At 65.5% G+C, this 403,902-nt stretch carries 331 protein-coding genes, 19 pseudogenes and 1 riboswitch (1 of these 351 running past the window's edge); of the genes and pseudogenes, 190 read left to right on the forward strand and 160 right to left on the reverse strand.

Going from position 1 to position 403,902, the window contains the following annotated elements; all coding sequences use genetic code 11:
- Window positions 1–474, reverse strand: the 5' end (the start) of a protein-coding gene (locus ACQ5DX_RS27975) for an ABC transporter substrate-binding protein (protein WP_430336012.1). 534 nt of this gene lie to the left of the window's left edge; 474 of the gene's 1,008 nt are visible here — the first part of the coding sequence; its start codon is at window positions 472–474; the stop codon falls past the left edge of the window.
- 34 nt (window positions 475–508) lie between these two features.
- Window positions 509–1,117, reverse strand: a complete 609-nt coding sequence (locus tag ACQ5DX_RS27980; protein WP_430336013.1) for a TetR/AcrR family transcriptional regulator — start codon at window positions 1,115–1,117, stop codon at window positions 509–511.
- 66 nt (window positions 1,118–1,183) lie between these two features.
- Between ACQ5DX_RS27980 and ACQ5DX_RS27985 the strand changes: the two genes are divergently transcribed.
- A complete protein-coding gene (locus ACQ5DX_RS27985) occupies window positions 1,184–2,767 on the forward strand; it encodes an ATP-binding cassette domain-containing protein (RefSeq protein ID WP_430336014.1) in 1,584 nt (527 codons plus the stop codon).
- Window positions 2,764–4,386, forward strand: a complete 1,623-nt coding sequence (locus tag ACQ5DX_RS27990) for an ABC transporter ATP-binding protein (protein WP_430336015.1) — start codon at window positions 2,764–2,766, stop codon at window positions 4,384–4,386. The genes ACQ5DX_RS27985 and ACQ5DX_RS27990 overlap by 4 nt, the downstream gene beginning before the upstream one ends.
- A 116-nt stretch (window positions 4,387–4,502) precedes the next feature.
- On the opposite strand, the gene ACQ5DX_RS27995 is transcribed toward ACQ5DX_RS27990, so the two are convergent.
- On the reverse strand, window positions 4,503–4,652 hold the full coding sequence (locus ACQ5DX_RS27995) for a hypothetical protein (RefSeq protein ID WP_430336016.1): 150 nt from the start codon (window positions 4,650–4,652) through the stop codon (window positions 4,503–4,505).
- A 331-nt stretch (window positions 4,653–4,983) separates the two neighbouring features.
- Between ACQ5DX_RS27995 and ACQ5DX_RS28000 the strand changes: the two genes are divergently transcribed.
- Together ACQ5DX_RS28000 and ACQ5DX_RS28005 are read left to right on the forward strand one after the other, a co-directional pair.
- Entirely contained in the window at window positions 4,984–5,187 is a 204-nt protein-coding gene (locus ACQ5DX_RS28000; protein ID WP_430336017.1) for a hypothetical protein, read from the forward strand.
- Window positions 5,188–5,784: 597 nt separating this feature from the next.
- Window positions 5,785–5,928, forward strand: a pseudogene (locus ACQ5DX_RS28005) (response regulator transcription factor); the annotation flags it as partial.
- Between the two features lie 93 nt (window positions 5,929–6,021).
- Here the strand turns inward: ACQ5DX_RS28005 and ACQ5DX_RS28010 are convergent.
- Window positions 6,022–7,470 carry an amidase gene (locus ACQ5DX_RS28010; protein WP_430336018.1) on the reverse strand — a complete coding sequence of 483 codons (1,449 nt, stop codon included), beginning with the start codon at window positions 7,468–7,470 and terminating at the stop codon, window positions 6,022–6,024.
- Window positions 7,471–8,225: 755 nt separating this feature from the next.
- Here ACQ5DX_RS28010 and ACQ5DX_RS28015 point away from each other — a divergent pair.
- Together ACQ5DX_RS28015 and ACQ5DX_RS28020 are read left to right on the forward strand one after the other, a co-directional pair.
- On the forward strand, window positions 8,226–8,516 hold the full coding sequence (locus tag ACQ5DX_RS28015) for a hypothetical protein (RefSeq protein ID WP_430336019.1): 291 nt from the start codon (window positions 8,226–8,228) through the stop codon (window positions 8,514–8,516).
- Window positions 8,517–9,246: 730 nt separating this feature from the next.
- A complete protein-coding gene (locus ACQ5DX_RS28020; protein ID WP_430336348.1) occupies window positions 9,247–9,414 on the forward strand; it encodes a hypothetical protein in 168 nt (55 codons plus the stop codon).
- Here the strand turns inward: ACQ5DX_RS28020 and ACQ5DX_RS28025 are convergent.
- Window positions 9,378–9,569 (reverse strand): DUF4236 domain-containing protein, encoded by a 192-nt coding sequence (locus tag ACQ5DX_RS28025; protein WP_430336020.1) that lies wholly within the window; start codon window positions 9,567–9,569, stop codon window positions 9,378–9,380. The two genes, ACQ5DX_RS28020 and ACQ5DX_RS28025, sit on opposite strands and share 37 nt — an antisense overlap.
- 12 nt (window positions 9,570–9,581) lie before the next feature.
- Window positions 9,582–9,944 (reverse strand): excalibur calcium-binding domain-containing protein, encoded by a 363-nt coding sequence (locus ACQ5DX_RS28030; RefSeq protein ID WP_430336021.1) that lies wholly within the window; start codon window positions 9,942–9,944, stop codon window positions 9,582–9,584.
- Here ACQ5DX_RS28030 and ACQ5DX_RS28035 point away from each other — a divergent pair.
- On the forward strand, window positions 9,886–10,071 hold the full coding sequence (locus ACQ5DX_RS28035; RefSeq protein WP_430336349.1) for a hypothetical protein: 186 nt from the start codon (window positions 9,886–9,888) through the stop codon (window positions 10,069–10,071). The two genes, ACQ5DX_RS28030 and ACQ5DX_RS28035, sit on opposite strands and share 59 nt — an antisense overlap.
- Window positions 10,072–10,158: 87 nt before the next feature.
- Here the strand turns inward: ACQ5DX_RS28035 and ACQ5DX_RS28040 are convergent, their stop codons facing one another.
- Window positions 10,159–10,641, reverse strand: coding sequence for a hypothetical protein (locus ACQ5DX_RS28040; RefSeq protein ID WP_430336022.1), 483 nt, complete (start codon window positions 10,639–10,641; stop codon window positions 10,159–10,161).
- Between the two features lie 613 nt (window positions 10,642–11,254).
- Between ACQ5DX_RS28040 and ACQ5DX_RS28045 the strand changes: the two genes are divergently transcribed.
- The 3 genes from ACQ5DX_RS28045 to ACQ5DX_RS28055 all read left to right on the forward strand — a co-directional run bounded on the left by ACQ5DX_RS28045 (window position 11,255) and on the right by ACQ5DX_RS28055 (window position 12,670).
- Complete coding sequence (locus tag ACQ5DX_RS28045) at window positions 11,255–11,479, forward strand: hypothetical protein (protein ID WP_430336023.1); 225 nt, start codon at window positions 11,255–11,257, stop codon at window positions 11,477–11,479.
- Window positions 11,480–11,908: 429 nt separating this feature from the next.
- A complete protein-coding gene (locus ACQ5DX_RS28050; RefSeq protein ID WP_430336024.1) occupies window positions 11,909–12,085 on the forward strand; it encodes a hypothetical protein in 177 nt (58 codons plus the stop codon).
- A 219-nt stretch (window positions 12,086–12,304) separates the two neighbouring features.
- Window positions 12,305–12,670 carry a hypothetical protein gene (locus ACQ5DX_RS28055; protein ID WP_430336025.1) on the forward strand — a complete coding sequence of 122 codons (366 nt, stop codon included), beginning with the start codon at window positions 12,305–12,307 and terminating at the stop codon, window positions 12,668–12,670.
- A 49-nt stretch (window positions 12,671–12,719) separates the two neighbouring features.
- On the opposite strand, the gene ACQ5DX_RS28060 is transcribed toward ACQ5DX_RS28055, so the two are convergent.
- The 5 genes and pseudogenes from ACQ5DX_RS28060 to ACQ5DX_RS28080 all read right to left on the reverse strand — a co-directional run bounded on the left by ACQ5DX_RS28060 (window position 12,720) and on the right by ACQ5DX_RS28080 (window position 17,851).
- Complete coding sequence (locus tag ACQ5DX_RS28060; protein WP_430336026.1) at window positions 12,720–13,100, reverse strand: hypothetical protein; 381 nt, start codon at window positions 13,098–13,100, stop codon at window positions 12,720–12,722.
- 538 nt (window positions 13,101–13,638) lie between these two features.
- Window positions 13,639–14,301 (reverse strand): hypothetical protein, encoded by a 663-nt coding sequence (locus tag ACQ5DX_RS28065; protein WP_430336027.1) that lies wholly within the window; start codon window positions 14,299–14,301, stop codon window positions 13,639–13,641.
- A gap of 103 nt (window positions 14,302–14,404) precedes the next feature.
- Window positions 14,405–14,578, reverse strand: a complete 174-nt coding sequence (locus tag ACQ5DX_RS28070) for a hypothetical protein (RefSeq protein WP_430336028.1) — start codon at window positions 14,576–14,578, stop codon at window positions 14,405–14,407.
- 932 nt (window positions 14,579–15,510) lie between these two features.
- Window positions 15,511–17,001, reverse strand: a pseudogene (glpK, locus tag ACQ5DX_RS28075) (glycerol kinase GlpK); the annotation flags it as partial.
- Window positions 17,002–17,044: 43 nt separating this feature from the next.
- On the reverse strand, window positions 17,045–17,851 hold the full coding sequence (locus ACQ5DX_RS28080) for an IclR family transcriptional regulator (RefSeq protein WP_430336029.1): 807 nt from the start codon (window positions 17,849–17,851) through the stop codon (window positions 17,045–17,047).
- Window positions 17,852–17,977: 126 nt separating this feature from the next.
- Between ACQ5DX_RS28080 and glpK (ACQ5DX_RS28085) the strand changes: the two genes are divergently transcribed.
- Together glpK (ACQ5DX_RS28085) and ACQ5DX_RS28090 are read left to right on the forward strand one after the other, a co-directional pair.
- Window positions 17,978–19,495, forward strand: a complete 1,518-nt coding sequence (gene glpK / locus ACQ5DX_RS28085; protein WP_430336030.1) for a glycerol kinase GlpK — start codon at window positions 17,978–17,980, stop codon at window positions 19,493–19,495.
- A gap of 55 nt (window positions 19,496–19,550) precedes the next feature.
- Window positions 19,551–21,278 (forward strand): glycerol-3-phosphate dehydrogenase/oxidase, encoded by a 1,728-nt coding sequence (locus tag ACQ5DX_RS28090; protein ID WP_430336031.1) that lies wholly within the window; start codon window positions 19,551–19,553, stop codon window positions 21,276–21,278.
- Between the two features lie 472 nt (window positions 21,279–21,750).
- Here ACQ5DX_RS28090 and ACQ5DX_RS28095 read toward each other — a convergent pair whose 3' ends face one another.
- On the reverse strand, window positions 21,751–23,517 hold the full coding sequence (locus tag ACQ5DX_RS28095; protein ID WP_430336032.1) for an Ig-like domain-containing protein: 1,767 nt from the start codon (window positions 23,515–23,517) through the stop codon (window positions 21,751–21,753).
- Window positions 23,518–23,607: 90 nt separating this feature from the next.
- Window positions 23,608–25,524, reverse strand: a complete 1,917-nt coding sequence (locus ACQ5DX_RS28100; RefSeq protein ID WP_430336033.1) for an Ig-like domain-containing protein — start codon at window positions 25,522–25,524, stop codon at window positions 23,608–23,610.
- 829 nt (window positions 25,525–26,353) lie between these two features.
- On the opposite strand from ACQ5DX_RS28100, the gene ACQ5DX_RS28105 reads away from it, so the two are divergent.
- On the forward strand, window positions 26,354–26,740 hold the full coding sequence (locus ACQ5DX_RS28105; RefSeq protein ID WP_430336328.1) for an N-acetyltransferase family protein: 387 nt from the start codon (window positions 26,354–26,356) through the stop codon (window positions 26,738–26,740).
- Window positions 26,737–27,339, forward strand: a complete 603-nt coding sequence (locus tag ACQ5DX_RS28110) for an Rv1733c family protein (protein WP_430336034.1) — start codon at window positions 26,737–26,739, stop codon at window positions 27,337–27,339. The genes ACQ5DX_RS28105 and ACQ5DX_RS28110 overlap by 4 nt, the downstream gene beginning before the upstream one ends.
- Window positions 27,340–27,904: 565 nt before the next feature.
- On the opposite strand, the gene ACQ5DX_RS28115 is transcribed toward ACQ5DX_RS28110, so the two are convergent.
- Together ACQ5DX_RS28115 and pip are read right to left on the reverse strand one after the other, a co-directional pair.
- Complete coding sequence (locus tag ACQ5DX_RS28115) at window positions 27,905–28,285, reverse strand: 6-carboxytetrahydropterin synthase (protein WP_430336035.1); 381 nt, start codon at window positions 28,283–28,285, stop codon at window positions 27,905–27,907.
- Between the two features lie 59 nt (window positions 28,286–28,344).
- A complete protein-coding gene (pip, locus tag ACQ5DX_RS28120; protein ID WP_430336329.1) occupies window positions 28,345–29,385 on the reverse strand; it encodes a prolyl aminopeptidase in 1,041 nt (346 codons plus the stop codon).
- Window positions 29,386–29,486: 101 nt separating this feature from the next.
- Between pip and ACQ5DX_RS28125 the strand changes: the two genes are divergently transcribed.
- The gene (locus ACQ5DX_RS28125; RefSeq protein ID WP_430336036.1) at window positions 29,487–29,630 is read left to right on the forward strand and encodes a hypothetical protein; all 144 of its coding nucleotides are present in this window, start codon (window positions 29,487–29,489) and stop codon (window positions 29,628–29,630) included.
- A 234-nt stretch (window positions 29,631–29,864) separates the two neighbouring features.
- On the opposite strand, the gene ACQ5DX_RS28130 is transcribed toward ACQ5DX_RS28125, so the two are convergent.
- On the reverse strand, window positions 29,865–30,272 hold the full coding sequence (locus ACQ5DX_RS28130; protein WP_430336037.1) for a GNAT family N-acetyltransferase: 408 nt from the start codon (window positions 30,270–30,272) through the stop codon (window positions 29,865–29,867).
- Between the two features lie 11 nt (window positions 30,273–30,283).
- On the opposite strand from ACQ5DX_RS28130, the gene ACQ5DX_RS28135 reads away from it, so the two are divergent.
- Both ACQ5DX_RS28135 and ACQ5DX_RS28140 read left to right on the forward strand, forming a co-directional pair.
- A complete protein-coding gene (locus tag ACQ5DX_RS28135; RefSeq protein ID WP_430336330.1) occupies window positions 30,284–30,601 on the forward strand; it encodes an acyl-CoA dehydrogenase family protein in 318 nt (105 codons plus the stop codon).
- Window positions 30,602–30,637: 36 nt separating this feature from the next.
- On the forward strand, window positions 30,638–32,569 hold the full coding sequence (locus ACQ5DX_RS28140) for a cutinase family protein (protein WP_430336038.1): 1,932 nt from the start codon (window positions 30,638–30,640) through the stop codon (window positions 32,567–32,569).
- A gap of 556 nt (window positions 32,570–33,125) precedes the next feature.
- On the opposite strand, the gene ACQ5DX_RS28145 is transcribed toward ACQ5DX_RS28140, so the two are convergent.
- Window positions 33,126–33,890: an SDR family oxidoreductase gene (locus ACQ5DX_RS28145; RefSeq protein ID WP_430336039.1), complete on the reverse strand. Its 765-nt coding sequence runs from the start codon at window positions 33,888–33,890 to the stop codon at window positions 33,126–33,128.
- Entirely contained in the window at window positions 33,887–35,014 is a 1,128-nt protein-coding gene (locus ACQ5DX_RS28150) for an isochorismate synthase (RefSeq protein WP_430336331.1), read from the reverse strand. The genes ACQ5DX_RS28145 and ACQ5DX_RS28150 overlap by 4 nt, the downstream gene beginning before the upstream one ends.
- Window positions 35,015–35,337: 323 nt before the next feature.
- On the opposite strand from ACQ5DX_RS28150, the gene ACQ5DX_RS28155 reads away from it, so the two are divergent.
- The 8 genes from ACQ5DX_RS28155 to ACQ5DX_RS28190 all read left to right on the forward strand — a co-directional run bounded on the left by ACQ5DX_RS28155 (window position 35,338) and on the right by ACQ5DX_RS28190 (window position 57,765).
- A complete protein-coding gene (locus ACQ5DX_RS28155; protein ID WP_430336040.1) occupies window positions 35,338–37,092 on the forward strand; it encodes an ABC transporter ATP-binding protein in 1,755 nt (584 codons plus the stop codon).
- On the forward strand, window positions 37,089–38,867 hold the full coding sequence (locus ACQ5DX_RS28160) for an ABC transporter ATP-binding protein (protein ID WP_430336041.1): 1,779 nt from the start codon (window positions 37,089–37,091) through the stop codon (window positions 38,865–38,867). The genes ACQ5DX_RS28155 and ACQ5DX_RS28160 overlap by 4 nt, the downstream gene beginning before the upstream one ends.
- Window positions 38,868–38,959: 92 nt before the next feature.
- The gene (locus tag ACQ5DX_RS28165; protein WP_430336042.1) at window positions 38,960–39,622 is read left to right on the forward strand and encodes an isochorismatase family protein; all 663 of its coding nucleotides are present in this window, start codon (window positions 38,960–38,962) and stop codon (window positions 39,620–39,622) included.
- Window positions 39,619–41,244: a (2,3-dihydroxybenzoyl)adenylate synthase gene (locus tag ACQ5DX_RS28170; protein WP_430336043.1), complete on the forward strand. Its 1,626-nt coding sequence runs from the start codon at window positions 39,619–39,621 to the stop codon at window positions 41,242–41,244. The genes ACQ5DX_RS28165 and ACQ5DX_RS28170 overlap by 4 nt, the downstream gene beginning before the upstream one ends.
- On the forward strand, window positions 41,241–54,521 hold the full coding sequence (locus ACQ5DX_RS28175) for an amino acid adenylation domain-containing protein (protein WP_430336044.1): 13,281 nt from the start codon (window positions 41,241–41,243) through the stop codon (window positions 54,519–54,521). The genes ACQ5DX_RS28170 and ACQ5DX_RS28175 overlap by 4 nt, the downstream gene beginning before the upstream one ends.
- Before the next feature lie 94 nt (window positions 54,522–54,615).
- Window positions 54,616–55,623 (forward strand): Fe2+-enterobactin ABC transporter substrate-binding protein, encoded by a 1,008-nt coding sequence (locus ACQ5DX_RS28180; protein ID WP_430336045.1) that lies wholly within the window; start codon window positions 54,616–54,618, stop codon window positions 55,621–55,623.
- A 62-nt stretch (window positions 55,624–55,685) separates the two neighbouring features.
- On the forward strand, window positions 55,686–55,913 hold the full coding sequence (locus tag ACQ5DX_RS28185; protein ID WP_430336046.1) for a phosphopantetheine-binding protein: 228 nt from the start codon (window positions 55,686–55,688) through the stop codon (window positions 55,911–55,913).
- Between the two features lie 22 nt (window positions 55,914–55,935).
- On the forward strand, window positions 55,936–57,765 hold the full coding sequence (locus tag ACQ5DX_RS28190; protein WP_430336047.1) for an SIP domain-containing protein: 1,830 nt from the start codon (window positions 55,936–55,938) through the stop codon (window positions 57,763–57,765).
- Window positions 57,766–58,317: 552 nt separating this feature from the next.
- Here the strand turns inward: ACQ5DX_RS28190 and ACQ5DX_RS28195 are convergent.
- Window positions 58,318–58,812: a hypothetical protein gene (locus ACQ5DX_RS28195; RefSeq protein WP_430336048.1), complete on the reverse strand. Its 495-nt coding sequence runs from the start codon at window positions 58,810–58,812 to the stop codon at window positions 58,318–58,320.
- Between the two features lie 832 nt (window positions 58,813–59,644).
- On the opposite strand from ACQ5DX_RS28195, the gene ACQ5DX_RS28200 reads away from it, so the two are divergent.
- Window positions 59,645–59,815, forward strand: a complete 171-nt coding sequence (locus ACQ5DX_RS28200; RefSeq protein ID WP_430336049.1) for a hypothetical protein — start codon at window positions 59,645–59,647, stop codon at window positions 59,813–59,815.
- A gap of 1,446 nt (window positions 59,816–61,261) precedes the next feature.
- Here ACQ5DX_RS28200 and ACQ5DX_RS28205 read toward each other — a convergent pair.
- The 3 genes from ACQ5DX_RS28205 to lhgO form a co-directional block, all read right to left on the reverse strand.
- Window positions 61,262–62,599: an MFS transporter gene (locus ACQ5DX_RS28205; protein WP_430336050.1), complete on the reverse strand. Its 1,338-nt coding sequence runs from the start codon at window positions 62,597–62,599 to the stop codon at window positions 61,262–61,264.
- Between the two features lie 179 nt (window positions 62,600–62,778).
- Window positions 62,779–63,498: a GntR family transcriptional regulator gene (locus tag ACQ5DX_RS28210; protein WP_430336051.1), complete on the reverse strand. Its 720-nt coding sequence runs from the start codon at window positions 63,496–63,498 to the stop codon at window positions 62,779–62,781.
- Window positions 63,499–63,602: 104 nt separating this feature from the next.
- The gene (lhgO, locus tag ACQ5DX_RS28215; RefSeq protein ID WP_430336052.1) at window positions 63,603–64,838 is read right to left on the reverse strand and encodes an L-2-hydroxyglutarate oxidase; all 1,236 of its coding nucleotides are present in this window, start codon (window positions 64,836–64,838) and stop codon (window positions 63,603–63,605) included.
- A 722-nt stretch (window positions 64,839–65,560) separates the two neighbouring features.
- On the opposite strand from lhgO, the pseudogene ACQ5DX_RS28220 reads away from it, so the two are divergent.
- Window positions 65,561–65,939, forward strand: a pseudogene (locus ACQ5DX_RS28220) (carboxymuconolactone decarboxylase family protein).
- A 925-nt stretch (window positions 65,940–66,864) separates the two neighbouring features.
- On the opposite strand, the gene ACQ5DX_RS28225 reads toward ACQ5DX_RS28220, so the two are convergent.
- The 4 genes from ACQ5DX_RS28225 to ACQ5DX_RS28240 all read right to left on the reverse strand — a co-directional run bounded on the left by ACQ5DX_RS28225 (window position 66,865) and on the right by ACQ5DX_RS28240 (window position 72,058).
- Window positions 66,865–68,091, reverse strand: a complete 1,227-nt coding sequence (locus ACQ5DX_RS28225) for an acyl-CoA dehydrogenase family protein (RefSeq protein ID WP_430336053.1) — start codon at window positions 68,089–68,091, stop codon at window positions 66,865–66,867.
- Window positions 68,092–68,341: 250 nt separating this feature from the next.
- Window positions 68,342–69,400, reverse strand: coding sequence for a phosphotransferase family protein (locus ACQ5DX_RS28230; RefSeq protein ID WP_430336054.1), 1,059 nt, complete (start codon window positions 69,398–69,400; stop codon window positions 68,342–68,344).
- Window positions 69,401–69,645: 245 nt separating this feature from the next.
- Window positions 69,646–71,196, reverse strand: a complete 1,551-nt coding sequence (locus tag ACQ5DX_RS28235) for a class I adenylate-forming enzyme family protein (RefSeq protein WP_430336055.1) — start codon at window positions 71,194–71,196, stop codon at window positions 69,646–69,648.
- A 40-nt stretch (window positions 71,197–71,236) separates the two neighbouring features.
- Window positions 71,237–72,058 (reverse strand): crotonase/enoyl-CoA hydratase family protein, encoded by an 822-nt coding sequence (locus ACQ5DX_RS28240; protein ID WP_430336332.1) that lies wholly within the window; start codon window positions 72,056–72,058, stop codon window positions 71,237–71,239.
- 85 nt (window positions 72,059–72,143) lie between these two features.
- On the opposite strand from ACQ5DX_RS28240, the gene ACQ5DX_RS28245 reads away from it, so the two are divergent.
- On the forward strand, window positions 72,144–72,950 hold the full coding sequence (locus tag ACQ5DX_RS28245; protein ID WP_430336056.1) for a hypothetical protein: 807 nt from the start codon (window positions 72,144–72,146) through the stop codon (window positions 72,948–72,950).
- Between the two features lie 1,305 nt (window positions 72,951–74,255).
- On the opposite strand, the gene ACQ5DX_RS28250 is transcribed toward ACQ5DX_RS28245, so the two are convergent.
- A complete protein-coding gene (locus tag ACQ5DX_RS28250; RefSeq protein WP_430336057.1) occupies window positions 74,256–75,131 on the reverse strand; it encodes a LysR family transcriptional regulator in 876 nt (291 codons plus the stop codon).
- A 121-nt stretch (window positions 75,132–75,252) separates the two neighbouring features.
- Between ACQ5DX_RS28250 and ACQ5DX_RS28255 the strand changes: the two genes are divergently transcribed.
- From ACQ5DX_RS28255 to ACQ5DX_RS28270, 4 genes are read left to right on the forward strand one after another with little or no spacing between them, the layout of a single operon-like run.
- Window positions 75,253–76,164, forward strand: coding sequence for a dioxygenase (locus ACQ5DX_RS28255; protein WP_430336058.1), 912 nt, complete (start codon window positions 75,253–75,255; stop codon window positions 76,162–76,164).
- Window positions 76,136–76,669, forward strand: coding sequence for a carboxymuconolactone decarboxylase family protein (locus tag ACQ5DX_RS28260; RefSeq protein ID WP_430336059.1), 534 nt, complete (start codon window positions 76,136–76,138; stop codon window positions 76,667–76,669). Before ACQ5DX_RS28255 ends, ACQ5DX_RS28260 begins: the two co-directional genes overlap by 29 nt.
- Complete coding sequence (locus ACQ5DX_RS28265) at window positions 76,666–77,223, forward strand: carboxymuconolactone decarboxylase family protein (protein ID WP_430336060.1); 558 nt, start codon at window positions 76,666–76,668, stop codon at window positions 77,221–77,223. Before ACQ5DX_RS28260 ends, ACQ5DX_RS28265 begins: the two co-directional genes overlap by 4 nt.
- 31 nt (window positions 77,224–77,254) lie before the next feature.
- A complete protein-coding gene (locus ACQ5DX_RS28270; RefSeq protein WP_430336061.1) occupies window positions 77,255–78,238 on the forward strand; it encodes a quinone oxidoreductase family protein in 984 nt (327 codons plus the stop codon).
- 101 nt (window positions 78,239–78,339) lie between these two features.
- Here ACQ5DX_RS28270 and ACQ5DX_RS28275 read toward each other — a convergent pair whose 3' ends face one another.
- Window positions 78,340–78,636, reverse strand: coding sequence for a hypothetical protein (locus ACQ5DX_RS28275; protein WP_430336062.1), 297 nt, complete (start codon window positions 78,634–78,636; stop codon window positions 78,340–78,342).
- 807 nt (window positions 78,637–79,443) lie between these two features.
- Between ACQ5DX_RS28275 and ACQ5DX_RS28280 the strand changes: the two genes are divergently transcribed.
- Window positions 79,444–79,773, forward strand: a complete 330-nt coding sequence (locus ACQ5DX_RS28280; protein ID WP_430336063.1) for a transposase — start codon at window positions 79,444–79,446, stop codon at window positions 79,771–79,773.
- Window positions 79,770–80,600 carry an IS3 family transposase gene (locus ACQ5DX_RS28285; protein ID WP_430336064.1) on the forward strand — a complete coding sequence of 277 codons (831 nt, stop codon included), beginning with the start codon at window positions 79,770–79,772 and terminating at the stop codon, window positions 80,598–80,600. Before ACQ5DX_RS28280 ends, ACQ5DX_RS28285 begins: the two co-directional genes overlap by 4 nt.
- Before the next feature lie 1,626 nt (window positions 80,601–82,226).
- Here the strand turns inward: ACQ5DX_RS28285 and ACQ5DX_RS28290 are convergent.
- Window positions 82,227–82,698, reverse strand: a pseudogene (locus ACQ5DX_RS28290) (PAS and ANTAR domain-containing protein); the annotation flags it as partial.
- Between the two features lie 675 nt (window positions 82,699–83,373).
- A complete protein-coding gene (locus ACQ5DX_RS28295) occupies window positions 83,374–84,945 on the reverse strand; it encodes an FAD-dependent monooxygenase (protein WP_430336065.1) in 1,572 nt (523 codons plus the stop codon).
- Between the two features lie 100 nt (window positions 84,946–85,045).
- Here ACQ5DX_RS28295 and ACQ5DX_RS28300 point away from each other — a divergent pair, with 100 nt between their 5' ends.
- Window positions 85,046–85,660: a TetR/AcrR family transcriptional regulator gene (locus ACQ5DX_RS28300; protein ID WP_430336066.1), complete on the forward strand. Its 615-nt coding sequence runs from the start codon at window positions 85,046–85,048 to the stop codon at window positions 85,658–85,660.
- 473 nt (window positions 85,661–86,133) lie between these two features.
- Here ACQ5DX_RS28300 and ACQ5DX_RS28305 read toward each other — a convergent pair whose 3' ends face one another.
- Complete coding sequence (locus ACQ5DX_RS28305; protein WP_430336067.1) at window positions 86,134–87,042, reverse strand: SDR family NAD(P)-dependent oxidoreductase; 909 nt, start codon at window positions 87,040–87,042, stop codon at window positions 86,134–86,136.
- Between the two features lie 109 nt (window positions 87,043–87,151).
- Here ACQ5DX_RS28305 and ACQ5DX_RS28310 point away from each other — a divergent pair, with 109 nt between their 5' ends.
- From ACQ5DX_RS28310 to ACQ5DX_RS28350, 9 genes are all read left to right on the forward strand, one after another.
- A complete protein-coding gene (locus ACQ5DX_RS28310) occupies window positions 87,152–87,727 on the forward strand; it encodes a TetR/AcrR family transcriptional regulator (RefSeq protein ID WP_430336068.1) in 576 nt (191 codons plus the stop codon).
- A 499-nt stretch (window positions 87,728–88,226) separates the two neighbouring features.
- On the forward strand, window positions 88,227–91,016 hold the full coding sequence (locus ACQ5DX_RS28315) for a helix-turn-helix transcriptional regulator (protein WP_430336069.1): 2,790 nt from the start codon (window positions 88,227–88,229) through the stop codon (window positions 91,014–91,016).
- A 194-nt stretch (window positions 91,017–91,210) separates the two neighbouring features.
- Window positions 91,211–92,830: a benzoylformate decarboxylase gene (gene mdlC / locus ACQ5DX_RS28320; protein ID WP_430336070.1), complete on the forward strand. Its 1,620-nt coding sequence runs from the start codon at window positions 91,211–91,213 to the stop codon at window positions 92,828–92,830.
- Window positions 92,831–92,858: 28 nt separating this feature from the next.
- Window positions 92,859–93,263 (forward strand): tautomerase family protein, encoded by a 405-nt coding sequence (locus ACQ5DX_RS28325; protein WP_430336071.1) that lies wholly within the window; start codon window positions 92,859–92,861, stop codon window positions 93,261–93,263.
- A 9-nt stretch (window positions 93,264–93,272) separates the two neighbouring features.
- Window positions 93,273–95,135 (forward strand): FAD-binding oxidoreductase, encoded by a 1,863-nt coding sequence (locus tag ACQ5DX_RS28330; RefSeq protein WP_430336072.1) that lies wholly within the window; start codon window positions 93,273–93,275, stop codon window positions 95,133–95,135.
- Window positions 95,119–96,927 (forward strand): dihydroxy-acid dehydratase, encoded by a 1,809-nt coding sequence (locus tag ACQ5DX_RS28335; RefSeq protein WP_430336073.1) that lies wholly within the window; start codon window positions 95,119–95,121, stop codon window positions 96,925–96,927. The genes ACQ5DX_RS28330 and ACQ5DX_RS28335 overlap by 17 nt, the downstream gene beginning before the upstream one ends.
- Window positions 96,924–97,652 carry a haloacid dehalogenase type II gene (locus ACQ5DX_RS28340; RefSeq protein WP_430336074.1) on the forward strand — a complete coding sequence of 243 codons (729 nt, stop codon included), beginning with the start codon at window positions 96,924–96,926 and terminating at the stop codon, window positions 97,650–97,652. Before ACQ5DX_RS28335 ends, ACQ5DX_RS28340 begins: the two co-directional genes overlap by 4 nt.
- Before the next feature lie 28 nt (window positions 97,653–97,680).
- On the forward strand, window positions 97,681–98,859 hold the full coding sequence (locus ACQ5DX_RS28345) for an alpha-hydroxy-acid oxidizing protein (RefSeq protein WP_430336075.1): 1,179 nt from the start codon (window positions 97,681–97,683) through the stop codon (window positions 98,857–98,859).
- A gap of 23 nt (window positions 98,860–98,882) precedes the next feature.
- Window positions 98,883–100,532, forward strand: a complete 1,650-nt coding sequence (locus ACQ5DX_RS28350) for an alpha-keto acid decarboxylase family protein (RefSeq protein ID WP_430336076.1) — start codon at window positions 98,883–98,885, stop codon at window positions 100,530–100,532.
- A 70-nt stretch (window positions 100,533–100,602) separates the two neighbouring features.
- Here ACQ5DX_RS28350 and ACQ5DX_RS28355 read toward each other — a convergent pair whose 3' ends face one another.
- Both ACQ5DX_RS28355 and ACQ5DX_RS28360 read right to left on the reverse strand, forming a co-directional pair.
- On the reverse strand, window positions 100,603–100,842 hold the full coding sequence (locus tag ACQ5DX_RS28355; protein WP_430336333.1) for a tyrosine-type recombinase/integrase: 240 nt from the start codon (window positions 100,840–100,842) through the stop codon (window positions 100,603–100,605).
- A 321-nt stretch (window positions 100,843–101,163) separates the two neighbouring features.
- Complete coding sequence (locus tag ACQ5DX_RS28360; protein WP_430336077.1) at window positions 101,164–101,979, reverse strand: alpha/beta fold hydrolase; 816 nt, start codon at window positions 101,977–101,979, stop codon at window positions 101,164–101,166.
- Window positions 101,980–102,286: 307 nt separating this feature from the next.
- Here ACQ5DX_RS28360 and ACQ5DX_RS28365 point away from each other — a divergent pair.
- A pseudogene (locus tag ACQ5DX_RS28365) lies at window positions 102,287–102,694 on the forward strand (alpha/beta-hydrolase family protein); the annotation flags it as partial.
- Window positions 102,695–102,735: 41 nt separating this feature from the next.
- Here the strand turns inward: ACQ5DX_RS28365 and ACQ5DX_RS28370 are convergent.
- The 4 genes and pseudogenes from ACQ5DX_RS28370 to ACQ5DX_RS28385 form a co-directional block, all read right to left on the reverse strand.
- Entirely contained in the window at window positions 102,736–103,299 is a 564-nt protein-coding gene (locus ACQ5DX_RS28370; RefSeq protein ID WP_430336334.1) for an HdeD family acid-resistance protein, read from the reverse strand.
- Window positions 103,300–104,024: 725 nt separating this feature from the next.
- Window positions 104,025–105,413: an NADP-dependent succinic semialdehyde dehydrogenase gene (locus tag ACQ5DX_RS28375; RefSeq protein WP_430336078.1), complete on the reverse strand. Its 1,389-nt coding sequence runs from the start codon at window positions 105,411–105,413 to the stop codon at window positions 104,025–104,027.
- 2,561 nt (window positions 105,414–107,974) lie between these two features.
- The gene (locus ACQ5DX_RS28380) at window positions 107,975–108,460 is read right to left on the reverse strand and encodes a TetR/AcrR family transcriptional regulator (protein ID WP_430336079.1); all 486 of its coding nucleotides are present in this window, start codon (window positions 108,458–108,460) and stop codon (window positions 107,975–107,977) included.
- Window positions 108,461–108,572: 112 nt separating this feature from the next.
- Window positions 108,573–109,020, reverse strand: a pseudogene (locus tag ACQ5DX_RS28385) (hypothetical protein).
- On the opposite strand from ACQ5DX_RS28385, the gene ACQ5DX_RS28390 reads away from it, so the two are divergent.
- Window positions 108,922–109,236, forward strand: a complete 315-nt coding sequence (locus ACQ5DX_RS28390; protein WP_430336350.1) for a hypothetical protein — start codon at window positions 108,922–108,924, stop codon at window positions 109,234–109,236. The pseudogene ACQ5DX_RS28385 and the gene ACQ5DX_RS28390 sit on opposite strands and share 99 nt — an antisense overlap.
- 236 nt (window positions 109,237–109,472) lie before the next feature.
- Here ACQ5DX_RS28390 and ACQ5DX_RS28395 read toward each other — a convergent pair whose 3' ends face one another.
- Both ACQ5DX_RS28395 and ACQ5DX_RS28400 read right to left on the reverse strand, forming a co-directional pair.
- Window positions 109,473–110,021, reverse strand: coding sequence for a DUF302 domain-containing protein (locus tag ACQ5DX_RS28395; RefSeq protein WP_430336335.1), 549 nt, complete (start codon window positions 110,019–110,021; stop codon window positions 109,473–109,475).
- Window positions 110,022–110,030: 9 nt separating this feature from the next.
- Window positions 110,031–110,966, reverse strand: a pseudogene (locus tag ACQ5DX_RS28400) (nitrilase-related carbon-nitrogen hydrolase); the annotation flags it as partial.
- Between the two features lie 325 nt (window positions 110,967–111,291).
- Here ACQ5DX_RS28400 and ACQ5DX_RS28405 point away from each other — a divergent pair.
- Together ACQ5DX_RS28405 and ACQ5DX_RS28410 are read left to right on the forward strand one after the other, a co-directional pair.
- Window positions 111,292–111,678 (forward strand): hypothetical protein, encoded by a 387-nt coding sequence (locus ACQ5DX_RS28405; RefSeq protein WP_430336080.1) that lies wholly within the window; start codon window positions 111,292–111,294, stop codon window positions 111,676–111,678.
- A 185-nt stretch (window positions 111,679–111,863) separates the two neighbouring features.
- Window positions 111,864–112,250 (forward strand): hypothetical protein, encoded by a 387-nt coding sequence (locus ACQ5DX_RS28410; RefSeq protein ID WP_430336081.1) that lies wholly within the window; start codon window positions 111,864–111,866, stop codon window positions 112,248–112,250.
- An 84-nt stretch (window positions 112,251–112,334) separates the two neighbouring features.
- On the opposite strand, the gene ACQ5DX_RS28415 is transcribed toward ACQ5DX_RS28410, so the two are convergent.
- The 13 genes from ACQ5DX_RS28415 to ACQ5DX_RS28475 form a co-directional block, all read right to left on the reverse strand.
- Window positions 112,335–113,345, reverse strand: a complete 1,011-nt coding sequence (locus ACQ5DX_RS28415; RefSeq protein ID WP_430336082.1) for a zinc-dependent alcohol dehydrogenase family protein — start codon at window positions 113,343–113,345, stop codon at window positions 112,335–112,337.
- A 622-nt stretch (window positions 113,346–113,967) separates the two neighbouring features.
- A complete protein-coding gene (locus tag ACQ5DX_RS28420; protein ID WP_430336083.1) occupies window positions 113,968–114,669 on the reverse strand; it encodes a type 1 glutamine amidotransferase domain-containing protein in 702 nt (233 codons plus the stop codon).
- Window positions 114,670–116,799: 2,130 nt separating this feature from the next.
- On the reverse strand, window positions 116,800–117,534 hold the full coding sequence (locus tag ACQ5DX_RS28425; protein ID WP_430336084.1) for an ATP-binding protein: 735 nt from the start codon (window positions 117,532–117,534) through the stop codon (window positions 116,800–116,802).
- A gap of 183 nt (window positions 117,535–117,717) precedes the next feature.
- Window positions 117,718–119,556, reverse strand: a complete 1,839-nt coding sequence (locus ACQ5DX_RS28430) for a hypothetical protein (RefSeq protein WP_430336085.1) — start codon at window positions 119,554–119,556, stop codon at window positions 117,718–117,720.
- Between the two features lie 31 nt (window positions 119,557–119,587).
- Window positions 119,588–120,295, reverse strand: a complete 708-nt coding sequence (locus ACQ5DX_RS28435) for a TnsA-like heteromeric transposase endonuclease subunit (RefSeq protein WP_430336086.1) — start codon at window positions 120,293–120,295, stop codon at window positions 119,588–119,590.
- Between the two features lie 1,218 nt (window positions 120,296–121,513).
- A complete protein-coding gene (locus ACQ5DX_RS28440; protein ID WP_430336087.1) occupies window positions 121,514–121,654 on the reverse strand; it encodes a hypothetical protein in 141 nt (46 codons plus the stop codon).
- Window positions 121,655–122,898: 1,244 nt separating this feature from the next.
- On the reverse strand, window positions 122,899–123,645 hold the full coding sequence (locus ACQ5DX_RS28445) for an enoyl-CoA hydratase/isomerase family protein (protein WP_430336088.1): 747 nt from the start codon (window positions 123,643–123,645) through the stop codon (window positions 122,899–122,901).
- A 70-nt stretch (window positions 123,646–123,715) separates the two neighbouring features.
- On the reverse strand, window positions 123,716–124,540 hold the full coding sequence (locus tag ACQ5DX_RS28450) for an enoyl-CoA hydratase/isomerase family protein (protein ID WP_430336089.1): 825 nt from the start codon (window positions 124,538–124,540) through the stop codon (window positions 123,716–123,718).
- Between the two features lie 15 nt (window positions 124,541–124,555).
- On the reverse strand, window positions 124,556–125,659 hold the full coding sequence (locus tag ACQ5DX_RS28455) for a CaiB/BaiF CoA transferase family protein (protein WP_430336090.1): 1,104 nt from the start codon (window positions 125,657–125,659) through the stop codon (window positions 124,556–124,558).
- Complete coding sequence (locus ACQ5DX_RS28460) at window positions 125,649–126,440, reverse strand: SDR family NAD(P)-dependent oxidoreductase (protein ID WP_430336091.1); 792 nt, start codon at window positions 126,438–126,440, stop codon at window positions 125,649–125,651. Before ACQ5DX_RS28460 ends, ACQ5DX_RS28455 begins: the two co-directional genes overlap by 11 nt.
- Before the next feature lie 3 nt (window positions 126,441–126,443).
- Window positions 126,444–127,640 carry a thiolase family protein gene (locus ACQ5DX_RS28465; protein ID WP_430336092.1) on the reverse strand — a complete coding sequence of 399 codons (1,197 nt, stop codon included), beginning with the start codon at window positions 127,638–127,640 and terminating at the stop codon, window positions 126,444–126,446.
- Window positions 127,641–127,727: 87 nt separating this feature from the next.
- Window positions 127,728–129,308, reverse strand: coding sequence for an AMP-binding protein (locus ACQ5DX_RS28470; protein ID WP_430336093.1), 1,581 nt, complete (start codon window positions 129,306–129,308; stop codon window positions 127,728–127,730).
- A gap of 97 nt (window positions 129,309–129,405) precedes the next feature.
- On the reverse strand, window positions 129,406–130,653 hold the full coding sequence (locus ACQ5DX_RS28475) for an MFS transporter (protein ID WP_430336094.1): 1,248 nt from the start codon (window positions 130,651–130,653) through the stop codon (window positions 129,406–129,408).
- 566 nt (window positions 130,654–131,219) lie between these two features.
- Here ACQ5DX_RS28475 and ACQ5DX_RS28480 point away from each other — a divergent pair.
- From ACQ5DX_RS28480 to ACQ5DX_RS28490, 3 genes are read left to right on the forward strand one after another with little or no spacing between them, the layout of a single operon-like run.
- Window positions 131,220–132,413 (forward strand): acyl-CoA dehydrogenase family protein, encoded by a 1,194-nt coding sequence (locus tag ACQ5DX_RS28480; RefSeq protein WP_430336095.1) that lies wholly within the window; start codon window positions 131,220–131,222, stop codon window positions 132,411–132,413.
- Window positions 132,414–132,472: 59 nt separating this feature from the next.
- Window positions 132,473–133,612 (forward strand): acyl-CoA dehydrogenase family protein, encoded by a 1,140-nt coding sequence (locus tag ACQ5DX_RS28485; RefSeq protein WP_430336096.1) that lies wholly within the window; start codon window positions 132,473–132,475, stop codon window positions 133,610–133,612.
- Window positions 133,613–133,670: 58 nt separating this feature from the next.
- On the forward strand, window positions 133,671–134,516 hold the full coding sequence (locus ACQ5DX_RS28490; RefSeq protein WP_430336097.1) for an alpha/beta fold hydrolase: 846 nt from the start codon (window positions 133,671–133,673) through the stop codon (window positions 134,514–134,516).
- A 285-nt stretch (window positions 134,517–134,801) separates the two neighbouring features.
- Here ACQ5DX_RS28490 and ACQ5DX_RS28495 read toward each other — a convergent pair whose 3' ends face one another.
- From ACQ5DX_RS28495 to ACQ5DX_RS28525, 7 genes are all read right to left on the reverse strand, one after another.
- Window positions 134,802–135,926 carry an NDMA-dependent alcohol dehydrogenase gene (locus ACQ5DX_RS28495; RefSeq protein ID WP_430336098.1) on the reverse strand — a complete coding sequence of 375 codons (1,125 nt, stop codon included), beginning with the start codon at window positions 135,924–135,926 and terminating at the stop codon, window positions 134,802–134,804.
- 110 nt (window positions 135,927–136,036) lie between these two features.
- On the reverse strand, window positions 136,037–137,488 hold the full coding sequence (locus tag ACQ5DX_RS28500; protein WP_430336099.1) for an aldehyde dehydrogenase: 1,452 nt from the start codon (window positions 137,486–137,488) through the stop codon (window positions 136,037–136,039).
- A gap of 293 nt (window positions 137,489–137,781) precedes the next feature.
- Window positions 137,782–138,888, reverse strand: coding sequence for an NAD(P)-dependent alcohol dehydrogenase (locus ACQ5DX_RS28505; protein WP_430336100.1), 1,107 nt, complete (start codon window positions 138,886–138,888; stop codon window positions 137,782–137,784).
- A gap of 36 nt (window positions 138,889–138,924) precedes the next feature.
- Window positions 138,925–140,394 (reverse strand): aldehyde dehydrogenase, encoded by a 1,470-nt coding sequence (locus ACQ5DX_RS28510; RefSeq protein WP_430336101.1) that lies wholly within the window; start codon window positions 140,392–140,394, stop codon window positions 138,925–138,927.
- On the reverse strand, window positions 140,391–142,877 hold the full coding sequence (locus tag ACQ5DX_RS28515; RefSeq protein WP_430336102.1) for a CoA transferase: 2,487 nt from the start codon (window positions 142,875–142,877) through the stop codon (window positions 140,391–140,393). The genes ACQ5DX_RS28510 and ACQ5DX_RS28515 overlap by 4 nt, the downstream gene beginning before the upstream one ends.
- Before the next feature lie 36 nt (window positions 142,878–142,913).
- The gene (locus tag ACQ5DX_RS28520; RefSeq protein ID WP_430336103.1) at window positions 142,914–144,122 is read right to left on the reverse strand and encodes an acyl-CoA dehydrogenase family protein; all 1,209 of its coding nucleotides are present in this window, start codon (window positions 144,120–144,122) and stop codon (window positions 142,914–142,916) included.
- Window positions 144,123–144,124: 2 nt separating this feature from the next.
- The gene (locus tag ACQ5DX_RS28525; protein WP_430336104.1) at window positions 144,125–145,219 is read right to left on the reverse strand and encodes an acyl-CoA dehydrogenase family protein; all 1,095 of its coding nucleotides are present in this window, start codon (window positions 145,217–145,219) and stop codon (window positions 144,125–144,127) included.
- Window positions 145,220–145,600: 381 nt separating this feature from the next.
- On the opposite strand from ACQ5DX_RS28525, the gene ACQ5DX_RS28530 reads away from it, so the two are divergent.
- The 9 genes from ACQ5DX_RS28530 (at window position 145,601) to ACQ5DX_RS28570 (ending at window position 153,653) form a co-directional block, all read left to right on the forward strand.
- The gene (locus ACQ5DX_RS28530; RefSeq protein ID WP_430336105.1) at window positions 145,601–146,719 is read left to right on the forward strand and encodes an NAD(P)H-dependent flavin oxidoreductase; all 1,119 of its coding nucleotides are present in this window, start codon (window positions 145,601–145,603) and stop codon (window positions 146,717–146,719) included.
- 57 nt (window positions 146,720–146,776) lie between these two features.
- Window positions 146,777–147,592 (forward strand): enoyl-CoA hydratase-related protein, encoded by an 816-nt coding sequence (locus ACQ5DX_RS28535; RefSeq protein WP_430336106.1) that lies wholly within the window; start codon window positions 146,777–146,779, stop codon window positions 147,590–147,592.
- A 128-nt stretch (window positions 147,593–147,720) separates the two neighbouring features.
- Window positions 147,721–148,914 carry a thiolase family protein gene (locus ACQ5DX_RS28540; protein ID WP_430336107.1) on the forward strand — a complete coding sequence of 398 codons (1,194 nt, stop codon included), beginning with the start codon at window positions 147,721–147,723 and terminating at the stop codon, window positions 148,912–148,914.
- Between the two features lie 28 nt (window positions 148,915–148,942).
- Window positions 148,943–149,704 carry a 3-hydroxyacyl-CoA dehydrogenase gene (locus ACQ5DX_RS28545; RefSeq protein WP_430336108.1) on the forward strand — a complete coding sequence of 254 codons (762 nt, stop codon included), beginning with the start codon at window positions 148,943–148,945 and terminating at the stop codon, window positions 149,702–149,704.
- Window positions 149,705–149,748: 44 nt separating this feature from the next.
- Window positions 149,749–150,408 (forward strand): FAS1-like dehydratase domain-containing protein, encoded by a 660-nt coding sequence (locus ACQ5DX_RS28550; RefSeq protein ID WP_430336109.1) that lies wholly within the window; start codon window positions 149,749–149,751, stop codon window positions 150,406–150,408.
- Between the two features lie 85 nt (window positions 150,409–150,493).
- Window positions 150,494–150,850 (forward strand): acyl dehydratase, encoded by a 357-nt coding sequence (locus ACQ5DX_RS28555; RefSeq protein ID WP_430336110.1) that lies wholly within the window; start codon window positions 150,494–150,496, stop codon window positions 150,848–150,850.
- Entirely contained in the window at window positions 150,847–152,016 is a 1,170-nt protein-coding gene (locus ACQ5DX_RS28560) for a thiolase family protein (RefSeq protein ID WP_430336111.1), read from the forward strand. The genes ACQ5DX_RS28555 and ACQ5DX_RS28560 overlap by 4 nt, the downstream gene beginning before the upstream one ends.
- Window positions 152,017–152,028: 12 nt before the next feature.
- Entirely contained in the window at window positions 152,029–152,433 is a 405-nt protein-coding gene (locus ACQ5DX_RS28565) for a Zn-ribbon domain-containing OB-fold protein (protein WP_430336112.1), read from the forward strand.
- A 47-nt stretch (window positions 152,434–152,480) separates the two neighbouring features.
- On the forward strand, window positions 152,481–153,653 hold the full coding sequence (locus ACQ5DX_RS28570; RefSeq protein ID WP_430336336.1) for a CaiB/BaiF CoA transferase family protein: 1,173 nt from the start codon (window positions 152,481–152,483) through the stop codon (window positions 153,651–153,653).
- 307 nt (window positions 153,654–153,960) lie between these two features.
- Here the strand turns inward: ACQ5DX_RS28570 and ACQ5DX_RS28575 are convergent, their stop codons facing one another.
- On the reverse strand, window positions 153,961–154,623 hold the full coding sequence (locus ACQ5DX_RS28575; RefSeq protein ID WP_430336113.1) for a TetR/AcrR family transcriptional regulator: 663 nt from the start codon (window positions 154,621–154,623) through the stop codon (window positions 153,961–153,963).
- A 289-nt stretch (window positions 154,624–154,912) separates the two neighbouring features.
- Here ACQ5DX_RS28575 and ACQ5DX_RS28580 point away from each other — a divergent pair.
- A pseudogene (locus tag ACQ5DX_RS28580) lies at window positions 154,913–156,176 on the forward strand (acyclic terpene utilization AtuA family protein); the annotation flags it as partial.
- Between the two features lie 105 nt (window positions 156,177–156,281).
- Window positions 156,282–156,680 carry an AtuA-related protein gene (locus ACQ5DX_RS28585; RefSeq protein WP_430336337.1) on the forward strand — a complete coding sequence of 133 codons (399 nt, stop codon included), beginning with the start codon at window positions 156,282–156,284 and terminating at the stop codon, window positions 156,678–156,680.
- A 620-nt stretch (window positions 156,681–157,300) separates the two neighbouring features.
- Here the strand turns inward: ACQ5DX_RS28585 and ACQ5DX_RS28590 are convergent.
- From ACQ5DX_RS28590 to ACQ5DX_RS28610, 5 genes are all read right to left on the reverse strand, one after another.
- Complete coding sequence (locus tag ACQ5DX_RS28590) at window positions 157,301–158,758, reverse strand: amidohydrolase family protein (RefSeq protein WP_430336114.1); 1,458 nt, start codon at window positions 158,756–158,758, stop codon at window positions 157,301–157,303.
- On the reverse strand, window positions 158,755–159,969 hold the full coding sequence (locus tag ACQ5DX_RS28595; protein ID WP_430336115.1) for an NAD(P)/FAD-dependent oxidoreductase: 1,215 nt from the start codon (window positions 159,967–159,969) through the stop codon (window positions 158,755–158,757). Before ACQ5DX_RS28595 ends, ACQ5DX_RS28590 begins: the two co-directional genes overlap by 4 nt.
- Complete coding sequence (locus ACQ5DX_RS28600; protein WP_430336116.1) at window positions 159,936–160,133, reverse strand: ferredoxin; 198 nt, start codon at window positions 160,131–160,133, stop codon at window positions 159,936–159,938. The genes ACQ5DX_RS28595 and ACQ5DX_RS28600 overlap by 34 nt, the downstream gene beginning before the upstream one ends.
- Before the next feature lie 53 nt (window positions 160,134–160,186).
- Window positions 160,187–161,263 carry a cytochrome P450 gene (locus ACQ5DX_RS28605; RefSeq protein WP_430336117.1) on the reverse strand — a complete coding sequence of 359 codons (1,077 nt, stop codon included), beginning with the start codon at window positions 161,261–161,263 and terminating at the stop codon, window positions 160,187–160,189.
- Between the two features lie 267 nt (window positions 161,264–161,530).
- A complete protein-coding gene (locus ACQ5DX_RS28610; protein WP_430336118.1) occupies window positions 161,531–162,463 on the reverse strand; it encodes a LysR substrate-binding domain-containing protein in 933 nt (310 codons plus the stop codon).
- A 200-nt stretch (window positions 162,464–162,663) separates the two neighbouring features.
- On the opposite strand from ACQ5DX_RS28610, the gene ACQ5DX_RS28615 reads away from it, so the two are divergent.
- Window positions 162,664–164,106: an amidohydrolase family protein gene (locus ACQ5DX_RS28615; RefSeq protein ID WP_430336119.1), complete on the forward strand. Its 1,443-nt coding sequence runs from the start codon at window positions 162,664–162,666 to the stop codon at window positions 164,104–164,106.
- Window positions 164,107–164,281: 175 nt separating this feature from the next.
- Here the strand turns inward: ACQ5DX_RS28615 and ACQ5DX_RS28620 are convergent, their stop codons facing one another.
- Window positions 164,282–165,475: a TetR/AcrR family transcriptional regulator gene (locus ACQ5DX_RS28620; protein WP_430336120.1), complete on the reverse strand. Its 1,194-nt coding sequence runs from the start codon at window positions 165,473–165,475 to the stop codon at window positions 164,282–164,284.
- Between the two features lie 534 nt (window positions 165,476–166,009).
- Here ACQ5DX_RS28620 and ACQ5DX_RS28625 point away from each other — a divergent pair.
- The 10 genes from ACQ5DX_RS28625 (at window position 166,010) to ACQ5DX_RS28670 (ending at window position 175,402) form a co-directional block, all read left to right on the forward strand.
- The gene (locus tag ACQ5DX_RS28625; protein ID WP_430336121.1) at window positions 166,010–167,197 is read left to right on the forward strand and encodes a lipid-transfer protein; all 1,188 of its coding nucleotides are present in this window, start codon (window positions 166,010–166,012) and stop codon (window positions 167,195–167,197) included.
- A 3-nt stretch (window positions 167,198–167,200) separates the two neighbouring features.
- Window positions 167,201–167,656, forward strand: coding sequence for a MaoC family dehydratase N-terminal domain-containing protein (locus tag ACQ5DX_RS28630; RefSeq protein ID WP_430336122.1), 456 nt, complete (start codon window positions 167,201–167,203; stop codon window positions 167,654–167,656).
- Entirely contained in the window at window positions 167,653–168,093 is a 441-nt protein-coding gene (locus ACQ5DX_RS28635) for a MaoC/PaaZ C-terminal domain-containing protein (protein WP_430336123.1), read from the forward strand. The genes ACQ5DX_RS28630 and ACQ5DX_RS28635 overlap by 4 nt, the downstream gene beginning before the upstream one ends.
- A 40-nt stretch (window positions 168,094–168,133) precedes the next feature.
- Window positions 168,134–168,964 (forward strand): SDR family NAD(P)-dependent oxidoreductase, encoded by an 831-nt coding sequence (locus ACQ5DX_RS28640; protein WP_430336124.1) that lies wholly within the window; start codon window positions 168,134–168,136, stop codon window positions 168,962–168,964.
- Between the two features lie 17 nt (window positions 168,965–168,981).
- Window positions 168,982–170,139 (forward strand): acyl-CoA dehydrogenase family protein, encoded by a 1,158-nt coding sequence (locus ACQ5DX_RS28645; protein WP_430336125.1) that lies wholly within the window; start codon window positions 168,982–168,984, stop codon window positions 170,137–170,139.
- A 26-nt stretch (window positions 170,140–170,165) separates the two neighbouring features.
- Window positions 170,166–170,402 carry a hypothetical protein gene (locus tag ACQ5DX_RS28650; protein ID WP_430336126.1) on the forward strand — a complete coding sequence of 79 codons (237 nt, stop codon included), beginning with the start codon at window positions 170,166–170,168 and terminating at the stop codon, window positions 170,400–170,402.
- Window positions 170,393–171,940, forward strand: coding sequence for a long-chain-fatty-acid--CoA ligase (locus ACQ5DX_RS28655; protein WP_430336127.1), 1,548 nt, complete (start codon window positions 170,393–170,395; stop codon window positions 171,938–171,940). Before ACQ5DX_RS28650 ends, ACQ5DX_RS28655 begins: the two co-directional genes overlap by 10 nt.
- Window positions 171,941–171,997: 57 nt before the next feature.
- Entirely contained in the window at window positions 171,998–173,269 is a 1,272-nt protein-coding gene (locus tag ACQ5DX_RS28660) for a lipase family protein (RefSeq protein ID WP_430336128.1), read from the forward strand.
- Window positions 173,270–173,295: 26 nt separating this feature from the next.
- Window positions 173,296–174,816, forward strand: a complete 1,521-nt coding sequence (locus ACQ5DX_RS28665) for a class I adenylate-forming enzyme family protein (RefSeq protein ID WP_430336129.1) — start codon at window positions 173,296–173,298, stop codon at window positions 174,814–174,816.
- A gap of 88 nt (window positions 174,817–174,904) precedes the next feature.
- A complete protein-coding gene (locus ACQ5DX_RS28670) occupies window positions 174,905–175,402 on the forward strand; it encodes a YiiD C-terminal domain-containing protein (RefSeq protein WP_430336130.1) in 498 nt (165 codons plus the stop codon).
- A gap of 156 nt (window positions 175,403–175,558) precedes the next feature.
- Here the strand turns inward: ACQ5DX_RS28670 and ACQ5DX_RS28675 are convergent, their stop codons facing one another.
- Genes ACQ5DX_RS28675 through ACQ5DX_RS28700 form a run of 6 tightly spaced genes read right to left on the reverse strand, consistent with a single transcriptional unit; the run spans window position 175,559 to window position 180,995 of the window.
- Window positions 175,559–176,725, reverse strand: coding sequence for an MBL fold metallo-hydrolase (locus ACQ5DX_RS28675; protein WP_430336131.1), 1,167 nt, complete (start codon window positions 176,723–176,725; stop codon window positions 175,559–175,561).
- Window positions 176,726–176,735: 10 nt separating this feature from the next.
- Complete coding sequence (locus ACQ5DX_RS28680) at window positions 176,736–177,740, reverse strand: amidohydrolase family protein (RefSeq protein ID WP_430336132.1); 1,005 nt, start codon at window positions 177,738–177,740, stop codon at window positions 176,736–176,738.
- Between the two features lies 1 nt (window position 177,741).
- Window positions 177,742–178,263, reverse strand: coding sequence for a 3-hydroxyanthranilate 3,4-dioxygenase (locus ACQ5DX_RS28685; protein WP_430335464.1), 522 nt, complete (start codon window positions 178,261–178,263; stop codon window positions 177,742–177,744).
- Entirely contained in the window at window positions 178,260–178,718 is a 459-nt protein-coding gene (locus ACQ5DX_RS28690) for a RidA family protein (RefSeq protein ID WP_430335463.1), read from the reverse strand. The genes ACQ5DX_RS28685 and ACQ5DX_RS28690 overlap by 4 nt, the downstream gene beginning before the upstream one ends.
- Window positions 178,715–179,485, reverse strand: coding sequence for a 2-keto-4-pentenoate hydratase (locus ACQ5DX_RS28695; protein ID WP_430335462.1), 771 nt, complete (start codon window positions 179,483–179,485; stop codon window positions 178,715–178,717). The genes ACQ5DX_RS28690 and ACQ5DX_RS28695 overlap by 4 nt, the downstream gene beginning before the upstream one ends.
- 34 nt (window positions 179,486–179,519) lie before the next feature.
- The gene (locus tag ACQ5DX_RS28700) at window positions 179,520–180,995 is read right to left on the reverse strand and encodes a 2-hydroxymuconic semialdehyde dehydrogenase (RefSeq protein ID WP_430335461.1); all 1,476 of its coding nucleotides are present in this window, start codon (window positions 180,993–180,995) and stop codon (window positions 179,520–179,522) included.
- Between the two features lie 255 nt (window positions 180,996–181,250).
- Between ACQ5DX_RS28700 and ACQ5DX_RS28705 the strand changes: the two genes are divergently transcribed.
- The 6 genes from ACQ5DX_RS28705 to ACQ5DX_RS28730 all read left to right on the forward strand — a co-directional run bounded on the left by ACQ5DX_RS28705 (window position 181,251) and on the right by ACQ5DX_RS28730 (window position 186,413).
- The gene (locus ACQ5DX_RS28705; RefSeq protein WP_430336133.1) at window positions 181,251–182,429 is read left to right on the forward strand and encodes an FAD-dependent oxidoreductase; all 1,179 of its coding nucleotides are present in this window, start codon (window positions 181,251–181,253) and stop codon (window positions 182,427–182,429) included.
- On the forward strand, window positions 182,426–183,238 hold the full coding sequence (locus ACQ5DX_RS28710) for an alpha/beta fold hydrolase (RefSeq protein WP_430336134.1): 813 nt from the start codon (window positions 182,426–182,428) through the stop codon (window positions 183,236–183,238). Before ACQ5DX_RS28705 ends, ACQ5DX_RS28710 begins: the two co-directional genes overlap by 4 nt.
- Window positions 183,239–183,446: 208 nt before the next feature.
- The gene (locus ACQ5DX_RS28715; RefSeq protein ID WP_430336135.1) at window positions 183,447–184,103 is read left to right on the forward strand and encodes an alpha/beta hydrolase; all 657 of its coding nucleotides are present in this window, start codon (window positions 183,447–183,449) and stop codon (window positions 184,101–184,103) included.
- Window positions 184,104–184,139: 36 nt separating this feature from the next.
- Window positions 184,140–185,393 carry an MFS transporter gene (locus ACQ5DX_RS28720; protein WP_430336136.1) on the forward strand — a complete coding sequence of 418 codons (1,254 nt, stop codon included), beginning with the start codon at window positions 184,140–184,142 and terminating at the stop codon, window positions 185,391–185,393.
- Between the two features lie 152 nt (window positions 185,394–185,545).
- Window positions 185,546–185,911, forward strand: a complete 366-nt coding sequence (locus ACQ5DX_RS28725) for an IS5 family transposase (protein WP_430336338.1) — start codon at window positions 185,546–185,548, stop codon at window positions 185,909–185,911.
- Complete coding sequence (locus ACQ5DX_RS28730) at window positions 185,841–186,413, forward strand: IS5 family transposase (protein ID WP_430336137.1); 573 nt, start codon at window positions 185,841–185,843, stop codon at window positions 186,411–186,413. Before ACQ5DX_RS28725 ends, ACQ5DX_RS28730 begins: the two co-directional genes overlap by 71 nt.
- A 2-nt stretch (window positions 186,414–186,415) precedes the next feature.
- On the opposite strand, the gene ACQ5DX_RS28735 is transcribed toward ACQ5DX_RS28730, so the two are convergent.
- A complete protein-coding gene (locus tag ACQ5DX_RS28735) occupies window positions 186,416–186,847 on the reverse strand; it encodes a MepB family protein (RefSeq protein WP_430336138.1) in 432 nt (143 codons plus the stop codon).
- A gap of 83 nt (window positions 186,848–186,930) precedes the next feature.
- On the opposite strand from ACQ5DX_RS28735, the gene ACQ5DX_RS28740 reads away from it, so the two are divergent.
- The 3 genes from ACQ5DX_RS28740 to ACQ5DX_RS28750 all read left to right on the forward strand — a co-directional run bounded on the left by ACQ5DX_RS28740 (window position 186,931) and on the right by ACQ5DX_RS28750 (window position 188,804).
- Window positions 186,931–187,311, forward strand: a complete 381-nt coding sequence (locus tag ACQ5DX_RS28740) for an RNA polymerase sigma factor (RefSeq protein WP_430336139.1) — start codon at window positions 186,931–186,933, stop codon at window positions 187,309–187,311.
- A 207-nt stretch (window positions 187,312–187,518) separates the two neighbouring features.
- A complete protein-coding gene (locus tag ACQ5DX_RS28745) occupies window positions 187,519–188,103 on the forward strand; it encodes a hypothetical protein (protein ID WP_430336140.1) in 585 nt (194 codons plus the stop codon).
- Window positions 188,100–188,804: a DUF6891 domain-containing protein gene (locus ACQ5DX_RS28750; RefSeq protein ID WP_430336141.1), complete on the forward strand. Its 705-nt coding sequence runs from the start codon at window positions 188,100–188,102 to the stop codon at window positions 188,802–188,804. The genes ACQ5DX_RS28745 and ACQ5DX_RS28750 overlap by 4 nt, the downstream gene beginning before the upstream one ends.
- 87 nt (window positions 188,805–188,891) lie before the next feature.
- On the opposite strand, the gene ACQ5DX_RS28755 is transcribed toward ACQ5DX_RS28750, so the two are convergent.
- From ACQ5DX_RS28755 to ACQ5DX_RS28775, 5 genes are all read right to left on the reverse strand, one after another.
- Window positions 188,892–189,176: a hypothetical protein gene (locus ACQ5DX_RS28755; protein ID WP_430336142.1), complete on the reverse strand. Its 285-nt coding sequence runs from the start codon at window positions 189,174–189,176 to the stop codon at window positions 188,892–188,894.
- Between the two features lie 50 nt (window positions 189,177–189,226).
- Window positions 189,227–190,255, reverse strand: a complete 1,029-nt coding sequence (locus tag ACQ5DX_RS28760) for a GmrSD restriction endonuclease domain-containing protein (RefSeq protein ID WP_430336143.1) — start codon at window positions 190,253–190,255, stop codon at window positions 189,227–189,229.
- 147 nt (window positions 190,256–190,402) lie between these two features.
- Window positions 190,403–190,963: a ribbon-helix-helix domain-containing protein gene (locus ACQ5DX_RS28765; RefSeq protein ID WP_430336144.1), complete on the reverse strand. Its 561-nt coding sequence runs from the start codon at window positions 190,961–190,963 to the stop codon at window positions 190,403–190,405.
- Window positions 190,960–191,154, reverse strand: a complete 195-nt coding sequence (locus tag ACQ5DX_RS28770; protein WP_430336145.1) for a hypothetical protein — start codon at window positions 191,152–191,154, stop codon at window positions 190,960–190,962. Before ACQ5DX_RS28770 ends, ACQ5DX_RS28765 begins: the two co-directional genes overlap by 4 nt.
- Window positions 191,151–191,693 (reverse strand): RNA polymerase sigma factor, encoded by a 543-nt coding sequence (locus ACQ5DX_RS28775; protein ID WP_430336146.1) that lies wholly within the window; start codon window positions 191,691–191,693, stop codon window positions 191,151–191,153. The genes ACQ5DX_RS28770 and ACQ5DX_RS28775 overlap by 4 nt, the downstream gene beginning before the upstream one ends.
- 228 nt (window positions 191,694–191,921) lie before the next feature.
- Here ACQ5DX_RS28775 and ACQ5DX_RS28780 point away from each other — a divergent pair, with 228 nt between their 5' ends.
- Together ACQ5DX_RS28780 and ACQ5DX_RS28785 are read left to right on the forward strand one after the other, a co-directional pair.
- Complete coding sequence (locus tag ACQ5DX_RS28780) at window positions 191,922–192,410, forward strand: hypothetical protein (protein WP_430336147.1); 489 nt, start codon at window positions 191,922–191,924, stop codon at window positions 192,408–192,410.
- Window positions 192,411–192,599: 189 nt separating this feature from the next.
- Window positions 192,600–193,592, forward strand: a complete 993-nt coding sequence (locus tag ACQ5DX_RS28785; protein ID WP_430336148.1) for a helicase associated domain-containing protein — start codon at window positions 192,600–192,602, stop codon at window positions 193,590–193,592.
- A gap of 1,479 nt (window positions 193,593–195,071) precedes the next feature.
- Here ACQ5DX_RS28785 and ACQ5DX_RS28790 read toward each other — a convergent pair.
- Window positions 195,072–195,404, reverse strand: a complete 333-nt coding sequence (locus tag ACQ5DX_RS28790) for a histone-like nucleoid-structuring protein Lsr2 (RefSeq protein ID WP_430336149.1) — start codon at window positions 195,402–195,404, stop codon at window positions 195,072–195,074.
- A 329-nt stretch (window positions 195,405–195,733) separates the two neighbouring features.
- Window positions 195,734–196,162: a hypothetical protein gene (locus ACQ5DX_RS28795; RefSeq protein ID WP_430336150.1), complete on the reverse strand. Its 429-nt coding sequence runs from the start codon at window positions 196,160–196,162 to the stop codon at window positions 195,734–195,736.
- A gap of 877 nt (window positions 196,163–197,039) precedes the next feature.
- Here ACQ5DX_RS28795 and ACQ5DX_RS28800 point away from each other — a divergent pair.
- The 16 genes from ACQ5DX_RS28800 to ACQ5DX_RS28875 all read left to right on the forward strand — a co-directional run bounded on the left by ACQ5DX_RS28800 (window position 197,040) and on the right by ACQ5DX_RS28875 (window position 213,748).
- Window positions 197,040–198,272, forward strand: coding sequence for a hypothetical protein (locus ACQ5DX_RS28800; protein WP_430336151.1), 1,233 nt, complete (start codon window positions 197,040–197,042; stop codon window positions 198,270–198,272).
- A 44-nt stretch (window positions 198,273–198,316) separates the two neighbouring features.
- A complete protein-coding gene (locus ACQ5DX_RS28805) occupies window positions 198,317–199,255 on the forward strand; it encodes a hypothetical protein (protein ID WP_430336152.1) in 939 nt (312 codons plus the stop codon).
- Window positions 199,252–200,919: a cutinase family protein gene (locus tag ACQ5DX_RS28810; RefSeq protein ID WP_430336153.1), complete on the forward strand. Its 1,668-nt coding sequence runs from the start codon at window positions 199,252–199,254 to the stop codon at window positions 200,917–200,919. The genes ACQ5DX_RS28805 and ACQ5DX_RS28810 overlap by 4 nt, the downstream gene beginning before the upstream one ends.
- A 67-nt stretch (window positions 200,920–200,986) precedes the next feature.
- Complete coding sequence (locus ACQ5DX_RS28815; protein ID WP_430336154.1) at window positions 200,987–201,643, forward strand: DUF6668 family protein; 657 nt, start codon at window positions 200,987–200,989, stop codon at window positions 201,641–201,643.
- A gap of 76 nt (window positions 201,644–201,719) precedes the next feature.
- Window positions 201,720–202,019, forward strand: a complete 300-nt coding sequence (locus ACQ5DX_RS28820; protein ID WP_430336155.1) for a hypothetical protein — start codon at window positions 201,720–201,722, stop codon at window positions 202,017–202,019.
- A 1-nt stretch (window position 202,020) separates the two neighbouring features.
- Window positions 202,021–202,323 (forward strand): hypothetical protein, encoded by a 303-nt coding sequence (locus tag ACQ5DX_RS28825; RefSeq protein WP_430336156.1) that lies wholly within the window; start codon window positions 202,021–202,023, stop codon window positions 202,321–202,323.
- A gap of 13 nt (window positions 202,324–202,336) precedes the next feature.
- Entirely contained in the window at window positions 202,337–202,972 is a 636-nt protein-coding gene (locus ACQ5DX_RS28830) for a hypothetical protein (RefSeq protein WP_430336157.1), read from the forward strand.
- On the forward strand, window positions 202,969–203,781 hold the full coding sequence (locus ACQ5DX_RS28835) for a hypothetical protein (protein ID WP_430336158.1): 813 nt from the start codon (window positions 202,969–202,971) through the stop codon (window positions 203,779–203,781). The genes ACQ5DX_RS28830 and ACQ5DX_RS28835 overlap by 4 nt, the downstream gene beginning before the upstream one ends.
- Window positions 203,769–205,343, forward strand: coding sequence for a hypothetical protein (locus ACQ5DX_RS28840; protein WP_430336159.1), 1,575 nt, complete (start codon window positions 203,769–203,771; stop codon window positions 205,341–205,343). The genes ACQ5DX_RS28835 and ACQ5DX_RS28840 overlap by 13 nt, the downstream gene beginning before the upstream one ends.
- Window positions 205,340–206,839 (forward strand): SCO6880 family protein, encoded by a 1,500-nt coding sequence (locus tag ACQ5DX_RS28845; protein ID WP_430336160.1) that lies wholly within the window; start codon window positions 205,340–205,342, stop codon window positions 206,837–206,839. Before ACQ5DX_RS28840 ends, ACQ5DX_RS28845 begins: the two co-directional genes overlap by 4 nt.
- A 13-nt stretch (window positions 206,840–206,852) precedes the next feature.
- Entirely contained in the window at window positions 206,853–208,583 is a 1,731-nt protein-coding gene (locus ACQ5DX_RS28850) for an ATP/GTP-binding protein (protein ID WP_430336161.1), read from the forward strand.
- On the forward strand, window positions 208,580–208,870 hold the full coding sequence (locus ACQ5DX_RS28855; protein ID WP_430336162.1) for a transposase: 291 nt from the start codon (window positions 208,580–208,582) through the stop codon (window positions 208,868–208,870). Before ACQ5DX_RS28850 ends, ACQ5DX_RS28855 begins: the two co-directional genes overlap by 4 nt.
- Window positions 208,871–210,514, forward strand: coding sequence for a peptidoglycan DD-metalloendopeptidase family protein (locus ACQ5DX_RS28860; RefSeq protein ID WP_430336163.1), 1,644 nt, complete (start codon window positions 208,871–208,873; stop codon window positions 210,512–210,514).
- Window positions 210,511–211,080: a hypothetical protein gene (locus tag ACQ5DX_RS28865; RefSeq protein ID WP_430336164.1), complete on the forward strand. Its 570-nt coding sequence runs from the start codon at window positions 210,511–210,513 to the stop codon at window positions 211,078–211,080. Before ACQ5DX_RS28860 ends, ACQ5DX_RS28865 begins: the two co-directional genes overlap by 4 nt.
- On the forward strand, window positions 211,077–213,059 hold the full coding sequence (locus tag ACQ5DX_RS28870; protein ID WP_430336165.1) for a type IV secretory system conjugative DNA transfer family protein: 1,983 nt from the start codon (window positions 211,077–211,079) through the stop codon (window positions 213,057–213,059). Before ACQ5DX_RS28865 ends, ACQ5DX_RS28870 begins: the two co-directional genes overlap by 4 nt.
- Window positions 213,056–213,748 carry a DUF4913 domain-containing protein gene (locus tag ACQ5DX_RS28875; RefSeq protein ID WP_430336166.1) on the forward strand — a complete coding sequence of 231 codons (693 nt, stop codon included), beginning with the start codon at window positions 213,056–213,058 and terminating at the stop codon, window positions 213,746–213,748. The genes ACQ5DX_RS28870 and ACQ5DX_RS28875 overlap by 4 nt, the downstream gene beginning before the upstream one ends.
- A 515-nt stretch (window positions 213,749–214,263) precedes the next feature.
- On the opposite strand, the gene ACQ5DX_RS28880 is transcribed toward ACQ5DX_RS28875, so the two are convergent.
- Both ACQ5DX_RS28880 and mobF read right to left on the reverse strand, forming a co-directional pair.
- A complete protein-coding gene (locus tag ACQ5DX_RS28880; RefSeq protein WP_430336167.1) occupies window positions 214,264–215,001 on the reverse strand; it encodes a hypothetical protein in 738 nt (245 codons plus the stop codon).
- A gap of 26 nt (window positions 215,002–215,027) precedes the next feature.
- Window positions 215,028–219,284 (reverse strand): MobF family relaxase, encoded by a 4,257-nt coding sequence (gene mobF, locus ACQ5DX_RS28885; RefSeq protein WP_430336339.1) that lies wholly within the window; start codon window positions 219,282–219,284, stop codon window positions 215,028–215,030.
- Window positions 219,285–219,463: 179 nt separating this feature from the next.
- On the opposite strand from mobF, the gene ACQ5DX_RS28890 reads away from it, so the two are divergent.
- Together ACQ5DX_RS28890 and ACQ5DX_RS28895 are read left to right on the forward strand one after the other, a co-directional pair.
- Window positions 219,464–219,976, forward strand: a complete 513-nt coding sequence (locus tag ACQ5DX_RS28890) for a hypothetical protein (protein ID WP_430336168.1) — start codon at window positions 219,464–219,466, stop codon at window positions 219,974–219,976.
- An 84-nt stretch (window positions 219,977–220,060) separates the two neighbouring features.
- Complete coding sequence (locus ACQ5DX_RS28895; protein ID WP_430336169.1) at window positions 220,061–220,549, forward strand: HNH endonuclease; 489 nt, start codon at window positions 220,061–220,063, stop codon at window positions 220,547–220,549.
- A 561-nt stretch (window positions 220,550–221,110) separates the two neighbouring features.
- Here ACQ5DX_RS28895 and ACQ5DX_RS28900 read toward each other — a convergent pair.
- From ACQ5DX_RS28900 to ACQ5DX_RS28920, 5 genes are all read right to left on the reverse strand, one after another.
- Window positions 221,111–223,087: an acetoacetate--CoA ligase gene (locus ACQ5DX_RS28900; RefSeq protein WP_430336170.1), complete on the reverse strand. Its 1,977-nt coding sequence runs from the start codon at window positions 223,085–223,087 to the stop codon at window positions 221,111–221,113.
- A 41-nt stretch (window positions 223,088–223,128) separates the two neighbouring features.
- Entirely contained in the window at window positions 223,129–224,298 is a 1,170-nt protein-coding gene (locus tag ACQ5DX_RS28905; RefSeq protein ID WP_430336171.1) for an alpha/beta hydrolase family protein, read from the reverse strand.
- A 17-nt stretch (window positions 224,299–224,315) separates the two neighbouring features.
- A complete protein-coding gene (locus ACQ5DX_RS28910; RefSeq protein WP_430336340.1) occupies window positions 224,316–225,272 on the reverse strand; it encodes a cyclase family protein in 957 nt (318 codons plus the stop codon).
- 53 nt (window positions 225,273–225,325) lie between these two features.
- Complete coding sequence (locus ACQ5DX_RS28915; RefSeq protein WP_430336172.1) at window positions 225,326–226,441, reverse strand: FAD-dependent monooxygenase; 1,116 nt, start codon at window positions 226,439–226,441, stop codon at window positions 225,326–225,328.
- Window positions 226,442–226,533: 92 nt separating this feature from the next.
- Window positions 226,534–227,616, reverse strand: coding sequence for a VOC family protein (locus ACQ5DX_RS28920; protein ID WP_430336173.1), 1,083 nt, complete (start codon window positions 227,614–227,616; stop codon window positions 226,534–226,536).
- A gap of 131 nt (window positions 227,617–227,747) precedes the next feature.
- Between ACQ5DX_RS28920 and ACQ5DX_RS28925 the strand changes: the two genes are divergently transcribed.
- Window positions 227,748–228,653, forward strand: coding sequence for a LysR family transcriptional regulator (locus tag ACQ5DX_RS28925; protein WP_430336174.1), 906 nt, complete (start codon window positions 227,748–227,750; stop codon window positions 228,651–228,653).
- 235 nt (window positions 228,654–228,888) lie between these two features.
- Here ACQ5DX_RS28925 and ACQ5DX_RS28930 read toward each other — a convergent pair whose 3' ends face one another.
- The 5 genes from ACQ5DX_RS28930 to ACQ5DX_RS28950 form a co-directional block, all read right to left on the reverse strand.
- Window positions 228,889–229,833 (reverse strand): Fic/DOC family protein, encoded by a 945-nt coding sequence (locus ACQ5DX_RS28930; protein WP_430336175.1) that lies wholly within the window; start codon window positions 229,831–229,833, stop codon window positions 228,889–228,891.
- Window positions 229,830–230,030, reverse strand: a complete 201-nt coding sequence (locus tag ACQ5DX_RS28935; protein WP_430336176.1) for an antitoxin VbhA family protein — start codon at window positions 230,028–230,030, stop codon at window positions 229,830–229,832. Before ACQ5DX_RS28935 ends, ACQ5DX_RS28930 begins: the two co-directional genes overlap by 4 nt.
- A gap of 92 nt (window positions 230,031–230,122) precedes the next feature.
- Window positions 230,123–238,867 (reverse strand): DEAD/DEAH box helicase family protein, encoded by an 8,745-nt coding sequence (locus tag ACQ5DX_RS28940; protein ID WP_430336177.1) that lies wholly within the window; start codon window positions 238,865–238,867, stop codon window positions 230,123–230,125.
- Window positions 238,868–239,010: 143 nt separating this feature from the next.
- A complete protein-coding gene (locus ACQ5DX_RS28945; protein ID WP_430336178.1) occupies window positions 239,011–239,658 on the reverse strand; it encodes a hypothetical protein in 648 nt (215 codons plus the stop codon).
- A gap of 234 nt (window positions 239,659–239,892) precedes the next feature.
- Window positions 239,893–240,495, reverse strand: coding sequence for a hypothetical protein (locus tag ACQ5DX_RS28950; RefSeq protein WP_430336179.1), 603 nt, complete (start codon window positions 240,493–240,495; stop codon window positions 239,893–239,895).
- A gap of 510 nt (window positions 240,496–241,005) precedes the next feature.
- On the opposite strand from ACQ5DX_RS28950, the gene ACQ5DX_RS28955 reads away from it, so the two are divergent.
- Window positions 241,006–241,866 (forward strand): Abi family protein, encoded by an 861-nt coding sequence (locus ACQ5DX_RS28955; RefSeq protein ID WP_430336180.1) that lies wholly within the window; start codon window positions 241,006–241,008, stop codon window positions 241,864–241,866.
- A 199-nt stretch (window positions 241,867–242,065) separates the two neighbouring features.
- On the opposite strand, the gene ACQ5DX_RS28960 is transcribed toward ACQ5DX_RS28955, so the two are convergent.
- Together ACQ5DX_RS28960 and ACQ5DX_RS28965 are read right to left on the reverse strand one after the other, a co-directional pair.
- Window positions 242,066–243,352 (reverse strand): hypothetical protein, encoded by a 1,287-nt coding sequence (locus ACQ5DX_RS28960; protein ID WP_430336181.1) that lies wholly within the window; start codon window positions 243,350–243,352, stop codon window positions 242,066–242,068.
- 109 nt (window positions 243,353–243,461) lie between these two features.
- Window positions 243,462–243,809, reverse strand: a complete 348-nt coding sequence (locus tag ACQ5DX_RS28965; RefSeq protein WP_430336182.1) for a DUF3024 domain-containing protein — start codon at window positions 243,807–243,809, stop codon at window positions 243,462–243,464.
- Window positions 243,810–243,965: 156 nt separating this feature from the next.
- Between ACQ5DX_RS28965 and ACQ5DX_RS28970 the strand changes: the two are divergent.
- Window positions 243,966–244,971, forward strand: a pseudogene (locus tag ACQ5DX_RS28970) (IS481 family transposase).
- On the opposite strand, the gene ACQ5DX_RS28975 reads toward ACQ5DX_RS28970, so the two are convergent.
- Entirely contained in the window at window positions 244,968–246,131 is a 1,164-nt protein-coding gene (locus ACQ5DX_RS28975) for an IS30 family transposase (protein ID WP_430336341.1), read from the reverse strand. The pseudogene ACQ5DX_RS28970 and the gene ACQ5DX_RS28975 overlap by 4 nt on opposite strands.
- Before the next feature lie 861 nt (window positions 246,132–246,992).
- Window positions 246,993–248,258 carry an RCC1 domain-containing protein gene (locus ACQ5DX_RS28980; protein WP_430336183.1) on the reverse strand — a complete coding sequence of 422 codons (1,266 nt, stop codon included), beginning with the start codon at window positions 248,256–248,258 and terminating at the stop codon, window positions 246,993–246,995.
- Between the two features lie 455 nt (window positions 248,259–248,713).
- Between ACQ5DX_RS28980 and ACQ5DX_RS28985 the strand changes: the two genes are divergently transcribed.
- A complete protein-coding gene (locus tag ACQ5DX_RS28985) occupies window positions 248,714–249,877 on the forward strand; it encodes an IS30 family transposase (protein WP_430336341.1) in 1,164 nt (387 codons plus the stop codon).
- On the opposite strand, the pseudogene ACQ5DX_RS28990 reads toward ACQ5DX_RS28985, so the two are convergent.
- Window positions 249,874–250,879, reverse strand: a pseudogene (locus ACQ5DX_RS28990) (IS481 family transposase). The gene ACQ5DX_RS28985 and the pseudogene ACQ5DX_RS28990 sit on opposite strands and share 4 nt — an antisense overlap.
- A 156-nt stretch (window positions 250,880–251,035) precedes the next feature.
- Here ACQ5DX_RS28990 and ACQ5DX_RS28995 point away from each other — a divergent pair.
- Entirely contained in the window at window positions 251,036–251,383 is a 348-nt protein-coding gene (locus ACQ5DX_RS28995) for a DUF3024 domain-containing protein (RefSeq protein WP_430336182.1), read from the forward strand.
- 831 nt (window positions 251,384–252,214) lie between these two features.
- Here ACQ5DX_RS28995 and ACQ5DX_RS29000 read toward each other — a convergent pair.
- From ACQ5DX_RS29000 to ACQ5DX_RS29035, 8 genes and pseudogenes are all read right to left on the reverse strand, one after another.
- Window positions 252,215–253,132: a hypothetical protein gene (locus ACQ5DX_RS29000; protein ID WP_430336184.1), complete on the reverse strand. Its 918-nt coding sequence runs from the start codon at window positions 253,130–253,132 to the stop codon at window positions 252,215–252,217.
- Between the two features lie 85 nt (window positions 253,133–253,217).
- Complete coding sequence (locus ACQ5DX_RS29005) at window positions 253,218–254,255, reverse strand: Tn3 family transposase (protein WP_430336342.1); 1,038 nt, start codon at window positions 254,253–254,255, stop codon at window positions 253,218–253,220.
- A gap of 23 nt (window positions 254,256–254,278) precedes the next feature.
- Window positions 254,279–254,521: pseudogene (locus ACQ5DX_RS29010) on the reverse strand (Tn3 family transposase); the annotation flags it as partial.
- A gap of 518 nt (window positions 254,522–255,039) precedes the next feature.
- On the reverse strand, window positions 255,040–255,276 hold the full coding sequence (locus tag ACQ5DX_RS29015; RefSeq protein ID WP_430336185.1) for a hypothetical protein: 237 nt from the start codon (window positions 255,274–255,276) through the stop codon (window positions 255,040–255,042).
- Window positions 255,273–256,043 carry a hypothetical protein gene (locus ACQ5DX_RS29020; RefSeq protein WP_430336186.1) on the reverse strand — a complete coding sequence of 257 codons (771 nt, stop codon included), beginning with the start codon at window positions 256,041–256,043 and terminating at the stop codon, window positions 255,273–255,275. The genes ACQ5DX_RS29015 and ACQ5DX_RS29020 overlap by 4 nt, the downstream gene beginning before the upstream one ends.
- Before the next feature lie 149 nt (window positions 256,044–256,192).
- Window positions 256,193–257,275: a hypothetical protein gene (locus tag ACQ5DX_RS29025; RefSeq protein ID WP_430336187.1), complete on the reverse strand. Its 1,083-nt coding sequence runs from the start codon at window positions 257,273–257,275 to the stop codon at window positions 256,193–256,195.
- 150 nt (window positions 257,276–257,425) lie between these two features.
- A complete protein-coding gene (locus ACQ5DX_RS29030) occupies window positions 257,426–257,803 on the reverse strand; it encodes a DUF2255 family protein (RefSeq protein WP_430336188.1) in 378 nt (125 codons plus the stop codon).
- Entirely contained in the window at window positions 257,800–258,525 is a 726-nt protein-coding gene (locus ACQ5DX_RS29035) for a TetR/AcrR family transcriptional regulator (protein ID WP_430336189.1), read from the reverse strand. The genes ACQ5DX_RS29030 and ACQ5DX_RS29035 overlap by 4 nt, the downstream gene beginning before the upstream one ends.
- A 103-nt stretch (window positions 258,526–258,628) precedes the next feature.
- Between ACQ5DX_RS29035 and ACQ5DX_RS29040 the strand changes: the two genes are divergently transcribed.
- The 4 genes from ACQ5DX_RS29040 to ACQ5DX_RS29055 are packed head-to-tail and all read left to right on the forward strand — an operon-like array spanning window position 258,629 to window position 262,770.
- A complete protein-coding gene (locus tag ACQ5DX_RS29040) occupies window positions 258,629–259,858 on the forward strand; it encodes an MFS transporter (protein WP_430336190.1) in 1,230 nt (409 codons plus the stop codon).
- Window positions 259,855–260,640, forward strand: coding sequence for an NADPH-dependent F420 reductase (locus tag ACQ5DX_RS29045; RefSeq protein ID WP_430336191.1), 786 nt, complete (start codon window positions 259,855–259,857; stop codon window positions 260,638–260,640). The genes ACQ5DX_RS29040 and ACQ5DX_RS29045 overlap by 4 nt, the downstream gene beginning before the upstream one ends.
- A 28-nt stretch (window positions 260,641–260,668) precedes the next feature.
- The gene (locus tag ACQ5DX_RS29050; RefSeq protein ID WP_430336192.1) at window positions 260,669–261,754 is read left to right on the forward strand and encodes an aldo/keto reductase; all 1,086 of its coding nucleotides are present in this window, start codon (window positions 260,669–260,671) and stop codon (window positions 261,752–261,754) included.
- Window positions 261,755–261,798: 44 nt separating this feature from the next.
- Window positions 261,799–262,770 carry an aldo/keto reductase gene (locus tag ACQ5DX_RS29055; protein ID WP_430336193.1) on the forward strand — a complete coding sequence of 324 codons (972 nt, stop codon included), beginning with the start codon at window positions 261,799–261,801 and terminating at the stop codon, window positions 262,768–262,770.
- A gap of 191 nt (window positions 262,771–262,961) precedes the next feature.
- Here ACQ5DX_RS29055 and ACQ5DX_RS29060 read toward each other — a convergent pair whose 3' ends face one another.
- Window positions 262,962–263,321, reverse strand: coding sequence for a hypothetical protein (locus ACQ5DX_RS29060; protein ID WP_430336194.1), 360 nt, complete (start codon window positions 263,319–263,321; stop codon window positions 262,962–262,964).
- 366 nt (window positions 263,322–263,687) lie between these two features.
- On the opposite strand from ACQ5DX_RS29060, the gene ACQ5DX_RS29065 reads away from it, so the two are divergent.
- From ACQ5DX_RS29065 to ACQ5DX_RS29120, 12 genes are all read left to right on the forward strand, one after another.
- The gene (locus tag ACQ5DX_RS29065) at window positions 263,688–264,185 is read left to right on the forward strand and encodes a DinB family protein (protein WP_430336343.1); all 498 of its coding nucleotides are present in this window, start codon (window positions 263,688–263,690) and stop codon (window positions 264,183–264,185) included.
- 261 nt (window positions 264,186–264,446) lie between these two features.
- Window positions 264,447–264,863 carry a hypothetical protein gene (locus ACQ5DX_RS29070; protein WP_430336195.1) on the forward strand — a complete coding sequence of 139 codons (417 nt, stop codon included), beginning with the start codon at window positions 264,447–264,449 and terminating at the stop codon, window positions 264,861–264,863.
- Between the two features lie 586 nt (window positions 264,864–265,449).
- Window positions 265,450–265,968, forward strand: coding sequence for a hypothetical protein (locus ACQ5DX_RS29075; protein ID WP_430336196.1), 519 nt, complete (start codon window positions 265,450–265,452; stop codon window positions 265,966–265,968).
- A 574-nt stretch (window positions 265,969–266,542) separates the two neighbouring features.
- Window positions 266,543–267,724: a competence protein CoiA family protein gene (locus ACQ5DX_RS29080; RefSeq protein WP_430336197.1), complete on the forward strand. Its 1,182-nt coding sequence runs from the start codon at window positions 266,543–266,545 to the stop codon at window positions 267,722–267,724.
- A 105-nt stretch (window positions 267,725–267,829) separates the two neighbouring features.
- Complete coding sequence (locus ACQ5DX_RS29085) at window positions 267,830–268,600, forward strand: FadR/GntR family transcriptional regulator (RefSeq protein WP_430336198.1); 771 nt, start codon at window positions 267,830–267,832, stop codon at window positions 268,598–268,600.
- A gap of 8 nt (window positions 268,601–268,608) precedes the next feature.
- Window positions 268,609–269,451, forward strand: coding sequence for a sterol desaturase family protein (locus tag ACQ5DX_RS29090; protein ID WP_430336199.1), 843 nt, complete (start codon window positions 268,609–268,611; stop codon window positions 269,449–269,451).
- A 118-nt stretch (window positions 269,452–269,569) separates the two neighbouring features.
- Window positions 269,570–270,463, forward strand: coding sequence for an NADP-dependent oxidoreductase (locus ACQ5DX_RS29095; protein WP_430336200.1), 894 nt, complete (start codon window positions 269,570–269,572; stop codon window positions 270,461–270,463).
- Window positions 270,464–270,508: 45 nt separating this feature from the next.
- Window positions 270,509–272,512 (forward strand): YhgE/Pip family protein, encoded by a 2,004-nt coding sequence (locus ACQ5DX_RS29100; protein ID WP_430336201.1) that lies wholly within the window; start codon window positions 270,509–270,511, stop codon window positions 272,510–272,512.
- Between the two features lie 5 nt (window positions 272,513–272,517).
- Complete coding sequence (locus ACQ5DX_RS29105; protein WP_430336202.1) at window positions 272,518–272,964, forward strand: DUF4345 family protein; 447 nt, start codon at window positions 272,518–272,520, stop codon at window positions 272,962–272,964.
- 448 nt (window positions 272,965–273,412) lie between these two features.
- Window positions 273,413–274,249 (forward strand): alpha/beta hydrolase, encoded by an 837-nt coding sequence (locus ACQ5DX_RS29110; RefSeq protein ID WP_430336203.1) that lies wholly within the window; start codon window positions 273,413–273,415, stop codon window positions 274,247–274,249.
- A 182-nt stretch (window positions 274,250–274,431) separates the two neighbouring features.
- Entirely contained in the window at window positions 274,432–274,617 is a 186-nt protein-coding gene (locus ACQ5DX_RS29115) for a hypothetical protein (RefSeq protein WP_430336204.1), read from the forward strand.
- 76 nt (window positions 274,618–274,693) lie between these two features.
- Window positions 274,694–275,701, forward strand: a complete 1,008-nt coding sequence (locus tag ACQ5DX_RS29120; protein ID WP_430336205.1) for an Abi family protein — start codon at window positions 274,694–274,696, stop codon at window positions 275,699–275,701.
- Window positions 275,702–275,747: 46 nt separating this feature from the next.
- Here the strand turns inward: ACQ5DX_RS29120 and ACQ5DX_RS29125 are convergent, their stop codons facing one another.
- Window positions 275,748–276,098, reverse strand: a complete 351-nt coding sequence (locus ACQ5DX_RS29125; protein ID WP_430336206.1) for a hypothetical protein — start codon at window positions 276,096–276,098, stop codon at window positions 275,748–275,750.
- 7 nt (window positions 276,099–276,105) lie between these two features.
- Here ACQ5DX_RS29125 and ACQ5DX_RS29130 point away from each other — a divergent pair.
- Window positions 276,106–276,786, forward strand: a pseudogene (locus ACQ5DX_RS29130) (IS30 family transposase); the annotation flags it as partial.
- A 24-nt stretch (window positions 276,787–276,810) separates the two neighbouring features.
- Here the strand turns inward: ACQ5DX_RS29130 and ACQ5DX_RS29135 are convergent.
- On the reverse strand, window positions 276,811–277,890 hold the full coding sequence (locus tag ACQ5DX_RS29135; protein WP_430336207.1) for an NAD(P)H-dependent flavin oxidoreductase: 1,080 nt from the start codon (window positions 277,888–277,890) through the stop codon (window positions 276,811–276,813).
- 302 nt (window positions 277,891–278,192) lie between these two features.
- Here ACQ5DX_RS29135 and ACQ5DX_RS29140 point away from each other — a divergent pair, with 302 nt between their 5' ends.
- Window positions 278,193–279,113, forward strand: coding sequence for a toll/interleukin-1 receptor domain-containing protein (locus ACQ5DX_RS29140; protein WP_430336208.1), 921 nt, complete (start codon window positions 278,193–278,195; stop codon window positions 279,111–279,113).
- Window positions 279,114–279,489: 376 nt separating this feature from the next.
- On the opposite strand, the gene ACQ5DX_RS29145 is transcribed toward ACQ5DX_RS29140, so the two are convergent.
- The 3 genes and pseudogenes from ACQ5DX_RS29145 to ACQ5DX_RS29155 all read right to left on the reverse strand — a co-directional run.
- On the reverse strand, window positions 279,490–279,978 hold the full coding sequence (locus tag ACQ5DX_RS29145) for a hypothetical protein (protein WP_430336209.1): 489 nt from the start codon (window positions 279,976–279,978) through the stop codon (window positions 279,490–279,492).
- Between the two features lie 528 nt (window positions 279,979–280,506).
- Window positions 280,507–281,013, reverse strand: a complete 507-nt coding sequence (locus tag ACQ5DX_RS29150) for a hypothetical protein (RefSeq protein ID WP_280763744.1) — start codon at window positions 281,011–281,013, stop codon at window positions 280,507–280,509.
- A gap of 382 nt (window positions 281,014–281,395) precedes the next feature.
- Window positions 281,396–281,788 (reverse strand): annotated as a pseudogene (locus ACQ5DX_RS29155) (recombinase family protein); the annotation flags it as partial.
- Between the two features lie 643 nt (window positions 281,789–282,431).
- Here ACQ5DX_RS29155 and ACQ5DX_RS29160 point away from each other — a divergent pair.
- Entirely contained in the window at window positions 282,432–283,028 is a 597-nt protein-coding gene (locus ACQ5DX_RS29160) for a recombinase family protein (RefSeq protein WP_430336210.1), read from the forward strand.
- Between the two features lie 54 nt (window positions 283,029–283,082).
- Here the strand turns inward: ACQ5DX_RS29160 and ACQ5DX_RS29165 are convergent, their stop codons facing one another.
- The 4 genes and pseudogenes from ACQ5DX_RS29165 to ACQ5DX_RS29180 all read right to left on the reverse strand — a co-directional run bounded on the left by ACQ5DX_RS29165 (window position 283,083) and on the right by ACQ5DX_RS29180 (window position 284,772).
- Entirely contained in the window at window positions 283,083–283,607 is a 525-nt protein-coding gene (locus tag ACQ5DX_RS29165; protein WP_430336351.1) for a hypothetical protein, read from the reverse strand.
- A gap of 150 nt (window positions 283,608–283,757) precedes the next feature.
- A pseudogene (locus ACQ5DX_RS29170) lies at window positions 283,758–283,862 on the reverse strand (DUF2510 domain-containing protein); the annotation flags it as partial.
- A gap of 139 nt (window positions 283,863–284,001) precedes the next feature.
- Complete coding sequence (locus ACQ5DX_RS29175) at window positions 284,002–284,196, reverse strand: hypothetical protein (protein ID WP_430336211.1); 195 nt, start codon at window positions 284,194–284,196, stop codon at window positions 284,002–284,004.
- Between the two features lie 30 nt (window positions 284,197–284,226).
- Complete coding sequence (locus ACQ5DX_RS29180) at window positions 284,227–284,772, reverse strand: DnaB-like helicase N-terminal domain-containing protein (protein WP_430336212.1); 546 nt, start codon at window positions 284,770–284,772, stop codon at window positions 284,227–284,229.
- Between the two features lie 319 nt (window positions 284,773–285,091).
- On the opposite strand from ACQ5DX_RS29180, the gene ACQ5DX_RS29185 reads away from it, so the two are divergent.
- On the forward strand, window positions 285,092–285,436 hold the full coding sequence (locus ACQ5DX_RS29185; RefSeq protein ID WP_430336213.1) for a transposase: 345 nt from the start codon (window positions 285,092–285,094) through the stop codon (window positions 285,434–285,436).
- A gap of 157 nt (window positions 285,437–285,593) precedes the next feature.
- Entirely contained in the window at window positions 285,594–286,322 is a 729-nt protein-coding gene (locus tag ACQ5DX_RS29190) for a transposase (protein WP_430336214.1), read from the forward strand.
- Window positions 286,323–286,511: 189 nt separating this feature from the next.
- Here the strand turns inward: ACQ5DX_RS29190 and ACQ5DX_RS29195 are convergent, their stop codons facing one another.
- The 4 genes from ACQ5DX_RS29195 to ACQ5DX_RS29210 form a co-directional block, all read right to left on the reverse strand.
- Window positions 286,512–287,822 (reverse strand): hypothetical protein, encoded by a 1,311-nt coding sequence (locus ACQ5DX_RS29195; RefSeq protein WP_430336215.1) that lies wholly within the window; start codon window positions 287,820–287,822, stop codon window positions 286,512–286,514.
- 49 nt (window positions 287,823–287,871) lie between these two features.
- Window positions 287,872–288,048 carry a hypothetical protein gene (locus tag ACQ5DX_RS29200; protein ID WP_430336216.1) on the reverse strand — a complete coding sequence of 59 codons (177 nt, stop codon included), beginning with the start codon at window positions 288,046–288,048 and terminating at the stop codon, window positions 287,872–287,874.
- A gap of 30 nt (window positions 288,049–288,078) precedes the next feature.
- A complete protein-coding gene (locus ACQ5DX_RS29205; RefSeq protein ID WP_430336217.1) occupies window positions 288,079–288,213 on the reverse strand; it encodes a hypothetical protein in 135 nt (44 codons plus the stop codon).
- Between the two features lie 563 nt (window positions 288,214–288,776).
- A complete protein-coding gene (locus ACQ5DX_RS29210) occupies window positions 288,777–288,965 on the reverse strand; it encodes a hypothetical protein (RefSeq protein ID WP_430336218.1) in 189 nt (62 codons plus the stop codon).
- A gap of 58 nt (window positions 288,966–289,023) precedes the next feature.
- Between ACQ5DX_RS29210 and ACQ5DX_RS29215 the strand changes: the two genes are divergently transcribed.
- The 3 genes from ACQ5DX_RS29215 to ACQ5DX_RS29225 all read left to right on the forward strand — a co-directional run bounded on the left by ACQ5DX_RS29215 (window position 289,024) and on the right by ACQ5DX_RS29225 (window position 291,064).
- Complete coding sequence (locus ACQ5DX_RS29215) at window positions 289,024–289,164, forward strand: hypothetical protein (RefSeq protein WP_430336219.1); 141 nt, start codon at window positions 289,024–289,026, stop codon at window positions 289,162–289,164.
- A 591-nt stretch (window positions 289,165–289,755) separates the two neighbouring features.
- Window positions 289,756–289,881: a hypothetical protein gene (locus ACQ5DX_RS29220; protein WP_430336220.1), complete on the forward strand. Its 126-nt coding sequence runs from the start codon at window positions 289,756–289,758 to the stop codon at window positions 289,879–289,881.
- A 199-nt stretch (window positions 289,882–290,080) separates the two neighbouring features.
- Complete coding sequence (locus ACQ5DX_RS29225; RefSeq protein WP_430336221.1) at window positions 290,081–291,064, forward strand: hypothetical protein; 984 nt, start codon at window positions 290,081–290,083, stop codon at window positions 291,062–291,064.
- 500 nt (window positions 291,065–291,564) lie between these two features.
- Here ACQ5DX_RS29225 and ACQ5DX_RS29230 read toward each other — a convergent pair whose 3' ends face one another.
- Complete coding sequence (locus ACQ5DX_RS29230; RefSeq protein ID WP_430336222.1) at window positions 291,565–294,345, reverse strand: LuxR C-terminal-related transcriptional regulator; 2,781 nt, start codon at window positions 294,343–294,345, stop codon at window positions 291,565–291,567.
- Between the two features lie 148 nt (window positions 294,346–294,493).
- Here ACQ5DX_RS29230 and ACQ5DX_RS29235 point away from each other — a divergent pair.
- Window positions 294,494–294,580 (forward strand): annotated as a pseudogene (locus ACQ5DX_RS29235) (excalibur calcium-binding domain-containing protein); the annotation flags it as partial.
- A gap of 80 nt (window positions 294,581–294,660) precedes the next feature.
- On the forward strand, window positions 294,661–295,281 hold the full coding sequence (locus ACQ5DX_RS29240; protein ID WP_430336223.1) for a helicase associated domain-containing protein: 621 nt from the start codon (window positions 294,661–294,663) through the stop codon (window positions 295,279–295,281).
- Window positions 295,282–295,461: 180 nt separating this feature from the next.
- On the opposite strand, the gene ACQ5DX_RS29245 is transcribed toward ACQ5DX_RS29240, so the two are convergent.
- From ACQ5DX_RS29245 to ACQ5DX_RS29255, 3 genes are all read right to left on the reverse strand, one after another.
- Window positions 295,462–295,686 (reverse strand): hypothetical protein, encoded by a 225-nt coding sequence (locus tag ACQ5DX_RS29245; RefSeq protein ID WP_430336224.1) that lies wholly within the window; start codon window positions 295,684–295,686, stop codon window positions 295,462–295,464.
- A gap of 270 nt (window positions 295,687–295,956) precedes the next feature.
- Window positions 295,957–297,135, reverse strand: coding sequence for an MFS transporter (locus tag ACQ5DX_RS29250; RefSeq protein ID WP_430336225.1), 1,179 nt, complete (start codon window positions 297,133–297,135; stop codon window positions 295,957–295,959).
- Between the two features lie 9 nt (window positions 297,136–297,144).
- The gene (locus ACQ5DX_RS29255; RefSeq protein WP_430336226.1) at window positions 297,145–298,539 is read right to left on the reverse strand and encodes a flavin-containing monooxygenase; all 1,395 of its coding nucleotides are present in this window, start codon (window positions 298,537–298,539) and stop codon (window positions 297,145–297,147) included.
- A 248-nt stretch (window positions 298,540–298,787) separates the two neighbouring features.
- Between ACQ5DX_RS29255 and ACQ5DX_RS29260 the strand changes: the two genes are divergently transcribed.
- Genes ACQ5DX_RS29260 through ACQ5DX_RS29275 form a run of 4 tightly spaced genes read left to right on the forward strand, consistent with a single transcriptional unit; the run spans window position 298,788 to window position 304,715 of the window.
- Window positions 298,788–300,476: an FAD-binding dehydrogenase gene (locus tag ACQ5DX_RS29260; protein WP_430336344.1), complete on the forward strand. Its 1,689-nt coding sequence runs from the start codon at window positions 298,788–298,790 to the stop codon at window positions 300,474–300,476.
- Between the two features lie 4 nt (window positions 300,477–300,480).
- Window positions 300,481–301,932 carry an amidase gene (locus ACQ5DX_RS29265; protein ID WP_430336227.1) on the forward strand — a complete coding sequence of 484 codons (1,452 nt, stop codon included), beginning with the start codon at window positions 300,481–300,483 and terminating at the stop codon, window positions 301,930–301,932.
- Window positions 301,929–303,338, forward strand: a complete 1,410-nt coding sequence (locus tag ACQ5DX_RS29270) for a serine hydrolase domain-containing protein (protein WP_430336228.1) — start codon at window positions 301,929–301,931, stop codon at window positions 303,336–303,338. Before ACQ5DX_RS29265 ends, ACQ5DX_RS29270 begins: the two co-directional genes overlap by 4 nt.
- A gap of 48 nt (window positions 303,339–303,386) precedes the next feature.
- On the forward strand, window positions 303,387–304,715 hold the full coding sequence (locus tag ACQ5DX_RS29275) for an oxygenase MpaB family protein (RefSeq protein ID WP_430336229.1): 1,329 nt from the start codon (window positions 303,387–303,389) through the stop codon (window positions 304,713–304,715).
- 133 nt (window positions 304,716–304,848) lie between these two features.
- Here ACQ5DX_RS29275 and ACQ5DX_RS29280 read toward each other — a convergent pair.
- A pseudogene (locus ACQ5DX_RS29280) lies at window positions 304,849–305,167 on the reverse strand (transposase); the annotation flags it as partial.
- A 438-nt stretch (window positions 305,168–305,605) separates the two neighbouring features.
- Window positions 305,606–306,586, reverse strand: a complete 981-nt coding sequence (locus ACQ5DX_RS29285; RefSeq protein WP_430336230.1) for an NAD-dependent epimerase/dehydratase family protein — start codon at window positions 306,584–306,586, stop codon at window positions 305,606–305,608.
- Between the two features lie 185 nt (window positions 306,587–306,771).
- On the opposite strand from ACQ5DX_RS29285, the gene ACQ5DX_RS29290 reads away from it, so the two are divergent.
- A complete protein-coding gene (locus ACQ5DX_RS29290; RefSeq protein WP_430336231.1) occupies window positions 306,772–307,395 on the forward strand; it encodes a TetR/AcrR family transcriptional regulator in 624 nt (207 codons plus the stop codon).
- Window positions 307,396–307,736: 341 nt separating this feature from the next.
- On the opposite strand, the pseudogene ACQ5DX_RS29295 reads toward ACQ5DX_RS29290, so the two are convergent.
- Window positions 307,737–308,626 (reverse strand): annotated as a pseudogene (locus ACQ5DX_RS29295) (IS3 family transposase); the annotation flags it as partial.
- Window positions 308,627–309,007: 381 nt separating this feature from the next.
- Between ACQ5DX_RS29295 and ACQ5DX_RS29300 the strand changes: the two are divergent.
- A complete protein-coding gene (locus ACQ5DX_RS29300; protein ID WP_430336232.1) occupies window positions 309,008–309,550 on the forward strand; it encodes a zeta toxin family protein in 543 nt (180 codons plus the stop codon).
- A 708-nt stretch (window positions 309,551–310,258) separates the two neighbouring features.
- Here the strand turns inward: ACQ5DX_RS29300 and ACQ5DX_RS29305 are convergent.
- The 5 genes from ACQ5DX_RS29305 to ACQ5DX_RS29325 all read right to left on the reverse strand — a co-directional run bounded on the left by ACQ5DX_RS29305 (window position 310,259) and on the right by ACQ5DX_RS29325 (window position 314,720).
- Window positions 310,259–310,399, reverse strand: coding sequence for a hypothetical protein (locus ACQ5DX_RS29305; protein WP_430336233.1), 141 nt, complete (start codon window positions 310,397–310,399; stop codon window positions 310,259–310,261).
- A gap of 130 nt (window positions 310,400–310,529) precedes the next feature.
- Window positions 310,530–311,576, reverse strand: a complete 1,047-nt coding sequence (locus tag ACQ5DX_RS29310; RefSeq protein WP_430336234.1) for a hypothetical protein — start codon at window positions 311,574–311,576, stop codon at window positions 310,530–310,532.
- Between the two features lie 158 nt (window positions 311,577–311,734).
- A complete protein-coding gene (locus ACQ5DX_RS29315) occupies window positions 311,735–312,958 on the reverse strand; it encodes an RNA-guided endonuclease InsQ/TnpB family protein (RefSeq protein ID WP_430336235.1) in 1,224 nt (407 codons plus the stop codon).
- A 111-nt stretch (window positions 312,959–313,069) separates the two neighbouring features.
- Window positions 313,070–314,233 carry a site-specific integrase gene (locus ACQ5DX_RS29320; protein WP_430336236.1) on the reverse strand — a complete coding sequence of 388 codons (1,164 nt, stop codon included), beginning with the start codon at window positions 314,231–314,233 and terminating at the stop codon, window positions 313,070–313,072.
- Window positions 314,234–314,291: 58 nt separating this feature from the next.
- Entirely contained in the window at window positions 314,292–314,720 is a 429-nt protein-coding gene (locus tag ACQ5DX_RS29325; protein WP_430336237.1) for a hypothetical protein, read from the reverse strand.
- Window positions 314,721–314,981: 261 nt separating this feature from the next.
- Between ACQ5DX_RS29325 and ACQ5DX_RS29330 the strand changes: the two genes are divergently transcribed.
- Window positions 314,982–315,140: a hypothetical protein gene (locus ACQ5DX_RS29330; protein ID WP_430336238.1), complete on the forward strand. Its 159-nt coding sequence runs from the start codon at window positions 314,982–314,984 to the stop codon at window positions 315,138–315,140.
- Between the two features lie 101 nt (window positions 315,141–315,241).
- On the opposite strand, the gene ACQ5DX_RS29335 is transcribed toward ACQ5DX_RS29330, so the two are convergent.
- The gene (locus tag ACQ5DX_RS29335; protein ID WP_430336239.1) at window positions 315,242–315,421 is read right to left on the reverse strand and encodes a hypothetical protein; all 180 of its coding nucleotides are present in this window, start codon (window positions 315,419–315,421) and stop codon (window positions 315,242–315,244) included.
- 255 nt (window positions 315,422–315,676) lie between these two features.
- Between ACQ5DX_RS29335 and ACQ5DX_RS29340 the strand changes: the two genes are divergently transcribed.
- The 3 genes from ACQ5DX_RS29340 to ACQ5DX_RS29350 all read left to right on the forward strand — a co-directional run bounded on the left by ACQ5DX_RS29340 (window position 315,677) and on the right by ACQ5DX_RS29350 (window position 318,272).
- Window positions 315,677–316,579 carry a hypothetical protein gene (locus tag ACQ5DX_RS29340; RefSeq protein WP_430336240.1) on the forward strand — a complete coding sequence of 301 codons (903 nt, stop codon included), beginning with the start codon at window positions 315,677–315,679 and terminating at the stop codon, window positions 316,577–316,579.
- Window positions 316,580–316,827: 248 nt separating this feature from the next.
- On the forward strand, window positions 316,828–317,322 hold the full coding sequence (locus tag ACQ5DX_RS29345) for a hypothetical protein (protein ID WP_430336241.1): 495 nt from the start codon (window positions 316,828–316,830) through the stop codon (window positions 317,320–317,322).
- 248 nt (window positions 317,323–317,570) lie between these two features.
- Window positions 317,571–318,272 carry a hypothetical protein gene (locus tag ACQ5DX_RS29350; protein WP_430336242.1) on the forward strand — a complete coding sequence of 234 codons (702 nt, stop codon included), beginning with the start codon at window positions 317,571–317,573 and terminating at the stop codon, window positions 318,270–318,272.
- A 217-nt stretch (window positions 318,273–318,489) separates the two neighbouring features.
- Here the strand turns inward: ACQ5DX_RS29350 and ACQ5DX_RS29355 are convergent, their stop codons facing one another.
- Complete coding sequence (locus tag ACQ5DX_RS29355; protein ID WP_430336243.1) at window positions 318,490–318,780, reverse strand: DUF4190 domain-containing protein; 291 nt, start codon at window positions 318,778–318,780, stop codon at window positions 318,490–318,492.
- A gap of 439 nt (window positions 318,781–319,219) precedes the next feature.
- Between ACQ5DX_RS29355 and ACQ5DX_RS29360 the strand changes: the two genes are divergently transcribed.
- Entirely contained in the window at window positions 319,220–319,612 is a 393-nt protein-coding gene (locus tag ACQ5DX_RS29360) for a hypothetical protein (protein WP_430336244.1), read from the forward strand.
- Between the two features lie 177 nt (window positions 319,613–319,789).
- Here the strand turns inward: ACQ5DX_RS29360 and ACQ5DX_RS29365 are convergent, their stop codons facing one another.
- Both ACQ5DX_RS29365 and ACQ5DX_RS29370 read right to left on the reverse strand, forming a co-directional pair.
- Window positions 319,790–320,785 (reverse strand): NYN domain-containing protein, encoded by a 996-nt coding sequence (locus ACQ5DX_RS29365; protein ID WP_430336245.1) that lies wholly within the window; start codon window positions 320,783–320,785, stop codon window positions 319,790–319,792.
- A gap of 40 nt (window positions 320,786–320,825) precedes the next feature.
- Complete coding sequence (locus tag ACQ5DX_RS29370; protein WP_430336246.1) at window positions 320,826–321,158, reverse strand: histone-like nucleoid-structuring protein Lsr2; 333 nt, start codon at window positions 321,156–321,158, stop codon at window positions 320,826–320,828.
- A 263-nt stretch (window positions 321,159–321,421) separates the two neighbouring features.
- Between ACQ5DX_RS29370 and ACQ5DX_RS29375 the strand changes: the two genes are divergently transcribed.
- On the forward strand, window positions 321,422–322,108 hold the full coding sequence (locus ACQ5DX_RS29375) for a hypothetical protein (protein ID WP_430336247.1): 687 nt from the start codon (window positions 321,422–321,424) through the stop codon (window positions 322,106–322,108).
- 32 nt (window positions 322,109–322,140) lie between these two features.
- On the opposite strand, the gene ACQ5DX_RS29380 is transcribed toward ACQ5DX_RS29375, so the two are convergent.
- Window positions 322,141–322,317, reverse strand: a complete 177-nt coding sequence (locus ACQ5DX_RS29380; protein WP_430336248.1) for a hypothetical protein — start codon at window positions 322,315–322,317, stop codon at window positions 322,141–322,143.
- Between the two features lie 60 nt (window positions 322,318–322,377).
- Here ACQ5DX_RS29380 and ACQ5DX_RS29385 point away from each other — a divergent pair, with 60 nt between their 5' ends.
- Complete coding sequence (locus ACQ5DX_RS29385; RefSeq protein ID WP_430336249.1) at window positions 322,378–323,502, forward strand: ATP-binding protein; 1,125 nt, start codon at window positions 322,378–322,380, stop codon at window positions 323,500–323,502.
- A 422-nt stretch (window positions 323,503–323,924) separates the two neighbouring features.
- Here ACQ5DX_RS29385 and ACQ5DX_RS29390 read toward each other — a convergent pair.
- A pseudogene (locus tag ACQ5DX_RS29390) lies at window positions 323,925–324,386 on the reverse strand (RNA-guided endonuclease InsQ/TnpB family protein); the annotation flags it as partial.
- A 47-nt stretch (window positions 324,387–324,433) separates the two neighbouring features.
- Between ACQ5DX_RS29390 and ACQ5DX_RS29395 the strand changes: the two are divergent.
- Window positions 324,434–324,844 carry a hypothetical protein gene (locus tag ACQ5DX_RS29395; RefSeq protein WP_430336250.1) on the forward strand — a complete coding sequence of 137 codons (411 nt, stop codon included), beginning with the start codon at window positions 324,434–324,436 and terminating at the stop codon, window positions 324,842–324,844.
- A 1,013-nt stretch (window positions 324,845–325,857) separates the two neighbouring features.
- Here ACQ5DX_RS29395 and ACQ5DX_RS29400 read toward each other — a convergent pair.
- Complete coding sequence (locus ACQ5DX_RS29400) at window positions 325,858–326,874, reverse strand: hypothetical protein (RefSeq protein WP_430336251.1); 1,017 nt, start codon at window positions 326,872–326,874, stop codon at window positions 325,858–325,860.
- A 565-nt stretch (window positions 326,875–327,439) separates the two neighbouring features.
- Between ACQ5DX_RS29400 and ACQ5DX_RS29405 the strand changes: the two genes are divergently transcribed.
- The 11 genes from ACQ5DX_RS29405 to ACQ5DX_RS29455 all read left to right on the forward strand — a co-directional run bounded on the left by ACQ5DX_RS29405 (window position 327,440) and on the right by ACQ5DX_RS29455 (window position 343,152).
- Window positions 327,440–328,090, forward strand: coding sequence for a response regulator (locus tag ACQ5DX_RS29405; RefSeq protein WP_430336252.1), 651 nt, complete (start codon window positions 327,440–327,442; stop codon window positions 328,088–328,090).
- Window positions 328,066–329,271, forward strand: coding sequence for a sensor histidine kinase (locus ACQ5DX_RS29410; protein WP_430336253.1), 1,206 nt, complete (start codon window positions 328,066–328,068; stop codon window positions 329,269–329,271). Before ACQ5DX_RS29405 ends, ACQ5DX_RS29410 begins: the two co-directional genes overlap by 25 nt.
- Window positions 329,271–330,305: a hypothetical protein gene (locus ACQ5DX_RS29415; protein ID WP_430336254.1), complete on the forward strand. Its 1,035-nt coding sequence runs from the start codon at window positions 329,271–329,273 to the stop codon at window positions 330,303–330,305. The genes ACQ5DX_RS29410 and ACQ5DX_RS29415 overlap by 1 nt, the downstream gene beginning before the upstream one ends.
- Before the next feature lie 242 nt (window positions 330,306–330,547).
- Window positions 330,548–330,895, forward strand: a complete 348-nt coding sequence (locus ACQ5DX_RS29420; RefSeq protein WP_430336255.1) for a response regulator transcription factor — start codon at window positions 330,548–330,550, stop codon at window positions 330,893–330,895.
- 311 nt (window positions 330,896–331,206) lie between these two features.
- Window positions 331,207–331,677 carry a hypothetical protein gene (locus ACQ5DX_RS29425; RefSeq protein ID WP_430336256.1) on the forward strand — a complete coding sequence of 157 codons (471 nt, stop codon included), beginning with the start codon at window positions 331,207–331,209 and terminating at the stop codon, window positions 331,675–331,677.
- Window positions 331,678–331,751: 74 nt separating this feature from the next.
- Window positions 331,752–332,027 carry a hypothetical protein gene (locus ACQ5DX_RS29430; RefSeq protein WP_430336257.1) on the forward strand — a complete coding sequence of 92 codons (276 nt, stop codon included), beginning with the start codon at window positions 331,752–331,754 and terminating at the stop codon, window positions 332,025–332,027.
- A gap of 814 nt (window positions 332,028–332,841) precedes the next feature.
- Window positions 332,842–335,268, forward strand: a complete 2,427-nt coding sequence (locus ACQ5DX_RS29435) for a cutinase family protein (RefSeq protein ID WP_430336258.1) — start codon at window positions 332,842–332,844, stop codon at window positions 335,266–335,268.
- Between the two features lie 524 nt (window positions 335,269–335,792).
- Complete coding sequence (locus tag ACQ5DX_RS29440; protein ID WP_430336259.1) at window positions 335,793–338,174, forward strand: cutinase family protein; 2,382 nt, start codon at window positions 335,793–335,795, stop codon at window positions 338,172–338,174.
- A 559-nt stretch (window positions 338,175–338,733) separates the two neighbouring features.
- Window positions 338,734–339,294, forward strand: a complete 561-nt coding sequence (locus tag ACQ5DX_RS29445; RefSeq protein WP_430336260.1) for a DUF5067 domain-containing protein — start codon at window positions 338,734–338,736, stop codon at window positions 339,292–339,294.
- Between the two features lie 493 nt (window positions 339,295–339,787).
- Window positions 339,788–342,343, forward strand: a complete 2,556-nt coding sequence (locus tag ACQ5DX_RS29450) for a cutinase family protein (RefSeq protein WP_430336261.1) — start codon at window positions 339,788–339,790, stop codon at window positions 342,341–342,343.
- A 260-nt stretch (window positions 342,344–342,603) separates the two neighbouring features.
- Window positions 342,604–343,152, forward strand: coding sequence for a recombinase family protein (locus ACQ5DX_RS29455; RefSeq protein WP_430336262.1), 549 nt, complete (start codon window positions 342,604–342,606; stop codon window positions 343,150–343,152).
- Between the two features lie 42 nt (window positions 343,153–343,194).
- On the opposite strand, the gene ACQ5DX_RS29460 is transcribed toward ACQ5DX_RS29455, so the two are convergent.
- A complete protein-coding gene (locus ACQ5DX_RS29460; protein WP_430336263.1) occupies window positions 343,195–343,800 on the reverse strand; it encodes a hypothetical protein in 606 nt (201 codons plus the stop codon).
- A gap of 225 nt (window positions 343,801–344,025) precedes the next feature.
- Here ACQ5DX_RS29460 and ACQ5DX_RS29465 point away from each other — a divergent pair, with 225 nt between their 5' ends.
- Both ACQ5DX_RS29465 and ACQ5DX_RS29470 read left to right on the forward strand, forming a co-directional pair.
- Window positions 344,026–344,628 (forward strand): hypothetical protein, encoded by a 603-nt coding sequence (locus ACQ5DX_RS29465; protein WP_430336264.1) that lies wholly within the window; start codon window positions 344,026–344,028, stop codon window positions 344,626–344,628.
- A 1,698-nt stretch (window positions 344,629–346,326) separates the two neighbouring features.
- A complete protein-coding gene (locus ACQ5DX_RS29470) occupies window positions 346,327–346,920 on the forward strand; it encodes a hypothetical protein (protein ID WP_430336265.1) in 594 nt (197 codons plus the stop codon).
- A gap of 28 nt (window positions 346,921–346,948) precedes the next feature.
- Here ACQ5DX_RS29470 and ACQ5DX_RS29475 read toward each other — a convergent pair whose 3' ends face one another.
- From ACQ5DX_RS29475 to hsdR, 4 genes are all read right to left on the reverse strand, one after another.
- Window positions 346,949–347,398, reverse strand: coding sequence for a hypothetical protein (locus tag ACQ5DX_RS29475; protein WP_430336266.1), 450 nt, complete (start codon window positions 347,396–347,398; stop codon window positions 346,949–346,951).
- A gap of 331 nt (window positions 347,399–347,729) precedes the next feature.
- Window positions 347,730–349,427 (reverse strand): restriction endonuclease subunit S, encoded by a 1,698-nt coding sequence (locus tag ACQ5DX_RS29480; protein WP_430336267.1) that lies wholly within the window; start codon window positions 349,425–349,427, stop codon window positions 347,730–347,732.
- Entirely contained in the window at window positions 349,424–350,872 is a 1,449-nt protein-coding gene (locus tag ACQ5DX_RS29485; RefSeq protein ID WP_430336268.1) for a type I restriction-modification system subunit M, read from the reverse strand. The genes ACQ5DX_RS29480 and ACQ5DX_RS29485 overlap by 4 nt, the downstream gene beginning before the upstream one ends.
- A gap of 9 nt (window positions 350,873–350,881) precedes the next feature.
- Window positions 350,882–353,242 carry an EcoAI/FtnUII family type I restriction enzme subunit R gene (hsdR, locus tag ACQ5DX_RS29490; RefSeq protein WP_430336269.1) on the reverse strand — a complete coding sequence of 787 codons (2,361 nt, stop codon included), beginning with the start codon at window positions 353,240–353,242 and terminating at the stop codon, window positions 350,882–350,884.
- Window positions 353,243–353,470: 228 nt separating this feature from the next.
- Between hsdR and ACQ5DX_RS29495 the strand changes: the two genes are divergently transcribed.
- The 3 genes from ACQ5DX_RS29495 to ACQ5DX_RS29505 all read left to right on the forward strand — a co-directional run bounded on the left by ACQ5DX_RS29495 (window position 353,471) and on the right by ACQ5DX_RS29505 (window position 355,417).
- Entirely contained in the window at window positions 353,471–353,728 is a 258-nt protein-coding gene (locus tag ACQ5DX_RS29495) for a hypothetical protein (protein WP_430336270.1), read from the forward strand.
- 297 nt (window positions 353,729–354,025) lie between these two features.
- Entirely contained in the window at window positions 354,026–354,673 is a 648-nt protein-coding gene (locus tag ACQ5DX_RS29500) for a hypothetical protein (RefSeq protein WP_430336271.1), read from the forward strand.
- Between the two features lie 177 nt (window positions 354,674–354,850).
- Window positions 354,851–355,417 carry a hypothetical protein gene (locus ACQ5DX_RS29505; RefSeq protein WP_430336272.1) on the forward strand — a complete coding sequence of 189 codons (567 nt, stop codon included), beginning with the start codon at window positions 354,851–354,853 and terminating at the stop codon, window positions 355,415–355,417.
- A gap of 204 nt (window positions 355,418–355,621) precedes the next feature.
- On the opposite strand, the gene ACQ5DX_RS29510 is transcribed toward ACQ5DX_RS29505, so the two are convergent.
- Window positions 355,622–356,116, reverse strand: a complete 495-nt coding sequence (locus tag ACQ5DX_RS29510) for a DUF3293 domain-containing protein (RefSeq protein WP_430336273.1) — start codon at window positions 356,114–356,116, stop codon at window positions 355,622–355,624.
- Between the two features lie 131 nt (window positions 356,117–356,247).
- Window positions 356,248–356,364, forward strand: a riboswitch (SAM riboswitch).
- Window positions 356,365–356,398: 34 nt separating this feature from the next.
- On the opposite strand from ACQ5DX_RS29510, the gene ACQ5DX_RS29515 reads away from it, so the two are divergent.
- The 6 genes from ACQ5DX_RS29515 to ACQ5DX_RS29540 all read left to right on the forward strand — a co-directional run bounded on the left by ACQ5DX_RS29515 (window position 356,399) and on the right by ACQ5DX_RS29540 (window position 359,935).
- The gene (locus ACQ5DX_RS29515; RefSeq protein WP_430336274.1) at window positions 356,399–356,803 is read left to right on the forward strand and encodes a hypothetical protein; all 405 of its coding nucleotides are present in this window, start codon (window positions 356,399–356,401) and stop codon (window positions 356,801–356,803) included.
- Window positions 356,804–356,959: 156 nt separating this feature from the next.
- Window positions 356,960–357,241 (forward strand): hypothetical protein, encoded by a 282-nt coding sequence (locus ACQ5DX_RS29520; protein WP_430336275.1) that lies wholly within the window; start codon window positions 356,960–356,962, stop codon window positions 357,239–357,241.
- A 22-nt stretch (window positions 357,242–357,263) separates the two neighbouring features.
- A complete protein-coding gene (locus ACQ5DX_RS29525) occupies window positions 357,264–357,905 on the forward strand; it encodes a vWA domain-containing protein (protein WP_430336276.1) in 642 nt (213 codons plus the stop codon).
- A gap of 68 nt (window positions 357,906–357,973) precedes the next feature.
- Complete coding sequence (locus ACQ5DX_RS29530) at window positions 357,974–358,393, forward strand: hypothetical protein (RefSeq protein WP_430336277.1); 420 nt, start codon at window positions 357,974–357,976, stop codon at window positions 358,391–358,393.
- Window positions 358,394–358,425: 32 nt separating this feature from the next.
- Window positions 358,426–359,322, forward strand: coding sequence for a hypothetical protein (locus tag ACQ5DX_RS29535; protein WP_430336278.1), 897 nt, complete (start codon window positions 358,426–358,428; stop codon window positions 359,320–359,322).
- Window positions 359,323–359,746: 424 nt separating this feature from the next.
- Window positions 359,747–359,935 carry a hypothetical protein gene (locus tag ACQ5DX_RS29540; RefSeq protein WP_430336279.1) on the forward strand — a complete coding sequence of 63 codons (189 nt, stop codon included), beginning with the start codon at window positions 359,747–359,749 and terminating at the stop codon, window positions 359,933–359,935.
- Between the two features lie 523 nt (window positions 359,936–360,458).
- On the opposite strand, the gene ACQ5DX_RS29545 is transcribed toward ACQ5DX_RS29540, so the two are convergent.
- The 4 genes from ACQ5DX_RS29545 to ACQ5DX_RS29560 form a co-directional block, all read right to left on the reverse strand.
- Window positions 360,459–360,800, reverse strand: coding sequence for a hypothetical protein (locus ACQ5DX_RS29545; RefSeq protein WP_430336280.1), 342 nt, complete (start codon window positions 360,798–360,800; stop codon window positions 360,459–360,461).
- 2 nt (window positions 360,801–360,802) lie between these two features.
- Window positions 360,803–361,192, reverse strand: a complete 390-nt coding sequence (locus tag ACQ5DX_RS29550) for a hypothetical protein (RefSeq protein WP_430336281.1) — start codon at window positions 361,190–361,192, stop codon at window positions 360,803–360,805.
- A 257-nt stretch (window positions 361,193–361,449) separates the two neighbouring features.
- On the reverse strand, window positions 361,450–362,316 hold the full coding sequence (locus tag ACQ5DX_RS29555; protein ID WP_430336282.1) for an SMODS domain-containing nucleotidyltransferase: 867 nt from the start codon (window positions 362,314–362,316) through the stop codon (window positions 361,450–361,452).
- A gap of 9 nt (window positions 362,317–362,325) precedes the next feature.
- Entirely contained in the window at window positions 362,326–362,880 is a 555-nt protein-coding gene (locus tag ACQ5DX_RS29560; RefSeq protein WP_430336283.1) for an SLATT domain-containing protein, read from the reverse strand.
- Window positions 362,881–363,052: 172 nt separating this feature from the next.
- Here ACQ5DX_RS29560 and ACQ5DX_RS29565 point away from each other — a divergent pair, with 172 nt between their 5' ends.
- Both ACQ5DX_RS29565 and ACQ5DX_RS29570 read left to right on the forward strand, forming a co-directional pair.
- Window positions 363,053–363,430: a hypothetical protein gene (locus ACQ5DX_RS29565; RefSeq protein ID WP_430336284.1), complete on the forward strand. Its 378-nt coding sequence runs from the start codon at window positions 363,053–363,055 to the stop codon at window positions 363,428–363,430.
- The gene (locus tag ACQ5DX_RS29570; RefSeq protein ID WP_430336285.1) at window positions 363,427–363,960 is read left to right on the forward strand and encodes a hypothetical protein; all 534 of its coding nucleotides are present in this window, start codon (window positions 363,427–363,429) and stop codon (window positions 363,958–363,960) included. The genes ACQ5DX_RS29565 and ACQ5DX_RS29570 overlap by 4 nt, the downstream gene beginning before the upstream one ends.
- 60 nt (window positions 363,961–364,020) lie before the next feature.
- Here ACQ5DX_RS29570 and ACQ5DX_RS29575 read toward each other — a convergent pair whose 3' ends face one another.
- Both ACQ5DX_RS29575 and ACQ5DX_RS29580 read right to left on the reverse strand, forming a co-directional pair.
- Window positions 364,021–364,329, reverse strand: a complete 309-nt coding sequence (locus ACQ5DX_RS29575) for a hypothetical protein (protein ID WP_430336286.1) — start codon at window positions 364,327–364,329, stop codon at window positions 364,021–364,023.
- A gap of 828 nt (window positions 364,330–365,157) precedes the next feature.
- A complete protein-coding gene (locus ACQ5DX_RS29580) occupies window positions 365,158–365,310 on the reverse strand; it encodes a hypothetical protein (protein ID WP_430336287.1) in 153 nt (50 codons plus the stop codon).
- Window positions 365,311–365,597: 287 nt separating this feature from the next.
- Between ACQ5DX_RS29580 and ACQ5DX_RS29585 the strand changes: the two genes are divergently transcribed.
- From ACQ5DX_RS29585 to ACQ5DX_RS29600, 4 genes and pseudogenes are all read left to right on the forward strand, one after another.
- Window positions 365,598–365,930, forward strand: coding sequence for a hypothetical protein (locus tag ACQ5DX_RS29585; protein WP_430336288.1), 333 nt, complete (start codon window positions 365,598–365,600; stop codon window positions 365,928–365,930).
- 234 nt (window positions 365,931–366,164) lie between these two features.
- A complete protein-coding gene (locus tag ACQ5DX_RS29590) occupies window positions 366,165–366,431 on the forward strand; it encodes a hypothetical protein (protein ID WP_430336289.1) in 267 nt (88 codons plus the stop codon).
- Window positions 366,432–367,231: 800 nt separating this feature from the next.
- Window positions 367,232–368,234: pseudogene (locus ACQ5DX_RS29595) on the forward strand (site-specific integrase).
- 47 nt (window positions 368,235–368,281) lie between these two features.
- Window positions 368,282–369,238, forward strand: a complete 957-nt coding sequence (locus ACQ5DX_RS29600) for a hypothetical protein (protein ID WP_430336290.1) — start codon at window positions 368,282–368,284, stop codon at window positions 369,236–369,238.
- Window positions 369,239–369,917: 679 nt separating this feature from the next.
- On the opposite strand, the gene ACQ5DX_RS29605 is transcribed toward ACQ5DX_RS29600, so the two are convergent.
- Window positions 369,918–370,853 (reverse strand): ParB/RepB/Spo0J family partition protein, encoded by a 936-nt coding sequence (locus tag ACQ5DX_RS29605; RefSeq protein ID WP_430336291.1) that lies wholly within the window; start codon window positions 370,851–370,853, stop codon window positions 369,918–369,920.
- Complete coding sequence (locus ACQ5DX_RS29610) at window positions 370,853–371,563, reverse strand: ParA family protein (RefSeq protein ID WP_430336345.1); 711 nt, start codon at window positions 371,561–371,563, stop codon at window positions 370,853–370,855. The genes ACQ5DX_RS29605 and ACQ5DX_RS29610 overlap by 1 nt, the downstream gene beginning before the upstream one ends.
- Window positions 371,564–378,219: 6,656 nt before the next feature.
- Here ACQ5DX_RS29610 and ACQ5DX_RS29615 point away from each other — a divergent pair.
- The 3 genes from ACQ5DX_RS29615 to ACQ5DX_RS29625 are packed head-to-tail and all read left to right on the forward strand — an operon-like array spanning window position 378,220 to window position 380,853.
- Window positions 378,220–378,999: a CoA transferase gene (locus tag ACQ5DX_RS29615; protein WP_430336292.1), complete on the forward strand. Its 780-nt coding sequence runs from the start codon at window positions 378,220–378,222 to the stop codon at window positions 378,997–378,999.
- Window positions 378,996–379,850, forward strand: coding sequence for an HpcH/HpaI aldolase/citrate lyase family protein (locus ACQ5DX_RS29620; RefSeq protein ID WP_430336293.1), 855 nt, complete (start codon window positions 378,996–378,998; stop codon window positions 379,848–379,850). The genes ACQ5DX_RS29615 and ACQ5DX_RS29620 overlap by 4 nt, the downstream gene beginning before the upstream one ends.
- 4 nt (window positions 379,851–379,854) lie before the next feature.
- Window positions 379,855–380,853 carry a MaoC family dehydratase gene (locus ACQ5DX_RS29625; RefSeq protein WP_430336294.1) on the forward strand — a complete coding sequence of 333 codons (999 nt, stop codon included), beginning with the start codon at window positions 379,855–379,857 and terminating at the stop codon, window positions 380,851–380,853.
- Here ACQ5DX_RS29625 and ACQ5DX_RS29630 read toward each other — a convergent pair.
- The 3 genes from ACQ5DX_RS29630 to ACQ5DX_RS29640 all read right to left on the reverse strand — a co-directional run bounded on the left by ACQ5DX_RS29630 (window position 380,834) and on the right by ACQ5DX_RS29640 (window position 383,625).
- Window positions 380,834–381,175, reverse strand: a complete 342-nt coding sequence (locus tag ACQ5DX_RS29630; RefSeq protein ID WP_430336295.1) for a hypothetical protein — start codon at window positions 381,173–381,175, stop codon at window positions 380,834–380,836. The genes ACQ5DX_RS29625 and ACQ5DX_RS29630 overlap by 20 nt on opposite strands.
- Before the next feature lie 366 nt (window positions 381,176–381,541).
- Window positions 381,542–382,276: a sulfite exporter TauE/SafE family protein gene (locus ACQ5DX_RS29635; protein WP_430336296.1), complete on the reverse strand. Its 735-nt coding sequence runs from the start codon at window positions 382,274–382,276 to the stop codon at window positions 381,542–381,544.
- Between the two features lie 89 nt (window positions 382,277–382,365).
- Window positions 382,366–383,625 (reverse strand): benzoate/H(+) symporter BenE family transporter, encoded by a 1,260-nt coding sequence (locus tag ACQ5DX_RS29640; RefSeq protein ID WP_430336297.1) that lies wholly within the window; start codon window positions 383,623–383,625, stop codon window positions 382,366–382,368.
- Window positions 383,626–383,709: 84 nt separating this feature from the next.
- Between ACQ5DX_RS29640 and ACQ5DX_RS29645 the strand changes: the two genes are divergently transcribed.
- The 4 genes from ACQ5DX_RS29645 (at window position 383,710) to ACQ5DX_RS29660 (ending at window position 389,221) form a co-directional block, all read left to right on the forward strand.
- Entirely contained in the window at window positions 383,710–385,095 is a 1,386-nt protein-coding gene (locus tag ACQ5DX_RS29645) for a PLP-dependent aminotransferase family protein (RefSeq protein WP_430336298.1), read from the forward strand.
- Window positions 385,096–385,194: 99 nt separating this feature from the next.
- Complete coding sequence (locus ACQ5DX_RS29650; RefSeq protein ID WP_430336299.1) at window positions 385,195–386,205, forward strand: response regulator transcription factor; 1,011 nt, start codon at window positions 385,195–385,197, stop codon at window positions 386,203–386,205.
- Window positions 386,206–386,423: 218 nt separating this feature from the next.
- Complete coding sequence (locus ACQ5DX_RS29655) at window positions 386,424–387,902, forward strand: amidase (RefSeq protein ID WP_430336300.1); 1,479 nt, start codon at window positions 386,424–386,426, stop codon at window positions 387,900–387,902.
- Window positions 387,899–389,221 (forward strand): hypothetical protein, encoded by a 1,323-nt coding sequence (locus tag ACQ5DX_RS29660; RefSeq protein ID WP_430336301.1) that lies wholly within the window; start codon window positions 387,899–387,901, stop codon window positions 389,219–389,221. The genes ACQ5DX_RS29655 and ACQ5DX_RS29660 overlap by 4 nt, the downstream gene beginning before the upstream one ends.
- A gap of 37 nt (window positions 389,222–389,258) precedes the next feature.
- On the opposite strand, the gene ACQ5DX_RS29665 is transcribed toward ACQ5DX_RS29660, so the two are convergent.
- Window positions 389,259–390,671: a PLP-dependent aminotransferase family protein gene (locus tag ACQ5DX_RS29665; protein ID WP_430336302.1), complete on the reverse strand. Its 1,413-nt coding sequence runs from the start codon at window positions 390,669–390,671 to the stop codon at window positions 389,259–389,261.
- A 124-nt stretch (window positions 390,672–390,795) separates the two neighbouring features.
- Here ACQ5DX_RS29665 and ACQ5DX_RS29670 point away from each other — a divergent pair, with 124 nt between their 5' ends.
- From ACQ5DX_RS29670 to ACQ5DX_RS29705, 8 genes are all read left to right on the forward strand, one after another.
- Window positions 390,796–391,551, forward strand: coding sequence for a type 1 glutamine amidotransferase (locus tag ACQ5DX_RS29670; RefSeq protein ID WP_430336303.1), 756 nt, complete (start codon window positions 390,796–390,798; stop codon window positions 391,549–391,551).
- A gap of 36 nt (window positions 391,552–391,587) precedes the next feature.
- Window positions 391,588–392,241, forward strand: coding sequence for an AmiS/UreI family transporter (locus tag ACQ5DX_RS29675; RefSeq protein WP_430336304.1), 654 nt, complete (start codon window positions 391,588–391,590; stop codon window positions 392,239–392,241).
- Between the two features lie 134 nt (window positions 392,242–392,375).
- On the forward strand, window positions 392,376–393,716 hold the full coding sequence (locus tag ACQ5DX_RS29680) for an amidase (RefSeq protein WP_430336305.1): 1,341 nt from the start codon (window positions 392,376–392,378) through the stop codon (window positions 393,714–393,716).
- Between the two features lie 10 nt (window positions 393,717–393,726).
- The gene (locus ACQ5DX_RS29685) at window positions 393,727–395,262 is read left to right on the forward strand and encodes a glutamine synthetase family protein (RefSeq protein WP_430336306.1); all 1,536 of its coding nucleotides are present in this window, start codon (window positions 393,727–393,729) and stop codon (window positions 395,260–395,262) included.
- Between the two features lie 94 nt (window positions 395,263–395,356).
- Window positions 395,357–397,339, forward strand: a complete 1,983-nt coding sequence (gene acs, locus ACQ5DX_RS29690) for an acetate--CoA ligase (RefSeq protein WP_430336307.1) — start codon at window positions 395,357–395,359, stop codon at window positions 397,337–397,339.
- An 84-nt stretch (window positions 397,340–397,423) separates the two neighbouring features.
- Entirely contained in the window at window positions 397,424–398,023 is a 600-nt protein-coding gene (locus ACQ5DX_RS29695; RefSeq protein WP_430336308.1) for an adenylate kinase, read from the forward strand.
- Window positions 398,024–398,268: 245 nt separating this feature from the next.
- On the forward strand, window positions 398,269–398,631 hold the full coding sequence (locus tag ACQ5DX_RS29700; RefSeq protein ID WP_430336309.1) for a cupin domain-containing protein: 363 nt from the start codon (window positions 398,269–398,271) through the stop codon (window positions 398,629–398,631).
- Window positions 398,632–399,105: 474 nt separating this feature from the next.
- Window positions 399,106–400,563, forward strand: coding sequence for a PLP-dependent aminotransferase family protein (locus tag ACQ5DX_RS29705; RefSeq protein WP_430336310.1), 1,458 nt, complete (start codon window positions 399,106–399,108; stop codon window positions 400,561–400,563).
- Window positions 400,564–400,665: 102 nt separating this feature from the next.
- Here the strand turns inward: ACQ5DX_RS29705 and ACQ5DX_RS29710 are convergent, their stop codons facing one another.
- Genes ACQ5DX_RS29710 through trpB form a run of 3 tightly spaced genes read right to left on the reverse strand, consistent with a single transcriptional unit; the run spans window position 400,666 to window position 403,401 of the window.
- The gene (locus ACQ5DX_RS29710; protein WP_430336311.1) at window positions 400,666–401,445 is read right to left on the reverse strand and encodes a GntR family transcriptional regulator; all 780 of its coding nucleotides are present in this window, start codon (window positions 401,443–401,445) and stop codon (window positions 400,666–400,668) included.
- The gene (gene trpA, locus ACQ5DX_RS29715; RefSeq protein WP_430336312.1) at window positions 401,442–402,221 is read right to left on the reverse strand and encodes a tryptophan synthase subunit alpha; all 780 of its coding nucleotides are present in this window, start codon (window positions 402,219–402,221) and stop codon (window positions 401,442–401,444) included. The genes ACQ5DX_RS29710 and trpA overlap by 4 nt, the downstream gene beginning before the upstream one ends.
- On the reverse strand, window positions 402,208–403,401 hold the full coding sequence (gene trpB / locus ACQ5DX_RS29720) for a tryptophan synthase subunit beta (RefSeq protein WP_430336313.1): 1,194 nt from the start codon (window positions 403,399–403,401) through the stop codon (window positions 402,208–402,210). Before trpB ends, trpA begins: the two co-directional genes overlap by 14 nt.
- Window positions 403,402–403,902: the final 501 nt, after the last annotated feature.

Consider the following 403,902-nt stretch of genomic DNA (forward strand, 5'->3'; position numbering starts at 1 on the left):
CAGCCCTTCCTCGTACGTGACCACCGGCGCGATGCCGCTGAGCAACTGATACATCGGCTCGTCGAGGCTGAATGCCGCGTTGGCGAGGATGATGTCGGGGTCGAGGCCGGCGATCTGCTCGACGTTGATGCTGACCGGGTCGAGCCAGGTCGTGGACTCGCCCAGTGGCTCGACGTACGGAAGGTTCTTCCCGGCCGAATCGCCGCTCAGGCTGCCGTAGCTTGCGACAGCGCCGACGATGTTGGCGCCGAGTGCCCGGGCGAGTGCGGTGTCCGCATAGCCGAGAGTCACCACCCTGTCGGGTTTCTCGGTGATCGTTACTGGTCCCCATGCGTTGGTGAGGGTCACCGGAAACGACTCCGGCGCGGTGGTCGGTGTACCGGCATCGGCCCGATCGTCGGAGCCGCACGCCGCGAGTGAGAACGCTGCGATCGCTACGGTGATAAGCGTGGCGGCGCCACGACGGATCGACATATCAAGTCTCCTGTCGGTGTGGGTATTTCATTGATCATGCGGATGTGAGTAGTGCATCGACGACGCCACGCAGCACCGCTGTGGTGTCGGTGCGAGCGTCGAGTTCCGGCCAGTGTGTGCGTAGCCCGAATACGATCGGGACCAGGGAGGGGTCGGCTTCAGCGATTACGTCTCTGCGCGCGGGTGGGGCCGATGCGCGGGCTGCCGTGATGGTGGCCTGCCCGAGCGTTGCGGCGAAGACGCTGCGGTAGAAGGCGAACGCGGCGGCATCGGTCAGGCCCGCATCCTTCGCGGCGGCCAGCAGCGCCTCGGGGAACTGCAGTCCGGTGGGACTGGCGAGCCGACCGGTGGCGATGAGGCGGATCATCCATGGCCGCTCGGCTAGGAAGTCGTGAAGGGTCAGCGTCACCTCGAGTGCTCGCCCTGCGGCGGTCGGCGCTGTGGAGCCCACCGACAGTTCTGCCGACTCCTCGTCGACGATCGCCAGCAGCAGCGCGTCCCGGTCGGGGAAGTGGTGGTACAGGGCCATCGGTGTGACGTCCAGGCGCGACGCGACGCCGCGCATCGACATCGCATCGAATCCTTTGTCCGCGAGGATCTCCCGAGCCGTACAAACAATCTTCTCCGGGGTTAACCCGCTCACAACTCCTCCTAAATCAGGTCAGCCTCACCTTACTGTACGCGTAAACTTACATGTACAGTTGCGCTCATGTCGGTAGTAACCCGCATCGTCGACGACCCTGCGCTACAGCCTCAGCTGCCCCGCCTTGCCGCAGGGGCGGCGTGCGCGGCCGTGGCGGCCGGGGCCGCCCTCGTTCCACTCGTTGTCATCGTCGAGTTCGTGCGCGCTCCGGCGCCGGCATCGGTGTGGGGCGCCGCGGGTGCGCTGCTTGCCGCTGCGGTTCTCCAGGCGGCGGCGGCCTATCTGTGCCACGACGCCGAGGCCCGCTACGGGCATGCGTTGCGGCGACGATTGGCGCGGCACGTTGCCCACCTGCCAATGCCCACCCTGGCCGAACTGTCCGCCGCCGGACTGCGGGCACGCTTGGACACGGACGTGACTGCACTGCACCACCTCGTAGCCCACCTGCCGGGGGAAATCGTGGCGATGGCCGTGATCCCGGCGCTCTCGATCGCATTGCTCGTCGGCTACGTCGGCCCCTGGAGCCTGCTTGCGCTCATCCCTGCCGTGCTCGCCGCGGCGTTCCACCTCGTGGTGATCCCTCGACGCTCACGCAGGTTCTCCGCGGAACGCACGCGAGTGATCGGGCAGATCACCGCGGCCGTCGACGACGTGGTCCGCGGCATCGAGGTGACCCGAATCTACGGTGACGAATCCGGTGCCTCCGCGCGCTATGCGCACGCGACCACGGCGTTCGCTCGAGACTTTCGCGCGTGGGTGCGGCGGGCCTCGACGCCCGCCGCGATGGCAACCGCCGCCCTGCAGGCAGCCGCCACGCTCGCGGTCGCTCTCGTGGTGGGTAGCGGGAGACCGGAATGGCAGGTAGCGGCGCTTCTCGTCTTCAGCCTCGCGCTGGTGGCACCGGTCGCTCGGCTCGGGCACGGTCTCGACTATGTCGGAGAGGGGCTTTCGGCTCAGCGCCGCATCGCCGGTCTATTCGCGGAACCGCTTCTACGCGAGAGTGATTCGGCATCGAATCCCGTCCCGAACCTGCGCAGGGCCCCCGTGCTGCGCGATGTTCGAGCGAGCCTCGACGACACCATGAGCCTCGGGCCTGTCACGCTTCGTATCGAGCCGGGCACCTTCACCGCGATTACAGGCCCCAGTGGAAGCGGCAAGACAACCCTGTTGCGACTGCTGGGACGATCCGTCGACCCCAGCGCCGGCGCGATCGGTCTCGGTGAGATTCCCTACGAGGAGATCCTTCTCGAACGAATGGCGGACCACGTTGTCACCGTGCCGCAGGCGCCGGACGTGCTGCCCTTCACCGTCCGGGCCAATCTGCTGGTGGCGCGCCCCGAGGCGACTGACGGCGAGTTGCGGGACGCGCTGGCGATCGCACACCTCGACGTCCCCCTCGACGCTCCTGCCGAGCGTCTCTCGGGCGGTGAACGTCAACGACTCGCCGTTGCGCGTGCCATCCTCACCACCGCACCGGTGTTGCTGCTCGACGAGCCGACCAGCGCCCTCGACGAGGCAACGGCCGCGAAGCTCGTGGCGAGTCTCCGGGCGCTGCCGGGCCGCACCGTCGTCATGGTCACCCACAATTCCGCCCACGCCGCACTCGCGACCGTCACAGTGAGGATGGCAGACGGAAAGGTCGTCGCATGACGCGTTCTCGTTCCCCGCGTCAGGCCCCGAGCCTGCGCGTACTCGGTCCCGTCGGCCGCCGACGACTTCTTGTGGTCGGTCTCGGCTGGACGGTCGCTGCGGCAGCCGAGGCCGCCACCTACGTCCTGATCGCCGCGGCGGTTCTGCACCACACGTCCATCGGGTGGGTTCTCGCAGCGTCGGCCACCGCGATCGTGCTGGCCACTGTGGTTGCCCGCGGCGGATTCCTGGCAGGCGCGGGCCTGGCGGCGGACCTCTATCGACGCCTCGGCGAACACCTCGTTCGGCTACCACCGGGCTGGTTCCGCCACGATCGACGGGCCGACGTTGCCGACCTGGCGGGGCCCGGGATTCTCGGACTCATGGGTATACCAGCGCACGGCGTGGAGCTGATCGTGCGATCGATCGTGGTACCGGTTCTGACCACGGTAGGGATGGGGATCGTCGCGGGACCGTCCGCGGCATTGGTTCTGACACTGCTGCTGGTGGTCGCGGGAGTGGCACAGGCCGGCGCGCAGACCTCGCTCGCGAGGGCGGATGCGCAGCGCCACACTGCCCGTGGAGTCGTGACGCGAGCGCTCCTCGACTTCACCGAACACCAGGAGTTGTATCGCAGCGTCACCGGCGCCGACACCGCCACCGGCGCCCTGCGCGACGCCTGGCAGGACGAGGCCGCCGCCCTGACCAGGACCAACCGAGCGTCTGCACCCGTCACGGTCGTTTCCGCCGCCGCGACCGCACTGCCGACTGTCGGCATGCTCGGATGGCTTGCCGCCACCGGCGCCACTGGTCCCGCCCTAATCGCCGCCACTCTGGTGCTGACGTTGCGCGCCGCCGCCCCGATCGACGACCTAGCTCTGCTCGGGATCACCGTCGGAACGATCCGCGAGGGTCTGCGCGCCTACTCGGCCGTGGTCGAGTCGCCGGTGCTGTCCACATCCGAGAAGCCGCTTCCCCTACCGGAATCCACCCGTATCGAGGTGTCGTCGGTCGGGGTGGGCCCCGTCCTCCGGGACGTTTCGCTGGTTATCCCGGCCGGCAGCACAGTGGTGGTGACCGGCCCGACCGCTAGCGGCAAGAGCACGTTGCTGGGTCTGCTGATGCGTTTCGCGGACCCGGATCGAGGCACCGTCGTGATCGGTGGAGCAGACCTCCGCGATCTCTCGTATCGTGCCTTCGCCGATACCATTTCGTTCCTGCCCCAGGACCCGACCCTCTTCACCGGCACAGTGGCCGCCAACATCCGCGTCGGGCGCCCCGACGCGACGGAGACCGAGATCCTCGAAGCCGCCGAACGTGCGGGTCTCGCACCGATGCTCGCCATTCGGCCGAACTTTCTCGACACGACCGTCGGCGACCACGGTCACGCCCTGTCCGGCGGTGAGCGGCAGCGAGTCGCCCTCGCCCGGGCCCTCGTCCGGAACCCTCGCGTCCTGATCCTGGACGAGCCCACCGCGGCCCTCGATCCTGCGACCGACCGGCTCATCACCGAGACTGTGCGCGGTCTCGTCGGCGTGACACGGGTGATCGTGACGCACCGTGCGCCGGACGCCTGGTCGCCGGACCGGGTAGTGCGGCTCGTGGACGGACGCCTCGCCGAGGTGACACCAGCAGTTTGATCGCCGGCAAGGGCGCGACATACGCAGGTCGTACCCCGCGCTGATACCCGACAGCCCGCACCGACGATCAGCACGTCGTCCCGACCGACTGCTTCGATAAGCACCGTGGCCGTTGACTAGGCCGCTGTGATGGTGTCGGCTGTCCAGCCGATGAAGTGGGTGTCCGAGACGGGGAAGGCTCCGAGGCGTGGGTCGGTGAGGATGGCGTCGATGCAGGCGGTGCTACCGCCGACGTAGATCGATTTGAGGTCGACATCCGTTGCCACGCACCAAGTGTGATCGTGCGGCCACCACAGGTTCGCGCTGTAGCCGCCGCTCCGGTGGTGTGGGGTCGTGCCGAATCGAGCTTCGGCGGCGTCGATCGGTCCGTAGAGGACGACCATATGCCGACCGGTATCGAGGAGTTCGATACAGGGCGGGGGCTTGCCTTCGTCTCCGTACCCGTCCCAGATCGCGAACCAACATTTCATCCGGTGTGGCGGTGTGGTCGCGGAGGATCGACGCGAGGGCTCGGGCCTCCGGCTGCGGCAGCGAGCCTTCTTCCGGATCGTCGCCGGGCCGATGGGTCCCGGTGATGGTCTGCGAGCTCATCGCTGCGTGAGCGATCGTGCCGTGTTGTTCGCCGACCGTTCGCCAGTTGATTCGAGTCCACTCGCCGCCGCCACCACGAAGGTAGACGGGGTGGAAAACGCGGGCGTAGGCGTCGAATACCGGCGGCACCAGGCTTCCGACATCAAACGAACCGCGCCGCAACGACTCCGCGATCCATTGACCATCCTCCGGTCCGGCGGCGAGCGCTAGTTGCTCGGGCACCCGATGCCAGCGCTACTCGTTTCCGGCCGTGCGCTCACCCTAGAGATCAGCAGGCCTGTGGCCAGGAGGATCGCTAACCATGACGCTGCGGCCGTCGGCCCGCCCGGGTGGAGGGGTGATTACCGCGCCGTGGCCAGCCAGACTGTGCCGTCGGCGGTGGCGTACGGGCGCGTCGGGGGAGTGTGGAGGGCCGCGACCGTCGTCCGCCTGCCCGAGTCGGGCGCCTGGATTTGCGTCGCTGGTTGGAATACACCAGGCGTCGAATTGGGCATGCCATCGTCGTGCGCCGCATAGTCATTGGATGACCGGGGAATGTCGTGCGCCGCATAGTCATTGGATGACCGGGGAATACGGATGGATCGGCAGTGCCGCCACCGGTGCGGCGTCGTGGTTGGCGCCGTACCCGTATCCGCATCCGTACAACGCACCTTCGGGTGGGTGGTGAAGCACATTCCCGTCGACGAACTGGCCCGCGCCATCCGAGCCGTGGCCAGCCACGACGCCATCGTCTCGCCCCGCGTGACGCGCCTGCGCCTCTTCATTCACGCCACGCGACTACCGGACGTCCGCGACGGCGCCGGCGCGGTGCCGGCCGCCCTCGACCGGCTCACCGCGCGGGAAACCGAAGTGCTGCTGCACGTGGCGCCGGGGCTGTCCAACACCGAGATCACAGAGAAGTTGGTGGTCTCGGAGGTCACCGTGAAGACCCACGTCGGCAGCATCCTGGCCAAGCTGGACCTACCTACGCAACCTGGTCCACGCCGTCATCTACGACTACGAGGCCGACCTCGTCTCGTGACGACCCCGGTCCAGCGGTACTACTCAGAACCCCGGTGGACGGCGGAACCCGCCAATCACATCCGCGAGGCACCGCACGAACCTCACCGCGGTCCGGTCGTGCAGGTAGGGCGCGATCACCTGGATGCCCACCGGCAGTCCCTCCCGCGTCGTCCCGATGGGCGCGACCGCCGCCGGCAGGTGATTGAGGGAGGCCGGCGCCATCCACGTGAGCATCTCGCGATACGGCCGCTCCGCGCCGTCGACCTGCAGAGTACGAACCGACCATGCGGGATCGGGTCGTTGGTCGTGGGGGAATGCCGCCGTCGGGCTCACCGGGCAGAGGAGCACGTCCACGCCGTCGAAGAACTCCGCCCAGCAACGTCGGGAGTGTTCCCGACGCTCGTCGAGCGCATGCCAGTCACGAAAGCGCACAGTCAGGTCCGACGCGAGCCCACCGGCGGCCCCCTCCGCCGCGGCGACCTCCACCAAGAAGTCGTACGACTCGTCCGGCTCGATCAGCCCGCTCTGCGCCATCAGCAGCGGTTGATAGAGCGACATGGTCTCCTCGAGACCGACCGGTTCCTTACCCTCGATCACGACGGCGCCCGCGGCCCGCACAGCGTCGAGGGCCTGCCGCATGATCGCCACCAGTTCGCCGTCCACCGGACAGAACGGGTCGTCGAGCCAGGCCACCACTCGGAACCCACGCAGAGTCGTCGCCCGCGCGGCAGGCAACTCCAGCCGCCACGCGGTCGCGCGGTCACGATCTGCTCCTGCGAGAACATCCAGAGCGAGGTCGAGGTCTTCGGCCTGCCTCGCGAGTGGGCCGAGCACCGCCATGTCGAACTCCGCGAGCGTTCCTGGCTCGTGACCCGAGACGCTGCCGTGCCTGGGCACGATTCCGAACGACGGTCGCAGCCCGTACACGCCACAGAAATGGGCAGGTACGCGAATCGATCCCGCCGTGTCGCCGCCCAGCTCGAGGCCCGTCAGGCCCGCCGCCACGGCGGCCGCGGACCCGCCAGACGAACCACCAGGCGCCCTCGCCGCGTCCCACGGATTGTTCGTCGTCCCGTACACGTCGTTGTAGGTCTGCCAGTCCCGCGCATCCGCCGGCAGGTTGGACTTGCCGAACACGATCGCGCCCGCGTCCTTGAGCCGGGACACCGATTCCGCGTCGCTCGTCGAAACGTGATGTCCCCACCGCGCCGAGCCTCCGGTGGTCCTCATGCCCGCAACCTCAATGCTGTCCTTGATCGTCACAGGGACGCCGTGCAGGCGACCGAGCGGTTCACCCCGCGAAACAGCGCGGTCGGCTGCCGCCGCAGCTGCTCGAGCGCCCTGCTCGTCGCGCGCCACGACGGCGTTGATCCGAGGATCGAGCCGATTCACGCGGTCGAGGAAATGGTCGAGAAGCTCGACGCTCGACACCTCCTGTGCCGCGACGGCACGCGCGAGCTCGCCTGCAGAGCGAAATGCAAGATCGGTCATCCGAACCTCCAGAAGAATCCGTCGATCACGGCGATCACACGCCGCCCGGAAAGGCGTTCAGATTCGCCGACGGACCGGTCTGGTCGCCAGGGGCGCGTTCCGTCATGCGGTACATCGGTAAGTCGGGTCACAGCGCACTCCGGCCCAATTGTCATGTGACGTAAATGAGCTCACAAAGGTGGCGGGAAGGGGAAGGGTCGACCCCGCCCGAGGCGGCACGGCTTGCGACCGGAGGCAGCATCTCGAGATCGCAGCGGCGGCCGGCACGGCGGTCCACAGCTCACAGCGATGGGCGCGATGACATCGAGCGCCCCGGCAGTCCGTACGGGACTCGGCCAACGTGCACCGCGGAGTCGTCGGGATGCGCGGCAGACGGATCGGTCACGAGCAACGCCGACGCGAACGATCGAGCGAATGACGACGTCGAACGTGACTGGCCGCGGCCGATCCTGACGTTCTTGCGTCAAATGGTCGGCGACCCCGAAGCTGTGATTCCGAGCGTCCGGCCGAGCCGCCGAATTTCCCGCATCCACCGCATGAAGAACTCCGGCCACCCGCAACCGTCCTTGGCTGGTCGCCGCCGCAGCTACATCACCGTCACCGACGGGGCGGGTGTGAATCGTCATCGAAGTTGGCATTCCCGCTGGAGGAGAACCTGACGTCGACGCCCGTCACCGGGGATGCGTCAGGATCTACCCGAAGGTCCGAGCTCGCTAGTGACGAGCTCGGACCTTCGTCGTCTTCGTCTGCTCAACATGTCATTCGCCGACATCACCGCCCGGACTTCCAACACCAGCGAGAAGACAACAACCTGGATGGTCGAAGGCACAAGTAGGGCGCAGTGGGAGAAGCGTGTGAAGACAACCGTCTGGGATGATAACGGGATACCCGAGGCCCTTCCGGACGTGACGGAGAGGTTCTCTTGCGAGGTGGGGCACCGCGAAACTGATGACGCGATCGTGGTTTTCGAATACACCACCTACCATCCAACCTCCGGCGGCAGCATGGGCAAAGTACTCGTGGAACGCGAATCCGCCGGGAGCTAGCCCACCGCCCAAACCCGCTCGGCAGCAAGGGATGAGTTGTTGGGTGAAGTTCGGGTTTGTCCGGGTCGTTTGAGTTCGCGTTGCCGGCTGGTGCGGCTACCGTCCACTTTGCCGAATGCAGACGGCACTGGTAGGCGTTCACCTCCGACAGAACGCCTACCCATGCTGGGCGGCGGTAGCCGGGACGTTCCCGCCGCCCAGCACCAAACAGCGCTCTGTCGAGGAATTGAGACTCCAGAGCCCACTCTGCGCACACCCGCGAACTGGTCTAACATTCGACCAGCGAATCCCCCTCCCCCTGGGATCGCAACGGCCCACCGGCCCGACCCCCCACTGTAACGGCCGGTGGGCCACCAACATCAAACCTGCGCCAAGGCTGCGCACCACGTCTTCGCGAGATCCATCCCGTGCGCGTCCGAATCCAGGCGCAGGCAAAGCATCCGCGCGCACCCACTCTCGCTAACGGCGACAGGTCATTCCAGCGATACGGCAGCGCACACAGATGGTGCACAGACGGCTTGGATGTCACCTACGGCTGGTGGGTCGGCGTCATCGCGTTCGGCTTGACCACTCCGAGCCGGTCCAGTACCGGTCCCTGCCTGACCGATATGGGTCTGCGTACCAGCCTTCCTTTGTGGGTAGGCGCGGCTTGCCCGCCTGACTGACGTTTGAGCCGTCGAACAGCAAGCCGACACCGCCGAGAAGGAGCACCGCGGCGATCACAATCCCGATGATGAACCCGGAGTCGATCGACGGGATCCCGATCATGAGCGCGAGGGCGATCGCGCAGAGTCCGTTGGTGGTAGGCGAGTACTCCTTCTTTGGTGCCGCTGGCTTGGCCGCATTCGGTGTCGCTGCCGACTACTTCTTGGAGCCGCTGATCACTTTGGTGTCGTAGATGCCAGTGCCGGGGACGCGGACGGTTCGCCGAACTTTCCCATCGGCGCCTCTGCTGACGCGGAGTGGTCCTGCGCCGACGCTCACCCCGAGGCCCCGCTTCGATGCGGTCAGCCGGACTGGCCCGAAGCTCTTCGACTTTCGGAACTGAACCATGGTTTCCTCCCGCTACTTCTCGCAGGCGACTCCGTCACCGTCGCGGTCCAACTTGCTGCTGTAGCCGGGTTCTCCGCGGTAAATGGGTGCGGCGCCGGCTGCTCGTGCTGCTGCGCAGTTGGCGTAGTAGGTACTCGGCGCGGGGGCAGGTGCTGGTGCAACAGCAGCCGGTGCATGTGCCGGTGCTGGGGCAGGAGCAACGAGCGGTGCAGGAGCTGGGGACGGATCTTTCACGATCGGAGCTGGGGCGGGAGCTGCGGGCGGCGGTTCGACAGCGGCCGGAGCAACAGAAAGCGTCGTCGTTGTCGGCGGGACCGTGGTGGTTGTTGTGGCCCGGGCGGTGGTGGTCGCCTTCGTAGTCGAAGTCGCGGTCATCGTCGTGGTGGTGGTCTTCGATGAGCCCGAATCGTCACTGCCGCAGGCGGTGAGCGTGAACGTTGCCGAGAGGACCATGATTCCGGCGCTCGTGCGTCGGACGATAGAGCTTGAGATACGCATTTGAAACCCCGTTGTTGAATGCAGAACAGGCGCACCACAACCAATTCCGGTTGGGGCACGCCTGCCTGTGGTGAGGACCGAGTTCGCGCGTTCAGCGAGCGAAGAGCGAGCCGAGCAACCCGCCAGCCAGTGAACCAACCGAGCCGTTGTTCGCGCCACCAATGAGCGAGCCGGCGAGCGATCCGGTCAGCGATCCGGTATCGAGAGAGCCGGTCAGCGAGCCGGAGTCGAGGGAGCCGGGGCCGTCGTTTTCGCGGACCCATCCGCTGCAGCCGGAGGTGATGAAGGCGCCGTCACGGGAATCGATCGTGACGGTCGTCGGGATCTGCGTTTCGCCGTACGCGATCGGAATGACGCCGTACGGGCCGACGTTCGCTCGGGCCCAGAAGCAGTTCTGGTATCCGTTGAGTGCGCCTTGGGTGGTGTAGGTGCCGGGGCGGATGTCGTAGCCGACGCGGTAGACGCCTTCCCCTGAGGCGATCGTGTTGCTTGCCGCAGACGCGACACCCGTGCCACCGAGAACGATTCCCACCGATGCTGCCGCAACCGCACCGGCAGCGATGAACTTACGCATTCTGATTCTTCCCCCCTGGTTGGGTCGAGATTGGTCCGAAAGACCGTACCGTGCAATTCGGACTAAACCGGCCCCGCGATGGGTGAAGTTGAGGGTGAAGCGGAACCGCCAAGACCTGCCACCGCCCGGGTTCCGCGAGCGTGATAGGGGGCGCGAACCGCTAGCCGCCGCTTCGGATTTCGCCAATCAGATACTCGGTGTCGCCTCTACCTCGTTGTGCGGCTCCAGCGATGAGTTCACGGCGGGTGACGTCGACTCGCCTACGATCCGGCCACACGGCACTCACGGCCTGGTAGTCGTCACTACCGTCTTCCTGCTGCCGTTTGACGAGGACGACGTAACCAACGATCGGGTTCTTACTCACTTGCACTCCCGAGATTCGGACTAATCAGTCAGTTACGATGCCCGTTCATTTCAAGATCAGCGACCATCCGGGGGATCGATGACCGCCAGCCCGCCCCAGCCGCCACCTCATGGTGCACAGCATGGGCCGTACACATTCGACGCGACCCGCGGGCAGTGGGTATACGCCGCAGTCGCGCAGCCCCCGTACCCGCCGGTCCAGCCTCCGAAGAAGCGGAATACATGGCCGTGGGTCGTCGGCGGCGTGGTCATGGCCGGCGTGCTCTTCCTCGGGTTCCTTGTTGCCATCAGTGGTACGAGTGCGGTGATCAAGCCTGAACCTGATCACCAGGCGCAAGCGATCTACCTGTGCGAACAGCAGCTCACACGGTCATCGAGGTTCCCGGATCAGGCAACGTTCCCGGGATCGACGATCACCGATATCACCACGAACAAGTGGGTAGTTGGTGGCACGATGCAGGCTCCGAACATGTAGGGGAAACCCGCGTGACAGAGTTCCTGTGTTCGGTGTCCTACGAACCGAGCGTCGACAAATACCTCAGCGAGATCATTGAGGCCAACGAGCAGTGACGACCGTGTAAGCCCTGGTCGCCGCCAGCAGCCCTCGCGAACTTCACCTCCTTCAGGGTGATTCACGGATTCACTCACAGGTGTTGACCGGTTTGGGGATAACGTCCGGCTTGTCGCATTCACCGCTACAGCGCCTCCTTCGGGGTGGCGTTTCGCATGAGCCGGTAGGCGCCGTCGATTGCGTTGGCGGCGTTGTAAACGGTGATGGTCATGTCTGCTGCCTCCAGGGCGGGTCGAAATCGAAGGTGAAAGGCTGCGACTTCGACGACTCCAGGGGCCCATCGGCAGCTACGTTCGAGGTCAGATCGATTACGTGGCATTCGAAAGGGAAGCCATGGATGGAGATCTGCTACTCGTCATCGGGATCTTGCTGCTCGCCTGCGGGGCAGCGGGGACACTGGTCTCGATCTGGCTTGTTCTCGCGTTCGCATGGGACGTTGCGGTAGCGCTAGCGCTGATCGCTGCGTCCGTCGGCGTTGTAGGTGCGTTGCTGATCGGCAGCAACGAGTAATCGCATCGCCAGCACATGCTCGCTCCGCGTCCTCATGGAGGAGCAATCAGGGCGCGTGGAGCCGCTGCAGTCACGGTCAGTTTGGCTGCTCGTAATGCCGGCGCCCCGCCTCCGGCACTGGCGAGCGCAATCCCAGCTGGGTCGCACGTGATTGAACGAACGTCTGACGATCTTGATACCGTTCGCGCGCTTTGAAGTGGCCTCGAGAGGAGTGCTGGCGTGGTGGCATCTGATGTTGCGTTCCTGGTGAACGCGGCCAACTCGTTCATCAGCGGGACCTTGCGCGACATGGAAACTGAGCTGCTCGTTGCCCCTAGGATCAACCGTGCGATTGCAGACCTGAAGGCTGAGATTCGTGTCTTGGAGAAGAAGATCGACGACATAAACCGCGACCGCCGTATCGCCAAGCTCTCGATCGAGAAGGCGCGGGAGGCTGGGTTCGACAAGGCTGTCGAGAGGTTGAACGCACAGGTGGCGGAACACAATGCCGCTCGATCCAAGGTTGCCAAGGAGGTTCTCGAATGTCGTACCTCGATTGCGACCCTGGAGGAGTCGCTTCGGCAGTTGAGGAAGCGCGGCAAGTAGGTCGACCCCGCCCCTGGGCGGGCGACGACGCACATTCCGTCGGTGTGGCTCACTTCGCCTCCTCGGGCATCCGCAGGACAGTCGCGGGGAGGGTTATCTCGGCGAGTTCGTCTTCGCACTCGTTGCCTGCCCAGAACACGTACATCACGCCCTTCGCGTACCCGAGTTCGCCGACATTGGTGATCGCATCGCGGATGACCGCACCGGCCGGCAGCGCTCGAATGTCGGCTTCGGTCTCCGCCACACGCGGGCGGGAGTAGCCGAGTAGCCCGGCCAGGCGGTCGAAGTCGGCGAGGATGTGGTTGGCCCCGCTCTTAGCAAAGACGATCGAAGAGGCCGACCGCCTCGCCGCAGACATCGAATCCACACTCCGCGCGGGGATCGGTGAAGAACTGTTTGCAGCGTCCTCAGAATCGAGCAGATCGCCCACGACCTCTTGCGGTGACGGCCACCTCGTGGGCTCTCACCGCAGCGCGACGAACTGGTCGTGGACGCCGCGACAGCGGTCGCGATGAGGCTGGCGTTGATGACGTCGAAGGCCCTGCGGAGCGCTTCGCCCGCCCATTCGCGACTGGACCGGTGAGCCGCGGTCAGTCGACCACGCGTAGTCGCGGTCGTCGCGGCGCAGACCTCGAGCTCGGGTGGCGGGCCTGCGCCGCCCTTATCGCGGCACGGTGATCTGATTCCTGTCGTGAGGGGAATTCCAGCAGATCACCGAGTGATCGATCGTCGTGCGCTCCGTGATCGGGGCTGGCTGCGCCCGCCGCGGTCGCTCGCGTTATGCCCGTTAGGTCCATTTGTCCGAAACTAAGCCCGGAGCACGGCAGGGGGCGGTAGCCACGCCATCCGGAACGAGACATTTCATCCTGGGCTTCGCCCCGGCTCATCTCCGCCAAGATAGTTGGCAGTTGTTCACGCACCTGCTGTGCCCACCGAGCCGATGGCGCGACAGGAGGGTTCGGTAGCCGTCACGTCCCGTACGGCGGGTGGGGGTTGATGGTGTCGGCTGTCCAGCCGATGAAGTGGGTGTCCGGGATCGGGAAGGTTTCGAGGCGTGGGTCGGCGAGGATGGCGTCGATGGAGGCGGTGCTGCCGCCGACGTATGTCGTTTTGAGGTCGATATCGGTTGCTACGCACCAGGTGTGGTCGTCAGGCCACCACAGGTTCGCGCCGTAGCCGCCGCTCCTGTCGTGCGGGGTCGTGCCGAAACGAGCATCGGCTGCGTCGATCGGCCCGTGGAGGACGACCATGTTCCGGAAACCATCGAGGAGGTCAATCCCGGGTGGGGGTCTGCCTTCGTCTCCGTACCCGTCCCAGATCGCGAACCAGCACACGTCGGGTGCGGCGGTGTAGTCGCGGAGGATCGATGCGAGGGTGCGGGCTTCGGGTTGGGGCAGGGAGCCTTCTTCAGGTTCGTAGTCAGGGCGGTGGGAACCGGTGATCGTCTGCCAACTCATCGCGGCGTGAGCGATCTTGCCGTTTTCCTCCGCGATGATCTGCCACCGGATTGAAGTCTGCTGGTCGCCGATGCGGGGGAGATAGAGCGGGAGGTAGACGGGGTGGAAGACGCGGGCGTAGGCCTCGAACACCGGCGGCACCAGGGCGCCGACCTCGGCCCGGTCGCGGCGCAACGCTTCAGCGATCCAGCGGCCGGCGTCGGGACCGGCCGCGAGGATCAGTTCGTCCGGCGCCCAATCCCATCGAGTCTGGTGGTCTTCACTCATGCGGCGGCGATCATGCGTCGTGGGCGCGGGCGAGTTCGCTGCGGACGATAGCCGTGGCAGTGATCGCCCACGCCGTTCCCCACACGACGGCCCGGGTCGGGGTGTAGTTCTCCGCCAACAGCGCCCCCGCCAAACCGGTGAAGATGACCAATGGAGCAAGACGGGGTGTCATCAAACGCTTCACGAAATCTCTCCTTCGTTGCATCGCAGCCACATGCGCACTCGTCAGGATCGGACAGCTCCCGACAGTGATCCCTCCCGAACGCACCTCAATCCTACGAATGCGAAGGCGCGACTGTTCGGCCACCGAGAACCTGCATATGAACACCAACTCTGCTGGCTTGTCCGATCACCCGGTCCCATTCAGGGGTCGTTGGTCACGAACTGCGTGGCCTCGTCCTACGGTGAATCGCGACGAACTCGAACGGGCAATCAAGGCCTCCTGCACGAACATCTACGAGGGCAGGGCGAGGTCGTCGTCTTCGGTTCACAGTCGATCCTCGACAGCTACGACGAGACTCAGCTACCGGAGGTGGCGACCTTGCAGGGGGGATGGACGTGTTCCCCCGCAGTCGATTCGACAGCCAGGCTCGCCGCCGAATCGGTGGGTGAGTACAACGTCGCGCCGTGCAGACGGCGCCGCACGTCTGCACGGCGCAGCCGGCCAGCGCGATACGGCGGCGTCGCGACCGCCGCGCGTCAGTTCGGGCGACCCGGGGGCGGGGCAGGGCGATCCGGCGCCCGAGCGCGCAGGGCGGGAACCACACTCAGCTCCGCGGCGCCGATGTAGTCCGAAATCTGCCGGCCGGTCGCGGCGAGGTCGGTGTCGACGCTCGGTTCCGCCGCCACCGCGCGGGCCGACAGCTGTCGTATCCGTTCGGCGATCGCGTCCAGGCGGTCGACGAGTTCCGTGGCGGCGTCGAGCGTTGCGGCTGCCGACCGGAGCCGGGCCTGGGTGCAGTCCAGTCGGGCGCCGAGTTCGCGCAGCAGGTCCGGTCGGCCGGTCGTGGCCAGCCGTGTGCGGCGGAGGAGTGATTCGAGTTCGCGGTGGTCGTCGAGGAGGAGGTCGGCGGCGTCCCGGCCACCGTTCACGGCGGGGTCCGGACCGGGGGTGGTCCAGTTGTAGGTCAGCGTGACGGCGCGTCGCCAGTTGTCGTACTCGGTCGCGCGCCGTTCGGATGTCATCGCGGGCACCCACTCAGCCGCGCGGTGTTTGTTGCGTCGGAGCACCGACAGGTCGGCCCAGTACCCGACCGCGAGTCCCGCGGCGTAGGCAGCGCCGCGGGAGACGGACTCGGCCACCAGGGGACGGTCCACAGGGACGTTCAGTACATCCGCGACGGTCTGCATGAGCAGGTTGTTGGAGGTCATGCCACCGTCGACGTTGAGCCGCCGGAGCGGGCGGCCGAAATCGGAGTTCATGGCGTCGACCACTTCCCGGGTCTGCCACGCGGTGGACTCGAGCACGGCCCGCGCGATGTGCCCGTCGGTGACGTATGCGGTCAGACCGGCGATGACGCCCCGCGCGTCGTCGCGCCAGCGAGGCGAGAACAGGCCGGAGAACGCGGGAACGATGTAGCACCCGCCGTTGTCGTCGACCGTGCGGGCAAGCGTTTCCACCTCGGGTGCCGAGGCGATCAGCCGGATCCGGTCCCGCAGCCACTGGACCAGCGACCCGGTCACTGCGATCGACCCCTCGAGTGCGTACTGCGCGGGCTGCTCGCCGATCCGGAACGCGACGGTGGTGAGCAGGCCGTGCGTCGAGTGCACGGGAGCGGCGCCGGTGTTGAGGAGCAGAAATCCACCTGCCCCGTAGGTGCACTTGGCCTCGCCCGCAGCGAAGCAGGTCTGCCCGAACAACGCCGCCTGCTGGTCGCCGAGCGCGGCGGTGATCGGTATGCCGGACGGCTCAATTGTGGTGTGACCGAAATGTTCCGCGCTGGAACGGATGTCCGGCAACATGGCCCGGGGGATGTCGAAGAAGGTCAGCAGGTCGTCGTCCCACGCCAGGGTCTCGAGATTCATGAGCATGGTGCGGCTCGCGTTGGTGACGTCGGTGACGTGCACTCCGCCGTGCGGGCCGCCGGTGAGGTTCCAGATCAGCCAGCTCTCCATGGTCCCGAACAGGACGTCGCCCCGCTCGGCCCGGTCCCGTAGTCCGGCGGTGCGGTCGAGGATCCACCGGAGCCGTGGCGCCGCGAAGTAGCTGGTCAGGGGGAGTCCGCAGCGGGCGCGGACCAGGTCGGCGCCGGGCTGGGACCGGAGCCGTTCGACGAGGCTGTCGGTGCGCGTGTCGAGCCAGACGATCGCGCGGCCGACCGGCTGCCCGCTGCGGCGGTCCCAGACCACGATCGTCTCGCGTTGGTTGGCGATGCCGATGGCGGCGACCTGGTCGGCGGTGATCGCGGCGTCGCGGAGCACCCGCGGCACCAGACGGGTGACGCTGCGCCAGATCTCGAGGGCGTCGTGTTCGACCCGGCCGGCCGCCGGATAGTGCTGGCGGTGCTCGCGCTGGGCGAACGACACCACCCGGCCGGCGGAGTCGAACAGGACGCACCGCGTCGACGTCGTGCCCTGATCGAGGGAAAGGACATAGGTCTGTTTCATCGGTGACACCACCGGCCGGGTCGAGTCGCTCGGCGCCGCCCGGTCATCCCATCCTCGGCAGACCCCGGGAGACGGCCCGGGCGCAGTCCTGGACGAGAGCGCGCAGCGCCGGATCCGGTCCGGATCCGATCCGGTCGCCGTCGGTGGTGATGCCGATCGCGCCCACCATCCGTCCGCCGGTGTCGCGCAGTGGCGCGGCCAAACCCGCTCGGTCCGGGACGAATTCACCGACGGCCCAGGCCCACCCTTGGGCCCGGCAGTGCGTGACCTCCGCGACCAGGGTGCGCATCGAGGTCACGGTGCGGCGGGTGTATGCGGTCAGGCCCGCACCCGTTACCTGTTCAAGCAGGCCCGGGGTGTACGCCAGCAGCACCTTGCCCAGCGCCGTCGCGTGCAGGGGGAGACGGGCGTCGACATCGAGTGTCTGCGGTGAGTTGTCGGGGCGGAAGACGTGATGCGCCACCAGGGCCTCGGTGTGGTCGAGCACGGCGATGCGCACGGCCTCGCCGGACCGGGCCGCCAGGGTGTCCGCCCAGTTCATCGCGTGCGACCGGATCAGACTGGCGTCGATCCGCCGTTCGCCCAGTCGGTGTGCGGCGGCGCCGAGTCGGTACCGCGCGGTGCGGTCGTCCTGGTCGACGAAGCCCACGTGCACAAGGGTGCGGAGGATCCCATGCGTGGTGGGTTTGGCGAGGCCGAGCGCGGCCGCGAGTTCACCGACACCCACGCCGTAAGGCGCGCTCGCGACGAGGTCGAGGATCGCGGCGGCGCGCTCGATCGACTGGATGTGGCCAGGCACCACCGGCACGTTACCGAGGTTTCCACCGGCCACAAACTCGTCGTTCGACATTGTCGAACGGGGAGGCTGGCGGACCGGGCCCGGCGACCCTAGCGTCTGGGCCGGCCGCGAAACCGTCCGCGGCTCCGGTCGCCGTCGACTCCGTCGAAGCGGCCGTCGCCACCGAGAGGACCACCGATGCCCGACTTCGTGGGTGCCGTCGACCAGGGCACCACCAGCACCCGCTTCATGGTCTTCGACCACGGCGGGCACGAGATCGCGCGGCACCAACTCGAACACCAGCAATTGCTGCCCCGGCCCGGCTGGGTCGAACACAACCCGGTGGAAATCTGGGAACGCACATCGGCGGTCCTCCAGACGGTGCTGAACCGCAACGGCATCGAACCCGGTGACCTCGCCGCCCTCGGCATCACGAATCAGCGCGAGACGACGGTGGTGTGGAACCGCCGGACCGGCAGGCCGTACTACAACGCAATCGTCTGGCAAGACACCCGCACCGACCGCATCGCATCCGCACTCGACGACAGCGACGCGGGACAGGCCATCCGACGCAAGACAGGGCTCCCGCCCGCCACCTACTTCTCCGCGGGCAAGATCCAGTGGATCCTCGAGAACATCGACGGCGTCAGCGAGGCCGCGGACCGCGGTGACGCACTCTTCGGCACGATCGACACCTGGCTGCTGTGGAACCTCACCGGCGGGGTCGACGGCGGCGTCCACGTCACCGACGTCACCAACGCGAGCCGCACCATGCTCATGGACCTCGACACCCTGGACTGGGACGACGAACTGCTGTCCTTCTTCGGCGTGCCGCGGCAGATGCTGCCACGGATCCGGCCGTCATCGACGCCGGACCTGTACGGCCACACCATCACCCACGGCCCACTCGGCGGACGGGTACCACTGGCCGCCGCGGTCGGCGACCAGCAGGCGGCGATGATCGGGCAGGTCTGCCTGACCGCCGGTCAGGCCAAGAACACGTACGGAACCGGGAACTTCCTACTCCTGAACACCGGGACGACGCCGGTCCGGTCGCGCAACGGACTGCTCACCACGGTCTGCTACCAGCTCGCCGATCAGCCCGCGGTATACGCGCTCGAGGGCTCGATCGCGGTCACCGGCTCCGCCGTCCAGTGGCTCCGCGATCAACTGGGCATCATCGGGGGCGCGTCGCACAGCGAGTCGCTGGCCGCGCAGGTCGACGACAACGGCGGGGTGTACTTCGTTCCCGCCTTCTCCGGACTGTTCGCGCCGTACTGGCGATCCGACGCCCGCGGCGCCATCGTCGGCCTGTCCCGGTACAACAACAACGCGCACATCGCGCGGGCGACACTCGAGGCGATCTGCTACCAGAGCCGCGACGTGGTCGACGCCATGGTCAAGGACTCGGGAGTCCCCCTCGATGTCCTCAAGGTCGACGGGGGCATCACCCGCAACAGTCTCTGCATGCAGATCCAGGCCGACGTCCTCGGGGTGCCGGTCAGCCGCCCCGCGGTAGCCGAGACCACGGCGCTCGGGGCCGCCTACGCCGCCGGGCTGGCGGTCGGATTCTGGAGTTCACCAGACGAACTCCAGGAGAACTGGCACGAGAGCCAGCGGTGGACCCCCCACTGGAACGACACGGAACGGGAAACCAGCTACCGCGGCTGGCGGAAGGCCGTCGACCGCACGCTCGACTGGGTCGACGTCCGCTGACCGCATCCCACACATCCCGTACCCCCGCACGCCCGAATCCGGAAGGAAGCCCGTCATGTCCCTGTCGCCCCTGCCCCTGAGCCCGGACAGTCGTCGCCGCGCCCTCGCCACCATGGCCACCACCGAACTCGACGTACTCGTCGTCGGTGGCGGCGTGGTGGGTGCGGGTGTCGCCCTCGACGCGGTCACCCGTGGCCTCACCGTGGGGCTCGTCGAGGCCCGGGACTACGCATCCGGCACATCGAGCCGGTCCTCGAAGCTGGTGCACGGCGGGCTCCGCTACCTCAAGCAACTGAACTTCGCCCTGGTCTTCGAAGCGCTGCGCGAACGTTCCCTCATCCTCGACACCCTGGCCCCGCACCTGGCCCGCCCCGTCGAGTTCTTGTACCCCCTCGAACGTCGCGTCCTCGACCGGGCATGGGTCGGTGCCGGTGTCGGGGTGTACGACGTCCTCGGCGCCGGGCGTGGTGTGCCGAGCCATCATCGGCACCTGAGCCGCAAGCGCACGCTCGAGGCGTTCCCCGGGGCGAAGCGGGGAGCGGTGCACGGCGGCGTCTCGTTCTACGAGGGACAACTCGACGACGCACGACACACGATGACCCTCGCCCGGACCGCCGCCAGCCACGGTGCGCTGTGCGCGAACAGCGCACGGGTGACCGGGTTCCTGCGGGACGGCGACCGGGTCGTCGGGGCACACATCCTCGACGTCGAGACCGGCACCGAGATCGACGTTCGTGCCAAGCGGACGGTGAACGCGGCCGGCGCGTGGACCGGCGAGATCCAGGAAATGCTCGGCGACCGCCTCGATTTCCGTGTGCGTGCCTCGAAGGGTGTCCACATCGTCGTCCCCCGGGATCGGATCGACTCGCGGGTCGGCATCATCACCGAGACCGAGAAGAGCCTGCTGTTCGTCATTCCCTGCCCGTGGAGCGACGAGCACTGGGTGATCGGAACCACCGACACCGGTTGGGATTTCGACCTCGCGCATCCCGCGGCGAGCCAGGCGGACATCGACTACATCCTCGACCAGACCAACGCGTTGCTGCAGACCCCGCTGACCCGCGACGATATCGTCGGTGTCTACGCCGGACTACGTCCGCTGCTGGCCGGTGACACGGACAACACCGCCAGCCTGTCCCGTGAACACGCGGTGGCCAGCCCCGTCAAGGGACTGGTGATCGTCGCGGGCGGCAAGTACACCACCTACCGAGTGATGGCGAAAGACGCCGTCGACGAGGCGGTTCGGGGCACCGACGTGGAAGCGTCGCGGACCGATCGGCTGCTGCTGCTCGGCGCCGACAACTACCGCGAGCTTTGGGCGGCCCGAGCCCGGCTGGCCGCGGAGACTGGTCTCGACGTGGCGACGGTCGAGCACCTGCTCGGGCGATACGGCAGTGCGATCACCGAGCTGATCGCGATGATCAACGCGGATCCGTCACTGGCCGAGCCGATTCCATCGGGTGCCCGCTACCTGCGCGCGGAGGCGCGGTACGCGGCCAGCCACGAAGGCGCCTGCCACCTCGATGATGTCCTGACCCGCCGCACCCACATCGCGATCGAGACACCAGACCGGGGCATCCGAGCGGCCAGCGCGGTCGCCGAACTGGTCGCGCCGGTGCTCGGCTGGGACGAGACGACTGTCGAGCGCGAGGTCGAACGGTACCGGGCACGCGTGGAGGCCGAGTTGGCCGCGCAGTACCAGCCCGATGACCGCAGCGCGGACGCGGCGCGGCTCGGGGCGCCGGACGCGAGGGCTGCAGTCGTAGCTGCGCAGGTCGGCTGACTGGACGTCGCATTCATCGACGTGTGACGCGGATCCTGCCTCGTCGACCAGGCGCCGGGACGGCCCGTCCGCCCGCCACAGCACCCCGGTCGACACCTGCGACGACGCCCGGATCTCGACGGGCCCGCCAGGGGCGGTCTGGATCCACGTCCTCGTATCCTCACCGGGTTATTCCGCGGCTATCGGGGTGTTCGAAAGACCTCCGAGGGCTACGCGTTGATGTCCGGCGACGAGCGCGGATACGAAGGCTCAACGGTCACGTTCAGCCGGTTCGAGGACGCTGTGAAAGGCTATGCCGCGGCGGTCATCAGCTCGATTCGGTGGAAGCGCGATCGCGGCATGGTTGCGTGGATGTGGAACGGGACAGTTGGCCGCGGTGTCGCAGTCGAACCTCTCAATCCGAGTTTTCGCTCGAAACGCAAGAGTGCGCCACCGGTCTCGACCGGCGGCGCACTCTATTGCGAGCTGACGGCTACTTGGACGACCCGAACCCGAACAGGTTCTCGAGGCTGCCGAACCCGTTGCCCGGGTTGGGGCCGGTTGCGTCGGGAATAGTCAGTGTCTGCGGTGCCGCGGCGGAGTCGCTGAATCCGGTCGAGCCGACGAACTCCGCGGTGACGTGGTAGGTACCGGAGTTGACGAACGTCGTCGGCAGGGTCGCGACGCCGTCGACCACGTCGACAGGTCCGCCGATGAGCGCGTCACCAATCCTGAACTGCACCTTGCCCTTCGCGTGCGCCGGGCCGACCCTCGCCTCGAGGACGACTGGGACGTTCTTCTCGACCGTTCCGATCGGGGCCAGTGTGGTGGTGGTGTCCACGTCCGCAGGTTCGGGGACGGTGACGCTCACCGGGAAGGCGCGAGAGGTGGACGGCGCGAATCCTGCCCCGCCGGTGAACTTCGCCACCACCTTGTGGGTGCCGGTGCTGGTGAAGGTGTACGACGCGACCGCGACACCGTCGGTTCCGACCATGCTCGCAATCGGGGCACCGTCGTCGACGACGAAGTTGACCGTGCCGCCACTACCGGCAGGATCGACCTTTGCAGTGAGGTTGACGTTCTGACCGACCTTGGCGTGCGCCGGAGTCGTAACCGTGGTCGTGGTGATCTCATCCGGCGGGGCGTCGGTGGTGACCTTGACGATCTTGGCCGCGGAAGTAGAGCCGAGGTAGCCGGCGCTACCGGAGAACTCAGCGGTGATCGAGTGGTCGCCGTCGGTCGTGAAGGTTGGGTTGATGGTGGCACTGCCGCCCACGACCGTGACTGCGTCACCGAGCACTGTGTCACCGTCCCTGAACTGCACAGTGCCGCCGCCGGCGGCGGGGGAGACGTTGGCGGTCAAGGTGATCGGCGTGCCGTTCTTGGCTGCCGCGGGCCCCGCGATCGTGGTCGTGGTGGCCTTGTCCGCCTCGCGAATCGCGATCGAGGCCAGCGGTCCGGCACCGTTGTTCAAGGGGGCGCTCGCCTCCGCCGTGTCGCGCGGAGTGCACCGCGTGGGCGCCCAGACCGTGCCGACCAGGAAAGCGGAGGCCTTCGGCACGAACGATAGGAAGTTCTTGTCGTTGTCCCACTTTCCCGCGTCGCCGCCGGTCCGGATCTTCATCTCGATGGTTCCGGAGTCGGCGGCCTTGAGATGGGCCTTGACCTTCGGCAGTTGGAACTCGGTGTACCCGTCGGCATTCGTCGACCCGTCGAGGTTCTTGCCCGTCTTGGTGACGACGATGCCGCCCTCGCTACTTGCACTCGACGTCGGACTGTTGCCGACGACCTGGTTGTTTCCGGACAGCCGCAGGATCGTGCCGTTGGGGTCGACCACGCCGTTCTCGTTGACCCGCAGCACGTTCGGGGTCACGCCGCTGAGGCCGATTGATGTCCCCGGCACGATCTCTGCACCGAGGTAGGTCGAGTTGGTGGGCAGATCGACGTCGACCTTGATTCGCGAGATGTTCGAGATGGTCGCGATCGATGCTGAGCCGGGGAAGCTGATCTTGCCGGGCTGGATGGTGACGTCGAACTCCTCGCCGGCATTGACGTGGGATGGGGCGTCGACCACCACCGAGCCGGGCTGAGACTGTGCCTCGGGGCCGGCCAACGACGTGGACGGAGTTGCCAGGCAGGCAGTGCCGAAGGTTGTGGTAGCCGGGTCGGCCGAGGCGGGCACGCCGCCGAGCAGGGTGACGCTGACCACGGCGCCGACCGTGACCGGGGTGACCAACCGGCCAATTCTCTTCTTCTGCACGAACTCTCCTAGATGGGGAGGGACTGTGTGCCCGCGGTCCCGGGGCGTGATCTGCTCACGCCCCGGGACTCGGTTGTGGGTGTGGGTCGGCTACTTGCCGAACAGCGAACCGGTGTCGAGGCTTCCGAGACCGCCACCGGGGGTGCCTGCGGAGCTGACGTTGATGACGGCCGGGCCTGAGACGGAATCCTTGAACTGGTCGCCACCGACGAAATCTGCGGTCACACCGTAGGTGCCGGCCTGGTCGAAGGTGTGGGTCAGGGTGGCGACGCCGTCGACGACGGGCACCGGGGCACCGATCGCGGTGGTGCCGATCTTGAACTGAACCATGCCGTTTACGCCGGCCGGGGCGACGGTTGCCTTGAACGTCATCGTCTGCCCGACGGTGGCGTTGCCGCTGACGGTCAGCGTCGTGGCTGTGGCTGTACGCGTGTCGGGCGCGTTGACCGTAACGGTGAACTCGGCCGAGGTGGAACTGGTGAACCCGTCGGTGCCCGCGAATTCGGCCACGACCTTGGCTGCACCCGGGGTGGTGAAGGTGTGCGGCAGGATCGCGACGCCGTCACCGGTGCCGACCGGAGCCGTGCCGACCTCGACGCCGTCGACGAGGAACGTGACGTCACCTCCGGTCGGGATCGGCCCCACCGTCGCAGCGAGGTTCACCGGAACTCCGACCGTCGCGGTGACCGGCTCGATGACGGTGGTTGTCGTGTTCCAGTCGGCATCCTTGACCGTCAGCTCTGCGGGCGCGGAGGTGGAGGCGTTGTAGCCGGGCTCGCCGGTGAACACCGCGATGATTGCGGGGTGGCCCGACTCGTCGAACTTGCGAGTGAGCGTGGCGATACCGTTCACGACGTCGACCGGAGCGCCGAGGTTTGCATCGCCGTCCTTGAACTGGATCTGGCCCGTTGCGGTGGCGGGCACGACGGTCGCGGTCATGGTGACGTCGTCGCCCACTGACGCAGCCGTCGGCTGGACCTGAAGCGTCGTGGTGGTGTCGGTGGTGACGTCGACGCTCTTTACTGCCGAGGTCGAGTCGAGGAAGCCGGTTCCCGCGGTGAAGACAGCGGAAATGTCGTGCGCGCCATTGTCATTGAAGGTGTACGGCAGTGTCACGCTGCCGCCGGTCACGTCGATGGGGCTGCCGATGTTCGCGCCGCCGTCCTTGAACTGGACCTTGCCCACGGCATTGGCCGGTGTGACGGTGGCCGCCAGTTCGACCTGCGCCCCGGTCTTGGCGGTCTCCGGGGCCTGCAGTGCGGTGCTGGTGGCCACTGCTGGAGTGGCGACGAGGGTGCGCGAGAGCGGGCTGCGGCCGTTGCCGGTGGCGATGCAGTAGGCTGCGGCGTTGATCCAGCGGGACTCACCGAATGTGAAGCTGGTGTCCTTGATCTTGATGGCGACGGTCCCTGCGCCGGGACGCACCGCAGTGGTCACAGCGGAGCCCTCTGTTGCGCCCGCCTTGAGTGTCAATTCGACTGCAGGCAGGCGGAAGTCGGTGTTCGCCTTGACCTGCAGCCCCTCCAAGGGTTTGTTGTCGTTGGCGCTCGGGCCGTCGTAGATCGTCTTGTTGCTGGTGCCGGTGATGCGCAGGTACTCACCGGCGGGATTCTGGTTACCGTCCGCGCCCACCCGAAGCACCACCGGCGCCTCGCCGATGAGGTTGCTCGACGTCCCGTCCACCAGCGCGAACGAGATCAGGTCCGCGCCCTGCGGGACGGCGAAGTCGTACTTGATTCGGCCGGTGTCCGCGTCCGACGTTCGCATCTGCCCGGGCTGCAACCGCACCTTGAACTGTGTGCCGGGGCTGACGGTGTCGGGAGCGGTGACCTCGACATTGTCCGGAACCGTGTAGTCCCAGTTGTAGGAACCATTGACCTTGCACTGATGCTGGAACGAGATGGTCTGAGTGACCGGTGCCGCCGACGAGGCCGGGGTGAGTACGGCCGTAAGGCCGACCGCTAACGAGGGGATCGCCGCGATGGCGGCCAGATTACGCAACTTCATTGAGCGCCCTTCAGTGGTGTGCATGCTCGACTCTCGAAGAGTTGTCCGGCAGTCGGGGATCCGGCTGCGGGTGCCAGCTGTGGTGGGGGTGGTGTGTGTTGGGGTCGGTCAGTGCGGGTCTGTTCGGTCGGGCAGCGGTCACCTACGGCGACATGTCTGTCGATTCGGGTGGGGGTGCTTGTCGGTACTGCAGACGTCGTGATGACGGACTTGTGTCGTCAAGGCTCCAGTGGCGTCTGCATCGAAGACGCTTCCTCGGTGCGTTAAGGACAGCCCTTGAAATCACCTTCGCCATCGGTAGATGGCCGTCGGTGTCGTGTGCATGCGCTGGGATGCTCGCCACGTGACACTTACTGCGGCGGTCTGCCGCGGAACTGCGAGTCTTATCAGAGTCGGTCGATACGGACTACCTGACGATCGAGACTTCTCGTGCTGCGGTTTGCAACATCGCGCGCCCTCTCATCCGGCCTGAACGGCCGCCCAACACTTTCCGAGGGCACTGTAATACAGATCACGTACCGGTGGGTAACTTCGGCGGGGACGCGGCTCGAACTTTGCGTGTACTGCGTCTGTCCCGGGTTGCGGGACGGAGGTGTTGGCGACTCGGGAAGTGCCGCTTGATCAGCGCTGTCACACGTATCGAATCGCCTCGATCGGATCTCGTGCCCGGATTCCAGACATCCACCGAACCGCTTGTCGGGGCATATCCTTCGTGACTGGAAACGGCGCGCCCAGCGCCGGAAGGTGAGTTCGGCGAAACTACTACACCCTCGATTGCGGCGCGGCCTGCACGCGCTGGCCGTGCCCGGGTGCAGCCGATCCGGTCTGGATACGCGCCTCGGATCGTTGTCGTCGGCCCCTTACCGCGGAGTTTGCTCTGGCGGTCAGCGGGCATGAGCAGCGCCACGGCATCGGCACGATGCTGGTGAGGCGCCTGGGCGTAGCCGCGTTCGAGCGCGGAGTCGATCACCTGACCGCTGAGATTCTGGCGGAGAACACCTTGATGCTTTCGGTGATCACCGAACAGGGATGGTCGCACACTTCGACCTCGATCTCCGCCCTCCGTGACTGCTACCCGCCGTCTGTCCTGGATGAGGCCCGTTGTGATTCGACGGCGCTGACGGGAATCCAAGGTCAGGACCTATGCCCCTATTCTCCCTGTTCGGCGAGGGAGACGGTTGTGTGCGTAGTGCCCCGTTCCGGGAGTCCGCGATGACGAACACCACCATTTCTTTCACCCACTGGTGGCGGCTGAGGCCGTGGAGTGGCAACAGTCTCATGCGTCTCAGTGATCGACTCGAAGCCCTTTCGATTCTCGTGATCGCGGTTGTGCTGGCGTTGTTGGTTCCCGTCGCCGGTGCGGTGGCCACGAACACCTACAGCCACCTAAGCGGCACAGCCGAAACCGACCGCGAGCGAGACCATCAAGTCTCTGCTGTGCTCACCGACGATGCACCTCAGCCGTTGGTCTCGACCGCAGCCTCAGCTGCGAACCGCGTCGAGCATGCACATGCCCGGTGGTCGGTGAACGGAGTGACGCACACCGGCCTGGTCACTGCAGACTCGGGCGCGAAGGCCGGTCAAACCGTGCCTATCTGGATCGATCCTGTCGGCGACAACGTCAGAGCCCCGCGTTCAGGTCTGGACAATGCGCTCGCTGCAGTGGGCGCTGCGGTCGGAGTCTGGGCCGCGGGGTCCACGGGATGTGTGCTTGTCGTCCTGGGGCTTCATTGGCAGGCGAACAGACACCGTCTGCGTCAGTGGCAGCGCGAATGGGACGGCCTGGATCGGAGAACCGGATGGTCTCTTAGCTGAACATCGTCGGAGGTGAAGATGCCGATCTCGTTGTGCCCGGTGTACCGCGAACCTTGAACAAGCCGGTGAGCAGTCGGAGATGCCGGGGTGAAAAGCCACGACTGTCCGTGCCCGATCACCCCGACACGGTACGAGCGGCGGGAGAATCGACCGAGGGTCGGTTGAACGTCAAATTCGTTGTCGTCAAGTATCAGTCGGATTTGTCCACCGTCGCGAGTGCCGATCGGCACATCGCTGCGTACTGCCGTGTCACTCGTGCGGGTGATCGACGCTGTGAGTATCGAATCACCGGACACTCTCACCCGCGAGCCGTCGCGGTCTCGTTCCAGCAGAATCGGACCATAAAGGGGTCGAGCATCTCGGACGAAGGCACATCCGCGATGCTAGTTGCCTTGCCGACAAGTTGACCGAAGCACTCGGCCGAGGTCTCCCAGCCGAGCACCTCGATACCCTCACCACGGCAAGAAGCAGCAGTGGTGTTGCGACGACCGCTGGAATCCGCCAACTGGGTGCAGGGGCCGTTTCTATGTCTTGACCAGCAGAGATGCCATGTCCCGTCGTGGAGCTAGTTGGGGTCGTGGTATCTGGTGAGGACGCCGATGGTGTCGTTGTCTAGTTCGACGTAGCGGAGTTGGGGGATGTCGTCGGCGAGTGTGTCGTAGGTCCATCGGGCGACGTTTTCAAATGAGGGGCGGAACGGGAAGGTTTCGGTCCAGGGCCTGCTGGTGAGGTGGTCGACGCAGTAGTCGATGGGGTCGTCGAGGGCGTCGGTGTCGACGAACCATCCTCGGCCACCGAGCTGGTTGTCGCCGAAGGAGAGGCCGACGCGCATGGTGACCTGGAATCCATCGGTCGGCATCAGTGGTGGGAGGTTCTTGTTCTCTCGGACGGGGGCGGGGAGTCCTTGTATTGCTTTGAAGGTGCGGCGGATCTCGATGGTGAACATGAATGCCACCGTATCGGGCAAGGCTCGGGTGTCGGCGCCGGAAGCGATTCGGGCGCGGTCTAGTTGGTTGATGACTGTTGTGGGTGTTCAGCGCCGGGCGTCTGACTGCATATCTTCCTCTCAATCGCTCTCGGCTTGGTGTGCGGTGGGGGCGTCTCAGTGAAGGTGTTGATCGCTGCGACAAGGTGGTTGGTGAAGCTGCCGTCGCCGTGGCCGGCGTCGTCGATGACGACGAGGCGGCTGTTTTCCCAGCGGTGTGAGAGTTCCCAGGCTGTGTCGAGTGGGCCGGAGACGTCGTATCGGCCGTGAACGAGAATCGCGGGGATTCCCGCGAGCCGGTTCATGCCGTCGAGCAGTTGGTTCTCGGCGAGGAAGCAGTCGTGGCCCCAGTAGTGGGTGACCAGGCGCGTGAACATCATTCGGAAGGCGGGGTCCTGGTATCTGGGGGAGGGCTTCCATCCGGGAACGAGAGAGACGTGGGTGTCCTCCCACTCGCACCAGCGCAGCGCCGCATTCTCGCGAACGTCGACGTCGGGGTGGACAAGGAGACGTGCGTAAGCTGCTGCCAGGTTGCCATCCCGTTCGGCCTCCGGCACCGGTTCGACGAACCGCTCCCACTCGCGTGGAAAGATCCGCCGCATGTCGCGGGTGATCCACTCGACTTCCATGCGTCTACCCGAGGTGATCGCACCCAACGCCATCCCGATCACGCGGTCAGGATGCGCTTGCGCGTAGGCCAATCCGAGAGACACGCCCCAGGACACTCCGGCCACGACCCATCTCTGGATTCCGAGGCGTTCGCGAAGGCTCTCGATGTCGGCGATGAGCTGGTCGGTGGTGTTTGCGGAGAGGTCGGTGGCCGGATCGTCAGCGCGGGGCGTGCTGCGTCCGCAGCCACGTTGATCGAAGAGCACCGCGCGGAACACGCTCGGGTCGAAGAACCTACGCATGCCCAGAGTGCAGCCAGATCCCGGGCCTCCGTGGAGGTAGATGATGGGAAGGCCCGTCGGAGTGCCAACTGTTTCCCAGTAGAGAGAGTTGGCATCGGATACCGGGAGTTGGCCCGAGTTGTACGGTTCGATCGCCGGGAATAGATCCATTCGGGTGAGTCTGTCACGGTCGTCAGTGGCCCCTCGTGAGTACTGTCGAGCAACAGTCCTCAACAGGCGAGAGATCCTGTGCCGCGCAGTTGGAATCGAATATGCATGGGACCCTCCATAACTGGCTCAGGGTCGCCGACGGTCGGTGGCTTGCGCAGGTGTGCATTCCCGCCACCGCAGCCAACGGTCGCAGCAGCCTGGACCTGTGGCTGTGGGTCGACGCGACGTTCGTCCAGCCGCAGTGAGAATCGGCCTGCCGCAACCTGTCTGAGCCGGTCCATCGACGTGGTCAGGACGACGGCCGCCGGGTGTGAGGCAGTCGGTGCTGATGGGGCAGGTCGTGTCAGCTGCCGAACGTCGCGCAGAGGTCAACGGTGCCTGCAGCCGGCGGTGCCGGGGCGGTGTTCGGGATGGTGAGGACCGTGGATGTCTACTGGACGGTGAACGCGGGCATCTCGAATGGCGAGTCGAGCAGTGGCTCAGGCCCCGATCCGGTAGATGGCGTAGGGGTACACGTCATTGTTGATGGCGATTGCGTGCGGATTCCTCCCCGCAGGGAATGGGAGGGGCACATTCGGACGTAGGACGGTGAACCCCGCGTTGGCATAGAACCCCGCCTCCGACGGTGCACAGCTCCCGATCGTCATGTCCGCGTTGAGCACCAGAGCGAGCATGTTCAGCAAAACGGTGCCGAGCCCGCGGCCCCGCCACGCCGGCGCGACGACGACGCGAAGGAACATGACGCTCGTGCTCTCGAACTTCACTCCGGCGACGACAACGACACCAATGATCTCGCCGGACGGTAGGACCGCGACGATCCCACCCTCGTCGTCTTTGACCTGGAAGTCGGGCACGCCCACGATGTGGTCCCGCACCAGCGTGGTCACAGCGAAGTGATCTGGGATGTAACGCAGTCGCCGAGGAGCTCAACGGCACAGACCTCGTACTGTCCCAGAACGCGCCCTACGCGACGGACATGACCACCGCGACAGATCGCGGCGATCATCTCACCCTCAAGGGCAAAAAGAAGTACATCACCAACGCTCCGGCTGCACGGTACACAACTGTGATGGCCAACATCGCCGGATACCCCGGATCAACCGGCCTGACCTGGTTTGTCGTAGATCTCGAGTGGGACGGGGTCGAGCGCGGTATCACCACGACAAGATCGGATACCGCACGGCACCCGCCGGCGAGCTGGTCTTCAACGACGTGATTGTGCCGGCTGACAACGTCCTCGGCGGCTGCGACGGTGGCCGGCGGGTGTGTCGCGCTCACAGCCCCCGCGATCGCGACCGCGGTGCCGACCAGCTGCGCGGCGACGTTCAACCTGTTCATCCCCGGCACCTGGGAGACCAGCGAGCATGCCGACCCTTCGCAGCCGGTCGGCATGCTCAAACCGGTCGCGGACGCGCTGAAGGCCGAGCACGGCCGCGCGGCGGAGGTCTACACGCTGCCCTACATGGCGCGCGCGTTCGACAACGGACACACGTACGCCGACGGCAAGGCTGACGCGATCGCGCGGGCCGAGAAGGTGCTCTCGAAGGTCGCGAACTCCTGCCCGAGCACGAAGTTCACCATCAACGGTTACTCACAGGGCGCAGACGCCGCAGGGGATCTCGCCTCGGCGATCGGCAACGATAGGGGCCCGGTCGATCCGAGCAGAGTCCTGGCCGTTGGTCTGCTCGCCGATCCAGGCTCTGGCACCAACGGAGCGGTGACGGTGGGCCCGCGCACCTCGGGCACCGGTATCGCCGATCCCCGCCCGCAGGGGATGGGCAAGCTCTCGGGCCGCGTCGCCTCGATCTGCGACCCGGGGGATATGTACTGCTCGATCGAGAAGGGCTCGAGTCCGCTGCTCGGCTCGCTCGGCTCGATCCTGAGCAAGAGCCCCAGCGAGGTGACCTCGCGTGAAACCACTGCCGGCAACAGCCAACTCGCCACCGCGCTGGCCGCGGACTTCTCCGACGCTGACCTGCCTGGGCTTGGTACGAACGTCGCCGCCCTCGGTAAGCAGCTCTCCCAGCCGAACGTCGACATCAAGCAAGTTGCCTCGACCGCGACGTCGATTGCGAAGACCCTCTCGCCGCTGACGGACCTGCTCGACTCCGGAGCGGCGAACCCCGCGGCGAATGGCCAACTCGCCGCCGCCCCGGCGGGCACTGCCGAACACAACGCATCCGAAGTGCTGACCAAGGCCAGCGAATCCGACCTCCCCGGCGCACTCGACACCGCGACGAAGCTCGCGAACACCGCCAACAAGCTCTCCGGCGGCGACACCTTGCGCCTACCGTCGACATCGCCGGAAGTGCAGACCCTCGCGAAGGCCGCGGACTCGCTCGGTGGCCAGGTCGCACCTCTCGCCTCGACACCTGCCGACGCGTTCACCTCCGCTTCCAGTGTGTTGTCCGTGCTCAAGCCGACCGTGGTGGTCAACCAGGTGCTGAACGTCGCCACCGGTGTGACCTCGCTCGACATGCCCGGCATGCTCGACAATCTGAACCAGTTGCCGCAGAAGATCGCCGCGGCCGACGCCCGCGGCGCGCACCAGATCGCCGGCGAGCTGAACAACCAGTTCTCACCGCTGGTGAAGATGGCCGCCGCAGTAGACCTGAAGTGGGTCTCACAGGTGCTCGCGATCATCCCCGACCCCTCGGGCGGCACCCAGATTGCCGCGCTCGTGGCCTCGATCCTCGCGAACGTCGACATCATCCGCTTGGCGAACATCGTCGGCGAAATCCAGGAGATTGCCTGGGCCGCCGTCGAGAAGCTGGTGCCCCCGCCGGGACAGCTGCCCGACCCGCTCGGCGCCGCAGCCGAAACGGGCCGGCTGATCCCGGTCGGCGCGGACCTCGCGTCGGTGGCGGTGACCATGCTCTCGGGCAAAGCCACCAAGACCTCCCCGGAACTGCTGGGCAAGCAGACGAATTCCGTCTCGACCAGCATCACCGCACAGGCAGAAACCCTCGACCTGCCGAAGCTGTCGAACTCGCTGACCAAGCTCTCCCAATCCCTGGGCGCCAAAGACCTGACGACCCTCGTCGGTGAAGGTCTCAGCGCCGCAACATTCTTCACCTCCGGTGTTCATACCAACTACAACGCCCTCGTCGTCGACAACGCTGGCCGCAACGCCATCCATTGGCTCTCGGACTGGCTCAATCTCCAGATCGGACGTGCCGCATGACCCGCCGCACACCGCCCCGCCTCGTTCTGGACATGGTGCGACAACTGTCAGCACCGGGGCTATCACAACCGCAACGACGCGAAGACCGTCCGCAAACGCCACCACGGAGAGAAGGGGCTGGCCGTGTACGACTGCCCACACACCGCCGGCATGTTCCACGTCGGCCACCGGCCAGAAGCAGTGACCAACGGCGACATCGACCGCGAACTACGAAGCCGTGCAGGCCGAAGCGTCCCGGGAGCGGGGGATGAGCCCATGTGCCGCAAAGCTCACCGAACTGGCCGTCGTTGCCCTCGATGACGGCCTAGTGCTGGTGCGGGTCGCCGACCGCCGTGTGCGAGTGGGCGCCAGAGTGCCATACCTCGTTCGCCGGCCTCGTCGTCACAGTTCGCGATGAGACGGAAGTGGTCGATGTGGTTGTCGCGGACGATCTGGCTCCCACCGGTCCGGCCAGCAAATGGCGAATTGTGAACTCGGTCCCGAACCCGTGGGGTCAGGTACGTTTGACCGTTGGTCCACTGCACCCGCCGGGGTGTGCTCGGGATCGCCCCGGTCGTCAGGCGCGTAGGGTGGCGCCCCCGTCGACGTACATGCTCTGCATGGTGATGTGCCGGGCCCGGTCGGAGAGCAGGAACTCGACGGCCTCGGCGATGTCGGACGGTGCCGCGATGCGGCCGAGGGGGATGCCCACCTTGTAGGAGGATAGGTCGCCGTCGATTGCGCCGCGGGCACCGGCCTCGTCCTTGGGATCGGCCCACAGGGACCGCTGCATGTCGGTGTCGGTGGACCCCGGCGCGACGATGTTCGCGCGGACCCCGTACCGGGCCAGTTCCAGCCCGAGTACACGGGTGAGCATGGTCGACGCCGCCTTCGAGGAACCGTAGGCGCCCATCGACATCCGTGGCACCCCGGCCGAGTTGGAGCCGACGACCACGATGGCCCCGGATCGGCGTTCGCGCATGGCACGGCCCACCGGGCCGACGACGTTGAGCAGCCCGAAGAGGTTGACGTCGAAGATGTTCCGCCAGTCGGCCGGATCGGAGTCCAGCACCGATCCGGTCTCGAGGATCCCCGCGACGTGGGCGAGTTCGGTGATCGGGCCCGCCGACCGCTCCGTCTCGGCGACCGCCGCGGCCACGGCCTCGGGGTCGCGGATGTCGACGGTGTGGGTGAGGACGTCCCCACCGAGCTGCCGGGCCGTGTCCGAGAGGCCGGCCGCGTCGACGTCGGTCAATGCGACCGTCCGCCCGGCCCGCGCCAACGTCAGCGCCACGGCCCGCCCGATGCCGTGGCCAGCTCCTACCACCAGAGAGATTGTCACAGTTGGACTCCCAGTGCGCTCATGACGGTACCGAACTTGGTCACCGTCTCTCGTAGTTCGGCCCCCGGATCGGACTCGGCGACGATGCCGCCGCCCGCATACGTGGTGACCCGGCGTCGATCGCTGCTGATCTCGGCGCAGCGGATGGCCACCATCCATTCACCGTCGCCGTCGGCCGTGCACCAGCCCACCGCGCCCGCGTAGAACCCACGGTCGCCCTCCAGCTCGGCGATCGTGTCGAAGGCCGGACCGGTGGGGGTCCCGCAGACCGCCGGCGTCGGGTGCAGTGCCAGAGCGAGATCGAGCGCGGTGGTGCTCGGGTCCCGGAGTTCGCCCCGGATCGGTGTACCCAGGTGCCACAGCTGCGGGGTGTGGGTGAGCGTCGGTTCGTCGGGGATGTCGAGGACACGGCAGAACGGCGCCAGCGCCTCGCGGATCGCGTCGACGACGAACGCGTGTTCGCGGCGGTCCTTGGTCGATTCGGTCAGTGCGCGCCCGACCTGGCGATCGCGGTCGGCCCGCGGATCACGAGCCGCCGAGCCCGCGAGCGGGTGACAGCTGACGGCCTCGCCCCGCTTCCTCACGAGCACCTCGGGTGACGACCCGACCAACGTGCGCCCGCTGTAGGGTCCACCGGCCGCGCTCAGGTCGGCGTAGTAACCGTTGCCCTCCGGGGTTCCGGCCACCAGTGCCGCCAGCACCGTCGACGGGTCCACCGGGCCGTCGGCCGCCAACGTCAAGGTCCTGGCCAGAACCACTTTCTGTAGTTTCGACCCGTTGTCGCGCAGGACGTCGAGAGCGGTGTGGACGCGATCGGTGTGCTCACCCTCGCGTAACTCGTCGACGGTGAACGCGGGCAGATCCGGCAGTCCGTCGGGTGCCCGCCAGACCTCACCGGTGCGTACGACGTACTCGGGTTCGGTGAGGGCACAGGGGGTGTCGCGGGAGAAGGGGAGCGCGCCGACCACGAGGCTCGCGTCCCCGGATCGCAGCGCCGACGCGGCCGCGTCGGCATCGTCGAACCGTGCGCGGCAGCCGTCCGCCGTCACCGTTCCGTGCGGACGGGACAGTACGAAGCGGCCGCGGGTGCCTTCGTCGGAACCGACGATGCCCGCGGCGTCGATGACGGTGTGCGTGCGTGAACTCAACACGAGCCTCGTTTCGATCCGGGGATTGGGGTGGGCAATCGATGCCCTGACCCGGCTAGCCTAAACCGATCGGTCCTATATAGGTTAGGCTAAGATTATTCAGGCAGGGCGAGGGGTGGACTGTGTCGAGGACGTGTGGCCGGATGGCGTGCGGAAGCGTTCATTTCTGTTGTGCCGGTGTGCGATTCGCTACCTTGAAGGTATCGGTCGTGGCCGACGCCGCGCCGACCCACTGACCTTCCTTTCCACTCGGGGTCGCCGCTACGAGCGGCTCCGCCTGCGCCAGGAGATCCGAGTACATGCAACTGCCAGTCTTCTTCGAAGCGCCCGCGACACCGCTGCCCACTCGGCACATAGACGTCACCGAGTCCACCACCCCGCGACAACTGACGCTGCGGACGATGTTCGCGGCCAAGAAGTACACGGTTCCGGCCGGCGTGCTGCTGATCGTGCACCAGCTGTGCGCGGCGCTGGTGCCGGTCATCATGGGCGTGGCCATTGACCGTGCGATCAGCACGGGTGATGCCGGCGAACTGGTGTTGTGGGTGGCGGTGCTGGCAGTCGACTACGCACTCGTATCGACGACCTTCCGGTTCGGATCCCGCGTCGGCTTCCTGGGCATGCAGTCGATCCAGCACCAAGTGCGCACGCGCATCACCGACCGGATCCTCGACGCACGCGGACTGGGCGGTGCGGCGCGCCAGCCCGGAATGCTGCTGAGCATCGCCACATCCGACGCCCGGCAGCTCGCGTCGGCAGTCGCGATCGTGGTGTACCCGTTGGGTGAGTTCGCCGCCGTCGTCTTCTCGGCGCTGATCCTGCTGTACATCTCCTGGCCGCTGGGTCTGGCCATCCTGGTCGCGGCGCCGCTCATGTTGTGGCTCATGGACCGCGCGGGTTCGCCGCTGCGTCGGCGGAGCATGCAGGAGCAGCAGGCGGCGGGGGAGGCCGCGGGCACTGCGGCCGATCTGGTGGGAGGCTTCCGGATCGTCAAGGGCCTCGGTGCCGAACACGAGGCGGGGCGTCGGTATCTCGGTGCGAGCGAGCGGGCGCTGCAGGGCACGCTCAAGGCGAACGTGGCCCGCGCGGGCTATCTGGCGTCGATGGAGACCGTCTCCGGGTTGTTCATCGCCGGAGTCGCGGTCGCCGCCGGCCTGATGGCGGTCGGTGGTGCGATGACCATCGGTCAGCTCATCACCGTCGTGGCGGTCACCCAGTTCGTCATGGGCCCGCTCCAGGCCTTCGCCGCCAACTTCGGCGCCATCTGGGCGCAGGCGTTGGGGTCGGCCGAACGCGTGCTCACGGTCCTGCAGGCGCCGTTCGCGCACGAGGAGTCGCCGGCTGCGCACGCGCCGGGCGGCTTCTCGCTGCGGTTCGACGGGGCCGCGTGCGGCGCCGCGGCTGCCGTCGACCGGGACGTCCCGGAGGGCGAGTTCGTCGCCGTTGAGGCGGATGCGGTCACCACCGCGGCCCTCGCCGACGTCCTTGCCGGGCTGGCGGAACCGAGCTCGGGAGCTGTGACCGTCGGCGGGGTGGACGTACGCGACCTGCCCCACGGGACACGCAAACGCACAGTGCTCGTGGCTCCGCACGAGAGCGGCCTGTTTGAGGGAACGGTCGGGGAGAACATCGCCGCGACCGAGGACGTCGGCGCCGACGCCGTCACCCGCGCGATCTTCGCGTCGGCCTGCGACGACGTGCTGGCGACCCTGCCCGACGGGCTGGCCACCGACGTCGGCGAGGCCGGGCGGATGCTGTCGGGCGGCCAGCGACAGCGCGTCTCGCTGGCTCGCGCGCTGGCCGCGGACCCGGACGTCCTCGTCCTGCTGGATCCGACGACGGCCGTCGACTCGGTGACGGAAGCAACTGTCGCCGAGCGCATCGCGACCGCGCGGTCCGGGAAGACCACGATCGTGTTTACGTCGTCGCCGGCACTGTTGGCGGCCGCGTCGAGCGTGTGGCGCATCGACGCCGCCGACACGACGACCAGCGATCTCGCACCGACGTTGACGACCAGCGATCTCGCACCGACGTTGATGGAGACCTCACGATGACCACCGAAGTGCAGACGACGGCCGCGAAGCTGCCAGTCGCCGATGCCCGGTCCGTGCGGCACGAGGTGCGCCGGGCCCTGCACGGGCAGGGTGGGCGGCTGGCCGCGGTCGTGGCGACCATGGTCGTCGGGGCCGCGCTCGGTCTGGTCCCGCCGTGGGCGCTCGGACGCATGGTCGACGTCGTCATCGAGGGTGGCGACACGGGAAGCATCTGGCTGTTGGGCGCGGCCATGGTCGGCGCGGCACTCGCCTTCGCCGGCTTCACGGCGCTGGGCGTGGTGTTGTCGTCCAGGCTGTTCGAAACTGTGCTGGCGCGCCTGCGGGAGCGGATGTTCACGACAAGCTTGTCGCTGCCGCTCGAACGTGTGGAGCAGGCGGGCAGCGGCGATCTCGTCTCCCGCGCCACCGACGACGTCGAAGAGGTCTCCCGCGCGATCAGCACCGTGGTCCCGGCGCTGTCGACGTCGTTGTTCACAGTGGTCCTCACGGCCGTGGGACTGACGGCACTGGACTGGCGGTTCCTCGCGGTGCTCGTCGTGGCACTTCCGATCTACGTGCTCGCGGTGCGCTGGTACCTGCGGAAGGCGCCGGGAATCTACGCGGCCGAGCGCGCGGCGATGGGACTGCGGGCGCAGCAGGTTCTGGGTGCGGTGCACGGTCTGCGCACCGTGCACGCGTACGACATGTCCCCGAAGCTGGCCGGCCGCATCGGATCCCACTCGTGGGAGGTCGTGCGGTGGACGATGCGAGCGCGCATCGTGCAGAACCGCTTCTACGGACGGCTCAACACCGGACAGTTCGTCGTCATGGCTGGCCTGCTCATCGCCGGGTACTTCCTGGTGGGCGCAGACGCGCTCACCGTCGGCGCCACGACGACGGCGATGCTGTTCTTCCTCCGCCTGTTCGAGCCGATCGACGAGCTGCTGCTGGTCATCGACGAATTGCAATCCGCGCTCGCATCACTCGCCCGGATCGTCGGAGTGATCGAGACCCGCGACGAACAGCAGGGCGGAGAGAGCCGCGCGTCCTCGCTCCCGGCGCACGGCACGCTCGAGGCGGGTGGTGTCACCTTCGGGTACGTCCCGGGGCGACATGTCGTCCGCGGCATAGACCTCGAGGTGGCCCCGGGCGAAACCGTCGCCGTCGTGGGTACCTCGGGTGCCGGGAAGTCGACGTTGGCGGCACTGCTCGCCGGGGTCCGGACGCCCGACGAGGGACGCATACACTTCGGCGGTGTCGACCTCACGCAGGTTCCGGAAAGCACACGAGCGCAACGGGTCACGCTAGTGACCCAGGAGGTGCACGTCTTCGCCGGATCGCTGCGAGAGGACCTCGCGCTGGCAAACTCCGCGGCCGACGACGCCGCGATGGTCGCGGCGTTGCGGACCGTGCTGGCCGGCGACTGGTTCGAGCTGCTTCCGGAGGGGCTCGACACCGTCGTCGGGGGCGCCGGCCACCAGCTCACGCCCATGCAGGCACAGCAGCTGGCGCTCGCACGGTTGGTGCTGGCGAATCCGCCCGTGGTGATCCTCGACGAGGCCACCGCCGACGCGGGCAGTTCCGGCGCCTCACTGCTCGAGCAGGCGGCCGCCGCGGCGCTGGCCGGACGCGCCGCCGTGATCGTGGCCCACCGCCTGGGGCAAACCCGGCACGCGGACCGAATCCTGTTGATGGAGAACGGGACGATCGTCGAACAGGGCACGCACGACGAGCTGATCGCGCGGGGCGATCGCTACTGCGCCCTGTGGGACGCCTGGAGCCTGCATCGACAGTGACGAGCGGACGCCACCTCGTTCACGACCCCACCCATTTTAGATAAGTCTAGGCTAACCTCATTTCCATTCAAGATCGCAGCGAGAGGGACGCAATGGCAATTCCGAAGATCTCCGGCTACGCGATGCCCGTGCGCGACGAGATTCCTGACAACGTCGTCGACTGGGAACTCGACCCGGGTCGTGCCGCACTGCTCGTTCACGACATGCAGAACTACTTCATCGACGCGTACGTCGATGCGCCCGAACTCATTTCCCCCGTCGTCGACAACATCGCCGCGCTGCGGGAGCAGGCGTCGGAGTTGGTTATCCCCGTCGTCTACACGATGCAACCGGGCGACCAGCACCCCGCCAGGCGCGGCGTGCTCGCCGACTTCTGGGGTCCCGGCCTCGAGTCGGGCCACGACACCGAGGTCATCGACCGGCTGCGCCCGCGGCGCGGCGACATCCAGGTCACCAAGTGGCGCTACTCGGCGTTCCAACGGACGGACCTGCGCGAGCTGCTGGCACACCACGGACGGGACCAGTTGATCGTGACCGGCGTCTACACCCACATGGGCTGCCTCCTCAGTGCCGCAGAGGCATTCATGTCCGACGTTCGTCCCTTCCTGGTGCTCGACGCGACCGCCGACTTCTCGCGCGACGAGCACGTGATGGCGGCGACGTACGCCGCCAAACGCTGCGCCGCGGTCGTCACGACCGATGACGTGTCCGCCGCCCTCGCCCGCGAGTTCGTCGCGGCCGGGGCTGCCCGGTGAGTTCGACGGTCGGCACCGGGACGCCCCTCGCCCCGCTCCGGCTCGACGGTGCGGTGGAGTACCCGGCCGAGTTCGCCGCGCGGTGTCGCGAGAAGGGCTACTGGATCGGGCAGACGCATGCGGCGCTCCTGGCGGACGCGGTGGCGGCGCACCCGGACCGGCTCGCCGTGGTCGACCCCCGGCGCACGGTCACCTACGCCCGACTCGCGGAGCGGGTGCAGGTGGTCGCGGCGGAGTTCGCCGCCCGGGGCATCGGGCGGGGTGATCGCGTCGTCGTCCACCTGCCCAACACCGTCGAATACGTCGAGGTCGTGTTCGCGCTCTTCGAGATCGGCGCGTTGCCGGTGTTCGCGCTGGCGGCGCACCGCTCCGCCGAGATCCGTCAGTTCTGTACCGCGGCGTCCGCGCGCGGGTACGCCACCGTCGACACGTTCGGTCTCACGTCGTACGCGGGGACGGCGGCCGAGATCGCCGCCGAATTCCCCGACATCGCCACCGTGGTGGTCCCGCTCGGCGACGAATCCTGGGCCGCCGGTGAGCCGCTCCCGCGTGCCGAGCGTTCGCTGCCGTCGGACGTGGCGTTCCTCCAGCTGTCGGGCGGCACCACCGGTACCCCCAAACTGATCCCGCGCACGCACGACGACTACCTGTACTCGGTGCGCGAGAGTGCGCGCATCTGCGGCATCGACGCCACCTCGGTGATGCTCGCGGTGCTGCCGATCTCGCACAACTTCACGATGAGCTCGCCCGGACTGCTGGGGATGATCGCCGTCGGCGGCTGCGTCGTGATGGCTCCGGACCCCAGCCCCGACACGTGCCTGCGACTGATCGAGGAGCATGCCGTGACGCACGCGGCACTCGTGCCGCCGGTGCTGATGGCGTGGCTCAACTCGTCGGCCCGCACCGAGCGCGACATCTCCTCGCTCGTCGCGGTGTGGGTGGGCGGCGCAAAGCTTCCCGAGGAGGCCGCCCGCCGCGTCGCCCCCGAACTGGGGTGCACGCTGACCCAGGTGTTCGGCATGGCCGAGGGCCTGGTCAACTACACGCGCGCCGGCGACGACGACGAGACCGTCCACACCACGCAGGGACGGCCCATCTCGCCCGACGACGAGGTGCGGGTTGTCGACGACGCGGGTGTGCCGGTGGCCGACGGCGTCGCCGGACATCTGCAGACGCGTGGTCCGTACACGATCCGCGGCTACTACCGTGCCCCCGAACACAATCGGCGCTCGTTCACCGTCGACGGTTTCTACGCCACCGGTGACATCGTCGTCCGGGATCCGCGCGGAAACCTCACGGTCGTGGGCCGGAGCAAGGACCAGATCAACCGCGGCGGCGAGAAGATCGCACCGGCGATGGTCGAGAACCACCTGCTGGCCCACCGCGAGATCCACGACGTGTCCGTCGTGGGCGTCCCCGACGACGCCCTCGGTGAACGGATCTGTGCGTACGTGATTCGCCGTGATCCGGAGTCCGGGTCCCCGACGGCATCCCAGCTCCGCGCGTTCCTGCGCACCGAGCGGCAGGTGGCCGCGTACACGATTCCCGACCGTTTCGAGTTCGTCACCGAATTCCCCACCACGTCGGTGGGCAAGATCGACAAGAAGAGTCAGGGCGCATGACACTCACCGAAGGGCATCCCGCCGAGACCGAAGCCGGGACCGAGACGCTGCTGCCGCTCACCGGCGCGCAACTCGGAATCTGGAACGCGCAGCGCCTCGAGCCCGACTCGCCCCACTACCTCGTGGGCGAGGTGCTCGAGCTCGACGGCACGGCTCGGGACGTCGAACTCGACCTGGAGGTGCTCGTCGCGGAGATCTCGGCAACCGTCGCCGAGGCCGAGACGATGAGGCTGCGTTTCGTCGACACCGCCGACGGCCCCCGCCAGTGGATCGCGCCGAACCACCCGCTGTCGATCCCCGTCGTCGACCTGAGCGCCGAGGCGGATCCCCGGGCGGCCGCGGACGAGAAGGTCGCACAGATCCGGGCCGAGGCAGCCCGCGCCGCCTGCGACATGACCAACCGGCAACTGTTCACGTACACGCTGCTGCGCCTGTCCGCGACGCAGGTGTGGTGCGTGCAGCTCTACCACCACCTGATCGTCGACGGCTACTCCGCGGCGATGATCTCCCGCCGACTGGCCACCCGCTACACCGCCGCGGTGGCCGGTAAGCGACTGCGGCCGAACACATTCGGGTCCATCGCGGACTTGGTGGCCGAGGACGTGCAGTACCGCAACTCCGAGCAGGCGACGCTCGACCGCGACTACTGGACCACGCGTCTCGATCCACTGCCCGAACTGCACGGACGCGGCGCCACGGACCTCGGCGCGGCTGTCCGCACCCATTCCGCCCGCGCGTTCCTGAGCGCCGAGACCATGGATGGGCTGCGAGAGCTCGCCGGCGACCACGGATGCACGTGGGCGGACCTGCTCATCGGCGCCTACCTGGGGTTCATGGCCCGGCTCCGGTCGACCACCGACGTGGTGTCCGCGCTGCCGGTCATGGTTCGCACCACGCGTACCGCGCTGACGACGCCGTCGATGGCCGTCAACGTGCTCCCGCTGCGGGTCTCGGTGTCGCTGTCCGACGACCTGCCGGAACTGGGCGCGAAGGTGGCGGACGCGCTGAGCGAACTGCGCGAGCACCAGCGCTACCGGGGCGAGGACCTGGTGCGCGATCTCGCGGCGCCGGGCGCGGGAGCCGTCCTGCACGGCGTCGGAATCAATCTGAAGGCCTTCGACTTCGACCTGGACTTCGCCGGAGCGGTCGGGACCCTGCGGAACGTGGCGGGCGGCCCGCCCGAGGAACTGGGACTGACGGCCACCCCCGTCGACGGTGGACGCATGATGCTCGGGTTCGAGGTGGACGCCCGGACCGTGTCCGAGACCGAGGTGACCGCGCGGGTCCAGGGACTGGCCCGGCTGGTGCGTGCCCTGAGTTCCCCCGACCGCCCGACGCTGGGCCGGGTGAGCCTGAACGGCGCCGGCATCGACCCGGGATGGGCACCGGCGGCGCTGCCGCAGACCGGTGCGCGATCGGTTGCCGACATGTTCGCCGACATGACGACCACGTGCCCGACCGACGTGGTGCTCACCGACGCCGAGAAGTCTTTGACCGCAGCAGAACTCGCCACGCGCAGTTACCGGATCGCCCGGTTGCTCCGTGCCCGGGGGATCGGCGCGGACGACATCGTGGCGATCGCGCTGCCGCGGACCGCCGACATCTTCGCGTGCATCTTCGCGGTGTGGGAGGCGGGTGCCGCCTACGTCGTGCTCGATCCGGCGTACCCCACCGAACGCCTCGACGGGCTCGTCGCGGCGGCGCGGCCGTCGTTGCTGCTGTGCCACGGCGAGCCGCCGGTGACGACCGCCGAGTGCGAGATCGTCCGGCTCGGATCGGAGCCGATCGAGACGGAGCTGGCCTCCCTGGCCGGCGACCGGTTGCGCGCCGACGAACTCGCGACGACTCGACGCGCCGACGACATGGCCTACGTGCTGTTCACCTCGGGCTCCACAGGCACCCCGAAGGGCGTCGTCGTCCGTTCGGGTGGTCTCGCACACCTCGCGCACCGTCAGCGCACCGCGGTGTACACCGACGCCCGCGCCCGGGCCGGCGGGCGGCAGCTGCACGTGGCACACACCACCTCGTTCGCGTTCGACGCGTCGCTCGATCCGCTGCTGTGGATCCTCGACGGGCATCGGATCCACCTGTACGGCAGCGACGTCCAGCGGGACGCGGATCTGCAGATCCAGCGGTTCGCGGCCGACGCGATCGACGTGGTCGACACGACCCCGTCCATGGCGGCCTTCCTCGTGGACGCGGGACTGCTCGGACCGGCCCGCGGTGGCGCCCGCCGGCACTCGATCGGCACGATCGTCGTCGGCGGGGAAGCACTGCCCGCGGCGCTCGCCCAGCGGCTCGGTGACAGCGCGGCCCGGGTGTACAACATGTACGGCCCGACCGAGGCCACGGTGGACGCGATCGCCGCCGAGGTGAAGAGCCCCGACGTTCGCATCGGTCGGCCGCTCGAGGGCACGTCCGCGTACCTGCTCGACGGGGCGTTGCAGCCCGTCCTCGACGGGGAGACCGGTGAGCTCTATCTGGCGGGCCCGCAGCTCGCCCGCGGCTACCTCGGGCGCCCCGGCGCCACCGCCGACCGTTTCGTGGCCGATCCGTTCGACCGGTCGGGTGGCCGGATGTACCGCACCGGCGACCTGGCCCGCTGGCACCCGGAGACCGGGTTCGAGTACTGCGGCCGGGCCGACGACCAGGTCAAGATCCGCGGCCATCGGGTCGAACTTCGAGAGGTCGAAACTGCTCTGACACAATCGGGTTCGGTCTCCGCTGCCGTCGCGGTGGTGACCGGTACCGGCGCGTTCGCCAAGCTTGTCGGATACGTGGTGGCCGCGGATGGTGCGCTCTCCGGCGACGACGTCCGGCGTGAGCTGCTGACCCGGGTCCCGGACCACCTGGTGCCGTCCGTGGTGGTGGTCCTCGACGAGATGCCGGTGACGGTCAACGGCAAGATCGACAGGAAGCGGCTGCCGGATCCGACGAGTCTCGCACCGACCGCGGACGCCGCAGCCCGCAAGCCCGGCACCGCCGCCGAGTACGCGCTGTGCGCCGTCGTCGTCGAGGTGCTCGGCGCGCCCGAGGTGTCGCTCGACGCCGACCTGTTCACGCTCGGCGGCGACAGCATCGGCGCGATCAGCATCAGCAGCCGGCTGCGGGGACACGGACTCGTGCTCACCCCCAAGGAACTGCTGTCCGGTCGCGACCTCGCGACGCTCGCCGCGATGAGCCGCGAGTTGGTCGACGACACCGGACAGGACACCGACGACGACGGCATCGGGGCGGTACCGACCACACCGATCATGCGCAACGTGCTGGCCGCCGACTCCGTCACGGCCGTGGCGTCCTACGCGCAGTGGGCCGCAGTCGAAGTCGACGGCCGCCTCGACCGAGACGCGCCGGCCGTCGCCGCGCGGGTGCTGCTGGATCGGCACCCGGCGTTGCGGATAATCGTCCGTGACGCGGAATCCGTGGACATCCCCACCGCGACCGACGTGCCCCTCGAGATCGGCGAGCGCGGCCCGGTCACCGCGGATGCGTTCACGCGCGAGGTCGCGGGGTGGGCACGCGAGGACGCCGCCGGGCTGTCCCCGGCCGCCGGAGACCTGCTGCGGCTGAGCGTCGTCCGTATGTCCGACGGCAACGACCGACTGCTCGTCGTGGTCCACCACTTCGCCGTCGACGCCGTCTCCTGGTCCGTCCTGCTGGCCGACCTCGTGGCCGCCTGCCGCAGCCTGGATCTCCCGCCGACGACGGGCGAGTCGTGGCGCCACCGTGCCCTGGAACTGGCTGCGCGCGGGACGGTCCACCGGTATGTCGACGAGTTGGAGCAGTGGCACTCGGTCCTGGAGACGGGATCGCGCGTGCTCGTCGACGCCGACCCGCGGCGCGGCCTCGACACCCACGCGACGGTGGACGTGACCCGGACGGAGACGACGCCGGCGGTGACCGCGGCGATCGTCGACGCGCTGTGCTCTCGGTACCGCGCACGCCCCGACGAGGTGCTCCTTGCCGCCCTCACCGTCGCGGTGCGCGCCTACCGGGACGCCGCCACCGGCGACTTCCCGGTGCTGATGGAGGGCCACGGACGCGACGCGGATGCCGGCCTCGAGCGCGGGTCGACCGTCGGCTGGTTCACCACGGAATACCCCGTGTCGGTGCCGGCTGCGCTCCTCGACTCCGGCGATCACCTCGCCGAGGCACTGGGCGGCGGCAGCGTTCTCGCCGAGATCCTGCACGAGATCAAGGCCCGCCGACGACTGGGACGGGACCATGGGATCGGATACGGCGTCCTGCGGTTCCACGATGAGGCCGGCGAGCCGCTCACGACACTGCCCGCTCCCCAGATCGTCCTCAACTATCTCGGCAGGTCCGCCGGCCTGTCGGGGGCCGGCTGGCGCACCGTGGGAGACGACGGCTTCGGCGTCGTCGAACCGGCCACGCGGACGCTCACGGAAGTGTTGGCGGTCAACGCGTTCGTGCACGACGGCGCCGCCGGGCCCACGCTGTCGATCGAATGGACCGCGGCGGGCGAGCTGCTCGACGCGGCGTCCGTCGCCGCACTGCAACGCCAATTCGGCGCGGCACTGGACGCCTACGCCGCGCACGCCGCGCTGCACGCCGGCGGACTCAGTGCCGCCGATTGCGACGACGTCGTCGTCACGCAGAACCAGATCTCGTTCCTCGAGTCGATCACCGGCCCGCTCGCCGAGATCCTGCCGCTCTCGCCGCTGCAGGAGAGCCTGCTCGCGCACGCCGCCCGCTTCACCGAGCACGACCCGTACACGCTGACGGCGGTGGTCGACCTCGCCGGTGAGCTCGACGTGGATCGACTGCGGTCCGCCTTCTCGGCGGTGGTCACCCGGCACCGCAACCTGGCCGCCGGGTTCCATTTCGACGGCGTGGACGCGCCTGTCGCGACGATTCCCCGGATCGTCGACATTCCCTGGCGCGTCTCGGATCTCGGTCAGCTACCGCCGGCCGCGGCGGCCGCGGCCGCCGCGCAGGCGCACCGCACGGCTGCGGCGCGAGTGTTCGACGTTCGTCGTGGACCGCTCCTCGCAGCGCGCGTGCTCCGGCTGCCCGGTGGGCGGACACAACTGATCCTCAACGCGCATCATCTGGTGACCGACGGATGGTCGACCCCGATCGTGTTGCGCGAGTTGGTGCATCACTACAACCACGGCGCGACCGGGCTCCCGTCGGCGCCGGAGTACGCCGACTTCCTGCGGTGGCTGGGCCGGCTGGACCGCGACGGGCTGCGCGCGGCATGGCGCCGTCGCCTGGCCGGGCTGACGGAGCCCACGCTGGTCGCCCGCGGAGAGGGTGCCGGGGAACACCCGGTGCCGGCCGAGGTTCCGGTGGACGACACGCTCGGCCACCGGCTGGCCGAGGCTGCCCGCGAGAACGGGCTCACCGTCAACACCTTCGTGCAGGGCGCGTGGAGCGCGGTGCTGTGCGCGCTCGTCGGCACCGACGACGTCGTGTTCGGCACCACCGTGTCCGGGCGGCCCGCCGACCTCGCGCGGGTCGAGTCGATGGTGGGTCTGTTCAGCAACACCGTCCCGGTGCGCATCCGCATGGACGGCCGTTCGCTGCGGGACGTGCTGCAGGGCAGTCAGCGCGAACAGTACGACCTCGGCGACGCCGAGCACCTGCCGCTGTCCGAGATCGAGGCATGCAGCGACGCGCGCGGCGGACTGTTCGACACGCTGGTGGTGTTCGAGAACTACCCCGCGCGGTTCGGCGAGGACTCCGCCGACTCCAGAGATTCGACGCACGTCACCGGCATCGAGAACATCAGTACGACGCAGTACCCGCTCTCGCTGCTCGCGCCACCCGGCGACCGGTTCCGTCTGGTGGTCGATCACGACCCAGGCGTCGTCGAGGCGCGGACCGCCGCGATGGTCGTCGAGGCGCTACCGGGGGTGCTCGCCGACATGGTCGCGGGACTCGATCGCCCCGCCGCCGGGTTCGTGCCGCGCACCATCGACCGCCTGCCCGCGCGACGCGTCGCCGAGCGTGCGCCGGCCGTCGCCGGGGCGGCGGCGGCCCACACCGTGGACGTCGTCACCGCCCGCCTGGCCGAGGTGCTGGAGACGGCGATGCGGCCCGACGACGACTTCTTCGACCGCGGCGGGCACTCGCTGGCCGCGATGCGAGCGGTCAGCGGTCTGCGCCGTCACGGCGTCGTGGTCTCGGTCGCCGACATCTTCGCCGCCCGCACGCCCCGCGTCCTGGCATCGCGCGCCCAGGCCGTCGCGCCATCCGAGACCCCGCAGACACCCGAGGCGCCGCGGGGACCGGCGGTTGCCGACGGCCCCGACACCGTGTCGTCGGCGCAGGAGCGCCTGTGGATCGTGCAGCGGCTCGATCCGGCCTCGCGCGCCCACGACGTCCCCGTCGTGCTCGAACTATCGGCCGCATTGGACACCGACGCCCTGCGCGCGGCGTGGCGAGACCTGCTGGGACACTTCCCGATCCTGCGCACCTGCTATCCCGCCGGAGACGGCGGCGAACCCGAGGCGCGGGTGCTGTCGCCACACGCGATTGCGGACCTGCGCGAGCGGTCCACGGACCGCGACCTGGCGACCGCCGTGCGGCTCGAGCTCGCGGACGGGGGCTTCGACCTCGAGTCGGATGTCCCGGCTCGGGCCACCCAGCTGCGTGGGGACGGGTGGTCGGCGCTCGTGATCGTGATCCACCACATCGCGGTCGACGGCGCATCGGTGCCCCTGCTGCTCGACGTCCTGGCCCAGGCCTACGTGGAACGGCTGGCCGGCAGGAATCCACAACTACGGACCGGTGCACCGGCATTCGCGGAGTTCGTCGCGGCCGACCGGGCGCGCACGCGCTCGGCGGACGCCGAGCGGTCGCTGCGGTACTGGCGCGACCAGCTCGCGGCCCTGCCCACCGAACTCGAACTGCCGACCGATCGGCCGCGCCCGCGACAGGCGACGCACCGGTCCGTCGAGGCCACCCGCACACTCGACGCCGCGGTCGTGGACGCGCTGCAGCGCGCAGCGGTCCGGTCCGGGGTCTCGGCGCTGATGCTGCTCGAGGCCGCGGTGGCGTTGACGTGGCAGCGCTTCGGCGCGGGTACCGACATCCCCCTCGGCACGACCGTGTCGGACCGGGAACTGCTCGCGGACGGACGGTTCCGGAACACCGTCGGATACCTGGTGAACACCACCGTGCACCGCATCGATCTCGCCGGCAACCCCACGCCCGGCCAGGTCCTCGAGCGGGTCCGCACGGTCGGGTTGGACGCGCTCGCACACCAGCACGTGCCGTTCGACCGCATCGTCGACGCGGTCGCACCCGAACGCGCAGCCGGGCGGCACCCGTTGTTCCAGACGATGGTCGGACACGAGATCGTCGGTGCACCCGTCGCACTGGGCCCCGTCACCGGCACCCCCGTCGAACCCGTCGATCCGCCGGCCCGCATGGACGCCGCCGTCTGGCTCCGCGAGCACGGCTCGCACACCGAGATCCGGTTGGGCGCGGCGGCCGATCTGTTCGACCCGGACACCGTCGCCCATCTGGCCGACGAACTGCTGGTCTCGCTCACCGATCTCGTGCAGCACCCGGACCGGCCGATCGCGGCGCTCGGTCGCGGTCACACCCAGGACGACCCGACGCGCGAGGTCGCGCCCCCGTCCGTGGTGGCGCGATTCCTGGCGCAGGTGCGCGAGCGGCCCGAGCGGACAGCCGTCGTCGCCGGCGGCCGCGAGACGACCTACCGCGAAGCGGGAGAGCGCGTGGAGACGCTCGCCCGCCACCTGGTGGCGCACGGAGTTCGCGCCGGTTCCGTCGTCGGTGTCGCCGTCGGCCGGGACGCCGACCTCCCGGTGGCTCTGCTGGTCGTACTTCGGTGCGGTGCCGCCTATCTCCCGCTGGACGTCGACTACCCCCGGGACCGTCTGCAGTACATGCTGGACGACGCCCGACCGGTCTGTGTGCTGGTCTCGGTGGACACCGCGGACGGTGTCGCATGGATGGACGTGCCCTTGATCCGCGTCGACGCCGGGGACACCACGTCCGCACCGGAGGTGGCGCTGCCGGCGGTACCCGTCGCGGACGACGCATTGGCCTACGTCATCCACACGTCGGGAACCACCGGAAAGCCCAAGGGCGTCATGGTGACCTCCGCCAACCTCGCCGCGTTCGCAGATGCCGTGAGCACGCTAGGCTGGCTCCGCCCCGACGACCGGCTGATGGCCGTGACGACGGTGTCGTTCGACATCGCGGTGCTCGAACTGCTGTGCCCGCTGACCGTCGGCGCATCCGTCGTCGTGGCTCCGCGTGCGTCGGTGGTCGACCCGGCCAGGCTGGCGGGCCTGATCGCCGACACCGGCGCCACGGTCGTGCAGGCGACGCCGTCGCTGTGGCGGCTCCTCCTCACCGTTCCCGGCACCGGAAAGGTCCGGGCCCTGATCGGTGGGGAGGCGGTCCCGGCGGAGCTGACCGAACAGCTGACCACGGTCAGCGACGAGGTGTGGAATGTCTACGGCCCCACCGAGGCCACGGTGTGGGCGACGACCGACCGGCTCACGACGGGGGCGCCGGTCACGATCGGTGCGCCGTGGATCGATGTGCACGCACGGGTCCTCGACGACCTCCTCCGCGAGGTCCCCGAGGGCGCGTTCGGCGAATTGTATCTGGGCGGCGCGCAGATCGCCCGGGGCTACCTGAACCGACCGGCGCTGACCGCGGCCCGCTTCGTCGCGGACCCACGGCGACCGGGGGAGCGGCTGTACCGGACCGGTGACGCGGTACGCAGGCGTCGCGGCCGCATCGAGTACCTGCGGCGCACCGACGATCAGGTGAAGGTGCGGGGCTTCCGTATCGAGCTCGGTGAGGTCGAGACCGCGATGCGTGCGCTGCCGGACGTCACCGACGCGGCCGCGAAGGTCGCCGCGATCGTGGACGGATCCACGCGGCTGTTCGGGTACGTCGTCCTGCGCAGCGGGGCGTCGGCCGACCCCGCCCGGATGCGGCAGGAACTCGTCGCGGCGTTGCCGGATCAGTTCGTGCCGCAGTCGATCACGGTCGTCGAGACGCTGCCGCGCACCCTGAACGGCAAGCTCGACCGGGCCGCACTCCCGTCCCCGGTTCCGCCGCCGCCGGTGAGTCCTGCGCTCGCGGGCACGGGCGCCACGGCGCCCGCGTCCGTCGGCACGGATCTGGCCGCGGCGGCCGCGGAAGTACTGGCAACCGAGATCGACATGGCGTCGAACTTCTTCGCCCACGGCGGCGACAGCATCGCCGCCGTGCGGTTGGTCGCGGCGGCATCGCGGCGCGGTGTGAGCATCGCCGTCGAGGACGTGTTCGAGTGCGACACCCTCGCGGAGTTGGCGGAGCGGGCGGTCCGTGTGGACGCCCGGACCGGCAGGCCGAACGCGCCGACCGAGTTTGTCGAGACGGACGCGAGCGCGCGGGCCTTCGTGGACGCCGAGTACCCGGGATGGCAGCAGGTGCTGCCGCTGACACCGTTGCAGCGCGGCATGTACTTCCACTCGGTGACCGGTGGTCGGGCGGCCACGGACAACTACCACGTCCAGCATCGCTTCACGTTCGCCGAACCGGTCGAGCGTCGGGCACTGAGCGTCGCGCTCGCCGCGATCGTTCGGCGGTACCCGAATCTCGGTGCGGCGTTCACGCATTCGGGGTTCGCCGAACCGGTCGCGATCATCGCGCCGGTGTCGGTAGTGGTCGAGGAGCGGACCGTCGACTCGGCCGACGGGTTCGACGACGTCGCGGCCGCGGAATTCGCGCGGCCCTTCACGCTCGATCGCGCGCCGCTGCTGCGTGCGGTGCTCGTGACCGGACCCGAGCCGCGGGAACAGGTGGTGCTCACCCAGCACCACCTGCTGTCGGACGCGTGGTCGCAGGGTGTGCTGTTCACCGAACTGTTCGTCCTCTACGGTGTCGCGCGCATGCTCGTCGGCCTGCACCCCGCGGGCGAGGACGGTGACCGGGAGGTCGCCGACGCGCTGGCCCGGGTGCTGGCACCAGCGGCCGACTTCACCGACCATCTGCGGCACCTGGCCGACCGCGACACGGACGCCGCGACGAAGGCGTGGGCGCAGCACCTGGCCGACCTCGACGAGCCGACATTGGTGGCACCGGACGCGGACCCGAACACGATGTCGCTGCCCCACCGTGTCACCTGCCGGATCGACGACAGCGTGCGCGGCGAAATCGTCCTGCTCGCAGCCGAACACGGCATCACCGTGTCCACCGTGGTGTCGCTCGCGTGGGCGTTGACGCTGCGCCGGGTCACCGGCCGCGACGACGTCGTGTTCGGGTCCACGGTGGCGGGGCGCGACCCGCGGGTACCCGACGTCGACCGCATGGTCGGGCTGACCCTCAACACCGTGCCGGTCCGGGTGCGCCTGCGAGCGTCGTCGACGCTCGCGGACACGCTGCGCCGACTGTTCGCGGAGCAGAGCGGGCTGATCGAGCACCACCACGCCGGCCTCGGCGAGATCGCCCGGGCGGCCGGATTCGGCGTCCTGTTCGACACCCTGCTGGTGTTCCGCAACGTCGGCGGGGACGCGGAGCGCTTCGATGTGTTCGAACGCGCGGGGATCATCGCGGCGGAGGCGACGGATGCCACGCACTACGCGCTCACCGTCGATGTCGACCCACGCAGCCGCAGCGGCAGCATGGATGTCACGATCGAGAACCGGCCCGACCTCGTCGACGACGAGACCGCCGCGTCCCTCCTCGAGCTGATGGCGGGCATGCTCGCCCGGATCGCCGCGATCCGGACCGTGGACGGGACCGAGCTCACGGTGGCCCGGACCGCTCGCGCCGGCAAGTATCTCGAACGCACCGCGTTGACGGCCCCGCACGTTCCGATCCCCGCCCCCGGCGCGCCCGAAGGCAGCATCGACACCCTGCTGTCCGAACGCGCCGCCGCGACCCCCGACGCACCGGCGCTGACGTGCGGTGCCGAGACGTTCACGGCGCGTGAACTCGACGAGCGGGTGACCGCGCTGGCGCGCCACCTCGTGCGAGGCGGGGTCGGCGCGGGTGACCTCGTCGCGTTGATGCTGCCGCGAATCGCCGATCACGTCGTCGCGATCTTCGCGGTGATGCGCACCGGCGCCGCATACCTTCCGCTCGACCTCGAACACCCGGCGTCGCGGTTGCGCGAGATCGTGCTCGACAGCGGCGCCTGCACCGTCGTCACGGTGGACGCCCGAACCGACCGGGTGGCCGACGTGGTCGCGGGGCTGTCGGCGGTCTCGGTCGTCGACCTCGCCGATCCTGCCGTGGCCGACGTGCTGTCGGGCAGGCGGCCGGGACCCGAGGTGCCAGCGCACCGCATCGGCGGCCCGACCCACCCGGACCAGGCGGCGTACGTCATCTACACGTCGGGGTCGACGGGCAAGCCCAAGGGAGTGCAGATCGGTCACCGTGGCCTGACCACGATGTACCACAACCACCGCGACGAGATCTTCCGCGCCACGGAGCGGTCCGTCGACGGTCGGCAGTTGCGCATCGCGCACACGGTGTCGTTCTCGTTCGACATGTCGTGGGAAGAACTGTTCTGGTTGCTGGCGGGGCATCACGTGCACGTCATCGACGAGGCGGCCCGGGCCAATCCGCACACCCTGGTCCGGCACTACCGCACCGCCGGGATCGACGTCGTCAACGTGACGCCCTCCTATGCGCGGGAACTGATCGCCGCCGGACTGCTCGACGACCGTCGAGCGCCGAAACTGGTGATGCTCGGCGGCGAGGCCGTCCCGCAGGAGTTGTGGACGCGGCTGCGCGAACAGGACGGTGTCGACGGTTACGACCTGTACGGCCCCACCGAGTTCACCATCAACGCCATGGGATCGGCGGTCGTCGACAGCGCGACTCCGTGCCTCGGCAGACCGGTTCGCAATGCCTGTGCGCGCGTGCTCGATTCCGGGCTGCGCCCGGTCGCGGTCGGCGCGGTCGGGGAGCTGTACATGTCGGGCGACGGTGTCGCGCACGGCTACCGCGGGCGGCACGGGCAGACGGCGTCGGTGTTCGTGGCCGATCCGTTCGCCGTCGGCGAGCGGATGTACCGCACCGGCGACCTCGTGCGGTACCTTGACGGCGGCCGGCTCGAGTACCTGGGGCGGGTCGACCGGCAGGTCAAGATCCGTGGCATCCGCATCGAACTCGGGGAAGTGGAGTCGGCACTCGAGGCGCTCCCGGGGGTCTCGCGGGCGGCCGCCACGGTCCGGTCGTACGGCACCGCGCAGCGACTGATCGGTTACGTCGTGGCCGACGACTCGGCACCGGACTCGACGTCCGAAAGCGAGTTACGCGCCCGGCTCCGCGATTCGGTTCCGGCCCACCTGGTTCCGGCGCAGATCGTGTGCGTGGACGCCATCCCGCTCACCGTCAACGGCAAGCTCGACCGAGCGGCGTTGCCCGAACCGCCGCGCCGCAACGTCGCCGATTCGCTGCGAACGCCCACCCAGTGGCAGGTGGCCGCCGCGTACTGCGAGCTGCTGGGCCTGGATCAGGTGGGTGCCGACGACGGGTTCGCCGACTGCGGCGGCGATTCGCTCGCGGCGATGCGGCTGGTCTCCCGGATCGAGCGCGACACCTCCGTGCGTATCGCGGTGGGGGAGCTGCTCGACCGCCAATCTGTCGCGGCGATAGCCGAACTCGTGGATTCTCGCCGGGACGGTGACACCACCGGCGCAGCGGACGACGTGATCCGGTTCGGTCGACCCAGTGCGGCCGACCCGCTGTTCTGTGTCCACCCTGCCGGGGGCTACGCGTGGCAGTTCGCCTCGCTGGCATCGATGCTCGACCGCCCGGTCGTCGGACTGCAACTGCCCCAGGGCGATCGTCCCGGTTCCTTCGACGAGCTGGTGGCGCACCACGTGCGTACCGTGCGGCGCGAGCAGCCACACGGACCGTACCGTCTGCTGGGGTACTCGTTCGGCGGCACTCTCGCCCATGCGATGGCCGCCGCGCTGACGACCGCCGGCGAGACCGTGACGTTCGTCGGTGTGGTCGACAGTGAACCGCTGGACGGGCGCAGCGTCGACGCCCCGGCTGCGGCGCGCGAGCTGCCGGTGGAACTGGCCGACGATATCGCCGAGAACTTCGCTTACGCTTCGTCTCTGCTGAGGATCGCGACCGCGCCCGTCTACCCGGGCACGCTGACGTTGTTCGAGGCGCAGCGGTCGAAGCCGTCGGACGGTTTCGCCGCTAGGTGGGGGCAGATACACGAAGGGGAGCTCGTGGTCCACGCCGTGGACGAGGACCACGACGGCATTGCGACAGCGGGCGGCTGGCGACAGATCCTGCCCGCACTGGAGTAGCGCTTCACACCGAGAACGATTCTCGGACCACACGACCATCCCGCGACGGCAGCACCGCCGACCGGAACACGAAGATCTCGCGAAAGGACCCACCTTGTCCCATTCACATCGGCGACGGCACGGCCTTCGGCTGTTCGCCGTCGTTGCCGCAGTCACCCTCGGCCTCACCGGCTGCAGCAGCAGCGACGCGTCCGACAACGACGCGGCGGCGAGCTCGTCCACCAGGACCCGAGTGGTCCAGACGGAGAAGGGCGACGTCACCGTTCCCGCGGACCCGCAGCGGATCGCGGTACTGACTGCGGGCCTGGCCGGCTTCCTGTTCACGCTCGATGCCCCCATCACGATCACCGACACCCGACTGCTCGGCGTCACCAACCTCGACGGCGGCTTCCCTCCGCAGTGGGCCGAGAAGGCCGAGGCGCGGGGGACGAAGGAACTGCCGGCGGGTGAGTCCCTCGACATCGAGGCGATCGCGCAGGCCCAGCCGGACCTGATCATCGGTGGTGGCCAGGGTTTCACGGCGGTTCTGGCCGACCAGGCGTACGACCAGCTCACGGCGATCGCGCCGACCGTCCTCATTCCCTCGTCGGTGAACACCTGGCAGGAGCAGCTCGCGGCGGTGGCCGAGGCGGCCGGTGAGACCGACAAGGTCGACGACCTGATGAAAGCGTACGACGACAAGGTTGCCGAGGTGAAGGACTCGATCACGGTGCCGGGATCGCCTGTCTCCTACCTCCTCTCGCTGAGCACTGGCGAGCCGGCGTTCATCCCGCAGACCGCGGCGCTGCCGACCCTTCTGTCGACCGTCGGCTTCAAGCCGGACGACGTGCTCACCAAGGCGAACAACCCGGAGCTGTACGGCTCGGGTGACTCGTTCATCGTCAGCAACGAACTGCTGGCGCCGGTCGGAAACGCGTCCGTCATGTTCGTCGTCCCGGTCGCGGGCCGGAGCCTCGCGGAGCTGAAGCAGGACCCGCTGTACGCGGCACTCCCGGCGTTCGTGAACAACAAGGTGTACGAGCTGCCGGCCACCAGCTACCGCCCCGACTACGACGGAGTGATGGCGACCCTGGACCAGGTCCAGGAGATGTTCGCCAAGTAGAGGTTTGGCTCCGCACTGTCGGTGCGGGCAGAAACGTAGTCAGAGATCGGAAGGACGCCACTGTGCTTACTCGCGAGACCGTCATCGCAGATATCGCCAACGCCCTAGACCAGCCGCCCGAGTCGATCAGCGCCGAGCTGAATCTGCTGGACGAAGGATTGGACTCCATTCGGATCATGGGGCTTGTGGAACGATGGCGGTCCGCGGGTGTGCCGGACGTCGACTTCCCGACGCTCGCCGCCGATCCGACCGTGGCGCACTGGGTCGCCGTCGCGCTCGGCGAATACTGATTCACGAAAGAAGGGTCTATCGATGGCCGGGACCGTCCGTGAGGTCGAAGTGTTTCCAATCTGCATCCGGGAGGTGGACGTCCTGAAGGTCGAGGACGTCACGCCCGGTATGCGCCGGGTGACGGTGGGCGGTCCGTCGATGGACAGTCATGTTCGGGACGGAGTCCGCCTGCCGCCCGTGCGCACCAACGGTTTCGACGACGACGTCAAGCTGTTGCCGGTCGATCCCCGCACCGGCGAGCTGCCCTTCGAGGTGCCGCGGAACACCGACAATGGCACCGTCGACTGGCCGGCGGGATCGTTCCAGTACAGCCGGACGTACACGGTGCGCCACTTCGACGCGGACAAGCGCGAGATGGCGATCGACTTCGCGATGCACGAGGGTGGCCTGGCCGCGGACTGGGCTGGCAGCGTGCAACCGGGGGAGAAGATCCTCATGGCCGGGCCCAAGCACTCGTCCAGTCTTCCCCGGGATGTCGACTGGATGCTGATCGCCGGCGACGAGACGGCGCTGCCGGCGATCGCGCACTGCCTGGAACAGCTCCCACCGGAGCTGCCCGCGACGGTGTTGATCGAGGTTGCCGAGCCGGCGCATCGACAGGAGCTCGAATGTGCGGCGCCGCTGGACGTCACGTGGCTGTTCCGCTCCGAAAGCGGCGGCGAGTCGCGGTTGGTCGAGACCGTGCAGGCGGCGCAGTGGCGTCCGGGCCAACCGTACCTGTGGGTCGCGGGTGAGGCGCTGACGATCAAGCCGCTGCGGCGCTGGGCCAAGCAGGACCGGGAGATCGCGAAGCAGTACGTCGAGATCGCCGGATACTGGCGCCACCGCGAGCCCGCACAGGCGGATTCGGAGTCACCCGTCCTCGACGCGGACACCGCGGAGAGCCCGGACAAGCGCCTGCACGAGATGTCGGAGTTGCTGTCGCCCCTGGCGATCCGGACCGCGGTCACCGTCGGGTTGTTCGCGGCCATCGACGGGGGCGCCGACACGGCGGCGACCGTCGCGGCCGAGTGCCGGACCCACCCGGGAGCGACGGCGAAACTGTTGCGCCACCTCGTGCTGATGGATCTGGTTGTGGTGGAGGACGGACGTTTCGAGCTCACCGAGACGGGCTCGATCCTGGCGGACCCGGACACGTTCGCTAGCCAGGCCCTGCACTTCGGCAAGATCCACACCAGGCTCGACATGGCGTTCCTGGGACTGCTCGACTCCGTTCGGACCGGTGCCCCCGCGGCCGGGCACGGCTTCGCCGACAAGCTGGAGGAACCCGGGTTCGTGGAGGACTTCCACGAGGAGGTCGCCTTCGGTGCCGTCTACCGCGCCCCGGCGCTGCCCGATGCGGTCGACCTCGACGAGGTGCGCACCGTCGCGATCTACGGCGAAGGCGCCGGCGTATACGCCGACACTCTCGCGCGGGTCCGGCCCGACCTTGAACTCGCGCTCGTGGGACTGCCCTCCCTCAACGCCCGGAACCTGGGCGACGTCGCGGAGTCCCGCCGGGACCGGATCACACGCATCGACAGCAGCGCGTTCACGGCGCTCGCGGCGCCCGTCGACCTGGCCGTCGTGGTCGACATGATCGACTCGCACCCGGACACGGACGCACGAATGCTCCTGGCCGCCCTCGGTGCCTCGGCCCACCGCGTCGTGCTCGTCACCGACCTGCTCGATCCCGAGACCACCGACGACCACGACACCGAGGCCGACCTGCTGAAGCTGTGTCTGCACGGATCGGGCCTGCGCACCGAGGCCGAGCTGTCAGCGCTGATCGCGGAGTCGGGATGCGGAGCACCACGCTTCGGTACGCTCGGCTGGGGATCGACCGTGGTCGCGTTCGCCGGTACGTGCTGATTTCGGGCAGGCGCATTTTACGTCGTCAGCGAGGCGGCTCCGCGCATGAGTAGCGAACCTGAGGGGGCCCCGCGCGGCCGTACTCGGGCTGCTCAGTGAGCACGCTCTCGTCGGCGATGAACGTGAGTAGGTGAATTGACGCTCGCTTCGTTACAGCGGACAAGAGTGGAATAGGTCAGTCTCTTATCGGCATTCGTCACGAGAGCCGCAGCGTGGCAGTGCAATGGTCTGGCAACGGTTCTGGCATCACCCCGCCAGCCTCTCGGAACCACCGCCACCCGACCGTCTTCGACACGCCGACAGCCGCGGCCGCTGTATCAATGATCTCGCCGCGACGAATGTGCTCCCAAAACTGCCGTTGAATCTCAACCGATATCGCCGGACGCCCCATCACGAACCTCTCAAAAGGACGTGTGTCGACGAGGGAAGCGTCGACCCGCACCGTTCCTGCAGAGTTGGGGCGTCATCGACAATGAAGACCACAGCGATGCAACGAGCCCCTATCGGGTGCGTCCTGTATGACGGTCGTTCTGTCGGATCAAGTGCCGTTGGTCAGCTACTGAAGTCGAGGTTGACCGGCTCCGAATGCATTTGGGGTGTTTGGGCGGTAGTCGGTACGTCGGTTCCCACCTGCGTGAAGGTCAAGTCCGAGATGTCGATAGCTCCCGATCCGTGGAGTAGCGCGCCGAACGCGATGGCGCGGGCGTGGGGGCCGACGTCGAGCACGATCTCCGCGCGCGCCCATCCTGTCGTGCCTCGTATCGCGCGGTCGTGCATGTTGTCGAAGGCCTCCGTGCCGCTGTTGCCGTCGACTCGCAGCCACAGTCCCGCCCACCCGTCGACACTGTTGGCTCGGAGTGATCCGGCGAACCTGATCCGGTGGCCGAGGTAGTGGTCGGCGGTGACGGTTTGCATGATGGTGCCGAACCCTTGTGGGGAGTCACTGGTGCACCGCAGCCGCGCTACGGTTTTGTCGCCGAGTGATTCGGTCGTCATCTCGAACGTGTACTCATCGGGATGGCTTCCTGCCATGTGCCAGCCATTCATCTGCACGCTCCGTGGTCGTGTCGGGTGAAGCAGAACGGTCGAGAGCGTTGCCCGTGCTCGGTGCAAGGGTGCTCTCTATTCTGCCCATCGAGACACCCAGCGGAAAGCGATGCGGGCAACACTAAGGTCGCTGTCGCAGTACAGGACGAGCACCTGGACCTGTCGTGATGGCAGCCTGTCGCTGGTGTCGGCGACCGCTATATCTGGTTCCTCCCAATCACTGACTCAGCATGTCGCGAATGCCCCGCGGTCTAACCTGAGCACAGGGTCGGGGTCACTCCGCTATACCCGGAGGTGTTCGAGATGATTCATCCGGTCGATGACTTCCCGCTGATCTGGTGGCTCACGCCGAGAGTAATTGTCCCGGAGGACATTGCCGTGTGGATCCGGGACCATGCCCCGTGCTGGCTGGGTGGCTACTGCCCCTGAGAGGTGGTCGACGATGTTCGACTTGTGGTCTGTGCCGTTGGATGATCAGACGAGGGGGTGGCTGTTCACCATCTCCTACCAGCTCTGGGTGCTGGGCGTTTTTCCCGGCTACCCACCGCCGCCGTGAGCTAGTCGACAGCGCTGTTCTTGGAGGTCGCCATGATCGATTTCGTTCGCCGATCGGTCGCCTGCGCGGCCATCGTGGCCGGTTCGGTTCTGGCGCCGGCGGCCGTCGCCTCCGGTCGCCGTTCCGTTCCAGATCAACCCAGCGCCGTTCGGAAACCCGTACGGCAGCCTCGACGTTCCCTTGGTCCGCTGCGTGGCCGTGGTCGGTGAACAGCCTGGGACGGTGACGATCACGGGCCCGAAGGAGGGCTGGTGTAAGTGCATACGCCCGGGCGAAGTGCACTGGCTGAACCTGTCGAGCGGAGCCTCGGGCTCCGCCCGGATGTCGGCCGGAGTGGACGGATACCCGGAAGTGGTCCTGCCGACCGGGACCGGGCAGGTCGTCGTCGCCGCCACTTCCAATGCCGGCCCATACACGCCGGGCGTCGTAACCGTCTACGTTCCGTAGTCGACTGCCCCATAGGAGGCGATGACGATGGACTTCGCACCCATCTGGTGGACGCTCTGGTTCCTGCCCGAATCGACTCGGATCTGGCTCATGCGGAACGTCCCGTGTGAGCTTGGTGGGTACTGCTACTACTGAGACAACGCCGGGCCCTTGTGATCGCACAGGGGCCCGGCATTGGTATCGAAGGAGACGAACGTGCTCAACCTGCAGCTGTGGTGGTGGACGATGGACTGGCCCCGGCATGGCGGGAGGGGCTACGCGCAATCACACCGTGCCAGCTGTGGGGTCTGGCGACTTGTCCGTACGACTGGCCCGTCTGATTCGAGACGAAAGGCAGTGATCCCCTTGGATACATGGATCTGGTTCATCCCGTTCCTATCCGAGGACACCCCTCTGGCTGATCAGCGTGCTGCCGTGCTCTCTCGGGGGCCGGTGCTTCTCATCCTTCGCTCGACTTGGGGTGAATCATGCTGGATCTCGGCTTCTGGGGTCCGTTTGACTTCTGGGCGGCGGTCACCTGGCTCATGTCGATCGGGGTGATCCGGTGATCGACATCGTCCCTGTGCCGCCCTGGCTGTATGACGTGCTGTACCTGCTCTGGCTGTGGGGCACCCCACCGCACTGACTTTGGAGGTGAATGACGATGGGTGACACCTTCTGGTTCCTGCCGCTGCCGTTCGAGACCCTGCGGTGGCTGGCCGCGACTTATCCGTGCCTGGTTGATTTCCGACTGGCTTGTGGGTGATGGCGATGTTCGACTGGTTCTATGTGCCGTTCCTGAACGACGAGACCAGGGGATGGCTGATCACGCTGTCCTACCAACTCTGGCTACTGGGCATCCCACCGCACTGAACGAGGTGATGGGACTGCTGCACGATCGGGTGACAGATTCGGTCACGCAGCGTGGATGAGGGCAGGCACGGCGATGGTGCGGCTGGACAGCGGGTGGCCGGCCACGAGCCGAGAGAGCGCACCGACAGTGCCCGAGCCGGACCAGTGACGCCCTCGGTGCCCGGGGCTTGCTAGATGTCGGTCCGACCGGACACGTGCTGGTGTGCGCGACGGGCGTGGGCCCTGCGGCGGCGCGAGGCCACCGACGCTGGTGCGCATTGCTTCCACTGCCGAGGTCGCGGCCGGACGAACGCCGATTCGCGGCCGCACACACGGTCATCTTGATCGCGAGGTAGATCGAGGCCTGCCGCCGAGGGTAATCGGGCTTCCGCCCGCCGGCGAAAGGACATCGCTATCAGTTCAGGTGGCGGGCCGACAGGACGCATCTGTCACAATGCTGAACTTTGACTGCACATTTCGCAATCCAGCTCGTAGTCGGAACTCGGCTGGGTTGGAAATCCCGTAGCCGTCAGGTGCCCCGCTGGCACCGGCGCTCGGGTCATCGCGATCCCCTATGGACATTGCAGCACAACAACTTTCACGATCGATTGTCGGTCAGTTTCGTTCGAGGCTGTGTCGTTTTCCTTGATCGAGGATCCCGGACAGGCCTACGAGCAGGGCTCCTGCCAGGAGGATGATCGATACGCCCCAGGTGGCATGGGTGGGGCTGGCGCCAACGATTGCCAGCGCGGCGAGTGGGGCCAACCCGCCGGAGATTGCTCCGCCGAACTCGCGGCCGGTGCCGACACCGCTCACCCGAACATTTGTGGCGAATTGCTTGCTGAGAAACGCTCCCTGCGGGGCGAACAACGATGGGGCGAGGATGCCGGTGGCGATCACCAGGCCGAGGATGATGCCGACAGTCCCTGCGTGCAGAAGGGTGAAGAACGGGAAGGCGAAGAGTGCGCACGCGACCGATCCGACGAGGATGACCCTGCGACTGCCGTACCTGTCCGTGGCTCGGCCGAAGATGGGGACCGCGATGATGGCGACCGCACTCGCGATCGTGATTCCGATGGCGCCGACGGTGGCGGTCACGTCGCGGAACTTGGTCAGGTAAGCGAGAGAGAACGTCTTGAAGATGTAGCTCAGCGCGTTGTACCCCAGCGCGAGGCTTATCACCACGAGCAGCCCGCGCCAGTCAGTCCGAAGGAGCTGGATGAACGGGATCTGTGATTTCTTCCCAGCGGCGTCCTTGGCCCGCTTTTCGGCGATCTCCTCGAATTCTTCAGTTTCGGGAACGCGCCCACGTACCCACATTCCGACAGCGACCAGAGCGAAGCTGGCGATGAACGGGATTCGCCATGCCCATCCGAGCAGCACATCTTCGGGTAGCGCCGTCAGAAGGGCCACGGTCAAGGACGAGGCGAGTAGTCCAAGATTGAGTCCCAGGGCCGGCCATGCCCCCTGCCGGCCTCGGCGGTCGGCGCTGGCGTGCTCGTAGGCGACGACGGCGGCGCTGCTGTACTCCGCGCCGGAGCCGAGGCCCTGTAGCACGCGAAGGACGACGAGCATGATTGGGGCGACGAGTCCGATCTGCGAGTAGTCGGGGAGTAGACCGATCAATCCGGTCGATGTGCCCATCAAGGCGAAGGTCAACGCCATGACCTTCTTGCGGCCGATCCGGTCACCGAGGTGACCGAAGAGCACGCCACCGAAGGGACGAGCAATGAACCCGACCGCGAAGGTGGCGAATGCCGCGAGCGTTCCGGATGCCGATGCCGACTGCGCGAAGAAGATGTCACCGAAGACGAGGGCCGCCATCGAGGCGTAGAGGTAAAAGTCGTACCACTCGAGTGCGGATCCGACGATGGTCGCCGCGCCGACGCGGCGCCGAATGGCGTCGGCGGACAACGGAGTCCCCTCGGCGGCTTTCAATTGGGTCTGTGACATGTGGCGTCAATCCTTCCGCGTTGCACGTTGCATGCAACGCAATGGCGCAATCGATGGAGGGGCGGTGCCTCGACAGGGAGGCTTCTTCGAAGTGTCTTCTTCTGGCTACGCGACCGGCCGGCCGGTGAAGCACTCGGACGTGATGTGCTTCGCCCGGCCCTCGGCAGGTTGGCGTGTGGCTACGGAGTGGTGGTGCCGAACGACGCGAGTTTGGCTTCGAGGTCGTTCGGATCGATCTCCGGATGATCTTGTGCTTCGCGCCGGATCAGCAGGGTGGCGGTGTTGAGGATGTGGCGGCGCATCGCGTCGGCGGCTGCCGCCGGGTTCTTTGCGCGCATCGCCTCGAGGATGTCGCGATGATCGTCGACGACTTCCTGGCAGCTTCTCGCGTTGGGTGCCGTTGCGATGCCCCGGGTCAGGACGAGATTGCGCAGGTCCTCGAGCACGGTGACGAGTTTGCGGTTACCGGCCAGAGCGAGAAGCTCCAGGTGGAAGTCGCGGTCAGCTCGGAGGGTTGCCTCCGCGTCGTCCAGGTCAGCGGCTCGTTGCATGGCATCGAAGCGCGCCTGCACCGACTCGAACGTGAGGTCGTCGACCATCTCGGCGGCACGAGCTGCGGCGGGCGATTCGAGCATCAAGCGGACCTGGAAACAGTCGACCACCTCGTCCAGGGCGGTCGGGATGATGCGCACACCGCGGTTCTTGTCGATCCGGACCATCCCGGCTCGCTCGAGCTCGAGCAGTGCCTCTCGGACCGGAGTGCGGGACACCCCGAATTGCGCGGCGAGGCCGCTGGCACTGTACTGCTTCCCCGGGGCGAGTTCGCCGGACAGGATGGCTGCACGCAGGCGTGACAAGATCTGGTCGGTCAGCGTCTGCGCGAGTTCCACCGGCTCCATACTGGAATTATCCACAGGCAGGTGCCAGTGGATGACTCCGGTGGCACAGGCTCCGGTCGGTCTCCGAAGTAGGCCGTCGGAGCCGTGCAGTTGCCGGGCCGCCCTCATGGCAGAAGGCCCGCCCGACTGAGCGATTCGCGGACGACGTACTCGGCGATGGCCAGCGAGGACGTCGCTCCCGGCGATGGGGCGTTGCGCACGTGAATCAACCGATCCTTGCCCGAGATGACGAAATCGTCTTCCAGGCTGCCGTCACTGTTCATGGCTTGCGCGCGGATACCCCGAGGCCCGCGATGGACATCGGACATCGAGATGGCGGGGACGTACTTGCGCGCCTCCGTCACGAACGACCGGGTGCTGAGGACCGTGCGCGATTCTCGAGCCGCAGCTGGCAGATTCTGGGACGCGAAGCGCCAGAACCCACCGAATCCGATCGCGTCCGCGATGTCGCGCAGGGAGTAGTCACGGCGGCGGTACGCCTCCCTACCGAGCGACAGGAATGCGTTGGGCCCAAGCATGATCGCTCCGTCGAAGCGTTTGGTGAGGTGCACTCCGAGGAAGGGGTACTTCGGGTCGGGCACGGGGTAGATCAAGCCCTTGACCAGTGACGATTTCTCGGGCGAGAGCAGGAAGTAGTCGCCGAAGAATGGAACGATCTTCGGGAACGCGGAATCTCCGGCGCCGTGCGCTACCCGGTCGGATTGCAGTCCGGCGCAGGTGATGACGAGATCGAAGGTGTCCACGCCGTCGGCGGTCGTGACGGACACTTGTCGGTTCCCGGCGTTCGCCGACGTAGCTCCGCGAGGTGCGATGGCGGTGACCTCGCGGCCCAGGAGCACGGTGCCGCCGGCAGTTGCGATGTCTTCTGCAATGGCCTCGCTGATGCCGACGTAATCGACGATGGCGGTGTGCGGCGAATGCAGCGCCGCGACGCCGCGAGCATGCGGCTCGATGTCGGAGATCTCGTCGGCGCCGATCAAGCGGACATCGGGGACGCCGTTGGCCTGCGCGCGTTCATGAATTGCCCGCAGCCGGTCGAGTTCGCCGGCGTTCTGCGCGACGACGATCTTGCCGCACTCCTCGTAGGTGACGCCCTTGTCGGCGGCGAACTTCTCGAGCAGCCCCACGCCCCGCCGGCAGAGCCTGGCTTTGAGGCTTCCCGGCTCGTAATACAGCCCGGCATGCACGACACCGCTGTTGTGGCCGGTCTGATGGGGGCCGACGGCCGATTCCTTCTCGTAAACGATGACGTCAGCTCCCGGAAGCTCGGAGAGCAGCTCGCGGGCCACCGCGAGTCCAACAATGCCGCCACCGACGACCGCGGCTCGAATCTTGCTCATAAGAGTTTCCTTTGTGTCGAACTGGATGAAGCTCACTCGCGGCCCACGCGCGAGACCTGCGTCACAACACTATGGCAGTGTTGCATGTTGCATGCAACTCATCATCGCGCTCTTTCGCCGCCTCGGAAGTCAACGTCTCGCCTGGCGCTCGACGATGGGCCCGGCTGTTCCACGGGATGCCGCCGCACGGGCATGCCGTCACGGCCAACCGGGCGGGCGGAACTGCAGAAGATGGCGTAATTCGCCAACGGAGTTGCCATTCGGGGACACTCACCGCAAGCACCGTCGGGCGTGGCTCATCGTCTCAGAAGCGGTTGGCATGGTCTACCTGGCCATCTGACCGTGAGGCGGGCTCTTGAAGCGCCTCTTGAAATGATCACGGTTCCCGCCAGTTCGGTGGCCGTTTGGCGGCGGGGCTGCCGCGTTAGGCGGGGTCATCGACGGACTGGGGGGGAAAGCATCGCCTGCCACAGAAACGATCTTGGGCTCGACCGATACGAGGTAGTCGAACGCTTGAGGGCGAGTCTGGTGTGAGTACCGACCCTTCTGATTTGCCGACGGTGGACACGGCACCTTCGAGCGTTACGCACCCTGGTCGGCCAGACGGCGGCCAGGCCACGTCATGCCGAGCGCGCGAGACGCGCGTCGCGCCGGCGCTGTGCCAACTATCCTGTCCATTTGCCAACTACAGTGACCGCTCTGCCAACTATGTTAAGCAGCTGATGCGGCTCAACGACAGAGCCGAGGAGGCCATCGAAGCGGCAGGCCTGCATCCACGTCTGGGAGAGCTGGTCAAGATCCGCGTCTCCCAGATCAACGGATGTGCCTTCTGCATTCGCCTGCATACCCGCGAGGCCATCGCGAAGGGGGAGACGAGCGATCGACTGGCGGTTCTCGCTGCCTGGTGGGAGTCGCAGCACTTCACCGCACAGGAGCACGCCGCTCTCGCTTTGGCGGAAGAGGTCACTCGACTACCAATCCCGAACGTGGGACGACGGATCGTTGACCGACGAGCAGGCGTCGGCGGTCAGCTGGCTCGCGCTCGTGATGAACTCCTGGAACAGAGTCGCGATCATCAGCCACTACCCGGTTGCGCCCTGACCGGTGTCCGAAGTGGGCGCCACAGGTTGCTCTGCGGTAGTGACGGAACAGCACAGCTGGAATGCGTTCACGGTCGAGTGCAGAGGCTGTATCACCCAGGCCGCACTGATTGGCCGCGTAAGGGGCGGCGGATTCCAGCGGTCGCCGAAACAGCCCTGACGGGAGGCTGCATCGGTGTGGCGACACCGCTGGGCGGCGAGGGAGGAGGAAGATGTGAATCGCGATCGTAGTTGTCATATCCCGGCGCCTTGACCTGCGATGTGACAACTACCGTGACGACACGTGGTCGTGAACGTGGTCAAGATACTTGGCAATTGTTTGGGGTGCAGCGGACCTCACCGTCGTGGCGAACGGAGGCGCCGGCAACCTAGATCTGGTTGCCGTCGCGAGGGCGTGTCGTCTCGATGGTGAGGGGTGCTGCGGGGAATCGCCTGGCACAGATCGACCGCGAGCCGAGTGGGGACAAGATCCTCGGTCCGTGACTGTTTGCGAGGGCCCGGGCCAATGATCCTCAACGTGGTCGGCCCGCTGATGCTCAGCGGGCTGCACCAACTCCAGGCAGCAGGCGAGTCAAATGCAGAGATGCAGCGCGGACCCGCAAGACATCCCGCGCCACGTTGACCTCCCGGGTATGCCGGAGATGGTCACAGAAGCTGGTACCTCCGGTCCTGAAGGTACAAGAGCTCCATACAGCGGGTATGGCCCGATCAGCAGATTGAGATTTGGCCTCGTCGTGGAGGTGTCCAGAATTCGTGTCGGTGCCGCAGCAGCATTCTGAGTTTTGTGTCGCGATATCCCCGAACAACACCGTGTCCGCGAGTTGCTGGAGCATCCCTTTCGCCACTTCCCTGACGCGCGCAAGCGCCCGACAAAATCGGAACGCTTGCGCGACTGCCGGCGGCTGAGCGTGAGCCGGGGCGGTAGGTCAGAGTCCTTCCGGCCGAAGATCGCGGTAACGACGCAGTTCGCGTCGGGCGATGGCACGCTTGTGGACCTCGTCGGGCCCGTCGGCCAGACGCATAGAGCGCAGGTGCGCGTACGCCAGTGCGAGCGGGAAGTCGTCGGTGACGCCGGCGCCGCCGTGCACCTGGATGGCGCGATCGACGATCTTCAGCGCAATGGTGGGGGCTGCGACCTTGATCGCGGCGATCTCCGTCTGTGCTTCCTTGTTGCCGACGGTGTCCATCAGGTACGCGGCCTTGAGGGTGAGCAGGCGGATCATCTCGATGTCGACGCGCGCCTCCGCAATCCAGTCCTGGATGTTGGCGTTGTCGGCGATCGGCTTGCCGAACGTGACCCGCGACTGTGCACGCCGGCACATCAGTTCCAGGGCACGCTCGGCCATGCCGATCGCGCGCATGCAGTGGTGGATGCGGCCGGGGCCGAGGCGGGCCTGACTGATCGCGAAACCCTCTCCCTCGCCCTTGAGCACGTCGGTGGCCGGAACCCGCACGTTCTTGAACTCGATCTCGCCGTGACCCTCGCGGTCGTGGTATCCGAATACCGGCAGGTTGCGCAGGACCGTGACGCCGGGCGCGTCGATCGGCACCACCATCATCGATTGCTGTCGATGTGTCGGCGCGCTCGGATCGGTCTTACCCATCACGATCAGTACCTTGCAATTTCGGTGAAGGGCGTTGGATGCAAACCACTTCCGGCCGTTGAGTACGTAGTCGTCACCGTCCTTGACCATGGACAGCTCGACGTTGGTGGCGTCGGAGCTGGCGACCGCGGGTTCGGTCATCGCGAACGCCGACCGTATGGTGCCGTCGAGGAGCGGTTCGAGGTATTTCACTCGGTGCTCGTCGGTGCCGAAGAGCTCGAGTACCTCCATGTTGCCGGTGTCGGGGGCGCTGCAGTTGCAGGCTTCCGGCGCGAGGTGGCTGCGGCCCATGATCTCGGCGAGCGGGGCGTATTCGAGGTTAGTCAGTCCGGCGCCCGTACCGGGATGTGGATGGAACAGGTTCCACAGGCCGCGTTGCTTCGCCTCGGCCTTCAGGTCGTCGACGATCGGCGGGTGGAAGTGCGGGTCGCCGGCTTTCCGCATCTGCTCGTCGTACACGCCTTCGGCCGGGTAGACGTGTGAGTCCATGAAGTCCAGCAGCTTCTTTTGCAGCTGCAGGGCGTGGTCGGACAGGGCGAACAAAGACATGTGGAGCTCCTAGCGAGTAGGTGGCAGGTGATGGGACTTGCCATTGCGTCTGCGCGAGATGCGGTTCGAGGACTCGAGGAAGGTCACCGAGGACGTGGGCGGCGCACCCGGATCGCGGCGATACGTGATTGATAGACCGCTCGTTCCCAGGGGCACCGCGCAGGAGGTATGCCGGTGTGTACGCGAGCCTGAACTGTTGCATGCGGATGCGCGTTGGTCGATCGCCGGGCACGCCACCCGCTGTCGGTCGTTATCGGGACTGGAGGTAGTCGGTCATCTCGTCGATGCCTGCGCGGATGAGGGGTTCGACCACTTCGCCGATTGCTGCGTAGCCGTCTCCGACGGTGTGCCCGTTGACGAACCGGTAGTGGATGCCTTCGAGGATGACCGCGAGTTTGAAGTAGGCGAGGCCGAGGTGGAATCCGAATCCGTTCGGCGGTTCGTGCCCACCGGAGCCGATGTACACCTCGAGGGTGTCGTGGCGGTCGAGGAATCCTGCCGCGTTGGAGGCGTCGGCGACGACTTCGGAGTCGGTGATCTCGGCGAGTCTGTTGTAGACCAGCAGCAACGCCACGTCGGTGACGGGGTCGCCGAGAGTGGACATCTCCCAGTCGATTACCGCGCGGATCTCGTCGTCATCATCCACGAGCAGGTTGTCGAGACGGTAGTCGCCGTGCACGATCCCCGAAACCGACTCAGGGGGTTCGGTTCCGGTCAGCATCCGAATCAGTTCGTCGACGCCGTCGAGTTCGCGTGAGCGGGACGCCTCGAGCTGCTGGGTCCACCGGTGTACCTGGCGGACGAGGAAACCCTCGGGTCGGCCGAAGTCCTCGAGTCCCACCGCCGTGTAGTCCACCTGATGCAGTGCTGCCAGGGTCTGGACCATCTTGGTGCTGATTGCGGTGGTGCGGTCGGGGCCTAAAACGGCGAGTTCCCCGGTCGTCCGGTAGGGAGTACCGGAGACGTCACTCATGACGTAGAACGGTGCACCGAGCACGGCATCGTCGCGGCAGTCGGCGACGATTGCCGGCACCGGCACATCGGTGTTTGCGAGAGCCCGCATGACGGTGACCTCGCGACCCATGTCGTGCGCGGTGGACAGCACGTGTCCCAGTGGGGGCCGCCTGACGATCCACGTCGAATTCGAGTCGCAGACCCGGTAGGTCAGGTTCGAGCGGCCACCGGCGATCATGTGGGCGCTGAGTGGTCCGTCGACTGGCGTTACCGCGGACAGCCACGTCCGAAGTTTGTCGAGGTCGAGGCCGGGGGGAGCTGGGGCGTGTGCGGGATCGGTTGTGTTGGTGCTCATGTCGAAATATCCATTCGTGCGGGCGGCGGCACCCGGGGGAGTGGGTGCTCGTGTCGGCTGCTCGCGCCGCGTACTTGGTACGGTCTCGGGGCGGTCATACGAACACCCCGAGACCGCGTGGCATCAGTCCGGGAACCGCGTGCGGGGTGTCTAGTCGACGGGGACTGCATCTGCGCGCACGCGCCCGGGCGACGCCGTCACTTCTTGGCGGCGGCCCGAGGTGTTGCGCACCTAATTTGGTTCGGTCAGGCGGTCGTTTCGCTCTGGTCGCGCAGTTCCTGGCGGAGGGACTTCCTGTCGAGCTTGCCGACCGCCGTCTTGGGAACCGATGAGCGGAACACGAGGTTGCGGGGCTTCTTGTAGGAGGCAAGGCCTTCGGCGACGAATGCGACCAGTTCGCTGCGGAGCTGTTCGGATTCGTCGTAGCCGGGCGCGACGACGACAACGGCGGTCACGGCCTCGACCCAGACCGGGTCGGGTGCTCCGACGACGATCGTTTCGGCGACAGCCGGGTGCGCGAGCAGTCGCTCCTCGACCTCACGGGGATAGACGTTGTACCCACCGGAGACGATCATGTCGGAGAGCCGGTCCTTGAGGTAGAGGAAGCCGTGCTCGTCGAAGACGCCGACGTCGCGGGTGTGTACCCAACCGTCGTGGGTGAAGGTGGCTGCGTTGAGTTCGGGCGCGTTGAAGTAGCCAGCAACGGCGGACGGTGAGCGCACCACGATCTCGCCGGGTGTTCCTTGCTCGACGTCGTTTCCCTGTTCGTCGAGAAGCCTGATCTCGACATCGAGAGCGGGCTGCCCGCACGAGTGCAGGCGCTCGCCCTGGTGATCCTCGTGACGCAGGACCGTCAGGCATAGCGGAGCCTCGGTCTGCCCGTAGTACTGCAGGAACTGCACGTGGGGCAGAGCCGCCATCGCTTCCTTGATCGTGACGAGCGGCATGGGCGACGCACCGTAGATCAGGTACCGCAGTGACGAGACGAGATCGGGGTCGAAACTGGTCCGCTGCAACAGCATCTGGACCATCGTCGGTACCAGGATGGTCGAGGTGACCCGGTGGGTGGCGATCTGCTCTACGAAGGTGTCGGGATCGAATCCGGGGAGAACCAAGGTGGTGGCACCGCGCAGCCAGAACGGGAGGACGAACACGCCGCTGGCGTGGATCAGCGATGCCGAATGCGCCATCACGTCGTCGGGTGCAACCGGAAGGAGGTTCAGGAGCACGTTGCGTGCGATACCCGCGTACGTGCGCTGGGTGTGCTGCGCTGCTTTGAGGACTCCCGTGGTACCGGAGGTGAAGAGGGTCAAGATCACGTCGTCCGGCTCGACGGCGACGTCGGGGAGCGTGCCCGGCATGGTGGCCGCGACATCGAAGAGAGTGCGGGTGTTGTCGAACGACGACTCGAGGCCCACGCAGCGCAGCTCGGGGAACCGCTCAGCCAGCTCCTGCGCGCGCTCGGCCAGGTCCGGGCCGTAGAACAGGGCTGTGCAGCCGGTCTCGGCGATCATCCGGCTGTGTTCTTCGACGGAGAGCCTGGAATTGAGCGGGACGCGGTTGATGCCGGCCTTGACGCATGCGAAGTCGGTCGGGACGGTGTAGATGCTGTTGTTGACCAGCAGTGCGACACGCGAACGGTGTTCGCATCCTTGCTGAAGCATGGCATGTGCCAGCTGACTGCTCAGATCGTCGACCTCACGGAACGTCATCCGTCGGTCTCCGCAGATCACTGCTGTCCGCTCGCTGTGCTGGAGGGCGCCGCGAACGATCAGGTCTCTTGTCAATGGGCTCATGGTGAAAGATCCTTCTGTGTGTCTCGGAATCTCTTGTGTCTCAGTTTGTTCGAATGTGTGTGAAGCTGCCGTGACGCCCTGCCCCGGATGCGAATCGTGCAGCACCAGCGACGCCCTCGCGGTCGACGATCGGCGCGCCGTCGGTTCCTTCGGCCCTGAGTGCGGTATCGAGCGTCAGATCGAAGGACCGGTACATGGAGGTCCGGTCGACCAACATGCACTCCTGCGGGAACTGCAGCAACTGGTTCGCGATCTCTCGTGCCGCTTCCAGTGAGGTGCCCGTCTCGACCACTCGATTGACGAGCCCGAAGGACAGCGCTTCGTCGGCCCCGACGGGGCGGCCGGTGAGGATCATGTCGAGCGCGCGGCCCTGGCCGATGATGCGTGGAAGTCGGACGGTCCCGCCGTCGATGAGGGGCACCCCCCATCGACGGCAGAAGACCCCGAACGTTGAGTCCTGCTCGCAGACTCGCAGGTCGGCGAGCAGAGCCAGTTCGAGTCCGCCTGCCACGGCGTACCCGCTCACCGCGGCGATCAGAGGCTTGCTGAGCGCCATCCGACTGGGCCCCATCGGTCCGGTGCCGCCGCCGTGGGGATCGAGTTCGTGGCGGCGCGCGGGGTCTCCTACTGCTGTGAGGTCTGCGCCGGCGCAAAATGTTCCGCCGGCGCCCCACAGGATGGCCACGCGCTGGGTGTCGTCGGCTTCGAACTGCTCAAACGCCTCGCGTAGCTGCGCCGCCATCGGCCCGTCGACGGCGTTACGCCGATCGGGGCGATTGAGCACGATAGTGGTGACTCCACCGTCACGCTCGACGAGGACATCCGTCGCAGGCTGTTCAGGGCAAGGGGGGAAGAGTTGGATGACACGGCCGGCCTCCTTACGGTCGGTTGGCGGTTGCGCCGAGCGTAGCCGTTTGTAACAAGGTTGAACAGAGTAGGATCAAATTGTGTTTCAAGTTGATGGTCGACCCACTGCCGCCCGGGTCATCCTCGACCTCCTGACCGCAAGTCCAGAGGTCGAGTTCGGACTGGACATGCTCACCCTCGCCGGCGAGATCATGGGACTGACGGCGGCGAACATGAGAGTGTCTGCAGCCCGGATGTGCGCCGAGGGAAGGATCACCCGCACCACGCGCGGCTCATACACGCTTCAAGTCGAAGCGCTGCCTGCCTACACCGAGGTCAGTAGCTGGCGAAGCCGCATCGAGCGCATGGTTCAATGGGACGGCACGTGGACCGCGGTCGAACACTCCCGAGTCAAACGAAGCGACCGAGCGGTATTACGCGCACACAACAACGCGCTGTCGCTGGCCGGGATGGCCGAATGGACTCCGGCGGTAGCACTACGACCGAATAACCTCGATCACGGCACCGACGGGCTTCGTGCCACCTTGTCCAGACTCGGCGCCGCACCCGAATGCCACGTGTACCGAATCGACGAGCTGAGCACCGAAGACGTTGATGCCCTTCATCGCTTGTGGGACACCGCATCGCGGACACGACACCTGCAGGAAGCATCTCGGGCACTCGCGGACGCAGTCCGAGTCAGCGATGATCGGGCAGCCGCAGAAAACGCCCGGTCGTCGCTACTGCTCGGCAGTGCAGTGATCAGCACCATCGTGCACGATCCGCTGCTACCAGAGGAACTCGCGCCCGTGACGCCGCTCGTCGAACTGATCGAACAGATGAAAGAGTTTCAGGATCACGCGCTGACGTTGTGGCTCGAACTACTCGACGATGGACAGAGAACCTGACCTATCGTCCACACCCTTTCGGGCTGTCGGCGGCCGCGCGGTGGGGCCAGCACGCTGGCAAACCGCGAGCGCCGGGGCCCGGCCATGCCTGCAGTCGTGGAGAGATCATGATCGGCCCCACGGACTCCACTACGTCTTCGTTACGTGACTAAATAACACCCTACGGGGCCGCAGTAGCAGCGGCGCCGGTCGGACGACCCATGGTCCATGAAAGTCTAGAAGTGCCAACTGATTTGACCGTTCGTCAGCAACGGTGACGCGAATGCGGACTAGGCGCTCGTGGGCGGGTCTGGCCGATCTGAGGCATGCCGCCCATCACGTCCAACCGGGCTAGCGAGAGTGCGGGAGATGCCAACCATTTGACCAAATGGCCAACTTCGATGACGAAGATGCCAACTATCCGACGAAATACCAACGTCGATGACGAGTCACAGCCACAACGGGGACTGATAGAGGCGGAAGAGAAGACCACGACCGCAGCGGTGTGAATCGTCATCGTAGTTGTCATTTCCCGGCGCTCTGACCTGCGGTGTGACAACTAGCGTGACGACAGGGTCCAATCGTCGTCATCGGGTTGGCATTTGTTCGCGGCTGTTCGTTGACTGAACGAACTGTGACAGAGGGCCAGCCGGGACCCGGTCCGCGGTCTGACCGGCTCCTCTGAGCTTGACGAGCGCCCCGAACGAATCTGAGCCGAACGAACCGATTGAACTGGCGATAGCACCCATCGTGCGCTCTGTGTCCTCTACCGGCCCCGGGACGGTAGGTGTCATGTAGTCCGAGCGATCGTGCGCCGGGCGGTGGGTCTGGGGAAGGAGCATGGAAGAACAGCGGACCCCGACCGGTGCTGTCATGCACCGCCAGTGCAGGTGGCTCGGGCCGATCAGCGGCAGGCCGAGTCCGGTCCTCCCGCAACGGGAGGGAGCCTTCTTCTGGTGCACCTATCTGCTTGCGGGGGGGTCTTCTGGTGCACCTATCTGCTTGCGGGTCGTGGGTACCAGCAATCGTCGGCCACCTCATCGCGGGGGTACGGACTCCTCCGCCGAAGCAGCTAATGGACCTGTCTGATCGGGGTAGCCCGTTTCAAAAGGGGACGATGATGGAGGTGCCGGAGGATGAGGCCGTCCTCGCGAGGCCGAGGGCTCTGAGACGCGGATCAGCGTGGGCCTGCGGGCAACCGGCTTCCTCAAAAACTGGACATGAGCCGGCGACGTACCGCGCACGTCCGCAATACGCCTACCCTGAACTATGAGTTCAGCCCGCTACACGCATCCGGGTAGTGAACCGCGACCGCGTTGCAGAGGGTCACCCAACAATGAGTGATTCGCCCAGGGCCGCGGCGGCGGCGGTGAGCTGTCGGTCGGTGGGCGTGGCCAGGCTGAGGGTCCACACGAGTGAGGGCCGCACCGGAATCTGTACGAGGTCGCGGTAGCTTCTCGCCGGGGTGGCCGGCATCAGGGTGATTCCGAGTCCGTGGCGTACCAGTCCTGCAGCGGTGGTGTAGTCGGCAACCTCGAAGGGTGCATCCGGTTCGATTCTTGCGTCGGTGAACGCGTGGTCGGTGAGACGGCGGATTCCCCAGCCCACGGCGAACTGCACAATTGTCTCCGTACGCAGTTCTCCGATGTGGACCTGTCGGCGGCGCGCGAGCACGTGGTCCGGCCGACAGAGCATCACCAGGGGTTCGCTTGCGACCAATCTGAGGCCGACGTTCGGTCGGGGACTGATCTCGGTCGCGACCAAGGCGAGGTCGAGCGTGCCGTCGGACACTGCTTTGAGGTGGCCGGACGTGCCCTCGACGTTCTGCCGCAATCGCACGGTAACCAATGGATGCTGGGTGTGGAAGCGCCCCAGGATTGCGGGCAAGTCGAGCGATCCGGAGTTCATCAGCATCCCGAGGTCCACGGTTCCGCTGAGCTGGCTCCGACGAGCGATGGCTGCGACGCGGGCGCGGTGCGCTGCATCCAGTGTGCGGCGTGCCTCGATCAGGAGCGCCTCGCCCGCCGGGGTCAGGGCGATGTGGTGCCTGTTTCGTTCGAACAGTGAAACGTCGAGTTCGTGCTCGAGCTTGGCCACCGCGGCGGAGACCGCCGACTGGACTACATGAGCGCGTCGGGCACCGCGGGAGAAGTTCATTTCCTCGGCGACGGCGACAAAGTACTCGAGTTGCCGAAGCTCCACGGATCCATTATCGCATTCCGCGATCACCTGTATCGCAAGTCTTCGTTGGACCCGATCAGGTTCGGCTGGAATAGTTCAATGTGTTCTCCAGCAAGGAAATCCGGACGCAGAGGAGTATCTGATGTCCCTCGACCTGACCGAGACCACCATCACCGAGGCCGTGCAGAAGACGTTCACCGCGGCACACGACGATCGAATGCGCGAGGTCTTCTGCAGCCTGGTTCAGCATCTGCACGACTTCACCCGCGAGGTGCAGTTGACCGGCGACGAATGGTTCACCGCCGTCGACTTTTTGGAACGAGTAGGGCAGATGAGCACACCGACCAGACAGGAGTTCGTGCTGCTGTCGGACATCCTGGGCCTGAGTGTCCTGGTCGACCAGATTGCCCACCAGGACGGCAGCACGTCGACCACCGATTCCACGCTCCTCGGCCCCTTCTTCGTCGAGGGGAGACCGAAAGCCGAGAACGGTTCCGACATTTCGGGTGGCGTCGACGGGACGCCGCTGTTCTGCCACGGCAGTGTCGTCGACTCGGCCGGTAACCCTGTGGCGGGCGCCCACGTGGACACGTGGCACAGCGACGGCGACGGCTTCTACGACGTGCAGCAGGCGCAGAAGTTGCACGACAAGTTGGCGATGCGTGCCTTGTTGACCACTGATGAACGGGGTCGCTTCTGGTACCGCTCGATCGCTCCGCGCTACTACCCGGTGCCCACCGATGGGCCGTGTGGTGAGATCCTGCGCGCCGCCGACCGCTCGGCGATGCGTCCCGAACACATCCATTTCTGGTTCCAGGCAGAAGGTTACGAGCCCCTGATCACCATGCTGTTCCGCTACGGTGACCCCTACCTGGAGACCGACGCGGTGTTCGGAGCCAAGCGCTCGTTGGTCGTCGAGTTCGTCGACCACCAGGCCGGTGAGACAGCCCCGGACGGTACGACGATGACAGAACCGTTCCAGACCGTCGAGTGGACATTCACATTGGAGAGGAAGGACCAGGGCGATGTCACGGATCGCGCTGAGCAAACTTGACGACCTGAGCCCGACCGCGAGTGAATTCGTCACGCGCCGGGGACAATTGAATGTCTTCCGACTACTGGCAGGCGCGCCAGAGGTATTCGACGGTTGGATTCGGATGGTCGACGCGCAGCTGAACAGCACCACAATCTCAGGCCGGCTTTCTGAGCTGGTGATCCTGCGGGTGGCCCATCTGCAGCGCAGCCGCTACGAACTCGCTCAGCATGCCGACGTGGCCCGTCAGGGCGGCATCAGCGAATCCGAGATCGCCGCGGTCACATCGGACGGCCCGGTGACAGGATTCGCCCCCGCCGAGGCCACCGTGCTGTCCTTCGTCACCGAACTGGTCACCACCAGAACGGTCAGTGCCGAGTCCTTCGCGGCCGCCGACGCCCAACTCGGTACGGCGGCAGTGACCGAGCTTCTGATGCTCGTCAGCCTCTACTACGGGCTCGCGCTGGTCCTCAATGCATCCGATGTAGAGATCGACCGCACCGACAGGTTGGAGGTCCGACGATGACCAGAGTCCCATACTGCGAGACGATGTCGGACGAAGCTCGACATCTCACCGACGAGCGCGGCGATCTCAACGTCTACCACGCTCTCGCTCACGCGGGGGAGGTGTTCACGGGCTGGATGGTCGCCGGGCGCGCGACCCTGGCGAGCCCGGTCGTTCCTATCAAGCTGCGAGAACTGATCATCTTGCGTACCGCGCACCTGATGGCCTCACCGTACGAGATTGCGCAGCACACCGAGATCGCTGAACGCGCCGGAGTGAGCCCCGGCCAGCGCGCCGCACTCGAACCGCACGCCGAGCTCTCCTCCGGCGGGTTCGACGAGACGGAGTTGAGGGTGCTCGAGCTCGTCACGGACCTGATCACCACCAAAACCGCTGCGGCCGCGAGCATTCACACGCTCCACGAGTCCCTCGGCGACGAAGCACTGATCGAGGTGCTGATAGTGATCGCCCGGTGGAGTGGTCTGGCTCTGATGCTCAACGCCCTCGACGTCGACATCGACACCGATGCCCGCTTCACTCCCCCGAGCCGGGACGGCTCGAAGCGATCAGGCTGATGAACCCGAAAGCGCCAGGAAGGAATTGATCATGCGCGCATTGCGATTCGAGAGGTTCGGAGGACCAGAGGTGCTCTCGGTCGTCGAGATCGCCGATCCAGAAGCCACCCCGGACCGTGCCGTGGTCGAGGTCGAAGCCGCCTCGATCAACCCCTCCGACGTCAAGAATGTCGCCGGCGCGATGGAAGGCACAACGCTACCCCGAGTCCCGGGACGCGACTTCGCGGGCAGGGTCGTCGACGGGCCCGAGGACTGGCGCGGAGTCGACGTGTGGGGGACCGGTGGCGATGTCGGGTTCAGTATCGACGGCTCGCACGCGGAACGCATCCAGGTGCCGGTCGCGTCGCTCTCACGAAAACCGGAGAACCTCAGTTTCGAAGAGGCATCCGTGGTCGGCGTCAACTTCATCGTCGGATGGCTCGGAGTCGTGGAAACCGCGAACCTGTCGAGCGGAGAATCCATCGCAGTGTTCGGCGTCCGCGGCGGGGTCGGCAGCGCGGTGGCACAGATCGCCCGAGCTCGCGGAGCACGTGTGTTCGGCGTCGCCCGGACGGCCCCCGGCGAAGGCTCTCCCGCAGCACAGGCCATCGAGGCATTCGTCCCTCTCACCGAGGACCCGGCGGAGGTCTCCGACGAACTACGGCGACTGACCGGCGGACGGGGCGTCGACGTCGTCTACGACGCCGTCGGCGGTGTCACCACCCCGGCCGCCCTCGCCTCCTTGGCCCCCGGCGGATGCCTCGTCGTCATCAGCGCCGTCGGTCGGCGCACCGTGGAGCTAGATCTGATCGACTTCTATCGTCGTGAACTTCGGCTTCTCGGGGTGAACAGCCTCAAACTCGATCTCACCGCGTCCGCGCGGAGGCTTTCCGCGCTCGCACCGTACTTCGAGCGCAGCCAGTTCCGGCCTGTGCCCGTCGGGCACGTCTACGACCTCGACCACGGCCCCGACGCCTACAGCGCTGTGGCCGAACACTTTCCGGGACGTATCGTCATATGCCCTGGCCGAAGGTAGCGACCGGGGTGCTCTAGTGAAGGGCCGGTGTCGGCAGTGGCTCACGCGTGGTCGATGAAGCGACGTTAGCCCGATCTTGATTGATGTCGTGTGTCCGTACTTCACGCTGCTGCTACCGCGTCGCGAACCGGGGCGAGCGCATTGCTCCAGGTGATGACCTGATCGATCATTGCGTTCACGGCCTTGATTGGTGGGCGTTGGGGGGTGAAGACCGAGTAGTTCTCGAAATCGGTCGCCAGCGACAGGGTGACCTTCAGATCGCCCGGATGGAAGCCCGCGGAAGCGTTCGCCGCGCCCCGTGCGATACCGACGCCCCCGGATTCGACATCCTGCTCACCGACGAGGGCATGGCCGCAATCGAAGCGTCGGCGCCCTTGCATCTCGCCGGCGTACGGCACTGCTTCGTCGACCTGCTCACCCCGGATCCGTAGGATGACTGCCCACCGGCGCACGGCGGCGTTATCGGCAAGTCCGAATCAAGTCTCAGCACCTGCCACCTTTTGACGCAAGATATTGAGGCTCACGTCCTCGATGTAGTCGACGAAACGCTTTGCGGTGGTTCCTCTTTCCGGTGATTTTGCCCTTTAGGGTATGTGTGAAAATGGTGGCGCGCCGAGTGGAGAACGGTAACGCAGCTCTGCCCGCGCAGGCATCAGCTCGGGCTGATCGCGACGTGATCGGCTGGATGGCCTGCGGGTGCACCGACTACGGCGGGCATCGCACCTACAAGTGCAGTACTTGCAGTGGAATCGTGTACCGGCCAGCGCACCTGCTGGACCAGTCAATTTCGGGGATCGGTGGTTGCAGAAACAGCGGGTAACGCGGAGAGGCAGGGGAGCTCGGGTGTATTGGACGGCCCCGCCTGGTCAAGTGACTGCCTGGCGGGGCCGTGTGTGCACCGTCTGGGTGGTGCCGGCCAGACACTACCGGCCGATCAGACCCCTGAGAAGCCCCGGCAATAGACGAAAGGCCCCGACCCGGATCTGAACTGACCCCGGGGAGTTGGACTGAGAAATCGGTTCCGACTCCCGGGGGTCAGTCTTTTGGACAGACGAAGTTCGTTGACGCAAGAGCAGCGCATCGCAGCAGTAGCGTTGTTCGAGAAAGGTGCGGCTTCGAGGGCCGTAGCGACGTCGTTGGAGGTGTCCCGCGATCCGATTCGTAGGTTGCACCAGCGGTGGCGGGTCCGAGGCAGAGGAGTGCTGGTGTCGAAGAAGGCAACGCCTGCTGTGTATCCGTTCGAACTGAAACTGGACCTTGTACAGCGGTTCCTCGCGGGCGAGACACTCGCGGAGCTGGCGGAGGAAGGCGGGTTGTCTTCGCCTGTCCTGCTGCGTAGGTGGGTTCGGGAGTATCGCGCTCACGGCGAAGATGCGTTGCGTCCGAAGCCGAAGGGGCGACCAGCCAAGAACACAGTCACGGGCGAGGAGCCGGAGCTGGACCGTCTTCGCCGTGAGGTCGAGTATCTCCGGGCAGAGAACGCGTACCTGGGAAAATTGCGGGCCTTGATGGAGGAGAAACGACGGACAAGGTGAACGCCGTCATTGCCCTCAAGGCCGTCCATCCCCTCACCACGTTGCTGAAGATCGCCGGTCTCGCGCGGTCGACGTTCTTCTACCACCAAGCCAGGCTGTCCGAGCCGGACAAGCACGCGGAGCTCAAGACCACGATCCGGCGGATCTTCGACCGGCACGGGCGTCGCCGCATCCACCAGCGGCTGCGCCGCGAAGGCCGGGTTGTATCGAAGAAGACCGTCCTGAAGCTGATGAATACGCTCGGGCTGCGTTGCGCGATCCGTCGCAAACGCTATGTCTCGTTCAAGGGCGAGGCCGGCAAGATCGCCCCGAACTTGTTGAGGCGCGACTTCACGACCACGGGGACGAACCAGAAATGGGTCACCGACGTGACAGAGTTTCGTGTCGGCGAGCAGAAGGTCTACCTCTCGACGGTGATGGACCTGTTCGATCGGCAGATCATCGGTCACGCACACGGAACTTCCCCGAATCTCGCGTTGACGAACACGTCGCTGCGCCGGGCGTTGAAGACCAGGCACCGAGGGCAGAAGCCGATCGTCCACTCCGATCAAGGATTCCAGTATCAGCATGTTTCCTGGCGGCGACTGCTGGAGGGGCGCGCGATCCAGTCGATGTCACGCAAGGGCAACTGCCTCGACAACGCGGTCATGGAGAGCTTCTTCGGGCATCTGAAGGACGAGCTCTACTGCAACACCACGTTCCTCACTGTCGACACTCTCACCATCGCGATCGATGACTACATCGCATGGTTCAACACCGAACGAAGCCACTCAACGCTGAAGGGCCTGAGCCCGGTTGAATACCGGACTCAGGCCCTTGCTGCATAGCCCCGTTACGATCTCACTTGGCCAGTCCAACTTCCGGGGAGCAGTTCAGTCTCTGTCCGGGTCGGGGCCCTTTCGTCGTTTCTGGGGTGGGGCGGACCTATAGGTGGCTACCCTGCCGCCCCACCTGCCGCATCGTTGGCTTACGACATCGCGGCAAAGCGAACTTATCGGACAGGTGATCGAATGGGAAGAGCTTCGGGAGCGGCACCGCGGTCCACTCGTCGTGGTGCCGCTCGTCACCCACAACCCCACCGCGCACGATGCGTTTGGCGTTGCTGCGGGCCGTCGCCCAGAAGGAGGATGCGATATCGGCGGGCGGCAATGCCGACGCTACTCGCATCATCGGCCGCGTCAACGCTCGCGAACGGTGCTTACGGGGTGTGGAGGAACGGCACCGTGCAGTTCGCTTGAGACACGGATGGACACGGTGCCGGCCCCGGTCGCCTGCAGTCGCACGATCCCTGCCGCAAGATGCGTGCCCGCAGGCTGCGGCCCGCTTCGAAGAGTGCTGTGCCGCGTGCGCTGTGTGGCCGGGCCGCAGCGTCGACGCTACTCGCGTGAGTGCCGTGCGTGAACAGCATGTATCGGTCGGAATGGATCAACATAGAGCGATGAATGTCTCGACATGCGGAGACGGCGCCGCGCGCAGGGTCTCGGGCGCAGCGCCGCCCACGTCCGCAAACTGCCACCAGGCAGGCCAATACTGGTGCCGCGAACTGCGGCCGTATGCGAATCGCAGCGGCGATGTGGCCGGGCCGCATCTCGAAGCGTATGGCGGACGGCGTCGGCGCGGTTGAGACTCAGGTAACCGTTACCTTTCCTAAGCCACGAGCGCCCCGAGGATCACTCGGGGCGCTCGGGTGGCTCGAAGGACAAGCGCGCCACGAGGCGCAACCTACGCGTGAGGACCGACAGGTCAGTTCGGTGACCGATACTGCCCGTACCGGGCGATCGTGGCGTACACAGGAGGCGAACAAGAACCGGCGCGGTGTCGTTTCGGCCACCCAGGTGCGCCAGGCCGCAATCGCGCAGGAGATCACAGGCATCCGCTGATCCACAGGGTCCTGGCGTGGGGTCCTGACTTTCTCGTCCTGATACGTCGTATCTGCACGTCAGCGCGCTGTTCGTCCCGTTGCGTGATCGGTGTTTTCGCGTAGCGTCGGCTGTGGTCGCCGGTTCAGATCGGCCGTGAAGGTCGGGTGGCAAGTCCGGGTGGCAAGTTCGGGGCAACGCCACACGCTATGGCGCGGTGGGGTCGTGAGCGATCAGGGCGGCACTGGCCGCGGTGAGGGGAACACCCGACCGGTGCCGTCTCTTCACGGCAGGGGCGGTATGCACCCGTCGGCGGACGCTGAAGCGACACGGTCCACAAGACCTGCGTCGCTCTCACCCCGAAAACGGCATGCCGAATGGGAACGGGTTCCTAGGGTGAGAGAGTCGTCGTGCGTCCGATCATCGGCGGTGGCAGCCGCACCACTTCCGCCATGCTGTTGGTGTGGCGACGGCGGCACGGGTCGACGGGCGCCTCGACCGGTTCCGCTGGTTCCTCCCACGGATGGGGCGGTGAACCAGGCACCACCGTCACCTCGACCCATCTCCGAAGAAGCATGACGAAATGGGCCAGGAGACATCGAATGCGCGTTCGGCGGAGATGCCGTAGACCACCATCAGCGCGCCCTTCGCCTGTTTCGATGACAGCGCGGGACTCGATGAATGCAGAGAGGTTCTCGGTGATCGTGCGGTCGATGTCGCGGCGGACAGAGTCGGTGACATCGATGTAGAAGCCTGACGTCCCGGTGGCCTGCCCGTCGGTCATGACGCGCTGACCGACGACCACGACGTGATGGACCTTGCCAGCGGTGTCGATGATTCGATGCTTGCTGCTGAACGGCTCCCCGTCCTGCAATACCCGCCGCAGCAGATCCGCCACACTGTCCCGGTCGTCGGGGTGCTTGTGTTCGAGTAGCAGCGCGGTGGTGGGGACGACCTCACCGGGCTCGTAGCCGTGCATGCGGGCGACCGCGTCCGACCATTCCCACCGCTCGCCGTCGAAGTGGAAGCAGAAGCTCCCGACCCGCTCGAGCCGTCCGGACACCAGGACGGCCCTGAAGTCGTCGCTGGCAGTTCTGAGTTGCGCAGATGGCAGGTCCCGGGCTAGTCGTGCTGGGGAGATGTCGGTGTGAGGTCGGATTCGGTGCCGAGGGCTGCGGTGATGCTGACGATGGCGGGCGCGTAGTTGCGGGGGATTGCTCTTGGTGATCAGGTGTTCCCCGAACTTCGTGGCCCAGCTCTCTGTGTTTGCCGGCGATTCAAATACGGAGCAACACATCTCGTGCCGCCGTTGCCGTGGGCGACGAGAACGCTCATAGCGGTGCCGTCAGGCCCCGGAATGAACGTGAATCGCTCGGCGGCGGTGGCGTCCACCCCGCTGTTATCTGGGTAGCCGAGGCAGTTTACGCGGGCGTCGGTGAAGGCCTTCGGCATCAGGCGGGTGGCTGTGGGAACACAGCAACTGAGATCGCCGCGGGCGAGAACGATCGTGCCGACGTCTCGGTGCCGGGCGATCGGAACGATACGCCTTCAGAGGGGGTCATGATGCCCCAGATCGGCGCCTCGGATGTGTTCCGGCCGCAGCTTGTCAGCGCGGAGATACTACGTGGGTATTGTATCCAGGTTTGTGTGCCGATTGTGCCGCACGGATCAGGGGTTGGCGTCCGACATATTTCTCGTGAGCGAGGTGAAGCGTCCCGCGACCGCTTCTGGCGGAAACGCGTCAGCGGACCGCTCCGGGGTCCAGGGCAGGCCGCTGAACTGCGGTGGGATGCCGGGGGGAGCCCAGTGCCTCCGGCCCGTACCAGGTGCCGAGGGTGCCGCGCAGCGCATCGAGATCCAGGTTGTCGCCGGCCACCCACGCGACGTACCCGTCGGGTCGAATCAGCAGCGCTGACGGCGTCGCAATGGTTCCGGCGCCGGGTACCGCCCAGGAGTCTGCTGCGCAGTTGGCCGTGACGACGTCGACCCGCCCGGCCCAGGCAGCTGCAGCCTCCGTCAGCCCGGGCGTGTGCGACAAGTCCAGCAGCACCGGCCGTGCGTCCCTCAGTAAGTCGAAGATGCGTGTGGCCCCGCTGCCGGAAATGATGTCGGCATCGGGAACTCGGCGTCCCAGCAGGGCGTGCCCTCCGGCCGTCGGATACTGCAGGTCCAACCCGGACAGCGCGGCGGTCAGGTAGCGGTTGACGTCGTCGAAGCTGACCAGCCGTGCCATCAGCTCGAGGAGGTCGGCCAGTTTCGGTTCGGGTTCGCACAGAATTGATTGCGCCCGAATCAGTTTCAGTGTTTCGGCATCGGCGGCGTGCCGCTCGTCGTGGTACGTGTCCAGCAGCGAGTCGGGGGCGTTACCGCGGAGCACCGCCGCCAGCTTCCATCCGAGATTGAACGCGTCCTGCATTCCCATGTTCATCCCCTGCCCGCCCGCCGGCACGTGGATGTGCGCTGCATCGCCGGCGAGGAACACCCGGCCCGACCGGTAGCGATCGACCTGGCGAATGGCGTCGTTGAAGTGCGAGAGCCAACTGGCGCTGTGCATTCCGAAATCCGTGCCGGCGATCCTGCGAGTGGAGGCCTGCAGCTCCGCGAGCGTCACCGGATCCCCCGCAGCGGCCGACCGCTCGCGTTCACTGGTGACGACGCGGTACCAGCCCGGTCGGAACTGGACGACCGTGATCAGACCGGCCTCGCGTCGGTCGAGGAACATCTGGTGCTGCGGCGGCTCGTCGAGCTCGACGTCGCCGATGAGACACACCATCGTCGCATCGGTGCCCGGGAATCCCACGCCCGTCAGTTTGCGGACGATGCTGCGACCGCCGTCGCACCCGACCAGGTGGCTACCGCGCACGGTTTCCACGCCGTCCGGACCGTGCACGGTGACCTCGACGCCGCCGGCATCTTGACGCAGGCCGGTTACCTCGGTGGACCACCGCACCGATGCGCCGAGATCTGCGGCAACGCTCTCGAGGACCTGCTCGGTGTCGGCCTGCATGATGTTGTACGTGTGCGGGAACCGGCTCTCGAGCTGCGAGTAGTCGAGAATGATGCCCGCGAAATTGCCGAGGTTGAGCGGTGGACCGAGGGCCAGGAAGCGATCGACGATGCCGCGCTGGTCGAGCATCTCAACTGTGCGCGGCTGCATCCCCGCGGCGCGCGATCCGTCCACGCCGCGATCGGCCCGGCGGTCCAGCAGCAGCACGTCCGCACCGCCGCGCCGCAACTCGGTTGCGAGCGTCAATCCGGTGGGACCGGCCCCCGCGATGATCACGGGCGCTACGCCCTGGTTCTCGAGTGACATCTCCATCCTCCTACGGATTCGGCCATGTCCTCTCCAACAACGTTTGAGATTACTCGAACATTGTTAGACTTTCGAGGTGGCAGAGAAGCTCCACCGAGATGTGATCGCACGCGCCGGGCTGCGCCTTCTGGACGAGACGGGCATCGAGGGCGTCACCATGCGCGCGCTCGCCGCCGAACTCGGGGTGCATGCGTCCACGCTGTACTGGCACGTCAAGTCCAAGGACGACATCTTCCGGGCGATGGCCGTCGCCCTGAGCAGGGACGCTGCAGCACTGTTGACCGCAGCAGATCGGCGCGCGCCGTGGCGGGAGTGCATCGCACGCTGGGCGCATGCGCTGCGATGCACTCTGCTCACTCACCGTGACGCCGCGCGGGTCTTCGCCGGAACCCTGGCCGCCGAACCGGCCGGCTTCGACGTGATCGAATCGGTCTTGGACGCCTGGAGGGAAGCCGGCGTCCCGCAAGCCGAGGCTGCCCAGCGCACCTTCCTGCTGCGCCACTTCATCGTCGGCTTCTGCATCGAGGAGCAAGCACTGGCCGCGCTGTACGGGGGATCCGACCGCGACCGGATCGACGCGCTGCGCGAATCGGTCGATTCCGCGCGCTTTCCGCTCACCGCACAGGCATTACCGGCGATTCTGACCACGCCCGGCGACGACCGCTTCGAACTGGGCTTGCGACTCATGCTGTCTCCAGCAGAAGCCCGTCAGTAGATGTCCCTCGCAAACGGGGGACCGATTCCTTGGAGCCTATGCGTCTTCTACTGACTGCAGAGGCATCGCATTCGGCTCGGCCCCACACCTGACATGGCGGATTCCAGGAGTCGTCGCAACACGGCGGGTAGTTGTACGAGCATAGAGAAGCGCTTGGGACGGTGCGCCAACACCACCACCACTAGAAGCTTCGAAGTGAGTGCGAGGGTCCGTTGACGGCGCGGTGGAAGAACTCGGCGGCGTAGAGCCCAGAGCGGCGAACCTTCACCATCGGTATACCGCTCGGCGTCGCGCGGCTACTCGTTATACATACCGGTGGATGTCTCGGATGGTCTTGGGTACGGCACGTAGTCTTCCTCGTATTTCGACAGGTCTGAGGGGTGGAGATGTCGAACGGGATGATGCTGGCGGCTTCGCCGCGGAAGCTGCGTACCGGATGTATCCGAAGCACGGCCGGTGTGGTCGCGGTGGGGTCAGTCGATCGGGTAGGTGACCCCGGTCAGTTCCTCGGAGACCTGCCACAGCCGTCGAGCCAGGTCGGTGTCGTGAGACTGCTTGCTCGACGACACCGGTTCGGGGTAGCCGCGGGTGCCGGCGAATCCGTCGGGGCCGTAGTACTGCCCGCCTGCCGCGGCGGGGTCGGTGGCCGCACGCAGGGTGGGCAGCGCGCCCATGGCGGCAGGCTGGGCCACCATCTTCATCGTCGGCACCCGTATGACGGCGGGCAGATGTCGGCCGAGTTCGGTGTTCGAGCCTCCGGGGTGGGCGGCAAGGGCGATCGTGGGTTCGGCGGCGGTGGCCAGGCGGCGCTGCAGTTCGTAGGTGAACAGCAGGTTGGCCAGCTTGGATTGGCCGTAGGCGGCCACGCGGTTGTACCTGTTGTCGAAGTTCAGGTCGTCGAAATGGATGGCCGCACGGATGCGGTGCCCGATGCTGCTGACCGTTACCACGCGGGAGCCCTGCATGGGAAGAAGGTTGTCCAGTAGCAGTCCGGTGAGTGCGAAGTGGCCGAGGTGGTTGGTGCCGAACTGCAGCTCGAAGCCGTCGGCGGTGCTCTGCTTGGGTGGGTACATCACCCCGGCGTTGTTGATCAGCAGGTCGATGCGCGGATAGGCGGCTTTCAGTTCCGCGGCTGCGGTTCGGACAGAGGCCAGCGATCCCAGGTCGAGCTGCTGCAGTTCGACCGTGGCTGCCGGTTTGGCCGCCGTGATCCGGGCGACGGCGGTCTCACCCTTGTCGAGGTTGCGCACGGCCATGACGACGCGTGCACCCTTGGCGGCAAGGGCGGTAGCGGTTTCGAAGCCGAGCCCCGAGTTGGCTCCGGTCACGATCACGGTGCGGCCGGTCTGATCCGGGATATCGGCGGTTGTCCACTTCGTCATGAGAGATCCTCACTACAATCGGACTAATCGGAGTGATTCCTCCGCTTCTATCCCGACTGTACGGAATCTGCGCTCCGCTTGTAAGGGCGCAGCACAGGAGACGATCGCGGTGAGTGACAAGGTCAGGCCACTACGCGCCGACGCGGCCCGCAACCGGGCACTGGTCCTGGAAACCGCCTATCGGAGCTTTGCTACCGAGGGCCTGTCGGCGGCCGTCGACGAGATCGCCAATCGCGCGGGGGTGGGGATCGGGACCGTCTACCGGCACTTTCCGACGAAGAACGCCTTGTTCGCGGCTGCTGTCGAACACCGACTGAGACAGCTTGTGACCGCTGGCAGGGCCTTGCTCGACAGCGAAGACCCGGGCCAGGCGCTGTTCGGGTTCGTGCGTGCCATGGCTACGGAGTGGGGTGCAGCTGATCGGGGCCTGACGCAAGTGCTGGCGGGAGACGAAGTCGACGTCGACCACGTCGCCGTCGCCGAGTCCCATTTCATGGACCTGCTCGGCGAGCTGCTGGCGGCCGCGAAGCAGGCTGGCACCGTGCAGCCGGAACTCACTGTGCGCGAAGCAAAAGCGGTCATCGTCGCCTGCCAAGCCGTGGGCACCCACACCCCCGATGTCGCTGATCGAGTGATCGGCCTGCTGCTGGACGGGATCAGGCCGGTCGTGCACGATCCTTGCTGAACATGCCTCCGGGGGTTTGATCTTGAGCGTGAGGCGATCGCGGTTCGGGTCGTCGAGCACGGCGGCCCCGGGGTTCGTTCCGGTCTGATCCGGGTGGGACGGGCCCGTAGATGCCGGGCCGGTCCCACCCGTGTGATTTCTGGCGCCCGTGGCGAGCGCTCATCAGGACCTGGCCAGGAACTTCGGGCCTATTTGCCGTGCAGCAACATGTATCGCCTGCCGTGGGATCCGGCGACGTTGTGACACCTGTCCCGTTGTCGCGGAACTAGCTTGTGGGCGATCGCCATCAATCTGAGGTTGTTTGTCCGTCCGCGGCTTTGTCGACGAACGCGGGGTGGGAGACGGTGGAGCTCTCGTGGACCGAGGTCTCGCACTGTCGGACCGACATCGCTTCCCACCTCGGATCAGTAAAGGCGCGATGGCCGGGGCTGTTTGGGGGTCTCGCAGGTAGGCTTGGACGTACCGTGCGTTTTAGACGTGGAGCGGCGGTTCGGGTGCGATGAAGCTGGTTGACCGTCGAGCCGAGTGCAGCATGTTGGACCGGCTGGTTGACGCCGTGTGCGCCGGGCAGAGCCGGGCGCTGGTGCTCTGCGGCGAGCCTGGCGTGGGTAAGACGGCATTGCTGCAGCACCTAATTGGGCGCACGGCGGAGTGCCTGTTGGTGCAGACCTCGGGCGTCGAGTCTGAGATGGAGCTGGCCTTTGCCGGCCTACATCAGCTGTGCGCACCCCTGCTCGCTGGCCTGGACGATCTGCCGAAGCGCCAGGGCGATGCGCTGCGGATCGCGTTGGGGATGAGTTTGGGGCCAGCGCCGGACCGGTTTTTGGTCGGGCTGGCCACACTGGGCCTGTTGGCTCACGCCGCCGAACAGAAGCCGTTGGTGTGTGTGGTCGACGATGAGCAGTGGCTTGATCACGCCTCGGCGCAGGTGCTGGGATTTGTGGCGCGCCGGTTGGCGGCTGAGTCGGTGGGCCTGGTGTTCGCCGCGCGGGTGCCCACTTCGGATTTGGCGGGACTGTCACAGCTTCCCGTGGCGGGGTTGGGTGCTGCGGATGCGCGGGCGCTGCTGGATGCTGAAGTGACCGTCCCGCTCGATGGCTGGGTGCGCGATCAGCTGGTGTTGGAGACCGGCGGTAATCCACTGGCGTTGCTGGAGTGGCCGCGGGCGCTGACGACTCAGCAGTGGTCGGGCGGTTTCGGACTGCCCGGTGCGGTCCGGTTGCCGGGCGGTGTAGAGGAAGGCTTTCGGCGGCGGTTGGACGTGCTGCCCGAGAAGACTCGCCAGTTGTTACTTATCGCGGCGGCTGATCCGCTCGGCGATGCGGGGCTGGTGTGGCGGGCTGGAGCGCGCTTGGGAATTGACGCCGACGCGGCGGGACCTGCGGTCGAGGACGGTCTAGTGGAATTTGGTACCCGGGTGTTGTTTCGGCATCCAATGGTGCGTTCGGTGGTCTACACCACGGCCTCGGTGCGGGAGAGACAGCAGGTGCATGGCGCCTTGGCGCAGGTCACCGATGCGCGGCTGGACCCCGATCGTCATGCCTGGCACGGCGCGCATGCCGCCGCGGGACCCGATGAAGCGGTGGCCGCCGAGCTGCAAGGTTCGGCAGGCCGCGCGCAAGCCCGGGGTGGGCTGGCCGCGGCGGCGGCGTTTATGGAGCGGGCCACCATGTTGACGCTGGATCCCGAGAAGCGGGCCGAGCGGGCGCTGGGCGCCGCGTCGGCTCAGGTTCAGGCTGGTGGGTTTGAGGCGGCGCGCGACCTGCTGTCGATCGCGAAGGCGCAGGCGCCCAGTGATTTTCAGCAGGCGCGGATCGAGCTGATCCAGGCACAGCTGGCGTTTGCGACCACCCGGGGCGGTGACGCGCCGCGTCTGCTGTTGAAGGCCGCCCAGCGGCTGCAATCCATCGACGCGGGTCTTGCTCGCTCGACCTACCTACAGGCAGTGACCGCCGGGATTTTCAGCGACAGGGTGACACGCGGTGACGTGGGACAACTCGCCCGGGCCGCCGCGGAGGCGCCACCGCCCGCGGGCATTCCCACCGCAGCCGACCTGCTGCTGGATGGCATCGCGGCCCACTACGCCCAGGGATACGCGGCGGGGGCGCCGATCCTGCGCGCGGCGCTGGATCAGTTCAGCGACGGCATGTCACCCGAGATAGAGCTGCGCGGGCACGTGCTCGCAAGCATGCTGGCCGCCCAGCACCTGTGGGACTACCACCGCTGGCAGCTGCTTTCGGATCGCCACGTCGAGCTTGCCCGAAGCCTCGGTGCGCTCAGCGAGCTTCCGATGGCCCTGTCTTTCAAGGTGCTCTGCCTCGCGTATGCCGGCGACCTGCGCGACGCCGCCGCGGTAAGCCAGGAGTTGCAGGCGGTGGTCAAAGCGACCGGCAGCGGTCTTCCGCCGTATGCGGCCCTCGTTGTGGCGGGAATGCGGGGCCGACCCGGCGAAGTGGGCGACCTGATCGACGCCGCACGCAGTGATCTGAGCCAACGGGGCGAAGGGTTCGGGATGACGGTGGCTACCTGGACGAGCGCAATGGCGAACAACGGCGTTGGCGACTGCCAAGCAGCTCTGCACTCCGCGACTAATTCGGCACAGTTCAGCATGCTGACCCCGAACTCGTCTTCGGCGGATTCGCCCAGCGGTGGTGCTCAGTCATCATCGCTGCTCGCCCGGCTCTCAGTAGGTGCCTTTCGGGCTGTCGAGTTCATCGAGGCTGCCGCGCGCTGCGGGCACACCGACCTCGCCACCGACGCCGTGGCCGAGCTCGCCGAGGTGACCAGTGCTAGCGGCACCGATTGGGCATGCGGTGTGGAGGCGCGGTGCCGGGCGCTGGTCAACGAGGGCCGAGTCGTCGAGGATCTGTTCCGCGAGTCGATCGAGCGGCTGGGCCCCACCCGCCTGCGCCCGGATCTGGCTCGTGCTCACCTGCTCTACGGCGAATGGCTGCGCCGGGAACGCCGACGCACCCAGGCGCGCGCCGAGCTTCGCTGTGCCTACGACATGTTTGAGGAGATGGGGATGGAGGGGTTCGCCCAGCGGGCCCACCGCGAGCTCGACGCCACCGGTGGGACGGCGCGCAAGCGCACCGTTGTCGCCGAGCCGCAGCTGCTGACGGCGCAGGAAGGCCAAATCGCGCGGATGGCCCGCGACGGGCATTCCAACCCGGAAATCGGCGCGCGACTGTTCATCAGCACCCGCACCGTGGAGTACCACTTGCAGAAGGTCTTCACCAAGCTCAACGTCCAGTCCCGCAGGCAGCTCGACCGCGTCCTGCCTGACTGACGCGACCCTTTGGGCCTTGTCCGGCCGCGCGGCACCATCGGCCACCCAGCAAACGCCGCAACTCGCTCAGCCCGCTGACTGTGGAGTTGCACTGTGGACTCTCTGATGCCACTGCACCGTCTCGGCGCTGATGATTATCCCTACAGCGAACCGTGTGCACGGCCTTCAAGAGCATCTCGAAGGGATTCACGACTATGACGAACCAGCGCAACCAACCAACCGTCCAAGACGTGACCTACGACCTGCTTCGCACATTGGAGTTGACGACGATCTTCGGCAACCCTGGCTCCACCGAGGAGACCTTCCTCAAAAACTTCCCCGACGACTTCACCTATGTCCTCGGCTTGCAGGAGGCGTCGGTGCTGGCGATGGCCGACGGGTTCGCGCAGTCCACCGGCAAACCGGCGTTGGTCAACGTGCACACCGGCGCGGGAACCGGCAACGCGATGGGCAACCTGATCGCGGCTTACCAGGGCAACACCCCGTTGATTGTGACCGCCGGTCAGCAGACCCGGGAAATGGTCGGTGTGGACCCGTATCTGACCAACAAGGACGCGACGCTGATGCCGCTGCCGTGGGTGAAGTGGGCTTATGAGCCGGCCCGCGCCGAGGACGTACCCGCGGCGTTCATGCGGGCTTATGCGGTGGCGCTGCAGCCGCCGGCTGGCCCGGTGTATTTGTCGATCCCACTTGACGATTGGGACAAGCCCGCGCTGGGGCCGGCGGTGGTGCGCACGGTCAGCTATCGGGTAGGCCCGGATGCGGCGCGGTTGCGCGAGTTCGCCGCGCGCATCGACGCCGCGCAGAACCCGATGGTGGTGCTCGGCCCCGAGGTCGATCGGGCCGGTGCGTGGGACGCCGGGGTGGCGTTCGCGGAGAAGTTCGGTGCACCGGTGTACAACTGCCCGCTGGCCGATCGGGTGTCCTTCCCGGAAAATCACCGCCTCTACCGGGGAACGGTGCCGATGACCATCTCCGGTGCCACCGAGCTTATGCGCGGACATGATCTGGTGATTGTTATTGGGGCTCAAGTTTTCCGCTACTACCCCTACGTAGCCGGGGAGTACCTGCCCGACGGCAGCGACCTACTGCAGATGACTGCCGATCCCGAGATCTCGGGCGCGGCGCCAGTCGGCGACAGCCTGCTAGGCGATCCGCTGCTCGTGTTGGAGCAGCTCATCGACCTGATCAGCGATCACAGCGACCGCCAGCTGCCCGCCGCTCAGGTTCCGGCGGTGGAAGTGGACCGTACCGAGTCGGCGCCACTGAGCACCGACGCCGTGTGGTCGACGCTGGCCGACGTCAGGCCCGCCGATACGGCGCTGGTGATGGAGTCCACCTCGACGCTGGCCGAGCTGCGCTGGCTGCTCACCACCCGCCCGGCGTCGTTCTTTGCCACCGCCAGCGGCGGTATCGGCTGGGGGGTGCCCGGCGCGGTGGGCGTCGCGCTGGGTGATCGCGCCCGTGGAGTCAACCGTACGGTCGTGGCCACCATCGGTGACGGGTCGTTCCAGTACTCCATTCAGGCGATCTACACCGCAGCTCAACACAAGCTACCGGTCGTGTTTGTGGTGATGCGTAACGGCGAATACTCGGTGCTGAAATCGTTTGCCCTGCTGGAAAAGACACCCGGGGTGCCCGGCCTGGAGTTGCCCGGGCTGGATATCGAGTCGCTGGCGATCGGCTTCGGTTGCCACGCGGTCACCGTGGGCGATATAGACCAGTTGGCCAAGGAATTCAACGCTGCGCTCGGCGCCGACGGCCCCACGGTCATCGTGGTGCCGACCAAACCCAAGCCCGCGAATCTGGGCTGACCGCCCACCGCGCTGACAAGGGACGAATATGCCTATCTATACCTGCACCACAACCGCATCGAAGCTGACGTCTGACACCAAGGCCGCTTTGGCGGCTGAGATCGGGAATATCCATTCGGCGATCAACCACGTCCCCAGCGCCTATGTCACCGTGGTGTTTCACGAGCTGCCCCAGGACAGCATCTACAGCGGCGGTGTGCCGGCCAGTCCGGTGCTGGTGAGTTCCTGGGTGCGCGAAGGCCACCCCGCCGACGAAACCTCCCGCCTGGCCACTGAGATCGCTGCCGCGGTGACCCGGATTACAAGCGCGCCCGCCGAGCAGGTGACTGTCGTCATTCAACCCGGCCCGGCGCGCTTCGCCGTGGAATTCGGCCGTGTACTGCCCGAGCCGGGCGATGAGGCCGCCTGGGCCGCAGCAGAGCGCAACGTGTGAGGAGATGGCATGGATGACGTTGCTGTCAAGGCGTTTTCCGCCGTGCTGGCTCGGCCAGGTGCAGTGGTTACCGATGCCGACACGCTGACCGCAAAGGGTCACGACTACTGGGGCTTCGGCGGTACACCCGGACTGCTAGTGCGTCCCAACACCCGCGAGGAGGTCATCGCGGTCCTACGCATCGCCGCCGACCATGGCATTCACATGGTCACCCGCGGCGGCGGATCCAACTGTGCCGGTGCGATGATGCCCGCCCCGGACCGGGTGATGATCGACTTGTCCACCATGGACCGGGTTCTCGACATCGACCCCGCCGCCCGCACCGCCCGAATCCAGCCCGGCGTGATCAACGCCGACCTGCAACAACACCTGGACCCGCACGGACTGTGCTTCTCACCGGACCCCGTGTCGGCCCACCTGGCCACGGTCGGAGGCAACATTATCGAAAACGCGGGTGGTCCACACGCTTTGAAATACGGCGTCACCTACAACCACGTCCTGGGCGTGGAGTTAGTGCTGGCCGATGGCACCGTCATCCACCTCAACGCTGAGGACGACGGACCCGATTTGCTGGGTGTGCTCATCGGTTCGGAGGGCACACTGGGAATTCTGACCGAGGCCACCGTGGCGCTGCGCCCGATCGCGTCGGTGACGCGAAGCCTCATGGGCAGCTTCGCCACCGCACATGATGCCGCTGAGACCATCTCCGCCATCATCCGGACCGGGACGGTACCCGCCGCGGTGGAATGGCTCGACCGCGCCGGTATCGCCGGCCTGGAACAGTTCGCCGACAGCGGCTACCCCACCGATGTCGACGCGATTGCGCTCATCGACATTGACGGCACCCCTGAACAGGTCGACCGCGACACCGAAATCGTGGAACAGGTGCTGCGACGCACCGCGGTAGAGGTGCGCCGCGCCGACGACGAGGACGCCCGTGCGAAGCTGTGGTACGGCCGCCTGCATCTCTTCGACGCCGTGGTGGGCAGCGGGAAGGGCTTCTTCATCGGGGACGTCACCGTGCCTCGTCAACACATACCCGACATGCAGGACGCTATCCAGGCTGCCGCTGCCCGCCACTCCGACGCGCTGCTGTTCATCGCGGTGACTGGTCACGCCGGCGACGGTGACCTGCATCCCACCACCTTCTACGACCGCGACAACCCAAACGCACCAGCCGCGCTAGAAGCCGCCAATAGCGAAATAATCGAAGCAGCATTGGAATTGGGTGGGACCATCACCGGCGAGCATGGCGTTGGCACTGAAAAGCGCCAATTCATGACTAAGCTTTTCACGCCCGTCGAGATCGCCGCGCAACGTGCAATCAAGCGGGTCTTCGACCCCACCGGCCTGCTTAACCCCGGCATCATGTTGCCCGATGAATCACCGGATGAACCCGACATGAGTTCATTTGAGGCCGCTGTGCGTACCGCACTCCAAGGACACCCGACAGCGACCGCCGCGATCACGCGCGGCATCGAGATAGCAGTCAACACTGCGAATTTGAGCCTGGTCGTCAGGGCCGCGGTCAGGCTCGACGACCTCTCCCGGCACCTCAGCGAACACGGAGTGCGCTGTGCAGCCATCCCCGCCGAGGCGACAGAGCGCACCGTCGGCGAACTCATCGCGAACCCCAACGCCGCTGAACGACGGGACGTTCGCCATGCGTTGCTTGGCCTCGAGATCGTCCTACCTGACGGCGACGCCCCGGCCCGCTTCGGCGGCGAAACTGTGAAAGACGTTGCCGGCTATGACACCAAACGGCTGTTCATCGGAGGCCGCGGTGCCTTCGGCGCTATCACCACCGCCATCTTCAAGATCACTGTCAACGCGGGAAATCAAAAGGGAGGTGGACATGACAACAGGACCTGACGCATCGGGTATCGGTCACTCAAAGGCGCGCACCCGCCGCGATGTCACCGCCGGAGGTGGTCCCCCGATCAATGGCGATCACTTCGCCGGTGACGCGGAAGGAACGATCATGCGGGCCTTTCTGCGGGCGGGTGGTCTGAGCAAGGAAGAGGTGCGGCGGCGCCCGATCATCGGGATCTGTTCAAGCTTCAGTGAGCTCAATCCCTGCAACATGGGATTGCGGGATGTGGCCGACGCAGTGAAACGAGGAGTCACCGCGGCCGGCGGCACCGCCGTCGTGTTCCCGACGATCTCGCTGAACGAGAACATGCTCAAGCCGACCTCGATGCTGCTGCGCAACCTGATGTCCATGGACGTCGAGGAGATGATCCGATGCAGCCCGATCGACGGGGTGGTCCTGCTAGCCGGCTGCGACAAAACCGTACCGGCGCAATTGATGGGTGCGGCCAGCGCCGGCAAACCGGCCATCATGCTGACCGCTGGCCCGCGCAGCTGCGGCTATTTCCAGGGACGCTCGATCGTCACTACCGACATCTGGACTCTGGCGCCGGACCGGTTCGCGGGCCGCATTGATGACCAGGAGTGGGACGAGCTCGAAGGCACCTTCGCGCCCACCGTCGGCACCTGCAACGTGATGGGTACCGCCACCACGATGTCCATCGCCGCGGAGGTCGTCGGCATGGCGCTGCCGGGCTCAGCGGCAGTGCCGGCGGTCGACTCGCGCCGGCGCGACCTAGGCGAGCGCACCGGCGCGCGTGCAGTGGAGCTGGCCCGCGAAGGCATTCGCCCCGACGACGTGATGACTCCGGCCGCTTTCGACAACGCGATTCGCGTGCTGTCCGCTACCGGTGGCTCGACCAACGAGTTCATCCATCTCACGGCGATCGCCGGGCGGCTGGGGATCTCGTTGGGGTTGGACCGATTTGAGGATATCGGCAAACAGACGCCGCAGGTACTCGGTGTGCGCCCCTCCGGTGACTTCGCGCTCGAGGACTTCGACCATGCTGGCGGCGTCCCCGCTCTGTTGGCGGTCCTGGAGCCGCTGTTGAACCGCGACGTCGTCCTGGCTGACGGGCGGACGGTAGCCGACGTGGCCGCCGCTGTTCGCAACGCGAAGCCAAAGCCCAATCCCTGTCTGCGCTCGCTTGACGATCCGTTCCTGGACAAGAGTGGCTTGGTCGTGTTGCGCGGCTCGCTTGCTCCGCGGGGCGCGATCTTCAAGCGATCGGCGGCACCGCGCAAGTTCTGGACCCACCGTGGCCCCGCCGTCGTGTTCGACTATCACAACGCTCATGAACGGGCCAAGGATCCGAACTTGAAGGCCTCGCCGGACAGCGTCATCGTGCTACGCAATGCGGGAATAGTGGGTGCCCCCGGCATGCCCGAAATCGACTTCGTCCCAATACCGGCGGTCCTTCTCAACGCGGGCATCACCGAGCTGGTGTGCGTGACTGACGGACGCATGAGCGGAACCGAAGGAGGGCCCACGGCGTTACATGTCACCCCGGAAGCGGCCGTCGGTGGTCCTATCGGACTTGTCCGCGACGGCGATGAAATTGTGCTCGACGCCATCACCGGCAAAATCGATCTGCGGGTCGACGAAGAAGAACTGGCGCGTCGGGCCGCCGAAGCCCCACCTCGTGATTCGGCACCAGCTCGTGGCTATGAGCGCCTGCACTTCCAGCATGTGTTACAAGCCGACCAGGGTTGCGACCTGGACTTCCTGGTCGATTATGACTGGCAGCAGCAGTCTTTGGACTCGCGGCACACCGCAGAGGAGCTCCGCCAATGAGCGAGATCCGGGCATTGTTGTTCGATACCTTCGGAACACTGGTGGACTGGCGCACCGGCGTGATGAACCAACTCGAGCAGTGGGGTAGGGCGCGCAATATCGACGCTGATTGGCCCGCGCTAGCGGTGGCCTGGCGGCTCGCCCACGCCCCAGCGTTAGCCAAAGTACGCACCGGCCAACGTGACTGGGCCAACCTCGATCAGTTGCAAGCCGAAACCATGAGCGAGTTAGCTCCTCAACACGGGCTGCCCGCGCTCGGTGACGACACCCTGCTCGACCTGGCCAGAATGTGGCACGAGTTACCTGCCTGGCCTGACACGGTCGAAGGCATAGCGCGCTTGCGCACGAAATACGTTGTCGCACCTCTGTCCAACGGGCATATTGCTCTGTTGGTACACATGGTCCGAGCCACAGGCATCACGTTCGACGCTTTGTTCGGCTCTGATGTTTTCCAGCAATACAAACCTGACCCGAAAACTTACCTGGGTGCGGTCGGGCTGCTCGGATTCGAACCGGGCGAGGTGCTGTTTGTAGCGTCGCACCCCTCAGACCTCGAGGCGGCTGCGGGATGCGGACTGCACACCTGCTATGTCTCGCGACCCCTGGAATACGGCGCCGATGTCGTGGTGGAGCGGACACCGACCGAAGGAGAATTCGATCTTATGGTCGGCGATCTTCTGGAGTTGGCGACTGTCTTGGAAAGCAAAGCACTACACCATATCTGATCATCTCCGCGCGGGAGAGGACCAAGCAATGTCCAGCAACTTCGGCGACTTTCAGATGAGGGTGTACGCCGACGCAGTCAAGGGAGTTAACTCGCGGTATCCTTTCGACTTTCGGTCCATCGAGCACAAGGCTGCCGAGACCCTTCCGGACTGGGTGTATCGGTATGTGTCTGCGGCAGCGGGGGACGGGCGGACTCAGCAGGCCAAAATTGACGCGTTTTCGCATTACGGAGTCGTTCCGCGGATGATGGTCAGCCCACCGCAGCGGGACCTCTCAATTGAGTTGTTCGGCAAGCGCTTGATCTCGCCGATCTTCATGTGCCCGATCGGCATGGTGGGCCTGTGCGCGCCAGATTTTCACGGCGACATTGCTGCGGCTCGGGCTTCGGCGGCGACCGGTGTGCCATTCACACTGTCGACGTTCTCCCAGAACCCGATGGAGGAGGTAATCGAGGAGGTCGGCAACACTCCAAGCTTCTTCCAGCTGCATCTGCCCAACGACCGGGAACTGGCGGCCAGCTTCATCAATCGTGCTCAGGCCGCGGGCTATTCGGCCTTGGTGGTCACGGTGGACACTTGGGAGCTGGGCTTCAGCCCCGCTGATTTAGAGCGCGGAAACGTCCCCCAGTTTCGCGGGTTCTGCATGCAGAACTACTACTCTGACGAGAACTTCACCAAGCATCTGGCGAAGCCGCCTCACGAGGATCAGGCCGCCGCGCTGGCGCATTACGCCAAGGTCTGTGTCCAGCCGCTGACCTGGGAGGATCTGCGCTGGATCCGGTCCCAGACCACACTCCCGATCGCGGTCAAAGGCATTCAGCACGCCGATGACTCCCGCTTGGCTATCGACAACGGCGCCGACGTCGTCTACTGCACTAACCACGGTGGGCGACAGGCTAACTCGGGCATCTCCACCCTGCAGTTGCTCCCGGAAGTGGTCAAGGCCGCCGGGTCCACCCCGGTGATATTCGACTCCGGGGTGCGCGATGCTACCGACGCGGTCATCGCGCTGGCGCTGGGGGCAACCGCGGTCGGGATCGGCCGGCCGTATGCCTACGCGCTGTCCTACGGCGGCACGGAGAGCCTGACCCACTACCTAAAGTCGTTCTTGGCCCAGTTCGATCTGACCCTGTCGATCTGCGGTTTCAAGGACCTCGCCGCTCTCAAGGCCGCTGGGGTCGAACCCGCGCTCACGGCTGCCCGGTAGCAACCCCGAATGGAAGTGACATTGTGACCGAAACCGTCATTCAATATGTTTTGCGGCGGCTCAAGGAGATTGGCGTCGATGACGTCTTCGGAGTCGCCGGGGATTACGCGTTTCCGGTCAACGACGCGATCGTCGAGGACCCGGCACTGAATTGGATTACGTGCTGCAACGAGCTCAACGCCGCCTACGCCGCGGATGGGTATGCCCGGATGCGCGGCGTCGGCGCGGTGTGCACCACCTACGGGGTGGGCGAGCTGGCCGCGATGAGCGGTATCGCGGGTGCCTACGCCGAGCATCTCCCAGTGTTTCATTTGGTCGGTACGCCCAATTTGGCGACGCAGGAGGGCCGGGCGCTGGTGCACCACACGCTGGGCACCGGCGAATTCGACCTGTTCCACCGGATGGCCGAGCCGATTGTGTGTGCAAGCGCGGCCTTGACGCCGCAGAACGCAGCGGCGGAGACCGAGCGACTGATCGCGGCGGCGTTCTACAACCGCCGGCCGGTCTACCTGGCGATTCCCAGCGACGTCGCGGATACCCCCGTGCTGGCAGGCGCACCCTCGGTGAGCCCGCCGGCCAGTGATCCCGCGTCGCTGGCTGCAGCGACCGACGCGGTGGCCGCGGCACTGAACGACGCCGGGCAGGCATGTGTGCTGCCAGGAGTGCTGCTGCGACGGCTCGGGCTGCAGGGCGCCTCGGAGGCGTTCGTTGACGACGCGGGCTTGCCGTTTGCGACGATGTTTGCCGACAAGTCTGTGCTGGGCGAAGACCACCCGAACTACATCGGCATGTACGTCGGGCGGCTGGCGGGTGAGCCGGTCCGCGCCTTCGTCGAGTCGTCTGACGTGGTGGTGATGATCGGCGCCATGTTGAGCGACGGCAACGTTGCCGGTGGCACCGTCCGACTGGACCCGGCCACGGTCATCACCATCGACCATCACCGCACCACCGTCGGGTCCAGGGTGTACCGCAACGTAGAGATCGCCGGTATCCTCGCGAAACTGTCGGGCCGAATCACCAAACGTGCTCAGCGCCCGGCGATCGCGCCCGAGACGCTGGGGCCGATCGTGGGCTGTGGCGAAGACCCGATCACTGCTGATGCCCTCTACCCTCGCTGGGCGAACTTCTTCCGTCCCGATGACGTGATCATCACCGACACCGGGACGTCCTCGCTGGGTTTGGGGTTGGCGCAACTCCCTCACGGAGCGGAGTTCCACAACCAAACCCTGTGGGCGTCGATCGGATGGGCGACTCCGGCGGCTTTCGGCGCCGCGAAGGGGGCCCCGGATCGTCGGCTGATCCTCATCACTGGGGAGGGCTCGCACCAGATGACCGCTCAGGAGATCAGCCAGCTCGGCCGCCATGGGCTGCGCCCGATTATCTTCGTGCTCAACAACTCCGGCTATCTCAGCGAGCGCATGCTGTGCAAGGACATGGCCCTGGGCTACAACGACATCGCAGCCTGGAACTATGTCGAGCTGCCCCATGCCCTGGGCTGCCAGGGGTGGTTCACCGCGCGAGTCAGCAGCTGCGGCGTGCTCGACGACGCGCTGAAGACGGCCGAGCAGGCCGATGGCGCCGCCTACATCGAAGTGATCACCGACCCCGACGAGGCCCCACCGATGTACAAGAAACTGCACGAGCACGTCGAATCCTTCTACAACATCCACTAGGCCTCCGTGTGACGCCGACTTCATGCGTAACGGTGGACTCCGATCGGCTATTGAAGCCCAAGCGCCGCGCTCAACGCATCGAACGCAGCACGCGCGCCGTGTCGTCACTGGTATGCCCGTAAATGTCGCCGGTGACCGCGATCGGCGAGTACTCAAGCAGATCCGCCACCGCCTTGATGTGCACACCGGCCTCAAGCCAAGCCACCGCCGCGGAGTGCCGCAGCGTGTGCGCGCCGACGCCCTCGACCTTGGCAGCGTTAGCGGCGACCTCCGCAACGCGCAGCAGATTGCGGGGGGTCGACTGGCCGATCTAGGTCTAAGACTGATGGAGGTTGTTGACAGTTGGGACTTCCGATTGAGAGGAAGATCCCCATGTCACAATGAGAGCTCGAGCGTCGCGCGAAACACAAGCTCGCCGTCGATGTCCGCGACCACCACGTCCAGCCCCGGGCAGTGTTCGGCGTCTGCGAAGTCGCCGAGGTAGTGAATATGATCGACGAGGTGAGCCTCGCGGTGTCACCTGCACCACTCGGACGTTCTCATCGGCATCCAACCGCGATCTCAGCCCTACCCATGATTCGCACTTCCCTTCATCATCGGTGGAGAGGGAGGGTCTGGCTGCGCGACCGCTTCAGTTGGCCCGCCACCACCCGGTGATGACGTCGGCGTACTCGTCGGCGTTCTCTTCCCAGGCGAAGTGGCCGGCGTCGATGAAGTCGAGTTTGCTGTTCGGCAGACGCGCATGGAGGTACTCCGCGTTGCCCGGGGGCACGACCGCATCGTCGCGCCCGGCGAGGATCTGCACTGGCGTCTCGATGGTAGGAAGCAGCCCGCTCAGGACGGGCAGCTCGGTGGGATAGGCGCGCACGTAGGGCAATTGGTCGACGAACCGCTGACCGGTGTAGGCGGCGAGGTAGTCCTCTCGCACGACATCTGGCAACTCGTAGCCGTGGATGGTGCCGATCGCGGTGGTGATGGCCGCTTTGGGATCCATGGTCCGGTACGGGTCGAGACTTTCGGCGAGTACCCAGTCCTTCAGTGGGCTGCCAAGCTGCAGGGGGACGGCCGTACCGCCGGTGCCCACCACCAGGGTCCGGAACCTGCCGGGGTGCCGCGCGGCAGCGAACAGGGTCGCGGCCGTTCCGATGTCGGGACCCACGACGTGGGGGTTCGCCAACCCGAACACGTCAGCGATCTGCACGACGAACTCGCCCATCGCCGTGGGCGACAGCAGGTCCGGGCGAAGTTCGGAGTGCCCGAACCCTGGCAGGTCCACCACCGTCAGGCGCGCGTGCCGGGCCAGCTTCGACCACGTCGCGTCATAGGAATACAGGCTTTCCGGCCACGGACTCAGCAACAACGCTTCGCTCTCGTGCGGCTCGTCGCTCTGGGCAAATCGAATCGACAGCCCGTCGATTGTCCGAAATCGGGGCTTGATCTCATTCATCCGATAGTCCTTCCGCGTTCTCACGGACATGGCGACGCTTCTCCGGGTCGGCCAGGTCAGCCGGTTGGTGGTCGAGCAGATCGCCCAAAGGCCCTGTCTCTTAAGATGGCTGGCAATTTTTCATATTGTCAACCCATGATGGGGTGTTCACCTATAGCGGTCTGGACTGGGCGACTATGCGTTTCGGCTATATTGACCGGTGGGTAATCACACATGATGAGGTCCCTAGCCGCGGTGTTTCCAGCGGACGCCGTCGTGTAGGCGTGGCGATCCGCGTGTTGGTACCGCTGGCCCGCGGACTGCCGGTGGCCAATGTCAACGGCTGCCTGTCTATCGGCAGGGCCACACCATCCGGTTTGTCGCCCGTCCGGACGACCTGGGACGGTCGGCCGGCCCGTGGGCGATTCCGCGCGTGGTGTACCTGCAGCACGGCTCCGACCCGATCGCCTGGTGGAACCCCGATCTGCTGTTCATCAAGCCGGATTGGCTACGCGAAGCCCGCGGCCATTACGTCCCCGACGACATGGAGTGGATTCCCGTCGTCACATTCCTGCAGGTCTCGGCCGACATGGCGGTGGCGATCGACGTCCCCGACGGGCACGGCCACCGCTACGTCAAGGACGTTGCCAACGCCTGGGCCGCCATCCTCCAGCCACCCGGGTGGACGCCGGAGCAGACTGAACGGTTACGACCCCTGCTACGCGCCGACGAATGAGACGGTTCGCGTTGGGGTGTCCGACCGAGGCCACCTCGTGGTCACCTCGCGGCGGTGCCGGTGAGCTTCTGAACCTTCTTCACATCGCTGCGCATGACGAACCCGGAGATAACCTCCATCACCCCGAGAACGATCAGCCAGATACCGACCACCAGAGCCAACGTAGCGATCGATTCGAATGGGTAGGCCAACACCACGACACCGGCGATGAGGCTGACAACCCCGAAAAGGACTGTCCACCCTCGACCGGGAAACTCCGCATGGCTGATCGCCGATGTCACAGCGGCCACACCGCGGAAGATGAATCCGATCCCGATCCAGATGGCGAGCAGCAGGAGGGCGTACCCCTCGCCGAAGTGCCGAAACGCCAAGATCCCAAGAATGATCGATGCCATGCCGGCGATCAAGTTCAAAAATCTGCTGCCGGCGGAGGCAGGCAGGGCGAACGCGAGGACCACCAGCGCGACGCCGGACACTACGAGGTACACACCGAACAGCACGGCGGCCACCACGATCGAAGGTTCCGGCCACACCAGGATCACCACGCCGAGGATCACGGCCAAAACGCCGAACAGGACCGCCGATATCCAGACGCGGTGTATCAGATCTGACACAGGATGCGGGGTATCGCTCATGACAGCTCCTTGATGAAAGCAGTTCGCGACTGTCTCGGCAGGAACTCAATTATCGCTACGGTGACGGTGCTGCAGGACTGGTTCGCGATCACGGGCCGGCGGCCGGCCCAACCAGGTCGACCCGGCCCGGTACCCGATCAGCACCGCCGCAGGCGCGACGGCCGCCCCAACGAAGAGGGCTCCCGCATGGTCGTAGTGTTACACCCTTCCCGACACGCCCACAGGGGCGAACACCCCCTCTGTTGACGCGGTCGATGTCAGGACGCGAATGGACGGGCGCAGTGTGGAGTTCGAGCAAACCATGCACTTCTGCTGCTAAGGACCTGAAGCGAACCGGATGACGATGCACCGTAAGTTCTTTCGCGGGTTCGGGATCCGCCGCTACACACTTGCTCGTCGGATTCACTCTCGCCGCGTTCAACCTGTTGATCCTGAACGACTGGTTCTCCGGGCGTGAGAGCCTCGATGCCTGGGGCAGTGTTCTCGGTCAGCCGGAGCCGGAGCGCCGGCCCCGGTACCGTCCACCTCCGCGGCGCGTCGAGACCCCAGTGGCCAAGCCTGGCAGATAGCGACTTGGCGCCACCTTTCGGCGCACGAATCCGTGGCACATACCACCGTGAGGGTCTGAAAACGAGACACGCAGCGCCATCCCAGCCGCGGCAATGTCGGCCGAGCACCGCCACCGTCGACGACGGTCAGGCCCCGGCGTCATCACCGATCCACACGGTCTTGGCGTTCATGAACTCGCGCATGCCCAGGTCGGACAGTTCACGCCCGTAGCCACTGCGTTTCACACCGCCGAACGGGATTTCCGGGTAGCTGGTGGTATTCCCGTTGATGAAGGCCATGCCGGACTGGACGTCCCGCACGAACAGCTCCCGCTCGTCGTCGTCCTCACTCCACAGGTTCGAGCCGAGACCGTAGGGATGATCGTTGGCCATCAGCAACGCCTCCTCCAGGGAGGACACCCGGAACACCTGGGCAACGGGGCCGAAGACCTCCTCGTGGTACATCTTCATCTCCGGGGTCACCGCGACCAGGACAGTCGGAGGGTAGAACCAGCCCGGCCCACCCGGGCGCTCGCCGCCGACCAGCGCCTTGGCCCCCTTGCCGAGAGCGTCATTCACGTAGGCGGCCACGTCGTCACGACCCGACTCGGTGGCTAATGGGCCCACATCCGTTGTGTCGTCCATCGGGTCGCCCACGACGAGCGCCTTCATCTTGGCCGCGAACCGTTCGAGGAACGCGTCGTAGATGTCGGTGTGGATGAAGAACCGCTTGCCGTTGATGCACGACTGACCATTGTTGAGGGTGCGGGCCTTGACGGCGACGTCGGTAGCCCTTTCGAGGTTCGTCGAGGGCATGACGATGAATGGGTCCGATCCGCCGAGTTCGAGGACTACCTTCTTGATCTCGGATCCGGCAATAGTGGCTACCGACTTACCCGCGGGCTCACTGCCCGTCAGCGTGGCGGCCTTCACCCGATCGTCGCGCAGAACCTGCTCCACCCTTCCTGCGGAAATCAACAGGGTCTGAAAGACCGCGTCGGGGAAGCCGGCGTCCCGAAACAGCTGCTCTATGTACAGCGCGGTCTGCGGCACGTTGGACGCATGTTTGAGGAGCCCAACGTTGCCCGCGGTCAGCGCGGGCGCAGCGAACCGCATGGCCTGCCACAGAGGCAGATTCCACGGCATGACTGCCAGCACCGGGCCGATCGGCTGATACGTCACGAAGGTCTCTTTGGCGTCGACTCGCGATGCGTCGGACTGCGAACTCTTCAGGAATGCCGGGCCCTCGGCGGCATAGAAGCGCAGTCCACGCACGGATTTTGCGACTTCTTCCTGCGCTGAGCGATAGGTCTTGCCCATCTCGGTCGTGATCAACCTGCTGACCGAATCTGCCTCTTTCTCCAGGTTGTCGGCGGCCTGGCGGAGCCACGCGGAACGTTGTTCAATGCTCGTCAGTCGGTACGACGCGGCGGCAGCGGCCGCCCGGCCGAGCTTGTCCTCCAGTTGCTCAGCGCTGAGCTCATCGAACGTCTGGAGCACCTCTCCGGTCACAGGATTGGTAGTCGCTATCGCCATGATCGATTGGTCCTTTCACCGGGCGAGCCGTCCTGTCGTCGTGCGGCCGCTATGCGAACAGACTTCCCACGTGGAATCTGTTGTCGAACAGGATGATTAGCATCACCGCTATGGCAACCCCCATTGCATATGCAGCCGAAGGTGTTGCTACAGGCCCCTCGCCCAACTGAGGACTCCGAATATCGGCAGGGCGATCATGCTGGACACTACGCCGCGTGAGTCGAAGCGGAAGGGTCCAGCGGCCCTATTTTCCTTCGCGCACCGTGCCCTCGAATCCGTGTGGGGATGGAATCTCATGCAATGGCGTAGGAATGCGACATGCGATCGGGCCACCAGGCTGGGAACCGCGCACCGCAAGCCGCCCGATCCACCCGCAACCACACCGCGCCCGATTATATGTAGCGCCGTTGGGACTGTTGCCCTCCATCAGGATTCAATAACAACAGGGCAACGCTACCGGCGGGAACCGTACCTACGAGTGCCGCACCTGCGCGCCATCCAGAAGTAGCCGGTACCGCGGATGAGGCATGGGGGTGTCAGAGCATTGGACGGCCCCGCCGGGCAGTGACTGCCGAACGGGGCCGCGTGTGCACCGTCTGGGTGGTGCCGGACAGACACTACCGGCTGATCAGGCCCACGAAAAGACCTCGGATCGAGCTGGTATTTCATGGTGAGGTGGGGCTTGGGGATCAGCCACCCGGTCCGCCCCATTCCACCGTGCCACGTCGAACCGATTGCGGGGTCGGGTCGAACGCCACGACCTTATCGGTAGACAAACTGGTGGGGCGCCCAACTGGAGGGGCGGGAGTCGTACTCGTCGCATCGTGGACCGATCCCGCCCCACCGGTGCCGCATCCCCTGACATTGCCACCAGGCGGCAGGTCCGACGCTAGCGTAAGGCCTCCGGCGGGTTGAGTCCGGATTCTGTGTCGCGCCGAGGGTTTCACCTCAACAGTCAATCCATTTGACGTTGTCTGGTCGCGAGCGGGCGGCGCCGCGGATCGCCCGTCACGCGACGCCGCCCGACACCCACAACCTCGCCGCGCACGCTGCGGTTGGCGCTGCTGCGGGCTGCCACCCCGTCGGGGAGGTATCGGACAGCGGGGCAACAACTTTCGACGCTACTCGGAACCTGGGCTGCGTCAACGCTCGTGAACCAGACACACGGGAACGGCACCGCGGCAGGGTCAGTGCGCGGTGCCGTCCGATGCCCACCCCTCCGCCGCGATGCCGTCGGCGTTGCAATGGGCGGCGGCCCGGCGATGTTGCCTAGGCCGCACCGTCGATGATACTGATCGTCCGCGCGGTCAACGCCGCGAAGGACATGAAGATCCGATATCAACGGAACGGCACCGTGCAGTTCGCTGGGGGACACGGATAAACACGGTGCCGCCCGATCGCCAGTGGTCGAGCATCCCTACCGCAAGATACCTCCCGCTAGCTACGGCCCGATTCGAAGAGCGCTGCACCGCGGAGAATCGCGTGCATTGTGTGGCCGGGCCGCAGGGTCGACGCTACTCGGATGCGCGCGGACCCGGAAGCTCGAAAACCCCGCACGGGGGCAGGGTGGTGTCTTCGATGCGCTGGGCAAAGCTGCACGCTCAATCTATCTGCGTGCGCGCCTGCGTATCGAAATGGCGAACGTCCCTGCGGCAGCCGGGGCTTTCGTCGCAAGCTGCTGACGGCTTCCGACTTATATGTCGGGGCGGCTTCATGTTCGAACTGGCGGGTTTCTCTTGCGTCGAACTTTCTGGCAGGGTCCCAGCGTTTACGGTCTGGGCGAGGTCAGAAGGGGTGGGCGTGTGGCGAGGTCACGGCGGACGAAGATCTCGGTCCATGTGCAGATGGGGGTGGTATTGGCGGTGTTGTTCGGGAGATGTCCGGCGCCGAGGCCGCCCGTCGGCACAGAGTCTCGGACATGTCGGTGTCGAAGTGGAAGCAGCAGTTCCTCGGTGCCGGCCGACAACGGGTCGAGGAACAACCGTCAGGTTCTCGACGCCGGACAGGCGCGGCCTGCGCGTCTTCGGTCCGGTGTCACCACGACATCCGCCTGGGCGGTGTCGGTGGACTCGACGATTGCTCGCGCCCACCACCACGCTAGGAACGTCACACGCCGCACAGGGTCATGCGACCAGGCGAACTCTTCGCGGGCCAACCGGGAGTTGTCTGGTATGCGCGGGATCGGTGCGGTGATGGTCGAGCGTCCGACAGGCCCGGTATCGATGCCCCGCGGCTCACGCGGTGGCCAGCCAGCCACTGACGTGCGACGGTCGACTACCGCGGGCGGAACCTGGTCGAACGACAGGCCATACTCTGAGGCAGTCGATCGGAGGTCGACGCCATCCCGATCTCCGAACACGCAATCGACAATTCGGACGTATGCACCGGGAGAGTGTTTCCGGGCGGATCGACGGCCGACGATCACGTCGTCGGCACCTTGTGAAACATCGTCGCCGTCCATGGCCGTGTTCCGGGTACCCGGAGACCATCATCATCGCGGCCAGGGGATCGCAGATCACTCGCGTCACATCAGGGAAGGGTGCGTCCCCGTCCAACGGCGTTCAGCTACTTCCGATCCCGTCGAGGAAGAACTCGAGCCCGCGCCGCCACCAGCCGACGCCGAGTCGTTCGGCTTGGGCGTTGAGCCAGATCAACCGGTCGATGTCGGTTGCGGTGACGTCGCTGCGCAGGGAGCCGTCGCGCTGCGCTGCGATGATCAGTGCCTCGCCGTGTGCGATGGTGCGGTTGTTGACGTCCTGCAGTGCGGTTGCCTCGGGAGAGCGTCGCGCGAACATCTCGTTGAAGGCGGGGTCGGCGACTTGGGACTCGCCGAGGGCGACGACGTAGCTGGTGAACCGCTCCCAGGGTGTCGCGCCGGCGATGGCCACGGTGACAACGTCGAGCTTCTGCGCCGCGATGTCGGCGACGACGGCGTCGATTAGCCCTTCACGACTACTGCCGAACCGGTTGTAGATTGTGCCGACGCTGACGTCGGCGCGGCGCGCAATCTCCTCTAGCCGCGCGTCCAGGCCGTGCTCGTCGAACACTTCGGGCGCCGCCGAGTAGATCCGCTAGAGGTTTCGTCACGCATCAATGTTTTCACCTTGGCGTTGAGACTGATTCGGATGATGAGGGTTGGGTGGCGATGGTGCCTCCGGCTCACTCTTCCGACGTCTGCGTGTTCTTCCCACTTGTACCGTGGTTGCGGGCTTCGATGGCCTCGACGGACTTCTTGAGCTGCCGTCCCAAGACGAGGGTGCCGAAGACTCCGAGCACAGACGCGAGAAGCCGTCCCTTGAGGTTCTTGCCGTCGCGGACAACGACGACGTCCACGTCGGTCTTGCCGGTGGGCTGCTGTGTGAGGGTGTAGGTGTGGCCCGAGTTGCCACCCCACAAGTTGGAATCCGTGGTCGTCATCACCACGCGATGCGGGTCGGCCCAGTCGTAGTGCAGGCGTTCCCAGATACCGCTCGAGCCCTCCGTGACATCGGCATCATGGGGGGCCCGCATGGTGCACCTGAAGGTAGTTGTCCGCGCTGTTGCCGAAAAGTTCCTCGCGACCTGGCCCGAAGTCGGTAAGACCGGCAAGGAACTGCTCGGGTGTCACGGTGGTCGTCTGATGGAGATGGATCGTGGACATGGCGCCTTCCTTGACACTTGGATGATCCCTCCGGTCCCGGAGGCCGGGGTGGTGACCTATCCAGAACACCACGCACGCAAGCGTCGCGGAAGAGGGCTGATCGAGGCGAACACTCTCAATCCGGTCGCTTCTATGCTGGGCGTCGGGTCATTGAATTGCGCCTCTCAGCGCCGGCGGTGCTAGTTCGCCCGGATCGTACGGCTCAACTGGGCCTCCGCGTAGCGCTCGACTAGCAGGGGTGCGAAGTCTCGGGTGGGGGAGGGAGGGGCCAGGAAGTGGGTCGCGGTTCTTTCTCTTTCGGCAGCATGGGGCAGTAGCAGCGGGCAGCGGCGAACGTCGGCAGCAACCATGGGTCGACATGGGACGTACTGGGGCACAGTGACAGTCGCCTCAGCGTCGTACTAAACCGTCCGAGGCGGTCAACTGCTGCGAGCCTGGCGCGCAGTCACTGTCGCGGCCAACGCGGCGAGTTTTGCGTCGAGCGCCCGCGCGGCCGCACGCAGTGGCGGGTTCTCGTCGACGACCATGAGTGAGGACGGCTTGACGTAGGTTAGGCTGCTGCGGCCGCCGTCCTCTTCCAAGAGCAGAAGCTCGACAGGTGCGAACAGTCCCGCCGTCAGGTCGTGCCGAAGCATCGTGATCGCGATAAGCGGATTGCCGATGATGACACGGACCGCTTGGCGGTCAATCCCGGCGGTCCTGATCCATCCGCCGTGGTCGATCAGGTCCATCAGCATGAATTCGCTCGGACCGAGATGCCGTGCGACCTCCGCGGCGAATGATTCCCAGTCCTTGAAGGTCGATGATGGGAGATCCCCTATCGGTACCGGCTTTTCGCCGACATTGGCGAGCAACGCGGCGACCAGCTCTTCGTAGGTGCTATCGCTGTCGAACCGTAACCGGACCCCCTCGAACCGGATTTCCCGGGAATCACTCGACGGTAGGCCGCTCTCCGCGCCGTCGGCGATCACCGGCGAATCAGGAGAGTGCCGCTCGTGGACGGGGGCACTGGGCGTGTGATCGATGAGCAGGCTGAGTAATTCGGGTCGACTGTAGTGTCCGCTGGAGTCCATGAACGACTTGCGCCTGTCGATGAGCGCGAAGTCCAGATCCGCGATCACCTCACCTTCACCCGAGCGCAGTGGCTCACCGAGTACCTCGCCTTGCGGCGTGACGATAGCGGTAAAGCAGCCGCCCGAGATCGGTTCCACCGGGGAGCCTGTGTCGGCCATGATCTGCCGCTGCTGATCGGGATCCAGCCAGGCGGTCGCAGCAACCACGAAGGCCCCTGACTCGAGCGCGTGATTGCGCATCTGGATCTCGGTTTGTCGAGAGAACGAGTCGCCGAAGATAGATCCCGGGAACATCGCCGAATGGATCTGCTCGCCATCGGCGATCAGCGCGTATCGGGCGAGCGGGTTGTAGTGCTCCCAACAGGCCAACTGGCCGACGCGACCCACCGCGCTCTCCACCGCTCGCAGTCCACTTCCGTCGCCTTGGCCCCAAACCATGCGTTCGTGATAGGTGGGTGTGATCTTGCGTCGACGCTGGATCAACGCCCCGTCCGCATCGAAAAGTAGTTGGCTGTTGAACAGCGAGCCACGGTCACGTTCGTTCACGCCGATGGAGACCACCATTCCAGCGCGTCGCGCGGCATCGCCGATCGCCTGCGTCGTCGGTGATGGCACGGTGACCGCCTGCCCCAGCAACCGCATTTGCTCGGAGCTCATCGCGTAGGGGCGTTGCACAAACGAAAAGTACGGGTAGTACGGAACAACGGTTTCCGGAAATGTCGCGAATTGCACTCCCAGAGCGGCGAGTTCGTCGATCTTGGCGACAACCCGCTCGACGGTACCTTCACGGCTGTAAAGCACGGGACTCAGTTGAACTGCCGCAGCCCGGATAGTGGTCACGGGCGCCCATCCCCTCGTCGTAAGTCATGCGATAAAGACCGGCTTGTGCTCTTTGCTTCCACCCACGTCGGTCAATTCGGAGATCACAACGAAATCCGCGCGCCGGCTGGGCCGCGCCGATCGCCACCGCCGGTGGACCATCGACATCCGCAGTACGTTCTCGAGCGTAGTCCCGAAGGGTCTCAGACCGATTTCGTAGATGGCCCGCCATCCGAAGCGCCGGGTAGGCTTACCTGCACAGTGCGAGATCACAATTCGTGGGCAGGCGCTGGCGAGCCGACTCGCTTCCGGGCTTCCTCGCTGCCGGATTTCACGGAGGCGCCGTATGACGTACATGGACAAGCCCTATTACCCGGAGTGGCTCGACAGTCTGGCCGACGATGTCACTTTGGAGGCCGCGGCCATGGACGGCACCGCGAAAGGTGCCGAAGATGTCCGTTCCATTTTGAGCGCTGCTCGCGAACTCTATGAGCACCAGGAGTTCAACTACGCCGGTCCCTGCGGGGAAAGCAGCTTCCTCGAGGACTACACCAGTTCAGTCGGTGGCATGGCCACTCATGTGGTCGTTCTAGTCACCTTCGACGCAGCCGGGCAGACCCAGCGTGTCGTGGTGAACCACCGGCCGCGCAGCGCGATGCTGCAGTTTTCCCGCTTGATGCTCGAGAAGTTCGCCGGTACCCCGTACGCCCGATTCTGGGAAGGCACACCGTAAGCGGCGCGACGCCCGGGCCCAGCATGGCGCCAGGCGATAACACCAACTAGTTCCGGACAGGCGGTGTCGCAGGACATCTGATGGCGTGGGGTCGACGGGGCCAATCAACAGATGCAGCTGAGGGGCAGTTATGCACATCAGCCTTTGGGGCGGGACTCGCTGTTAGTTTTGAGGGGAGGCACGACATGACGTACATGGGGAAGCCGTATTACCCGGCATGGCTGGACAACCTAGCAGACGACGTCACGGGGGAGGGCGCTGCTTGGGACGGCGCCATACAGGGGGCAGAGGCCGTACACGAAGTGGTGGTCGCCGCCCGCGAGATGTATGAGTTCCAAGACTTTCACTACGCCGGCCCATGCGGCGAGAAGACCTTCCTCGAGCACTACACCTCGGCGGTTCGCGGTGCGCCTCTTAAGGTCGTCGTCCTCGTCACGTTCACCGCAGCCGGGCAGACCCAGCGTGTCGTGGTGAACCACCGGCCGCGCAGCTCTGTGCTGATTCTGTCACGTGTCATGCTCGAGAGGTTCGCTGGCACGCCCCTCGCCAAGCATTGGGAAGGCACACCGTAGGTATCGGACCACTGACGAGAAGCGCGAACAGGATTGCCCGCGGGAAGGGAGACACGGGAAGGGAGACAACGGACCATCTGCATTCTACTGTTCGAATACCAGTAGCGGTTTGCCTCCGTGCGCGGGAGCTTCGGCCAAATAGACGGCTTCGCTGAACTTTTCGATGGGGATCGGTCTTCCCTCGGGAACCCGCAACGCGCCACTGTCGGCGAGCTGGAGCGTCCGGTCGATCGCTGCGGCCATTCGATCCTTCGGGGCCTCGATGAGCCAGCGGAACAGCCAGAACCCTCGAACGGTCTTGGTTTCGTAGATCAGTGAGCGCGCGAAGATGGGGATAGTGAGTTTGTCGGGATCGGTTTGACGATGCGTGGACAGCGCACCGTAGACGACCAGATCACCGTGCGGTGCCAGCGCACGAGACACGTCCGCACCTATCTGACCGCTGACACAGTCGATGGCCTTGGACACACCCTCATGCCCTACGATCTCGGAAGTCCGTTCGCGCACGTCTTCATCCTCCGTGCAGATCACCGCGGTGCCGCCCAGCGCGAGTATGTCCTCGACAGTAGATCGGCGACGGACCACATTGAGGGTCTTGAAGCCGAAGTGCAATCCGAGTTGTATGACCAACTGCCCCACCGTTGAACCGGCCGCCGTCTGCAGAAGCCATTCACCAGGACGAACATCGATTTCATCACCGGTCAATATCACAGCGGTGAGCGGATTCGTGAGAATCTGGGCGGCCGTGGAATCGCTCATGCCGACGGGGACAGGCACGACCCTCTCGGCATCAGCAACGACATACTCCTGCCATGTGCCCTTGACTCCGATCGTGACGACGCGTTGCCCAACGGTCAGTCCGTCTGCACCGCTACCGAGTTCGTCGATCACACCGACGGATTCGATTCCGGGCACGGTTGGGAACTCGGGTGTGAATCCGTATCTGCCGCGGACGGTGTGCAGATCACTGGCATGGACCGGTGCAGCTGCCACCCGGATCCGGACCTTGCCGGGACCAACCTCCGGAATCGGGCGGGTCTGCAGGTGCAGAACCTCGGACGGTTCGCCCAACTGGTCGGCGACGAGAGACCTCATAGTTGTCATCTCCCTGGCGCTCCTTCCTTCGGGGCCAGATCTCACACGGTTCCGTGTGCGTAGCGACGGGCTCGCCTCCGACGGCCAAAATTCGAATCAGTGCGGCCCAGTTTCAGTCCTACTGGCTCTAATGCTGCCACTGTTGGTCAACGGCGCGCAGCTGCCGAAGTAGCCAGCAACCGCCGCCGAGAAGGCTGCAATGTGAAGGACACCGCACCGACAGCGAGGACCATGACGTCCGCACAGGAAGGCCACTGTTTCCGCCAGGCGTGTGTCCGTGGTCATGATCGCTCGCGTGGTAGACGCGTCGACGCTTCACGCGCCCTGGCTGGGAGTGACTACTTCTCTGGCATCAGATCCTTGGGCTTCATCGAAACAGGAAGCGGCCGGGGCCTCGTCGCCGGCTCCGATGAGGAAGCGGTCATCCGCGTCCTCGTCGGTGTCGACGATGCCGAAACGGCATGCCCTATCCGAGAGAGGGAGTAGAAGAGCGCACAATACGGCCACATTGTGCCGAACCGCAGCAAGCGTTGCGGTTCTCGTCCGACCATTGTCTCCCTGCCAAAGGCACCCTTCCGATATCACGCGTGGAGCATGCTCGTTCACTCCAACGATCTGTCTCTTAGGCGCCTTTCAGAATCTCGACCATTCGGTCGCCGAGGATCGCGGCCGAGGCCGGGTTCTGGCCGGTCGTCAGGTTGCGGTCCTCGACCATGTATGGCTCCCATATCGGCCCACGGCTGAAGTCGACGCCGATCTTCTCCTTGATGTCAGTTTCAAGCAGCCACGGTGCGATCGCGGCGACGCCTACGGCTTCCTCCTCTTCGTCGGTGAAGCAGGTGAGGCGATAGCCTGTGAATGGAGAGTTGCCGTGGATCCTCGTGGACAGGATCGACGCTGGAGCGTGACAGACGATGAAGAGCGGGTTTCCCGAGGCCAACTGTTGCGTCAGCAGGCGCCCACCGTCAGCGTCGAACGCCAGGTCTGCCATAGGGCCGTGTCCGCCCGGCATGTAGACCGCATCGAAGTCCGCGAGGCGCACATCGGACAGCTGCAGCGGCCGCCGCAGAGCCTCAGCTTCGCGGATGATCGACTCGAGCCGCAGCGCACCGTCGATGCCGCCCGCCATCTGCGGGCGCAGACTCATCAGGTCGACCGTGGGAATTACGCCGTTCGGGGTTGCGACGACCACTTGATGCCTCGCGTCGGTGAGGACGCGGTAGGGGTTGGCGAACTCTTCGGCCCAGTAGCCGGTCGCGTATCGTGACCCGTCTTTGACGACCCAGTAGCTAGCACCGCTAACGATGAAAAGCACCTTCGCCATTGCGAAAGCTCCTCTCGGGCTACGGATGCCTGTCCATCCGCGAATACCCGACAACGGCTACCGTGAAACTTCGATCTCGTGACACGGATTCACCCGGACTGCTCCTACCGAGGCGCCGTTGACCTTGGTCAACAGCGAGCCCCACGAACGCCAGCATCCGTATCAGGAGCACGCCTCAGCGAAGGTAGTGTCACGCAGCGATCAACGTTCGCGTGTGGCATGGTGGTGCAGTACAGCTGCTGGCTGCTGCCGCCGGCCCTCGTCGGCGGGTGACGGAGGGTCGCGATCGGTGCTCCGTCCGGCAGCGGGAACCAACCGAAGAAGCGACCTTCCACCAGTATGGTGCGAAACACTTCGCCGGTATCGGTGTGGAGTTCGGCGCGCACGGCGTTGCCCGCTGCGGCGTCGTAGGCGAATACGCCCAGCAGGAGACAACTGGATTCTCAACTGGACCCCCCTTCCCGCACCCATGCGGGAAGGGCTGTGGTCGCTCTCGGTACAGCTCTACGAGATGGGCATCCATTCGTGAGGAGTGAGTCGAGAGACCGACTGTGACCGGGTGATGATGTGACCGGGATTCTTCACGCAATAGCAACCGGCCGCGGCGACTTGTCGTCGCGCAGGCCTTCCAGGAGGGGTGTCGCAGGCTCCCGCCGGTGTACTCACGGTACTCGAAATCGCCCACCAGCTCAGGCTCGCGTCCCGGGCTGGTGGCGGCGCGGCGAGGGGACGCAGGTCACGAGGGGTCTTCTCTGAATTGGTCGGCGCGGTCGAGGTATAGCCGGTTCCTACTGTAGTGGACGACTTTTGCGGGCGTGGTGGGTGGATCGGGCCACGTGTCGTAATCCAGATCCAGCAGAAATGGCAGATGGAGGAGTGAGTGGAGAGCGGATATGTCGGTGCTGCTTTGGGGTGGAAGTCGCGTCGGTTGAGGAGGTTGTCGATCAGTTCGCAAGCCGGTCTGAGGTACTGGATGATGCTCCTCGCGGCGGTCCCCAGGCGGTATGTCGAGTGGACGTCTGATCGGAGTCGGTCGAGCACGAGGTTGTAGACGTTGTAGATGTTGTGCTTCGGGTGAAGTGCGGATCCGAGAAACGCGCCATCGCAGAGCAGTTCGGTGATAGTGACGACCTCGGGGTAGACGATTGCCTGCCATGCCCGTGCGAATGGCAGATTCCCCGGTGTCAGGCGGTTCCACCGATCACGGACGGGCCCCGGGAGTTCAGGTTGGCAGGCCTCATTCGCGGCCAGCCATGCCCTATCGGCCGCTTCGGCGCGCAGGTACCGTCGTTCGGCGAGTTGTCTCCAGCGCCGTTCTGCATCGATCAGTTCCCTGACGGCGCCTACGTCGAGCTGACCCTGCGGCGGCGTGTTCGGTCCGCACCATCGCCGGTGCAACAGGCACAAGTCGCTCCTGTTGTTGTTCACCAGAGTTACGGTCTGTCCTTTTGCGCATTTGAGGCACATGTACCGCGCGGGAAGGAAGCGTGCGCAGTGTCTGCACGCGCGGCCACATGTACAGGGGCTGTCCTGCCGGTATGGCTCGGTGTCGAAGCTGCCGGCAGGCAGTCCGGCCGCGATCTCGAGCTTCCGCGCGAGTGTCGAGCCCACGTCATGATCAGCGGTTGGACCACTTGGGTGTTGCCGCCAGATGCGAACTGTCTCTTGTCTATCGAGGTAGTTCACATAGCAAAGACGCGTGGCGAAGCTTTCGAGGGTCTCAAAGCGGTAGGGGCGCAGGGTGTTCGGGAGCGTACCGGTGCTCATCGGTGACGCGCTTTCCTGACTTTCGCCCGCTTCGACGGATTGACCGCTTGTGCTCGCATCTCGGCTGCAGCGGTTGAGGGAACCGTCTTGAGCAGACTCTTCGTAATTCGCTCCGGCGGTGCCATGTCACCGGTACCCGTACCTGATCTCCCTTCGTATGCGGCGTGAACGGCTGCGAGCTGAATCAGTGACGTCAGGGCTGCGATGGACCCACCCGTTCGTTCGAACAGGTACTGCGCCATTCCTGGCCGCGCCAGGGTTCCAGGTGGGTGGCTGAGCAACCTCAGGTCTGTCTCGAGGGCGGCGACGAGGTTCGCCCATCGCGCCCGCTGCTCGTCGGTACCGTCGGAGTAGGGGAGTACCTCAGTGAGGGCACCTCGGTTGAGGATCTGTGTCCCAGCGTCGCTTCTGAAGAATCCGGCCGAATCGAGGTTCATGCCGGTGAAGACGAATGTCGCGGGAACCAGGTCGTGAAACTCCTTGAGTAAATCCGAGGCGTCGATGCCGTCGGCTCGTCGGGTGTCGAGACGATGCGTCGTCGATGATGATCAATTCGGTTCTACGTTCGATGAGGGCGTGAACGACCTGTCGTTTGAGTTCGTCATGCCCGGCCCGTTCGCGATACGGGACATGCAGGAAGTCCAGAAGGGATTTGTCGATGGCTCGGCATGTGCACTTCGCCGGCACGTCGATCATCACGACGGGAATCCGGCCGCACTCCCGGTAGTTCGGTTGCTTACGTTTGATCGCCCGTTCGTGGAGTACGCCCGCGGACCGCACGATTGTGGTCTTGCCGACCCCTGATTGGCCCGAGACGATGCACACCCGTCGGTCGATGGCATGCCGGTTCATCACCAGGAGGGACCACATGTGGTTGAAGATGCGCGTCATGTCGTCGGTCTGAACCAGGACAGGGTGGCCCATATGGCCCATATGGTCCAGCCGAGCATCGAGCCATTGCCGTTGCTTGGCGGCCGCCATCCTTCGGAACCGTGCGAGCGTGAGTTCCGGTGGTGGCGCGTAGTCGTCATCGACGAGGACGCGGAACCCGTGCACCTCATATGTCTCGAGTGCGCCGTCCGGTTCTACGACTTCCATGGTGAGAACCCCTCCACTGCGGGCGGTGGACTGTGCCCTTCCGTATGGGAATCTCCCTCACCGTCGCATGGTTCGTCGTCCTCCTCAATGCTCGAGACTCCGATGAGACGTTCGGGTCGCGGCAGATCGCTCGAGGCGATCCGCCGCCCGTGATCGTCCAGCGCAGCCACCTCGCGTTCATATCTAGCTTGCGAACCGGCCGGCGCGCCGACGAATGTCGTCGAATACGACCTCCCGTGTTCGCACGATCTGCTCGTCCAATTCCGCACCTTCGGGTGGCGACCACATCGCATCAGCGAACGGGACGTCGTATTCTCGATTCCGCTTCGCGAACGCGGTGATCCACGTGTCTGTGTGTGGATCGTGCACCCACGCACAGATCGGGAAGTGCGGATTGTAGCGGATCTCCCATCGGTCGTTGTGGGCAGCCACGCCGGAGGCCTGATACCGCAGCGGATTGAGCTCGGCGCAGTCATACCGAATCGAGTTCACCTGCACCCCATAGTGCTCGACCTTCTGCCACCGGACGTAGTACAGCCGGTAAAGCATCTCGGTGGTGATCGGCAACGCGAACACGGGGGAGTAGACCAGCGACGCCTCGTACATCTGGTTCGGTGTCAGCTTCCGACGCGGCGACGCGGGATCATGCAACGCGTCATGGGGACGGTTCTGCCAATAGTGCAGGACCCATTCGTCGAACAGTTCACGGACAGTATCGAGGGTGACACGTGGAGCGATGGCCGCCGGCGTTCCTCGCTGGGTCACGTTCGGTCCCAGGTAGTTGGCGAACAACGCAGCGAACTGATCGTTGATCGTGCGGAACTGGCGCTCGACCACGCCCTTCTCCCACGCCGTTCGCGGTGAGCACCAGTTCACCGAGATGCCGAACGCACGGCACGCCTCCGCAAAGTTGCTCGACCTGAATTCGAGACCGTTGTCGATGGTGATCGTGTCGGGAACGATGTACGGGCGCGTCTGCGCTGCGGCGACGCGGTCAGACATGCTGCGCATCCCACGCCGAGGGAGCATGCTGTTGACCGTGACAAAACGCTCGATTCGGCCATCGACCAGGTGATACGGCACAAGGCTGTCCGCGAGCATGATGGTGGCGTCGAAACCGTTGATGCGTTGCGGGGTTATCAGCGATCCCATGATCGTTCGAGTGTGCTTGTCCATCAGGATCGTGAGAAATGGCCGGATCTGATCGCCGTTCCGATCGGAACACAGGACGTCCAGCCGGGTCCAGTTGACCATGACCTCGCCGCCCGGCCGTCCGGCAAACCGCGGCCTATGTTCGCTCCTCGGCGTATTCGCCTGCGACTGACGGTTCTTCGCGGTGTCGAGGAAGTGCCGGCCACAGTCCAACCGTCGAAACAGCCGGCGGAAGGTGCGCTCGGACGGAAACCGATAGAACGCTGGACTTGCCTCGTCATCGAAGTCGTACTCGGGATGCGACTCCCGGAACCGCGCCTTCACCCTTTCGATGAACACCCGTTGGGTCACGCTCGACTCCGCCCGGTACCGGTCCATCAACTCATCGACGACCGCACACAACTCTTCGTCCTGCACACCGGAAGGGTCCGAGATCCTCACGTGCCGACGATCGATCAGGCCACCGAAATCAGCCGCACGAAACGCGCGAAGCCTGCGCGCTAACGTTCGTTCGGAAACCTGCGCGCCACCACCACCCGGCAGCGTCAACGTCGCCAACTCCCGACACTTGGCGCGGATCCGATACCGCATCGACACACCCGCCGAGTAATCCCTGTTGATCGTCGTCGGATGACCGGGATGGATCCCGGATTCGATCTCCGCCAAGTGCCCCGCCCAAAACGAGACGATGGCCGCATTGTCGGACGACATCGCCGCCAACGCCCGACCCAACAGGCCCGCGCTGTCAACCGCACCATTGCCTTCGACCCGGAAGGAAGGATCGTTGAGAAGCTGGACCCGGGACAGCCACACAGTCGACCTCGAAACCACGTCGACAACACAAACCATCTCGACACCGAGACCGATCACCTCGTACTGCGTACCGAGGAAGCAGAACAAGTCACCCACTCGCAGAGCACTTCTCATCGGCCCCATCGCCTCCGAAATCGCTGGTGTAGACAGCGGTCCACATTCGGAGCGGCGCTTCCCAATCGAACCTCAGAACCCCGCTCCACATCAGGTGATAGACCCATGGAAGAACAGACTCAGGTCCGCCCTGTAGGCCCGAGATACCCTCCGACAGCGGAGCACCCCCACGGTACGCATCGCGCACATCGTCCAGCACCGCATCGCTGGGTGCGAAGCGTTTGTGCCGATACGCACCCAGCCAATACAAGTTCGCCTCGAACACCGGACCTATGCCGGTAAACACGTCGTACGACCAACCGATGTCCCCACAAGCGGCGTTCGTAAGCGCACGCTGCAAAGCGAACTCGCCACCGGACGTCCTCACTGGCGCGTGCACGTCCACCAGGCCGCTCACACCCCGACGTCGGCGGACAAACAGATCAGGAACGTGCGTGACAACCGCCGCAGACTTGGGCCACACGAACTCGACAGGCTGACAGGACAATCCAATGACAGCAGGGTCTCGATCTGCAAGCATCATCGCGGAGCGTTCCAGCTTCGACTCGTGCCGCAACAAGGTGTCGGCCGTCGCGCAGTAGTACTGCCCCTGCTCGTTCGGCGCCGACACCCGCTGATGGCCCCAGCGTTGCGCACGCGCGGACTCGAGCGGCACACGCAACGCCGCCGAATCAGCACGCATGTGCCATGTGCACCCGGACCTATCGGTCCAGTTGAGCATGACGTGGCCACAACGCGTAACGATGCGACCGGGACAGCCATTCGACTCAGAAGTCGACGCAGGCAAGCGATTTCACCATCCATGACGAGCCGGCAAGCAGGGTGAACCGCGAACCTCGACACGGACAAAGCCGCGCTGGTAGCCTTGGAAGTTACCAACTCGGTGCGCTTCGGGGGTGCCAGCCCTGAAACTCGATGTTTGATTCAGGAAATCCGCTCATCCAACAGGGGAGCGGTGTACCCGCAGCCACCGAACGCGAAGTCCTGATAACTCAGCTACGCGACGAGCGGCTACGGTCAACAACTTTCACAACACCTCCCTCGTTTTGAATCACCTGGACGACAACAGATGTGAGTACGTCGACGGTGGAGCTATCTCCGGTCTACCACCCGGCATGTCGGCAGTGAAGAGCGTTCGAGAGTATCCGGATCGGCGCGCCCCACGGAGATGACTTGCGCGCGGTGACCAGCACCCACACGAGATCACCAGCTAGCCGTCAAACGAATGATGGCCAGTTTCGTTCCCATGTGGGCGTTCATGCTCCTGCGCGTGGCGTCGGGGAGAGCAGTCGATCGCGATCTCGTTGACTTCGCCGGCCTGGGCGCATCGCCGAGGGGCTGCCGGCGGTTGTTTCAGTCGCAGTCTACGAATCTCGGCCGCTCCGTCGAGATCCGTAGACCCTCACTCACCGTTGCTCCTGATCAACGCAGGAGCAACGGACAAAGCCCTGGTTTGGAGTTTGCACAATCGGGAACTGACCACGTCCGATCATTACGTCACGGTGACTAAATGCGGTAGCAGAAGTCCAGGTGGGGGAACTATGGAGGTCAGCATCATCAACACCCATCTGTGCGAGATCGTCACCGAACTCGGATCCACAGTCGCAGCGCGCCAGGCAAGGAGGAAGAAGGAAGCTGCGACCAGCAGCTCGTCAGGTGCCTAACCGATCTCGCGGCCCTAGTTGTGCCAACTACGCTGTCCATTTGCCAACTACGGTGGCAACTGTGCCAACTATGTTGTCCATTTGCCAACTAGCCTGGCGATTCACAATGAGTGTGCGATCTACAGGCTCTCTCACGGTCCTCTTTGCTAGATAACCCATATTATCTAGCAAAACAGGTAGCCGCCTTTCCGCGCTCCCCACAGCAGCTGTGAATCGTCATCGAGGTTGGCAATTCGTCAGATAGTTGGCATCTTCGTCATCGAAGTTGGCAACTTGGTCAGATAGTTGGCATATTCTGCAGTTCCGCCGCTAGTCCGGTTGGACGTGACGAGCGGCATGCCGCTGATCAGCCAGCGCACATCGGCCAGAGCCGCCAACGAGCGCCTCGTTGGCATCTTCGTCACCGCTGCTGGCAAATGATCAGATCTACTGGCACCTCCGGGTTTTCATGGAATATGGATCGTCCGACCGTCGCCGTTGCTGTCGCACCTGCCCCTTCGCGCGCTGCCGCATCGACTGATGCCGACTCTCGCACCTACTCGCATCGAGTGGCACTCGCCCGGCAGCCCCTTCCGCCTTGGTCCCCGCGCGGTGTCATTTAGTCATATGACGAATGCCCGTGACTCGATCATGATCTCTCCACGGGTCGCAGGCATGAGTGTCGGCACGCTACAGATGCCGTGCGGCACTGCTCCCCTGATACACGAGAGTGTCTGCCGTCAAGTACGTGGCCGGCTGTGAAGCCCGGGACGGTGCGGGCAGGTTTCGCCCGCACCGGCGGCCTCGAGAAGCGCCCGGTCGGCGGTGCGGAACTGCTGCTTCCGCTTCGCCACCGACATATCCGACACCCCGTGCCAGCGGAGGCTTCGGCGCCGCGGATCTCCCCTATCTTCTGCCTTCGGTTGACTGCTCGAAACGGATTGAGATTCTGCGGCGGCAATGAGGATGAGACATGTGCAGCATTGAAGCTCGTGGCCGCGCGACCGACATGTCGGGACGATGGCGTGTATTCGACTGTGCTGTAAGCAGAGTCGGTAGTGGCGCCCCCCGATCTGCTCCCACTACGCGCCGGCGACATTCTGATAGTCAACCGCGCTGTGCCGCAGTGGGTGCGCATGTGCCCACCTCCACTACCCTGTCGTACTTCGTCAAGAATGGTGTGCGCGTGCCGTCATCGCCGAACCTGCACGCCAACGTCATCACCACGGCGAGCGGGCGGCAGTCGGATCGGCGAGCAAATCGCACAACCACGCCGATGCGGCCGTGATCATCGCTCGTGATCCTGAAGTAGTCTTGGCAGCACACGCTTTCATCAACGCAGTCGACGAGGCTACTGTCGTCGACGCGGTGTTCTCGGGGACGCCGCAGCTATCTGAAGCGGACCAGTTCCCGGGACCATTTACGGAGTGTTAGGACCTACTCTTCCCTGAATCACAACAGAATCCGCCAGTATTGCACCGGCCGGGAGAACGATCCACCCGGCATACTCGGCCGGCGGTGGCCGAGAGCCCAAACTACCCGCCTGCAACGAGTATCAACCGGCGGGATCGCGTTGGTCGAGTGGATCACCCTGCGGTTTGGTCGACGCCTGCGCACACTTCTGTGTCGCTGCCGATCGTCGTTACGCGCGAAACCGCGCCATATACGCCGTCCGGTCAAAGTCCGGGTCACCTGACTCCTGGTATGCGTGCTGCATTGTCAGATGTTCCCGGGCCCGGTGCTCAAGTCCGTCCCACAACATCCGCTTCATTGCTCTGAGTGACCAGCTCGAGTTCTCTGCGATGGCAACTGCAAGCCGTCGCGTCTCCTTCTCCAACTGATCAGCATCCACCACCCGGGTGACCAGACCCAACCGGCGAGCTTCATCCGCGGCGACCATCCGCCCTGTGTAGAGCAGTTCGGCCGCGTGGTCCACACCGATCAGCCGTGGCAGCAACCACGTTCCGGTGCCGGTGTCCGAAACCGTGCCGAGTTTCGCGAACGGCAAGGCGAACACGGCTGCGGTCGAGGCTATCCGGATGTCGGCCTGCAGTGCGAGTTCACACCCATATCCGATGGCCGGGCCGTTGACCATCGCGATCACGGGCTGCGGTAGATGCACCAGCGTCCACCGTCCGTCTGGGCCGATGGTCGAACCGCTGGCCGGCGGGAGCGGCGCACTGGGGTCGATGTTCGCGAGGTCGGCGCCGGAACAGAACCCGCGCCCGGCACCCGTGACCACCACAACTTTGACATCGGGATCGGCTGCCAGCACGGAGCAGGCTCGGTTAATCTCCTGAATTCGCTCGCCCGAGACGGGGTTCAGCCGCGCAGGTTCGTCGAGGGTCAACCATCCGATGCCGTCGTCGACGCCGATCTTCACGAACACGGATCTGTCCGCCGAATCGACGTCGAGCCCGGGCGTGGTTGCCTTGGCAGAGTCTTCTTCCACGACGCTGTCACATCCCTGCCGAGTTCGCCGACGCGGTGGCTGTTCCGCCGCGGAAGATACGCGCGTAAACCGGGTCCCGGTCGGCCGCGCGCTGCTGTTCGGCCGCCATCTGATCGGGCGTGGCCATGGTGTCGAACAGCTGGTACTCGGTGGCCAACGCGGCCGCGGTCGGCGTGCCAAGGGCGTTGGTGAAGGAGACCTTCGCGGCCTTGAGTGCGTACCCGGCGTATTGGGCTATCTCGCGGGCGTAGTCGACGGCCTCGGTCACCGCGTTGCGGGGGGCACTTAGCCGGTCGACTAGGCCCAGTTCGAGAGCCTTGTCCGCCGAGATCTGGCGTCCGGAGAATACAAGGTCGCGGGCAGCTGCGGGGCCGATCAGGCTCTGCAGCCTGGTCATCCCGCCCGCGCCTGGAAGCGAGCCGATCTTGATCTCCGGCAGACCGAACTGCGCGGCGGGATCCGCAAACCTGATATCGCAGGCCAGTGTCAATTCCGTGCCGCCGCCCAGCGCGAGTCCGTTGATCGCAGCGACGGTCGGCACGGCGAGATTGGCGAAGGCATCGTAGGCCCGGCGCGCCAGCTGAATCCATCCGGGGCCGAACTCGGGGTCCCGCAAATCCGCTCCGGCGCAGAAGAATCGGTCGCCGCTTCCGGTGATGACTACCACGCGCACCTCAGTGTCCGTCGCGCAGAGATCGGCGAGTGTTAGCAGATCCCTGCTCAGTGGTGCGCTGATGGTGTTTGCCGATCGGGCGCGGTCGATGGTGGCAAGCAGTACGCCTGGCGCCGCCCAATCCAGGTCCAGGTTGTCCAGTTTCGGCAGGTTCGTCATGGTGTCCCGCTCCTCTCATCCGTTGCGCGGGTGGTGGCCCGCGCACGACAGAAACTTCTCGTTGTCGGCCCCCAGTTGCGGGGCACGCATGTCGGCGGGCCGGGGATCGAACTGAGTCAGTGGCGTACGAACGTCCGGCAGCGTGTCCTCACGGAGTCTGATCACGCCCCGGCCGAGGAACAGTTCGTCGGAGAGCACGCTGCCTGTGTCGTTCACGCGATCCACCGGGACGCCGGCCCTGCCGAGCTCGTCGAGCCAGTAGTCGGTGCTCCGTTCCGCGATACGCTCGGCGACGGCGGCGCGCAGCTCCTCGAATCGGACGTGTCGTGCGGACCGGTCCAGGCCGGCGATTTCAGGCAGGTTCAGCCGCTCGCACAGGAGTTGCCAGAAGTGATCCTCGAATGCGATGGAAACCGACAGCCAGCCGTCCGTGGTCTGATAGAACCCATATCCGGGATTGGCATTGCCGCGGAATGGATTCCAACCGATGGACCAGTCACCCACGTTCAGTACCGAAGACCAGCCGGCCAATGCGTCGGCCATCGACAGGTCGAGGTATCTGCTCTCGTCGCCGGCTAGGGCGCTCACCGCTGTCATCATCGCCGCGTACAGCCCCGCCGTTAGGTCGGCCAAGGGCAGGCCTGTGTCGTGCGGATCGAATGCCTGGGGCATCGCCACGCCAGCGCGACCCTGGATCGACAGGTCGTGGGCGGGAAGTTGGGCCTGCGGCCCGGACTGTCCGTATCCTGAGATGGCGCAGTAGACGATGTCCTCGCGAACCGCACGCAGCGTCTCGTAGTCGACGCCCAGCCGTCGCGCGACCCCGGGGCGGAACCCTTCCAGCACGATTCGGCAGGACCTGGCGAGTTCCGTCAACTGCCGACGGTCCTGGCTGTCCTTCAGGTCGAGCGTGACGCTGAACTTGCCGCGGTTGAGTAGCTCGAACAGCGCGGGACTCTGCCGCGCGGGATCACCCTCGCACGGATGCTCGACCATCACGACCTCGGCACCCATCTCCCGCAGCAGCATCGCCGCATACGGACCCGGAAGCTGCTGCGCCAGCGAGAGCACCCGCACCCCGGCCAGCGGCGTCCCGAAGGGCGAGCGGTCAAAGGGCATTCGAGTATCCGCCGTTGACAGGCAGGGTCTGCTTGGTGATCCAGCCCGCGTCCTCACCGGCGAAGAAGCAGATCGCGGCGGCGGCGTCGGTGGCTTCGCCGAAACGCTTGACGGCGTAGCCGCTGAGGATCCGGCGGGCCGTCTTGTCGTCCATCTCGTCGATCTGCGCGGTAGCCGGCGTGCGCGTTGCCCCCAGTGCGACACAGTTAGCTGTCACCCCGTGCCGGCCGGTGGCGCTGCCGATCGCGCGGGTGAAGCCGGCCGCACCGGCCTTGGCACCCGAATAGACCACGTAGTTCGGCTCGCCCACTCGGGCGGCCTCGGAGATCACGGTGACAATGCGGCCGTATCCACGTTCAACCATGCCGCCAACGACAGCGTGCGTGCAGTTGAGGACGCCCGTGAAGTTCACGCCGATCCACGGCGTCCACTCCGCGGGATCGCTCTCCCAGAACAGCGACTGGTCCTGTGCGTGTCCGGCGGTGCCAGAGTTGCCGGCGTTATTGACGAGAATGTCGATACCGCCGAACTCCGCCGTCGCCTTCGCGACCGCCTCGCGCACCGCGGGGCCGTCGGTCACGTCGAACGGGGCGGCGATTGCCTCGGCGCCTAGTCCGCGGAGCTCGTTGGCCACCGCCTCGGCCCGCTCGGCCACGTAGTCGTTGACCACGACCCGGCCAGCGATCCCGCGCCGCACCAAGTCGATCGCGGTTTGACGACCGACTCCCTGACCGGCGCCCGTCACGAGGGCCACCCGAGTGGATGTTGCTGTCGATGCCATGGGTTAGATCCTTTCCAGGACTGTGAGAGACAGAGCCGCGGTGTCGTCGCCTATGGATCCGCCTGCGTTGTGCGCCAGCGCAAGTCGCGCTCCTGAGCGCTGGCGGTCGCCGGACCGACCTTTGAGCTGCTCGGTGAGCTCGACCAGCTGCGCACAGCCGGAAGCCCCCACTGGGTGCCCCTTCGCGAGCAGTCCACCGCTGGGGTTGACGTAGGTGGTTCCACCCAGTGCGGTCCGTCCCGAACGGATCAGCGCCGCACCCTCCCCCACCGGCGCGAGCTGCAGGGACTCACAGTGCTCGAGTTCGGCCGGCGCGGCGGCGTCGTGCAACTCGACCACGTCGAGATCGGCGGGATCGATCCCCGCCTCCCCGTACACTCGCTCCACCGCGCGCTCGACCGACAGGGGCGCGTTGTCGGTACCGGAGGTCAGCACTGACGCTCGGATCCGCACCAGTGGCCCGCCGGCAGCCAACGCCGCCGCTTTGCTGCCGAGGATCACCGACGCCGCACCGTCTCCGATGGGCGAGCACATCGGCAGGGTGAGCGGCCAGACGATCTCCCGCGCGCCGAGCACCTGTTCGACAGTCAGTTCTTCCTGCAGCTGGGCCCGCGGGTTGCGTGCGGCGAACTGCCGGGACTTGGCTACGACGGCGGCCAGGTCGGCCTGTGTTGCACCGGTCTTGTCCATGTACGCGCGGGCGTTCTCCGCGTAGATGTCCATGAACCGTGAACGACTGCCGCTTCCGACGGCTACCGCGAGGCGGTCGACGGTGTGGTCGTCACCGCCAACCTCGTCGAGGTCCACACCCGATGCGTAGGCGCGGAAGCTGACCTGTTTGTCGGAATGCGTCAGCTTCTCGGCACCGACGACCATCGTTGTCTCCGCCTGCCCGGAGGCGACGGTCATCCACGCGAGGTGGGCGGCGGAGGAGCCTGACGCGCACGCATTCTCGACGTTGATGATGGTCGAGCCGAGTAGCCCGGTGTGACGCAGCGCCACCTGACCGCGGATGGTCTCCTGGCCCGATACGAGGCCGCCTACCGCGTTCGAGAAGTACACGTATGGGATCGCATCTGGGGTCAGCCCGGCATCGTGCATCGCGTCCTCGGCCGCGGCCGTGGCCAGCGATCGGACAGTTCTGTCCCAGTGTTTACCGAAGGGCGTCATACCGACGCCGATCACGTACACATCGCGCATGTTTTCAACCTTCTGCTTGGGTCGGCCGCCGCACTGCTCAACGACGGTGGCGGCCGGGGTTGTGACTGCCCGTCCGGAAGTCGCGGCTCAGGCCGAGGCGTTCGACAGACGGAGCTTGATCATCTTCTTGTCGATCTTTCCGATCGCGGTCAAGGGGAAGTCGTCGGTGAAATGGATCCCCTTCGGGGTGTGGATGGCACCCTTCTGCTCTCGGACCAGGGCCTTCAGTTCGGTGACGTCCACATCGGTACCAGCCTTGAGCTTGACCAGTGCGTGTACCGCCTCTCCCCACTTGTCGTCCGGGATACCGACGACGGCTGCATATTCCACCGCTGGATGAGTGTGGAGTACGTCCTCGATTTCCTTGGGGTACACGTTGAATCCGCCGGAAACGATCATGTCCTTCTTGCGGTCGACGATGAAGAAGTAGCCGTCCGCGTCCTGCACGGCGATGTCACCGGTATGCAGCCAACCGTCCTTGAGGGTCGCGGCGGTTACGTCCGGTTGCTTCCAGTACCCGCTCATGACGGAGGTGCCGCGCAGGCACAGTTCACCAGCGGTGCCGATCGGGACGTCGCGGCCATTGTCGTCGAGGATCCTGGCGGTGATGCCGGCCGGTGGACGGCCGGCGGACGTGAGGAGATCCGGCCGATCCTCGCGGTGGTCCTGTTTGAGCAGCAGTGTCGCCCCGACACCGATCTCCGTCTGTCCGTATCCTTGCAACAGCACGTCGCCGAACCGCTTGTGGGTCTGGACGAGGCGCGGAATGGACATGGGGGCAGCGCCGTAGACCAATGTGGCCAGGCTGGAAAGGTTCCGGCGGTCGATATCCGGGTGGTCGAGGAGTGCGTAGATCATCGTCGGAACGAGGAACGTCACCGAGACCTTCTCACTCTCGATGATGCGAAGAGCTTCGGCCGCGTCAAACTTGTCCACCAGGACCACCCGGCCGCCCAACGCCAGTGTCGGCGCAAGCAACTGACCGGCGGCATGGGTGATCGGCGCTGCGATCATCAGGACGATGTCGTTGGGCCACTGCCAGTTCGCCTGCACCAGCAGCGCCTGGCATAGGGCCGCACGGTGTGTGTGGATGACGCCCTTCGGGCGCCCGGTCGTTCCGCCCGTGTAGAAGATCGACGAGTAGTCGTCGGCAGTGGCGACAGTGGTGACCGAAGCCGTTCCGGCGGTGTCTCTTTCCACTTCCGAGGCCAACGCGATCAGGTCCTCGCCTACGGGTCCAGGCCCAAGGGAGTACACCTTCCGCAGGCCCGGTGTCGTCGCGAGTTCGCGTGCGCGGTCCCCAAACGTGCGGGGGTCGTAGACGAAGGTGTGCGCTTCACTGTCCTCGAGGATGAAGCGGTGATCGGATTCCGATCCCAGTGGAGGCAGTCCCGTGTGACGTGCCCCCAACATCTGGGCACCGACCATTACCAGGAATGCCTCGGGCAGGTTGCCCGACAAGACGGCGATGCCCGCGCCGCGGGAGAGTCCACCGTCGGCGAGCACCCGAGACATCGCCTGGGCGAGCTCGACCGCGGCGTCGCCGGTCATGTCTCGATCGCCGTGTGTGAACGCGACCTCACGTCCACGCCGCGCCAGAGCCGAGAGGCAATACTCGACGAACGTCGACTCGGGGACCTCTCGCTCCCCGGGATTCTTGTTATTCACCTTGGATCACCACCTTTCGCTGCGGCGGAGACCTGCCGCCTGAACTTGCGCTGTATACCGCGGGAATCAATCCAACAGATCATGCTTGCCTGGTTAGTTAAGATTCTAGCACTCGTACATGCCCCCGCACGAGAGCGCTGTCACGGTCCGGGTTCGCTAATGCCAACATTGCAAGCGAAGCGACCAGTGCGATGGCTCCGATAAGCTGAAACGCAGTGGCGTAGCCAGTGGCGGCGGACGACGCGTGATCCACGATCAAGCCGGTGCCATAGGGCGCCAACAGTCCACCGATCGCCTGGATTGCCAGGAAGACGCCCATCGTCCCGGCGGTCTGTTGTGGCGGGCACAGCTCGGAGATCGCAGCGGTGACCAGCGGGAATGCTGCTGCACCGAAGCCGTATCCGATCGACACTGCCGCGACGGCGAGTGCCGGCGCGGAGATCGACGGCAGGAACAGCAGGGTGACCCCTGCGATCACGACTCCGATTGCGGGCGTGACGATTCGAGCAGCCCGCGATCGGACGCCACGTGAGACGAGCCGGTCGGTGACTACGGCCGCGCCGAGCCCAACGACCAGACCCACGATCGACGGCAGACCGAACAACGAACCGGCCTGCAGAGCACTGAAACCGAGTCCGACCTCGAAATAGGACGGAAGCCAGGTGAGTACCACCGTGGACAGCGCGTACAGCGCCATCACGAGGAACGAACACGAGACGAAGGTGCGGTTGAGGAAGATCCTTCGCCACGGCACAGATGGCTCGGATGCTTCCCCTTCGACTACCTTGCCGGCGCCGGGCCCAATGAAGGGCCCTTCCTTCCAGCCGGCGAGCCACGACATGGTCCAGATGGCACCGAGCAGCGAGAGCGTCACGATCGCGGCCCGCCAGCCCCAGGTCACGGTCACAAACGCGAGAGCGGGGGCGAGAGCGATCTTCGCGACCGACGCAGAGCTGATCAGGATCGCGCTGGGCAGGCCACGCTTGGCGGGTGGATGCCATGAGTAGATTCCTGTATGCATCAGTGCCGAGCCTGGGCCCTCCGCCAGGCCGAGCGCCATGCGGGTGACCACCAGCATCACCAGACTCGCGGAGACCACCAGCGGGAGCATCACTACCGACCATGCGATACCGAGCGCGAGTAGTGCCCAGCGGAGTGTGAGGAGTTTGTTCAGCGGCCCGGCCAGGAACCCGCCGATCGTGAAGGTGAGGAAGAACAGCGAGCCGACGAGGCCGATCTGCGAGGCGGTCAGCCCCAGTTCGCGTGCGAGCGGTTGCGCAATGATGCCCAAGACCGCCTTGTCGGCGTAGTTGACGAGGTAGAGGAACACGATCAGGCCGGTCATTCCCCAGGCTCGTTTGCCACTCACCACCGAGGGGGCGGCGGCCACGCGGGCGGCGGGGTCCACCGGTGGAGGTGCTGCTACTTCCGGGGTTTTCGAATTGTTCACCACTGGTTCCTTTTCGAGGCTCGAGGTTAGGTTCCGCCACTGCACTGGCGGTGAAGGCTGGACAGCGCGCGCCCGGATCGTCGGGTGCCGGCAGAACGGCCGCTGGCGTAGTTCCGTGTGAATCGAGTCCCTCACGCATCACGCATGTGATGCGTTTCACTCAATCGGCCCATACCGTAACCTTGCTTAACCGCACGGTCAAGCCTTCTCATGATGGATGGGATCCCAACCTTGCGACAATGCCCCGAGTTGCCTGACCACCCGAAGCGGCGAGACGCCGCGGATATCGGACGCACCATCGAAGAAGGCCCTGATGCGGAGTCCGCCAGCTCCAGTCGGACGCCATCCAGAAGCGCGGACCGGGGCCGGCCGCCACATCCGTCCGCGAGATTCATGCTTAACTTGATAGTTAAGTTCACCTTTGGTGCGAGGCACCTTTCGACGAAAGAGACCAAGCAGGGATGACAAACGAAAACCTCGGCCCAGACATCGAGATCGACTTCCTCGACGCGATCCAAGCCTTCATCGATCGCGTCGTACGCCCGGTGGAGGACCGGTACGCCGGCGAACTCGCCGAGTTCGGAACCATCGACCCCGCATCGCAACTGGACGAGCGACGGGCGCTGCGCCGACGTAGCGCAGAGGCGGGTCTATACGGGGCCGCCATGCCGGAAGAGGTCGGCGGCGAGGGACTGAACGCCGGCACCATCGCACACTCATACCGTCTGATCGGAGCCAGCGGATTGCTCCTGGCCGATCGTGGCGGCGTGCTCCCCAACGTGGAAGGGCCGCAGGCACCGATGGTGGCAATGTCGCCCGAACAGCGCGATCGGTATCTGTCACCGCTCATGCGCGCCGAGCTCGAAGGCTGCTTCGCGATCACCGAACCTGGCGCCGGTTCGGACGCCGCCAACGTCCAGACCACCGCCAAGCAGGACGGCGACCAGTGGGTCATCAATGGAATCAAGCAGTTCATCACGCACGGGGCCTACGCCGACTTTGTCCAGGTCGTTGCAGTGACCGACCCGGAGGCATCCGCGTCACGGCGCCTTACGGCGTTCCTCGTCGACATGGACACACCCGGGGTCTCCGTGGGCGCAACCCACCACACGCTCGGCGAGGACCGGCCCGTCGACCTGTACTTCGACGGTGTCCGCGTGCCGGAGAGCGCAATCGTCGGCGAACGCGGACACGCCCTGCGCTACGCGCTCGCAGGAATCGGTCGTGCCCGCATCAACATCGGGGCCCTGGCCATCGGCAAGTGCGAATACCTGCTGGAGCGGATGATCGACTACGCGTCGCAACGGACGGCGTTCGGGCGGGCGATCGGTGGTCACCAATTCGTCCAGGGCCACATCGTGGACTCGGGGATCGAGATCGAGGCCGCACGTGGACTGCTTCGGTCCGCCTGTGAGGTTGCTGACCAGGACGACGAACGTGCCCGTCGCCTGAGTGCGGCCACCAAGGTCTACGCGACCGAGGCGCTCTCCCGCGTCGCCGACCGTGCGATTCAGGTGTTCGGCGGGAACGGGGTCACTAACGCCACCGGCATCGAACGCTTCTACCGCGATGCCCGGGCCATGCGGATCTACGAGGGCACCAGCGAGGTGTTGCGTTGGAACATCGCTCGCTGGATGGGTCTGCCGTCGTCCTGACGGCACCACCCTCGCGCACCGTCGATACCCGCGCCACGACACGAAATCGAGGACCAAGGATGAAACGCGACATCTACCAACAGGACCACCACGACTTCCGCTCAATGGTCCGCAGCTTCACCGCCAAACACATCGCTCCTCACGTCGAACGCTGGGACGACGACGGTCTCATCGACAGGATCACGTGGACCTCAGCGGGCGCGACCGGACTTCTCGGAATCGGTGTACCGACCGAATACGGGGGCGGAGGCAACCCGGACTTCCGCTATCGCATGATCCTCATGGAGGAGTTCACGCGAGTCGGCGCGAACTCCTTCAATGCGGCAACCAGCGTGCAGGACGACCTCGTCATTCCCTACCTGGTCGATCTGGGCAGCGACGAGCAGAAGTCCCGCTGGCTGCCTTCTCTGTGCGACGGCACCGCGGTGGGCGCCCTTGGACTCACCGAGCCGAGCGCTGGCAGCGATCTACGTGGTATCCGGACCATCGCGACACGACGCGGCGAGGAGTGGGTCCTCAACGGCTCGAAAATCTTCATCACCAACGGATTCGGCGCGGACCTGGTGATCGTGCTTGCGAAGACCACGGACGCCATGAGCCTGTTCCTCGTACCCACCGACACGCCCGGATTCCGGCGCGGAAGCAAGCTTGACAAGCTGGGTCTGCGCGGCAGTGATACCGCCGAACTTTTCTTCGACGACCTGACGCTCCCCGCCGACAGTCTCCTCGGTACCGTCGGACGCGGATTCGTCCACGTGATGGAACGCTTACCGAGAGAACGGATGTCGATTGCGGCCACCGCGACCGCGGCGGCCCAGGCCGCCTACGACCGGACCCGGGAACATTGCTTCGTACGCAAGGCGTTTGGGCAAGCCATCGGGGACTTCCAGGCGACCCGCTTCACACTTGCGGAGATCGCCACAGATGTCGACGTCGCCGTGTCGTTCCTTGACCGAACCGCCTTGCTACTCAACGCCGGCGAACTCTCGGCGGTCGACGCCGCAAAGGCGAAGTACTGGCTGTCGGAACTCAATAGCCGCATTGTGGACCGATGCCTGCAGTTGCACGGCGGATACGGCTACATGCGGGAGTACCAGATCGCACGGGACTACGCCGATGCCCGCGTGCTGCCCATCTACGGAGGCACCAACGAGATCATGAAGGAAATCATCGGTCGCGATATTGCGGCGGACTCGTAAAACGTGCCCTCGCCGTGCGGGCCGCGGCGAGGGCCCTTTCCGAACGGAGACCTTGATAGTGACAATCACAGACACCCGCAGGACGTTCGCCGCCCACGGCCTCCAGGTTGTCGGCGACGTGGTAACCGCAGCCGGCGAGGCGGGTGTCGCGGTGATGCTCCACGGTGCCGGCCAAACCCGGCATTCGTGGTCGCGTACGGCACCCTGGCTAGGCGATCAGGGGTGGACCACGGTTGCGCTGGATGCCCGCGGCCATGGGGAATCGGATTGGGCGCCGGACGGGGACTACGCCATCGACGCCCTCGTGTACGACCTGGCGGCCGTGGTCGACGATCTCAACAGCTCCCCCGTCCTCGTCGGCGCGTCCATGGGCGGGGCAACCGCTCTTTTGGCCGTCGGCGAGTCACGGGTGCGGGCGAAAGGGCTCGTGCTCGTCGACGTGGTTCCTCGGGTCGAGCAGGCCGGCGTCTCACGGGTCAGGAACTTCATGACTGCGTGTCCGGATGGCTTCGAGTCGCTCGAGGCGGTTGCCGACGCGGTGGCTGCGTACAACCCACATCGGACGCGCCCCCGTCGACTGGACGGGCTACGCAAGAACCTCCGGATCGGCGATGACGGCCGGTGGCGCTGGCACTGGGATCCGTCCTTTCTTCGCCACGGGGGCGAACCGGCACGGACACACCTGGCAGAGCGACTCCTCGCTGCTTCCCGACGCATCGAGGTGCCCACGCTGATCATCCGAGGCGCACAGTCGGACGTCGTCACCCCGGAAGGCGTCGCGGAACTCCTCGAGGCCATCCCTCACGCCCGCGAAATCGTGGTGCCTGGCGCCGGCCACATGATCGCCGGTGACGACAACTCGATCTTCGGAGCGAGTCTGTTGGACTTCCTCGCGGGCCTGTGAGGTCGCTTCACATTCCGTCGTCCTTCGCATCGGCCCTGTCCACCGCGACCGAAGGCCCGACGCGCGGCATACGCTGCGCGTCGGGCCTTTTGGACGTCCGAGCCACCGTCAACCGAAGGTCGACCATGTCTCTATCGAGATGTCAGGTCCGCGGTCTGAACCACATCTTCGATGTCGTCGGATGGCTGTTCGAGTACGAGTCGGTCGATCGGGTAGTGGCCCACCCGCTCCAGCTCTACGAGGTGCGGGATGACAGATAGCTGCGGCGCTCGAACCTGAGCGGGGTCAGTAATCGGCGTCGGTGTACTCGATGATGCCGCGCAGATTGTGGCCGTCGAGCATGTCCGCGTAACCCTCGTTGATCTGGTCGTGGGCATAGGTTCGCGTGACCAACTCGTCGAGGTGGAGGATCCCGCTCCGGTAGAGGTTGAGCAGTTTCGGAATCTGCGTGCGCGGACTCGCGCCACCGAAAACGGTCCCTTGCAAACGCTTTTCGTACATGGCAAACATTGTTGTGTTGAGCGGGACACCCTGGGTCATCATGTTCGCGAGTCCGGTGAGCACTACAGTGCCCCCCTTGCCGGTGATGTCGAGCGCTTCCTGGATCATCTCCGGCTCAACCAGACCGGGGGTCAGGATTGTGACATCCGACAGGGTCCCCCACGTGAGTTCCGGTAGTTGCTCTGCGACATCCTGAATCGACGTGAATGCATGGGTAGCACCGAGTTTGAGTGCCTCGGTTCGCTTCTTCTCGACGGGGTCGACGGCGATGACGAACCTCGCTCCTGCATTCGCGGCGCCTTGCACGGCATTGATCCCGATTCCACCGATACCGACCACGACGACAGTGTCACCGGCCTGCACGCCTCCGGCGGATACTGCCGAGCCCCAACCTGTGGGCACACCACATCCGAGGAGTACGGCGCGGTTGAGGGGAATGTCCTTCTCGATCTTTACGATGCTTGACTGGTGCGCGGTGACATAAGGCGCAAATGTTCCCAGTCCGCTCACCCGGTTGAGCGGACTTCCCTGGCAGCTCGCACGGTAGGTCCCGTCAACGGACAGGCCGGTGCTGTTGTCCGCGCCGCGATCGCACAGATTCTGTCTGCCGCGAGAGCACATACGGCAAATGCCGCAGGACGGCACGAACGCCAGAACCACGTGGTCGCCCTCCTCGAGGCCTTCGACGCCGCGACCGAGCTTGGTCACCACCCCAGCGCCCTCATGCCCGGCGAGCAAGGGGAAGAATGCCGGGACCAGGTCTCCGGTTCGGAAGTGGTAATCCGAATGGCATAACCCACTGGCAGCCAGCCGGACTTGCACCTCTCCGGAAACCGGATCGCCGAGTTCGAACTCCTCGACCTTCCACTCCTGACCGACACCGTGCAGGATTGCACCCTTGGTCTTCATGACTTGATCTGCTCCCTCTCTGTGGCGAAATACGTTGTTCGGCTTCCGGTGCCCACACCGCCGGATTGGAGTCGAGTGCCAGCAATCTCCGCGTTGTGAGAAGAAACCGGCTAGCCGGCGATCGCGATGGTCTTGGCTTCCAAGTACGAACGCAGGCCCTCGTCACCCAGTTCGCGCCCGATTCCGGAGTTCTTGTAGCCGCCGAACGGAGCAGTCGGCTCGGTGGAGAACCCGTTGACCGTGATGGTGCCGGTACGAACGTGGCGTGCAACCTCGATGCCGCGTTCGGTGTCTGCCGTGAAGACCGCGCCGGACAGGCCGTATTCGGACTCGTTGGCGATTCTCAGCGCGTCCGCATCGTCCTCATACGGAATCAGGCACACCACAGGACCGAAGATCTCCTCCTGCGCTATCCGCATCGAGTTGTCGACGTCGCCGAACAGTGTCGGACTCACATAGCAGCCTCGTTCCAGGTCTTCCGGGATGCCGCCACCCGCGAGTAGGGTGGCACCTTCCTCGCACCCGATGCGGATGTAGTCGAGCACGCGCTGCTGCTGCCGGGCGGACACCAGTGGACCGACCTGGGTCGCCGGGTCTGCCGGGTCGCCGACCACCAGGGCGTTGGCGGCATCGGTCAGGCGCCGGGCGATCTCGTCGTAGAGTGACCGAGGCGCGAGGACCCGGGTGAGCGCGACGCATGCCTGACCGTTGTTGAGCGCCCAGGATGCGCGACCGATGGTGGACACCGCGTGGTCGAGATCAGCGTCCTCGAGGATGATCGCCGCGGACTTGCCGCCGAGCTCCAGGGTGACGCGGGTCAGGTTCGCCGCGGCGACCTCCATGATCCGCTTACCAGCTCCGACAGACCCCGTGAACGACACCTTGTCGATGCCCTTGTGCGCGACCAGATACTCACTGACCTCGCGGTCAGCGGGGAGTACGCTCAGAACCCCCTCGGGCAGCCCGACCTCGTCTGCGATCTCCGCGAGAATATATGCGTCCAGGGGCGTTTCGGGCGACGGCTTGAGCACCACGGTGCACCCCGCCGCAAGTGCGAACGCCAGCTTGTTGATCGAGACGAAAGCGGGGACGTTCCACGGCACCACAGCAGCGACGACGCCGACCGGCTCGTAGCGCACAATCACGTCGCTGCGCAGCCCCGGGCGTCGATGCTCGAATGGATAAGCGCGCGCGGTCTCCACCGCGAGCCCACAGACCAAGGCCGGCGCACCCGCCTGAGATGCAAGGCTCCACGTGATTGGCGACCCGTTCTCTCGTGAGATCACCGAGGCCAACTGCTGGATCCTCTGCTGGAGCGCCGATGCGAATCGCTCGATCACTGCGAGGCGCTCCTCCAACGGAAGCCTCGGCCACGGCCCCACGTCGAACGCCTCACGTGCCATAGCGACCGCCTTGTCCACGTCATCGCGTGTCGCGTGCGGCACCCGCCCGATTGCCTCGCCCGTCGCAGGGCTCACGACTTCGATTGAGGCTTGGCCGGTTGGAATCTCCCATCGGCCTCCGATGAACAACTCCTTGTATTCGACAAACTCTTTCACCATTGTGTCCTCCACGTCTCGAATTGATCAATGAACGCTAGCTAGCCTCGATTGCGAAAGGGGTAGGAAATCCTCTGCCGAATTGCGCTGCGCCGCACAGTAACTGCAGCACGATAGTGGCGTCCTGGCAGACGACGCCGCTCGCCAAGGCACGCGGGATTGAGAACGGTCCAGGCCTGCGCCGCCAGTCCCAGCCGCACTCGGTGCACCACACCGAGTGCGGGATTGTTGATCTACTCCCGAGAAGGGCGATCCGCATCCCACTGCTGCCCCCCCCCGCGGGTTGAGCTACGGCATCAGGGTTCGGGGAATACCAGGATCGGTTTGATCGCGGATCCCTCCTCCGTGGCCCGTACCGCTTTCTCTATATCCCCGAACGGGAACCTGCTGATCAACCGGTCGACGGGGAACCGTCCTTGCAGATAGAGCTCCACCAGGTGCGGGATGACGATGTCCGGTTCACTCAGACCCGTCGGATATCCGCGAACGGCGATCCCGGAGAAGGCGAGCTGCATGTGGTTGAGGCTGATGTCCTGGTCTGCCGGGCCGACGCCGAGAATCGCACATTCTCCACCCGGGGCGAGGCTTTCGACCGCTGCACGGACTACGGCGGGAACACCGGTCGCCTCGACGCTGAACTGGACGCCGTCGGGCACGATGGCGCGAACGGCTGCGGGCAGCGGCTCGTCCCCTGCAAGGATCGTGTGTGTCGCGCCCAGTTCTGCAGCCAAGTCCAGCCGAGACTGGAACCGGTCGACCGCGATAATCGTGGTGCAGCCTCCGGCCCGGGCCGCGAGTACGGCAGCCAACCCGACGGTTCCCGATCCGAAGACTACGATGGACGAGCCGATGGCGGGGCGTAGTCCGTTGATCACCGTGCCGGCGCCGGTGAGCACGCCACAGGAGAAGGCCGGAGCCAGTGTGAGGTCCAGATCGGGATCGATCCGCGTCGCGTTGCGTTCGTGGGCCAAGGCATGGGTGGCAAAGCTCGACTGGCCGAAGAACTGCCCGTGGATGGTCTCGCCTTTGCGACTCAGGCCGGTGGAGCCGTCGGGACGCCCGCCGCCGAAGTTGAGCATGGCCTGCTTGCTGCAGGGTGCCGCTGCGCCGCTCTTGCAAGCCGCACACACACCGCACGTCAGTCGGCTGAGTACCACGTGGTCACCAACCTCGAGGGACGAAACACCAGGGCCGACCGCCTCGACTACGCCGGCACCCTCGTGACCGAGCACCATCGGCAGCGGCAGCGGCAGGTACTGGTCACGGGCGCTGAGGTCGGAATGGCAGATGCCCACTGCCGCCATGCGGACGATGATCTCGCCCATTCTCGGTTCCTCGAGTTCCAGTTCTTCGATGACAAAGGGTGCGCCCTTCCCCCGGGTCACCGCGGCACTGATCTTCATGTTCTCTCCTTCGATCGCGCGAACTCTGCTGCCTTGTCAGATATTTCGGTATGGGGAAGGCATGAATACCGCCTGGGTTTCGGAGTACTCCGCCAGGCCCTCCGGGCCGAGTTCGCGGCCGACGCCGGAATGGCCGAAGCCCCCGAACGGAATCGAGGGGTCGAGCGTCTGCTTGCCGTTGACGTAGACCGATCCCACTCGGAGTTGCCGGGCGATCTCCTCAGCACGGTTGAGATCGTTGGTCCACACCGAACTGGACAACCCGTATTCGGTGTCGCGGGCGATGGAGATCGCTTCCTCGACTGTGTCATATGGGATGACGCAAACGACCGGGCCGAAAATCTCCTCGCGGACTGCCCGCATGTCGTTGGTCATCTGGGCCAGGACGGTCGGTTGCAGGTAGTAGCCGTCGTGGCAATCGTCCGGAATCCCGCCGCCGGCGGCTATGACTGCTCCCTCGTCGATCGCGCCGTGGATGTAGTCGAGCACTCGGTCGCGGTGTGCCTCGGTGATCATGGGGCCGATGACGGTGTCCGGGTGGGTGGGGTCGCCGACCTGCAGCGAGTTCGCCGCGGCGGCAAGCACAGAGACGATCTCGTCGTATCGGGATCGTGGTGCGAGGATGCGGCGCTGCGCGATGCACGCCTCACCATTGTTCAGTGCGAGGCCGGTCATCGTGAGACCGGCCGCGACGGACTCTACGGGCGCATCTTCGAGGATGATGGCTGCGGCATTGCCGCCGAGTTCGAGCGAGTACCTCCGGAAGTCTGTGGCGCAGGCTAGCGCGATCTTCCGTCCGACGTCTGTGCTTCCTGTGAACGCGACCATGTCGACGTCGGGGTGGGTCGACATCCGTTGGCTACCTTCGAGGTCAGCGGGCAGGATGTTCACGACGCCGGGCGGGAAGCCCGCCTCGTGTACCGCCTCGGCGAGTCGGTAGGCGATTTGTGGGGTTTCCGGCGAGGGCTTGTAGATCACGGTACAACCCGCGGCCAGGGCGGGCGCGATCTTCGACAGAGCGCCCAGAAGTGGAATGTTCCACGGCACCAGGACCGAGACGACCCCGACCGGACAGCGCCGGACGACCACATCGGCCTGGGCGAGGGCACTGGGCCGGACCTCTTCGAACGGTTCCTTGCGGGCGAGATCTGCGTAGTACCGGACGAAGTCGATTGCCCGGGTGACGTGCACCGGTTCGGCGAATCTGGAGGCGAATCCGGCCTCGCGGATCACCGTCTCGGCGATGGCCGTGGTGCGGGCGCCCAACGCATCCGCTAGCCGGGTCAAGGTGTCGGCGCGCGCCGCGGGCGACATCGTTGGCCACGGGCCACGGTCGAATGCGCTCCGCGCGGCGGCGACGGCTCGATCGACGTCCTCGACACCGCAAGCAGGGACCTGCGCGATGACGTTTCCCGTTGCGGGATCGACGACAGGCATCCGTATTTCGGTCAACGCAGGCATGAAGGTCCCGTCGACGTAGACGGTGTCGTGCTGTTCGATGCTCACAGTGTGTTCTCCATCGTGTCGCCACCCGCGTGGGGTGGTAGCAGGTCGTCTTCGGGACGGGTGTGGTCTTCCTGTACGAGTGCCAGCCACGGGTCGGGCGCCGACTCCAGCACGCGCCGATCAATGAGATCGTCCACCTGTGCGGGTTTCAGTCCCAGCTCCCCGACCGCGATTTCGCGGGTGTGCTCACCCAACAGCGGTGCACGGGTGAACGGAGGATCGGCCACCGCGGTTCCGGAGATCTGGGTGTTTTCCATCAGGTACGGCTCCTGTCCGAAGGGGTACCGCTCCCGCCGGAAGACGCCGCGCTCGATGTAGTAGCCCCAGTCGGGAACATCCGCTGCGCGCAGCATCATTCCCGCGGGCACCCCGGACTCCTGCAGGATCGTCATGGCTTCGACCGCCGGGCGCAGCGACGTCCACTCGCGGACTGCACTGTCGATGAGGGCGCGATGTTGGTCACGGTGCGCCTTGGTCGCCAACTCCGGCAGCGCCGCGAGATCTTCACGGTCGATTGCCCGGCACAACGCGCGCCACTCGGCCTCGTCTCGGACGGTGACGGCGACCCAGTCGTCCTCACCGTCGGTCTCGAACAGGCCCCACGGTGCGTCATGTTCGGGGCCGTCACCGAACGACTGTCCCCGCCTTTCCAGAGCAGTGGCGGTGATCTTCGCGGCCATGTGGCTCAGCATCACCTCGAACTGTGCGACGTTGGCCGAGCCGCCGGTTCCGGTGCGTTCGCGACGGATCAGCAGGGCCAGCGCCCCAAGTACGCCGATCCTGGCGCATACGTGATCCGGATAGGCTGTGATCGCATCACTGAAGGTCCCTGGCTCGCCCGGGTAGATCCATTGGTTGGACAGGCCCGCGGCAGCCCGAACGAGTGGCCCGTAGCCGAGTTGCCTCGCCCAGGGTCCGGTGGGACCGAAGGCCGAACTCTCCACGATCACAATCCCTGGGTTGAGTTCCCGCAGGGTGGCCTCGCCCAGCCCGAGTGAATCGAGCACGCCCGGCTTGAAGTTGGCGAGAACGACATCCGCCTCCGCAGCCAACTGCTTGACCAGCTGCACTCCCTCCGGCTGTCGCAGGTCCACTCCGAAGGATCGCTTGTTTCGGTGCCCAGCGGCGAAGCCTTGCACCATCGGCCCGGTGAAGGCGACCCTGAGCCCGTCAGGGAAGGCGGAGTTCTCGATCTTGACGACGTCCGCCCCCAGATCGCCGAACAGGCGGGCACTGTCACCGCCGACCACGATCACCCCGAGGTCGAGGACCTTGATGCCCTCCAGCGGCAGATCTCCGCGCGGCCGGTCCCTGGCACCGAGAACCGGGGCCGTCCGAGGCGCCAGATCCGGGACTACAGGCGCCTCGGCGGCCCTGGCTCGGTGACCGTCTATCTCGAAGAGTCCGTTGGGAATCGGGGCCACCACACCGGGTGCCAGTTCCACCTCGCGGAGAAATCCCCTGGCCGCTAGATGATTCGAGTCGAGGACTTCGTCGAGAGTCAGCACGGCAGCGGTGGGCACCCCGTGTTCCTGGCCCTCTCGCTCCAGCTCAGCGCGCGTTTTGTCCGCCATGAAGCGAGCGATCGCGGGAATGAGCGTGGCGTCCGCGCGCCGCTCTAGGGTGGTGTCGTACTTGGGATCGGCATACTCAGCCGGTGACCCCATCCACTTCCACAGTCCGCGCCACTGCCGTTTCGCGAGCACACAGATTCGGACGTACCCATCCGCACAGGCGATGATCGGATACCGATGTCGCTCTTCCGGCCGATCTCGGGGCAGTTCCGTCAATGGGACACCTGCCGAGGCACTGCTGGCGACACCGAACGGCGGATCCAGGGACTGCATCGCACCGACGAGGATCGAGAAGTCGATGTGGTCGCCAACGCCGGTGCGCAAGCTGTGAAGGTACACGGCGACGACCGACATCGCAGCCTGGGTGGCTGCCACGTCGTAGGACAACTCCCCCGGCGGAACTAGCGGATCCCGCCCAGGAATGCCCGAACGCGACAGCTCGCTGGTCAACGCGTGCAAGACGGGACTACTCACCCGCCATCCGCGGTAGCTGGTTACGGCTCCGAAGTCGCTGATCGACAGGACCACCAACCGTGGATAGTGGGCCCGGAGGGAGGCAACGTCAAGCCTCTCGGCTTCCGCCGAACCGGGCCGGGTGGATTCAATGAGAATGTCTGTGTCGGAGAGTATTTGCGCCCAGTCGCGCCGACCCGTATCGCCGGCGGGATCAATCTCGACCTGAGAGATTCCGTGTCGGCGGATCGACTCCGTGATCCGCTCGAGCGGGCCGCTCGCACTGTCGTCGCGATCGGCGCTGATCCCGCGGACCCGCGCCTGGGTGCACACCGCGCCGAGGTCGGCGAGGAGCCGGGCCACGGACAGCATCGGACCGCTCGACAGATCGAGCACCCTGACGCCGGACAGAGGCGGATCGTATTCGGGATTGTGATTGGAGGGACCAACGGTCACAGTGCACCACCTGTCGTTCGTGTTGTACGTCGTGTTTCAGCCATGCCTGACCTCACGGAACGGCACGTCGCGGTCGACCTCTGGCTCCTTGGGCAGGCCGAGAATCCGCTCGCCGATGATGTTGCGCTGGATCTGATCGGTGCCACCCCCGATCGAGTAGTAGAACGCGTTCAGCGCGAGGAAGTTGATGTCGTCGGATTCCGGGTTTTCGTCCCCGGCGAGCAAGGCGCGGGCGCCGACAATTTGCGAGCGGACGCTTGCCTCCGCGTGGAGCAGGTTGGCAACCGCGAGCTTCCCGAGGGACATGACGGATGAGGAGCCACCGCGCTCGGCTTCTAACTTCGCCCGGGTGTTGTTGAGCAAGTGCAACTCTCGGAGAGCGACAACCTTCGCGAGGGAGTCCCGGATCACGGGGTCCTCGAGACGGCCGTGGCCTCGGGCAAGTTCGATGAGGTTGTCGGCGAGGCTGTTGTGCCGGGAGGTGCGGGCGTTGTTGCCCATGCCCGCACGCTCGAACGCCAGAGCAGTTTGAAGGACGCCCCAGCCGCCACCCTCCGCGCCCAGCAGGTACTCGGCGGGCACCTGCACGTCAGTGAGGAAGACCTCGTTGAAATGCGACTCACCGGTGATCTGGACCAAAGGTCGCACCTCGACACCAGGCTGGTTCATCGGAACCACGAAGTAGCTCAGGCCGCGGTGTTTCGTCGCGCCCCAGTCGGTGCGGGCAAGTAGCAGACCGTAGTCGGCGGTGTGCGCACCCGAGGTCCATACCTTCTGTCCATTGACCTTCCAGCGGTCGCTGTCCAGGACCGCTGTGGTTCTCACCGCGGCGAGATCGGAACCGGCTCCCGGTTCGCTGTAGAGCAGGCAGAAGCGAACTCGGCCGGTGAGGGCATCGCGTAGCAGGTCCGCCTTCAGTCGGTCGGTGCCGTGCTGCACGATCGTGTTCGCGGGTATGTCGTAGCGATCAAGGGCGGCGCCGGGCGCCCCGACTGCCGCGAACTCCTGCGCGATCACCGCCGAGGACTCGGCGGGTCGGCTCAGCCCGAACAGTTCGGCGGGCCACGTCGGCACCGCATAGCCCGCCTCGAGAACCTTGTCGAACCAGTCGATCCGTTCCGGGCTGTTTGCCGCCCAGCGACTCTCGGGTTCGGGCAGGCGCCTCCAATGCCGCGCGAGCCAGGCCTGAACCTCGCCCCGCAGCTGTCGGTCAGGCTGTGCCTGGTCCGATGCTGGTTGCTTCACGCTCAGGCGCCTTTCGCTTCGAGGTAGCGTTCGCGGTGGGTGCGCGACGCCCCGAACAGGTGGGCACCCGATCGAGCGCGACGCAGATACAGATGCACTGGGCACTCCCAGGTGAATCCGATGCCCCCGTGCATCTGTACGGCATTCATCGCGGTGGTCTCGTACGCCTCCGCGCACACGAAGCCGGCCAGCGCGACGGCGCCGGCGACGTCACTATTTCCGCTCTCCGATAGAGCGGCGGCGTGCCGGGCGGCCGAGGTGGCGGACTCCACCTCGAGAAGGCTGTCTGCCGCGAGGTGCTTGACGGACTGGAAGCTGCCGATGGCCCGCCCGAACTGAATCCGGGTCTTGAGATGCTGGATAGTTTGCTCGAGAACACGCCGCGATCCTCCAGCCTGTTCACCCGCCAATGCGATCACGGTCAGGTCCAGGGCACGCTGGACCGCGTCCCAACCCGCGGCGCCAAGCCGACGTGCTGGAACCCTGTCGAAGGTGAAGGTAGAGAGTCGGACCGTCGCGTCGAACACTGACTCGGCTGATCGACCGAATCCCGCACTGTCCCTATCGACTTCGAAAATCCCGAAACCATTCGGCGTCCGCGCCACCACGACGATGACGTCTGCCGCCTGACCGAACAGAACATGGCAGGCTCGGCCGGACAGTGTGCCGTCGGCTTCAGCTGTGACATCGACCCCGTCCGAGGTCCATGTTCCTCGATTCCCGGTAATCGCCACGGCCGCGATGGAGGTGCCGTCTGCGATACCCGGCAGTAGTCGCATCAGATCAACCACTTCACCGGACTCTTGGAGCAAGGACGCTGCAAGTACCGCGCTGGACAGAAATGGGGAAGGGGTCAAGGCGGCGCCAAGCTCTTCGGCGACCGCCTCGAGCGCAATCGGTCCCAATCCCACGCCACCGAACTCGGGGTCGATGATCATCCCTGTGATCCCAAGTTCGGCCATCTGGCACCACAGGCTCTGATCGAAGCCTCCTTCGGTGCTTGCGGCTGAGCGGACGTGCTGTTCGGTGCATTCCTTGCGGAGGAGATCGCGAACGGCGGCACGGAGTTCCGCGACGTGCGAGTCGCATGTCGTCATGGTTGAACCACCTTTCGGGCGGTCGACGGCAGGAGAGCAGCCTGCGGACGCGCAATTTGCGCCACCGACCCTGTGCCTGGTCTGTCCGGCCGTCCCGCAGAGCCGGACCGCCGGGGCACCGGGATGTGATCCACACCATGCCATATGGTTTACCGACTGGTCAATAAGATTGTGAAATCCGCCCCGAGGGGGCTCTATTACTGCACTGCAGCGCTCGACGACGGAGCTATCGAGACACAAAGCTTTACTGGTTGGTTAGATTGAAGTAGTCTTGAGGTGGCGCGTAACGCGCATGCGGCCGAGATCATTGCACTTCGCGCGCGTGGCGCCTTGCCGTCATCACGGCCCCGCCGCAACGCGTAACTCGTTGGAGGAGAAGGCATGGCAACTGACATCTGCTCGATGTTCGATATCGAAATCCCCCTGTTCGCATTCAGTCACTGCCGCGACGTCGTGGCAGCAGTGACCAACGCTGGAGGTTTCGGAGTCCTGGGCGCCTCGTCCCACACCCCTGGGGAGCTCGAGCACGAACTGGCCTGGATTGACCAGCAGGTCAAGGGGAGGTCGTACGGCGTTGACATTCTCTGCCCCGCCAAGTACGAAGGCAAGGGCGCCACGCTTGACGAGCTCAATGCTCGAATCCCTGAGAAACACAAGAACTTTGTTGAGAATCTACTGCGCCGGCACGACATCGATGCGCCGCGCGCGGAACTGTTCGGCATCGATCGGGTCGCCGACGAAGAGACCGGCCGTCGGCTACTCGACGTGTCATTCCGGCATCCGATCAAACTCATCGCCAACGCACTCGGTGTGCCGCCGCAGTTCATGATCGATCGAGCGCGGGCTGAGGGTGTACCGGTAGCAGCGCTAGTTGGTAGCCGAGAGCACGCGGTCAAGCAGGTCAAGGCTGGAGTGGACCTCCTGGTCGCGCAAGGCACGGAGGCCGGCGGTCACTGCGGGGAGGTAACCACGATGGTACTGGTGCCGGAGGTCGTCGAGGCGATCAAGCCCATCCGGGACGTACCCGTTCTGGCCGCGGGCGGCATCATGAACGGCAGGCAGATGGCGGCGTCCATCGCGTTGGGGGCAGCCGGCGCCTGGACCGGCTCCATCTGGCTCGCCACCGAGGAATCCGAGACCGCGATGCACATCAAGCAGAAGCTGATTGCCGCGACATCGCGCGATACTGTGCGATCCCCCGGACGAACCGGCAAACCCTCACGGCAGTTGCGCTCGGCATGGACCGAGGCCTGGGCCGATAGCGACAGCCCCGGCGCACTCCCGATGCCGCTGCAGTCCGGCATCGCACGCAAGACACTGGCCCGCGTCGACGCCCTCGCCGACTCTGGACACCCAGGGGCGCAAACCTTGGCCACATACTGGGTCGGACAGGGAGTGGGACTGATCGACAAGATCCGGCCGGCCCGCGCCGTAGTCTCGAGCTTCGCCGAGGACTACATCGCCGCTGGCGACGATATCGCCGCCGTCCTGGATCGCTGATCGAACACCGCACTCATCGGGGCGTGGAAGCCCACAACTTCAGGAGGAACAGTGAGAATGTCAGCACCCACCAGTGTCCCGATCGGCGGCCGCGGGGAGGTCGTCGCGGATCGCCACGGCCACGTGCTGCTGGTGACCATCAATCGCCCAGAGGCCCGCAACGCGATCAGCGCGCAGGTTGCCCTCGGCATCGGGGAGTCGCTTGAATACGCCGACGCCACTCGCGACATCCGGGCCGTGATCGTCACTGGCGCCGGTGACCAGGCGTTCTGTGCCGGACAGGACCTCAAGGAGGCTGCTCGCGGGGTTCGCCTGACGGACCCGCGTGCGGACCGCTGGGGTTTCGCGGGGTTCGTCAAACATGCGATCTCGAAGCCGATCATCGCCGCCGTCAACGGTTCTGCTCTCGGTGGTGGGACCGAAATCGTCCTGGCAAGCGATCTGGCGGTGGCGGCAGACACCGCCACTCTCGGGCTGCCGGAGGTCAAGCGCGGAATCATTGCCGCGGCCGGTGGCGCATTCCGGCTCAGCCGCCAGATTCCATCGAAGATCGCCCTCGAGACGATGCTGACAGGGCTGCCGATTTCCGCCGAGCGGGCTCTACAGCTCGGCCTCGTCAATCGTGTGGTCGAGGCGGACCAGGTGCTCGACGAGGCGTTCGCGCTCGCAGAGTTGGTCGCGGCGAACGCGCCTCTCGCGGTGCAGAGTTCCAAACTTATCGCACACGGAATCGCGGATGGCCGGATCCCCGCGGAGGAGGACGATTGGCTTCGCACGGCCGAGCAGATGCAGGCCATCCGGGCAAGTTCTGATGCACATGAGGGAGTGCGGGCCTTCGTCGAGAAGCGGGCTGCACATTGGCAGGGCATGTAGTAGGCATGCACTCAGATCAACCGCACATCAGCGACTTTCACCGGCTGCACCGATTTTCGGCCACGTAAGTGACGAAGCTCGAACCGTGAGCGCCCGTAAGCCGTCGCATTCCAATCAGAAAGACCATCATGACTCAAGCTGTGATCGTTGACGCGGTCCGCCTCGCATCCGGTAAGGGCAAGCAGGGCGGCGCCCTTGCTGGCACACATCCGGTCGAGATGCTCGCGGCGGTTCTCCGCGCGCTCGTCGAACGCAACGACATCGATCCCGCGATGATCGACGACGTCATCGGCGGCTGCGTCCAGCAGGTCGGCGAACAGGCGCTCAACATCTCCCGCACCGCGCTCCTGTCCGCCGGATTCCCCGAGTCCGTGCCGGCGACCACAATCGACCGGCAGTGCGGATCGAGTCAGCAGGCCGCGCACTTCGCAGCGCAAGGCGTTATCGCCGGCGCCTACGACATCGTCATCGCCTGCGGTGTCGAGTCCATGAGCCGAATTCCCATGGGCACCTCCCCCATAGGCCAGGACACCGCCGGCCCTCACATCGCAACCCGCTACCCCGACGGCCTCGTCCACCAGGGGGTCTCCGCCGAGCTGATCGCCGCGAAGTGGAAAGTTGATCGCGCCGCCCTCGACGCATATGCGTCGCAGTCGCACCAACGGGCGGCCGCCGCGGCAGACTCGGGATTCTTCGACGCCGAGATTGTCCCCATCGCCGTGAGAAGTCTCGATGGGATCGTTCATCCGCATGACCTGGATGAGACGATACGTGCCGCAACAACTCCCGATGGTTTGTCCGGTCTGGATCCCTCATTTCGCAGCGACGCGCTTGCCGAGCGTTTCCCCGAAGCCCAGTGGCACATCACCCCCGGCAACTCCTCCCCGTTCACCGACGGCGCCTCCGCGGTGCTCATCATGAGCGAGGCGATGGCCGCCAAGCTGGAGCTGACCCCGCGTGCCCGGTTCCAGTCATTCGCGGTGGCCGGCGACGATCCGATGTTCATGCTCACCGCTCCGATCCCCGCCACCCACAAGGTACTTGCCAGAGCCGGCCTGTCCATCGACGACATCGACGCCTACGAGGTCAACGAGGCCTTCGCCCCCATCCCACTGATGTGGGCACACGAATTCGCCGCCGACCCCGCCAAGCTCAACCCCCGCGGCGGCGCGATCGCCCTCGGCCACGCCCTCGGCTCGTCCGGCACCCGACTGCTCACCACGCTCGTCAACCACCTCGAAGCCACCGGCGGACGCTACGGTCTGCAGACCATGTGCGAAGGTGCCGGCATGGCGAATGCGACCATCATCGAACGGCTTTGAAACACAAGCACATCCAAAGGAACACCACATGAACGTCAACGATAGCGTCGCACTCGTCACCGGCGGCGCGTCCGGTCTCGGCCTCGCCACCGTCAAGGCTCTCCACGAGCAGGGTGCCAGCGTCGTCATCCTCGACCTGCCCTCCTCGAACGGTGAGGCCGTCGCTAAGGAACTCGGCGACCGCGTCCGCTTCGCCGCCGGCGACGTCACCGACGAGGCCTCGGTCACCGCAGCCCTCGACCTGGCCGAGTCCCTCGGCCCGCTGCGCGTCACCGTCAACTGCGCCGGCATTGCCAACGGGATCAAGACCGTCGGCAAGCAGGGCGCGTTCCCACTCGCCGAGTTCAGCCGTGTCGTCAACATCAACCTCGTCGGCACGTTCAACGTCATTCGTCTTGCGGCCGAGCGCATGTCGAAGACCGAGCCGATCGAGGGTGAGCGTGGCGTCATCATCAACACCGCCTCCGTCGCCGCGTTCGACGGCCAGATCGGCCAGGCCGCCTACTCCGCGTCCAAGGGCGGCGTCGTCGGCATGACCCTCCCGATCGCCCGCGACCTCGCGTCACTGCTGATTCGCGTCGTCACGATCGCGCCGGGCCTGTTCAAGACCCCCCTGCTGGCCGGGCTGCCCGAGGCCGCCCAGGCCTCCCTCGGTCAGCAGGTCCCCCACCCGTCGCGTCTCGGCGACCCCGCCGAGTATGGCGCGCTCGCCGCGCACATCGTCTCCAACCCGATGCTCAACGGCGAGGTCATCCGCCTCGACGGCGCCATCCGCATGGCTCCCCGCTAACCACAACCAACCAGACGCACAGTCACTGAGCGACGAGGAGTCCGGTGACACCACAACCCGAACCGAACGCCACACCACTGACCGATCTTGCGCTGGCATCGACCGAGTCCTGGGAGAAGCAATGGGACCCGGTCATCCGAGCGGTGGGCAGTCAGATATCGACCCTCCCCGGCGAATGGGGCGCCGAGAAGGTCGAGGCGACGGGTATCCGCCGCTGGTGCGAACCGCTGGAGTTCTCGTGCGCTCTTCACTACGACCCCTCCGTGGCCTCGGCCCACGGGTACGCCGACGTCACCGCCCCCTACACCGCCATCACGTCCTTCTCCCTGCCGCCAACCTGGTCCCCGGGTATCGATCCGGTGTTCACGACAGCGGGGCGCGATGCACAGCCGACGCGAAGCCCTGTCGCGGCGCTGCCGCTTCCCGGAGCACCCGCAACGACTGGGTTCTTTGCCACCGAGGTCGAGAGCACGTACCTACGGCCCCTGGTGGTCGGGGACCAGGTAAAACGATCCGGGATGCGTCTGATTTCCTGCGTACCCAAGCACACCCGGGTCGGACGCGGCGCATTCGTGACCCTCGAAACAGAGATTGTCGACCAGAACGACACGACCGTGGCCATCACTCGCGTGACCCTCTTCTATCACCACCCGAACGCCGAATCAGGCCCAACCGAGGAGAAGACCGATGCCAGCGCACTATGAACCCGCGCAGCGCCACTGGGATGACCTAGCCATCGGCGAACATATTGCGGCAGAAGAATTCCCACTGTCCCTCTACCGCTTGTGCATGGCGGCGAGCGCGACCCGAGACTTCAACTCGATCCACCACAACCCGGACTTCGCACGTGCCGCCGGCGCCCCAACGGCCTACGCGAACAACACCTTCCTCCAGGGAATGTGGGAGAAGACCGCACGCAGTTTCATCGGACCAGCGGGCACCATCCGCGCCCTCCGAAAGTTCACAATGCGCTCTTTCAACACCGTCGACGACGTGGTCACCGTCCGTGGAGAAGTGCTCGACAAGTGGCATGACACCGATGCCGGGGTAGCCCTGATCCGGATGTGGTCCGAGAACGGGCGCGGTGTCTCCGTCGGCCCCGGGGAACTCGAGGTCACCTTGCCACTGCGAGGCGGTGCACGATGAACCGTCCCGGCGCAGCCATCGTCGGCCTGGGAATGACCGCGATGGGCAAGGTATTCGACCAGACTGCCTCCGAACTCGCTGTCGCCGCCGTTCGCGGCGCCGCGCAGGATGCCGGACTACGGCTCGACCAGATCGACGGGCTACTGACCAATCACGGCGTATCAGCCGGCATCGGACTCGGGCTACAGCGCGACCTCGGTCTCCGAGACCTACGCCTGCTCGCGGAGATTCAGTCGTTCGGCTCCTCCGCCGGGGTGATGGTTGCACAGGCCGCGATGGCCATCGCCAGCGGCACCGCCACCACCGTCGCCTGTGTGTTCGCAGATACCCCACTCCAACTCGGAGCGAGCACAGGTGCCGCCTATGCCGATCCCACGCGACGAATGCGCCCGGGTTTCGCGGGAATGCCGGTCGCGGGTGGCCTGATCGGACCGAATGTCGGCTACGCCCTGGCTGCCCGACGCCACATGGATCGCTTCGGCACCACCAGCGAACAGTTCGGGGCGGTCGCGACGAGCACCCGCGAGTGGGCCGTGCTCAACCCGCTGGCACAGATGCGTCAACCGATGACCCTGTCCGATCATCAAAACTCCCGGTGGGTGGTCGAACCGTTACGGCTGCTCGACTGCTGCCTAGTTTCGAATGGTTCCATCGCAGTCATCGTCACCAGCGCCGAGCGGGCCGCGACCCTGGACTGCACACCCGTCTACGTCCATGGATGGGGCCAAGGGCATCCCGGCTACGTCTCTGCAGCAGACAGCGACTTCGGACTCGTCACCGGTGCGAAACAGTCCGGCCGCCAAGCCATGAGGATGGCAGGCGTGACCATCGACCAGATCGACATCCGTGAGCTGTACGACTGCTACACCTACACCACCCTGGTGACGCTGGAGGACTACGGATTCTGCGACAAGGGCGAGGGCGGCGCGCTAGCCGAGTCCGGCGCCTTGGGCCCGAACGGCAACCTACCCACCAATACCGGGGGTGGCCAGTTGTCGAGTTACTACATGTGGGGCATGACGCCGCTGTCCGAGGCGGTCATTCAGGCGCGCGGAGCAGGCGGTGACCGTCAAGTCAGCAAGCACGATCTCGTCCTGGTGAGCGGCAACGGCGGCATACTCGACCACCACTCCACACTGATTCTCAGCCCCCATGCCCGCAACTGAGGAGGCCGGTCCATGCAAATCACACAGACGTCAGTTCTTCGGCTCGAGCGTGACCACGCGTCGGCCCAGTTCTTCGACGCCACGGCGAGAGAAGTCCTCCTCCTCAAGAGGTGCTCCGACTGTAGACGTTGGAGCGCCCCAGAGGTTGTCAACTGCCCTCAATGCGGGTCAGCCTCCTTGCAATGGCGGGAGTCGGAGGGTGTGGGTGTTGTCGCCTCCTGGGCGGTTATCCGACCGAAGCCCGGAACCGGCACGCCGCTTCCGGTGTGCATCGTCGAACTCTCCGAAGGCCCCTGGCTGCGGGGGCAACTTCGCATCGAGGACCTCGCGTCCATACACACCGGCATGAAGGTGCGCACCCAGTTCGACGCCGCCGACGACGGCGAGTCGATACCGGTCTTCGTACCTCTGACGTGATCAAGCAAGCCCGAACCGTATCGGGCGCAAGCGAAAGGACAGCCATAATGTCCGAGAATCCACGCGGAGGACGCGCTCGCCGTCCGCTGGACGGCTACCGTGTCCTCGACTTCTCCCGGAATGTCGCTGGACCTCTCGCTGGCCAGATCCTTGCCGATCTGGGGGCCGAGGTCATCAAAGTCGAACCACCTCGAGGCGAGGCGGCCCGTCACATCGTCGACACCACCAGTTCCGAGGGCCTGGCTCCCTACTTCCTTCCCTACAACCGCGGCAAGCGCTCGCTGGTTGCCGATCTCCACACACCCGAGGGTGTCGAACAGATCCTCTCGCTCGTCCAGACGACCGACGTCTTCCTCGACGGATTCCGCCCCGGCACCATGGAGAAGTGGGGCCTGGGACGAGAAGCGATCCGAGCGATTAACCCTAAGTGCGTCTACGCGTCCCTCAGCGCGTACGGCGGCAACGGAGACAATGGGCAGCGACCCGGAGTCGATCTCCTCGTCCAGGCCGAGTCCGGTGTACTCACTGGGCTCCGCACCGATGCCGGTGTCCCTCTTCGAATTCCGTTCACATTCATCGATAGCGCCACTGGACATGTCCTCGCCCAGGCAATCCTGGCCGCGCTATTGCATCGAGCGCGGCACGACGAGGTGACCGACGTTCGTGTCGCGATGTATGACGTCGCCGCCAGCATGCAGGCAAATGAGCTCACCTCGATCGTGAATGCGCCGCCGGCCTCCTCGAAGACTGCGTCCGGCGGAGCCGAGATGACTGTCGCGAAGTCCCCGGGCGGCATCTATCCGGCATCCGACGGCTTCATCGTCTTTGCTGCCTACATCCCTAAGCACTGGCAGCAGTTTGTCCGTACGTTGGGAATCGAGCATCTCGCCGCCGACCCCAGGTTCGCCGATCAGGTCAGCCGTGGTGTCAATGACGCTCACCTGCGCCGTGAGCTCGAGGCCGTCTTCGCGGCCCACTCCGCGTCGGAACTCGTCGAGTTGCTTCGGGCCGCGGGCCTGATGGCAGGGGAAGTCAAGTCGCGGGAACAGGCCACGAACTCTGATCTCTTCGCCGAGAACGAGCTCACCGTCACCGTTACCGATGGGAAACGCGTCGAAACCACTATCCGAACCCCCGCCCGCTACAGCGCCTTCTCGCCGGCAGCTCAGGCGCCAACACCCACGCTCGGTGAGTACCTCCCGAATTCCGGGCCGGTATGAGATGAATGCCCGAATGGTGACCGGGGAACCGTTCGAGCGGCCGCGAGTTCGCCGGGGAACCGCTGAAGCCGCGCCCCGTCGGGGTCGATAGAGCGATACTGTCCGCACCGATTAGGCCCACACGAGGGCTGGGTGCCGCCATGTCACACGGACAGGCCCCATCTGTTCTGGCTGCGGCGGCTTCCTGACCGACAACCCGAATCGGCACCCGGCCGCGGAACTCAAGGGATATCTCGTTGCGCGCCGCCTTCAGGACACGGACTGGCAACTCCCGGAGGACTACCCATCCCTCAAGCCATGGGTGAACCTAACCGAGCAGCAAAGATTCGGGGCGCTCCACCTCGGCAGCTGGCATCGGCAACGGCGGCATAGGCCAATTGCCCATCTCGGGCGCGGTGTATACGCCCGAGATCATGTACACGATGTCGTCGACCAGCTTTGCCGAGCTCACCCCACCATCGGGATGGAACCATCGATGGACCGAGGTCAGCGTCGAGAGCAACAACTGCGCAGCGATGGAAATGTCGCCCGGCCAGTCGAACGTCTCCTCACGTCGGGCCACCGCGAGCAGGTCAGCGAATCTGCTCGTCGTCCTGCGTGCCCACAGCCTGAATTCATCGCGGGCCTCCGGCGCCAGATCGGCCTGCTCGCTCAGCGTCACCCGGTAGGAGTTGCGGTATCGGACCGCGAAATCGACGTGGAGTTGAATCAGCCAGTACAGGCGCACGTTCGCGGGCGCGGCGGCCTCATGAAGCACAAGTTCACACTTCTCCATCTCAGTCGACACCAGTGCCACGATCTGCTCCAGGAGCCACTGCTTGTTCTTGGCGTACTGATAGACGGTTGGCTTCGAGATGCCCGCGGATTCCGCGATATCCGCGATCGTACTGCCCTGGTAGCCCTTGTCGAGGAACACCCGTGCAGCCGCCGCGATGACACGTTCAGTCGTCGTCGCGCGAGCCTGCGCCATCTTCCCTCCTTCGCCGCCCCAACCCTTAGCTGGTTCGAAGCTCCCATCAGCGATCATACTTCTTTACCAACCAGTCAAGAAGCAAACCCATGCGCTCGAACCTCCAGTGCGCCAGCAGCCGGACCGATGCCCCGCGTCAGGCACAGAGCCACGATCGAATCTGCGGGCATACCTTGACTTACCGGTTCGGTAAGCATTGAATCGAGCCTTAGTTGTGACACCCATCTCATCCTGAGGACTACTGCGCACCCGGTCCGGTGCACGGAGTGCAGAAAGGAGCACCGAGCGCATGAAGCGGCCGGTTCGCATCGCAAACTTCTCTGGGTACATCCATGATCGTCCATCGGCGCTGGCGGAAGTGCTCGCCGGCGACCCGGTTGACGTCGTCATCGGCGACTACCTCGCGGAAGCGACGATGGCGACGATGGCAGCCGCCGCGCAACGCGACCCGTCGTCCGGGTATGCACATACGTTCCTCGCAGCGCTGATCCCGCAGCTGCGGACCGTCTCAGAACGCGGTGTAAAGGTCGTGACCAACGCCGGGGGACTGCGCCCGAAGGCACTCGCGACCGCCATTCGCGACGCGGCAGCCGGGGCCGGCGTGGGCCTGAACGTCGCCTACGTCGAAGGCGACGATGTGCTGTCCCGGCTCGACGAGCTGCAGGTGGACCAACATCCCCTCCCCCATCTCGACACTGGCCGACCGTTGTCGACCTGGGGGCACGAGCCGGTCAGCGCGAATGCGTATCTGGGTGGATGGGGTATCGCTTTGGCGCTCACCGAAGGCGCCGACATCGTCGTGTGCGGCCGAGTCACAGACGCGTCGCTCACAGTAGGCCCAGCGGCCTGGTGGCACGGATGGACTAAGACGGATTGGTGTGCCCTCGCCGGCGCTGCGGCGGCCGGGCACGTCATCGAGTGCGGGCCCCAGGCCACCGGAGGAAACTTCTCCGGCTTCGCCACTGTCCAGAACATGACCAAGCCGGGGTTCCCTATCGCCGAAATCAAGCAGACGGGACCTCGCTCATCACAAAGCATTTCGGTGACGACGGCGCCGTCACCGTGGACACGGTGACGGCGCAGATGCTGTACGAGATTCAGGGGCCCGCTATCTGAATCCAGACGTCGCCGTTCCCATCGATACGGTACGACTCGAATTGATCGGGACGGATCGCGTGCGCCTGACCGGGGTACGGGGCACACCCCCTCCTCCGACCACCAAAGTTGCCCTCTTCGCCCCAATCGGCTATCAAGATGTACAGACGGCCTTCGTGACAGCCCCAGACGTCGAGGCGAAGGTGGCGCTCCTGCGTGATCAGGTGGCAGCGACCCTCCCGGACGACATCGACCAGCTCGAAGTCACCCCGCTCGGCGCCGTTTCCCCCGATCCCGCATCACAGTGGGAGGCGACCGTCCCGGTGCGCATCATGGTGACCGCGCGTGACGCGAACACGATCCTCGAGGCGGATCTTGCTGGCGTACTGAACAGCCTCTTCCTCAGTAGTATCCCGGGCTACTACCGGGACGTGTTCGCGTTGTCGCCCACCGTCGCGGTGCCACGGGTCGAGTATTGGCCAGCGGTCCTGGCCGCGGACGTTTTGAATCATCGCGTCGGCCTCCACGACGGTCGCACGCTGGACATTGCACCTCCCTCGGTCGTGGACGCCGAGGACCAACCGTGGCACCCTGAACCGGAACCGCTAGGTTCAATCTCTGGCGGCACACGCACCGTTGAACTCGGCACAGTCGCATACGCCCGTAGCGGCGACAAAGGCGGCAACTGCAACGTCGGACTCTGGGCGATCAACGCAAGATCATGGCCGTGGCTACGGCAGGCGATGTCGACACAAGAACTGATGCGCATGGCACCCGAGCTGAAGGAACTCGATGTGGTGCGGCACGAGTTCCCGAATCTACATGCGGTGCATTTCGTCCTACGCGGACTCCTCGGTAAGGGCGGATCGAGCAATCTACGCGTCGACCACATCGGCAAAGCAATCGGTGAGTACTTGCGAGCCAAACACGTTCAAGTCCCAGTAGATCTGCTCATCGAGTGAACCCTCCGGGCGAATGCCGTCGTGGAGCGACGTCGACGGTGACCGGATCCGCGACCCTCGCCTGTTAGCACCACCTCAGTGTGCAGTCCCGTATCAGCGCATTGGTATGAGTATTCGTCGCTGGTGGGCGTCGGCGGCTACCGGGCAGATCATGCAAGATCTGATCATGAGTGCTTACTACCAGGAGGCGTCACGACCCTCGCCGCGCATGCGTCGAACGTCAGACCTCGGTTGACATCGCCACGCCCACCGCGGATAGGCAGGCTGCGCCCGACACCGCGGCGGAATCCAACCAGGACAAGGCGGCGGCGCGCTGAACCTATACATGCGTCGCGTCCACCGGTTGCGAAGAATCGACGCCGCGCTGACATACGAGTCCGAATTGGGTGAACCAGACCCACGAACAGTCGAAGCAGGAAAGCTCAGAATCAGCGCTACTACAACGATCGCGCTCGCATTGAGCGGCGCCGTGGGGCCCTACCCCATCCGATAGATCGTCGACTCCATAAGCTGATTGCGAACCAGATTCATCCCCCGCCCCACGTTCTACCACCCCGCTGACGGACCCGGCCCGCCCGACACCTACTGCGATGTCGAACGGGCCGGTGTCGAGCTCTCGATCAGGATTGGCGCGCCAAGTCCTTGTATGCCTGGGCGTAGTTCACGCTGGCGCCGCGCTCGGCCTGCCCGACGAACTCGGCCAGCTCGGCCGGGGTGAACACGTGCAACTCCGCGGCGGCCTTCTCGATATTGTCGAGTGCGGCGTTCGCCTTCGCACGGAGCGCGACGAGGTCGTGTCCGACGAGCTGACCGTTCTCCTTTCGGATCTCACCGTTCACCATGACCGTGTCGACGTCCGCGGCAGCGGATTGCAGCACGACGGTGGCCGCCGGGAAGCTCGAGCGGACCACGTTCCATCGTGGCTTGACGACGATGACGTCGGCCTTCTTCCCAGGCGTCAGCGAACCGATCTTCGACTCGAGTCCCATGATCTTGGCACCGTTGGTGGTGGCCCAGGTCAGCGCGTCCCGTACCGTCAGGTCGATCTGCAACGGCGGGCGGCCCTCGGCGTGGATCGGCAAGCAGTCCAGGGCTCGCTGGTGCTGCAACGCCAGGCGCATCTGACCGAACAGATCACCCGAACCACAGATGATGCTGTCGGTGCCGACGCCCGGGGCGATACCGTGTCTCATCGCGGGTCGGATCGGGAGCAGGCCCATACCCATCTGCAGCTCGGTCTCGGGCGAGGTTACGACGTGAGCACCACTGTCGCCCAATAGTTTCCACTCGTTCTCGTCGAGACCGTTGCAGTGAACATGCAGGTGACCGGGTAGCAGCAGACCGTGATCGTCGAGCTCGCGCAGCCCTCGCAGCAGGCTGGATCCGGCGGCAGCACCGGTGTGCGACGCACCATGGATGCCGAGTTCGCGCGACTGGCGCACCTCAGCCGCGGTGTCGTCGAACGGGATGGTGCCGAAGTCGCTGTACAGCATTCCCATCTGGTACATGTCGTCGTCTGACGAGAAGTACTCCGAGCGCAGTCGGGCGGCGTCGCGCAGGCGCTCATCGTGCGAGGTGAAGGCCGGCGGCTCGAAGTCGTAGCGCTGCATGCCGTATGCGTAGACCGAACGTAGGCCGGCGGCTCGCAGACCCTCGACGTTGGCGTTGGCGTGATCCGGGCTGTTGACACAGTCGGAACAGTCGAAGATGGACGTCACGCCGGCATCGAGCGCTTCGAGCGCACCGACGAGGGTTGCGACACCCATGTCCTCGGCCTGCATGATCGAACCGACGCCGTAGAAGGTGTTCGCGATGAACTCGAGCAGAGCCTGGTCACCCGAGATCCCCCGCAGCAACGCCAGCCAGGTGTGCCGGTGGCTGTCAATCATGCCGGGCAGGACGATCGCGTCGGTCGCGTCGATCCGCTTCGCGTCGACACCGTCGAACGCATCGGCCGAAGGGGCCACCCGCACGATCTTGTCGTCCTCGATCAGGACCGCGCCGTCCTGGATATCGCCCAGGCTGGGGTCCATCGTGATGATCGTTCCGCCGGATATGACGGTTCGGTGAGCACTCATGACATTGCCTCGATTCGACTCGGAGTGGGCTGTTCAGCGTTGTTCGAGATGCCGACCAATCTGCGCAGTTTCGCGATCGGCATCCGATGGTTGACGGTGGCTGCCGCCACCGATGTGTCACCGTCCCACCACTGGAGAACAAGATCACGTTCGGATCGGTCGCCTTCGACCACAACGGGATCGCGGTCCAGTGGAATGTGGCCGCAGACCTTGATCGACAGCCCGAACAGCTCGGTCCAGAAGTACGGCCGCTCGCAGTACGGCTGCGCATTGTGCGGATCGAGCAGGGTGGCCGCAGCAGCGGTTGCCTGCTCCAGCGCATTGGTCCACAGGGGTGTTCGAATCGTGCGACCGCCGACCCGGCGCACAACGACGTCACCGGCCGCCACCACGCCCGGGGCCGCGAGCATACGTTCGTCGACGACCAGTCCGCCATCGATCTCCAGGCCCGACCCCTCGAGCCACTCGACGTTGGGGCACTCGCCGGCTGCGGTGATCACGATGTCGGCCTCGACTCGGAGTTCACCCGCAACGATGGCCGATCTGCCGTTGCCGGCATCGACAACCTCGGCGAACCCGGACGAGCGTTCCATACGCACGCCCGACTGAGCCGCGCACTCCTGGATCAGATCCGCAAGATAGCTGCCGACCTGGCGCTCCATTGGGGGCAGAGGGTCGACGACCGTCACCGCGCGGCCGAGCCCGGCACAGACGGACGCCACCTCCATACCCAACGGTCCCGCGCCGACCACCGCGACGGTGGACGCACCCGTCAGCGCTTCCTGAAGCGAGAGCGCGTCGTCCATCGATCGCAGCAGGAACTCCCGCACATCCGGTGACCCGGCGAGCGAGCGTGCGCGAGATCCGGTCGCGATGATCAGACCGTCGAAGTCGACGGTCTCGCCCGTGGAGATGTGGAGCTTGCGCGCACCCAGATCGAGTGCTGTCGCACGGAGGCCGACGCGGACGTCGATATCGTTCCCGATGTGGAGGTCCGCCGATTCGGGAATGTTCCGACCCTCGAGGATGTCCTTCGACAGCGGCGGCCTCGTGTAGGGAGCCCGCCCCTCCTCAGTATAGATGGTCACTCGTCCTTCGAAGCCTTTGGACCGCAGAGCATTGGCAGCGGCGACTGCAGCGAGGGAGCCGCCAACGATGGCTACGCTCCCCAGACCGTTCACGGCAGGAGCTTCAGCGCTGCGACCGGACACACCCCTACCGCGGCGGCGGCTTCGGCCTCGTGCTCGACAGGCACATCCCTCCCGTCGTAGGTGTACGCCAGGTTGCCCTCGTCGTCGAGCGAGAACAGGCTGCCAGCTCGTTCCTCGCACATGCCGTGGCCCTCACAACGGCCCCAGTCCACGGATACCTGCATGATCGTCTCCTCGAAAAGAAATATGTCGGTGCTTGCCGGTGCGCGTTTCAGAATCAGTTCGTACGGATACGCGTCGGAATCGAATCGAACGCGCGCATGAGGTTGTTGACCGTGCGAACCTCGCCGCTCACCTCGAATCGAGTTACCCTCTCCGCCAATACCTTCAGTGCCGCCTGCACCTCCAGCCGAGCCAAACCCTGACCAGCACACCCGTGCGAGCCGTAGCCGAAGCCGACGTGGTCGGCCGGATTGCGGGTGACGTCGAAGACATCCGGGCGGTCCCACTTGCGCTCGTCACGGTTCGCGGACGCGAACATCACGAGCACCTGGCAGCCCTCGGGGATCGGAACGCCGGCGATCTCGGTGTCGCGAGCGACGCGGCGGCCGAACTGACGGACGGGCGTCTCGAAGCGGACGACTTCATTGAACGCCTGACCGATCAGGGCGGGATCCTCCCGGACCAGATCCCACTGCTCGGGGAACTGCGAGAACAGCCAGATCGCCGTGCTAACTCCGGTGACCGTGGTGTCGAGCGACGGCACCAGATAGTCGATCATCAGCGAGATCGCCTGCTCGCGGTCCACCTGCCCCTCGTCCATCGCGTCGAGAACACAGTGCGCCAGTCCGCCGGGCTGTGCCGAGCGATCGTCGACGAGCTTGGTTGCGTACGCCGCCATGTGACCGGCGACCTCCATCGACTTCTGCGCACGGTCATTCAGGGGCCCGTGGCAGTTGAAGTTCGCTGCCGCCCAGCCGATCAGATGGTCACGGCCGTCGGACGGGATCCCGATGAAGTCGGGCACGATCGCCATGACGAGGTTGCGTGCGAGTTCGTTGACGGAGTCGAACGAGTCCCTGGTGAGCACCTCGTCGATCACCGACTCGACGGTCTCCTCGATCTGGCCGCGCATCGGCCGCAGCGCCTTGGGAGTGAGCTTGTGTCCGACCAGCCCCCTCAGGAAGGCGTGCCGCTCTCCGTCGCTGGCGAAGGTCGACCCACCGATCAGACCGTTGTAGTGGTCGTTGAGCGAGACGCCTCCACCAGTGCGGAATGTCCCGTCGTCGGCCAGGGTCGATTTCACCTCGTCGTATCGAGGCAGCGCGTAGACGCCCTGGCTCTCCAGCCACACGACCGGGCCGAGATCACGTAACGCGCGGTAGTGCGGGTACGGATCGAGGATCGCCTCCTCGGAGTAGAGGTCGACGGAGTATGTCGGAGCCCCGACGGGCGCGATGGTAGCGATGATGCCGCTCCCTTCCTATCGCAAACCCGTCGGTACGACGGGCGCTGATCTGAACGAGAACCATCCTCTATCGTGACTGCCATCACAGTCCAATGCGGATATCCGCCTCCGCTATGCCGATCTCGTCATGGATCGACATCGGGGGGCTCGCTGTCAGGACCCGCTCGGAACCATCTCTGCCGCGATTCGCTGCAGGTTGTCGACGAGCGCCTCGGCCGACGGACTCAGCCTGCGTCCGGCCGAGAGCGTCACCCCGACACTGTGACCGATGGGGTCGAGCGACATCGGCAACGGGCTCAGGCGCCGATCGCCGCGAGCAATGAGACCGGGCAGAACCGCGATCATGTCGGTCTCCACGAGAAGCTGGCGAACAGTCAGATACGACGTCGCCTCGACACGACTCTCGGGCAGACGCATCCCATTGCGCGCGAAGAACTCCTCCAGCTCGCGCCGCAAGGTCGTCTCGACCCCAGGCAGGATCCACGGGTACGCCGCGAGGTCGGCGAGGGTCACCTCCGACTGCGATGCGAGTGGATGGTCGACACGCGTCACGAGTTCAACGGATTCTTGGTACAGGCTTCTGCGGATCGCATGCTCGTCGGTGGGGGCCGTCAACCGGCCCACCACCATGTCGACCCGACCCGCCTCGAGCTCGACCAGCAGAACCTCGGGGGTGCCTTCCCGAACGATCACGGTCAGCATCGGCTTGTCGGTCTTCAACGCGGCAATCGCCCGGGGCAGCAGAACATTCGACCCCGCGAGATGCGTACCGACGACGACCGTCCCCCGATCGGCATCGGCGAGTTCCACGACGTGGCGACCGGCCTGAGTGAGCTGGGCGATCACCGACCGCGCATGAGTCGTGAACGCCTCACCGAAGATCGTCGGCGTGATACCGCGAGGCCCCCGCTCGTACAGCACGACCCCAAGGATCGCCTCGAGTTCATGAAGGCTCCGAGTCGCCACCGGCTGGGTCACGTGCATTGCGGCCGCGGCCCCGACGACACTTCTTTGTCGAGTGAGCGCGTCCACCAGGAGCAGGTGCTTGAGCTTCAATCGACCGTCGAGCAGGTGCGGGATGTCCATGGCGGCAGCCTATCGACTCCCTGAGCACCCTTTCCCGGAAAGGGGTTGTGTCCGAGCAATATCTAGCTACACATACTGATCGAGGACCCCTCCATGCCCAGCCAGGCATACCGGTACCCTGAATAGGTATTTGATGTGGCCGGCCTCACTCCGCAGTATCGGGGCACCAGTAACCCGTCGAATAGAGTTGGAGAGCACCGATGAGCACAAGCAGGTACATTCTCGAGGGCGGCCATGTGATCACCATGGACGCCGATCACGGCGAGTTGCCGAACGGAGCCGTCCTCGTCGAGGACGACCGGATCGTCGCGGTAGCACGGTCCGCGGAGGAGTTCGCGGCGGTGGACGCCGAGCGCATCGACGCCACTGGCGGAGTCGTCCTACCCGGCATGATCGACAGCCATCGCCACACCTGGATGGCGTTGTTGCGCGGCATCTCCGCCGACCAGTCGCTGATGCAGTTCCTCGCCTCCACCTTCTACGGCATCGGATCGATCATCGAACCGGAGGACGCATCGGCCGCATCGACGGTGGGTGCACTCGAGGCGCTCGATGCCGGCGTCACGACGATCCTTGACTGCCACGACTGCGTCAACAGCATCGACCATGCACGTGCAGACATCGAAGCGCTGCGCGCGACCGGCATTCGGTCGGTCTACGCCTACGGTATGCAGCAGTACGACTACCGGCCTCCGGCGTTCCTGTCGCACAACCAGCGCTTGGATGCCGCCGCGACGATCCGCTCGGAGTACTTCTCCTCGGATGGCGACCTTTCACGAATGGGTATGCTGTACAGCGATTTCGGCACGGTCACGTTTGCAGAGACGGCCGCGGAGATCGAGAAGGTCGGCGAGCTCGGAATCCTCGGGGCCTCCCACACAGGCGCCGCGACGAGCTCGATTCTGCTCCGCGGACTACACGAACTCCACCACCGCGGACTCCTCCTCCCCGGCCACCTCCACATCCATTGCCCCGCGCTCGACGATCGCGAGTGGCAGCTCCTCGCCGACACCGGCGCCAAGGTGACCATCGCGCCCGAGACGGAGATGCAGATGGGCATGGGGCATCCGCCGTTCCGCGCGGCACTCGATCACGGATTGGCTCCCGGCATCAGCACGGACATCGTGTGTGTCGGATCCGGAGACCTTTTCTCGCAGATGCGACTTGGATTGCAGTTCCAACGAGCGCTCGACCACACTCGCGTCCACGCGACCGGAACCATGCCGACCACGGTGGGACTCGGCGTGCACGACGCCCTCACGTGGGCAACCCGCAACAGCGCCGCGGCACTGGGACTCGAGGACCGGATCGGCTCGATCACTGTCGGCAAACAGGCCGACCTCATCGTCGTCAAGCCGCGCATGGACCTGGTCCGATCGAGCTACCCGGCGGGTTCGGTGGTGCTCCAGTCGACCGCCGCCGATGTGGAGACTGTCATGGTCGACGGCAAGATCCGCAAGCGCGACGGGCGGCTCGTCGGCCAGGATCTGGACGCGGTGCGGACGCGCGCCAACGTCGCTCTGGACCGAATCGAGAAGGCGGCAGCGACCCTCACCAAGTACACCGACCCGGAGATCTTCGGGTGGTTCACCCAGGCCGAGCGGACCGCCTCGGTCAACTTCGCTCAGGCCTACGTCGATTAGGACGACCGTCGCACGAGGGGATCCAGACCTCCGTCACGCAAACGGCTGGAAACGCCACCACATGCATGGAACGCCCCGTCGCTCTGTCTCGATTGCACCGGCCCCGGGGAACGGTGACTTGACGGCAGGCGACGGAGGCGGGGCAGTTTGCGTGGGCGCTTCCGATTCACCTCGTTCAACACGCCTCGACAGGTAGATCCAGCACAGCAAGTGCCATGGCACTGACTTCGTCCGCCAGAAACGGGCGAGACCGTAGATGTGGGATTCGCGAGAGACTGTTGATCACTGCGAGTGCTGCGTGCACGAGAATCCGCGTCTCGGGTTCGCCGAGGTCGTGACGCTCGCGGCGCAGCAACGCGGTCCACTCGGTTATGTACTCGACCTGTGTGCGCCGGTAGCTGTGGCGGCGATCCTCTGGCAGGTTGATCACCTCGGAGATGAGGATCCCGACCAGGTCGGGGTTTCCCATCGCGAACGCCGTGTAGTTCTTGACGAGTCGGCGCACCGCATCCTCTGGACCGGTGGCAGCGGCCAGTGCCGGCTGGAGCCCCAGCCACAGCGCTCCCGTACCTCGGTCCAGCGCCGTGGCCAGGAGGTCGATCTTGCTGTCGAAATGGTTGTAGACGCTCGGTCCCGCAATACCGACGGCATCACCGATGTCGGTGAGTGCCACTGCAGGGTAGCCTCTTTCGGAGAACAGGCGGATTGCGGCCGCAAGCAATGTTTCGCGTCGCGAGATCGGGGTCAGTCCTGCCGGCGGCCCTGACACCGCCATGGCGTCGACGGCCGGATCCGGAAGCGGAGCGGTGAGAACCGCGCGCACCGATCTCCGCATCAACTCCTCGAACCGAGCGCGGTCGACATCCACTTGGTGATGCGACGGACTCGCGACCACCGACATCATGGCCCACGCACGCAGATTCGCATCCGAGGCCGACTCGCCACTCCCCGCATCGACCGCCTCGGCAAGCCCAGAGGCCAACTCCCGCAACCGGCGTCGGGTAGCCAGCCTCGCTTCTTCGGGAAGATGGCCAGACTCCCGTTCCCACAGCAACCCGAAGGCTCGGCAGTCCAGACTCGTCGAAGCCATACTCTCGACGAACGCGTCCCGATCCGCAGGCGCAGCAAGCATCTGCCCCGCCCGATCGAGGAACTCGTTCATCGCCGTCACCAGCAGAGCCTGCTTGTTCCGGAAGTGTCGGTACAGCGCGCTGGGCCCGATATCGACCGCCGCCGCGATGTCCGCCATACCGACACTGTGATATCCACGCAGCCAGAACTGCTCGACAGCGGCCGCCAGGATCAACTCCTTGCGGTTCCGCGGTCGCTGTGTACGTATCGCGGATGCCCGCCCCGTCGAGACCACCATGTCGTCCTCCTGCATACGGACCCGGATCCCGCCCGCCGACTATTCCACAAGGCATGCCGCCAGGGCCGACCACAGATCCGGACACACCCACATGTGAATAGACATAAGTTTACCAACAATCCCATCAATACAGCCGCTCGCACGACACCTCCCTGCAGACCGCGATCACCCCGACAACGGGCCCAGGGCACGCACCTGAGGCGTCAGGCCCTGCTGGTCGAGCCGCGCCGTGTCCAGCAACTCGGTTCTTCGCGCTCAGCGGGAACACTCAGTACCTCCCACCGCGGACTTCAACCGATTTCGCCCCGACTCTTGTGAATTATGTGAACCATCGATAGTGTGCCGAACATGACAACCCCATCGGGAGCAGGTCGGGGATCGTGGGGGCAGAGTCGCACAGTCGGCGACGTCCCCGATTCGACGTAGTCGATACCCCGCGAGGGCGTCCATGCTCGGGCCGGGCGCTGATGTCGCCGTGAAGTGAACCGCGCATAGCCCCCTCCGAGTCATTCAGCACGATTTTGAGGAGTTCAGATGAGTCGAAGAACTGTCGTTGCAGGTGTCGGGATGATCCCGTTCGTCACCCCCAGTCGAACGGCCCCCTACACCGAGATGGGGCAGGAGGCCGCGCGCAAGGCGCTCGCCGACGCCGGCGTCGAGTACGCGGATGTGCAGCAGGCGTACGTGGGATACGTCTACGGCGACTCGACATCGGGCCAGGCGGCGGTGTACGGGTTGGGGCACAGCGGCATTCCGGTCGTCAACGTCAACAACAACTGCTCGACCGGTTCGACCGCGCTGTGGCTGGCCCGTCAGGCGATCGAGTCGGGCGCGGCAGAGTGCGTGATCGCCCTGGGTTTCGAGCAGATGCAGCGCGGCGCACTGACCGACAAGTGGGACGATCGCCCGAGCCCGTTCGCGAAGTTCGACGAGGTGACCCGGGAAGTCCAGGGCTGGGACGAATCCGCGCCCATGGCGGCGCAGTACTTCGGCGGCGCCGGCGCTGCCTACGCGGACAAGTACGGCATGTCGCCCGACGTGTTCGCCCAGATTGCGGTCAAGGCCCGCAGGCACGCCGCCAACAACCCCTACGCGGTCTTCCGCGACCCGGTCACCGTCGAGGAGGTGCTCGCCTCCCCGAGGATCTTCGGGCCGCTGACCCGGCTGCAGTGCTGCCCGCCCACCTGCGGCGCGGCGGCCGCAGTGCTGTGTAGCGAGGAGTTCGCCAAGGCCCACGGGATCGACGCGTCGGTGATCATTCGCGCGCAGGCGATGGCAACCGATCTGCCGTCGACGTTCGACGAGGCGGACATGATGAAGGTGGTCGGCTACGACATGGCCAAGGCCGCCGCGAAGCAGGTCTACGAGGCTGCCGGCGTCGGCCCCGAGGACATCCGGGTGGTCGAGTTGCACGACTGCTTCACCACCAACGAACTGATCACCTACGAGGGCCTCGGACTCACCCCGGAGGGCACCGCGGAGAAGTTCATCCGCGACGGCGACAACACCTACGGCGGACGCGTGGTCACCAACCCGTCCGGTGGCCTGCTGTCGAAGGGGCACCCCCTCGGCGCCACCGGACTCGCCCAGTGCGCCGAACTGGTGTGGCAGCTGCGTGGGCAGGCCGAGGCGCGGCAGGTCGACGGCGTACGAATCGGCTTGCAGCACAACATCGGGCTCGGCGGCGCCGCCGTCGTGACCCTCTACGAGAAGGTGGGCTGAATCATGGCGATCGACCCCCAGGTGGTGGGCACCGAGTTCCCGCCGACCACGATGACCATCGACGCCGGCCGACTTCAGTTCTTCGCCAAGGCGATCGGTGAGACCGATCCGGTCTACAGCGACCTCGATGCCGCGCGGGACGCCGGCCACCGCGGCCTTCCGGTTCCCCCGACCTTCCTGTTCGGCGTGGAGTTGGAGCAGCCCGACCCGTTCGGCTGGCTCGGTTCACTCGGCGTGGACCTCCGGTCCATCCTGCACGGCGAACAGTCCTACACGTACCACCAGCAGGCCTACGCGGGCGACACGGTCACCGCGGTGCCCCGGATCACCGACGTGTACACGAAGAAGGGCGGCGCCCTCGAGTTCATCGTCAAAGAGGTCGACATCCACCGCCACGACGGCACCCGACTGGCAACCATGCAGACGGTGATCGTCGTCCGAAACACGGGAGCGAAATGAACACCAGCGCAACCGAAGCCGCAGACTTCGCCGCCGCCGACGTCGCCGTGGGTACCGAACTGCCGGCGCTGCACATTGATCCGATCTCGCGCACAACCCTCGCGCTGTTCGCGGGCGCGTCGGGCGACCACAACCCGATGCACATCGACATCGACGTCGCGAAGAGCGCCGGCCTCGACGACGTGTTCGCGCAGGGCATGCTGTCGATGGCCTACCTGGGCCGGCTGCTGACCAATTGGGTACCGCAGCAGCGGATCCGGTCCTACCGCGTCCGATTCGCCGCGGTCACCCCCGTGCACGGACAGCCCGTCTCCACCGGCACCGTCGTCTCGATCGAGCAGAACGGCGACGAACGCCTCGCGAACCTCGAATTGAAGGTCGCGCTCGCCGACGGCACCGTCACCCTGCTCGGCGATGCAGTCATCGTGCTGAGCTGACCTACCCCCCTCCACCAGAACTTCACGAAGGACAGACACCATGGGAACACTCGACAACAAGGTTGCGATCGTCTCGGGCTCCGGGCGCGGCATCGGCCGTGAAATCGCTCTCAAGCTCGCCCGCGAAGGCGCGAAGGTGGTCGTCAACGATCTCGATGCCGAGCCCGCGAAGGAGGTCGTCACGGCAATCGAGGCGGCCGGCGGCAGCGCCGTCGCCTGCGTCGGATCGGTCACTGACGAGGACTTCGCGCAGCGCTTCGTCGACACCGCGGTCGACTCGTTCGGTGGCCTCGACATCATCGTCAACAACGCCGGATACACGTGGGACTCGGTCGTGCAGAAGATGACCGACGAGCAGTGGGACGCGATCCTGGACGTGCATCTCAAGGCGCCGTTCCGGATCCTGCGCGCCGCGCAGCCGGTGATCAGCGCCGCGGTCAAGGCCGCGAAGGACGCCGGCGAGCCCGTGCCGTGCCGCAAGGTCGTCAACATCTCCTCGATCGCCGGCCTGGGCGGCAATGCAGGCCAGGCGAACTACTCGGCCGCGAAGGCCGGGATCACCGGCCTGACCAAGTCGCTGGCCAAGGAATGGGGTCGCTACAACGTCACCGTCAACACGGTCGCCTTCGGCCTGATCAAGACTCGACTGACGCAGGCGCCGGCCGACGGCGGCAGCACCATCGACGTCGCGGGCCGCGAGATCAAGGTCGGCGTCAACCCGGATCTGCTGACCGCGATGGAACAGATGATCCCGCTGGGCCGGGCCGGCGCGCCGGAGGAAGCGGCCGGCGCCGTGTACCTGCTGTGCACCCCCGAATCGAACTACGTCAGCGCCCAGACCGTGGTCTGCGGTGGCGGATTCCTCATGTGAGGGGAGTGGGACCGAAAATGAGCAGCACCACATACCGCTCCCCCTGGGTCGACGACGAGGTTCTCGCCCTCAGGGACATGGTCACCAAGTTCATCGAGACCGAGGCTCTGCCCCACCGGGAAAGGTGGATCGACCAGAAGTACGTCGATCGGGACTTCTGGCTCAAGGCCGGCGCACAGGGCCTGCTGTGCGCCTCCATCCCCGAGGAGTACGGCGGCGGGGGCGGCACTCTCGCCCACGAGCTCGCCATCCTGCAGGTGCCGCTCGCCCTCACCGAAATGGGCTTCGGGCTCGGCAACGCCGTGCACAGCGGGATCGTCGCGAACTATATCCTCGCCTACGGCACCGACGAGCAGAAGCGCCGCTGGCTGCCGAAGATGGCCAGCGGCGAGATGATCGGCGCCATCGCGATGACCGAACCGGCGGGCGGATCGGACCTGAAGCAGTTGCGCACCAGCGCACTTCGCGACGGCGATCACTTCATGCTCAACGGAGCCAAGACCTTCATCACCAACGGCGGCCATGCGGACCTCGTCATCGTGGTCTGCAGGACCGACCCGACGGCCGGTACCAGGGGCATCTCCCTCGTCGTCGTCGAGACCGCGGAGGCGGACGGCTACCGGGTCGGCCGACTACTGGACAAGGTCGGTCTGCGTTCGCAGGACACCGCCGAGATCTTCTTCGACGACGTCCGCGTGCCGGCCAGGAACCTGCTGGGCGAGGAAGGCCAGGGGTTCTACTACGCGATGACACAGCTCGCACACGAGCGGCTGGTCATCTCCGACGGTGCCGTCGCAGTCGCCGAGGCCGCGCTCGAGGCGACCGTCGGATACACCAAGGAACGCACGGCGTTCGGGGCACCGCTGTTCGAGATGCAGAACACCCGTTTCGAACTCGCGCAGTGCGCGATCCTGGTGCGGACGGCGCGCGTGTTCGTCGACCACTGCGTCGAACTGCACATGCGCGGTGAGCTCGACGCCGCCACCGCGTCGATGGCGAAGGCCAATTCGACCGACGTGCAGTGCGAGGTCGTCGACCGCTGTGTGCAGCTCTTCGGCGGCTACGGCTACATGCTCGAGTACCCGATCGCGCGCATGTATGCAGACTCGCGCGCTCAGAAGATCTACGCGGGAGCGAACGAAGTGATGAAGGAACTGATAGCGCGTTCGCTCTGAATCACCCTGCACGGAAGGAAGCAAACATGGGCCCTGCCCCAGGCGTCGGAGGTGTCTCCGCCGAGCACGCGGTGGCAGGCCGGGTGCTCGGCGACCTGCGTGAAGACGGCGTGGGCGTCGTCACCCCGAACCGTCCCGCGAAGCTGAACGCCGTCATGAGATCTTTCCTCGCCGAGCCACACGGTGCCGTGCGCGGACGCGCGTTCTTCACCGGCCCGGGCACCACGTCCACCGCACGAACAGGAGATGCACCATGTACCTGACCCAGGCTCTCCACCGATCCGTTCAGCAGGATCCCGACCGGCCGATGACCGTCTTCGGCGACCGGATGCGTTCCTTCCGTGAGGTGCACGACCGCGTCACGCGCCTGGCGGGAGGTCTGCGTGCGCTCGGGGTGCAGCCGGGCGACCGAGTGGGCATCTACTCGTTCAACTCGGACCGATACCACGAGTACCTGTTGGCGGTGCCGTGGCTCGGCGCAGTCCTCAATCCCGTCAACATCCGGTGGAGTCCGGATGAGGTTGCATTCTCGCTGCGGGACTCGGACACCCGCGTGCTGCTGGTCGACGACGCGTTCGCCCAGAACATCCCGGTGCTGCTCGAGAAGGCGCCCGACATACGGGCGGTCATCCACTGCGGCGAGGGCAAATGCCCGGACGGCGCGATCGACTACGAAACGTTGATCTCGGATTCAGCCGCGGTCGACGACACCCGTACCGGCGGTGACGCCATGTTGGGGATCTTCTACACCGGCGGAACAACCGGTCACCCGAAGGGTGTGATGCTCACTCACGACAACCTGCTCACGTCCTCGCTCGGCTGCCTCGCGACCGGCGAGTTCCTGACCCACCGGGGTCGACTCCTCCACGCCGCCCCGATGTTCCATCTCGCCGACCTGATGTCATGGACCGCTGGTTGCCTAGTCGGGTCGACACACGTCATCGTGCCCCTCTTCAGCCCCGAAGCGGTGCTGGCTGCGATCGAACGACATGATGTCACCGATGCGCTTCTGGTGCCCACCATGATCCAGATGCTCGTCGACGACCCGCGCACCCCCGCCACCGACCTGAGTACCCTGCGTCATCTCGTCTACGGTGCATCGCCGATGTCCGAGGGTCTCCTAGACCGAGCGCGCCGGGTGTTTTCCGACACCGGATTCACCCAGGCATACGGGATGACCGAACTCTCGCCCGTCGCGACGCTGCTGCTCCCCGACGAGCACGCCGATCCGACGCTCCGGCGCTCGGCGGGACGCGCCGCACCGCACGCCGAAGTCACGATCGTCGACTCCGACGACCAGGAGCTGCCGCGTGGCACCGTCGGCGAGGTCGTGGTGCGCGGCGATCATGTGATGCTCGGCTACTGGAACCGGCCCCAGGACACCGCAGACGCCCTTCGCGACGGCTGGATGCACACCGGTGACGGCGGATACATAAATGAGAACGGCTACGTGTTCGTCGTCGATCGGATAAAGGACATGATCATCTCCGGCGGCGAGAACGTGTACTCGGCCGAGGTGGAGAACGCGCTCGCCAAGCATCCCGCGGTGGCCGCATGCGCGGTCATCGGCGTCCCCGACGACCAGTGGGGTGAGCGGGTCCACGCCGCCGTCGTTCTCCAACCGGGTTCCGTTGCAACGGAATCCGATCTCCGTGAACACGTCAAGTCTCTGATCGCCGGCTACAAGACTCCAAGGACAGTAGAGTTTGTCGAGGCGTTGCCCATGTCGGGCGCGGGAAAGATTCTCAAACGCGAACTACGGCAGCAGCATTGGTCCAATCGTGGCACGCAAGTCTCCTAGCTGCGTAGCCCTGCATCGTTCGATCGGGAAGCACAGAAAGTTCAGCAGGAGGTCCACATGTCGACACGAACACTCTTCGCGGTGCTGCTCGCGGCGGCTGTCGCCCTGATATCGACGCCGGGCATCGCCGGGGCGGCGGCTGCCGCGGTCCCGCCGGAGGACTTCTACTCCGCGCCGGCGCTCACCGCGACCGGGAGGCCCGGCGACATCCTCCGCCAGCAGCCGATGCAACTCGCATTGTCTGCGTCGATCGGTCCCGACACCTTTCCGGCCTCCGCGACCCGCATCATGTATCGGACCACCGAAGCCGCAGGCGCCGCCGCCGCTGCGACCGGGGTCGTCCTCGATCCCGCGGCGCCCTGGCGGGGCCCAGGTGCGCGTCCTCTCGTCAGCGTCGCCGTGGGTACGCACGGGCTCGCACCCCAGTGTCAGCCGTCGCGCCTGCTCGACAAAGTGGTTGACTTCCGCCCGCCGCGCGGAGTCTTCACCGAGTACGAGGTCGCGGCCATCAGCGCGCTGCTTGCCCAGGGCATCGCGGTCGTCGTCAGCGACTACCTGCCCGACAGCTATCTGATTGCCCCGGCCGAGGCGCATGCGGTGATCGATGCCGCCCGTGCGGCCCAACGTCTCGGCGCCGCGGGTATTCCAGACCGAGGCCCCGTCGGGTTCTGGGGTTACTCCCAGGGTGGGCACGCCGCGGGCGCGGTGGCAGAGCAGGTCGGGAGCTACGCCCCCGAACTCGACGTGCGAGGCACCTATGCCGGCTCGGCCCCGGTGGACATCATCGAAACGTTCGACTACGCCGATGGATCCTTGTTGACCGGCGCGATTGGCTACTTCCTCACGTCTCTCCGAGCGACCTTCCCTGACACCCGCTCGGTCGTCGACAGCGCCCTCAACGCCGCCGGGCAACGAATGATGCAGGAAACGTCCAACCGTTGCATCCTCGAGACCGCGCTCGACTACGGATTCCACAAGTCCGCCGAATGGACCACTGACGGGCGCTCCATTCCCGATACGCTCGCCGCGCACCCGGCGACCGCTGGGGCGGTCGCAGCGCAACGCCTCGGCAGCACAACGCCCTCCGCCCCCGTCTACCTGGTCACCGGCGACGCCGACGAAGTCGTGCCGGACGGCATTCGTCGACTGGCTCGCGACTGGTGCGCCAGCGGAGCCACTGTGAAGCTCGTCGACATTCCCCTGCCGAAGATCCTGCCTGGCTACGCCGTCGGCCACGTCCTCGACGCTGCGATCGGCGCGTTCGGCGGCGGGTTCGAATGGCTTCAGGAGCGATTCGTCGGCGTCCAAGCCCCCAACACATGCACCTAGATCCGTCTCACCCCTCGGAGGACCACATGCCAACCATCGGTTCCACGTTGCGATCGACTGCCGCCCGCGTTCCCGAGCGCACCGCGCTGGTCTTCGGCGATACCCGACACACCTATCGGGAGCTCAACCGCGCCGTCGATCAGGTGGCCGGGTTGCTGGTCGAGCGCGGTCTTCGCAAGGGCGATCGATTCGCACTGCTGGCGACCAGCTCCGACCGGTTCGTCGTCGCGTTCTATGCCGCCCATCGGATCGGCGCGATCTTCGTGCCGATCAACCCCGCATCGTCCGCGCCCGAACTCGACTACATCCTGCGTGACAGCGGTGCCACGTTCCTCGCCTTCGATCCCACACTGACGAAAACCGTTGCCGCAGCGAGCACGAACGGGTTCCCCGAGGGGCTGCGGGTGCTCGCACTGGGTGCTGCGGAGGGCTACCAGGACCTGATGGCGCTCGCCGTCGATCGGCCGGCGACGCCGATCGACGACACCGTCCTCGAGTCCGACGACGCCCAGATCCTGTACACCTCCGGTACCACAGGCAAGCCCAAGGGCGCACTGTTCGACCATCATCGCGTCCTGTGGACCGCGGTGTCGGTGATCTCCGCGTGCGGAATCAAGGACGCCGACCGCATGCTGCACGTCGCTCCGCTGTACCACGCGGCCGAACTGTGCCTCATGCTCATCCCAGGGACACTCGTCGGCGCCACGCACGTCGTGCACGCCGGTTTCGATCCAGTCAAGACGCTCGATACCCTCGAGCGCGAGCGGATTACCATGTTCTTCGGCGTGCCCACCATGTACCAGTTCCTGCTGCGCCAGCCAGACCTCGCCGAGCGGGACCTCACCGCGTGGCGCACCGCCATTTTCGGTGCAGCTCCGATGCCGCCGACGGCAGTCGAACAGCTCGTCGTCACGCTGCCGAACGTCAACATCATCCAGCTGTGCGGGCAGACCGAAGCCGGACCGAGCGGCATCTTCTCTGACCGCGACCAAGTCCGTGCGCGACCCGACTCCAGCGGCCGGCAGGCTCTGGTGACCGCGGAATGTCGGGTCATCGACACCGACGGCAACGACGTCGCGGCGGGCGAAGCCGGAGAGCTGATCCTGCGCGGTGAAACCATGATGAAGGGCTACTGGAACAACCCCGTGGCCACCGCGGACACGATCATCGACGGTTGGCTGCACACCGGCGACATCTGCCGACTCGACGCAGACGGATTCATGACGATCATCGATCGCCTCAAGGACATGATCATCACCGGCGGCCGGAACGTGTACTCCATCGAGGTGGAGGGCGCCATCGCCGCCCATCCGAGAGTGCTCGACGTGGCCGTGATCGGCCGACCCCACGACGAATACGGCGAGAGCATCGTCGCTGTCGTCACACTCGACGAAGGAACCACGATCACGCTCGACGAACTGCGCGAGTTCGCCGCGGAAAAGATCGCGCGGTACAAGCTGCCGCACGAACTCGTCGTGCTCGACTCGATCCCCCGCAATCCCTCGGGCAAGATCCTCAAACGCAACTTGCGCGAGAGCATCGTCTAGCCACCTGGCCTGACTCCGAGGACCACTCGCACGCAAGAGCTTGTGTGAAAGTTAATTACAAGCAAGAAGAAGATTCAGAAGGTTGACAATGAGTACGATAAAGCGTTCGGGATCCACAGTGGCGCAATCAGATCCGGTCCAGTACATCAATAGTTTCATCGAGCATTCCATTCCACCGATGCATGGACTGGGGATTCGCATCGTCGAACTCGATACCGGACACGCAGTCGGAGTTGTGCCCCTGGAGGGCAACGGCAACCATATGGGAACGATGTATGCGGGCACACTGTTCGGCGTTGCCGAAGTACTCGGTGGCGCATTGGTTATCGCGTCGTTCGACATGACCCGGTACTACCCGACGGTCAAGGAAGTGCAGATCGCCTTCCGGCGACCAGCGACAACCGACGTCCGCGCCGAAGCCACATTGGACAGCGCGACGCTCAGCCGCCTTCAGCTCGACTTGGAGCGGTCGGGCAAAGCGGAGTTCGAACTCGACGCCACGCTCACCGATACCGCCGGCACGGTGGTGGCCACCACCCACGGCATATACCAGATCCGACGCCACGCAACCCGCTCTGCGGGTTGAAGCGGACAACAGCCCGCCGAACGGGGACCATACACCGCGACGGGGCTCCGCCGGTTGCGGTGTATGGGTGATCGGAGATGAACGGACCACGGCTGCTGACGAAACACTTCCGAGCGTCGACAACAGCCATGGTTCCGTCTCGCGACCGATGTCGCGTCACACCCGAGAGCCCACACCCATCTGTGTCAGATCGTTCCCGACCACGATCGGACCCGAGTAGGTCGTCGCAACACGCTGCGCCCACTGATCGTCACTGATCGTTCGCGGGTCGCCGGGGCCGATGTGGGACAACACGACCTTCTTCGCGCCGGCCGCCGTGGCCACCCGCCCGACGTCCTCGCCCGTCGTGTGCGACGCCCGCATGAACGCATCGAGCGACGGGCTCTTCACGGTCGTCGCGTAGTAGTCGACGTCGATGACCTCGTGCACGAGAATGTCAGTTCCTGTGGCCAATTCGATCAGGTTGTCGCTCATTCCCGTGTCTCCCGAGAACGTGACCGAGCCGTCAGCGGTGTCGAATCGGAATCCGAAGCTGGGGAAGACGGGGAAGTGCGGAACGAGTGTCGCCGTCACCCGGACACGTTCGTCCTCGAACACCGGGAACGGCGCCATTCGTGGCGCGGTATCGATGAACGACGCCCCCGAGTCAGCCGGGATCACAACTTCCCTGACGTCGAACAACGTCGTGTAGTCGATGGCCGATGGGGATTCCTCGACGTTGCGGATGTTGATGTCGTACCGGTATGCGCGCATCTGCTCCTCGAGCAGCGTCTTCAGGCCCGGCGCCGGATCCGCCTGGTCGAGGATCGGGATCTGCCGATTCGCGAACGGGGCTGGAAGACCACCAGCCGGTCCCGGACCGAAGATGGGAACCGGACCGACATACTGGCCGAGCGCACTCCCCGGATTGTTGAGGAGGAACAGATTGAACAGATCAGCGAGATGATCGGAATGATTGTGGGTGATGAAGATCCCCGACAGCTTGTCGACCGAGATCTCGGCCTGTGCGACGCGCTTGACTGCGCCGGTGCCGGCATCGACAAGATAGTTGTGACCGTCGACGGACACCACACTGCAGATTCCACTACGGCCGGCGACATGGCGCGGACCTGCTGCGGTACCGAGCAGCAGAAGCCGGGTCCGATACCCCTCGACGTCGCCCGACAGGGCAACCGGGTCCGGCGGTATGTCGGCCGGCGAGGCCGACGCGGGAGCGCTGGGAAGTGCCGCACAACTGGTGGCGACGAACGCCGCGCCGGCTCCCGCGGTCAGGGCCCCGAGCAGGGATCGTCTTGAAAGACTGCGGGATTCGTTCTCAGGCATGGGCCCTCCTTCACATGGTCGTTGTCAGTCCCAGGAATTGTTCCGCGTTGCCACGCTGGATCAGATCTCGCGTGGCCTCGTCGAGGAACTCGCTCTTGCGCACCACCTCACCCACCGGGCGCTCCCCGAGCGGGTACGGGTAGTCGCTGCCCACCATCACGCGCTCGACACCGACGGTGTCGACCAGCAGGCGAAGCGCCCGATCGTCGAACACGACGGAGTCCACGTAGAACCGGCCGAGGTAGTGCGACGGCGGCATCTCGGACGTGCCGATGATGTCGTTGCGGCGGTGCCACGCGTTCTCCATCCGGCCGAGCCAGAACGCGAACGATCCACCGCCGTGGGCGAATCCGATCTTCAGGCGCTCGTCGATGCGGTCGAAGACGCCGCCGAGGATCAGCGCGAGGATCGACAGGTGCGTCTCGGCGGGCATCGCGGTGAGCCACTGCGCCATCCACCGGTCCAGTCGCGGCGACGAATCCATGTCCCACGGATGCACGAACACCGGGACGTCGAGCGATGCGCAGTGCTGCAGGAACGTCACCACGCCCTCGCTGTCGAGGTCGCGGTCGCCGACGTGGTTGCCGATCTCGACGCCGCGGTGTCCGTTGGCGACACAGCGCTCCACCTCGCGGCAGGCCGCGTCGGCGTCCTGCAACGGGACCTGGCAGAACGGGATCAGTCGGTCGGGTGCCGGCGCGACGATCTCGAGCGCGAGATCGTTGAAGATGCGCGAGATCCGTTCGGCCTGCTCGCCGGACCGCCCGTAGTTGAAGAACGCCGGTGTGGGCGAGACCACCTGGGTGCGGACGCCGTCTGCGTCCATGTCCCGCAGCCGCGTCTCCGCATCCCAGGCGTCGGACTGGATCCGACGGAACTCCTTGGAGCCCATCATGATGACGGCCTCGGACTCGCTCTCGACCCGCAGCCACGGGGCGTTCGGGCCCGCGTCGCCGGTCAGGTCCGGCCACCCCTTGGGGACGTAGTGGGTGTGGACGTCGATGATGCCGCTCACGTCAGCCCTTTCCGGGGTGCAGGGCGCCGCAGTTGCTGCACGTGCGCGCCTGCTCGTCCTCGTAGAACTGCACGAACACCGGCGGCAGATCGGCGACGATGTCGCGCACCTGGAGTTCGATCTCGTGGATCAGGTGGTTGCACTCGAGGCAGTACCACTGGAACGTCTCGAGGGTGCCCTCCCGGCGCACACGCTCGATGACCAGACCGATGGAACCGGCGGTCGGGCGTTGCGGCGAGTGCGGGAGATTGCCGGGGAGCAGCCAGGTCTCGCCCTCGCGGATGTGAACCCGCTGCGGTCCGTCCTCGGTCATGACATCGACGTGGATGTCGCCCTCGATCTGATAGAACCACTCCTCGTACGGGTCGAGGTGGTAGTCGGTGCGCTCGTTGGGGCCGCCGACGACCTGCACGATGAAGTCGTCGCCGAGCGCCATGGTCTGGTTGTTGACCGGCGGCGCGAGCAGGTGCCTGTTCTCGGCGATCCACTTCTGGAAGTCGATGACGGGCGGGATGACGGTCATGAGCGGTCCTCCGTGTCGGGGGCGTTGATGCGGCGATGAGCGGGCAGGTAGGCGACGCCCTGGATCTCGATGAGCAGGTGCGGATGCGGAAGCTGGTGCACCGCAACGGTGGTACGGGTAGGTCCGGATTCGTCGAACATCTCGGCGTACACCTCGTTGTATCCACCGAAGTCGTTCATCGACACCAGGTACGACGTCACCTGCACGAGGTCGTCGAGGCCGGCGCCGACCTCCGCGAGGATCGATCGGATGTTCTCGATCACCGCGCGGGTCTGGGCGCGGATGTCGAGGTTCGAGGTCCCCATCTCGTCGACCTCGACGCCGACGAACGTGTTGTCCGGGCGACGGGAGCTGGTACCGGAGACGTACACGAAGTCGCCCGCCACCTTCACGTGCGGGAAGCGTCCGCGCGGCGTGGCCAGACGCTCGATGACCTTGGCGGCGTTGTCGCTCATGCGATTCCCTTCACTGTCACGATGCCCAATCCGGCGATCTCGCAGCGGGCGACGGCCTCGGTCAACGGCGCTGCGGCGGTCGCCGCGCCCGCGAGCACGACGTCCCCGGCGCGCAGCGGAATCCGGCGGCGCCGGCACATGTCGAGCAGCGCGTGCAGCGCGTTGACCGGGTCGTCGAGGATCGCCGCGGTCGATCCGGTGACCGTGTCGTCGCCGACCGTCATCCGTACCGCGCGGTCGGCGACGTCCTGCACGTCGGACCACGCCCCGATCACGTACGCTGCCGCCGACGTGTTGTCCGCGACGACATCGGTGTACGTGAAACGGAAGTCGCGGTAGCGGGAGTCGATGATCTCCATGGCCGGTGCGACGGCGTCGACGCAGGAGACGATGTCCACCGTCGGGTCGTCGAGGTCGACATCGCGGCAGAGCCGGTAGGCAACCTCGGGTTCGATCTTCGGGTGGATGAAGCGGCGCAGTGCCACTTCCCCGGCGTCCGCGACGCGCATCGCGTCGGTGAGGCGTCCGACGATCACGTCGGAGACCCCCATCTGCGCCATCTTGGCCTTGCTGGTGAATCCGAGTTTCACACCGACGAGCTGCTCGCCGCGACCGAGGCGCTGCGCGACGACGGCCTCCTGGATGCGGTACGCGTCGTCGATGTCGACGTCGGTGTCGTCCGCGAGGCTCGTCGTGTCGTGGATCCCGGTCTGCGCCTCGTCCAGGCGTTCGGCCAGCGCCGCGATTTCCTTGCTGCTCAGTGACATCAGTACCCGCTTCCCACGATCATGTTCTTGTCGATCACAGCGCCACGCACACGTTCGTGGGCTCGGTGTAGAAGTGCAGCGACGACTCGCCGCCCTCGCGTCCGATTCCGGAGAGCCCGACCCCGCCGAACGGCGATCGCAGCTCACGCGTGAACCACGTGTTGACCCAAGAGATTCCGACGTTCATTTTCTGCGCCACGCGATGGCCGCGACGGAGGTCGTTGGTCCACACCGCCGCGGCGAGACCATACTTGGTGTCGTTCGCCAGCGCGATGGCCTCCTCCTCGGTGTCGAACGGCACCAGCGCGGCGACCGGGCCGAAGATCTCCTCCCGGAGTACCGGGTCCTCGTTGGTCAGCCCCGTCCACAGCGTCGGCTGGATCCAGGACCCGTACGCGAACTTCTCACCGAGATCGGGGATTCCGCCGCCGGTGAGGACCTTCGCGCCGGACTGCTCCGCCATCCGGAAGAAGCTGAGCACCTTCTCGCGGTGCGCCTGCGAGATCAGCGGACCGGTGGTGGTCGAACCGTCGGTGGGGTCACCCAGACGCAACTGCTCGGCACGCTCGGCCAGACCGGTCGCGACGTCGTCGAAGATCGAGCGGTGCACGTACACCCGCTCGGTGCACAGGCACACCTGCCCGGTGTTGGTGAACACCGACTTGGTGAGTCCGGTGAGCGCCTCGTCGAGGTCGACGTCGTCGAACACGATCGCCGCGTTCTTGCCGCCCAGCTCGAAGGACACCGGACGCACCCGGGGCGCAACGGTTTTCATCACGTGCGATCCGGTCGCGGACGAGCCCGTGAAGGTGACGCCGTCGATGCCCGGGTGGGTGGTCAGGTACTCGCCGGCGGAATTGCCGCCGAAGCCGTGCACGACGTTGTAGACACCCGCCGGCAGACCGACCTCCGCGAGCACCTCCGCGAGCAGGGTCGCCGTCGCAGGGGTCTCCTCGCTGGGCTTGACGACCACTGCATTGCCGCACGCCAGCGCGGGTGCGACCTTCCACGTGAGCAGCAGCAGCGGCAGGTTCCACGGCACGATGACCGCGACCACGCCGAGCGGTTTGCGCACCGCGTAGTTCAGCGCCTGCCGGCCGCCGGGCAGGTCGGTCATGAACGATTCCTGACCGGCCGCGGACACGATGTCGGCGAAGGTCCGGAAGTTCGTGAGCGCGCGGGCGACGTCGAGCTCGCGCGCCTGGGTGATCGGTTTGCCGGTGTCCGCCATCTCGGCCGCGACGAACTCCTCGAAGCGTTCCTCGATCCGGTCCGCGGCGCGGCGCAGGAGCGCGGCACGGTCCCGGACCGGGGTGTCGGCCCAGCCGCCGTCGAGCGCACGACGCGCCGAGGTCACTGCGCGGTCGACCAGAGCCTGGTCGGCCTCGTGCACCTGCGCGAGCACGCGACCGGTCGCCGGATCGATCCGGTCGAAGCCGCGCTGGGGATCGGGATCGACGAATTCGCCGTCGACGAAGTTACGGATCCAGCCGTCGAGGGATGAAGTCATGGATCAATGGTCGAGCCCCGATCCATACCGAACAAATACCAAAATGGGTGTCGCTGATAGCGATATCTGCATACCGGCTCGTCGACACTCCCAGTCTCACACCTTCGACGGGACAGACGAATTCGTCCGTCATCTCGAAACGGCTATATCGGCATGCAGGAATCGCATTCGACAGGCATGTGGTGCGGACCACAGGATATGAGTGTCGTACGGGCGCCGGGACGTGGCGTCTGAAACACCGGGAGGTCTCTGACCGTGGCAAGAACGAGAACTGCAGAGGTGGTGGGAGCCGGCATCGGCGGATTGACCGCTGCGACGGCCCTCGCCCAGCGCGGGTGGAAGGTGCGCCTGCACGAGCGCAACGAGGAGATCCGCGCGATCGGAGCCGGCATCTACGTGTGGGGGAACGGGCTCGCGTCCCTCGAGGCGCTCGGTCTCTACGACGACGCCGTGGTCGGCGCCCACATTGGCCCTTCGCTCGAGAGTCGCGACCATCACGGCCGGACCGTCGAACGCATCGACATCAACGGGCCGGGCCAGCCGCGAGTGAAGACGATCATGCGTGACCGACTCATCGGCGCGCTGGTCGACGGAGCAGTCCGTGCCGGGGTCGACATCGTCACGGGTTCGGAGATCACGTCGGTCGACCCTTCGGGTTCGGTGGTCGACTCCGCTGGCTCGACCGTCCACGCCGATCTCGTTGTCGCCGCTGACGGCGTCAACTCGAAGATCCGCGATGCGTTCGATCTTGTCGAAGAGCGCGTCCGGATGCGCCAGGGCGCAATACGCTTGACCGTTCCACGTTCTGAAGCCTTCGTCGCCCCGGAGGACGCCGGTCGCTACCTCGAGTTCTTCTCCGGACGGCGCCGGATCCTCTACACACCCAGCAGTGCCACAACGCTGTACGTCGCATTGGTCGCGGACACGGACGACCGCCCGGCGACGCAGGTTCCGGTCGACATCGAGACCTGGGCGCGCAGCTTTCCACAGTTGGAAACGCTCGTGCACAGTCTCGCCGACATCCCGGCGCGCTGGGACACCTTCGAGTTCATCAAGTTGAAGTCGTGGTCGGTGGGCAATGTCGCGATTCTCGGCGACGCGGCACACGCCCAGCCGCCGTACCTCGGGCAAGGAGGCGGCTGCGCCATGATGAATGCACTCGGCCTCGCCGACACCGTCACCTTGAATCCCGGCTCCGTGGCGGATGCCTTGCGCACGTGGGAGTCCCGCGAACGACCCACCATCGAGCACACCCAGCGCTGGTCGTATGGGCTTCGACTCCTCAACAACATTCCCGATGCTGCGCGATCACCCCTCTTGTCCGCCGGCGGCCGGATCCACCGACTCGGACGTTCGCGACTCCGCGCGGCCATGACCACACCGACCGGCTACGACCGGTTCGCCGACATCAGCCAGCACCGGAAGGAAGCATGATGCCCACCAAAATGGAGTCTCTCGTCGTCGCAGGAAACAGCATTTCCTATGACCAGCACGGAGATGCCGCGCGACCTGCGGTCGTCCTGCTCACCGGTTGGTGCCAGGATCACCGCCTCTTCGACCCGTTGGTTCCGTTGCTCGCAGACGACTACTACGTCGTTCGGATCGACTGGCGCGGCCACGGCGACGACCGCACACCGGTAGCCGACTTTGGGCCCGTCGAGCAGGCATCCGACGCTCTCGCCGTCATCGACTCACTGGGAATCGACCGATTCTTGCCGGTGTCGACTTCCCACGGCGGATGGGCGAACTTGGAGCTGACGGAAAGAGTCGGCACGGCAAGGGTTCCCGCGTCCATCGTCATCGACTGGCTGATGACATCTGCGACGCCGGAGTTCCTCCAGAACCTCGCGGCCAGCCGTGGGTCCGACTGGGTCCAGGCGCAGCGCGAGCTCTTCGACATCTGGCTCGACGGCAGCGACAACGAGCTGGTCCGGAACCACCTCGACAACGAGATGGCCGCCTTCGACCACGAGATGTGGGCTCGTTCTTGCGATGTCATCGCCGAGGCCTACGGCAAGTGGGGTTCACCACTACAGCGCATGGAGAAGATCCCCGGCGAGCGAAAGATCCGGCACCTGTTCTCGCAGCCGACCGCGGCGGAGTACATCGGAGCCCAGGAGGACTTCCACCGAACCCACCCGTGGTTCTCGTACAAGCTGATGGGCGGCGAGACGCACTTCCCCACACTCGACTCCCCCATGCACGTTGCCGACGAGATTCGCTCGATGATCCGTTCCGTCTAGCCGAGTTCCCGATGTCCGATCCTGATATCGACCGCGCATACAACGTCCGAAACACAGTCAGCGTCGAACAGTTCGATTCGATTATGGCCGAATACCGTTCGCGGTCCGATGGGGCCATCGCCGGTCTCGACGGGTTCCGCGACATCGAGTACGACCCCCGAGCGGACAGCGACTGGACGTGTGGGGCGTAAGCGCAGAGCCGCGCCCAGTGTTCGTCGTGATCCACGGCGGATACTGGCGCGCCCTGTCGCGGCACGACACCGCCTTCATGGCCCGAACACTCGAAGGCAAAGGAATCGCCACCGTCACAGTCGATTACGGTCTGGCACCGACAACTCGACTGGAGGAGATCGTCCGCCAGGTACGCACAGCGGTCGCCTGGGTCCATCGTCACGGCCCCGACTACGGATTGGACAGCAACCGAATCGTCGTCGGGGGTAGTTCGGCCGGAGGACATCTCACTGCATCGACGATGATGTCGGATTGGCAGCCCGAGCTCGGGCTGCCACTCGATGTTGTCAAGGCCGCCCTGCCGGTCAGCGGGCTCTTCGATGTCCGTCCATTGGTCGATTCGTTCGCCAACGAGTGGCTCTCTCTCGATCCATCCACTGCCGCTCACCTGAGTCCCCTGCTCCGAGCAGGGGACTCAGGCCCTCGGGCCGTCATCGCAGTAGCCGAACACGACGGCACTGGATTCCTCGATCAGAGCCGTGAATTCCACTCGATATGGGAAAAGCACTCGCCGAGTGAACTTCTCATAGTTCCTGACCGAAACCATTACGACGTCTTCCTCGACCTGTCGGATCCGAAGTCGTCGCTGACCTCAGCTCTAGTACGTCTCGTTCACAGCATCGGAGGAGCGTAGCCACCCTCCGTCTCACATCTCCCCTTAGGACGTCACATGCCCCTCGAAGCGTCTGTACGCCCGGAATCGACGGACTCTCCGTCGACGAAGTGGTTCATGCTCGCGATCGTCACCGCCGGACTCATCGTCATGACGATCAACTGGTTCAACATCGCAACCGGGTTCGGGCCTATCAGCGATGAGTTCGACCTGTCGATCGCGTCGGTCGCGCTGCTCATCTCGGTGTTCGTGGCGGCCTACGGATTGATGCACGTCCCCGGCGGATTCCTCGCCACTCGATGGGGTCTGCGCCGCACGATCGCATTAGGTCTGGCGATCGAAGGTGTCGGGGCCCTGCTGTCGGCCGGCGCCCAGAACTACGTGCAGCTCATGGTGACGCGAGTCGTCTGCGGTGTCGGTGCCTCGATTTTCGCGGCCGTCGGCATCGGCGCGGTGAGCATATGGTTTCGACACAAGCACCATGCTCTCGCACTGGGCATCTCGTCCGCCGGGTTCAGCGTCGGCACCGCCCTGGGCCTGTACGCGTGGGGCGAGATCACGCAAGCGACCTCCTGGCGAACTTCACTGGTGATCGGCGCGGCCGCGTGCCTCGGCGTCGCCCTCGTCAGCGCGATCTGGTTCCGCGTCCCGAGCGGCATCGGCACACTCGACGGCGTCGACATCACCCGAGAAGGACTCAAGCAAGCGCTCGGCAACCGGGACGTGTGGCGGTTCGGCATCTCGTTCCTGGGCGGGTATGGCGCCTATGTCGGTGGAAGTCAACTGATTTCGGTCTACGGCGAGGATCGAGGAATTCCGGGATATCAGATCGCCCTGGCCGCGTTCGTGATCGGCATCGCCGGCGTACCTGGCAGTCTCATCGGAGGCTGGCTTGCCGACCACTACTTCGCGGCCCGCAAGCTGTTCGTCGTGGGCGCTGTCCTACTCGGCGTCTTCCTGATCGTCGTACCACTCGGCGGCCCGGCCACGTTCTGGGTGCCCGCGTTCGGGATCGGCTTCATGTTCAACTTCACCTTCGCCGTGTGGCAGACGATTCCCGGCGACACCCCGTCGATCGCGCCGGAGCAGATCGGCACAGCAATCGGTCTCATGCTGACCGTTTCGGCGATCGGCGGATTCGTGATGCCGTGGGCGTTCGGCCTTATCGCGCCGAACATCGGCTACGGCCTCGCATGGGCGTTCATGGGCATCGCGTCGATCGCCTGTGCCACGATCGCCTTGCTGCGAACTCAGGTACCGCGCCAAAGTCCCGACCTGAGCACTCGAATCACGGCTTCTCAGCAAGCATAAGGAGGCTGTAGTCACTCAAGGGGCACCACTTTCATGATGTGCCCTGCAAGGATTCGGAGCCAGTGCCAACGACTGCGAACTCCGCGACTAGGGCGTGTTTCTAAACCTGTTTGAGTGCCGCGCGGGAGATTCTGGATGTCGTGTCGCGTGATGTGATCTCGGATGAAGTGTGGGCTGTGATCGGGCCGTTGTTCCCGACGGTGAAGTCGACGGGTCGACCGCTGGTGGATCGGCGCACGGTAGTTGAGGCGACGGTATGGCGGTTCCGGACCGGTGCGCCCTGGCGGGACGTGCCGGAGAGGTTCGGGAACTGGAATACGATCTACAGGAACTTCAACCGCTGGTCCGAGCAGGGCGTGTGGGCTCGGGTTTTGGAGCGGGTGCAGTCCCTCGCGCAACGGTCCGGCGACCTGAACTGGATCGCTTCGATCGACTCCACGATTGTCCGTGTACACCAGCACGGCGCGACCCTGCCGCGCAGCACAGGGGGCTCTGTCGAACTACAAGAAGTTTGGTGACGAGCCATCCGATCACGCGATCGGACGCTCCCGGGGCGGCCTGACGACGAAGAACCACCTGGTCTGCGACGGGAAAGGTCGCGCCCTCGCTTTCGTCCTCACCCCCGGGCAGGCCGCCGACACCAGAATGATGGCGACCACGCTCGAGCAGATCCAGGTGTCCGCCGGACAGGGCCGCCCCCGGACCAGACCAGATCGGGCGATGGCTGACAAAGGGTACCCGTCAGAAGCGAACCGAGCATGGCTGCGCGAGCGTGGGATCGCCGCGACGATCCCCGAAAGAGACGACCAGATCACGCACCGCCGTAAGAAGCCGGGTCGCCCCATCGACTTCGGCGACACACAGCGCGGCCGCTACCGCGGCCGTAGCGTCGTGGAACGTTGCTTCAACAAGCTCAAGCAATGGCGAGGCATCGCGATGCGCTCAGACAAGACAGCCCGCAACTACCACGCCGGCCTCTGCCTCGCCGCAACCCTCCACTGGCTCACCAGCACGGCGTGATCTCAGTACTCCTGGAACGCGGACGCCTGAGCACGTTGCGTGGCCGTGGCCTGAGTGTTCAACCCCGTGCACCAGCTCGGATACACCCGAAACCCGCGCTTCCCCGGACGGCTCCCTGAGGTGATGCCGAGCTCGGCGAGATGCGCGCCGGTGAACCGAAACACGCCCCGTCGGCCCTGTTGTTCTACGAAGACGCACAGGCCCGCGGCGAGATCGTCATCGCTGAAGGGCATCGTCGTTCCGCCCGAGTCCCGCTGCCAGAAGGCGACAAAAGCACCCGGCTTGGTCGGGGTGATTCGCGCAGTCCGGATATGCCACATCTCGTCGCCGATCTGGGCAACGCCCGACTCGTAGTCGCTGTTCTGCATCTCCGGAGTCACCGCAACAGCCATCCCCAGCTCGGCCGCATAAGTCTCAAACGCACTGAATTGCACACGGCCAAGCTATCTGACCTATACAGATGGGCTGAGGGAGCGCTCCTGGTCGCACCTTTAGCAACACGGCCTAGACGGTATGGGTGACCGCCGGCGTTGAGCTGGGGGTTGCGGGCCGGGACCTCACTCACCCATGTTCGTGGGTTACCGAGCAGGAAGCGCCCTGCCCGGTCTTTCCGACAGTGGTGGGAGGCCCCGGTGTTTACCGAGCGTACGAGCGTAGGACTGGACGTGCACGCACGTTCGACGACCGGATCACGACCGCCGACGCAGTCCAGCACGCCCTGGGACAACTCCCCGAGGACTTCCGCGTCGCCATCGTCCTCGCCGAGTTCGCCGACCTCCCGTACGCCGACATCGCAGAACACCAACAGGTCTCCGTCGCCACCGTGAAAACCCGCATCCACCGCGCGCGACGACAATTGGCAGACATCCTCGCACCAGTCCACGTCCCACAGCCTTAGACCTGTTCCACTCCTCACCGCCACCACCGCCGCAGCCAGACCTACTTTCAACGCGCCTGACTGCTGTAACCACACCTCGTCGAATCGGGAGTTCATTGCATGCCCGTGCTCGGACACGTCGCTCGCGGCCGTATCGGAACCGCTGTCGCAGCAACGGCTGCGGCCACCGTGCTCGTCGGATGCTCGTCGGCCTCCTCGGACGACAAGGTGACGTTCGGCACCGAGGAGCGCCCGGCCTACACCGACCAGTTCACGGTCGGCTCGGCGACATTGGCCGCCCGCCTGCCCGAAGGCGCCCGGGTCTTTCAGCTCGATGGAGACGAGGCCCGCTCGCTCGGCCGCCCTGATGGCTCAGCCGTCATCGTGTCGTGGCCCAGACATGACCTGTCCTCCGTGTCATCGTTCACCGGCATTCCTTTCCAGTCCTCGATCGGGGACCTGGCGTACTTCACCGAATCGGTTCGCCTGGAACTGTGGCCGATCGACTGCACGACGTTCGACGATTTCCAGGGCAAGGACGACGCAGCGGACGAGACAAGCTCACTCAACGGCCAGCCGTTCTCCTACACCCGCTTCGAGATGCCGGATCCAAAGCCGATTCACGCCGGTCGCGGCAGGTGGGTAGATCCCGACCTGAACACCTTCTACGCGCTCAAACTTGGTGAGCAACCGTGCAGCGCGGTGATGGCGAAGGAGTCGTACATGACAACCAGCGACCCGAACTCGCTCAAGGGCTTCGGATACCGGCTGTTCGTCGAGGGCGACGGCACAGTCACGTCCTCCAGCCAGTGAGGCTCCCCTGGCGGCGCATACCTGAGCCGTCACTCACCCCAGCAGACGTCGCTGAGATCCGTGAGGAGGCGCGCGTTCTCGTCGTTCCCGGCTTCGCGACCTTCGACGAGGTGTGCGAGACAGCGCGCGGCTGCGTCGACGGCGCCCACGAGAACACGGCCCTGGGGAGGAAGGTCGACGCGCTCGTGCGTCAGGTGTGGAACGAGCGCCGGGACGAACAGAAGCAGTGGACGACACCGGGCGACTACATGCGGGTGGCCGCGGCGTTCGCGGACCTCGAGCAGCGCGGGATCCTCGCGCGGATGAACTTCACCTGCTGCGTCAAGTGCGGCACCGTCGAGATCGACGAGGAACGCACCCCGGCCGACCCGCCGATGGACGGCTGGTGCCCGTGGAAGCAGTGGGCGTACACGTTCTTCCACATGCAGGACGCCGAACGCCTCGGCGACGAGCCCGCCGACCTGCTGCTGTCCTACAGCTCTTTCCGACCGGCCCCGGACACCGACCCGGCTCTCATCGCGGCCGCCTGCTCCGGCGACCGGGTAGCCGAACAGGAGATGGTCGCCTACACAGACGGCGTCGTCGGTCGCACCGTCGTCGACGCACTCCGGTCGCGGGGCCTGACCGTGGACTGGAACGGCGACACCAGCCACCGCATCTGCGTCACCGACGTCGTCTGGCGAAAACCACTCCCCGACTGACAGCGTCACCGACCTCCGTAGGCAGATTTCGCTGTTGGGCGACAAGACACTTCACCCACTCGGCAGTCCCACACAGCGAAGACTCGGCTAGTCGAGTGGCGCTGGCTGGTAGTCGCCGTATAGGCCGTGGTCTTCGCCGGCGAGGTACTGCTGGTGTTGTTCATCGGCGCGGGCGGCGAGGGCCGCGTTGTCGGCACGCTCCTTGGTCGAGCGCTCTTGGTGCCGGGTTAGCGCAGTCGTGATGCCCACGTACGCACCCCACAGCACCACGCACACAGCAGCGAACCCAAGGATCCACTTCCAGTAGGCGAAAACCAGGCCGAGCACGATCAGGATCGCGATCCCGCCAGCCTTACTGTTGCTCTTCACCACTACCTCTCATCCCACGGCTTCCGATGCTCCCAGCGCCCAGGCTCGTGAACCTATTCGCAGGCGACGCCGTCGCCGTCACGGTCGAGCTTGCTGCTGTATCCCGGCTGACCGCGGTAGATGGGTGCGGCGCCGGCCGCCCGCGCTGCTGCGCAGTTCGCGTAGTAGGCACTGCCTCCACTCGGTGCCGGTGCCGGAGCGACGACGGGCGCGGGAGCGGGGGACGGAGCCGGGGTGCGCACGATCGGCGGCGGAGCGAGCGTCGTCGACTGCGCCACCGGAGCAGGTGCCGGCGACGGCGCGGTGCCGCCGCAATCAGCCAACACTCGTGCGATCGCGTCCTTCTCGGCCTCGGTCACCCACAACTGGTAGGCAGCCTTCACCTCGACCTGGCGGGACACATACGTGCACCGGTAGGCCTTGTTCGGCGGCAACCACGTCGCGGCGTCACCATCGGACTTCTGACCGTTCGTCGGCCCATCGACTGCCTGCAGGTTGCGGGGATCGTTCGCGAGGTTGCGGCGTGTGGCCTCGTCGAGCTGCTGGGCACCCTTCTGCCACGCATCCGACAGGGCAACAACGTGGTCGATCTGCACGGCGTTCGAGGTGCCTTCACCGCGGGTGAACGCGATCATCCGACCGGTGTAGGCGTCGGCGAGGGTGCCGGTGAGCACGGTGCAGTTGTTCGATCCCGGCTTGATGGTGATGTCCGTCAGGTCCCGCTTCAGAATGTCGTTGCGGGTGTCGCAACCGTTGTGACCGCCCTCGACGGTCACGTCATCAGTCCAGGCCTGACCGAACAGCGTGCGGTCGTAGCCGGTCTTCGGGGCGCGGCCCTTCACCGGGAGCGTTTCGAGTGCGGCGAGCGCCGCGGTGCTGTCGTGCGCGGACAGTTCGTTCACCACGACCGCTGTCGTCGCAAGAGTGGTCGTGGCCGGGGCGGACGAGGTCACGCTGGTGGTCAGCACGGACAGAGTTTTGCTGTCCTCGCAGCCGGTTACAGCGAGAACGGTGGTGGTGGCGGCCGCGGCGATCAGCCAGGTCCGGGCACAACGGTGCCGGAGGGTGGGCAGGGCGGACATCAGCGTTCCTTCTCGAAGCAGCAGGAAGGCACACCGAGCCAGCCCCCCCAAGCGGATGGATGGCGCCTACCCCGGCATCGACGCGAACAGCCTGTCTACCAGGCGGCACCGACAGCAGCGGCAGGAGCCCCGTCGTGGCACCGGTCGTCATGACCAACGCCCAGATCCAGGCTTCTCCCCCGATCGCAGTCGTTCGGCCTGTCGCCGGCGGCCGCGTCTGATCAGCCTGTCTCGGCTGGCTTCTCCCTGGAAGAGCTCGTCGGTGAGGGCTGCTTCGATGTCGAACGGGGTTCCGGCGAGCCGGAGTTGGGCGAGGTCGACGAGGAATAGGTCGACGGCGATCCGGATCAGCTCGCCCCGGTTGGCGCCGAGTCTCCGCGCGAGGTCCGCCAGATGGTGGGCGGTTTCCTCGTCGAGGTGCATGTTCATCTGCACCGGGAATCGCGGCCGGGTGACACTGTTGCGTGCGCGTTCCTCGACGAGGGAAGGCAACCCGGCCTGGTCGGTGAGGAGACGACGAATCGCCACCCGGATCACCCCGCTGCGGTGGCGTGTCCCGAAAGGCTCGGCGATCGCGATCAGCGCGCGGTTCGCATCCTCGGAGAAAAAGACGCCGATCGGGGGGCCGACGGACCAGCGGCCCATCTGGGTTGGCCACTCGTCGACCGGAAGATCGCAGGCATCCTCCCAATCTTCGTGAGCGGTCATGCCTGGTCCCGGTCCTGCCCGCTCTCGGCGTCGCGAGCGCGGACGGCGTTGTAATCGTCGAGCACGTAGTCGACGGCTCTAGTCGGGATCCGCACGTCGGGGCCGACGGACTCTCGTATGCGACGGCGGACATCGGCGAGCATCTCGAGCTCGCGCCGCAGCTGCTCCTCGTCGGGCAGGTCTGAGGTCACCGTGTCGCCCCTATCCCCTGCATGGGGGTGAGCAACGTGATCATCTGCGTGCGGGCCCGGTTGATACGGGTCGCGACCGTCGCGACGGGAACGCCTTCGTGAGCGGCGATGTCGGCGTCGGGAAACTCGGCGAACTCCCGCAGCACGATCGCGACCCGGAAGTCCGCGGGCAGCGTGCCCAGGACGCGGCACTCGGCGTCCACATCGGCGACCCGGTCCCCGGTCAGCGCGGCGGGGTATTCGAGTCCGATGACGTCGAAATCGTCGACGACGGCGGACTCGCGCCTACGGATCACTGCCAGGGACGCGTTCGCAGCGATCCGGCACAGCCACGCCGAGACCTTCGCGTCGCCGCGGAACTTGTGCGGGTTCTGCCACGCAGAGGTCAGGGTGACTTGCACGGCTTGTTCCGCGTCTTCATGGTTTCCGCTGATACGGAGACAGATTGACCACAGGCGGCGACGGTAGCGGCCGACCAGTTCCGCGAACGCGGTTCCGTCCCCCAGCTGGCTCAACGCCAGCAATTCCCCATCAGTCACGTCTGGATCCCCCCAGGATCTTTTCGATCGGCTCGAATCAGCCGCCCGGCAGTGTATCCGGCGACGAGAAAAGGCTCCCCGCCCAGGTTCGGTCGCGGCGCCTTCCCTCAACCATCCCTCGAGCGGCAGCACCTGCTGGACAGTGAACCCGCCACCTACTCGAGGTGCGGCTCGTGCTGTGCAACGATGCGATGTCCCTTTCCGCGCGAGTGATCCGAGATGGGTTCGATGAGACTCCGAGTACCACTGACCGTGGCAGCCCTACTGCTCACCGCCGGCTGCAGCAACGCCATCGACGGACACGCCATCGGTATCGACCCCGCGACCACAACGGCCGCGACCACGACCACGACGCCCGCCACTCCGTCGCCGGCTGCACCTGAGCCCGAGCCCGAGCCCGTCATCGAAACCACAACGCCACCACCCGCGCACACCACCGAGCAGACAACCGAAGAGACCTACGAGCCCCCTTCCGTTTCTGCTGTGACGGTCGGTCAACCCTGCTCCTCCCCCAGCGCCGTCGGCACCGACGTCAACACCGGCAAGGACATCGTCTGCGTCTACACCGGTGGCGGCGGAAACGTCTGGGTCAACAGCATCCCCATCGTCGGTGTCAACAACGTCGGTGATCCCTGCGACTCGTCGGCGACCGCATCCCAGACCCCCGCCGGTAAGGCGATCATGTGCGTGAACGGGCAATGGACCTACGGACCGTAGTGGTACGAGCGTCGGCAAAGCCGCGGTCAGCGGCGCAGCAAGGACATCCCGATCTCGGCCCGCACCTCGCGGCACGTGGAGACCATGTGCACGACAGCGTTCTCGTGCACCTGTGATCGTGTGGTCCAGGGGTGTAGCAGGATTCGCAGCGTCGTGGGACGACAGCATTGACGGATACAGGGTGGGGAGATGAACGACGAGCGAGATGCCAGATCACGAGCGGCGGTATGGGCGAACGCGATCGAGCACCTCGAACAGTTCGCCGCCGAGCGCGGCCACCTACGTATTGCCGCCGGGTACGTGTGTAGCGATGGCATGCGGCTCGGCGCCTGGGTCAACAGCCGCCGCGCCGAACGCCGCCGCGGCACCCCCACACTCACCGACGAGCGAATCGCCCAACTCGACAACCTCGGATTCGTGTGGGACCCGCCGCGAGGACGCACCATCGACGAGTTCGCCGAGCAGTGGGTAGCCGGGATCGAGCACATCGAGCAGTACGTGACCGAGCAGGGACACGCCCGGGTCCCGTCCGCGTGGGTGTGCGAAGACGGATTCCGGCTCGGCCGATGGGCGAGCGGCCGGCGCAGCGAGCGCCGCCACAACGCCCCCGCCCTGACCTCGGACCGGATCGCACAACTCGACGATCTCGGCTTCGACTGGGGCACCGCCGATACCCGCCCCAAGCGCCACTCGGACCAGTGGGACGCCGGCATCGACCACCTCGCACAGTTCATCGCCGAACATGGCCACGCACGCGTCCCCAACGGCTGGACCAGCACCGACGGCTTCCACCTCGGCGTGTGGGTGACGAACAAGCGCGCCGACTTCCACCACGGCAGGCCATCGCTGACCAGCGACCGGATCGACACACTCGACACCCTCGGATTTCACTGGGGCACAGCCGGGACGAAGACCTTCCCCGTTGTCTCCCGGCCGCCGACGCAGTGGGACAACGCCGTCCACCACCTCACACAGTTCGTCGCCGACCACGGCCACGCACGCGTCCCCCAGAAATGGGTCTCGCCCGACGGATTCAAACTCGGGGCGTGGGCGGGCCGACGACGACACGAGCGCCGCGCCGGCACACCGACCCTGACACCCGAGCGGATCGCGCAACTCGACAACCTCGGATTTGAGTGGGAGCCACCACGCGGGCCCCGGCGTGCTCACTCCAACCCCTGAACCGGAGCGGCTCTTCATCGCGCTAGTGTCGGTCGCCGAGATGACGATGGTCCCGAGACACGAGCCAGTCTCGGCGACAGGAGCCGAAGTACCTGGACCATTCACTGTCCTCAAGGTTGTGATCGACTTATCAGGATCCGAAAGGAGATCCTGCGCTGCCGTTCGAGGTTGACTCGGTGATCGTCACTGATCCGGAGTCGAATTCGAATCAGCGTCGACGCCGGTGAAGGCCGCTGTTACCCCGAACGCTCCGGCGGCGGTGAACGTCTGGGAGGGCTGCGATCCCGTTGACGACCGCCACCGGTGCCCCGACGTTTGTGGTGCCGACCTCGAACTGCACCATCGCGGTCGCGTCCGCCTGGGCGACAGCTGCGAGGAAGGCATCCGACGCGGAAACGCCACGACAGCGAACATCCCTGGGGCATCGCTACCCTCTGACAAAGTCTTGGGTCGTCAGTGTTTGGGGCCGATGCGGGTGTGGCGCCGCAAGGGTATAGAGGCAATTGAAATGTGATGAGCCGCACAGAATTCGGGTTATCGCCGCTGGAACCCTATCGCCGTATACGGTTTGACCGTTATGTCAGACTATGAAAAGGGGGCGCAACGAGTGCGTATGTCGTGTGGAGTCAAGAAGATGGTCGTTGGGGGCGCGATTGCTGCGGTCGGAGCCCTGGCGTTGCCGTCGACAGCGTCGGCGGCTTCGGGACTGGCGCCGGCCATCATGGCAGTGTCCGCGACGTCCGATGCAATCCATGTCGAATTGACGAACCCTAACTCGTACGGGCTGTGCAATCTCATGGTCTTCGTCGATAATGCCGAGGGGAAGCAAGTTTTCCCTCGGAACCTGACGGACCTCAATTTGGCCGCAGCCCCGTGAGACGAAGTACTTCGATATCGAGGTTCCGGCCGGTGACTATGACGTGGAGTCGCAGTGCTTCGCGTTCGGGGAAGCTGCAGTGTCGACGGGTGTGGTTAAGGTGAGCGTCAAGCCTGCCGGCCCCCTCGCCAGCCTGGGGAGCTCCACGGGATCCCTCGGCAGCCTTGGGATTTCGACGGGATCCCTCGGCAGCTGATCCCGCTGGACTGGACTTTGCGGCCAGCCTTTGCGTCGACATGAAGGCGAGCGTCGGGGCGTCCGCAGACCGTCCCTCACCGAGCCAGCGTTCGATCAAGCGTCGCCACGATCCGATCAGGTCCGTTCCTTCCGACCTCCCCGTGCGCTGTCATGACTAGTTCGCACAGCAGCTTTCCTGCGGAGAATCCGACCGGGAATACAGCCAGCCAGTGAACACCGAGACTTCAACACCCTAAAGACAGAAGAATTACCAAGTCGTGCGACGCCACGAGCGACGCGGAGTCGAATACCCAAACCCCCACCGCTTTCGCAGTAGCGATTGTACAACAACAAGATTCGGCCGACGACCCGTCCAACGGTGCAGCGTTCCGATCGGCCGGGCATGTATCAGAACGGGCGGGACGTCAGTTCGCCGCCGCGTACGCTTCCGTGATGTCCGCGGCGATACGGCCACGAGCAGAGACGGAGTAGCCGTTCGCCACGGCCCACTCCCGGATCCGCGAGGCCTCGGCGCCGTTGGACGTTGGCCTGGCCGACTTAACCGTCTTCCGGCGGCGGACACGGGTGGCGTACTTGATGTAGTAGTCCAACTTCCGGTGGAACTCGGTAGCGTTCTTGTCGTTGAGATCGATGCTGTACTCGACACCGTTGACCGCGAAGCTGATGGTCTCGCCACCAACATCGATCGGCTCCCCATCGAGATCATCGATCAACTCGACTACAAACTTCTGCGCCACCTGAATTCTCCTTAGGTAGTGACGAGCAGGGCACCAGCCAAAGGCTCGGAGCTGAAGCCAAACAGCCACCCGCGAACACGCCGATAGCCAGATCTCCCAAAGTACCCAGGACCTCCCCTCGCTCAAAACCGCTCGTCGTTCGGGTGGAGGGGGTGACATGATCCTGCCGTTCATGACGCTGGCGTTCGTGATATCGACTCCGCCAGGCGGCTCGCACCACTCGTCAGGCTGGATGCAGAGTCTCGCGATATCCGGGCCTTGACGCGTCTGGGGACTGGCGCGGAATCTGTTCGGGGCAGCGGCTCCGACGGCCCTGCAGGCGTAGTTGACTACGCGTGTTTTGCGGGGGGCAGGGAGTTCAGCAGGTCGATCAGGGAGTCGATCACATCGTCTGTGAGGACACCGTTCTCGCCGCGCGGTGCGCCACGTGCCGCAGTCTTCGTGACACCTGCCCGTTCGAGAGCGAGAGCGAGAGCGACACGTCGGTCTATGTCGTCCGCGGTGAGTGTCTGTCCTTCGATCGGCGTCGGTGTTCCTCCGTTGAGGGCTGCCGCTGCGCTGCCCGGCTCCCACCGGAGGGCTTGGTCGAGCTTGGCTAGCGTCGTGAGGCTTGCCGCGGGCGGGGTCCCGTGCTCGATCTTCGTCTGGCGCTTATCGGACGGCCCGCCGGCCAAAGTCACTTGGTCCTGCGTCATGCCGAGCCCGAGACGTCGCTTTCGCACGATCCTGCCAAATCGCTCAAGCTTCGCCCTATCCATACCGTTCAGTCTACTATCTTGGCGAATCTGGGAGGAGTCTTCTGGGAGATTCCAAAGAAAAGGCGCTGTTCATGCGATGTCGCATGATGCGACGCCCCTTTGCGCCTACCTTAGAAGTCGCTTAGGATTCGCCTGTGCAAAAGAATCGGACCGTCCCGTTATCGCTGGAGGTAGGGGGATCCTGGTGGCGGGGCGGCCATCACGGAGGCGCACGCGGGAGACGTGTCCTGATGCTTTCGGGGGCGCCGACGCCTACCCACGCGTGGTTGTCGAGCGCGGCAGAGGGGCGTTCGGCAACCTCATTCGTCAGCCGAGCCGGACCGAGTTCGACGGAGATGAGCTCTGTGGTCGAGATTGCAAGTCTTCCCGACTCGTGACGGCTGGGGTATACCGGCAAACGCACGACGGGCGACCAGGTAAGGCCGATCCAGTTTGATCAGAACGACGTCTTTCATCGAGACGCCCCGGGCCTCAGTTACGTTCGTGCGGGTTCCACATGCGATGTGGCCGGTCTCCCACTACTGCACGAGCCCGGATTCACGTAGGGCTTTGAGCCTATGCGGACGCACTAGTCCTTCAAACATTCGGAGACTCAGCCGGCCGATCTTTCCGCGAGCTTAGAACTTTCGGCGACTCAGGCTGCGGTCGTGTCATGCGACTGCCCACCCGTCGGTTACTTCGTGCCTCGATGGCCTTGGTTTAGACCTCCTCGCGCTGGAACAGCCAGCGCGCGAACCACATTGCGCGCGCGGTCGGTTCCTCGCGGCCACCAGACAGGCAGCTCTGGACCCTGGCCCACCCATCTGTCTGGTGGTCGCACCACCACATTCGTTTGGCTTCTCGTCTCGTTCAGTAATCAGCAGTGAAGGGAAATCACATGAAGCAGCAGGCCCCTGGCGGTCGTCATCGTCGTCGGCCGGACCATGCCACAGTCGCTGTCGCGGTTCCGCTCGCGATATCGATCGCGTGCGCTGGTGCAGGTGTCGCGCAGGCCGCGCCGTCTCAGCCCGGTGTGACGGTCGATGAGGGTCAGCCCGGCGTGAGCGCACCCAGCGGCGACCAGCCTGGCGTCACCCCGGCTCCAGCTCCGGCTCCCGAGCGTGAGTACGTGCCTGGCTATACGCCGCAGTACGCGCAGGCGCCGTCGAAGCCGGTCTACAACTACAACTACGGCAACGATGCGAACTACTCGGGCGGCGGCCAGGGCTACTACTCGGGCTACAGCAACAACTACGCCGGATACAGCGCGCCGGTCTACAGCGCGCCTGCGCCCGTTGAGGATCCGGCCGTGGTCGCGGTCGTCGAGGCGCCGGTGAAGAAGGTGCGTCTGGGCGACTACATCGCCGATCAGACGGACCTGCTGCCCGAGAACCAGTGGAACCAGATCAATAACACCGCCGCGGACCTCGAGGCAGGCTTCGGCCAGTTCTGGCGCTCGTCCGGTGTCGACGCGGCGCGCGCTGACCGCATCGCGGCCGCGTCGGTCGCCACGGGCGCCGCTGGCGCTGTGATCGGTGCAGGGATCGGTGCCATTCCTGGCGCGCTGCTCGGCGGCACGATCGGCGGCAACGTGGGCCTGGGCATGGGCGGTTTCGTGTCCCTTCCGCTCAATGCCATTCCGATTCCGGGGCTTCCGACAACTGTGATCGTGCCGACCACGGTCGCCGGCACTGCCGTCGGTGCAGCTGCCGGTGCTGCGGTGGGCGCGGCGGTTCTGGCTGTCCCGTTCGCGGCAGCTGGTGTCGCCGTCGGCGCCGCGACCGGTGCGGGTGATCCGCTCGACGAGCCGCACGTGGTCGAGCTGCCGAGCAAGCCGCGCGCTGATCAGGAAGCGATCGCCGAGCAGACCCGTCAGGTCGTCTCGCAGGTCGAGGCCCTGCTGGGCGGCGACGTCGTGGTCGATGCGGTCCGCACTGCCGCTGTCGAGGTCCCGAAGCTCGCAACTCAGGCGGACAAGGCCGTTCGCGGCGTCGTCACTGCGCAGCCCGGCGGCGACGAGGCGGCCGCGGCGTTCGACTCGTTCGTCGCTGACGTCGCTCCGTTCGCGTCGATCCTCGGTGACGCCATCGGTGAGACCGGCCTCGCGATCAACACGGGCCTGACGGCCTGAGCCGCCGCTCCGCTCACATCGTTCACGACAGGGAGGCCACCAGAGTGGGTAGCAACGACGACTGGTTCTCCGAGCCGCTGACTAGCGGCGAAGCCGAGGACAACACCTCGACACCGCCGTTGTCGGTGGTCGCCGATCAGTCCAGTGCCGACGATTCGACCAGCGTCGACGATTGGTTCGCCGAGCCGGCGTCGGCCGATGGGAGCGGAGCGACCGAGGTCCTCTTCGATCACGCCGTCGTCGCGGACGACGACCTCGCGCAGTGGGTTTCGGGTCAGCTGGAGGCGCAGTCTCCCGCGCCCTCCGCTGCGGGCGAGGATCCCGAGCTGGATTGGGCGGCCGGGGCCAGCGCGCCGACCGTCCCGATCCGTCAGGAGCGTGCGCCTCTCGGGGCGCCGCCGTCGCAGCCACGCTTCCCCTGGCTGCGACGGCGGCGCGGTGCGGTGGCCGTCGCTGTTTCTGCCGGTGTCCTGGTTATTGGTGGCCCGTCGGCGGTGATCGCGGTCGTCGGTTCGGCGTCGCCGGACGAAGTCACTCCGATCTCCTCGCTGGTCACCGAATCAACCAGCTCCGCACCGCAGCCCGAGGCCGCACCCGCCGCTCTCGAAACCCCCTGGTGCGCAGGCCGGACCGGTGGTCATCCGGTCGCGCTCGACTCTGCGGATCCGGGTCTGGCTGCCATCGCCGGGTTCGAGAACGCCTACTACGTCGATCGTGACGGATTCCGGGCGCGCAGGTTCGTCGCCGAGAACGCGCGGGTCGGCTCCGCCGAGCGGATCGGTCAGGGCATCGCGCAGATCCCGGTCGGCACCGAGCACTGCGTGCTGGCGTCGCGGGTCAGCAACGGGGTGTACGCCGTCGATCTGTTCGAGCGCCGTCCCGACACGACGTCCGAGCACTACCGCCAGACGATCACCACCGCGCCGGCTCCGCATGGCGCGGTCATCACCGCGATCAGTTCACGAGAGGGGCAGGGAGCATGAATCCACTACGCCGGGGGGCGTCGATTGCGGCCGTGACCACGGTCGCGGTGCTGGCCGCAACCAGCACCGGAGCGGCAGCCGCCGCCGCCCAGTCGACGACCACCGCCGCTGCCGAGTCGAGCAACTGCGCTCCTCTGCACCTGGTGATCGCGAACGGCACCACCCAGTCGAGCGAGCACGCCGCCCCCGACCAGGACGGCGGATTCGGCTCGGGCATCGCGATTCCCGCGATGCTCGCCGCGAACTCCGGCAGCAAGAACCCGCTGCTCGAGCGCACGTACATCTCGTACTCGGCGAGCTTCGGCGGCAAGCCGGGTGACCAGTCGAAGGCCACCTACGAGAAGTCGGTCGCCCAGGGCATCACCAACACGAAGTCGGAGCTCGCGCGCATCGCGAAAGAGTGCCCGAGCCAGAAGGTGTTCCTGACCGGTCACTCTCAGGGCGGCCAGGTGATGAGCGCCCTCGCCCGCGAGATCGGTGCGGGCCGTGGCCCGATCCCCGCTGACCGGGTGGCCGGCGTCGCGTTGTTCTCCGATCCCACTCGCACGGTGGGCTCGCCGATCTTCGGCTCGACGTCGCAGACCTCGCCCGCAGCGGTGCCCGGGTCGAAGGGCACCGAGGTCGCCAAGGTGCAGATCGCGGCGATCGAGGCCCCCGATGGTGGTGGCATCGCCCCGAATACGGCGTCGACGGACTCGTTCGGGTCGCTGCGCTCGCGCACCGCGTCGTTCTGCGCTGCCGGTGACGTCTCGTGCGATACCCCGGCCGATGCGCCGCTGGCGCGGATGGTCGCCAACATCGGCGGCCAGTCGATCCTGGATCCGCAGGACCCGGTCGGCATCGTGACCACCATCGGCACAGCGCTGGGACAGTCCGTCCTCTACACGGGCGCCTCGGTCGTCAACGACAACATCGACTTCAACTCCGCCTCGGGCACATTCCAGGTCAAGCAGTCGAAGTCCACCGTTCTGGGCCGAATGGTCCGCTACAGCGATCCGAAGAACCAGAAGGAAGGCGTGGGCGAGTCGATCACGGCGCTGACGAAGATCGCGGGCATGGGCATCGGCGCGGCCGTGACCACCGCCAAGGACCTGCTCTCCCCCGCGTCGATCGTGCAGATCGCCGCGGCCGGTGTCGCCGGACCGCAGGCCGCGCTCGCGGTGCTCGGTGCTCGGTTCGCGCAGGCCGCGGTGAAGCTGGTGCCCCCGGTCACCATCGAGAACACCGTCAAGCTGGCGTTCAACGAGATTCAGCGCGACGTCACCGACAACAAGGGCCTGTTCCGGATGGCGGTCGACACCTCCTACTGGCAGACCGTCGAGAAGCACGGCGGCTCCTACGAGACTGCGCCGACGGGCACGACCGGTGAGAGCGCGGTCGAGCTGACGAAGAACTGGGTCGTCGCGGCCGCGCAGGACATCGCAGGCTCGAAGTCCTCCTCGTCGACGACTGCTGCGACGACGGCCCCGAAGTCGGTGCCGGTGTACGCCCCGCGCAGCCAGCAGCCGCTGTCCGCGTCGACGATCCTCGCCTCGAACTCGACCGGCGCGACCTCGACCGCCACCAGCACGACAACGACGACGGCGGAGCCGACGGCCGCGACCACTGCGACGACGCCGAGCACCACCGAGACCACGGTCGCGGTGCAGCCCGGCCTGAATTGAGCAGGTGGGGGCACACCTTCGGGTGTGCCCCCACCGCTGACCCGCTTTGTGGTGGTGACACCACCACATGAACGACGAAGGGATGGACGAGATGTCGGTGCCGATCGCCCGCGACAGCAACGAGCAGCAGGCCCTGAGCGAGTTCCGCCCGGCCGGGCTCAAGCTCCCCTCCATCGAGGAGCAGGCCCCGGTGTGGGACGTGGCGATCTCGCAGGAGCAGCCGCATCCGGCGTTCTGGCTGCTCGGCGCCCACGGCGGCGCCGGGGTGTCGACGCTCGCGCAGTCCTGGGCGCCGGCTGCCGACGCGCAGCGCGGCTGGCCCGCCGAGGACCGCTACGCGAACGTCGTCGTCGTTGCCCGCACCCACCGCACCGGACTGACTGCCGCGCACGCACTTCTGCGGCAGGCTGCGGGCGGGCTGACCGGCGGCTGCACCCTGCTGGGACTGGTCATCGTCCCTGACCAGGACGGCAAACTGCCCGCCACGTTGCGCCGTCAGGTCGAGGTCGTCGAGGGTCTCGCACCGCAGGTGTGGCGGGTGCCGTTCGTGCCGGTGTTCCGGACCCTGACCCACGAGCAGATGCCGGTGTGGTCACCGCGCGATGCACCCGCCGAAGCCGCGAAGCGTTTCGCGCGGCCCGACGCGTCCGAAGTCATCCATCCCGAGATCGCCGAGATCGGTCGGCAGATCTTCGAGGCCGCCCGCGCTGCGGTCGCCCGCTAACCCCTTACCCCACACAGAACTTCCGCCCGGCGACGGGCGGATACCGAGTTATGCCCGCACAACGAAAGGGAACACCATGTTCGCGGCCCTGAGCACCGCCTACCACGCCAGCACCGTCGAGGTCCTCGCCCAGATCGGCGACGTCAAGCCCGCCGCTCCTCCCGGCTCCGAGCGCTTCCTGATGATCATGTCCTGGGTCATCTGGGGCGCGGTGATCTTCTGCATCGTCGGCCTGGTCATCGCGGGCGCGATGCTCGCCTACCAGCGGATGCAGGGCGGTGGCGGCGACGCTCAGATGAAGATCGTCGGCGCGATGGTCGGCGCGGTCATCATCGGCTTGGCCGGCACGCTCGTCAACACACTCGTGATGCCGTGACGTGGCGATGCTGACCTCGATCCTCGCGCAAGACGACACCCCGGCCCCCTCGCCGGGGATTCCGCAGGAGCGGCTGCTCGTCCCGAACCAGGTCTGGGATCCGCTGATGCAGGTCCTGAGCTACGTCCTGTGGGCGGGCACCGCGCTCTGCGTCGTCGCGCTCGTGATCTGTGGAGCTGTCCTGGTCAACCAGCGCAAATCCACTGGCACGCAGGTCGTCGAGGACGCGACCTTGGTCCGAATCCTCGTCTGCGCGGCCGTCATCGGCTCCGCCACGACCATCGCCAACACCATTCTTCTCTAGGGGGCTTTCGCTCATGTTCTCTTCCCGCCGCCAGACCGCAGCGACCATCCTCGCCGCCTGCGCCGTCGCCGGTTTCACCGCTGGTTGCGGCGGCGGCACCGACGACCCGGCCTCGGCAACCGCTGTCGACACCACGTCGGCTCCCGCCGATCTGCGGTGGGAGAACCTGTACGGCGTCCGCGTCCCCACCTCGAAGACGGCCGGGCCCACCTCCGGCGAGACCCAGATGGGCTACAGCCAGACCCCGCAGGGCGCCGTCGTGGCCGCGATCCGCGGCCAGGTCACCTTGGCGATGGCGTCCGACAACTCCTGGGGGAAGGCGGTTTCCTACATCACCGCCCCCGGCCCGGGGCGCGACGAGTTCGTCGCCAACCGGGCCGTGGTCTCCGTGACTGCGGGCGAGGTTCCCACAGGCCAGGCCCCGACGTTCGTCGGGTTCAAGGTCACCGACTACCAGTCCGGTGACCCGACCACCGCGGGCGTGCAGATCGCACAGCAGATCGGCAACCCGCCCGAGCTGTTCGCCTATCCCGTTGCCCTCCAGTGGATCGAGGGTGACTGGCGAATCGTGCTCCCCACTGCCGCCGAGGACATCGACGCCACCCTGCTCGACAACCTCGACGGATTCACCCTTCTGGAGGACAAGTGACCACCAAGACCAAACTCGCGATCGGTGCGGCCGCGCTCGCCCTGGTCATCGTCATCGCCGTGGTACTCGTCATCGTGACCGGCAAGGACGACGACACCACCACGGCTTCCCCGGCCGCTCCGACGTCGACCGCGTCGCAGCCGATGGCGAACAACGGGGCGGACGGCTTCTTCAATCCGTCCGCCGACCTGCTCGGCCGCAAGGTCATGCACCCGAACAACCCTGCAGGTCAGGCCCTTCCGCAGACCGCTCCGGGACCTCGCACCGAATGCGACCCGGCCGCCCCGGTCACCTCGCCCACCGGCGTGATGATCCAGACGACGTTCGACACCCCGAACCTGTTCTCGACCTCCGACGGTCCGACGAAGGTCGACGGCCTGCTCGCCCGCGGATACAGCCACTCCCCGCAAGGCGCGTCGCTGGCGGCCTACAACATCTGGCAGCGCTTCCAGCTCGGCGGCGACGTCGGCACCGCGGTGCTCAAGAACCAGGCGGTGGCCGATCCCGAGGTCATGAAGAAGTTCGACGAGCAGGGCATGTCCGAGACGAGCGTCAGCGCCGAGACCCGGAGGGTCACGCCGGCGCCCTCGGCGTTCCGCGTTCTGAGCTGCGACCCCGACTTCGTGGTCACCGAGTACGCAACCCGCTACTTCGGTGACGAGAACGGCCTGTTCCCCAACGAACGCTGGGCGACGTTCCGCTTCAACATGGTCTGGCAGGACGGGGACTGGAAGATGCAGTTCCTCAAGGGCGCTGCCTCGGCATCGGTCGTCGACAACCTGACGGGGTGGACGACATGGGCCTTCTGAGAAGACTGGTCACTCTGGCGTTGATCGTTGTGGCGCTCGCCGGCCTCGGCACGAGTGTCGCTGCCGCGCAGACCCGGCCGGATGTTCCGCCGCCGTCGCAGTCTCCCTCCCTCAACCTCGAGCAGACCGGCGAGGACGGGAACGACTTCCAGCAGTACTTCACCGAGTGCAAGGACGAAAACCGCGATAAGAGCCTGATGGAGAAGGTCGCTCCGGAGCCCAAGGGCTGGATGGAGCAGCTCTTCGGCGGCCCGAACGGCATTGGGGTCAGCCTCCTCGGCGACAACCTCGGCTGCTCGGCCAAGGGACTGTGGGAGCATCCGCTGGACGCGATCGGAACCGCATTCGGCAATACGGCATCGGCGTTCTGGGGCGATCCGGTCGGCAAGTTCGCCAATGCCGTGATCGAAGGCAACACGTCGGCTTTCGCCACGGTGATGACGTTCTGGATGTCGGTCCCGATTCCGTCGCTGACCGGCGGCGCAGCCGTCACCGGTATCCGCAACATGACCTTCGAGATTCAGCTGGTCGCTCTCGCGATCGGCATCGCCTTCGCGGCAATCAAACTGGCGGTGGCCCGCAAGCAGGCGGTCGCTGAAGGCGCGGACGAGACCGCGAAGATGCTCACCCGCACCATCTTCTCGATCTGGACCGCACCCGTGCTGGTCATCACGCTCCACCAACTCGGGGACTCGTTCTCGACGTGGGTGATCAATACCGCCTCCGGTGGTGACCTGGGCGGGAAGATCAACGCCATCGCGTGGATCGACGAGAAGACGGGCCTGGGCCCGGTCGTCTCGCTGGTGCTCGCCGGAATCGGCCTGTTGGGCTCGGTCGTTCAGCTCGTCGCCCTCCTGATCCGAGAGGCCGTTCTCGCGCTGGTCGTGGCGCTGTCGCCGATCGCCGCGGCGTCCTCCGCGACGGGCACGGGCCGACAGACCTGGTCGTCGATGATCGCGTTCACGATCGCCGCGCTGCTGTTCAAGCCGGTCGCGTCGCTGCTCTACGCGTTCGCGTTCTGGGCGGCGTCGAGCGATACCGCCGCTGACGCGGTGGTCGGTGCGGTGCTCCTCGCGGTCGCCGGGCTCGCGTTGCCGTCGCTGATGCGGGTGATTTCTCCTGCGGTGTCGACGATTTCCGCTGGTGGCGGGCAGGTCGCGGCAATGGCCGGCGCGACTGGCGCCATTGCAGGCGGCGGCGCCGCGATGCTCAGCAAGGCCGGCGGATCCGGTGGTGTCGCCGGGGCCGGCGGCAGCGGGGCCGGTGGCGGCGGTGGAGCCGGTGGCGGCGGCGGGCAGGGCGCTCCCGCGTCCGGCGCCAAGAACGGCTCCGCCTACGGCGGCCGCTACTCCGGGGGCAACAGCGGCGGCGGCAATGCCGGCGGCGCGAAGTCCGCGGGCATGGGCAGGGCCGCAGCCGCGGCCGGTGGTGCCGCGACCGGCGTCGGCGCCGTCGTGGCAGGTACCGCGAAGGCAATGCAGTCCGCAGGCCGCGGCCTGCAGCAAGCGTCGAGCTTCGCTGAGGGCGCGATCGGCAACTACCACGGGCAGGTACCGCGATGACCATCACCGAATCCCGCCCCGTCGAGCGCCCGCTCTACGCCCCGGGAACCTACCCGAAGAAGACCGGCTTCTTCGGATTGTCCCTGCGTGCATCGCTGTTCGGTGGTGTCGGCCTGGTCATCGTGATCCTGACGATGATGCTCGCCGGCATCCTCAGCGCCCTTGTCCTGGCGACCTTCTTCGCCCTACTCCTTGCGCCGATGGTGATCCGTCTCGAGCGCCGATCTCTCTACGAGGTGATGCAGTTGAAGCTCCAGTGGTGGAAGCGACGTGCCAGCGGATCGACCGTCTACCGGTCCGGCCCGAACTCGCGGGTGCCCGGCGGCCGCTACCGGCTGCCCGGCATCTTCGCCGCAACGACCCTGCACGTGGGAACGGACCGGCTCGGCAACGAGTTCGGGATGATCCACCGCCGTCGCGGCGACGAGTACACCGTGGTGTTCGAGTGCTACCCGGGCGGTGACGAGGCCCTCACGCAGCACGAGAAGGACCTCATGACCGCCGACTGGGGCGCCTACCTCGCCGGGCTCGGCCTGCCCGGCGACATCAAGGCCGCGACCGTGGTGATCGAGAACATCCCGGCCACGGGCCTGCGCCTGGCGCGTGAGGTCGAGCAGAACATCGGCCAGTCCCGCTCGGACATCGCCACGCAGGTGATGCGCGAGTCCGCGCTGCACTTCCCGTCGGGCAAGTCCCAGCAGCTCGCACGTCTGGCGATCACGTTCGAGGCCACCACGAAGGAGCGCCGGACCGATCCGGAGGAGATGGCCACCGAACTCGCCCGCCGCCTGCCGGCGCTGTACGAGGACCTGCTCGGTGCCGGTGTCGAGGCATCGCCGATGTCGGCCGCGCAGATCGTCGCGTTCGTGCACCGCAGCTACAACCCCAGCGCAGAAGGCGATTTCGAGGAACTCGACGTGCACGGCGAGGCGCACGGCCTGGACTGGGAGGACGCCGGCCCGGCGACCGCGGTGACGAAGTGGGACGCCTACCGGCACGACGGCGTCGAGTCGGTGGTGTGGGAGATGCAGTCTCCCCCGGACTCGGTGTTCCCCGACAGCGTCCTCAAGCCGCTGCTCGACCCGCACGACGAGCTGACCCGCAAGCGGCTGACCATGTTCTACCGACCCTTCACCGCAGGCGATGCCACGAAGAAGGTCGACCGCGAGTACAAGGACGCGCTCGTTGCCCTCAACCAGGGCAAGGCCGTGAAGTCCGCGGCCTCGGAGCTGCGCCTGCAGGCCACCGAACAGGCCCGCCACGAACAGGTTCGCGGCGCCGGTCTGGTCCGCTACTCGGCGCTGATGACCGTCACCTGCACCGCAGGCCAGGACGTCGCGACCGCGTCGGCGATCACCGAATCCCTCGCTGCCCGTGCGCGGCTGCGGCTGCGCCGCGCCTACGGCGAGCAGGACGCCGCGTTCGCCGCCGGCCTCGGTGCCGGTGTCCTGCTGTCGGATCACTCGTCCATGTCCAAGATCGCCCAGAACGGCTGAGGAAGAAGTCACCATGAGCTGGAACAACGAAGCAGGAAGCGGCACGGCCGCGGTCCTCGAGGGTGTGTCGGAGTACGACGACGCCGCGTTGGCGGCGCTCACGGCCGAGATCGAGGAAGGCGGCGCGGACGAGCCGCCGATGTTCTCGAAGAAGCGTCGGGCCCTGAACAAGTGGCGGCGCGAGAACCGGCGGACGGCCAAGCGCCTCGCCGACACCGGGGACCCGAAGTGGCGGCGGGCCTACAGCCTGTCGCCGCGCGGGTACACCGGCGCCGGGGCCGGGGCGATGGAGACGGTGCAGCCGCCGCTCGAGTACCAGGCCACCACGATGCACGCGTGCGGGCTCAACCCGTGGATGGTCGGCGCGACGGCGCCGCTGATCGGCACCCCGGTCGGCGTGCACCTCAACACCGGGGAGGCCGCCTGCTGCGACGTCCTCTCGTGGTTCGCCGAAGGGCTGATCTCGAACCCGTCCGCGTTCGTGCTCTCGCTTCCCGGCCTCGGGAAGTCGACGTTCATGCGAAAGATGGTCCTGGGCGCGTGCGCTCAGGGCCAGGTGCCGATCGTCGCCGGCGACATGAAGCCCGAGTACGTGGGCATCACGCAGGCGATGGGCGGGCAGGTCATCAGCCTCGGCCACGGCAAGGGCCACCTGAACCCGCTGGCTGCGGGCTCGCTCGGCTCCACCATCCCGATCCTCGAAGCCAACGCCGACACCCTCGCCGACGCCGGGAAGCTCGGTCTGATCGAGGAGACCAAGGAGCTGGTGCACTCGCGCCAGGTCACGATGGTCACCGCGCTGATCGAGCTGATCCGCCAGGCCCCGGTCGCGGACTTCGAGTACTCGCTCATCTCGGCCGGGCTGCGGGAGCTGCGCGAGCACGGCCGGTTCTCGTTCGACCGCCCGCCGCTGGTCCGCGACCTGGCCACGCAGATCGGTGCCGGGTCCGAGCGGCTTCGCGCCGTCGCGGCCGCCGACTCCGCCGACGAGTACACCGAGACGGTCAAGCCGCTGCGCCGGTCGATGGAGGCGCTGCTCGACGGCCCGCTCGGCGAGATTTTCGCCGACCACACCACCACGCCACTGGATCTGACCGCGACCGCGATCTGCATCGACGTCTCCGCGCTCACCCGCGGCGACAAGAAGCTCAAGGCCGCGGTCATGCTCTCGTGCTGGTCCGACGCCTACGGCGCGATGGAGGCGGCGCACCTGCTCGCCGACGCCGGGCTCGCCCCGCAGAAGTACTTCCTCGCGGTGCTCGACGAGCTGTGGCAGGTCCTCGGCGCGGGCGCGGGCATGGTCAACCGGATCGACGAGCTCACGCGCCTCAACCGCACCGACGGCACCGGGCTGCTGCAGATCACCCACACCGGCCGCGACCTCGAATCGCTGCCCAACGAGGTGGACGTGAAGATCGCCAAGGGGTTCATCGAGCGCGCGGGCATGGTGATCTGCGGCGGCCTGCCGGCCGGTGAGCTCGAACGACTCTCGGACGTCCTGCAGTTCACCCCGGCCGAGCGGGACATGATCACCTCCTGGTCGCGGGGTGCGCCGCTGCGCCGCCAGCGCCGCGGCCAGCGGCGCAAGCCGATGGGCCTGGGCAAGTTCATGGTCAAGATCTCGAAGGACGGTGCCCCGGGCATCCCGATCCAGACCATCCTGACCCCGACCGAGGACGAGCTGCGCCTGCACGACACGAACGTGCGTTTCGCGGAGCTGATCGACCGCCGGGCGTCGGCATGAGTCGCGGGTACACGGAGACGACCCGCAAGTGGGCGATCAAGACCTACAACGACACCCGCGACCAGTACCGGTCGCGGCTCGAATGCTGCACGCCGATCGCTGAGGCGCTCGGCGCGCACGTGAACACGGTCGTGCGCTGGATCAATGCCGAACTCGGTCGGCCGCGTGTGGTCACCGAAGAAGAACTGCCGCAGCGGCTGCGGGACCTCGAGGACGAGGTCCGGCGGCTGCGGCAGGCCAATCTCGAATTGACGGAGCAGCTCTCGCCCGCGTGGGGGGCCGTGTAGATGAAGAAGGGGGCTGCGCTCGTCGCCGCGCTCGTGACGTTCCTGGTGATGGTGACGATCTTCGTCAGCACCTCGGACGAGGACGGCGCGATCACACCGTGTGTGCCTAATGGCCCGTCCAGCGGTCTCGCGCAGGGCGTTCCGGCCGGATCGCTGTCCAAGCCGATGAAGAGCGGCGACGGCACGATCACCTCGGCCTGGCGCAGCCCTGACCGTCCCGGCCACCGCGGCATCGACATTGCCGGACCGGCCGGGACACCGATCTTCGCGATGGCCGATGGAGTCGTGCACGAAGCTGGACCCGCCACGGGATTCGGCCAGTGGATCGTGATCGACCACCAAATCAACGGCCAGCTCGTCTCGACCGTCTACGGGCACATGTTCGAGGACGGGGTGCTGGTCAAGACCGGCGGCCAGGTCAAGGCCGGCCAGCACATCGCCAACGAGGGCTACAACGGCGAGGTCAGCCCACCCGGCGCGGGTGGCGCGCACCTGCACTTCGAGGTGTGGGAAGGCGGCCGCCACACGGGCGGCGAGGATTCCGACCCGCTGCCGTACTACACCCGCGGCGTCGACCCGGGCAGCGGCTCGATCTCCGGGCCGTCGACGACCACCCCCGCGCCGTCGGCCCCCGCACCGGGCGCCGAGATGGCGGCACTGCCCGCCTCGGTTGGCTCCGAAGAGCATTGGCAGGTCGATGCCGTGCGCGTCGCCCGCGCCGTGCACGCGAAGTTCCCGCAGCTCACGACCATCGGCGGCTGGCGCCCGTCCGATCCGTACCCGGACCATCCGTCCGGGCGCGCGGTCGACATCATGATCCCCGACTACTCCTCCGACGAGGGCCGCAAGCTCGGCGACGGCGTCCGCGACTACCTGTGGACGCACCGCGACTACTTCCAGATCGACTACATGATCTGGCGGCAGGAATACATTCCCGCCCAGGGCAGCCCGAACACGATGGAAGACCGGGGCGATCCGACCCAGAACCACTACGACCACGTCCACGTCACGACCATCGGCCACGGCACCCCGACCGCAGGCCAGAGCTACGGGCCGGCCCCCGAGGTCAACGGATCGAGCGCTCCCCCGTCCGCATCCGGTTGTGTGACCGGCAAGCTCGGCGAGTCCGGCGGCGAGCTCGCCCCCGGCAGCGTCCCGCCCGAGTTCGAGAAGTGGCTGGTCATCAGCGCGAAGCAGTGCACCGAGGTCACCCCCGCGCTGCTCGCCTCGCAGCTCCAACAGGAATCCGGATTCCAGCCCGGCCAGGTCAGCAACAAGGGCGCATCGGGATATACGCAGTTCATGCCCGCGACCTGGGCGGCCTACGGGTATCCCGTCGACGAGCAGGGCAACAAGATCGGCCCGGCCGGTGCCGGTGACCCGAACTCGATCGGCGATGCCGTCATGGCCCAGGGCGCCTACGACTGCTACGTCGCTGACTACCTGCGCCCGAAGATCGCATCCGGGCAGGTCAAGGGCGACCCGATCGAGATGATGCTCGCCGGATACAACGCCGGACCCGGCGCCGTCGAGCAGTGGGGCGGAATGCCCCCCTACGCAGAAACCCAGGCGTACGTGCCCGACATCCTCGGCCGGATGCCGCAGTTCGACGCACAGTTCGCAGGAAAGGCAGCAGAGCGATGAGGACGAAGACGTTGTGGATGGCGATCGGCGTAGTCGTCGCCGCGCTGGTACTGATCGGCGGGGTCGTCCTGGTCCGGCAGGTGACCACCGATACGGTCGCCGGCACCAGCTCGGGCGAAGACAGCCACGCGCACATCGACCCACTCGCACCGCAGGGCGCGGAGCCGCAGGACGTGGCGCGCAACGCGATGTCGATGCTGTTCTCCTGGAAGCCCGCCCAGGACTCCTCGAGCTGGGACGCAATGAACCGGGCCCAGACCGCGGGCCTGCTCACCGGCCAGCTCGCCCAGGCCGCAGCCACCGCACCGACCCCGGCCCCGCAGCCGCCGAAGGAATGGGACGCCTGGGCGCGCAGCGGCGACACCGTCACCGCCGCGGCCACGATCCTCGACGGCACCAAGGTCAGCGGCAACACCGCGATCGCGCCGATCCAGATCAAGCAGATCGTGCTCCATCCCGGCGGACAGAGCACCCCGTACAAGACCCAGATCGCCGACGTCACCCTCGAACGCGGATCCGACGGAACGTGGCTGGCCTCGACCTACAAGATCAGGAGCGCACGATGAAGGCAGTATCGAAGCGCCCCGGCGCCAGCGCCCGCGGCGACGTCCTGTTCCTCGGCGCGATGGCCGTCGTGCTGTTCGCGCTCGGCCTGGTCATGCTCGCCTACCGGCTCGGCGGCGGAGCCGAACCGACATGGAACGCACCCGCTCTCGCGCTCGAACTCGCGCTCGGCCGCAGGTCGTGGCCGTCGGCCGCCACGTGGATCCTCATCGCCCTGGTGATCGCGGTGACCGCAGTGCTCGTCGCGGTGATGCTGTACTTCGCGAAGCGATCGGTGCGCAACGGCCCGCGCCGCGACGTCGACAAGGCCGCCGACACCATGACCCCGGTCCGCAAGGTCGACCTGGTCAACGAGAAGTGGTCCACCGGCCAGTCCAAGCGCCTCGCGCCGGGACTCGAACCGGCCCACCCCGCGTACCGCGGCATCCTCATGGGCCACACCGTCAAAGGCAATCTGCCAGTGCATATGCCGTGGGAGTGGGTCGCGGTCGTCATCGCCGGCGCCCGCATGGGCAAGACCGCCGCGATCGCGGTGCCCGCAGCCTGCTCGGCGCCCGGGCCGCTCGTGGCCACCTCGAACAAGCCCGACATCTACACCCACACCCGCTACACCCGCGAGCAGCTCGGCGGCATCTGGTTGTTCGACCTGCAGGGCGTGACGACCGGAGCGCGTGGCCGCGCCGAGTTCTTCTGGAACCCGCTGCGCCAGATCCACGACCTGCCCTCGGCGAAGAAGGTCGCCTCCTACTTCGTCGGCGCCTCGAAGGAAGACGGCGCCCGTGTCGACGCCTACTTCGACGGATCCGCCCAGGACCTGCTCGCCACCTACATGCTCGCGGCCGCGCTCGCGGGCGGTGACCTCATCCACGCCGTCGAGTGGATGGCCAACGACCAGTCGACCGTGCCGGCGAAGATCCTCGAGGCCAACGGCGAGAAGGCCGTCGCCCGAATGCTCTCGTCGAAGCAGAACGTCACCGAGCGCCAGCGCGACGGCTTCTTCGACATGGCACGCCGGTTCCTCGAATCGCTGGACTCCCAGCGCTACGCGCAGGCGATCCTGCCGAACCAGCGCGTGAACATCACCGTCGACGGCCAGGGCCGCGTCGTCGTCACCGCAGGCGAACACATCCACGACCTGCCCGAGTTCAAGCCGGAAGAGTTCGTCACCAGCACCGACTCGCTCTACGCCCTGTCGAAGGAAGGCCCGGACTCCGCGGCCGCGCTGACCACCGCGATCATCGGCCAGGTCCTCGACTGCGCCGAAGAGGCAGGCTCGCGCACCGGCACCGGCCGACTCGAGGTCCCCCTCGTCGCGGTCCTCGACGAGGCCGCGAACTGCTGCCGCCTGCAGGACCTGCCGAACAAGTACAGCCACTTCGGCTCTCGCGGCATCATCCCCATCACCATCCTGCAGTCGCCCTCGCAGGGCCGAAACGTGTGGGGACCAGGCAAGTTCCAGGCGATGCTCGACGCCTGCAACATGGTTTGGTACGGCGGCAACGTCACCGACAAGGAGTACCTGGGCTCGCTCTCCGAGCTGATCGGCGAGCACCACGTCCAGACCGAATCCTCCAGCCGCAGCGGCGGACTGTCCGGCGGCGGCGGATCCGTCTCGACGTCCTGGCAGACCGAACGCATCCTCAAGCCGGACGACCTCGCCGCCCTCCCCGGTGACCGGGCCGTCATCCAGCTCGCCGCGTCCAAGCCGCTGCTGCTGCGGAAGGCGTTCTGGGGCAACGGCCCCTACGCCGCCGAGATCGAACGATCCAAGGAACTCTACGAGGGCGGGAACACCCCCGCACCCGCGCCAGTGACCAGCACGAACACCGCACCGGTAGTGCCCGAAGTTCCCATAGTTCCACCGGCACCGGCACCGGCACCGGCCGCCGAGCCTGAGCCCGTCGTCGACGAGCTCGCTCTGCTGCTGCAGGACGACACCCTGTTCGACACCTCCACCGGACACGAGGAGACCCGACGATGATCGCCACGAACCCGAACCAGCTCGCGTGGGACGAAGGCCAAACCGAGGACGGCGCCGAGGACGACTTCGACACCGACGCCGCCCTCGACGAGATGTGGGCCAGCGAAGCCGCGGAAGCCGAATCCGACGGCGACACCGAGGAAGCCGAACCCGAGGACGAGGCCGAGACCGAGACCGAGGAAGCCGAATCCGACGGCGACACCGAGGAAGCCGAACCCCAGGACGAGCAGGACGAGGCCGAGGACGAGCAGGACGTCGTCGAGGACGGCGAGGCGGAGCCAGAGTTCACGCAGTACGACGAGCACGAGCCCGACGGTGAAGAGGAAGAGGAAGAGACGGTCGAGCCCCGGTTCGCGAACGTCTTCGAGTGGGTCGACGGCTTCTTCATCAAGGTGATCCGCCGCCGGATCAATCCCGACGCCGGCAAGGGACTGAGCTGGGACGAGCGCTGGTGGATGTACCCCGAGGTCGTCGGCCGACTCAAGGCCCTCCACCAAGCGTGGGAGAAGGCCCGCGCCGACAAAGACCCCGCAGCCATGTCGAACTGGTGGATCCACCACCTCGAACCGCACCTGCGCGTCATCCTCGACGGCGACACCGGGCCGATGTCCCACGCGCCGACCATGCACCCGTCGATGGGCAGCGCCGCCGTCCCCGCCGCCATTCGGGCAGCCCTGCTCGGCGAGTAGGAATAGCGCCGCGGCAACAATCAGCCCAGGCTCCCCCGCAGCAACCACTTATGTTGGATGCTTCGGCGGGGTGCCTGGGCTGATTGTTTGGCGATCTACCCGATCGGCTACATGCCGTAGAACGGGTTGTGCGGGTTGTTCAGCACGTCATTGATCCAAAGGCCAGTGCCTCCGACTACCAGAGCCAAGAATCCGAGTGCGAGCGAGCCGCCAACAGGTGAGCCGCCGTACGCGAAAAGGGAGCCGAGGGGCATTCAATCCTCCGATGAAGAGTGGAATAAGTCGGATCGAACCGTACATTCGTGACCGCGATCGTGGCCTGAAAACGGGCAAAAGGCTCCCAACCGGCACCGCTCAAGGCTGAATTAGCTGTCCAGGGTCCAGCGGCAACCGCCCTGCGCCTTCACGAACTGACCTGCTGTGGTTCCCTGCTCGGCGAGTAAGACTGCGCGACTCGGCCGCTGGTGGAGAACTCCGCCAACGGCCGAGCTCGTTCGAGATCGTTCTCGGGCCAATCAGACCGCGAGACCGGCGTCCGCCTCGAGTCCGGCCTCCACACCGACACCGGGCGCGCTGTCGTCGACTTCGGTGCCGGCCTGCGCGTTGAGCATGTCGGTGAGGTCGTGGGGGTGGCTCTCGTATGCGGCGGCGAGCGCGTCGAGGAGTTCGGGCGTCAGGCCCTCGATCCCGTCGACCCATGGGCTCGCTTCCACAGTTGCAGCGTCCGGTTCCTGCGTCGCCTCGGTGACGGACGGCTCGACGACGTCGTCGGCCGCTAACACATCCGCTGCGGCCGAATCGATCTCAACGGCAGGCGCGGCGAGTCCGTACTGCTCCCCCACGGCGGCGTCGATCGCGGCGGCCTCGGGCAGTGCTTCGTGGATCGCGTAGCCGATCGCGACGGCGACGGCCGCGTTCGTGAGCGCGTCGACGGCGGAGGGTCGCTGGTCGCGGGCGGGCTCGACCCGGTCGCGGTAGGTGGTCTCGAATCGCTCGGTGTGGCGTTCGACGACGCGGTTCAGTTGTTGGGTCTGCGGGGCGTCGGCGCCGTAGCGCTGTTGCGAGGCCGCGGCCGCGGCGACGGCCTGCACGAGGCCGCGTTCGCGTGGGGTAAGCCCGGACAGAACCTCGGCGACGGGGCGCGGCCGCGGAACCTTCTGGTTCTGCGCGCGCAACGTCGCGAACCTGCGCAGCAGGTCGTCGATGCGGTTGCGCATCAGGCGGATACTGCGCTGGTCGGCGGGTGAGGTCATCGCGATCTCCTTGTCTCGTGTGGTCTCTACAGCTCGTTCTCGGGGCCGGCGTCGCGGCGGGTGTCGGGCTCTGGCAGCTCGGGTCCGGATCCGCGGACGCGGTCGTTGCGGTCTGCCGTCGATGCGCTGCCGGTGCGCGGGCCAACGCCGCTCTTACGCAGAGCGCGTTCGGCGTCGATCGCGGCGAGGGTTTCCTCGTCGTGGCTCAGGACGCGGCCGAGTCGCTCCACGGTGCTGGTCGCGGTCGCGATGGCGGCCTCGTCCGTGGCGCTGTCGCGGGCAACGCGCTCGATCGACTCCTGCTGGTGGCGGGCAGCGAACTCGATTGCCCTCCACATCGACTCCGGCGGTGCGGTCGCGGCGAGACGGTCGACCTCGGCAGCGGCCCGCCCGACACGGTCCGCGCCCGCGAGCGGATTGCCCCGCAGCGCGTCCAGGCGCTCCCGGGCCGCCCGGACGTCGGCGATCTGCTGGGCCTGACGCATGTTCTCGGTGCGCTGGTCCTGTGCCGCCGTGGCGGTCGGGCGCGCGGTGAGGCGGGCGACGTCCTCCTCGGCGAGAGAGAGCAGGTGCCGGGTGTCGGCGATCCGCGCCCGCGCTGCGGTCCGCGCCGCTGCGAGGTCGCGAGCGTCCATCTGGGCGTAGACCTTCCGGTACTGCTCACCGGAGCCGATGGACTCGATCAGGCCGGCGAGGACACCGTCCTTCTTGAGCCCGCGCAGCGGTTCCGGGGCCTGCAGGTCGATGCCCTTCGCGAGACGGTGCGCGACGATCCGGGTGATGACCTGGTGGCGCATCGCGGCGCGGCGCGGGTCCTTGCCGGGGTCACCGATCGCGGCGACCCAGGTGGCGGGCTCGGCTTCGGCGGCGGCCGCGGCGGCGTGGACCTCGCCGCTCATCCGCTGTGCAATCTGGGCGACGAACGCATACGCATCGGCGTCGATGCCGTCGCCGTTCGACGGGACGGCGGGCACACCGAGCAGGCGCAGCTCGTCGGTGCGGGGCGGCAGCTTCTCGGCCTTGCGCGCTGCCTCGAGTCCTGCGGTAAGGACCTTCGCGGGCGTCTTGTCCTCGTCGTCGAAGCCCTTGGCGCGGCCCACCGCTCGCAGCTCGCCGACTGCGGCGTCGAGCAGGGCACGGGTGTCGAGGCGGTGCGATTCGCAGCGCGCGAACTCCTCGATGAAGCCGGTCCAGCCGTCGGTTCCGCTGACCGCCGCGAGCTGCTGCCCGGTGAGCGTCTCGGCGAGCATGGCCTGCGCCTTCTGCTCGTAGAGGCGTGTGACGGCATGCGTGTAGGTGGCGATCTGCTCGGGCATCGACCGCTCTTCGGCGGCTGCCTCCTCGATCTGCGCCAGCGCGGTCTTCTGCGATCCGTCGCGCTCGATGATCGACGCGAGGACGGCCATTGCGCCGGGGTGCTCGGTGGGCCGGTGCTCGAAGTCCCGGTCCGGCAGCTCGTCTGCGGCCGCGTAGACGACGTTGGCTTCCTTGCCTCGGGTGAGCGCGACGTAGAGCGACTGCCGGTTCATCGACGTGTCCGCCAGGACGCGGCAACGCTGGACGGTCATGCCCTGGCTGCGGTGCACGGTCGAGGCGTAGCCGAGCTGCACGCTGGCCTGGACGTAGTCGGCTGGGAGCCACACGGTGCCGCCGCTGGTGCGGTTCTCGAGCATGAGCGATCCGCTGTCGTCGACGGCGGTGACGGTCCACAGGTCGCCGTTCTTGATTCGGCCGGCCTTGCCCTTGCCGGTCGCGGTGACGGCGAACTTGCTGGTGTTCTTTCGGGTGACGACGACGTCGCCGACCGCGGCGCGCAGGCCGTCGGCGAGCTCGACTTCGCGGCCGGACACGGTGCCGTTGTCGCGGTAGAACATCGCGGCCTTCTCGTTGAGCTGGCGCACCAGCTCGTTCGTCGGCGCGACCATCAGCGCGACCTTGTCGTCGGCGATGTCGGCGACGTAGTCGGCGAACACCTCGTCAACCAGCTCGTGCTTCATCGCCTGCTTGATCCGCTTGTTGTCCTCGTACCAGGCCAGAACATCGGTGTCGCCGTCGCGCAGCGACAGGGTGATCTCGGCTTCCTCGGGGTTCTTGAAGCGGTGCACCTCGCGCAGGAACGGGGCGTCGGTGCGCTCGGCCAGATCGCGCAGCACGCCGCCGGATTCGACCGACGCGAGCTGCTGGTGGTCACCGAGAAGGCGGACGACGGCGCCGTGATCGAGCGCGATCTGGGTCAGCTCCGCGAGGTCACGGGCCGATGCCATTCCGGCCTCGTCGACGAGGAGAAGGTCACCGGCCGCGATGCCGGTGGGGACGCCGTGGCGGGCGCGGGTGAGTACGTCCGCGATCGTGCGGCCCTCGACGTCGAGTTCCTCGCCGAGCACCTCCGCCGCCCGCGCGGACGGGCCGAGAGCGATGACGGAAGCGCCCGTGGTTTCCCAGGATCGGGCGATCACTGCGGCCGCCGTGGTCTTGCCGGCACCGGCCGCACCGACTGCGACGGCGACGGTCTTCTGCGCGGTGAGGAAGTGCGAAATCATGGCGCGCTGGTCGTCGCCGAGACGATGCCCGGCGCTCTCTTCGGCCTCGACGATCTTCGCCTCGATGGTCTGCTCGTCGACTGTGAGAGTGCTCGCGAAGTCCGCGATGCGGCGCATGAATACTTCGGCCTCGAGCACCTTTGCGGAGGTGTACTTCAGTGCCGACTTGTCCTTGGTGTGCAGCCGCATGTGCATCGCGGACTCGCGCTCGGCGAGCAGCTCCGGGGCGCAATGCAGTTCGACGAACACCGGGCGGCACAGGTGATCGCGCACCGAGCTCGCGATCAGATCCGCCTCGGCGTCGAGGTGCTCGGAGGACTCGAACTGGTACTCGCGCAGCGCACGCTGGACCTCGGCGCGGATCGTGTACCCGGTCCAGGTTCCGGCCTTGCGCGACAGATCGTCCTCGATGCGTGCCGCGATTTCCTCGAACATCTGCGACTCGTAGCGGGGCCGTGAATCGCCTTCGCGGCCCAGTGAGGTCAGCGTCTCGATCGACTCGCTGACGCCGTCCGTCGCGAGCACAGCTGCTGCACGATCGGACCATTCGCGGCGCATCTCGGCCATCGACCGCGGCGGGTTCTTGTGGTTGCGGGTGTCGAGCGTCGCCTGCTGAGCGTGCGCGTACTGGACCTTCTTCGGCGGGTTCTTCCCGTAAGCGTCCTTGTACTCGGCAGCCAGTTCGGCCTGCCGGGTCTCGATCGCCTGGCGGCGGGAGAACTCCTCGATCAGCCCGAGCGGAACGCCCTCCACCTCGTAGACCGGCTGCTTGCCGGCAGGGGTGTCAGCGCGCGGGGCGAAGGTGACACCGAGACGCCGAGAGACCTCGTCGGCGATCTTCGTGTTGTACATCTCGGATGCCGACACCGCGGCCTGATAGAACAGTCGCCCGTCGATCGACGTCCACGATCCCTCCGCGAAAACGCGGTTCACCACGGCGCAGTGCGTGTGCAGGTTCGGGTCGCCAGCGCGGTTGTCCCAGTGGTCGAATCGCGCGATGAGCAGTCCGTCGGCCTTCACCTGGCGGACGCCTCCGGCACCCCGGCGCGTGTACGCGACCTGGTCCTCGATGTACTTCAGAGTCTCGTCGACGACCTTGCGGTGCGCGTCCTCGATCGCGGCCTTGACCTCTGGGGTGCCGAGTCCCCAGAGCACCGACACCGACTTCATCGGCGTGAACACCAGGTCGTAGCCGGCCACCGGCTGACGGGCCTTCGCGTACGACTCGGCGACGAACTTGTCGACGTCGGAGTCGGTCACCAACTCGGCACGCTCGGGCTTGTTCTGCCGCAGGATCGCTCGCGCGATCTCGCGCTTGAAGCCCAGAGCGACATCGGCCGGCGGGTACTCGCCGTGCTCGCGCTTGTGCTCCTGGCAGCGCTGTTCGACCAGCTCCAGCAGCGCGCCCGAACCCTCGAAGCGCGGGAACGCACGGCCCAGAGCGGTACGGCGGGAGATCTCGAACTCGTCGATCCCCTCGGCCTTGAGCTGCGCGCGCATCTCGTCGCGGTTCGGCATCCAGGCGCCGCCGAACGTCGCGATCATCTGCGCCTCAGTGACTTCCGAACCCACCTCGACGCCCGCCCGCTCGGCGAGCGCACCGTGCCATTGACCGGGCGGAGTGCCCTTGGCGTTGTAGTAGTCGTTGATCTTCGACTTCGTCGTCTCGGTCGCATCAGCGACGGCGACGTGCTTCGTCAGATACGTGTAACCATCACCCGCGGAGAGCTTGTGGATGGTCATCACGGGCGCCATTCTGCCATGCCGGGACGGCGGTTCCACTCATAGTGCAAGAGGTGTGTGGCGTTTTCATACTCGACCGCTGGTCGGGCATGAGTTCCGGCAGACCTGAACGGTCTGCCGGAACTCGGTGGGGCTTGTGTTAGCGCAGTCGAGCGCGAGCCTCGGTTTAGACTGCGGGCATGGTCTCCGATTCAGACAAGGCATCTCGCCGCTCCTCTCGTCCGCATTCCAGCCGCACCGTCGCCGACTACCGCCGGCGCCAAGCCGAGCGTCAGTCGCGCCTCGACGAACTCGTCGAGGCCGTGCTCGTGGCCGGCGAACACCGCGCCGGGGCTGACGCGAATCTCGACGGCGAGATCGCCAAGCTCGCAACCAAGCTCGACGACAAGATCGCGAAACTGCGCGCCGACCACGAGCAGAAAATCGAGCAGCTGAACCGTGCAAACGAGGCGCGTACCGCGGACCTCGACGAGCGTTGGGCGGCCGCGCTGGCCGAGCTGACCGACTTCGCCTCCATCGCCGAGGTCGCGTTCGCGCTCGATGTCAGTGAGCGACAGGTCAAGTCGTGGCTGAAGACCGCGGCCAGCGCGAAACCTTCCGCCGAGCCCGTGACTGGCGCTGTGGCGGAGTCCACTCCCGCAGTGTCGGCCGACCCGGGGCAGACCGCGGAACCGCTGCGCGAGACCGCCTAACGCGCAGTGGCCGGCGACCCGCTACCGCTGCCTGGCATGGGGAACCTCGCCTCGCCGTGTACTGCCACGCCTGCGCCTGCCGGTGTGGTGATACGCCGCCGGGAGTTCGACCACACACTGGCGCCGACCGCGGACACGATCGCCGCGTTCTGGTCGAAAGTCGTACGCTCGCCGACATGCTGGTACTGGACCGGCGCGATCAGCGCACCGGATGGCTACGGCCGCCTCAACTTCCAACGCGACGGAAGACAACGCACCGTCCTCGCGCACCGCTTCGCCATCGAACTCGAATTCGGGCCCCTTGGCGACGGCGTCGTGTGCGAGCACCGCTGCCACGAACCCCTGTGCGTTCGCGTCGACCCCGCACACCTCATCCGCTCCACCCAATCCGAGAACATCCGCTACGCCGTCGCCCTCGGCCGTCACGCCGGTGCCGCGCTTCTCGACGGCCAGGGCCGCACCCGATACGAACGCTCCCTCGCCATCCGGGAGGCTCTTTCCGGCGGCTACGACGAGACCCGGCTTCTCACCGCGAAACTCGATGCCGGCCGAGACCAAGACACGCTCTTCTGACCCGATGCATTACCACGGCCAGCTAAGAACAATGGAAGCGGAGCGCGACGGGATCGGATGCGGGAGGTAGGTCGGGTATGGCACTCGAGGCAGGGCGGGAGCGGTACTGCCACGGCGGTGGTTCGGGTGTATCAGTCCGATCCTCGAGTGAACGACGGAAGGTCCGGTCCTGGCGGGGCGGAGCCCGGGGAGCAGATTGCGGGTGTTCGAGGGCGAACGGCAGTGGGAGTGGGAATAGATGTCGGAGTGGGCCGAACATCGGATGCGGCTCCTGGAGAGCTTGACGTCCGCTCGCCGCGGAGCGGACGCGGCCTGCGCCGATGGGACACCGGCTGGCGTGCGTGGTCTCGCGCTGCAGGTGCGGCAGGCGCGCGAGGAGTTGTTCGCGGTCGGTCGGACCCTGACGGTGCTGGCCGCCGCGTACGACCAGATCCCCGGCACTGATTGAGCGAAGCGGACCGAGCCGCCCGCATTGAGATCCTCGACAGCCTCTCTGACGCCGCGCTGGCCCTGGGCGACGCTGCCCGGCAGTTCGAGAGCGGGGTCTGGAATGCGGCGATGTCAGGTGTCGGCGTGGGCGCGACCGTGCGGTCGGAAGCCGACGAACTGGTCAAGCAGCGTGGCGTCGTCCAGTGCGTCCGGTGAGACGACCGAGGCGGGGTCCGCTCCGAGGAGGATCTTCTTGATCGGCACCTCGAGTTTCTTTCCGGTTTTGGTGTGTGGGATCCCGGCGACTTCGATGATCTCGTCGGGCAGATGCCGTGGTGATAGATCGGAGCGGATCGCCGCCTCGATTGCTGATCTGAGTCCGTCCTGGAGGGTTCGGCCTTGTCTGGCTACGACGAACATTGGCATCCAATAGGACCCATCGGGTCGTTCGACCCCGATGACGAGCGCTTCGGCGACTCCGGGTACCGAATCGACGACGGCATAGATGTCGCCGCTGCCCATGCGGATGCCGTTGCGATTGAGGGTGGCGTCGGATCGGCCGTGCAGGATGCCGGATCCTCGCTCGGTAAGGGTGATCCAGTCCCCGTGTCGCCACACTCCCGGGTACATCGCGAAGTAGGCATCGCGGTAGCGGCTTCCGTCCGGGTCGTTCCAGAACCGGACTGGCATGCTGGGCATGGGTCGTGTGATGACCAGTTCGCCGACCTCGCCGGCTGCAACCGGATATCCATCCGCAGACCATGATTCGACGCAGACACCGAGACCGCGGGCGGACAGCTCGCCAGCCCACACTGGGACGTCGGGTGCACCTAGCAGGAACGCGCCGACGACGTCGGTTCCGCCGCTCGACGAGTTCAGTGGGAGGTCGCCGATGCGTTCGCGCGCCCATCGGTGGGTGTCGGCCGACAGGGGTGAGCCGGTCGATCCCATCGCGCGCAGCGAGCAGAGGTCGAAGTCTCTGCGCGGGTGGATATCCGCCGCAGCGCAGGCCTGCAGGTATCCCGGACTGGTCCCGAAGAACGTGATGCCGTTCTCTTCGACGAAGCGCCACAGCGTTGTTTCGTCCGGGTAGGCGGGCGCGCCTTCGTAGCAGACGATGCTCGCCCCTGTCGTAAGCGCCCCCGCCAGGACGTTCCACATCATCCAACTCGGTGAGGTGTACCAGAAGAAGCGGTCCCCGGGACCGATATTCATCTGCAGGCGCAGCATCTTCAGCATCTCGAGCAGCACACCGCCGTGACTGTGTACCAGCCCCTTCGGCACCCCGGTCGTGCCTGAAGAGAACAGCGTCCACAACGGTTCCGAGAATTCGACTGCGACCGGATCAACCTGAGCGTCGCCGGACACGGCGTCCTCCCAGAGCAACAGATCCGCCCGGTGGAGTGGCTCGCAGAGGCGGGAGACGAGGATCGTGTGCGCAATGGTCGGGATCGCAGCGAGGATCTCGTCGACGGCATCCACCCGCGGGTGTTCTCGGCCGTTGAACCGGTAACCGTCCGCCGTGATCAACGCTACGGGCCGCAGCTGTCCGAGCCGGCTGACGACGGCGGAGGCCGCGTAGTCCTGTCCCACCGACGCCCACACCGCACCGAGCGTCGCGGTGGCGAGTAGCCCGATGACGGCGTGCGCGGTGTTAGGCAGGTATCCCGCGACGACGTCCCCTCTGCGGACACCAAGCGAACGCAGTGTGGCGGCGAGAGCGCCGACCTGTCGACGCAGTTCGGCGCGGTCCATCTCCTCCCGCGCTCCGGTTTCGTCGACGGTGACAATTGCAGTGTCGGCAGGGCCGCCCTGGGCGAGCAGGTATTTTGCGAAGTTGACATGCGCGCCGGGAAACCAGCGGTGCTCAGGCATGGGATCGCTGGTGAGGACCTGGTCGTAGCCGGAGTAGTCGTAGAGCCCGAAGAACTCCCAGGCGGTTGCCCAGAACCCTTCGACGTCGGTCGTCGACCAGTTCCACAGCGTATCGTAGGTCGGAAGGTCAAGGCCGCGCTCCTCCCGCAGGAAGGACCGGAACCGGTCGATGACCGTGCCCCGGATGAAAGCGTCGGTCGGTTCCCACAGCAGTTCGGCGTCGGTGTCGTTCATCGACAATGCCTTTCGTGTGCACCTCGTCGGGGGTAGTGGTGTCACTGAGACGTTCGGGAGGACAGGAGGTCGCGAACTGTCTCGTCGATCCAGTCGCAGATGTAGTCGGTCACGACCGACATGTTGTCGACGCTGCAGTGCTCGACGCCGCCTTCGCGGTCGGTGAAGATCTTCAGCTCACGCTTGGGACTGTTGACCAAGTCGTCGTAGAGGGCGTGGGCGTAGTCGACGGAGATCTGGCGGTCGTGTTCGCCGTGCACGACGAGGAACGGCACCGTGACGCGGTCCATGATTCCCCGAAGAGTGATCTTCGGTGCGAGGGAGAGGAATTCGTCCATGTCCGCGGCGCCCCAGACCCATCGGACGTGGTCCCAGTAGTGCGGCACCGGCCGGTCACCCTGATTGGCCAGCCGCTGGAGCTGGACCTGCCCCCAGTCGTAGTTCGCGCCCCACGCGACGGAGAATCGGATGCGCGGCTCGAAGGCGGTCGCGCGGGGCCCGTAGTAACCGCCGAGGGACCAGGCAAGCATGCCGACCATGTCGGAGTCGATGTCGGCGCGGTCGTCGAGGTAGTCGATGCAGGCCGCGGCCCATCGTTCGCTTTCGGGGATAGCGGTCATGTTGCGCAGGCGCAGTGCTTCCCCGGATCCAGGGGCGTCGACCATCAGGGTGGAGATGCCGCGGCGTCGCAGTTCTTGCGCGGTGCCGCTGCCGTAGAACTGTTCTTTGGTGCTGTCGAGCCCGTTGAAGAAGATCACGCACGGGGCAGGTGTGGTGGTGTCGGCGCGCATGAGCAGGCCAGGAAAGCTGCCTTCGCCGAAAGGGATCTCGACTCGTTCGGTGGGCTGTTCGGTCAGTTCGAGGTACTGCGAGAAGCTGCGCAACGTCTTGGCGTAGGCCTCCTTGCGGGGGCTAAACGAGTGGTTCTGCATGCGTTCGGCCGTCTGGTAGTAGATCGCGGCGCGGTGGTGCTTGTGCCCCGCGCTGTGGCGGCGGCCGAGCTTCTCGTCTTCATCGGCGAGCTCGACGAGGGTGTCGGCGAGCCCACACCAGGAGCGGAAGAACGCCTCCGTGGCGTCGTCCTCGCTCGCGAAGTCGGCCGCCGCCAGGGGGCGGCAGGCACGGTCGATTTCGCCGATCAGACCGCCTGTCTCCAAGGCGATGCCAACCGACAGGTTCCAGACGTAGTTACCGGGAAAGGGTTCGAACATGATGCTCCTTGAGCGGGTTATTTCAGGGCGAGTGCGCTGACCGGCGAACCGGCGGCCCCGGTCAGGGGCAGTGGTGAGGCGACGAACATGAACTCGTAGCGGCCGTCGGCGGCGCAGTCGACGGCCAACGCGTCGAGGTCGAACATCTCTCCGAAGGTGATCCCGGAGTGCACGAGCGAGACCACGTGCAGTGGCTGGAAACAGCCGATCTCGTTGGGGCGCACCTCGACACCCCAGGTGTCGGTTGCCACCGCTGCAATGTCGTGCTGGCGCAGCCACGGTGCGGTGTGCAGGGACAGCCCCGGTGCAGATCCACCCGCGTAGTCGCCCCAGTCGCCGCGGCGGGCCTTCATGAATCCGGTGCGAACGATCAGTGCGTCGCCGGGCTGAACGGTGATCTGGTGTGCCTCGAGGTATTCGTCCAGATCGTCGGGTCCAATAGCATCGCCGGGCTCGAGTGAGTCCACCCCGCGGTGTGCCGGCATATCCACGAGAACACCGCGCATCGCGATGCGGCCCGTGAGGTTCTCGATGCTGTTGCTCGTCGACCCCGACGAGGTGACCTCGGATGCCGGGCGGCCGTTCCACATCCGACCCTCCCAGAAGATATGAGAGAGGGCATCCCATTGGGTTCCGGACTGGGTGGGCATGACCAGGACGTCGTCGGCGAAACCGAACCCATGCGCGGGCCCGAACCCGCCGGGCAGCGGGTCCTGCATACCCGCCAGGTGGTCGGTTCCCGTTGCCGTGGTGAGGATTTGCGGATTCGCCCGAAAGGAGCCCGTCTGTGGACCGTGTTGGTTGTAAGGCAGGGTGAGCGAAATGACCTTGCCGGCGGTGACCAGCGCTGCGGCGCGGCGAACCTCCTCGGGCCCCACGAGGTTCATGGCGCCGATTTGGTCGTCTTCGCCCCACCTCCCCCAGTTACTGCACCGTTCGATGTAGGTGCGCAGTAGATGCAGGTCATTGTCGATCGTCGTATTGCCCATCACTATGCTTTCGATCGGAATAATCGGTGGTTGGCGGATCAGTACGGGCCCGCGAGGATGCTGAAGGCCTCGCTGGACAAACGCTGCTGTTCGACATCGGGTGTCTCAGGCTGGATCTGCCAAGCACTGAGCTGCACTGAAGTGTCGACGACATACTTGCATCGGTCGAAACGACGCTTCGAGTAGGCGTGCAACGCATCGGGGATGGTTGCGGCGGCGGCGAGTTCCTCACCGAGCACCAGCGCATCCTCGAGGCACATGGCACCGCCGGCGGCCAACTGCGGCGTGGTGCTGTGCGCGGCGTCGCCGACCAGCACCGTGCGACCTCGGTACCAGGGCTGGGGAACCACGATGGTTTCGAGTGGCGCGTAGTGCACAGCTGCGGGATCGATGATCAACTCGCGAACGGCGCCAACCGGGCCGCCAAACGGGGCGAGGTGCTCGCGCAGGATGCGAGGAAGCTCCGTCTGTGGTGGCCGGGTGGTGGCCGGGACCGGAACGCAGCAGTACAGGTACATCTTGCTCTGGCTGATCGGGGTGAAGCCGACGTGAGTGAACTGGCGGCCGTGGAACTGCATCTCGGTGGTGATCTCCGCCGGACGGTCAAGTACGGCGCGGATGCACACCTGACCCCGGAACGTCGGCTCGTGCGCGCCGAAAACCATCTCGCGCACTGTCGACCGCAGACCGTCTGCACCGATCACCAGATCGAACTCCCCGACCGACCCGTCGTCGAACTCCACGCGGGCCGTGTCCGCCAGGTCGTCGATGGACTTCGGTGAGATGCCCGTCCGCACGGTTATGCCCTTAGCGGTCGCCCGGGTCAGCAGTACACGGTGCAGGTCGGGCCGAGTCATCCCGAGCAGCCCGGGAGCGCCTGCTTCGGCTGACGGCAAGGGTATGCGGACCAGCTCCTCGCCGGTGGGCGTGCACACCTTCATCTCGCTGCTGCCGAATCCCTCAGCCAGGCACTCGTCGAGGACACCCAGTCGGTCCAGCGCCCGCACGGCCGCCCCGATGAGGGTGATGCCGCTGCCGAGAGCTCGCACCTCGGCGTCGCGCTCGATCAGGTCCACCTCGATTCCCTGACGCGAGAGCACCAGCGCGGTCGCGAGACCGCCGATGCCACCTCCAACGATCAATGCTCGTGTCATGTTCTCCACCTGATGTGTTCGAATTTGGGGGTCGGATTTGTCGTTCTGGATCGCGGCAGGTTCGCCTTCGCGATCGGTCGCTGGAGAGGCGGTTAAATGGGCGCCTTCGTCCACAGCCCCTTGTCAGGGTCATTGAGCATCGCCGGGATCATGGGTTCGATGGACCCTCCAGTTCCCCACTGATCGGACTCCTCGGGGGTGGCCTCGAACCGGCGCGGCACCCAGGCGTCGTCGTCCTCGATCTTCTCCAGCTCGGTCGTGTACTCCACGACGTTCCCCGTGGCGTCAGTGAAGTACGAGAATGTGTTGTTGCCCGCTCCGTGCCGGCCGGGGCCCCATAGCGGATCCTGGCCCGATCGAATCAGGCGGCCGGTGCCACGCATGTATTCATCGATCCCCCGCATCTCGAATGAGATGTGATTGAGAGAAACGTGGGGGCCCTGACCAATTGCAAAAATGTGGTGGTCGGTGCGCACCCGCATGAAGCACATCTTGTCCTCGAGCCAGTCCGAGAGTTTGAACCCGAGATGCTGCTCGTAAAAACGCTTGGTCGCGAGCACATCCGGGGCGTTGACCACGACGTGGCTGAGCTTCTGCGGAATCGATTCGCCCGGTGCCAGGGGTCGGGATGGACGGCCCGCGACGTCCGCGGAGACTTCGATCAGCCGGCCATCCGGGTCGAAGAAGCGGAATCCGTATCCGCCGCCGGGAGTATTCAAGGCATCCGGCTCGGAAGCCAAAGCGATGTCGGCGGTGCCGAGCCGGGCCGCCAGTGCGTCGACCGCGTCGGCTGACTCAGCTGCGAAGGCGATCAAGTCAAGCCGCTTGTCCTCGTCCTTGCGGATTCGCACGATGTACTGCTCCGGGTGCGCCGGGGTACCGAAGAAGGCAACGTCCGAGTCCTCGGCGACGATCTCAAGGCCCCACATGGTGCGGTAGAACTCAACCGCCTCGGCGAAGTTCGGCACGGCCAGGCCCACGTGCCGAACACGGGTGATCGGTGACTTCTCCGGAGGTGTCATGTTGTCCTCGTCTTCTCCCCACGGCGCACCGCAGGGATCTATTTGTCTGTGATTTCGGGTCGAGACGCGCGGTGTGCACATAGACCGCAAGGTCGTCGGTGGCGTGGCGTTGATCACCGGTTCGACACCGCCGACGGTAGTGACCCAGGTCATGCGTGTGTTAGTGATAGATATCGATAGGACCCATCACCATCATTGATGTCTGCGGGCGGAGGCTCCTTCCGCTCTGTGTTGCGACACAGCGGCTGAGCCGGCCGGAAAGGGAGTTGACCATGAGGCCTGGCGTGGATTTGAATCTGCTGCTGTCACTCGAAGCGCTGTTGACCGAGCGAAGCGTGACACGGGCAGCAGAGCGCATGTCTGTCGGCCAACCGGCAATGAGTGCCTCGCTCGCCCGACTCCGCAAACACTTCAATGACCCGCTGCTGGTCCGGGAAGGCCGCGGTCTCGCGCTTTCTCCCCTCGGCGAGTCGCTGCTCGACCCGGTACGCACCGCCGTGGGGTCCGTCGAGGCCGCACTCGAGCGCACGCCTGTATTCGACCCCGCCGCGGACCGCCGTACCTTCACGATCATTGCAAGCGACTACGTACTGGTCGTGCTGCTCCGCAAACTGATTGCGGTTCTCGCGACAGAAGCGCCCGGCGTTCAGCTCACCGTTGCGCCCATCGGTTCAGACTTCGCAGATCAACTGCGCCGCAAACGTGCTGACCTGGTAATCGTCCCTACCGAGGTGGTCGATCCGGACTTCCACTTTCCGGGCACTCACCTGATGACCGACCGGTACGTCCTCATCGCCGACCGCAATTACACAGACCTCCCCGAGGTGATCAGCATCGAAGAGTTCGCAGCATTGCCTTACGCCGCCTACGTGGTCGCGCCGATCAAACCGGTGATAGAACGACAACTTGACACCCTTGGCATCGCCCGCAAGATCGCAGTCGGAACCCAGTCGTTCGTCGCGGCGCCGTTCTTGCTCCGCGACACCCGGCTCGTGAGCCTCGTGCACGAGAAGCTCGCTCGCGAACTCGAAGGCCCCGCGCAGCTTCGCATCATCGAGCCTCCGGTCGACCTGCCGCCACTGCACGAGAAGCTGTTCTGGCACCCACGCCACACATCTGATCCGGCACATCGATGGCTACGAAATCGGATTATCGAACTCGCACGGACACTGCATCTGAAGGGCGAATAGCTGGCTCGTGGCGCGGTGGTGCACTCATCCAGGTGCGACCACCCACCCTGCTATTGTCGGCAGGCCCTCGACCTTGGACCGCTTCCGCGGCGCCGATGAGTGACGAGACCGCTCGGCAGGTCACTCCGGCTGAAAGCGCTCCGCTGACCCGCTCCGGATCAAGCTCATGCCGATCCTGCTCGAGGCAACGCCATGATTCACCACACCGAATCCACATCCCGCTGAAGGCAGCAATCTAGTCGCCGAGTTCGTTGACGGTCTCGGTAGCAGGCTGGTGCGTCTGGGTGGAGTCCGGTGGTTGCTCTGTGCTTCCTGCTGATCCGAGCATCGTCTTCAAGTCGCGTGGGTGGCTGTCGGCGACGGCGTAGAAGGCGTCGAGCAGATCAGCGGTGACAACCCCGTTGTCGATGATGCTGACGACCTGCGAACGCTCGGGCTCCGGCTCGGGATACAAGGGAATGACCGCGTCCTGCAGGGCATCGGCAAGCCAGTCAGAACGTCCGGTCTGCTGGTAGTAGAAGCGTCCGTTGACGAAGTCGTTGCGCAGCTCCTCACCGTCGGCGAAGCGTGCGACGTCGAGGTCGTATCCGGCCTGCTGGGAGAGCTGGTGGAAGTACGCGAACTGGCTGCGGGTGTTGCCCTCTCGGAAGCTGTGGACCTCGTTGATGCGGCACCAGATGTGCGCGAGATCGCGCACGAATGCGTCCCTGCCGCGGCCGCGAAGGTGGTTGTCGCGGGCGAGGTCGGTGTAGCACTGCTGGGCGCGGGCGGAGATGTCCGGCGCGGCGGGGTACTCGTGGAAGATCGGGCGGGGGTTGACCTCGCCGCGTTCGAGGGCGGCAAGGTCGCGGCCGGCCTTTCGCATCGGAACCTCGGGTGCGGTGCGTTCCTTTCCGGCCCACGGGTAGACGTCTTGGAAGATGTGGTGGTGGATCGCTTTCATGTGGTCGTAGTCGAAGTTGCAGTCGATCGGGATGCGCATGAGTTGGATCATCCGCAGGTGGGTGAACTGCGCTTCGAGGTCCTCGAGGAGAACCTCGTTCGGTGTTCCGTGCGGATGGCCTGTTCCGGTGAAGTTGTTCTTGAGGACGCCGTTTCCGGTGCGCGGGTCGATGGTGCCGGGGATGAAGTAGTCCTCCCACGTCCACGGCCGCTCGGCGCGGCGGAACGGGTTCCTCATCGCTGGCTGGTGTCGCCGAGGATGCGCTCGCGGGCGGCGGCGAGTGCGTCGTCGATGCTGATCTCGCCGCGCGCGTAGCGCAGGGAGAGCGCTTCGGCGTCGGCGTCGAGTTCGCCGCCGGACAGGCGCAGGGCCGCGGTCGCGAAGTTCATCGCTTCCTGGGCTTCGGCTTCGGTGGGCTGGTGGTGCTGCGGCATCGCTTCTCCCCTGGTGATGTTCGGGTCCGAAGACCCGGAACGGTCCGGCAGTAGGCGCTGGGGTGGCCTGCTGCCGGACCGCGGTGGTGATTCTATTCAGTCGGGTCGACGTCCCTATGGACGCTTTGCTCGTGTGTCGGTGACGGCGCACCGTCGGCAGGTTCGGGGTCGTCCGGGCGGACCGAGTAGCTCGTGAACTCGCGGCCATCGAGCGCACGCAGGCCGTCGAGCAGGTCGTCGTCGAGAGTCGCTGTGGGCGACGGATCGACGGCGTCGGCGGCCGCCGACGTGGTGTTGTCGGCGACCGGTTGTGCGGCGTGCCGGTTGTAGAGGTACGTCGTGTCGATCTCGCGGGCCTTGGCGAAGGTGACCGCGGCGCTCTGCGCGGATCCTCGGGCGCTGCCGCGTTGTTCAGTGAGGCCTGACTCGACGGCGCCGAGCCCGTCCCACGCTGCCCAGTGCCACATGCGGTCGGTCCATTCGACTCGCGCCCCGGGCATTCCGCTGTCGCGGTCGCCGCCGAGCGCGAACACCGACCCGTCCGCGGATCGCGGCAGCCACGGGTCCTTCTCGCGGTGTTCCTGCCGCTGCGCCTCCTGCTCGGCCCAGTTCTCGGCGTACTTCTGCATGAACGTCGGTACGGCCTCGGCCAGGGCTTCGCGGGTCATGCCATTCGCTTCGGCGTGCCCGCGGGTGGGGTTGAGGTCGAGGGTCCACTGCTCGTACTGGCCGTCGCGGCTGCGGCGTTCGGTTTCCTCGGCAAACCGGCGCAGCGCGTCCGGTGAGTTCTCGCGGGCGTTGATGTCCGCGTTCATCTCCGTCAGCTCGGTTCGCACGCGCCGAAGTTCGTCGCCCTTGGTGAACTCGAGGACCGGTTCACCCCGCACGGCGTCGAGCCGTGAGGTGGTCTCGTCCAGCTCCCGCTCGACCACGGCGACAGACTTCTCGACGTCGCGGAGCATGTTCCGGACGCGGGCCATGAGCCCGTGCGTCGCGGACGTCGACGACATCGCCTCGACGATCTCCTTCTGTTCGAGGTAGCGGACCATGCCGCCGTCGGTGTGGAGCTGCAGCGCACCGGTGCTCAGGTGGTAGGTGCCGTAGACGGGCACGCCGGCGACCTCGAACAGGGTCTCGGGCGTGGTGCTGCGGTTCATCCGCATGTAGGTGTAGCGGTCCTGCAGGGTGGCCTGCAGTGCCTCGCCGACCTTCTCGCTGTCGCTGTCGACGACGATGTGCGCGCCGATGGTGAGCTTGCGCTTGTCGCGGTCGGTGGCGAGCCACTGCCCGATCGGGACGGTGATCTCGTGGAGCTCCTCGAGCTGGGTGCGCAGGATCGGGATCTCGCGGGTGAACTTGCGAACCATGAACTCGTTGAGCCGGTTGATCTGGGCGACGGCCTGCTCCTCGTTGACGAGCTTCTTGACCTCGGCCTCCTTCTCGACGGCGTTGACGTAGATCGGATCTCCGGTCGCGGCCGCCTTCGTCTGCGCCGCGGACAAGGCCATGTCGGCGCCGATGTCCTCGATCGCGTGCGGGACGTCTCCGGTGCGGAGCTGCTCGATGTAGTGCGCCTTGCGCTCGACGATCTGCCACATCGTCGCGTCGAAGGACTTCTCGGCGACGTAGTTGAGGATCTCGACCTCGCGGTTGACGTTGCCCTGCCGGATGATGCGTCCCTCGCGCTGCTCGAGGTCGGCAGGACGGTACGGGCAGTCCATGTGGTGCAGGGCCTTGAGTAGTCGTTGGGCGTTGACGCCGGTCGACATCGTCTCGGTCGATCCGATCAGTACCCGCACCCTGCCGGCCCGGCAGTCGGCGAACAACTTCTGCTTGTCCTTCGCTGTCGGGAAGTCGTGGATGAACGCCACTTCCTCCGGGCGCATTCCGCGTTCGACGAGCTGGGCGCGAACCATCGCGTAGAGGTTCGCATCGTCGCCCCTGTCACCGACCTTCGGCGTGCCGCGGTCGCAGAAGATCATCTGGAAGACGCCGTCGGCGGCCGGGCCGTGCCCGTCTGCGGGGGTGCGCAGGTCGGCGTTCTCGGTGTGGACGCGCCACACCTGGTCGACGACGTGGCGGACGCGGTCGTTCTCCGGTTCCGGATCGGCGAGGTTCGCGAGCCGCGGGTGCAGGGACGCGTTGCGGCCGTCGTTGCCGATCTTGAGTGCGTTGTCGAGGTGGGCGGTCTTGCCGGTCGTCTTCTGCATCCGCACGTCGAGGTCGTGCATGAAATCGCGCACGTCCTGGCTGAGTTCGAACTCGACGATGGTCCGGCCTCCTCCGCGCAGTGCGGGCAGATCGGCGGGGATCTGGTCGCGCACGACGACGTCGCGGAACTGGTCGACCATCGCGACCATCTGCGGCAGGTTGGTGTACTCGGCCATGCGGGAGACGGTGCGCAGCTGGGTGCCGGTGACGTTCATCTCGACGGTGGTGCGCTGGCGGGCGAACGACTGTGCCCAGGCGTCGATGTGGCCCATCTCGAGGTTGTCGAGCAGGTCCGGGCGCAGGTACTTCTGCATCACCCACAGCTCGGACATGGAGTTCGAGACCGGGGTGCCGGTGGCGAACGCGACGGCCTTGGCCGGCGCGTTCGGGCGTCCGGCTTCGATGTTGCGGGCGATGGCCTGCTCGCGCAGGAACGCGATCTTCATGTCCATGTCGGTGGCGCGCTGGGCGCCCTTGATGACCGATAGGTCGCTCGAGTTCGACGGGCGGGCGAGGTTCTTGTACATGTGGGCCTCGTCGACGAACACGAAGTCGCATCCGGTCTGCTCGAACGTGATGCCCGCGTCCTTGCCCTTGGCCTTGATCAGCCGCTGGAGCTGCTCTTCCTTGCTGACGAGGGCCTTTTCGATCTCCTTGACGGTGTGGCCGCTGTCGGATTCCTTGGCGCCGAGGAGCGCTTCGGCCAGCGCCAGCTTCTCCTTCTCGATGTACGCGATCTGGGTGTCCGGCGAGACGGCCATGAGCTTGAACTTCGACTCGGGGACGATGACCAAGTCCCAGTCCCCGGTGGCGGACTGGCCCATGAACCGCTGCCGGTCGGCCGAGCCGTTGAGGTCGGTGGCCACGAGCACGTTCGCGCCCGGGTAGGCGTCGAGGACCTCGCGGTGCCACTGGTCGACGAGATGGTTGGGCACGACGATCCACGGCTGCTGCACCTGCCCCAGGCGCTTCATCTCCATGCAGGACATGGCGATGGTGAGGGTCTTGCCGGCGCCGACGCAGTGATCGAGCAGGATCGTCTCGTCGTTGAGGAGCCGGACCACGGCCTGCTTCTGGTACGGGTACGGCAGGTACTTCGGGTTCAGTCCGGGGAACGTCTTGTGCGTGGTGTCGTGCTGGATCCGCTCGAAGCTGTTGAAGACGTCGTTGAACTTTCGGGTGAGCCGGTCGGCGCGTTCGGGATCGGACCACAACCATTGCCCGAACCGCTCTTCCAGGCGTTCGGCGCGGTCGCGGAGTTCCTCGGTGCGGCCCTTGTGGAACGACGGCTTGGGGTTCTCGAGCAGCTCCTCGTCCGTCTTCCGGGACTGGATCGGCCGGTTGTTGCACATCGACTCGAACAGATCGAGGCCGCTCATGTCCGCGGCGGGCAGTCCCCAGTTGTCGCGGTACCCGTAGGCGTTGTTCCAGTTCGGGGGCTGGGTGGACTTGATCTTCCACGAGCCGGTGACCGCGGCGTATTCGACGGTGAGACGGTCCTGGTCGACACCGAACTCGTCGACGAGGAACTGCCGGTAGATGTCGGTGCCGAACCAGGCCGCGCCGGGACGCAGCCCGATCTTCGACGGGTCGACGTCGACGGGCACCGTCTTGGCGAGCGCCGCGACGGCGTCGGTGTAGCGGGCCGGGTTCTCGGCGGAGAGGAGCTGGGCGCGGGCGAGTTTGTCGCGGACGTTTCCAGACAGAAACGCTGCGGCACTGACCCATCCGTCGGAGTCGAGGTCGGGGTAGATCTTGCCCTTGGCCTGCTCGAGGACGTCCTCGACGGAGGTATCCAGGAGTTCGGCTATCCGGGCCGGGTCGATCTCGCCGGACTCGTCGAAGCTGATCGCGATCGCTTCGTCGATGGTGTCCGCGCTGGTGGCCGGCTCGAGGACGGACGAGATGTCCTCCGTGAAGATCTCGGCCTTGCTCGCTTCGCGGGTGTCGTCGTTGTACCGCTCGATGCCGCGGACCAGGGCGATGCGCGGGTCGTACTTGATGACGCCCTCGAGGTGCGCGCGCTTCTTGTACGGGGCCTGGCTCGGTGTGTAGGCGCGTTCCCACAGGTCCTGGGCGACATCCTCGGGCAGCTCGCCCTCGAACGGCTCCGTGATCTGGACGCCGTCGACGTCGATCGTGGCGTCGCCGTTGGCCTCTCGCCACCGTCGTTCGAGCTCGGGGAACCTCTTGGCTGCCTGCTCGTCGGTGTTGCGGGAGGCGTGGCTGGTCCACTTGTAGCGGTTGACGTGCCCGTATTCGGCGACGTAGGCGTCGTACTGGCGGCCCAAGCTCGCCCGGAGCTGTTCACGCTGCTCGAACGTCGTCTCGGTGCGGCTGGCGTCGACCAGCGCGAGGACGGTGTCACCCATCGCGAGCAGGCTGCGCCACTCGGCGCTGCGGGCCTCCCCCTTGGTGCCGGCGTCGTCCCAGCGTCCGGCGGTGTACTGCTCGAAGGTGTTCGCGACCTCGTTGTAGCGCAGGGTGCCCGGGATCGGGCGGGCGCCGAGCTCGGCGGCGGTGAACAGGCCGGAGTGGTCGAGTTCGGTGACGGTGTCCAGGGAATCGGCGGCTGCGGTCAGGCCGAGTCCGGTGACCTTGGCCTGCTCGATGATCGGCTCGAGGCGACCGCGGACCTGATCGGCCAGCGGTGCGCTGGTGTCGGCATCGACGTTCAGGCTGTTCCGGCCGTGGAGCCCGTGACCAACCCGGATCGTGCCGAGCACGTTGCGCGGGTGCTGCTGGAAGTAGTCGTTGACGCTGATCCGGTCGTCGCCGACCGTCATCGCCGACGACTTGATCCACTGCCGCGTCTGCGCGGTCTGCTCCCGGTCCGCCTCGCGGCGACGGAAGATCAGCAGGTCAGTGACCACATCGGTCTTCGCTTGCCGCTCGAACGCCTTGGACGGCAGGCGGACACCGCCGACGAGGTCGCCGAGTTCGGCGATCTCCTCGCGGGACTTCGTCCGCACGGCGTCACTGGTGAACGCGGAGGTGATGACCGCGACGTAGCCGCCGGGCTCGGTCAGGGCGAGGGACTTGCGGATGAAGTGGTTGTGAATGCTCAACCCGTTCGGGTTGTGCCGGTCGTCGTAGACCTTGATGTCGCCGAACGGGACGTTGCCGATCGCCGCTGTGAACGTGTTGTCCGGGGCGAAGTCCCGCTCGAAGCCGTGGTTGCGGACCTGCTGATTCGGATACAGCCGGTGCGCGATCTTCGCGGTCATGGCGTCGAGCTCGACGCCGACCATGCGAACCCCCTCGGGGGCGTGGCCGATGAAATGGCCAGCCCCGCAGCCCGGCTCGACGACCCGAGCCGGATCCGGCAGCCCGGCCTGAACCAGGGCGTCCCACATCACCTTGGCCAGGGCGGGATCGGTGTAGTGGGCGTTGACGGTGGAGCGGCGGGCGGCCGCATACTCGCTGTCGGTGAGCAGGTCCCGCAGCTCCGCGCGGGGCGGATCGAACTCGTGCTTCTGCTCGTCGAACACCTGCCAGGCGCCACCCCAGCCCGACCAGCGGGCCAGGATCTCCTGCTCGTCGACGGTGGCGGCCCGATCCTGCCGGTCGAGGGTCTTCACGACCCGGATCGCGGCGATGTTCGCCTCGATGCGATCTCGCGGCGAGACCGGGACCAGCACATCGGTGCCCAGCTCGAAGTCGATGGCCGGCACCGCGGGCGTGGGGGCGCGCGGCTCGGCCTCGACCGCTTCGGGCGCCTGCAGCACCGGGACCTCGGCCTGCGGCGTTTCGATCGTCGGATCGGGCTCGTCGATCGCCGGGGCGTCGCTGTATCCGGCGAGGGTCTCGGCGGTGACCCGGACGCGGGAGCCGTCCGGCCGCTCCGCCTCGATGAGAGTCTTTCCCGCCCACAGCGAGAGCGGCTCCCCCATCTCCGACTGCGGGACCTGCGGCAACGCTTCCGCCACCGGCTCGGCGGCAGGCGCGGCGACGGGCTCGGCCGCCTCCGGCGTCGGGGCGTCCGGCGTCGCGGCGTAGGTGATGGTGCCGTCGAGTTCACGGACGGCGTTGTACTCCACTGCTGCAGCCGGGGTCTCGGGCTCGGCCGCCTCTGGTGCCGGCGCGTCCGGCGTCGCGGCGTAGGCGATGCTGCCGCCGAGTTCACGGACGGCGTTGTACTCCACTGCTGCAGCCGGGGTCTCGGGCTCGGCGGGCGCGGCCGCGGCGGTGTTCTCGGCGTCGGCCTCCGCGACGGCTTCGACGAGGGGCGTCTGGCCTGCGGGTTCGGGGGTCCGGCCTGTGGCCAGGTAGGTGCGGGCCTGGTCGATCGCCGCGGTGGCGGTGTCGGTCTCGATGCCAAGCTCGTCGTTGTGCCAGGTGGGATTACCTGCCGGGAAGCGGATCTCGACGTGGCGGCCCTGCGGGTCTCCGACGATCAGGGTGTGGGTGGTGAAGATGTGCAGGTCAGGCTCTTGTGTGGAGAACAGGTCGCGCCCCGCGGTCGTAGCGGCGCGGTGCCGGTCGGACAGCAGCGCGGGCACGGCGTCCTCGCGCAGGACCTGCTCCGGGTCGAGCCCGTACCGGGCGGCGTCGGCGATTAACTGCGGGGAGGCGGACTCGACGTCGGCCAGGGCCCGGCGCACTGCTTCCCAGGTCAGCTGGCTGTAGGCGCCGTTGGGGCCGCTCATCAGGAACTCCGAGCGGGCGACGACGTCGATCAGCTCGTCGCCGTCGAGCGCGGCCCGGACCTGGCGGCCGATCTCGTCGCGAACGTATTCGACGGCCTCTGCGCTCTCGCGCACCTGCGGGGTCGACTCGGCGCCGGCCAGCTTCTCGGCGTATCCCTGGGCGGCGCGGTAGTCGTTACCGAACGACGTCCAGGACGCTCCCCCGTCTCGGGTCAGCTCCCACCGGCCCATCCGGTAGGAGACCTCGATGTCGTTGCGGGCGCCGGGGCGATCGAGCTTCCAGCCCGAGGATCCGACGTTGCGCCACACTGGGTGCGGCTCGTCCGGGGTGGGCAGGTTGTGGTGGACGATCTGTCGGGCGTCGGCGGCGAGCCAGTCGTAGTCGATGCTGGTCATCGCGGTGGCCAGCTCGGGCCACTCGTCGGGGAACTCGGCGACGAGACGCTCGACGGCCCCGCTCAGGGCGTTGTCGCGGGGCCATCCGCCGGGCAGTCCGATCCAGGTGGAGATGAACGGGTCGGCGGCCAGACGCTCGCCGGCCCACTGCCGCCACTGCTCCTGCGCGGCCTCGTCCCGGAACGGGCTCGGCACATCCGCCCTCGCGTTGTCGACGGCCTGCTCGGCGACCGACAGTCGCATCCACCAGTTCGCTGACCGCAGCTCCTCGAGCGCCGCGGCGCGGGCCTCGGTGATCGCGACCATGTGCGAGAGCTGCTCGTTGCAGACCGACTTGAAGCCCTGATGCAGGTAGAGCTCGCGCGGGCCGACTCCGGCGGTGCGGGCGTAGGCGACGACCTCGGCGTCGGCCGCGAGGTCGCTGTTCACGCGGTCGATCTCGGGGGCGAGGTACTTGGCGCGGGCCTCGTTGTATCCGGCGATGAAGTCGTTGTGGACGGCCTGGGCGACCTTGCTGTTGGACCGGACACCGCTCAATGCCTCGGCGGCCAGCGGGTTCGTGGTCGGCTCTGGTCGCGCTGCGGGGTGCTCGCCGTTGAACGCGTCTCGGCCGACGAGCCGCCAGTCGGCGGTGCCGGTGATCGTCGCGACGTCGATCGCGGTCTGCGCCACGGTCTGCCGGTGCAGCTCGTCGACCGAATTGAGCTGCCGGGCGTCGGTGTCGATGCTCTCCTGGATCTGCTCGATGACCGGATCGGGTCCGGGCTCGGTCTGGGCGACGATCTGTTCGGCGAGGCCCTGAGCTGCGGTTTCTTCGACGGTCGGCTCGGCGCGGTGGTCCTGCCAGACCTGTTCGGCGATCTGCCGGGGCACCTCCGACCAGAGGGCGTCGTCGGCGAGCAGGGTCCGGGCGGCCTTGCGTAGCTGGGGATGTCCCTCGTCCATCACCTCGGCGAGCGCCGAGAGCGCCTGCGACTTCGCCTCCCTGACGGCCCACCCGATGTAGTGATCGTGCGTGTTCGCGCTCGCCTCCGCGGCCTGGATGAGCCCGGCGTCGGCGCTCGCACGGGCGACGACGGCGTCGATGACCGCCTGCCGGGGATCGGCGATCTCCTCGGTCGTCGCCTCCGGCTGCGCCGGTACCGGCTCGGCGGCGGCCGCCGGCACTTCGGCGGCCTCGGCGGCGGGCTCACGCTGCGGCACCACGAATGGCGTCGTGACTTCCCCGGCCGGGAAGGTCAGTGCGGGCTGGCGGCCGTCGAGGGCGGCGCGAATCGCCTGGTCTGCCTGGCCTTTCGTCAGTGTCGTGTCGATCAGCTCCGCGGGCATCCCGCGGCGGTCGAGCATCTCGGCCAGCGTCTCGCGCTGCCGGACGGTGGCAGGCTGCTCACGCCACGTCGCGGCCGCGGTGTGCACGTCGCGCCGGCCCATGCGCAGCACGGCCCGGTGGTTGATCGTCTCCGGGTCCTGTCCGGCCTCACGTAGTTCGGTGCCCAGGCGTCCGACCACGCCCTGCTGCCCTCGGTACTGCGCGAGCAGACCCTCACGACGCGCCTCGAGCTTCGCGATCGAGGTACGCAAACGACCGGTGACCTGCTGGTCACCCGCTGATTCGGCCTGTACGAGACGTGTTTTCGCGCTGTCGAGCGCACGACGGACCGAGGTGCCCTTCTCGACGATCCCGTCGAAGTCGCGGCGCGCCTGCGCCCACCGGTAGGTGAGGTCTAGAACGGCGTCGTCTGCGACCTCAGCTGCTCGTCGATCATCACTTCCAGCTCCTCGCGCACCGGGTCCACGCTGGTCGTCGGCGTCGGCTCGTTGTCCTCGAGCCGCTGCTGTACCAGCGACAACGCCAGCATCTGAAATTCGAACGTCCCCGCCGTCCCCCACACCCGGCTGACGATCCGCTCCGCCAGCTCCGACACCTCGACCATGCTGCGCCGCCACCGATTCGGGTCGCGCGCTTCCCGCAACCGGCGCGCCTCCGCTGCGGCCGCCGCCGAAATCTCCGCCAGCGCCTGCTCCGTCTGCGACGTCGCCTCCGCGGTCAACTGCGGGTACAGCTCCGTTTCCAGCACCTTGCTGCGTGCCGAGCGGCGTGCGGTCTCGATCAACGCCACCGTCGTCGGGAAGTCCGGCTCCTGTCCCGGACGCTCCTGCCGCCACTGCTCCGCCAGGAACCCGTGCGGCGAATCCCCCACCATCCGGTCCACCATCGACGTCAGCCGCAGGGCCTCCGCGTCGATCTGAGCCTCCCGCTCCCCCACTGACAGGTCCGGATCCATCCCGATCCACTCCCGCCAGATCCGCGCCACCTCGGCCCGCACGATCGGGTCGATCGCTTCCGTCTCGACCTGCTCGTTCTCCGCCATCACCCTGCTCCTCCTGAATCGAAAAAAGGTCGTGCTGCTCGTTGTCTCGCGCCACAGGTGCTCCTCGAACTTTGCCGCACCGCCCGGTGCTTCCCCTAACATTCGCTTAGGATTCGGTTCGGAATCTACCCTGCATCGAAGCAACGTTCATCGTTGATGGGCTGCAGCTATGTTGTGATTTGAAGGCCACGCCCGGATATTCGCCAATCGCTAGGCGATTTTCAGGGGACTCTTTCACCATCTCGCTCGTTGTGGGGTGGCCGACCCCATCGCGGCCGAGACGATCATGAAGAACAGCACGACGGCCATCAGCGGCCAGAGCAGGAATCCCACGATCGCGGCCCGGCGGTGCGCACCCGGCGGCCGTACCGGGAGAACGACCGTAGCCCCATGCCGGCGGCGGTCAGAACCATCAGGATCTGTGCAATCTGCATCTCTACCCTCGATTTTCGTGGATGCCGGCCGCATCGACCGGCATCGTCGCCATGCAGCTCGACGCCTGGCCAGCGCGCCCATGAGTCGGCTGATCTCGCGGGCGATGTCGTCGCGGTCGTCCAGGCGGACGGGGCGATCACAGGTCGTCAACCAGCTCCGCGACGTGCGGCGCTCCATCGCGCGGACGTAGTCCCCGTGGGGGACGTGGACGACGGTAAACAGCACGTCGCGGCCGGATTCGGAGCGCCACAACAGGTCCCCATCACTCAGGACGACCTCCCCGACGTCCGGGTCGATGATTGCCAGGAGCGCCTGGCGGTGCCGGTCGTCCATCTGCCGATGGACGGCCCACCCCTCGGTGCTGATCGTCGCGGGCGCGAGCGTCGGTGCGCTGGTACTCATCCCACCCCCCTTCAGAAGAGCTCAAACTGCACGCTCGCAGCGTCGGCATCCGCGGCGCGGGAGTGCCGGGCCGCCATCTCCTCGACGATCGACTCGGCGAGGCCCATCCCTCGCCGACCTCGGTCCAGCTGAGCCCCCGCTGACCAGCTCTCACGCCTGTCGATGCAGCTCCTGATCGGTCATGTCCCCTCCTCGCTCGATGCGTCTCCAACACGTGCAGCGTATTTGAATACCTATCTATTTACAATAGATGGCGCGCAGGGGAAGCAGCGGAATGGGTTTGAGCAGGGACGATCCCGGACACGCGCCACGGCGACCCGCGAACGGCATTCCTGACCAAGACCGCCTGGCCGCCCATTGAACCGACCGATTTGAACCGCCCCGACCAGTCCAGACTGACGAAAGTTGGCAGCTAGCACGGGAACAGCTAGACTCACGTTCAACGATGCCCGCCAAGGCTAGAGCCCAGTGCTTCCTTACTTCGGCGGGCGTTTTACTATCATCAGGCGAATGAAACCCTTCCTTCCCGTTGAGCAGCAGATCGAGAAGCTGCGCTCGAACGGATTGGTTCTCGCCGGGAACGACGCCGATGACGCTCGCCAGCTTCTGTTAGACCACAATTACTACCGCCTGAGTGGGTACTTTCGGTACTTCCAGGTCAACCCGCCAGCTGGAATCGATCGTTTCACCTCGCACGCTAGTTTCGACGATATTCGCCTTTCCTACGAATTGGACCAGCAGCTCGCCGAACATCTACGCAAAGGACTCACGGCGTTTGAAGTGGTCTTCCGATCGCGTCTCGCCTACTGCATCGCGGAATCGTCGGGACCAGATTCCTATCTGACAGAGGGAATCTATCTCGACAAGCCAGCGCGATCCCTTCTGCTCGCCGACATCGAGAAGGATCTCAAACGCTCCGATGAGCGGTTCGTGAAGCACCACGAAGACCGGGGAACAACGCTGCCCGTATGGGCAGCCGTCGAAGCGCTGTCGCTGGGAACGACGTCAAAGATGTACGGTCTCATTGAAGACTACGAGGGCGTATACAAACCCATTGCCGAGCGGTTCGGGATCTCTCACCGATACTCCCGCAAATTCTTCCGGTCGATGACAGTGCTACGAAATGTCTGCGCGCATCACGGGCGAATCTGGCACCGAAACCGCGGTATCGAAATCGAAGTTCCTCGGGATTCCCGCGGCAAAGGCGCCCGCGAGATCTACAAAGACACACCCTGGGCGTGGATCTGGTCACTGGGACATATCGTGGACTACGCGCGTGGCGACAAGGAGTACTCAGATTCCCTTTGGGATTTCATCGATACCACACCTGACTGGTTCGTCGATGGGCTCACCGACCCATCGCCTATGTGAGGCAGCGTGCTCCGATCCCAAGGCGCCACGCAGCCGCCCAAGTGGCGATCACCCCGAACAGGGCCCGCGCCTCATCACCAACCCGGCGAGCCCGCCCCACCCTGTCCGTCACCGCCGGCACCCTGCTCCAAGCCCCGGTACGGCCGAGGGAAGGACCGCCCGAAGCATGCTGACCACCCACCCAATCCGGCCATCGAAGTCAGTGCGTCCAGACTTGAATCGCTTCTTCGGCCTGCTCAGGAGTCATCACAGGCAAGGTTCCCACTCCTGATGCCTCTTCATTGATGCCTTCGGCAGTTACCCGCCACGAGTACTCGATCTCGCGGCAACGGTCTTCAGGATTCAGAAGCCGAAGGATCACCGGGTTCACAACGTCAGGAATTCGACGCTTCCTTAGGCGCCCGAAATCGATTGTCAGGACAAGGTCGTCACCGTCCTGGACCCACTGCCGGTCCGGCGGAACGACGCCGGCTAGGGACGGCCGATCGAATTGATGAGGCCGCCGCAGCTTGCTCAGAGGCGCCCAAAGATCATGGTAACTAAATCCAGTTGGAGTGAGCCCTTCAACACCCCGGAAGACTACTTCTAGCTCGACCCCTTCCAACGGAGTTTCGGTCGAAATGCTGATTTCCAGCGGCTTCCCAGCCGCTGCGGCAGCCCGTTTGTCGTAACGATCGACTCCACGTCGAGCATTGTTTGCCCAGACTCGTATTTCTTCGTCCGTCTTCGGCGTGCGCCTCGGGATTGCAGACAATGTCATTGCGACGGGAGAGGTGAACTGAGACGAATTCTTGTCCGCCCACTCCCTTTCTTCCTCGACATCGATGCTGACGAGCGCGTCCACAAGTTCACTTACGCACTCCCGTGCACGCCAGACTGTTCCCTCGATCCGAAGCTTCAGGGTGGAGAAGGGACGTGCGCTCGTACTCAGCGGCGTCGCCGCGACGCCCTTCGCCTGGAGCACCTTCGCATCGTGCGACAGCGCACGCGTGACGCTCTCTTTCAGAGATTCGATCGAGTCAAAGGTTTTGTACAGCCCCAAGGGATCCTTGGAAAAGAGCTTCTGGAACGCAAGGAGCCGATCGAACTCCTTCTTGCTCTCGCTCTCGTTCCAGACCGCCAGTGGCACGTCACCCTTCGAGAAGTACATATGAACGGGGTGATTGACGCGGCGCAAGTCCGCTTCCTCGATGGTTCCCGAATGCTTGTTGCGAGAGGTAGCGGTTCCGAGGCGATGCTTGAACAGGCAGATTACGACGTCGCTTTGCTCGGTGAGTTGGTGGTTGATGACAACCTGACCATCGACATCGCCGGCGTAGATCGGAACGGCGTCGGTCGCATAGTGCTTCACGATGAAGACCACTCGTTGGTCGATCGCATGGTCGCTGTTCCATTGGGCGATCGCCTCTCTGACCGCCGTCACTTCAGCGCTGGTGTCGCGTGGGCCTGAAATCATGACGACTGCGCCCAATGCATCGAATGCCATGCGGCAAGTGAATCACCCCGACCGGGGAGCCGGTATCCGTGCCCGCGCCGTGGGGTGTTCGGAAAGCGATCTTGGTCTCAACGGGTCAGCGCATCACAGACTGTAGTGGTCATCCCCAGAAGATCGGGTCTCCGCTGTTCTCGACGTGGTCGAGCAAGTCCTGCACGTGCGGGCTCGGCGCCAAGGACGTGTAGCGGTGGAAGGCGAGGTTGCGGTCCCGCCAGTACAGGGTCCACAGTCCGGTCTTCTTGGTGTAGCACAGGCGGGCGATCGGAAACCGGGTCCACTCCGGGCCGAGGTCCTCCCGCCACGGCGGCCGGCATTCGCAGATCGTCAGATGACGCGGCTCGATGTCGCATTCGACTCGGATCTCATGGCGCAGATTCCCGGGAACTCTGCTCTCGCAGTACTTCACGACCCGAGCGACGTCGAGTTCGGGAAGTCCGGTGAGCGCCATGGTCAACATCATGCCAACCGCAGGCGGGTGGGAGGCTAGTTGTTGCGGTTCATGAGGTTGATGACGCGGTAGGGAGACGTCGGTAGAAACGGGCGCGGGTCTCGATCGGCAGGATGAGAAGTGCGACCAACTCGTCCCGGCCAGAAAGAGACCCGCGTGTCCCACCGTAACGCCCCGCTCACCCCTGCGGGAAGGCTGCGGCTCGTCCGCCGCTGCGAGCACCGGCCGATCGCGCATGTCGCCGCCGAGGCCGGCATCTCCCGTCAGTGCCTGTCGAAGTGGGTGAACCGCTACCGGACCGGCGGTGAGGCCGGGTTGCTCGACCGGGCCTGCGTCCCGCACCACCAACCGGCCACCCTCGACCCGGCGTTGGTCGCCAAGATCGAGCGGTTGCGACGGGAACGGAAGTGGTCCGCCCGCCGCATCGCCGGCGAACTCGCCACCGACGGCCACCAAGTCTCGGTGTCGACCGTGGGGCGGTGGCTGGTGCGCCTGGGCATCAACCGGCGCCGATTCCTCGACCCGAACGGCGCCGACAACCGCAAGCCCGCGAACACCATCGTCGCCCGCTACCCCGGCCACATGGTCCACGTCGACATCAAGAAGGTCGGACGGATCCCCGACGGCGGTGGCTGGCGCGTGCACGGCCGCGGCAGCGACCACGCCAAGACCGTCGATCGCGGCAAGAAGCGCGGCACCCGCACCGGATACGTCTACCTGCACTCGATCGTCGACGGATTCTCCCGCCTCGCCTACACCGAAGCACTACCCGACGAAAAAGGGTGTCACTGCAGTCGGTTTCATCAACCGCGCCAAGGTGTTCTTCGCCGCCCACGGCATCACCCGGTTCACCAGGGTGGTCACCGACAACGGTGCCTGCTACCGCTCGACGGTATTCGCCCGCACCCTCACCGGGATGCGGCACCAGTTCATCCGGCCCTACACCCCACGGCACAACGGGAAGGTCGAGCGCTACAACCGGATCCTCGCCGAGGAGTTCCTCTACGCCCGCGAATGGACCAGTGAGACGCAGCGGTCCCAGGCCCTGAGTGTCTGGAACATCCACTACAACTACCATCGACCCCACACTGCCGCCGGGAACCGGCCGCCAGCGACCCGACTCCACACCGGCGTCACCAACGTCATGACCTCATACAGCTAGCCGGCTGCTGCGGCGGCGAACAGCAGTCTTTCTCGCTGGCGGGGACTGTGCCAGTCAAGGACACGGCGAGGCCGGTTGTTGAGTCTGGCCGCGATCACGTCGAGGTCGTCCTGGGTGAAACCGCGCAGGTCGGCGTTCTTGCTCAGGTACTGACGAAGGAGCCCGTTTGTGTTCTCGTTCGTCCCGCGTTGCCACGGATGATGCGGGGCGCAGAAGTACACCGGCATGTCCAGGGCTGCGGTGATCCGCTCGTGCTCGGCCATCTCCCGTCCCCGATCCCACGTCAGCGACCGACGTAGCTGCGACGGTAGCTGCGCCAGATAGGTGATCAGCGCATCCGCAACCGCATGGGCGCGATATCCGTCAGGGAGCGCCACCACATGCGTGACACGGGTGTGCCGGTCCACCAACGTCGCGACCGCCGATGGCCGGGTACCGAATACCAGATCCCCCTCCAAATGCCCGGGTTCGCTACGAGTCTCCGCTGCAGAGCCGCGGAGGTCGATCGAGACCATGTTGGATATCCGGCCACGTCCGTGGGACCGCTTCTTCCCCCGTGGTCGGCGAATCGGACGATCCGTACGCAGTTCGTGAAATAGTTTGCTGTCGAACACTTTCCGAGCCGGAACATACAGGCACCGATAGATGGTCTCGTGTGAGATCCACATCTGCCGATCGGCCGGGTGCTGGAGCCGGAGCCAGGCGGAGATCTGCTGTGAGGACCACTGCTCACTCAACTGTGCCGTGATGATGTCCCGCAGGATCGATCGAGTGCACAGTATCGATTCCTTGGGGCGGCGAGCGCGGACATACGCCGCGGCATCCGCGTCCACCGCTCGGTACTTGTCACGGCCGCCGTTGCGGGCGATCTCACGTGACACCGTCGACGACGCCCGCCCCAATCTCTCGGCGATCGCCCGAGAGCTGTCCCCAGCAGCGATCCCGCGGGAAATCTCTTCACGCTCGTCTGCGGTGAGATGACCGGCCCGGCGCTGTCGTGGCGTCGGCCGGATACCACCGGACTCGCGCAGAAAACGACGAATCCGGGGCAGCGTCACCCCCAGGGCACGCCCTATTTCCCGCAACGATTCCCCGCGTCGATGGAGATCCCAGATCAGATTCTCTTGCTCCACACCGAACCCGAGCGCCTTGCCGCCCACCCATGCCTCCACGGTCACGCATCATTTCACCAGCAGTGATGCGCTGACCCGTTGAGACCAAGACCGATTTCCGCACACCGGCCGGATTGAGGTCATCGACGCAGATTTCGGGTGTGCGGCGGACTCAGCGGATGGCGAACTGGGCTTGGGTGATCAGGTACCAGATCGCGCGGGCGGTGATGTCGGCGTCGTTGGGATTGACGGGCCAATCGCCCTCGAGTTCCATCTCGCCGTCTGCGCGGCGTGTGCGGTACTGGATGTGGGCTCGGCCGTGCTGGTCCCTGACGAACCGGGTCCTGGCGCCTCGCGCGAATCCGAGTCAGTCACAGCAGCGAGGCAACCGCGGACGAGGGTGCCGCCATACCGAAGAACATCGAGGACAACAGGCCGAATCCGGCTGAGCGGCATCGCAACAACCCGTCAACGAAGAACTGATCTTGAGAACGGCTGTGCCCCCGGACTAGCTCCGGGGGCACAGCCCTGTGACTTTCAGCGATAAGTGGCGCGGTTCTGGTGGCTGAAAGTGGCGTCCCGTCTGTCGCATACATCGTTGGGGTCGAACTCGCCGCCACCCTGGCGGCTATTGACTATGTCCACTCTGCACTGCCGGGTTGGTGTGCCTTTTCGTTGCGACAGCGCGTGTTTGGCATAGGTGACGACGGTCCCGGGACTCGTGGCCGCCTCCAGGGAGAGGGGCCACAAGTCCCGGGACCGTTCACGGACGTGGTGATGGTTGTGGTCGGTGGCCTTTCCTGTTGTGCTGTCGGCCCCGTTGTACTGTCGGTGCGAAAAGGCCGGTGGCCGCGCACCCCGAAGAGGGGTACGCGGCCACTGAGGTGTGCAGAGGGTGCTGTTGGCGGGTCAGGGTGCCCAGGACAATGAGCCGAGGCTCCCGAGCGACCCGGACGGTGTGGTGTCGGCGGTGACGGTGAGGGTGACGTAGAAGACCACATCCGGTCCGGCACCGTTGCTGGCGGTGATCATGAAGGTGGAGGTGCCGGCGGTGGTGGGGGTGCCGGACAGCACACCGGCGGGGGTGAGGATCAGTCCGTCGGGCAGGGTGCCGGTGGTGACGGCCACGGTGGGGACCGGAGTCCCGGTCAGTGTGAAGGCGTGGTGGTAGGGCCGGCCGACGACGGCGGGGAGTATGAAGGTCAGGGCCGGTGCGCGTGCATCCAGCGCGAGGGAATGGACGCCGCCGCCGGCGATCGCGGTGTACCCGCCGCCGGTCGGCGCGCCACTGACCTGCCCGAAGTCGTTCGATCCCCAGGCGGTGATGTGGCCGTCCGCGGACAGGGCAAGGGAATGATTTTCGCCGGCAGCGATCGCGGTGAAGCCGCTGCCGGTCGGGGCGCCGCTGACCTGCCCGAAGTCGTTCGATCCCCAGGCGGTGATGTGGCCGTCCGCGGTCAGTGCGAGGGAATCGTTGGTGCCGGCGGCGATCGCGATGTACCCGCTGCCGGTCGGGGCGCCGCTGACCTGCCCGAAGTCGTTCGATCCCCAGGCGGTGATGTGGCCGTCCGCGGTCAGAGCGAGGGAATGAGTGTGGCCGGCGGCGATCGCGGTGTACCCGCCGCCGGTCGGGGCGCCGCTGACCTGCCCCCAGGCGTCCCATCCCCAGCCGGTGATGTGGCCGTCCGCGGTCAGCGCGAGGGAATCGTTGGTGCCGGCGGCGATCGCGGTGTAGCCGGCGCCGGTCGGCGCATTGCTGACCTGCCCGATGCCGTCGTATCCCCAGGCAGTGATGTGGCCGTCCGCGGTCAGAGCGAGGGAATGGTTGGTGCCGGCGGCGATCGCGGTGTAGCCGGCGCCGGTCGGCGCATTGCGGACGTGCCCGAAGGTGGAACTGCCCCAGGCGGTGATGTGGCCGTCCGCGGTCAGCGCGAGGGAATAGAAAGGGCCGGCGGCGATCGCGGTGAAGCCGCGACCGGTCGGCGCACTGTCGACCCGCCCCCAAGCGGTGACGGGGCCGGGCGTGGTTACCGGCACGCCGACCGGTGCCGCCGCGGCAGGAGCGGTCAGCGCGACCGCGATACCGACTGTGGCCAGCCCGCTGAGGGCGGCACGCAGCAGCCGTGGGCGGCCGCGTGTGCGGCGCCGCGGGCGATCGATCACGAGGGTGGGCATGCGCAGAGCTCCTTCACGTTCGGGTGAACGCCGACCGTGGGCCGACACTCCTGGCAGCTACAGCCGACGGGACCACACCGAAACCGAGTGGTCGCCCCGCTGCAATCCAGCACTGTAACCGCACAATCCGAAGGCTTGCGGGACCGTGCCCCGAACTCGTCCCCGCGCACACAGCCACCGAATGTGCACGCCCCGCCGCTACCGGACCACACTCGGTGCGGGGTTACTGCCGACAAGGCCACGATGGGCACACGCACACTCGGCGTTTGGTGCCGGGTGTCTCGCTGATCTTCGCCGCATCTGGGCAGCCCCGCAGACGAGATCGAGAAGGCGTGAATGTACTGAAAACCTCTGTCCGAGTGGAACGGTCCTGTCGCTGGTTCGGATATCCACCTTGGTCTCAACGGGTCAGCGCATCACTGCTGGTGAAATGATGCGTGACCGTGGAGGCATGGGTGGGCGGCAAGGCGCTCGGGTTCGGTGTGGAGCAAGAGAATCTGATCTGGGATCTCCATCGACGCGGGGAATCGTTGCGGGAAATAGGGCGTGCCCTGGGGGTGACGCTGCCCCGGATTCGTCGTTTTCTGCGCGAGTCCGGTGGTATCCGGCCGACGCCACGACAGCGCCGGGCCGGTCATCTCACCGCAGACGAGCGTGAAGAGATTTCCCGCGGGATCGCTGCTGGGGACAGCTCTCGGGCGATCGCCGAGAGATTGGGGCGGGCGTCGTCGACGGTGTCACGTGAGATCGCCCGCAACGGCGGCCGTGACAAGTACCGAGCGGTGGACGCGGATGCCGCGGCGTATGTCCGCGCTCGCCGCCCCAAGGAATCGATACTGTGCACTCGATCGATCCTGCGGGACATCATCACGGCACAGTTGAGTGAGCAGTGGTCCTCACAGCAGATCTCCGCCTGGCTCCGGCTCCAGCACCCGGCCGATCGGCAGATGTGGATCTCACACGAGACCATCTATCGGTGCCTGTATGTTCCGGCTCGGAAAGTGTTCGACAGCAAACTATTTCACGAACTGCGTACGGATCGTCCGATTCGCCGACCACGGGGGAAGAAGCGGTCCCACGGACGTGGCCGGATATCCAACATGGTCTCGATCGACCTCCGCGGCTCTGCAGCGGAGACTCGTAGCGAACCCGGGCATTTGGAGGGGGATCTGGTATTCGGTACCCGGCCATCGGCGGTCGCGACGTTGGTGGACCGGCACACCCGTGTCACGCATGTGGTGGCGCTCCCTGACGGATATCGCGCCCATGCGGTTGCGGATGCGCTGATCACCTATCTGGCGCAGCTACCGTCGCAGCTACGTCGGTCGCTGACGTGGGATCGGGGACGGGAGATGGCCGAGCACGAGCGGATCACCGCAGCCCTGGACATGCCGGTGTACTTCTGCGCCCCGCATCATCCGTGGCAACGCGGGACGAACGAGAACACAAACGGGCTCCTTCGTCAGTACCTGAGCAAGAACGCCGACCTGCGCGGTTTCACCCAGGACGACCTCGACGTGATCGCGGCCAGACTCAACAACCGGCCTCGCCGTGTCCTTGACTGGCACAGTCCCCGCCAGCGAGAAAGACTGCTGTTCGCCGCCGCAGCAGCCGGCTAGCTGTATGAGGTCATGACGTTGGTGACGCCGGTGTGGAGTCGGGTCGCTGGCGGCCGGTTCCCGGCGGCAGTGTGGGGTCGATGGTAGTTGTAGTGGATGTTCCAGACACTCAGGGCCTGGGACCGCTGCGTCTCACTGGTCCATTCGCGGGCGTAGAGGAACTCCTCGGCGAGGATCCGGTTGTAGCGCTCGACCTTCCCGTTGTGCCGTGGGGTGTAGGGCCGGATGAACTGGTGCCGCATCCCGGTGAGGGTGCGGGCGAATACCGTCGAGCGGTAGCAGGCACCGTTGTCGGTGACCACCCTGGTGAACCGGGTGATGCCGTGGGCGGCGAAGAACACCTTGGCGCGGTTGATGAAACCGACTGCAGTGACACCCTTTTTCGTCGGGTAGTGCTTCGGTGTAGGCGAGGCGGGAGAATCCGTCGACGATCGAGTGCAGGTAGACGTATCCGGTGCGGGTGCCGCGCTTCTTGCCGCGATCGACGGTCTTGGCGTGGTCGCTGCCGCGGCCGTGCACGCGCCAGCCACCGCCGTCGGGGATCCGTCCGACCTTCTTGATGTCGACGTGGACCATGTGGCCGGGGTAGCGGGCGACGATGGTGTTCGCGGGCTTGCGGTTGTCGGCGCCGTTCGGGTCGAGGAATCGGCGCCGGTTGATGCCCAGGCGCACCAGCCACCGCCCCACGGTCGACACCGAGACTTGGTGGCCGTCGGTGGCGAGTTCGCCGGCGATGCGGCGGGCGGACCACTTCCGTTCCCGTCGCAACCGCTCGATCTTGGCGACCAACGCCGGGTCGAGGGTGGCCGGTTGGTGGTGCGGGACGCAGGCCCGGTCGAGCAACCCGGCCTCACCGCCGGTCCGGTAGCGGTTCACCCACTTCGACAGGCACTGACGGGAGATGCCGGCCTCGGCGGCGACATGCGCGATCGGCCGGTGCTCGCAGCGGCGGACGAGCCGCAGCCTTCCCGCAGGGGTGAGCGGGGCGTTACGGTGGGACACGCGGGTCTCTTTCTGGCCGGGACGAGTTGGTCGCACTTCTCATCCTGCCGATCGAGACCCGCGCCCGTTTCTACCGACGTCTCCCTACCGCGTCATCAACCTCATGAACCGCAACAACTAGCCTCCCACCCGCCTGCGGTTGGCATGATGTTGACCATGGCGCTCACCGGACTTCCCGAACTCGACGTCGCTCGGGTCGTGAAGTACTGCGAGAGCAGAGTTCCCGGGAATCTGCGCCATGAGATCCGAGTCGAATGCGACATCGAGCCGCGTCATCTGACGATCTGCGAATGCCGGCCGCCGTGGCGGGAGGACCTCGGCCCGGAGTGGACCCGGTTTCCGATCGCCCGCCTGTGCTACACCAAGAAGACCGGACTGTGGACCCTGTACTGGCGGGACCGCAACCTCGCCTTCCACCGCTACACGTCCTTGGCGCCGAGCCCGCACGTGCAGGACTTGCTCGACCACGTCGAGAACAGCGGAGACCCGATCTTCTGGGGATGACCACTACAGTCTGTGATGCGCTGACCCGTTGAGACCAAGATCGCTTTCCGAACACCCCACGGCGCGGGCACCGAGGGGCCAAAACCGCGCGCGCGACGTTGGCACCACGAGGGCCATCACGAGGATCCGCAAGCCTGGTAGCGAGGGGGGCCATCACGCCGTGCGTCGTTTTGGTGCAGCGTTGCCCAACATGCCGCACGCCGTGCTGGTGAGGCTCCCGAGCCTCTCGGCCGGCTACCGCGCGAGCGGGGAGCTGTTCGCTCGCGCTTGATGTAGTGGACCGGACGGGCCCCTGTGCGACAATTGAACTCGAGGCGCTTCGACTGTTCGAATGCGACCCCATCGAACCTCGATGAAATTTCACATAAAGAGTCTTCGACGGTTTCCGTAGATCCATTCTTGTCGGGCTTTTAGTGCTAGTCTTAGGACGCTTCCCGGGCGGGCCCGTCGACCGGGCCGAAGCCATGTCGACCGCCTTGACAATCGAGGGTCGGACGTGGTTACCTGTAAAAGCCCTCATGGGGCGTGACGCACGCTTCTTGCGTGCGATGAAGGCATTCAAGTATCGATTGGTCACTGGTTAATCAATCCTTGGATGAAAATTACCTAAACGAGTTTCATGGAACAAATTGAGGTGATATTTAGCGGCAGGAGTTCAATGTGTTCACATTGACAATTTTGAGCTCGCTTGTGGGTATTGTCAGCCTAGCGGTGACTGTATACTACGGCGAGCGTAATAAAGTTAAGTAAAGTTAGATGCAATTAGATGAAGACGTGAAACGGAATCTCCATGTAAGATTTCGTTTCACGTCTTCTCTTCATCAGAGCTACCTAGCCGGTCAGTGGGATCGTGGCCAGCTGTGTGCGTTCCCATTTTCCGGGTGACTTCCGGAATGATATGACCTGATCAGCGGCTACGATGATCAGGATGTCCAACTCGTCGGGGAGCTTCAGAGGATCGGTTGGAACGTCGCTCAGTTCCGGGAAGTCCACGCCCAGTGCCCGCATGATTTTGAATCCGTACCCATAGCCGGGCGCGACGACAACGCCGCAGCGGATCTGCAGGTTCCCCTCGCGACTCATTGATGCACGCATGTTTTCCGAATCAGACTCGATCCAGTTCTGGACTACATCGCGAACGGTGACATTCAGATCGGGAACGCGAGAACCCGACTCCTTGCGTGTCAGCATGATTCCTTTGGGGAGACGCTCACTACCCTCAGAGTCGATTGCCTCGCAGGTTGGGTTATCCCCGAGGATGGCGACAATCCGCCTAGCCAGTTCAAGGGCAGGTTCTGGTGACCCGGTGGCGCTTGCTTTGAACCTCTCTCGATTCCCAATTTTTACGAGCTCGCGGTAGCTGAATATGCCGCGATCCTCCAGCTCGCGTAGCAATGGTCCAAGTTTCTTGGGCAACTTCGGGAAGAATGGTGCCTTGACGTCGTGTCTTATCGCGAATGACGAGGCAGTAGCGTCGGTGGAGATCATCCATGTTTTGGTCAGGGCCGGCACTGGGTGGATGCCGGAGTTTTTACTAGAAGCCCTTCTCAACGCCTCATAGCTCGTACTTGCCAGCTGTTTGACCTCGACCGTGTGGCGTGCGGAGCGGTAGTCGGGGACCGGTCCATCGGCTTCGTTCTCGCATACCCGTTGCAGTCCGGAGTCGTTCAGTACTTGCGATGCTGCCGCGAGCCCGGCCTTCTCGGCGTCGGACTCGTTCTCGCACTTCTTATGGCCACACGCAGTCACGGTGAACCAGGCTCGCACATCTGGGGGTTCGAAGGTGCCAGAAGCACCACAGTGGCGATTGACGCTGGCGAGTCCAATAGAGAGCTCAGACTGCTCGGGGCGTGACGTGCGCGGCGTCGACCCACAGCCAGAGGTCGAGTTCGCTGCGCCCGTTGGCCGATCGGGCGGGCACGCAGACCTGGGCGAGCCAGCGACCGTCAGTCCTGTTAACTGCACCTTCTGGACATAGTCTGCATATCTGACTACGGGGGGTGGGCGGGATAGACGAGTTGCGGCGAGCGCTTCGCGAGGGGCGCATCGCGCTTCCAGCGGTGGGGAACGTGCAGTGTGTCGAGCCGCCGGCTGTGGTGCCGTACGTGGTGGTTGCCGACGGGGTCGAGCTCGAGCCGATCTCGGCGTACCTGGCGAGTCTTGCGCTGTCCGACGTCAGTCCGTTGACAGTCCGGTCGTATGCGCACGATTTGCTGAGGTGGTGGAAAGTCCTGGCAGTGCTGGGCGTGCGATGGGATCGCGCCAGGACGGCGCCCGCATCGAGATGGGCCCCGGCGAGATGCACCTCGGCGACGACCTCGCTTTCTGGCCCGACGCATAGAGCCACTCGGGCCACGACTCTGGCGTCATGGGCGCAGCGCCTCTCACCGTCATGGTCGTCGCCCTCGGCGCTTCCCAGGAGCGGACCACCGCGAAGCCGTCGTAGGGATAAGCCCGGCTCCCGGCCCGTAGAGGTGACGACGTCCACCGACGTGCGAGGGCGGGGCACAGCGGCGGCCGACCTCAGGTCCAGGCGCTTGTCCATATCGAGTCGGTAGGTGCCGCAGAGGTTGACATTGGACCAGAACAGCGCGGTTAGCCCGTGGGGGTCCTCACCGCTCAGCTTCTTCGCCCAGGCGGGCTCAGCGAGAACCTGCTGGAGCAGCAGCATGTTGTGGTGAACCCGGCTCGACTGGAGGAGATGGAGTGCCAGCATGTTCGTCTCGGCATGTTCCTTGTCCGGGCCGGTCAGGGCACTGTCCTTGCCGTAGTGGAGCACGGTGTTCGCGCTGTTCCAGTTCTCCACGATCTGGGGCCCGCCGTGGATCTCGCGGCGCAGCCCTGGGCTTGCGAGGTAGTCGCCGGCGAAGATCGTGGCACGGAGCGGCCGAGTTCTTCGAAGGCCTGGTAGGTGGGGTGCGGGGCCCCGCGGGCGAAGCGCCGCAGCACCTGCTCCGCCTCCGCCGTGCCGAGCCGGAGCGCGGTGGCGTACTTCACCATCGGGTCGTACTGCTGCTCGATTCGATCAGTTCCCAGCGGATCGGCCGCGTAAGCGAAGCGGTGAGCGCCGGCCAGCCGGGCGGGGTGTCGTCCGTGCGGTACAGGCGGATGCTGCCGAGGTTCTTCAGCCGCGGCCACTCATGGTTTCGTCCATCAGCCCTGCAATTGCCACTACCAACCGATGCGGCCGGAAGTAACCGCCGCCTGGGCCAGCAAGCGAACCGAGATGCCGGCGACAGTCGGCTTGGAGGTCGACAACACAAGCCTCACCGTGCGGGTCGATGAAACGGGCGCCCACATCACGCTCAACGTTATCGATGAACAGCCTGAGACTGCGCTTCGCACAGAACCATTGGTCGTACTCGGCCTTGCGTAAGGCATGCTGACGGTCGAGCAGGCGATTGCGGCGGCGACAAGCGGGATCTCACCGCCGTTTTCGGGGCCGCCTGACGGATCTCAGGGTTCCGCGCTTCAAGTGCAACCACCGAAGCCGCGGCGTGCGCGTTGATCAGCCAGTACCGCGGATTTGACCAATCCCGCAATGGTCGGCCGACTCCGGCAACCTCCGCGACGGCGATCTTCACCCCGTCCTGCGCGCAGCCAGGACGGTCGCGGTCTTGACCAAGCAGGGTAGGTGGAGTGCACGATTAAGTTGACTAGTGCAGAGAAGCGATGCGCAGCCAGCAGTACAACTCGCCTGGCATTCGTCCTTCGAGCTGAATGCCGCCGGCCCGAACACGCAGGGGAAGGGTGTCGGCGCGCGTGAAGGCTGCGCTGCCGGGTAGGACGCGTGAGATGTCGACGAAGACCGCGACGGGCCGCTCGAGGTAGCGCATCGTGGGGACGCCGGGGAACGGCTCCTCCCAGCCTTCGAGCCCCGGCGGCAGGGTCACTGCGCGATCCTCATTGGTGTCGCCCCGGCATCCTGATCCACTGCGGCAGGCGACCAGTCGACCCGCCCGCCGCGGCCGGCGAGCGTGACGACGCGTCGGCGGGGTTGCTGACCTCGTGTCGTGGCGCGGACTTCGAGGTCGACGCCGGTGATGCGCCCGTAGCCCGGCTCGAGCCCGTGATAGGCAGTGATGCGTGCGTCGAGGTGCAGATCGGCGGTCGGCCAGCGGCCATCGGTGAAGGCGAGAACGGTTCCGTTGCGGCGACAGCGGGCGGTCACGGAGCGAGCCCGGCTGGGCGGGACGTCAGCGCCGGCGAGTGAGAGCAGGACGAAGTCGATGCCGTCCGCGAGCACAGCAGCCACGGCGACCGGATCGGAGCCGGGATCTTGAATGACCGCGAGATGACGCAAGTCAGCTCCCATCTCGGTAGCTGCGAGCAGGCTCAGGGTGGGCATTCCAACGACGGCAGCCCAACCACCGGATCGGGTAACCGAGGCGAGCAGACCGGCACGAAGCGAACTGACGCCATCGAGTCGCACGGTGGACCCGCGAGCCAGCCCCCGATGCGGCAAGAGTTCAGTGATCGGTCCAGGCACGGGGAGGGTTCGAATCGGCGACGAGTGCGCCACCGGTTCAGGAGTCGATTGCTCAGTCTTTGCGCAAGTCAAGGCAGAGAGGGACGGTCGCGCCGGGCCGACAGAGCGCGCCGGAATTTCGGCCATGCATTTGCGCAGCTGTTCGATCACCACGGCCTTGGACTCGCCCACATCTCACCGCCTTCGCCTACCCACCCCCAACGCAAGTCTAGAACATACGTTCGAGCCGCGAGATAGATGTCTCCCGCGTCCGGGACTGGACGGGTTGCAGGACTAACGCGCGATCAAGCCCGCGACGCACACCCAGGCGTAACTCGGCTCTACTTACTGGGAAGCTTCGAAAGCAGGGTGTCGATCGACGCTGTCAGCGTGGCGGAGTCGGGTTCTTGCGACGACGTGTTCACGGCCGGTTGCGCGAAGACTCGCTGCCCGACCTGTACGAGCAGAGCAGATCGGGATTCGTCATCGAGGGGCGTCGTGTAACCGACCACTGTATGGAGTTGCACAGAAGTCGATGCCGCCCACCACGCCTGCTGCCGGTGTCGACTGGCGGCTCTCGACGAGTACGCAGCCAGCGCAGCGAACGGCAAGGTCAGAAACAAATGCAGGCCCTGGGCCTTCCAATCTATGCCGCCACTGTCGTTGTTGTTCAGCGCTATCCCCGCGACCACGGTAATTCCAATTAGGCAAGCCGCAGCAAGTATGGTCCACAATCGGGCACTGGCTCTCTCCTGGCGCCCCAGTGTATCGAAGAGACTCGCGAGCCGATCAGCAGAAATTCCCCCAGCCTGGCGTCTAACCCTATCCGCGATCCGGGTGACCTCCTCCGCGACCGTGGAGACGGTTGAGGCTTCCGCGATTAGGTCTGCAGCTTTCTGGAAATCAGATTCCAGGCCGCGAACTTTCGACTTCCATTGATCGAAAGCCGCCGAATTCCAAGAGTTACCGCCCGGGGGGTTCACATAGAGGTCGGGGTCGTCGAAGGGAGGCCCTGCCGGGTTCAGCGACACCCAGACGGAGTGAAGCCACTTCGCCAGGAAGCTAGCGAGGTGTAGGTATTCATCTAGCGGAAGCTCACGAAGTGCAACAACGAGCTCGTCCGCCTTGGTGATTTCGACGTACTGGATCAGCCACCGCTGGGACCTTTCGCTCGACTCTCCCCTAACGACGTATACCGGCGAATGGAAAAGCAGGTCTCGCAGCTTCCTGCAGGGCTCCTCGAGCTCACCGATAGCCAACCGGACTGAATCAGGCACGGTGGCAGAAGGTTCCTTCGCCTCGGCCATCTGCACGATCAAATCGTCGAGGGCGCCGGCAACTGAAGTCCAGAGGGCGGTCGCCTGTTCGCGATGGAGAGGCGGCGCTGAGGCGAGGAGTGGCTCTATGGCATTCGCAGCGGTCACACTGGAACGCTACCGCGCCCATTCTGCATCTCTCGCGACGCGGGTCGCGACTTTACCGATAACTTATATTATGACATTTACGCTGGTAGAGAGCAGATTTGGCGACTCACCACATCGATAATTGGCCACCGCTATCGCCGGAGCGCCTGATCATCTGGCCGGGATCAATCTGACCGTCGCTGCTCGCGGTCCTGCACCGAGGATGGGTTGAAGGTAGGGGCTGTCGGCATATTTGATGCGGTACGCGTCGTCGACGCGGTCGATAACGGCGGTGTCGATGGGGAATTCGAAGTCGACCTCCGCGTCGACGCCGCCGACTGAGATGTGTCCGTGGCCGATGTTCTGCGCTGCGCGGTACCAGCGGCTGCTGGAGCCGTTGTAGGCGCGGCAGTAGAGGTCTTCGCCGGTCTGGACGATGGAGATCCACGTGGGTGCGTGCATGCTGCCGTCGGAGTTCGGGATCGAGATGAACAGCTTCTTGTCCTGAGCGATGGCGGCGAGCTCCTCTTGGGTCCAGGTCCTGGTCATTCCGTCCTCGGTTCGGTCGATCCTGTTGCGGCTGCGGCTGCGGCGATGCCGCGGTCTGTGGTGGTCTGCGTGTCGGCGCCCTCGACTGGGGCCTGGGTGACCATGCGGTGGGTCGCATTGACGTCGAGCGCGGGGACCGGCAACGGCACCTCGGGTCGAGGGTGGGATCTGATGCCCTCGAGCATCATCGCGAGGTAGCGCCGGTAGATGTGTGGGGCGTGCGCGTGACTGCGATCGATGAGGCCTACGAGTGAGAGTTGGATGAAGAACACGTCGGTGCCCTGGAAGTCCTCGCGTGTGTAGCCGTCCATTCGGGCCCGGTCAGCGATCGCGTCGGTCAATGGCGCGATTCGGTCGCGGGAGGCGTCCACGCGTTGCTGGCCGAGTCCAGGGTCCATGAAGACACGGGTCAGCGAGCGGTCCTTGAGATGCAGGCGCACCCACCCGTCGAGGAACTTGGAGAGACCGCGCCAGGAGTCCTCGTCGGCGAGTGCTCGCTCGGCTAGGACGACCACTTCTTCGAGTCGCTGCTCGTAGAGCACGTCGAGGAGCTGCTCTTTGTCGGGGAAGTGGCGGTAGACGGTGCCGACGCCGACGCCGGCCTGGCAGGCGATCTCGTTGAGCCCGACGCCGAGTCCGCGCTCGCTGAACAGCTCACGCGCGGCGTCGATGATCTGTTCGCGCTTGCGGGCGGAGTCCTTGCGTAGCGGTCGTGAGGTCATGACCTCACGCTACCAGTGAATCGGATAGATCTATCCGATCTCGTGTTACGCTCATCTGGGAAACGGATATTTCTATCCGATCTACACGCCGAAAGGACTCTTCGTGGCTTCCGCCCCCACCTTCACACCCGCGACCGACGCCGGATCGTCTGCGCCGTCGAAGTTGCCGCCGGTGGTTTACCTCCTCGGCGCGGTCGCGTTCCTTATGGGTACGACCGAGCTCATCGTTGCCGGACTCCTCCCGCAGGTCGCCGACGCACTGTCGGTGACCCACGGGCAGGCCGGACTGCTGGTGACGGTGTTCGCCGTCGGCATGATCGTCGGCGCACCTGTGATGGCGATGGCCACGCTGCGTCTGCCTCCGCGAGCGACCTTGGTAGCGGCGCTGCTCGTGTTTGCCGCCGGCCACCTGGTCTCCGCACTGTCCGACAGCTTCTCGGTCCAGCTGGCGGCCCGCTTCGTCTCCGCCGTCGCGACCGGGACATTTTGGGCGGTGGGCGCGGTCCTGGCCACAGCCGCCGCCGGCCGCGCGTCCAGCGCGAGGGCCACCGCCGTGATGATCGGCGGCCTGACATTGGCGAACGTGCTGGGCGTACCAATCGGCACCGCGCTGGGGCAGTGGCTCGGCTGGCGCGGCCCGTTCTGGGTGCTCGCCGCTCTCGCGGCCGTTGCTGCTGTCGTACTCGCGCTGCGCCTACCGAAGGCTCGCAACGCCGCGACGACGTCACTGCGTGCCGAGCTGCGCTCACTCCGGCACGGCAGGTTGTGGCTGATCTACCTGGCTTGCGCTCTGATCCCGGGGTCGTTTATCGCCGCCTACAGCTACATCGCGCCCCTGCTCACCGAACGCGCGGGCCTGGCCGAGGTCGCGGTACCGATCGTCATGCTCGGTTACGGGCTGGCCACCCTCGCCGGCACCGCCTTCGGCGGCAAGGTCGGTGATCGGAGCCCGTTTGGTGCGGCCCTTCCCGCCGTCGCGCTCATCGCAGTGATCCTCGCTGCGCTCACCGTGTGGGGCGAGAATCCGATCGCCGCGGTCGTGCTGTTCGTACTACTCGGCCTGGTCGCGATGGTGGCCCAGCCGATCCTCATCTCCCAGGCACTCGGTCAGGCGGGCGAGACCCACACTCTCGCCGTCGCATTGAGTACGGCAGCACTCAACGTCGGCATCGCCACCGGCTCCTGGCTCGGGGGCGTCGTCCTCGCCTCGAGCCTCGGGCTTGCGGCACCCACGCTGCTAGGTGCCGGCATCGCGGTCGCCGCAGTGATCGTCCTGGCCCTGGTCGCTACAACCCGCGTCCGCACCAACCCAACCGAAAGGACACCCGAATGACCGCCAAGCTCGGATTGATCGGCGCAGGCATGATCAACACCCAGATTGCGCACCTGGCCACCCGTGTCGGTATCAATGTGATGCTCAGCAACACCCGCGGCCCGGAATCGCTCCAAGACCTCGTCGACGAACTCGGCCCCCACGCCCAGGCAGGCACGATCGCTGACGCCGCCGCGTTCTCCGACCTCGTCAGCGTCAGCATCCCGTTCGGTGCCTACGCCTCGCTCCCCGCCGATGCGCTGGCGCGGAAGATCGTCATCGACACCATGAACTACTACCCGGGCCGCGACGGGGACTTCCCCGAGGTCGCCGAGCGGACGATCACCACCAGCGAGCTACTCCAGCAGCACCTGCCCGACGCGAACGTCGTCAAGGCGCTGCACAACCTCGACGCACTGCACCTGCTGAACGGTGCGCGCCCCGACAACCGGCAGAACCGCTGGGCGCTGCCGGTCGCCGGCGATGACCAGACCGCCAAGAACCGTGTGATCGAGCTGCTCGACCAGATCGGCTACGACGGCGTCGACTGCGGCACCCTCGCCGACTCCTGGCGCATCGAGGCCGATACCCCCATCTACGTCAACCCCTACGTCGGACCCACCCCAGACGGCCTGACCCTCGACGAACAGATCGACTGGTACGCCACGGACACCGCCGCAGTCGTCACTCGCGCCGACGTCGAGCGCATGGCCGCCGAAGCCACACGCAAGGCGCCTGCCGGCGGCCGCCCGACCAGCCTGCACCGGGCCTGGACCGGCTACCTCGCCCGGCTGCACTCCTGACACCGGCAACCCGAAAGGAATCCCTCGGATGACACTCGACCACTACATCACCCTCGGCCGCTCAGGACTGCGCGTGAGCCCGTTCTCCCTCGGCACCATGACCTTCGGCGAGGACCTGGGCTGGGGCTCGACGGCCGAAGAGTCGACCGCGATCATCGACCGCTACCTCGAACTCGGCGGCAACTTCCTCGACACCGCCAACGGCTACACCAAGGGCCACTCGGAGAAGATCATCGGCGACCACCTTGGCCACGACAAAGCCAAACGCGACCGGGTCGTGATCGCCACAAAGTTCAGCTCCAACCTGTTCCCCGGCGACCCGAACGCTGGCGGTTCCAACCGCAAGGCGATCCTCGGTCAAGTCGAGGAGTCGCTGCGCCGCCTGCGGACTGACTACATCGACCTGTACTGGCTGCACAACTGGGACAAGCACACGCCGATCGAGGAAACTATGTCGGCGCTCGACACCCTCGTGCGCGACGGGAAGGTCAGGTATCTGGGCATCTCGGATACTCCGGCATGGAAGACCGCGCAGGCACAGCTGATCGCACAGTTCCGCGGCTGGGAGCCGATCACCGCGATCCAGATCGAGTACAACCTCACCGAACGCACCAGCGAGGGCGAACTCATCCCGATGGCCCACGAACTCGGCATCGGCGTCGCACCGTGGTCACCGCTCGACGGCGGCCTGCTCACCGGCAAGTACACCCGAGAGGACCGCGAGCCGGCCGACTCCAAGCGTGCCCCCATCGTTTCCGCGGCACTGACGGACACAAAGCTCGACATCATCGACGTGCTCGTGCGCATCGCCGATGAGACCAGCGCGACGCCCGCCCAAATCGCACTGGCCTGGGTACAGGGCCGTCCGGGCGTGGGCTCGACCATCATCGGGGCCCGCACCCTCGAACAGCTCGAGGAGAACGTTGCCGCGTTGGAGGTGACGCTCACCGACGCGCAACGGGCAGAATTGGACGAGGTCAGCACCCCCATCCTGCCGTTCCCGCTGCCGTTCCTGGCTGGCACGCCCGGCCTGCACTTCCCGGACGCGACCGTCAACGGCATCACCGGCGGGCATCACCCGTTCATCCCGCGCGACCACAGCGACCACTACTGAGCAGGCACGCCCCATCCGCGTTCCGCGACGAGAGGACACGAAGCATGCGCACACGAACCATAGGAAACCTGGACGTCTCCGCAGTCGGCCTGGGGGTCATGGGTTTCAGCCACGGCTACGGCCCCAGCGTCGGCGACGACGAGGCCCTCGACCACATCCGGAAGGCCTACGAGCTGGGATGCGCCTTCTTCGACACCGCCGAGGGCTACGGCGCCGGCCACAACGAGGAACTCCTCGGACGAGCCCTCGCCCCGATCCGCGACCAAGTCGTGATCGCGACGAAGTTCTTCCTCCCTGGCCCGCTCAGCCCAGACGAACTGCACCGGCAGATCCGTCAGCACCTCGAAGCGTCGCTCACGCGACTGGGCACCGACCACGTGGAGCTGTACTACCAACACCGCGTGCCTAACTCGATCCCCGTCGAGGACGTCGCCTCAGTGATGGGCGAACTCATCACCGAGGGCAAGATCGGCGGCTGGGGCCAATCGCAGTCCACCGCTGACCAGATCCGCCGCGCCCACGCGGTCACGCCGCTGACGGCGGTGCAGTCCGAATATTCGATGATGGAGCGGATGTTCGAGGCCGAGGTCATCCCGGCCTGCGGCGAGCTCGGCATCGGTTTCATGCCGTTCAGCCCACTCGGCGCTGGGTTCCTCTCCGGCAAGTACACCGCCGACCAGTCCTACACCGGCGACGATGTGCGCCGGGTCATCACCCGGTTCGATCCTGAGAACGTGCGCGCCAACCAGCCACTGCTGGACCTACTCGCCGCGTACGCCGAGGCGAAGAGCGCGACCCCGGCGCAGATCTCCTTGGCCTGGATGCTGCACAAGTTCGATTTCCTCGTGCCGATCCCGGGATCTCGCAAACTCGAGTGCATCGAGGAGAATCTCGGCGCGGCTGAGATCGACCTGACCGACGACGAATTCAACCGCATCGAGGCCGAGCTCGATTCCATCACGATCCACGGCAACCGCACCGACGCCGACATCGCCAAGCTGCAGAACATGGATTGAGATCGCGACGCCGCCACGGTAGGCCAGCGAGACCCAGTGCACCGAGGACGCCGGCGCGTCCTCTGCAGCATCGACACCTCAACCCCCGTATGGCCGCTTCACCTTCCACGTGTCCTGGGCACGCTGCCGCACGTACATTCGCCGATAATCTAGATTATGTCATTTACGCTGGTAGGGAGCAGGTTATCGACTCACCACATCGACAGCTGACCGCCGCCATCCCCTGACCGGCGACGCCGTTTCGGCGTCTCTGGCGGCTCGGCGGCGTTCTCGTCCGCGAGGATCCCGGCACGCCCGGCACGCTCGATCTCCGAACGCGGGTCAACGCCGGCGGCCCGTGCGATCGCGATCTTCACCCGCGCCCGGTGTGCGAGCTCGGCGCGGCCGCTGTCGGTGTCACGGGCCGCCCACGCCTGTTGCCACGCATCCGAGCCGGGCTGCGGCGCTCCCAGCACGGTGTCGGTGGCCCGCTCGAGCAGGACGTCGATCTTCTCCGCGACCGCATCGGCGGCCTCGGTGATCGCCTCGGGTGGCACTTCCCTCGCGCCCATACCGCGCAGTGTAGGTCGCAATGCTGACTTTGTCGGTCGGGCCATCGCGAACGGCGTCCTGTTTGACGACGGCGCTGCAGCATCATCGATCAGCGTGTAGCCCCGGATGGATCGAGCTTCTGAGTTACGCTCCCCTCAGGCATTTCCTGATGGGCTTGGGCTCAGCGTTTATGCTGGCCCGCTCTCTGCGCGCCGTGCGCAGTTCTCGCGTCGAGCGGATCGAATGCCCTCCTTCCTCCCGGCCTTCCCCCGACGCCGGGCATTGTGTCCCCTTCTGAGGCCGATCACCTCCGCACCGGCTGTCGCTTTCAGGCCGGGCAATACCTACCGCGGGACTTCAACGAACAACAGAAATGGAGTGAAAGCATGAGTACCTACGGAATTACCAACGGCACCGAGCGAGCGATCATCGAGAACATGCTCGAGCGCAACCGCCAAGCACTCATCGAGACCACACGTGGCCTGTCTGATGCCGATGCTCGCCGACGACTCGTCGCGTCGCTGACGACACCGATCTCATTGATCAAGCATGCCGCTGCCGCGGAACGGATCTGGTTTCAACGGTTTTGGGCAGGACTCGACGAATCCGTATGCGACGGTTATTCGCGCCGCGACGAGGGCACCTTCGCCGTCGCGGATGACGAATCGCTGGCAGACGTCATCGCCGAGTTCGAGCGCGCAAGCCAACGATCGCGTGAGATCGCGGCCGCCTTCGACCTCGACGACACCAAGGGCAACCCCCGCGAGGGAACCGTCAGCATGCGGTGGACGCTACTGACCTTCATCCAGGAGTTTGCCCGGCATGCAGGCCACGGAGACATCCTTCGCGAACAGATTGACACACCTCGTGTGCCCAACTCGTGAAACTCCGGACTCTAGATCGCCTGTTTCACCTCCCCGACCGCTTCGCGTTCGGCGAGGTGGTGTGACTTTCAGCGATATGTGGCGCGGTTCTGACGGACGCAAGTGGCGGAGCTATTGCAGCTACGCTCGTCGACGTCGGATGGACTCGACCAGGTGATTCACGGTCGGGGTCACCCGGTGCGGACGTAGGCTGACAGCATCCTTCGGCCCGTGCCGGGTGTTCGTGACCGGGAGCGGGCCACCAGGCAAGGAGGTCCGCCGATGAGACAACGCCACCGTCTGCTCCGAGCCTCCATCGTCGCCGGAGCCGGCCTAGCACTGCTCTTGGTGGCACAGCCGGCCGCCGCCGCGCCAACCGATACTGTTCTCCCGATTCCCGTCGCCGGGATCAGTGTCGGCGTCACCGGACTCCCGAGTTCCGGTTACTTCTATCTGACCGCCACGACCGACCCTGACACTCCGGGAGTGACCCGCTTGGGGCCGTACACCGGTGTCCACGTCCACTGGCGAAACATCTCCACCGGTGCGGCGGGTGTCGCCTACCTCGACAACCGTTACGGCACATCGGTTGTGACCGGTTCCGGGACTGTGATTGCCTCGGTCACCATTCCCCCCGATGGCCCCGGCTACCGGACACTCGCCGCCACGCCCGGCGCCGGCACCTGGACGGTCCCCTGACCGACCCGGAAGGCGCACCAAGACAGGAGGCGATCGAGATGGGCGACTTCCCGTTGATCTACTGGTTCCTGTTCCCACCTTTTCCGACGAGTGGACGCGCGTGTTGATCACCGAGCACGCCCCCTGTTGGATCGGCGGATACTGCCCGCAAGGAGGTGGCTGAAGATGCTCGACGTAACGGAGTTCTGGGGACCACTGGCCCCGCTGGTCGTAGCGGCCGTCGGCTGGCTCGTGTCGATCGGGGTGCTGTGATGGGACTCTGGTGGTATCTCAAGGATCTGCCCCCAGACGTGCGGCGTTGGTTTGCCACTGTCGCGCCCGACCTCTGGTGGGGTCCCGGAGGGAGGTGATGATTGATGATTGCGTACCCATACGACCTCGCCTGGTGGGGACCACTCGTACCTGCGGTGATCGCCTTCGTTGACTTCCTGAACCGCCTACTCCCGGGTAAGGAGTGACTGGGCAATGGGCGACACCTTCTGGTTCCTCCCGTTGCCGTTCGACACCCTGCGATGGCTGGCTGCGACCTATCCATGCCTGGTCGACGTCCGGCGCAGGTGTATTCCTGGGTAACCACCCTGGCACCATGTACGCAATGTCGAAGGAATGGCCGAGGTCGTCGTCGGCTTCGGGGATGGGCCGGACCCCCATCGGTCCGCCGATCGGGGTGTTTCTCTCGGTAGACGTCGATCTGGCGTTGCGGGCGATCGCGGAACCGTTCGGGCAACGACGGCGTAGTGCGGTGATCCGGGTCGCGATTCGCCGGCTCCTGGCCAACCAGCGGGGCTTGGACGCGGCTGTGCGTCTGCGCGAGGACAATCGGGCGACGCGGCCGTCGTTCGAGGCGGTGGTGAATATGCACCTCGACAAGCCGACGACCACCGAGCTCGACCGTCTCGCCGCACGGCACGGCACGACGCGGGCGGAGATCACGCGGATCGCAGTCGACCGGCTTCTCCTCGAGCTCGCCGAGCTCCGGCTTACCGGCACGCCGTTCGACATCGAGACCGCGGTCAACGCCGAGATCTTCAACGGCACCGCGAACCGGGATCGGCTCATCGCGCGCCGGCAACGCCGCGAAGCCGCCCGCCAAACGACATCCTGACCTCGTGTGACAATCCCCCGGTGACTTCGAGAACGCGCCAACTGCTCACCGGACTAGCGGTCGTGGCCATCGTCCTGATCGTTGGTGGAGTCGCGTTCGATCGTCATGAGACGCGTGCCTATTCGCAGTGCATGGACACGATGAGAGTCCTCCGTGATGCCCCTCAACCGCCGGTCGACCCAGAAGTTGTTGTCAGTGTGTCGTTGCCCCAGGCCTGTGAGGACGCGAACCGTGTCGGCTTCGCTGTGGCTGGGATCGGCGCCGTGCTCCTGGCGGCCGCGGCGATCGTGTGGTGGGCGCGTCGGCGGGCGGCCGAGCCCGGGTGGGAGTGACTACGCCGCGGGAATCCCCGACGGGAAGGCTGCAGCCCGAGTCCGGCATCGAAGGATGCGTCGACGATCGGCCCAGCGGACCGAGCTCGCCCCATCGACGTCATGATGTAGCGCCGTCAGGAGGAATAGGTCATTTCGCCCTATTTCGCCTGCCTGTCGGGATTACTGTCTCGGGAAGCACCGATGCGGGCACCTCCGTCCCGGCGCACTGCTGCGCGGGCCCCGACGACCTAAGGAAAGATATGAGCGAAAGCTGTTCCGAGTCAGCGGTTTTCCTCCTAGGTTCTCAGGGAATCGTTTTGGGAGCTATCGATGGTCCTTCTGGCCGAACGCTGAAAGCTCTTCCTTCGGATCGGATCGCGGCGCGCGCGCTGAAGCGGCAGCATACGTTCTGGTGCAGTACCGATTACGGTGGGTGCGGGACAAAACTGGTCCCCGCAATAGGCGAACACAACAAGCCGCACCTTCGGCATCCACCGGGTGCACCTTGCGCGATGATCGACCACGTCGAGCCGATCGTGCACGCGTGGATCCAGCAGCGCCTGCAGGAGTGGCTGCGCAACCAGGGCATTTCAGCGCGGACCGAGCAGATACTCGATTCGGGTGCGCGCACCGACATCGGATTTCACTTCGGGCGGGAGGAACGCCTCCATGCGATCGAAGTACAGCTCACCCCGATGCCGGTGCAAGAGTGGGAAGACCGCACCAGCCGCTACCTCCGCGATGTCGCTCACCTCAGTTGGCTGTTCGGCACGAACGTAGACGACCTCGCCGCCGTAGAAGCAAACGGTCCACGAGGAAAGTCGCTTCGCGTCGAGGTCGCCGGTGTCGAACTCGACGTAGCCCTCACTGCGCAAACCCCATACGGCGATACCGGACTCCTGCCGCTGAGCGAATGGACCTACCACAGCAGCGGATTCGCGCACCCGAAGCTCACCGAGCTGGAACGTCGTTCCGCGCAACGACGCCGACAAGAAGAGGAGCGGCGCCGGCAAGAAGAGGCCGCCCGGGCGCGGGAGTCCATCCGGCGCCGCGCCCCCGATGCGCAAAGGCATCTGGACAGTCTCTGGTCTCCACCGATCTCCGAACGCATCCCGCGCCGGCTCCTGTGGGAGGCACACCCCGAGATGCACGTACTACTGTCTGGCCACGAACTACGGGAAGGTGGCTTCGCTTGGGTGACGGACCTCCCGGAAGATGAACGGCTCGAGGTCTCTTGGTTGTTGTACTCAGTGCTCGAGCTGAGTATTGCTGGCACCACGGACGATATTTCTCTGTACCACGGATGCCCAGAAGAGCTTCGGCACCGCGCTTTCACCCAGCTCGCCGAGAACAAGCACCTCGAACTGGTCGGCAACAACCGATGGATCCGAGATGCACGCCCCACTCTCGCTCAGCACCCGCTGTCCCAGCCGTGCCCGTAGACCGATTTCGACCGGCAACATCTACTGGTCGGCAGTCAGCCCAACCCCTGCACCCCCCGCCTCCCATCCCTTACACGCGAACGAAGCACCCCTCTCGAATGTGACGTGCATCACTGGTACAACCAGTTGAACTGTAGCCGTCTGGGGGCGACGATGGGTCGCATGGAAATCGCCCCCATCGTCCGGACCCCCATTTCCGACACCGTGTACAGCCGGCTCGTCGACGAGATCCTGTCCGGACGACTGGCCCCTGGGCAGTCGATGCCGTCAGAACGGGAACTGGCGCTTGCCTTCCAGGTAAATCGGCACGCCATCCGTGAAGCGCTCAAACGAGTCCGCCAGGCTGGGCTGGTCCAGATCAGCCACGGGGGCAAGACCGTGGTGCTGAACTGGCGAGAAAACGCGGGGCTGGAAGCGCTCAGCGCGCTCGTCGCGGCCGGGGCGGTGCCGCCGCGCGAGGTGATGCGCGATGTCGCGGTGATGCGCCGATCCACCGGCGCCGACGCCGCACGGCTGTGCGCGCTCAACGCCTCCGACGAAGACCTCGGCCGGGTCGCTACCGCGGCACGCGCCTATCCGGTGAACGGCACCGGCGCCGAGATCGGCGACGCCGATCACGCATTCTGGGTCGCCGTGATCGAGGGATCGGGGAACCTCGCTTACCGTCTCGCGCTCAACACCCTGGTCACAGCGTTCCTCGATATCGGGCTGCCGCTCATTCAGGACCTGGGTGCGGCCGAGTTCACCGACCGGGACGCGCACATCGCACTCGCCGAGGCCATCGTTGCCCGCGACGGCGAGCTCGCGCACCAGCACGCCGAGCAGCTGCTGAGCCATTTCGTTTCCGCATTTACCCCCGAACTGCCCGAGGAGTAGCGCCTGTCATGTTCGACCTTGTCTTGCATGCCGTCCCGTTCTTCGTGGCGTTTGTTGCGTTGGAAGCGGCATCCTTCTACTTCCTGCCCGATGACGATGAAGTTGGGTACGAACTTCGCGATACCCGCACCAGCATCACGATGGGCATCGGTAACGCGGTGATCGGAATCGGCTGGAAACTGGTGGTACTGATCACCTACACCGCCGTGTACATGATGTCGCCTTTCCACCTTTCGGCCAGTAGTCCGCTGACGTGGATAGCGTTGTTCGTTGCCGACGACTTCGTCTACTACTGGTTCCACCGCACCCATCACACAATCCGCGTGTTCTGGGCCAGCCACGTCGTGCACCACTCGAGTGAGCGTTACAACCTGTCCACCGCTGTACGTCAGACGTGGACTCCGTTCACCTCGCTGCCGTTCTGGTTGCCGTTGGCCTTCCTCGGGTTCGCGCCGTGGATGATTCTGTTGCAGCAGGCGATCAGCCTGGTGTACCAGTTCTTCATTCACACCGAACGGGTCGGAAAACTTTGGCGGCCCATCGAATTCGTCATGAATACCCCCTCCCACCATCGAGTGCATCACGGTTCGAACGCCCAGTACCTGGACCGCAACTACGGCGGCATTCTCATCGTCTGGGACCGACTGTTCGGCACCTTCGAACCCGAGGGCGAACGAGTTCGCTACGGGCTGACCAAGAACATCCACACCTACAACCCACTACGGGTGGCCACCCACGAGTACGCCGCGATATGGCGTGATCTCCGCAGTGCCGACACCTGGCGGGCACGGCTGGGCTACACGTTCAAAGGCCCCGGATGGAGTCCGAACCCCGAACCCGGTGTCCTCTAGGGGCCATCCGCAACCACCACCAGTGCCGAATCGGCCCGGCCACACGCTGGTGCCCACAGCCGCGTCAACGCCGCGCGATTGCTCGCGCGGTGATGCCCGACAACGGAGTCGATGAACCTTGAAAGCTGTCACCTACGCCGTCTACGGCGGCCCTGACGTCCTGGAACTGCATGACGTTCCGGTTCCCGCGCCCGACCGCGGACAGGTTCTCGTCCGGGTTCGCGCTGCCGCCGTCAACCCGGCCGATTGCAAGATCCGGTCCGGAGCATGGGGTACGACACGGCCGCTACCGGCCGTCCCCGGCCTCGACGTCGCCGGAGTGGTCGAGGCGGTCGGCGCGGATGCCGAATTCGTGATCGGCGACGAGGTATTCGGTCATGCTGTCGGTGGTTCCTACGCGGAGTACGCGCTCGCCTCGACGGTGGCGATCAAACCCGCCGAGCTGGACTGGGACAGTGCGGTCGCTATCCCGACCTCCGGCGCGGCCGCACTGCGCGCACTGAATCTGCTCGACCTCACCGCCGGCGACACCCTGCTCGTCAACGGCGCCGCCGGCAATGTCGGCACCTTCGCCGTGCAACTGGCGCGACGCGCCGGCATCACCGTGATCGGGACCTGCTCGCCGGCCCACCACGACAGTCTGCGTCAGCTCGGCGTCATCCCCACGAACTACGGTGCCGGCCTGATCGAACGCGTGCGCGCCCTCGCTCCCCGCGGCATCGACGCCGCGCTCGATGCCGCGGGGCACGGATTCTGGCGCGCCGCACTGAAATTGGGAACCCCGCCTCAGCAGATCGTCACCCTGGTGGACGGCGATGCCGAGCAGGCCGGGATCACCTATTCCACCAAGGCCCATCACAGCGCAGCGCAACTATCCGAACTCGCAGCCCTCATCGCCGACGGTGTACTCGTCCTCCCACCTCCGCGACGGTTCCCCCTCACCGACGCCGGCGCTGCCCACGAAGCCAGCGAACACGGCCACGGCCGAGGAAAGATCGTCATCAATCCCTGAGCCGGCACACCCGCCCGCCCACGTATTCCGGTCCATCGTCACGTGATGGCATGGCTCATCAGTCCGGGTCCCGATGCTGACCCCGGAGCCGATGACGATCAGCCGCAGCCCTGCGGATCTCTAACCGCGTTCACCGGCGCCGCCCGCGCCCCGGTCCTCACCGAGGAGCTCTGCACCGTGTCCATATCTACCACTGGTGAGGCCGGCGCGTCAGCGCGCCGGACTCACGTCGCCCGTACGGTTCTGGCGGTCCTCGTCATAGCCCCGCTCTCGATCTCCGCCTTCTATATGTGGGCGCTATGGAATCCCGGAGACACGTTGAACCGGCTGCCGGTCGCGATCGTGAACTCGGACGTGGGTGCGAACCTCGACGGAACGCACATCCAAGCAGGCGACGACGTTGTCACCGCACTCGTGCAGAGCCACGACGTGAACTGGAAGGTGGTCACGCCCGAACAAGCCCGGCAGGGCGTCGATGATGGCACCTACTACTTCTCCGTGGTGATCCCGGAGACGTTCAGCGCCGACATCGCCAGTGCCGCGAGCGGCAACGGCCGCAAGGCGCAGCTCGACGTCGTCTACAACGACTACAACAGCCTCGTCGCGACGCCGGTCGGGCAGAGCGTCGTGGCGCAGGTGCGCTCGGCAGTCTCGGAGTCCATCGGCCAGCAGTCCATCGACCAGGTCCTCGTCGGTCTCGGCAGTCTCGGGAAAGGCATGGGCGAGGCCGCCGCCGGCGCCCGGCAACTCTCGAACGGTACGACGGAAGCCCGAACTGGCACCGACCAGCTCTACGCCGGCGGCCAGGAGCTCTCGACGGGGCTCGGCGACGCCAACCGCGGTGGCAAGGAACTCGCATCGGGTGCCGGGGAGCTGGCAACCGGTGCGGATCAGGCTGAGGCCGGATCCGGCGAGCTGAACACCGGGCTGAAGCAGCTCGTCGGCGGCACCGACCAACTCGGGTACGGTGCACGGCAGATCAGCGAAGTCGTCGACATGGTGACCGGCCCGGTGCTGGGCATCATCGGCGAGCGGGGCGACGTCGCGGCCCAGCTCATCCATCTGCGCGACGGCGCGCGCGAACTCGCCCGGCAGCTCACCGACCCCACCGCCGACTACCGCGGCGGCCTGCTGGCCGCCAGCGTCGGCGCCGGCGAACTGAACACCGGCCTCGGGCAGCTGTCCCAGGGCGCACACCAGCTGAGTGCAGGCGCGAACGAGCTGTCGTCCGGCCTCGGCCAACTCGACGCCGGCGGCATGCAGCTCCGCAACGGCCTGGGCGAACTCTCCACCGGCATGGGTCAACTCGACGCCGGCAGCACCGAACTCGCGACCGGACTCACCGACGGCGCCACGATGGTGCCGCACTTCACCGACGATCAGCGCACCACCACCGCAGGCCTGCTGTCGGCGCCTGTCGCAGTCGACCAGAAGGTCAACTATCCGGCCGCTGGCTTCGGCCCGGGTGCCGTACCCGCCGTCATGTCAGTGCTGTTGTTCCTGATCGGCATCCTCATCTGGTTCGTCGTCCGCCCGCGGTGTGGCCGTCCCCAGCGTGTGCACGGCAGCATCATCCGGGACGGCCTGCGCCGCTACCGGATTCCGGCGCTCGTGACACTAGTCGCCGCTCTGGTGGCCTCGGCGGTCTCACTTATCATCGCCGACGCCGACCCGCCGAGCGTCGCGGCGATGACCGCGGTCATGATCGTGATCGGCGCCGCGGCAGTGGCGTCCGGGCGCCAATACACCGCCGTCTTCGGCGCGGTCAACGGCACCTTCGTAGCGTTGGGAGCGTTGATGATCCAGATCTTCGCGTTCGGCGGCGTGTATCCGATCGAGCAGATGCCCGCGCCGCTGCGGTGGATACACTCGCTGATGCCGCTGACCTGGGCGCACAATGCCATCCGCATGGTGCTCGTCGGCTCCTACGGACCGCGCTTCTGGACCGCGGCCGCCTCACTCGTGGGCCTCGTAGTCGTCGCCGTGGCGTCCACTATCTGGTGGCGTCGACAGCAGCGCAATGTGGCGCTCCCCGGCGGTGACGCGTGATCGCGATGAGTCGTACGATCCGGGCCTACCTGGCCGTGGCCGCAGTCGCTTTCGCGCTGATCGGTGTCAACGCCATGCTCCATCCCGCGGCCGCAGTAGCCGGTATCGGCCTCGGCGCCGACGGAGTCGCGGGACTCAACGAGATCCGCGCCAGCTACGGCGGCCTGCAGCTAGCGATCGCGCTCGTCGCCGCGACGGGACTGGTGTGGCGGCCTGCGCGCCTGCCGGCGCTGGCGGTGAGCACGGTGTTGTGCACCGGAATGGCCCTCGGCCGCCTCGTCAGCCTCGCCGTCGACGGACTGCCCCCTGCGCCCATGCTGCTGTGGCTGAGCCTCGAACTGCTGGCAACGATCATCGGTGCCGCACTCCTACTGCGGAACCGCCACCTCGCCCCGGTCCAACCACACAGCACGCCCAATCTCGGAACCGGCGAAACGACCTCGCCGAACTAGTAAACCCATTGCCACGCAATCACCTTCGTTCACTGAACACCGCGCGGAACACTGTTGCGACGATCGCCCCGCGTGTACGAATCGCCCAGCACGCGACACAACCACCGCGTCGGGGGCTGTTCGTTACCGAACGAGGGCTGAAGCGCTGTCCACCCACCGCAAATGCCCACTGGAAATGGAGGGGCCACCGATCATGACTGGCCACCGATCCCATACCCACGTCGAAGCGCTGCCTGAACCGCCCACCCTGCTCGACCGTGTCGCCGCGATAGGGGCGCGTGCGGCGCTGTCCCTCCCCGAATCGGTGTTGCGAATCGTGGCGGGACCACCGATCAAGCGTGATGGTCAGCAGCTCGCTGCCTCCGCCCAGCTGATCCTGCGGTGCGCACAGGCACTGCCTGACCCTTCGGTGAAGCAGATGCGGGCGCTGGCCCGCCAACGATCCCGAATGCTCAACGCCGCCCACCGCATCCGCACCCACCGACGCGCGCTCACTGTCCCCGGCGCAACCGGCGATCTGGCCGCCCGGCTCTACAGGCCGGCGCACACCACCCGGCCGGACGCACTGCTGGTGTTCTTCCACGGAGGCGGATGGTCCACCGGCGACCTCGACAGCCATGACATGATCTGCGACTTCCTGGCCACCGAAGCCGGCATACAGGTTCTGTCGGTGGAATATCGACTCGCCCCCGAAGAGCGCTTCCCCGCCGCGTACACCGACGCACTCACCGCCTACGACCACATCGTCGCGCACGCAGGCGACTTCGGTGCCGATCCGGCCGCGATCGCTGTCGGCGGCGACAGCGCCGGCGGTAACCTCGCCGCCGCCGTCGCGCAATCAGAAGACCTGGACCCCGACCGGCGCCCTGCCTTCCTCATGCTGCTCTACCCGGCGCTCGACGCGGTCGAACGGCGGCCGTCCATGCAGCTGTTCGGTGAGGGGTTCGGGCTCACCACCGCACTGATGACCCGCTTCTACCAGTTCTACGCACCCGATCCGGCTGTCCACGCCGACCCGCGCCTGTCCCCGCTGCGGGCTACCGACAAATCCATGCTTCCACCCACCTACATTGCCACAGCGGGCTTTGACCTGTTGCGTGATGAAGGCGAGCAATACGCGCAGCAGCTGCACGAAGCAGGCGTCCCGGTGCAGGTTCGCCGACACGCCGACTTGTATCACGGGTTCGCCACCCAAATCAGCATCGAGCCGGCAGCCCGAGATGCGATCGCCGAAGCGGCAGCCGCACTGCGCGCTGGACTCACGATGCATCAGCGGCGCCCTTGACGCTCACGGCGAAGGCCACCCGACCTGCGACGCCCCTTCGTCGTCTCCCGACGGGCTTGCTGGCTCGTTCAGCACCTATAGCGGCTCGCCGCAGCTCCTGCAACTGCTCTCGCCGTCTTCATATATCGCCCCGCAGCAGTGTTTTGCGGCAACACAACCGATGACGTCAGAACATCAGAGCAATGATCAGAATCTGTGCGGGCGACCGTAGTGGCATCGGCGGCGTCGTCGAGCAGGACGTCGGCCTTCTCCGCGACCGCGTCGGCGGCCTCGGCGATCGCCCCGGGGTGACACGGCCGGACGGTGACTTGTCTTCAACAATCGGGCAGGCCTGGATTGATGTGGCCGCAATCACGCCTGCTCCTTGAGGTCTGTGGGCTATCCTGTAACCAACACGGCCAGCCCCTCTGTCGCGCACGCGGCACGGGCTGGTTTTCTGTATGTATGAATGTTCCCTACCTCAAGCCCTGGCTATCGCTCACCGACCAGGTGACTTTGATACAGGCCCGTGGGTTGGGGATCACTGACGTCGACTCTGCCGAGCAAGTTCTGGCAAGCATCGGGTATTACCGGCTCAGTGGTTACTGGTACCCCTATCGTCGATCAGTGCCCGTGCCAACGACGGATCCGAATCAGCTTTCGGCGAATCTCGTCGTTGACGACTTTCGCAGCGGGAGCACATTGCAGCAGGTGGTCGACTTGTACGAGTTCGATCGCGTACTCAAGTTGCTCGTCATGGACGCAATCGAGCGAGTTGAAGTCGCTGTCCGGACCAAGATCGGCTACACGTTGGGGAAGAGGGACCGACACGCCCACCTCAGCCGGAACCATTTGGACCGCAACTTTACCCACAGGCGCACCGGTCAATCTGCGAGCGACCATGACACGTGGAAGCAGAAACTGGCAGCCGCACAGAGTCGTTCGAAAGAGGACTTCGTCCGGCATTTCGCGAGTAGGTACCACGGCCACCTGCCGGTTTGGGTCGCCACCGAGCTGCTGGACTTCGGAGGCCTTTCCTACCTGTACACCGGCATGGTCACCGCCGATCGGAACGAGGTAGCCGCCGACCTCGGTGCATGCGACATCGGTGGCGCTGGCCACGGCAAGATGCTCGCCAACTGGCTCAGGGCCATCAACTACGTGCGGAACATATGCGCTCATCACTCTCGGCTCTGGAATCGCAATATGGTGGACCAGCTCACGCCCCGATATCTGGGGTTGATCCCATCTCTGAACCATGTCGCTGCCGGCGCTCCGCACACCACGAAGCGTGTGTACGGCACACTCTGCGTACTCAAGTACCTGCTCGACCAGATCCAGCCATCCAACGGCGCGGGAGCGTGGAGTTCGGACCTGGTGAGTCACCTCGAGACAGGCTTCGGTTCCTCCGGTTTCTCTGTGCAGGACATGGGGTTTCCAACGAACTGGCGCACAGAAGCCCTATGGAAGTAGGGAACCGCATCACATCAGCCGAGTCCGTTCATCCGGTCTCGGCGACTCACCACATCGACAACTGGCCGTCGCTGCACCCTGGCCGGCGACGCCGCTTCGGCTTCTCTGGCGGCTCGGCAGTCTCCTCCGCGAGGATCCCGGCACGCCTGGCGCGCTCGAGCTCGGGACGCGGGTCCACCCCGGCAGCCCGAGCGATCGCGATCTTCACCCGCGTCCGGTGGGCAATCTCGGCGCGGCCGGCGTCGGTGTCACGGACCGCCCACGCCGCCTGCCACGCATCCGAACCGGGTTGCGGCGCTCCCAACACGGTGTCGGTGGCCCGCTCGAGCAGGACGTCGATCTTCTCCGCGAGCGCCTCGGCAGCCTCAGTGATCGCCTCGGGTGGCACTCCCCTCACGCCCATAGAGTTCCCCGACGATCCCCGGATGCAGGTGAGTGCCGAGACCATCTACCAATCGCTCTACCAGCCCTCGCGCGGCGGACTCGAACGCACCCTCACCCGATCGCTGCGGACCGGCCGAAAGCTGCGTCGACCCAGCCGGAAGGTCGGCCAACGCAAGAACCGAATCCCTGACATGATCAACATCGCCGACCGCCCCGATGAGGTGAAAGACCGTGCAGTTCCGGGCCATTGGGAAGGAGATCTCATCGTCGGCAAGCGGAATCTGAGCGCGATCGGCACCCTCGTCGAACGGGCCACCGGAGTCGTCATGCTCGTGCATCTGCCCGACGGGTACAAGCCCGAGCTCACTGCACCCGCATTGGTCGAGCAACTCGAGACGCTTCCCACGACCCTGCGTCGGACCTTGACGTGGGACCAGGGTTCGGAGATGCGGGACTGGAAGAACGTCGGTGCGGCCACCGGCATCAACATCCATTTCTGCGACCCACACGCCCCTTGGCAGCGCGGGACCAACGAGAACGCGAACGGCATACTCCGTCAGTACTTCCCGAAAGGCTCGGACCTGAGCGTGCACTCGAGAGCAGACCTCGAATCGGTGGCACGTCAACTCAATGAACGCCCCCGGAAACGGCTAGGATTCCGTACGCCCATCGAAGAGATGGAACGTCTGCTGTTGCGATGACCGCCAGAATCCGCCGGTCGCCAATCAGGACTTCGCGGATTCTGGCTCCACTCGGCCGTGGATCGCCGCGAGATGATCGAGCCTTTGCTCGGCGTCGCGGACGATCTGCTCGACGAGGTCGGCCACAGTGGGAAGGTCGTCGATCATCCCGACGACCTGTCCCGAGGCCAAGACTCCGGCCTCCGTGTTGCCGTCGACGAGACCAGCTCGCAACAGCATGGGGCTGTTGGCCGACATCATCAGTTGCGCGAGTGTCCGATCGCCGCTACGCACCAGGGTGATCCCTTCGGAGATCAGTGCGCGCCAGCTGAGCCCGGTCAGTTTGCGGAACCGGACTGTGTTGACGGCCGCGTGCCCGAGCGTGCGCAGACCGCGGGTTTGTTCCAGCGACTGGACCAGTTCGGTCCGCAACACCCGATGCGGGATGCCGTCGACTTTCGTGGTGACCACGGTGTCGTTGAGGCCGCGCGCAAGGTACGCCTTCTTCACCCCGTCAGGAACAGTGCTGTCGCTGGTGAGCAGGAATCGTGTGCCCATTGCGATCCCGGTGGCGCCGTAGGCAAGTGCCGCCGCAAGTCCGCTGCCGTCGAAGAACCCGCCCGAGGCGACAACCGGGATGTCGACCGCCCTGACGACTGACGGCAGCAGCAGGGTGGTCGCGACGCCACCGGTATGACCGCCACCCTCACCGCCTTGCACGATCACCGCGTCGGCACCCCAGCCCGCGACCTTCTCGGCGTGACGCGCAGCGCCGACTGTCGGGACCACCACAATGCCGGCGTCCTTGAACTGGGCGATCATCTCTCGTCGCGGCGCGAGCGCGAAGGAGGCGACGCGCACGCCTTCACGGATCAGCAGCTTGACCCGGGCTTGGGCATCCTCGGCGTCCGCCCGCAGGTTCACCCCGAAAGGAGCATCGGTGCGCTCCTTGACTTCCCGGATCGCCGACTCCAGCTCCGAGTAGGTCATCGTCGCCGACGCGATGATGCCCAACGCGCCCGCACGCGCGGTCGCGGTGACCAGTCGAGCACCCGACACCCACCCCATACCCGTCTGCACGATCGGGTGCTCGATCCCGACCAGCTTCGTGAACCTCGTCTGCATCGCCCATCCCCTCTACACAAGCAAGCACTTGCTTGGTATTCGTACCACAATGTGCGCTGCGGGCGAACTTTGATCGAGTAGTGCGATTGACAGCGGCTTGAGAGGTGTCCTGTTTGGCGGTCGTCAAACAGGACACCTGACGGCACAGGATCGAGAGCGTGCCCTACTTGACGATCGGTCGGCAGGACTAGCACCACCGACTCCGCATCCCGCCCGTCTGCCATCGTCGACGCGGCAGCCAACCGGTCCGAGCGACTTGAGAGGATCATGTTCCCAGTAAAGGGCAGGCGATTGGAGACGTTTTGGGCGCGGATCTATTCATCTCGTACGCATGGACTTCGGACGAGCATCGCCAATGGGTTCGGCTGCTCGCCAGCCAGTTGAAGGCCCTGGGAATCGACGTACTCATCGACGCGGACCTCGACTACGGTGACGATCTCACCGGGTTCATGCGCCGTGTCGTCGACAGCAAGCACGTTCTTCTGGTCGTCGACGAGAATTACGTGCATCGAGCCGACACCCTGCCTGATTCCGGCGTCGGGAAGGAAAACTCCTGGATCGCAGAGGTCAAAGCCGATCGCCCGGCAACATGGCTTGCAGTGCTGTTCAAGGACAACCCCGACTATCAGCTGCCGGACTGGCTTGCAGATGCGAGCCCGAAAGGCTTTCCCTTCAACCATGATCCGTCGAGGCCCGCCGACTTCCCCGGGTCCGAACAAGTCGAGGACCTGTGGCGCTGGATCGAAGGACTGCCGACGAACCGTGACCACGCGACGCCGATCGCAACATTGCGCGAGCGCTCCTCTCGACTTGAGCAGCACTCCTTGCGCAGCGATCCGTCGCAATGGCGGAGTCCCTCGTTGAGCGGAGAAGTCCGCTTCGCGTACGCCGATGCCCCCCACAAGAATTTTCACTGGGGCTACGGAGTGTCGGAGTTCTCATTCCACGTCAGTGGCCATGGATCCGACTCGGTCTACGTGTACAAAGACCCGATCGAGGCCGTCGGAATCGTCCGAAGCACCGATTACGAGGACGCAGACCTCGCCGGGCACCTGTCACCCGGTCGCAGTGTGGTCGCTCACGTGGGGCACACCGTGGTCCTCATGAACAAGCACGGAAGACTGGCATTGGTCGAGATGCTTGATGTACAGAGTGAGGTAACCAACGGCTCGTATGTCGCACCCCATGTGACTTTTCGATGGCGCGTCGTCGAAAGTTCATAACTTCAGCTGCAGAAGACCGGAGATGACGAGGTCGCCTTCCCAGCTGCTCGTCGACCTCAGTCAGGGACACAGCTTCACTTGGTGCACGTCCTGTCGCCGTGTCCGCCACGAAGCCATCTTCTCGAGTACGCCCTGAGTCGCTTCCTGCGGGTTCGGGTGTGCATTTTGACCGTGGACTAACAGGACAGCCGAACGGAGGGGGCGGCGAATCGCGTGTCAGGTTCAGAAGTCGAGTTCACGACGACTTGGCCGAATGGAGTGTAGTGCTGAGTTCTTCTGATCTGCTGAGGTCAGAAGCGGTGTGCACTAAGTTTCAAGAGTTGACTGCACTCGCCGGCGACTCCCAGATAGCGCCGGGGAGTCACCGGTTGCGCATCTAGACCCCGTATGCGGTGCCGCCGACGGCCTCGGCGATCATCGGGGCGATCTTCGCTGAGTCAGCGATCCCCTCGCTACTGTTCAGCGTCAGCACGGCATACTCATTGGACAGAGCGATGTGAATCCCGCCGAAGGCATCACTGGCCTTCTGCCACGTCGCGAGCGTTTCCTTGTCTGGGAAGATGTTGATTCCGGCGTCGTAGCCGTTCACTGGCATATCGAACACCATCTGAGCCCCCGATAGTCCAACCTCTACACGCTCGGGCTCGGCGTGCTTGATGCCGAGGTTATCGAGAGCCGTGGTGAATCTCTGCACGACAGATTCGGACTTAGAGACCGGCTGGGCCGGGGTCTCTGCCTGCTGCCCCTGGGAGGACGACGAGTTGCTGTTGGTTTCAACCTTGGCGCCATCGTCGTTGCCGCAAGCGGCGAGGAACAGGGCTCCCGCCAGGACGGTGGCGGCGGTGAGGGTGGTTGTACGGCTCATGTGGTGGTCTTTCCGCTGTGGTCGAGCTGAGTGCTCTCCGAAACGTTTGTGAGAGTGGACAGTACTTGACCATCCGCCTTCTTTCGGTCAAACAGGACACCCCGTCGCCTGCATCCGTAGCGCAGTCAGTCCAATTGTCAGTTTCAGAAGTCGAGTTCACGACGAACTGGCCGAACGGGGTGTTGTGCTGAGTTCTTCTGATCTTTTGAGGTCAGAAGACGTGTGCACCTCTCGCCTCGCGCTCCAGTGGTGCCACGGCCCGGAAGCAACGATCCGGTCCGATCGCCCGCTTGAGTAGCGTGATCCAGGTGATGTTTCCTGAGAACCGTCTGAGCGGCTTCCTGTGCGTCCGCGTGTGCATTTTGACCATCGGTTGATGGACACTGCGGCCTCGACAGGGATATCCGATCAACCCACGGGATCGAGATTCAGCAGTCTGACAGGGAACAACTCGGTGATGGTGCTTTCGCCAAGCGTGCAGTCGCCTTCTGAAACTGGCAGGCTGTGCGCACACCTCTGTGCTAGGACTCAGGCGTCGATGCGGTCGATGTCGTCACGCTGTTCGACCATCATCTTCCCACCCACGAAGACCACTCCCAAAGCGACCACGCTACCCCCAACTAGCGCGACCTTTCCGAAGACGGTATTCAAGAACTGCTTAGCTTCGCTGTCCTTCTGGAATACGAGCTTCCCATTTTCCTGGATCTGCTCGAGGATGAACTTACGTTGGTCCCAAGTGAGATCGTCCCTGTCGAGTTCACCTTTGAGAATCTCGCGGATCTCTTGGAGAGCCTTGTAGACCTGATCTTGGCTCTTGTCATTTGACTTGAGCGTAGACTCGTGGGCCTTTTCCATCTCCTTCACCGTGTCCAGTGCAAACTCCTTGAAATCTGGGAACTTTTCGATGATCTTGAGGGCTACCTCGGTGTCCATATCGGGCATCATCGCGGCGAACCGCAGCATCTTGTCCTTGGAGAGGTTCCTCCAAGACTCGATACCGAGCTGCTTCATGACTTCGCCTTCGTTCAGTCCCATGCCCGTGCCCCATCTGTCATGCCGTCGGATAATTCCCCAGAGCCTAGCGATCTGCGCGGACAGCCCACCTCGTCCAGACGCCTCGGCTCCGGCAGACTTCCGCCGCTACGTATCGTCGCGAGTCACAGTGTCTGCTTCAGAAGTCGAGTGCATGACGACCTGGCCCAACGGGGTGTTGTGCTGAGGTCTTCTGATCTGCTGAGGTCGGAAGTGGTGTGTACTCGCCCCGCGATCTCGGGGTGCCACGGCTCGGAATCGGCGATCCGGTCCGATGCCTGCCCGATAGCGCGGTCCCGGTGAGGTTTCCCGGAACCGCCTGAGTGGCTTCATGCGGGTTTGGGTGTGCGTTTTGACCAGTCGTGCTGGCTGAACAGCGGCGGCATCACTTCAGGTGCCGGTACAGCGTGGTGCGGCCGACGCCGAGGATCTCGGCGATCTCGAGCTGACTCATGCCGTTGTCGCGCATCAGTTTTGCTTGCTTGATCTTCTTCGGTGTCATCTTCGGCGGGCGCCCGCCGATTCGGCCGCGGGCCCGGGCGGCGGCGAGGCCGGCGGCGGTGCGTTCACGGATGAGGTTGCGTTCGAACTCGGCGAGGGCGCCGAAGATGGAGAAGATGAGTTTGCCGCCGGCGGTGGTGGTGTCGATGGACTCGGTGACGGAGCGGAAGCCGATGCCGCGTTCCTCCAGGTCGGTGACGACTTGCAGAAGGTGCGGCAGGGAGCGACCCAAGCGGTCGAGCCGCCACACCACGAGCGAGTTGCTCGCCGATGTTGTCGTGGTCGAACCACCCTTACGCGAGGGTCTCGACCGCCGACCAGACCCTCGATCTGCAGAGCGACGGCCGCCTACCTCGACTGGGGCGTTCGGCCACCGGCATCTGACGCCTAAATACTCCCCACTTCACAAGACGCCGTTCGACGACCTGGACATGTGCAGCCGACTTCTGGCACTGACACCGGGCTTGCTCAGCAAGCCCGGCCTTCATTCGCCGTGGATGTCTCGTGCCTCAAGCGCTGCCGGGAATGCGTCGCGCTCGGACTTCTCGCACCCACATGGCGAGATTCGCGGCGGTCAAGACGATCGCAATACAGATGATGACGACGTTAGGCGAATCCGACACCAATTGCCGACGCCCAGGTGGATCGCTCCGACGGCCTGCACCGGCAAGGCCAAGCGTCCGAGAGGTCGATCTTTGAACCTACTGCGGCTCAACACGATCCCTCCGAAGATAATGATCAGAGACGCGATCAGTAGGAAGTTGACCATGCGTTGATTGTCTCCTGTCGGTCTGACATCTGACGGGGTGTACCGCACTCCCGAGCCGAATGAACTGAAACCCCACCTATAAATAAAGCTGCAGTTCAGCTGAAGTCTAGCGTTATACAAAACACCCACCAATGTGTAATAGACTGGCGGGATGCTGATTGGGTACGCACGCTGCTCGGACGCCGACGAGTCGGACGAGGACGAACAACGGGCTGACCTGGTCGCACTCGGGGTGCCGGAGGATCACATCCATGTCGATCGCGGGCTCACGGGCAAGGACCGTGATCGCCCCGGCCTGGCTGCGGCGCTGACGTCGGTCGAGTCCGGGGACGTGCTCGTGGTGACGAGGCTCGAACGACTTGCTCGGTCGGTAGCCGATCTGGGCGAGGCCGTCGCCACGCTCGAGCAACGGGGGGTGCGGTTGATGTTCGACGGCACGACCTACGACCCGTCAGAACCGAAGGACCGCATCGTGTTCCGGATGCTCGGACGCACGTTCGCCGAGTTCGAGTCCGGCCTGATCCACCTGCGGACGGCCGATGGCGTTGCTGCGGCGAAGGCGGCTGGCCGTTATCGCGGGCGAAAGCTGCTGCTTACTGCGGAGCAGCAGCGCGAGATGTTCGACCTGAAGACGAGCGGGGCGAAGACGGTCGCGGAACTCGAGGTCATGTTCGGGCTCTCGCAGCCGGCGGTCTACAAGTACCTGCAGCGTGAGCAGAAGGTGCGCTCCGGCCGGGGACCTCGCTGACAGTTGCCCAGTGGAAATGACTCCGACCTCCGGTGAGTGCCGCCCCGACTTACGTCAACGGAGCACGCGCACGATGTGAGCAACCAGGAACGGATGCCGCAGGTTCGAGCCGAAGACCTTTTCTCCCGTGAGGAACGGCCGCCGAACCTCGACGAAGATCTCGAGGTTGTCGCCCGGCTTGACCTCGCCGACATCACTTTTGAGGCCGATGATGGGCGCATCTCGCGACTTGAGGCTCAGTCCGACCAACGGGCCGAGATCGCTGTTGCTGGTCGTTGCGTCGAAGTACGTTGCGGCGGACGGGTCATCAGGGCTCGGCGCAACGTTGTCGACGCGGCCGTAGATGATGACTCGCGAGCCGACGTAGGGATAAGGGAAGTTCTTCAGGTCGCCCGATGGGTACATCACCTTCTTGAACTCGGCGTCGTCGACCCGGTGGTAGGTGTTCGGGTCGTTCAACGTTGCGTCGTCGGCCACGTCCAAATTGGCAGCCAGTTGTTGTGGGTTCGTGGGCAGTTCAGTTGCCGATGAAGTCTTGTTCGAGTCACCTGAGCCGCTCGCCATTCCGAAGCCGATCATGCCAATGACGGCGACGATCGCCGCTATCCACGGCAGTGTGTTTCGCTTCCGCGGAGGCACAGGCCGCGGTGGGACGATACGGGCCGGGGGCGGGAGTGCGGGCATTGCGGGTGGGATGGAGCCGACCGGCCTGATCGACGACGGCGGCGCCCACTGATCGGTCCATTGCCGACCGTTCCACCAGCGAAGCGAGGGCGATTGAGGATCCGGGTACCAGCCTGGAGGTGTCGATGCTCCGCCGGAAGGTGTCGTCACAGAAGGGAAGTCCTTTGATAGGTCAGGGGGGCTCGAACAACCGCGCCGATCACATCGTCGACCGGCCAACGCACTCCATCGATAACAGGCGAATAAGACAATCAGGTCTGTTTCGACTGAGGTGGAATACGGATCACACTCAGCCCTGACCGTCGCGCTGGCGGCGGTGTCGTTGGATCGAGAGGCAGATCATCCTGTCTGCCGCGACTTCTCGCGCTGCGTCAACGTTGCCGTCGAGCAGGAAGCAGCGTCCACGCGTGTGGAGGGCGTCGATCGCGGTGGCGAGCTCCTCGTCGGACATCGCCTCGGCCGCACGTGCAACGCTACTGCTCATCAGCCCTCCTAGATCGCCGGCACATATCGCCTACACCGCGTCGGGTGCAGGTCCGCGGCGGATAGAGGCCAGGCGGTTGGACTCGGCACGCTGCCGGATTCCAAGTTCGACAAGCAGAGGGAACAACTCGTCCTCGGCGGCGGCTTCGGCCGCATAGCTCATCTTCTGGGCGAGGTCGTGGAACGACCGGCGATAGGCCACGGCGACGACGTTGGCGGCGTAGTGACGCACAGCCCCGGCGGAGCTGCCCAGGGTCAGCACCGCCCGGTGGGTGTGGTGGACGACCTGGGGTACCCGGTCGCGTCCGGCGCGGGCCAGTTCAGCGCCGACGCTCACGGGATCGTGTGGGGCACCAGCGAGTACGGCGTCGCGGATGGCCGCGTAGATCGGGCGGTGGAAGGGGTTGGCGAAGTCGTCTTCGCGCAGGTGGTCGACGACGAAGAGCAGCCCGGCGGTGTCGCGGGACCACATCGCCGCGCACAACAGGTGCGCTTCGGGATCGAGGTCGGGGTCGATCCATTCGCCGTCCAGCTCGTCGTCGATGGTCGGCTCGTCGTAGTGCGTGGTCTCGGTCATCTTCTCCCCTTCTGGGATGGGTCCGTCCATCTCCCTGCGATGGACCCATCCGAGCGTTCTAGCGGCACTTGTCCTCGACGACCGTGGCCGACCAGGAGTCGTAGCCGGTGTCCTCGGCGCTGTTCCACCACTCCCCCTCGCGGCGGTAGCCGTGGTTCACCAGAACCTGGTCGGCGATCTCGCGGTTCCAGTTGGCCGGGTCGTACTACACCGCAATCAGCTCGTACTCCCGTTCGGGATGCTGTGGGTCTCGTGCGTCAGACTTTCTGGCAGGGCCCCGGCGTTTACGATCCGGGCACATGCCGGAAGGGGTGGGCGTATGGCGAGGTCACGGCGGACGAAGATCCCGGTCGAGGTGAAGATGCGGGTCGTGCTCGCGGTGCTGTCCGGGGAGATGAGCGGCGCCGAGGCTGCCCGCCGGCACGGGGTATCCGACATGTCGGTGTCGAAGTGGAAGCAGCAGTTCCTCGACGCCGGCCGGCAGCGGCTCGAGGAACAACCTTCCGGCCCGGCTGGGCACCGCGGGACCGTCGAGGAACGCCGCCTGCGCAGCGAGAACGAACAACTGAAGTTGGCGTTGGCGGAGGCGACGGTGCAGCTGCGGATCTGGCAGCACGGCGCGAAGCTGGTCGACGAAGTCCCTTCCGAGACCTCGAATCCCTGAGAGAGGCAGCCGGGCTGCCGGTTTCGAGGTTCGCACCACTCGCTCAGATCGCCGAACGCACCTACCGCCGGCGCCGAAGGTCGACCGCTACGAGGCGCTGTCCGCGAAGTACGCGCAGGACTGGCCCGCCTGGGGGCACCGCAAGATCGCCGCCCTCATGCGCGCCGACGGCCACGCGGTGTCGGACTCGACCGTGGAGCGGGCGCTGCGGCGCCGCGGCCTGCTGTTGCCGGTCGGGTTCCGCGCTGACCGCAGGGCGTGGGCGAAGCTGCGACGGAGGGTGTTCACGAACCCACCGACCGTCAGGAACAGGGTGTGGCAGACCGACTTCTCCGAGTTCGAGACCACCGGCGGCGGGATCTGGCGGATCTGCGCGGTCATCGACTACGCCACCAAATACTGCCTCGCGATCACCGTCACCCCGACCGCCACCGCAGCCGACGCGGTCCGTTGCGTCGAACAGGCCGTCATCGAAGCCGAGCGCATTCTTACGCTGGATGACCTCCGCGAGGATCGAGGCCTGATGGACGTCGTCGACGACACCGACACGGTGATCGGCCAGGCCCCGGCACCGATCGCGGTCGTCTCCGACAACGGACCCTGCTTCCGCAGCGGCACCTTCGCGGCACTGTTCACCGGCGACGACCCGCTGCTGCGGCACGTGCGCACCCGGGTCCGGTCACCGCAGACCAACGGAGTGGTCGAACGGTTCTTCGGCACATTGAAGTACGAGCACCTCTACCGCGGGCTCATCGGTGACGGCGACGCCCTCGACATGGAAGTCCACCGCTACCGGCACATCTACAACGCCATCCGCCCGCACCAGACTCTGTCGAATCGGACTCCCGATGATGCATACCGTGCCCGAAACGGTGGTGGCACGTGATCCAGGTGGCGATCCGGTTGTCGGGCACGACACGGCTCCTCGCGTCAGGGCAGCGTGACCGAAAAAGCATGCGTAACACGACGGATGGCCGCCCACCCAGACCAGGTGGGCGGCCATCCGCCTTCGTGCAGGGATCCCTCCGGCTGGGGTCCCGGTCTCATTCAGGTGCGCTGTCGGTCTCGGCGGCTGTCAGGCTGCCGAGTTGCTGTTGCGTCGGCGCAGGAAGGCGAAGGCGCCGAGTCCGGCGACGACTGCGACGCCGACTCCGCCGGCGACGGCCGGGTTGACCATCGGGACGGCGGCGCTGTCCGCGGCTGCGGTCTCGATGCAGAGCGGGTCACCCGAGCAGGTGGACGGCGTGCCTGCGGGCAGGTTCGCCGGGTCGGCGACGAGTGCGACGAGGTTGTGGTCGCCCTGGTCCGCGTAGGGCTTGACCGTGACCGAGTAGGTGACGGTGACCGACTGGCCGGGGGCGAGGGTGCCGGTGACGCCGTACACGCCGGAGCTGGAATTGGCCACGGTCAGTGCGGGGTCGGCGCTGGTGGGTCCGGAGACGAGGTCGGCGTCGTCGAGCAGGCCGGACAGGACCAGGGCGCGGTCGACCGCGACGGGTCCGTTGCCGGTGTTGGTGAAGGTGGTGGTGTAGTTGACGACCTGGCCGTCGGTCACCGGACCGGTGGCGTCGGACGTCGTGGCGACCTGGAGGACGCCCTGCGGCGCCTCGTAGGTCACCACGACCTGGGCCGCACGGTAGTCGGGTGCAACACTGGTGGTTCCGCCGGCCGGGACGAGGAAGGTTCCGCCGCCGCCGCCGGAGTTCTGGGTCGCGTTTGCGCCGCCACCGCCGCCGCCGCGGTAGCCGCCGCCACCACCGCCACCGCCAATGCCACCATTGGATCCGTCGCCGCCGACGCCAATGAGACCGCCGCCTGCCTTACCGGGGACGGGGCCGCCGACAGCGTCCTTGCCGGCGTCGCCGCCGTACACGTTCGCAGTGCCGCCGTGGCCGCCGGCGCCGGCCGCGACGAGCAGCCGGCTGTCCAGTGTCCCGGGCTGGGTGCGCGAGATGGTGCGCACGTCCGAGGCGCCGCCGCCGCCGTGGCCCCAGCCAAAGCCTCTGCCGCCGCCGTTCCAGCCGCCGGGCCAATACTGGGACTGACCCTGGCCCCATTCTCCGGCGCCACCGACCGCGATGAACAGCGTGGACCCGGGCGTGACCGGAACCGTGCCCGATGCGATGCCGGGGTGTCCGGGGTTGCCGCCGACGTTGCCATTGTTTCCGCCGGTGGCGGTGACCTGGACGGAGTTGACGCCCGCCGGGATCGGCAGGGCCGCTTCGGCTCCCGTGTAGTTGTAGGTGCAGGTGACCGTCGTACCGGCCTGCGCACACTCGGTAGGCAGTGCGGCCGAGGCCACACCGACGCCGGCGGTCATCGCCAGTCCGGCGACGAGGCCGACCGCGGAGGCTGTCCCCGCCGCCCGGCGAACCAGTGTTGTCATTGGGTGATCTCCCTTATCTCGGTGAGCGGCGCAGACCGTTGCTGCGCCGCTAGCTCGCCGGGGCAAGAGAGCTGCCCCCGACGAAATCTGGTAATCGGCTTCCCGCTCCGACCAATTCGGTGATCCCGGCGACGGCCCGCGTGGCCACGCGGCCGTCGCGGTACGGGTTTCCGGCGCGCGCCATCGCCCGGTGGGCGTCGGCGTCGAGGACGCAGGCGCGATGCATCGCCGAACACCGCCAGCGGTGCGGTGCCGGTCAGATTCGCGCAGCCTGAAAGCCGTAATCGGCCGTGATACCGAAGGTTTCGTGCACCTCGTCGATGATCGTCGTGTGCTGGCCGGTGACGATGACACACGCCTCGTGGGCAGGATGTGCGTCGATGACCTTCACCGACGGGGCACACTTGATGGCCTCCGGACGGTGCCGTACACGACGGCGATCCGGGCGCGGCGCAGCGCCGCCGACTCCATCGGATGGTCCATTCCCACTCCCCTTAGAACAGCCCGCAGTCGACATGCGGAGTCGACTCGACTGCTGCAAAGAATGGGGCACTTCGAGCCACGGTCGCTCGAATGCGCGCAAATCGGGCGGGAGACCGAACGCAGTTTTGCGGAGGACCGCACCTTCGTGCGGCCCCCCGGACTCCCCTCTGTCCGAAGGGGATTCACCCGTCAAGCGCAGCTCCCTCGCACGCTCACTCGGATCGCCGGCCTGTCCCGCGACCGGAGCTGGCCTGTGTGGCGGTCGTCAACCAGGACACCGCGTGAGGTGTCTATGCCCGCACGACCCGACAGTCCCGGGTGCGGGGTGGCCGCGAGTACCGGCGCGGCCGGATGCCCCCGCCGGTCCAAGGAATGCGATGCGCAGTGGCGTGCCCTCGTGGACGTTCACCAGGGCCGGCCTCTGTACACGGCGGACCCGACGGATGGATTCGACGACGCACCACGGACACGTCAGGCGAGGTCGGGCAGCTCGTTGGCCCGAACTCGCGACGCGCGAACGAGAAGCAACCCCATCACCAGCACGAACAGGACCAGCACCATCGCGCCGGCAACCGGCGCGCCCGTGAAGGCCAGCGTTCCCGCGCCGGCCATGGCCGCCGAGCCCGCACCGGCACTAGGCCCCGCGCCTAGTGCGTACATCCGAACCCTCTTCATCTCGTGCAGCTCTCGATCCACTTCTCCGCGTCGATGGTGCCTCGTGCAGCATCGACGCGGACGCCGGGCGGTCACGGTGTGCGGGATCGGTGCGCGGAACCGAACCGATCAGGCGCCGGCAATCCTGTGCATCGACACCGACGTCCAATTGGCGTTGTGCTTCGTCTACAACCAGTCGCTCTGACAACTGACCAGGCGCCCGAACGCTCTCTACGCCACGACATACGCCATCAACATGATGGCCGACGTAACTCAGGCCAAACGCGATCCCCTGGAGACGCGACAACTGGGTTCGCTGCGTCGGCAATCAACGGGCCCAGTTGTCGCACGCACCCGAACACAGCGCCCCGGATCGGTGCAGGCACCGGTCCTGGTAATGCGCGACCCGACCGTGCGCGCCGAAGAGATCGCGCAACTGGTCGGGGTTCGGATCGCGGTCTACCGGACTACACACTCGGGACAACCTGCGGTCCGCGACGCGCATGGCGCCGGTCGTCGGATAGCCAGGCATCGGCTGCGAATGCGCGATCCCGCACCCCTGCGGGATCGCGCACATTCCACACGAAAGGCCCGCACGAACCAGCCGCCGAACCGATTCCGCGCCAGTTCGTGGGTAAACCTCGCGATGGACGACATCCGAATGGGGTTGGGGGGAAGACGTCAGTTGCAAAGACCGTCACGGGTCTGGTGGCTGCTGCGCTGGGTGCGACCACGCGGGTAGGTCTCGTGGCACCGACCGGCTTGCTGCTTCGGCACCGACAACTACATCGAGGCGATGACTGTCGACACCGCGGCCGTTCCGCTGGTGAACCCGGCCATCGCCGCAATCGCGACGGCAGTTGCCGCCCTGACCGGCGGCGGTTTCCTGCTGCTCCGACGCCAGCACACCCAGAACGTCTGAGCACCAGTCACATTCAACAAAGGAGTAATCGTGAGCAACTTGACGGCACTGCGCCGAGGCGCAGGGATCGCCCTCGCAACGACAGCGGCCGGACTCCTCATGGGCCGCGCCCGCCGCCGCCGCTCCGGTCGTCGACCAGCCCGGTGAGCTGGTCGTCAACGGCGGCGCCGAATCGGGGACGACGGGCTGGACCGGCCCGGTGGCAACCCAGGCCCACGGCCGGAACAACTACCCGGCCTCGGTCGTGGTCGACTCGACCGGTGCGACGGTCGGCACGTTCGACGGCGGCGCACGGCTGTTCACTGGCAGCGGCGCATCGTCGACGATGACGCAGACCGTCGACCTCACCCCGTCCGCGGCGCTGATCGACGCAGGCCTGGTGACCGCGGACATGTCCGCCTACCTGGGCGGCTACCTGAACCAGAACGACTACTCCGAGCTGACCTACGAGTTCCGCGACACATCGGGTGGCGCCCTCCACACCGCCCACTTCGCCCCGGTCAAGGCGGCCGATCGCGGCAACGCCAGCGGGTTCGTCAAACGCGCGGAGACCATCCCGGTACCCCCGCAGGCACGCTCGGTACTCATCACCGCCAACTTCGTCCGCTACATCGCGCCCGCCAACGACGGCTACCTGGACAACATCTCGCTGGTACTCGACGCCCCGCCCGGCGAACTGCAGGTGACGCACACCTCCGACACCACGACCCCGGTGTCCGAGGGCGACGAGGTCACCTACACCACCACGCTCACCAACACCGGCAAGCAGCGCATCGACGTCGACCATGTGCTCGTGATGTCGGGCGTGCTCGATGACGCCGATCTGCTGTCGGGCCCGACCAGCTCGGACGGCGCGATCACCGTGTCGCCGACGGGTGCGGATCGGACGCTCACCGGCTCGCTCGAGCCGGGACAGTCGGTGACCGTGACATTCAAGGTGAAGACCAAGCCGTACGCGGAGCAGGGTGATCACCAGCTCGTCAGCGCGGTGACCGAAGCCGGATCCGCACCCGGACAGACCCCGGGATCGTGTGACGGCCTGGCGCTGTGCACCGACGTCCCGTCGGCGGACACCGCCGCAGTGCCGCTGGTCAACCCGGTGGTCGGTGGCGTTGCCGCGGCGACCGCGCTGGCCGCCGGCGGCGTGTTCGTGCTGGCGCGCCGCCGGAAGACGACCGCCTGAGTACCCTTCGGAAAGCAGAGCGGGCGGCTACCGCGACATCGGCCTCATCGCCGAGCGCGGTAGCCGCCCGCTTCGTCGGTGCCCGCTTCGTCGGTGCCCGCTTTACCGGTAGCCGCGTTCCGCCGCGGTCCGCCTCGCGGCGTCCATGACCGGCACCGCGTAGGCCGCGGTGCCGTACGCGCGCTGATCTCCAGCTCTCGGACCTCGAGTGGTGGGCCCTCCGCTCTTCTCAGGACGTGACCGGAGGTAACGTTATGACTTTGCCGGGCAACAGGACTGATGGATTACGCCCTTTGCACTGGCGACACTGATGAGGCCGATTGCAGCGACGGCAGCGATGCTGGCGCCGACAGCGGACAGTCACGTAGCTGGCCTTCGGCCATGGGCCCGTTGACCCGCATGGGGTGCGGTCGCCCTGCTGTTCGCTCCGCCGGCGATATGACGGACCCCAGATCCTGAAAGCGCCCACGCCGATGGCCGGGTTGGGGGCACTCGGAACCTCACGCAGTGGTGCTTGAAGCGGTCGCCGGTTCCTGGTTCTTGATCAAGCCGATGAGCTCGGCGCGCGAACGGATACCAAGTTTCCGGTAGACGCTGGTGAGGTGCTTTTCCACCATGCGCAGCGAAACATACAGTTGCGCAGCGACGTCACGGCTGCGCATGCCCTGCACGACGAGATGGACCACCCGTCGTTCGATGTCACTCAGCGTCTCGGGTCGAGGATCTTCCGACAGTGGTGACGCGGGTGTGCCGGCCTCGTCGGTGCGCGTGCCCCAGCGGCCGCCGTCGATCCATCCTGTGGCGCCGATGCGTTCGAACAGTGCGACGGCTGTCTGCGCGTGCTGACGGCTCTGGGTGATCTTGCCGTGCTCCCGCAGCCTGTCGGCGTAGATTGCCAGGGAACGGGCCCACTCGAGTGAGGGTGCCTTGTCGCCCCGGGAACCCGGCGCCAGCTCGACCAGCTCACGGGCGTCGGTGATGTCGGCGACCAGCAACCGTCCCCGTGCCAGGATCGCCGACGCCAGAGGCGTCTGCGGGAACCGCTGCAGGCGCCGAGTTGTCACGTCCAGCATGCGCGCTGCGGCCGTCCTGTCGCCCGCGAGAACGAGTGCCTCGATCAGGTCGACGTACCGTTGCGTCTTCCAGACACAGGCATACCGGTCGACGTGATCGATGCTCTGCTCGAGCAGGGCGATCGCCCGTTCGGCGTCACCCTGCATCAACGCGTTCGAGCCGAGCGCGGAAAGAAGCCTCGCGTGCAGGCTGTCGATCGACCAGGAGAATCCGTCGGAACGTACTCGGGCCGCAACGTATTGGGCCTCGTCGAACCGCCCCTGCAGCCCCAGGATCTGCACCCGCTGAGCGCCGCGCAGCATGCGCAGATGTGTGTGAGACGAGACGATCGCGTCGGCCTGTTCCCAGAGGCGCCCTGCCGCGATGGGGTTGCCCGCAAGGATCTCGCAGTCGACTTGCGCCGTGAGCAGGCGCATCTGTTCGAGCGGAGTCAGGGACGGATTCGACGCGCACTCGAACCGAGCCCGCGCCTCCTCGACTCGCCCGAGCCGACTCAGAATCTTCCCCAAGACGACGACCACTCGAAAGCTTCTCTGGGAGAAGGGCTCGGCGGCGTCCGCCTCGTTGTGCAGGGCCTGCGCCTCCTCGAAGTCCTCCCTAGCCAGGGCCAGGCTCATCCGTGCCACCGTGAACGCGTCGCAGGGTGTGTCGGGGTGGCGGGTGTGGATGCGCTCCGCGAGCGCGTACAGCTCGTGCACGCCGTAGACCTGGTCCTGCTCGAGCTGGAAGAGGATCGCGACTCCTGCCAACTCGATCGCGGCGGCCGGTGCCTGCTCGGCGAACTCGCGTACCGCGTCGACGACGGACTCGATGTGGATCGGCCTATCGGCGAGATAGCGGGCCTCGATCTTGACGAGTTCGGCTGCGGCGCGGTCTTGCACGCACGCGTCCGACCACACCACACCGTCCGCGAGATGCTCGGCGTCGCTGCGGAATCCCTTTTCGAGTGCGAGTTTCGCGGCGGTCAACCGTAGTGCGCTCGCGCTCGCGCCGCTCGAAGCCGAGATTGCGTCACGCAGCATCGACAGCGCGAGAGAGCCGCGGGCCATAGCCTCGGCGTTGTTCAGGACCCGCTGTAGCCCGTGTCCCGCGTCGATCGGTCGCAGGACAGAAGCGTCCGCGACGCCGTCGCGTCCACCCTCGAGCTCTCTCTGATACCCGCCCTCGTCGACCAAGGCGTGTACGACCGTCCGCCTGGCAGAGGTGGCGGTCCCGTAGACAGCCCACCGATCCAGCTGATGGCCGATCCGCACCCGGTCCCCGACCCGTTCCAATTGTCGCAGGGACAGCAATCCATCCAACTCCCGCTCGGGGTCAGCGCTCCCCCCGTCCCCCGCCAGCTCGAGCAGATCCGGTACAGCAACCGACTTCGCCACCGCCAGAAGGCACAGCATCGTCCGCTGGGCGTCGGTCATACGATCGTCGATCTCCATCCACCGCGATGCGCGGGAGCCACCGACCACGATCGGATACCGGATCGACTCGATTCCGGCGATCTGTTCCTCGGTCACCGTCTCGCACAGTTCCAGCAACACACCGGGATTCCCGCGGGAGACGCGGTGCAACTCGTCGACGAGCGCCGGCGCTGGGACCGTGCCGAGCGCCTCGGCCATGAGCGCGCCGGTAGCGGCATACCCCAACGGGGGCACCGCGACCTGGGACAGCGGCAGGAACGGTTCCGGCGGTTCGACTCCGCTGACGAGCACCAGAACGACCCGATGATTCGCGAGCCTGCGCCCCACGTACCCGAGGAGCGTTTGGCAGTCCTCTCCCATACAGTCGGCGTCGTCGACGAGTATCGCCAACGGCCCCTCGTGGTCGGCGTGCCGCGCGATCGCGTCGAGCAGATGTTCTGCGCGGGTGACGATCGTGGACTCGCCGACCTCGAGCCCCCCAGCCTGTCGGACACCAGCACGCCGGCGACCCGACCGGCCCAGCAGCGCCATCAAGCTCTGGTCGACATGCTCGCGCACGTTCGACGCGCCGCCGATGGAGACCGTGTCGAAGGACGAATTCACGACCAGCTCGCCCAGCAGACGAGTGCGCCCGGACCCCGCAGGTCCGGTAATCACGAGCGCGGACCCGAGACCACGTTCGGCGGCCTCGAACACATCCTGAACCTGCCGAAGGGGGGAGATCGGCTCGGCCGTGCGGCTACGGAAACTCCCGTCGTTCATCGTCGCGGTCGTGCCCTTCCCCCCAGTCATGTTGATCATGATCGCCTACATCTAAAGCTTGACCATTACTTTCCGATTACCCAGGCTGTGGATTCGGCGTGGATTTCGCCTCTCGTGCGTCAGACTTTCTGGCAGGGTCCCGGCGTTTACGATCCGGGACACAGGCCGGAAGGGGTGGGCGGATGGCGCGGCACCGATCATGCGCGGCGAGCCCGGCTACAGCAGCAAACTCGACCGCGACAACGACGGCGTCGCCTGCGAATAACACCCCAGGTCGCGGCCTCCACCGATCCGGAAGAGAAACGGGCCCACCCGGACAGGCGGGCCGGCAAGACACCAGCGCAGTTGTGGGAGGACGGCATCGCGCACCTCGAGGCGTTCATCGCCGAACACGGCCACGCCCGCGTCCCGAAGGGGTACGTGTGCGAGGACGGGATGCGGCTGGCGTCGCGGGTGATGCACCGCCGCGAAGACCGCCGCCTCGACGCCGCCCGCCTGACCCCGCAGCGGATCGCGCAACTCGACGCCCTCGGGCTCGATTGGGCACCACCACGGCCCGGCCGATCCGTCGACGACTTCGCCGAGCAGTGGGCGGCCACTCTCGAGCGACTTGCTCGGTACCGGGACGAGCACGGGAACCTCGACGTGCCGCACCGCTGGGAGTGCGAGGACGGATTCCGGCTCGGAGCATGGATGAGCCGGCGCCGCACCGACCGACGACACCAGACCCCGACCTTGACCCCGGAGCGGATCGCCCAGCTCGACGCGCTCGGCTTCGACTGGGGCCCGGCCAGCAACCGTGCAACGTTCGAGCAGCAGCGGTGGAAGAACGCCGCCGCCCACCTCGCCGACTACGTCGCCGAGCACGGGCACGCGCATGTTCCCCACCGGTTCACCTGCCCCGACGGATTCCGCCTCGGACTATGGGTCTTCACACGACGAGCCGATCGAAGAAAGGGCCGGTAGTTCCTGACCCCCGAACGCATCACCGAACTCGACAACCTCGGCTTCGACTGGGGCACCACCCGCACGAAACACTGACCGTCAGGGAACCGTCCAGCCGCCCGTGCCGGCCAGGATCGTCCATCCCCACCCTGTCGCGGTGGCCACGACGATTCCCGGCCCAGTGCGGACCTCGACGCTCGGTCACTCCACCATCACGCTGCCGTTCGCGCCGGTCGAGAGGTTGCGCCAATGGACCGCGCGGGCCGCCCCGGTGAACCGGGTGACACCCGGCGTCGCCGGATCAGTGCTGGCGGTGACGTATTCGATGTCCCCTGAGGGAAGATTGGTGACACCGAGCCCGACCCACACCACCGGGATCGGAAAGACGGTGTCCGTCGGTGCGGCGACCGCCGGCTGCGCCGGCAACAGCGGGCGACCCCGACACCGACTCCGGCGACGACGACCGCTCGGCGTAGACGCTGACGGGTAGTCGGTAGGCCTTCCCGCCTGGCGGCTCCGCTCCCGACCCCGGCGCAGGCCGAATGATGCACATCAGCCCACGACCGTGGTGGTACACACCAACGCTGGCACCTGACGATCCAGGAAGAGGCGTACGTCGCGATGATGACCGAGCATAGCTCCGCGCCAACGCCTATCGGCCGGTAGGAGCCAGGTGAAGCCTCGCGCGGTGAATCGCTACTGCCGGATGGCGCGCAGGACGGGCAGCGAGAGGACCAAGGCGATCGAAGGCAAGAGGAAACCTATTCCGAGATCGGCTGCGTTTCCAGCCAGGGCTCCGAGGGCAGCTGCGCCGACGATCGCTCCGCCGTAGTTGAACAGGTTCACTCGGGCGATCACTTCATCGCTTCGTCTCGGGAGAAGTTCGCCTGCCCAGCTGAATGCCACCGGGACTAGGAGTCCGGCAGCACCACCGGTGAGTGCGAACCCGATGATCGCGGGGGTAGGTGAATGGACCACGACAAGAAGTACACAGCCGAGCAGGGCCAGAACGACTCCGGTCAAGCTGGTCAGCTCTCGCCCCCAGCGCTTGACCATCGGATCGGCTGCCAGTCGTCCGACGAGGACGACCGAAAGGTAGGCCGCGTAGGCCAGAGGAGCCACCGACGGTGAGGATTCCAGCCCGTCCTGCATGTAGAGAGTGCTCCAACTCGAGACTGCCGCGTCGACGACGAAGGCAATGAACACGAGTGTTCCGGTGAGGAAGATTCCACGGCGCGGAAGTTTCTCCCGCACTACCTTCCGGGTGCTCCCGGACGTCTGCTTGGGGGCGATGTGCGGATCGCTGAAGCGGACCGCGAGACACGCGACGAGGGTCCCGAGGAAAGCGGCGATACCTATGGTCGACAAAGACGGTAGGTCGCTGGCCTGAACGACCGAGGTCGCGAGAGCTCCGAGGACCGCGGCTACCGTGTAGGCAGCGTAGAGACGTCCGAAGAGCGGCTGAGAAGTCGTGGCTTCGGCCAATGCTCCCTGCATGTTGCACGCGGCGTCCACCACACCAAGACCCAGACCGTAGGCGAGCACTGCTGCCACGAACAGTTCGATGTCCCTCGACCCGATGAGTACCGCCAACGCGACCGCCTCGATCAGGAACCCGGCGGCCAACGACCATCTACTACCCCACCTGACCGCGATGACGTCGGCCAGCATCGACCCGAGACCGGCTGCTAGACAGACGCCCAGTAGTACGGCGGAGAGCAAACCTTCGGAGAAGCCGATCTTCTCCTTGAGCGTGGGCAGGGCGGACACCACCACTGCGTACCCGAATCCTTGGGCGGCGTATGTACCGAGGGTTACCGCCAATCTGGCAGCCGGGGGGCCGGGCAGCACTCTCGGTCGAGTCAGCTCAGTCATCGGCCCGCCTCATCGCATCGCGAGCGTGGAGGGGCGTGTGCGGAGCGACTCGGCGAATCCCGGGGCCAGCGGGGCGAAACCTGTCTCCTCGAGGACCCGCGCGATGTTCTTCTTGATCGTCTTCGAATCGATGTAGCCCTTGTGCCGATCCGACTTGACCAGTGACAGACCGCCACTCAGATCGGGATCGTCGTTCGCGATGAGTCGCTCGAAGCGTGCCGTCAGTGCGGGATTGGAGTCCTGTGCAGCAACGTACTGCGCGACAAGATTCGAGATGTTGTCGAACAGTGTGTAGGCACTCGAGTTCGTCTCGATGTAGCCGAGAGTGAAGAGATTCTTGTGGTGGCGGTTGAACGCCGTCAAGTACTGCGCGGGCCGGTCACCGTTCCAGTCGAAGTAGCTCTCGTCGATGTACGGGATCTTCATCTGGTAGCCGGTCGCGTACAGCACCAGGTCGATCTGTTCGCGGCTGCCGTCCGTGAATACCACGTCGGGGCCGTCGAATCGTTCGATCTCTGGCTTGACGGTGATGTCACCGTGCTGCAGGTGGTGGAGGAGTTGGCTGTTCAGGAGCGGGTGCGAGTCGAACAAGCGATGGTCCGGCTTCGGGAGCCCCCAACGCGTGACGTCACCAACGATCACTCGGAGCGCGGCGGTCATGACCGGGCGTTCGATCCAGCGAGGGATCGTCACAGCGCCGTCGTCGAGCTGATCTACCGGCACACCGAACAGGTGCTTCGGGATGATGTGGTAGCCGCGTCGGGTGCTGACAAACGCGGCGTCGGCGCTCTGCGCGGCATCGCAGCTGATGTCGGCCGCCGAGTTCCCGAGGCCGACGACGAGCACTCGTCTACCTGCGAAGTCGCGGGCGCTTCGATGCGTCACCGCGTGGCGAATCGCGCCGTCGAAGTGGCCGGGGTGCATCGGCATCCGCGGGTGCCAGTTGGTTCCGGACGCACAGACGACCGCCTTGTACCGCCTGATGGTGCCGTCCTCGGTGGTGACCAGCCAGTGTTCTCCGTCTTCTTCGATGCGAGTGACGCCGCAGTCGAAGGCGATCCGGTCGGCCAGGCCGAACTCGTCGGCGAACAACTTCGTGTACTGCAGGATCTGAGTGCGAGTCGGATAGTCACCGAACGACTTCGGCATCGGGTAGTCGTAGAAGCCGGACATGTCGCGCGAGGAAATGAAGTGAGCTGATTCGTACATCGGGGTTCCGGGGTTGTCGATGTCCCAGAGTCCTCCGACCCCGGTGTGGCGCTCGAACTGGTCGTAGTCGACGCCGTATTTCCGGAACATACGCGCGATGCTGAGGCCTGCCGGGCCGGCTCCTACCACCGCGACTGCCGTGCTGCGATCGATGATCGGGCCTGACTGCTGTGCTTCGGCCTTCGATTCCGTCATCTGTGTGCCTCTCAACCGGTGATCTGAATTCTGCTGACGTGCTTGCCCCCGAGACGTTAGGCAATTACCGTAGCCGAATCGTTCGTTCGAACGAGCGATTAACGGACATTTAACATCTGCACAGGAATCGAGGGGCAATCGCCGTGACAACCAAGAAGACGGTCACCCGCCGCCAGGTGATTGCCGCGGGCGCGGCGGCAGTGGTCGCCACGGCTCTCGCACGGCCCGGGTCAGCCTCTGCACGAGCCGTGCCAGCGTCTTCGGGACCCTCCCAACATGCCGACGCGATCATCGTGGGCCACGGTCTTTCGGGGCTCGTTGCGGCCTGCGAGCTCGCTGCCGAGGGGAAGAAGGTTCTGATCGTCGATCAGGAGTCCGAGAAGAACCTAGGCGGCCAGGCCTTCTGGAGTCTGGGAGGACTGTTCTTCATCGACTCTCCTGAGCAGCGATTGATGGGGATCCGCGATTCGTTCGACAACGCGAGACGCGACTGGATGACGACGGCGGGTTTCGATCGCGCACCCGAGCAGTCCGACGGTGAGGACTACTGGGCGCAGCGTTGGGCGGAGAAGTATCTGGAGTTTGCCGCCGGCGAGAAACGCGACTGGCTGGCCCGCATGGGTGTCGCCTGGGTCCCTGTCGTCGGCTGGGCCGAGCGCGGCACCGGACGCCAACAAGACCCGGGCAACTCGGTGCCCCGATTCCATATGACCTTGGGAACCGGACCGGGCGTGGTGGAACCTTTCGAGCGCCGGATCCGCGAGTTTCAGGGGGCCGGGCTCGTGACGTTTCAGTTCAGGCACCAGGTCGACGAACTACTTACCGTCGGAGGCAACGTCACCGGCGTTCGCGGATCAGTCTTGGCACCAAGCGATACTCCCCGGGGACAGGTGAGCTCCCGTGAGGTCGTCGGCGACTTCGAGTTTCGGGCCCCACTGGTCATCGTCGCCTCCGGTGGTATTGGAGGAAACCAGGATCTGGTCCGGAAGTACTGGCCATCACGTCTGGGCACAGCCCCCGGTTTCATGGTGACCGGCGTTCCTGCGCACGTCGACGGACGCATGCTCGGCATCACCGAGCAAGCAGGCGGCCGGGTCGTCAACCGCGACCGGATGTGGCACTACACAGAGGGACTGCGGAATCACACCCCGATCTGGCCCGGCCACGGCATTCGCGTCCTCGCTGCCCCGTCGTCGATGTGGTTCGACGCCACCGGACGCCGATTCGCCAGTCCTGGCATCCCGAGCGTGGACACTCTCGGCACCCTCGAACTCATCCAACAGTCCGGCTTCGACTACTCCTGGTTCGTCCTGAACAGGGAGATCATCTCGAAGGAGTTTGTGCTCTCCGGTTCCGAGCAGAATCCCGAACTTACATCCAAGAACCTGCCCGAGTACCTGCTGAATCGAATCCGAGGTGTGCCAGCTCCGGTTCAGGCCTTCATCGACAAGGGGCCCGATTTCGTCACCGCCCGAACGCTCAGTGAACTGACAGACAAGATGAACCGACTCGCCGGAACAGACTTGCTGGATGCTGCCGACATCAATCATCAAGTGACGCAACGTGGTACCGAAAGCAGGAACCCGCACTCCACTGATCCTGGAATTCAGCAGATCAGACGTTCCCAGGCATACCTGGGCGACAACCTCTTCCGAACCGCTCCACTGAAGTCCATTACCGATCCCGAATCAGGGCCCCTGATCGCCATCAAGATGAACATCCTGACGCGTAAATCGCTCGGTGGCCTGCAGACGGATCTGTCCGGCAGGGTCATTGGCAGCAACGGACAGCCGGTGCCTGGACTGTTCGCCGTCGGCGAGGCGTCGGGCTTCGGCGGTGGCGGCTACCACGGCTACCGGGCCCTCGAAGGTACCTTCCTCGGTGGCTGTCTCTTCACCGGTCGCCAGACCGGTCGCGCCGTTGCCCGGATGCTCTGAGCCGATGGCGTCTTCCAACCTTGCGACCCTAGCCGACCAGGTCAGCGCGCTGCAGGGCGGCACGGTGAGTTCCGTCGATCTCGTCGCACGGGCCATCGCCTATGCGGATCAGTGCGACAACGCTGTGAACGCGTTCCGTTCCCTGCGCGGGGAGGCCGCGCTGACCGAGGCGGCGGCAGCGGATGCCCGCCTCGCCGCCGGGGATAAACGCCCGCTCCTCGGCGTTCCGGTGGCGATCAAGGACGACATGGATCTCGCCGGTGAGACCACTCAATGTGGATGCGCCGGCGAGTTCACGCCCGCCAGACGCGACGGCGAGGTCGTCCGACGCCTCCGCGAGGCAGGCGCGATCATCATCGGGAAGACGCACATGCCCGAGTTCGGGCAATGGCCTTTCACCGAGGGGACGTTCGGCAAGACACGCAATCCGTGGAATCCACGTTTCACCCCGGGCGGTTCCAGTGGAGGTTCAGCCGCCGCAGTCGCGTCTGGTGTGGTGGCCGCGGCGCTCGGATCCGATGGCGCCGGATCGGTGCGGATACCTGCCGCATGGTCAGGACTGATCGGTATCAAGCCACAACGCGGAAGACTGTCCACGTGGCCGTACCGAGACGCGTTCAACGGGCTGACGGTCTTCGGTCCCCTCGCCCGAACGGTGATGGACGCCGCCATTCTCCTCGACGCGGCCAGCGGTAACCATCCACTCGACAGTGTGCAGCCCTCGCCTCTGATGCCTTGTGCCACAGAGGCGGCCGAACGGCTAGACCCAGGGCACCTCCGAGTCGGGCTGTCGTTGCGTCCACCCTTCGTGGCGTTTCCCACCAGTCTTGATCGGCAGATCGAAGCAGGTGTCACTCGTCTTGCCGCTGTGATCGAGTCACTCGGGCATGAAGTCGTGTCCCTGGATATGCCGTATGGGTTGGCCGGGGCGGGATTCCTTCCTCGATCAATGGCAGGACTGGTCGATTGGGAGCGCCGCGTGCCCGATCCCGCGCTTCTCGATCCACGTACACGAGCGAACGCTAGAACGGGCCGCCTTCTCCGGGGCCTTGCGCTTCAGGCGGCCCGACGGCAGGAAGCCCGGGTACGCAGTCGGCTCGGCAAGGTGTTCGAGAACGTCGACGTCGTGATCACTCCGACTACCGCCGGACGAGCACCACTTGTCGGCGCGTTCGACCGATTGTCAAACAGTGCCACAGACCGACTCATGACCACGGTCGCCCCATACGCGTGGTGCTGGAACATCACCGGTTGGCCCGGTATCAACGTGCCCGCCGGCATCGACAAGGACGGCGTGCCGTACGGCGCCCAACTCCTTGGTCCGGATTCCAGCGAGCACAAACTCATTGCCCTCGCCGCTCAGCTCGAAGACGTGGAGTGCTGGCACCTCCGACAACCAGACCGCTGGGTGGGCGCGCCCGCAACGCAGTCCCCCGAGAATGGAGAACTCCGATGACCCGCCGCTATCGCACCGCGAAAAGTTGTGCGGCCGTTGCCATTGCTGTCGCCTCAGCCATGGGCAGCCAGCCCGCGATCGCCGCGGCAACACCCGCGGCACAGAGCGCACCCCCCAGCGTCACCGACGCCCGCTCGCTGCTCGCCGCAATCCAGGGCGGCGAAATCCTCGGTGTTCCGGCGCTGCCCGATCTTGTCGCCGGAGCCGAAGCGACGCTGGCGTCCCCGGACTACTGGTCGAACTGGGTACACGAAGCGATGCGCAACAACAAGCTGCTCCTCCCGTTGCCCACCGACGTCATCAAGCCCGACGTGTTGCTGCCCCATGAGCGCATCGCGGCCGGCACACCCGCGGCCCTGGACCGAAAACAGTCCCCTGTCGACATCGGAGCAGTGACGTACGAGTGGTCGGGGCGCACCAAAACCGTCAACGACTTCGTCCGCGACACCCAGACCGACGCCCTTCTGCTGACACACAACGGTTCGCTGATCGCCGAGTTCTACGCCAACGGCTATCGGCAAAGTCAATCGCACCACGGCTGGTCGACGACCAAGTCCGTGATCTCGACTCTCGTCGGCATCGCCGTCGACGAGGGCCGCATCGTCTCTCTCGACGATCCCATCGAGCGGTACATTCCCGGCCTCGAGGACACCGCCTGGCAAGGCACGACGATCCGGAACATTCTCCTCATGCGGTCAGGTGTGAGGTGGGACGAACACACATCGGAGATCTCGGACAACGATCAGTTCCTGCAGTGGATCGATCTCGCGCTCGACTACCACTCCGGCGGCCAGATCGGGAAGACCCGCAACGAGTACTTACGCGGCCTCGCCCGGGTCGCCCCGCAGGGAACAGCGTTCAACTACAACAGCGGCAACACCCAAGTCCTGGGCTGGTTATTGGAATCGATCTATGCGCAGCCGTTGAGCACGACCCTCTCGGAAAAGCTCTGGAAACCCGCCGGCATGGAAGCCGACGCCGACATCCTGACCGATCGCACCGGCGCCGCCTTGGCCTCGATGTCGCTCTTCGCCCGGCCGGCAGACTTTCTCCGATTCGGCGAGATGATGCGAAACGGAGGAACGGCGGCCAACGGACGCCAGGTCGTATCGCCGGGATGGGTGACCGAAGCAACCACGAACCGGCAGCCAGCGCATGACGCGGGCGACGAACACGAGAGCTCCTACGGCTACCAGTGGTGGTCAGGCGCGACATCAGCTGGCTTCCAGGCCAACGGCTTTCAGGGGCAGTACATCACCGTCGTACCGGAAACCTGTCTGACCGGTGTACGCATGGCACACATGCTGCAGATGGCGCCGTCGGGTGACTTCGCTGGCCAGGGAAATGACGAATGGCAGACGCTTCTGCGCGCGGTGGCGAAGCAGATTGGGACCTGTGCCGAGTAGCCCTGGTCCAGGCTTGGCTACCCGGTAACGATGAGTTATGGAGGGCTGATGGTGACGTACTTTCCTGAGTTGGCGGCGCGAGTGCTCCAACAAGTCGAGGACCTACCCGAGATGTACGGCGACTTCGACTTCAGCGCGACGCCCGAGCGCTTCACCACCGACCCGAACGTGAAGAGCGCCCTCCCGTCGCGGCGCGGCGACCGTCAAGCCTACCTCGACAATCCGCGCCTAGTGGAGCTAGCGAGGACCTCTCTATACCTCGCCGACGTTCCCGCCGATCGCATAGCCGCACTCTCCGAGAAGTACTCGGTGACGGAGTTGGTCGGATTGATCCGCCGCGCATGCAAGAGGGGCATCGAGAGCGTTCCAGATGCGCCCACCGAACTAGCTGATCTCCTTGCAGTGATGGAGACGAAGCCGGACTGGATCGACTATGCCCTGGTCGAGAAGGGCGCCGCACGCGCCCGCGTGAGCGCTGGCCTTATCGCGCCGTTCGTGACTCGCGGCGCCTTCATCGCCACCTTCACGAACACGTACGCAGCACTTCCCATGACGATCACCGGCGCGCTCTCCGGGCCGCGGGCCGCACACCGCGTCAATGAGACGACGGCGTACTTTGCCGTCACCACGCTGCCGCGCGCTCTCGAACGGTTCGGCCCCGGGTTCGAAGCGACCGCGATGGTCCGAGTGATGCACTCGATGGTTCGATACAACGCACTGAAGCGCAGCACTGACCGCAACGGCCGACGCCGCACGTGGGATGCCAGCATCTACGGGCTGCCGATTCCTCAGCTCGACCAACTACCCGCCGGAATGATCGGCCCATATCTAATCGCGCTGCGTGCCCTCAAGAACGGCCGCGACTTCACTGAGGGTGAGCGGGCGATGGTCGAATTCTACCGATACCGTTGCTTTCTTCTCGGCTTGCCCGAGGAACTACTCCCGGCCAACCCGGAAGGCATTGTCAACATGTTCCACATCCGTGGAGCCACCCTGCGCGATGGTTTCGACGACGATTGCCGCAAGCTGGTCGCCTCGACCATGAATGCATACCTGCGCCCCGCAGACGGCCTGTTCGACCGAATAGCCGACTCGGTGGAGAAGAGCTACAGCAAGGTCGCCTTCTGTGCAGCCTTCTGCGACAACAACCGAAAGGCGGCGACGGACATGGGTGTAGACATCAGCCTCCGCGACTACGCGCGCATCGCCGCGACCGGTCCGTTCATCGCAGGTCGCCTCATCGCTGTTGCGCTCGCCAGCCGTCAGCCGATGCTCCAGGAAGTGACGAACCGGTACCTGACGGGCCAAGTCCGTCACCGGCTCGACGTGTACGGAATCCCGGAGTACGTGACCGATCGTCGCGAATACGCGCACTAGCCTCGAGAGTTCGTCCCACCCCGTTGGCATGCGGATAGAGCACTGGTGAGCGTCCGTAGCTGGGAGTGGGTGGGCGCCCGCGCTGTGTTCGCCCCTTCTCCACTGCGGGTCGTCGGGGTGGGCGCCAGGGTTGTCAGGCGGTGTCGAGGAGGAAGCAGTTGCAGGGCCAGCCCCTCGGGAGCCGGAGTAGTCGCGTGTGGCTGGTGTCGACGATTCGTCCGGCGACGGAGAGGAACCGCAGGCGGAGCTGTTTGGGTTCCCGCTGGCGGGACGGCGCACGCTCGTCCCAGACGAGGGGATGCATCCAGGTGAACAATCCAGCTGCGAGGGAAGCGATTTCGAGTCAGATCTAGTTCTGCGCGAACCCGTGGAAGGGGAGGCTCCGCATCCAGGCATCCTGGACGACGCGGATGTGGTCCTCGGCACGTGCGCGTTTGTTCGTGCCGAACCTCGCGGACCGGCAGCGATCCATACCGCCGCCCGAGCGGAAACACGCAGAATCCGGATCGACGGAAGCACAGGCTACATATCTGCCCGCACCACAGCCAGATCCGCGGCGCAGTCACCACGACGCTGCTTCCGTGGCCAGGCCGATCAGCACCTTGCCAGGATCGTGGATCGCTCGCAGTGACCGCCACGGAGCCAATGCCTGCGACAACCCCCGACTCGACACCCGAACCGTGTCGAGGAGCAACAGCGCCCCGGACGACGAGATCAGCTACCTACGAACAGAATCGAGAACCAGAGGTGGACCGAGGCGCGGCTTCAACCGCGGAGCGCCTCTCTCGACAGATGGAACTCGACCTTCGACAAGCCTAAAATCCGCCACCGGACAGGCACTTCGGTGCCCTACAAACCGTCCCCAACCCGCGAGAGATGAAATCTCACAGCTAGAGCACGTTCTCGTCATACCATTGAGCAGCCGACTGTATCGCAGCCGAGAGATTGCCCGGCGTATATCCGAGCTCGTCGTTCGCTTTTGACCAGTCTGAGGCCTGCGGAGCACTCATGTAGCGCGCCATACCTGGATCCATGTCGGGAACTTTTCCGGTGAACATCGAGATCCGCTCAGCAACCTGTCCGTAGGCCTCGAGCACCGGTGCCGGGATCGTAATCGGGTCGTGCTCAGCACCTACGATGTCGGCAATCATCTTGAAGACGGAACTGTACGAGAGGTTGTGCCCGGATAGGTTGTAGCCGTTTCCAGTACGACCCTTCTCTGCGGCGGCGAGCATTCCCTTTGCAACATTCCGCACATCGCAGAACGAACCCGTCCCAGGAGGCGCAAACGTGCGCTTGCCTTGCTTCATGTCCACGATCACTCGGCCGAGCTGGAGGGTGTGGTCAAACGGGCCGATCATGAAGCCGGGGTATACGACCACGACATCAAGACCCTGACCGAGATGCTTCATCGCTTCGAGCTCACCCGCGGTTTTGGTCTCGGCGTAGTCGTAACCCATTCCGGTGAACAGATGTTCGGCCGCATGCTCAGGCACCGAAGAACCGTTGTCGTTGTAGCCGTGCACATCGATGGTGCTCGTGTGAATGAATCGCTTCACCCCTGCTTCTAGCGCCGCCCCTGCAAGAGTCCGCACGGCGGTCACATTGACTGCCTGCCGCCGCGGTGCGAAGCGCTTCCATGTCGACGTATCGCCAGCGATGTGAAACACCCAGTCGACATCTTCGACCAGTTCGCGCACAAACCTGACGTCGTTGAGGTCGCCCAGGCGGATGTCTGAGGTGCAGGCATCGATGTAGCGTGTCTCCGAACCCGGTGCACCTGTCGCGACGATGTCGACCCCTTGGGTGTCGAGCAACCGAACCAGATTCGTACCTACGAATCCGGTAGCGCCAGTAACTAGTACCCGCATGCGTTAGCTCGCCTTCTTTTTCAGTCGATCCAAATCGTTGCGGGCGAGGCTACCACGGGCCTCGTTCGTTCGAACGACCGAGCGCGCGGCTTCCTCGGCCTACTGGGTACACTTCCAATAGTCCAGTCTCGACAAGAGCGTCGATGCCGGCCGCCACTTAGCTAGCCGCTTTCCGGAGGAACCACATGGCCAATGCCGTCCGCGAGCAAATCCTCGCCGTGACGCTCGACATGATTGGCGAGAAAGGCATCGGCGGGGTCAGCAATCGCGCGATCGCCAAGGCCGCCGGTATTTCCTTAGGGACCCTGACGTACCACTTCGGAAGCCAGGAAGACCTCCTGAGCGAGGCACTCAACGCCTACGTCGACGACGAGATCGAGCGGCTAACTGCCATGAAGCAGCGCTTAGCGGTAACGAGCTCCGTCGACACCGAAGCTGCATTCGACAGCGCACGCGTCGAGGTCGAGGATCGACCTGAACGCAATCAGCAGATCGCGCAGCTCGAGCTGTACCTGCAGGCGACGCGTTCAGACGAACTGAAGGACGCAGCGCGCCGCTGCTTCACCGCCTACGACCAGGTTGCCAAGTCACTTCTGGAGGCGCTCGAACTGCCCGGCGCCGAGCGGTACGCGTCCCTGTTCGGCGCCATGATCGACGGATTGGAACTGCGGCGCCTTGCCACCAACGAGCCGGCAATCGACCTTGGCGAGGCGCTCGAGACCGTACGGGCAGGCATCGAGACCAGACTCTCCCTCTCGAGTAGTCGACGCGAGTCCGCCATCGAGATCGAGCCAAGCGCGACGGCTTGACTCGGTCAGTTCCAGCAAGCCGCGACTTGCGTGTGCACGGACCGGGGACGAGGACCAGCGATCGAGGTCGGCGCGATGGCATCGGTGTGGGAACAGGTTTGCGCGCCCGGAGAGAGCGTGCACTGGTGGCAGGACGCTCTCTGGCATACCAAACCATGCCCGACGCTCGATTGAGCGCGATCGACACTCGCACCTAAGTGCCTTGACCCGTGACTGCAGATCACGTCTACGACGTTTACACCATCAAACTTGACCCGTTCCGCACCTTGGATGATCTCCACGCCGAGCTGTCCAACCAGGCATCTACCGCCGCCCTGAATCGCCCCGGCATGTCTGGACACTTACGAGTTTGAGAACTCAGCGACGGGCTGAGTTCGGTGATCACGGTAGTGGAGGGCCTCGTACCGGGCCGGCGGCAGGTCGCCGCAGTGCTCATATAGCCTGCGGTGATTGAACCAGTCGACCCATTCGAGGGTGGCGACTTCAACCTGGTCAACGGTCCGCCAGGGGGCCTGCGCCTTGATCAGTTCGGTCTTGTAGAGGCCGTTGATCGATTCGGCGAGGGCATTGTCGTACGAGTTGCCGGTGGCGCCGATCGATGCATCGATACCGGCGTCGACGAGTCGTTCGGTGAAGGCGGCGGACGTGTACTGCGACCCGCGATCGTGATGATGAATTAGCCCGGACAGATCGTCGATGCCCTCGCGCTGGCGGGTCCAGGTCGCGTGCTCGATCGCTCGAGCACCAGCTGCGCGGTCATCGACGTCGAGGTCCGCCACCCGACGATCCGGCGGGCGTACGCATCGATCACGAACGCCACGTACACCCACCCCGACACATACGTGAAGTCCGCTACCCACAACACATTTGGTGATTCTGGGCAGAACTGACGTTGCACCAGATCATCTGGACGTTCGGATTGTGGATCGGTGACCGTGGTGCGTTTGGTCTTGCCGCGGCGGGCGCCCTCGAAGCCGAGGTCGCCCATCAGGCGTTCGACCGTGCAGCGGGCCACCTCGATGCCCTCTCGGCGGCATTGCAGCCACACCTTGCGGGCGCCGTACACCGAGTAGTTCTCCCGATGGACCCGTGCGATTTCGACCTTGAGTTCCGTGTCGCGGACCTGCCGCTTGGACGGGTGCCGCCGGCGGGCGCAGACGTCGTAGTAGGTGGACGGCGCGATCTTGCACCCGTGGGCGGTCAGCACCCGGCAGATCGACTCGACGCCGTACTCCTGCTTGTGCTCGTCGATGTAGTCGACCCTCCGGTTTCTGTGCAGGACATGGGGTGTCCAACGAACTGGCGCACAGAAGCCCTATGGAAGTAGGCCGCATCACATCAGCCGAGTCCGTTCATCCGGTCGCGGCGACTCACCACATCGACAGCTGGCCGTCGCCATCCCCTGACCGGCGACGCCGTTTCGGCTTCTCTGGCGGCTCGGCGGCGTTCTCGTCCGCGAGGATCCCGACACGCCCGGCACGCTCGATCTCCGAACGCGGGTCAACGCCGCTGGTTCCGCCGCGTCGACGGGGTGCGGACGCCGACTGCTGGCCGCCGGCGGCTGCATGAGCAGATCCTCGATCAGTGGCGCGTTTCGAATCCTCAAGTCGCCGTGGAGCGTTCGGCGATCCTGATGGCCGGCCCGCCCGGGGCGGGCAAGTCATCGACGCACGAGCGGCTGTTCCACGGCCGCGACCAGCAGCAATGGTGTGAGCTCCATGCGGACGTCTTCAAGCGCTATCTCTTCGAGTCGGCCGTCGCGGACGGCACGCTGCAGGAGCTGCTGCCATCGGATCTACGGTCGCAGCCCGGCGAGACGAGCCTGTTCTACCCTTTCGAGCTGTCCGCGCTCGTCCACCGCGAGTCAACCGACTTCCTGTTCGCGACCGCCGAGCGCGACGCCGTTGCCCGCGGCGAGAACCTGATCGTTGACGGAACCCTCGCGTGGAAGAGTCACGCCAAGCGGCTGGTCTCCGACCTGAGCCAGGCCGGCTACACAATCCAGATCGTCGACGTCGAGGCCCCGAAGGGCGTGGCCGCGGAACGGATCGTAGCGCGGTGGCGTCAGGGGTTCCTCCAAGCCCTCAACGAACCGGCAGATCCCGCTCGGCGGCCGGTGGGTGCCCGCAACGGCGGTCGATTCCCTGTTCACTGAGTTCCGGGAGCCCGACCAGACGCCCCTGCACGGGAAATCCGTCACCGAAGGATTACGGCGTTCATGGTCCAGCTAGAGTGAATCGCACCAACCAGGACGCGCTCACTATGAAGCCGCCCCGTCAGCGAATAACCCTATCCTTCAACGTATTCGCCTTCCCATCCGCGGAGTGACACCGGCTGCCCCTAGGAATGTGCCGGGGTAGAGGCAGTTGGCCTGAACAACCTCGACTATGGCGTACGCCAGGGGGCGGATCGGCGCTGGTGACAGCGCTCGCCGCGAACATCCGTTGGCATCCAGGGAAGCTGTCGGCCCGCCGGTGGACAGCGAATGGGGCGACCGCGATCGCGGCGAGCGCGCTGCCGACGAGTGCGGCGACGTCACCTCCCACGGATCGGGTGCACTTCCCTCCATATGGTTGACGGCTGACACCAGGGTCTTCGTGCCGAGTGTTCCCGAGTGGAAACAGGTTGCTTTCCCTGCTGGATTCCGGAGACCATAGCCGGTCCAGTCCCGGTGACCACTGTGCGACGGGACAGCGTCCGTCACGGGTCCCTCGGGGACGAGATCCGTAGTGCCACAGACACGAAGGCGAACCTACTGTGCTTTGCACCACGAGGGTCAGGAATGGAGACGATGATGGCCACGACGATCGAGCGCAGTGACGGCACGCGCATTCACGGGCCGGGCAAGCTGTCGGCCGACCGCCTACAGCACGAGCTCGCGCTGCGGCGTCGTGCCCAGCGAATCCTTGGGCGTCGACGTCACGATGGGAAGAGCGGGCGCCGGCAGCAGCGCCGCGACGCGGCCCGCGCGTGGTGAACACTGCCGGGCGCGGAGAATCGTCACAGCGACTGGACGGGGCGGTCAGACGATCGCAGAACCGTCAGATGTCGGTGAGCGTGTCACCGCGGGGCGCGCCGCGATAGCCGATGCTGGCGTCGTCACCAGGCGGGCCCGATGCAGGTCGCCTGGCCCGCTACTGGACGCCGTACTCACCGTCGAGGATCGCAGCGATGCGAGCAGCGAGTTTTTCGGCTTCCTGCTCGACTTCGTCGAGCGTGTCACCGACGTCGCTCAGGTGGACCTGTGCGTCGGCGCGGGCCTGCCAGCCCGCAGCGACATCCCACTCTCGTAGAGGAGGCGGCTCAGGTGGGCTGTCGGCCGGTTCGTCGTTGATGACGTCGCGGGGCAGGCCGTCCCAGCCCCAGCCGTCGTGCCTGCGGCCGGCGCCGTCGAGGTGCGTGGCGACGATCTCCCCGATCGCGGCAGCCCGCAAACCCCACCGGGCGTGCGCGTGTGGCTGCCAGCGGCCCATCCCGAGACCGCCCCACCGATCGATCGGCACCAGCAGCGGCCCGTCACGAGCCACCTGCGGCAGTGGCGCATACGTTTCGACGGACTCCCTGGTCAACGGCTGAGACTTCGCCAACGCTGATGCAACCGCCGATGTCGACGGCCACCTGTCCAAGTACGCGAGAAGGCGCGCCCACCGCAGGAATACCGCCGCCGGGCACGAGCGCGGATCGTCCTCGGCTGGCACCGATACCCACACTGAACCCGCCTGCACCTGCAGCGTCCGGTCGACGACGCGGGCCTGGCTGCGCTGAAGCCGCTCCATCTGGCCGTACGACAGGCCGAGCGCGCCGGATAGCACCAGCAGCAGCGCATCTCGGCGCCCGAACAGCCCTGACGGCCACCCGGCCGACGGTAACGCAGCCACCACTGACGCTGCCGGGCTCCCGACCCAGCGGTCACGGGAACCGGCTGCCACCCTCACTGGCTCGGTCTTCGCGGGCAGCGGTGCGGCGGCAATCGCGTGTGCGGCCCGGACGGCGGCCAGCCGCTCCCGCTGCGTCGACAACGCAGCCGGGTTGGCGCGCACGAACTCGATCAGCGTCTCCCGCGTCGCCGGCAGCGGTGACACCCCCATGCCCGCACACCAGTCCGCGAACAGGCCCCACCGCGAGCGCAACCGGGCAGGCAGCAACTCCCGAACCCTGTCCGCCTCCACGCTCTCCAGCATGCATCAACGATATCCAGCGAGCGCCCGCCGGCCAGCGGCGATGTCGAGCTCGCGGCCGCGGCGGCGGCCGCACCGCGTCGCGGGGTGCCGCACACCCGAAACCCACCCCGGCACAGTGGTTGACTTGACTTCCTCCCGGCCGTGAACGGCCGGGATTCCTACGCAGCCTCGACCGGGTGGTCGGGGTCGGTTCGGTGGGTTCCTGTTTCAGCGGGGCCTGCTGACGCGAGCGCCAGTCTGACGTCCCCTCCACGGGCGTTTAGCGACTCCGCCAGCCCGGCGGCGTCGAGGATGTTGACCGCGGCGTTGTAGTCGCGGTCGAGGTGGGCACCGCAGTCGCACGTCCACTGTCGGATGTGCAGCGGCTTCGCCTCGCCGATCCGCCCGCAGTGCGAGCAGGTGCGGGTCGACGGCGTCCAGCGGTCGATCCGGATTACCTGACGGCCGTGCTGGGCGGCCTTCTCCTCCAGCACCCGGAGCAGGATCGACCAGCCGGCGTCGTGCACCGACTTCGCCAACCAGGTTCGGGCGAGGCCTGACACCGCGAGATCCTCGACGGCGACCACTTGGTTCTCGTGGATCAACCGTTTCGCGAGCTTGTGGTGGTGATCAAGCCGGGTCTCCCGCACCCGCCGATGCAGACGAGCGACACGCAGGCGATCCTTGGCCCGGTTGGACGATCCCTTCTGTTTCCGCGACAGCGCCTTCTGCGCACGCGCCAGCCGGCGCTCGACCTTCCGGAGATGCCGGGGTGCCGCGATCTTCTCCCGCACCCCGTCCGAACGAGCGATCGCAGCGAGGTCGGCGAGGCCGAGATCCACACCGACGACGGTCGGCGCCTCCGGCAGCGGGGTTTCGGCGACGTCGACGACGAACGAGACGTAGTAGCGGCCGTCCGCTTCTCGGATGACGGACACCGACGACGGTTCGGACGGCAGTTCCCGCGACCATTCGAGCTTGACGTCGCCGATCTTCGCCAACCGCACACCCCGCCTGGTGACTGTGAATCCGTTGCGGGTGAACCGGATCGATTGCCTGTTGTCGCGGCGGGACCGGAACCGTGGGGCACCGATCCTCCGACCCTTTCGTTTACCGGCGAGTGAGTCGAAGAAGTTGCGGTACGCGCGCCGCGCGTCCTGGCACGCCTGTACCAGCACCACACTCGACACCTCGCCCAGCCACGCCCGCTCCAGCGTCCGCTTAGCCTCGGTGACCACCTGTTTCTGCACGTCGGTGTCCGAGATCTTCACGCCCGCCGCCCGCGCCGTCTGCCGGGCCGCGATCGCGTCGTTGAACACCACCCGCGAACACCCGAACGACCGGGCCAGCATCTGCTGCTGGTCCCCGGTCGGGTACGCGCGATAGCGGTAGCGCTTCAACACAACCCGTACCCTAGATACCCGCACCGACACTGCGGCACCAGCGCACAACGACCACCACACGGATCGGCCATCCCGGACGTGAACGACCGGGCTTGCGCCGAAGTACCTGGGTCAGAAGCCGAGTTCGGTGACGGCATTGTTCTGCGCCGGGGTCCGCTCACGCGCGTAGATCTCCACCGTCGACGGGGTTGCGTGCCCGGTCTGGCGCATGATCGCGTGCGCGCTGGCCCCGTTCGAGAGCGCTTCGGTGACGAACCCAGCCCGCGGCGAGTGCCCACCCAACATCTGCACCTCCTCCTCGGAGAAGCCGGCCGCCAGAGCCCGGGCGCGGATGACACCGTGGATCGCCGCGCCCGACAGACGGGAGTCACTGACGTTGCCGTGCTTGTCGATCCGCCGGAACACCGGTGCCAACGAATCCGCCGGGGACGTGCCATGTGCCCTGCATACGTGGCGTGTGAAGGGCTCCGCGTTCGCGAGCTCCCGGATCACCGCGGCCCGGCCACCGCCGTCGAACGCGCACACGATCTGATGCCACCGCCGGTACGCGCAGACCGGGCACCGGTGGTGCTCGCGCCCGAACGGCGCCACCTTGATCTGTCCGCGCCCCTCCTGGTCGGTCTTCGAGGTGCGCACCCGCATGTGGAGGCCATCCTCACGGTGCAGCCGCATGTCCGTGAAGCGGAGCTCGGCGAGCTCGGAGCGACGGAACGCGCCGGCGAACGCGAGCCAGAGCAGCGCGGAGTCGCGGCGCTCGCGGAGCTGCTCAGGCCAGGTGCTCGCGGACTCCCGCGCGGCCGCCACCATGGTGTCGATGTCGTCGAGCCGCAACGCCTCCCGCCGTCGCGAGCGGCGTCGGGGATCTCGCGCCGCGGCGCGCTGCAGACCAGAGAGCGTCGAGACCACCAGCTGGCTGGTTCCGGGAGTCGGCTCGTTCGCCGCGCGGTGGAAGAAGTTGATTGACGCGACCCACCGGCGCAGCGTGGTCGGCGAGTAGAGATGACCGCTAGCCGTCTCGTCCGCGGCCTCAGCGAGATACGACGCCACTGTCTCCGGGGCCGCGGGCAGCGCGGCGACTGCATTCGTGGCGCACCAGCGGGCGAACCGATTCCAGTCGGACCGGTACGCACGGGTCGTCGCGGTCGCCTGCGACTGCTCGACTGCTGCGACGACACGCGCTTTCGCGACGTCTCCCCCACTCCCCCAGGGAGAGAGCTGTCCGGCACCCGGGTCGGCGCTCGGAACAGCCGGGAGACTCATCGGTGACGCATCCATGAAGCAAACGGTAGCGGCGCCATCCGACGTGACCGTGGACGCGGCCCGCGGGCCGTTCTCAACGAGTGAGGAGACGCTCCGTCAGTTGCCCCAGAGAGCCCTCATCCAGGCGGGGGATGATGTCCATCCACACGCGCAGTGGTGGCCGTCCGATCATGGGTACGTCGACGAACACGAGGTCCCGCTGCGGCGAGGACCAGTCGCGCATGTCGAGTGTCGAGCACCCGGGCGTCGGTTCGAAGCCGCTTGCGCAATACACCCTCACCCCGGGCTCGACCGGAGTCAGAACGCGGGTTCCCCGGACATCGGGGTTCCAGAAGCCGGGGTCCTGCGGGCCGAGCACGTCGTTGACGATTTGGGGGTAGCCGCGAGGAACCGCCGGGGTGGCGGGCTCAGCAGCGACGGGGGCCGCGCCGAGCACAACCGCGACACCGGCAAGACCGAGAACGACACTGGTGCGCCGCCGGGAGGGAATCGGCAGGGCCATGTCAGAACTCCTTTGATCAGCGACTGCGCGAAAACGCGTCCTCACGCTAACCGTTTTGTCCAGATCGCGCGTTCACTTCGCGTGGCTGACTGGCCGACAGCGCCCCTGCCGCAAGGGGCTCCCGGACCACGCACTCCCCGTGGGGAAGAGCCACCAATCCGAACGGCCACGAGCGCCCTGAGGCCCGCAATACTCTGATAACAGGCCCAGTCATTCATCTTCGATCTCCCCACTTCTCTACTGACGCTGTTCTATTGCCTGATGAACGGCCTCTTCGAGGGTCAGCGTCCCGTCCATGATCTGGTCGACAACCTGATCGAGACCGGGCACCACGGCCCTCTCTTGATGCTGCGCGCACTGATCGAGGGCTCGCTGAATCAGCTCTTCAGAGGTCGCCCTGCCCTCTACCAGGTCAGATAGGTTAGTTAGGAGCTCTAGGCTGACTACTCCGCGCTCTAATCTGGTGCTGTGCAGTGCTCTACAGGCTGCCCGAGCTCGTTCCTCTCGACGCGCCTCGTCATTCATCTCTGGTCTTCGTCCTGCTCGGGAGGCTCCCACTTGAGGGCGCGCTGAAGTGCCTCGTCGACCGTCACGTTTCCCATCACGATGTCGTGGAAGTCGGCGTTGATCCGGGGAGCGATGACGCCGCCCTCGAGCTCAATCTCGTGCATCGCGTCGGACGCCCAGCGAGCACGTGACACGAGTCGACCACCTCGCGAAGATGATCCGCCGCGAGGACGGAATCTCGCGCGATGAACTCGATTACCAAAAACGACCAGTTGGTCTACTCTACTGTAGGTCGACACGCCGCTATGGGGTACGGGCGTCCTATGCACACCATCTAGGTGGATTCCGGGCACGCAACCTTTACTGCTGTTGACGGACTGAACGCTTTGCACCCGGCTCGTTGGCGATCGGGGGCAAGTCCTTCGAGCTCACACAGGAGAACAGACACGATGAGCCTTGCGCGAGTGCGCAGAATGCTGCTGCCGCTGGTGGCGGTTGCGAGTGTGATCCTTGCTGGCGTGGGACCGGCACATGCCGGCCAGACGTACACACAGACCACCCTGCCGTTCGTCGGCCTCAGTCACGCCAGAACCCTGGCCGTCGATGCGGCCGGGAACACAACCGTTGCAGATCTTTACAACAACCGGGTAGTCAGAGTCACAGCAGGTGGAGTCCAATCCGTCCTGCCGTTCACTGGTGGGCTGTACAAGCCATTTGGTGTGACGGTTGATTCGAGCGGGAACACCCTCGTGACTGACAGTTTCAATCGGGTTGTGCGCCTCAGTCCCGATGGAACCGTATCGACGCTGCCGTTCACGGGTCTCAAGGATCCAGTAAGTGTGGTCGTCGACGCCGCCGGCAACACCATCGTTGCTGATTCCCACCGGGTGGTCCGATTGAGCCCGGAAGGGATCCAAACCACCCTGCCATTCACTGATCTCGGCGATCCCTTCTCTGTCGCTGTCGACAGGACCGGAAGCGTCATTGTGACCGACAGTCTCAATTCGCGTGTGCTGCGGTTGAGCCCAGAAGGGGTGCAGACGATCCTCCCGTTCGAAGGGCTCAGCGGTGTTGCAGGTCTAGCGATCGACGGCACCGGCAACATCATCGTTTCCGACCCATACAAGAACCGTGTGGTGCAGTTGACTCCCACGGGCGTGCAAACGACGCTCCCCTTCACGAACCTCGCAACACCGATGGGGATCGGAGTGGACGCCAACGGGAATGTGACAGTCGCCGACTGGTACAACGATCGCGTCGTACGTTTGACAGTCAGTGAAACACCTAATCAGACAGGGTCTTCCGGCAGCAGTTCGTTCGGCAGTCTAGGGAGCCTCGGCTTCGGAAGCTGATTGTTGCAGTGGCCGGTTATGGATCCCGGAGAGGTGATCGGGCGGCATGCTCCTAGCCCACGAACGCCGTAACCAAAAGAGTCACGATGTCCGCCCCGGTACTGGGGCGGACATTCTTCTGGGGATATGCATTGCATCTCGGTGAGTTTCGCGGAGTATGCGCGTTGTCCGATAGATGTCGACCATCCTCGGTCGATAGCTCCAACTCGCACGTGTTCGCGTGCGGGAATCCAACATTGAGGAACCCGATGAAGAAGCTCACTCGCGCGACGATGACCGCGGTTACCGCTCCGCTGATCGCGCTCGCTGTGGCGGCACCCGCCTACGCGGCACCCGGAGATCTCCAGTTCTCGCCATCCGGCAAGCACAACGAACTCACCGTGCAGTTCGCGAACAACACCGACTACCACGTGCAGTGCATGTGGCTCGCGAAGCGGGATACCGCACCCGAGTATGTCTACTCGTGGTTCATGAACCTGCAGCCGCGCGAGACGAAGTCCGACACCCAGTCTGCGTTCGACGGTGACTACCACATCAACTGGATGTGCCGGATCAACGAAGGCGACTTCGGACCGCAGGAAAGCTGGGGAACCCCAGGCGCGCTCGACGCCATCACTGACGATTCGCTTCGGGTGCATGTTGGCGCCGAACCGACCGGATCCCTTGGCTCACTTGGGTCGGGCTCTCTCGGGTCGCTCGGTACGGGCTCCCTTGGGTCACTCGGATCGATCTCCGGTAGCTAGGGAGCGTCTCCCAAGTCGAGTATTCGGTGCACGACACTGTTCATCGTGTCGTGCACCGAATACCGGTCCGATGAACAGCGGTCACTGACCGAACCGCTACTTCCCCCGTCCGCCTGTGCGACGACGAGGCAGCAAACGCCCAGTCAGCTACTACGCCCAAACGCGTGGGCCCTCCGGTTCGCGGCTGTTGAGAATCTCTCGGTAGATATCTGCCAGACTTGTCTGTGTGCTCCGTTATGGTGCTCGGCATGTTGTCAGACGATGACCTAACCAGACTGGTTGACGCTGCGGAAGCGCTGAACCCGCAGCCGCGCGAGCGTCGTTGGGTGAGTGTGAGTTTCTGCATCCTCGATGCTGTCTACAGCATCAGCGCCCGCTACGACTCCGTTGTTGTTCCAGTCGTCCACAGGGTCGCTGAGGATTGTGGAATCGACGTGCCGTCGGTTCTGAACTCGACCGACGATGAGCCGGATCCACTCCCACTCGAGGTGTTCCTGGATCGTTATCCAGCGCCTGACAAGTTGGTTGCGTCGACCCGGAACAGGCAACGCACATCCGCGCGGGGCGGGATACTGAAAGCTGATGCGGTGCTGCAGCATGCACGCGTTTTCTGCGATCACGAGATTCGGACGCTGCAGGATGCTCGTGAGCTGTTGACCGATCAGGGGCGACTCGAGGCAGTCGAGGCCGATATTCGGAAGATTCCTGGTGAGGGTTCGGCCGGTGTTCGTCGCAGCTATCTGTGGATGCTCGTCGGGCACGAGGACGAGGTGAAGCCTGACCGTATGGTGTTGCGTTGGCTTGCCCGACACGGCGTGGTTGTTTCGCCCGGGGAAGCGCGGGTGGTGTTGGCTGCTGTCGCAGAGCGATTGAGCGCCCGGCTGGGCCGGCGGACTACTGCGTGGGAACTCGATCACGCGATCTGGCTTGATGAGCGAAACCGCCGGTAGGCCTTCCTCATGAAGTAGACAGCAGCCCCGGCCTTTGCGGCCGGAGCTGTGTTCGAAGGTCATCGTTGATGAGGCCATCCAGATAGAATGCCCCACACTTCCTTTCGCTCGTTTGATCCGTTTCGGCAGCACGGTGATCGGATCGGAATCCTCTGCGAGCCGGTTCGAGCGCGAAACACTCACCGGTATGCAGGGGACGCGGCTTGCACCTCGACGTCTAAGCCACGCTGTACGGGACGAGCCCGATGAGGAAGATGACCCAGAAGGCCAGGAACATGTAGCCGAGCACGAGACCTGCGATCGCCAATCCCCTCCCTTGCTCACCTGTTCTGTAGATCTGGTTCAGCGCGATATGGCCAAACACGATCGCCAACAGCCCACCCAGAAACCCGAAGATGAGAGCCAGGATCGCGAAGACGTTCGTGCCCGTGTTCCGCGGCTGCATGTAACTCGGCTGGCCGTAAACCGGTGCCCCATCTGCGGAGTAGCCGATAGTCGGAGCGACCATCTGAAGCTGAGGAGCCGTTGTGACGGGTGCCGGGCCGGGCCGTTTGCAGCTGCGACGATGAGCATGATGATCGCTCCGAAGAAGCACCCGACCACCCCGCCGATCGTGAGGATGCCGAGAGGCACCGCGACGACAACCGTGTCGGCCGCCCTGTAAAGCAGCGCCAGGAACCCGACCACTGACGCGTACGACCCGCCGCCGACCAGCATCCAATGCTAGGGCTGCTCCTGACCAGCGCCCTTGGCGACTCGCAGGAAGACTCAACGACGACTGTCTGGGAGCCCTCCGCGGGTGACGCCCCTTGCTGTCGGATTGGATGCCACGGTAGAGACATCCAATCCGAAGCCACTCAGGCCTGGCACACCCGGAATCACGAAAGATCGGGACTAGTCTCATGGGAGAGCGCGACGGGCACCTTCCTTTCAGGAGTGAAATCACTATGTATGAAAAGGATCTCAGCGAAGAGCAGGCCGTTCTGCAGGCCGCGATCGACTACATCTTGTCTTTCCCGATGAAGTCACCCGACGAGGTTCCGAGCGATCTGGCGTCGCGGTCCGGCCTGATCAGGCTCGAGTTCGGCGGCCTGGTCGCCTACCCCGAGTTCCAGTTCCGATCGGACGCCCGCACGCAGGAGCTCGTCGATGAGGTCAACGGGATACTGAAGGCGGAGGACGACCCGTGGGCGGTCGCATCGTGGTGGTTCTACCCGAATCCTTCGACGGATGACCAGGCGACGGCCGTCGAACTGCTCGACGATCCGAGCAGGCATGACGAGCTCATCACGCTTGCTCAGCTCGAGGTTCCTGAAGCCCCGGAGACCTACTCGTCGTAGCCAGCCTCACGACGGTCCGACCTCGGTAAGCCTTCGCGCTGATCGCGATTCTGAGCGCCCGTCGCGATCGACGCGATAGCTCGATCGGGCGAAGCCCTGAACGAAGCTCCTCGACGACGAAGGGACGTCGGAATCGACTATCGGAGAGACCGATTCGAGGAGCCCTCGTCGAACGGCTCAGGCCTTGTCGTACTTCTCCCAGAAGCGCGCACGCAGCCGGAACCGGATCCCCTCGTCCAGGTCGTACTTCTGCATCGCGTCGGAGGCGTCGAGTAGAAGTGCACGGTCGATGTCGCGGGGGATCGACGGCTTCGCACGCTGGAGTTCCAGCTGGTCGTCGGAGCTGGCGCTCTCCTGGAACGATGTGAGGACCCGGGCCACGACCTCGTCGATCAGCTGCTCTTGCTGGGCGTCCTCGCGGTCTTCGCCGTACCCAGGCAGCACCTGAGCGGGTGATCCTGTCGAGGCGCTGTAGGCGAGCACACTCGTCTGGCGGGGAGTGGTCAGGCTCTGTGGAATGGTCGCAACGTCGAGCGGGGTCCGGATGGCCGGCCGTGCCGCCGCGACAGCGGGCCGAGCGGGTTCAGGCTTCGGTTCCGGCATGACCGGCTCCGGCGCCGGCTGGCGATCCACTTTCATGACCGCGGTATCGACTGCCGCGCCGTCGATGATGTCGAGTTCGTCAGCAGCCCGGACCAAGTGGCGACTCACACCGTGCGGCCTTCCGTCGACGGTCGGCACGGCGAGCAGCACGACCTGGACTCCGTGAACCTGCGCCTCCTCGACCGCTTCGGTCAGGTCGTCGTCGCCCGAGATGAGGAAGAACACGTCCGACGCTCCGTTGCGGGCATGCGCCACCAGGTCGAGGCCCATCCGAAGGTCGACGCCCTTCTGCTCCCCGTTGACGCCGAACCGTCCGAGCCGGAGCTTGACCTTGGAGAGCTCCCCGATGCGCTCCTGCTGCGGATCCGGGACGCCGTTCTTCGCTGAGTCGTACCAGTGCACCCGTAGGACCGGTAGGCCCGACCTGGCCTCTGCAGCGTCTACCAATGAGCTGATCAGCGCGGAGTAGTCGACGTGGATCCCGCTGCGTAGCGACGTGCCGGTGACCCGAGTCGCTGCAGAAGCGAGCAGGTATCCGGCATCGATATACAGAGAGCAGGTCGACCGCATTCGCTCACTATGACATGCGTGGCCGACAGCTCTGCCGACGTCAGTGCGCCGCGGTGTAGGCCTCGACGATGCGCGAGGCGACTCGGCCACGAGCAGAAACCGTGTGCCCGTTGGCGTTGGCCCACTCGCGGATCTTCTGGGTCATCTCGCGGTCGGCCGCGTTCTTGGCCGGCCGGGTGGTCTTGCGGCCTCCGACTCGGGTGGCGTACTTGATGTAGTAGTCCATCTTCCGGTGGAACTCGGTGGCGTTCTTGTCGTTGAGATCGATGCTGTACTCCACACCGTTGACTGCGAAGCTAATCGTCTCGCCGCCGATGTCGATCGGATCCCCGTCGAGGTCATCGATGAGCTGAACTACAACCTTCTGCGCCACGTGCGTCCCTTCCTCGGTGTCAGGTCAACTTCCCTGACTTTACTGCAGGTCAGGGGCGATACTCGAGTCATGGGATCGAGCGATCAGAAACCCGATGAGCACGATAAGATAGCAATTCCAAGCCAGGCTGATCGAGCAGATAAGTCCGCCGGAGGCTCGGCGCGACACCATCGCCGAGGAGGAGACCGCCCGGAACCGCGAGGCGGCCCGAGAAGCCCTCGTCAACAACACACTCGCTATCGCAGACACCGAACGACACCAGCGTGTACACGGCCGGCACGTTCGAGGCGGCGCTCGACGGCGGCGACAGCACTGTCGAAGGCCGAATCCTCGACAGCGGCACAGCAGCCATCTACCGGGCCGGCTACGGCCAGTTCATGATCCTCCAGGACACCGGTGACGGCCGCTACGTGCCTGTCGGCAGCGCCTTGAGTAAGGCCGACGCGCTGGCCAAGGCCAACCGGATCCCGATGTTCACCAGCCTCACGAACCCCGGCCCGGACGCGGATCCGATGGACAAGCAGGTCGCCGAATCCAACATGGCCGTCATCTCCGCCGTCGCCAAGACCGCCACCGACGGCCCCATCACGACAGATCAGGCCCGCCAGAAGCTCACCGACCGCCTCGACCAGGCCGCCGACTCGCTCGGCGGCGCGCCTGTGCGCAACGAGATCCACGACGCCGCCGGCCGCCACAAGAAGCGGATCCGCGAGCGCACGGCCGACGAAGCCAGCGCAACCGCACGCGCTGCCGCCCTCGCCGCCGGCGCCACCGCCGAGGAAGCCGAGGCCGCCTACCGGACGGCCCACCGCGCCAAACTCGGTACCCACCATCGGCGGCGGCGTGATCACCCTGTTCGACCACAAGATCCCGCCGGACTCCCTCGCGGCGACACGTGGGCTCATTCAGCATCAGTGACGAGCAGGTCGAGGTTCTCCGAACGTCAGTAGCTGAAGGGCACGGCCCCGGCGACATCGCGATTTCACTCGCCCGGATCGCCGACTTCGAGGAAGAAGAGACGCTGTTCATCCGCGACGTCGCGGCGGCTATCGCCGGCAACCGGCCGATGCCCTGGGAGCTTGAACAGGTGCCCCGTAGTGGCTTGCTCTGCGCCTTCTGGCGAGGTTCGGCGTGTCGTCACCGGGCTGGGACCGCTCATTTCTAAACTCTCTAAAAGCTTCTAACGGCTCTAAAGAGATCTAACGGCGAGGAGACGCCCGTGGCAGCGCGAAACCCGTTCACCCCGTCGTTCGGGGTCACCCCTCCCCTGCTTGTCGGACGCGGCGACGCAATCGCCGACTTCGATGATGCCCTCGACGCCGGCCCCGGCGCGTTCGGCCGCGCTGCGCTCGTCACCGGCCAACGCGGCACCGGCAAGACGGTGCTGCTCAACCAGCTCGAAGACCAGGCCCGCACGCGCGGATGGCTCGTCATCGCAGAGACAGCCACACCAGGGCTCATCGAACGCCTGGCCACCGACCATCTCCCCCGCCTGCTCGCCGAGTACGACCCCGACAACGTGCGCCGCAGAGTCACCGGGCTGAGCGCCGGGCCCGTGTCCGCGACGTCGACCGTCGACGATCAGCACAAACCCCGGCCGACGCTGCGCTCCCAGCTCGAGCAGCTCACGTCCCTGCTCGCCAGGCACGACACGGGAGTGCTGATCACCGTTGACGAAGTGCACGCCGGCCACGTCGACGAGCTCCGCGAGCTGTTCACCACCTACCAGCACGCCGTCCGCGAAGGCCAGGACGTCGCGATCGTCGCGGCTGGGCTCCCCGCCTCCGTCTCGGACCTGCTGTCGGACTCCGTGCTGACGTTCCTGCGCCGCGCCCACCGCATCGACCTCGGCTCGGTGGCAGACCCGGACGTCGCGGCCGCGCTGCGGGTTCCCATCGAATCGGCGGGACGAAGCATCGACGACGACGCCCTGACGATCGCCACGGCCGCCGTACGCGGCTATCCCTTCCTGATTCAGCTGGTGGGCGATCTCGCGTGGCGCACCAACCGTGAAGCGGCCACTGTTACTGCTGCCGACGCCGCAGCCGCCGCGCAGAACGCTCCCCGCCGGATGGGGCAGATGATCTACGAACCGGCGCTCAGGGGCCTGTCAGCGGTCGATCGGACCTACCTGGCGGCGATGGCCGTGGACGATGGCCCGTCGCGCACCAGCGTCATCGCCGATCGGATGAGCGTCACCCCCGGGTACGCGAGCATGTACCGTCAGAGGCTGATCGACGCCGAACTCGTCCGTGCAACCGGTCGCGGATACGTCGACTTCACCCTCCCCTACCTCCGCGAGTACCTCCGCGACCATGCTGTCACCGAGTTGCTCGACGTCTGAAATCCCACGCCCAAAAGGACTCTGGCAGGGGCACTGTCGGCGTCAGACGGTAGTGTCGCGGCCGTCGGTGGAGGTGCTTCAACACCGCTTGACACCGATAGGGCCGGGCGCGGTCACCTGTTGCGACTAGCGCCGCGCCGTGCACTTCCGGCCCCTGCACTCTGGTTGGGTGCAGGGGCCGCATTGGTTCCTCGCTCCCCGAATCCCGACACGCTCAAGTCGGAGATCAAGATCGACAGGACGGGTAGCGAGCGGCGACAGGACAGGCGGAGACACGATGGGGCTTTGGGCAGCGTTCGCCGTGATAGTGGTGTGCTTCGTGATCGATGGGATCTTGGGTTGGCGCGACCATCCGGCGATCCATCGGCGAACCAAGATCGCGTACATCTTGACTTCCTCCCGTCCGTGAACGACCGGGATTCCTACGCAGCCTCGACCGGGCGGTCGGGGTCTGTTCGGTGGGTTCCCGTTTCACTGGGGTCTGCTGACGCGAGCGCCAGTCTGATGTCCCCTCCACGGGCGTTTGGCGACTCCGCCAGCCCAGCGGCGTCGAGGATGTTGACCGCGGCGTTGTAGTCGCGATCGAGGTGGGCGCCGCAGTCGCACGTCCACTGGCGGACGCGCGGGGGCTTCGCGTCGCCCACCTGCCCGCACTGCGAGCACGTCCGGGTCGACGGCGTGAACCTGCCGATCCGGATCACTTGCCGGACGTACTGGGTGGCCTTCTCCTCCAGCAGCCGGAGCAGCGTCGACCAGCCGGCGGCGTGCACGGACTTCGCCAGCCGTGCGCGCGCGAGCCCAGTCACCGCGAGATCTCCGACGGCGACCACTTGGTTCTCGTGGATCAGCCATTTCGCGAGCTTGTGGTGGTGATCGAGGCGGGTCTCCGCCCGCCGTCACCGCGACCATCTCGGTCGCGGATCCGTTCGGGGTGGCGGTCAGCCCCGACGGTGCCCGCGCCTACGCCACCAACCTGAACAACGGCACGGTGTCGGTGATCCGGATCGATCAGGCGCCCACCATCTCGGGCACCGCTCCCGCCGGAACCGTCGGCCAGCCCTACCACCACGCCTTCACCGTCACCGGGCGACCCGCTCCCACCGTGACCGTCACCGCCGGAACCCTGGCCGGCGGCCTGATCCTCTCCGCGGATGGGATCCTGCACGGAACCCCCACCACCAGTAACCGGTTCGAGTTCACGATCACTGCCTCGAACGGCGTCGGTGACGACGCCGTCCTGCCGGTCGTCCTTGACGTCACCGACACCACCCCGCCCGCGACCGGGTCACTCGGGTCACTCGGGTCACTCGGGAGTGTCGGTTCTGCGAGCTGGACATCCTGACCTGCCGACACCACCACCGCTCATGAACTGTGGCCGCCCACCGGACCAGGGTGGGCGGCCACAGTCCTTCACACCGACAGCACGACGGGATGGACTGCTGCCGTCGGCACTGCTGGGGACGAGCATTCGACCGGCGTCGCGCGGCCCACATCAGCGACAGCACACGACATGCCCGGAATCCGTCAAAGTAGAGCAGCGCGTCCCCGCTAATCCCCATTGCATCTCGACAACAATGCGGACGACGCGGATGGAAGGGAACGGGATGAAGGAGAGCCGTCGGACGATCCGACTACTGATCGACTGAGGATCGACGGCTGTGGAGTTCGGCGGTAAGTGGCGGTGGCCCGATCTCACGCACCAACTAAAGGGACTGCTGCACGATCAGGTGACGTCTGAGTGGGCTTGCCCAGATGGGCAGGCTGGACGGATGCAGCTGTGCCAAGCCCTATCTCCGGGTGAGTTCCGCGACGACGTCTCGTACCGGTCACGCCGGGGTGACGCTGGATCAGATCGCCTGCGACTTCGAGATCCATGTGGTGACAAGGTCGAAATGGATGCGGGGTAAAGCTCGGAGTCAGCGCGAATGAGGGCACGAGGCAATGACATGTCAGTCAGTCTGCGTAACCGAACCTGTCATCTGAGCGTGCAGCAACCCCTTCTGTCGTTCACGCTCTTCCCTGCCGAGAGCGCACCGTCGGATCTACCGGTAAGGATCATCGTGAGAGCGGTAGATGACGATGCTCCCGTTCAGGCAGGGATTGTTGCACGTGAACAGAATCTCACCTGCCGGGACGCAGGCTGCAGTTCCAGTCTCCGTAGTCCATTCCATCCAGCGGCTTGTCGTAGAGCACCGGACAGGTTGCGTTCATCACGGTCATCGCCTCGGGGCACGTGGTGTTCCCGCTCTTTACTAACACGTCACGTGAGATCCCATCCGCTGCAGTGACGGTTCCGCACGATCCGCCAGCGGCACGCTTGGGAGCGGTGGCTGTGTCAGGTTCGCCGTAGGCGTGCTACTGGCACAAATTCGTCGAATACTGCTTGGCCGATTCGAAGGTGTCCCCATTGCTGGGGAAGAACCAGACGAGCGAGCGATACATCCATGTGCCCTCGCACTCCCCGAGATCGTAGGCAACAACGGTCGCTGGCTCGAACGGCGCATCGGCTACGGTGCGCGCGATCTTCACGTTCGGCGACTGGCCGGTGCCGGTAGCCTGCTCGCCGCCCCAGTCCTGCCACACGACGTCGTAGATGAGCCCGGATGGACTGCCGCCGTTGTAGATTCTGTCGGGCCGGACCTCGCCATAACCGTTTTGATTTGGCGCCCAGACGCGCCCGAGTACTGGCTCCGGTCCATCCGGCGTTGCCGCCGCTTGTACTGGCGTTGCGCTTGGCGCTGAGAGCGCCTCGACGTATATGTACTGGTATCTATCTGTCGAGAAGGTGAACCCGTGGTCTGAACCGTCGGAGCGGCACGACACGCCAGCCTCCTGCACGTTGCAGGAGAATTCGTCGGTGGAGAGCGTCTGACCGTAGCCAAGGACCGGAGTCACACCGTCCGTGCGCCAGAACAGTGCCTGGCTCAGTCTTGCGAACCGCGCCTCGTCAGTTCTGTTCACGAGAATCGCATTCGGTGGTACCGGATTACCGGGGGCATGGTCAGGTACCAGTGGAGCGCCAGCGACGTTGAGGTCCGTGCTGGTCTTGGGTTGGCAGCCGGCCATCTGGGAATCCGGGCCTTGCTGTGCGCTGTCGATCAGGATTGCACAGCGCCAGAGCCCCGTCGGTGTGGTGAAGAAGTACCCGGTCAGCTGCCCGCGCGGGTTGAAAGAGAACTCGACCGGATCGACAAGTGATGGAGCGGGTTTCGGTGTTTCCGATTCCTGCGGCTGCTGCGATAGCTCGCTTGCTTCAGTGGTCGACGGGACGTCCCCCGATGTAGCCGAGTCGCTTTCGGAAGCACAGGACGCAAGTATCAGCGCGCCGCAGGCGACAAGCACGGCGACCGCTGATTTTGCACGGAGTTGCATACGTCTCCTTGTTCAGTCAGTTAACTGTGTTCGAGCCATGTTGCGGTCGGCAGGCGTGGTGCCTGGTGTGGTGTTGAATCGGTTGCATGATGCCGCCGACCCCGCTCGGCTGGCATACATCCGGCACCGGCCCTGGGACTCGGATAGGTCTGGGTGCGTTTCCGACCGTCCATGAGGACAAGGGCAGCGACCTGGACGTTAGTGCAGGTTTTGCGTTTGCTGGTGTCTTTCTGCGGAAAGTGGGGATCAGAGAAGCGCAGAGCCTAGATTGCGGTGGAGCCAGTGGTTTGTCGACCTCGAGACGTGTATTTCATCCGATCGGCCGATAGCCGGGGCGCCAGGTGCAGTCGGAGTATGTACGGGAACGTGTCAACTTCGTCTGATGGAGGTGCAACCTATGCGTGTGGTGATGCGGGTTTGTGAAGATGCATAGGGGTAGCCAGCGTATCGACGCTGCGGCGGCGCCCACGTCCACACCGGTCGATCCACGCCGGCCAGGGGACACCATGATGTGATGTGCGCTATCTCGTCCGTTCGCGGTCTTCACTCCGTCATTATTGTCGCCGTGGAAACGGAACAACGGGGTGGGCGGTGGCGGATCGGTGTGGTCGACGATCACGATGCCATCGTGCGGGGGCTACGTGCCATCGTCGGCGAGCAACCGGATATGGAGGTGGTCGCGGCGGCGAGCACCGTTCCCGAGTTGCTGACGCAGACAACCGACATCGATGTGGTCGTGTTGGATCTGCTCCTTGAGGACGGCTCGTCCCCGGACACCAACGTCGAGCTGCTGCGGGAGGCAGGCATTCCCGCGCTGGTGTACACCTCCGGCGATCCGTATCTGGTGCGGGTGGCCGCCAAGGCCGGCGTCCTCGGAGTGCTACGCAAGAACGTCCGTGAGTCGGTCCTGGTCGCCGCGTTGCGTGCTGCCGCTTCCGGGACCATGGTGCCGACGGTCGAGTGGGCGTCCGCCATCGATGCCGACGAGGGGCTCGTCGATCTGCCGCCCCGACTTCGCCGGGTGCTCGAGTTGTATGCCGCCGGCGTGTCCACCGCGGGGGTCGCCAAAGCATTGAAACTTTCGGCCGACACGGTCCCCGGCTATGTGTCCGACATTCGCGACATATACAGCGCTGCGGGCCGACCTGCCCCCACCAAGATCGATCTGTACAAGCGTGGAATCGAGGACGGATGGCTACCTTCTCCCCGCCGCTGATATCCACAGACGACGAGCGTGATCAGACCGCGGGCCTGCGGATTCTGCGGCAGTTGGCGCTGTTCGTTGCCGTCGGCTACCTCGCCTACGCCGTCGTGACGCTTCCGGCGGTCACAGCATCACTGGCGGTGATGAACACGTGGTGGACCGCCCTTGCGTTGCTGCTGGTCTTCGGAACCGGCATCGCCTTGGGGCCGTTGTCGTGGCGCGCTTCGGCCCGGCGAGTGCAGATGGCGGCCGCGGCCGCGGTCGCCGGCTACCTGATCGCGATCGGATCGTGGTGGTTCGGGTGGAACGGGCAACTCCTCGACGGCTCCGATATGTGGTTCTCGATGTTTTGCGGAGTTGCCGCGCTCGCCGCGGCGATCGCGCTGCGGCCGGGTTACGCCTTCACCGTGTTGTGCATCGTGGTGGCCGCCACGGTCACGATCAATCACACGATGCGTGCCCCGGAGCTCAACGGTCCGCTGCTGCCCGACATGGCCTGGGCCTTCGCCTTTTCTCTCATCTCCTTCACTGCCGCCGTCATGGCCAAGCGGACCGCCGCGGTCCTCGACTCCACCCGCGCCCAGGCCTATGCGGTCACCTCCGAAGCCGCTGCCGCGCAGGCCCGCACCGCCGAACGCCTGCGATTCGACCGCCTCACCCACGACGACGTCATGTCCACACTGCTCGCCGCCGCCCGCCAAGACGCCTCCGCCGAACTCGCGCAGCACGCCCACAAAGCACTAGTCGCCCTCGACGAATCGACCACCATCCAGGCGGACGCGCGTGTATCCGTCGGTGACGCGATCGCACAGATCCGAGCGGCCACCAGCGCGGCCGACCGGCACGCACGCTTTCGGTCCACGGACGACACCGCCGCATCGGAGCGGTCGCAGTATCCCCTCGAGACGGTCCGCACCCTCGCCGCCGCCGTCGCCGAAGCCGTGCGGAACAGCCGCCGCCATGCCGGCCCCACCGCCACCACCTCGGTGGCCGTCACCGCGAGCCCGGACCGGCTGGGTGTGGAGATCGTCGACGACGGTGCAGGTTTCGACCCGCGCAGAGTTCCCGCCGACCGGTTGGGGATCGCGGTGAGCATCCACGGACGGATGGCCCACCTCGCCGGCGGAGCCGCCACCATCACCTCCCGACGCGGCGAAGGCACCCACGTCACCCTCGAATGGTCTGCCCACTGATGGCCGCCTACCCCCAAGAAGATGTCCGCGACCTGCTCGGCATGAGAGCCCGCGGCGCGTGGCTGATCCTCACCTGCTACTTCGCGGCCATGGCCACCGTCACCGTCGCCTCCGCCGACCAGGTCACCACCCCGTGGCCTCCCATCGCCGCCACGCTCGTTCTCGTGGCGGCAACGATCACCCTGGTCCTCGCCCCCGGTGATCCCCTGCCCACGGCGGCGACGATCGCGCTGACACTGTCTGGGCCGGTGGCGTGTGCCCTCGTGCTGTCGGTGACCACGCCGGCCGCACAGTCCTCGCTGCAGACATGGATCCACGGCGGCGGCACCGCGATCTACTGCTTCATGAATGTCCGCGGCCGCCGCATCGCCCCCTGGATAGGGCTCGCCGGCATGATCGCGATCTTCGCATTCTGGGCGCAGGACACGGGACAGGGAGCGACCGCCGGGATCGCGCTGGTCGCGATCGACGCCGCACCGTTGACCATGGCCGCACTGCTGTCGTTCACGCTGCGCCCGACCGCCAAAGCGGTGTTCTCCCTGCGTGCCCAGACAACCGCACGCATCGCCGAACTATCCGCCGACACCGCCGCAGCCGACGAACGACGCCGCCAACTACGCCACCTCGACCACCTGGTCCGCCCCCTCCTCGAACGCATCGCCCACAACGAGACGCTGACCGAAACACAGCGCGCCGAATGCGAACTGATCGAAGCACATCTACGCGACCGTCTCCTGGCACCACTGATGTCCACACTTGACCTCGACGACGCCGCCTACCAGGCCCGCACCCGCGGAATCGACGTCATGCTCGTCGACGCCCGCGGACCCCACCCCCTCGACGACACCGTCACCAGCGCCATCCATGTCGCAGCCTCGCAGGCACTGCACATAGCCCCCGCCGGACGAGTAACCGTGCGCCTGCTCCCCACCGGACGATCCGCCGTCGCCTCCGTCTCGATATCGGTCGACGACGATCACGTATCCCACTTGCACGAGATCGACGACACCGGACACGTCCACCAACGCCTCTGACAGCCACCACATCACGACACCGGCGACAACACCCAGCCGGTCAACACGATCCGTCGATTGCATCAACGAGACGCCGAGCCACCCGCGCCCGCAGCACTCGCACTCGTTCGCACCGCTCATAAACCCCCCTGAAAAGGGGCCCCCGAAAGATGGGTCTATCCGCTACCGACCAAGCGGTCATATCGTCCTCGGCATCCGATAACCATTGACTCTGCGAGTGCGACCGCGAGGAGCCACCACTGATGACACCACCGCAGGTACTGTCCGCCCCGGCCAGGACCTCACCGGTCCCGTCATTGACCGCGCGCGAAGAACAAGTGCTCACCACCTGGCTCGTGTGCGACTCGAAACACGACGTCGCCGACCGCCTGTTCATCACCCCCGCAACTGTGCACACGCACCTGACACGTATCCGCGACAAGTACCACCAGGCACAGCGCCCGGCGAACAGCAAAATCGCACTCCTCGTCCGCGCGATCGAGGACGGCTACTGCACCCTCCACGACATCGCCCGAGCGACCAACTGCTGCAAGGACGATGAGCCGAGCACGACATCGGCCCTGCAGAAGCCCCGGATGTTCACACACTGAACACGAAAACACTCACCCGCATCGAGAACATCGAAAACACAGTCCAGCCCGCAGCCCTCCCGAGCTACACACGCGCCCACGTCGCGATTGACGAACCCGAACACACCGGCTGCACACCGATTCGGATACCACACTGGGTCGGCTCAACAGAGATTGATCCGCTTCTCCCCCCAGACGACCACCAACACCCAATGCCGTCTGACGTGATTCACCTACAGAGTCGGAAGTCGGTCCCGCAGCTTAGGGGCCTGAGGTATTGACGAAGACCAATTGTCCATCGGTACAACCATTTCCAACCCACGGAGGAACACATGACACGCACCTCGACTCCCGCCCACACCGCCACCCGCCCGGCACTGACGGGGATTAGCATCATGGCCGCCGTCCTCATGTCCACCGGCACCGCCCAGGCCGCCGTGAACCCCACACTGACGCTGACCACACCCAGAAACAACACCGTCGTCGTTTCCATCGCCAACAATGACTCCTACACCAATGCCGGCTGCTCGGTCCGCGGCAACGGCCCCACAAGCTTCGAATTCCTTAATATTGGAGTCGCCCCCCGCAACACCACCACTGTGACCATCGCAGACGTCCCCGCCGGCAACTACACAATCCGTTGGGGATGCAACGGCTTCGGCTACGAGCCGCACCTGATCACCGTCAGCGGCACCGCCACCCCGCCGGCCAAGCCGCACATCATCCCCAACGACACCATCCCGTCCTTGCCCGGCGGAATCGGATTCGGCTCCCTCGGCTCCCTCGGCTCCCTAGGCGCCTGACCCACTCGAAACAGCCGCCGCTACCCCACTGAGGGCAGCGACTGGCCGAAACCAACTAGCAAAGGGGAATCAAGATGGGATGGAACGACAACAGCGGGTACTTCACACGCGGCGAGAAGCGGCAAATGCAGTCGGCGCTGCTGATTCCGGTAGGACTGTTCGCCGCGGCGATCGGCTTCAGTGTTGGTGCTGCCTGGGTGTGGGGTTTCGGACTCGTCTGCTTACTCGTTGGTGGATTAAACACCTACAGTGCAGTCAAGAAGCGCAGCATCGCAAAGCGAATCGCGCGGGAAGAGGCTGAGATCCGCGACCACCAACTACGCCAGGCCCGTGGCTCCTCAGAGCGCTAGCTACATGAGCTCACGATATCGGTGACGCCGGCGTGGAGCCGTGGCGCCGGTGGCCGATCCCCGCGGCAGTGTGGGGCCGAAGGTAGGTGCAGTGGATGTTCCAACCCTCGAGCGTGTGGGCCCGCTACGTCTCGCTGGTCCATTCGCGGGCGTAGAGGAACTCCTCGGCCAGGACCCGGTCGTAGCTGCCTTCCCGTTGTGGCGTGGGGTACAGGGGAAGATGAACTGGTCCGGACCTCGGCGAGGGTGCGAACGAACACCGCGGAGTGGTCGCAGGCCCCGTTGTCGGCGACCACCCGGGTGAACCGGGCGGTGCCGCGTATGACGCAGAACGCCCTTGGCTCGTTTGATGAAACCGATTGCGGTTAGGCCGATTTCATCGGATAGCGCTTCGATGTGGACGAGGAGGAGAGTCCGTCGACGATCGAGTGAAGGTACACGTATTCGGAGCACAACCCATACTCGCTGGGTGAGCCTCCTTCGAGGAGGGCCTTCATCGCCCGATCAGCGTTGGCACACCCTGCAAGACCGCGGAGCGGTGAGCACGGACGTGTATCGCTTATCGCACAAGCCGGGCGTCTCCGTCCTTTGAACGGTCGGTACTAGCACATGATCGATCCGGCATAAGTTACATAGGTTTCTCTCCGTTCGCGCGAACCGACCCTTCTCGAGGAGATGTATGACGCTGCGCAGCAAGGTATTCGCCCGACCATCGTGGCCATGTCTGATCACGGCCATCATCGCGGTCCTGATCGTAGGTGGTGCGGTCACGCCACCAGGCACCGCTGCACCCGCAGGAGCAGCTCCGGTAACCATGACAGCGGCGGCTGCGTCGGGCGGCGCGACCGCCCTCGCTGCCGGTGACTTCCACACGTGCGCCCTGATGTCGGGTGGCACCGTCAAATGTTGGGGCAGCAACCACGGGCAGTTGGGGGACGGCACCAACACCTATAGCCGGACACCGGTCGACGTGGTCGGTCTCTCCGGCGCTACGGCCCTTACCGCCGGTGGCATCCACACGTGCGCGTTGATGCGCGGCGGCACCGCTAAATGCTGGGGCTGGAACGGGTACGGGGAGTTGGGTGACGGCAGCACCACCAACCGGTCGACACCGGTCGACGTGGCCGGTCTCTCGGGTGCCACCGCCCTTACCGCCGGTTATGGCCACACCTGTGCGTTGATGCCCGGCGGCACCGCTAAATGCTGGGGATACAACGCGTCCGGGCAGTTGGGTGACGGCACCACCACCAACCGGTCGACACCGGTCGACGTGGCCGGTCTCTCCGGTGCCACCGCCCTTGCCGCTGGCGGAAGTTTCACGTGTGCATTGATGCCCGGCGGCACCGCCAAATGCTGGGGGAGTAACGGGGACGGGCAGTTGGGTGACGGCACTAAGACCGATCGGTTGACGCCGGTCGACGTGATCGGTCTGACTGGCGCCACCACTCTCGCCGCTGGCGTATTACACACGTGTGCGTTGATGCCCGGAGGCACCGCCAAATGCTGGGGTTTCACCTACGGTTGGTCCCAGCCTATGGGCACCCCCGGCTGGGGGACCCCGGTCGACGTGGCCGGCCTCTCCGGCGCCACCGCCCTCACCGTTGGCGGAATTTTCACATGTGGATTGATGCCGGGCGGCACCGCCAAATGCTGGGGCAACAACCGAGAGGGGGAATTGGGTGACGGCACTCTCACCGATCGAGGGACGCCGGGCGATGTGATCGGTCTGAGCGGTGCCATCGCTGTCAATGCCGGCTCTCACCACGCATGTGCGTTGATATCCGGCGGCACCGCCAAATGCTGGGGCTCCAACGTAGCCGGGGTGCTTGGTGATGGCACCGAAACTCAACGTCTGACACCGGTCGACGTGATCGGCCTGACCGGAGGCACCAACCCGGACCCGAACCCGGATCCCGATCCGGACCCGGAGCCCGCGACATGTCCTGGAGTTCATTTTCTCGGCGTCCGCGGCTCCGAGGAAGCGCCGCAGGACAAGTCGCTGGAGGACTACGAGGCCGCGGCCCGGGACGGCCGCCCGTTGCCTACCTCATACCCGAGGAATGGCGACCCAGCCGGCTTCGGCACACCGATCGGCAGCACCCTCAGGAACTTCCGCTACCAGGCTGACGAGATTCCGTCGTTGGCGGCGACCGGCATCGCGCAACGCGCGATCGCCTATCCCGCCATCCCCGTACCGGATTTTGTCTTTGACCCACCCCGATACCTCCGGTCCATAGCCATCGGTGCGGAGAACCTGCGTACCGAACTGCGGGCGATCAAGGTTTCCTGCCCGAACACCAAGGTGGTGGTCGCCGGGTATTCCCAGGGCGCCGACGTCATCAATTCGGCGATGGCACTCGAACACCGCGCAGGTCTGGCGGACAAGGTGATGCAGCAGGTCCGCAAGATCGTCGTGATCGGGGATCCGTCGCACCGGCCCATCCGCGCCGAGAACGTCGGCGCGGGCGGGATCGGGGCAGGTAACGGCACCGGAGCGGCCGTTGTGGCCGGTATCGCCTCGGATGATGCGATCGCCTACAAGAACGCCCACCGCGGCCTGGTGTCATCGATCTGCACCCTCGGTGACCTGTTCTGCGACACCAGTACCGGAGAAATCGCCGACGCCGTCGCGCCCATCACCGGAACTACCGGGAACCATTCCCTCTACCCGTCGACCAAGATGCAGTGCCCCGCCGTCGGCAATGCCTGGCAGACCTCGACAGACTGTGCCGCCGAGTTCCTCGTGTCCGGCCTCGGATACACACCAGTGGCCCGGCCGACGTCCGGCCCCACGGCCGGTGAGTGGGCCGTCAAGGCCGGCAACCACATCGTTTCGGCAATCACTGCTGTTCCCGTGATGGCGATCGGGGCCGGAGGTGCCGCGATCGAGGGCGGGAAGACCGTCGAGAAGTGGCTGCACGGGTGGTTCAAATCGGAGCCGATCGACCTGGGCATCTTCGAACTCGACGATCAGGGCCGCGGGATCATCGAGTTCGACGTCCCCAACGTCCCACCCGGACAACATCACCTCGAACTCGTCGCCAGCGACGGACGCACCTACATCGTCCCCATCTACGTGACCGACGAACCGGTGGATCCGGCACCGACCCTGTTCGTCATCGACGGCAGCACGCCCGACCTACCACCGACCACCGACCCAGGCAGCGGCAGCGCGGGCAGCACCGGTAGTGCCGGAAGTACGGGTTCCTCGTCCGGGTCGGGAAGCCTGTTCGGTAGCTAGCCTCTCATCAACCCGATGGCAGTGGCCCCACCCATCCACGGGTGGGGCCACTGTTATGTCCCCAGCACCCCAGCACCCGAATCAAATCCGATGCCGGTACCCGCCGCTGCGCGCGAGGGGCGCCACGCTAATATCTCGTACCCTCGTTCCGAAAACTGTCGATACTTGAACAGTCGACAGGACTGTTCCACTCGGACAGAGGTTTTCGGAACACAACCATGCTCACCGGGTGAGTCTCGTCCGGGAGTGCCTTCGTGGCCGACCAGCGCTGGCGTACCCCGCGCGGCCGCAGTGTGGTGACCACAACCCCGCATCGCTAACACAGATGTCGGGCGCTTCTGTCGTCCGAACAGTCGATACCGGCACATCGTCGATCTGACATAGGTTACAAAGGTTTCTCTCCGTTTCGCGCGAACCGCCCATTCTCGAGGGGATGCATGATGCTGCGCAGCAAGGTGTTCGGTCGACCATCGTGGTCGTATCTGGTCGCGGCGGTGATCGCGGTCCTCATGGTGTGCGGGGTCGTGGCGCCGCCGGGCACGGCGGTACGCGCGGGCGCGGAGCCGGTGAGCACAACATCGGCGGTGTTCAATGGTGCCACCGCCCTCACCGCCGGGTATTTTCATACGTGTGCGCTGATGCCCGGCGGCACCGCCAAATGCTGGGGCTGGAACGAGTACGGTGCGTTAGGTGACGGCACCAGCACCGATCGGCTCACGCCCGTCGAGGTCGCCGGTCTCTCCGGCGCCACCGCCCTCACCGCCGGCGGTATGCACACGTGTGCGCTGATGCCCGGCGGCACCGCCAAATGCTGGGGCTCCAACGGGGCCGGGCAGCTGGGGGACGGCACCACCGAAACCCGGTCGACGCCGGTCGACGTGGCCGGGATCTCCGGCGCCACCGCTCTCATCGCCGGCGGTGTTCACACGTGTGCGTTGATGCCCGGCGGAACCGCCAAATGCTGGGGCTGGAACGATTGGGGGCAGCTGGGGGATGGCACCACCGAAACCCGGTCGACGCCGGTCGACGTGGCCGGGATCTCCGGCGCCACCGCTCTCATCGCCGGCGGTATTCACACGTGTGCGTTGATGCCCGGCGGAACCGCCAAATGCTGGGGCTACAACGGGTACGGGCGGTTGGGCGACGGCACCACCACCGATCGATCGACCCCCGTCGCCGTAGCCGACCTCTCCGGCGCCACCGCCCTCACCGCCGGCGGTATTCACACGTGTGCGTTGATGCCCGGCGGCACCGCCAAATGCTGGGGCTACAACGAGGAGGGGCAGCTGGGGGACGGCACCACCACCGATCGATCGACCCCCGTCGCGGTAGCCGGTGTCTCGGGCGCTACCGCCCTCATCGCCGGCGGTATTTACACGTGTGCGTTGATGCCCGGCGGCACCGCCAAATGCTGGGGCTCCAACGGGGCCGGGCAGCTGGGGGACGACACCATCGCAACCCGGTCGGCCCCGGTCGACGTGGCCGGGATCTCCGGCACGACCGCCCTCACCGCCGGTCAAGATCATACGTGTGCGTTGATGCCCGGCGGCACCGCCAAATGCTGGGGCTCGAACGAGCGCAGGCAGTTGGGGGACGGCACCACCACCAATCGGTGGACTCCGGTCGACGTGATCGGCGCGGTCGGAGGCACGAATCCGGATCCGTACCCGGATCCAGGGGGAACGGGGGGCGGGAACTGGGACAAGTTCGTACCGCCGGATGCGGTGTGCACGGACCGATTCTTCATCGGCGTGCGCGGTTCAGATGAGCCGCCGAGGAACGTGAGTTTGAGCGACTATCTCGGTAATGCGCACCCGAAGGCCTATCTAGATCCCAACCAGAACGATTTGGGAATCGGCGGCCCCGTTTCCGCAACTTTCCGAGCACTGCAAACACAACCCTCCGTGGACTATGGTTTCAATATCATCAGTCTCGCCTATCCCGCGATTCCGGTGAACTGGTGGGACCCCGGGTACTACTTCGGCGACTACGCAAAATCGGTCGCATACGGCGCACAGAACCTGAACCTTGTGATCGCCGCCATCAAGGCGAAGTGCGGGGCTCACAACCCGCGCATCGCCCTCGCCGGATACTCGCAGGGCGCAAATGTAATCAACAAGTATCTCGCCGACGCCCAGGCGGGGAACTATCCTTCACTCAGCCTGGTCAAGGCCGTGGTGCTTTTCGGTGACCCGAACAGGCGCGGCGGAACCGCCCAAGATCATGGCGGTGCCAGCAAGAGCGGGCGCGGCATTGTCGCCAGGATGGGACTGTCGGGCGCAGACGCCGACACCTCCGACTTTGCGCGCAGCCACGCGGGCGTGATCACCTCGTTCTGCCTCCAGAGCGACGCGATCTGCGATCCAGGCATAAACGATCCGTACACCAACATCACGGCCATGAAGATTCATGAGTCATACAAGTACGAATCGACTCGGCAGACCTGCCACGTGAACGGTATGAGCAATGTGCCGGTCTACACGTGCGCGGCGTACAGCATCATGTCGAAAACGGGCTACTCCGTTCCCAAGACAGCGTCGACGCCGCCCCCGTCGCTCAATCCCGCACAAAAGGTAATGATCACGGTTTCAAATTGGGCGAAAAAGATACCCGGATCAGTCATTTTCGCCTCGAACCCCATCCAGGTGGGGGCGTTCGAAACCGATCAGGACGGCAACGCCACGGTCGAAGTCACCGTGCCCGCGTCTGCGGAGAACGGTGATCACCACTTCATCGTTCACACGGCAGACAACCGGCAGTTCTCCATCCCAGTGACCGTCGGCGACGTCTCCTCGTCCGACGAGGTGCCCGTCCTGTCGGTGACCGAAGTGGACAGTGACGACACGGGACAGCCACAAGATCCGGGAAGCAGCACCTCCAGCCTGGGAAGCCTGTTCGGTAGCTGACCCATCCGCACTCCCCAGCCCAGTGGCCCCACCCATCTCGGGTGGGGCCACTGTCGTTCGGCCTGACCTCATCAACGCGTGCGCTCCGGGCGTCGGCCGAATCCGGCCCCGCAGCGCCCACCGATCACGCCGTTCCGAAAACGACCGATATCCGAACCACCGACAGGACTGTTCCACTCGGACAGAGGTTTTCGGAACACCGCCGCTCGAGGTTGGCGATCGACTCCGGACTTGGAACACCGAAAGCGTCGTGACTGGCCAGAACCGGTGCACGCTCGGTGGCGCGGCGTGGGCCCGCGTGGGGTTTACGTGGGTGTGTCAGGTCGCGATGGGTGCCGCGGCAGCGTGCTGCTCGAGGACCATGGCGCAAGTGATCGAGGTCGCGGGTGCTGTGTCGGGTCGAGTGGTTGGCCTGTCCGGGTTTTCGCTTGATACGGCAAGTTCATGGACAGGTGTCCGTTATGTTCTAGTTCGAGACCAAGATCATTGTCCGGGAAGGCGCGCCCTCCCGGGATCCACAGGTTCTGATCATTGTTCGACATTCACCAAGGGACACCACATGCACCGCATCAGCAAGCTCTCTCTCACCATCGCGACCGTCGGCATCGCGTCTATCGCTCTCGTCGGCTGCAGCACGGCAGGATCGCCTGCCGCACCGACGCCGGGCTCGACAGTCGCCGTCGACGCGCCGGCCGCGGCTCCTGCCGAGGCGTCGTTCAAGGACAACGTCCTCACGACGAACGACGTCGTGATCAAGATCACCGACGTGAAGACGATTCAAGTAGGTGAGAAGGGCAACGAGTATGGCAAGAAGCCCGTCATCGCATTCTGGTACGCCACGACGAACGTCTCCGGCGAGGAGACGGGTCCGGGGATGGCGTGGCTTAGCCACTTCGAGGCGTACCAGGACAACGACCCCAACGCGGAGAACAAGCTTGATGTCGGCTCACTGCCGGACGCTGCGTTCCGCGAGTCGCAGATGAACAAGATCAAGAAGGGCGGCACTGTCCCTTACGCGATCGCGTACGAGCTGTCCGACACGACAACCCCCGTGAAGCTGGTCGCCTGCACGTTCCGGGGTCAGGACGAGATCGGATCGATGACCATCGAGCTCAAGTAGACGCCACGAGGGATCCGCACGACGAGAGCCGCCAGGATGATTGCCTGGCGGCTCTTGCCGTGTTGCCAACACCGCACGCGCCATGTTGGCCCCCTCGGGAGCCAGTCGCGGTCCTTTGTCATGACGCACAGCCTGATGGGCACTCGCTACCAACACGGCGTGCGCCATCTTGGTCCCTTTGGGGGCCGCCACTCCCCCTGTTCGGAAAACGACCGGTATCCGAACTCCCCACAGGAATGTTCCACCCGAACAGGGGTTTTCGGAACACGTCCCTGCTCACTGGGTGCGTCTTCTCCAGGGAGTTCCCTTGGCTGCCGACCAGTACTGGTGCACCCTGCGTAGCGCGGTGCGGGACCGTGGCCGCGTATCGCACCTGCAGATCTTGGTCGTCTCTGTCGCCTGAACGACCGCTATCGGCACCGCGTCGATACGACATACGTTACAAAGGTTTCTCTTGTGCACACCGAGCCGATCATTTACGAGGGGATGTCCGATGCTGCGCACCAAGGTATTCGCCCGACCATCGTGGTCATATCTGGTCACAGTGGTGATCGCGATCCTCGTCGTGAGTGGTGCCGTCACACCACCCGGAACGGTGGCGCCCGCGGGGGCCGCACCGGTAACCACCACAGCGGCGGCAGCATCGGGCGGCGCGACTGCCCTCACCGCCGGAGGTAGTCACACGTGCGCCCTAATGTCCGGCGGCACCGCCAAATGCTGGGGCCTCAACGACCATGGGCAGATGGGGGACGGCACCACCACCGATCGGCTCACGCCCGTCGCGGTGGCCGGGCTCTCCGGGGCCACCGCCATCACCGCCGGGTGGAACCACACGTGTGCGTTGATGCCCGGCGGCACCGCCAAATGCTGGGGCCTCAACGACCATGGGCAGATGGGGGACGGCACCACCACCGATCGGCTCACGCCCGTCGCGGTGGCCGGGCTCTCCGGGGCCACCGCCATCACCGCCGGGTGGAACCACACGTGTGCGTTGATGCCCGGCGGCACCGCCAAATGCTGGGGATACAACTGGTACGGGCAGTTGGGCAACGCTACCGGCGGGGCTGATCGGTCAACGCCGACCGATGTGCCCGGTCTCTCCGGCGCTACTGACCTCGCTGCCGGCGGGGATCACACGTGTGCGTTGATGCCCGGCGGCACCGCCAAATGCTGGGGCAGCAACGAGCACAGGCAGTTGGGCACGGGCACCGGCAGCAACACAGGCTCGTCGACGCCCGTCGATGTGGAGGCTCTCGCCGGCGCCACCGCCCTTGCTGCCGGCGGGTATCACACGTGTGCGTTGATGCCCGGCGGCACGGCCAAATGCTGGGGCAACGCCGTGCAGGGACAGATAGGCAACGGCACCACCGGCCACTACGCGGCACCGACCGATGTAGTCGATCTCTCCGGCGCCACCGCCATCACTGCCAACACTCTTCAAACGTGTGCATTGGCACCCGGCGGCACCGCCAAATGCTGGGGCTACAACAGCAATGGGCAGTTGGGTAACGGATACGCCGACTCGTGGACGCCGTTCCCGGGCGACGTGGTCGGGCTCGCCGGTGCCACCGCCATCACCGCCGGCTATCTGCACACATGCGCGTTGATGTCCGACCGCACTGCCGAATGCTGGGGCTACAACTCGTCCGGGCAGTTGGGTGATGGCACCACCACCGACCGAACGACTCCGGTTAGCGTGGTCGGGCTGACCGAAGGAACGAACCCGGATCCGGACACGGGGGGAGGACCAGGCACGAATCCCGCGACCTGTTCGGACACGTATTTCGTGGGTGTGCGCGGGTCCGACGAGCCGCCGCGGGCGAGGGAATCGGCCGGGCCGTCGTTGGAGCAGTACGAGGCGTCCCTCCCGGCGGATCCGGTGTACACGAAGGGCACCGGTGCGGACAGCACCGGTATGGGTGAGCCCGTCACGGCGGTCTTCGAGGAACTCGCATATCAAGCAGCAAAGTATGCGCCGTCCGCCAAGCCGAAACCGCGTGCGATCGCGTACCCGGCAATCCCGGTCGGGGACGGCGGAGTAGACGCCTACATCGACCGCTACCAGCGATCGGTGGGTATCGGCGCGGACCAGCTCGCGCGCGCACTGCGTGACATCCAATGGGAATGCAACAACGCCAGCGTCGTGCTCGCCGGATACTCCCAAGGTGCCGACGTCATCAACAAGGCCATGGGCAACGCGCAACGCGGCGGCAACCACACCTTCGATCAGGTGCGGAAGATCGTCCTCATCGGTGACCCGTCCCATCGACCGGACCGCCCAGAGAACGTTGGGGCCTTCTGGAAGCTCGGTTCCACCAATGGCGCCGGCGTGTCCGTCGGAGCCCGTATCGCCGATGCCCAGGCCACCGAGTTCATGAATGCGAATCCAGATCTCGTGCGATCGATCTGCATGATCGGCGACTTCGTCTGCGACACGAGCACCGCGGACGGACTGAACGCACTGCTCTTGGGGACGGGGCATCCCAACGCCCACACGCTGTACCCGGCCATGTCGATCCAATGCCCCGTGGTCAACGACGCCTGGCAGTACACCACCACCTGCGGAGGACAAATCCTGTTCTCCGGGCTGGGGCACACCCCCCACGCCCGCAACGAAGGCGGACTCACCGGTGATCAGGTCGTGGTCAACGTCGCCTCACACGTGTGGGCCGTGGTCAGCACCACCGTCGGCGGAGCAGTGGGAGCAGTAGGGAACGCGCTCAAGACCCTCCACGGTTCCTTCTGGTCCAATCCGATCGACCTGGGCACCTTCCCGGTCGACGAGAACGGCACCGCGGTCATCGACTTCACCGTCCCCAATGTCCCTGCCGGAGAACACCACCTCGAACTCCGCGGCGACGACGGCCGCGTCTACCGGATCCCGATCTACGTCACCGACGAACCCCTCGGAGACCACGCCCCCATCATCGCCATCGACCAGACGAGCATGGAAACCCCACCGACAACCGGCCCGGGCACACCCACCGGTTCCGGCAGCACCGGGAGCACAGGCTCCTCATCCGGGCAGGGAAGCCCGTTCGGCAGCTGACCCCTCCGCACTCCCCAGCCCAGTGGCCCCACCCATCCCGGGTGGGGCCACTTCCGTTCCACCTGACCTCATCAACGTGTGCGTTCCGGGATCCGGTCGGCGTCCTGTGAAAGGTTCACCGGCCAACGTTCCGAAAACGGTCGTATTTGAAACATCGACGCCCGGAATCGGCGACCAGAGACGATGGATGTTCCGAAACTCGTGTCCATAACCGATGTTTCAGAATGAGCGTTCGGTGGGTTATGGAACAGTGTCGCCTCGTGAGCGAACTTTTGGGCTACGCGAGGGTCTCGACCGCCGACCAGACCCTCGATCTACAGAGCGACGCACTGAGCGCCGCGGGGTGTTCTCGGATCTGGACCGACACCGCCAGCGGTGCCACCACTGCCCGGCCGCAACTCGACGACCTCTTCTCGCACCTGCGCGAGGGAGACTCGCTCGTGGTGTGGCGGCTCGACCGACTCGGTCGTTCGCTCCCCCACCTGCTGCAGGTGGTCACCGAGCTCGAGGAGCGCGGCATCGGGTTCCGGTCGGTGACCGAAGCGATCGACACCACCACCGCCGGCGGCAAGCTCATCTTCTCGATCTTCGGCGCGCTCGCAGAGTTCGAGCGCAACCTCATCCGCGAACGCACCTCCGCCGGCCTCGCCGCCGCCCGGGCCCGCGGCCGCGTCGTCGGCCGGCCGCCGAAGATGACACCGAAGAAGATCAAGCAGGCGAAACTGATGCGCGACAACGGCATGAGCCAGCTCGAGATCGCCGAGATCCTCGGGGTGGGCCGCACCACGCTGTACCGGCACCTGAAGTGAAGGGGCGCGGATAGCCGCCGAGAGAAGAACAGCCCTGAAGACTCAGGCGGCGCCATGGAAGATGCCGCGCTGGGCTTCGAGGTGGCGGCGGAGGTCCACCACCGTGGCCTCTCCAGCCGAAGGCGTATCGAGGTCGTCCAACTCGACCGAGTTGGCCTCTGCGAGCTTGCTCGTGTAGTCCATCACCAGTTCGACCAGCGTGGTAGCGACCGCAACGTTCCCGTGCTTCGAGTGGGCCTCGGCGGCGCCAAGGTCAGCGAGCAGGCGGTCGATGGTGGCCTCCTCCAGCCGAGCGTCACGCGCTGCCTCAAGGTAGGCGATCAGTGAAGCATTGAGCGCGGCGACGCGCCTCTTGGCCTGACGCCGCTCCCGGACAGCGAGGACAGTCGCGGCGCTGCCTACGACAGTCGTCACCACGATGACGGTGACAACACGCTTGTCCCTCAGGATCGCCGCTGCGGCACGCTGTGCGTTCGCCAGGCCATTCTGTGGGAGTGGAACCTCGTCGAGATGTTTGACGATGTGCCCCTGTAGGTTGCGAATGATCCCGGGGCTCGACTGCACTAACCGCCCCGCGGCAAGGCCTGCCTGAATGTCAGGCGGGATGATCAATGCGACCACCTGTACAAACGGCGGCGATGCATCCATGTCACTTCCCCTCGCTCCATGTCGGGTCCGAGTGTAGGTGCGCCGCTCAGGGCTTCGCTCCTGCTGCCGAAGCGATTGTGCTTGCGGCCTCGCAGCCTGCTGCATTCTCCCACGGACACGCAGCAGGCGCCGTAAGCCGTCAGCGGCGGCGTAGGAGTGAGCGCGGTTGTGGCTGACGTGCTCGGACGGCGTGGACTGTCGGCGGCGGAACCTATCTTCGACAGCATGAGCACCACGGAGCCGACGAGCGAAGAGATTGCCGGGGCCACGGCTGACCTCGTGCAGCTTTGGCACACGCGCGCGCAGATCAACCCCGACCGCTACCACGATGCCCGCCTGCACTCCGTGAGCGGCCTTGCCGCCCACGCCTACCGCACGGGCGAGGTTGCTGCTCAGCTCATCTGCGACGGCCAGTGGCTAGAGGCAGCGCCGCTGGTGCGCCTGTCGTTCGAGTGCGCCATCACGGCGCAGTGGTCCGCACTGGTGCCAGACGGCGTACAAGCGCTGCTCAACGAGGACTACCGATCACGTCGTCTGATGGCCGACACACTCAGGCAGTCACGGTCGTGGGCGGCTTCGGGGCTCGAGGTACCGACGCCAGGCGACGAAGACCACGAGTCCTTCTCCAACGCGCAAGCTCGCTCGTTCAAGCAGATGTGCGACGACCTAGAACCCGGCGGCGTGGAGGCGTACTCCTGCTACCGCACGATGTGCTGGTTCAGTCACCCCCACCAACTACGTCACAGATCGCTACGCGAACGAGACGGTGCCACCGCTGTTCCTGCGGCGAACTCCCCGCGAGGACGCGGCGACGGCGCACATGTTTGAGTACCTCGGCGTGCTGGCGCTTGTGCTCGCTGCGTCAGCGCTCAACCATCTCGACGCGGACAAGGTTCACGCAGAAGAGATTGCACAGGTCGCGGACCGCGTTGGCGTGACGGGCAGGATGCGCTTGTCAGAACGGGCACAGGCTCGGGTGAATCCCTGCCAGTGATGCCGATAGCGCTTGATGCAACCACCTCGGACTTTTGGTGACTCTTCCTCATTCAGAGTGCGTTGATAATGGTAGAGAGCATTTTTGACAGTCACCACTTCTACATCTGATCGTCACCGTCCCCGACCGGCATCGCCTTTGCGGCTTCCCTGGCGACTCGGCGATGGTCTCGCCGGCGAGGATCCCTGCACGCCCGGCGCGCCCGAGCTCCGGGAGTGGATCCACACCGGCGGCCCGCGCGATCGCGATTCTCACCCTGGTCCGGTGCGCGAGCTCGGCACGGCCGGCGTCGGTTTCTCGGACGGACCACGCCGCCTGCCACGAATCCGAGCTGGGCTGTGGCGCTCCCGGGACGGTGTCGGTGGCCTCGGTGATCGCCTCGGGTGGCACTTCACCCCCCCGCCCACAGATTTCAGCAGTGGTGAATCTGCGCAGTTTGCACCCCAGGTTCGGGTTAGCCCGAGTGCACCCTTCTGGTTCCACGACGACGTGGGGTACAACCGGCCGGCCAGGCACAACAATGCGCTGCCCAGTCGCCATCTTTTTATGTCGAAGCTTCATGGTCTCCTGGTCGTTGTGAGACCAAGCGAACCGAAAAACATCCGTGCGGGTCACCGGCATCCAGTCGGGCCTCCTCACGGCATGATGCTTCTCGGCGCGGCGGTCCTTTACTGTGTGGCTCAGGACGGGAGTTGGCGGGGTGACACGCAAGGTTGATCCGGCTGAGGCAGCGCTCATCATGCGCGCTGCGGGATGCGTGCCGCTGGTGCCGTACCCAGGCTCCGGTATTCCGTGGCCATGCACTCACGAGCCGTGCGGGGAGCAGATCGCTCCCTTGTTTTCGAACGTCAGGAGGCGTGGAACGGCTTGCCGGCGGTGCGCTGGTGAGAAGCGGGGTGCGACCCGTCGAGCCGGACTTGCCGATAGCGCCGAGAGCACCATGCGGGCAGCCCAGTTCGAGCCGCTTGAGGCATACCCCGGCGCGGGCAAGCCATGGGGGTGTCGGCACGAACCATGTGGGCAGGTGCGTACACCAACCCTGGATGCGGTCCGGAGAAACGGCACCGCGTGCCGACCGTGTTGGCTCGTCCAGCAAGGCTTCACTGTGTGGTCCGCTGAGTCCGCTGAGACGTACTTCCGCGATCATGGGCTGGAACGGCTGGAGCCGTACCCAGGCTCATCCTCGGTCCCGTGGCCGGCGCGGCACGCGACCTGCGGCAGAGTCGTCACCCCACGGTTGGGCAACCTCGCCGCTGGGCAGGGGCCCTGTCGTGAATGCGGTCAGGAAGCAGCCCATACCGCCCAACTGCTCAACCACGACGAGGCCGCCGCGCTCATGTGCAGCGCCGGATTGGAACCGTTGGAGCCATTCCCCGGCGTGGACCGTCCGTGGCGATGTCGACACGCGCGCTGCGGCCGCGAAGTCAGCCCCACGTACACGAACACCAAACGAGGCCAGGGCGGCTGCCGCTCCTGCGCGGCCCAAGACGCCTCCACCCGCCTTCTCATGCCAGAGCCGACCGCGCGCGATCATGAACAGCTCCGAACTCGAACCGCTGGAGCCCTATCCAGGAAGTGGAAAGCCCTGGCGATGCCGCCACATGTGCGGCAGGACCGTGGCCCCGACCCTGAGCAACGTGGCCCAGGGCCGCGGCATCTGTCGCTACTGCCACAGCGTATTTCCCTATGCCGGCCCTGCCACCCTTTACCTCGTCGCGGATCGAGACGCCGTCAAGATCGGGTGCGCCAACCGCAGTGGCAGACGCATCGACGATCACCGCCGGCTCGGCTGGCAACTCGCCTGGAGCCTAGATGTGCCCACCGGTGACAACGCCTACAACCTCGAACAAGCCGTCATCGCCTGGTGGCGGGACGAACTTGGCCTCTCTCCCGCTTACACCAGCGACCACATGCCCCAGTACGGGGCGACCGAGACCGCCCGCTGGGAAGACACGCCCCCGGATTCCGTCCTCGCCCATGTCGAGCAGCTAGCCGAGACGTGGAGCCTTCCACCTCTCCGCCCACACCTGACGCGCTACCTCACAGAGCGCCCCACCAGTGTCTGCACCCCGCGCGCCCGGCGAGGGCCCATAGCTGCCGGGCAATTAATGCTCCCTGGCGTCTGACTTCGCAAGTAGCGCACCGCAGCGTCGCCTAAACCGTCGGCGGAGAAGAAGGGCCAGCGCCCCCATCTCTCGTGAGCATCGGCTTCTCGACCTGACCACTGACTGCGATAGAGCTCACCACATCGGTAGCTGGTCGCCACTGCCGGCCACCACGGCGCCGGCGCCGTGGTGGCCTCGCCGAGGACTCGGAGGCGGGTTCGTCAGCGAGTACCCCGGCTCGTCGGGCGCGGTCGAGCTCGTGATGCGGGGCCACCCCGGCCGCTCGGGCGATCGCGATTTTGATCCGCGCTCGATGTGCCAGCGCGGCGCGGCAGGCTTCGGTGTCGCGCGAATCCCACTGCTGCCGCCACGCTTCCGAGCCGGGCTGCGGGGCGCCGAGGACGTGATCGGTGGCGCGTTCGAGCAAGACGTCGATCTTCTCCGCGACCGCCTCGGCGGCCTCGGTGATCGCGTCGTGCGGCACTTCCCTCGCGCCCATACCGCGCAGTGTAGGACGACCTGCTGACCGAGGCCCCGCGGCGCGATCGTCCCGAGTCGATCCCAACAAGGGGGAGGGCATCGATTTGCAATCGGGGCCCTGCTTCGTCGTCGCGGCATCCGCGCGTACCTGAACTCAATGCCGTTTGGCGTACCGAAAGTTGTCTCCGCAGCTCAGTTTTGACACGCAGTTCCGGAAAGAACTTGTGAGACGCCGTGAACTAGGGGGGATCACTCGCTGTCGCTTGACCTCGACCGGGTGTCTCACTTCCAAGGCTTTGGGATGCAACCAAAGCGGGGCGGACCAGACAGGTCTGAACCGCCCCGCAACTTCATGGCGTTGAGTTGCTTTCATCCGCCGGGGTTGCGTGGGCGACGACCGAAGCCCCCAGATCTCGACGGGTGTCCCGAGCAGCGCAGAACTGCTGCTCCAAGTCGTCGCAAAGGCTCGTAAGCTGATCGACGCTATCGACGATCCGATGCTGTTCCTCGACAGGAGGCACCGGAATGGGAAAACTCTTCAGCTTCTCGCCGGTGAGGTGCTTGATGGTTGAGCCCGTGAACAGCTCACGTAGACGTCCAGAGTCCACCCCGTTGCGCAAAACCAACGCAACGAATCGGGGCGAGATGTCGCCCTCGGGTCGAACCCGATGGAGTGCCTTCTGGAAGACCATCACCCCGTCTGCGACGGTTGAGTCCCAAATTGCACACCGACCTGGCTCGCCACCTTCCACGACCAGCAGGTCGCCATCTCGAAGCGAATACTCACTGAGTTCCGCGTCCTCCAAGCGGATTCGCTTCACGTTCTCAAGGTCAAATCGACCCCACTGGACGTTTGAGTTGCGGAGATAGGGCGTCGGGGTTCCAGTGTTCTTCTGGTCGTCCAGCATTTTGCCGAGCCTGCTCTGACACACATCGCCCAGTCGGGTCCACACCCAACTCGCCGGAATGTCGAATGCGTGCTCACTTTCCTCGAGCGGTGGCAGCGCCGTCGGCCTACGGATCTCTTGGGCCTTGACGAGGCGGTCACGCTCTGCGGTGATCCGCTCGAGGAGTTCCGCAGCATGCACATCATCGGGGTCGCGGTGAGTCAACCGTCCGCGTACGGCAAGATCGAGTATCGCCTGGCGGACGCGCTTCAGAGTGGCGAGGTCGCCTTCACCTGGTGCGAGGTGGAGGCCGATGCTGTCCACGAAGGTCCCTACCGCCGCTACCAGGTCGTCATCCTGGTCCGCTTCCGAGACGCGGTGCAGGATCGAGGCGCTCAGCGTCGAGCGGGCCACGACCCGGGCTACGCGCTGCTCTTCCAACTCATCGCATAGGCTCATGAGCTCGTCGACGCGCCGGACAATGCGCTTCTGCTCTTCGAGCGGCGGGACGGCGACCGGGATTTGATTCAGTCTTGTCTGATTCAATTTTGGTTGCGCAGTGCCGGTCACATATGGGTCGAGGCTGATCGCATTGATGAAGATCGATAGATACTCGAGGGACGCAACGTCGACCGAATCGAGAACGTGAGCGTGATTGTTGACCCAGTACTTGCCTCGAGCAACGAAAGCCACTGGGGTTGACCGCAACAGGAGGTTCGCGCCGTCTTCGCCGATGAGGAGCAACGGCTTGTCGAACAGATAGTCGTCAATGGCATCGATCACTCCTGACGCACCGTAGTAGTCGTATGAGCCCCTCCGGCTACCACGCTCACTGGCCGAAAGAGGCACCCGCTTGCTGTCAAGGTTGATACAGGTATCCCGAAAGGGTGCCCAGACCCAGCCAGTCGGTAGCGAGTACGGCGCGGCAACTCCACTTGAATGAGGTTTGTCCTTGCCCCTCCTGAGTTCACCAGCCTCAAGGAGGCGCTCGCGCTCGGATCGAACTGCCGCTATATGGATGGCCGCCGGCTCATCAGTAGCGAGCGGCGTTGTGAGCCTCCCGCGGACAGCAAGGGTAAGGATCAGCTTCCGGAGCGTGTGGATCCCTCGGGGTGCGTCGGCGATGTGGCCAAAGGCGTCGAGGAATGTCTGCTTGTTCACTTCAGCCCGTCTTCGATCGCGGCCACCAAGGCATTTCGAAGACTGGTCCGCGTGACGTCAATCTCGGCTAGGAGCTCTTCGTACTCCTTGAGCAACTCGTCTGGGTTGCGGTGCTCGGCATCGACCTTGTTTGGGTTCGCGATGTCGAGGTTCCAGTCGCCCTTGATGTCGTCAATCGACACCTTCCATGAGACCTCGGATTCGACACGGTTGTCCCACCATGCCTTCTCCGCGTCAAACTCTTCGATACGGATCGGCTTCGTCTTGGAGTAGTTCTTGTAGCCCGCCGGGTACTGATGCTCGTAGTACCAGATCTCAGTCGTGGGCTGACCCTTGGTGAAGAACAGCAGGTTCGTCGCGATGCTCGTGTACGGGTTGAAGACGCCCTTCGGGAGCCGGACAACGGTGTGCAGGTTGCAGTCGGTGAGCAGCTTCTCCTTGATACGCGCCTTCACCCCGTCCCCGAACAAGGTGCCGTCGGGCAGGACGACAGCAGCACGGCCGCCGTCCTTGAGCAGGTGCTGGATGAGCATGAGGAACAGGTCCGCTGTCTCGCGAGTGCGGTAGGCCTGCGGGAAGTTGTTCTCGATTCCCGGTTCCTCGGTGCCGCCGAACGGCGGGTTGGTGAGGATGACATCGACGCGGTCTGCGTTGCCGTAGTCACGCAGCGGCCGGCTCAGCGTGTTGTCGTGGGCGATGTTGGTCGGCACGTCGATGCCATGCAGGAGCATGTTCGTCGTGCACAGCAGGTGCGGCAGCTGCTTCTTCTCAACCCCGCGGATCGAATCCTGCAGCCGTGCTTCGTCGTCGGGTGTCTTAACGTGGTTCGCGCGGACGTGTTCGATCGCTCCGGCGAGGAATCCGCCGGTACCGCAGGCCGGGTCCAGTACCGTCTCCCCGAGATTCGGACCGATGATGTCGATCATGAACTGGGTGACCGCACGGGGCGTGTAGTACTCGCCACTGTTTCCGGCGTTCTGGAGGTCCTTGAGGATCTGCTCGTAGATGTCGCCGAACACGTGCCGGTCTTCGGATCGGTTGAAGTCGATCTCGTTGATCTTGTTGACGACCTGCCGGATCAGGGTTCCGTTCTTCATGTAGTTGAAGGCGTCCTGGAAAACGTTGCCGACCACACTCGCGCGGCCCGTCGTCGACGTCTCGGCAAACTGCTTGAGCGTCGGGAACAGCTCATTGTTGACGAAGGTGAGCAGGGTGTCGCCGGTGATGCCCTCCTTCGAGGCCGCCCATGTGCGCCAGCGAAGGTCTGCCGGGATCGGCGAGGTGTAGTCGGGATCGAGGAGTTCGGTCTCGGCTTCGCGGTCGTCGAAGATCTTGAGGAAGAACATCCAGGCGAGCTGACCGATTCGCTGTGCGTCGCCGTCGACGCCGGCGTCCTGGCGCATGATGTCCTGGATCGACTTCACGATCCCGCTGATGTTGCTCACAAACGTTCCTTACTGCGCTCTCGCATAGAGATGTTGCTCCAGCTCCTCGACGGCGGAGTCGTATCCAACCTTGCCGCCGAACTCGACAACGATCTCGATCGGGGTACCGATGTCGATGAACGGCCGAATCTGGAGGATTCTCGCATCGTGGTCCGGCTCGAAGCCCTCATCGGCATACTTGTCGAGCAGCGCCTTGAGCGTCGCCTGGGCCTTGGATGAGTACTTGGCCCAGTACCCGGTGGCACGGACGCTGTCGGCACGTTGGCGGCGGGTCAGTGGCGGTTGGTCGAAGGCGACGTGGCAGACGAGGTCGAAGAGACTGAAATCCTTGCCGACTTCCTCGGCGAGTGCCTCGAAGAAGACACCCTGATTTCGTAGCTCGTCGATGATCGCCTGCTTGCTCTCGGTCTGATCCCAGCGCGTCAGGAAGGAGTCGAGAGTCGGGTAGGCATCGTGCACCCGCTTGCGGGTGTAGTCGGTGAGGCTCTCTGTGATGAGTTTGCCGTCCGGCCCCATGTACTGGACGCGCTCGGCCACGAGCACGACGGGCACGTCACCGACCACGTACTTAGTGCGTCGTCCGGGCAATTCCGGCTGATCGGTCGGCGCGTCGGTCGGCGTCGGGTCGTCAGGACCGGAAGTGTCGGGATCATCCGGCGGGGCGACCGGATCGTCGGGGCCCGGCGCGTAGATGACCACCGGTGCCCCGTCGAAGTCCGGGTCGGCGAACAACTCCGTCACGCGGCGGAAGTCCATGATCGTGAAGTAGAACTTGCCATGCTCTTCGTTTATGCGGGTGCCGCGGCCGATGATCTGCTTGAACTTGGTCATCGAGCTGATCGACTGATCCAGGACGATCAGCTTGCAGGTCTGCGCGTCGACGCCGGTCGACATCAGCTCGCTGGTCGTCGCGATCACCGGGTAACGCGATTCCGGGTCGATGAAGTTGTCGAGCTCGGCCTTGCCTTCGGCGTCGTCGCCGGTGATGCGCATGACGTACTTGCGGTTCTCTGCGACGAGGTCACTGTTCTCGTTCGCCAGGGCGGAGCGCATCCGTTCGGCGTGGTCGATGTCCTGGCAGAACACGATGGTCTTGGCGTATCGGTCGCCGGACTCCTTGAGGTATTGCGTGACCCTCTCGGCAACCAATTTGGTGCGCTGCTCGAGGACCAGGCCGCGGTCGAAGTCGCGTTGGTTGTAGATCCGGTCCTCGATCACCTGGCCGTGCTTGTCCGTCTTCCCGTCCTCGGGGCGCCAGCCGGCGACGTCCTTGTCGATGTCGATGCGCACGACCTTGTAGGGAGCGAGGTATCCGTCGTCGATGCCCTGCTTGAGCGAGTAGGTGAAGACCGGCTCGCCGAAGTAGGTGATATTCGAGGTGTCGGACGTCTCCTTCGGTGTCGCGGTGAGGCCGATCTGGACGGCGTCGTTGAAGTAGTCGAGCACCTCGCGCCATTGGGCGTCCTCCCGGGCACTTCCTCGGTGGCACTCGTCAACCACGATGAGGTCGAAAAAGTCGGGCGAGAACTGCTTGTAGATGTTCTGTGCGTCCTCGGTGCCGGTGATGGCCTGGTAGATGGCGAGAAAGATCTCGAAGGACGGGTCGGCCGTGCGGTTGGTGATCTTGGTCATCGCGGTGCCGAACGGCTTGAAATCGTTGACCCGGGTCTGGTCGATCAGGATGTTGCGGTCTGCGAGGAACAGCACCCGTTTGGCGCGCTTGGACTTCCAGAGTCGCCAGATGATCTGGAATGCGGTGAACGTCTTTCCGGTGCCGGTTGCCATAACGAGCAGGGCTCGGTTCTGCCCACGTGCCACTGCCTCGACCGTCCGGTTCACGGCTTGGAGTTGGTAGTAGCGCAGTTCCTTGCCTTGGAAGTAGTAGTCCTGCTCGATGACCTGCTTTTCGGCGGTGTCGGGTTCGATGTCCTTCCAGGCGAGCCACTTGCGATGCAACTCATCCGGCGAGGGGAACTCGTCGAGGGTCAACTCGCGCTCGATGTCGCCGGAGGTGACCGTTCGGTCGTGGAATAGGAAGCCGTCACCATTCGAGCTGAACACGAACGGCACGTCCAGGCGATCCGCGTAGCCGTGTGCCTGCTGCATGCCGGCACCGAGGCTGTGGTTGTTGTCCTTGGCCTCGACGACGGCCAGCGGCAATCCCGGCTTGAGGAACAGCACGTAGTCGGCGGACTTGGCGGCCTCGCGGGCGTGGAGTTTGCCGCGCACCACGATCTTGCCGGGCGCGATCGTGTACTCCTCGCGCATCTGACTCTTCTCGGGGTCCCAGCCCGCGCGCACGATGGCAGGCGTGATGTACCGAGTACGGATCTCGGTCTCCTTCAATGCCTTCTTGCCGAGTTCACTCACGACGCCATCACCATCACCATCACGGTCACGGTCGTGATCCTATTGGGAGGCCAGACGACATTCGGGGCGAACGGCCCTCGAATATTTCGATACCCGACCTGGTCGCCAGATTCACCGGGGTGATCACCCGCGGCGAGAGTGCAAACCGGTGCGAGGCGGCCGGCTGCACGAGATTGTCGGTGGCCGCGGATACCGTTCCGGCGTAGTCGTCGACGGGAAGGCGCAGACGTGGCAGATCCGGATCTGACCCGGATACCGAGGGGGCAACGCGAATGGGCAGCGCTCGTTGGCGTCTTGAGCGAAGACGACGACCGTGCGGAGCGGCACTTCCTTGAGCTGAAGTCGCAGATCGACCTGTCCAGCACCGGAGGCGGCGCGAAGGTCGCGAAATTCGTGTTGGGGGCTGCGAATCGCGATCCCGAACAGGCGGCAAAGCGATTCGATGGGCACGCGCTCATGGTTCTCGGCGTCAGCCAGGCTCGGTGACGGGGATCCCGTTCTTCGAGGCCAAAGACCTGGAGAACACGGTCAAGAAGTAAGGACGGCGGCATCTATATCCGACTCGACGGGCAGACATGTGAGGCGAGAGGTGGAGAAGTTCGCACGCTGCTCGAACGGGCCCGCTCCACGCGTCCGCGCGCAAACATTGCCATCGACATCACGGGTTCTGCGTTGCCGTTCCGGTGCAGTCCCGACATCCTCGGTGCCGAGCGAAGGCGACTGCGATGGGCGTACCAGGAAACCGTGCGCAAGGAAAATCTCCCCGTCACGTTTGCCTCCTTGGTGAGCAGCGCCAACGCCATGTCGGTCCTCGGTACCGAGCCGGAGGTACGTACGCCCGAGGAGTACTGGGACGAGATCGACGAATGGGAGGCCGAGACCCGCGCTTCGTGGGTCGGCTTTCTCGACGACGCCGCGGCCGCGGCGTGGCCCTGTGCGCGCGTCCGGGTACGCAATCTCTGCACCACGTTCATGGAGGGAGTGGAGGTGAAGATTCATCTCGATGGACCGGTGGAAGCACTCAGCAGGGTGGACGTCGACGTTCTGACGAACAGGTTGCCGGAACCGCCGCGGCCGTGGGGGCCCAGGCCCGTCCATCCTCCCTGGATATCGGGCCAGCTTCCGAACCTCCATGACTTCGCCCTGTCGCCGCCTTCCTACCGGCCGGAGTTGGTCGCCTTCACCAACTCGGGCTCCGTCGACCTGCGCCTGACGCTGAAAGAACTGCGCCCGAACGCGACCTACGACAGCGACGACGACGACGACGAGTTTGTACTCGTGATCCGCGCACCCGGGGCAGATTGCCTCACCGGCACTTGGACAGCAACCGCCCGCGATCATCACGAACTGTTCGAGGGTGAACTGGTGATCGACGTTGCCGAGGTCGAGGACCTCTCGCCGATCGTCGAACGTCTACTGCCGGACCGGTAGCCGGATGGCCTTCACCCCGTAAGCCTGCGTATTCGAGTCCTGCGAATTACCCATTCGGCAAGATCCGCGCAGTGTGGCGACCTCGGTCTCAACTCGGCCTCGGACATGGTGGTTAACTTGCTGTTCGCGATGTCGACCGACGTGGCGTACACCTTCGCATGCAACGAGGTAGATCCGATGAGTGCTGAGGCCACCATCGCGGTCGTGGCCGCCATCATCGCGCTATCCTCTATGGTCGCCGCGTTCTGGCAGGCCGGAAGTGCCCGTCGGCAGACGAACCTGCAACAACAAATGATCGAAAACGCCGCGCAGCCGTACGTCTGGGTCGACATTCGCCCCGACGACCGCGATGCGGCCTTCTTCCACCTCATCCTCAAGAACGAGGGGCCTACCGTCGCCGAGAATGTGCACGTCGTGATCGACCCTCCGCTGCCGGAGTCCTGGCGCCCGTCCGGTTCCGTCGGTCCGCGCGAGAGCGACTTCGCCTCGCTCCCTCCCGGCCGCACCATGATCTGGAACCTCGGCCTCGCAAGCGACATCGTGGCCACGGAGACCGAGCGGCAGTTCGACGTCACCATCACCGCCACCGGGCCGTACGGGCCACTCGTCCCGCACACGTACAGACTCGACCTCACGAGATACATCGGCCACGCTCAGCGGGCTCCGGGAACGCTGTCGGGGGTGGCGAAGGCCATCGGTGACCTCACGAAACAGGTCGAGAAGAGCAGCGCCGGTCGCACCTGACATAAGAGCCGGTTATCGGTCGACGGGCGCGCCCGCCCGTCGACCCGTCGACTCCCCGCAATGGTCAGGGCGCCGTACGCACGCCACCGGATCCACGACGAGCGGGGAACGTGGGAGCGGGGCCGCTACGGCGCGTCCAGCACCGGAGAAAGATGACCGAGCGGGCGAATCCACCGACACCTGTCGTTCGCCGGTGCCGGTGGACTACACGGCGTGGGAGTGCTCCCATCGCCATCCCCGGTGGGAGTGCCGATCGCCGGCGCATGCCAGCAGCGACCAGTGGGGCCCGTTCCAGGCGAAGACTGCGACCTGCCCGAATCGCGCACCGAGATCGCGTGCCTGGTGGTCGGTCAGTCCGAACACCGCCCGACTGTCCTCGCTGTGATCGCCGGTGAAGCTGGACCCCACCGCGGGCATCGAACGGATCCCGCCGGCGTACAGGTATCGGTCGAGAATCTGCATGCGCGCACGAGAAACGTTGGCGGGTTCCGGATCCGGCTGGATCGCCGTCACCACGTGCAGCGGCCCGAACGGAGGGTGAGTCTCTCCATCGCTCTCGTCGCAGGGGCGGACGACGCCCCCTCCGTCGGTCTCGAACCGCACCATCGTGTTCAGGTAGAACTCCCACGGCGTGCGCTCGCGGGCGAGCTGGGCCAGATCGTGGCGCGGTGTCCACACGAAGTCGTCGTATTCCTGCACCGCCTCAACCTAGCCAGCCCACGAGGATCGGTGCGCGTCGTGGGACATCGCGGTCCACAGATTTCCGCAGTTATTGCGTATGCGCAGTTTGTGCGGTATCGTGGATCTCGTTGGGCTGGAAGGCCCGACATCTTCACGAGATGCGGCCGCCAAGCTCCGACCTGGCCGCACACCAACCCCAAGGCGTTTCCGGGGTGGTTCGGATGACGAAGTGGCCACCGCCAACCGGCGGCGAGCAAGTACGCCCCCGCTCGCGGCGGGCATCACCGCAGAAGGAACCTCATGAGCCACACCCTCACCCCCGTGTACGAGCTGCCCGGCGCAAACGCTCACTTCGGGGCGCCCGACCCGACGCACCGCCTGTCGGAATCGGCCGACAATGGCGCCGACGAACGGCTCGCCGCACTGCTGGCCGCCAATGCATGCCCGAGGACCTACTTCGTCAGTGACGTTGCCGCCCTGTTCGGCAAGTCCGACCAGTGGGTGCACTGGGTGCTCAGGAACGTCACCCACCCGGACGGCAGCCCCATCGAACCCGAACGCATCGGCAAGCAGCGCCGCAAGCGTTTCACCCGACCTCTTGTCGAGAGCATCGTCGTCGCCCTGCACCACCGCGGAACGCTCACCCGCGACGGTGCATGCCGGGTCATCGCCAACCTTGACGCCGCGGAGGGGCTGGCGGCCTGAGCCGCAGCGGGCGCACATTCCAGGGTCCGCAAATATTGCGGACCCGCAGATATTGCGGTATGGTAAGTCATGTCCAACCGCTACGCCCGAATCCGGGACGAACTCGATCATGCTGAATCCGCCGATCCCCCAACCGCATTGGAACATCTTCGGGTCGTGTTGGAGGAAGTGAGCGAGCTGCTCGACGAACAGCTCGCTCACGCGGTCCTCGACCACGAACTGTCCCTGCGCTCCGCGGGAGCGAAGGCCGGTCTCACCGAGAACGCCGTCGGCCCGAGACTGGCACGCACCCCGATGCTCTCCCCCTACGCCCGCCCGGACAAACGGGTAACCGCCAAAGAAATCCAGCGTGCCCGGTACGACAAGAAGGGCGGCGTACCCGCCACCCCACCTGCCACCCCGCAACCGATGCGGTTCAAACCGCGCCGCAACACCTGAGCCCCCACCGAAAGGATCCTCCATGGCCAATCCGGACGTGACCCATCTCGTGTTCCTGCTCGACCGCTCGGGCTCGATGCAGAGCATCAAGTCCGATATCGAGGGGGGTTTCACCACGTTCATCAACGACCAGCGCGGCGCCGCCGGCCAGTGCCGGGTGACCCTCGCCCAGTTCTCGACCACCTACGAGGTCGTCTACCAGGGTGTGGCGCTCGACGAGGTCCCGCCGCTGGACCTCCGGCCGCGCGGGAACACCGCGCTACTCGACGCGATGGGCACCCTCATCACCGACGTCAGCGCCGAAATCGGATCTCTCCCAGAGGAAGAGCGTCCAGGAACGGTGATCGTCGCGATCATGACCGACGGCCACGAGAACGCCAGCCGCGAGTGGACCCACCCCGCGATCAAGGCACTCGTGGAACTGCATACCAATCGGTTCGACTGGCAGTTCCTGTACATGGGTGCCGACCAGGACGCCGTCGAGGTCGGCACCCGGCTCGGGATCAAGCGCGACCAGTCCCTCACCTACAGCAAGGGCAAGTCACGCGACGCGATGGCCGCCGCGTCGGCCAACATCCGCAGCTACCGCGCTGCCAAGACCGTCGACGCCGCCGCTGCCATGCCGGTGTTCAGCGACGCACAGCGCGCGGCCCTCGACGACTGACACCGCCGCGCGCCGTCCGGCACACGCCATGGCCGCTCGTTTTTGCACCGTCACCAAGGAGGCACACCATGCCATCTGTTCGGGGGAATGAGTTCTTCGACGATCCGGAAGGCCACGCGGAACGCTTTGTCGCGCAACTGCAGGCCGAGGCCGCGGTGCTGTCGGTTGCGCCGCCACGCTACGAATGGCGCGGCGGTTACTGGTGCGCGGTCAAGAGCAATACCGGGTGGCCGAACCAGACCGGCTGGGCCGAGCACCGGGACAGGGAAAGGCTGTTCCAGACACGATTCGCAGAGCTGCAGACCGAAGGACTATCGAGGGACGAGGCACTGTCACAGGCCCGCGCCTACGCAGACGCCGAGATGCTGGCCTGGACCACCGAACGCAAAGAAGCCAGCGACCGGTACTACGCCGAACTCGAGGCCGACATCGCACGCGAGGCCGGTGGGGACGGTGCCGGCAACGAGTCCACCAGTTCATCGGACTGACAACCACGACGAGAAGCCGAGGCGGTGCCCACATGAAGCTCTACTACTGTTCCGACTATGTCGGTGCCGCCTACGGTTTCGACACCACCCGCAAGGCGGCATGGGTCGCGGATTCGCTCACTCACAGGCCGATTGACGGTGTCGAGCTCCTCACGCCGCCGCCGCTGACCGTCGCCGACCTCGAACGCGTGCACGACCCCGAGTACATCCGGGCGGTGCGGACCGGCGAGCCGTGGTGTCTCGCCGAATCCCAGGGGTTCGACTGGGATTCGGCCTTGTGGCCAATGGTGCTGGCCTCCAACGGCGGCGTTCTCGCGGCCGCCCGCAGCGCCCTCGACGACGGGGTCGCCGGGTCGCTGTCCTCCGGGCTGCACCACGCCAAACGCGATCGTGGGGACGGGTTCTGCACGTTCAACGGCCTGGCCGTCGCCGCGAAAACTCTCCTGGCCGAGGGCGCCGCCCGCTCGGTCCTGATCCTCGATCTCGATGCCCATTGCGGCGGCGGAACCGCGCAACTCATCGACCGTGACCCCCGCGTCTGGCACGAGGACGTCTCCGTCAGCGCGTTCGACCACTACTCCGGCCACTCGAACTCCGCCCTATGGGACGTCAACCGAGCCGACGAGTATCTGAGTACCGTCAAACAGGCCGTGGCACAAGCCGACCGGATCGGCCCCTTCGATCTGTGCCTGTACAACGCCGGAATGGACCCCCACCAGGGATGCGACATCGGCGGCCTGGACGGGATCACCGCCGAGATTCTCGCGCAACGCGAGCAGATCGTCTTCGACTGGTGCCGTCAACGAAGCCTGCCGATCGCCTTCGTCCTGGCCGGCGGCTACATCGGATCCCGACTCGACCAGACCACACTCGTCGACCTGCACCGACTCACCCTTATCGAAGGAGCCCGCGCAACCACCCGCGTCTGACTCTGCACGGACGTCGGGACACATGTCTCGGGGTCGAACCCGGTCCTCGACTCCGTCGCGATCCGTATCGATCTTGACGACGAGATACGACAAATCGCTGCGATAGCCGTGAGTCCGTCAGCACTGCCCCTCCGCTCGCCGACCAGCGGACGGGCGCATGGGACGCGAGCGGGTCCATTCGTGCCCGCCGGATCGAGCCCGTCAGGGCTGGTCATGAGCGACGACAAGGACGACCACAATTACCGGCACCGTCACTCGGCCCTTGGCCACCTGACACCGGCTGAGTACGCTGCCCACACCCACATGGCCGTGGCTGCGAGATCAACTGAACCGAATCACAGAAGAACCGACTCTGGAACGCTGTGGACTCAGAATTGGGGGACCAGCCATTCCCAACCATCACCTATGCAACGGAGGTTCGACAATGACCGCGCCGACAGACGAGTGCGCCCCGCTGCGCGAGCGCGCAGACCGCCAGAAAGCGAAACTGGATAAGATCGCCGAGTGGGCTGCGGTCAAGCGGTTCGAGGCCGCCGAGGACCCTGCCAAGCGGACGCTGTCCGCGTTCGAGGTCGTCGACGAGCTGCGCGCGCTACTGTCAGGCAAGTGGTAAGCGCGGTCGTACAGGCGCGGGGCCGCGCGTCACCAGGGTGCGGGGCCCAGTCGACCTAAATTTCCGTCCCACGCAGACTTCTGGGTGCTCGATCAGGGCGTCTTGAGGCAGCCGCACTCCAACCACTCGCCGGCGAGATCGACCGGGCTGTCGCGCTGCGCGAGCTGGCCGAGGGGCGGTACGAGCACCCCACCGAGCCGAACCCGGGCCCGCGAGTGATCGACGGCGTCCCGGTCGTCGAGGGCAGCTTCAACCTCCAGATCGGACGCGCCCTGCTCGACGGCTTCCTCACCGACGAGGACTACGACGCCCTACTCGACGCGCTGGCAGATGACTGGCCTCCACCGACAAGACGATGTCCCGTCGCTGACCACTCCCCCTCCGGGCCGAGAACCTCTGACAGGACAGGTTTTCGGGACATGGAAGCTCGAGGCCGCTCCGCTGTCACTACGCCGCAATCGTGCGTCCAGAAACCGTTCAATTTTGGGACACGCATCTCGTCCGGCCAGGAAATCCCGGTAACTCACCGCGGAGAGTTCGGTCCTTGTTTCGCACAGAGTTCCTCGAGGTCCTGGTTGGAAAGATGCCAGTCGACGAAGACCTCTTCCATCCAAGGTGTGCTGCCGTCCGTCTCGTACTGCTCGGATGAAACCCGAAAAGTTCGCTTGAACTCCTTGGACTGGTACGGGCCGAGCGTCTCCCACTCGGATCTGCCACGCGACTGTTCCGGCACAACCTCGGTTGCCAACGCGTACCCACCCAGCTCTCGTGTGGAGCGGACTCTCCCAGTGGGATCGCGATAGGCGGTGGAGAACACGATTCCAGCCGTAGCGATCTTGTGTTCGGACTCGTTCGCGATCACCACTCTCACATCCCCCGCATGAAGCGGGCCGGCGAGGTGCCTGTGGCCGCGTCGATCCGCCACGTTTCAGAAGTGATCTCGAAAGTCGGCTTGCTACAGTCCAGCAGCTTGTTCGCTGCCTTCGCCCGACGCTGCTCCTCCCCTTGTTGTCGTTTCTCACAGTCCGCGTCACGTTGCAGGATCCGGGCTAGGACGGGGGAGCCAGCCGTCAGAAGTGCTCGGATCTCGGTGTCGTCCTTCTTCATGACCTCGAGTCGGACGACATCGTCGTACGCCAGGGGAAGCCCGCCTTCGGGAACCTGCTTCACCACTGCCCAGTTTGCATCCCACATCGGCGTTCGATCCGCGAGCGCATCTACGTCATCGAACTTCTTGTACCCAGCGTCCTTGAGCACGTTATGCGCATCGTCCAGTTGAAGACCTGCAACCGCCGGAACTGTCGGTGGGGCTCCGCTTCACCACACGCAGACGTGGCGAACACAGAGAAGAGCCCCACAGCCAGAACTATGCGGAAGCCCCATCCGTCTGCCACCAGCGATCGCCCTCCTACATACCTCACGGAAATCCTTCATGTCTTGGGTTCACACGAGCTGTCCGTTCCAAATGCCAGTCTCACAACCCGTACCGGCCCGTTCGACAGCGTGTATGGCGTTCAGCGGGAGGGGAAGTTCCCACCGAACAGCAAGTCGAGGTAGTGGAAAGCCGTCGCCGGGTCATCCGCGTTGTACGCGTCGAGCGCCTTCCTGGCGCGGCTGGCCCCGGTGTTCAGCTTGGAGAGTGCCTCCATCTTCTTGGCTTCGCTCGAGCATGGATGGAACCTCCCAGAGAAGCTCTTGGGGTCGTTCATCGCTGCGAGCTGCTTGGAATGGAGGTCCTCAAGGAGTCCGCATATGTCCCACACCGCGATGTAGGAGGACTGCGTCGTGATGTACTGCGCTGCACGCATTTCCAGGTAGAAGGAAGAAATAGGTACGTTGTTGTAGTACTTCCAGGCCTTCGCCAGTCGGGAAAGTTTCTTGGCGGCACCCTTAACACCAGCACGGTTGTTACACTCGTTGACGTAGTTCAGGTGTGCCTTCGGTGCAGTGTCCATCCAGCCACTGTCTGCTGCGGGGATGTCGTAGACGAAAACGTCGGAGTCACCCCGACTGGTGAGGAACCCGGGAATGACCTCCACGGTCTCAGATCCACTTGCGAACTCGACGACGATCGCAGGCCTGCTGGTACGCACCCTTGTGAAGGGGAAGGACTCCTGCAGCGCCTCCCGAACCCACCTCAACGCAGTGTCCGACGAGTTCGGCTTGTTCTTCAAGCTGACGAGAAGATCAACATCGGCATGCCCGCGTACCCCCGTGCCGTGATGGAACGATCCTGTCTCCCAGATCGTTGAGACCTCCAACGCGCTGCGCAGCGACTTTTCGATACTCGACCGGTGGGACGCCGCTGCGGTTTGTTGGCTCGCTAGAGGAACGAGGTTTGACATGAAAACTTCAAATCCTTGACTGACGGTTCTTGCCACATCGAGTCCTTATCGTTCTGTATCGGATTGACCAGAGCTGCCGTCTACCGCGTAATCCTGGCCGCCGTCGTTGATGTTCGACTGGGCCTTCTTCCAGGCACGACGGTTAATAATCTCGGCGGTCTTGTTCTGCTCATCGCGGCGAGCGGTCAGCTCCGCCAAGACAGCTCGCGACTCCCCCAGGTCCTGACCTGGTAGATCGATGAGCCGGGCCTGTCGGGCAGCCGTCTGGATCTCCAGGTAGGCGTTCGCTGCTGCTGCAGCTTGATTCATACGGTGAGAGGCGTTCAGCGTCGTGAGAATTGCCCCTCCGGCTGCCGCCATCAGGGCGAAGATTCCACCAAGGACTGCATATCCAGTGTCGGACAGCACTGTGGCGCCCGATATTGCAGCCAATAGACTCGTTGGTGCTCCCAGCCCGAGGTTGACACTGCGCCACTGTTTGGCTTGCTCGAATTGCCCTTGGGACGAGCACTTTGCGCTCTCTTCGAGTCGGTTGAACTCGTCTCGAATGGCTTCTCGTCGGGATTCGTCTCCGAATCCGGCTTCATCTCCCCCTTGCACCTAGCAAGCCTATCGATGCACACCGACAAGACGAACGTGCGTCCTTTGTCAGTAGGATCGTTCATTTCCGAGGAACGGGAGAACGAAGCACCCTCGGTGAGGAGCCTTTATGGATCGTGACGATGCAGTCGTCGGCGAGCGTTACGCGTACCGCGCACGGGGAGTGGACCCGTTGGTCGAGGTCGAGGTGCTGAAGGTGGGAGCGCAACGACCGGCTCGGGTCCAAATCCGATGGATCGGTGAGGAGTTCGAGGGGAAACAGGAGTGGGTTCCACCCGCCCGGCTGAAGGTGATGTGGAGCGGCGTCGACGGCTTCATTGCTGACGAGGCTCGGTGGAAGGCTGTTCGAGAACTGTCGCCGGGCAGAAACGGCATAGAAGACTCGGTGGTGTGGGAGATCTTCGACGCCGGCATCGACGTCGATATCGCAGAGTGCGGCTACAACGAGGATTCCGGCGTGATCAGGATCCATGACGTCGCCCGACTGTCGGAGCTGTTGGCCATCCCGGAGGAAGAGCTTCGAGCGGATCCGCGCTCGCAGAGTGGATGAGCCCTGACGCTCGGACATGGCTGGAAAGCCACGAGAAGGTCAGCGACCTCTACCGGAAACGCCCGGTCACCCGGATCGACACCCTCGTGATCACCGCCACCGACGCGTGGGATCTGTACGAGAACAATGGCATCTACATCTGCCCGGCAGGACGGAACTTCCGCCCCACCACGTACCTGGCCTTCTACGCCGACAAGGAGATCAAGCCGGCTATCGCCCAGATCCTCTACCACCGCGACAACGTCGAGTGGACCGCTGCCGAGGCAGCCCGCCTGTCCAGCCTGGCCGGCGACGCCCACCGCAACGACCGCAAGATCGGAGCCGCGATCACCGCAAGCCAGGCCGCAGGCTGGACCGCAGGGCGCTACCAGATCTTCCTACTGAGCAGAGCAGGAAACCCCAACCACATCGAACTCAAAGCTGCCATACCGCACCTCCAGAGCGGGCGCGGCTCTGCGTTCGTACAACGGCATCGCTACGTTTCACATCATGCGCTCCAATCAGCGCAAGACACATCAGACGTGAAGTGAGCAGCCCAGCCCGCGCAACACCTCGGGGAGACCGCTCAATGTCCGAGTGAGCGCCCCTCGTCAGACCCCGCGCACCTTGGCTGCGGCATCGATGTCCTTCGGACACACCCGAGTGAGGGGACAGCTTCCGCACAGGGGTGCCCAGGAACGACACCAGGTTCGGCCGATCTGCCAGGCGGGGAAGTCGATCTGGCCGGGCCGGTCGGGGTGAGCGGTGCGGGCAACGTCGACCATGTGCTCGAGCTCGTCGGCCTCGGCCAGTCCGGCGCGAAGGAACACCCGCCGGACGTGGACGTCGTAGGCGATGTCCGAGCCGTGCATGTCCGTGATCGGCACACCGAGGTCGCGCTCGAGAATCTCGACGGCCATCGCGGCCTTCTTCTGCCCGATTCCAGGGAAAGCAGTCAGGCGCCGGCGCAACACCTTCGCGGCCGGGGCACCACCCCAGAGACGTCCCGCGTCTCCGCCCGTACTCGTCGACGACGATCTGGGCAGCAGACACGACCCAGGCCGGCATCTTCTCGACGAAGCGATGCAGTTTCGGGGAGGCGCCAATCGCCCGCCCCACCGCGAGCGGGTCCGCAGCAATACGAGTGGGGTCGAGATGCCCGAGACGCAGCCGAAGGTCGTACGGCGCCCGCCAGGCACGCTCGGCGGGGATCCCCTGATCGAACAGCACCCCGAGCAGGAAGGCGAACGGGTCGTCGATGATCAACTGGTTCGCCGCCGAATCCGGGGTGAAGCTCGGCGGACCGATCCGCTCAGCGCCACCGCTCATCCCGGACTGAGCGAAATCGAGCAGAGCCCCAACCACCCCGGCGCTGGATCCCGAGACCGAGCCAAGAGCGTTCCCCGGCAGCATCCCCGACATCGACATCGACGGCGACGGCGACGGCGACGGCGATGGGAACGAGCCGATCGCATCGCCGGCGAAAAGGTTTGCGTTTCGAACCGCGCTCGCGAACGGATCGGCGGCATCGTTGAGGGCACGTTGCACGTCGGAGAGGCTGTCGATCACATTCATTCGCGCAGCACGATCCGCCTCACCAAGGCCCTCGTCGAGGATGTCACCGTAAGCGGCGGCAAGGCCGGTCAAGGCGCGGCCGATCGCGAACAGGTCCTCACGTGCCTGCCGCACCAGCCTGGCGAGATCACTCGCGCCAGCTCCACTACCGGTGGCCGTCTTCGCGACGGTGCTCACTGCGGAGCCGGCATCGCCGTGAGCGACCACAACGCCGCCGTAAGGGCCGCATCCTTACCGCGCCGCGCGCTCATCGACCGCACAGGCAGCTGCATCCGTTGTTCGGCCCACTCCGACAACTGCTCCCACTGCTGCTCCCGATCGGCCATCGTCCTCCCTCCGCCGCGCTGCCTGCTACCCAGTTTCTGCCATCCACTCTCGCACCGTGATGCGACAACAGCGACGTCTTCACCGCTGTTGCACGTCATAGAAGCCAGTCGACTGGAGCTAGGACCCGCCCATGACCAACAGCGGAGCCCGCCGCAAGCGCCACGCAGTCAGTCACTGCCACGCAAGAGATGGAAAGCCCGCGGCTCCGCGCGCGATGCATCGGCCGCGCCGCAGCGAGGAAGATATTCCGTATCGCCCACAAATGCACTCGGTTAGAAACACGGGTGTGGCGAAACGGAAGCCGACCATCCCGGAGCGTGCGCAGCTGGCCCGGGCGGCAGTCGAGTACATCGAGCATTACACCGCGAAGGAGCCCGACGCGGGTGCATACGATCTCGCATTTCGAGGGCTCGGCAAGATCGGATGGCTGCACGCGGAGAGCCGAGACGGCATCGCCGCCTATGCGGCGCAGTGTTGGGCAACAGGAGAAGAACCGTACGCGAGCCACAGTCACTACGACCTCCAACTCGCGGAGCTCGATCGGCAGGCCCAGTCGCGACACAACCGGCGCGTTGCACTCGAACGAAGCGCCGAACTCCGCCGCGAACGTGACACGTGAACACGCTGCCGAAACCGCGCGAGAACCGTCGTATTCGACAGACGAGACCCCAGCCGGGGACCAAGAGAAGAGGTGGCGGGGTCGACGACTCGATGCACACGGGTTCGTCACTGCGGCGCACGCGCACAACACCGTCGGCGAGGGTGCCGTGCGTGTGACGGTGACACAGCGCGCGAGAACGGTGCGTTGTCTTCCGTCGCGCTGAAGGTGAGTCGGCTGTAGCTATCAGGTGCGATGATCACCCCGGTTCGGAGCCAGAACGCCACGGCACTGATGACCTTCGACCAGAACGCGGCAACCGGTTCCGAAGTCGGCTCGAAACGCATGTCGACCTCCGCCCAGCAAATCGCCGTCGGCGCCTCGGTCGAATCAGCCGGGGTCGGCAAGGTCTGCTCTGTCACGGCGTGCACCTTCCTGCTGTGTCGTCGTCGCTTTGTGCGTCTCGTTACCGCTCGAGGAGCAGGATGTTCCGAACATCGCCGAGGCTTGCGGCGCCGATGACGAACGACGAGAAGCGAGAAGCTGGTGGTCATGCTCGATCACGCCGCCGGCATCGGTCGCATGATCGGTTTCATGGTGAAGACCGAGGCTCGGGCCCGAGCCTCGGTCTTCGTGGTGCTCGCCATTTCCGCAGCGGACTACGCGGCCCGCGAGAGCGTTCGCGGCCGCGGGTGGGGTGTTCGGCACCGGGGCGATACCCGGAACTTCCGAAGGATCAATCCGGGCTCCCGCACCCTGTGCCGCACCCGGCCTACCTCCCGCCGCCGATCCAATCTCGCCCGTCCAAGCGTTCTCACCCGGCCGTGGTCCCGAAGGGGCTGCCGGAAAACACCACAAACCTCTTCCGTGGTGTAGATGAGGTGTAGACCGCCGGCGGGGCCTCGTGATCCAACCTGTTCGGCCCAGCGGGAGAGGTCGTCGACGCCAGGGTGCCTCCTGGGGCAACTTCGGGTGACGCGCTCGCCCGGACCATCGGCGCTGTTTCCGTGCGAAAACACGCTGGCCTGCAGCTTCGTAGGTTCAACTGCGGTAATGGAAATTATCGTCGGTGAAAACGCTGAATCTTCGGGTTAGATGTTGCGAAGAGGGACTCCCCCCGAAAATGCAGGTCGCTGTAGGTTCCACGTCTCGGTGTCGGTATCCAGATTTCATGTCGGTAGGGCGCACGCCCCTCGACGTTTCCCCAGCTCAGGGTCATCGCCTCGTGACACGCCACCCGGAATATCCGAGGATTCCGACAAGATCGCGAAGATCTCCCGGCGACAGGGAAACGGAAACCGGCAGGTCAGTGCGATGGCCGACTGCCAAGACCCGCAAGCACCTACACCGGCGAAGGCCACCCCGCCTTGCCGGCAGCCCCGGTCACCGTCGCCGCCTATCTGGTTGCAGCCGCGGATACCCTGACCCCGGACGGCAGGCGCGCCTACGCCCCGTCGACGTTGGCGCACCACGTCGCGGCGATCGCCCACCACCATCGCGAATCCGGACACCCCAGCCCCACCAGCGATGATCTCGTACGCGCGACACTCTCAGGGATACGCCGCGACTACGCCGCCGCCGGCGAACGGCCCCGCAGCCCGCGGGCACCACTGCTGACCGCCGACATCGTCACCATCGTCGACAAGGCTCGTAGCGATTGTGCGAGCTGGGCGGACGAGGTACTCGAGCGCCGCGACGCAGCCCTGGTACTCCTGGGGTTCGCCGGCGCGTTCCGCCGCAGCGAACTTGTTGCGCTGGCCTGTGGCGACGTCACCCTGCACCGGCTCGACGGTATCCATGTCCGGTTACGTAGGTCGAAGACTGACCAGGAAGGCCACGGCACTGTCCGGGCGCTGCCCCATACCAGCTCCCACACCAGTTGCCCACCCTGCGCATACATGCGGTGGGCGCAGGTCGTTGCTGCGTTCGATGGTGGCGGGCGGCCGGCACTGATCCGGCTGCTCCGCGGCGCCGGCCCCTTCGAGGCGCACGTGTGCGGCGGCGCCCACCCCGAACGACTGCGTCGGCGCCGCTTCTTCGGTCGATCCGCAAGAACGGCAACCTCTCGACCACTCCCCTGTCCGGGGCTGCCGTGCACGCCGCCATCCGACGCCGGGCCCTGCACGCTGGCTATGACCCACAACTGGTCGCACAGCTCGGGGGCCATTCGCTACGGGCCGGGTTCGTCACTCAAGCCTTCCGCAACGGCGCGTCCGCGCACGCGATCATGCGCCAAACCGGGCACACCACCCCTGCCATGCTCGAGATCTACGCCCGCGAGCACGCCCCCTGATCGGCAACGCCGTCACCCACCTCGGGCTCTGAACATCATGAGCGGCAACCACATCGACACACCCCCTCCCGTGTCGCGGGTGGCTGGTCGGTACCAGCACGACTGGGTCCTGTTCACCGACTGGTGCACCGCTACCGATCAGCCACCGCTGCCCGCCGCCCCCGGGACGCTCGCGCAGTTCCTCCACGAGCACCCCGCCGCGGCGGCGACACAGCGGCGGCGGGTCAGCACAATCAACACCATCCACCGCAAGCACCGCCTTCCGCCTCCTGGTCGCAGCGAGACCGTCCGCCGTCACCTCGACGCCGGCCGCACCGCGCGCATGGATCATCTCGCCACGACGTTGCAGCATCGAGCTGAAGACCTTCCCGTCGCGGAGTGGCCGGCCGGGCTGTTCGGCCGCCGCGACGCGTTGCTCCTCGTCTTGGCAGCGACCGGAATGACCTTCACCCAGATCACTCGTCTACGCCGCGGCGACCTCACCACCGACCCCGACGAAACGCTCGTCGCTGCCATCGACGGGCAGCAGTTCCGTCTCGCGCCCAGCCCGGGCACGGCTCCCGACCACACTTCCGCCGCCGTCCAACGGCGGTGGGCCGAAGTTCTGTCCTTCCTCGACCACTACCCCAACACTCGGATGCTCGAGTCCCATCTGACCGGGTCCCAAATGAGTTCGGTACCCGAGTTGACCGAACGTCAAGCTGCCGAACCGTTGTTACCGCCGATCGACCGCTGGGGACATCTCCCGCTGCCGGCGCAGGCGATGACACCACAGTCAGTCGCCTTCCTCACCCGCGCCCACCTCACCGGTATTCCCCCCATCCACCGGCCGCTCCGACTGCAGGAACCAAGCCACACCCGTTCGGATCCACCATCGGTTTCCGTGTTGCTCGATCCGAACTACTACGAACGCGGAACAGACGCGCGCCTCCGTGCGCAAGAGTCCCTCAAGGACGTCCTCGACATACTCGACGACGTCGAGGACCGCGCCGACGTACTCTTGAACGATCTCCTTGCCCTTCTTGACGGCATATGAGTATCGCTAGATCACCACAGCAGGCGCCTCACGCCAGATCGTCCGCAGTTGAGTGCGATTGAAGCAGTTTTCGGACACCTATTCCACGATCCACGACTGACTAGTGACCCCCGCCAAGTCTCCTGCGAACCACAAATCGTCTGAGCCTCCTCGGTTCCCGTGGGCGCTGTACGACCACGACAATGGTGGCCGTACGGCTCTGCATAGGCACCTGAATGGGCGGGACCATGACCACTACTCCGCGAACAGTGGGCTGGGAGTCAGCCTGGTTCTCGGTGCCAGCGCCCACTTCCGTGGTCGTAAACGGCGCCGCTGAAGTCCCTGAGCCCTTCCCCCAGTCGAGCTCAACAGACCATCGATGAAGGTCCCGTCTCAATCTGCAGACAGGCCCTTCCCGGGTCATTGCTATGCGTCGAAGACGCAAATCTTGAGCACCCCGCAGATTCCGAGTATTCCAAACTTCCGTCCAGGACGGACTTTGAAATCGGAGACCTGGCCCGTTCTCCAGTGAGTCTCACGGCGATAGGGCAAGCGCCGTGTACGCCACGGCACCGCACATGACTTCCTGAGGGACTTAGGCTCGCTGGCGTCGGGCTGGCGTGTGTGTGAATGGCGCGGTAGGGAGCTTCGATCGTGAGGGTGGTCCCCTACCGCGCCATGCGCATTTGCGCTCCGCGGACTACTGCTGCCCTTGCTCGAGAGCGTCGACCAGTGAACGTCGTTCCTCGTCGGAGTAGTGGCGGAAGACGGCCGCTGCGAGAAGGGCCGGATCTGCACCCAACTTCCGCAGGGCCTGTACGACTTTGTCCGCGGGTTCGAGTTTTTCGGAAGAGGTTGTGGCAGTTTTAGTTTTCGGTTCGCTAGCGTCGGGCTGGCTTGTGGTCTTTTCGGATCCAGTATCTTGTGTGGCTTCCCAGGCGGCGACCTGCTCCTCGAGGGGCACCTTCGCGAGGGAGCGGGCGTGCCGGATGGCGAGGTCACCAGCGCGCAGCGCTGCCTGCAGCTCGGGGGCGAGTTTGAGCAGCGCTCGACGTTGTGACACCCAGCCCTTCGAGCGTCCCAGCTTGGCGGCCGCCGCGTCGGCGCTGCCGAACTCGCCGACCATCAGTTCCACGGCCTTGGCTTCTTCGAGGACGTCGAAGTCGCGGCGGTCGATGTTCTCGCTTGTGGCGGCCCACAGAACCTCTCCCCTGGTGACCGCGATGCTGTCTCGGACAACGACATCGAGGCCGTCGCGCCCGTACTTGACCGCGGCGGCGAGGCGCCGGTTGCCGTTGACTACAACATATTTGGCGTCGCCGATGCTGTCGGCGTCTTCCGGCCACAGTGCGAGCCACGCGCGGCGGCTGATGACGGTACCAGGCTGGAGCTGGCGTTCGGCGATCGTCGACAGGTCTGACAGGTCACCGACGTCGTCACGCGGGTTGCGGGGGTTCGCGACGAGATCATCGAGTGGAACACCGGGCAGGAACTGGCCGTCGACCACAACACTGTCGGCGGCGGCGGCGTCGTTGGCAGGCTGGGGCTTTGGCGCCTTATTGCGGTCGACAGGCGAGTTGTCCCCGACCGATCCGACCAATGACGCGAAGTTCGCCCGTCCGCCTCGGGGCGCCATCAGCGCTCCCCGTCCGCGAGTTCGAGGCTGAGTTTGTAGAAGTCTTCGCGGGCTTGCAGGGAAACCCGGTTAGCTTCGTACTCGGTCACGACACGGCCTTCGGCGGCGGCGCGGGTGTGAACCTTGTAGTGGCGGATGACGGTTCGCGCGAGGGGCCATCCGTTTGCCTGGACAAAGGCGCGGGTCTGTTCGAGGTCGGTCTTGCCGTCGCGGGGGTCCCAGTTGTTGACGACGACGATGAACTTCTTGTTCAGCGGTTCGAGGACCTGCTTGATGGTGCGTGCGGTCGGGTCAAAGCACAAGGGTTCGGGTTCGATCGGCACGATCACCAGGTCCGCGACGTCGAGGACCGCACGCAGCGCGTCACCGGAGGTGCCGGCACCCAACGCGTCGGTTCCATCGTCGTTGCCGGACAAGTCGATCCAGCCCGGCGTATCGACATAGACGTGCTTGATGCCGGGCAGCTTGTCGAGATTGCGGAGGACATCAAGATTGTCGTGGACCTGATCGATCAGGAACGGCAGCTCCTGCACCCGGGAAGCCCACCACACTGCCGATCCCTGCGGGTCGACCGAGATCGCCGCGACCGGCGACTGAACGTCGTCGTCATCACCTGAGGTGAGGACGTCCGCCTTCACGGCCGCGAGATTCATTGTCAGGGTGGACTTTCCCACTCCACCCTTCTGGTTGAGCATGACATGCACAGCCATCGAGTAACCTCCGTATACTTCGCCCCCGAGGGGGCTACTTCGGACTTGCACCACCAGAGTGAATCGGTGGCGATTTCACGCTGCGTAACACTGTAATCCGTTCGAAGCGAATCCGTTTACATCGCGCGACCATAACAATAGACCCGGGCAGGTCTATTGTTCAACCAACAGTCGTAGGATCCGATGCGTGATCGAGTATTTGACGTTGCATGAGGTCGCCGGCCGAATCGGCGTCACCTACAACACGGCTAAGGGCTACTTGAGGAAAGGCCTTCTGCCAGAAGCGGATGCGGCGATCGGATCCAGGCTCGGCTGGCTAGCGGAGACCCTCGACGAGTGGATGGACACTCGCCCAGGAAGAGGTCGTTGGGGACATCACGAAGACACTCTTCCACGCTGAACGATCGCTTCAACTCTCCAAAATTCACGAACCGGCATCGGCGTGTCGCGCACTCTGTTGGGGTCGAATCCGGTACAGAGTTCGAGTTCCATCGTTTCGATGGCCCTGCCTTGCTCAGATTGGAATTGGCAGACCACAAACTCCGACCCGTTTCGTCACTGTGACGGAGTTTGAGGCTGTCCTTTCTGTCGTCAATGCTTCGCTCTACGCATGGAACCTGAAATCCACAGTCCCGCAGTGATGTTGCCGGATTGAAGGTCATCTCGCCCAGTAGCCAAGTTTGATTCGGAGTGAGATCAAGACGTACGCGCCCACCGAACGGGCCAGGGATCCTCGATCCGTTCGGAATCTGATGCGCGAGTTGGGCGCTACCAGGGCACTAGTCGCGTAGTAGTCAGGGCTGAACCTCGACTATCTCAGTTGGCCTATCATGTCCTGGCGAGTCACAGATAGAACCACCGCATCCCGGCCACTCCCCGCCAGATCAGGTCAGCATCGCGCTACAGGATGTCGCGACGCCACTGACATCAACCTTCGCAGGATCCGACATCTGGTTTACCGCGGTAAACCAGAGCTCCCGGTGGACCATGCTCCCTTCGGATCCTGAGGGGCGCCACTTCGAGCGACGCGATTCTGCGCTCCTGGTGGGTCGCCTGGATGCATGAACGTGGAACTTGGCTAGCGCCGCTGGTATTGATGACAGTCTGTTCAGACACATAACTGGTGACTTCGCTCCATTCGGCGGTGGAGCGAAGCTTCCCCTGGCCCATCCAGCGCGACGGCGGCTTCCGGGCGTCATGCCGCCACCTCTTGCCAGCCCTGGGGCGGAGTTCGCTGAACTCCCGCATCAATCCCACTCCCCTCCGTTGCAACCGCCCGAGATCGGTTGGTTTGGCGGTTTACCGCGGTAAACCGCCTCTCCCGGCGGACCTCGTTCGGTTCGGATCCCTAGTCAGCGCCGCACTATCAATCCCACTCCCCTCCGTTGTTACCGCCCCCGACCGAGATCGGTTGGTTGGCGGTTTACCGCGGTAAACCGCCTCTCCCGGCGGACCTCGTTCGGTTCGGATCCCTAGTCAGCGCCGCATCGATCGACACGATTCCGCGCTCCGACCTCAGACACCGGATGCGTGAGCATAGAGCTGAGCGATCCGGTGCGACAGCGGGTTCCGGGCGTCACGCCACCACCTGTCGCCAGCCCTGGGGCGGAGTTCGCTGAACTCCCGCATCAATCCCACTCCCCTCCGTTGCAACCGCCCGAGATCGGTTGGTTTGGCGGTTTACCGCGGTAAACCGCCTCTCCCGGCGGACCTCGTTCGGTTCGGATCCCTAGTCAGCGCCGCATCGATCGACACGATTCCGCGCTCCGACCTCAGACACCGGATGCGTGAGCATAGAGCTGAGCGATCCGGTGCGACAGCGGGTTCCGGGCGTCACGCCACCACCTGTCGCCAGCCCTGGGGCGGAGTTCGCTGAACTCCCGCATCAATCCCACTCCCCTCCGTTGCAACCGCCCGAGATCGGTTGGTTTGGCGGTTTACCGCGGTAAACCGCCTCTCCCGGCGGACCTCGTTCGGTTCGGATCCCTAGTCAGCGCCGCACTATCAACCCCACTCCCCTCCGTTGTTACCGCCCCCGACCGAGATCGGTTGGTTGGCGGTTTACCGCGGTAAACCGCATCTCCCGGCGGACCTCGTTCGGTTCGGATCCCTAGTCAGCGCCGCATCGATCGACACGATTCCGCGCTCCGACCTCAGACACCGAATGCGTGAGCATAGAGCTGAGCGATCCGGTGCGACAGCGGGTTCCGGGCGTCACGCCACCACCTGTCGCCAGCCCTGGGGCGGAGTTCGCTGAACTCCCGCATCAATCCCACTCCCCTCCGTTGCAACCGCCCGAGATCGGTTGGTTTGGCGGTTTACCGCGGTAAACCGCCTCTCCCGGCGGACCTCGTTCGAATCGGATCCCTAGTCAGCGCCGCATCGACCGACACGATTCCGTCGAGTCACCCGCTTGGGGGCTGATTGGCGCCCGGCATTGATCCACAATCAATCAAGCGAGTCATCGGCGACCTCGCGCCGTTCGACTATGGAGCGAAGCTTCCCTCTGACCGATCCTGTGTGACAGCGGGTTCCCAGTTGTCGCTCCATCACCTTCCTCAACCCTGGGGCGTCGCTCGCCGAACTCCCACACCAAACGCGCTCTTCCTCAGCTGCAACCGCCCTAGATGGCGTTTCGGAAGTGACGGTTTACCGCGGTAAACCGTCACTTCCGAAACGCCGATGCCTACGGAGCGCTAGCAACGGCGAAGGGCTGAAACTTCGCCTGTTTTGCGCCTACCCAGGACGTGGGCTCATTTCGTCACTGTGACGATTAGATTTCTGCGCGAGGTTAAGCACCACGTCTCGCAGTTGCGGCGCGACCCCATCTGTCCTCCCCTTCAGTGGTGAGCATCCGTGCCCAACTGCTACCCGGACCCGAGTCTCACGCAACGTCCGTTTTCGCCGGCCGCCATCTCTTCGCTAGATTGGTTCCACGCACCAAGCCGAATGTGCATTCGCTCGAACCATCTGTTTACCGCGGTAAACCACGGGCTTCGCGGCGGCTACATCATCCAAGCGGTTCGAGGTTGTTGCTGACCAACTCTCTTTGGCACGGAACCAACGCTACTTGCCAAGGCAGTCCGCCGACCGTACTCCAGAACGGGACGTGAAGCATCAAAGGCTGGATCGCTTGTTTACCGCGGTAAACAGCAGGCATAGGGCACTGCTTCGGACTCGGCGACTTCCTCATGTAGTCGAGGTGTGGTTCACCGCGGTAAACCACAGGTAAGAAGAGTCGGCTACATCGCAGCTGGACTTCACTGATTTGGTCGGGGCGACCGCAATTCTCACGAATTCTGGCCTGGAGCGCATTTGGACTACCAGACTGTTTGACTAGGAAACCCAGGTGAGGTCTAGTCAGCCCAAGGTGGTACGTGGTACGCCGCGGAGCGCCCCATGATTCTCGTTCATGGAGCACGCGTCGGAAGGACGCTGTTTACCGCGGTAAACCACACCAGTTCCTTACGTGGATCGACTGGCCGCCGGCGCCGCGTACCGCTGGACACAGGAGCTCCGGGGGTCGCTGTGGAGTCGGATCCTGATGGAACGACGAGCGTCGGATGGCTGCTCCGAGTAAGGATGCTGGCGGTCTACCGCGGTAAACCGCCAGCGGTTGCGCGATAGATGGACCGATCGTCCTCAGGCAGCACGCCAGCAACGGCGTCGGGGCAGAATCGATCGTCGCGCCAATGTGTTTACCGCGGTAAACGGAGACTCCACGCACCGCCATCACGAGTGGGACACATACCGCTGACGGAGATGCCGGGATCCGGGCGGGGATGCAGAATCTGTTGGTTCCCGCGTTCGTGCAGTGGTCGGGGAGATTCTGCGCCCTGGTTTACCGCGGTAAACCGGCGCTGCACTCGCCGCCCGACCACGCCGCATCATGCGGCAGGCGTATGCAGTTCGAACTCGGCGGACTTCACGTCCGGAACGAATGCGGTGTCGATCGGATTCTCATTACCGGACACGTGAGTGGGTTTACCGCGGTAAACCGGCGCTGCACTCGCCGCCCGACCACGCCGCATCATGCGGCAGGCGTATGCAGTTCGAACTCGGCGGACTTCACGTCCGGAACGAATGCGGTGTCGATCGGATTCTCATTACCGGACACGTGAGTGGGTTTACCGCGGTAAACCGGCGCTGCACTCGCCGCCCGACCACGCCGCATCATGCGGCAGGCGTATGCAGTTCGAACTCGGCGGACTTCACGTCCGGAACGAATGCGGTGTCGATCGGATTCTCATGACCGGACACGTGAGTGGGTTTACCGCGGTAAACCCGGTGCACCTGGGGGAGAGGGGGGCGGGCCGGGAACTGCCGCATCATGTTTACCGCGGTAAACCGGCGCTGCACTCGCCGCCCGACCACGCCGCATCATGCGGCAGGCGTATGCAGTTCGAACTCGGCGGACTTCACGTCCGGAACGAATGCGGTGTCGATCGGATTCTCATGACCGGACACGTGAGTGGGTTTACCGCGGTAAACCCGGTGCACCTGGGGGAGAGGGGGGCGGGCCGGGAACTGCCGCATCACGTTTACCGCGGTAAACATGATACGAGGGTAGGGCACTCGCCGCCTTCTAGCCACGATCCATCGTGCAACGTAGTCAATCACGACCGCGTCCTCGCCGCGAGGACTTGCCCAATCCTCGCCATCGCCGTTCGTCGGGTTGCGGCGGACGCCTTCCTCGCGAGTCGATATGTCGCCTCTTCAGTTGCGCGGATGCGCTCTTGGTCGCGATGCCTCTTCGCGGCAATCGCTTGCTCTGAGTAGGACGGACCTGACCAGTCAATGCGAGCAAGTCGCCATCGCAGATACGCGATCGGATCATCCAGCGTGCCCGCTGCCGGCCAGGTCCATCCGCGACGTTTGGTGTCGTCGTTGAGGGCACGCGCGATATCGCGGCCAGACCAGCGTTCAGAGTCTACGGAATGGGCCCTAATCGCGTCACACACGGCCCCAATGTGTCGGGGGTCTTTTAAGGACGAGGCATGCCTCAATAGCTCGGCAGCGGCCTTCTGGAGGGCTATCGGGCGCGGCTCTCGGTTTGTGAGTGAATGCCCTCGCGCGTCGCGCGCCTGCGCGCGTGTTGTCTTGTACTTCCTAACGGAAGTACAAGAACTAAAGCTAGTACCAAGAGATTGGGGGCCACGGTTGGTCGGCTGTGGATGAATGGGGGAGCGGCCGCGCGAGCCCGCAGAGTCGCGGATCTGATGTACGGTGTCGCGGGTGACGACGGATCTTGGGGAGATAAGCGCCCAAACGCTGGTCGCTTTGGTCTGTCGGCGTCCGTGGTGCGCCTCAGCCGCCCACCGCTCGATAGTACGAAGAAGCCGCCCACGAACCATCTCTTGGGCCATTCCGAGGCCGGACAGCACTCGGCGGGCACGCTTGAGGACGGTGATCGAGACGCCGGCTCGATCGGCGAGAAGCTCTCTGGATGCGGTGACGCGGCGACCTGTGCGGTGATCGGCGCTTCTTGCCATGCTGACTGCTACCGCGTAGACCCGTTCAGGATCAACATGGTGTTGTCGGCAGATGCTAATACCATCGGGCGCATTCATAATCTCGCGAACCTGGCGCTGCCACTCCATTCGACCCGACCATATGGGCGTCCGAGACTGCATTTCGGGGTTTACCGGGATCGACCAGGTTCGCCCCAATTGATTGCTGGCTGAGTTTATGTTCGTTACTAGTTCGATATTTGCCTTCGCTGCTGCGACAGCATTTGCGAATTCTGTGTCTTGTTCATCCCCGTCGGGCTGCACGGGATCCGCGTCATGCGACGCGCGCGACGCGCCGAGCGTTTCCGCCGAATGTGCTGTTGCATTGTCAGGGCATGCGCTACCCTGAGACGTACCGAACAAGGTAGTCCCTCCGGGAAAGTAGGACCTACCAGCGGTAAGCCCGGTTGATAGCAGCACAAGGAGTCGAAGCGGCAACTTCGACTTCGCCTAAGAACACCGGTCCGGGCAGAAAACTGAAGAAGAGTCCTCAGTAGCTACATCTCGATCCGTTTGGCACAGGTATCAAGCGGCAAGGCCCCCCATCCGGGGGCTTTGTTGTTCCCAGTGCTGCGTGAAGATATTTACTTGTTACTGGTCGGTAACTTTCCGCCTCCTATTGTGGTTGGGTATAGCTGCGCTTATCTCATCACACGCGTGCTGGGGCGACTTGCAGCGACCCGCCGAAAAGTTCGATTTCCTTGAATTCGTTTACCATTCCCGGAATGAGCTTCGTGGGGCGGTATCGAGAATTACGGCGCCTGAAGAAGGAAACTCCGCTGCCTCCGGTGCCGACTGACACGACATGCACTGGCGTCGTTCCACCTGTCGTTCCGACCGATCCCGGGCGGGCGCGCGTTCGTTCGTATGTGCGGCGCACACAACAGAGGTTCGTACTCGGAGTCCATGTGTCAGCCGCCGGCGCCAGTGACGAGGGCACGCGCGAACGCTGCCACTCGGGTGACTTGCTCGACCGTCAGGGTCCCTTGCTCCGCTGCGCCGAGATCAATCATCCGCGGCCTCGGGGTTGCCCAGGTAGGCGTCCACGACGTTCGGTCCGCGGACCTGGAGTTCGCCCTGCTCGCCGTCCGGCACGACGGAGTACCGATACGGCGCCACCGGTGACCCGAGGTCGGGCCGCCGCTCATGACGGGACCGCAGGGTTCCGCCGCCCCCGTCAATCATGTTTTGCCCGCGTGGGATCTGCTGACCGGGCTGTATGCCGCTCTCGGCCTGGTGACGGCGCTGCGCCGGCGCGAGCAGACCGGCGAGGGCGCGTATCTGCAACTCGCGCTGGGTGATGTCGCGCTGTCCGCGGTTGCCAGTATGGGCTGGGTCGCGGAGGCCGACCGTTGCGGTACCGCGCGCGCACGTCAGGGCAACGCGCTGTTCGGTAGCTATGGCGTCGACTTCCCCACCGCTGACGGCCGCGCTGTCATGGTTGTGGGTCTGACGACCGGCCAGTGGCGCGCGCTGGTCGACGTCACCGGCACCGCCGACGTTTTCTCCGCCCTCGAACGCCATCGCGGGCTCGACCTGACCGTGGAGGCCGATCGGTATGCGGCCCGGGACGCCGTCACCGCCGTCCTGCACCCCTGGTTCGAGTCCCGTACGCTCGCACAGATCGAGGCCGAGTTCGACGGGACCCGCGTCCTGTGGAGCGCGTACCGCACACTCGCCGACGTTGCCGCCGATATCCGCCACGTCGCGGGCGACGTCGTCGTGCAGGAGGTCGACCAGCCGGGCATCGGAGCCATGCTGACCTCACGCTCCCCACTCCGCTGGTCCGGTGAATACACCGATGCCGCACCGGCACCGGTTTCCGGAGCACACACCAGGGAGGTGGCCGCGGCTGCCGGACTGGACGACAGCGCCATCGATGCACTCGTCGACGCGGGCATTCTCGGAAATCCGGAGACGACATGAGCGGCCCCATGACCCCCCTCGGCCGCCGATGCGCTCTGGTCGCCCCGGGCTCGGACGAACGCAAGATGGCCAAGGCTCTCGAATCGACCGCCGACGAGGTGGTACTCGACCTGGAAGACGCCGTCACGCCCGCACGCAAGGAGGAGGCGCGTGCCGTGGTGTGCCGGATCGTCGGGGAGCACCGGACCGATCGCACGGTCGCCGTTCGCGTCAACGGCCTCGGCACCGCGTGGGCGCTGGACGACCTCCGAGCCGTCGGTGCGCTCGACGGTGTCGCCATCGTCCTGCCGAAGGTCGACACCGCCGACGACCTGATCACCGCCGACCGATTGCTCGCCGAATCGGGCTCGACGGCCCGGTTGCAGGCACTGATCGAGACTCCGCACGGGCTTCGCTCGATCGACGAGATCTGTTGCGCCACCGACCGACTCGAAGCCGTCGTGATCGGGTATGACGATCTGGGAGCCGCGCTCGGTCGAGTCGGCGGGCACATACCCGCACGTTGGCTCCACGTCCAGGATCGGGTGTTGATCGCAGCCCGCGCCGCCGGCGTCCAGGCGATCGACGGACCGCATCTGTCCATCGCCGACGACGCCGGCTTCCGGGCGGCGGCGCAATGGACTCGCGATCTCGGATTCGACGGAAAGTGGGTCATCCACCCCGGACAGGTCGATTCGACGACCGAGATCTTCACGCCCACAAGCGATGCCGTCGACCATGCCCGCCGTGTTCTCGATGCCATAGCCGAGGCGGAGAACGCCGGGGCCGGGGCGGGGCAACTCGATGGCCAGATGCTCGACGAGGCCGTCGCGGTGGCCGCTCGACGTGTACTGGCACAGATCGGAGGCTGACGACATGACTGGACCACGCTTCGTCGGGGGACCCTACTTCGACGAGTTGACCGTCGGCACGGTGTTCGACACCGCGCCCGGCGTCACCCTCACCGACGGACTCGCCGCTGCGCATCAGGCCATTCTCGGCGACCGGATCCGACTGGCTCTCGACACTCACCTGTCGCGGGCGGTCACCGGGGCCCCGACCGCGGTCGCGAACCCGGGCCTGGTGTGCGACATCGCAATCGGGCAGTCGACGCTCGCCACGCACCATGTGAAGGCCAACCTCTTCTACCGAGGGCTCCGCTTCCACCGGTTCCCGCACCTGACCGACACCCTGTACACGCGGACCGAAGTGGTCGGGCTACGCGAGAACTCAGCTCGTCCGGGTCGGCGGTCCACCGGTCTGGCGGCGCTCCGGATGACGACGACCGACCAGGACGGGCGGACGGTCCTCGACTTCTACCGGTGCGCGATGCTGCCGTTGAGCGACGGTCCCGACCCGGCGCGTGTCGTCCACGCCGACGACCTGTCCGCGATCGGTTCGTCCGACACCCCCGCGTGGTCGGTCCCCGAGAGCTGGGATCTGAACGCGTACCGGGACAGGGTTTCCGGCCGGCATTTCTCCCCCGACCTGGTCGGCGCGGAGTTCGCCGGCAGCGGTGACGTCGTCACCAGTGCACCCGAGCTCGCGCGGCTGAGCCTGAACATCGCCGCCGTCCATCACGACGAGCGAATTGTCGGCTCCCGCCTGGTGTACGGCGGGCACACGATTGGCATTGCACTCGCGCAGACGACGCGCGCACTGCCGAACCTGGTGACCGTGCTGGGTTGGCGGTCGTGTGATCACACCGGACCGGTGCAGGAAGGCGACACCCTTACCAGCACCCTGCAGGTCGTTCACGCCGAACCGATAGGTCAGTGGTGGGCCGTGCAGCTGCGCTCCGTGGTGCACGCTCACGGTGTGACGGGGGCAGACCGACCGGTACTGGATTGGGAATTCACCGCATTGATGACCTGAAACGTTCCCCTCGATAGGTGGAGGGTCCTTTGAAGGCGAAGTCATCACCAACCTGTTCGCCGAGCGTCTCCATCAGCAGGACGACCACCTGTTGCGGTTCATGAGGTTGGTGACGTCGATACGTGCGCATGTAGTTTCGAAATTCCTCGGGTGTGTCCTGTTGCCCGAGGTCGGTGACGATGCTGATTCCTCGACGGAGCACGAAGTCGGCGATGTCGTCGGTTTCCGCGGCCGTGCAGCCTAGTGTGAAGTGGGCCCCGCGCACGATCGTGCCCCAGGGCGCCGTCACAACGAATTCGCCGGCACAGATAGTGCGGTGCACCAGATGGTGACCTGGAGTACGACACCGGTATTGAACCTCCCGTGCGGAGGGGCTCCGACCAGAATTTTGGTGCAGGCGGTTCGGCTGTTTCTGTACTCGCGCCACGTGCACCCGGTCAACGAAGTGTCCTGATTGATAAAGACGAGACCAGACCGGGTGCCAAGGACCGCCACCGTGACGTCGTTGTGCATGACCATCCGGTTGACTTTCTCCCGCCCGTGGGCGGTCTGAGGGAAGACAATGCCGTGCACAGATTTTCGTTGACAGCACCGTCGTGGGCAGAATCACCGGCATCCGTAGGTGGACGGTGTAAATCTGTCCACTGTTGCCGGGTATGTAGCTGCTCGGCGGACGTGGAAGGGCCGCTCACGCGAATAGGCCCTCCCACAGAACAGAAGCAGCTCCGGCCAGCGCGACGGTCACGACGAACACACGTATCGTAGTTGACGAAATTCGGTGGGCCAGAGTATCTCCGATCGTTGTCCCGGCAAGGAGGCTGGAAGCGAGTGCGCACCACATCCACGCCGGCCAAGCGGGCGCTCCGGCTGGGAGGATCGACAGCTTCGCGCAGAATGAGACGCTTCCGAGAACCAGGAACAGTGGTTGTGCTGTAGCCACGAACGAGCGGTGCGGCCAGTTGGTGAGAATCGCATATGCCGTGATCGGCGGTCCTCCCATACCGGCTGTCGCGTTCGTGATTCCCGCTGCCGCCCCGGCAACCACCGTCGCGATACGGCCGGAAACGCGGACATGGAGGCATTTGACCAGCATCGATCCCGCAAGCGCGACAATCGAAACGGAGCCGATGACGATGAGAAGCGCTGAGTTCGAACTTCTCGCACTGAACCCTGCACCCAGCAGTGCGGTGACGACAGCGGGCGGCATCAGCCATCGCAGCAGGTGCCAGTCGATGTCGCGCCACACTCGGACGGCGACGATGAACGCGGCGATTGACGCCAGTGCGTTGACAACGAGGACTCCCTGCTGAGGACCGATCAACAGTACGAGAAAGGGGGACAAGAGCATCGAGAACCCCAGTCCGGCAAGCCTCTGCGTTACCGCACCCACGAACACGAGGACGACGAGGACGAGATCGAGCATGATTCACAGTCCTGCTGTCTTCGTGCGGCGACGACCCGTTCGGATCATCGCCGCACCTTCGGACATCGACCGAGTAATGCGGGGCGCTCTCAGCGGATTGCCTCCTCGGCAAGCGCATCCGGGTCGGGATCGGGGCTCCCGACGCTTGTGGCGCGGGTGGGGCGACCTTTCACCGTGGGCAGGCCCAAAATCACGTACACGGCACTACCAGCTAGCAGCCCCCAGAATGCGCTGCCCACGCTGATGAGGACGATGCCCGACATCGTGACCGCGAGCGTGGTGAGCGCCGAGACCCCGGTGCGGGCGTCGCCGCCCATCGCGCCCTTCAATGCGGTGAGCGTAGAGGCGAGCAGTGCTACCGCGGCGAGTGTCGTTATGGTCTCGGTGGGGATGGACTGGAATCCCGCGACGAGGAAGCTGCCGAAGATGCCGACGAGCAAGTAGGCGACACCGGCCGAAAGTCCTGCGATGTAACGGCGATTCCGGTCGTGATGCGACTCGGGGCCGACGGCGATGGCCGCGGTGATGGCCGCGATGTTGATGCCGTGGTTACCGGCCGGGGCCAGTAGGGCGGAGACCGTGGAGATGGACCCGACGAGGAGTCGATCGTTGGGCCGGTAGCCCTCGGATCGCAGCAACGCGAGCCCCGGAGCGTTCTGCGAGGCCATCGTCACGATGAACAGCGGAAGCCCGATGCTGACCAGCGCGGTGAGGTTGAAGGTCGGCATCGTGAAAACCGGGCCGGTGATCGTCAGCCCCACGTTCATCGACTTGAAGGAACCGGTCACCGCGGCGACCGTCACGCCGACGATCAGCGCCGCGAGGACCGCGTACCGGTCGAAGTACCGCTTGCCGACGAAGAAGGTGGCGATCACGCTCCCGGCCAGGAGCGGAGCCGCCTGGAATGCTGCGCCGGCCGAGATGACGAAGGGAAGTAAGATGCCGGCCAGCAGCGCCTGCAGCACCGGCGCGGGCACGCGGTCGAGCAGCCATCCGAACCACCCCGTGTATCCGACCACCGCAGCCGCGATCGACGCGACGAAGAACGCGCCGACCGCGTCGGAGAAACTGAACCCGCCCAGGGACGCGATCAGTAGCGCGGCACCTGGCGTCGACCAAGCCACGATGATCGGCATTCGCGTGAAGAGGCTCAACGCGATGCTGCAGACGCCGTTACCGATGGATACGGCCCACACCCATGAGGCGGTCTGCGCTTCGTTCAATCCAGCTGCGCGAGTTGCCTCGAGTACGATGAGGAAGGGGCCGGAGTAGTTCACCAGCGCTGAAATTACCCCGGCGACAAGCGCAGACGCCGAAACGTCCTTGAGCACCGAGCGCAGCACACTCATGCGGCGAACTCCCGTAGAGAGCCGAGCGAAGTCTGTGGCAGTAACGCGATTGACAGTGCGGGAGTAACGTTATCCAATGCTCTCATGGGTAACGATAACAGAGCCGCGGAGGTCGCCGCGATCCTGCGGAATCGTGCCGCCTCGATGCGTGTCGGTGACAAACTGCCCCCGGTTCGTCAGCTCTCAAGTGAGTTCCAGGCCAGCGCTGCGACGGTTTCCCATGCGATTGCGCAGCTTCAAGCGCTCGGGGTGGTCAAAGCGGAGCCGGGCCGAGGCACATTCATCGTCGGACGGGACCGGCTTCCGGAACCCGACTATTCGTGGCAATCGCAATCGCTCGGCCGCGCACGGGTCGACGCGCGTAGAACCTCCCGGCTGGGTGCCTACGGAACCGCCGACGACATCCAGTTGTCGTGGGGTTATCTGGCCCCGGAGTTACAGCCGCTCGAAGACCTCAGGTCCCTGGGTGCGCGTGCCGCGCGAAGCCCGAGGGCGTGGACGATGGCGCCGCCGGCCGGCCTGCCGGATCTGCGCAGAGTCTTCTCGGAAGAGTTCCACACCGACCCGAGCGACGTGATGATCGTGCCCGGGGGGCAGCAGGCGCTCGTCTACGCGCTGCGTACCCTCGCCGACCCGGGCGCGACTGTGATTGCCGAAAGTCCCAGCTATCCAGGGGCGATGATCGCCACGCAGGCGGCCGGTCTCGAACTCGTCGCTGTCCCCGCGGACGCCGACGGCATCCGGCCCGACAAACTTGCCGACGCGCTGGAACGCACCCGCGCGACTGTGATCTACCTCCAACCGTGCTACGCCAATCCGACCGGCGCGGTGTTGAGCGCCTCGCGTCGGGAAGAGGTGCTCCGGCTCGCGGCCCGACACGGCGCCTTCATCGTCGAGGACGACTGGGCCCGGCACCTGAGCATCGACGGGCGTGCGCCCGCACCGCTGTTCATTCAGGATCCCGACGGGTACGTGGTTTCGATTGCCACGCTGAGTAAATCGGCGGCACCGGGACTGCGGGTCGCCGCGATCGCTGCGCGAGGGCCCGCCGGCGAACGCCTCCGGACGGCGCGCATCGCTGACGACATGTGTGTGCCCCCGTTGATCCAGGAGGTCGCGCTGAGCCTGCTCACCTCGAGTGCCTGGCCGCGGCACCTCAAGAGGCTCCGGTCGCACCTTGCGGAGCGCCGCGACGTGATGCTGGGCGAGATCGCGGCGATGCTCCCGGACGTGCGCGTGCCGCACATCCCTCAGGGCAGCATCCACCTCTGGGCCAAGGTCCCGGAAGGTACCGATACGACGGCGTTGACCGCCGCCGCCCAGGATGCCGGCGTCCTGATCGGCGACGGCGGACACTTCTACTTCGACGAGCCCCCCGCGGCGTATATCCGCCTCTCGTATGCTGCCGCCTCCGTCCCACAGATCACCGAGGGCGTCCGTCGAATCGCACGGCTCATGGAAGGGGAATGAGCACAACGGATTGCAGACCTATCGGTCTCGTCAATTGTCTTCCGGGCGCCCGTCTCCCGTGTGCACGACTTTGCTCGTGGCTCGACCTATGATGACGCCATGTCCAGGTCATCGATGGTGGACTCGGCACGACGGATCTCGGCGATCGTCGCCGACACCGCGCCGATGGATCAGCGTGCCGATGCCGTACTGGGGGAGTTGGCGAAGATTGTCGCCTACGACGCCGCGCAGATCGCTGTCTGGGATCCGAGCACCTCGACGCATCACACTGTCGCCAGCCGTGGATACACCGAGGAGATGCGTGCCGCGCTGAACGGGCCCCGGTATCGCACCGACCGCGTCTGGGGTGTGCTGGAGCAGCGGGCGGAACCGGTCTTCTGGAAGGACTGTCCGTTCGACCGGCGCGAATCAGCGTTCTACGTCGAGGCAGTCGAGGCTCACGGATTCCGTGAGGGCGCCACGATGCTGCTGCGTGCCGTCGACGGTGTGTACCTGGGAATGCTGTTGCTGAACCTCGAGGTGGCCGCGCCGCCCGCGGACGAGGTACGTGAAGTTCTCGGGATCGTCGGGGCCGGGATGTCTCCGCTCGTCGATCGCCTCGCGCCGGCACGGCAGTTCGTCTCGCTGCACTCACCACAGCTCCCCGCCGCCGCACTCGATCCGGTCCACGGGTGGGTGCCGCTGACCCCCGAAGGTTTGCCTCCTCCGGCGTTGCTGGAGGCGACAACCGAGGTTCTGTCGAGGACGGACCGCCCGGCGCGGTTTCGCTGGTGCGATCGTGACAGCGATCGCAGTGGCCGGCAATCGCGGGCGCAACCACTGATGGTCGAGTTGTTTCCCTTCGGTGGTTCGACATGTCGCGCAGTCGTGAGCTGGCGTCAGGAACCACTTCCATACGGGCTGACCCGGCGTGAGTTGGATGTTCTCGCCGTGTTGCTGACGGGGGCTTCGAACGCCGCTATCGCACAGGCACTGTCGACGAGCGTGCGAACGATCACCACGCACGTCGAACACATCCTTGCCAAGCTGTCGGTCACCACCCGAACGGCTGCCGCCCTCCTCGCTGACCGTGAAGGGCTGCTGAGCATTGACGAAAGATACGTAATCTGACCGACGCATCACCCCAGTGATGCAAATTACATTTCCCGCATCGGGCCACTCAGGGGGTCGGCGGATCCGTTCGCAGACCCCTCGATTCGGTCCGAGGCGGAGGAATGTGTAGAACGCCGGCGTGAACCGGCGCCTTACCTCCGTCGGCCTCGTCGTAGCTTCCGCTACGCGAGTCAGCCCTACGCGAACCGTTACGTTCGCGGCGCGAGGAGACACCCATGACGACATCTTCCGAGCTCGATGCCCTTTCCGTGGCGGAGACCTCTCGAGCAGTGCGAGCCAAGCACCTCTCACCGGTGGAAACCACCGAGGCGGCGATCGAACGAATCGAACGACGCAACCCAAGTCTGAATGCCGTGACGTACAAGGGGTATGACGACGCCCGCGCCCGCGCACGGCAACTAGAAGCGCAAATTGTGCAGGGCGAAGACGTCGGGGTGCTGGCGGGCGTGCCCAGCCTCATGAAGGACCTGTTCGGTTTCAAGCCGGGCTGGCCCGCGACGCTCGGCGGCCTGTCGGCGTTGCGCCACAACATCTCCGACACCTGGAGCATGTTCCCGGCACGCGTCGAGGCCGCCGGCAGTATCGTCGTCGGGCAGACCAACAGTCCCGCTTTCGGATTTCGCGGGACGACGGACAACGCAACCGTGGGGCCCACCCGTAATCCATTCGATCCGAGCCGGAATCCGGGCGGCTCGTCCGGTGGAAGTTCGGCGGCAGTAGCGGACGGAATGGTCGCACTTGCAGGCGCCACCGACGGTGGGGGATCGATCCGCATCCCTTCCGCGTGGAGCGGTGTGGTCGGATTTCAGCCATCGGCGGGCCGCCTGCCTTTCGTCGCCCGGCCGAACGCCTTCGGGACCTCCTGCTTCCTCTACGAAGGGCCGATCACGCGCACCGTCGAAGACTCCGCGCTCGCGATGACTGCACTGCACGGTTTCGATCCACGGGACCCGATCGCTCTCGACGAGACCGTCGATTTCATGGCTGCGCTCACGCGAGGGGTGAAGGGCAAGCGCATCGGATACACCGCCGACTACGGAATCTTCCCGGTGGATAAGCAGGTGCGGGACGTCGTCGACGACGCGGTACGGGTGTTCGAGGATCTCGGTGCCGTCGTCGAACCCGTCGACTTCGGCTTCACCGTCTCACACCGCGAACTGAGCGACATGTGGTCGCGGGTGACGGCGTTCGGAGTTCACGAGACGCTCGCATCTCTCGCCGAGAACGGCCTAGACCTACGAGTGGAAACTCCACACGAACTGCCGGAGTCGATGATGCACTGGGTCGATCTGGTTCCCACCCTCGGCGCGGACGATCTCATCCGGGATCAACGGATGAGGACCGACGTCTACGACCGTTTCGCGGACGTCTTCGCCACCTACGACTACATCGTCGCACCGACGCTGGCGTGCATGCCCGTACTGAACGGCCACGACGGAGAAACCCAGGGGCCGACGGAGATCAACGGTGAACAGGTGGACCCGCTGATCGGCTGGTGCATGACCTATTTCACCAACTTCACAGGAAACCCCAGTGCATCTGTGCCCGCCGGACTCTCGAACGGGCTGCCGGTGGGAATGCTCGTCATGGGGCGCAGGCACGACGATGCCGGCGTCATGGCAGCGATCGCTGCCTTCGAGCAGGCGCGCCCCTGGGCCGATCACTACCGCATTCCTGGCACCCGCCCACTGTGACCGGGCTGGAGGGGGAAGTGAGATTCCCACTTCCCCTCCAGATAGGTCACCTCACCGACGCGACCGCCGCCGGTCGCGACTCTGTGCCCATCAGCCGTGGAAAGGTCAGCATGTCGACGACCAAATCCTCTAGTGAACGTACTATCGCGAAATCCAGCCAATATGCTTCTGTCGGAACAGCTCTCGGTGCGTCAATTGTCTGTGTAGTTGCTCTGGGTGTCGCGCTCTTGCTTGAAGCTGCCGCGGCCGCCCGCTCGAGTTCGACGCTGAGCTACGAGCAGTGGACCTCCGACATCACGACGTCGTGGACGGCGTGGGGGACCTGGGTCCTCGGAGACTTCACCGAGCCGACTTCGTACAAGAGTCCACTCGCGTCCGTAGGACTGATCGCGGGCGCGTTCGCCGCGTATCTGCTCCGGCGGTCCTCGTCCCGGTTCGCCGGCACACCGGTCGCGTACGGGTTTGGCGCCCGCTTTCCGTGGATGATCGGAGCGGTGGTTCTGTCCTTGCTGGCGACGAATCTGCTGTTCCGCGGCCTACTCGTGGACGGGAAGTGGCAGCCGACGTTCGTCGTCGTCGCCTCGGTCCCCGCTGCTGTCGTGCTGCTCTACGGGCGCGGCTGGGCGGTCTTGGGTACCGCTGCCGTTCTCGGAGTCGTGACTGTACCGCCTCTTGCGATGGTTCTGATCGCGAACCTCTGTATCCCAACAGGGATCCCGAATGTCGTCGGCATCGTCTCAGCGATGGCCATCGGCGGGGCGATCGCGTGCGCGGCGTGTCGCTTCTTGCCTTGGATGAGGGTGACCGACGATCCGCCGCCACTGCACGGACCGGCTCGAATGAACGTCCGACAGAGTGAAGCTGCGTGGACTGTTCGTCGTGTGCTCGCCGACTTCTCGGAGGCACAGTTCATCGGCAGCGAGTGGGCCGGGGGGCTAATGATCATCGGCGCGTGCGTCGGATTCCTCATCGACCCGACCTTCGCGGGCTACGGCCTCGAACTGCTACCCCGGATACTGTTCGCCCAGGTACTCACTTCCGCGATCGGGGTGGTGTTGTGGCGCCAGTGGTATCGCGCTGGGGGGTGGACTGCGACCTACGTCCCCGTGGTCTCGAGCGCGCCTACCGCCGTAGTCGCTTTCGGTGGGAGCTGGTCTGCTCTCGTCCTGGGCGCAATTCTCGGTGCCGTACTCGGGGCTCCCGTCGCCCGACTGCTCGCAAAGCCGATTCCTCCGATGTTCCATCCATTCGTCGCCAACGTGACCTCGATGGCTGTGACCACTCTCGTCGTGTACTGGTCGCTAATGGCCATTCTCTGATGCTGGGAGGCCTCCGGAAGGCGTGACCTCGGTGTCTTCACCCCGACACTGCACCGAACTGCATCCACGATTCGCTGAGTCGTCGCACACCAGCCTCGATGTCGGCTGCGGATTTGTAGAACACCAGACGGACATGGTCATCGCCGCTGCCGTCCGCAGTGAAGGTGGACCCGGCGGCGATCAGTACGCCGTTCCTGCGTGCCTCGATAGCGAACTGTGTCGCCGAGCCGCGGGGCAGTGCGATCCACAGAGACCATCCCTCGGCCGGTGTGTGCCACGTCCAGTCGGGGAGGGCGGCCTGGAGAAGTGACTGTGTGAGGTGCAGACTCTCGGCCGCCTCGCGCTTCCGCCGCTCCGCGATCTCCGTGTGGTGGTACAGGAGCTCGAGTGAGACGATCTGGGCAATCAGTGATGTGCCCAAGTCCTCGACACCCTTGAGTCGAGCGAGACGCTCGGCCAGGGGGGCAGGCGCGCGCAGCCATCCGACTCTGAGTCCGTCCCACAAGAGCTTTCCGACTCCGCCGATCGTGATGATCGGTGCATCCGGATTCGTGGCAGCCAGTGGCGCCTGTCGGGCACTGGTCCGCGACAGACCCGCGTAGACATCGTCGTCGACGATCACTGTGGAGGATGCCGCTGCGAGGTCGACGACGTGCTGGCGTTGTTCGTCGGTCATGGCGGTTCCGGTCACGGAATGACAAGTCGACATCGTATAGATCAGATCCGGCCGGTGACTCCTCATCGATTCCGTGAGTTGGCCGGGATCGAACCCTTCGGCACCGGAGCGGACCGAGACGATGTGCGCTGAGCGTGAGCGCATCTGATCCAATGCTCCCAGATACGTAGGGCTTTCGAGGATAACGGATCCTCGCGGGCGCATGAAGAGACGGCACACCAGCGCGAGTGCTTGCTGTGCGCCCGACGTCACCACTACCTCGTTCGATCGGGTGGGTAGTCCTCTGGCCGTGTACCACTCGGCGATCCACTGCCGCAGATCGGGCAGCCCGTGTAGATAGTGCACGGCACTGTCGGCGAGCCGAATAACCTCGGCCGCACTGGATGTGACAGCGTCGTGGAGCTCGATCGGGGCAGGTGGCGTCGGACTGACGAAGTCGACAACTGGCGAGTGCGCAGCCGATCCGGCGAGTGGGCCGTTATCGGGGGTTTCGACCCAGTCCATCATCCTCGTCGCCCGCTCCTTCACCGGGCGACGAGCGAAGGTTCCTCTCCCCGTTGTGCTCTCGGCCCAGCCCAACTCCTTCAGTCTCCTGTAGGCCTGCACCACCGTGGTTCTGCTGACGGAGAGGGCGTCGGCTATGTCCCTCTCACCTGGGAGCTTCTCGCCGACCCGGATGTGTCCGGCGGAGATCAGTGCCTCGAAGCACTGCGCAATGCTCCGATACCGCGGCCCAGGAACGCCTTCGGTTCGGAGCAAGTGCCAGATGATCATTCTATTCGTGGTCGACAAGAAACAAGTCCAATCTCGAATGGGTGGCCTCTTGTGTGCTGGGCATCACAGCTACATCATCGTCTGCAGAAGCCACCACTGCAACCATGAAATGTGAGAGGCGTATATGTCGAAACAGAACTTCGCTGCAGGTGTCAACGGGAAAACCGGTCACCGGGTTCTCGTAATTCAGCATGTTGAATGCGAGCCGCCGGCAGCCTTCGAAGATGTACTCGTCGACCGCGGTATCGAAATCGATCGAATCGAGTTGGATCGGGGCGATACGCTGCCCGACTGGCGGTTGTACGACGCCATCATCGCGATGGGCGGACCGATGGGTGCGGTCGACGATCACGAATTTCCTTGGCTCGTCGACGAGCGGAAATTCATCGAAGAGGCCGTGAGCACCGGAACGCCGTACTGGGGCGTCTGCCTGGGAGCGCAACTTCTCGCCGCCTCGTTCGGTGCCGAGATCTACACAGGCGAGGCACCGGAGGTGGGTATGAATGAGGTTGCCCTAACCGCAGCCGCCGAGCGGGACCCGGTGTTCTCCCAGCTCCCATCCTCGTTTCCCGTGTTCCAGTGGCATTCGGACTCCTTCGTTCTGCCGGAGGGATTCTCTCGGCTGTGTGAATCGAAGCTGTATGAGAACCAGGCCATCGCCCGGGGCGCAGCCTATGGGGTCCAGTTTCATGTCGAGGTAACCGAGTCGCTTGCCGCGGAGTGGGGAGATATTCCGGAATACAAGGAGGCATTGGAGTCCATCCACGGGGAGGGCGCTTCGCAGAAGATCTTGGAAGATCTGAGGCTGAACATCGACGGAAATATGAAAATTGCCAAGAAGATCTTCAGTTCATGGCTCGACAATTTCGTCGATCGTTAAATCGATGCATCCATTGGGGAATGATCAGGAGAAGTCATGTCCAGCTTGTCTCTTATGTTCGTGGGGTCTGTCCTTCTGCTGAACGGCCTCGGCCTGTTGGGTGTAGTCGGACCGAAGGCAACCGCCCCCGTTAACGTGTTCATCGGTTCAGCTCTGGTGATTACCGTGTTGTCTACGGTGCTCTCGAGTCTGAATTCGGAGGCCGGGCAGCTCGATGTCGTTCTGGGTGCTACAGGCTTCCTGCTCTTCGCCTTCACCTACCTTTACGTGGCATTCAACAACTTCGGAAGCCTGCCAGGAGATGGTCTCGGCTGGTACTGCGGGTGGGCCGCGCTAGTGTCCACGTTCCTGGCTGCGGTCAATTTTGTCCGATTCTCGGACGTCAAGTTCGGATTCATCTGGCTATCCTGGGTGGTCTTGTTCTCGGCCTTCTTCTTCATCCTCGCGTTGGGATGGGAGCGACTGCAACGCCCAACTGGCTGGCTGGCTGTGCTGCAGGCGTTCACAACAACGACGATCCCGGGTGCTATGCAGCTCACAGGAACCTGGAACGAAGTGAGTTCAACGGTGGTCGTCGCCGTTCAGGTCGTCGTCATCGCCGTGTTCCTGGTACTCGTGGCACGCACAAGGACGACTCGTTTGGAACCTGATGTAGCGAGCGAGGAACGAGATCTCGAACTGCATCGGTGACGTGTGCACCGCAATCACGCCCACCAAGAACCCGAATCGAGAAGAAGATGACTGCATCACGAGTGGAGCCGGGATTCTACTCGATCTCCGAACTCCAAAATGCCTACCGGACGGGGGATTACACTCCGTCCGAGGTGATCGACGACATCCTCCGCCGCGCGAAGACATTCGAGTCGCTGAACACCTTCATCACCCTGGATGAAGACGGATGCAGGGCACAGGCGGAAGTGGCGACAAGAACGCTCGAACGCCACGGGCCGACCCCCGAAAAGCCCCTGCTGGGCATCCCCGTCACAGTCAAGGACTTGATTCGTACCCGTGGTCTCCGCACGACACGGGGATCGCTCGTAACGAAAGACTTTGTACCCTATGAGGATTCTCCATCCGTAGCACGACTACGGGAAGCGGGTGCAGTGATTGTTGGGAAAACCAACACCAGCGAAGGTGGCTGGAAGGGTGATGCTGCAAACCAACTCATCGGACCATCGCTCAACCCGTGGGCGACCGAGCGTTCTGCCGGCGGCTCGAGCGGCGGAGCCGGTGTCGCCGCAGCGCTGGGTTTCGGGCCAGTCGCCGTCGGGACGGACGGCGCTGGCAGCGTACGGATCCCGGCAGCCTTCTGCGGCGTCGTCGGCTTCAAACCGACACTGGGCCGTATTCCATACTGGCCGCATTCGTCCGATGGCCTATCCCACATCGGGGTACTCACCCGCAACGTCGAGGATGCGGCTCGATCAGTGGCCGTCATGAGTGGCCCGGATCCTCGAGATCGTCTGAGCAATATCGGTGATCGGATCGATCTTCCGATGCCAGATACCGGCACGCGTTCGCTGCGAGTGGGCTTCACGGCTTCGCTCGGCAGCGCAAAACCGGAGGCCTCCGTGGAGACCGCACTCTACGATGCAGTGGCGCTGTTGCGCGAGATCGGCTATGACACTGTCGAACTCGACATCGACATTCCAGATCCCTACCATATCCTCGATACCATCTGGGCCGGTCACGAGGCCTCGAGTCACTGGGACAACTTCGACGAGATCGTGCATCTACTCGACCCGGGTTACGCGAGCTTGATCCGGAGGGGTCGAAAACTCGGTGCCGGTCAACTCGCGCGTGCACACGATCTTCGCCACAACTACACGATGGCCGTGCGGACTGCGACCCGCGACGTCGATATCCTCCTGACACCGACGACACCGATCACCGCGTTCCCGTCCGATCAGGGTGAGGCCGTCCTCGTCGACGGGAAGGTCTCCGACGGGCTCTCGTGGACGCCGTACACGTACCCGTTCAATCTGACCGGGCAGCCCGCGGTTAGCATGCCGGCTGCTCTCGATCCTCGCGGACTTCCGATCGGGATTCAGTTCGTGGGGCGGTTCGGCGACGACCACAGCGTCCTCGGCATTGCCGCCGACTATGAGGCCAACCGTCCATGGGCACCCGCCTATCCAGAGCTCATCAATCACTCGACCTACTGAAGGAATGCACATGTCCGAGAGCATCAGTACCGCGACACTGAAGAATCTAAGCACCGGCCGTTCGGGGTTCATCGAGATGCACAATCTGTGGACACCTCGGCAGAAGGCCAAGGCCGCCGAGATCCTCGCGCAGATCGAGGACAACGGGCTGGAGGTGATCCGCATGTCCTTCTGCGATCCCCATGGTCTCTCGCGAAGCAAGGCAGTGACCGCTTCTTCGTTCGCATCGGTCCTGAGGAATGGGATCGATTGCAGTCCTGGTCCGTTCATCTTCGACACCGGTCTTGACCTGGTGTTCAATCCGTTCGAACGCGGCGGAGGACTCAACGACGACGAAATGACGGGTGCCGGCAGCTTTGTGCTGGTTCCGGATCCGGAGACCTTTCGTGTCCTCCCCTGGGCGGACAAGGTGGGATGGATCATCGGTGACGAGTACTTCAAGTCGGGGCGCCCGGTGCCGTTTTCGTCACGACAACTGCTGAAGCGGATGTTGAGGGAGGTCGAGGGACGAGACTTGCAGTACGTCGTGGGCCTCGAGGTCGAGTGGTATCTCACCCGTCTCGTCGACCTGAAGAACGATCTCGAGTCCGTCGGCGGCTTCGGATCCCCAGGTGCCGCTCCCGTTGTCGCTCCGGTCAACCTGGGCTATCAGTTCAACAGCGAGAATCTGATCGATGAAGTCGAGGGACTGATTCGGGAGATTCGATCAACGCTGTTGTCGTTCGGAATCCCACTACGCACGACAGAGCACGAGTCCGGGCCCGGTCAGATGGAGTTCACGTTCGATCCGATGCCGGCCCTCGACGCCGCGGATGCGATGCTTCTCTTCCGGACCACAGTCAAGCAGCTTTGCGCACGTGCCGGCTACCACGCGACGTTCATGTGTGCTCCTGCGCTCAGCGGCTTCGACGCGAGCGGGTGGCACCTACATCAGTCGCTCTTCGACAAGAGCGCCGGTGAGAATGTGTTCGTGGCTCAGGGCGAGGGCGAGTTCGTCTCAGAGTTCGCCACACACTTCGCCGGCGGGTTAGTTCATCACGCGGCGGCTACCGCCATCTTCGCGGCACCGACGGTGAACGGTTACAAGAGATTCAGCGATCGATTCTCGCTCTCACCCGACAGAGCGACTTGGTCCGCTGACAACCGCGGAACCTATCTGCGAGTGTTGGGCGGTCCCGGTGACCCCGCAACCCACTTCGAGAACCGGCTCGGTGAACCGGCAGCCAATCCCTACCTGTACATGGCGTCTCAGCTGATTGCCGGGCTGGATGGGGTAGACAACAAGATCGATCCGGGACCGCTGACCGACAATCCACACGAGAAGGATCTGCCTCGTCTGCCGTCGAGCTTGGCGCAGGCGGCAGATGCTCTAGATACCAGCGAGTTGTTCCGGCGCAGCGCGGGCGACGCGTTCGTCGACTTCTACCTGGGGCTGAAGCGGAACGAGTGGCGTAGGTACATCCAGTACCTGGAAGAGAACGGAATTCGTGAAGATCAGAATTCTGTGACGGAGTGGGAGCAGCGGGAGTACTTCCGTAGCTACTGATCGGGGTGACCCCGCCGCTCTGCCGGCGGCGGGGTTCCCGAGTCTTCTCTGAGATTCACTGCTGGATGGATGGATTCGGTGTTGGAAGGTTTCTATGTCTGAGATGATTGGATCCCGGCGGATCGGCGACGTGTTCGTTCCGAGCGCGGAGTTCGCGGCCGCGGCGAACGCCGGCCCCGAGTTGCAGGCCGAGGCCGACGGCGATCGGCTCGCCTTCTGGGACACCCAGGCGCGGCGCCTGGACTGGGCGACCGAGTGGACGCAGGTCCTCGACTGGTCGGACGCGCCCGTCGCGAAGTGGTTCGTCGGTGGCAGCCTCAACGTCGCGTACAACTGCGTCGACCGGCACGTGATCGCCGGCAACGGCGACCGCGTCGCGATCCACTTCGAGGGTGAGCCCGGCGACAGCCGCGACATCACCTACAACGACCTGCTCGCCGAAGTGAGCCGCGCGGCAAACACTTTCACCGAACTCGGCCTCGTCGCCGGCGACCGTGTCGCGATCTACATGCCGATGATCCCCGAGGCGATCGTGACGATGCTCGCGTGCGCCCGCCTGGGCCTGACCCATTCGGTCGTGTTCGCCGGGTTCTCGGCGACGGCGCTGCGCTCGCGCATCGACGACGCGGAGGCCAAGCTGGTCGTCACCGTCGACGGGCAGTGGCGCCGCGGCCAGGCCGCCCCGATCAAGCCCGCGGTCGACGAGGCGTTGGCCGGCGATGCCGGCGATTGTGCGGATGCCGGTGCTCGTTCTGTTCGGAACGTGCTGGTGGTCAAGCGGACCGGCATCGACGTCGACATCGCCGCCGGGCGGGACCTGTGGTGGCACGAGACCGTCGAGAAGGCGTCGCCCGTGCACGAGGCGCAGGCGTTCGACGCCGAGCACCCGCTGTTCATCCTTTACACCTCCGGCACCACCGGTAAGCCCAAGGGCATCATCCACACCTCCGGCGGCTACCTGACCCAGGCGTCGTACACCCACCACAACGTGTTCGACCACAAGGCCGGCCGCGACGTGTACTGGTGCACCGCCGACATCGGCTGGGTCACCGGGCACAGCTACATCGTCTACGGCCCGCTGAGCAACGGCGTCACGCAGGTCGTCTACGAGGGCACCCCCAACTCGCCGGACGAGCACCGCCACTTCCAGATCATCGAGAAGTACGGCGTCACGATCTACTACACCGCGCCGACGCTGGTGCGCACGTTCATGAAGTGGGGCCGCGAGATCCCCGACGCGCACGACCTGTCGTCGATCCGGCTGCTCGGCTCGGTGGGCGAGCCCATCAACCCAGAGGCGTGGCGCTGGTTCCGCGACGTCATCGGCGCCGGCACCGCCCCGATCGTCGACACGTGGTGGCAGACCGAGACCGGCGCGATCATGATCTCGCCGCTGCCCGGCGTCACCGCCACCAAGCCCGGCTCCGCGATGGCGCCGCTGCCCGGCATCTCCGCGAAGATCGTCGACGACGACGCCCACGAACTCGGTGCCGGCGGCAGCGGCTACCTGGTCCTCGACCAGCCGTGGCCGGCGATGCTGCGCGGCATCTGGGGCGACATGGAACGTTTCCGCGAGACCTATTGGTCGAGGTGGGCGCACTACCACGGTCCCACATGCTATTTCGCCGGTGACGGCGCCAAGTACGACGAGGACGGCGCGCTGTGGGTCCTCGGCCGCGTCGACGACGTCATGAACGTCTCCGGCCACCGCATCTCCACCTCCGAGGTCGAGTCCGCGCTCGTCGGGCATCCGTCGATCGCCGAGGCGGCCGTCGTCGGCGCCGCGGACGAGACCACCGGGCAGGGCATCGTCGCGTTCGTGATCCTGCGCGAAGGCATGGAAAATACTGGCCAACACCTCATCGCGGAACTGCGCGCGCAGGTCTCCACCGAGATCTCCCCCATCGCCAAGCCCCGGCAGATCACCGTCGTGCCGGAACTGCCGAAGACCCGCTCCGGCAAGATCATGCGCCGCCTGCTGCGCGACGTCGCCGAGGGCCGCGACCTGGGCGACACCTCGACCCTCGTCGACCCCAAGGTACTCGAGCCGATCCGGATTCACCGCGCGCCGAGGTGACGAGTTCTTGTCCATTCCTCCGTCATCACCAGGCCTGTCCAGCCAAGTGATGACGGTCGATCATCGATTGATTGGAGAGTTGGTATGCGCATCATCCTGATTGGGCCTCCGGGCGTCGGGAAGGGGACGCAGTCCCATTTCCTCGCACGCACCCTCAAGATTCCTCACATCTCGACTGGTGATCTCTTTCGTTGGCACATCGCGAACAGCAGCACGCTGGGCAAGGCAGTCAAGTCGTACATCGATGCAGGTGAGCTCGTCCCGGGTGTTGTTACCGAACGTGTCGTCGCTGAACGACTGTCGCAAGACGATGCGGCGGCCGGGTTCATTCTCGACGGCTTTCCCCGCACACACGATCAAGCGCGTGTCCTCGACGCCATCCTTGCGCGTCGGGGAGACAAGGTCGATCACGTCATCGAGTTCGCCCTCGACAACACGGAACTGAGGTCACGACTGTTGGCCCGTGGCCGTAGCGACGATACCGACGACGTGATCCGGCATCGCCTCCACGTGTATGAGAAGGAACGGGACACGATACTCGGGCACTACGGGCCGATCGTGACTGCGCTGGATGCGTCCGGATCGGTCGACGAGATCAGCGAGCGTCTACTCAGCACTCTGGGGGCACGGGTCCTCCAGACGCTGGGAGTGCACGGCGCACGTTCGAGCCAGGCCGCGGTCTAGCCTGGTCTGCCCGACCGGTTGCTGATTCCCCACTGAACTAGCTGCTTTGTTCGTTCACTTGGGCTGGAGAGCTCGTGACAGAACAGCGGGTGAGTGGTGGCGAGTCGTGCCCGGGCTTCTATTTCCAAGCGGCATCTGCGAGAAGGACTATGACTACTGTCGAGAAGTAACGCATCACTGTCGAGGAAGCGCGGAAGACGCATAACCCGCCGATCATCCGTCGACCGGACAGTGCCGAGTCGAAGATGGGTCGGTTCAGCAACACCACACAGATGGTCTTCCATCCCTCGGAGGAGGATCCCACGCAGCCGAATGCCGGCATCGTCAACTATCTTCCGGGAGCCAGCTTCCCGCTGCATATGCACGAGTTTGCTCAGATGTGGTACATCGTCGAGGGTGAGTGCTGCTTCGGCGATACCATCCTGCGAGCCGGTGACCTTGTGTACATGAAGGATCCACACGTCGAGTTCGAGATGACTACGGAAGAGGGTTGCCGGATCCTCTTCCTCCAGTATCAAGGCCCAACTACAGGGCAAGGTCCGATCTACGAGGGCCGCTTCAATGTCGCAGAGGTCAAGGAAGTGACCCGCAACGAGCTCGAACACTAAGAGGGTCGCCGCGGGCACGCACAACCCCCAAATTCGGTTCCACTTCCCGTTGCTGGAACAAAGACCTGGCAGGCATCGCCTGCACCAGGAGCGGCCCGGGTACTACCGCTGGCGCCTTGTGGTAGGACCCGGGTCGTGTCTACGCGAAGTGAGACAGACCGTCTAGAGATCCAGCTATGCCGAGACTTGTTCCTTCCCCGCGTCTCTTGCCGAAGTACGCCAGAGAAGTCTGCCCTCGGGAGGACTATTACTGTCGGCGAACAACTTTCGAAACTATCAATTGCACAGAACGGTATCTCGCCTTGTAGGGTGCCGGGAAGGTTGAGGAGTAGATTGTCTCCACTCATGCGGACTGGTGACACACTGAGTTCGTATGCGCCAGAGCGAATAATCTTGACTCGATACCCGAGGATGTCCGAAAGGTCGCGCACATGTCCTGTTGTCCAATCTATCTCAGATGGGTAGTTTGATGCGATGTCACGCGTCGCCCGAGACACGCAACTCGAGCTCCATCTTCCGTCGACAAGCGCACCGCTCCGCCAACGGATCGCCGAAGCAATCGTCAGCGAAATAGCTGCAGGAAGACTGCAATCCAACGACATACTGCCATCAAGTCGAGCGTTGGCTACCGAGCTGGAGGTGTCCCGAACCCCGGTGGTCGAGGCGTACGACCAACTTGCGGCGGCTGGCTTCGTTATCAGTCGCCCAGGCTCCGGAACACGCGTGGCACTCGGTGCGGAGCAAGCGGCGGCGGCGTGTGCACTGGCGGATCCCGCGCTGGACGGGCCGGTCCCGCGGCGAGAGCCGCGGATCGAGGATCCTCGATGGGATCTTCACCCGGAGATCCCTGACGCATCTTTGATTTCGTCGGAGGACTGGCGCCGATCATGGCGTGCGGCTGCCGCTGCCTCGATCCGCGAAGGAATCGCTGGTGTCGCAGAGCACCCAGAACTCCGCCGCTCAGTTGCCGAGCATGTTCGGCGAGTGCGTGGCATTGCGGCGCGACCCGACGATGTCGTGATCTTTCCAAGCATTGACGCGGTTCTACGCACCATCGTCCAAGTTGCGGATCTCTCTGGACGTAGTATCGCTTTCGAAGACCCGGGTTCTCGCCGAGCCCGGGTGGCGTTGCAACAATGCGGTGCTCTCGTTCGCGCGATAGCGGTCGACGACCAGGGCCTCGATCCGCGTCGATTGGTAGCCACTGACCAGGCCGTCTACTGTACTCCAGCACACCAGTTTCCGTTGGGGTCGCATATGCCGGTGACGCGTCGGGCAGCGCTGGTGGCATGGGCTGCGGCGTCGGGCAGTTTGATAGTCGAGGATGACTACGACAGCGAACTGCGTTTCGATGCCGTTCCTGTCCCAGCGCTACGAGGTCTTGTCGGGGGCGAGGATCGAGTGGCCTACATCGGTTCAGCGTCGAAGATTCTGACGCCATCCGTTCCACTTGCGTGGCTCATCGCGCCACGCGCACTCCGGGCCGCGATCGACATCGTGATTCGATCAAGTAGCGAGATGGCGTGTGGTGTTACCGCATTGGCGCTATCCAACCTTTTCGATTCGGGTGCAATCGAACGCCACGTCGGCCGAGCTACGCGGCGTTACCGCGCGCGTCGAGCTGCCTTCATCGAATCACTGGAAGCGCACTTATCCGACCTCGGCGATATGCGAGGGGCGGTCGTGGGGATCGAGGCAGGGCTACACGTCGTCCTCCGCCTGCCGGATGGCGTCGACGACGAGAAGGTTGCTGAAGAGCTGGGCGAGCGAGGCGTTTCTGTGTCAAGCCTCTCGGAGTATCGCCTACTGGAGACCGGACCACGCGGACTCGTTTGTGGATATTCTCGTCTACCCGAACGGAACGCTCGCCACGTTGCCGCGATGATCGCCGAGGTCGTGAACCGGCAAGTGCAGCGAAGGAGATTGCCGTGAAATCCCCTCCGCCAGATCTGTCCAACGCCGCGCGCGTTCTGTACCAGAGTTGACCTGGACACAATGGGACGACGACGTCCACCACGGCGTCTCGACGCTCGCTCACTCGTCGTGCGGGGGCGTTCGGCCGCCAAGGTGGTCGCTTATGTGGTATCTCACGTGGAGCTGTTGAGGACCACGATCGATGTGGAGTTCCGCGATGTCCGCAGGGATGATCGCGGTGTCGTGCAGCACCGCCGAACCATCTTCTGCGAAGTTGGTCCGATGACTGCACATCGCGGGACTCCCCAGTGGGCGACCGAGAATTTCGGCTTCATCTGCTCCGAGTGTCTTGATGGTTATCGCTTCGTTCGCGGAGGCAACCGGGTAGCCGTGCTGTGCGAGTACCCGATAAAGAGACTGGTCGATCAGCTCGTCAGGTGAGATGCCGATGAGCCAGGGTATGTACGAGTGCTGAAGCACTGCGGGACGCGAGTCGATAATTCTGTGACGCGTGACCGTCAACACCTGCTCGGCTGCTGCCAGATCGAGGAACCCGGCGACGTCCGTAGGCGGCACCTCCCGGGAAGATCCCAAGATGTGGGTCTCGATCCTTGCGCCCTGCGCAGTGAGATCGTCGGCGAAGCCAGCGAGGTGGAGGAGATCGTAGGAGTACTTCTTGCTCGCGGGGAAGGTGCCGGCACCTGTCCGTGATTCGATCAGTCCATCATTCTCGAGCAGTCGAAGTGCTTGACGAAGGGTCATGATCGTGACGCCATAGGATGCGGCCAGTTCACGTTGCGGCGGGAGCGCATCGTTCGTTCCCCATTCGCCGGTTTCGAGTCGGCCACGCAGATCATCGTAGATCGCCAGGTACTTCGGCAGTCGGGAGTGCCTGGTCACCGTTGTCCCGCCTCGTCGAGCCGTTCACGGAATGCCGCAACGGTTTTCATTAGGGACGTCGGACTTGCGCCTTCGAGTGCACAATCCATCAGCGCGGAGGCAACCACGACGCCGTCCGACTCCTGCGCGGCCCGGAAAGCTCGTTCCGGAGAGTCGATTCCGAATCCGATCATGACCGGCAGACCATCGTCCGAGCGGAGGCGTTGCGCGAACTCCCACCTGTCCTCACGAGAGTTGTCTTGTCGGCCTGTCGGCGCCATTGCACCCATTGCGTAGATGAATCCGCCACCGGCTCCGGCGATTTGCCGTGCATCCTCGTCCGGGGTGGACGGAGCGACCATCAACACCGGCGAGACGCCTGCAGCGCCGGCTTCGGAGAGGTACTCCGTCGATTCCTCGAACGGCAGATCGGCCACGATGGAGCCACTGACCCCTGCAGCAGTGAGTGAACGCATGAACTTCGCAGCGCCCCGAGAGACGAGGTGATTGCTATAGGTCATGGCGATCAGCGGCGCCGACACGTCGGGCAGGTCGTCGAGTACTTGTTCGAAGCTGGTTCCGCGTTCCAGGGCTGCGAGCGAAGCGCGCTGGATGGTCGCTCCGTCGAGCATCGGATCCGAGAACGGAAGGCCGATTTCGACAGCGTCAGCGCCGCCGTCGATTGCGGCTCGGACCAGATCCGTCCAGTCGTCCCGCATACCACCCATCACATACCCGATCAGGCATTTCGTACCATTGGTGCGAATGTTTCGGAGTGTGCTTTCAAGCGTTGTCACGGGAGAGCCTCCTGACTTGTTCGGCATCCTTGTCACCTCGACCAGAGACCGTGACGAGCACAGTGGTGTCCTCGTCCAGGCGGCCGTCTCGTGCGGAATCGATGACCCAAGCCAGCGCATGTGCCGACTCGAGGGCCGGGAAGATGCCTTCGAGACGAGCCAACAAGCCTGCCGCCTCCAGGACCTGCTCATCGGTGACGGTTGCGTACGTAGCTCGCCCGAGTTCGGCGAGGTGGGCGTGTTCTGGCCCCAGACCTGGGTAGTCCAGTCCGGCAGCGACGGAGTGGGCCTCGAGAACTTGGCCCGCGTCGTCTTGTAAATACAGCGACATCGAGCCATGGAGTACGCCGAGAGTGCCGTTGGTAGCGCCGGCGCCGCCCGCTCCTTCGACTCCGATCAATCGTGCTCGAGAGGCCGCGAATCCAGCGAAGGTTCCGGCTGCGTTCGACCCGCCTCCCACGCAGGCGACTACGACATCCGGAGCTCCACCGTCGAGGAGTTCGCGGCATTGCGCTTCAGCCTCCAGTCCGATGACCGATTGAAGTTCGCGCACGATCCATGGGTATGGATGCGGTCCGAGGACGGAGCCCAGACAGTAGTGACTCTTGTCGGCGCGGGTAACCCAGTGCCGGAACGCTTCGCTGGTTGCGTCCTTGAGCGTTCCGGCGCCCGCACGGACACGAACGACCCGGGCGCCGAGTGTCTCCATTCGATAGACATTGAGTTCTTGCCTGGCCATGTCGACTTCACCCATGTAGACGGTGCACTCCATGCCAAGCGATGCCGCGGCGGTCGCGGTTGCGACGCCGTGTTGTCCGGCGCCGGTTTCGGCGAGGAGTTCACGCCGGCCCATTCTGCGAGCAAGCAGTCCCTGTCCGAGAGCGTTGTTGAGCTTGTGGCTGCCGGTGTGATTGAGGTCTTCCCGTTTCAGCAGGACCTGGGTGCCGAGCGCCTCGGACAGCCGGCGAGCTCGTGTGACTGGCGTTGGCCGACCGCAATATTCGGCCAGAAGTGAACTAAGTTCGGCCTTGAAATCGGGATCGTTCCATGCGCGCCGGAAGCCGTCTTCAACGGCGCGACATGCGGGTACGAGGGCTTCCGGAACGTAGCGCCCGCCGAATCGCCCGAACCTGCCGGCAGGGCCGGGATCTCCCACAAGTAACTGGGTCTTTGTGTCCACGCCGCAAGCATACTAGCTATCTAGCGTTCTAGAACAATTACGGTCGATGTTCTGAATCCCGACCCAAGTCATCGATCGCGTAGTGGTGCCGAGATGAACCTCGCGGCTGGTTGGTCGGACTCGAATCGACCTCCACCCAGGCGCGTGCGCCAGCTGACAGAAGTAGCCAGCCTGGCGCCGCTGCTCCAGTAACGCTGGTCGGCAGAAGGATTGGACCGAGCGAAACCGATCTCCACCGATCACGGATAATCGATGTGAGCCCCCGTTCTCCAGAGAGGACCCCTCATGTCCGCCTATGCCCGCCTCTGCGGTCGTCCTTCCACCGCCCGAGTCCCGCGGGCCTTACTCGAGCGTGCGCTCGACGGGTGCGATCACCGACAGTGCGCCGCGTCCGCGGACGTCGAGACCCTCCCTGCGCAGGGGGAGGCGGTTCGACTGGGTATCGTGAGCGTTCGGGGCGGCATTGCTGCCGAGGTATCGAAGTGAGCGCCGGAGTGGTGG

This window comes from Rhodococcus sp. ACT016 (assembly GCF_050477185.1).
Classification (GTDB): Bacteria; Actinomycetota; Actinomycetes; order Mycobacteriales; family Mycobacteriaceae; genus Prescottella.

Excerpts from the sequence above, each read along its gene's own strand:
- ACQ5DX_RS27985 (WP_430336014.1), top strand. The coding sequence starts at position 1,184 with ATGTCGGTAGTAACCCGCATCGTCGACGACCCTGCGCTACAGCCTCAG.
- ACQ5DX_RS27990 (WP_430336015.1), top strand. The coding sequence starts at position 2,764 with ATGACGCGTTCTCGTTCCCCGCGTCAGGCCCCGAGCCTGCGCGTACTC.
- ACQ5DX_RS28010 (WP_430336018.1), bottom strand. The coding sequence starts at position 7,470 with ATGACCGATCTTGCATTTCGCTCTGCAGGCGAGCTCGCGCGTGCCGTC.
- ACQ5DX_RS28015 (WP_430336019.1), top strand. The coding sequence starts at position 8,226 with ATGTCATTCGCCGACATCACCGCCCGGACTTCCAACACCAGCGAGAAG.
- ACQ5DX_RS28020 (WP_430336348.1), top strand. The coding sequence starts at position 9,247 with ATGATGAACCCGGAGTCGATCGACGGGATCCCGATCATGAGCGCGAGG.
- ACQ5DX_RS28025 (WP_430336020.1), bottom strand. The coding sequence starts at position 9,569 with ATGGTTCAGTTCCGAAAGTCGAAGAGCTTCGGGCCAGTCCGGCTGACC.
- ACQ5DX_RS28030 (WP_430336021.1), bottom strand. The coding sequence starts at position 9,944 with ATGACCGCGACTTCGACTACGAAGGCGACCACCACCGCCCGGGCCACA.
- ACQ5DX_RS28040 (WP_430336022.1), bottom strand. The coding sequence starts at position 10,641 with ATGCGTAAGTTCATCGCTGCCGGTGCGGTTGCGGCAGCATCGGTGGGA.
- ACQ5DX_RS28045 (WP_430336023.1), top strand. The coding sequence starts at position 11,255 with ATGGCCGGCGTGCTCTTCCTCGGGTTCCTTGTTGCCATCAGTGGTACG.
- ACQ5DX_RS28050 (WP_430336024.1), top strand. The coding sequence starts at position 11,909 with ATGGATGGAGATCTGCTACTCGTCATCGGGATCTTGCTGCTCGCCTGC.
- ACQ5DX_RS28080 (WP_430336029.1), bottom strand. The coding sequence starts at position 17,851 with ATGTCGAACGACGAGTTTGTGGCCGGTGGAAACCTCGGTAACGTGCCG.
- glpK (WP_430336030.1), top strand. The coding sequence starts at position 17,978 with ATGCCCGACTTCGTGGGTGCCGTCGACCAGGGCACCACCAGCACCCGC.
- ACQ5DX_RS28090 (WP_430336031.1), top strand. The coding sequence starts at position 19,551 with ATGTCCCTGTCGCCCCTGCCCCTGAGCCCGGACAGTCGTCGCCGCGCC.
- ACQ5DX_RS28100 (WP_430336033.1), bottom strand. The coding sequence starts at position 25,524 with ATGAAGTTGCGTAATCTGGCCGCCATCGCGGCGATCCCCTCGTTAGCG.
- ACQ5DX_RS28110 (WP_430336034.1), top strand. The coding sequence starts at position 26,737 with ATGACGAACACCACCATTTCTTTCACCCACTGGTGGCGGCTGAGGCCG.
- ACQ5DX_RS28115 (WP_430336035.1), bottom strand. The coding sequence starts at position 28,285 with ATGTTCACCATCGAGATCCGCCGCACCTTCAAAGCAATACAAGGACTC.
- pip (WP_430336329.1), bottom strand. The coding sequence starts at position 29,385 with ATGGATCTATTCCCGGCGATCGAACCGTACAACTCGGGCCAACTCCCG.
- ACQ5DX_RS28125 (WP_430336036.1), top strand. The coding sequence starts at position 29,487 with ATGCATGGGACCCTCCATAACTGGCTCAGGGTCGCCGACGGTCGGTGG.
- ACQ5DX_RS28155 (WP_430336040.1), top strand. The coding sequence starts at position 35,338 with ATGCAACTGCCAGTCTTCTTCGAAGCGCCCGCGACACCGCTGCCCACT.
- ACQ5DX_RS28160 (WP_430336041.1), top strand. The coding sequence starts at position 37,089 with ATGACCACCGAAGTGCAGACGACGGCCGCGAAGCTGCCAGTCGCCGAT.
- ACQ5DX_RS28165 (WP_430336042.1), top strand. The coding sequence starts at position 38,960 with ATGGCAATTCCGAAGATCTCCGGCTACGCGATGCCCGTGCGCGACGAG.
- ACQ5DX_RS28175 (WP_430336044.1), top strand. The coding sequence starts at position 41,241 with ATGACACTCACCGAAGGGCATCCCGCCGAGACCGAAGCCGGGACCGAG.
- ACQ5DX_RS28190 (WP_430336047.1), top strand. The coding sequence starts at position 55,936 with ATGGCCGGGACCGTCCGTGAGGTCGAAGTGTTTCCAATCTGCATCCGG.
- ACQ5DX_RS28195 (WP_430336048.1), bottom strand. The coding sequence starts at position 58,812 with ATGAATGGCTGGCACATGGCAGGAAGCCATCCCGATGAGTACACGTTC.
- ACQ5DX_RS28205 (WP_430336050.1), bottom strand. The coding sequence starts at position 62,599 with ATGTCACAGACCCAATTGAAAGCCGCCGAGGGGACTCCGTTGTCCGCC.
- ACQ5DX_RS28210 (WP_430336051.1), bottom strand. The coding sequence starts at position 63,498 with ATGGAGCCGGTGGAACTCGCGCAGACGCTGACCGACCAGATCTTGTCA.
- lhgO (WP_430336052.1), bottom strand. The coding sequence starts at position 64,838 with ATGAGCAAGATTCGAGCCGCGGTCGTCGGTGGCGGCATTGTTGGACTC.
- ACQ5DX_RS28225 (WP_430336053.1), bottom strand. The coding sequence starts at position 68,091 with ATGTCTTTGTTCGCCCTGTCCGACCACGCCCTGCAGCTGCAAAAGAAG.
- ACQ5DX_RS28230 (WP_430336054.1), bottom strand. The coding sequence starts at position 69,400 with ATGAGCACCAACACAACCGATCCCGCACACGCCCCAGCTCCCCCCGGC.
- ACQ5DX_RS28235 (WP_430336055.1), bottom strand. The coding sequence starts at position 71,196 with ATGAGCCCATTGACAAGAGACCTGATCGTTCGCGGCGCCCTCCAGCAC.
- ACQ5DX_RS28255 (WP_430336058.1), top strand. The coding sequence starts at position 75,253 with ATGTCCCTCGACCTGACCGAGACCACCATCACCGAGGCCGTGCAGAAG.
- ACQ5DX_RS28260 (WP_430336059.1), top strand. The coding sequence starts at position 76,136 with ATGTCACGGATCGCGCTGAGCAAACTTGACGACCTGAGCCCGACCGCG.
- ACQ5DX_RS28265 (WP_430336060.1), top strand. The coding sequence starts at position 76,666 with ATGACCAGAGTCCCATACTGCGAGACGATGTCGGACGAAGCTCGACAT.
- ACQ5DX_RS28270 (WP_430336061.1), top strand. The coding sequence starts at position 77,255 with ATGCGCGCATTGCGATTCGAGAGGTTCGGAGGACCAGAGGTGCTCTCG.
- ACQ5DX_RS28295 (WP_430336065.1), bottom strand. The coding sequence starts at position 84,945 with ATGTCACTCGAGAACCAGGGCGTAGCGCCCGTGATCATCGCGGGGGCC.
- ACQ5DX_RS28305 (WP_430336067.1), bottom strand. The coding sequence starts at position 87,042 with ATGACGAAGTGGACAACCGCCGATATCCCGGATCAGACCGGCCGCACC.
- ACQ5DX_RS28315 (WP_430336069.1), top strand. The coding sequence starts at position 88,227 with ATGAAGCTGGTTGACCGTCGAGCCGAGTGCAGCATGTTGGACCGGCTG.
- mdlC (WP_430336070.1), top strand. The coding sequence starts at position 91,211 with ATGACGAACCAGCGCAACCAACCAACCGTCCAAGACGTGACCTACGAC.
- ACQ5DX_RS28325 (WP_430336071.1), top strand. The coding sequence starts at position 92,859 with ATGCCTATCTATACCTGCACCACAACCGCATCGAAGCTGACGTCTGAC.
- ACQ5DX_RS28330 (WP_430336072.1), top strand. The coding sequence starts at position 93,273 with ATGGATGACGTTGCTGTCAAGGCGTTTTCCGCCGTGCTGGCTCGGCCA.
- ACQ5DX_RS28335 (WP_430336073.1), top strand. The coding sequence starts at position 95,119 with ATGACAACAGGACCTGACGCATCGGGTATCGGTCACTCAAAGGCGCGC.
- ACQ5DX_RS28340 (WP_430336074.1), top strand. The coding sequence starts at position 96,924 with ATGAGCGAGATCCGGGCATTGTTGTTCGATACCTTCGGAACACTGGTG.
- ACQ5DX_RS28345 (WP_430336075.1), top strand. The coding sequence starts at position 97,681 with ATGTCCAGCAACTTCGGCGACTTTCAGATGAGGGTGTACGCCGACGCA.
- ACQ5DX_RS28360 (WP_430336077.1), bottom strand. The coding sequence starts at position 101,979 with ATGAATGAGATCAAGCCCCGATTTCGGACAATCGACGGGCTGTCGATT.
- ACQ5DX_RS28375 (WP_430336078.1), bottom strand. The coding sequence starts at position 105,413 with ATGGCGATAGCGACTACCAATCCTGTGACCGGAGAGGTGCTCCAGACG.
- ACQ5DX_RS28390 (WP_430336350.1), top strand. The coding sequence starts at position 108,922 with ATGGTGCACCTGAAGGTAGTTGTCCGCGCTGTTGCCGAAAAGTTCCTC.
- ACQ5DX_RS28405 (WP_430336080.1), top strand. The coding sequence starts at position 111,292 with ATGACGTACATGGACAAGCCCTATTACCCGGAGTGGCTCGACAGTCTG.
- ACQ5DX_RS28410 (WP_430336081.1), top strand. The coding sequence starts at position 111,864 with ATGACGTACATGGGGAAGCCGTATTACCCGGCATGGCTGGACAACCTA.
- ACQ5DX_RS28415 (WP_430336082.1), bottom strand. The coding sequence starts at position 113,345 with ATGAGGTCTCTCGTCGCCGACCAGTTGGGCGAACCGTCCGAGGTTCTG.
- ACQ5DX_RS28420 (WP_430336083.1), bottom strand. The coding sequence starts at position 114,669 with ATGGCGAAGGTGCTTTTCATCGTTAGCGGTGCTAGCTACTGGGTCGTC.
- ACQ5DX_RS28425 (WP_430336084.1), bottom strand. The coding sequence starts at position 117,534 with ATGGAAGTCGTAGAACCGGACGGCGCACTCGAGACATATGAGGTGCAC.
- ACQ5DX_RS28435 (WP_430336086.1), bottom strand. The coding sequence starts at position 120,295 with ATGCGTGCTGATTCGGCGGCGTTGCGTGTGCCGCTCGAGTCCGCGCGT.
- ACQ5DX_RS28450 (WP_430336089.1), bottom strand. The coding sequence starts at position 124,540 with ATGACGAACCTGCCGAAACTGGACAACCTGGACCTGGATTGGGCGGCG.
- ACQ5DX_RS28455 (WP_430336090.1), bottom strand. The coding sequence starts at position 125,659 with ATGCCCTTTGACCGCTCGCCCTTCGGGACGCCGCTGGCCGGGGTGCGG.
- ACQ5DX_RS28460 (WP_430336091.1), bottom strand. The coding sequence starts at position 126,440 with ATGGCATCGACAGCAACATCCACTCGGGTGGCCCTCGTGACGGGCGCC.
- ACQ5DX_RS28465 (WP_430336092.1), bottom strand. The coding sequence starts at position 127,640 with ATGCGCGATGTGTACGTGATCGGCGTCGGTATGACGCCCTTCGGTAAA.
- ACQ5DX_RS28475 (WP_430336094.1), bottom strand. The coding sequence starts at position 130,653 with ATGACCGGCCTGATCGTGTTCCTCTACCTCGTCAACTACGCCGACAAG.
- ACQ5DX_RS28480 (WP_430336095.1), top strand. The coding sequence starts at position 131,220 with ATGACAAACGAAAACCTCGGCCCAGACATCGAGATCGACTTCCTCGAC.
- ACQ5DX_RS28485 (WP_430336096.1), top strand. The coding sequence starts at position 132,473 with ATGAAACGCGACATCTACCAACAGGACCACCACGACTTCCGCTCAATG.
- ACQ5DX_RS28495 (WP_430336098.1), bottom strand. The coding sequence starts at position 135,926 with ATGAAGACCAAGGGTGCAATCCTGCACGGTGTCGGTCAGGAGTGGAAG.
- ACQ5DX_RS28500 (WP_430336099.1), bottom strand. The coding sequence starts at position 137,488 with ATGGTGAAAGAGTTTGTCGAATACAAGGAGTTGTTCATCGGAGGCCGA.
- ACQ5DX_RS28505 (WP_430336100.1), bottom strand. The coding sequence starts at position 138,888 with ATGAAGATCAGTGCCGCGGTGACCCGGGGGAAGGGCGCACCCTTTGTC.
- ACQ5DX_RS28525 (WP_430336104.1), bottom strand. The coding sequence starts at position 145,219 with ATGACGACATGCGACTCGCACGTCGCGGAACTCCGTGCCGCCGTTCGC.
- ACQ5DX_RS28530 (WP_430336105.1), top strand. The coding sequence starts at position 145,601 with ATGGCAACTGACATCTGCTCGATGTTCGATATCGAAATCCCCCTGTTC.
- ACQ5DX_RS28535 (WP_430336106.1), top strand. The coding sequence starts at position 146,777 with ATGTCAGCACCCACCAGTGTCCCGATCGGCGGCCGCGGGGAGGTCGTC.
- ACQ5DX_RS28540 (WP_430336107.1), top strand. The coding sequence starts at position 147,721 with ATGACTCAAGCTGTGATCGTTGACGCGGTCCGCCTCGCATCCGGTAAG.
- ACQ5DX_RS28545 (WP_430336108.1), top strand. The coding sequence starts at position 148,943 with ATGAACGTCAACGATAGCGTCGCACTCGTCACCGGCGGCGCGTCCGGT.
- ACQ5DX_RS28555 (WP_430336110.1), top strand. The coding sequence starts at position 150,494 with ATGGCGGCGAGCGCGACCCGAGACTTCAACTCGATCCACCACAACCCG.
- ACQ5DX_RS28560 (WP_430336111.1), top strand. The coding sequence starts at position 150,847 with ATGAACCGTCCCGGCGCAGCCATCGTCGGCCTGGGAATGACCGCGATG.
- ACQ5DX_RS28565 (WP_430336112.1), top strand. The coding sequence starts at position 152,029 with ATGCAAATCACACAGACGTCAGTTCTTCGGCTCGAGCGTGACCACGCG.
- ACQ5DX_RS28570 (WP_430336336.1), top strand. The coding sequence starts at position 152,481 with ATGTCCGAGAATCCACGCGGAGGACGCGCTCGCCGTCCGCTGGACGGC.
- ACQ5DX_RS28575 (WP_430336113.1), bottom strand. The coding sequence starts at position 154,623 with ATGGCGCAGGCTCGCGCGACGACGACTGAACGTGTCATCGCGGCGGCT.
- ACQ5DX_RS28590 (WP_430336114.1), bottom strand. The coding sequence starts at position 158,758 with ATGAGTGCTCACCGAACCGTCATATCCGGCGGAACGATCATCACGATG.
- ACQ5DX_RS28600 (WP_430336116.1), bottom strand. The coding sequence starts at position 160,133 with ATGCAGGTATCCGTGGACTGGGGCCGTTGTGAGGGCCACGGCATGTGC.
- ACQ5DX_RS28610 (WP_430336118.1), bottom strand. The coding sequence starts at position 162,463 with ATGGACATCCCGCACCTGCTCGACGGTCGATTGAAGCTCAAGCACCTG.
- ACQ5DX_RS28615 (WP_430336119.1), top strand. The coding sequence starts at position 162,664 with ATGAGCACAAGCAGGTACATTCTCGAGGGCGGCCATGTGATCACCATG.
- ACQ5DX_RS28620 (WP_430336120.1), bottom strand. The coding sequence starts at position 165,475 with ATGGTGGTCTCGACGGGGCGGGCATCCGCGATACGTACACAGCGACCG.
- ACQ5DX_RS28625 (WP_430336121.1), top strand. The coding sequence starts at position 166,010 with ATGAGTCGAAGAACTGTCGTTGCAGGTGTCGGGATGATCCCGTTCGTC.
- ACQ5DX_RS28630 (WP_430336122.1), top strand. The coding sequence starts at position 167,201 with ATGGCGATCGACCCCCAGGTGGTGGGCACCGAGTTCCCGCCGACCACG.
- ACQ5DX_RS28635 (WP_430336123.1), top strand. The coding sequence starts at position 167,653 with ATGAACACCAGCGCAACCGAAGCCGCAGACTTCGCCGCCGCCGACGTC.
- ACQ5DX_RS28640 (WP_430336124.1), top strand. The coding sequence starts at position 168,134 with ATGGGAACACTCGACAACAAGGTTGCGATCGTCTCGGGCTCCGGGCGC.
- ACQ5DX_RS28645 (WP_430336125.1), top strand. The coding sequence starts at position 168,982 with ATGAGCAGCACCACATACCGCTCCCCCTGGGTCGACGACGAGGTTCTC.
- ACQ5DX_RS28650 (WP_430336126.1), top strand. The coding sequence starts at position 170,166 with ATGGGCCCTGCCCCAGGCGTCGGAGGTGTCTCCGCCGAGCACGCGGTG.
- ACQ5DX_RS28655 (WP_430336127.1), top strand. The coding sequence starts at position 170,393 with ATGTACCTGACCCAGGCTCTCCACCGATCCGTTCAGCAGGATCCCGAC.
- ACQ5DX_RS28660 (WP_430336128.1), top strand. The coding sequence starts at position 171,998 with ATGTCGACACGAACACTCTTCGCGGTGCTGCTCGCGGCGGCTGTCGCC.
- ACQ5DX_RS28665 (WP_430336129.1), top strand. The coding sequence starts at position 173,296 with ATGCCAACCATCGGTTCCACGTTGCGATCGACTGCCGCCCGCGTTCCC.
- ACQ5DX_RS28670 (WP_430336130.1), top strand. The coding sequence starts at position 174,905 with ATGAGTACGATAAAGCGTTCGGGATCCACAGTGGCGCAATCAGATCCG.
- ACQ5DX_RS28675 (WP_430336131.1), bottom strand. The coding sequence starts at position 176,725 with ATGCCTGAGAACGAATCCCGCAGTCTTTCAAGACGATCCCTGCTCGGG.
- ACQ5DX_RS28685 (WP_430335464.1), bottom strand. The coding sequence starts at position 178,263 with ATGACCGTCATCCCGCCCGTCATCGACTTCCAGAAGTGGATCGCCGAG.
- ACQ5DX_RS28690 (WP_430335463.1), bottom strand. The coding sequence starts at position 178,718 with ATGAGCGACAACGCCGCCAAGGTCATCGAGCGTCTGGCCACGCCGCGC.
- ACQ5DX_RS28695 (WP_430335462.1), bottom strand. The coding sequence starts at position 179,485 with ATGTCACTGAGCAGCAAGGAAATCGCGGCGCTGGCCGAACGCCTGGAC.
- ACQ5DX_RS28700 (WP_430335461.1), bottom strand. The coding sequence starts at position 180,995 with ATGACTTCATCCCTCGACGGCTGGATCCGTAACTTCGTCGACGGCGAA.
- ACQ5DX_RS28710 (WP_430336134.1), top strand. The coding sequence starts at position 182,426 with ATGATGCCCACCAAAATGGAGTCTCTCGTCGTCGCAGGAAACAGCATT.
- ACQ5DX_RS28720 (WP_430336136.1), top strand. The coding sequence starts at position 184,140 with ATGCCCCTCGAAGCGTCTGTACGCCCGGAATCGACGGACTCTCCGTCG.
- ACQ5DX_RS28760 (WP_430336143.1), bottom strand. The coding sequence starts at position 190,255 with ATGTCCGCCCTGCCCACCCTCCGGCACCGTTGTGCCCGGACCTGGCTG.
- ACQ5DX_RS28765 (WP_430336144.1), bottom strand. The coding sequence starts at position 190,963 with ATGACCGCTCACGAAGATTGGGAGGATGCCTGCGATCTTCCGGTCGAC.
- ACQ5DX_RS28780 (WP_430336147.1), top strand. The coding sequence starts at position 191,922 with ATGAGACTCCGAGTACCACTGACCGTGGCAGCCCTACTGCTCACCGCC.
- ACQ5DX_RS28785 (WP_430336148.1), top strand. The coding sequence starts at position 192,600 with ATGAACGACGAGCGAGATGCCAGATCACGAGCGGCGGTATGGGCGAAC.
- ACQ5DX_RS28795 (WP_430336150.1), bottom strand. The coding sequence starts at position 196,162 with ATGGATAGGGCGAAGCTTGAGCGATTTGGCAGGATCGTGCGAAAGCGA.
- ACQ5DX_RS28800 (WP_430336151.1), top strand. The coding sequence starts at position 197,040 with ATGAAGCAGCAGGCCCCTGGCGGTCGTCATCGTCGTCGGCCGGACCAT.
- ACQ5DX_RS28810 (WP_430336153.1), top strand. The coding sequence starts at position 199,252 with ATGAATCCACTACGCCGGGGGGCGTCGATTGCGGCCGTGACCACGGTC.
- ACQ5DX_RS28815 (WP_430336154.1), top strand. The coding sequence starts at position 200,987 with ATGAACGACGAAGGGATGGACGAGATGTCGGTGCCGATCGCCCGCGAC.
- ACQ5DX_RS28820 (WP_430336155.1), top strand. The coding sequence starts at position 201,720 with ATGTTCGCGGCCCTGAGCACCGCCTACCACGCCAGCACCGTCGAGGTC.
- ACQ5DX_RS28830 (WP_430336157.1), top strand. The coding sequence starts at position 202,337 with ATGTTCTCTTCCCGCCGCCAGACCGCAGCGACCATCCTCGCCGCCTGC.
- ACQ5DX_RS28840 (WP_430336159.1), top strand. The coding sequence starts at position 203,769 with ATGGGCCTTCTGAGAAGACTGGTCACTCTGGCGTTGATCGTTGTGGCG.
- ACQ5DX_RS28845 (WP_430336160.1), top strand. The coding sequence starts at position 205,340 with ATGACCATCACCGAATCCCGCCCCGTCGAGCGCCCGCTCTACGCCCCG.
- ACQ5DX_RS28850 (WP_430336161.1), top strand. The coding sequence starts at position 206,853 with ATGAGCTGGAACAACGAAGCAGGAAGCGGCACGGCCGCGGTCCTCGAG.
- ACQ5DX_RS28855 (WP_430336162.1), top strand. The coding sequence starts at position 208,580 with ATGAGTCGCGGGTACACGGAGACGACCCGCAAGTGGGCGATCAAGACC.
- ACQ5DX_RS28860 (WP_430336163.1), top strand. The coding sequence starts at position 208,871 with ATGAAGAAGGGGGCTGCGCTCGTCGCCGCGCTCGTGACGTTCCTGGTG.
- ACQ5DX_RS28865 (WP_430336164.1), top strand. The coding sequence starts at position 210,511 with ATGAGGACGAAGACGTTGTGGATGGCGATCGGCGTAGTCGTCGCCGCG.
- ACQ5DX_RS28870 (WP_430336165.1), top strand. The coding sequence starts at position 211,077 with ATGAAGGCAGTATCGAAGCGCCCCGGCGCCAGCGCCCGCGGCGACGTC.
- ACQ5DX_RS28875 (WP_430336166.1), top strand. The coding sequence starts at position 213,056 with ATGATCGCCACGAACCCGAACCAGCTCGCGTGGGACGAAGGCCAAACC.
- ACQ5DX_RS28880 (WP_430336167.1), bottom strand. The coding sequence starts at position 215,001 with ATGACCTCACCCGCCGACCAGCGCAGTATCCGCCTGATGCGCAACCGC.
- mobF (WP_430336339.1), bottom strand. The coding sequence starts at position 219,284 with ATGACCATCCACAAGCTCTCCGCGGGTGATGGTTACACGTATCTGACG.
- ACQ5DX_RS28890 (WP_430336168.1), top strand. The coding sequence starts at position 219,464 with ATGGTCTCCGATTCAGACAAGGCATCTCGCCGCTCCTCTCGTCCGCAT.
- ACQ5DX_RS28900 (WP_430336170.1), bottom strand. The coding sequence starts at position 223,087 with ATGAACGACACCGACGCCGAACTGCTGTGGGAACCGACCGACGCTTTC.
- ACQ5DX_RS28905 (WP_430336171.1), bottom strand. The coding sequence starts at position 224,298 with ATGTTCGAACCCTTTCCCGGTAACTACGTCTGGAACCTGTCGGTTGGC.
- ACQ5DX_RS28915 (WP_430336172.1), bottom strand. The coding sequence starts at position 226,441 with ATGACACGAGCATTGATCGTTGGAGGTGGCATCGGCGGTCTCGCGACC.
- ACQ5DX_RS28920 (WP_430336173.1), bottom strand. The coding sequence starts at position 227,616 with ATGACCTGGGTCACTACCGTCGGCGGTGTCGAACCGGTGATCAACGCC.
- ACQ5DX_RS28930 (WP_430336175.1), bottom strand. The coding sequence starts at position 229,833 with ATGAGGAACCCGTTCCGCCGCGCCGAGCGGCCGTGGACGTGGGAGGAC.
- ACQ5DX_RS28935 (WP_430336176.1), bottom strand. The coding sequence starts at position 230,030 with ATGCCGCAGCACCACCAGCCCACCGAAGCCGAAGCCCAGGAAGCGATG.
- ACQ5DX_RS28945 (WP_430336178.1), bottom strand. The coding sequence starts at position 239,658 with ATGGCGGAGAACGAGCAGGTCGAGACGGAAGCGATCGACCCGATCGTG.
- ACQ5DX_RS28950 (WP_430336179.1), bottom strand. The coding sequence starts at position 240,495 with ATGAGTACCAGCGCACCGACGCTCGCGCCCGCGACGATCAGCACCGAG.
- ACQ5DX_RS28955 (WP_430336180.1), top strand. The coding sequence starts at position 241,006 with ATGAAACCCTTCCTTCCCGTTGAGCAGCAGATCGAGAAGCTGCGCTCG.
- ACQ5DX_RS28960 (WP_430336181.1), bottom strand. The coding sequence starts at position 243,352 with ATGGCATTCGATGCATTGGGCGCAGTCGTCATGATTTCAGGCCCACGC.
- ACQ5DX_RS28965 (WP_430336182.1), bottom strand. The coding sequence starts at position 243,809 with ATGGCGCTCACCGGACTTCCCGAACTCGACGTCGCTCGGGTCGTGAAG.
- ACQ5DX_RS28980 (WP_430336183.1), bottom strand. The coding sequence starts at position 248,258 with ATGCCCACCCTCGTGATCGATCGCCCGCGGCGCCGCACACGCGGCCGC.
- ACQ5DX_RS28995 (WP_430336182.1), top strand. The coding sequence starts at position 251,036 with ATGGCGCTCACCGGACTTCCCGAACTCGACGTCGCTCGGGTCGTGAAG.
- ACQ5DX_RS29030 (WP_430336188.1), bottom strand. The coding sequence starts at position 257,803 with ATGACCAGGACCTGGACCCAAGAGGAGCTCGCCGCCATCGCTCAGGAC.
- ACQ5DX_RS29035 (WP_430336189.1), bottom strand. The coding sequence starts at position 258,525 with ATGACCTCACGACCGCTACGCAAGGACTCCGCCCGCAAGCGCGAACAG.
- ACQ5DX_RS29045 (WP_430336191.1), top strand. The coding sequence starts at position 259,855 with ATGACCGCCAAGCTCGGATTGATCGGCGCAGGCATGATCAACACCCAG.
- ACQ5DX_RS29050 (WP_430336192.1), top strand. The coding sequence starts at position 260,669 with ATGACACTCGACCACTACATCACCCTCGGCCGCTCAGGACTGCGCGTG.
- ACQ5DX_RS29055 (WP_430336193.1), top strand. The coding sequence starts at position 261,799 with ATGCGCACACGAACCATAGGAAACCTGGACGTCTCCGCAGTCGGCCTG.
- ACQ5DX_RS29060 (WP_430336194.1), bottom strand. The coding sequence starts at position 263,321 with ATGGGCGCGAGGGAAGTGCCACCCGAGGCGATCACCGAGGCCGCCGAT.
- ACQ5DX_RS29065 (WP_430336343.1), top strand. The coding sequence starts at position 263,688 with ATGAGTACCTACGGAATTACCAACGGCACCGAGCGAGCGATCATCGAG.
- ACQ5DX_RS29070 (WP_430336195.1), top strand. The coding sequence starts at position 264,447 with ATGAGACAACGCCACCGTCTGCTCCGAGCCTCCATCGTCGCCGGAGCC.
- ACQ5DX_RS29075 (WP_430336196.1), top strand. The coding sequence starts at position 265,450 with ATGTACGCAATGTCGAAGGAATGGCCGAGGTCGTCGTCGGCTTCGGGG.
- ACQ5DX_RS29080 (WP_430336197.1), top strand. The coding sequence starts at position 266,543 with ATGAGCGAAAGCTGTTCCGAGTCAGCGGTTTTCCTCCTAGGTTCTCAG.
- ACQ5DX_RS29090 (WP_430336199.1), top strand. The coding sequence starts at position 268,609 with ATGTTCGACCTTGTCTTGCATGCCGTCCCGTTCTTCGTGGCGTTTGTT.
- ACQ5DX_RS29100 (WP_430336201.1), top strand. The coding sequence starts at position 270,509 with ATGGCATGGCTCATCAGTCCGGGTCCCGATGCTGACCCCGGAGCCGAT.
- ACQ5DX_RS29105 (WP_430336202.1), top strand. The coding sequence starts at position 272,518 with ATGAGTCGTACGATCCGGGCCTACCTGGCCGTGGCCGCAGTCGCTTTC.
- ACQ5DX_RS29110 (WP_430336203.1), top strand. The coding sequence starts at position 273,413 with ATGCTCAACGCCGCCCACCGCATCCGCACCCACCGACGCGCGCTCACT.
- ACQ5DX_RS29115 (WP_430336204.1), top strand. The coding sequence starts at position 274,432 with ATGATCAGAATCTGTGCGGGCGACCGTAGTGGCATCGGCGGCGTCGTC.
- ACQ5DX_RS29120 (WP_430336205.1), top strand. The coding sequence starts at position 274,694 with ATGAATGTTCCCTACCTCAAGCCCTGGCTATCGCTCACCGACCAGGTG.
- ACQ5DX_RS29135 (WP_430336207.1), bottom strand. The coding sequence starts at position 277,890 with ATGCAGACGAGGTTCACGAAGCTGGTCGGGATCGAGCACCCGATCGTG.
- ACQ5DX_RS29145 (WP_430336209.1), bottom strand. The coding sequence starts at position 279,978 with ATGAGCCGTACAACCACCCTCACCGCCGCCACCGTCCTGGCGGGAGCC.
- ACQ5DX_RS29150 (WP_280763744.1), bottom strand. The coding sequence starts at position 281,013 with ATGGGACTGAACGAAGGCGAAGTCATGAAGCAGCTCGGTATCGAGTCT.
- ACQ5DX_RS29160 (WP_430336210.1), top strand. The coding sequence starts at position 282,432 with ATGCTGATTGGGTACGCACGCTGCTCGGACGCCGACGAGTCGGACGAG.
- ACQ5DX_RS29165 (WP_430336351.1), bottom strand. The coding sequence starts at position 283,607 with ATGATCGGCTTCGGAATGGCGAGCGGCTCAGGTGACTCGAACAAGACT.
- ACQ5DX_RS29175 (WP_430336211.1), bottom strand. The coding sequence starts at position 284,196 with ATGAGCAGTAGCGTTGCACGTGCGGCCGAGGCGATGTCCGACGAGGAG.
- ACQ5DX_RS29180 (WP_430336212.1), bottom strand. The coding sequence starts at position 284,772 with ATGACCGAGACCACGCACTACGACGAGCCGACCATCGACGACGAGCTG.
- ACQ5DX_RS29185 (WP_430336213.1), top strand. The coding sequence starts at position 285,092 with ATGGCGAGGTCACGGCGGACGAAGATCCCGGTCGAGGTGAAGATGCGG.
- ACQ5DX_RS29190 (WP_430336214.1), top strand. The coding sequence starts at position 285,594 with ATGCGCGCCGACGGCCACGCGGTGTCGGACTCGACCGTGGAGCGGGCG.
- ACQ5DX_RS29195 (WP_430336215.1), bottom strand. The coding sequence starts at position 287,822 with ATGACAACACTGGTTCGCCGGGCGGCGGGGACAGCCTCCGCGGTCGGC.
- ACQ5DX_RS29200 (WP_430336216.1), bottom strand. The coding sequence starts at position 288,048 with ATGCATCGCGCCTGCGTCCTCGACGCCGACGCCCACCGGGCGATGGCG.
- ACQ5DX_RS29210 (WP_430336218.1), bottom strand. The coding sequence starts at position 288,965 with ATGTACGCACTAGGCGCGGGGCCTAGTGCCGGTGCGGGCTCGGCGGCC.
- ACQ5DX_RS29220 (WP_430336220.1), top strand. The coding sequence starts at position 289,756 with ATGACTGTCGACACCGCGGCCGTTCCGCTGGTGAACCCGGCCATCGCC.
- ACQ5DX_RS29230 (WP_430336222.1), bottom strand. The coding sequence starts at position 294,345 with ATGACTGGGGGGAAGGGCACGACCGCGACGATGAACGACGGGAGTTTC.
- ACQ5DX_RS29250 (WP_430336225.1), bottom strand. The coding sequence starts at position 297,135 with ATGACTGAGCTGACTCGACCGAGAGTGCTGCCCGGCCCCCCGGCTGCC.
- ACQ5DX_RS29255 (WP_430336226.1), bottom strand. The coding sequence starts at position 298,539 with ATGACGGAATCGAAGGCCGAAGCACAGCAGTCAGGCCCGATCATCGAT.
- ACQ5DX_RS29265 (WP_430336227.1), top strand. The coding sequence starts at position 300,481 with ATGGCGTCTTCCAACCTTGCGACCCTAGCCGACCAGGTCAGCGCGCTG.
- ACQ5DX_RS29270 (WP_430336228.1), top strand. The coding sequence starts at position 301,929 with ATGACCCGCCGCTATCGCACCGCGAAAAGTTGTGCGGCCGTTGCCATT.
- ACQ5DX_RS29275 (WP_430336229.1), top strand. The coding sequence starts at position 303,387 with ATGGTGACGTACTTTCCTGAGTTGGCGGCGCGAGTGCTCCAACAAGTC.
- ACQ5DX_RS29285 (WP_430336230.1), bottom strand. The coding sequence starts at position 306,586 with ATGCGGGTACTAGTTACTGGCGCTACCGGATTCGTAGGTACGAATCTG.
- ACQ5DX_RS29290 (WP_430336231.1), top strand. The coding sequence starts at position 306,772 with ATGGCCAATGCCGTCCGCGAGCAAATCCTCGCCGTGACGCTCGACATG.
- ACQ5DX_RS29310 (WP_430336234.1), bottom strand. The coding sequence starts at position 311,576 with ATGCTGGAGAGCGTGGAGGCGGACAGGGTTCGGGAGTTGCTGCCTGCC.
- ACQ5DX_RS29320 (WP_430336236.1), bottom strand. The coding sequence starts at position 314,233 with ATGGATGCGTCACCGATGAGTCTCCCGGCTGTTCCGAGCGCCGACCCG.
- ACQ5DX_RS29325 (WP_430336237.1), bottom strand. The coding sequence starts at position 314,720 with ATGGCCCTGCCGATTCCCTCCCGGCGGCGCACCAGTGTCGTTCTCGGT.
- ACQ5DX_RS29330 (WP_430336238.1), top strand. The coding sequence starts at position 314,982 with ATGAACGGCCTCTTCGAGGGTCAGCGTCCCGTCCATGATCTGGTCGAC.
- ACQ5DX_RS29340 (WP_430336240.1), top strand. The coding sequence starts at position 315,677 with ATGAGCCTTGCGCGAGTGCGCAGAATGCTGCTGCCGCTGGTGGCGGTT.
- ACQ5DX_RS29345 (WP_430336241.1), top strand. The coding sequence starts at position 316,828 with ATGAAGAAGCTCACTCGCGCGACGATGACCGCGGTTACCGCTCCGCTG.
- ACQ5DX_RS29350 (WP_430336242.1), top strand. The coding sequence starts at position 317,571 with ATGTTGTCAGACGATGACCTAACCAGACTGGTTGACGCTGCGGAAGCG.
- ACQ5DX_RS29355 (WP_430336243.1), bottom strand. The coding sequence starts at position 318,780 with ATGGTCGCTCCGACTATCGGCTACTCCGCAGATGGGGCACCGGTTTAC.
- ACQ5DX_RS29360 (WP_430336244.1), top strand. The coding sequence starts at position 319,220 with ATGTATGAAAAGGATCTCAGCGAAGAGCAGGCCGTTCTGCAGGCCGCG.
- ACQ5DX_RS29365 (WP_430336245.1), bottom strand. The coding sequence starts at position 320,785 with ATGCGGTCGACCTGCTCTCTGTATATCGATGCCGGATACCTGCTCGCT.
- ACQ5DX_RS29380 (WP_430336248.1), bottom strand. The coding sequence starts at position 322,317 with ATGAGCGGTCCCAGCCCGGTGACGACACGCCGAACCTCGCCAGAAGGC.
- ACQ5DX_RS29400 (WP_430336251.1), bottom strand. The coding sequence starts at position 326,874 with ATGCAACTCCGTGCAAAATCAGCGGTCGCCGTGCTTGTCGCCTGCGGC.
- ACQ5DX_RS29410 (WP_430336253.1), top strand. The coding sequence starts at position 328,066 with ATGGCTACCTTCTCCCCGCCGCTGATATCCACAGACGACGAGCGTGAT.
- ACQ5DX_RS29415 (WP_430336254.1), top strand. The coding sequence starts at position 329,271 with ATGGCCGCCTACCCCCAAGAAGATGTCCGCGACCTGCTCGGCATGAGA.
- ACQ5DX_RS29420 (WP_430336255.1), top strand. The coding sequence starts at position 330,548 with ATGACACCACCGCAGGTACTGTCCGCCCCGGCCAGGACCTCACCGGTC.
- ACQ5DX_RS29425 (WP_430336256.1), top strand. The coding sequence starts at position 331,207 with ATGACACGCACCTCGACTCCCGCCCACACCGCCACCCGCCCGGCACTG.
- ACQ5DX_RS29430 (WP_430336257.1), top strand. The coding sequence starts at position 331,752 with ATGGGATGGAACGACAACAGCGGGTACTTCACACGCGGCGAGAAGCGG.
- ACQ5DX_RS29435 (WP_430336258.1), top strand. The coding sequence starts at position 332,842 with ATGACAGCGGCGGCTGCGTCGGGCGGCGCGACCGCCCTCGCTGCCGGT.
- ACQ5DX_RS29445 (WP_430336260.1), top strand. The coding sequence starts at position 338,734 with ATGCACCGCATCAGCAAGCTCTCTCTCACCATCGCGACCGTCGGCATC.
- ACQ5DX_RS29450 (WP_430336261.1), top strand. The coding sequence starts at position 339,788 with ATGCTGCGCACCAAGGTATTCGCCCGACCATCGTGGTCATATCTGGTC.
- ACQ5DX_RS29460 (WP_430336263.1), bottom strand. The coding sequence starts at position 343,800 with ATGGATGCATCGCCGCCGTTTGTACAGGTGGTCGCATTGATCATCCCG.
- ACQ5DX_RS29465 (WP_430336264.1), top strand. The coding sequence starts at position 344,026 with ATGAGCACCACGGAGCCGACGAGCGAAGAGATTGCCGGGGCCACGGCT.
- ACQ5DX_RS29470 (WP_430336265.1), top strand. The coding sequence starts at position 346,327 with ATGAACAGCTCCGAACTCGAACCGCTGGAGCCCTATCCAGGAAGTGGA.
- ACQ5DX_RS29475 (WP_430336266.1), bottom strand. The coding sequence starts at position 347,398 with ATGGGCGCGAGGGAAGTGCCGCACGACGCGATCACCGAGGCCGCCGAG.
- ACQ5DX_RS29505 (WP_430336272.1), top strand. The coding sequence starts at position 354,851 with ATGAGTGCTGAGGCCACCATCGCGGTCGTGGCCGCCATCATCGCGCTA.
- ACQ5DX_RS29515 (WP_430336274.1), top strand. The coding sequence starts at position 356,399 with ATGAGCCACACCCTCACCCCCGTGTACGAGCTGCCCGGCGCAAACGCT.
- ACQ5DX_RS29525 (WP_430336276.1), top strand. The coding sequence starts at position 357,264 with ATGGCCAATCCGGACGTGACCCATCTCGTGTTCCTGCTCGACCGCTCG.
- ACQ5DX_RS29530 (WP_430336277.1), top strand. The coding sequence starts at position 357,974 with ATGCCATCTGTTCGGGGGAATGAGTTCTTCGACGATCCGGAAGGCCAC.
- ACQ5DX_RS29535 (WP_430336278.1), top strand. The coding sequence starts at position 358,426 with ATGAAGCTCTACTACTGTTCCGACTATGTCGGTGCCGCCTACGGTTTC.
- ACQ5DX_RS29540 (WP_430336279.1), top strand. The coding sequence starts at position 359,747 with ATGACCGCGCCGACAGACGAGTGCGCCCCGCTGCGCGAGCGCGCAGAC.
- ACQ5DX_RS29570 (WP_430336285.1), top strand. The coding sequence starts at position 363,427 with ATGAGCCCTGACGCTCGGACATGGCTGGAAAGCCACGAGAAGGTCAGC.
- ACQ5DX_RS29575 (WP_430336286.1), bottom strand. The coding sequence starts at position 364,329 with ATGGCCGTCGAGATTCTCGAGCGCGACCTCGGTGTGCCGATCACGGAC.
- ACQ5DX_RS29580 (WP_430336287.1), bottom strand. The coding sequence starts at position 365,310 with ATGGCCGATCGGGAGCAGCAGTGGGAGCAGTTGTCGGAGTGGGCCGAA.
- ACQ5DX_RS29590 (WP_430336289.1), top strand. The coding sequence starts at position 366,165 with ATGATCACCCCGGTTCGGAGCCAGAACGCCACGGCACTGATGACCTTC.
- ACQ5DX_RS29605 (WP_430336291.1), bottom strand. The coding sequence starts at position 370,853 with ATGGCGCCCCGAGGCGGACGGGCGAACTTCGCGTCATTGGTCGGATCG.
- ACQ5DX_RS29610 (WP_430336345.1), bottom strand. The coding sequence starts at position 371,563 with ATGGCTGTGCATGTCATGCTCAACCAGAAGGGTGGAGTGGGAAAGTCC.
- ACQ5DX_RS29615 (WP_430336292.1), top strand. The coding sequence starts at position 378,220 with ATGACGGGACCGCAGGGTTCCGCCGCCCCCGTCAATCATGTTTTGCCC.
- ACQ5DX_RS29620 (WP_430336293.1), top strand. The coding sequence starts at position 378,996 with ATGAGCGGCCCCATGACCCCCCTCGGCCGCCGATGCGCTCTGGTCGCC.
- ACQ5DX_RS29625 (WP_430336294.1), top strand. The coding sequence starts at position 379,855 with ATGACTGGACCACGCTTCGTCGGGGGACCCTACTTCGACGAGTTGACC.
- ACQ5DX_RS29635 (WP_430336296.1), bottom strand. The coding sequence starts at position 382,276 with ATGCTCGATCTCGTCCTCGTCGTCCTCGTGTTCGTGGGTGCGGTAACG.
- ACQ5DX_RS29640 (WP_430336297.1), bottom strand. The coding sequence starts at position 383,625 with ATGAGTGTGCTGCGCTCGGTGCTCAAGGACGTTTCGGCGTCTGCGCTT.
- ACQ5DX_RS29645 (WP_430336298.1), top strand. The coding sequence starts at position 383,710 with ATGGGTAACGATAACAGAGCCGCGGAGGTCGCCGCGATCCTGCGGAAT.
- ACQ5DX_RS29650 (WP_430336299.1), top strand. The coding sequence starts at position 385,195 with ATGTCCAGGTCATCGATGGTGGACTCGGCACGACGGATCTCGGCGATC.
- ACQ5DX_RS29655 (WP_430336300.1), top strand. The coding sequence starts at position 386,424 with ATGACGACATCTTCCGAGCTCGATGCCCTTTCCGTGGCGGAGACCTCT.
- ACQ5DX_RS29665 (WP_430336302.1), bottom strand. The coding sequence starts at position 390,671 with ATGATCATCTGGCACTTGCTCCGAACCGAAGGCGTTCCTGGGCCGCGG.
- ACQ5DX_RS29670 (WP_430336303.1), top strand. The coding sequence starts at position 390,796 with ATGTCGAAACAGAACTTCGCTGCAGGTGTCAACGGGAAAACCGGTCAC.
- ACQ5DX_RS29675 (WP_430336304.1), top strand. The coding sequence starts at position 391,588 with ATGTCCAGCTTGTCTCTTATGTTCGTGGGGTCTGTCCTTCTGCTGAAC.
- ACQ5DX_RS29685 (WP_430336306.1), top strand. The coding sequence starts at position 393,727 with ATGTCCGAGAGCATCAGTACCGCGACACTGAAGAATCTAAGCACCGGC.
- acs (WP_430336307.1), top strand. The coding sequence starts at position 395,357 with ATGTCTGAGATGATTGGATCCCGGCGGATCGGCGACGTGTTCGTTCCG.
- ACQ5DX_RS29695 (WP_430336308.1), top strand. The coding sequence starts at position 397,424 with ATGCGCATCATCCTGATTGGGCCTCCGGGCGTCGGGAAGGGGACGCAG.
- ACQ5DX_RS29700 (WP_430336309.1), top strand. The coding sequence starts at position 398,269 with ATGGGTCGGTTCAGCAACACCACACAGATGGTCTTCCATCCCTCGGAG.
- ACQ5DX_RS29705 (WP_430336310.1), top strand. The coding sequence starts at position 399,106 with ATGTCACGCGTCGCCCGAGACACGCAACTCGAGCTCCATCTTCCGTCG.